Origin of the sequence: Cnuibacter physcomitrellae (genome assembly GCF_014640535.1) — a bacterium.
GTDB classification, from domain to species: domain Bacteria; phylum Actinomycetota; class Actinomycetes; order Actinomycetales; family Microbacteriaceae; genus Cnuibacter; species Cnuibacter physcomitrellae.
In genome coordinates this window covers 2,727,927-3,179,932 of the sequence record NZ_BMHD01000001.1, presented here as the reverse complement: position 1 = coordinate 3,179,932, position 452,006 = coordinate 2,727,927, and the positions used below count along the sequence as shown (strand labels likewise).

421 protein-coding genes and 3 pseudogenes (2 of these 424 cut by a window edge) are annotated in these 452,006 nt (G+C 71.5%); 182 read left to right on the top strand and 242 right to left on the bottom strand.

What is annotated here, in order from left to right; all coding sequences use genetic code 11:
* The 12 genes from IEX69_RS14910 to IEX69_RS14855 all read left to right on the top strand — a co-directional run.
* Window positions 1–715, top strand: the 3' portion of a protein-coding gene (locus IEX69_RS14910) for a DUF58 domain-containing protein (protein ID WP_085018219.1). It extends 581 nt beyond the left edge of the window; 715 of the gene's 1,296 nt are visible here — the last part of the coding sequence; its start codon lies beyond the left edge, outside the window; its stop codon occupies window positions 713–715.
* The gene (locus IEX69_RS14905; protein WP_157127072.1) at window positions 712–3,168 is read left to right on the top strand and encodes a transglutaminase TgpA family protein; all 2,457 of its coding nucleotides are present in this window, start codon (window positions 712–714) and stop codon (window positions 3,166–3,168) included. The genes IEX69_RS14910 and IEX69_RS14905 overlap by 4 nt, the downstream gene beginning before the upstream one ends.
* Window positions 3,165–4,730, top strand: a complete 1,566-nt coding sequence (locus IEX69_RS14900; RefSeq protein ID WP_174604389.1) for an RDD family protein — start codon at window positions 3,165–3,167, stop codon at window positions 4,728–4,730. Before IEX69_RS14905 ends, IEX69_RS14900 begins: the two co-directional genes overlap by 4 nt.
* A complete protein-coding gene (locus IEX69_RS14895) occupies window positions 4,727–5,560 on the top strand; it encodes a PP2C family protein-serine/threonine phosphatase (protein ID WP_085018212.1) in 834 nt (277 codons plus the stop codon). The genes IEX69_RS14900 and IEX69_RS14895 overlap by 4 nt, the downstream gene beginning before the upstream one ends.
* Entirely contained in the window at window positions 5,557–7,485 is a 1,929-nt protein-coding gene (locus tag IEX69_RS14890; RefSeq protein WP_085018210.1) for an FHA domain-containing protein, read from the top strand. The genes IEX69_RS14895 and IEX69_RS14890 overlap by 4 nt, the downstream gene beginning before the upstream one ends.
* On the top strand, window positions 7,482–9,215 hold the full coding sequence (locus IEX69_RS14885) for a serine/threonine-protein kinase (RefSeq protein ID WP_085018208.1): 1,734 nt from the start codon (window positions 7,482–7,484) through the stop codon (window positions 9,213–9,215). The genes IEX69_RS14890 and IEX69_RS14885 overlap by 4 nt, the downstream gene beginning before the upstream one ends.
* Window positions 9,212–9,946 (top strand): FHA domain-containing protein, encoded by a 735-nt coding sequence (locus IEX69_RS14880; RefSeq protein ID WP_085021299.1) that lies wholly within the window; start codon window positions 9,212–9,214, stop codon window positions 9,944–9,946. The genes IEX69_RS14885 and IEX69_RS14880 overlap by 4 nt, the downstream gene beginning before the upstream one ends.
* 43 nt (window positions 9,947–9,989) lie before the next feature.
* The gene (locus IEX69_RS14875) at window positions 9,990–14,420 is read left to right on the top strand and encodes a type VII secretion EssC family protein (RefSeq protein ID WP_085018206.1); all 4,431 of its coding nucleotides are present in this window, start codon (window positions 9,990–9,992) and stop codon (window positions 14,418–14,420) included.
* 171 nt (window positions 14,421–14,591) lie between these two features.
* Window positions 14,592–14,858, top strand: coding sequence for a WXG100 family type VII secretion target (locus IEX69_RS14870; RefSeq protein WP_085018204.1), 267 nt, complete (start codon window positions 14,592–14,594; stop codon window positions 14,856–14,858).
* 83 nt (window positions 14,859–14,941) lie between these two features.
* Window positions 14,942–16,015, top strand: coding sequence for a WXG100 family type VII secretion target (locus IEX69_RS14865; protein WP_085018202.1), 1,074 nt, complete (start codon window positions 14,942–14,944; stop codon window positions 16,013–16,015).
* Window positions 16,016–16,068: 53 nt separating this feature from the next.
* Window positions 16,069–16,557 carry a hypothetical protein gene (locus IEX69_RS14860; RefSeq protein ID WP_085018201.1) on the top strand — a complete coding sequence of 163 codons (489 nt, stop codon included), beginning with the start codon at window positions 16,069–16,071 and terminating at the stop codon, window positions 16,555–16,557.
* A gap of 2 nt (window positions 16,558–16,559) precedes the next feature.
* On the top strand, window positions 16,560–17,048 hold the full coding sequence (locus IEX69_RS14855; RefSeq protein ID WP_085018199.1) for a hypothetical protein: 489 nt from the start codon (window positions 16,560–16,562) through the stop codon (window positions 17,046–17,048).
* A gap of 25 nt (window positions 17,049–17,073) precedes the next feature.
* On the opposite strand, the gene IEX69_RS14850 is transcribed toward IEX69_RS14855, so the two are convergent.
* The 8 genes from IEX69_RS14850 to IEX69_RS14815 all read right to left on the bottom strand — a co-directional run bounded on the left by IEX69_RS14850 (window position 17,074) and on the right by IEX69_RS14815 (window position 24,080).
* Complete coding sequence (locus tag IEX69_RS14850) at window positions 17,074–18,288, bottom strand: YihY/virulence factor BrkB family protein (protein ID WP_085018197.1); 1,215 nt, start codon at window positions 18,286–18,288, stop codon at window positions 17,074–17,076.
* Between the two features lie 9 nt (window positions 18,289–18,297).
* On the bottom strand, window positions 18,298–18,783 hold the full coding sequence (locus IEX69_RS14845) for a heme-degrading domain-containing protein (protein WP_085018195.1): 486 nt from the start codon (window positions 18,781–18,783) through the stop codon (window positions 18,298–18,300).
* A gap of 146 nt (window positions 18,784–18,929) precedes the next feature.
* Window positions 18,930–19,856: a DUF5996 family protein gene (locus tag IEX69_RS14840; protein WP_085018193.1), complete on the bottom strand. Its 927-nt coding sequence runs from the start codon at window positions 19,854–19,856 to the stop codon at window positions 18,930–18,932.
* A gap of 120 nt (window positions 19,857–19,976) precedes the next feature.
* Window positions 19,977–21,023, bottom strand: a complete 1,047-nt coding sequence (locus IEX69_RS14835; RefSeq protein ID WP_085018192.1) for an LLM class flavin-dependent oxidoreductase — start codon at window positions 21,021–21,023, stop codon at window positions 19,977–19,979.
* Between the two features lie 71 nt (window positions 21,024–21,094).
* Window positions 21,095–21,598, bottom strand: a complete 504-nt coding sequence (locus IEX69_RS14830; RefSeq protein WP_085018190.1) for a hypothetical protein — start codon at window positions 21,596–21,598, stop codon at window positions 21,095–21,097.
* Window positions 21,598–22,071 (bottom strand): hypothetical protein, encoded by a 474-nt coding sequence (locus IEX69_RS14825; RefSeq protein WP_085018188.1) that lies wholly within the window; start codon window positions 22,069–22,071, stop codon window positions 21,598–21,600. The genes IEX69_RS14830 and IEX69_RS14825 overlap by 1 nt, the downstream gene beginning before the upstream one ends.
* 275 nt (window positions 22,072–22,346) lie before the next feature.
* Window positions 22,347–22,922 (bottom strand): hypothetical protein, encoded by a 576-nt coding sequence (locus tag IEX69_RS14820; RefSeq protein ID WP_085018186.1) that lies wholly within the window; start codon window positions 22,920–22,922, stop codon window positions 22,347–22,349.
* A gap of 9 nt (window positions 22,923–22,931) precedes the next feature.
* Complete coding sequence (locus tag IEX69_RS14815; protein ID WP_085018185.1) at window positions 22,932–24,080, bottom strand: zinc-dependent alcohol dehydrogenase; 1,149 nt, start codon at window positions 24,078–24,080, stop codon at window positions 22,932–22,934.
* 184 nt (window positions 24,081–24,264) lie between these two features.
* Between IEX69_RS14815 and IEX69_RS14810 the strand changes: the two genes are divergently transcribed.
* Genes IEX69_RS14810 through IEX69_RS14795 form a run of 4 tightly spaced genes read left to right on the top strand, consistent with a single transcriptional unit; the run spans window position 24,265 to window position 29,820 of the window.
* Complete coding sequence (locus IEX69_RS14810; RefSeq protein WP_085018184.1) at window positions 24,265–25,926, top strand: ABC transporter substrate-binding protein; 1,662 nt, start codon at window positions 24,265–24,267, stop codon at window positions 25,924–25,926.
* Complete coding sequence (locus tag IEX69_RS14805) at window positions 25,911–26,966, top strand: ABC transporter permease (protein WP_373284474.1); 1,056 nt, start codon at window positions 25,911–25,913, stop codon at window positions 26,964–26,966. Before IEX69_RS14810 ends, IEX69_RS14805 begins: the two co-directional genes overlap by 16 nt.
* On the top strand, window positions 26,963–27,817 hold the full coding sequence (locus tag IEX69_RS14800; protein ID WP_085018182.1) for an ABC transporter permease: 855 nt from the start codon (window positions 26,963–26,965) through the stop codon (window positions 27,815–27,817). Before IEX69_RS14805 ends, IEX69_RS14800 begins: the two co-directional genes overlap by 4 nt.
* Complete coding sequence (locus IEX69_RS14795) at window positions 27,814–29,820, top strand: dipeptide ABC transporter ATP-binding protein (RefSeq protein WP_085018181.1); 2,007 nt, start codon at window positions 27,814–27,816, stop codon at window positions 29,818–29,820. The genes IEX69_RS14800 and IEX69_RS14795 overlap by 4 nt, the downstream gene beginning before the upstream one ends.
* 85 nt (window positions 29,821–29,905) lie before the next feature.
* On the opposite strand, the gene IEX69_RS14790 is transcribed toward IEX69_RS14795, so the two are convergent.
* The gene (locus IEX69_RS14790; RefSeq protein WP_157127071.1) at window positions 29,906–31,909 is read right to left on the bottom strand and encodes a hypothetical protein; all 2,004 of its coding nucleotides are present in this window, start codon (window positions 31,907–31,909) and stop codon (window positions 29,906–29,908) included.
* A gap of 188 nt (window positions 31,910–32,097) precedes the next feature.
* On the opposite strand from IEX69_RS14790, the gene IEX69_RS14785 reads away from it, so the two are divergent.
* From IEX69_RS14785 to IEX69_RS14775, 3 genes are all read left to right on the top strand, one after another.
* Window positions 32,098–32,493 carry an META domain-containing protein gene (locus tag IEX69_RS14785; RefSeq protein ID WP_174604387.1) on the top strand — a complete coding sequence of 132 codons (396 nt, stop codon included), beginning with the start codon at window positions 32,098–32,100 and terminating at the stop codon, window positions 32,491–32,493.
* Between the two features lie 140 nt (window positions 32,494–32,633).
* A complete protein-coding gene (locus IEX69_RS14780) occupies window positions 32,634–34,589 on the top strand; it encodes an MDR family MFS transporter (RefSeq protein ID WP_174604386.1) in 1,956 nt (651 codons plus the stop codon).
* A 291-nt stretch (window positions 34,590–34,880) separates the two neighbouring features.
* Window positions 34,881–35,258, top strand: coding sequence for a helix-turn-helix domain-containing protein (locus IEX69_RS14775; protein WP_085018175.1), 378 nt, complete (start codon window positions 34,881–34,883; stop codon window positions 35,256–35,258).
* A 112-nt stretch (window positions 35,259–35,370) separates the two neighbouring features.
* Here the strand turns inward: IEX69_RS14775 and IEX69_RS14770 are convergent.
* The 4 genes and pseudogenes from IEX69_RS14770 to IEX69_RS14755 form a co-directional block, all read right to left on the bottom strand.
* A pseudogene (locus IEX69_RS14770) lies at window positions 35,371–35,957 on the bottom strand (ClpP family protease).
* A complete protein-coding gene (locus IEX69_RS14765) occupies window positions 35,954–36,592 on the bottom strand; it encodes a ClpP family protease (RefSeq protein ID WP_085018173.1) in 639 nt (212 codons plus the stop codon). Before IEX69_RS14765 ends, IEX69_RS14770 begins: the two are co-directional and overlap by 4 nt.
* A gap of 403 nt (window positions 36,593–36,995) precedes the next feature.
* Complete coding sequence (locus IEX69_RS14760; protein WP_085018171.1) at window positions 36,996–37,760, bottom strand: SDR family oxidoreductase; 765 nt, start codon at window positions 37,758–37,760, stop codon at window positions 36,996–36,998.
* Window positions 37,761–37,875: 115 nt separating this feature from the next.
* The gene (locus IEX69_RS14755; protein ID WP_085018170.1) at window positions 37,876–38,586 is read right to left on the bottom strand and encodes a TetR/AcrR family transcriptional regulator; all 711 of its coding nucleotides are present in this window, start codon (window positions 38,584–38,586) and stop codon (window positions 37,876–37,878) included.
* A gap of 50 nt (window positions 38,587–38,636) precedes the next feature.
* Between IEX69_RS14755 and IEX69_RS14750 the strand changes: the two genes are divergently transcribed.
* From IEX69_RS14750 to IEX69_RS14740, 3 genes are all read left to right on the top strand, one after another.
* Window positions 38,637–40,121 (top strand): MFS transporter, encoded by a 1,485-nt coding sequence (locus IEX69_RS14750; RefSeq protein ID WP_229756373.1) that lies wholly within the window; start codon window positions 38,637–38,639, stop codon window positions 40,119–40,121.
* A gap of 321 nt (window positions 40,122–40,442) precedes the next feature.
* Window positions 40,443–41,879, top strand: a complete 1,437-nt coding sequence (locus IEX69_RS14745) for a glycoside hydrolase family 1 protein (RefSeq protein ID WP_085018168.1) — start codon at window positions 40,443–40,445, stop codon at window positions 41,877–41,879.
* Between the two features lie 7 nt (window positions 41,880–41,886).
* Window positions 41,887–42,885 (top strand): LacI family DNA-binding transcriptional regulator, encoded by a 999-nt coding sequence (locus tag IEX69_RS14740; RefSeq protein ID WP_085018167.1) that lies wholly within the window; start codon window positions 41,887–41,889, stop codon window positions 42,883–42,885.
* Between the two features lie 836 nt (window positions 42,886–43,721).
* Here the strand turns inward: IEX69_RS14740 and IEX69_RS14735 are convergent.
* The 3 genes from IEX69_RS14735 to IEX69_RS14725 all read right to left on the bottom strand — a co-directional run bounded on the left by IEX69_RS14735 (window position 43,722) and on the right by IEX69_RS14725 (window position 47,529).
* Window positions 43,722–45,818 carry an ArnT family glycosyltransferase gene (locus IEX69_RS14735; protein WP_085018165.1) on the bottom strand — a complete coding sequence of 699 codons (2,097 nt, stop codon included), beginning with the start codon at window positions 45,816–45,818 and terminating at the stop codon, window positions 43,722–43,724.
* A 64-nt stretch (window positions 45,819–45,882) separates the two neighbouring features.
* On the bottom strand, window positions 45,883–46,545 hold the full coding sequence (locus tag IEX69_RS14730) for an HAD-IA family hydrolase (protein WP_085018163.1): 663 nt from the start codon (window positions 46,543–46,545) through the stop codon (window positions 45,883–45,885).
* 63 nt (window positions 46,546–46,608) lie between these two features.
* Window positions 46,609–47,529, bottom strand: a complete 921-nt coding sequence (locus tag IEX69_RS14725; protein WP_157127395.1) for a DNA-methyltransferase — start codon at window positions 47,527–47,529, stop codon at window positions 46,609–46,611.
* Window positions 47,530–47,692: 163 nt separating this feature from the next.
* On the opposite strand from IEX69_RS14725, the gene IEX69_RS14720 reads away from it, so the two are divergent.
* Window positions 47,693–47,977: a GNAT family N-acetyltransferase gene (locus IEX69_RS14720; RefSeq protein WP_085018160.1), complete on the top strand. Its 285-nt coding sequence runs from the start codon at window positions 47,693–47,695 to the stop codon at window positions 47,975–47,977.
* Window positions 47,978–47,986: 9 nt separating this feature from the next.
* Here the strand turns inward: IEX69_RS14720 and IEX69_RS14715 are convergent, their stop codons facing one another.
* Window positions 47,987–49,009, bottom strand: coding sequence for a GNAT family N-acetyltransferase (locus IEX69_RS14715; protein ID WP_157127070.1), 1,023 nt, complete (start codon window positions 49,007–49,009; stop codon window positions 47,987–47,989).
* A gap of 229 nt (window positions 49,010–49,238) precedes the next feature.
* Here IEX69_RS14715 and IEX69_RS14710 point away from each other — a divergent pair, with 229 nt between their 5' ends.
* Window positions 49,239–50,222: an aldo/keto reductase gene (locus tag IEX69_RS14710; RefSeq protein ID WP_085018156.1), complete on the top strand. Its 984-nt coding sequence runs from the start codon at window positions 49,239–49,241 to the stop codon at window positions 50,220–50,222.
* On the opposite strand, the gene IEX69_RS14705 is transcribed toward IEX69_RS14710, so the two are convergent.
* Complete coding sequence (locus IEX69_RS14705) at window positions 50,203–51,603, bottom strand: cation:dicarboxylate symporter family transporter (protein WP_085018154.1); 1,401 nt, start codon at window positions 51,601–51,603, stop codon at window positions 50,203–50,205. The two genes, IEX69_RS14710 and IEX69_RS14705, sit on opposite strands and share 20 nt — an antisense overlap.
* Before the next feature lie 174 nt (window positions 51,604–51,777).
* Here IEX69_RS14705 and IEX69_RS14700 point away from each other — a divergent pair, with 174 nt between their 5' ends.
* Together IEX69_RS14700 and IEX69_RS14695 are read left to right on the top strand one after the other, a co-directional pair.
* On the top strand, window positions 51,778–53,463 hold the full coding sequence (locus IEX69_RS14700; protein WP_174604385.1) for an ATP-binding protein: 1,686 nt from the start codon (window positions 51,778–51,780) through the stop codon (window positions 53,461–53,463).
* Complete coding sequence (locus IEX69_RS14695) at window positions 53,460–54,158, top strand: response regulator (RefSeq protein ID WP_085018151.1); 699 nt, start codon at window positions 53,460–53,462, stop codon at window positions 54,156–54,158. Before IEX69_RS14700 ends, IEX69_RS14695 begins: the two co-directional genes overlap by 4 nt.
* Before the next feature lie 101 nt (window positions 54,159–54,259).
* Here the strand turns inward: IEX69_RS14695 and IEX69_RS14690 are convergent, their stop codons facing one another.
* Genes IEX69_RS14690 through IEX69_RS14680 form a run of 3 tightly spaced genes read right to left on the bottom strand, consistent with a single transcriptional unit; the run spans window position 54,260 to window position 57,266 of the window.
* A complete protein-coding gene (locus tag IEX69_RS14690; RefSeq protein ID WP_085018149.1) occupies window positions 54,260–55,501 on the bottom strand; it encodes an ABC transporter permease in 1,242 nt (413 codons plus the stop codon).
* Complete coding sequence (locus IEX69_RS14685; protein WP_085018147.1) at window positions 55,498–56,199, bottom strand: ABC transporter ATP-binding protein; 702 nt, start codon at window positions 56,197–56,199, stop codon at window positions 55,498–55,500. The genes IEX69_RS14690 and IEX69_RS14685 overlap by 4 nt, the downstream gene beginning before the upstream one ends.
* The gene (locus IEX69_RS14680; protein ID WP_085018145.1) at window positions 56,196–57,266 is read right to left on the bottom strand and encodes a permuted SH3 domain-containing protein; all 1,071 of its coding nucleotides are present in this window, start codon (window positions 57,264–57,266) and stop codon (window positions 56,196–56,198) included. Before IEX69_RS14680 ends, IEX69_RS14685 begins: the two co-directional genes overlap by 4 nt.
* 395 nt (window positions 57,267–57,661) lie before the next feature.
* On the opposite strand from IEX69_RS14680, the gene IEX69_RS14675 reads away from it, so the two are divergent.
* The 6 genes from IEX69_RS14675 (at window position 57,662) to IEX69_RS14650 (ending at window position 63,024) form a co-directional block, all read left to right on the top strand.
* On the top strand, window positions 57,662–59,050 hold the full coding sequence (locus tag IEX69_RS14675; RefSeq protein WP_085018143.1) for an NAD(P)/FAD-dependent oxidoreductase: 1,389 nt from the start codon (window positions 57,662–57,664) through the stop codon (window positions 59,048–59,050).
* A gap of 3 nt (window positions 59,051–59,053) precedes the next feature.
* Complete coding sequence (sigJ, locus tag IEX69_RS14670; RefSeq protein ID WP_085018141.1) at window positions 59,054–59,986, top strand: RNA polymerase sigma factor SigJ; 933 nt, start codon at window positions 59,054–59,056, stop codon at window positions 59,984–59,986.
* 68 nt (window positions 59,987–60,054) lie between these two features.
* The gene (locus IEX69_RS14665) at window positions 60,055–60,798 is read left to right on the top strand and encodes an SDR family oxidoreductase (RefSeq protein ID WP_085018139.1); all 744 of its coding nucleotides are present in this window, start codon (window positions 60,055–60,057) and stop codon (window positions 60,796–60,798) included.
* Window positions 60,795–61,274 (top strand): hypothetical protein, encoded by a 480-nt coding sequence (locus IEX69_RS14660; RefSeq protein WP_229756372.1) that lies wholly within the window; start codon window positions 60,795–60,797, stop codon window positions 61,272–61,274. Before IEX69_RS14665 ends, IEX69_RS14660 begins: the two co-directional genes overlap by 4 nt.
* The gene (locus tag IEX69_RS14655; protein ID WP_085018137.1) at window positions 61,271–62,032 is read left to right on the top strand and encodes an SDR family oxidoreductase; all 762 of its coding nucleotides are present in this window, start codon (window positions 61,271–61,273) and stop codon (window positions 62,030–62,032) included. The genes IEX69_RS14660 and IEX69_RS14655 overlap by 4 nt, the downstream gene beginning before the upstream one ends.
* Window positions 62,029–63,024, top strand: a complete 996-nt coding sequence (locus tag IEX69_RS14650; protein ID WP_085018136.1) for an aldo/keto reductase — start codon at window positions 62,029–62,031, stop codon at window positions 63,022–63,024. Before IEX69_RS14655 ends, IEX69_RS14650 begins: the two co-directional genes overlap by 4 nt.
* A gap of 341 nt (window positions 63,025–63,365) precedes the next feature.
* Here IEX69_RS14650 and IEX69_RS14645 read toward each other — a convergent pair whose 3' ends face one another.
* Both IEX69_RS14645 and IEX69_RS14640 read right to left on the bottom strand, forming a co-directional pair.
* Entirely contained in the window at window positions 63,366–64,400 is a 1,035-nt protein-coding gene (locus tag IEX69_RS14645; protein WP_085018134.1) for a hypothetical protein, read from the bottom strand.
* On the bottom strand, window positions 64,397–65,443 hold the full coding sequence (locus tag IEX69_RS14640) for an alpha/beta hydrolase (RefSeq protein WP_085018133.1): 1,047 nt from the start codon (window positions 65,441–65,443) through the stop codon (window positions 64,397–64,399). Before IEX69_RS14640 ends, IEX69_RS14645 begins: the two co-directional genes overlap by 4 nt.
* A gap of 95 nt (window positions 65,444–65,538) precedes the next feature.
* Here IEX69_RS14640 and IEX69_RS14635 point away from each other — a divergent pair, with 95 nt between their 5' ends.
* Window positions 65,539–65,913, top strand: a complete 375-nt coding sequence (locus tag IEX69_RS14635; protein ID WP_085018131.1) for a hypothetical protein — start codon at window positions 65,539–65,541, stop codon at window positions 65,911–65,913.
* Window positions 65,914–65,927: 14 nt separating this feature from the next.
* Here IEX69_RS14635 and IEX69_RS14630 read toward each other — a convergent pair whose 3' ends face one another.
* Complete coding sequence (locus IEX69_RS14630) at window positions 65,928–68,774, bottom strand: alpha-L-rhamnosidase (RefSeq protein ID WP_085018130.1); 2,847 nt, start codon at window positions 68,772–68,774, stop codon at window positions 65,928–65,930.
* An 82-nt stretch (window positions 68,775–68,856) separates the two neighbouring features.
* A complete protein-coding gene (locus IEX69_RS14625) occupies window positions 68,857–72,351 on the bottom strand; it encodes a sugar-binding protein (protein ID WP_174604384.1) in 3,495 nt (1,164 codons plus the stop codon).
* Between the two features lie 247 nt (window positions 72,352–72,598).
* Between IEX69_RS14625 and IEX69_RS14620 the strand changes: the two genes are divergently transcribed.
* The 5 genes from IEX69_RS14620 (at window position 72,599) to IEX69_RS14600 (ending at window position 78,091) form a co-directional block, all read left to right on the top strand.
* Window positions 72,599–73,963, top strand: a complete 1,365-nt coding sequence (locus IEX69_RS14620) for an extracellular solute-binding protein (RefSeq protein WP_162818343.1) — start codon at window positions 72,599–72,601, stop codon at window positions 73,961–73,963.
* 73 nt (window positions 73,964–74,036) lie between these two features.
* A complete protein-coding gene (locus IEX69_RS14615) occupies window positions 74,037–74,981 on the top strand; it encodes a carbohydrate ABC transporter permease (protein WP_085018124.1) in 945 nt (314 codons plus the stop codon).
* Window positions 74,978–75,916 carry a carbohydrate ABC transporter permease gene (locus IEX69_RS14610; protein ID WP_085018123.1) on the top strand — a complete coding sequence of 313 codons (939 nt, stop codon included), beginning with the start codon at window positions 74,978–74,980 and terminating at the stop codon, window positions 75,914–75,916. Before IEX69_RS14615 ends, IEX69_RS14610 begins: the two co-directional genes overlap by 4 nt.
* The gene (locus IEX69_RS14605; RefSeq protein WP_085018121.1) at window positions 75,913–76,797 is read left to right on the top strand and encodes an NAD-dependent epimerase/dehydratase family protein; all 885 of its coding nucleotides are present in this window, start codon (window positions 75,913–75,915) and stop codon (window positions 76,795–76,797) included. Before IEX69_RS14610 ends, IEX69_RS14605 begins: the two co-directional genes overlap by 4 nt.
* Window positions 76,790–78,091: an enolase C-terminal domain-like protein gene (locus IEX69_RS14600; RefSeq protein ID WP_229756371.1), complete on the top strand. Its 1,302-nt coding sequence runs from the start codon at window positions 76,790–76,792 to the stop codon at window positions 78,089–78,091. The genes IEX69_RS14605 and IEX69_RS14600 overlap by 8 nt, the downstream gene beginning before the upstream one ends.
* Before the next feature lie 487 nt (window positions 78,092–78,578).
* On the opposite strand, the gene IEX69_RS14595 is transcribed toward IEX69_RS14600, so the two are convergent.
* The 13 genes from IEX69_RS14595 to fae all read right to left on the bottom strand — a co-directional run bounded on the left by IEX69_RS14595 (window position 78,579) and on the right by fae (window position 93,827).
* Window positions 78,579–79,937, bottom strand: coding sequence for a nucleotide disphospho-sugar-binding domain-containing protein (locus tag IEX69_RS14595; RefSeq protein ID WP_085018119.1), 1,359 nt, complete (start codon window positions 79,935–79,937; stop codon window positions 78,579–78,581).
* Entirely contained in the window at window positions 79,934–82,084 is a 2,151-nt protein-coding gene (locus tag IEX69_RS14590) for a glycosyltransferase (RefSeq protein WP_085018117.1), read from the bottom strand. The genes IEX69_RS14595 and IEX69_RS14590 overlap by 4 nt, the downstream gene beginning before the upstream one ends.
* Window positions 82,085–82,260: 176 nt before the next feature.
* The gene (locus IEX69_RS14585) at window positions 82,261–83,364 is read right to left on the bottom strand and encodes a mandelate racemase/muconate lactonizing enzyme family protein (protein ID WP_085021293.1); all 1,104 of its coding nucleotides are present in this window, start codon (window positions 83,362–83,364) and stop codon (window positions 82,261–82,263) included.
* A gap of 87 nt (window positions 83,365–83,451) precedes the next feature.
* Entirely contained in the window at window positions 83,452–84,405 is a 954-nt protein-coding gene (locus IEX69_RS14580; RefSeq protein WP_085018116.1) for a glycine betaine ABC transporter substrate-binding protein, read from the bottom strand.
* Window positions 84,406–84,465: 60 nt separating this feature from the next.
* Window positions 84,466–85,257: an ABC transporter permease gene (locus IEX69_RS14575; RefSeq protein ID WP_308420505.1), complete on the bottom strand. Its 792-nt coding sequence runs from the start codon at window positions 85,255–85,257 to the stop codon at window positions 84,466–84,468.
* Window positions 85,254–86,312, bottom strand: a complete 1,059-nt coding sequence (locus tag IEX69_RS14570) for an ABC transporter ATP-binding protein (protein ID WP_373284472.1) — start codon at window positions 86,310–86,312, stop codon at window positions 85,254–85,256. The genes IEX69_RS14575 and IEX69_RS14570 overlap by 4 nt, the downstream gene beginning before the upstream one ends.
* Window positions 86,305–86,955 carry an ABC transporter permease gene (locus tag IEX69_RS14565; protein WP_157127069.1) on the bottom strand — a complete coding sequence of 217 codons (651 nt, stop codon included), beginning with the start codon at window positions 86,953–86,955 and terminating at the stop codon, window positions 86,305–86,307. Before IEX69_RS14565 ends, IEX69_RS14570 begins: the two co-directional genes overlap by 8 nt.
* A gap of 99 nt (window positions 86,956–87,054) precedes the next feature.
* Window positions 87,055–88,503, bottom strand: coding sequence for an FGGY-family carbohydrate kinase (locus IEX69_RS14560; RefSeq protein ID WP_085018114.1), 1,449 nt, complete (start codon window positions 88,501–88,503; stop codon window positions 87,055–87,057).
* The gene (locus tag IEX69_RS14555; RefSeq protein ID WP_085018113.1) at window positions 88,500–89,996 is read right to left on the bottom strand and encodes an FAD-binding oxidoreductase; all 1,497 of its coding nucleotides are present in this window, start codon (window positions 89,994–89,996) and stop codon (window positions 88,500–88,502) included. Before IEX69_RS14555 ends, IEX69_RS14560 begins: the two co-directional genes overlap by 4 nt.
* 72 nt (window positions 89,997–90,068) lie before the next feature.
* Window positions 90,069–90,845 carry an SDR family oxidoreductase gene (locus tag IEX69_RS14550; RefSeq protein ID WP_085018111.1) on the bottom strand — a complete coding sequence of 259 codons (777 nt, stop codon included), beginning with the start codon at window positions 90,843–90,845 and terminating at the stop codon, window positions 90,069–90,071.
* A 2-nt stretch (window positions 90,846–90,847) separates the two neighbouring features.
* Window positions 90,848–92,356, bottom strand: a complete 1,509-nt coding sequence (locus IEX69_RS14545; RefSeq protein ID WP_085018109.1) for an NAD-dependent succinate-semialdehyde dehydrogenase — start codon at window positions 92,354–92,356, stop codon at window positions 90,848–90,850.
* Entirely contained in the window at window positions 92,353–93,285 is a 933-nt protein-coding gene (locus IEX69_RS14540) for an NAD(P)-dependent oxidoreductase (protein WP_085018108.1), read from the bottom strand. Before IEX69_RS14540 ends, IEX69_RS14545 begins: the two co-directional genes overlap by 4 nt.
* The gene (gene fae / locus IEX69_RS14535) at window positions 93,282–93,827 is read right to left on the bottom strand and encodes a formaldehyde-activating enzyme (protein ID WP_085018106.1); all 546 of its coding nucleotides are present in this window, start codon (window positions 93,825–93,827) and stop codon (window positions 93,282–93,284) included. The genes IEX69_RS14540 and fae overlap by 4 nt, the downstream gene beginning before the upstream one ends.
* Window positions 93,828–93,926: 99 nt before the next feature.
* Between fae and IEX69_RS14530 the strand changes: the two genes are divergently transcribed.
* A complete protein-coding gene (locus IEX69_RS14530) occupies window positions 93,927–94,772 on the top strand; it encodes an IclR family transcriptional regulator (RefSeq protein WP_085018104.1) in 846 nt (281 codons plus the stop codon).
* Between the two features lie 26 nt (window positions 94,773–94,798).
* Here the strand turns inward: IEX69_RS14530 and IEX69_RS14525 are convergent, their stop codons facing one another.
* The 7 genes from IEX69_RS14525 to IEX69_RS14495 all read right to left on the bottom strand — a co-directional run bounded on the left by IEX69_RS14525 (window position 94,799) and on the right by IEX69_RS14495 (window position 102,843).
* On the bottom strand, window positions 94,799–95,551 hold the full coding sequence (locus IEX69_RS14525) for a phosphatase PAP2 family protein (protein ID WP_174604383.1): 753 nt from the start codon (window positions 95,549–95,551) through the stop codon (window positions 94,799–94,801).
* 49 nt (window positions 95,552–95,600) lie between these two features.
* Complete coding sequence (locus IEX69_RS14520; RefSeq protein ID WP_085021289.1) at window positions 95,601–96,323, bottom strand: VIT1/CCC1 transporter family protein; 723 nt, start codon at window positions 96,321–96,323, stop codon at window positions 95,601–95,603.
* A 182-nt stretch (window positions 96,324–96,505) separates the two neighbouring features.
* Complete coding sequence (locus tag IEX69_RS14515; protein WP_085018100.1) at window positions 96,506–98,515, bottom strand: efflux RND transporter periplasmic adaptor subunit; 2,010 nt, start codon at window positions 98,513–98,515, stop codon at window positions 96,506–96,508.
* A 48-nt stretch (window positions 98,516–98,563) separates the two neighbouring features.
* The gene (locus IEX69_RS14510) at window positions 98,564–99,469 is read right to left on the bottom strand and encodes a DUF5666 domain-containing protein (RefSeq protein ID WP_085018098.1); all 906 of its coding nucleotides are present in this window, start codon (window positions 99,467–99,469) and stop codon (window positions 98,564–98,566) included.
* Between the two features lie 46 nt (window positions 99,470–99,515).
* The gene (locus IEX69_RS14505) at window positions 99,516–100,748 is read right to left on the bottom strand and encodes an ABC transporter permease (protein ID WP_085018096.1); all 1,233 of its coding nucleotides are present in this window, start codon (window positions 100,746–100,748) and stop codon (window positions 99,516–99,518) included.
* Complete coding sequence (locus tag IEX69_RS14500) at window positions 100,745–101,476, bottom strand: ABC transporter ATP-binding protein (protein ID WP_085018095.1); 732 nt, start codon at window positions 101,474–101,476, stop codon at window positions 100,745–100,747. Before IEX69_RS14500 ends, IEX69_RS14505 begins: the two co-directional genes overlap by 4 nt.
* A complete protein-coding gene (locus IEX69_RS14495; protein WP_085018092.1) occupies window positions 101,476–102,843 on the bottom strand; it encodes an efflux RND transporter periplasmic adaptor subunit in 1,368 nt (455 codons plus the stop codon). The genes IEX69_RS14500 and IEX69_RS14495 overlap by 1 nt, the downstream gene beginning before the upstream one ends.
* Window positions 102,844–103,137: 294 nt before the next feature.
* On the opposite strand from IEX69_RS14495, the gene IEX69_RS14490 reads away from it, so the two are divergent.
* The 4 genes from IEX69_RS14490 to IEX69_RS14475 all read left to right on the top strand — a co-directional run bounded on the left by IEX69_RS14490 (window position 103,138) and on the right by IEX69_RS14475 (window position 107,767).
* Window positions 103,138–104,571 (top strand): aldehyde dehydrogenase family protein, encoded by a 1,434-nt coding sequence (locus IEX69_RS14490; RefSeq protein WP_085018091.1) that lies wholly within the window; start codon window positions 103,138–103,140, stop codon window positions 104,569–104,571.
* A 69-nt stretch (window positions 104,572–104,640) separates the two neighbouring features.
* A complete protein-coding gene (locus IEX69_RS14485) occupies window positions 104,641–105,930 on the top strand; it encodes an ABC transporter substrate-binding protein (protein WP_085018088.1) in 1,290 nt (429 codons plus the stop codon).
* Between the two features lie 77 nt (window positions 105,931–106,007).
* Window positions 106,008–106,925, top strand: coding sequence for a carbohydrate ABC transporter permease (locus IEX69_RS14480; RefSeq protein ID WP_085018087.1), 918 nt, complete (start codon window positions 106,008–106,010; stop codon window positions 106,923–106,925).
* A gap of 5 nt (window positions 106,926–106,930) precedes the next feature.
* A complete protein-coding gene (locus IEX69_RS14475) occupies window positions 106,931–107,767 on the top strand; it encodes a carbohydrate ABC transporter permease (RefSeq protein ID WP_085018085.1) in 837 nt (278 codons plus the stop codon).
* Between the two features lie 4 nt (window positions 107,768–107,771).
* On the opposite strand, the gene IEX69_RS14470 is transcribed toward IEX69_RS14475, so the two are convergent.
* Genes IEX69_RS14470 through IEX69_RS14450 form a run of 5 tightly spaced genes read right to left on the bottom strand, consistent with a single transcriptional unit; the run spans window position 107,772 to window position 112,635 of the window.
* Window positions 107,772–108,521, bottom strand: coding sequence for an IclR family transcriptional regulator (locus IEX69_RS14470; RefSeq protein WP_085018083.1), 750 nt, complete (start codon window positions 108,519–108,521; stop codon window positions 107,772–107,774).
* Window positions 108,522–108,559: 38 nt separating this feature from the next.
* Window positions 108,560–109,372 carry a DUF8021 domain-containing protein gene (locus IEX69_RS14465; protein ID WP_085018081.1) on the bottom strand — a complete coding sequence of 271 codons (813 nt, stop codon included), beginning with the start codon at window positions 109,370–109,372 and terminating at the stop codon, window positions 108,560–108,562.
* On the bottom strand, window positions 109,369–110,601 hold the full coding sequence (locus tag IEX69_RS14460) for an acyl-CoA dehydrogenase family protein (RefSeq protein WP_217348662.1): 1,233 nt from the start codon (window positions 110,599–110,601) through the stop codon (window positions 109,369–109,371). Before IEX69_RS14460 ends, IEX69_RS14465 begins: the two co-directional genes overlap by 4 nt.
* Entirely contained in the window at window positions 110,598–111,521 is a 924-nt protein-coding gene (locus tag IEX69_RS14455; protein ID WP_085018079.1) for an SDR family oxidoreductase, read from the bottom strand. Before IEX69_RS14455 ends, IEX69_RS14460 begins: the two co-directional genes overlap by 4 nt.
* Window positions 111,522–111,525: 4 nt before the next feature.
* Window positions 111,526–112,635 (bottom strand): LLM class flavin-dependent oxidoreductase, encoded by a 1,110-nt coding sequence (locus tag IEX69_RS14450; RefSeq protein ID WP_085018077.1) that lies wholly within the window; start codon window positions 112,633–112,635, stop codon window positions 111,526–111,528.
* Window positions 112,636–112,808: 173 nt separating this feature from the next.
* On the opposite strand from IEX69_RS14450, the gene IEX69_RS20965 reads away from it, so the two are divergent.
* Together IEX69_RS20965 and IEX69_RS14440 are read left to right on the top strand one after the other, a co-directional pair.
* Window positions 112,809–114,332 carry an SDR family NAD(P)-dependent oxidoreductase gene (locus tag IEX69_RS20965; RefSeq protein WP_217348661.1) on the top strand — a complete coding sequence of 508 codons (1,524 nt, stop codon included), beginning with the start codon at window positions 112,809–112,811 and terminating at the stop codon, window positions 114,330–114,332.
* 49 nt (window positions 114,333–114,381) lie between these two features.
* Window positions 114,382–114,879, top strand: a complete 498-nt coding sequence (locus IEX69_RS14440) for a flavin reductase family protein (protein ID WP_085018076.1) — start codon at window positions 114,382–114,384, stop codon at window positions 114,877–114,879.
* A gap of 111 nt (window positions 114,880–114,990) precedes the next feature.
* Here IEX69_RS14440 and IEX69_RS14435 read toward each other — a convergent pair whose 3' ends face one another.
* Window positions 114,991–115,911, bottom strand: coding sequence for an alpha/beta hydrolase (locus tag IEX69_RS14435; RefSeq protein WP_085018074.1), 921 nt, complete (start codon window positions 115,909–115,911; stop codon window positions 114,991–114,993).
* A 129-nt stretch (window positions 115,912–116,040) separates the two neighbouring features.
* Here IEX69_RS14435 and IEX69_RS14430 point away from each other — a divergent pair, with 129 nt between their 5' ends.
* The 5 genes from IEX69_RS14430 to IEX69_RS14410 all read left to right on the top strand — a co-directional run bounded on the left by IEX69_RS14430 (window position 116,041) and on the right by IEX69_RS14410 (window position 122,635).
* Entirely contained in the window at window positions 116,041–117,498 is a 1,458-nt protein-coding gene (locus IEX69_RS14430; protein WP_085018072.1) for a benzaldehyde dehydrogenase, read from the top strand.
* Window positions 117,499–117,727: 229 nt separating this feature from the next.
* Window positions 117,728–119,044 (top strand): ABC transporter substrate-binding protein, encoded by a 1,317-nt coding sequence (locus IEX69_RS14425; RefSeq protein WP_085018070.1) that lies wholly within the window; start codon window positions 117,728–117,730, stop codon window positions 119,042–119,044.
* An 81-nt stretch (window positions 119,045–119,125) separates the two neighbouring features.
* Window positions 119,126–121,135 carry an ABC transporter permease gene (locus IEX69_RS14420; protein ID WP_085018069.1) on the top strand — a complete coding sequence of 670 codons (2,010 nt, stop codon included), beginning with the start codon at window positions 119,126–119,128 and terminating at the stop codon, window positions 121,133–121,135.
* Window position 121,136: 1 nt separating this feature from the next.
* The gene (locus tag IEX69_RS14415) at window positions 121,137–121,892 is read left to right on the top strand and encodes an ABC transporter ATP-binding protein (protein ID WP_085018067.1); all 756 of its coding nucleotides are present in this window, start codon (window positions 121,137–121,139) and stop codon (window positions 121,890–121,892) included.
* On the top strand, window positions 121,889–122,635 hold the full coding sequence (locus IEX69_RS14410) for an ABC transporter ATP-binding protein (protein WP_085018066.1): 747 nt from the start codon (window positions 121,889–121,891) through the stop codon (window positions 122,633–122,635). The genes IEX69_RS14415 and IEX69_RS14410 overlap by 4 nt, the downstream gene beginning before the upstream one ends.
* Here IEX69_RS14410 and IEX69_RS14405 read toward each other — a convergent pair.
* The 8 genes from IEX69_RS14405 to IEX69_RS14370 all read right to left on the bottom strand — a co-directional run bounded on the left by IEX69_RS14405 (window position 122,620) and on the right by IEX69_RS14370 (window position 131,424).
* Entirely contained in the window at window positions 122,620–123,138 is a 519-nt protein-coding gene (locus IEX69_RS14405; protein ID WP_085018064.1) for a VOC family protein, read from the bottom strand. The genes IEX69_RS14410 and IEX69_RS14405 overlap by 16 nt on opposite strands.
* Window positions 123,139–123,193: 55 nt before the next feature.
* Window positions 123,194–124,867: a thiamine pyrophosphate-binding protein gene (locus tag IEX69_RS14400; RefSeq protein ID WP_085018062.1), complete on the bottom strand. Its 1,674-nt coding sequence runs from the start codon at window positions 124,865–124,867 to the stop codon at window positions 123,194–123,196.
* A gap of 67 nt (window positions 124,868–124,934) precedes the next feature.
* A complete protein-coding gene (locus tag IEX69_RS14395) occupies window positions 124,935–125,711 on the bottom strand; it encodes an SDR family NAD(P)-dependent oxidoreductase (RefSeq protein WP_085018060.1) in 777 nt (258 codons plus the stop codon).
* On the bottom strand, window positions 125,708–126,598 hold the full coding sequence (locus tag IEX69_RS14390; protein ID WP_085018059.1) for an SDR family oxidoreductase: 891 nt from the start codon (window positions 126,596–126,598) through the stop codon (window positions 125,708–125,710). Before IEX69_RS14390 ends, IEX69_RS14395 begins: the two co-directional genes overlap by 4 nt.
* Window positions 126,595–127,998, bottom strand: a complete 1,404-nt coding sequence (locus IEX69_RS14385) for an FAD-binding oxidoreductase (RefSeq protein ID WP_085018057.1) — start codon at window positions 127,996–127,998, stop codon at window positions 126,595–126,597. The genes IEX69_RS14390 and IEX69_RS14385 overlap by 4 nt, the downstream gene beginning before the upstream one ends.
* The gene (locus tag IEX69_RS14380) at window positions 127,998–128,822 is read right to left on the bottom strand and encodes a fumarylacetoacetate hydrolase family protein (protein ID WP_085018056.1); all 825 of its coding nucleotides are present in this window, start codon (window positions 128,820–128,822) and stop codon (window positions 127,998–128,000) included. The genes IEX69_RS14385 and IEX69_RS14380 overlap by 1 nt, the downstream gene beginning before the upstream one ends.
* Complete coding sequence (locus IEX69_RS14375; RefSeq protein WP_217348660.1) at window positions 128,822–129,754, bottom strand: VOC family protein; 933 nt, start codon at window positions 129,752–129,754, stop codon at window positions 128,822–128,824. The genes IEX69_RS14380 and IEX69_RS14375 overlap by 1 nt, the downstream gene beginning before the upstream one ends.
* A 59-nt stretch (window positions 129,755–129,813) precedes the next feature.
* Window positions 129,814–131,424 carry an FAD-dependent monooxygenase gene (locus tag IEX69_RS14370; protein ID WP_085018053.1) on the bottom strand — a complete coding sequence of 537 codons (1,611 nt, stop codon included), beginning with the start codon at window positions 131,422–131,424 and terminating at the stop codon, window positions 129,814–129,816.
* Window positions 131,425–131,551: 127 nt separating this feature from the next.
* Here IEX69_RS14370 and IEX69_RS14365 point away from each other — a divergent pair, with 127 nt between their 5' ends.
* Window positions 131,552–132,331, top strand: a complete 780-nt coding sequence (locus IEX69_RS14365; protein WP_085018051.1) for an IclR family transcriptional regulator — start codon at window positions 131,552–131,554, stop codon at window positions 132,329–132,331.
* A gap of 37 nt (window positions 132,332–132,368) precedes the next feature.
* On the opposite strand, the gene IEX69_RS14360 is transcribed toward IEX69_RS14365, so the two are convergent.
* The gene (locus IEX69_RS14360; protein WP_085018049.1) at window positions 132,369–133,826 is read right to left on the bottom strand and encodes a carotenoid oxygenase family protein; all 1,458 of its coding nucleotides are present in this window, start codon (window positions 133,824–133,826) and stop codon (window positions 132,369–132,371) included.
* A gap of 139 nt (window positions 133,827–133,965) precedes the next feature.
* A complete protein-coding gene (locus IEX69_RS14355; RefSeq protein ID WP_085018046.1) occupies window positions 133,966–135,234 on the bottom strand; it encodes a PucR family transcriptional regulator in 1,269 nt (422 codons plus the stop codon).
* Between the two features lie 389 nt (window positions 135,235–135,623).
* Here IEX69_RS14355 and IEX69_RS14350 point away from each other — a divergent pair, with 389 nt between their 5' ends.
* Entirely contained in the window at window positions 135,624–138,188 is a 2,565-nt protein-coding gene (locus tag IEX69_RS14350; protein ID WP_085018044.1) for a bifunctional lysylphosphatidylglycerol flippase/synthetase MprF, read from the top strand.
* Here the strand turns inward: IEX69_RS14350 and IEX69_RS14345 are convergent.
* The 3 genes from IEX69_RS14345 to IEX69_RS14335 form a co-directional block, all read right to left on the bottom strand.
* Window positions 138,185–139,585 carry an MFS transporter gene (locus tag IEX69_RS14345; protein ID WP_085018043.1) on the bottom strand — a complete coding sequence of 467 codons (1,401 nt, stop codon included), beginning with the start codon at window positions 139,583–139,585 and terminating at the stop codon, window positions 138,185–138,187. The two genes, IEX69_RS14350 and IEX69_RS14345, sit on opposite strands and share 4 nt — an antisense overlap.
* A complete protein-coding gene (locus IEX69_RS14340; protein ID WP_217348659.1) occupies window positions 139,578–140,006 on the bottom strand; it encodes a MarR family winged helix-turn-helix transcriptional regulator in 429 nt (142 codons plus the stop codon). The genes IEX69_RS14345 and IEX69_RS14340 overlap by 8 nt, the downstream gene beginning before the upstream one ends.
* A gap of 98 nt (window positions 140,007–140,104) precedes the next feature.
* Window positions 140,105–141,865 (bottom strand): S8 family serine peptidase, encoded by a 1,761-nt coding sequence (locus IEX69_RS14335; protein ID WP_085018041.1) that lies wholly within the window; start codon window positions 141,863–141,865, stop codon window positions 140,105–140,107.
* A gap of 157 nt (window positions 141,866–142,022) precedes the next feature.
* Between IEX69_RS14335 and IEX69_RS14330 the strand changes: the two genes are divergently transcribed.
* Both IEX69_RS14330 and IEX69_RS14325 read left to right on the top strand, forming a co-directional pair.
* Window positions 142,023–143,183: a pyridoxal-phosphate-dependent aminotransferase family protein gene (locus tag IEX69_RS14330; protein ID WP_085018039.1), complete on the top strand. Its 1,161-nt coding sequence runs from the start codon at window positions 142,023–142,025 to the stop codon at window positions 143,181–143,183.
* Window positions 143,184–143,186: 3 nt separating this feature from the next.
* Entirely contained in the window at window positions 143,187–144,623 is a 1,437-nt protein-coding gene (locus IEX69_RS14325) for an amidase (protein ID WP_085018037.1), read from the top strand.
* Between the two features lie 215 nt (window positions 144,624–144,838).
* On the opposite strand, the gene IEX69_RS14320 is transcribed toward IEX69_RS14325, so the two are convergent.
* The 4 genes from IEX69_RS14320 to IEX69_RS14305 all read right to left on the bottom strand — a co-directional run bounded on the left by IEX69_RS14320 (window position 144,839) and on the right by IEX69_RS14305 (window position 148,478).
* A complete protein-coding gene (locus tag IEX69_RS14320) occupies window positions 144,839–145,090 on the bottom strand; it encodes a hypothetical protein (protein WP_085018033.1) in 252 nt (83 codons plus the stop codon).
* 211 nt (window positions 145,091–145,301) lie between these two features.
* Window positions 145,302–145,616: a DUF4190 domain-containing protein gene (locus IEX69_RS14315; RefSeq protein ID WP_085018031.1), complete on the bottom strand. Its 315-nt coding sequence runs from the start codon at window positions 145,614–145,616 to the stop codon at window positions 145,302–145,304.
* A gap of 364 nt (window positions 145,617–145,980) precedes the next feature.
* A complete protein-coding gene (locus IEX69_RS14310) occupies window positions 145,981–147,735 on the bottom strand; it encodes a sigma-70 family RNA polymerase sigma factor (protein WP_174604382.1) in 1,755 nt (584 codons plus the stop codon).
* A gap of 299 nt (window positions 147,736–148,034) precedes the next feature.
* Window positions 148,035–148,478, bottom strand: coding sequence for a hypothetical protein (locus IEX69_RS14305; protein ID WP_085018027.1), 444 nt, complete (start codon window positions 148,476–148,478; stop codon window positions 148,035–148,037).
* Between the two features lie 127 nt (window positions 148,479–148,605).
* Here IEX69_RS14305 and IEX69_RS14300 point away from each other — a divergent pair, with 127 nt between their 5' ends.
* Window positions 148,606–148,755, top strand: a complete 150-nt coding sequence (locus tag IEX69_RS14300) for a hypothetical protein (RefSeq protein ID WP_157127068.1) — start codon at window positions 148,606–148,608, stop codon at window positions 148,753–148,755.
* Between the two features lie 11 nt (window positions 148,756–148,766).
* On the opposite strand, the gene IEX69_RS14295 is transcribed toward IEX69_RS14300, so the two are convergent.
* Both IEX69_RS14295 and IEX69_RS14290 read right to left on the bottom strand, forming a co-directional pair.
* Window positions 148,767–149,009 carry a response regulator transcription factor gene (locus IEX69_RS14295; RefSeq protein WP_174604381.1) on the bottom strand — a complete coding sequence of 81 codons (243 nt, stop codon included), beginning with the start codon at window positions 149,007–149,009 and terminating at the stop codon, window positions 148,767–148,769.
* Between the two features lie 199 nt (window positions 149,010–149,208).
* Complete coding sequence (locus IEX69_RS14290) at window positions 149,209–153,156, bottom strand: CLIPPER-2 domain-containing protein (RefSeq protein WP_085018024.1); 3,948 nt, start codon at window positions 153,154–153,156, stop codon at window positions 149,209–149,211.
* A gap of 460 nt (window positions 153,157–153,616) precedes the next feature.
* On the opposite strand from IEX69_RS14290, the gene IEX69_RS14285 reads away from it, so the two are divergent.
* Window positions 153,617–154,186: a response regulator transcription factor gene (locus IEX69_RS14285; RefSeq protein ID WP_085018022.1), complete on the top strand. Its 570-nt coding sequence runs from the start codon at window positions 153,617–153,619 to the stop codon at window positions 154,184–154,186.
* Between the two features lie 5 nt (window positions 154,187–154,191).
* Here the strand turns inward: IEX69_RS14285 and IEX69_RS14280 are convergent, their stop codons facing one another.
* From IEX69_RS14280 to IEX69_RS14245, 8 genes are all read right to left on the bottom strand, one after another.
* Entirely contained in the window at window positions 154,192–155,631 is a 1,440-nt protein-coding gene (locus IEX69_RS14280) for a helix-turn-helix transcriptional regulator (RefSeq protein ID WP_157127067.1), read from the bottom strand.
* Window positions 155,632–155,640: 9 nt separating this feature from the next.
* Entirely contained in the window at window positions 155,641–156,252 is a 612-nt protein-coding gene (locus IEX69_RS14275) for a response regulator transcription factor (RefSeq protein ID WP_085018018.1), read from the bottom strand.
* Between the two features lie 136 nt (window positions 156,253–156,388).
* Window positions 156,389–157,156 (bottom strand): IclR family transcriptional regulator, encoded by a 768-nt coding sequence (locus IEX69_RS14270; RefSeq protein ID WP_174604380.1) that lies wholly within the window; start codon window positions 157,154–157,156, stop codon window positions 156,389–156,391.
* A 130-nt stretch (window positions 157,157–157,286) separates the two neighbouring features.
* Window positions 157,287–158,447 (bottom strand): pyridoxal-phosphate-dependent aminotransferase family protein, encoded by a 1,161-nt coding sequence (locus IEX69_RS14265; RefSeq protein ID WP_085018015.1) that lies wholly within the window; start codon window positions 158,445–158,447, stop codon window positions 157,287–157,289.
* A 26-nt stretch (window positions 158,448–158,473) separates the two neighbouring features.
* Window positions 158,474–159,400 (bottom strand): ABC transporter permease, encoded by a 927-nt coding sequence (locus tag IEX69_RS14260; protein WP_229756432.1) that lies wholly within the window; start codon window positions 159,398–159,400, stop codon window positions 158,474–158,476.
* Between the two features lie 5 nt (window positions 159,401–159,405).
* A complete protein-coding gene (locus tag IEX69_RS14255) occupies window positions 159,406–160,572 on the bottom strand; it encodes a putative B6 ABC transporter permease subunit 2 (protein WP_085018011.1) in 1,167 nt (388 codons plus the stop codon).
* Window positions 160,569–162,185 carry a putative B6 ABC transporter ATP-binding protein gene (locus IEX69_RS14250; protein WP_085018009.1) on the bottom strand — a complete coding sequence of 539 codons (1,617 nt, stop codon included), beginning with the start codon at window positions 162,183–162,185 and terminating at the stop codon, window positions 160,569–160,571. The genes IEX69_RS14255 and IEX69_RS14250 overlap by 4 nt, the downstream gene beginning before the upstream one ends.
* A 69-nt stretch (window positions 162,186–162,254) precedes the next feature.
* Window positions 162,255–163,346 carry a putative B6 ABC transporter substrate-binding protein gene (locus tag IEX69_RS14245; RefSeq protein ID WP_157127066.1) on the bottom strand — a complete coding sequence of 364 codons (1,092 nt, stop codon included), beginning with the start codon at window positions 163,344–163,346 and terminating at the stop codon, window positions 162,255–162,257.
* Window positions 163,347–163,527: 181 nt separating this feature from the next.
* Here IEX69_RS14245 and IEX69_RS14240 point away from each other — a divergent pair, with 181 nt between their 5' ends.
* The 4 genes from IEX69_RS14240 to IEX69_RS14225 all read left to right on the top strand — a co-directional run bounded on the left by IEX69_RS14240 (window position 163,528) and on the right by IEX69_RS14225 (window position 167,134).
* Window positions 163,528–163,923 (top strand): hypothetical protein, encoded by a 396-nt coding sequence (locus tag IEX69_RS14240; protein ID WP_085018006.1) that lies wholly within the window; start codon window positions 163,528–163,530, stop codon window positions 163,921–163,923.
* Between the two features lie 119 nt (window positions 163,924–164,042).
* Window positions 164,043–164,801 (top strand): 4-pyridoxolactonase, encoded by a 759-nt coding sequence (gene pldA, locus IEX69_RS14235; protein WP_085018004.1) that lies wholly within the window; start codon window positions 164,043–164,045, stop codon window positions 164,799–164,801.
* Window positions 164,802–164,855: 54 nt separating this feature from the next.
* Window positions 164,856–165,590, top strand: coding sequence for a pyridoxal 4-dehydrogenase, SDR-type (gene pldH, locus IEX69_RS14230; protein ID WP_085018003.1), 735 nt, complete (start codon window positions 164,856–164,858; stop codon window positions 165,588–165,590).
* 8 nt (window positions 165,591–165,598) lie between these two features.
* A complete protein-coding gene (locus tag IEX69_RS14225; RefSeq protein WP_085018001.1) occupies window positions 165,599–167,134 on the top strand; it encodes a GMC family oxidoreductase in 1,536 nt (511 codons plus the stop codon).
* Window positions 167,135–167,273: 139 nt separating this feature from the next.
* On the opposite strand, the gene IEX69_RS14220 is transcribed toward IEX69_RS14225, so the two are convergent.
* The 7 genes from IEX69_RS14220 to IEX69_RS14190 all read right to left on the bottom strand — a co-directional run bounded on the left by IEX69_RS14220 (window position 167,274) and on the right by IEX69_RS14190 (window position 172,824).
* Window positions 167,274–167,987, bottom strand: a complete 714-nt coding sequence (locus IEX69_RS14220; RefSeq protein ID WP_085017999.1) for an amidohydrolase family protein — start codon at window positions 167,985–167,987, stop codon at window positions 167,274–167,276.
* Window positions 167,988–167,996: 9 nt separating this feature from the next.
* Window positions 167,997–168,458 carry a YbhB/YbcL family Raf kinase inhibitor-like protein gene (locus IEX69_RS14215; protein ID WP_085017997.1) on the bottom strand — a complete coding sequence of 154 codons (462 nt, stop codon included), beginning with the start codon at window positions 168,456–168,458 and terminating at the stop codon, window positions 167,997–167,999.
* 19 nt (window positions 168,459–168,477) lie between these two features.
* A complete protein-coding gene (locus tag IEX69_RS14210; RefSeq protein ID WP_085017996.1) occupies window positions 168,478–169,317 on the bottom strand; it encodes an alpha/beta fold hydrolase in 840 nt (279 codons plus the stop codon).
* Entirely contained in the window at window positions 169,317–170,252 is a 936-nt protein-coding gene (locus IEX69_RS14205; RefSeq protein WP_085017994.1) for a 3-hydroxyacyl-CoA dehydrogenase NAD-binding domain-containing protein, read from the bottom strand. The genes IEX69_RS14210 and IEX69_RS14205 overlap by 1 nt, the downstream gene beginning before the upstream one ends.
* A gap of 67 nt (window positions 170,253–170,319) precedes the next feature.
* On the bottom strand, window positions 170,320–171,099 hold the full coding sequence (locus IEX69_RS14200; RefSeq protein WP_085017992.1) for a class II aldolase/adducin family protein: 780 nt from the start codon (window positions 171,097–171,099) through the stop codon (window positions 170,320–170,322).
* Between the two features lie 10 nt (window positions 171,100–171,109).
* The gene (locus tag IEX69_RS14195; protein ID WP_085017990.1) at window positions 171,110–171,694 is read right to left on the bottom strand and encodes an amino acid synthesis family protein; all 585 of its coding nucleotides are present in this window, start codon (window positions 171,692–171,694) and stop codon (window positions 171,110–171,112) included.
* Window positions 171,691–172,824 carry an FAD-dependent oxidoreductase gene (locus tag IEX69_RS14190; protein WP_217348658.1) on the bottom strand — a complete coding sequence of 378 codons (1,134 nt, stop codon included), beginning with the start codon at window positions 172,822–172,824 and terminating at the stop codon, window positions 171,691–171,693. The genes IEX69_RS14195 and IEX69_RS14190 overlap by 4 nt, the downstream gene beginning before the upstream one ends.
* Before the next feature lie 270 nt (window positions 172,825–173,094).
* Here IEX69_RS14190 and IEX69_RS14185 point away from each other — a divergent pair, with 270 nt between their 5' ends.
* From IEX69_RS14185 to IEX69_RS14165, 5 genes are all read left to right on the top strand, one after another.
* Complete coding sequence (locus IEX69_RS14185) at window positions 173,095–174,771, top strand: alpha/beta hydrolase family protein (protein WP_085017988.1); 1,677 nt, start codon at window positions 173,095–173,097, stop codon at window positions 174,769–174,771.
* 81 nt (window positions 174,772–174,852) lie between these two features.
* Window positions 174,853–175,194, top strand: a complete 342-nt coding sequence (locus IEX69_RS14180; RefSeq protein WP_085017986.1) for an antibiotic biosynthesis monooxygenase — start codon at window positions 174,853–174,855, stop codon at window positions 175,192–175,194.
* Between the two features lie 143 nt (window positions 175,195–175,337).
* On the top strand, window positions 175,338–177,839 hold the full coding sequence (opgC, locus tag IEX69_RS14175) for an OpgC domain-containing protein (protein ID WP_085017984.1): 2,502 nt from the start codon (window positions 175,338–175,340) through the stop codon (window positions 177,837–177,839).
* Between the two features lie 9 nt (window positions 177,840–177,848).
* Entirely contained in the window at window positions 177,849–179,804 is a 1,956-nt protein-coding gene (locus tag IEX69_RS14170) for a glycosyltransferase (RefSeq protein WP_085017982.1), read from the top strand.
* Window positions 179,801–180,160: an STAS domain-containing protein gene (locus tag IEX69_RS14165; RefSeq protein WP_085017981.1), complete on the top strand. Its 360-nt coding sequence runs from the start codon at window positions 179,801–179,803 to the stop codon at window positions 180,158–180,160. Before IEX69_RS14170 ends, IEX69_RS14165 begins: the two co-directional genes overlap by 4 nt.
* Here IEX69_RS14165 and IEX69_RS14160 read toward each other — a convergent pair.
* Complete coding sequence (locus tag IEX69_RS14160; RefSeq protein ID WP_085017979.1) at window positions 180,110–180,718, bottom strand: TetR/AcrR family transcriptional regulator; 609 nt, start codon at window positions 180,716–180,718, stop codon at window positions 180,110–180,112. The two genes, IEX69_RS14165 and IEX69_RS14160, sit on opposite strands and share 51 nt — an antisense overlap.
* Before the next feature lie 46 nt (window positions 180,719–180,764).
* Here IEX69_RS14160 and IEX69_RS14155 point away from each other — a divergent pair, with 46 nt between their 5' ends.
* Window positions 180,765–181,928, top strand: coding sequence for a zinc-binding alcohol dehydrogenase family protein (locus IEX69_RS14155; protein WP_229756370.1), 1,164 nt, complete (start codon window positions 180,765–180,767; stop codon window positions 181,926–181,928).
* A 120-nt stretch (window positions 181,929–182,048) separates the two neighbouring features.
* Here IEX69_RS14155 and IEX69_RS14150 read toward each other — a convergent pair whose 3' ends face one another.
* The 5 genes from IEX69_RS14150 to IEX69_RS14130 form a co-directional block, all read right to left on the bottom strand.
* Window positions 182,049–183,089: a LacI family DNA-binding transcriptional regulator gene (locus IEX69_RS14150; protein ID WP_085017975.1), complete on the bottom strand. Its 1,041-nt coding sequence runs from the start codon at window positions 183,087–183,089 to the stop codon at window positions 182,049–182,051.
* 36 nt (window positions 183,090–183,125) lie between these two features.
* Complete coding sequence (locus IEX69_RS14145) at window positions 183,126–183,974, bottom strand: aldose epimerase family protein (RefSeq protein WP_157127065.1); 849 nt, start codon at window positions 183,972–183,974, stop codon at window positions 183,126–183,128.
* On the bottom strand, window positions 183,967–184,584 hold the full coding sequence (locus IEX69_RS14140; RefSeq protein WP_174604378.1) for a bifunctional 4-hydroxy-2-oxoglutarate aldolase/2-dehydro-3-deoxy-phosphogluconate aldolase: 618 nt from the start codon (window positions 184,582–184,584) through the stop codon (window positions 183,967–183,969). Before IEX69_RS14140 ends, IEX69_RS14145 begins: the two co-directional genes overlap by 8 nt.
* A complete protein-coding gene (locus tag IEX69_RS14135; RefSeq protein WP_085017969.1) occupies window positions 184,581–185,570 on the bottom strand; it encodes a sugar kinase in 990 nt (329 codons plus the stop codon). The genes IEX69_RS14140 and IEX69_RS14135 overlap by 4 nt, the downstream gene beginning before the upstream one ends.
* A gap of 137 nt (window positions 185,571–185,707) precedes the next feature.
* A complete protein-coding gene (locus IEX69_RS14130) occupies window positions 185,708–186,490 on the bottom strand; it encodes an IclR family transcriptional regulator (RefSeq protein ID WP_085017967.1) in 783 nt (260 codons plus the stop codon).
* Window positions 186,491–186,552: 62 nt separating this feature from the next.
* Between IEX69_RS14130 and IEX69_RS14125 the strand changes: the two genes are divergently transcribed.
* From IEX69_RS14125 to IEX69_RS14095, 7 genes are all read left to right on the top strand, one after another.
* On the top strand, window positions 186,553–187,815 hold the full coding sequence (locus IEX69_RS14125; protein WP_085017965.1) for a glycoside hydrolase family 140 protein: 1,263 nt from the start codon (window positions 186,553–186,555) through the stop codon (window positions 187,813–187,815).
* Between the two features lie 31 nt (window positions 187,816–187,846).
* A complete protein-coding gene (locus tag IEX69_RS14120) occupies window positions 187,847–188,884 on the top strand; it encodes a lactonase family protein (protein WP_085017963.1) in 1,038 nt (345 codons plus the stop codon).
* Between the two features lie 5 nt (window positions 188,885–188,889).
* Window positions 188,890–190,086, top strand: a complete 1,197-nt coding sequence (locus IEX69_RS14115; protein ID WP_157127063.1) for an MFS transporter — start codon at window positions 188,890–188,892, stop codon at window positions 190,084–190,086.
* Window positions 190,087–190,256: 170 nt separating this feature from the next.
* The gene (locus IEX69_RS14110) at window positions 190,257–191,387 is read left to right on the top strand and encodes a FecCD family ABC transporter permease (RefSeq protein ID WP_085017959.1); all 1,131 of its coding nucleotides are present in this window, start codon (window positions 190,257–190,259) and stop codon (window positions 191,385–191,387) included.
* Window positions 191,384–192,418, top strand: a complete 1,035-nt coding sequence (locus IEX69_RS14105) for an ABC transporter substrate-binding protein (protein WP_085017957.1) — start codon at window positions 191,384–191,386, stop codon at window positions 192,416–192,418. The genes IEX69_RS14110 and IEX69_RS14105 overlap by 4 nt, the downstream gene beginning before the upstream one ends.
* Before the next feature lie 10 nt (window positions 192,419–192,428).
* Window positions 192,429–193,253: an ABC transporter ATP-binding protein gene (locus IEX69_RS14100; RefSeq protein ID WP_085017955.1), complete on the top strand. Its 825-nt coding sequence runs from the start codon at window positions 192,429–192,431 to the stop codon at window positions 193,251–193,253.
* Window positions 193,250–194,041 carry a class I SAM-dependent methyltransferase gene (locus IEX69_RS14095; RefSeq protein WP_174604377.1) on the top strand — a complete coding sequence of 264 codons (792 nt, stop codon included), beginning with the start codon at window positions 193,250–193,252 and terminating at the stop codon, window positions 194,039–194,041. The genes IEX69_RS14100 and IEX69_RS14095 overlap by 4 nt, the downstream gene beginning before the upstream one ends.
* Window positions 194,042–194,060: 19 nt before the next feature.
* Here IEX69_RS14095 and IEX69_RS14090 read toward each other — a convergent pair whose 3' ends face one another.
* The 3 genes from IEX69_RS14090 to IEX69_RS14080 all read right to left on the bottom strand — a co-directional run bounded on the left by IEX69_RS14090 (window position 194,061) and on the right by IEX69_RS14080 (window position 195,931).
* Window positions 194,061–194,354, bottom strand: coding sequence for a DUF6966 domain-containing protein (locus IEX69_RS14090; RefSeq protein WP_085017952.1), 294 nt, complete (start codon window positions 194,352–194,354; stop codon window positions 194,061–194,063).
* Between the two features lie 114 nt (window positions 194,355–194,468).
* Window positions 194,469–195,215, bottom strand: a complete 747-nt coding sequence (locus IEX69_RS14085) for an SDR family NAD(P)-dependent oxidoreductase (protein WP_085017950.1) — start codon at window positions 195,213–195,215, stop codon at window positions 194,469–194,471.
* Complete coding sequence (locus IEX69_RS14080) at window positions 195,212–195,931, bottom strand: FadR/GntR family transcriptional regulator (RefSeq protein WP_174604376.1); 720 nt, start codon at window positions 195,929–195,931, stop codon at window positions 195,212–195,214. The genes IEX69_RS14085 and IEX69_RS14080 overlap by 4 nt, the downstream gene beginning before the upstream one ends.
* A 186-nt stretch (window positions 195,932–196,117) precedes the next feature.
* Between IEX69_RS14080 and IEX69_RS14075 the strand changes: the two genes are divergently transcribed.
* From IEX69_RS14075 to IEX69_RS14040, 8 genes are read left to right on the top strand one after another with little or no spacing between them, the layout of a single operon-like run.
* Window positions 196,118–197,182, top strand: coding sequence for a sugar ABC transporter substrate-binding protein (locus IEX69_RS14075; protein WP_217348657.1), 1,065 nt, complete (start codon window positions 196,118–196,120; stop codon window positions 197,180–197,182).
* A gap of 35 nt (window positions 197,183–197,217) precedes the next feature.
* Window positions 197,218–198,327, top strand: a complete 1,110-nt coding sequence (locus tag IEX69_RS14070; protein ID WP_085017944.1) for an ABC transporter permease — start codon at window positions 197,218–197,220, stop codon at window positions 198,325–198,327.
* Window positions 198,324–199,919 carry a sugar ABC transporter ATP-binding protein gene (locus tag IEX69_RS14065; RefSeq protein ID WP_085017942.1) on the top strand — a complete coding sequence of 532 codons (1,596 nt, stop codon included), beginning with the start codon at window positions 198,324–198,326 and terminating at the stop codon, window positions 199,917–199,919. The genes IEX69_RS14070 and IEX69_RS14065 overlap by 4 nt, the downstream gene beginning before the upstream one ends.
* A complete protein-coding gene (locus tag IEX69_RS14060; protein ID WP_085017941.1) occupies window positions 199,916–200,902 on the top strand; it encodes an ABC transporter permease in 987 nt (328 codons plus the stop codon). Before IEX69_RS14065 ends, IEX69_RS14060 begins: the two co-directional genes overlap by 4 nt.
* Before the next feature lie 2 nt (window positions 200,903–200,904).
* The gene (locus IEX69_RS14055) at window positions 200,905–202,293 is read left to right on the top strand and encodes a four-carbon acid sugar kinase family protein (protein ID WP_085017939.1); all 1,389 of its coding nucleotides are present in this window, start codon (window positions 200,905–200,907) and stop codon (window positions 202,291–202,293) included.
* On the top strand, window positions 202,290–203,174 hold the full coding sequence (locus IEX69_RS14050) for a phosphogluconate dehydrogenase C-terminal domain-containing protein (RefSeq protein WP_085017937.1): 885 nt from the start codon (window positions 202,290–202,292) through the stop codon (window positions 203,172–203,174). Before IEX69_RS14055 ends, IEX69_RS14050 begins: the two co-directional genes overlap by 4 nt.
* A 23-nt stretch (window positions 203,175–203,197) precedes the next feature.
* Window positions 203,198–204,985 (top strand): D-apionate lactonase family protein, encoded by a 1,788-nt coding sequence (locus IEX69_RS14045; protein ID WP_085017936.1) that lies wholly within the window; start codon window positions 203,198–203,200, stop codon window positions 204,983–204,985.
* Between the two features lie 34 nt (window positions 204,986–205,019).
* On the top strand, window positions 205,020–206,276 hold the full coding sequence (locus IEX69_RS14040) for a ribulose-bisphosphate carboxylase large subunit family protein (RefSeq protein WP_085017935.1): 1,257 nt from the start codon (window positions 205,020–205,022) through the stop codon (window positions 206,274–206,276).
* Here IEX69_RS14040 and IEX69_RS14035 read toward each other — a convergent pair.
* A complete protein-coding gene (locus IEX69_RS14035) occupies window positions 206,266–207,231 on the bottom strand; it encodes an NAD-dependent epimerase/dehydratase family protein (RefSeq protein ID WP_085017933.1) in 966 nt (321 codons plus the stop codon). The two genes, IEX69_RS14040 and IEX69_RS14035, sit on opposite strands and share 11 nt — an antisense overlap.
* A gap of 623 nt (window positions 207,232–207,854) precedes the next feature.
* On the opposite strand from IEX69_RS14035, the gene IEX69_RS14030 reads away from it, so the two are divergent.
* On the top strand, window positions 207,855–208,370 hold the full coding sequence (locus tag IEX69_RS14030) for a gluconokinase (protein WP_308420504.1): 516 nt from the start codon (window positions 207,855–207,857) through the stop codon (window positions 208,368–208,370).
* 114 nt (window positions 208,371–208,484) lie between these two features.
* Here the strand turns inward: IEX69_RS14030 and IEX69_RS14025 are convergent, their stop codons facing one another.
* Window positions 208,485–209,000: a DUF5684 domain-containing protein gene (locus IEX69_RS14025; protein ID WP_085017929.1), complete on the bottom strand. Its 516-nt coding sequence runs from the start codon at window positions 208,998–209,000 to the stop codon at window positions 208,485–208,487.
* 47 nt (window positions 209,001–209,047) lie between these two features.
* Between IEX69_RS14025 and IEX69_RS14020 the strand changes: the two genes are divergently transcribed.
* Both IEX69_RS14020 and IEX69_RS14015 read left to right on the top strand, forming a co-directional pair.
* A complete protein-coding gene (locus tag IEX69_RS14020; protein WP_085017927.1) occupies window positions 209,048–209,944 on the top strand; it encodes an aldo/keto reductase in 897 nt (298 codons plus the stop codon).
* 4 nt (window positions 209,945–209,948) lie between these two features.
* Window positions 209,949–210,395, top strand: a complete 447-nt coding sequence (locus IEX69_RS14015; protein ID WP_085017924.1) for a DoxX family protein — start codon at window positions 209,949–209,951, stop codon at window positions 210,393–210,395.
* On the opposite strand, the gene IEX69_RS14010 is transcribed toward IEX69_RS14015, so the two are convergent.
* Together IEX69_RS14010 and IEX69_RS14005 are read right to left on the bottom strand one after the other, a co-directional pair.
* On the bottom strand, window positions 210,385–211,368 hold the full coding sequence (locus tag IEX69_RS14010; protein ID WP_085017922.1) for a GlxA family transcriptional regulator: 984 nt from the start codon (window positions 211,366–211,368) through the stop codon (window positions 210,385–210,387). The genes IEX69_RS14015 and IEX69_RS14010 overlap by 11 nt on opposite strands.
* Before the next feature lie 62 nt (window positions 211,369–211,430).
* Complete coding sequence (locus IEX69_RS14005) at window positions 211,431–212,162, bottom strand: nuclear transport factor 2 family protein (RefSeq protein ID WP_174604375.1); 732 nt, start codon at window positions 212,160–212,162, stop codon at window positions 211,431–211,433.
* 198 nt (window positions 212,163–212,360) lie between these two features.
* Here IEX69_RS14005 and IEX69_RS14000 point away from each other — a divergent pair, with 198 nt between their 5' ends.
* Window positions 212,361–213,305: an NADP-dependent oxidoreductase gene (locus IEX69_RS14000; protein ID WP_217348656.1), complete on the top strand. Its 945-nt coding sequence runs from the start codon at window positions 212,361–212,363 to the stop codon at window positions 213,303–213,305.
* A gap of 116 nt (window positions 213,306–213,421) precedes the next feature.
* On the opposite strand, the gene IEX69_RS13995 is transcribed toward IEX69_RS14000, so the two are convergent.
* The 7 genes from IEX69_RS13995 to IEX69_RS13965 all read right to left on the bottom strand — a co-directional run bounded on the left by IEX69_RS13995 (window position 213,422) and on the right by IEX69_RS13965 (window position 217,613).
* Window positions 213,422–213,595, bottom strand: a complete 174-nt coding sequence (locus tag IEX69_RS13995; RefSeq protein ID WP_085017918.1) for a CsbD family protein — start codon at window positions 213,593–213,595, stop codon at window positions 213,422–213,424.
* Window positions 213,596–213,658: 63 nt separating this feature from the next.
* Window positions 213,659–214,276 carry a hypothetical protein gene (locus tag IEX69_RS13990; protein WP_085017917.1) on the bottom strand — a complete coding sequence of 206 codons (618 nt, stop codon included), beginning with the start codon at window positions 214,274–214,276 and terminating at the stop codon, window positions 213,659–213,661.
* The gene (locus IEX69_RS13985; protein WP_085017915.1) at window positions 214,273–214,857 is read right to left on the bottom strand and encodes a DNA/RNA endonuclease G; all 585 of its coding nucleotides are present in this window, start codon (window positions 214,855–214,857) and stop codon (window positions 214,273–214,275) included. Before IEX69_RS13985 ends, IEX69_RS13990 begins: the two co-directional genes overlap by 4 nt.
* Entirely contained in the window at window positions 214,854–215,279 is a 426-nt protein-coding gene (locus IEX69_RS13980) for an NTP pyrophosphohydrolase (RefSeq protein WP_229756369.1), read from the bottom strand. The genes IEX69_RS13985 and IEX69_RS13980 overlap by 4 nt, the downstream gene beginning before the upstream one ends.
* Window positions 215,279–215,467 (bottom strand): DUF2273 domain-containing protein, encoded by a 189-nt coding sequence (locus tag IEX69_RS13975; protein ID WP_085017914.1) that lies wholly within the window; start codon window positions 215,465–215,467, stop codon window positions 215,279–215,281. Before IEX69_RS13975 ends, IEX69_RS13980 begins: the two co-directional genes overlap by 1 nt.
* On the bottom strand, window positions 215,464–215,955 hold the full coding sequence (locus tag IEX69_RS13970) for an Asp23/Gls24 family envelope stress response protein (RefSeq protein ID WP_085017912.1): 492 nt from the start codon (window positions 215,953–215,955) through the stop codon (window positions 215,464–215,466). The genes IEX69_RS13975 and IEX69_RS13970 overlap by 4 nt, the downstream gene beginning before the upstream one ends.
* 179 nt (window positions 215,956–216,134) lie before the next feature.
* On the bottom strand, window positions 216,135–217,613 hold the full coding sequence (locus IEX69_RS13965; protein ID WP_085021281.1) for a cryptochrome/photolyase family protein: 1,479 nt from the start codon (window positions 217,611–217,613) through the stop codon (window positions 216,135–216,137).
* 321 nt (window positions 217,614–217,934) lie between these two features.
* On the opposite strand from IEX69_RS13965, the gene IEX69_RS13960 reads away from it, so the two are divergent.
* From IEX69_RS13960 to IEX69_RS13945, 4 genes are read left to right on the top strand one after another with little or no spacing between them, the layout of a single operon-like run.
* Window positions 217,935–218,474, top strand: coding sequence for a MarR family winged helix-turn-helix transcriptional regulator (locus IEX69_RS13960; protein WP_174604374.1), 540 nt, complete (start codon window positions 217,935–217,937; stop codon window positions 218,472–218,474).
* A complete protein-coding gene (locus IEX69_RS13955) occupies window positions 218,471–219,922 on the top strand; it encodes an alpha/beta hydrolase (protein WP_174604373.1) in 1,452 nt (483 codons plus the stop codon). Before IEX69_RS13960 ends, IEX69_RS13955 begins: the two co-directional genes overlap by 4 nt.
* Window positions 219,913–221,475 (top strand): GMC family oxidoreductase, encoded by a 1,563-nt coding sequence (locus IEX69_RS13950; protein ID WP_229756368.1) that lies wholly within the window; start codon window positions 219,913–219,915, stop codon window positions 221,473–221,475. Before IEX69_RS13955 ends, IEX69_RS13950 begins: the two co-directional genes overlap by 10 nt.
* Window positions 221,476–221,494: 19 nt before the next feature.
* Window positions 221,495–222,391 carry an aldo/keto reductase gene (locus IEX69_RS13945; protein WP_085017907.1) on the top strand — a complete coding sequence of 299 codons (897 nt, stop codon included), beginning with the start codon at window positions 221,495–221,497 and terminating at the stop codon, window positions 222,389–222,391.
* A gap of 231 nt (window positions 222,392–222,622) precedes the next feature.
* On the opposite strand, the gene IEX69_RS13940 is transcribed toward IEX69_RS13945, so the two are convergent.
* From IEX69_RS13940 to IEX69_RS13900, 9 genes are all read right to left on the bottom strand, one after another.
* Window positions 222,623–223,378, bottom strand: a complete 756-nt coding sequence (locus tag IEX69_RS13940; protein ID WP_085017906.1) for an alpha/beta hydrolase family protein — start codon at window positions 223,376–223,378, stop codon at window positions 222,623–222,625.
* The gene (kynU, locus tag IEX69_RS13935) at window positions 223,371–224,618 is read right to left on the bottom strand and encodes a kynureninase (protein WP_085017905.1); all 1,248 of its coding nucleotides are present in this window, start codon (window positions 224,616–224,618) and stop codon (window positions 223,371–223,373) included. Before kynU ends, IEX69_RS13940 begins: the two co-directional genes overlap by 8 nt.
* A complete protein-coding gene (gene kynA, locus IEX69_RS13930) occupies window positions 224,615–225,472 on the bottom strand; it encodes a tryptophan 2,3-dioxygenase (RefSeq protein ID WP_085017904.1) in 858 nt (285 codons plus the stop codon). Before kynA ends, kynU begins: the two co-directional genes overlap by 4 nt.
* Before the next feature lie 143 nt (window positions 225,473–225,615).
* Window positions 225,616–226,611: a type I glyceraldehyde-3-phosphate dehydrogenase gene (gene gap, locus IEX69_RS13925; RefSeq protein ID WP_085021278.1), complete on the bottom strand. Its 996-nt coding sequence runs from the start codon at window positions 226,609–226,611 to the stop codon at window positions 225,616–225,618.
* A 98-nt stretch (window positions 226,612–226,709) separates the two neighbouring features.
* Window positions 226,710–227,651: a GlxA family transcriptional regulator gene (locus IEX69_RS13920; RefSeq protein WP_373284496.1), complete on the bottom strand. Its 942-nt coding sequence runs from the start codon at window positions 227,649–227,651 to the stop codon at window positions 226,710–226,712.
* A gap of 11 nt (window positions 227,652–227,662) precedes the next feature.
* Window positions 227,663–227,992, bottom strand: a complete 330-nt coding sequence (locus IEX69_RS13915) for a DMT family transporter (RefSeq protein ID WP_085017903.1) — start codon at window positions 227,990–227,992, stop codon at window positions 227,663–227,665.
* Entirely contained in the window at window positions 227,989–228,360 is a 372-nt protein-coding gene (locus IEX69_RS13910; RefSeq protein ID WP_085021277.1) for a DMT family transporter, read from the bottom strand. The genes IEX69_RS13915 and IEX69_RS13910 overlap by 4 nt, the downstream gene beginning before the upstream one ends.
* A 42-nt stretch (window positions 228,361–228,402) precedes the next feature.
* Window positions 228,403–229,452, bottom strand: coding sequence for a lipoate-protein ligase LplAB (lplAB, locus tag IEX69_RS13905; protein WP_085017902.1), 1,050 nt, complete (start codon window positions 229,450–229,452; stop codon window positions 228,403–228,405).
* A 41-nt stretch (window positions 229,453–229,493) separates the two neighbouring features.
* Window positions 229,494–230,435 carry a hypothetical protein gene (locus tag IEX69_RS13900; RefSeq protein WP_373284494.1) on the bottom strand — a complete coding sequence of 314 codons (942 nt, stop codon included), beginning with the start codon at window positions 230,433–230,435 and terminating at the stop codon, window positions 229,494–229,496.
* 44 nt (window positions 230,436–230,479) lie between these two features.
* Between IEX69_RS13900 and IEX69_RS13895 the strand changes: the two genes are divergently transcribed.
* From IEX69_RS13895 to IEX69_RS13885, 3 genes are all read left to right on the top strand, one after another.
* The gene (locus IEX69_RS13895; RefSeq protein ID WP_085017901.1) at window positions 230,480–231,394 is read left to right on the top strand and encodes an LLM class flavin-dependent oxidoreductase; all 915 of its coding nucleotides are present in this window, start codon (window positions 230,480–230,482) and stop codon (window positions 231,392–231,394) included.
* Window positions 231,395–231,488: 94 nt separating this feature from the next.
* A complete protein-coding gene (locus IEX69_RS13890; protein WP_085017900.1) occupies window positions 231,489–232,247 on the top strand; it encodes an HAD family hydrolase in 759 nt (252 codons plus the stop codon).
* The gene (locus IEX69_RS13885; RefSeq protein ID WP_085017899.1) at window positions 232,244–234,769 is read left to right on the top strand and encodes a glycoside hydrolase family 65 protein; all 2,526 of its coding nucleotides are present in this window, start codon (window positions 232,244–232,246) and stop codon (window positions 234,767–234,769) included. Before IEX69_RS13890 ends, IEX69_RS13885 begins: the two co-directional genes overlap by 4 nt.
* Before the next feature lie 81 nt (window positions 234,770–234,850).
* On the opposite strand, the gene IEX69_RS13880 is transcribed toward IEX69_RS13885, so the two are convergent.
* Window positions 234,851–236,149, bottom strand: coding sequence for an alpha/beta hydrolase (locus IEX69_RS13880; protein ID WP_085017898.1), 1,299 nt, complete (start codon window positions 236,147–236,149; stop codon window positions 234,851–234,853).
* Between the two features lie 140 nt (window positions 236,150–236,289).
* Here IEX69_RS13880 and IEX69_RS13875 point away from each other — a divergent pair, with 140 nt between their 5' ends.
* Window positions 236,290–236,451, top strand: coding sequence for a hypothetical protein (locus IEX69_RS13875; protein ID WP_157127060.1), 162 nt, complete (start codon window positions 236,290–236,292; stop codon window positions 236,449–236,451).
* A 12-nt stretch (window positions 236,452–236,463) separates the two neighbouring features.
* Here IEX69_RS13875 and IEX69_RS13870 read toward each other — a convergent pair whose 3' ends face one another.
* Window positions 236,464–236,997, bottom strand: coding sequence for a hypothetical protein (locus IEX69_RS13870; protein ID WP_217348655.1), 534 nt, complete (start codon window positions 236,995–236,997; stop codon window positions 236,464–236,466).
* Between the two features lie 152 nt (window positions 236,998–237,149).
* Here IEX69_RS13870 and IEX69_RS13865 point away from each other — a divergent pair, with 152 nt between their 5' ends.
* A complete protein-coding gene (locus IEX69_RS13865; protein ID WP_085017897.1) occupies window positions 237,150–238,202 on the top strand; it encodes a pepsin/retropepsin-like aspartic protease family protein in 1,053 nt (350 codons plus the stop codon).
* 740 nt (window positions 238,203–238,942) lie between these two features.
* Here IEX69_RS13865 and IEX69_RS13860 read toward each other — a convergent pair.
* The 9 genes from IEX69_RS13860 to IEX69_RS13820 form a co-directional block, all read right to left on the bottom strand.
* Window positions 238,943–239,821: an alpha/beta fold hydrolase gene (locus IEX69_RS13860; RefSeq protein WP_085017896.1), complete on the bottom strand. Its 879-nt coding sequence runs from the start codon at window positions 239,819–239,821 to the stop codon at window positions 238,943–238,945.
* A gap of 34 nt (window positions 239,822–239,855) precedes the next feature.
* On the bottom strand, window positions 239,856–240,074 hold the full coding sequence (locus tag IEX69_RS13855) for a hypothetical protein (RefSeq protein WP_157127059.1): 219 nt from the start codon (window positions 240,072–240,074) through the stop codon (window positions 239,856–239,858).
* Between the two features lie 5 nt (window positions 240,075–240,079).
* Window positions 240,080–240,703 (bottom strand): winged helix-turn-helix domain-containing protein, encoded by a 624-nt coding sequence (locus IEX69_RS13850; protein WP_085017894.1) that lies wholly within the window; start codon window positions 240,701–240,703, stop codon window positions 240,080–240,082.
* 149 nt (window positions 240,704–240,852) lie between these two features.
* Complete coding sequence (locus tag IEX69_RS13845) at window positions 240,853–242,208, bottom strand: NtaA/DmoA family FMN-dependent monooxygenase (protein WP_085017893.1); 1,356 nt, start codon at window positions 242,206–242,208, stop codon at window positions 240,853–240,855.
* 88 nt (window positions 242,209–242,296) lie between these two features.
* Window positions 242,297–243,355, bottom strand: a complete 1,059-nt coding sequence (locus IEX69_RS13840; RefSeq protein WP_085017892.1) for a LacI family DNA-binding transcriptional regulator — start codon at window positions 243,353–243,355, stop codon at window positions 242,297–242,299.
* A gap of 12 nt (window positions 243,356–243,367) precedes the next feature.
* A complete protein-coding gene (locus tag IEX69_RS13835) occupies window positions 243,368–244,162 on the bottom strand; it encodes an ABC transporter permease (RefSeq protein WP_217348654.1) in 795 nt (264 codons plus the stop codon).
* The gene (locus tag IEX69_RS13830; RefSeq protein WP_217348653.1) at window positions 244,159–244,980 is read right to left on the bottom strand and encodes an ABC transporter ATP-binding protein; all 822 of its coding nucleotides are present in this window, start codon (window positions 244,978–244,980) and stop codon (window positions 244,159–244,161) included. Before IEX69_RS13830 ends, IEX69_RS13835 begins: the two co-directional genes overlap by 4 nt.
* Window positions 244,977–246,071: a zinc-binding dehydrogenase gene (locus IEX69_RS13825; protein ID WP_174604372.1), complete on the bottom strand. Its 1,095-nt coding sequence runs from the start codon at window positions 246,069–246,071 to the stop codon at window positions 244,977–244,979. The genes IEX69_RS13830 and IEX69_RS13825 overlap by 4 nt, the downstream gene beginning before the upstream one ends.
* Entirely contained in the window at window positions 246,068–247,180 is a 1,113-nt protein-coding gene (locus IEX69_RS13820; protein WP_085017890.1) for an ABC transporter substrate-binding protein, read from the bottom strand. Before IEX69_RS13820 ends, IEX69_RS13825 begins: the two co-directional genes overlap by 4 nt.
* 244 nt (window positions 247,181–247,424) lie before the next feature.
* On the opposite strand from IEX69_RS13820, the gene IEX69_RS13815 reads away from it, so the two are divergent.
* From IEX69_RS13815 to IEX69_RS20955, 8 genes and pseudogenes are all read left to right on the top strand, one after another.
* Entirely contained in the window at window positions 247,425–248,186 is a 762-nt protein-coding gene (locus IEX69_RS13815; RefSeq protein ID WP_229756367.1) for an SDR family NAD(P)-dependent oxidoreductase, read from the top strand.
* Between the two features lie 91 nt (window positions 248,187–248,277).
* Window positions 248,278–248,658, top strand: coding sequence for a hypothetical protein (locus tag IEX69_RS13810; RefSeq protein WP_085017889.1), 381 nt, complete (start codon window positions 248,278–248,280; stop codon window positions 248,656–248,658).
* 120 nt (window positions 248,659–248,778) lie between these two features.
* Window positions 248,779–249,861: an LLM class flavin-dependent oxidoreductase gene (locus IEX69_RS13805; RefSeq protein WP_085017888.1), complete on the top strand. Its 1,083-nt coding sequence runs from the start codon at window positions 248,779–248,781 to the stop codon at window positions 249,859–249,861.
* A complete protein-coding gene (locus tag IEX69_RS13800) occupies window positions 249,858–250,517 on the top strand; it encodes a cysteine hydrolase family protein (RefSeq protein ID WP_085017887.1) in 660 nt (219 codons plus the stop codon). The genes IEX69_RS13805 and IEX69_RS13800 overlap by 4 nt, the downstream gene beginning before the upstream one ends.
* Window positions 250,514–251,845: an NtaA/DmoA family FMN-dependent monooxygenase gene (locus tag IEX69_RS13795; protein ID WP_085017886.1), complete on the top strand. Its 1,332-nt coding sequence runs from the start codon at window positions 250,514–250,516 to the stop codon at window positions 251,843–251,845. The genes IEX69_RS13800 and IEX69_RS13795 overlap by 4 nt, the downstream gene beginning before the upstream one ends.
* Window positions 251,842–253,098, top strand: a complete 1,257-nt coding sequence (locus IEX69_RS13790) for an MFS transporter (protein ID WP_085017885.1) — start codon at window positions 251,842–251,844, stop codon at window positions 253,096–253,098. The genes IEX69_RS13795 and IEX69_RS13790 overlap by 4 nt, the downstream gene beginning before the upstream one ends.
* Window positions 253,095–253,427: pseudogene (locus IEX69_RS20960) on the top strand (VOC family protein); the annotation flags it as partial. The gene IEX69_RS13790 and the pseudogene IEX69_RS20960, both read left to right, overlap by 4 nt.
* Before the next feature lie 72 nt (window positions 253,428–253,499).
* Window positions 253,500–253,796, top strand: a pseudogene (locus tag IEX69_RS20955) (putative quinol monooxygenase); the annotation flags it as partial.
* A 37-nt stretch (window positions 253,797–253,833) separates the two neighbouring features.
* Here IEX69_RS20955 and IEX69_RS13780 read toward each other — a convergent pair.
* A complete protein-coding gene (locus tag IEX69_RS13780; protein ID WP_174604371.1) occupies window positions 253,834–255,198 on the bottom strand; it encodes an FAD-binding oxidoreductase in 1,365 nt (454 codons plus the stop codon).
* A 504-nt stretch (window positions 255,199–255,702) separates the two neighbouring features.
* Here IEX69_RS13780 and IEX69_RS13775 point away from each other — a divergent pair.
* Window positions 255,703–255,906, top strand: a complete 204-nt coding sequence (locus tag IEX69_RS13775; protein ID WP_085021270.1) for a cold-shock protein — start codon at window positions 255,703–255,705, stop codon at window positions 255,904–255,906.
* A gap of 91 nt (window positions 255,907–255,997) precedes the next feature.
* The gene (locus IEX69_RS13770) at window positions 255,998–256,792 is read left to right on the top strand and encodes a hypothetical protein (RefSeq protein ID WP_085017883.1); all 795 of its coding nucleotides are present in this window, start codon (window positions 255,998–256,000) and stop codon (window positions 256,790–256,792) included.
* Here IEX69_RS13770 and IEX69_RS13765 read toward each other — a convergent pair.
* The 8 genes from IEX69_RS13765 to IEX69_RS13730 form a co-directional block, all read right to left on the bottom strand.
* The gene (locus IEX69_RS13765) at window positions 256,776–257,621 is read right to left on the bottom strand and encodes a transglutaminase family protein (protein WP_085017882.1); all 846 of its coding nucleotides are present in this window, start codon (window positions 257,619–257,621) and stop codon (window positions 256,776–256,778) included. The two genes, IEX69_RS13770 and IEX69_RS13765, sit on opposite strands and share 17 nt — an antisense overlap.
* Window positions 257,618–258,547, bottom strand: a complete 930-nt coding sequence (locus tag IEX69_RS13760) for an alpha-E domain-containing protein (RefSeq protein ID WP_085021269.1) — start codon at window positions 258,545–258,547, stop codon at window positions 257,618–257,620. Before IEX69_RS13760 ends, IEX69_RS13765 begins: the two co-directional genes overlap by 4 nt.
* A gap of 5 nt (window positions 258,548–258,552) precedes the next feature.
* Complete coding sequence (locus IEX69_RS13755) at window positions 258,553–260,277, bottom strand: circularly permuted type 2 ATP-grasp protein (RefSeq protein WP_085017881.1); 1,725 nt, start codon at window positions 260,275–260,277, stop codon at window positions 258,553–258,555.
* A gap of 126 nt (window positions 260,278–260,403) precedes the next feature.
* Window positions 260,404–261,315 (bottom strand): hypothetical protein, encoded by a 912-nt coding sequence (locus tag IEX69_RS13750; RefSeq protein WP_085017880.1) that lies wholly within the window; start codon window positions 261,313–261,315, stop codon window positions 260,404–260,406.
* A 395-nt stretch (window positions 261,316–261,710) separates the two neighbouring features.
* Window positions 261,711–261,968, bottom strand: coding sequence for a hypothetical protein (locus tag IEX69_RS13745; protein WP_157127058.1), 258 nt, complete (start codon window positions 261,966–261,968; stop codon window positions 261,711–261,713).
* A gap of 298 nt (window positions 261,969–262,266) precedes the next feature.
* Window positions 262,267–262,599: a hypothetical protein gene (locus tag IEX69_RS13740; RefSeq protein ID WP_085017879.1), complete on the bottom strand. Its 333-nt coding sequence runs from the start codon at window positions 262,597–262,599 to the stop codon at window positions 262,267–262,269.
* A gap of 118 nt (window positions 262,600–262,717) precedes the next feature.
* Window positions 262,718–263,161: a hypothetical protein gene (locus IEX69_RS13735; protein ID WP_085017878.1), complete on the bottom strand. Its 444-nt coding sequence runs from the start codon at window positions 263,159–263,161 to the stop codon at window positions 262,718–262,720.
* Between the two features lie 95 nt (window positions 263,162–263,256).
* On the bottom strand, window positions 263,257–263,811 hold the full coding sequence (locus IEX69_RS13730; protein ID WP_085017877.1) for a GIY-YIG nuclease family protein: 555 nt from the start codon (window positions 263,809–263,811) through the stop codon (window positions 263,257–263,259).
* Between the two features lie 76 nt (window positions 263,812–263,887).
* Here IEX69_RS13730 and IEX69_RS13725 point away from each other — a divergent pair, with 76 nt between their 5' ends.
* Complete coding sequence (locus IEX69_RS13725) at window positions 263,888–264,988, top strand: zinc-ribbon domain-containing protein (RefSeq protein ID WP_085017876.1); 1,101 nt, start codon at window positions 263,888–263,890, stop codon at window positions 264,986–264,988.
* A 100-nt stretch (window positions 264,989–265,088) separates the two neighbouring features.
* The gene (locus tag IEX69_RS13720) at window positions 265,089–265,835 is read left to right on the top strand and encodes an endonuclease/exonuclease/phosphatase family protein (protein ID WP_229756366.1); all 747 of its coding nucleotides are present in this window, start codon (window positions 265,089–265,091) and stop codon (window positions 265,833–265,835) included.
* Window positions 265,836–265,932: 97 nt separating this feature from the next.
* Here the strand turns inward: IEX69_RS13720 and IEX69_RS13715 are convergent, their stop codons facing one another.
* Window positions 265,933–267,225, bottom strand: a complete 1,293-nt coding sequence (locus IEX69_RS13715; protein WP_174604369.1) for a GNAT family N-acetyltransferase — start codon at window positions 267,223–267,225, stop codon at window positions 265,933–265,935.
* 34 nt (window positions 267,226–267,259) lie between these two features.
* Window positions 267,260–267,760: a DUF1707 SHOCT-like domain-containing protein gene (locus tag IEX69_RS13710; protein WP_174604368.1), complete on the bottom strand. Its 501-nt coding sequence runs from the start codon at window positions 267,758–267,760 to the stop codon at window positions 267,260–267,262.
* 112 nt (window positions 267,761–267,872) lie between these two features.
* Here IEX69_RS13710 and IEX69_RS21165 point away from each other — a divergent pair, with 112 nt between their 5' ends.
* Entirely contained in the window at window positions 267,873–268,226 is a 354-nt protein-coding gene (locus IEX69_RS21165) for a DivIVA domain-containing protein (protein ID WP_174604367.1), read from the top strand.
* 24 nt (window positions 268,227–268,250) lie between these two features.
* Here the strand turns inward: IEX69_RS21165 and IEX69_RS13700 are convergent, their stop codons facing one another.
* On the bottom strand, window positions 268,251–269,195 hold the full coding sequence (locus tag IEX69_RS13700) for a carbohydrate kinase family protein (protein ID WP_229756365.1): 945 nt from the start codon (window positions 269,193–269,195) through the stop codon (window positions 268,251–268,253).
* A gap of 110 nt (window positions 269,196–269,305) precedes the next feature.
* On the opposite strand from IEX69_RS13700, the gene IEX69_RS13695 reads away from it, so the two are divergent.
* Together IEX69_RS13695 and IEX69_RS13690 are read left to right on the top strand one after the other, a co-directional pair.
* The gene (locus IEX69_RS13695) at window positions 269,306–270,157 is read left to right on the top strand and encodes a DUF3097 domain-containing protein (RefSeq protein WP_217348652.1); all 852 of its coding nucleotides are present in this window, start codon (window positions 269,306–269,308) and stop codon (window positions 270,155–270,157) included.
* Between the two features lie 85 nt (window positions 270,158–270,242).
* Window positions 270,243–270,959: a GntR family transcriptional regulator gene (locus tag IEX69_RS13690; RefSeq protein ID WP_157127055.1), complete on the top strand. Its 717-nt coding sequence runs from the start codon at window positions 270,243–270,245 to the stop codon at window positions 270,957–270,959.
* Window positions 270,960–271,143: 184 nt separating this feature from the next.
* On the opposite strand, the gene IEX69_RS13685 is transcribed toward IEX69_RS13690, so the two are convergent.
* The 3 genes from IEX69_RS13685 to ddaH all read right to left on the bottom strand — a co-directional run bounded on the left by IEX69_RS13685 (window position 271,144) and on the right by ddaH (window position 274,407).
* On the bottom strand, window positions 271,144–271,554 hold the full coding sequence (locus tag IEX69_RS13685; RefSeq protein ID WP_085017871.1) for a VOC family protein: 411 nt from the start codon (window positions 271,552–271,554) through the stop codon (window positions 271,144–271,146).
* A gap of 694 nt (window positions 271,555–272,248) precedes the next feature.
* Complete coding sequence (rocD, locus tag IEX69_RS13680; protein ID WP_085017870.1) at window positions 272,249–273,529, bottom strand: ornithine--oxo-acid transaminase; 1,281 nt, start codon at window positions 273,527–273,529, stop codon at window positions 272,249–272,251.
* Window positions 273,526–274,407: a dimethylargininase gene (ddaH, locus tag IEX69_RS13675; protein ID WP_085017869.1), complete on the bottom strand. Its 882-nt coding sequence runs from the start codon at window positions 274,405–274,407 to the stop codon at window positions 273,526–273,528. Before ddaH ends, rocD begins: the two co-directional genes overlap by 4 nt.
* 214 nt (window positions 274,408–274,621) lie before the next feature.
* On the opposite strand from ddaH, the gene IEX69_RS13670 reads away from it, so the two are divergent.
* Together IEX69_RS13670 and IEX69_RS13665 are read left to right on the top strand one after the other, a co-directional pair.
* On the top strand, window positions 274,622–275,050 hold the full coding sequence (locus tag IEX69_RS13670) for an Lrp/AsnC family transcriptional regulator (protein WP_085017868.1): 429 nt from the start codon (window positions 274,622–274,624) through the stop codon (window positions 275,048–275,050).
* Window positions 275,047–275,427 carry a GntR family transcriptional regulator gene (locus IEX69_RS13665; RefSeq protein WP_229756364.1) on the top strand — a complete coding sequence of 127 codons (381 nt, stop codon included), beginning with the start codon at window positions 275,047–275,049 and terminating at the stop codon, window positions 275,425–275,427. Before IEX69_RS13670 ends, IEX69_RS13665 begins: the two co-directional genes overlap by 4 nt.
* A 23-nt stretch (window positions 275,428–275,450) precedes the next feature.
* Here IEX69_RS13665 and IEX69_RS13660 read toward each other — a convergent pair whose 3' ends face one another.
* Complete coding sequence (locus IEX69_RS13660) at window positions 275,451–278,960, bottom strand: bifunctional proline dehydrogenase/L-glutamate gamma-semialdehyde dehydrogenase (protein WP_085017866.1); 3,510 nt, start codon at window positions 278,958–278,960, stop codon at window positions 275,451–275,453.
* A gap of 114 nt (window positions 278,961–279,074) precedes the next feature.
* Here IEX69_RS13660 and IEX69_RS13655 point away from each other — a divergent pair, with 114 nt between their 5' ends.
* The 3 genes from IEX69_RS13655 to IEX69_RS13645 are packed head-to-tail and all read left to right on the top strand — an operon-like array spanning window position 279,075 to window position 282,198.
* Window positions 279,075–280,652 (top strand): phytoene desaturase family protein, encoded by a 1,578-nt coding sequence (locus IEX69_RS13655; RefSeq protein ID WP_085017865.1) that lies wholly within the window; start codon window positions 279,075–279,077, stop codon window positions 280,650–280,652.
* A 56-nt stretch (window positions 280,653–280,708) separates the two neighbouring features.
* Window positions 280,709–281,416: a thioredoxin-like domain-containing protein gene (locus IEX69_RS13650; protein WP_174604366.1), complete on the top strand. Its 708-nt coding sequence runs from the start codon at window positions 280,709–280,711 to the stop codon at window positions 281,414–281,416.
* Window positions 281,413–282,198 carry a DUF305 domain-containing protein gene (locus tag IEX69_RS13645; protein WP_085017864.1) on the top strand — a complete coding sequence of 262 codons (786 nt, stop codon included), beginning with the start codon at window positions 281,413–281,415 and terminating at the stop codon, window positions 282,196–282,198. Before IEX69_RS13650 ends, IEX69_RS13645 begins: the two co-directional genes overlap by 4 nt.
* Window positions 282,199–282,222: 24 nt before the next feature.
* Here the strand turns inward: IEX69_RS13645 and IEX69_RS13640 are convergent, their stop codons facing one another.
* A complete protein-coding gene (locus IEX69_RS13640) occupies window positions 282,223–283,203 on the bottom strand; it encodes an amidohydrolase family protein (RefSeq protein WP_085017863.1) in 981 nt (326 codons plus the stop codon).
* A gap of 82 nt (window positions 283,204–283,285) precedes the next feature.
* Window positions 283,286–283,858: a hypothetical protein gene (locus IEX69_RS13635; RefSeq protein WP_085017862.1), complete on the bottom strand. Its 573-nt coding sequence runs from the start codon at window positions 283,856–283,858 to the stop codon at window positions 283,286–283,288.
* 138 nt (window positions 283,859–283,996) lie between these two features.
* On the opposite strand from IEX69_RS13635, the gene trhO reads away from it, so the two are divergent.
* The 3 genes from trhO (at window position 283,997) to IEX69_RS13620 (ending at window position 286,240) form a co-directional block, all read left to right on the top strand.
* Complete coding sequence (gene trhO / locus IEX69_RS13630) at window positions 283,997–284,917, top strand: oxygen-dependent tRNA uridine(34) hydroxylase TrhO (RefSeq protein ID WP_085017861.1); 921 nt, start codon at window positions 283,997–283,999, stop codon at window positions 284,915–284,917.
* Between the two features lie 87 nt (window positions 284,918–285,004).
* Window positions 285,005–285,373, top strand: a complete 369-nt coding sequence (locus tag IEX69_RS13625; RefSeq protein ID WP_157127054.1) for a hypothetical protein — start codon at window positions 285,005–285,007, stop codon at window positions 285,371–285,373.
* An 87-nt stretch (window positions 285,374–285,460) separates the two neighbouring features.
* Window positions 285,461–286,240, top strand: coding sequence for an isocitrate lyase/PEP mutase family protein (locus tag IEX69_RS13620; protein WP_085017859.1), 780 nt, complete (start codon window positions 285,461–285,463; stop codon window positions 286,238–286,240).
* Here IEX69_RS13620 and IEX69_RS13615 read toward each other — a convergent pair.
* From IEX69_RS13615 to IEX69_RS13590, 6 genes are all read right to left on the bottom strand, one after another.
* Window positions 286,237–286,581 (bottom strand): HepT-like ribonuclease domain-containing protein, encoded by a 345-nt coding sequence (locus IEX69_RS13615; RefSeq protein ID WP_085017858.1) that lies wholly within the window; start codon window positions 286,579–286,581, stop codon window positions 286,237–286,239. The genes IEX69_RS13620 and IEX69_RS13615 overlap by 4 nt on opposite strands.
* A 34-nt stretch (window positions 286,582–286,615) precedes the next feature.
* Complete coding sequence (locus IEX69_RS13610) at window positions 286,616–287,116, bottom strand: nucleotidyltransferase domain-containing protein (RefSeq protein ID WP_085017857.1); 501 nt, start codon at window positions 287,114–287,116, stop codon at window positions 286,616–286,618.
* Between the two features lie 96 nt (window positions 287,117–287,212).
* On the bottom strand, window positions 287,213–288,418 hold the full coding sequence (locus IEX69_RS13605; RefSeq protein ID WP_085017856.1) for an FAD-dependent oxidoreductase: 1,206 nt from the start codon (window positions 288,416–288,418) through the stop codon (window positions 287,213–287,215).
* 118 nt (window positions 288,419–288,536) lie between these two features.
* Window positions 288,537–289,955, bottom strand: a complete 1,419-nt coding sequence (locus IEX69_RS13600) for an LssY C-terminal domain-containing protein (RefSeq protein ID WP_229756363.1) — start codon at window positions 289,953–289,955, stop codon at window positions 288,537–288,539.
* Between the two features lie 117 nt (window positions 289,956–290,072).
* A complete protein-coding gene (locus IEX69_RS13595; RefSeq protein WP_085017855.1) occupies window positions 290,073–290,342 on the bottom strand; it encodes a nuclear transport factor 2 family protein in 270 nt (89 codons plus the stop codon).
* A gap of 27 nt (window positions 290,343–290,369) precedes the next feature.
* Complete coding sequence (locus IEX69_RS13590) at window positions 290,370–291,215, bottom strand: class I SAM-dependent methyltransferase (protein ID WP_085017854.1); 846 nt, start codon at window positions 291,213–291,215, stop codon at window positions 290,370–290,372.
* Window positions 291,216–291,331: 116 nt separating this feature from the next.
* Between IEX69_RS13590 and IEX69_RS13585 the strand changes: the two genes are divergently transcribed.
* Window positions 291,332–292,309 carry an MDR family oxidoreductase gene (locus IEX69_RS13585; protein ID WP_085017853.1) on the top strand — a complete coding sequence of 326 codons (978 nt, stop codon included), beginning with the start codon at window positions 291,332–291,334 and terminating at the stop codon, window positions 292,307–292,309.
* A gap of 123 nt (window positions 292,310–292,432) precedes the next feature.
* Here IEX69_RS13585 and IEX69_RS13580 read toward each other — a convergent pair whose 3' ends face one another.
* The 8 genes from IEX69_RS13580 to IEX69_RS13545 form a co-directional block, all read right to left on the bottom strand.
* Complete coding sequence (locus IEX69_RS13580) at window positions 292,433–292,810, bottom strand: hypothetical protein (protein ID WP_085017852.1); 378 nt, start codon at window positions 292,808–292,810, stop codon at window positions 292,433–292,435.
* A gap of 103 nt (window positions 292,811–292,913) precedes the next feature.
* Window positions 292,914–293,747 (bottom strand): endonuclease/exonuclease/phosphatase family protein, encoded by an 834-nt coding sequence (locus tag IEX69_RS13575; RefSeq protein ID WP_229756362.1) that lies wholly within the window; start codon window positions 293,745–293,747, stop codon window positions 292,914–292,916.
* A gap of 10 nt (window positions 293,748–293,757) precedes the next feature.
* Window positions 293,758–295,113 carry a glutamate-1-semialdehyde 2,1-aminomutase gene (gene hemL / locus IEX69_RS13570; protein ID WP_085017851.1) on the bottom strand — a complete coding sequence of 452 codons (1,356 nt, stop codon included), beginning with the start codon at window positions 295,111–295,113 and terminating at the stop codon, window positions 293,758–293,760.
* Window positions 295,110–296,111 carry a porphobilinogen synthase gene (gene hemB / locus IEX69_RS13565; RefSeq protein WP_085017850.1) on the bottom strand — a complete coding sequence of 334 codons (1,002 nt, stop codon included), beginning with the start codon at window positions 296,109–296,111 and terminating at the stop codon, window positions 295,110–295,112. The genes hemL and hemB overlap by 4 nt, the downstream gene beginning before the upstream one ends.
* A gap of 62 nt (window positions 296,112–296,173) precedes the next feature.
* A complete protein-coding gene (locus IEX69_RS13560; RefSeq protein ID WP_085017849.1) occupies window positions 296,174–296,527 on the bottom strand; it encodes a VOC family protein in 354 nt (117 codons plus the stop codon).
* Between the two features lie 24 nt (window positions 296,528–296,551).
* Window positions 296,552–297,109, bottom strand: a complete 558-nt coding sequence (locus IEX69_RS13555; protein WP_157127053.1) for a hypothetical protein — start codon at window positions 297,107–297,109, stop codon at window positions 296,552–296,554.
* 19 nt (window positions 297,110–297,128) lie between these two features.
* A complete protein-coding gene (locus tag IEX69_RS13550) occupies window positions 297,129–297,623 on the bottom strand; it encodes an SRPBCC family protein (RefSeq protein WP_085017847.1) in 495 nt (164 codons plus the stop codon).
* Window positions 297,624–297,625: 2 nt separating this feature from the next.
* Window positions 297,626–297,997 (bottom strand): ArsR/SmtB family transcription factor, encoded by a 372-nt coding sequence (locus IEX69_RS13545; RefSeq protein ID WP_085017846.1) that lies wholly within the window; start codon window positions 297,995–297,997, stop codon window positions 297,626–297,628.
* 108 nt (window positions 297,998–298,105) lie between these two features.
* Between IEX69_RS13545 and IEX69_RS13540 the strand changes: the two genes are divergently transcribed.
* On the top strand, window positions 298,106–298,747 hold the full coding sequence (locus tag IEX69_RS13540; RefSeq protein WP_085017845.1) for an alpha-ketoglutarate-dependent dioxygenase AlkB: 642 nt from the start codon (window positions 298,106–298,108) through the stop codon (window positions 298,745–298,747).
* Here the strand turns inward: IEX69_RS13540 and IEX69_RS13535 are convergent.
* A complete protein-coding gene (locus IEX69_RS13535; protein WP_085017844.1) occupies window positions 298,732–299,313 on the bottom strand; it encodes a TetR/AcrR family transcriptional regulator in 582 nt (193 codons plus the stop codon). The two genes, IEX69_RS13540 and IEX69_RS13535, sit on opposite strands and share 16 nt — an antisense overlap.
* Window positions 299,314–299,407: 94 nt before the next feature.
* Between IEX69_RS13535 and IEX69_RS13530 the strand changes: the two genes are divergently transcribed.
* Entirely contained in the window at window positions 299,408–300,925 is a 1,518-nt protein-coding gene (locus IEX69_RS13530; RefSeq protein ID WP_085017843.1) for an MFS transporter, read from the top strand.
* A 15-nt stretch (window positions 300,926–300,940) separates the two neighbouring features.
* On the opposite strand, the gene IEX69_RS13525 is transcribed toward IEX69_RS13530, so the two are convergent.
* Both IEX69_RS13525 and IEX69_RS13520 read right to left on the bottom strand, forming a co-directional pair.
* Window positions 300,941–301,924, bottom strand: a complete 984-nt coding sequence (locus tag IEX69_RS13525; RefSeq protein WP_229756361.1) for an aldose 1-epimerase family protein — start codon at window positions 301,922–301,924, stop codon at window positions 300,941–300,943.
* Entirely contained in the window at window positions 301,921–304,875 is a 2,955-nt protein-coding gene (locus tag IEX69_RS13520; protein WP_085017842.1) for a DUF5107 domain-containing protein, read from the bottom strand. Before IEX69_RS13520 ends, IEX69_RS13525 begins: the two co-directional genes overlap by 4 nt.
* An 86-nt stretch (window positions 304,876–304,961) precedes the next feature.
* Here IEX69_RS13520 and IEX69_RS13515 point away from each other — a divergent pair, with 86 nt between their 5' ends.
* Window positions 304,962–305,840 carry an AraC family transcriptional regulator gene (locus tag IEX69_RS13515; RefSeq protein WP_085021261.1) on the top strand — a complete coding sequence of 293 codons (879 nt, stop codon included), beginning with the start codon at window positions 304,962–304,964 and terminating at the stop codon, window positions 305,838–305,840.
* A 46-nt stretch (window positions 305,841–305,886) separates the two neighbouring features.
* On the opposite strand, the gene IEX69_RS13510 is transcribed toward IEX69_RS13515, so the two are convergent.
* The 3 genes from IEX69_RS13510 to IEX69_RS13500 form a co-directional block, all read right to left on the bottom strand.
* Window positions 305,887–306,981, bottom strand: coding sequence for an ABC transporter permease (locus tag IEX69_RS13510; protein ID WP_085017841.1), 1,095 nt, complete (start codon window positions 306,979–306,981; stop codon window positions 305,887–305,889).
* Window positions 306,978–308,477, bottom strand: coding sequence for a sugar ABC transporter ATP-binding protein (locus tag IEX69_RS13505; RefSeq protein ID WP_085017840.1), 1,500 nt, complete (start codon window positions 308,475–308,477; stop codon window positions 306,978–306,980). Before IEX69_RS13505 ends, IEX69_RS13510 begins: the two co-directional genes overlap by 4 nt.
* 102 nt (window positions 308,478–308,579) lie before the next feature.
* Window positions 308,580–309,626: a substrate-binding domain-containing protein gene (locus IEX69_RS13500; RefSeq protein WP_085017839.1), complete on the bottom strand. Its 1,047-nt coding sequence runs from the start codon at window positions 309,624–309,626 to the stop codon at window positions 308,580–308,582.
* A gap of 231 nt (window positions 309,627–309,857) precedes the next feature.
* Here IEX69_RS13500 and IEX69_RS13495 point away from each other — a divergent pair, with 231 nt between their 5' ends.
* A complete protein-coding gene (locus IEX69_RS13495; RefSeq protein ID WP_085017838.1) occupies window positions 309,858–310,250 on the top strand; it encodes a PPOX class F420-dependent oxidoreductase in 393 nt (130 codons plus the stop codon).
* A 4-nt stretch (window positions 310,251–310,254) separates the two neighbouring features.
* Here IEX69_RS13495 and IEX69_RS13490 read toward each other — a convergent pair whose 3' ends face one another.
* The 13 genes from IEX69_RS13490 to IEX69_RS13430 form a co-directional block, all read right to left on the bottom strand.
* Window positions 310,255–311,067, bottom strand: a complete 813-nt coding sequence (locus tag IEX69_RS13490; RefSeq protein WP_085021260.1) for a uroporphyrinogen-III synthase — start codon at window positions 311,065–311,067, stop codon at window positions 310,255–310,257.
* A complete protein-coding gene (gene hemC / locus IEX69_RS13485) occupies window positions 311,064–312,038 on the bottom strand; it encodes a hydroxymethylbilane synthase (RefSeq protein ID WP_085017837.1) in 975 nt (324 codons plus the stop codon). The genes IEX69_RS13490 and hemC overlap by 4 nt, the downstream gene beginning before the upstream one ends.
* Before the next feature lie 20 nt (window positions 312,039–312,058).
* Complete coding sequence (locus IEX69_RS13480) at window positions 312,059–313,261, bottom strand: ferrochelatase (protein WP_085017836.1); 1,203 nt, start codon at window positions 313,259–313,261, stop codon at window positions 312,059–312,061.
* Complete coding sequence (hemQ, locus tag IEX69_RS13475; RefSeq protein WP_085017835.1) at window positions 313,258–314,013, bottom strand: hydrogen peroxide-dependent heme synthase; 756 nt, start codon at window positions 314,011–314,013, stop codon at window positions 313,258–313,260. The genes IEX69_RS13480 and hemQ overlap by 4 nt, the downstream gene beginning before the upstream one ends.
* A gap of 73 nt (window positions 314,014–314,086) precedes the next feature.
* Complete coding sequence (locus IEX69_RS13470) at window positions 314,087–314,389, bottom strand: DUF3618 domain-containing protein (protein WP_085017834.1); 303 nt, start codon at window positions 314,387–314,389, stop codon at window positions 314,087–314,089.
* Complete coding sequence (locus IEX69_RS13465; protein WP_085017833.1) at window positions 314,386–314,793, bottom strand: phage holin family protein; 408 nt, start codon at window positions 314,791–314,793, stop codon at window positions 314,386–314,388. The genes IEX69_RS13470 and IEX69_RS13465 overlap by 4 nt, the downstream gene beginning before the upstream one ends.
* A gap of 59 nt (window positions 314,794–314,852) precedes the next feature.
* Window positions 314,853–315,302, bottom strand: coding sequence for a YtxH domain-containing protein (locus IEX69_RS13460; RefSeq protein ID WP_174604365.1), 450 nt, complete (start codon window positions 315,300–315,302; stop codon window positions 314,853–314,855).
* Between the two features lie 116 nt (window positions 315,303–315,418).
* Window positions 315,419–316,447, bottom strand: a complete 1,029-nt coding sequence (locus IEX69_RS13455; RefSeq protein ID WP_085017832.1) for a methionine synthase — start codon at window positions 316,445–316,447, stop codon at window positions 315,419–315,421.
* Window positions 316,444–317,454, bottom strand: coding sequence for a putative oxygenase MesX (locus tag IEX69_RS13450; RefSeq protein WP_085017831.1), 1,011 nt, complete (start codon window positions 317,452–317,454; stop codon window positions 316,444–316,446). The genes IEX69_RS13455 and IEX69_RS13450 overlap by 4 nt, the downstream gene beginning before the upstream one ends.
* Before the next feature lie 284 nt (window positions 317,455–317,738).
* Window positions 317,739–318,599, bottom strand: a complete 861-nt coding sequence (locus tag IEX69_RS13445; protein WP_217348688.1) for a sugar phosphate isomerase/epimerase family protein — start codon at window positions 318,597–318,599, stop codon at window positions 317,739–317,741.
* Between the two features lie 56 nt (window positions 318,600–318,655).
* Window positions 318,656–319,834, bottom strand: a complete 1,179-nt coding sequence (locus IEX69_RS13440) for a dihydrodipicolinate synthase family protein (protein WP_085017829.1) — start codon at window positions 319,832–319,834, stop codon at window positions 318,656–318,658.
* Window positions 319,831–320,994, bottom strand: coding sequence for a Gfo/Idh/MocA family protein (locus tag IEX69_RS13435; protein ID WP_174604364.1), 1,164 nt, complete (start codon window positions 320,992–320,994; stop codon window positions 319,831–319,833). The genes IEX69_RS13440 and IEX69_RS13435 overlap by 4 nt, the downstream gene beginning before the upstream one ends.
* A gap of 125 nt (window positions 320,995–321,119) precedes the next feature.
* Entirely contained in the window at window positions 321,120–322,157 is a 1,038-nt protein-coding gene (locus tag IEX69_RS13430) for a LacI family DNA-binding transcriptional regulator (RefSeq protein WP_085017828.1), read from the bottom strand.
* A gap of 103 nt (window positions 322,158–322,260) precedes the next feature.
* On the opposite strand from IEX69_RS13430, the gene IEX69_RS13425 reads away from it, so the two are divergent.
* The gene (locus tag IEX69_RS13425; RefSeq protein WP_085017827.1) at window positions 322,261–323,091 is read left to right on the top strand and encodes an HNH endonuclease family protein; all 831 of its coding nucleotides are present in this window, start codon (window positions 322,261–322,263) and stop codon (window positions 323,089–323,091) included.
* A 32-nt stretch (window positions 323,092–323,123) separates the two neighbouring features.
* On the opposite strand, the gene IEX69_RS13420 is transcribed toward IEX69_RS13425, so the two are convergent.
* Both IEX69_RS13420 and hemE read right to left on the bottom strand, forming a co-directional pair.
* Entirely contained in the window at window positions 323,124–324,653 is a 1,530-nt protein-coding gene (locus IEX69_RS13420; RefSeq protein ID WP_085017826.1) for a protoporphyrinogen/coproporphyrinogen oxidase, read from the bottom strand.
* A complete protein-coding gene (hemE, locus tag IEX69_RS13415) occupies window positions 324,650–325,801 on the bottom strand; it encodes a uroporphyrinogen decarboxylase (RefSeq protein ID WP_085017825.1) in 1,152 nt (383 codons plus the stop codon). The genes IEX69_RS13420 and hemE overlap by 4 nt, the downstream gene beginning before the upstream one ends.
* A gap of 94 nt (window positions 325,802–325,895) precedes the next feature.
* On the opposite strand from hemE, the gene IEX69_RS13410 reads away from it, so the two are divergent.
* From IEX69_RS13410 to IEX69_RS13380, 7 genes are all read left to right on the top strand, one after another.
* Window positions 325,896–327,254, top strand: coding sequence for a glutamyl-tRNA reductase (locus IEX69_RS13410; RefSeq protein ID WP_085017824.1), 1,359 nt, complete (start codon window positions 325,896–325,898; stop codon window positions 327,252–327,254).
* Between the two features lie 2 nt (window positions 327,255–327,256).
* Complete coding sequence (locus tag IEX69_RS13405) at window positions 327,257–327,682, top strand: NUDIX hydrolase (RefSeq protein ID WP_229756360.1); 426 nt, start codon at window positions 327,257–327,259, stop codon at window positions 327,680–327,682.
* Between the two features lie 227 nt (window positions 327,683–327,909).
* Entirely contained in the window at window positions 327,910–328,866 is a 957-nt protein-coding gene (locus tag IEX69_RS13400; RefSeq protein WP_157127052.1) for a hypothetical protein, read from the top strand.
* Window positions 328,853–330,379, top strand: a complete 1,527-nt coding sequence (locus tag IEX69_RS13395) for an HlyD family secretion protein (protein ID WP_085017822.1) — start codon at window positions 328,853–328,855, stop codon at window positions 330,377–330,379. Before IEX69_RS13400 ends, IEX69_RS13395 begins: the two co-directional genes overlap by 14 nt.
* Window positions 330,376–331,098, top strand: coding sequence for an ABC transporter ATP-binding protein (locus IEX69_RS13390; RefSeq protein WP_085017821.1), 723 nt, complete (start codon window positions 330,376–330,378; stop codon window positions 331,096–331,098). The genes IEX69_RS13395 and IEX69_RS13390 overlap by 4 nt, the downstream gene beginning before the upstream one ends.
* Entirely contained in the window at window positions 331,095–332,342 is a 1,248-nt protein-coding gene (locus IEX69_RS13385; protein ID WP_229756359.1) for an ABC transporter permease, read from the top strand. Before IEX69_RS13390 ends, IEX69_RS13385 begins: the two co-directional genes overlap by 4 nt.
* Window positions 332,343–332,408: 66 nt before the next feature.
* Window positions 332,409–334,169, top strand: a complete 1,761-nt coding sequence (locus tag IEX69_RS13380; RefSeq protein WP_085017820.1) for an alpha-glucosidase — start codon at window positions 332,409–332,411, stop codon at window positions 334,167–334,169.
* Window positions 334,170–334,196: 27 nt separating this feature from the next.
* Here IEX69_RS13380 and IEX69_RS13375 read toward each other — a convergent pair whose 3' ends face one another.
* From IEX69_RS13375 to IEX69_RS13360, 4 genes are read right to left on the bottom strand one after another with little or no spacing between them, the layout of a single operon-like run.
* Window positions 334,197–335,417: a family 1 glycosylhydrolase gene (locus tag IEX69_RS13375; RefSeq protein WP_085017819.1), complete on the bottom strand. Its 1,221-nt coding sequence runs from the start codon at window positions 335,415–335,417 to the stop codon at window positions 334,197–334,199.
* 23 nt (window positions 335,418–335,440) lie between these two features.
* Window positions 335,441–336,346: a carbohydrate ABC transporter permease gene (locus IEX69_RS13370; RefSeq protein ID WP_085017818.1), complete on the bottom strand. Its 906-nt coding sequence runs from the start codon at window positions 336,344–336,346 to the stop codon at window positions 335,441–335,443.
* Window positions 336,346–337,302, bottom strand: coding sequence for a carbohydrate ABC transporter permease (locus IEX69_RS13365; RefSeq protein WP_085021256.1), 957 nt, complete (start codon window positions 337,300–337,302; stop codon window positions 336,346–336,348). The genes IEX69_RS13370 and IEX69_RS13365 overlap by 1 nt, the downstream gene beginning before the upstream one ends.
* Window positions 337,303–337,348: 46 nt before the next feature.
* On the bottom strand, window positions 337,349–338,683 hold the full coding sequence (locus IEX69_RS13360) for an ABC transporter substrate-binding protein (RefSeq protein ID WP_085017817.1): 1,335 nt from the start codon (window positions 338,681–338,683) through the stop codon (window positions 337,349–337,351).
* A 138-nt stretch (window positions 338,684–338,821) separates the two neighbouring features.
* On the opposite strand from IEX69_RS13360, the gene IEX69_RS13355 reads away from it, so the two are divergent.
* From IEX69_RS13355 to IEX69_RS13345, 3 genes are all read left to right on the top strand, one after another.
* A complete protein-coding gene (locus tag IEX69_RS13355; protein WP_085021255.1) occupies window positions 338,822–339,853 on the top strand; it encodes a LacI family DNA-binding transcriptional regulator in 1,032 nt (343 codons plus the stop codon).
* Complete coding sequence (locus IEX69_RS13350) at window positions 339,850–341,709, top strand: glycoside hydrolase family 2 protein (RefSeq protein WP_085017816.1); 1,860 nt, start codon at window positions 339,850–339,852, stop codon at window positions 341,707–341,709. Before IEX69_RS13355 ends, IEX69_RS13350 begins: the two co-directional genes overlap by 4 nt.
* Before the next feature lie 83 nt (window positions 341,710–341,792).
* The gene (locus IEX69_RS13345; RefSeq protein WP_085017815.1) at window positions 341,793–343,331 is read left to right on the top strand and encodes an MFS transporter; all 1,539 of its coding nucleotides are present in this window, start codon (window positions 341,793–341,795) and stop codon (window positions 343,329–343,331) included.
* A gap of 26 nt (window positions 343,332–343,357) precedes the next feature.
* Here IEX69_RS13345 and IEX69_RS13340 read toward each other — a convergent pair whose 3' ends face one another.
* The 3 genes from IEX69_RS13340 to IEX69_RS13330 all read right to left on the bottom strand — a co-directional run bounded on the left by IEX69_RS13340 (window position 343,358) and on the right by IEX69_RS13330 (window position 346,583).
* Window positions 343,358–344,062 carry an esterase/lipase family protein gene (locus IEX69_RS13340; protein WP_229756358.1) on the bottom strand — a complete coding sequence of 235 codons (705 nt, stop codon included), beginning with the start codon at window positions 344,060–344,062 and terminating at the stop codon, window positions 343,358–343,360.
* Window positions 344,063–344,121: 59 nt separating this feature from the next.
* The gene (locus IEX69_RS13335; protein WP_229756357.1) at window positions 344,122–344,883 is read right to left on the bottom strand and encodes an alpha/beta fold hydrolase; all 762 of its coding nucleotides are present in this window, start codon (window positions 344,881–344,883) and stop codon (window positions 344,122–344,124) included.
* Between the two features lie 65 nt (window positions 344,884–344,948).
* Window positions 344,949–346,583: a putative bifunctional diguanylate cyclase/phosphodiesterase gene (locus tag IEX69_RS13330; protein WP_174604363.1), complete on the bottom strand. Its 1,635-nt coding sequence runs from the start codon at window positions 346,581–346,583 to the stop codon at window positions 344,949–344,951.
* A gap of 163 nt (window positions 346,584–346,746) precedes the next feature.
* Here IEX69_RS13330 and IEX69_RS13325 point away from each other — a divergent pair, with 163 nt between their 5' ends.
* Entirely contained in the window at window positions 346,747–346,953 is a 207-nt protein-coding gene (locus IEX69_RS13325) for a hypothetical protein (protein ID WP_162818367.1), read from the top strand.
* 67 nt (window positions 346,954–347,020) lie between these two features.
* Complete coding sequence (locus tag IEX69_RS13320) at window positions 347,021–348,499, top strand: HNH endonuclease signature motif containing protein (protein WP_085017813.1); 1,479 nt, start codon at window positions 347,021–347,023, stop codon at window positions 348,497–348,499.
* 390 nt (window positions 348,500–348,889) lie between these two features.
* On the opposite strand, the gene pdxY is transcribed toward IEX69_RS13320, so the two are convergent.
* The 6 genes from pdxY to IEX69_RS13290 form a co-directional block, all read right to left on the bottom strand.
* Window positions 348,890–349,741: a pyridoxal kinase PdxY gene (gene pdxY, locus IEX69_RS13315; protein WP_085017812.1), complete on the bottom strand. Its 852-nt coding sequence runs from the start codon at window positions 349,739–349,741 to the stop codon at window positions 348,890–348,892.
* A gap of 30 nt (window positions 349,742–349,771) precedes the next feature.
* A complete protein-coding gene (locus IEX69_RS13310; RefSeq protein ID WP_085017811.1) occupies window positions 349,772–350,710 on the bottom strand; it encodes a nucleoside hydrolase in 939 nt (312 codons plus the stop codon).
* An 86-nt stretch (window positions 350,711–350,796) separates the two neighbouring features.
* Entirely contained in the window at window positions 350,797–351,882 is a 1,086-nt protein-coding gene (locus tag IEX69_RS13305) for a BMP family lipoprotein (RefSeq protein ID WP_085021252.1), read from the bottom strand.
* 105 nt (window positions 351,883–351,987) lie between these two features.
* Window positions 351,988–352,671, bottom strand: coding sequence for a VOC family protein (locus IEX69_RS13300; RefSeq protein WP_085017810.1), 684 nt, complete (start codon window positions 352,669–352,671; stop codon window positions 351,988–351,990).
* Window positions 352,668–354,194, bottom strand: coding sequence for an amidohydrolase family protein (locus IEX69_RS13295; protein WP_085017809.1), 1,527 nt, complete (start codon window positions 354,192–354,194; stop codon window positions 352,668–352,670). Before IEX69_RS13295 ends, IEX69_RS13300 begins: the two co-directional genes overlap by 4 nt.
* A 516-nt stretch (window positions 354,195–354,710) precedes the next feature.
* Window positions 354,711–356,621: an FAD-binding monooxygenase gene (locus IEX69_RS13290; protein WP_085017808.1), complete on the bottom strand. Its 1,911-nt coding sequence runs from the start codon at window positions 356,619–356,621 to the stop codon at window positions 354,711–354,713.
* 174 nt (window positions 356,622–356,795) lie between these two features.
* On the opposite strand from IEX69_RS13290, the gene IEX69_RS13285 reads away from it, so the two are divergent.
* The 6 genes from IEX69_RS13285 to IEX69_RS13260 all read left to right on the top strand — a co-directional run bounded on the left by IEX69_RS13285 (window position 356,796) and on the right by IEX69_RS13260 (window position 362,209).
* On the top strand, window positions 356,796–357,233 hold the full coding sequence (locus IEX69_RS13285) for a hypothetical protein (protein WP_085017807.1): 438 nt from the start codon (window positions 356,796–356,798) through the stop codon (window positions 357,231–357,233).
* A gap of 63 nt (window positions 357,234–357,296) precedes the next feature.
* Window positions 357,297–357,512, top strand: coding sequence for a PLDc N-terminal domain-containing protein (locus IEX69_RS13280; protein ID WP_085017806.1), 216 nt, complete (start codon window positions 357,297–357,299; stop codon window positions 357,510–357,512).
* A complete protein-coding gene (locus IEX69_RS13275) occupies window positions 357,509–357,970 on the top strand; it encodes a GNAT family N-acetyltransferase (protein WP_229756356.1) in 462 nt (153 codons plus the stop codon). Before IEX69_RS13280 ends, IEX69_RS13275 begins: the two co-directional genes overlap by 4 nt.
* A gap of 73 nt (window positions 357,971–358,043) precedes the next feature.
* Entirely contained in the window at window positions 358,044–359,453 is a 1,410-nt protein-coding gene (locus tag IEX69_RS13270; RefSeq protein WP_174604362.1) for an LCP family protein, read from the top strand.
* Window positions 359,454–359,582: 129 nt separating this feature from the next.
* Entirely contained in the window at window positions 359,583–360,518 is a 936-nt protein-coding gene (locus tag IEX69_RS13265) for a hypothetical protein (RefSeq protein WP_157127051.1), read from the top strand.
* A gap of 158 nt (window positions 360,519–360,676) precedes the next feature.
* A complete protein-coding gene (locus IEX69_RS13260; RefSeq protein WP_085017803.1) occupies window positions 360,677–362,209 on the top strand; it encodes an ATP-dependent DNA ligase in 1,533 nt (510 codons plus the stop codon).
* Here the strand turns inward: IEX69_RS13260 and IEX69_RS13255 are convergent.
* From IEX69_RS13255 to IEX69_RS13245, 3 genes are read right to left on the bottom strand one after another with little or no spacing between them, the layout of a single operon-like run.
* Window positions 362,199–363,623 carry an aldehyde dehydrogenase family protein gene (locus tag IEX69_RS13255; protein ID WP_085017802.1) on the bottom strand — a complete coding sequence of 475 codons (1,425 nt, stop codon included), beginning with the start codon at window positions 363,621–363,623 and terminating at the stop codon, window positions 362,199–362,201. The two genes, IEX69_RS13260 and IEX69_RS13255, sit on opposite strands and share 11 nt — an antisense overlap.
* A 46-nt stretch (window positions 363,624–363,669) precedes the next feature.
* Window positions 363,670–365,127, bottom strand: coding sequence for a 4-hydroxyphenylacetate 3-monooxygenase, oxygenase component (hpaB, locus tag IEX69_RS13250; protein ID WP_085017801.1), 1,458 nt, complete (start codon window positions 365,125–365,127; stop codon window positions 363,670–363,672).
* A complete protein-coding gene (locus IEX69_RS13245) occupies window positions 365,127–365,672 on the bottom strand; it encodes a flavin reductase family protein (protein ID WP_229756355.1) in 546 nt (181 codons plus the stop codon). Before IEX69_RS13245 ends, hpaB begins: the two co-directional genes overlap by 1 nt.
* 213 nt (window positions 365,673–365,885) lie before the next feature.
* On the opposite strand from IEX69_RS13245, the gene IEX69_RS13240 reads away from it, so the two are divergent.
* Window positions 365,886–366,866, top strand: a complete 981-nt coding sequence (locus IEX69_RS13240; protein WP_085017800.1) for an AraC-like ligand-binding domain-containing protein — start codon at window positions 365,886–365,888, stop codon at window positions 366,864–366,866.
* Window positions 366,867–366,879: 13 nt separating this feature from the next.
* Here the strand turns inward: IEX69_RS13240 and IEX69_RS13235 are convergent, their stop codons facing one another.
* The 5 genes from IEX69_RS13235 to ppk2 all read right to left on the bottom strand — a co-directional run bounded on the left by IEX69_RS13235 (window position 366,880) and on the right by ppk2 (window position 372,358).
* Window positions 366,880–367,191, bottom strand: a complete 312-nt coding sequence (locus IEX69_RS13235) for an EthD family reductase (RefSeq protein WP_229756354.1) — start codon at window positions 367,189–367,191, stop codon at window positions 366,880–366,882.
* Between the two features lie 4 nt (window positions 367,192–367,195).
* On the bottom strand, window positions 367,196–368,461 hold the full coding sequence (locus tag IEX69_RS13230) for a styrene monooxygenase/indole monooxygenase family protein (RefSeq protein WP_085017798.1): 1,266 nt from the start codon (window positions 368,459–368,461) through the stop codon (window positions 367,196–367,198).
* Window positions 368,462–368,641: 180 nt separating this feature from the next.
* Entirely contained in the window at window positions 368,642–370,249 is a 1,608-nt protein-coding gene (locus tag IEX69_RS13225) for an FAD-binding oxidoreductase (protein ID WP_085017797.1), read from the bottom strand.
* 96 nt (window positions 370,250–370,345) lie between these two features.
* On the bottom strand, window positions 370,346–371,317 hold the full coding sequence (locus tag IEX69_RS13220) for an AraC family transcriptional regulator (protein WP_174604361.1): 972 nt from the start codon (window positions 371,315–371,317) through the stop codon (window positions 370,346–370,348).
* 141 nt (window positions 371,318–371,458) lie between these two features.
* Window positions 371,459–372,358: a polyphosphate kinase 2 gene (ppk2, locus tag IEX69_RS13215; RefSeq protein WP_085017795.1), complete on the bottom strand. Its 900-nt coding sequence runs from the start codon at window positions 372,356–372,358 to the stop codon at window positions 371,459–371,461.
* A gap of 199 nt (window positions 372,359–372,557) precedes the next feature.
* On the opposite strand from ppk2, the gene IEX69_RS13210 reads away from it, so the two are divergent.
* Entirely contained in the window at window positions 372,558–374,210 is a 1,653-nt protein-coding gene (locus tag IEX69_RS13210; protein ID WP_085017794.1) for a thiamine pyrophosphate-binding protein, read from the top strand.
* Window positions 374,211–374,257: 47 nt separating this feature from the next.
* Complete coding sequence (locus IEX69_RS13205) at window positions 374,258–374,590, top strand: hypothetical protein (RefSeq protein ID WP_085017793.1); 333 nt, start codon at window positions 374,258–374,260, stop codon at window positions 374,588–374,590.
* A 43-nt stretch (window positions 374,591–374,633) separates the two neighbouring features.
* Here IEX69_RS13205 and IEX69_RS13200 read toward each other — a convergent pair whose 3' ends face one another.
* The gene (locus IEX69_RS13200; RefSeq protein WP_229756353.1) at window positions 374,634–375,551 is read right to left on the bottom strand and encodes a cytochrome c oxidase assembly protein; all 918 of its coding nucleotides are present in this window, start codon (window positions 375,549–375,551) and stop codon (window positions 374,634–374,636) included.
* A gap of 165 nt (window positions 375,552–375,716) precedes the next feature.
* Between IEX69_RS13200 and IEX69_RS13195 the strand changes: the two genes are divergently transcribed.
* Both IEX69_RS13195 and IEX69_RS13190 read left to right on the top strand, forming a co-directional pair.
* Window positions 375,717–377,804 carry an ArnT family glycosyltransferase gene (locus tag IEX69_RS13195; protein WP_229756352.1) on the top strand — a complete coding sequence of 696 codons (2,088 nt, stop codon included), beginning with the start codon at window positions 375,717–375,719 and terminating at the stop codon, window positions 377,802–377,804.
* Between the two features lie 105 nt (window positions 377,805–377,909).
* Window positions 377,910–379,283: an MFS transporter gene (locus IEX69_RS13190; protein ID WP_085017791.1), complete on the top strand. Its 1,374-nt coding sequence runs from the start codon at window positions 377,910–377,912 to the stop codon at window positions 379,281–379,283.
* Window positions 379,284–379,391: 108 nt separating this feature from the next.
* On the opposite strand, the gene IEX69_RS13185 is transcribed toward IEX69_RS13190, so the two are convergent.
* From IEX69_RS13185 to IEX69_RS13150, 8 genes are all read right to left on the bottom strand, one after another.
* Window positions 379,392–379,697: a hypothetical protein gene (locus IEX69_RS13185; RefSeq protein WP_085017790.1), complete on the bottom strand. Its 306-nt coding sequence runs from the start codon at window positions 379,695–379,697 to the stop codon at window positions 379,392–379,394.
* A 120-nt stretch (window positions 379,698–379,817) separates the two neighbouring features.
* The gene (locus IEX69_RS13180) at window positions 379,818–380,798 is read right to left on the bottom strand and encodes a cyclase family protein (protein WP_085017789.1); all 981 of its coding nucleotides are present in this window, start codon (window positions 380,796–380,798) and stop codon (window positions 379,818–379,820) included.
* Window positions 380,799–380,811: 13 nt separating this feature from the next.
* The gene (locus tag IEX69_RS13175) at window positions 380,812–381,570 is read right to left on the bottom strand and encodes an IclR family transcriptional regulator (protein WP_085017788.1); all 759 of its coding nucleotides are present in this window, start codon (window positions 381,568–381,570) and stop codon (window positions 380,812–380,814) included.
* Window positions 381,571–381,634: 64 nt separating this feature from the next.
* Entirely contained in the window at window positions 381,635–382,714 is a 1,080-nt protein-coding gene (locus IEX69_RS13170; RefSeq protein WP_085017787.1) for an extracellular solute-binding protein, read from the bottom strand.
* A 69-nt stretch (window positions 382,715–382,783) separates the two neighbouring features.
* Window positions 382,784–383,932, bottom strand: coding sequence for an ABC transporter ATP-binding protein (locus IEX69_RS13165; RefSeq protein ID WP_217348651.1), 1,149 nt, complete (start codon window positions 383,930–383,932; stop codon window positions 382,784–382,786).
* Window positions 383,933–383,941: 9 nt separating this feature from the next.
* Window positions 383,942–384,847 (bottom strand): ABC transporter permease, encoded by a 906-nt coding sequence (locus IEX69_RS13160; RefSeq protein WP_085017786.1) that lies wholly within the window; start codon window positions 384,845–384,847, stop codon window positions 383,942–383,944.
* Window positions 384,844–385,725, bottom strand: coding sequence for an ABC transporter permease (locus tag IEX69_RS13155; RefSeq protein ID WP_085017785.1), 882 nt, complete (start codon window positions 385,723–385,725; stop codon window positions 384,844–384,846). The genes IEX69_RS13160 and IEX69_RS13155 overlap by 4 nt, the downstream gene beginning before the upstream one ends.
* A gap of 8 nt (window positions 385,726–385,733) precedes the next feature.
* A complete protein-coding gene (locus IEX69_RS13150; RefSeq protein WP_157127050.1) occupies window positions 385,734–386,504 on the bottom strand; it encodes an IclR family transcriptional regulator in 771 nt (256 codons plus the stop codon).
* 205 nt (window positions 386,505–386,709) lie between these two features.
* Here IEX69_RS13150 and IEX69_RS13145 point away from each other — a divergent pair, with 205 nt between their 5' ends.
* The 9 genes from IEX69_RS13145 to IEX69_RS13105 all read left to right on the top strand — a co-directional run bounded on the left by IEX69_RS13145 (window position 386,710) and on the right by IEX69_RS13105 (window position 395,597).
* On the top strand, window positions 386,710–387,630 hold the full coding sequence (locus IEX69_RS13145; protein WP_217348650.1) for a DUF6282 family protein: 921 nt from the start codon (window positions 386,710–386,712) through the stop codon (window positions 387,628–387,630).
* The gene (gene kce, locus IEX69_RS13140) at window positions 387,630–388,562 is read left to right on the top strand and encodes a 3,5-dioxohexanoate:acetyl-CoA acetone transferase (RefSeq protein ID WP_085017783.1); all 933 of its coding nucleotides are present in this window, start codon (window positions 387,630–387,632) and stop codon (window positions 388,560–388,562) included. The genes IEX69_RS13145 and kce overlap by 1 nt, the downstream gene beginning before the upstream one ends.
* A gap of 57 nt (window positions 388,563–388,619) precedes the next feature.
* On the top strand, window positions 388,620–389,534 hold the full coding sequence (locus IEX69_RS13135) for a cupin domain-containing protein (protein WP_085017782.1): 915 nt from the start codon (window positions 388,620–388,622) through the stop codon (window positions 389,532–389,534).
* Window positions 389,531–390,367 carry an HpcH/HpaI aldolase family protein gene (locus IEX69_RS13130; RefSeq protein WP_085017781.1) on the top strand — a complete coding sequence of 279 codons (837 nt, stop codon included), beginning with the start codon at window positions 389,531–389,533 and terminating at the stop codon, window positions 390,365–390,367. Before IEX69_RS13135 ends, IEX69_RS13130 begins: the two co-directional genes overlap by 4 nt.
* The gene (locus tag IEX69_RS13125; protein ID WP_085017780.1) at window positions 390,364–391,137 is read left to right on the top strand and encodes an SDR family NAD(P)-dependent oxidoreductase; all 774 of its coding nucleotides are present in this window, start codon (window positions 390,364–390,366) and stop codon (window positions 391,135–391,137) included. Before IEX69_RS13130 ends, IEX69_RS13125 begins: the two co-directional genes overlap by 4 nt.
* Window positions 391,130–392,380 carry an iron-containing alcohol dehydrogenase gene (locus IEX69_RS13120; RefSeq protein WP_174604360.1) on the top strand — a complete coding sequence of 417 codons (1,251 nt, stop codon included), beginning with the start codon at window positions 391,130–391,132 and terminating at the stop codon, window positions 392,378–392,380. The genes IEX69_RS13125 and IEX69_RS13120 overlap by 8 nt, the downstream gene beginning before the upstream one ends.
* A 20-nt stretch (window positions 392,381–392,400) precedes the next feature.
* Window positions 392,401–393,834: an NAD-dependent succinate-semialdehyde dehydrogenase gene (locus IEX69_RS13115; RefSeq protein WP_085017778.1), complete on the top strand. Its 1,434-nt coding sequence runs from the start codon at window positions 392,401–392,403 to the stop codon at window positions 393,832–393,834.
* 165 nt (window positions 393,835–393,999) lie between these two features.
* A complete protein-coding gene (locus IEX69_RS13110) occupies window positions 394,000–394,209 on the top strand; it encodes a hypothetical protein (protein ID WP_085017777.1) in 210 nt (69 codons plus the stop codon).
* Window positions 394,210–394,259: 50 nt separating this feature from the next.
* Window positions 394,260–395,597, top strand: coding sequence for an alpha-amylase family protein (locus IEX69_RS13105; RefSeq protein ID WP_085017776.1), 1,338 nt, complete (start codon window positions 394,260–394,262; stop codon window positions 395,595–395,597).
* Window positions 395,598–395,740: 143 nt separating this feature from the next.
* Here the strand turns inward: IEX69_RS13105 and IEX69_RS13100 are convergent, their stop codons facing one another.
* Complete coding sequence (locus tag IEX69_RS13100) at window positions 395,741–396,175, bottom strand: winged helix-turn-helix transcriptional regulator (protein ID WP_085017775.1); 435 nt, start codon at window positions 396,173–396,175, stop codon at window positions 395,741–395,743.
* A 109-nt stretch (window positions 396,176–396,284) separates the two neighbouring features.
* Here IEX69_RS13100 and IEX69_RS13095 point away from each other — a divergent pair, with 109 nt between their 5' ends.
* The 3 genes from IEX69_RS13095 (at window position 396,285) to IEX69_RS13085 (ending at window position 399,499) form a co-directional block, all read left to right on the top strand.
* A complete protein-coding gene (locus IEX69_RS13095) occupies window positions 396,285–397,187 on the top strand; it encodes an oxidoreductase (protein ID WP_085017774.1) in 903 nt (300 codons plus the stop codon).
* Between the two features lie 138 nt (window positions 397,188–397,325).
* Window positions 397,326–398,822, top strand: coding sequence for a fumarylacetoacetate hydrolase family protein (locus IEX69_RS13090; RefSeq protein WP_174604359.1), 1,497 nt, complete (start codon window positions 397,326–397,328; stop codon window positions 398,820–398,822).
* The gene (locus IEX69_RS13085) at window positions 398,819–399,499 is read left to right on the top strand and encodes a GntR family transcriptional regulator (RefSeq protein WP_085017772.1); all 681 of its coding nucleotides are present in this window, start codon (window positions 398,819–398,821) and stop codon (window positions 399,497–399,499) included. Before IEX69_RS13090 ends, IEX69_RS13085 begins: the two co-directional genes overlap by 4 nt.
* A 30-nt stretch (window positions 399,500–399,529) precedes the next feature.
* Here the strand turns inward: IEX69_RS13085 and IEX69_RS13080 are convergent, their stop codons facing one another.
* Complete coding sequence (locus IEX69_RS13080; protein WP_085017771.1) at window positions 399,530–400,768, bottom strand: hypothetical protein; 1,239 nt, start codon at window positions 400,766–400,768, stop codon at window positions 399,530–399,532.
* Between the two features lie 244 nt (window positions 400,769–401,012).
* Here IEX69_RS13080 and IEX69_RS13075 point away from each other — a divergent pair, with 244 nt between their 5' ends.
* From IEX69_RS13075 to IEX69_RS13055, 5 genes are all read left to right on the top strand, one after another.
* Window positions 401,013–401,975, top strand: coding sequence for a helix-turn-helix domain-containing protein (locus IEX69_RS13075; protein WP_085017770.1), 963 nt, complete (start codon window positions 401,013–401,015; stop codon window positions 401,973–401,975).
* 112 nt (window positions 401,976–402,087) lie between these two features.
* A complete protein-coding gene (gene hpaE, locus IEX69_RS13070; protein WP_085017769.1) occupies window positions 402,088–403,644 on the top strand; it encodes a 5-carboxymethyl-2-hydroxymuconate semialdehyde dehydrogenase in 1,557 nt (518 codons plus the stop codon).
* A 38-nt stretch (window positions 403,645–403,682) separates the two neighbouring features.
* On the top strand, window positions 403,683–404,843 hold the full coding sequence (gene hpaD, locus IEX69_RS13065; protein ID WP_085017768.1) for a 3,4-dihydroxyphenylacetate 2,3-dioxygenase: 1,161 nt from the start codon (window positions 403,683–403,685) through the stop codon (window positions 404,841–404,843).
* On the top strand, window positions 404,843–405,631 hold the full coding sequence (hpaH, locus tag IEX69_RS13060; protein WP_085017767.1) for a 2-oxo-hept-4-ene-1,7-dioate hydratase: 789 nt from the start codon (window positions 404,843–404,845) through the stop codon (window positions 405,629–405,631). The genes hpaD and hpaH overlap by 1 nt, the downstream gene beginning before the upstream one ends.
* Window positions 405,616–406,428, top strand: a complete 813-nt coding sequence (locus tag IEX69_RS13055; protein WP_085017766.1) for an HpcH/HpaI aldolase family protein — start codon at window positions 405,616–405,618, stop codon at window positions 406,426–406,428. The genes hpaH and IEX69_RS13055 overlap by 16 nt, the downstream gene beginning before the upstream one ends.
* A 94-nt stretch (window positions 406,429–406,522) precedes the next feature.
* On the opposite strand, the gene IEX69_RS13050 is transcribed toward IEX69_RS13055, so the two are convergent.
* Entirely contained in the window at window positions 406,523–407,653 is a 1,131-nt protein-coding gene (locus tag IEX69_RS13050; protein WP_085017765.1) for a DNA alkylation repair protein, read from the bottom strand.
* Window positions 407,654–407,749: 96 nt separating this feature from the next.
* Here IEX69_RS13050 and IEX69_RS13045 point away from each other — a divergent pair, with 96 nt between their 5' ends.
* Both IEX69_RS13045 and IEX69_RS13040 read left to right on the top strand, forming a co-directional pair.
* Complete coding sequence (locus IEX69_RS13045) at window positions 407,750–408,280, top strand: MarR family winged helix-turn-helix transcriptional regulator (protein WP_085017764.1); 531 nt, start codon at window positions 407,750–407,752, stop codon at window positions 408,278–408,280.
* A 79-nt stretch (window positions 408,281–408,359) separates the two neighbouring features.
* Entirely contained in the window at window positions 408,360–409,145 is a 786-nt protein-coding gene (locus tag IEX69_RS13040) for an SDR family oxidoreductase (RefSeq protein WP_085017763.1), read from the top strand.
* Window positions 409,146–409,223: 78 nt separating this feature from the next.
* Here the strand turns inward: IEX69_RS13040 and IEX69_RS13035 are convergent, their stop codons facing one another.
* Window positions 409,224–409,568, bottom strand: coding sequence for a nuclear transport factor 2 family protein (locus IEX69_RS13035; RefSeq protein ID WP_085017762.1), 345 nt, complete (start codon window positions 409,566–409,568; stop codon window positions 409,224–409,226).
* A 118-nt stretch (window positions 409,569–409,686) separates the two neighbouring features.
* On the opposite strand from IEX69_RS13035, the gene IEX69_RS13030 reads away from it, so the two are divergent.
* The gene (locus IEX69_RS13030; RefSeq protein WP_085017761.1) at window positions 409,687–410,574 is read left to right on the top strand and encodes an ATP-grasp fold amidoligase family protein; all 888 of its coding nucleotides are present in this window, start codon (window positions 409,687–409,689) and stop codon (window positions 410,572–410,574) included.
* A gap of 115 nt (window positions 410,575–410,689) precedes the next feature.
* Here the strand turns inward: IEX69_RS13030 and IEX69_RS13025 are convergent, their stop codons facing one another.
* Together IEX69_RS13025 and IEX69_RS13020 are read right to left on the bottom strand one after the other, a co-directional pair.
* A complete protein-coding gene (locus IEX69_RS13025) occupies window positions 410,690–411,595 on the bottom strand; it encodes an LLM class flavin-dependent oxidoreductase (protein WP_085017760.1) in 906 nt (301 codons plus the stop codon).
* A 30-nt stretch (window positions 411,596–411,625) separates the two neighbouring features.
* Entirely contained in the window at window positions 411,626–412,642 is a 1,017-nt protein-coding gene (locus IEX69_RS13020; protein WP_085017759.1) for a helix-turn-helix transcriptional regulator, read from the bottom strand.
* 101 nt (window positions 412,643–412,743) lie between these two features.
* On the opposite strand from IEX69_RS13020, the gene IEX69_RS13015 reads away from it, so the two are divergent.
* On the top strand, window positions 412,744–413,199 hold the full coding sequence (locus tag IEX69_RS13015) for a VOC family protein (RefSeq protein ID WP_085017758.1): 456 nt from the start codon (window positions 412,744–412,746) through the stop codon (window positions 413,197–413,199).
* 26 nt (window positions 413,200–413,225) lie between these two features.
* On the opposite strand, the gene IEX69_RS13010 is transcribed toward IEX69_RS13015, so the two are convergent.
* On the bottom strand, window positions 413,226–413,684 hold the full coding sequence (locus IEX69_RS13010) for an SRPBCC family protein (RefSeq protein WP_085017757.1): 459 nt from the start codon (window positions 413,682–413,684) through the stop codon (window positions 413,226–413,228).
* An 80-nt stretch (window positions 413,685–413,764) separates the two neighbouring features.
* Here IEX69_RS13010 and IEX69_RS21150 point away from each other — a divergent pair, with 80 nt between their 5' ends.
* Window positions 413,765–414,445 (top strand): TetR/AcrR family transcriptional regulator, encoded by a 681-nt coding sequence (locus tag IEX69_RS21150; protein WP_085017756.1) that lies wholly within the window; start codon window positions 413,765–413,767, stop codon window positions 414,443–414,445.
* On the opposite strand, the gene IEX69_RS13000 is transcribed toward IEX69_RS21150, so the two are convergent.
* Both IEX69_RS13000 and IEX69_RS12995 read right to left on the bottom strand, forming a co-directional pair.
* Window positions 414,388–415,287 (bottom strand): hypothetical protein, encoded by a 900-nt coding sequence (locus IEX69_RS13000; protein ID WP_085017755.1) that lies wholly within the window; start codon window positions 415,285–415,287, stop codon window positions 414,388–414,390. The genes IEX69_RS21150 and IEX69_RS13000 overlap by 58 nt on opposite strands.
* Window positions 415,288–415,305: 18 nt before the next feature.
* A complete protein-coding gene (locus tag IEX69_RS12995) occupies window positions 415,306–416,073 on the bottom strand; it encodes a hypothetical protein (protein WP_085017754.1) in 768 nt (255 codons plus the stop codon).
* Between the two features lie 124 nt (window positions 416,074–416,197).
* Between IEX69_RS12995 and IEX69_RS12990 the strand changes: the two genes are divergently transcribed.
* From IEX69_RS12990 to IEX69_RS12980, 3 genes are all read left to right on the top strand, one after another.
* The gene (locus IEX69_RS12990) at window positions 416,198–417,508 is read left to right on the top strand and encodes a cytochrome P450 (protein WP_085017753.1); all 1,311 of its coding nucleotides are present in this window, start codon (window positions 416,198–416,200) and stop codon (window positions 417,506–417,508) included.
* 166 nt (window positions 417,509–417,674) lie between these two features.
* Window positions 417,675–418,556 (top strand): manganese catalase, encoded by an 882-nt coding sequence (locus IEX69_RS12985; RefSeq protein ID WP_085017752.1) that lies wholly within the window; start codon window positions 417,675–417,677, stop codon window positions 418,554–418,556.
* Complete coding sequence (locus tag IEX69_RS12980) at window positions 418,553–418,723, top strand: hypothetical protein (RefSeq protein ID WP_157127049.1); 171 nt, start codon at window positions 418,553–418,555, stop codon at window positions 418,721–418,723. Before IEX69_RS12985 ends, IEX69_RS12980 begins: the two co-directional genes overlap by 4 nt.
* 63 nt (window positions 418,724–418,786) lie before the next feature.
* Here the strand turns inward: IEX69_RS12980 and IEX69_RS12975 are convergent, their stop codons facing one another.
* Entirely contained in the window at window positions 418,787–419,245 is a 459-nt protein-coding gene (locus IEX69_RS12975) for a hypothetical protein (RefSeq protein ID WP_085017751.1), read from the bottom strand.
* Between the two features lie 174 nt (window positions 419,246–419,419).
* On the opposite strand from IEX69_RS12975, the gene IEX69_RS12970 reads away from it, so the two are divergent.
* Both IEX69_RS12970 and IEX69_RS12965 read left to right on the top strand, forming a co-directional pair.
* A complete protein-coding gene (locus tag IEX69_RS12970; protein ID WP_085017750.1) occupies window positions 419,420–419,956 on the top strand; it encodes a hypothetical protein in 537 nt (178 codons plus the stop codon).
* A 41-nt stretch (window positions 419,957–419,997) separates the two neighbouring features.
* Window positions 419,998–420,516 (top strand): hypothetical protein, encoded by a 519-nt coding sequence (locus IEX69_RS12965; RefSeq protein ID WP_085017749.1) that lies wholly within the window; start codon window positions 419,998–420,000, stop codon window positions 420,514–420,516.
* Between the two features lie 124 nt (window positions 420,517–420,640).
* Here IEX69_RS12965 and IEX69_RS12960 read toward each other — a convergent pair whose 3' ends face one another.
* The 5 genes from IEX69_RS12960 to IEX69_RS12940 form a co-directional block, all read right to left on the bottom strand.
* Complete coding sequence (locus IEX69_RS12960; protein ID WP_085017748.1) at window positions 420,641–420,934, bottom strand: hypothetical protein; 294 nt, start codon at window positions 420,932–420,934, stop codon at window positions 420,641–420,643.
* 92 nt (window positions 420,935–421,026) lie between these two features.
* On the bottom strand, window positions 421,027–421,881 hold the full coding sequence (locus IEX69_RS12955; protein ID WP_229756351.1) for a glycosyltransferase family 2 protein: 855 nt from the start codon (window positions 421,879–421,881) through the stop codon (window positions 421,027–421,029).
* A 2-nt stretch (window positions 421,882–421,883) separates the two neighbouring features.
* The gene (locus IEX69_RS12950) at window positions 421,884–422,903 is read right to left on the bottom strand and encodes a hypothetical protein (protein WP_085017746.1); all 1,020 of its coding nucleotides are present in this window, start codon (window positions 422,901–422,903) and stop codon (window positions 421,884–421,886) included.
* Window positions 422,900–424,033: a glycosyltransferase gene (locus tag IEX69_RS12945; protein ID WP_229756350.1), complete on the bottom strand. Its 1,134-nt coding sequence runs from the start codon at window positions 424,031–424,033 to the stop codon at window positions 422,900–422,902. The genes IEX69_RS12950 and IEX69_RS12945 overlap by 4 nt, the downstream gene beginning before the upstream one ends.
* Window positions 424,030–425,130, bottom strand: a complete 1,101-nt coding sequence (locus tag IEX69_RS12940; RefSeq protein WP_085017744.1) for a glycosyltransferase — start codon at window positions 425,128–425,130, stop codon at window positions 424,030–424,032. The genes IEX69_RS12945 and IEX69_RS12940 overlap by 4 nt, the downstream gene beginning before the upstream one ends.
* 147 nt (window positions 425,131–425,277) lie before the next feature.
* Here IEX69_RS12940 and IEX69_RS12935 point away from each other — a divergent pair, with 147 nt between their 5' ends.
* The 3 genes from IEX69_RS12935 to IEX69_RS12925 are packed head-to-tail and all read left to right on the top strand — an operon-like array spanning window position 425,278 to window position 428,563.
* Window positions 425,278–426,183, top strand: coding sequence for a WcbI family polysaccharide biosynthesis putative acetyltransferase (locus tag IEX69_RS12935; RefSeq protein WP_085021246.1), 906 nt, complete (start codon window positions 425,278–425,280; stop codon window positions 426,181–426,183).
* Entirely contained in the window at window positions 426,180–427,226 is a 1,047-nt protein-coding gene (locus IEX69_RS12930) for a glycosyltransferase family protein (protein WP_085017743.1), read from the top strand. Before IEX69_RS12935 ends, IEX69_RS12930 begins: the two co-directional genes overlap by 4 nt.
* On the top strand, window positions 427,223–428,563 hold the full coding sequence (locus tag IEX69_RS12925) for a glycosyltransferase family 2 protein (RefSeq protein WP_229756349.1): 1,341 nt from the start codon (window positions 427,223–427,225) through the stop codon (window positions 428,561–428,563). Before IEX69_RS12930 ends, IEX69_RS12925 begins: the two co-directional genes overlap by 4 nt.
* A 22-nt stretch (window positions 428,564–428,585) precedes the next feature.
* Here the strand turns inward: IEX69_RS12925 and IEX69_RS12920 are convergent, their stop codons facing one another.
* Entirely contained in the window at window positions 428,586–428,984 is a 399-nt protein-coding gene (locus IEX69_RS12920) for a pyridoxamine 5'-phosphate oxidase family protein (protein WP_085017742.1), read from the bottom strand.
* A gap of 129 nt (window positions 428,985–429,113) precedes the next feature.
* Between IEX69_RS12920 and IEX69_RS12915 the strand changes: the two genes are divergently transcribed.
* Both IEX69_RS12915 and IEX69_RS12910 read left to right on the top strand, forming a co-directional pair.
* A complete protein-coding gene (locus IEX69_RS12915) occupies window positions 429,114–429,962 on the top strand; it encodes an MBL fold metallo-hydrolase (RefSeq protein WP_085017741.1) in 849 nt (282 codons plus the stop codon).
* Window positions 429,959–430,879: a shikimate dehydrogenase family protein gene (locus IEX69_RS12910; RefSeq protein WP_085017740.1), complete on the top strand. Its 921-nt coding sequence runs from the start codon at window positions 429,959–429,961 to the stop codon at window positions 430,877–430,879. The genes IEX69_RS12915 and IEX69_RS12910 overlap by 4 nt, the downstream gene beginning before the upstream one ends.
* A 60-nt stretch (window positions 430,880–430,939) precedes the next feature.
* On the opposite strand, the gene IEX69_RS12905 is transcribed toward IEX69_RS12910, so the two are convergent.
* From IEX69_RS12905 to IEX69_RS12895, 3 genes are read right to left on the bottom strand one after another with little or no spacing between them, the layout of a single operon-like run.
* Window positions 430,940–431,467 (bottom strand): phosphatase domain-containing protein, encoded by a 528-nt coding sequence (locus IEX69_RS12905; protein WP_085017739.1) that lies wholly within the window; start codon window positions 431,465–431,467, stop codon window positions 430,940–430,942.
* Window positions 431,464–432,462, bottom strand: a complete 999-nt coding sequence (locus IEX69_RS12900) for a transketolase family protein (protein ID WP_085017738.1) — start codon at window positions 432,460–432,462, stop codon at window positions 431,464–431,466. Before IEX69_RS12900 ends, IEX69_RS12905 begins: the two co-directional genes overlap by 4 nt.
* Complete coding sequence (locus IEX69_RS12895; protein ID WP_085017737.1) at window positions 432,459–433,343, bottom strand: transketolase; 885 nt, start codon at window positions 433,341–433,343, stop codon at window positions 432,459–432,461. The genes IEX69_RS12900 and IEX69_RS12895 overlap by 4 nt, the downstream gene beginning before the upstream one ends.
* 90 nt (window positions 433,344–433,433) lie before the next feature.
* Between IEX69_RS12895 and IEX69_RS12890 the strand changes: the two genes are divergently transcribed.
* Complete coding sequence (locus IEX69_RS12890; protein WP_085017736.1) at window positions 433,434–434,150, top strand: SDR family NAD(P)-dependent oxidoreductase; 717 nt, start codon at window positions 433,434–433,436, stop codon at window positions 434,148–434,150.
* A gap of 48 nt (window positions 434,151–434,198) precedes the next feature.
* On the opposite strand, the gene IEX69_RS12885 is transcribed toward IEX69_RS12890, so the two are convergent.
* Window positions 434,199–435,290 carry a zinc-binding dehydrogenase gene (locus tag IEX69_RS12885; RefSeq protein ID WP_085017735.1) on the bottom strand — a complete coding sequence of 364 codons (1,092 nt, stop codon included), beginning with the start codon at window positions 435,288–435,290 and terminating at the stop codon, window positions 434,199–434,201.
* 113 nt (window positions 435,291–435,403) lie between these two features.
* On the opposite strand from IEX69_RS12885, the gene glpK reads away from it, so the two are divergent.
* Both glpK and IEX69_RS12875 read left to right on the top strand, forming a co-directional pair.
* Window positions 435,404–436,903 (top strand): glycerol kinase GlpK, encoded by a 1,500-nt coding sequence (gene glpK, locus IEX69_RS12880; protein ID WP_085021244.1) that lies wholly within the window; start codon window positions 435,404–435,406, stop codon window positions 436,901–436,903.
* A 562-nt stretch (window positions 436,904–437,465) separates the two neighbouring features.
* Entirely contained in the window at window positions 437,466–437,741 is a 276-nt protein-coding gene (locus IEX69_RS12875) for a hypothetical protein (RefSeq protein ID WP_085017734.1), read from the top strand.
* A 19-nt stretch (window positions 437,742–437,760) separates the two neighbouring features.
* Here IEX69_RS12875 and IEX69_RS12870 read toward each other — a convergent pair whose 3' ends face one another.
* From IEX69_RS12870 to IEX69_RS12810, 13 genes are all read right to left on the bottom strand, one after another.
* Window positions 437,761–438,669, bottom strand: coding sequence for a MurR/RpiR family transcriptional regulator (locus IEX69_RS12870; RefSeq protein WP_085017733.1), 909 nt, complete (start codon window positions 438,667–438,669; stop codon window positions 437,761–437,763).
* Complete coding sequence (locus tag IEX69_RS12865) at window positions 438,647–439,594, bottom strand: phosphoglycerate dehydrogenase (RefSeq protein ID WP_085017732.1); 948 nt, start codon at window positions 439,592–439,594, stop codon at window positions 438,647–438,649. The genes IEX69_RS12870 and IEX69_RS12865 overlap by 23 nt, the downstream gene beginning before the upstream one ends.
* Before the next feature lie 7 nt (window positions 439,595–439,601).
* Window positions 439,602–440,195, bottom strand: a complete 594-nt coding sequence (locus IEX69_RS12860; protein WP_085017731.1) for a glucose-6-phosphate isomerase — start codon at window positions 440,193–440,195, stop codon at window positions 439,602–439,604.
* A 43-nt stretch (window positions 440,196–440,238) separates the two neighbouring features.
* Entirely contained in the window at window positions 440,239–441,180 is a 942-nt protein-coding gene (locus IEX69_RS12855; protein WP_085017730.1) for a shikimate dehydrogenase family protein, read from the bottom strand.
* Window positions 441,177–442,232, bottom strand: coding sequence for a zinc-dependent dehydrogenase (locus tag IEX69_RS12850; protein WP_085017729.1), 1,056 nt, complete (start codon window positions 442,230–442,232; stop codon window positions 441,177–441,179). The genes IEX69_RS12855 and IEX69_RS12850 overlap by 4 nt, the downstream gene beginning before the upstream one ends.
* Window positions 442,229–443,353, bottom strand: coding sequence for a galactitol-1-phosphate 5-dehydrogenase (locus IEX69_RS12845; RefSeq protein WP_229756348.1), 1,125 nt, complete (start codon window positions 443,351–443,353; stop codon window positions 442,229–442,231). The genes IEX69_RS12850 and IEX69_RS12845 overlap by 4 nt, the downstream gene beginning before the upstream one ends.
* Before the next feature lie 17 nt (window positions 443,354–443,370).
* Window positions 443,371–444,207: an SDR family NAD(P)-dependent oxidoreductase gene (locus tag IEX69_RS12840; protein ID WP_085017727.1), complete on the bottom strand. Its 837-nt coding sequence runs from the start codon at window positions 444,205–444,207 to the stop codon at window positions 443,371–443,373.
* A complete protein-coding gene (eda, locus tag IEX69_RS12835) occupies window positions 444,197–444,892 on the bottom strand; it encodes a bifunctional 4-hydroxy-2-oxoglutarate aldolase/2-dehydro-3-deoxy-phosphogluconate aldolase (RefSeq protein ID WP_085017726.1) in 696 nt (231 codons plus the stop codon). Before eda ends, IEX69_RS12840 begins: the two co-directional genes overlap by 11 nt.
* A complete protein-coding gene (locus IEX69_RS12830) occupies window positions 444,889–445,719 on the bottom strand; it encodes an ATP-binding cassette domain-containing protein (RefSeq protein ID WP_085017725.1) in 831 nt (276 codons plus the stop codon). Before IEX69_RS12830 ends, eda begins: the two co-directional genes overlap by 4 nt.
* Before the next feature lies 1 nt (window position 445,720).
* Window positions 445,721–446,791, bottom strand: coding sequence for an ABC transporter permease (locus IEX69_RS12825; protein WP_085017724.1), 1,071 nt, complete (start codon window positions 446,789–446,791; stop codon window positions 445,721–445,723).
* A gap of 135 nt (window positions 446,792–446,926) precedes the next feature.
* On the bottom strand, window positions 446,927–447,967 hold the full coding sequence (locus tag IEX69_RS12820) for a substrate-binding domain-containing protein (RefSeq protein ID WP_085017723.1): 1,041 nt from the start codon (window positions 447,965–447,967) through the stop codon (window positions 446,927–446,929).
* Window positions 447,968–448,123: 156 nt separating this feature from the next.
* Complete coding sequence (locus IEX69_RS12815; RefSeq protein WP_085017722.1) at window positions 448,124–448,558, bottom strand: hypothetical protein; 435 nt, start codon at window positions 448,556–448,558, stop codon at window positions 448,124–448,126.
* Between the two features lie 2 nt (window positions 448,559–448,560).
* A complete protein-coding gene (locus IEX69_RS12810) occupies window positions 448,561–449,289 on the bottom strand; it encodes a hypothetical protein (protein ID WP_229756347.1) in 729 nt (242 codons plus the stop codon).
* 207 nt (window positions 449,290–449,496) lie between these two features.
* Between IEX69_RS12810 and IEX69_RS12805 the strand changes: the two genes are divergently transcribed.
* Complete coding sequence (locus tag IEX69_RS12805) at window positions 449,497–450,474, top strand: zinc-binding dehydrogenase (RefSeq protein WP_085017721.1); 978 nt, start codon at window positions 449,497–449,499, stop codon at window positions 450,472–450,474.
* Between the two features lie 102 nt (window positions 450,475–450,576).
* Here IEX69_RS12805 and IEX69_RS12800 read toward each other — a convergent pair whose 3' ends face one another.
* Window positions 450,577–452,006: the 3' portion of an aminopeptidase P family protein gene (locus IEX69_RS12800; RefSeq protein ID WP_217348649.1), read on the bottom strand. Its footprint extends 40 nt past the window's final position; 1,430 of the gene's 1,470 nt are visible here — the last part of the coding sequence; its start codon lies off the right edge, out of view; it ends in the stop codon at window positions 450,577–450,579.

Sequence of the window (452,006 nt, the reverse complement as noted above, 5' to 3'; positions counted from 1 at the left end):
GGTGCGCTGGACGGATCCCCAGGAGCTGTTCGTGCATCCGCGCACCATCAGCATCGAGGGCTCCTCCTCGGGGTTCCTGCGGGATCTCGAGGGCATCGCGTCGAAGGACCTCGCCAACGACGACGTCTCCTTCCACGCCCTCCGCGAGTACGTGCCCGGCGACGACCGCCGGTACATCCACTGGAAGACATCGGCCCGCACGGGCACCCTCATGGTGCGCCAGTACGAGGAGACGCGGCGCTCGCACCTCGCCATCGCGCTCTCGACGTCGTCCTCCGACTACCTCGATCCCGAGGAGTTCGAGCTCGCCGTGTCGACCTGCGGGTCGCTCGGGCTGCAGGCGCTCCGCGAGGAGCGCGACCTCACCGTGCTCGTGCCCGGCCGTGCCCTGCACACGGAGACGGGGCGACGCCTGCTCGACGACCTGTCGGGGGTGGAGCTGACGTCCTCCCGCCAGTCGATCGTCCAGCTCGCGAAGGCGACGGGCAACGCGGTGCCGAACGCCTCGGTCGCCGTGCTCGTCTTCGGCGCCGACGTCACCGCCACGGAGCTGCAGACCGCATCCGTGCACCTGCCGCTCGGCGTGCGGACCATCGCCGTGAGCTGCGTGCCCGGCCAGACCGTCTCCCGTCGCCAGATCGGCGACCTCGTGCTGCTGTCCATCGGCGAGCTGGCCGAGCTGCCGCCCGCCCTGCGGAGGGTGAACGCCGCGTGAGCGACCCATCGAGACGAGCCGCCCGCAGGGCGGCGTCCCCGTCGTCCCGTCCCGCCTCGGCCGGCGGCCGACGCGCGGCGGCCGCGCCGGGGAGACAGCCCGGTGCGCGCCGCACAGGATGGCCCCTGGCGATCGACTGCCTGGCCATGGTCGCCCTGCTCATCGTGGCCGTGCTCGGCTTCGGCCCGGCCTTCGGGGGGACGGGGTGGATGGTCGCCGCCGGCGGCGGAATCCTGCTCGGCCTCGCGATCGCCCTGCTCTCGGTCGCGTTCCGCTGGAACGTCTTCTTCGTGGTGCTCGGCACGATCGTGGCCTACTTCGTCTTCGGCTCCGCTCTGGCCGTGCCGTCGCGGGCACTGCTCGGTGTGATCCCCACCGGGCAGAGCCTCCGCGACCTGGTGCTCGGGATCGTGTTCTCGTGGAAGGACGTGCTGACGCTGCAGGCGCCGGTCGGCGGGTTCCCCTCGACGCTCGTCGTACCGTTCCTGTCGACCCTCGTCGCCTCCGTGATGGCCATCACGTTCGCCGTGCGGTTCCGGCGCGCCGCGGCCTGGGCTCTGCTGCCCGCCACCGCGCTCCTCGTGACCGCGATCGTGTTCGGCACCAAGGAGACCGCCGCCCCGCTCGTCCAGGGGCTCGTCTTCGCCGGTGTCGCGCTCGGCTGGTGGGCCTGGCGCCGGTTCGAGAACCGCGCGGAGGCCGCGGCGGGCACCGCCGTCACCGACTCGACGAAGGACGCCGCCCGCCTGCGCTCCGTGCGGCTCGCCACCGGCGCGGGCCTCCTCGTCGTCGCGATGGGCGTCGGCCTCACCGCGGCCGCCGTCACCCCGATGTCGACCCGAGACGTGCTGCGCGACCAGATCGTCCCCCCGCTCGACCTGCACGACTACGCCAGCCCGCTCGTCGGGTTCCGCAAGTACGTGCGCGACGACAAGGACGTGACCCTGTTCACCGTCAAGGGTCTGCCCGACGGGGCCCGGGTCCGTCTCGCCACCCTCGATCAGTACGACGGCATCGTCTACAACGTCGCCGGCGACGGATCCAGCGGCTCGGGCACGTTCTCGCGCATCAGCGACACCATCCCCTCCTCCGGAGCGCAGGGCCAGAGCGCCTCGATCGACGTCACCGTCGACGACTACTCCGGGGTGTGGATCCCGGATGCGGGCTATCTCGACTCGTTCCAGTTCGAGGGCCCGCGAGCCCAGGACCTCGCCGAGTCGCTGCACTACAACAGCGTGACGGGTGTCGCCCTGACCACTCTCGGCCTGCAGTCCGGCGACTCCTACTCGTTCGACACCGTCATCCCTGCCAAGCCCAACGACGAGCAGCTCGAGAGAAAGGGCATCGACCAGCTCTCGCTGCCGAAGTCGAACGGCGTGCCCGACGAGGTGACGGCCCTCGCCATCCAGTTCGCGGGCGAGGCTCAGTCGCCGATCGCCGAGGTGCGCAACATCGAGACCTCCCTGAGCCAAGGCGGCTTCTTCAGCCATGGGCTCGAGGGCGAGGCCACATCGCGCGCCGGACACGGCGCCGAGCGCATCGCCTCCCTCGTCGGCGCCGACCAGATGATCGGCGACGACGAGCAGTACGCGGTCACGATGGCGCTCATGGTGCGCTCCCTCGGCATGCCCGCCCGCGTGGTGATGGGCTTCTACCCCAAGGAGTACGCGGGCCAGGACGCCGAGCAGCCGATCACCGGCGACGACGTGCACGCCTGGGTCGAGGTGCCGTTCCAGGGCGTCGGCTGGGTCGCCTTCGACCCGACGCCGCCGGAGGACCAGGTGCCCCTCGAGGAGGCGCCGAAGCCGAAGTCCGACCCCAAGGCGCAGGTGCTGCAGCCACCGCCCCCGCCGCAGGAGCCGGCGGAGCTCCCGCCGGACATCCGCACCGACGACACGGACCAGGATCCGATCGTCACGACCGACTGGACCTGGGTGCTCGTCCTGGGCATCGGCGGCGGCATCCTCGTGCTCGCCCTGCTGCTGCTGGCGCCGGTCGTGCTGATCGGACTGCTGAAGGCCAGACGGCGGAAGCAGCGCCGGTTCGCGCCTGTCCCCGCCGATCGGGTGAGCGGGGGCTGGGACGAGATCGTCGACCGCGCCGGCGACTTCGGCACACGCTCCCCGCGCGGCGTGACGCGCCGTGAGAACGCCCTCGTGCTGGAGTCCGCGTATCCGGCCGCGGGCATCGGCTCCGCGGCGCGATCCGCCGACTCGGCGGTGTTCGGCCCCGGCGACCCGACACCCGAGCAGGTGGACGCGTTCTGGTCCGAGGTCGACTCGATCGTCGCGTCCATGGCAGGCTCGAAGTCGGCATGGCAGCGCCTCCGCGCGCGACTGTCGCTCCGCTCGTTCCAGGAACGGGCCGCGGAGCGCAGGGCGCAGCGGGCGGCGCGGCGCACGGCGGCGCGGGCAGCGGGTCGCGGCGGCGCCTCGGAAGGGGGAGCGAGATGAGCGACACGTCGACGGTGGCGTGCCTGCAGTGCGGGTCGGCGGTGCCGAGGAACGCGCCGTTCTGCCTGGTCTGCGGAACCCCGGTCGCCTCGCGCACCCACGCGGCCGCGCTCGGCGCTCCGCCCGCGCCCGACACGAGCTGGCGCCCGGCGCCCGCAGAGGCGCCGATCCCCCGCTCGAGCGTGCTCCGTGCCGAGTACGGGTGGCGGGTGCTCGCGTGGCTCATGGACTACGCGATCACGGCGGTGATCGGTCTGGCGGTGACGATCCCCATCGTGTCGCTCGGCGCGATCCAGGTCCTGCCCTCGGGCTCGCTGCGCGTCAGCATCGGACCGCTCGGGACGCTCCTCATCCTGCTGGCCTGGTACGCGTATCCGATCGCGATGCTGTTCCTGCAGGCGTTCCGCGGGTTCTCGCTCGGGATGCTGACGTGCGGCATCCGCGTGGTCGACCTCGCCACCCTGCGCCGTCCGGGCATCGGGCGGATCCTCATCCGCGACCTCGTCGTCTTCGCCGGGCGGCTGGTGTTCGGCATCGGCGAGCTCGTCGTCTACCTGTCACCGCTCTGGGACTCCACCCGTCGGCTCCAGGGGTGGCATGACAAGGCGGCGAGGACGTGGCTCATCGACGTGCGGCGCGGGCCCAACCCGGTGACCGCGGACCCGTCGCGTCTCGTCGAGGACGAGTGGACGCCTCCTGGAGCCCCCGTTCCGGTGCCGGCGGGGAGCGGCGCGCCCGTGCCGCAGCATCCCTCGGCGCCGCCGACGATCGCCGTGCCCGAGCCCGCGTCGTTCGGGGCACCCGCTGCCCCCGCTTCCTTCGCGGCGCCCGCGGCACCCGCCGCCCCTGGCTCCTTCGCGGCACCCGCCGCGCCCGAGTCGGCGGGCTTCGCCCCACCGGCAGCACCTCAGTCTCCCCGATCCGAGCCGGCGCCCTTCGCGCCATCGGCTCCCGCGCAGCCCTCCGGCCCCGGGACTGCCGGGCCCGCCATCACCGGGCCCGCGCGGATCGGAGACCCGCAGCCCACGACACCGGTGCAGTTCGGGGCGTTCACTCCCCCGCCGCTCCCCACGGGCGACGCCGGCTCCTCCGGTCTCATCGACAGCATCCCGGGCTTCTCCGCACCTCGGCCTCCGGCCGGCCCCGAGACGCGGGACCCGGCGGCGGGATCCGGCGGCGATCTCGACAGCACGCGCCTGGCGGACTCCGCTCCCCTCGGACGTGCGGCGGTGGCGGCGTCGTTCACGCTCGACAGCGGCGAGGTCTTCCCCATCACCTCCGGGGGCGTCATCGGGCGCGACCCGGTGCCCGCATCCGGGGCGATGGCGATCCGCCTCCCCGGCGACGCCCTCTCCGTGTCGAAGACGCACCTCGAGTTCGGCCTCGACGGCGGCGCCGTGTGGGTGCTCGACCGCAACTCCACGAACGGATCGTCGATCGTCGACCCCCGCGGGTTCGAACGGGTGCTCACCTCCGGCCGGCGCGAGGTCGTCGGCGACGGCGACCGCGTGCGGATCGGCACGAGGAGCTTCACCGTGCGCTCGGGGCTGAGGTCGGCATGACCGGCGACCACAGGACGACGGTCGCGATCGAGACGCTGACCACGCGCTCGGGGTCGGCGACGCACACCGGTCTCCGCCGCCAGACCAACGAGGACTCGCTCCTCGACGCGTTCCCGGTCTTCCTCGTCGCCGACGGGATGGGCGGGCACGAGGCGGGCGAGGTCGCCAGCGCCCTCGCCGTGGAGGCCTTCGCCGCCATCGCGGGGGGCCGCTCGGCGAGCGTCGCCGATGTCCGCTCCGCGTTCACTCGCGCCGGGCGCGCCATCTCCAACCTCCGGTCGACGGGGACGCGACGTGCCGGGACGACGGTGTCGGGCGCCGCGGTGGTCGAGAACGAGGGCGAGGCGTACTGGCTGGTCTTCAACCTCGGCGACTCGCGCACCTACCGCGTGCACGGCAACGACGTCGAGCAGATCAGCGTCGACCACTCCGTGGTGCAGGAGCTCGTCGACGAGGGCGAGATCGACGCGGCGGCCGCGGCGTCGCATCCGGGGCGGAACGTCATCACCCGCGCACTCGGCGCCGGCGGCGACCATCGACCCGACTTCTGGCTGATGCCGATCGAGCCGGGTGACCGCATCCTCATCTGCAGCGACGGCGTCTCGGGCGAGCTCGATCCCGCCATGATCCGCCGTGTGCTGCTGGAGGAGGCGGAGCCGCAGGCCGCCGCCGTGCGGCTCGTGCACGAGGGGATGCTCCGGGGAGGCCGCGACAACCTCACCGCCGTCGTCGTCGACGTGGCGGATGCGCGCCGCGGCGCCGAGCGACCTGAGCACGACGACGAGGACACGGTGCCCCGACCGCCGGTGACCGCAGGAGGACGAGCGTGACCGCACCCGAGATCCGCTACCGCCCTGGGACGCTGCGCGCCGTCGTCTCACCCCTCGGCGTCGCCGTGCTGCCCGACACCATCGACGCCGTGCTCCTCGACCGCATCTGGCGCGACCTCGAGTCGGGCCTGGGCCTCGAAGCCGTGTTGGAGTCGCTCACCGGGGCGTTCGGCACGAGCCTGCGCCTGATCCCGCCGTTCGCGGTGATCGCCCTCGACGAGTCGGGCATGGATGCGCGGGTCGCCGTGCGCGGGGACCTCTCGATCGAGGCGGTCGAGGCCACGGGCAGCGAGCCCGTGACGGTGTCCGGCTCCGACGTCACCACGTGGAGCGAGCGGGTGCTTCGCTCCCCTCGGTCGCTCGAGGTGCGCTCGGCGCAGACCGCCGCTCCCGAGGAGCTCGGCATCGCCTCGGGCATCGTCCTCGCGAGCACCCTCACCCTCTCCTTCACACCCACCCCCGCATCCACTGCTCAGAACGCGCAGCACCCCCACGAGGACCGCGCGGAAGCTGAGCACTCGACGCCCACCGCCGCTCACCCCGCACCCTCGAGTGCTCAGAATGCGCAGCTTCCCCCCGCGGTGGGCTCAGAAAATGAGCACTCAGCACCCACCCTCGCGCTGCCCGTGACACCACCCGCACCCCCGAGTGCTCAAAATGCGCAGCTTCCCCCCGCGGATGGCGCGGAAAGTGAGCACTCAGCACCCACCCCCGCGCTGCCCGCGACACCACCTCTACCCTCGAGTGCTCAGAATGCGCAGCTTCCCCCCGCGGTGGGCGCAGAAAATGAGCACTCAGCACCCACCCCCGCGCTGCCCGCGACACCACCCGTACCCGCGACTGCTCAGAATGCGCAGCACCCCCGCGAGGACGGCGCGGAAAGTGAGCACTCGGAGCCGGAGGCGCACCCCGAGGAGACCATCAGCGCGCCCGAGGAGACCCTCGCGGCGGCGCCCGAGGGAGCGCCCACGGAGGCGCTCGAGCCCTCGAGTGCTCAGGATGTGCGGCGTCCCGACGAGGATGGCGCGGAAAGCGAGCAGTCGACGGGGGACGAGGCACAGGGCGGCGAGGTGCCCGAGGCGACGGTGGGCGAGCTGCCGGACGACGCCTACGACCACCTCTGGGGCGCGACGGTCGTGAAGTCGGTGGAGACGGCGGCGGTGCGCGAGGTGGAGGAGGACGACGAGTCGCCCGAGCCCGCTGCCGAGCCCGTCGTGGCGCCGGCGCCCGAGCCCGAGCCCGCCGCGCCTGCCCCGGCCCCGGAGCCGTCCGCATGGACCGCCCCGCCGGCCACCGGCCTCATCGACAGCGTCCCCGGCTTCGGCACCATCGGGACACCCGCACCCGCACCGTCTGCACCCGCACCGGCCGCACCCGCGGCACCGGAGCAGCGCCGCCCCCTCGCGGCGCCCCCGGCGTACACGGCGGAGCCCACGGCATCCGCCCCCGCGACGAGCCCCGCCGACGACCACGACGGCCTCACCGTCACCGTCTCGGAGCTCGAGGCCATGCGCCGCCTCTCCGCGGCGAGCGACGGCGCGGGCGCGGGCCAGGCGACGGCGGACTCCGGTGACGAGCCCGTCGCACTCGGCCGCATCGTGCTCTCGACCGGCGAGACCCACGTCCTCGACCGCCCGGTCATCATCGGCCGACGGCCTCGCGCCAACCGGGTCCAGGGCGACCGGATGCCGCTGCTCATCGCGGTCGACAGCCCGGAGCAGGACATCTCGCGGAACCACCTCGAGGTGCGTCTCGAGGGACGCCACGTGCTCGTCGCCGACATGCGGACCACCAACGGCTCGGTGCTGCACCGCGAGGGCACCCCGCCGCTGCGGCTGAGCCCCGACGAGGCGGTGCTCGTGCTCTCGGACGACCTCGTCGACCTCGGCGACGGCGTCACCGTGCGCTTCGAGGAGATCCCGTGAGCGCCCGGCGACCGCCGTCCGCCCCGCCCGAGATCCCCGGCTTCGAGTACCAGAGCCTGCTCGGGTCGGGCGGGTTCGCCGACGTGTTCCTCTACGACCAGCGGATGCCCCGGCGCCGGGTGGCCATCAAGGTCCTGCTCAAGGAGTCGCTCACCCAGGGCGCGCAGGAGAGCTTCGAGGCCGAGGCGAACCTCATGGCCCAGCTCTCGACGCATCCGTCGATCGTCACGATCTACCAGGCCGGCGTCGCCGACGACGGACGCCCGTACCTCGCCATGGAGTACTGCCCCAAGCCGAACCTCGGCGCGCGGTACCGCAAGGAGCGGATCAGCGTCGCCGAGGCCCTGCGCATCGGCGTGCAGGTGGCCGGCGCCGTCGAGACGTCGCACCGCGCCGGCATCCTCCACCGCGACATCAAGCCGGCGAACATCCTCGTCACCGAGTACAACCGACCGGCGCTGACCGACTTCGGCATCTCGGTCGCCCTCGTCGGCGACCCGGAGCGCGAATCGGTCGGCATGTCGATCCCCTGGTCTCCGCCCGAGGTGTTCGAGTCGTCGCCCTCGAGCGGCGTCGCGGCCGACGTGTACTCCCTCGGCGCCACCGTCTACACGCTCCTCGCCGGACGCTCCCCCTTCGAGGTGCCCGGCGGGTCGAACACCGGCCTCGACCTCATCACGCGGATCCAGTCGTCGCCGCTCTCGCGCATCGGCCGAGCCGACGTCCCCGACTCGCTGGAGGACGTGCTCGCCACCGCGATGGCCAAGCGGCCGGATGCGCGCTACGCCTCCGCGCTGGAGCTGGGACGCGCCCTGCAGAAGATCCAGCTCGAGCTGAGCCTGTCGGTCACACCCACCGACGTGCTCGACGAGTCCCTCCCCGCCGAGAGCGTCGAGGAGGAGGACGAGGGCAACACCCGGGTCCGCGGCATCGTCACCATCGACCCCACCGGGCCGGCGCCGACGGGCCCGGCGCGGTCCGACACGAGCACCGGCGCACGGCCCGCGCAGCCCCGCTGGGGCGAGTCGCTGCGCCCTGATCCCGTCCACGACACCGTGGCCTCGACGATCGCACGCCCCGGCTCACCCGCGCGGCCCCCGGCCGGCTCAGCGCCCTCCCGTCCGGCCACGCCCTCGGCGCCCTCCCCGTCGCCGGCCGGCGCCGCCCCCGGTCGCGCCCCGTTCGCCGCCCCCTCCGGCGCCGCGCCGGCGGGCATGCCCGTCCCGGCCGCCGATCGCGCGGACGCCTTCGGCATCGAGCAGACGATCCACCGTCCGCCCCAGGCACCGACGGACGACGAGGACACGAACCGGAAGCGCTCGCGCCTCCCGATCATCGTGGGGGCCTCGCTCGTGGCCGCCGCCGTGCTCGTCACCGGGATCGTCTTCGCGGTGAACGCGGGAACGGGCAGCCCGTCTGCGGTGGAGACCGACCCGGGTGTGGCCCCGATCGACGTCCTGCCCGCGCAGAGCGTGAAGCCGCCGACCGACCTCAAGGGCACCGTCACCGCCGAGGGCGTCGTCTTCACCTGGACCAACCCCGACCCGCAGTCGGGCGACCGGTATCAGTGGGGAGTCGTCACCCAGGGCGCCGAGACGACGCTGCAGCCCGCGGCCCAGCCCACGGCCACCGTGCCGCTGCCCGCCGCCGGAGGACGGGTCTGCATCGAGGTCGCCATCGTCCACACCGACGGACGCGGTTCCGAGCCCGTCACCGGATGCGCGCCATGAGCGAGCCGACCACCCAGGAGGAGGCGCGCCCGGGGTCGAGCGCCAGCGTCGAGTTCATCGGCGAGTGGTACCGCCTCGACCCGTCGAAGCCCTTCGAGATCGGGCGCGAGGCCGATCTCGACATCGACGACAACCAGTACCTGCACCGGCGGTTCCTGTCGATCCAGTTCGTCGACGGACTGTGGTGGCTGAGCAACGTCGGATCGCGCCTGTCGGCCTCGGTGTCGGACCCGTCGGGCACCATGCAGGCATGGCTCGCTCCCGGTGCCCGGCTCCCCATCGTCTTCGCGCTGACCACCATCGTGTTCACCGCGGGGCCGACCAGCTACGAGTTCACCATCCACACCGACGCGCCCGCCTTCGTCGACTCGGCTCCGCAGCGCAGCCCGAGCGGCGAGACCACGGTCGGCGCGGTGACGTTCACCCTCTCGCAGCGGCAGCTCATCCTCGCCCTCGCCGAGCCCATGCTGAAGCGGGAGGGGACGGCGACCAGCGAGATCCCCTCGTCGGCGAACGCCGCCAACCGCCTCGGCTGGGCGCTCAGCCGCTTCAACCGCAAGCTCGACAACGTCTGCGACAAGCTCAGCCGGGCCGGCGTCGACGGCCTCCGTGGGGGTGCCGGCGCGCTCGCCACCAACCGCCGTGCCCGTCTCGTCGAGTACGCCGTGCTCAGCCGCCTCGTCACGAAGGACGACCTGCCCCTCCTCGACCAGTCGGCCGACGAGGACTGACCCCGGCCCACCCCAGCACTGACGGAAGGCATCCCCCCGAGCCATGCGCATCAAGGCGACACTCACGCGACCCGGCGGCACCTCGACGAGCGTGCAGATCACCGCCGACGCCACCGCCACCGTGGCCGACGTCGCCGGCGCGCTCTACTCGGGCGATCCGGAAGGGCCGCAGACCGCCGCCCCCGCCGGGCTCACGCTGCGCATCCGGGGCCTCAGCGGCGAGCCGCGCACGCTCGATCCCACCTCCAACCTGCTGGATGCGGGGGTCCGGTCGGGGTCGTTCCTCGAGATCGCGCGTCACAGCGAGGGCTTCTCGGCGAACGCCGCCGGGCCTGCGGCCGCGGTGCTGCGGGTGCTGTCCGGCCCCGACGAGGGGGCCGAGTTCCCGCTGCCGTTCGGGTCGAGCATCATCGGCCGCGAGCGCGGCGTCGACGTCCGGCTCGGCGACGGCCTCGTCTCGAAGCGCCACGCGCGCGTGAACATCGGCGAGCACGTCGAGATCATCGACCTCGGCAGTGCGAACGGCCTGCTCATGGGCGGGGAGCAGGTCTCGCGCACGACGCTGACCAGCGCCAACGTCGTGGTCCTCGGCGACACCGCGCTCCGTGTCGTGCCGTTGCAGCGACTCGGGGGCAGCGCTCCCTCCACGCCGGTCATCGAGTTCAACCGGTCCCCGCGCGTCATCTCGCGCTATCCCGGGAAGCACTACCCGGCGCCCACCCCGCCCAAGAAGCCCCAGCCGCAGCCGTTCCCGGTGCTCGCGCTGATCGCGCCCCTCATCATGGGCGCGGTGCTCTTCGCCGTCACCCGGTCGCCGCTCAGCATCATCTTCGTGGCGCTGAGCCCGCTGCTCATGATCGGCACCTGGCTCGACCACGAGATCTCGAGCCGCCGGCAGCTGCGCGACACGATCAAGCAGTTCAAGGCCTCGCTCGAGACGTTCGTGGCGAAGATGCACGACCGGCAGCGCGTCGAACGCGCGGTGCGGCTCACCGAGACGCCGTCGGTGGCCGAGAGCGTCGACGCCGCCGACCGGCTCGGCACCCTGCTCTGGACCAACCGCCCCGAGAACCCGGGCTTCCTCACCCTGCGGCTGGGCGTGGGCACCGCTCCCAGCCGCGACGTCGTCGAGCTGCCGACCGAGAACGACGCCCTGCCCGAGTACTACACGCAGGTCGAGGAGGTCGCCGACCGGTTCTCGCGGATCGAGGGCGTGCCCGTGGTGGCCGACCTGCGCCGCGACGGTGCGCTCGGCATCGCCGGGCAGGGCGAGCTGCGTCACGGCGTGGCGCGCGGGCTCGTCGCCCAGGTGGTGGCCATGCACTCGCCCGCCGAGGTGGTGATCTGCGCGCTCACCTCCCCCGCGAGCCGGGCGACCTGGGAGTGGCTCGAGTGGCTGCCCCACACCAGCTCGCCCCACAGCCCGCTCTCCGGCGACCACCTCTCCGACAACCCGGGATCGGGCGTGGCCCTGGTGTCGCGGATCGAGGCGCTGATCGAGTCGCGCACCCGGAACGCCGTGAAGCCCCGCGGGCCGATCGACCTGGGCTCGGCGGAGGATCGCGAGATCCCCCATCCGATCGTGCCGTCGGTGGTGCTCGTGGTGGAGGACGACGCCCCGCTCGACCGCGGGCGGCTGACCCGCATCGCCGAGCGCGGCGCCGACGCCAACGTCCACGTCATCTGGGCGGCGCCCTCCCTCTCGCAGCTCCCCGCGGCCTGTCGCAGCTTCGTCACGGTGGAGACCACCGACGCCGACGCCACGACGGGGCTGGTCCGCCTGGGCGAGTTCACCTACCCGGTGGCGAGCGAGTCGGTCTCGGCCGAGATCGCGCTCCGGCTCGGTCGCGAGCTCTCGCCCCTGGTCGACGTGGGCGCTCCGATCGACGACGAGTCCGACCTCCCCCGCCAGGTCTCGTACCTGGCGCTGGCGGGCAAGGACCTCGCCGATCACCCCGAGTCGGTGGTCGATCGCTGGCGCGAGAGCAACTCGATCGCCCTGCGCGACGGGTCGCCGCCTGTCCGCCGCAAGAAGGAGGGCTCGTTGCGCGCCCTCGTGGGGCACAGCGGCACCGAGCCGTTCTACCTCGACCTGCGCAGCCAGGGTCCGCACGCGCTCGTGGGCGGCACGACGGGTGCCGGCAAGTCCGAGTTCCTGCAGTCGTGGGTGCTCGGCATGGCCGCGGCGCACAGCCCCGACCGCGCCACCTTCCTCTTCGTCGACTACAAGGGCGGCGCCGCCTTCGCCGACTGCGTGGGGCTGCCTCACACGGTCGGGCTCGTCACCGACCTCTCGCCCCACCTGGTGCGGCGGGCGCTGACGAGCCTGCGGGCCGAGCTCCGCTACCGCGAGCACCTCCTCAACCGCAAGAAGGCGAAGGACCTGGTCTCGCTCGAGAAGACCGGAGACCCCGACACCCCGCCGAGCCTGCTGATCATCGTCGACGAGTTCGCCGCGCTCGTGCAGGAGGTGCCCGAGTTCGTCGACGGCGTGGTCGACGTCGCACAGCGCGGCCGCTCGCTGGGTCTGCACCTCGTGCTCGCCACGCAGCGCCCCGCGGGCGTGATCAAGGACAACCTGCGCGCCAACACGAACATGCGCATCGCCCTGCGCATGGCGGATGCCGCCGACTCCGATGACATCCTCGGCTCTCCCATGGCGGCCTACTTCGACCAGTCGATCCCCGGCCGCGGCGCCGCCAAGACCGGCCCGGGCCGGATCGCCGGCTTCCAGACCGGATACGCCGGCGGCTGGACGACCGACGCCCCGACCCAGGCGCGGATCGACATCGTCGAGCTCGACTTCGGCACCGGGTCCACCTGGGACATGCCCGAGATCGAGGTCGCCGACGTCACCGACCCGGGGCCGACCGACATCGCGCGACTCGTGACGAGCATCCGCGGCGCCTCGAGGCTCGCGTCGATCCCCGAGCCCCGGAAGCCCTGGCTCGACGAGCTCGCCCCCGTCTACGACTTCTCGCTCCTCCCGAACCCCCGCACCGACGAGGCGCTCCTGCTCGGCGTCATCGACCTCCCGGAGAGCCAGAGCCAGCCCACGGTGTTCTACGAGCCCGACCGCGACGGCAACATGGCCATCTACGGCACGGGTGGCTCGGGCAAGAGCGCGACCCTGCGCACGATCGCGATCTCGGCCGCCGTCACTCCGCGCGGCGGGCCGGTCCACGTCTACGGCCTCGACTTCGGATCGTCGGGCCTGCGGATGCTCGAGGAGCTCCCCCACGTGGGAGCGATCATCGACGGCGACGACGAGGAGCGCGTGGTCCGGCTCCTCCGCATGCTCCGCGACCTCGTCGACGAGCGCTCGATCCGCTACTCCGAGATCCGCGCCGGATCCATCGGCGAGTACCGCCGGCTCGCAAACGCCCCCGACGAGCCTCGCATCCTGGTGCTCGTCGACGGGATCGGCACGTTCCGCGACAGCTACGAGTTCGGCGGCAACTCGGCCTGGTTCACCGCCTTCTCGCAGATCGCCACCGACGGCCGCGGGGTCGGCGTGCACGTGGTGGTGACCGGCGACCGCCCCAACTCGGTCCCCCAGTCGCTCGGCTCGACCATCCAGAAGCGGCTCGTGCTGCGCCTGGCGAACGAGGACGACTACGCCATCCTCGGCGCGCCGAAGGACACCCTGTCGGCCACCTCGCCTCCCGGCCGGGGCATCATCGACGAGCACGAGGTGCAGGTCGCGATGCTCGGCGCCGACTCGAACGTCGCGCTCCAGGCGCGCGAGATCGCCCGGCTCGCCGAGGCCATGCGACGGCAGCGGATCACGCCGGCGGCGCCCGTCCTGCGTCTGCGCGACACGATCCCCCTCGACGACCTCCCCGCCTCGGCCGAAGGTCGGCCGGTGATCGGCGTGCGCGACGACGACCTCTCGCCGATGGGCATCGCCCCGCGCGGACCGTTCCTCGTGGGCGGGTCGTCGGGCTCGGGCCGCACCCAGGCGCTCGCCACCCTCGCGAAGGCCCTGAAGCGCACGTCGCCGGGCATCCGTCTCGTGCACGTCTCGGCACGGCAGACCTCCCTGTCGCAGCTCCCGCTCTGGGCGCTGTCGATCAACGACAAGGATCAGCTGGAGCGGTTCGCCGACGACGTCGACACGCAGCTGGAGTCGGGCTCCCTCCGTTCGGATCAGTTCGCCCTCGTGGTGGAGGGCATCGGCGACCTCGACGGGTCGCCGCTCGAGTCGACCCTCGACCGTCTGGTCAAGCGATGCCTGCGCGACGACGTCTTCGTGATCGGCGAGGGCGAGACGTCCACCTGGTCGTCGGCCTGGACGCTGGCGGCGCCCTTCAAGAACGGCAAGCGCGGGCTGCTGCTCGTGCCGGGCGACATCGACGGCGACTCGCTGCTCGGGACGTCCCTGCCGCGCTTCAAGCGAGCCGACCTGCCGCCCGGCCGCGGGTTCCTCATCCAGCAGGGCCGCGCGGTCAAGCTCCAGGTCGCCCTCTCGTGAACTGCGCTCTGATCAGGGATTCTCCGCTCACGCAGGGCATGGGGAGAGCATGGGGAGTTCTCCCCATCGCGGGATCCGCCCACCCCCAATAGCTTGTTCTTACGAGGGAATCACCTCGGAGGAACGTAGGAGGGCCACCCGGCCCGCCACAACACAGAGGGAGAAGAAGACATGGCCATGTGGGGACTCGATGTCGAGCAGGTCCGTCAGCTCAGCAAGAAGCTGCACAACAAGTCGGAGCAGGTGCAGGAGATCCTGACCACGCTCTCCAGCGCTCTCGAGTCGGTCGACTGGAAGGGTCCCGACGCCGAGAAGTTCCGCAGCGAGTGGAAGGGCACGCACACCGCGGCCCTCAAGAACGTCATCAACGCTCTGAACGACGCCTCGCAGAAGGCGACGCAGAACGCCAACTCGCAGGAGCAGACGTCGAACTCCTGATCGACGACGAAGGGCTCTCTCCTCTCGGAGGGGGCCCTTCCTCCGATTCGGGAGCCGACACGAGGGTGGGTTGAGAGGGTCTCATGGGTATCTACGGCGCCGACGTCGCTGAGCTGCGCAAGCTCGCGAAGAAGTTCGAGAACGCTGCGCAGGATCTCACGAGCATCCAGTCGACCCTGACCACCAGCGTCAACCAGACGCAGGCGTGGCAGGGTCCGGATGCGTCGGAGTTCCGCAGCGACTGGAGCAGCGTTCACACGGCGAAGATCAAGGCGGTCGTGACCGCGCTGCAGAGCGGCGGCTCCGACCTCGCCAAGAACGCCGACGAGCAGGAGCAGACGTCGACCGACGGCGGCAGCATCGGCGGCGGCTCCGGATCCGGCGGGTCCGGGTCGGGTGGGTCCGGGGGCGGATCCACCGGAGGCGGCAGCGCCGGAGGCGGCGGCGGAGGCGGCGGGGGCGGCGGCACCGGAGACGGACCGACGGCGTCCGGCGGCGGATACGCACACGGGTTCGAGGACAGCGGATACGCCGACGCCGGGACCTCCACCGACGAGAACGGCAACGCGAACGCGAACGCCGAGGCGGGCTGGCAGTGGGGCGCCGGAGCCGGGGTGAACGGCGAGTTCGACGCGGGGTGGGCGTCGGGCGAGGGCCAGGCGGACGCGTTCGCGGGCTTCGACTCCAACGCATCCGCGGGCGCGGGCATCGGCCCCGACGGCGCACACGCCGAGGCGGGCGCCGACGCGTTCGTCGGCGGTGAGGCGAGCGCCTCGGGCTCGGTCGAGCTCTTCAACGGCGGCGCCACGGCCTCCGGCAGCGCCGACGCGATGGCCGGTGCTGAGGCCGGCGCCAACGCGAGCGCCACGATCGGTCCGGACGGAGCCGGTGTCTCCGCAGGTGCCAACGCGTTCGCCGGCGCCTCCGCGGGCGTCGACGGCAGCGTCTCCGCCGGTGGCGTGACCGTCGGTGCGGGCGCCGAGGCCGTCGCCGGCGCCGGCGCCTGGGCCGAGGTCGAGGCGAACGTCGGCTGGGACGAGGTGAGCGCCTCGTTCGACGTCGGCGCCGCTCTCGGCATCGGAGCGGGCGTGAACTTCGACATCTCGTTCAGCCCGTCCGACGCCGTCGACTCGGTGGCCGGATTCTTCGGATTCTGACCATCCCCTGTTGATCACTCGACCTCAGCCACATTCTCAGAAAGGCTCGAACCATGACGAACACCATCACCTTCCCGGGTGAGAACACCCCCGCGTTCCCCGCGGTCGCCCTCCACCTGCCCGACGACTGGCGCGAGATCGTCGTCGCCGGCACCGTGCTCGCCGGCGCCAAGTCGGTGCCCGAGGGCGAGTTCCGTCCCAACGTGGTCGTGGCGCTGTCGCGCTTCGCCCGCGGCTACACGCTCGACGACGCCATCCGCACGGTCACCGAGAAGGTCGAGTCCATCGACGGTGCCGTCGAGCTCGGGCGCGACGACTACGAGGTGCTCGGCCGTCCCGGCTTCCGCATCGAGTTCTCCTACCCCGACCCCCGCGTCGGCACGCTCATGCAGGGCGTGCGGATCGCGGTGATCGAGCACGGCGCGGTCGCCGACCTCGTCCAGGTCACCGCCACCGCGACCGGGACGCAGGCGACCGAGCTCTGGGGCGAGCTGCGCGACGTGCAGTCCTCGCTGTCGGAGGCGACCGCCGGGGTGGCGTGAGCATGGCCGAGTCCCTCGAGAGCGCGCAGCAGCGCGTCCTGTCCCTGAACGGCCCCGACGTCCCGTTCGAGTTCAGCCCGACCGCCACGGGGGTGGTGGGCAGGTGGAAGTACGCCGACGTCAAGTGGGCGGCCTTCACCGGCGCCGGCCTGATCGACGCCTCCTATGTCCTCACGGTCACGCTCGATCCGGCCGAGGGCACATGGGAGTTCGACGAGCAGGACTCGCAGTCGGGCGTGAAGGTCTCCGGCGGCGCGGGCGGGTTCAGCATCAGCGGCGGGACCTCGACGTTCCGGGGCCACCAGACCCGCACGACCAGGACGTGGGGCGCGGGGACGGCGGCCTCCACCACCGATCGTCAGGGCGAGCACCTCGGGAACACCTACGGGTACACGTTCTCGACGTCCGAGATCAAGGATGCGGCGATCGCCGCGCTCGAGGTGGCCGGCTACTCGAAGAAGAAGGGCTTCTTCGGACGGCTCTTCTCGTAGCCTCGCCCTCGCTCGGGCATCCCCTTCAGCCGTCGTGCTGCGGTGCCGCCGGTCGCCCGGCGGCACCGTCGCGTCGGTCGCGATCGGGCAGCAGCTCGTCGAGCTCTCGGCGGGCCGCGTCGAGCCGGCGGCGCGCGAGCGGGACCTGCCACCACCGCGCGGCGGCGAGCGCGGCCTCCGCCTCGCGCACGCGGACGCGCGCGGCGACCAGGAGCGCGTCGCGTTCGAGCAGTGCACGCTCCGCCTCGGTGTAGAGCTCCTCGCCGCGGTCCTCGACGGCGACCGCGATCCACGCACCGGCGACGAGCGCGATCACGCTGATGATGCGGAACCACAGCAGCATCGCGATGAACACCACGAACGACGACAGCAGCGGGTTCTGCGTGGCGCCGCTCAGCAGGCGCCCACCTCCGGCCTGCAGCAGCACCAGCGCGAACGCCCCGGCGAAGGCGCCGGGCAGCATCCGCCTGAATCGGATGCGGGCCCTGGCGAGGAACCGGAAGAGCGTCACCAGGGCGGCGGTGTCGACGACGAACACGAGCGCGAGCCCCGCCGCTCCGGCGAGGAGCGACTGGATCCAGCCGCGGGTCTCGACGCCGACGAGGTCGAGGAGCCAGTCGACCGCCGCGGTGCTGACCACGCTGAGCACGGCGGTGAACAGGAGCATGAGGCCGAAGGCGAGCGCGACGAGGAAGTCGCGCGCCTTGAGCAGCACGTAGGGGCGCTCATCCCGCGGCAGCCGGAAGATCGACCGCATCGCCAGGCGCGAATAGGTGATCCAGCTGGTCGCGGTCCAGAACAGGATGACGACGGCCACGAGACCCGTGACCGTGAGCACCGAGGTGGTGGAGGTGGCGATCTCCCGGATGGCGGCCGTCGTGATGACGCCCTCGTCACCGATCAGGCCCGGGACGTAGGTGTTGATCACATCGATCAGCGCCTCCATCGTCTCCGGAGACTGCACGAGCCAGATCCCTGCGACGGCGAACACCACGTAGACCCCGGCGAAGACGGCGAACAGCGCCTGGTAGCTCATGCCCGCGGAGAGCACGAACCCGTTGCCCACGAGGAACCGACGCCAGACGCGCACCGGGAAGAGCGCGAGCGTGCGCTCGGTGACCCGGGTGACGGTCTCGATCGGCTCCTGGAAGCGCTCCTGCAGACGGTCCTGGATGCGCTCGGTCAGCCGCGCCTGATCGTCGACCTGCGGATCCTCAGCCCGCTGCTCGGCCTCGGCCACGGGCAGCCGTTACGGACGGCGGGCCAGGTAGAGCGCGACGGCGTCGCAGGCGGTCTGGTGGTCGATCACGTCGGGCTCGCCCGAGGCGGTGATCGTACCGACGACCTCCCCGGCGACCAGGATCGGGATGGCTCCGCCGTGCGACCGCATCACGGAGTGGTCGAACGCGGGATCGGTGTCGTCCTCGAACCGGCGCCCCTCGGCCTCGTACCGGCGGCGCACGAGCAGGGACGGCACACCGAAGTGACGGGCGACCGCGGCCTTGCCGGCGAGCCAGAAGTCGTTCTCGGGGCCCGTCGCCCCGAGCTTGGCGCGGAACACGAGGTCGTCGCGCAGCACGACGTCGACCGCGAGATCGAGCGCGCGCTCCCGGATGAGGGCGACGGCGAGCGTGCCGAGGTCGACCGCGTCCTCCTTCGTGAACGAGTGGACGTCGAACGGGGCCACGGCCTCGAGATCGTCGACGGTGAAGACGGGGAGCTCGCGTTCGCTCATGCGCTCAGCCTACCGGCGCGCCACCACCGGCCGGGCTCGCTCGGCCATCGGGCCGCCGGGCTCGCCGGATCTGACAGTCGTGGCGGCTTCTGCGCGGATGAGGTCACCACGAGTGTCAGATCCGCACCGCGCCCAGCGGGCGCGGGTCACCAGCGACGGGTGAGGGGCGGCCAGTCGGCTCGGGAGGCGGCCGCGTCGTAGGTGGCCTCGAGGAACGACAGCACCAGCGCATCCGGGTCGGCGGCGGTGCGCACCGTCTCCCACGGCAGCAGGAACTCGCCGAACGTGTCGCTGAAGAAGGCGCCGTCGGGGACGGGCGCCGCCGCGAAGCCCTCCGGGGCGGGGTACGCGTAGGAGTAGAAAGCACCCTCCTCGCCGCCGCCCGGCCAGAAGCCGGCGCTCGAGAGCTCGTGCGAGTAGCCCTCGTGCATCACCCAGTCGGGGCAGTGCGGCGCGCCACCCGGATGCGTCGGGGCGGGTCGACCTGAGAACCGCGTCACGGCGAGGTCCATCGCGCCCCAGAAGAAGTGCACGGGGCTGACCTTGCCGGTGAAGGAGGAGCGGAAGCGGCGGAGGATCCGGTCGGCCTGCACCAGCTGGCGCCAGAACGCGGTCGCGTGCTCGGGGACGTAGGTGTGGTGGACGGTGTCGTCGGGGAACGGGATCGCGACCTCGACCTCGTTCGGCACGGGCCGGATGCTCACCGCGACGCCGAGTCGATCGAGGGACTCGAGGACGGCGACGTAGAAGTCGGCGACGCTCAGCCCCGGAAGCGGGAACGACACGCGACGCCCGTCGCTGCACCGCAGCACGAGCTCGTGCGCGAGGAGGTCGAACTCGATCTCGAGCTCGCCCCCCTCCCCGCCGGCGGCGCGGGCCGGCATCAACCCGGTCGCCAGGCCCCGCGCGGTCACCTGCAGCGAGACGTGCCACCAGTGGTTGATCGGGGCCGCCAGCGCCATCCGCACCTTGCCGACGACCTGCGTCCACAGGTGGAGCGTCTCCCGCGTCGCCGTCCACTCGTCGACCCGCAGCGCGGGCCAGGCCTCCGTCGTCGCGCTCGTCTCGCTCATTCGACCAGCCTAGGAGAGCGCCTGTTCACTCGTGGCCGATGACGCGGATGACTTGACGGAGTAGCCGCGTCGATAGACGGTGCCCGCCTCCGCGTCCGGCGTGACGCCGTCCGGGCGACCCTAGGCGGACGCGCCCGCGGCGACCTCGCGCGTGGGCTCCCAGCCGAGCGCGGGGGCGACGTAGCGGGCGAAGGACTCCATGAGACGGAGGTTGAAGGCGACGCCCAGCTGGCTGGGGATCGTGATGGTCAGCGTGTCGGCCGACTGGATCGCCGCATCCTGCAGCAGCTGCTCGACCAGGACGTCGGGCTCGGCCGCGTAGGTCTTGCCGAACGTGGACGTGGTCCCGTCGATGACGCCGATCTGGTCGCCGTCCTGGCGTCCGCCGAAGTACATCCGCTCCTCGGCGGTCGTGATCGGGATGATGCTGCGGCTCACGGAGACGCGCGGCTCCCCCGCGTGGCCGGACTCGCGCCACGCGGCACGGAAGGCCTCGATCTGCTCGGCCTGCAGCACGTCGAACGCGCGACCGTCGGCCTCGGTGAGGAGGGTCGACGACATGAGGTTCACACCCAGGCGTCCGGCCCACTCCGCGGTCTCGCGTGTGCCCGCGCCCCACCAGACCCGCGATCGCAGGCCGGGCGAGTAGGGCTCGATGCGCTGCAGCCCGGTACCACCGCCGAAGGGGCTGTGCGGGTCGCGCTCGGCAAGGCCCACGCCGTCGATGGCCTCGAGGAAGCGCAGGAAGTGCTCACGACCGAGGTCGGCTCCGCGGGGGTCGTCCGACTCGTAGCCGAAGACCTCGTACCCACGGTGGACGGTCTCGGGTGATCCCCGGCTCACGCCGAGGGCGAGACGCTCGCCGCTCATGAGGTCGACGGCCGCCGCCTCCTCCGCCAGGTAGAGCGGGTTCTCGTAGCGCATGTCGATGACGCCGGTGCCGATCTCGATGCGCTCGGTGCGCGCCGCGATCGCCGCCATGAGCGGCAGCGGCGCGGACTGCTGTCGTGCGAAGTGGTGCACGCGGAACGCGATCCCGTTCACGCCGAGCTCGTCGAGCCCCTGCGCGAGGTCGATCGCCTGCAGCATGGAGTCGCGCGCCGTCAGCTCGCGACCGCCACCCAGGGGGCCGTAGTGTCCGAACGAGAGAGTGCCGAATCGCTTCACGCCCTCCTCAACCGTCCTGCGCTCCGTTCCATTCCTTCGAATGGAGATCGGCGGCGGTGGAGACCGGCGGATCAGCTGCTGAGGCGCTCCGGGTGGTAGGGGCGGCGGCGGATGTCGTGCAGCGCGACGGGCCGACGGCAGGCGAGCGCGACGAGATCGCCCTCCGCGACGTCGCCCGGCAGCGCGATCCGCAGGTCGCCCGGGCGGAGAGCGGGCCGGACGATGTAGGGACGCCGCATCCGCGTGCCCGCCCGGCCGAGGAGGAGGGCGGATCCTCGCACGACCGCGTCCGCGTCGAGCTCGGCGTCGAGCCACACCTCCTCGCCGACGCCGGACTCCGCGGCGATCACCGCCTCGACGCGGGTCACGACGACGCAGCAGAAGCGGCCCTCGATCGACGGCGCGGATCTCTCGCCCACTCTGACGAGCGGCGTGCCGACGGTGCCCGCGGCCTCCACCAGCGACTGCCCGAGGATGCTCACGTCGTCTCGCGTGAACACGGTGCCGACCGGCCACTCGGCGAACCGCGGATCGAGGGCGCGCCGGCGGAAGGAACCCACGGTGTGTATCAGCATCAGCGTCCCCCTCGGAGGTCGCGGAGGCAGACGGTGCCGGCGCAGGGCACCGCGACGAGGTCGCCGGGGAGGACGTCCGCGGGGAGCGAGACCACCGCATCCTGCAGGCTGCCGATCGCGAAGCGCGTGATGCGGGCCGTCGAGACGCGACCGAGGAGTCGGGCCTCCGCCAGCTGCGGGGAGACCCGGGACAGCTCGGCGTCGAGGCGGATTCGTCCGCCCTCGGCCTGCAGCACCGTGGCGACCACGACCGTCGCCTCCCCGGTCGGAGAAGGGCGGCCGTGCGTGCCCGGCAGCGCGGCGGCGGCGCTGTGGACGCAGGGCGTGTCGCACACCTCGGCGAGGCGGCAGAGCGACACCCCCGCGACGACGACATCGGTCGTGGTGGCGGTGGTCGACTCGGGCCAGAGGTCGAACGCGAGCGGATCGGGGATGCTGTGGCGGAGGGTGGGGAGCAGTGCGGTGAGTGTCACATCCGCAGGTCTACGCGCGCAGCGCCCGCGCCCGGCCGGTCCTCACGGATTCCTGACGGCCGCCCTCCCGGTGCTCACGCCACCCTCACGCCCGCGCCCGACGGCACGGGCGGAGGCGCCGAGCCGCCGCCGCCCGCAGCGCTGCGGGTTCCGCCCGCTGAGCGTGCTGGGGAGGCCCCAGGGGCGGCGAAGCGGCGCGCAGCGGGCGCAACCCGCACCCCACCGCCGCGAGCCGCGCCACTCCGGTGCCTGCGGCCGGCGCCCGAGGCCCTGGCTCAGCGGCGGACGGCGCGCACCACCTTCCCCGCGAGCTTCAGCGCGATCCAGCCGCCGACGATCCAGGGGCCGGCGACGATGATCGGGTCGATCCAGGCGTGGTGGGTGTCGACCCGCGTCGACCCGACGCGGGAGGACCAGCCGTGCCTGCGGCGCTCGCTGAGGATCCCGGTCTCGGTGACGGGGTTGTCGGGCCGCCCGCTGAACAGGGACGCCACGTGCGCACCGGCAGCGTCGATGCGGTCGCCCACGACGAGCAGCAGCCAGTGAGCCGCCCGCCCCTCGCTGAACCGCGCGTACGCGACGCGGCGCACGATCCCGGACACCCCGTGCAGCGGCGCGACCGTGCCGAACACCGGGGGCAGCATCCCGTGCTCGATCGACCGCTCGCGGGGATGCAGCTCGGGCTGACGGTCGGGGAAGTCCCAGTGCGCTCCCGTCGCCTCGGGCGCGTAGCGCTCCCGCGGGACGGCCGGGCGGTCGGCGGGGTCGAGGTCGACGCCCCAGCCGGGGATGCGGGCGCGGAGGTCGTCCGAGTTCTCGCGCGGGGCGGGCTTCTGTGCGGTGTACGGCATGGTGTCCTCCTAGGCGGCGTCGAACTCGATGACGGTCTTGATGTTGCCGTCGAGCTTCGCCGAGAACATGTGGTAGCCCTCGGCGATGTGCTCGAGCGGGATGCGGTGGGTGATGATCTGGTTCGGCTTCAGATGGCCGTTCCGGATGTGCTCGAGGAGTCTCGGCCACTGGCGCTTGACCGGGCACTGGTTCATGCGCAGCGTGAGGCCCTTGTTCATGGCGTCACCGAACTTGACGGCGCTGAACAGGGGACCGTAGGCGCCCATCACCGAGACCGTCCCGCCCTTCCGGACCGAGTCGATGGCCCAGTTGAGCGCGACGGGCGAGCCGCCCTGCAGCTTCAGCTTCGCCGCGGTGATGTGCTGGAGCAGGTTGCCGTCGGCCTCCGCGCCGACCGCGTCGATCACGACGTCCGCGCCGAGATGGTCTGTCGCCCGCTTCAGCGTGACGACGATGTCGTCGTGCTCCGCGAAGTCGATCGTCTCGGCGTGCGCGAACTCGCGCGCCTTCGCGAGGCGGTACTCGAGGTGGTCGACGACGATCACCCGACCCGCCCCCATGAACCACGCCGACCTCGCCGCGTACAGGCCCACGGGACCGGCGCCGAACACCACGACGGTGTCGCCCTCGCGGATGTCGCCGAGCTGAGCGCCGAAGTAGCCGGTGGAGAGCGCATCCGTCATCACCAGGGCATCCTCGTCGTCCAGCCAGTCCGGGATGACGCTCGGCCCGACGTCGGCGAAGGGCACCCGCACGAACTCGGCCTGGCCGCCGTCGTATCCCCCGCAGGTGTGCGAGTAGCCGTAGATGCCACCCACCGCGGTCGCGTTCGGGTTCACGTTGTGGCAGTTGGAGTAGAGCCCGCGGGCGCAGAAGAAGCACGACCCGCAGTACACGTTGAAGGGCACCATGACGCGGTCGCCGACCTTGAGGTTCTCGACCGACGGCCCCACCTCGTGCACCACCCCGATGAACTCGTGCCCGAAGGTGGTCCCGATCCGGGTGTCGGGCATGAGCCCGTGGTACAGGTGCAGGTCGGATCCGCAGATCGCCGCCTTGGTGACCCGGACTATCGCGTCATTCGGATGCTCGATCCGCGGGATGTCCTTCTCCTCCACACGGACCTTGTACGGTCCGCGGTACACCATCGCCTTCATGCTGGCTCCTTCGAGGGATCTCGGTCGGCGGGACATCGGTCGTCCGTCTCTCAGTGCAGGCCCAGGGCGCACCCTCATGCAACCCCCGTGCGGAGGCGCGTGCCTCGAGCGTCTCCGGCGGGGGTAGGATCGACTCGTCCCATTCCTGTACTGCGTCCAAAAAAGGCGCGCGAGGCGAGATCCCATGCATCGAACACCCTTCAGACGGACGACCGCGGTCGCGAGCGCCGCCGCCCTCACCGCCGTGGCCCTGCTGCTCGCGGGATGCACCGCCTCCGGCGGTGGCGCCGGGAGCACCCCGGCCGGCGAGCCGAAGGAGGGCGGGACCCTCGTCTACGCCTCGGGCGACGCCGAGCCGACCTGCCTGGACCCGCACGTGGGCGGCAACTACCCGCAGGCCCTCGTCGCCACGCAGTACCTCGAGCAGCTCGTCACCCTCGACGCCGAGGGGAACCCCGTCCCGTGGCTCGCCGACAGCTGGACGGTCAGCGACGACGGGCTCACCTGGGACATCACGGTGCGCAGCGGCGTCGAGTTCACCGACGGGACGCCGCTGACGTCGGAGGCGATCGCGGCGAACGTGGCGCACCTGCAGGACCCGAACACCGGATCGAGCACCGGGTACCTGGCCGTGCAGAAGATCCAGAGCGTCGAGATCGTCGACGACAGCACCGCGCGTCTGCACCTCAGCTCGCCCGACTCGGCGCTCCTCGAGTCGTTCAGCCAGCCGTGGCTCGCCATCGAGTCGCCCACGGCGCTGAAGCGCAGCAAGGACGAGAACTGCGCCTCCCCCGTCGGCACGGGCCCGTTCGTCGTCAGCCAGTGGAACCGCCAGCAGTCGATCGAGCTCGACCGCAACGACGCCTACGCCAGCGCCCCGGCCGATGCGACGTACACCGGTCCGGCCCACCTCGAGCACATCGAGTGGCGCTTCATCCCCGAGGCCGCCACCCGCTACGCGGCGCTCGCCAGCGGCGAGGTCGACGTGATCGACAACGCTCAGCCGGATGCGATCCAGCAGGCCGAGGGCAACGGATCGCTCGTGCACCTGGACGCACCCCGCCCCGGATCGAGCAACCGCATCGAGCTCAACTCCGGTCAGGCCCCCTTCGACGACGAGAAGGTGCGCGAGGCGTTCATCGCCGCCGCGGACGTGAACCCCGGCATCCAGAGCCTGTTCTTCGGCACGGCGCAGCGCTCCTACTCGCCGCTGTCGAGCGTCGAGCCCACCGCGTACAGCGAGCCCGACCTCTTCGACGTCGACACGGATCGCGCGAACCAGCTGCTGGACGAGGCGGGCTGGAGCGCGCGCGACTCCGACGGCATCCGGACGAAGGACGGCCAGCGCCTCACCCTGCGGATGCCCGTGAGCACCAACCAGTCGATCCCCGCCGAGGTGTCGCTCTTCGAGCAGCTGCAGGCCGCCGAGAAGGCGGTCGGCTTCGACATCCAGCTCGACCAGCTCGACCTCTCGAGCTGGTACGGCGCGCTCGCCGCGAACGACTACGAGCTCGTCTCGGCGCCCTACACGAAGGTCGGCCCCGACGTGCTGCGCATCCTCTACGACTCGTCGGGCATCACGCCCGCGCCGAGCGGGTACTTCGCGAACCACGCGAAGGTCGACGACCCGGCCCTGGATGCGCTGCTCGCCCAGGCGAGCGCCACGAGCGACCCCGCCCAGCGCGCGGACCTCTACCAGCAGGCGCAGAGGATCGTACTCGAGGGGTACTACATCCTGCCGCTCTACGATCAGCAGAACCACTTCCTGCTGAGGAACGACGTCGAGGGCGTGCGCACGCTCGCCGTGTCGACGCCGACGTTCGCCGAGGCGTGGCTGGACCGCTGACGCCGGACCCGCGCCCCGGCACCACCGCGACGGACGCCGCCCCCACGGAGGCGGCGTCCGCCTCCGTGCACCTCGAGACCGCCCCGCCGCCGAGCACCGCGCGTCGAGCCCTCGGCGTGGGGCGGCTCCTCGCGGTGCGGCTCGCCGGCGCGGTGTTCGTGCTGTGGGCCGTGGCGACGATCACGTTCCTCGCGGTGCGCGCCATCCCCGGCGACCCGGCGGAGGCGGTGCTCGGTGGTCCGGGCTCGCAGGCCGGACCCGACGCGCTCGCCGCGGCCCGCGCCCAGTACGGGCTCGACCTCCCGCTCGGCGTCCAGTACCTGCGCTACCTGGGCCTGCTCGCGACGGGCGACCTCGGCACCTCGTTCGCGCTCCACGACGACGTCGCCCACGTGATCGCCGAGCAGCTGCCCGCGACCCTGATCCTGACCCTGGTCGCGCTCGTGCTCGCCTGGGTGCTCGCCCTCGCCCTCGCCGCCTGGGCGTCGCGGGGCGGATGGGGGTCCCGCGCGGTCGGCGGTCTGCTCGAGATCACCGCGGCCGCCGTCCCGCACTTCTGGTTGGGCGCGGTGCTCATCGTGCTGTTCTCGCTGACGCTCGGCTGGCTGCCCGCCGTGAGCACCTCGACGCCGCTCGGCATCGTGCTGCCCGCTGTCACCCTCGCGATCCCGCTCGCCGGATTCCTCGGACAGGTGATGCGCGAGCAGATCACGGATGCGGTCACCTCGCCCTTCGCGCTCAGCGCCCGAGCCCGCGGCGAGGGCTCCGGAGGGCTGTTCTGGCGGCACGCACTGCGCCACGCTTCGCTCCCCGCGGTGACGCTCACCGGGTGGGCGCTCGGGTCCCTCATCTCGGGCGCGGTCGTCGTGGAGACCCTCTTCGCCCGTCAGGGTCTCGGGTCGACGCTCTACAACGCGGTGCGCATCCGCGACGTGCCCGTCGTGATCGGCGTCGTGCTCGTCGTGGCGCTGGTGTACGTGGTGGTGACGATCCTGGCGGATCTCGCCGAGCGCGCCCTCGACCCGCGGAGGAGGGCATGAGCGCCGTCGGGACCGTCCGCACCGCGGGCGTCGTGCGGTGGTTCGCGCGGGTCAGGCCCCGTCCCGTCGAGGTGGTCTGCGTCGTCGTCATCGTCCTGCTGGTGGTCGCGGCCGCGCTGCCGTGGCTGCTGGCGCCGGGTGATCCGCTCGCCATCGATCCGACGCAGGCGTTCCAGGGACCGTCGTTCGCGCATCCGCTGGGGACCGACGAGTCGGGGCGCGACACCCTCACGCGACTCGTGCACGGGGCCGGCCCGTCGCTGCTCATCGGACTGTGCGCCACGGGGATCGGCGTCGCCCTGGCCCTGGTGCTCGGCGTGGCCTCGGGGCTCGGGCCGCGTTGGCTGGACTTCACCTCGACGCGACTGGTGGAGGTGATGTTCGCGTTCCCCGGAGTGCTGCTGGCGCTCCTCTTCCTGGCGCTGACCGGGCCCGGCGCGTGGACGACGACCATCGCGGTGGGGCTCGCGGTGGCCCCCGGCTATGCGCGGATCCTGCGCGGGGAGTTCCGTCGCGTCCGCGAGGCGGGGTACGTGGAGCAGTCGTTGCTGCTGGGCCACGGGTGGTGGCACCGGTTCGCGCGGCACATCCTGCCCAACGCGATCGCGGGTGTCTTCGTCGTGGCGACCCTGGGGCTCGGCCAGACGATCGTCTGGGCGGCCGCGCTCAGCTACCTCGGGCTCGGCACCCCGCCCCCGGCGGCGGAGTGGGGCGCGATGCTGTCCGCGGGGCGCACCTACCTCCTCACGGCTCCGTGGCTCACGCTGGCGCCGGGCGCCGCGATCGTGCTCGCCGCCGCGTCGACCACGCTCCTCGGTCGCGCCCTCGAGCAGCGTCGGAGGGAGTCATGAGCGGACCGGCCGTCGACGTGAGCGGGCTGCGGGTCGCCTTCCGCGGCCGGGAGGTCGTGCACGGCGTCTCGTTCTCGATCGAGCCCGGAGAGACCGTGGCGCTCGTGGGCGAGTCCGGGTCGGGCAAGTCGGTCACCGCCCGGTCGCTGATGGGGCTCGCGGGATCCGGCGCCTCCGTCACCGCCGATCGGCTCTCGGTGGGCGGCCGGTCGGTGCCGGCGCTCTCGTCGCGGCAGCTGCGGCGGCTGCGCGGCGCGACGGTCGGCATGATCGCGCAGGACGCCTATGCCTCGCTCGACCCTCTGCGCCCGGTCGGACGGGAGATCGAGGATGCGCTGCGGCTGCACACGGACCTCTCTTCTTCGCAGCGGCGCGCCAGCGTCCTGGCGCTGCTGTCGCGGGCGGGGGTGCCGGAGCCCGCGCTGCGCGCGGCGCAGCGTCCGCACGAGCTCTCGGGCGGGCTGCGCCAGCGCGCGCTCATCGCGGCCGCGATCGCCGCCGATCCCGCGGTGCTCATCGCCGACGAGCCCACCACCGCGCTCGACGCGACGGTGCAGGCGGGCATCCTCGACCTCCTCGCCTCGCTCGCCGCCGACGGCGCCGCGGTGCTGCTCATCAGCCACGACCTCGCCGTCGTGTCCCGCCTCGCGTCGCGCGTGCTCGTGATGCGCGAGGGCTCCGTGCTCGAGCAGGGCCCCACCCGCGCGGTCATCGCCGCCCCGGTCCACCCGTACACCCGTGCCCTCGTCGCGGCGGTCCCCACGGACCGCCCCCGCGGCGCCCCCCTCGCCCCCGCGCCCCTCCCCGCCCCGTTCCCCTCCCGCGCTCCCTCCGCTGCACCCACTGCACCCGCTGCATCCACTGCTCACCTTCCGCGCGATCCCGCGGAAGATGGCGCCAGAAGTGAGCACTCGACGAGTGGAGACGCTCCACGGTTGTGGGGTTCGGCATCGACTGCTCACTTCTCACCCGATGCCCCGGTGGATGGCGCCAGAAGTGAGCACTCGCCGCGGCGAGACCCAGCGGAACCCGCCACGCCCATCCCCACCACCCCCTCCACTGCTCACCTTCCGCGCGATCCCGCGGAGGATGGCGCCAGAAGTGAGCACTCGGCGGGTGGAGATGCTCTGCGGGCGGGCGACTCCGCCGCGGGTGGCGCCAGGAGTGAGCAGTCGACATCGGCGGAGAGCACGCGGGGTCTCGGAGGAGACGCGGACGGTGAGCGCTCGGCGGGCGCGGGGGTGCTCGAGGCGCGAGGGGTGACCGTGCGGTTCGCGGTGGGCGACGGGCGGATGCTGCGCGCGGTGTCCGACGTGTCCCTGCGCGTCGAGGCGGGGCGGACGCTGGGACTCGTGGGCGAGTCGGGGTCCGGCAAGACGACGCTCGCGCGGGTGCTCCTCGGACTCCAGCGCCCCGACGAGGGAACGGTGACCCTCGCCGGGCAGCAGTGGGTCCCGGCCGCAGAGCGCGACCGCCGGCCACGGCGCGCGCTCATCGCCTCCGTGCCGCAGGATCCGTACGGCACACTCGATCCCCGCTGGACCGTCCGCCGCACGCTCGCCGACGCGCTGGGAGCCGACGCCCCTCACGGGAGCTCCGGCGAGGACGCCGTCGCCACGCTGCTCGACCGTGTGCGCCTCCCCCGCGCGCTGGCCGAGAGGCGTCCGCAGAACCTCTCGCCCGGGCAGAGGCAGCGAGTCGCGATCGCCCGGGCGATCGCCCGTCGTCCGCGCGTCCTGGTGGCTGACGAGCCGGTCTCGAGCCTCGACGTGTCGGTGCAGGCGCAGATCCTCGACCTGATCGACGATCTCCAACGCGAGCTCGGACTCGCCGTGGTGCTCGTGTCGCACGACCTCGGCGTCATCCGCCACTCGAGCGACGACGTCGTCGTGCTGCGCGCCGGCGAGGTGGTCGAGCACGGGCCGACCGAGCGCGTCTTCGACGACCCGCAGGCCGCCTACACACGTCGCCTCGTGTCCGCCGCTCCGCGCCTGTCGCTGTGACCCACACGTCTCCAGTCCAGAACAGCCGCAGATGACGAAGGCCCCCGGGGGAGATCCCCCAGGGGCCTTCGTCATTCAGTGAGTGCTACGCGCGACGGGCACGCCGTGCGAGGAGCATCGCCCCACCCGCAGCGAACAGCAGCGCGAGGCCGGTGATCGCCAGGGGGGCCACCTCGGCGCCGGTGTTGGCGAGGCCGGCCGGGGTCGAGTTGTTGCCGCCACCGGTGGGAGCGACCACGGTGACCGCAGCCAGAGCCGGGTCGCTGGCGACACCGTCGATGGCCTGCGTGGCGGCGAAGGTGTACTGACCGGCGGCGAGCTGCGCGGGCAGGGTCACGGACCAGGTGCCGTTCGCGACGGTCGCGGTCAGCGTCTGCTCGGTACCCCAGCTGACGACGACGGTCGCTCCATCGATCCCAGTGCCGCTCACGGTCGTGGGAGCGGAGCCGAGCGCGAAGCTCGCGCCATCGGTCGGGCTGGTGATGACCGGCGCGACCGGGACGACCGCGAAGCTCACCGCGGCCGGAGCCGAATCGGAGGCGTCGCCGGTGTCGGTGGTCTGGATGGCGCTGACCGAGTACACGCCGTAGGCGAGGTCGGCGTCGACCGACCAGGTGCCGTCAGCCGCGACCTCGACCTCGTCGGTCACGTCACCGGTGAGTTCGACGGTCGCGCCGGGGGTGCCGGTTCCGGTGATCTTCTCGAGCGAGGTGACCACACGCTGACCATCGGTCGGGCTGGTGAAGACCGGCGAGGGCAGCGGGGCCGGGATCACGTCGACGTCGAACTCGAGCGCAGCCGACTCCGAGAAGCCGCTCGTCGAGATGACGCGGTACGACGCGGTGCCGCTCTGCGTCGGAGCCGTGATGGTCCAGTTGCCGTTGGCGTCCACGGGGACCGTGAACGGGGTGTCGGCGCCGAGCTGGACCGAGAGCGTGGTGTTCGGCGTGGCGGTACCGGTGATCGCGCCACCGGTGTACACCTGGCCGCCGTCTGCAGGAGAGGTCAGCACAGGGGTGCTGAGGAACACCGCGACGGTGTAGTCCTCACCCGCGACGGAGTTGACCTGGGCGATCGCGGCCTTGAGGTTCGCGCCCCAGGTGACCTGCGCACCGCCGGCCGTGGTGCCGCCGGAGATGACGCCGATGGCGGCCCCGTTCTGGATCATCGCGCCCCCCGAGTCGCCGGGAGCGGCGGGGGTGTTGCTGAGGAAGCCGTAGACCTCGTGACCGCTGACGTTGGCCCATCCGTTGATGGCCTCGACGGTGCCCTGGGTGTAGCCGGTCGTGCGTCCGCTCTTGTTGATGGTCGCGCCGACGGTGGCGTCGCCGATTCCGGTCACGGGCACGGTGTCGATCGAGAGGTCGTTCGCCGCGATGTCGGCGGAGCTCCAGGTGGAGACCTCAGGCAACAGCGTGAGATCGCCGGCCGTGTTCCACACGGAGATGTCGACGCTCGAGACGTCTCCCTCTGCACCGGCCGAGTTGCCGGGTCCGCCGAACTGGCCGACGTCGAGCTGACCGAGGGCGGTGTAGTCGACCGGGTTCGAGCCGCCGCCGGCGGTGTCGCTCTGCGGACGGGTCAGCGCGGCGAAGTCGTAGGTGACGCTAGGGTCGGTCTCGTCGACGGCACAGTGGCCTGCGGAGATGACGACCGGGTCGCCTACCTTGTTGAAGCCGGAGAATCCGACCGAGCAGGAGCCCACGGGCTGGGCCTGAGTGCCCACGAGGTAGCCGGCGCCGCCGACCACATCCTTGTCCGAGAAGGCCGAGAAGGGCGCGTCGACGGTGCGCACCACGACGTTGGAGTTCGAGTCGATGAACGCCTTGGCGTCACCGGCCAGCGCATCCTGCGCTTCGGTGGTGAGGACGACGACGTTGCCATCTCCGTCGGTGGCGACGGCCTGGATGCCGTCCTCCTGCAGCAGCGACTTGGCCTGAGCGTCGAATGCCGGACCGGACGTCGGTGCGACCGCATCTCCCTGGCCGTCATCCGCGATGGCCGCCTGGCCGAATGCACCCGTCATGCCCGCGACCGCGAGCGTCCCGACGGCGAGGTAGGCGGCTCTCCGCCTCCAACCAGCTGACATGTGTTCCCCTTACCCATCTATCGGTTGCGTACAAGCCCCGGGGCGTGATCCGCACCCGCGCGTGGCTCTCCTCCATGAGCGGCCACAGCCCGATCCGATCCCCCCAAGACACTTTGACCCTATCTATTGGGACACGGGGTCGCAAAGCGTACTGTCACGATCGGACTCTCTGACGGAGGATGGAGGACATGCTCCATCGACGCCTGACCCTCTTCGCCACCACGAGCGCCGCCTTCGCCCTTCTCCTCGGTGGGTGCGCTTCGGGCGCCGCCTCGCCCTCGTCCGGCGGTGAGCAGCCCGCGGCGGATGTGGCGGGCACGTGGGCGGGAACGGGAGACAAGCCCGCGTCGCTCACCCTCGCGGAGGACGGCTCGCTCGACGGCACCGATGGCTGCAACCGCACGACAGGCCACTACACGCTCGACGGATCGCAGGTGTCCTTCGACCTCGACCCGACCACGCTCAAGGCGTGCCTGGGGGTGACCCTGTCGTTCACGGCACTCGACCATGGTCGCGTCGACGGCGACAGCATCACGCTGTACACGTATGACGGCACGGAGCTCACCACGCTGACGCGCACCTGACCGTCTCCGCGCCGAGCCCGCCCGCGCGCCCGCCCGGGCCGCCGGGTGAGGAGTGCCTTCGTTGTCGGCATCCGGCGGCGGGGTGTAATTTTGCAGTCAGCGCAAGTTTGCGCGATCCACCTTCTGCCCAAGAGGACGCCATGTCGCGCAACGAGACGTCACGCCGTCGGCCCACCGCCGCCGAGCGAGCCCAGCAGTTCAAGGATTCCGGTGGGAAGCTGACCCAGCGCCAGATCCTCTTCATCGTCCTCGGACTCATGGCCGGCATGTTCCTCGCCGCCCTCGACCAGACCATCGTCGGCACGTCGATGCGCACCATCGCCGACGACCTGTCCGGCCTCGACCAGCAGGCGTGGGTCACCACGGCGTACCTGATCATGTCGACGATCTCGACGCCCATCTACGGCAAGCTCTCCGACATCTTCGGACGCCGCCCGCTCTACATCATCGCGATCACGATCTTCCTCGTCGGATCCCTGCTCGCCGGGGCCTTCGCGCACTCGATGATCGAGCTCGCCGGCTACCGCGCCATCCAGGGCCTCGGCGCCGGCGGCCTCATGTCGCTCGCGCTCACGATCATGGGCGACATCCTCGCCCCGCGCGAGCGGGCGAAGTACCAGGGGTACTTCCTCGCCGTGTTCGGCGTCTCGAGCGTGATCGGGCCGCTCCTGGGCGGCGTGCTGTCGGGGGCGAACGAGATCCTCGGGGTGACCGGCTGGCGCTGGATCTTCCTCATCAACCTGCCCATCGGCATCGTCGCGATGCTCATCGTGATCGCGTTCCTGCACATCCCGCACACCAAGCGCACCGTCCGGATCGACTGGTGGGGCGCGGCCACGATCATCCTGGCCGTCGTGCCGATCCTGCTCGTGGCCGAGCAGGGCCGCGACTGGGGCTGGGGCTCGTGGGGCGCCATCCTCTGCTACGTGCTGGCTCCGATCGGGATCGTCTCGTTCATCCTGGTCGAGCGGATGATGGGCGACGACGCGCTCGTCCCGCTGAAGCTGTTCCGCTCGCCCACGTTCTCCGTGGCGACGGTCCTCGGCGTGCTCGTCGGCTTCGGCATGTTCGGCGCGATGATGACCATCCCGAACTACCTGCAGATCGCCACGGGCGCCACGCCCACCCAGGCGGGTCTGCTCATGATCCCGATGGTGCTCGGCATCATGGTCTCCTCGATCGTCTCCGGGCAGATCATCGCCCGCACGGGCAAGTACAAGATCTTCCCGATCCTCGGCACGGGCTTCCTGTCGGCGGCGTTCCTCTACCTCTCGTTCGTGTCCGCCGACAAGGGCGTCATCTACGTCATGGTCGGGATGCTCGTGGTGGGTCTCGGACTCGGCCAGCTGATGCAGACGCTCACCATCGCGAGCCAGAACTCGGTCGGCCCGCGCGACATCGGCGTGGCGACCTCGGGCGCGACGTTCTTCCGCTCCATCGGCGGAACGCTCGGTACGGCGGTCGTGTTCTCGGTGCTCTTCGACCGACTCCCGGATGCGCTGCGCTCGTCGTTCAGCGACCCCGACACGGTGGCCGGCATCCAGTCCGCCTTCCAGGATCCGACGATCGCGTCCGACCCCGCCAACACCGCGATCATCGGGATCCTGCAGCAGGGTCAGAGCGACCCCTCCGCGATCGGCAACGCCCTGAACGGCGACACGTCGTTCCTCAACGGCGCCAACGAGGCGTTCACGAAGCCCTTCGTCGAGGGCTGGGCGAGCGCGTCGGCGACCGTCTTCCTCGTCAGCCTCGGGGTCGTGCTCGTGGCGTTCGTGCTCAGCTTCTTCCTCAAGGCGACCCCGCTCCGCGCGAAGTCGGCGCTGGAGGAGGCGCACGCCGAGCGCGCCGCCGCCGCGGGCGCGGGTGCCGCTGCTGGTTCCGGTCACGTGTCGCTCGACGACGACGAGGAGCCGGGTGTGGAGGCGCAGCTCGTCGCCGACCGGATGGGCGCGCTGCTCGCCCCCGACGTCACCACCTCGTCGGTGCCCGTCCAGCGTCCGGATGCGGCTCCGGCCGGCTCCGCGGCCCCGTCGCGGCACGCCTCCGACGCGCCCGTCGACGGCGGAGCCTCGGGCGAGGCCCACCCGCGTCACTGACGCGGGCCGTCCTCGTCGCTTCGACACCGAATCCGTCGAAGTCCGGGGCTATTTCGCGGGGTCTGGCGGATTCGGTGTCGAAGCGACGGCCCCGCCCGCCGCGCCGGGACTCCGCATGCCTCATCGACGGCGGAATCGCGCTCGTGACGGCCGATCGCCGTCGCTCATCACGAGATGCGTGCAAGCTCCGCGCTATTCGGCGAGGTCGCGCGTATCCCGTGATGAGCGACGGCGTTTCTGCTCTCAGCAGAACGCCACGACCGGCGCCGTGGCTGCGCGGTACCGTCGAGCATGGCCGAGGACGTGCGCGCGACAGAGCCCGAGCCGCTGTGGCGGCACCTGGTAGGTGACCGGATGCGGACCCTCCGCCACGAGCGGGGCGAGACGCTCGGCGAGGTGGCGCGTCGCGCGGGGGTGTCGCCGCAGTACCTCTCCGAGATGGAGCGCGGCTCGAAGGATCCGTCGAGCGAGATGATCGCCGCCGTCGCCGGAGCCCTCGGCTGGAGCCTGCTCGACCTCACGCGCTCCGTCGCGGAGCAGCTCGCGCCAGCCGTGCCCGCCGCGGCTTCGCCCGCCGTGCCGGCTGCGCCCGCAGCGCCGGCCGTGCCGGCTGCGCCCGCCGTCCGCGAGCCAGCCCGCGTGCAGTCCGCGTTCGCCCTCGCCGCCTGACGCGCCCGCTCCCGCCCCCTTCACCTCGGGCTTCGCTGCCTCTTTGACCCTTCGCTGGGTCATGGCCATGCGGAAGGTCAAAGAGGCAGCGAAAGCGGAGGGGGGGCGGCGGTCAGCGCTGCTCGATCACCTGGTCGGCGAGGCCGTAGGCGACGGAGGCCTGCGCGGTGAAGACGCGGTCGCGGTCGGTGTCGCGCCGCAGGGCCTCGAGCGACTGCCCCGAGTGCCGGGCCAGCAGGCCCTCGATGTCGGCGCGCATCCGCACCACCTCGTCGGCCTGCAGGATGAGGTCCGGGATCGCGCCGCGCCCCTGCGCGGCCGGCTGGTGCAGCACGACCCGGGCGTGCGGCAGCACCGACCGTCTCCCGGCAGCACCGGCAGCGAGCAGTGCCGCACCCACGCCGACGGCCTGACCGACGCACGTGGTCGCGACGGGCGAGCGCACGAACCGCATGGTGTCGTACACGGCGAGCATCGCGCTCGGATCGCCGCCCTCGCAGTTGACGTAGAGCTGGATCTCGCTCTCCGGCTCGGTCGACTCGAGGTGCAGCAGCTGCGCGAGAGCGCGTTCGCCACTCCCGCGTCGATCGGCGTGCCCAGGTAGACCACGCGCTCGGCGAGCAGCTGCGAGTAGACGTCCATCACGCGCTCCACGCCCGACTGCCTCACCACCACGTGGGGGATCGTGTAGGTGCTCATCGCGCCGCCCCCGTCCCGGCCGCCGCCCCGGCGCCGAAGCCGACGCGATCGCGCCCGGCCGGACGGAGCTCCGCGAACGACGTGACGATCGAGTCGACGAACCCGTAGTCGAGCGCCTCCTCCGCGCTGTACCAGTGGTCGTGCAGGGAGTCGTCGAAGACGCGCTCGAGCGGCTGCCCGGTGTCGTCGGCGATCAGCCGCAGGACCGTGTCGCGGGTGTGGCGCAGCGCATCCGCCTGCAGCTCGACATCGACCGCGGGTCCGCCGATGCCCGCCGAGCCCTGGTGCATGAGGACGCGCGAGTGCGGCAGCGCCCGACGTCGTCCGGGCGTGCCCGACGAGAGGAGGAACTGCCCGGCGCTGCACGCCATGCCGAGCACGAGCGTGGAGACGTCGTTGGGGATGGCGCGCATGACGTCGCGGATGGCGAGCATGGCGGGCACGGACCCTCCGGGCGAGTGGATCCAGAGGGAGATCTCGGACAGCGGATCCTCCGCGGCGAGCGCGATGAGCTGCGTCGCGAGGAGGGTGCCGTTGTCGTCGTCGAGCTCGCCGTCGAGGACGAGCACCCGGCGCTCGTACAGCTCTCGGCGGGCGGTGGCGTCGAACGCCTGGGGTCGGGGTGAATCGCTCATGCCCCCACCCTCGCGCCGCATCCGCGGCACGTGCCCCCGCTTCTGCTCACGGCTGCTCTGCCCCCGGCAGCGCGGCCCCCGTGCGCCCACGTTCTGGGCGGGATGCGAGTTTCGCCACACCCGCGTGGTTTCGCCACCCCGATCGGCGTGGCGAAACCACGTGGGTGTGGCGGATCGTGTGACCCGGGGGCGGCGCAGGGCGCAGGCTTCGCTACGCCCTTGGCCTTTCGCCATGCGCATGCGTGTGGCGAAAGGCCATCCGAGTGGAGGAACGAGGACTCCCGCGGGCGGCCCCCACGGGCGGGCACGGCACCCGCGGGCGGCACCTGGCGGTCACGGGCGGCATCGTGCACTGTGGGCAGGGCACCCTTGGGCACGACGGGCGGGCCGGGCCAGGCAGGGCTCAGAGCGCGGGTGCGGGGTCGTGGTCGGGGGAGCGCAGCCATTCGTCGAACGTGATCGAGCCCTGCTGCGCATCCGGGGCGCCGCGGAGGACGCCCGACGCCATCGCGCGCCAGTACCGGCCCGGCAAGGCGACCTCGAGCGCGCGGCGACGGACACCGTCGAACCTGAGCTGGCGGCGGACGAGGTCGACCAGCCGCGCCTCCTCCGGGCCGACGAGGTCCGGCGCTCGGCCGGCGGGCGCGGCCTCGGCGAGCTCGACGAGCCGCTCGCCCACCTCGCGGGCCGCGACCGTCCGGACGAGCGCCCTCGGCACGGCGAGCAGCGGCCCGAGCGATCCGCGTCGCATGACCTGCCCGGCGAACTCGTGGAACTGGGCGGCACGCAGCAGCGTCCAGGGCACGTCGGCAGCGGACACGGCACCCTCCTGCGCGAGCTTGCCGGCGTAGTACGACTCGTCGACGCCGTCGATCCCCACGATTGACAGGGCGACGTGATGAGGGACCCCCGCATCCCGCTCCGCGGCGAGCAGCTGCGCGGTGGCCCGCTCGAAGAACTCGACCGCGACCTTCGCGGAGAGCGTCTCCACGCTGGTCACGTCGATGAGCGCGTCCGCATCCGGGAGCGCGTCTCTGAGCCCAGCCCCGGTCGTGACGTCCTGTCCGGATGCACGCGACAACGACACCACCTCGTGCCCACGCCCTCTCGCCGCGGCGACCACGTGTCGGCCCACCGTCCCGGTGGCACCTGCGATGGCGATCCTCATGCCGCATTCCCCCCTCGACGTCGTGTGTCCGTCCGGTGGCGTCGTTGTGTGCTCATGTCTGTTCGACGACGCACCGGGCCAGGATGTGAGGTCGTCCGGGTGGACCCGCTCCGCCTCACGGCCGCAGGAGTCCGCCGCGCAGTGCGGCGAACAGACGATCGAGGCGGACGCGGTGGTCGGCCGCGAGGGCGGACCCTGCCGCTCCGTCGATGACGCGTCGCGCGGTCTCGACGAGCACGGAGGCGTAGCCGGCCAGTAAGAGGGCCGCGACGAGCACCGCATCCTCGCGCTCGGCCCCCGCTCTCTCGAGCTCGTCGGCGAGCGCGGCCTCGAGCTCGGCCGCGATCTCCCGCGACCGTCCTGCCAGCGATGGCGAGCCCGCCACGACACGGAAGAACACCGCGGATCCGGGGGCCAGGCCCGACAGAGCGTGCCGCTCGGAGGCGAGCCGGTCGGACAGGGTCTCGAGCGCGTCGATCGCCCGGGCCACGACGGTGGAGCTGTCCGCTGCGGCGATGCCGCCCGCATCGACGTCCGCGCTCGCGTCCGCATCGACGTCCGCGCTCGCGTCCGCGTCGCCGCTCGTGCATGCGACCGCGTCGCGCACGGCGGCACGGAGGAGCTCGGCGGCCTCGGGGGCTCGGTCGAGGAGGAGGTCCTCCTTGCGAGGGAAGTGCTTGAACACCGTGACGCTCGAGACGCCCGCTTCGAGCGCGACCTGGGCGACGGTGACCTCGTCGAATCCCCGGGAGAGCATGAGCGCGGTCGCGACCTGCGAGATGCGCGCCCGCGTCTGCGGGCCGCCGCGTTCACTCGTCCTGGGCACGTCTCGATCCTACCCTTGTGCGACTAAGTTTAGTGACATAACCTAGTCACGTGTCCGATGCATCCTCCCTCGCTCCGCAGACCCTCCGTCGGTCCTGGATCGCGCTCGCCGGCCTCTCGGCGGTGTTCCTGTTCGAGATGCTCGACAACTCGATCCTCACCGTCGCGCTGCCGACGATCGGCCGCGACCTGGGGACGACGACCGTCGGCCTCCAGTGGGTCACCGGGGCCTACACCGTCGTCTTCGGCGGCCTGATGCTCGCCTTCGGAGCCTTCTCCGATCGGTACGGTCGGCGACGCATCATGCTCATCGGGCTGGTGCTCCTGGGGCTTGCGAGCCTGGCCACCGGATTCGTCACGACCACCGACCAGCTCATCGCGGTGCGGGCGGTGATGGGCGTGGCCGCCGCGATGACCACACCCGGGTCGATGGCCCTCGCCTTCCGGCTGTTCTCCGAGGACGGACTCCGCGTCCGCGCCATCAACCTCATCTCGACGGTCGGGCTCGTCGGGCTCGCCGTCGGCCCCACGGCGGGCGGGTTCGTCCTCTCGATCGCCCCGTGGCAGGTGCTGCTGCTCGTGAACGTCCCGATCGCAGCCCTGGCCTGGATCGGCATCCGCACAGGCGTGGCCGCAGACACTCCGGAAGACCTCCATCGCGATCCGCTCGACATCGCCGGAGGTCTGCTCGGCACCGCCACGATCGTGCTCGCCCTGGTCGCGCCGACCCTGTTCGTGGAGGAGGGCGTGGGGTCGTGGATGCCCTGGGCCGCCTCGGTCGCGGCCCTCGCGGCGGCGGCGCTCTTCGTGCTGCGCGAACGCACCGCGCGGCATCCGCTGCTGGAGCTGCGACTGCTCGCACATCCGCTGGTCTCGAGCGGCCTCGCGTTCAAGGCGGCCGCGGGCATGGCGATCGCCGGGCTCGGCTATCTCGTCACCCTGCAACTGCAGCTCGACTGGGGCTGGCCGCCCGCCCTCGCGTCGCTCGGGATGCTGCCCCAGGTCATCGTGCTGATCGCGGGAGGGGCCGCCATCCGTCCGCTGATGGAGCGGTTCGGCCTCGAGCGGCTGGCCTGGATGAGCTCGCTCGCCGTCGTGGCCGGGCTCGCGGTCTACGCCCTCCTCGGGTCGCTCGGGTACGTGTGGGTCGCCGTCGCGCTGGTGCTGGTGTCGGCGGGGTTGCGGGTGGTCGGGGTGGTGGCCGGCACGAACGTGCTGCGGGGCCTGCCCGAGGACCGCACCACCATCGGCGCCGCCCTCGTCGACACCGCGTCGGAGGTGACGACCGGCGTCGGACTCGCCCTGGCCGGCACGATCCTCGCCGCCTTCTTCTCGGGCAGCATCACCGCGACCCCGTGGACGTCCGCCCAGACGGGCGAGTTCCGCACCGCCGTCGAGGTCGGGGCGTTCGCGCTCACCATCGTCTCCGCTGCTCTCGTCGCCTACGGCATCGTCCGCACCCGTCGCACCCGCCGCACCCCCTCCCTCGCGCCCGAGTCCCCCGTGCTCACCGCCCAGTCCCCCAGCGCGCCGTGACCGCGGCCGCATCGGGGCTCGCAGCTCTCGAGTGCTCCCTTTCGGCGCCGATCCCGCCCGGATGGCACCAGGAGTGAGCACTCGCCCGCAGGATCGTCGCGCCAGACGTGCTCGAGTGCTCACGTCGGGCAGCGAATGGCGCTGGACGTGAGCTCTCGCTGAGAGGGAAACTCACAACGCGCGGGCGCGGGGCGGTTTGACACCTCGAGTGTCATCGCCCTAGCGTGGGAGGACGTGGGAGCGCTCCCACCGACGCAGCGCGGCGTAGCACCAGCCCGTGCTCGCCGCACATCCGCACGCACGACACGAGGTTCCGCAGCCATGACCGACTTCCCTCCCGGCTTCCTCTGGGGATCCGCCACCGCCGCCGCCCAGATCGAGGGCGCCGCCTTCGAGGACGGCAAGGAGGCGTCGATCTGGGACGCGTTCGCCCGCGTCCCCGGCGCCGTGCTGAACGGGGACACGCTCGACGTCGCCGACGACCACTACCACCGGATGCCCGAGGACGTCGCGCTCATGAAGCGCCTGGGGCTCCACGCCTACCGCTTCTCCACGAGCTGGTCGCGCATCAAGCCCGGAGACCGCGAGTTCAACCGCAAGGGCCTCGACTTCTACTCGCGCCTGGTCGACGAGCTGCTCGCGAACGGCATCGTCCCCTGGCTCACGCTCTACCACTGGGACCTCCCGCAGGCCGTCCAGGAGCTGGGCGGATGGGCCTCCCGCGACACCGCCTACCGCTTCCGCGACTACGCGGAGGGCGTGTACGCCGTGCTGGGCGACCGCGTCACCCGCTGGACCACCTTCAACGAGCCGTTCTGCTCGTCGTGGCTCGGCTACGCCGCCGGGGTGCACGCCCCGGGAGTGCAGGATCCGCGTCAGGCGGTCGCCGCCGTCCACCACCTCCACCTCGGCCACGGGCTCGCCACGAAGCGGCTGCGGGAGCTGGGCGCCGAGGAGGTCGGCATCACGCTCAACCTCACGAACGCCCTCCCGCGCGACCCGTCGGACGAGGCCGACCTCGACGCGGCCCGCCGCATCGACGGCCTCAACAACCGCATCTTCCTCGATCCGCTGCTCCGCGGCGAGTACCCGGAGGACGTGCGCCACGACCTCGCCGAGTACGGCATCGACGACAACGTCCGCGACGGCGACCTCGAGCTGATCTCGCAGCCCCTCGACTTCCTCGGCGTGAACCACTATCACGACGACCAGGTGTCGGCGCATCCGCTCGAGCACGCCCTCGAGACCCATCTCGTGCAGGGGTCGACCCGCCCGGTCGCCTCCCCCTTCCCGACCGCCGAGTTCGTCACCTTCCCGCAGCGGGAGGGCCTGTCGCTCACCGCGATGGAGTGGGAGGTGAACCCGGTCGGGCTCACCACCCTGCTCGTCCGCCTCGGCCGGGAGTACGACACCCTCCCCGCCCTCTACGTGACCGAGAACGGCGCCGCCTACGACGACGTCGTGTCGGAGGACGGTGCGATCCACGACGTGGAGCGCACCGCATACATCCGTGACCACATCGACGCCGTGCGCGCGGCGATCGAGCAGGGGGCGGATGTGCGGGGCTACTTCGTCTGGTCGCTGCTCGACAACTTCGAGTGGGCCTGGGGATACGGGAAGCGCTTCGGCATCGTGCGAGTCGACTACGACACCCTCGAGCGCACGCCGAAGGACTCCGCGCTCGCGTACGCTTCGATCATCGCCGACCACGACGCCTCGACGCAGGCCTCCCCCGTGGTGAGCCCGATCGCCGGATGAGGACCCCATGACCCCGCAGCAGCCCACCCTCGAGATGGTGGCTGCGGAGGCGGGCGTCTCGCGCTCGACCGTCTCCCGCGTGGTCAACGGCTCGCCGAAGGTGACCCCGGAGGCGGTGGCCGCCGTCGAGGCGGCGATCGCCCGCCTCGACTACGTGCCCAACCGGGTCGCGCGGTCGCTGGCGCGCTCCCGCACCGACGTCATCGCGCTGCTGGTGCCCGAGCCGTCGTCCACCGTGTTCGCCGACCCGTTCTTCGCCTCCATCGTGCGCGGGGTGTCGACGGCGTTGAGCGAGACCGACTACACGCTGTCGCTGCTCATCGCATCGGAGCAGCAGGCCGCCAAGACGCGGCGCTTCCTGCTCGGCGGCAACGTCGACGGCGCCCTCGTCGTGTCGCACCACGCGGGCGATGACTCGTACCTGCACCTGGGGTCGACGGTGCCGCTCGTCTTCGGCGGCCGCCCCGTGCATCCGTCGGCGGCGGATGCGCACTACGTCGACGTCGACAACGTCGCCGCAGCGCGGCTCGCCACCGCGCATCTGCTGAGCCTCGGCCGCCGGCGCATCGCCACGATCGCCGGGCGCCAGGACATGCCCGCGGGCCTCGATCGCCTCGCGGGCTGGCGCGCCGCCGGCGGCGACCCCGCCCTGGTGGAGGTGGGCGACTTCTCGCTCGAGTCCGGGGCGGCGGCGATGGAGCGGCTGCTCGAACGCGCGGGCGACGAGGGCATCGACGGCGTCTTCGCGGCGAACGATCAGATGGCCGCGGGCGCCTTGGGAGTGCTGCACGCGCACGGACTCCGCGTGCCGGACGACGTGGCCCTCGTCGGCTTCGACGACGACCCGTACGCCACCACCACGACGCCGCAGCTCACCACGGTGCACCAGCCCTCGGCAGCGCTCGGCGAGATGCTCGCCACCACGCTCGTGTCGCTCATCGACGGCGACGACGTCCCCCGGGCCCAGTACGCCCCCACCTCCCTCATCCGCCGCGCCTCCGCCTGACCCGCCGCGCGGGGGCGTGGGCGGGCGCAACGCGGCCCTTGAACGCCTGCTGCTGCGGGTTGCGCCCGCTGAAAGTCGCGTCACCGCCGTAACGGCCTCGACATCACCTGGGGCGGGCGCAACCCGCGGCAGGCGGGGCATTCGCCGCCCACCCGGCACGCCGACCACGAGGCGAGCCGCCGGCCCGGGCCGGACCGCCCACGGGCGAGGCCGCGGGTTCGGCCCACCAGGGCCGCCGTGACAGCCTCGACAGCGCGCTGGGCGGGCGCAACCCGCAGCAGGCGGAGCGTTCGCCGCCCGCCCGGCCACGTCAGCCACGAGGCGAACCGCCGGCCCCAGGCGACCCCACCCGCAGGCTAGCCCGCGGGTTCGGCCCACCAGGGACGCCGTCAGCGCCGGGACGGCCTCGACAGCGCGCTGGGCGGGCGCAACCCGCAGCAGCGGAACGTTCGCCGCCCGCCCGGCCACGTCAGCCACGAGGCGAGCCGCCGGCCCCAGGCGACCCCACCCGCAGGCTAGCCCGCGGGTTCGGCCCACCCGGGACGCCGTCAGCGCCGTGACAGCCTCAACGGCGCGCTGAGCGGGCGCAACCCGCAGCAGGCGGAGCGTTCGCCGCCGCCCGGCACGTCCGCCACGAGGCGAGCCCCCGGCCCCGGGGGTGGACCGCCCACAGGCGAGGCCGCGGGTTCGGCCCACCAGGGACGCCGTTACCGCCGGGACGGCCTCGACGACGCGCTGGGCGGGCGCAACCCGCATCGGGGCAGCCTCCCTGCGCGCGCAGGGCACGGCGGGCGCACTCGCGGCGATGACGCGGCGGCGCGGCGGCGGGGGCGGGGTCAGCCCGCGGAGCAGGAGTAGAGGTCGGTGATGCCGTCTACCGCGGTGCAGTTCTGGGTCACCCACTCGCGGATGGCGGAGACCTCCGAGTCCGACGACGACGTGGACCCAGCACCGCCGAAGCCGCCGCCACCGCCGAAGCCCCCGTCCGACGACATGAGCACGAACCGCAGCTGACCCGAGGAGACGAGCTGCTCGAACGTGTCCAGCGTGGGTGCCGGGTCCGAGCCGCTGAAGCCGCCGATCGGCAGCACCGAGTCACCGTCCGTGGCCGTGATGTAGCCCGCCGCGCTCTGCGCTCCGAACGTCGCGAGCAGGTACGACGCCGATCCGCGGTTCGCCTGCACGTAGGCCAGCACCGCATCCTCTGAGCCCGACCGCCCTGCGCCGGCCGCCCCCATCCCGTCCGACGAGGCACCGTCCCTGGCCGGCCCGCCATCCCGACCGCCCGCGTCCGACCCGCCTGGCACACTCGACCCGCCCCCGCCGGGCTGCCCGTTCCCCGCCGCAGCGCCGGGACCCCGACCGGGGAACCCGCCGAACCCACCCGCACCGGAGGACCCACCGCCACCGGGGAACCCACCGAAGCCACCGCCCATCCCCGCGAAGCCGCCACCCATCCCACCCATCGCGGACTGCGCGCCGGCGACGGGGTTGATGGAGTTCTCGTGGTTCATCGCATCCAGCGACCACGCCGCGGGGGTGAGGAGCAGTGCGGCACCGGCGATCACGGAGACCCACCCACGCGCACGTGCCCGGCGCCGCGCTCCCACCACGAGGAGCGCCCCCGCGACCAGCGCGAGCACGCCCTGCACGATCACGACCCAGAGCAGGTACCCCGGATACGCCAGCCCCACGAGCACGGCGGTGAGCGCGGCGACGCCGATCATCGCGAGCTGCGCCCACAGGACCCTCCGAGACCGCGCGACCGCGAACGCGAGACCCACCAGGAGGCCCATCGGGAGGGCGAGTGACGCCGTGTAGAACTGGTGCATCCCGGCGACAGCGGAGAACATCGCGAGGAACGTGACGAGCCATCCACCGAGGAACACCACCACGGGCAGCCGCATCCGCAGGACGAGCAGTACCACGATCGCGAGGAGCGCGACCGGGATGAGCCACGCCACCTGCCCGGCAACCTCGACGTTGAACAGACGCAGGACCCCCGCCTCCCCCGAGAAGGGCGGAGTGAACGAGCGGTAGTCACTCGAGTCGGCGGTGGCCGAGAACCGCCCGAGCCCGTTGTAGCCGAACACCATCTCGAACGGGTCGTTCGAGTAGGTCCCTCCCACGTACGGGCGCGAGGAGGCGGGGATCAACGCGACGACGGCGATCCAGGTCAGCGACAGCACGAGGCTGACCGCCCCCGCCACCGCCAGGTCCCGGATCTTCCGCCACCAGGACTTCCGAGTGACGAGGTATCCGGCGGCGAGGGCCGGCCAGACCGCCCATGCCTCGAGCATGTACATCTGGAACGCCAGGGCGATGAACGCCCCCGCCCCCACCAGCCAGCGCGCGGACGCCCGTTCGACCGCCTTCGTCGCCGCCCACGCGGCGAGGGCGAGCGCGAGGACGAAGAAGGACTCCGGCTGGTTCGATCGGGCGACGGCGGCGAGGATGGGCGTGGCCGCGACGGCGGATCCGGCGAGGAGCCCGGCGAGGGTCGCCCCTCCCTCGAGCCCGAAGCCCCGGGCGATGCGGCGGGCGGTGAACGCGGCGAGCAGGACGGCGGCGACGGTCGCCAGCGCGTTGGGCGCGTTCACGGACCAGGTGGAGAAGCCGAAGAGGCGCACGAAGAGGGCGGGCACCCAGTACGACCCGGGGATCTTGTCCAGCGAGACCGTGCCCGCCGGGTCGACCGATCCGAAGAGGAGGTTCGCCCAGCTCTGGCTCATCGACAGCGCGATGGCCGCGTAGTACTCCGAGCGCTGGCCGAGCTGGAGCGCCCACAGGTAGGCGAAGGCGCTGAGGGCGGTCAGGGCGCCCAGGCCCAGCGGCCACGGGCGCAGGATCCTGCGGAGGACGAGTCGGCTCGCTGCGGTCGAGGGAGCACCGGCCGCGTCGGGTACGCCGGATCCGAGGGTGGATGTCGTCACGAGGCCGACGCTAGGCAGAGGACATCTGCCCCCACCTCGACCTCGCTATGGGTGACCTATGACGTCACGGACGCGCGGGGAGCGCTCCATCGAGCCGCGCGCTCAGCGAGAGGACCCCGTCGACGACGGACACCGCGCTGAGGTCGGGGACGACCGCATCCGCTCCGTGGCCGAGTGCGTCGGGGCCCACGCCGATCACCACGCCGACGCCGGCGGCCCTCGCCGCCTTGATGCCCGACATCGCGTCCTCGAAGACGACGCACTCCGCGGCGGGGACGCCGATCCGTCCGGCCCCGGTCGCGTAGGGCTCCGGGTCCGGCTTGCCGCGGGTCACGTCCTGTGCCGCGATCAGCACGGCCGGGAGGGCGATGCCCGCCGAGGTCAGACGCGCCGTCGCCAGGTCCCGCGTCCCCGACGTCACCACCGCCCACGGCAGCTCGAGCGACGAGGTCAGCTCGCGGGCGCCCGGCAGCGCCTCCGTGCCGACCGCCTCCCGGATCTCGTCCTGCTCGAGTTCGAGCTCGGCCCGCTCGGCGTCCTCCGCGGCGACGAGCTCGCGGACCGTGTCCCCCGCCCGACGGCCGTGGACCATCTGCGTGTGGTAGTCGAAGTGCGGCGCCCACCGCGCCGCCCAGGCGCCCCACGCGCGCCCCGCGGAGGCGAGGGAGTCGACGAGCACCCCGTCGCAGTCGAACAGCAGGCCACGGATGCGGTACTCGTCACTCATCCCTCGAGCCTATCGACGCCGCGGATGCCGTCACCTCGACACCGATCGAGGCCCACCGCCGCGCTATTCGGCGGGCTCCGCCGGATCCGGTGTCGAGGCGACGGCCGAGTCGACGGGCGAGGCGGAAGTGGAGGCGACCGGCGAGGCGGAAGTGGAGGCGACGGGCGAGGCGACGGTGCGGACCTCGGCGTCGGGCAGCCGCGCGCGCATCACGGCGATCGCCTCCGGGTTGGCGTCGACGAGCACGTAGTGGCGGCCGAGCGCCGCCGCGACGGCGCCGGTGGTCCCGCTCCCGGCGAAGAAGTCGAGCACGCGGTCGCCGGGGCGCGACGACGCCTGGATCATCCGGCGCAGCACGCCCTCCGGCTTCTGCGTGGGGTACCCCGTCTTCTCGCGGCCCGTCGGAGACACGATCGTGTGCCACCACACGTCCGTGGGCAGCTTCCCGAGGGCCGCCCGCTCGGGCGTGACGAGGCCGGGCGCCATGTAGGGCTCGCGATCGACGGCGGCGGAGTCGAAGTGGTAGCCGGTCGGCGACTTCACGTAGACGAGGATCGTGTCGTGCTTCGTGGGCCAGCGGTTCTTCGACTTCGCCCCGTAGTCGTACGCCCAGATGATCTCGTTGAGGAACGACTCGCGCCCGAACAGGGCGTCCAGCAGCACCTTCGCGTAGTGCGCCTCGCGGTAGTCGAGGTGGAGGTAGAGCGTGCCGTCGTCGGCGAGGAGCCGCCAGGCCTCCAGCAGGCGCGGTTCGAGGAAGCCCCAGTAGTCCTCGAAGTGGTCGTCGTACCGCATGAGGTCGCCGCGGATGCGGTCGTAGGCCTGGCCCTTGAACCCGATAACCCGCCCTCGAGCGCTGGGCGAGTCTGCGGCGACCCGGACGTTCGTCGTCGTGCTCCGTCGCTGCGGCCGGCCGGTGTTGAACGGCGGATCGAGGTAGATGACGGTGAACGTCCCGTCGGCCATGCCGGGGAGCACGTCCATGTTGTCGGCGTGGAGGATCAGACCCTCGACGGGCCCGACGTCCGGACCCTCGACCTCCTCCACCGCTCCATCATGACAGCAGGCGCTCGGCGGCTCCGCATCCGCCGGGAGCACGGCGAGCCGAGAGCGGCACCCAGGCGACAGGCGTATCGTCGCGCCCATCATGAGTACTGAGATCCGCCATGAAGCCGCCGAGCACCGCTACGCGCTCTACCTCGACGGCGAGCTGTCCGGGGTGGCCGACTACATCGCCGCCGACGGCAAGGTCTACATGACCCACACCGAGGTGTTCCCCGCCAAGCGACAGAACGGCCTCGGCGGGATGCTCGTGCAGGCCGCCCTCGACGACATCCGCCTCACGGGTGCCGGCACCGTGGTGCCGCAGTGCTCGTTCGTCGGGCACTACATCCGCACCCACCCCGACTACGAGGAGCTCCTCGCGAGCTGACCCGCCCGCTCACCACTCCCTGACGAGGCTCAGCGAGCGGTTCGCCTCCCGGAAGCCGACGGAGGCGTAGAGCCCCACGGCGCCCGTCGGGCTCTCGGAGTCGACGTCGAGCACGGCCTGCTCGAGCCCCGCCTCCCGGAAGGCGGCCAGCGCGTGCACGAGCAGCGCTCGGGCGACACCCCTCCCCCGGTACGCCGCCCTCGTGCCCACCAGCTCGACGTATCCGAAGGGGAACCCGAGCTGCTCGCTCTCCTCCGCGTTCACCGTGGTCAGGAGGAACCCGGCGACCTCGTCGCCGTCGAGCACGACGAACGAGAGGTCGTGGCGGGCGATGGGCAGCTCGTCGCGTGCCGCCCAGTCGTCGGCCGACATCGGCTGGCTCCCCCAGTGGTCGCGGAAGGCCTCGTTCTTCGCCAGTCGCACCGGCTCGGCGACCGCGGGCGAGTAGTCCACGATGCGCAGGCCGGCCTCGAGGGGCGCCTCGGGGATCGGCTCCGCGAGGTCGCGGCGCAGTTCCAGCCAGTACCGCCGGGGCTCGAAGCCCGCCCGCTGCAGCAGGTCGACGACGTGCGCCGAGCCGACGTCCGACTGCGTGAGCAGCCATCCCGGCAGCGGTTCCTCGTGCTCGGCCAGGATCTCGAGGCCCCGCGCCTGCTGCCAGTCCAGCAGCCGCCGACCGATGCCCTCGCCCCGACGGTCGGGGTCGACGTGCCCGTCGAGGAGGACCTTCACGAGCGACTCCGACTCGGCGGGGCGCACGACGAGGCCGTAGGCGACGAGCCTGCCCGCGACATCCGTCGCTCCCGCCGTGTCGCGGTCGGGAGCGAGCTCGACGCGCGTGAGGTCGCTCTCGATCTCCTCCCGCGAGACGACGAAGTTCGGATGGTCGACCCGCCCTGCCCGGCGCCGCAGCTCGTACACCTCGGGAGCGTCGGCCGCCGTCAGGCGTCGCCACCGGACACCCGCCGGCCCGGTCGGCAGCGATGCGCCACCGGCGGGAAACGGGACGCGGTCGCGGAGAGGCGTGCTCATGCTCCCACCGTAGGGCGCACCGCCGCGCCGCACCCGCGCACCGCCGCGCCGCACCCGCCAGTCACCGCGCCGGGGCCCGCGCACCACCGCACCCACGCACCACCGCACCCGCACACCACCGCGCCCTGACCCGCGCAAGCCCGTCGGCGGGCGACGGCGGCGAGGGGCAGGATGGACGACGGACGAACGGGGCTGGCGAAGCGGCCCGGGCAGGACGCGAGGAGCAGACGTGGAGCACAGGACACTCGGGCGGACGGGACGCGAGGTCTCGGTCATCGGACTGGGCACGTGGCAGCTGGGCGCCGACTGGGGCGAGGTCGACGAGGCGGATGCGCTCGCGGTGCTCGACGCCTCGGCCGAGGCGGGCGTCACCCTGTTCGACACGGCCGACGTCTACGGTGACGGTCGCAGCGAGACCCTCATCGGCACCTGGCGTCGCGCCAACCCGGGGCATCCGCTCACCGTCGCCACGAAGATGGGCCGCCGCCTCCCGCAGGAGCCCGGCAACTACACGCTCGAGAACTTCCGGGCGTGGACCGACCGCTCGCGCCGCAACCTCGGCATGGAGACGCTCGACCTCGTGCAGCTCCACTGCCCGCCCACCGCCGTGTTCCACGACGACGCCGTCTACGACGCGCTCGACACCCTGGTCGACGAGGGCGCGATCGCCGCGTACGGGGTCAGCGTGGAGGAGACGGCGCAGGCGCTCACGGCGATCGCCCGGCCCGGGGTGGCCACCGTGCAGATCATCCTCAACGCCTTCCGCCTGAAGCCCCTCGACGAGGTGCTTCCCGCGGCGGAGGAGGCCGGGGTCGGGATCATCGCCCGGGTCCCGCTGGCCTCGGGGCTCCTCAGCGGCAAGTACACCGAGTCGACGACGTTCGCCGCCGACGACCACCGCACGTACAACCGCTCGGGTGAGGCGTTCGACGTCGGCGAGACCTTCTCCGGGGTGCCGTTCGAGGAGGGCGTCGCCGCGGCTCGGGAGTTCGCCGCGCTCGTGCCCGAGGGGGTCTCCCCCGCGCAGGCCGCCCTGGCGTGGGTCGCCCAGCTCGACGGCGTGAGCAGCGTGATCCCGGGTGCCCGCGACCCCGAGCAGGCGCGCGCGAACGCCGCCGCCGGTCGGGTGCCCGACCTCGGCGACGGCGTCCGCGAGGGTGTGCGGCGCATCTACGACGAGAGGTTCCGTCCGCTCATCCACGACCGCTGGTGAGAGCGGGGGCGGGCGCGGCGTCGGCCGCGTCGGCCGCGGTCGTCCCTGCCGGGGCCTTCTCGAGCGAAGCCGCCTCGTCCGGGCCGAGGTGGTCGTCGGCGCTCATCGTCGCCTCGTCGAACGGACGGGCCCCGGAGAGCACGGCGCGCACCTGCTCGACGTCCAGCTGACGGGTCCACGTCGCGACGAGCAGCGTGGCCACCGCGTTGCCGGTGAAGTTCGTCAGTGCTCGCGCCTCCGACATGAACCGGTCGATCCCGACGATGAGGCCGACGCCATCCAGCAGGTCGGGCCGGTGCGCCTGCAGTCCGCCGGCGAGCGTCGCCAGTCCCGCCCCGGTCACTCCGGCCGCGCCCTTCGAGGCGATGACCATGAACACCAGGAGCGACACCTGCTCGCCGATCGAGAGCGGCGTCCCCATGGCGTTCGCGATGAACAGCGACGCCATCGTCAGGTAGATGGCCGTGCCGTCGAGGTTGAAGGAGTAGCCGGTGGGCACCGTGATGCCCACCACGGGCTTGGAGGCCCCGAGGTGCTCGAGCTTCGCGATGAGCCGCGGCAGGGCCGCCTCGGACGACGACGTGGAGACGATGAGCAGGTACTCGCGGGCCAGGTACTTCATGAGCGAGAAGATGTTGACCCGGGTGACGAGCATGAGCAGTCCGCCGAGGACGACGACGATGAAGACCGCGCAGGTGACGTAGAACGCGATCATCAGGGCCCCCAGTCCGATCAGGGCCTGCGGGCCGGTCGATCCGACGACCGCCGCGATGGCGCCGAAGGCACCCACCGGCGCCAGCCACATGATCATCGCCAGGATGCGGAACACCAGGGCCTGGATCATCCTGATCCCGTTGAGGATCGGCGCACCCTTCGCCCCCATCCGCTGGAGGGCGAACCCGACGATGAGGGCGACGAACAGCGTCTGCAGGATCGAGCCGTCGGTGAGGGCCGAGAGCAGCGACACCGGGATGATCCCGAGCAGGAAGTCCTTGGTCTCGGTCGCCTCACCGGTCGCCTGGTAGCTGGTACCACTGAGGTCGAGCCCGGTCCCGGGGTGGATGAGGTTGCCCACCACCAGCCCGATCGCGAGCGCGAAGGTCGACATGGCGATGAAGTAGCCGAGCGCGAGCCCGCCGACCTTCCCCACCGTGGCGGCCTTCGCGATCGAGCCCACGCCCAGCACGATCGTGCAGAAGATGACCGGTGCGATCATCATCTTGATCAGCTTGCCGAACGCGTCGCCGATGGGCTTGAGCCCGGTCGCGAAGTCGGGCACGAGCAGCCCGACCGCGATGCCCGCCGCCACGGCGACGATGACGGCGATGTAGAGGTAGTGCGTGCGGTCGAGTCGCTTGTGCGGTCTCAGCGTCATTGCCATGATCGATCCCTTCCCTCGAGCGGCACCCCTGTGTGCCCTCCGGTGCAGGAGACTCTGCGCGCATGCCGCCGGGCTGTCCCGTTTGTGGTCGTAGTGTTCACGACGCGGACGGCGACAGCGGGGCGCCGGGGAGGGAAGATGGAGGCCCGACCACAGTGGAGTGAGGAGGTGCCGATGCGTCGACGATGGAGCGTCGCGACGCGCCTTCTGGTGCTGCAGCTGGCCGGCGTCGCCGTCCTCGCCGCGGGGGCCGTCGTGTTCACGGTGGTCGGCGCGCGCAGCGACGCCCAGCAGGAGGCCGCCACCCGTTCGGTCGCCGTGGCCACCTCGCTCGCGCAGAACCCGCTCGTCGTCGAGGCCGTGTCCGAGCCGGATCCGACCGCGACGCTCCAGCCCTACGCCCTCGACGTGATGGCCGCCTCCGACGTGGACTTCGTCACGATCATGTCCACCGACGGCACCCGCTACACCCATCGCGATCCCGCACAGATCGGCAAGCACTACCTCGGCACGCTGGCGCCCGCGCTCCAGGGCGAGACGGTGGTGGAGACCTACACCGGGACGCTCGGCCCGTCCGTCCGCGCCGTCGCACCCGTGCGGGATGCCGCGGGCGAGATCGTCGCCCTCGTCGCGTCGGGGGTGACGATCTCGCGTGTGGAGGGCACGCTCGCGGCGCGACTGCCTCCGCTCATCGGCGGAGTGCTGGGCGCGGCCCTCCTCGTGGTCCTCGCGACGGTGATCCTCGGCCGCTACCTCGGCCGGGTCACCGACGGCCGTGGCCCCGAGGAGATGGCGCGGCTCTTCGCCTATCACGAATCGGTGCTGCACTCCGTCCGCGAGGGCCTGCTCCTCATCGACAGGCGCGGTCGCATCGCGCTCCTCAACGACCAGGCGGCCGCGCTCCTCGGGGTGCCCGCGGACAGCGCGGGGGAACGGATCACCGACCTGCCGCTCGAGGCCGACCTCGAGGCGTTCCTCCTCGCCGAACCGGCCGCTCCCGCGGATCTCGCCGCCTCCGAGGACGACGGCGACGGGCCCGTGACGGAAGAGGTGCACCTCCATGCCGGACGCGTGCTGGTGCTGACCCGGCGCCCCGCCACGCAACCGCGGCGCGGCCGTCGTCCGGCGCGTCTCCTCGGCACCGTCGTGACGCTCCGCGACCGCACGGAGATCGAACGGCTGAGCGGCGAGCTCGACGCCACCCGCACGCTCTCGGACGCCCTGCGCTCGCAGACGCACGAGCACTCGAACCGGATGCACGTGGTCGCCTCCCTGGTGGAACTCGGCCGATACGACGAGGCCGTCGCCTTCGCCGTCGACAGCACCGCCCGCTCGCAGCATCTCGCCGACGAGCTCTTCTCGGGGATCGAGGACGCGGTCGTCGCCGCGCTGCTCCTCGGCAAGTGGACCGAGGCGAGGGAGCGCGGAATGGAGGCCGAGATCGACGTGAGCGCGGGCGCGCGATGGGATCCGAGCCTGTCGGAGGACCTCGTGGTCATCCTCGGCAATCTGATCGACAACTCCCTGGACGCACTGGCTCGGGCGCCGGAGCGCAGGCTCGTCGTGCGCATCTCCGGCGGAGACGCATCCGACCTCGAGCTCCTCGTCGCCGATACGGGGACCGGTGTGCCCGCCGACCTCGGCTTCGGCGATCTGGCCCGGCGCGGGTTCTCCACGAAGGACCACGGGGCCTTCGGCCGCGGGGTCGGTCTCGCCCTGGTCGACGACGCCGTGAGGCGGCGCGGCGGGACTGTGCGGCTCACCACGGGAGAGACCGGGTCCGGATGTGTGGCGACCGTCCGCATCCCCTCGCGATCCCTCGCCGGCGAACGGCGACCGCACCGGGGATCGGCGTCATGACCGACGCGATCGGCGTGCTCGTGGTCGAGGACGACGAGCACACCCGGGAGGTCAACGCGCGCTTCGTCGAGCGCGTCCCCGGCTTCGTCCTGGCCGCGACGGCGCCCGACGCCAACAGCGCGCTGCGGACGCTCCGTGCGGACCGGGACTCCGGGCATCCCGAGATCTCGCTCGTCCTCCTCGACATGAACCTGCCGGACGGGCACGGTCTCGACGTGTGCCGTCGACTGCGCGCCTCCGCGATCGACATCGACGTGATCGCGGTCACGGCGGCGAGCGACGTGGCGACCGTGCGGGCAGCAGTGTCGCTCGGCATCGTGCAGTACCTGATCAAGCCGTTCACGTTCGCGTCCTTCACCGAGAGACTGGAGGGGTATCGGGAGTTCGTCACCGGCGTGGACGCCACGGGGACGGCGACGCAGTCCGAGATCGACCACGCGTTCGCGTCGCTTCGACGAGGGTCCTCCGCGTCCGCCCTGGCGAAGGGCCTGTCCGACGAGACGATGTCCCGTGTCCTGGCCGTCGTGCGGGGCGAGTCGGAGGTGTCCGCCACGGAGGTCGCCGCGCGCGCGGGCCTCTCGCGGGTCTCCGCCCGCCGCTACCTCGAGCACCTCGTCGACGCGGGGGCGCTGAGCAGATCGACCCACCAGAACGGCCCGGGCCGCCCCGAGATCCGCTACGCCCGCACCCGCTGACGCGGAGGACCACAACGCTGTCCGCCACACGCACGTGGTCTCGCCACACCGATCGACGTGGCGAAGCAGCGTGGGTGTGGCGGAACGTGATCCTGACCCGGTCAGTAGCGGATGGCGTCGATCACCTTCACGCGGACCGCGACGAGCGCGGGGAGCAGCCCCGCCACCGCACCGACCGCGGTGGCGGCCACCAGGCCGAGGAGGGCCGCGTCGACCGGGAACGGCGGGAAGTCGCTGATCACGCCCTGCCCGATCGCGTCGCGCACGAAGGGGCTCTGCACGAGCAGGATCGCGGCCACCACTCCGAGGGCGCCGGCGATCACCGTGGCCACGACGCTCTCCATCATCACCGCGAAGAACACCCGTCCCGCGGTCGCGCCGAACGAGCGCCGGATCCCGATCTCGCGGATCCTCTGGCGGACGGTCACGAGGGCGATGTTCACCAGTCCGAGCGCGCCCAGCAGCAGGACGAGCACCGCGATCCCGCCGACGACCAGGCGCGCGACGAGGAACGCGTCGTCGCCGAACTGAGCCGCATCCTGCCGGTTCACGTCGACCTCGACGCCTCCGCCGAGCACGGCGGAGATGTCGCGCTTGACGGCGTCGGCCAGCGTCTGCCAGTCGCCCTCCGGGACCCAGAGCTCGTACTGCGGCGGGAAGCCCGCGTTCGGGTCCTGCGCCGGCCTGGTCTGCTCGGCCACCTCCTGATAGCGGGCCAGCTGATCGGCCAGCATGAACATCGCGGGCTGCGTCTCCCACGACGCCGACGGATACACCCCGACGATCACCGCGGTCGTGCCCTTCGGGCCGCCTAGGCTCAGCGTCGGATGCGTGAGCAGGTCGGGCCGGCCGAGGCGGTCCCAGAACACCTGGTTCACGATGACCTGGGGCGCCAGCATGCTCGCGGCGTCGCGCGAGAACCAGGCGCCCTCGCTGATCCGCACCCGGTGGATCTCGCCGTAGGGCTGGTCCACGGCCTGCGTGCCCACCGTGAGGACCCCTGACGGGGAGTCGACCGGGACCGTCGCGCTCACCACGCGGGTCGCGTACGTGATGTCGTACCGCTCGACGACATCCGTCCACGCCTGCTGCATCCGCTCGGGGTCGATCTCGCTCCCGTCGGTGGTGTAGGCCCCGACGTAGAGCGTCGCGGGGCGACCGCTCGACCGCTCGGCCTGCTCGGTCGACACCTGCTGCAGGACGGCCCCGAGGGCCACGACGGTGGTCAGCGAGCACACGGCGACAGCGACGCCGATGAGGGAGAGCAGCACACGCGTGCGATGGATCCTGAGCTCCTGCCACGCCTCGACGACGGCTCCCACCAGAGCGGTGAGGATGCTCATGCCGCCTCCGCCCCTGTCTCGGCTGAGCTGAGGACCCCGCGGTCGAGCCGGTACCTGGTCCGCGCGGTCGCCGCGATGGTGGGGTCGTGCGTGATGACGATGAGGGCAGCGCCCGTCCGCGTGGCCACCTCCTCCACCACCGCCATCACGCTCTGGCCCGTGTCGAGGTCGAGTGCTCCAGTCGGCTCATCGGCGAGGATGAGCCGCGGTCCTCGCACGAGCGCCCGAGCGATCGCGACCCGCTGCTGCTCGCCGCCGGAGAGTCGCTCAGGGAGGGAGTCGAGGCGGTGAGCGAGACCGACCTGCTCGAGCATCTCCGCGGCGATCGCACGGCGGCGCCAGAACGACCTGCCGGTCGCGTAAAGCAGCGGCGTCGCGACGTTCTCGAGGGCGGTCCGCCCCTGGAGGAGGTTGAACTGCTGGAACACGAACCCGATGTGCTGCCCGCGGATCCGGTCCCGCTCGCCGCTGGAGTAGCTCCGCACCGCGCGGTCCTGGAACTCGAGGACCCCGCTCGTGGGCAGGTCGAGGAGGCCGAGGATGTTGAGCAGCGTCGACTTCCCCGATCCGGAGCGGCCGACGATCGAGATGCGGTCGCCCTCCTCGACGGCGAGGTCGACGCCGTCGAGGATGGTGAGCGCGGGCTGGTCGGGCGGCAGGACCGTGCGGGTGACCTGCTCGAGACGGAGCAGCGTCACGGAGTCATTCCACAGACCGAGCCGCCGGACGGCAGGGACACGCATCCGCCCATCCCCTCGTCCACGACCGCCGCGGCGCCCGGGGCGAACTGCAGGATGGTCTCGCCCTCGTCGAGGCCTCCGGTCACCTCGACCTGTGATCCATCCGTCAGCCCGAGGCCGATCGGTCGCTCCTCCTGCGTGCCGTCGGGCGCGACCACCCAGACGGTGCCGCTCTGGGCCGCGCCCTGCACGGCGGTGGTGGGGACGATGAGGACGCCGTCGGCCTTGCCGCCCGAGAGCGTCATCGTCGCGGTGAGGCCGGGGAACACGGTGACCCCGTCGGGGATCGGGCAGGTGACCGTCGTCGTCGAGGATCCCCCCGAGCCGCCGCCGGTCGCGCCGAGGCCGCCTGCAGAACCTCCGGACGGATCCGAGCCGCCGCCCTGGCCACCCGCGCCCTGGAGCGGGTTCTGGATGCGCAAGCCGCTGCAGGTGAAGGGAGCCGGCCCGGCGGTGATCGCGACCTGGGCCTCGGTCGGGGCGCTCACGAGGCGGTAGCGCTGCTCGGGCGCGAGCGTCCCGGAGACGGAGTAGGTGGGCGGCGCGACCTGGGCGGTGGCCTCGCCGATCGACACGGTCTGCCCCTCGATGACTCCGAGCGAGCTCACCGTCCCGCCGATGGGGGCGGTCACGTCGACGTACCGGTAGCGCACCGGCAGGGGCTTGCCCTCGGCATCCACGGAATCGGCCGGATCACGCTCGATCTCGACCTTCACGTCGTAGACGACGTCTCCCGCGGCCACTGCCGCGCCCTCGGCGACGAACACCTCGTCGACCGTTCCCGCAGCCGTCGCCTTGACGGGCACGGCCGGATCCGCCGACACCGTCGCATCGACCACCACGTCGTTCGCGATGCTGCCCTTCGCCACCACGACGGTCGGGGCGGTGACCTCGCCGGTGGGCACCGCGAGGTCGGCCTCAGCGGGGTGGTCGGGGAAGAACGCCAGCTTGCAGAGCGCCACCGCGACGACCGCGACGAGGACCAGCCTCAGGATCGGGAACACCCATCGTCGTGCCGCGTCCACGTCACTCTCCTTGCCCCGCAACCGGGCCCCCTGCCCGCACTCGCCCGAGCGACGTTACCGGATGGGAGGGAGTCGTCCCTGGGATCGCACCCGGGCCGGCGTCAGCCGACCTGCCGCTCGGTGGACGACCCGGGCGGCGACGCCTTCGAGATGCGCGACACCTTGCTCAGAGCATTGGAGGTTCTGGGCAGACTTCGAGCCCACTCGTCCTCGTCCACCCGCGATCAGCACCTTCATGACTGTCCTTGCTCCTTCCGGACGGCAAAAATCACCGTCAGGAGATTGACGATTCAGACGTCGAAGATGTGAGGACGAATGCTCCTGCCGATCTCACATCTGAGACATCTGCGTCGTCATCTCGGTGAAGGCACAGGAAGACGGACGAGGGGCGGATCGTGAAGGACATCGTGATCGTGGGCGGCGGGTACGCCGGTTTCTACACGGCGTGGAAGCTCGAGAAGGCGCTGCGGCGCGGTGAGGCCAGGGTCACCGTCATCGATCCCCGCCCGGCGATGACCTACCAGCCGTTCCTGCCCGAGGTGGCGGCCGGGTCGGTGGAGGCGCGTCACGTCGTGATCTCGTTCCGACGGCATCTGCGGCGCACCCGTCTGATCTCCGGAGCCGTGACGCGCATCGACCACGCCGACCGGCGGGTGACCGTGGTCGCGCAAGACGGTGAGCCGTTCGACGTGCCGTACGACATCGTGGTGGTGACAGCGGGTGCGGTGACGAGGACGTTCCCCATCCCCGGGCTGCTGGAGGAGGCGATCGGCATGAAGCAGGTCGAGGAGGCCGTGGCAATTCGCGACCACATCCTCACCGCCTTCGACCGGGCCTCGGTACTCCCCGAGGGCCCTGAGCGGCGGAAGCTGCTGACGGTCACCTTCGTCGGCGGCGGCTTCTCCGGCGTCGAGGGCTTCGGCGAGACGCTGTCACTCGCCCACGCCCTGCTGGGCTACTACCCGGAGCTCAGCGAGGACGACGTCTCCTTCCACCTCGTCGAGGCGACCCACCGCATCCTGCCCGAGGTGGGCGAAGCCGCCGGACGATGGGTCGTCGATCACCTGCGCTCACGCGGCGGTCACGTGCACCTGGATGCTCAGCTGCAGTCGGCCGTCGACGGCCACGTCGTGCTGTCCACCGGCGAGGAATACGACTCGGGACTGATCGTCTGGGTGGCCGGAAACGCCGCGAACCCCGTCGTGACCAGCCACACCGATCTGCCGCTGAGCCCTCGCGGCTACCTGCGGGTGCGCGCCGACCTGCGGGTGGAGGGCGACGACGGCATCATTCCGGACGCCTGGGCGGCCGGCGACGACGCCGCGGTTCCGGACCTGACCTCCTCGGCGCCCGGCGCTCTGACGGTGCCGAACGCGCAGCACGCCGTGCGGCAGGGCAAGCGCCTGGCGAAGAACCTCGTCGCGGTGCTGCGAGGCGGGGAGCCCGAAGACTACGTGCACCACACCCTCGGTGTCGTCGCCACGCTGGGTCTCGGGCGGGGCATCTTCCAGTACAAGAGGATCGTGATCAGAGGCTTCGCCGGGTGGGTGATGCATCGCGGATACCACGTGCTCGCGGTGCCGACGTGGGAGCGCAAGATCCGGGTGCTGCTGATCTGGTTGAGCGCGCTCCTCGGCGGCCGCGACATCGCCTCACTCGGGTCGCTCACCGAGCCGCGGCGGGCGTTCGTGACCGGCGGGGTGGTGGATGCGCCGACCGGAGGCGGCGCTCGGTCGGCGGGCGAGGCCGACTTCGGGCATGCTGAGGTCGGGGAGGCGAGGTGACGGATGGTCGACAGCGTGCGTGACGACCGCGGGGTGCCCGTGGCAGTGCTCGACGAGCGGCGCCGCCTGCTCGCGATCGGGTATCGGATGCTCGGCACCCTCGCCGACGCCGAGGACGCGGTGCAGGAGACCTACGTGCGCTGGTACCGCATGACCGATGCCGAGCGCGAGGCCATCCAGAACCCGCAGGGCTGGCTGACCCGCGTGATGAGTCGCGTCTGTCTGGACGCCCTGGGCTCCGCCCGCGCCCGCCGCGAACGATATGTAGGTCCCTGGCTCCCCGAACCCGTGCCCGCCGACCTGTTCGCCGGAACCGCGACCATCTCGTCGGGGCCTGGTCCCGAGGACCCTCTCGACCGCATCACCCTCGACGACGAGGTCAGCACCGCGCTGCTGATCGTGATGGAGAGCATGACGCCGGCCGAGCGCGTCGCCTTCGTGCTGCACGACGTGTTCGCGGTGCCCTTCGACGAGATCGCGGCGATCGTGGGGCGCTCGCCCGCCGCGGTGCGGCAGCTCGCCACCTCGGCGCGGCGGCGCGTGCGCGAACACGGTGCCCACCCCCGCAGCACCCGTGAGCACGACGACGTCGCCCTCGCTTTCGCCGCCGCCTGCGCCGGCGGCGACCTCGCCGGTCTGATGGCGCTTCTCGATCCGTCGGTCACGCTGCGATCCGACGGCGGCGGCGTCGTGAGCGCCGCCCGCCGGCCCGTGCTCGGCGTCTCGAACGTGGCGAGGTTCCTGCTCGGGCTCTTCCGCAAGAGCCCGAGCTTCATGCTCGAGCAGCACCGCACCGGCGACGGCATCGCCTTCACCGCCCTCGATGGCGGCGAGGTGCGCGCGGTGGTCAACGTCAACGTGCACGGCGGGCGCGTCACCGACGTGTGGCTGCAAGTCAACCCGCAGAAGCTGAGCGCCTGGCTCCCGTCGCACTGACCTCACACCCGGCGGCCTTGCGTCGTCATCCCTGTGACCGGCACGAACCGGCAAGGGAAGGGACAGTGATGGAGATCCTCATCGTCGGCGGCAACGGACACGTCGGAAGCCGCCTCGGCGCGAGACTGCGGGAGCTCGGGCACACCGTGCGGATCGGCTCACGGCAGAACGGTGTCGACGCCGTCACCGGGGAGGGCCTCGGGGAGGCGATGGCGGGCGCGGATGTCGTCGTGGACGTGCTCAACACGGCCGAGATGGATGCCGCGGCCGCGACGGCATTCTTCCAGGGCACCACCGAGCGGATGCTCGCGGCCGAGCAGTCGACGGGCGTCGGACACCACGTACTGCTGTCGATCGTGGGGGTCGACCGCGCCCGGGCGAACGGGTACTACGCCGGCAAGGTGGCCCAGGAGAACGCCGTCCGCGATGCGGACGTGTCCTTCTCGATCGTGCGCGCCACCCAGTTCCACGACTTCGTGCCCACCATCGCCGACTGGCTCACGGTCGACGGGTCGGTGCACGCTCCGGGGATGCTGCTGCAGCCCGTGGCCGTCGAGGACGTCGTCGACCTCCTCGCCGAGGTCGCCACGAGCGCGCCCCTTAACGACGTCGTCGCGATCGCCGGCGCTGAGCGCTACCGACTCGATGACCTTCTGCGCGCCACCCTCGCCGCCCGCGCCGACACGCGCGAGGTCGTCACCGTGGAGGGAACCGCGCTCGGCGCCGACTCCGCCGACTCGCTCGTGCCACTCGGCGCCCACCGCACCGGCTCCCACCCCTATCCAGTCGCCGTGCCGGCGGTGGCCCAGTGACGTCGACGACGCCGGCGACCGCCGACCGCGCCACCAGCGACCGCATCGGCCGCCTCCAGCTCGCCGCTCTCATCGGAACGATCGCGATCGCCGCCGTGGTCGGGGTGTGGGCGTACGTGCTGCCTCGTGAGTTCTACGACCACTTCCCCTCCTTCCTCGGCGAGTGGATCTCGCAGGACGGCCCCTACAACGAGCACCTCATCCGTGATCACGGAGCGCAGTACCTGGCGCTCGGAGCGGCGAGCGTGACCGCCCTCATCTGGCGATCGCAGGTGGTCTACCGGGTGCTCGGCATCGCCTGGGCCACCTTCGGCGTGCTGCATTTCGGCTACCACGTCACCCACCTCGACCACATGACGCCGGCAGATGGCACCGCCCAGGTGATCGTGCTCGCCGTCGCCGCGCTACTCGGACTAGGGATCGCCATCCCGCCCCGGCGCACCGGACCGACACCCTCGAAAGGAACACACCCATGAGAATCGCCGTCGCCGGAGGAACCGGAACGGTGGGTCGCCACGTCGTCGACGCGGCCCGGCGGCGGGGCCATGAAGTGACCACCCTGTCCCGGGCGACCGGAACCGACCTCACCACCGGAACCGGACTCGTCGAAGCGCTGCGCGGGACGGACGCCGTGATCGATGCCACCTCGATCTCGACCCAATCGGCCAAGGCCTCCGAGACGTTCTTCAGAACCGTCACCTCCCACCTGCTCGAGGCGGAACGGTCGGCCGGTGTCGACCATCACCTTGCGCTGTCGATCGTGGGCAGCGACCGGGCGCCCTTCGGCTACTACGCGGGCAAGGCGGCGCAGGAACGGCTGGTTTCGGCCGGCGGCACGCCCTGGACGATCCTCCGCGCGACCCAGTTCCACGAGTTCGCCGCGCAGATCTACCGGCAGATCGCATTCGGCCCGATCTCCCTCGTGCCGAAGATGATCTCCCAGCCGGTCGCCGCCCGCGGCGTCGGCCTGCGCCTCGTCGAGCTCGCCGAACACGGCCCATCCGGTCACGCTCCCGATCTCGCCGGCCCGGAGGTGCTGCGGATGGGCGACATGGTGCGCGACTACGCCCGGGCGACCGGCGACACGGGGCCCATCTGGGAGGTCCCCCTGCCCGGAGGATTCGGCAGGGCCCTCCGCGACGGCACCCTCCTCGCCGGCCCCGGAGCCACGCTCGGCACCCAGACCTTCGGCGACTGGATCGCAGACATCACCACCCGGAAGGACACCGCATGACCACCTCCACCCTCCCCACCACACCGCTCGGCGACGGCCTGACCGTCTCGGCCATCGGGCTCGGTGCCATGGGCATGAGCGCCTACTACGGTTCCAGCGACGAGCGCGAGTCGATCGCCACCCTGCGCCACGCCGTCGACACCGGGGTGACCTTCATCGACACCGCCGAGGCCTACGGGCCGTTCGAGAACGAGAAGCTCATCGCACGGGCACTCGGCGATCGTCGCGACGAGGTCGTCCTGGCCACCAAGGCGTCGGCGGAGACCGACGACGACGGCGCGATCCACGGCCGCAACGGCACCCCGGCCTACATCCGCAGGGCCGCCGAGCGATCACTCCGTCACCTCGGCACCGACGTGATCGACCTCTACTACCTGCACCGCGTCGACCCGCAGGTGCCGATCGAGGAGAGCGTCGGCGCGATGGCCGAGCTCGTCGCCGAAGGGAAGGTGCGGCACATCGGGCTGTCGGAGGCCTCGGCCGCGACCATCCGTCGGGCGCACGCCGTGCATCCGCTCGCCGCCGTGCAGTCGGAGTTCTCGCTCTTCGCGCGCGACGTGCTGCACAACGACGAGAAAGCCACCGTCGATGAGCTCGGCATCGGCTTCGTTGCGTTCTCACCACTCGGACGGGGATTCCTCACCGGTGACATCCGCTCGGTCACCGACCTCGACCCCGACGACGCTCGACTCGGTCTCCCCCGGTTCCAGCCCGACGCGATCGCCGCCAACCTCGCCCTGGTCGACCGTGTCCACACGATCGCCGCCGAGAAGGGCGTGACCAGCGCGCAGATCGCCCTCGCCTGGCTCATCGCCCAGGGCGTGGTGCCCATCCCCGGCACCCGCCGACGCAGCCGCCTCGACGAGAACACCGCGGCCACGCGCATCCGGCTCGACGCCGTTGAGCTCGCCCGGTTGACGGCGGCCCTACCCGACGACGAGATCGTCGGCACCCGCGACTACGTGCATCACGAGGTGGGCATCGACCGCTGACCCGGACGATGCGCCTCGACAACAACTGCCAGGCGCCTAGCGCCCTCATTTCTTTCCCTCAACTCTCACTCTCCGTGTGAGCCGGATTCGATCGGGAGGATCTGCACGAACTATCCGCGACCGCGACGCAAAATCAGTCCACTCCCCCGTTGGCGGTGCAGTACGGCACGCACGACTGATAGTCACCGTTATGTCCAGAACGGGAAGATCACGCTCCGATACGTCGCGACATCATCGCCGTAGACCCACCTGGCTCGCGGTGCGAGTCGCGCCCGCCGAAGACGTCTCCCTAGCTGCCGCACAATGCAGTGAGACGGCACGGGCCGCGGAGGCGCCCAGGCTCAGCCGGCGCGGCAGTCGACGCCGTTCGGCGGCACGGGCCAGAAGACGTCGAGCGGGGTCAGCTCGTACCAGAGCCGCTGCGGCTCGCAGAGCTCCCGCGAGGTGACGTCGCTGGCGAAGACGAACTGCGCGGCCCCACTGGGCTCGGGGACGAACACGCCGTTGCCGCTCTGGAGCAGGATGAAGCCGACCTGCGGGTCCTCGCCCTTGAGGGTGACCAGCTCGAGGGGCGCGAAGCGGATGGGCGAGGTGAGGATGTTGAGCCCAAACAGGGCGATGAAGCCGATGATCGCCGCGAAGGCGAGTCGGGTCACCGACTTCCCCGCCGGTTCGCGGATGGCGTCGACGCGCTCGTTCCACCGCTGCGCGATGTCGGCGAGGGGCGTGGGCTCCGGCAACGGCTCGAGCGCTGCCTCGGCCCGCGTCCGCTCCGGGCCCGGCGGCGAGAAGCCCCTCAGCAGGGCCCGGCCCTCCGCCCAGAGCGAGCGGAGCACGACGTCGCGAGGCGGGACGGAGGGCAGGAGCACGGACGGCAGCGAGTCGGCGGTGAGCGGGGTGGGAGGCCGACGGCGCCCGCGGAGGACGACCACGCCGATGGCGGCGAAGACGACGGCGAGACCGACGAGGAGCAGCCACGACGCGGTATGGAACAGCACGGCGCCGAGCATCAGGATGACGGCGCCGCCGATGACCCTGGTCCAGACGTCGTAGTCGCGATCGAAGACGAGCGGCATCGCCGCGACCATCACGCCGAGCATGATGAAGACCGCGAGGTTCAACAGCACGACCACCAGGAGGCCGCCGAACGTGAGGTTCTGCGCGACTGCCACCGCCAGCCCCACGTCTCCGCGCACCTGCACGAAGAGGTTGATCGTGATGACGAACGCGCCCACCAGGGGCAGCCGGGTGAAGGCGTGCTTGACGAACGTCGAGCGCACGGCCGCGTGGGCCTGCGCCTCCGCGGCGAGATCTCGGGCTGGCGCGACGGCGGCGTCACGCGTCGCTCTCGCCTGTCGTCGGGCCGGGTCCGTCATGAGCGGGAAGCGGTGTCGGTCGCGGTCGCGAGGAAGTCCAGCGTGGCGGTGAGGGCCTGCTGAGCCTCGGGCAGGTCGAGATGGAACTGGTACTCGTGCGGCAGCGCCGGCTGGTGGGGCTCGGGCCAGAACAGGTCGGTGACGCTGACCCCCTCCGCCCTCAGGCGCTGCGCCATCGGCACGGATTGGAGCCACGTCAGGCCGTCGCCGTTCCCGCCGCTGATGTAGGTGGTCGGGAAGTCGGCTGTGACGAAGTCGATGGTCGACATCGTCGCGCCGGCGTACGTGGACGACCAGTCCTTCGTGCCGGTGTAGGCCCACAGGGCCGACTTGAAGCCCCAGGCGACGATGCCGGTGAGGTCGGCCATCCGGCGCAGGTCGTACACGCCGCAGTTCAGGATCACGCCCGCGAGCTGCTCGGGCCGCAGGCTCGGCTGGAGACCCAGCAGGTCTGCGTACTCGGGGTTCGTCACCAGCGCGGCCAGCTGGCTCGCGAGCTGCGCGCCCGCGGAGTCGCCGGCGAGGACGATCCGCTGCGGGTCCACTCGCAGCTCCTCCGCGTGGTCGACGATGTAGCCGAGCGCCGTGTCCAGCTGGGTGACGGCCGTCGGGTAGGTCGCCTCCGGGCCGACGGTGTAGTCGAGGCCGATGGTCGTGTAGCCGTGCGAGGCGAGGATCTTCAGGTAGGGCTCGACGTTGCCCCGCTCCCCCGAGATCCAGGCTCCGCCGTGGATCCACACTACGGCGGGCAGCGGTCCGTCCTGGTCCGTCGAGGAGAAGGCGGAGAGCGTGGTGTCCGCGGCGGCCCCGCCGTGCACGGCGTCGGCGTCGGCGTAGGAGAAGACCCCGAGCGACTCCACGCCCGTGGCCGGCACGTACGGCGTCATCTCGGCGACGGTCTCCGCGCCGCCCTTCTCGAAGACGGAGCGGATGAGGAGGGCCGAGGGCCACGGCGTCGCCCTGACGAGCACGACGAAGGCCAGCCCGACCGTGGCGCTGAGCAGGGTCCACCGCGTCACCGCGCGACGACGACGTTCGCTCATGCTTGACCGTATCCGACTCCGCGAGCCGAGGGAAGCGGGTCCGATCCGCCCGTCTCCGGATCGAAATGTCAGTCGTTAATGAGACGATTCCGGAGATGTCTGAAGAATCCGTCGTCCCCTACCGCTCCAAGGAGCTCCTCGAGGAGTGGGTCAGGGAGTTCCGAAGCCAGGGTCATGCGATCGCGGGCGAGCTGAACGTCGCCCTGCAGGACGGCTCCGACGGCGGCGACACGGGTCTCGTCATCGTCCACCTGCAGAACGAGTTCGCCGACATCTACATGCAGCCCGTCGGGCTCGACAATCCGCTCTGGGAGGCGACCCTGACGGCTCGCCGCGAAGACCTGGTCCTGACGCCCTATCAGCTGGCGGGACTCGCGGCCGAGATCGTCGTCGCCGGCAACCTGTGCACGTTCCTGCAGTTCAAGTCGCTCGACTGGGATCGGGCCTCGGGCACGCACCTCCGCCGCTGACCCGTCGTCGTCGCTCAGCTCGCGGGAGCGGTGAGCGCGCGCAGCTCCGCGTCGAGCGACGCCACGAGCTCCGGCGGAGGTGACACGGCGGCGAGCTCCGCCCGCAGCGTCCGACCCGGCACCCAGCGCACGAACTCGTCGAACTCACGGCCGAGCTCCGGATCGGCGCCGGCGAGCCGTCGCGAGACGAGAGCGCACACCCCCGGTCGGTCGGCGAGATCGGCGAGGTCGGCGTCGACCCCGAGGGCAGGAGCCTGCGTCGACGAGCGCGGTTCGTCGACGACCCACTCGTGCCGCCCTGAGCCGGCCTCGAACGCCGGCCGGTCCGGCAGCTCGACCGAGGCGGTCACGCCCGCGGGCAGCTCCGCGACCACCGTGACCGATCCCCCGGACCGGCGCCAGCTCACCGCCGCACGGCCGTACGGGGTCTCCTGGTGCACCCGGGCGTGATCGAGAGCGCTGACGAGCCAGGGCCGGATGCGCACACGGCGATAGCCGGGCGCGGCCGGGGCGAGACCCCCCACGCGCCGGTGCAGCACGTCGGCCACCGAGCCCAGTGCGTAGTGGTTGAACGACGTCATCCCCGAGGGGTTGATCGAGCCGTCCGGCAGCATCGAGTCCCAGCGCTCCCACATCGTGGTCGCGCCCATCGTCACGGGGTAGAGCCAGGAAGGACACGCGTCCTGCAGCAGGAGCTGCTCCGCGGCCGCGGATCGGCCGCTGTCGAGGAGGGCGTCGAGCACGACCGGGGTCCCGAGGAACCCGGTCGCCATCCGGTACCCCCGAGCCCGGAGGAGGAAGGCGAGCCGTTCGCCGAGGCGCCGCACGGTCGGTTCGTCGTCGACGAGCCCGAACGCGAGGGTGAGCGCGTAGGCGGTCGGCGCATCCGACATCAGCCGTCCGGCCGGCGTGAGGTACGCGTGCCGGAAGGCCTGCCGCACCTCCTCCGCGAGCGCCGCGTACCCGCCCTGCGCCGCCACGAGATCCTCGCGGTCGCGCTCCCCCGCGCCGCCGGGCTCCGCCTCGGCGACCGCCCGGTACGCGTCGGCGAGGAGCCTGGTCGAGCGGTAGAGGTAGGCGGTCGCCACCAGTCCGGGGTCCGCCGCCGCCTTGTCGGGTCTGGATGCGGTGGGGTCGAGCCAGTCGCCGTACTGGAATCCCGTCTCCCACAGCCGCGACGGTCCCGCCTCGCGGTGGGCCCGATCGACCCACGCCCTCATGCTCGGCAAACACCGTCTGAGCAGCGCGACATCGCCGTATCTCTCGTGGAGGACCGTCGGCACGACCGTGGCGGCGTCGCCCCATCCCGCGGCCGCCACGTCGCTGAGCTCGCCGAGCACGTCCGGGATGATCGTGGGGACGAGTCCGGCACGGTCGCCCTGCTCGAGAGCCAGGTCGTCGAGCCAGGAGGCGAGGAAGGCGTCGACGCCGAACAGGGACGCGGCGGCGGGCGCGAAGACCTGGGCGTCTCCCGTCCATCCCATCCGCTCGTCCCGTTGCGGGCAGTCGGTGGGCAGGCCCACCGCGTTGCCGCGCAGGCTCCACACGACGTTGTCGTGCAACCGCTCGAGACGGTGATCGGAGCAGCCGAAGCCGCCCGTGCGGTCGAGGTCGGTGTGGAGGACGACGGCCCTGAAGGCCTCGGGGCGGAGCTCTCCCGGCCATCCGCTCACCTCGACGTACCGGAAGCCGTGGAAGGTGAACTCGGGCTCCATCACCTCCGGGCCTCGACCGGCGAGGGTGAAGCGATCGATCGACTCCGCCGCCCGCAGCGCGCGCACGCACAGCTCGCCCTGCTCGAGGACCTCGGCATGGCGGAGGGTGACGGTCGCCCCTCGCTGGCCCTCGACGGTGAAGCGGACCCGCCCGACGAGGTTCTGCCCGAAGTCGAGCACCGTCGCTCCGGAGGGCGTCGTGAGCACCGCCAGGGGCGGGCGCTCCTCGATCCGCCGGACAGGCTCGACGTCGAGGGCCTCGACCGCGAGGGAAGGCGGCAGCGGGACCACCGCGACGGGCTCCCACACTCCGTCGTCGAATCCCGGCGCGTCCCAGCCCTCCTGGTGTCGACGGGCGTCGCGGGTCTCGCCCGCGTAGAGGCCGCTGCTCTCCAGCTCGACCACGGAGGAGGCGCGCCAGCGCTCGTCGCTCCGGACGGTCTCCACACGACCGTCGGAGTGCTCGAGCCGGAGCTCGATCGACACCGCCGGCTGGTCGCCGTAGACCCGTCGGGCCGAGGAACCGAATCCGTATCGCTCGGTGAACCATCCGCCCGCCACGCGCACCGTGAGAGCCTGCCGACGACCGGGGCGGAGCAGCGCGGACACATCGGTGCTCTCCAGAGCCAGCCGATGGCGGTAGGAGGTCCAGCCGGGCTTCAGCACATGGTCGTCGACGTCGACGCCGTCGATCGCGACCTGGTAGACGCCGTGGGCGGTCGCGTCGAGCGTCGCCGCGACGACGGTCGGCTCGACGTCGAACTCACGACGCAGGTAGACCGGCTGGGCGGGCCGGTCCGGATGCGCGAGACCGATCGACGGGGCGGTCCACGGCTCCGTGCGGCGCACGACCGAGAAGGTCACCGGCGCGCTCCAGTCGGACGCGCTGCCGTCGGCCCCGACGACCTGGAGCTCCAGCGTGTGGACGCGTCGCCCCTGGAGGGGCTCGAACGGCCAGGCCACGAGCACGCACCCCTCACCCTCGAGCTCCGCGATGCGCTCGCCGTCGAGTCGGAGACGCGCCGCCGACTGCACCCAGCCGGGTTCCGCGTCGACCGTCCAGGACACGGGCGGCCGAGCGTCCGCGGTCACCGGCCGGTCTCGTCGCCGTCCGACGCGCAGCGTCGAGATCGTCACTGTGCTCATGGTGCGGTCCTCCTCCGTCGTGATGCAGGACGATGCCGGCCCGGGGGGGTCCGGGCCGGCATCGGGTGGGGCGTGCGTCCGCTCAGCCGGCGGTCCGGCGCGGCCTCAGGATCGCGCCCGCGCCCACCGCGAGCAGGAGCACCGCAGCGCCCAGGAGCCAGGCCGCGTCGGCCGCTCCGGTCGACGCCAGCGCACCGCTCCCCGCGGCGGCCGCGGCTGCACCGCCGGCACCGCCTGCGCCGCTCGAGCCTGCACCCGAGCCGCCCGTCCCCGGGGTCCCGGCGCCGGGCTCGCCCGTGCCGGGCTCGGGGGCGACCGGTGCCGCGAGCAGACGGAGGGCGTGGAACTGCGCCGAGTCCTTCTCCGCCGCGATCCCGCCACCCCAGCTGATGTAACCCGCGCGGCCCGCGCCGTCGGCCTCGTTCACGAGCATCGAGCTGCTCACCAGTGCGGTGTCGGGGCGGATGCCGCCGAGGCGGCTCCACGGGACCGCGACCTCGTACACGGTCCGACCGGCAGCGTCGTCGCGGGTGATCGCGACCTGCGACCCCGTCACGGTGCCGGACCCCTCCCCGACCGAGAGCCAGCGGTAGAGCTGCGGCCCGGAGGCGGTCAGCGCCACCCCGATCTCGTTCCACGCCGAGGCCTCCCCGGGCGCGCCGGCCGCCACGGTGAACTGGATCGAGTCGCCCTGCCAGATCGTGCTGCCCGCTGAGGGCTGGTCGTGCACGTCGTCGGCGATGTCGGCGCTGAGGTACAGGTTGTCGTCGTCCCACGTGTACCAGACAGTGCCCGAGAGGTCGGCCGGGCCGGTCGACCCGACGGTCTCGTCGGTGCCCTGCGTCGCGAGATCGATCGACGGCACGCCGTCGAGGTCGTCGAGCACGCCGTCGACGTCGATGCTCTTGTACGCCACGGGCGACGCGCCCGCCACGTCGAGCGGCGAGACGGTGCCGGATGCGGTGAGCACGCGGCCGTCGACGGTCGCGGAGGCCGACCAGGCGGTGGGCTCGGTCAGCGCATCGAGGAGGACGTCGGACTCGACGGTGGACGCGGCGGGCAGCGCCGCGTCCGTCGTCAGCGTGCCCGAATCGCCGCCCAGCGTGTACGAGAGGTCGTCGACGCTCGTCGCCTCGGCACCGGCGTTCGACACCCGCAGGCGCAGCACCGACCGTCCGTCCTCATCGATGGCGTGCTCGCCCGTGAGGCCGAGCGCCTCCGACGCGGTGGTCGACGCACGGAGCGTGCCGAGGAAGACGTCCCCCTGCGTCAGCTGCGCCGACACGCTGTACGCGCCTGTCGCGGTCGGCGCCGGCAGCGTGAAGTCGGACGTCGCCGTGGTGCCCGCCGCCACGGTCTGGGTGACCCGGGTGCCGTCGGTGAAGGCCAGCGCGAACTCGGCCGCGCTGCCGCCGGTGGTGTTGTCCATCGTCCAGTGCGCCGAGACGGGCTGACCGACGAACGCGGGATCGAGCGCCAGCGAGGTGGCCGAGGGCGTGGCCGCCGAGATCGCACCGGAGACGTAGACCGGGGCGTCGCCCAGCGCGAGCGTCAGGGTCGTGCCGGTGCCCGCATCCATGGTGTGGGCCGCGCCGTACGCATCCGTCACCGTCACCATGCCGGTCGCCTGGACCTGGACGGTCTGCGGGCTGACCGCCCACAGGGCGCGGAGCGGTCCGGTCGGCGTGTTGTAGCCGATGTTCCACACGTCGGCGATGCTCGTGTCGCGGTCGGCGAAGGTGGCACCGCTCAGCTGATGCGCGGCCGTGGAGTAGGCGACGTAACTCGGCTTCGGGGTGAAGGCGCCGAGCGGATCGTCCTGACTGTGCACCAGCCCGAAGTTCTGCTCGGTCTCGGTCGCGTCGGTGCCGTCGTTGACGAAGTCGTACACGTAGTACTTCGCGACCCCGTTCATGGCGGCGATCAGCGCCGACTTCGCGATGTTCGCGGCCTGCGACCCCTCGCTCACCGCGCGGGCGTCGGTGCCGGTGGGCCAGCCGTGCTCGGTGATGTAGATCGGCTTGGACTGGCCGTTGTTGTACTCCTTCACCAGGGCGTCCACCTGCTCGAGGCGGGCGTCCAGGGCCTCGGCGCCGGCGGGGTAGCTGTAGGGGTGCAGGACGATGCCGTCCACGTACTGCAGAGCGCCCAGCTTGAAGGCGTCCTCGAGCCAGGAGGTGTTGAGGTCGGCCACCGCCGGGCCGATGACGGGCAGGTTCGGGGCAGCGGCCTTGATCGCCGGAGCGGCCGACTTCAGCAGGTTCACGTAGTCCGCCGCCGAGGTGTTGGTGTTGCCGCCGAGGCCCAGATCCCACTCGTTCCAGACCTCGATGCCGGTCGCGACGTCCGCGAACTCCGACGCCATCGACGCCGCGTAGGCGGAGTAGGCCGCCACGGCCTCAGGGCTCTTCGGGCCGTTGCCGGCGTCGTAGAGCGGGTTGCCGTATCCGGCCAGCAGCAGCGGCTTCACACCCTGCTGCTCGGCCCGGTCCAGGAACTCGCTGCGCGGGCGGCTCCAGTCGTAGACGCCGGGCTGGGTCTCGACCTCGTTCCAGTAGACCTCGTCGCGCAGCTGCGGGAAGCCCCCGTCGGCGAGCAGCGGCATGCTGTCGGTGCTCCAGCTCTGGCCGTAGTGCGTGGCCGCGGCGAAGCGTCCGTCCTGATCGACGGCGGCCGGATCGGCGACCCGGGCGAACGTGGTCTCCGCGTGGCCGACGGAGGCGCCCTCACGGGTGGCGTCGACCGAGAGGGAGTACCACCCGAGGTCGAGGCCGTCGAGCGTCAGCGTGCCGGTCGGGGCGGTCACGGCCTGCGTCCCGGAGGCGACGGGAGCGCCGGAGGCGTCGGCGACGCTCCACCGCAGCTCATCCGCCTCAGTGGAGTACGGGAACGCCGTCGGGTCGCCGGGGGTGAACACGTTGCCGACGGTGCTCTGGCCGAGGGTCAGCGACGAGGGAGCGTCGGCGGAGTGCGCGACGATGTCGTCGACCAGGAGCGAGGCCGTGGACACCGACGTGTCCGCCCGGGCGAACGCGTTGAGGACGAAGCCCAGCTGCGTGGCCGGGCCGTGCCAGACGCCGTCGGCCGCTCCGCCCCACGCCCCGTGAGAGGGGTCGTCGGTGGGCGAGGCCAGGGTGACCTGCTGCCACTGATCCGTCGCGGCGAGCGGCAGGAACGTCTGGTGGGTCTGGCCCGTGCTGTCGACGAGCTGCACGCCGAGGCTCGACGCGTTCTGGGCCTTCACCCAGAAGGTGAGCGAGTCGACGGCCACCGAGGGCAGCGCGCGGTAGGCCATCACCCAGCCGTTGTCCGTCACCGTCGCGGTGTCGAGGTCGAGGGCCAGGGAGGCGGATCCGGAGTGCGCCTCGGTCGAGACGGCGGCGGGCACGCCCGTGCCCGCCGAGCCGTCGAAGCTGACGCCCGACCAGCCGTCGACGGACTCGACGCCGAGGCTCGTCTCGGCTGCGCTCGCGGCGGTCGCGGGGACGAGCAGGGCCGCGCCGGCCAGGAGGACGGCCGTGAGAGCGGCGAGCGGCCGCCGGGATCGGCGGGGGGCGGGTGGGGTTCGACCTGGCACCTGGATACTCCTCATCGAGTGGGCTAGACAGGAAAATCGGTTTCCTAACCGCGCCCATTGTCTGCACATGCCAGAGAGGGTGTCAAACGGTTCTTTCTGAACCAGGGGCGCGAATCAGCGTAGAGTTGGGGCAATCTCACCGATCCGGCTTTGACGCCGAGGGGGATCGATGGTAGACATCGATCAGGGAAAGCGATTTTCTTTCCCCAGCACCAGTCCCCCACAGAACCACTCCCTAGGAGTTTCAATGACGAAACGCATCCGCTCCGCTGCGGCGCTGCTCGCGCTCGGCGGCATCGCCGCGGCCACCCTCGTCGGCTGCTCGTCGGACAACTCGTCCGGCAGCACGGACGGCAAGGTCACCATCCAGATCGGCGACCGTCCCAGCGCAGACCGGCCCGAGGACCAGAAGTACTTCGACGAGCGCGTCGCCGCCTTCGAGGAGGCGAACCCGAACATCGACCTCGACCCCGTCGAGACCGGGTACGACGCGACGACCTTCCAGGCGCTCGCCGCCGGAGGCAGCCTCCCCGACGTGATGAGCGTCCCGCTCACCGAGCCGCAGGGCCTGATCAAGCGCGGCCAGGCCGCCGACATCACCGAGGCACTGAAGTCCGAGGGCATCTACGACTCGCTGAACCCGACCGTCCGGAAGCTCACCGAGGACTCCTCGGGCAACGTCTACGCGATCCCGACGAACGCCTACTCCTTCGGCCTCGTCTACAACCGCGACCTGTTCACCAAGGCCGGGCTCGACCCCGACAACCCGCCGAAGACCTGGGACGAGGTGCGCGAGGCGGCCAAGGCCATCAAGGCCGCGACCGGCGCCGCGGGCTTCTCCGTGCTCAGCACCAACAACACCGGCGGATGGCAGTTCACCGGCATCACGTACTCCTACGGCGGCACCGTCGAGAACGAGGACGGCTCGAAGGCCACCTTCGACGACACCCCCTCGAAGGATGCGCTGAAGACCATCCAGGAGATGCGCTGGCAGGACGGCACGCTCCCCGAGAACGCCCTCTACGACGTCCAGTCGCAGGCCCAGGACTTCGCCGCCGGCAAGATCGGCATGGTCATCGGCGCCTCCGACTACTACTACACCGCGGTGCAGAACCTGAAGCTGCCGGCGGAGTCGTTCGGCATCGGCGGCATGCCGCAGAACGACGGCACGAACGGCACGCTGAGCGGTGGCACGGTGCAGATCGTCAACCCGAACGCGACCGACGCCGAGAAGGACGCGGCCGTGAAGTGGGTCGACTTCTTCTACCTCGAGCGCTACCTCGACCAGGACACCGCGGTGTCCGACGCGAAGGCCTCCAACGAGGCGGGCTCGGTGACCGGCCTCCCCGGTCTGCCCGTGGTGAACTCCGACGAGTACGACCAGTACTTCGACTGGATCAAGGACTACATCAACGTCCCGACCTCCAACTTCACCCCCTACCGCGAGGCGTCGACCGACATCCCGGTCATCCCCGAGCCGGTGAACAACGCACAGGAGGTCTACGGCGCTCTCGACACCGTGGTCCAGACCGTGCTCACCGACCAGAACGCCGACGTCTCGGGTCTGCTCAGCCAGGCCCAGACCGACGTGCAGTCGCGCCTCGGTCGCTGACTCGCACCGGGGAGGCGGGCCACGTGGTGGGGCCCGCCTCCCTCCTTCCCTTCCACCGCGAGAGGAGCGACAGATGAGCGAGCAGGCGCGTCTCAGCCGCAGCGCAGTCCGTCCCGCGAACCGGGCCTCGGGTCTCACCCGACGATGGCGACGGGCCCGGCCGGGCCTCGTGGCCCTGGGCATCGCGTTGCCCGCCATCCTCGTCTACCTCTACTTCTCGTGGGGTCCCATCGTCAGCTCGCTCATCATGAGCTGGCAGAACCCGGTGCCCGGCGGCACGGCCGAGTGGGTGGGCTGGGACAACTTCGTCTACGTGCTCACCGACCCGGGTCTCCCGCAAGCGGCCCTCAACACCGTCTACTACACGGTGCTGGCCGTGCTCTTCGGCTTCCCGGTGCCCCTCGCGCTCGCCGTCTTCATCTCCGAGCTCAAGAAGCGCGCGTGGTACTTCAGCGGCCTGGCGTACCTGCCGGTCGTGGTGCCTCCGGTGGTCGCCATCCTGCTCTGGAAGTTCTTCTACGAGCCGAGCGACGACGGCGTCTTCAACTCGATCCTCGGCCTCGTGGGCATCGGCCCCCTGCCGTGGCTCAACTCCACGGCCATGGCGATGCCCTCCATCGTGCTCGAGACGACGTGGGCCGGGGCCGGATCCGCGGTCATCATCTACATCGCCGCCCTCACCAGCGTGCCCAGCGAGCTGTACGAGGCCGCGGAGCTCGACGGAGCCGGCATCTGGAAGCGCGTCTGGCACGTCACCCTGCCGCAGATGCGCGGCATCATCGGCACGATGCTCCTGCTGCAGGTGATCGGCACGATGCAGATCTTCACCGAGCCCTTCCTCTTCACCGGAGGCGGCCCGCAGAACGCGACGAAGACCCTGCTGATGTCGGTGTACGACTACGCCTTCATCCGGGTCGACTACGGCGCCGCGACCGCGCTCAGCGTGCTGCTCGCCGTGGTGCTCGCCTTCTTCTCCGTCGCCTACCTCCTCCTCACCCGCCGTTGGAGCCGCTCATGACCACCGCCGAACGCCTCCGTCCCCGGTGGCTGCGCCGCGAGCGCGAGATCGAGCCGGAGACCCGCACCAACATCTCGAGCGCCGACCGCTCCAGGCCCGTCGTCCGCATCTGGATGGGCGTGGGCCAGATCGTCGTGCTGGTGCTGCTCCTGGTCGCCGGACTCGGTCCGCTCATCTGGCTGGCCCTTGCCGCCGTCTCACCCACCCAGGACCTCATCCAGGGACCGTTCTCGTTCTTCAGCAGCGGCACCGTGCAGTGGGAGAACCTCGGGATCGCGTGGGAGCGCGGCCGGATCGGGCACTACCTCCTGAACACCGCGGCGCTCGCCCTCGGCTCGATGGTGGCGACGCTCTTCATCTCGACCACGGCCGCGTTCGTCATCACCGTGCTGCGGCCGCGCTGGGGCGGACTGCTGTCGGGGGCGATCCTCGCGACGCTGTTCATCCCGGGCATCGTCTCGCTCGTGCCGCTGTACCTCACGGTGCGCGACATGCCGGTGCTGAACATCTCGCTGGTGAACACGTTCTGGGCGGTCTGGCTGCCCGCCGCCGCCACCGCGTTCAACGTGCTCATCATCTCGCGGTTCCTCGAGTCGATCCCCGCCGAGCTCTACGAGGCCGCGCGCATCGACGGGGCCGGAGCCCTGCGCATCCTGTGGAGCATCGTGCTGCCGCTGGCGCGGCCGATCCTCGGCGTGGTCGGGCTGCTCACGATCGTGGCGTCCTGGAAGGACTACCTCTGGCCGCTGCTGGTGCTGCCGAACCCCGACAACCAGCCGGTGTCGGTCGCGCTCCCGAGGCTCGCCGATCAGACCGAGCTGAGCGTGCAGATGGCCGCCCTCTTCCTCTCCCTCCTCGTGCCCGTGGTGCTGTTCCTGATCTTCCAGCGTCAGTTCCTCCGCGGTGCGAGCATGTCGGGCGGGGTGAAGGGATGACGCGCGTCCTCGTCACCGGAGCGGACGGCCAGATCGGCCGCGCCGTCACCTCGCGCCTCCTCGCGGAGGGCTACGAGGTCACCGCGCTCTCGCTCGGCTATACCGCCGATCACCCCGCGGACCGGGTGCTCACCGGCGACGCCACGTCGGTGGCCGACGTGGCCCGTGCCCTCCAGGGGGCGGACGCGCTGGCCCACTTCGCCGCCATCCCGCATCCGAGCCTGGGCACGCCCTACGAGGTGTTCCGGGTCAACACCGACTCGACCTTCAACGTGCTGAGCCAGGCCGGCGAGCTCGGGATCCGCCGGGCGGTGATCGCGAGCAGCATCAACGCGATCGGCTATCCGAACAACCCCCACGACGTGATGCCGCCCCGGTTCCCGCTCGACGAGTCGACCGTGCCGGACATCGCCGACGCCTACTCGCTGTCCAAGCTCGCCGACGAGCGCACCGCCCTGTTCGCCCACCGCCGGTGGGGGATCGACGTGGTCGCCCTCCGCTTCCCCCTCGTGAAGTGGCCCCACGTCCTCGAGGAGGTACGCGACGAGGTGGCCGACGATCCGGCGCAGATGGTGCGCGAGGGCTGGTCGTACCTCACGATGGCGGATGCGGCCCGCGCGGTGCAGTGCTCGCTCGAGTCGTCCGCGCCCGGCGCCCAGGTGATCGCCCTGAGCGCCCGCGACATCCTGCTCGACGGCCTCAGCACCGAGCTCCTCGCCCGGTACGCCCCGGGCGTGCCCCTCACCGCGCCGGTGCGAGGCAACGGCACCCTCGTCGACACCCGCCGCGCGCGGGTGCTGCTGGGGTTCGAGGCGGAGGAGTCCATCCACGACGGCTCGGCCACCCCCGAGCCCGCACGCAGAGGAGAACAGCGTGTCTGACGCCTCCGTCCCCGTCGTCACCCGGCTCGTCGAGGCGGAGCCGCTGCCCGCGACGTTCGGGCAGCCCTGGGAGCCGCGCGACGACGTCCGCATCACCGACGTGCGCGCCATCGTCACCGCACCCGAGGGCATCCCCCTCGTCGTCATCAAGGTCGAGACCAGCGACGACGGACTCTACGGCCTCGGCTGCGCCACCTTCACCCAGCGCTGGCAGGCGGTCGTCGCCTACCTCGAGCACGTGCGGCGACTGGTGATCGGGCGCTACCCCGGCGACATCGAGGACATCCTCCGCATGGTGCGCTTCACCGCGTACTGGCGCGAGGGCCCGGTGGGCAACAACGTGCTCTCCGGACTCGACCTGGCCCTCTGGGACATCGCGGGCAAGCGCGCCGGGATGCCCGTCTACGAGCTGCTCGGGGGGCGCGTCCGCGCCGCCGCCGACGTGTACCTCCACGCCGAGGGTCCCACCCCCGAGGCGACCGCCGACCACGCCCGCGAGCTGATGGATGCGGGGCTGCGGCACATCCGCATCCAGACCGGGCAGCCGGGGATCGGGCACTACGGCGCCCCGCCGAGCGCCGACCGGTACACCTGGGCGAAGACCCCGACGGGATGGCGGGTCGAGGAGTACCTCCGCCGCACCCCGGCGCTCTTCGCCCGGATGCGCGAGCTGCTCGGCGATGACGTCGAGCTGCTCCACGACGTGCACTCGCGGCTCACCCCGAAGACCGCGGTGATGCTCGCCCGGTCGCTCGAGGAGTTCCGTCCGTTCTTCCTCGAGGACGTCCTGGCGCCCGAGTTCTGGGACCGACTGCCCGAGGTGCGCGCCGCCTCCCCCGTGCCGATCGCCGTCGGCGAGCTCGCGACGAGCGCGGTCGAAGCTGCGCGCCTCGTCCGGTCGCACGCGGTCGACTTCCTCCGCTGCCACATCTCGGACGTGGGCGGGCTCAGCGCCGCCCGTCGCCTCGCGGTGCTCGCCGAGCTCGAGGGCGTGAGGACCGCGTGGCACTCGCCGGGCGACGCCTCCCCGTTCGCGGTGGCCGCCGCGGTCGCCCTCGACGTGTCGAGCCCGGCCTTCGGCATCCAGGAGGGCCACGTCTACGACGAGGCCGCCCACGAGGTCTTCCCCGGCATGATCGACATCGTCGACGGCTGGCTCACCCCGAACGACGCCCCCGGCTGGGGCATCGACCTCGACGAGGCCGCCGCCGCCCGCTTCCCCGCCACCTTCTCGGGCCACGACGCCTGGGCCGCCGGCGTCCGCGCCCCCGACGGCGCCCTCCTCGCCCCGTAGCCTCTCCCCGCGCTCGCGCTGCCCGCCGCGCTCGCGCTGCCCGCGCCCGCGCTGCCCGCCGACTGGCGAGATCCCGCCCCTCCGCGGGCGCTCCGGGGGCGGAATGTCGCCGTTCGACGCAGGGTCGCGCCTACCGAGGGCGGTGGGTGCGGGTTACGCCCGCCCACCGCGCCGTCACCGCTCACACGGACACGACGCGACGCTCACGCGGCGCAACCCGCACCCCACCCCACGCGCGGCGCTTCCCACCACCGAACGGCGAGAACCCGCCACTCGGCGGGCGCTCCAGAGGCAGAATGTCGCCGCTCGACGCAAGGTCGCGCCGCTCGAGGCGCGAACGCGGGCGGAGGCGCGGGTTGCGCCCGCCCACCGCGCCGTCACCGCTCACACGGACACGACGCGACGCTCACGCGGCGCAACCCGCACCCACCCCACGCGGCGCTTCCCCACCGCCGATCCGCGAGAACCCGCCCCTCCGGGGGCGGATCTAGGGCCGGACGTCGCCGGTGGGGGTGGAGGGGGCGCGGAGGAGGGCGGCGCGGGCGCGGGCGGGGCCCGGGCGGTCGCGGAGGGACGCCGCGAGCGCGGCGAGGCGCGCGCGGGCGCCCGCGGGGAGGGCGAGCACGTCCGCGAGCGCGGCCCGCAGCTCGGAGGGGGCGGCGGCGTTCGGGTCGAGCGCCCTCGCGAGCCCGGCCTCCTCGAGGGCGGCGGCGCCGGCGAACTGGTCAGTGGAGAAGGGCAGCACCAGAAGCGGGACGCCCGCGGTCATCGCCTCGGTGACGCTGTTGTTGCCGCCGTGCGTGACGGCCGCCGCGGCCGCACCGAGCAGGGTCACCTGCGGGAGGAACTCTCGCACCAGCCACTCCTCGGGCAGGGAGCCGAGCGTCGAGACGTCCGCCGACCCCACCGCGAGCGCCACGCGGACCGCGGAGCCCGAGGAGGAGAGGTCGCGCAGAGCCTCGACGACGCGAGCGAGGACGTCGTCGCGCACCGAGAGGAAGCTCCCGAAGCTCACGTACACGATCGGGACGTCCGAGGCCGCGATCCACTCGATGACGGTGTCGACGTCGGGCCCGTTCTCCTCACGGACGGCGGAGCCCAGGAACGCGGCGGGTCCGTATGCGGCTCGTCGCCGCTCGTCCGCCAGCTCGACGGAGTAGTTCAGCAGCACGGTCTCGCCGTGCTCCTCGAAGGCGCTCGCGCTCGGCGGGGCGGACGGATCCAGCTCGGCCAGCGCCGCGTTCCACTCCGCCGTGAACGAGCGGTCGACGCGCTCGCACAGCTCACGCAGGCGGGCCAGCTCGTCCGCATCCGGGTGGAAGGCCGCGGGCCAGGCCGGCGGGAAGCCGTAGACCTCGCCGCTCCCGGGCAGCGGCAGCGCGGACGGATGCCCGAGCACGACGTCGCCGTACGGGACGCCCGCCGCGGTCAGCCCGAGCCGGGCGCTGAAGGCGAGGTGGTCGACGAGGATGCGGTCGGGCCGGAGGGCTGCGACCACCTCCTGCGTGGCCCGCGCCGCCTGCACCGGCTCCCACATCAGGTCGCTGAGGCGCGCCTCGGCCTGGAAGCGCAGCGTCTCCACCATGCCCACGCGGGTCGCGGCGAAGAACCCGCGGAGCGCGTCGTCCTCGCCCTTCGGCTGGTCCTCGGCCCGGATGACGCCGGGGTTGGACCCGCGCCCGAGCTGAAGGTGGGTGTGCTCGTAGCCGAACGATCGCACGATGCCGGTCGTCGCCGATCCGGTCGCGACGACCACCCGCTCCCCCGCGTCGCGCCACGCGGTCGCCAGGGTGGCGAGGGGCAGGAGGTGGGAGGCGTAGTCGGGGCTGATGACGAGCAGCGTCACGCGGCCGCCGCCTCGCGCGCGCGCAGGCCGACGGTGTCGTAGACGCCGGTGAGCTCCCGGGCCATGGCGCCGACGGTGAAGCTGCGCTCGACGACGCTCCGCGACTCCGCGGGCTGGCCCTGGTCGGAGGCGGCGGCGGCGAGGGCGAGCGCCTCCGACATCGACTGCTCGAGGGCCCTGGGATCCCAGGTCCGGGTGAGGATGCCCGTCCGCCCCGGCGTGACGTAGGTCGCGGGCCCGCCGCCGTCGGGGGCCACGACGAAGAGCCCCGTGGCCATCGCCTCGAGCAGCGCGATGCCGAACTCCTCCTTCACGCTCCCGCAGACGTAGACGCCGTGCGGCGCGGCCAGCCCGGGCACGCCGAAGCGCGCCGCCGCCACCCACCGCGCGACGGTGTCGTTCGGGCGGTGCCCGGGCAGCAGCAGCCCCCGCGACAGTCGCGATGCCGGCGGCACCACGGCGTCCATCAGCGCCAGCTGCTCCGACTCGTCGGCCGACGGACGCGCGAGGTCGCCGCCGATGAGCAGCAGGTTCGCGCGGTCGCGCAGCGCACCGGCGTCCCACGCCTCGACGAGCGACGCCATCCCCTTCACCCGGTGGAACCGGCCGACGCTCACCAGCAGCGGCAGGCCCCGGCGCTCGTCGGGCAGCTGCTCGAGCAGCTCCGTCAGCTCGCGCAGGGCGGGGGCCGCCGGCATCCCGGCGACGAGGTCGGCGGCCTCGCGGACGGCGCGGTCGACGACACCGAGGTCGATGCCCTCGGGGACCACGGTGTGGCGCTCCGGATGCGCGCTCATGTCAATCCCGACGAGCTCGCGCATGTCGTCGGCCAGCTGCGGGCGGGGGAAGAAGACGCTGTGGTCGGCGTCGGAGGCGAGGCGCTGCACGAGCCGGGTGCGGAACCAGAAGTGCTCCCGCGCATCCGCCTCGCCGAAGTTCTCGCGCGTGAGCCGCCCCGAGAGCTCGAGCGAGCGGATGACGGAGTGCGGGTCGGGAGCCACCGTGAACACCATCGGCACGTCGAGCTCGCGCGCGACGTCGGCGGCCGCGAGGCTGCCGACGTCGGCCATCCGCAGGTGGAGCACGTCCACGCCGCCCGCGGCACGAAGGATGCGCCGGATGCCGCGACGGGCCGCGATCCGGAGCGGCCAGGCGGTCGCACCGGGGATCGGGTTGCTGAGCAGCGGGATGCGGCCGTAGCGGTGCCCGGCCGAGGCGCCGCGGAGCTCGTCGACGCTCTCGAGCGCCTCCGACACGGAGCCCCGCGACATCGTGATCACCTGACGCACCGGCGATCCGGGCTCGGCGACCAGCGCGTCGCCGAGCCGGACCAGGAGGGTCGCGATGCCGCCGTTGTCACCGGATCCGGCGTGGCTGAGGTCGGCGTCGATGTCGGCGTGCAGGAAGAGCTGCGCGACGCGGAGGTCGTCGTGGGGCTCGGTCCGCACCGCGGAGCCGCCGTCGAGGTCGACGAGCGCGAGGCGTGCCGCATCCGCGAGGTAGTCGCCGCCGAGCGACAGGCCGCCCGCGAGGGCCCGGATGGCGGGAGCGTCCTCGTCGTTCCGGCGCTGGCCGAGAGCGGCGACGGCGGCGACGCGGACGTGGTCGTCCTCCGTCGCGTCGGCCGCCACGACGAGGAGCGACCGCGTCGCCACCCGGCCGGGGACGAGGCCCAGGGTCTCGACGAGCCGGTAGCGGGTGGCGGGATCCGCGTGGCCCAGCAGCGCGCCCTCGAGGCCCACGGCGATCGGCTCGGGCGTGACGACGGCCCACTGCTCGAGCGTGCGCTGGGCGAGCATGCCGCCGAACCCGCCCGCGGCGACCATCCGCATCAGCCGGCCGATCGCATCCGGCCGGGGGATGCGCGACCCGATCGCCCACGCGGCGTGCTCGCGCAGGAAGGCGCGCTCGCTCGACAGCAGCTTAGAGAGCGCGCGGTCCGCCTGCTCGTCGATGACCTGGGCGAGAGCGTGGGTCGCGGCGATGGCGACGAGCTGGTCCTCGTCGTCGAGGGCTGCGGTCAGCACGCGGATGGTGCGCGCCCCGGGATCGCGGTTCGCCTCGAACGCGAGGTCGTCGGACAGGCGCATCGCCTCGACGATGCTCCCCGCGTGACGCACCTCGTCCAGCGACGTCAGGATTCCCATGGCACTTCTCCTCCGGGCACACGATGGCCCGCGTGCGGCGTCCAGGATCCCGTCGCGTCGACCTGCGGCCGAGCGTATGCCGACCTCCTCCTCACCGCTCGCGGCAGAATCCCAGCAAGGGGGTTGACCTCGCCGCTCTCCGCGTGATGCCCGATCGATCGGCGCCTGCGGGGGGGTCAGTCCGCGTAGTGCTCCACGGCGGACCAGTCGATGACCGCGCCGAGGCCCGGGGCGGACGGGACCGGGAGGGTGCCATCCGCGGCGATCTGGACGGGCTCGAGGAAGAAGTCGCGGCGCTCGGGCGTCCACCCGGGCGGATCGAACGGGTACTCGAGGTAGGGGCCCGCGTCGACGCCGGCCGCGACATGGAGGTTGGCCAGCAGGCCGAGCCCGTTGCTCCAGGTGTGCGGGGTGAAGCGGCGGTGGCGCAGCTGAGCCGACTCCGCCACCTGGCGCGCCCGCAGCATCCCCACGGCGAGGACGACGTCGGGCTGGTAGACGTCGAAGGCGTCGGCCTCGACGAGCGCGATCATCTCGGGCAGGCTCCTGACCATCTCCCCGCCGGCGACCTGGATCCCCGTCTGCGCGCGGACGCGCTGCGCGCCCCGCACGTCGGTCTGCGGCAGCGGCTCCTCGAGCCACAGCACGCCGAGGTCGCGCAGCTCCGCGGCGACCCGGTGCACGGTCGCCAGCGAGAGCGCGGGCTCGACGTCGCCGGCCATCCGCCACATCTGGTTGAGGTCGACCATGAGGTCGAACCCGTCGCCGACTGCCTCGCGCGTCGCTCGCACCGCGGCGATCCCCTCGGCCAAGCGGTCTCGGGCGATCCGTATCTTGACCGCCCGGAATCCCCGCTCACGCGCAGCGAGCACCGACTCCGCGCGGTCGCCGGGCGACTTCAGCTCCCCGCTGGAGGCGTAGACCGGCAGCCGATCCCGGGCCCCACCGAACAGCACGCTCACGGGCAGTCCCGCAGTCTTGCCGACGATGTCCCAGAGCGCGGCCTCGAGCGGCCAGTACCGGCCGCCGTGGAACGTGACGGTCTCGAGCCGGCGCACCTGCTCCAGCATCCGCAGCGGGTCGGTGCCGAGGAACAGGTGCTCGTACTCCTCGAACCCCGTCATGGTGTCGCCCGAGCCGTACCCGGTGACACCCTCGTCGGTGCGCACCTCGACGAGCGTCGCGGCGAAGGACCGACGCGGATGCGGATCCCACGCGGCGAGGAACGGCGGATCGAGCGGGAGGCTCATCCGGTGCAGCCGGATCTCGGTGATCTTCATCGGGACTCCTCGGGAGACGGACTCGACGCGGCGGAGGAAGACGATGGGCACGGAGGGGTCCCCTCCGTGCCCATCGGTTCGCGAGCGTCAGCCGATCAGGCCGTTCTCGGTCAGGAAGTCGGTCGCGATGTCCTCCGGGTCCTCGCCGTCGACGTCGGCCTTGGCGTTGAGCTGCTGCATCGTCTCGGTGGTGAGCAGGTCGCTGAGCGGCTTCAGCACGTCAGCGATGGCGGGGTACTCATCGAGCGTCGACTGCTTCAGCGTGAAGGCGCCCTGGTAGACGGGGAAGAACTTCTTGTCGTCCTGCATCACGGTGAGGTCGAGGGCCGAGATCCGACCGTCTGTCTGGAACACCTCGCCGAAGTTGCAGTCGTCGCCCTTCTGCGTGGCGGTGTAGATGACGCCGGTGTCGAGCAGCGACACGTTCGAGTCGGGCACGGTGATGCCGTAGGCCGACTTGAGCCCGGGCCAGCCGTCGTCGCGGGTCGAGAACTCGCTCTCGATGCAGAAGGTCTGCTCGCTCTCCGGCAGCTTCGCGATGTCGCTGAGCTTGGTGACGCCGAGCTCCTTGGCCTTGTCGGAGCGGATGGCGAACGCGTACGTGTTGTTGAGCTCGGCCGGGTCGATCCAGGCGATGCCCTTCTCGGCATCCGCCTTCTTCACCGCGTCGAACTGCTCCTGGGCGTCCGGGATCGGGGTGGTGTTGCCGTTGTACGTGATCCACGACGTGCCGGTGTACTCCCAGTAGCCGAGGAACTCGTCGTTCTCGAGCGCCTGGCGCACGTTGGCGGAACCGACGAGCTGCGTGTTCGCCTTCGTGTCGGCGCCGTGGGCGTTGAGCAGCTGGCTGGTGAGGTGGGCGAGGATGTACTGCTCCGAGAAGTCCTTGGCGCCGATGTCTCCGGTGAGGCCGGACAGCTCGTCGCCCTGGGCGTCTCCTCCCCCGCCTCCTCCGGTGCCGGACGAGCCGGAGCAGCCGGTGAGGGCGAGCGCGCCGGCGGCGACGATGCCGGCCAGCGCGAGCACGGTGCGTGATCTCATGGTGGTTCTCCTAGGTGATGCGAGGGTGCGGTGACGGTGGGGATGCGGGTCGGGGCGCGGTCAGATGCCGCGGGGGCGGAGGAGGTCCTCGGCGACGGCGGCGAGCCAGTCGATGAGGAGGGCGATGCAGGCCACGAGGACGGCTCCGGTGACGAGCACGGGGAAGCGCTGGAGCTTGAGGCCGTTGACGATCATGTCGCCGAGGCCGCCGGCGTTGATGAAGGTGGCGATGGTCGCGACGCCCACGCAGAACACGAGCGAGGTGCGCAGTCCCGCGAGGATCACCGGGACGGCGAGCGGCAGCTCGATCCGCCGCAGCACCTGCCCGCCGGTCATGCCCATGCCGCGCGCCGACTCGGTCACGGTGGCGTCGACCTGCTGCAGGCCGATCATCGTGTTGCGGAGCACCGGGAGGAAGGCGTAGATCACGAGCGCGACGAGCGCCGTGGTGTATCCGGTCTGCCAGACGATCGCGAGCAGGATCACGACGCCGACCGCGGGCGTGGCCTGGCCGACGTTCGCGATGCCGAGGATGGTGCCGCGCAGCACCCGCGATCGGGTGCGGCTGAGCAGGATGCCGGCCGGGATCGCGAGCACGGCCACGAGCGCGGACGCCGCCACCGTGAGGCTGAGATGCTCGCCGACGCGCAGGGCGATGTAGTCCGCGTTGAGCGTGCGCTGCTCGATGCTGTCGAGCTGGATGCTCGAGAGCCAGAGCAGGAGCAGGGCGAGCACGACCACGACGATGAGCGGCGTGATGAAGCGATGCCAGACGACGAGGCGCCGGACGCGCGAGATCGGGACGGGCCTCTCGGTCTCGGCGGCGATCTCGTCGGCGACGGTGACGCTCACGACAGCCGCCCTCCGGGATGCCCGGTGGTGGGCAGCCTGCCGATGGGCACGTCGGCGCCGAGTGCCGCCGAGATCCGCTCGACGTCGAGCGACCCCACGGCCTTGCCCGCCTCGACCACGTCGAGGGCGCCGGCCCCGTGCAGCACGATGAGGTCGAGCGCATCGCGCAGCGTCGCGTCGATCGGCACCGACCAGGGCGATCCGGCGACCGGTCCCAGGTCGGCCTCGAACACCGGGATGAGCGCGAGGCGCTTGATCGCGGCGCCGGCCCCGATGAAGGAGGAGACGTACTCGTTGGCGGGCTCGGCCAGGATGGCGGCCGGGGTGTCGAACTGCTCGATGCGGCTGCGCTGGCTGAGGACGGCGATGCGATCGCCGAGCTTGATCGCCTCGTCGAAGTCGTGGGTGACGAAGACGATGGTCTTGCCGATGCTCGCCTGCAGCCGGAGGAACTCCGCCTGGAGTCGTTCGCGCGTGATCGGGTCGGTGGCGCCGAACGGCTCGTCCATGAGCATGATGGGCGGGTCGGCGGCGAGGGCGCGGGCGACCCCGACCCGCTGCTGCTGACCGCCGGAGAGCTGCCTGGGGAAGCGGGCCGAGAACTCCCGCGGATCGAGCTGCACGGTCTCGAGGAGCTCCTCGACACGCGCGGCCGTCTTCTGCTTCGACCAGCCGAGCAGCTTCGGGACGATGCCGATGTTCTCGGAGATCGTCATGTGCGGGAAGAGTCCGATCTGCTGGATCACGTAGCCGATGTGGCGACGCAGGTCGTTCGGGTTCAGCGAGAGCACGTCGCGCCCGTTGATGAGGATCGACCCCGACGTCGGCTCGATGATCCGGTTGATCATCTTCATGGTCGTGGTCTTCCCGCATCCGGAGGGGCCCACGAACATGACCAGTTCACCGGGACGGATGTCCATGGTGAAGTCCTCGACGGCGGGGGTGCTCTGCCCGGAATACACCTTTGAGACGTCACGGAGGCTGAGCGAGGCGCCGCCCGCTCCCTCGGCAGTGGTCGAGATCGCGGTGACCGCGGTGGCGGTGGAATCAGGCACGGAGCCCCCTTGAGGTGCTGTAGCGGGTGATGAGGACGAACAGGCCGTCGACGAGGAGGGCCAGGATGACGACGCCGAGCGTCCCGGTGAGCGCGTAGTTGAGGGCGTTCTTCGATCCGAGGGACGACAGGCCCTGGAAGATGAACTGCCCGAGCCCGGGGCCGGCGACGTAGGCGGCGATGGCGGCGATGCCGATCGTGAGCTGCGCGGCCACCCGGACGCCGGTGAGGATCACGGGCCAGGCGATGGGGAGCTGGATGCGGAGCAGGACGGCCAGCGGGCTCATCCCGACGCCCTTCGCCGCCTCGACGATGGCCGGCGACACCCCACGCAGTCCGACGACCGTGTTCCGCACGATCGGGAGCAGCGAGTAGAAGACGAGCGAGAACACCGTGGGTGCCCAGCCGAGCCCGAAGGCCGGGGTGATGAGCGCCAGCAGGGCGAGCGACGGGATGGTCAGAGCGACTCCCGCGGCAGCGATCACGACCGAGCGCGGGATCGGCCGGTTCCACACCAGGAGGCCGATCAGCACGCCGATGAGGGAGGCGATCGCGATGGAGAGGGCGACGACCGCGAGGTGCTCCAGCACCAGCTGCAGGATGTCATCCCAGCGACGTGACCAGAACGTCAACAGACCGTCCACATCGTCTCCTTCTCATCATCGAGGTGGTCTCCACCGTAGGGGCTCACTTGTTCACTACTCAATCGCAGTTGGCGAAATGACATCTGCGGAACGACGACCTCAGCGTTCCTGCTCCGCAGCCCACGCCGAGAGAGCGCGTACCCGTTCACGGATGCCGCGGTGGACGACGCGCAGGCGCGCGGCGGCAGGCGCCTCGCTCCCCGGCTCGGTCGCAGGCAGCACCCCGACCATCCGGGCGACGGCGTCGTCCCACGACGGATGCACGCCCGCCCCGACCGCAGCGCAGACGGCCGCGCCGATGCCTGCCGCGTCGTCGACGCGGGAGCGGCGCACGGGCAGGCCGAACGCGTCCGCGGCGAGCTGCAGCATGAGGTCGGAGTGCGCGCCCCCGCCCGTGACGACGAGCGAGGTGAACCGTCTGCCGAGCTCGTCCGCCATCGCCTCGGCGTGGTCCGCCATGGTGAACGCGATGCCCTCGAGGATGGCGCGGTGGATGTGGGCCCGCCCCTGCGAGCCGGAGAATCCCACGATCGCACCGCGGCGGGTGGGCTCGCCGGCCGTAGCGAGCCAGTCGAGCACGACGGTGACGCCCTCGCTGCCGAGCGGCAGGGACGCCGCCGCCCTCGAGAGCTCGGCCTCGAGTGCGTAGAGGTCGTCCTGCGAGGCGACGACCGCCGGGACGTCGGTCGCCGGACCGGGCGGCGGGGACTCAGTGAGCAGCGAGCGGAACCAGCTCACCGTCCACATCCCGCGCCGGATGCCCTCGCTCTCGGCGAGGTACTGACGGGGACGGGATCCGAAGTTGGTCCAGTAGGCCGAGCCGCTCTCCGGCCCGGGCGCGATCGTCATCGAGGAGATGTAGGTGCCGAGCGAGAGCAGGAGCTCGTCGCCCCGCGCCAGTCCGGCACCGAGGGCCTCCACGGCCTTGTCGTTCGCCGTGGCGTACACGGGCAGCCCGACGGGCAGACCCGTCGCCCGAGCCGCGTCGGCTGTGACCGTGCCGAGGAGACCCCCGGGCTCGACGAGCTCCGGCAGCATCCGTCTCGGCATCCCCGTCGCCTCGTAGGCGGCCGGGTCGTCCGACCAGCGCCAGGTGCGCTGGTCGATCGGCCAGACCCCCTGGAAGTTGGCGGCGGCGTCGCGGAACTCGCCGGTGAGGCGGTGGGCGACGTACCCGGACGAGGTGGAGAGACGTTCGACGCCGGGAGCCCCGTCGAATGGACGACCGACGCGGTCGTCCATCCAGCTGAGCAGCGGCTCCGCCAGCGACCCGTCGGCCCGGAGCAGCGCCCTGCAGAACCGGATCGTGCAGAGCCCGACCCCGACGATGCTGCCGTGGTCGCCGTCGAACCGCTCCAACGCGACGCGCGTCGCCGCGGCGATGGAGTCCCACACGTCATCGTCCGGATGCACGACGTGTCCGGGCGCCGGCGTCTCGTACGGGCGCAGGCCCACGCGCGCCGACGCCTTCACCGCACCGTGCTCGTCGACGACCAGCACCTTCGTCGACTGCGATCCGTTGTCGATCGCGACGACGTGCCGGGTCACGCGGACGTCCGCACCGCGGCCGCGGGACCACCGTCCTCGAGCGGGAAGATGGTGCCCGGGTTCATGATGCCGTTCGGGTCGAGCGCCGTCTTCAGCCGCTCCAGCAGCGGGTACGCGGAGCCGTGCTCCTCGAGCGTCCAGTCGGTGCGGTACTTCCCGATCCCGTGGTGGTGCACCATCGAGCCGCCGAGCCGCAGCGCCTCCTCGACGATGATCGCGTTGAGGGGCTTGTGGTACTCGGTGATCTCGTCGCGCGGGTCGACCCTGATCCAGTAGTCGTAGACGAAGTAGAGGTTGGTCCCGGTCTGGTAGCTGTGCGAGGAGTGCGCGCCCAGCATCGTCAGATCCTCCGCCCTCGGGAACTCGCTCCGCACGCGGTCCATGACCGCGTGGTAGAGCTCGTCGACGCGCGACCAGTCGACCGACACCTCGGTGGTGTAGCCGAGATGGGGGCGCTCGATCATGTCGGCGCGCTCCCTGTCGATCGCGTCCTGACCCCAGTTGAGCCGGTTGAACCACTGCTCGATGAGCTCGTCGTCGACGCGCACGTGAGGGCGCTCCGCGAAGGTCTCGAGGATGGCGTCGGCCGTCGCGTCCGCGATCCTCCTCGGCCCCTCCGCCACCAGGACGACGACGTTCTTGCCGTCCGAGAAGTGCGAGAAGTGCTGCCCGGCGTCCTCCGGCGAGTACACCCGGGCGACGCTCGGCCGGTAGCCGGCGGTGACCAGCTCGCGCAGAGCATCCACGCCGGTGGCGAAGTCGTCGACGAGGAAGCCGAAGAACCGGTAGTTCTCGGGCTGGAAGCGGAAGACCTTGATGGTGACCTCGGTGATGATGCAGAGGGCGCCCTCGTTGCCGATGACGAGATGGCGGATGTCGGGCCCTGCGGCACGGCGCGGCACGTTCTTGATCCGGGTGATCGTGCCGTCGGCGAGCACGGCCTCGAGCCCGACGACCATGTCCTCGATGCCGCCGTAGAGGGTCGAGAACTGGCCGATCGAGCGGGTGGCGGTGAGCCCGCCGTACTGGGCGAGCGGCTTCGACTGGGGCGAGTGGCCGGTGGTCAGGCCCAGGGGCCGCAGCTCGTCCTCGAGCCTCTGCAGCGGCACACCGCATCCCACGGTCACCATCATGTTCTCGGCGTCGATCGAGATGATGGAGTCGATGCGCGAGCAGTCGAGCACGATCGAGTCGGCGACGACGGTCTCGAGTCCGCCCTCGGTCGCCGTGCGACCGGTCCGCGGCACGACGGCGACGAGGTTCTCGTTCGCGAACCGGAGGACCTCGCTGACCTGCTGCGTCGACTCCGGGTAGGCGATAGCCGAGGGGAACGGGCCGTCGAAGATGCCGTGGGCGGCGGTGTACTTCTTGAAGCGGTCGACGCTCGCCTCCCGGAGGGCGGCGTCGCTGGTGTCGACCGCGTCGGCGCCGAGGAGCCCGGTGAGGGCGGCGGCGATCTCGTCACGGCTGAGCGGGGAACGGGAGGCAGGCATGGGGACTGTCCTATCGGGAGAGGGCGACGGGCGGGTGAACGGGGTGCGGCGGGCGGACGGGATGCGGCGCGGTCATCGCACGAGGTATCCGCCGTCGACGACGAGCGTGGTCCCCGTGACGTAGTCGGCCGCGCGGGACGAGAGGAAGACGAGCGCGCCCATGAGGTCGGCCGGGTCGCCCCAGCGCCCCGTGGGGATGTGCTCGAGGACCCGACGGTTCGTGTCGGGGTCGGAGCGGGTGCGCTCCGTGATGGCGGTCGCGAAGTACCCCGGCGCCAGCGCGTTGACCTGGATCCCGTGCTCGCCGAGCTCATCGGCGTAGGCCCGGGTGAACCCGGCGATCCCGGCCTTGGTGGCGGCGTAGGCCGGTGACATCCGGCCGCCGAGGAAGGAGAAGAGCGACGCGATGTTGACGATCTTCCCCGAACGCTGCGGGATCATCACCCGCGCAGCGGCGTGCGCGAACTCGAAGGCGGCCGTGAGGTTGACCGCCACCATCGGGTCCCACTCGTCCCGCCCGAAGTCCTGCACCTCGGCCAGCAGCGAGATCCCCGCCGAGTTGACCAGGATGTCGAGGCCGCCGAGGGTGTCGACGCACTGCTCGACCACCTCGTCCGCCCGTCCGGGAGTGGTGATGTCGGCCTCGACGAACGCGAAGCGCCGTCCGTGGCCGGAGACCAGCCGTTCGGTCTCCCCGTCGTCGGCGGCGAGACCGGGGACGAAGACGTCCGCTCCGGCCGCCGCCAGCGCGACGGTGAAGGCGCGCCCGAGCCCGGTGTTGCCGCCGGTGACGATCGCGCGCTTGCCCTCAAGCGAGAACCACGAGGTCGAGAAGTCCGAGATCTCCATGCTCACGCGTCCCTTCCAGCGAGGCTCGCGAACGGGTCCGCGATCCCCACGTAGGTGGTCTCGAGGTACTCGTGGATGCCCTCGGATCCGCCCTCGCGGCCGAGCCCCGACTGCTTGACGCCGCCGAACGGCGCCGCGGGGTTCGACACCACGCCGGCGTTGATGCCCAGCATGCCCGTCTCGAGCTCCTCCGCCAGGCGCAGACCGCGGTCGAGGCTGCGGGTGTAAGCGAAGCAGACGAGTCCGAACGGCGTCGCGTTGGCGAGACGGACGGCCTCCTCCTCGGTGCGGAAGGTCGTGATGGGGGCGACCGGGCCGAAGATCTCCTCGTCGAGGATGCGCGCATCCTTCGGCACGTCGACGAGGACGGTCGCGGGGTAGAAGTAGCCGGGCCCCTCGGGGGCGGTCCCGCCGAGCGCGATCCGGGCGCCGTCCTCCACCGCCCCGGAGACCAACGACGCGACCTTGTCGCGGGTCGCCGCATCGACGAGCGGACCGAGCGTCGACTGGGGCTCGGTGCCGCGGGCCGCGGTGAATCCGGCCATGCGCTCGACGAAGCGGCGCGTGAACTCGGCGGCGACGTCCTCGTGGACGAGCAGCCGGTTCGCCGCGACGCACGCCTCGCCGCCGTTCCGCATCTTGGCGAGCACGGCGCCGTCGACGGCGGCGTCGAGGTCCGCATCCTCGAACACGAGGAACGGGGCGTTGCCGCCGAGCTCCATCGACACCCTGAGCACCTGATCGGCCGAGTCGGCGATCAGCCGACGGCCCACCTCGGTCGAGCCCGTGAACGAGAGCTTGCGGAGTCGCGAGTCCTTGAGGAGGGGACCGGTGACCGCGCCGGCCCTGGTGGTCGGGATGACGTTGAGCACGCCGGGCGGCAGGCCCGCCTCCTCCAGGACCCGGGCCAGCAGGAGCGCCGTGAGCGGCGTGAGGGCCGCGGGCTTCAGCACCATCGTGCAGCCCGCCGCGATCGCCGGGGCGATCTTCCTGGTCGCCATGGCGAGGGGGAAGTTCCAGGGGGTGATGAACAGGCTCGGCCCGACGGGTCGCTGCACCACCACGAGGCGGTTCCGCCCGTCCGGGGCCGTGGAGTAGCGGCCCGCGATGCGCGGCGCCTCCTCCGAGAACCAGCGCAGGAACTCCGCGCCGTAGGCGACCTCCCCCCGCGACTCGGCGAGCGGCTTGCCCATCTCGAGCGTCATGAGCAGGGCGAACTCCTCCGCCCGCGCGGTGACCAGCTCGAACGCGCGGCGGAGGATCTCGGCCCGCTCCCGCGGGGCGGTCCGGCCCCACGAGCGCTGCGCCCGCGCGGCGGCGTCGAGCGCAGCCCTCCCATCCTCGGGGCTCGCGTCGGCGACGCGGGCGAGCACACGCTCGGTGGCGGGGTCGATCACGTCGAAGCGCGCCCCTGTCGAGGCGTCTCGCCACTCGCCGTCGAGGAACAGGCCCGTGGGGACCCGCTCGAGGAGCGCGACCTCGGCTGCTCCCGTCGTCTGCTCGATCGTCATCGGACTCCCTCCTCGACAGGGTTCAGGCGGAGCGGGGTGCCGACGAGGTCCTCGTAGAGCTGGAAAGGCGTCATCTCGCCCGCCCGGTCACCGTAGCTCGCCTTGGCCCGGCGGAAGACCTGCTCGACGAGGCCCGACAGCTCGACCGGGACGTTCACGGCCCGGGCCAGGTCGACCGAGAGGCCGAGGTCCTTGCAGGCGAGGGCGAGCGCGAATCCCTCGTCGTAGTCGCCGCGCTCGAGGATCGAGAGCACGTCGTGCTCGACGAAGTTGCTGTTCGCCGGGCTCGCGACGAGGGCGTCGCGCAGCACCCCGAGATCCACCCCGGCCTTGACGCCGACGGCGAGCACCTCGGCGGTGGCGACCAGGTGCGAGAACCAGAGCTGGTTGATCATCAGCTTCACCGCGTATCCCGCGCCGTGCCCGCCGACATGGAGGATGCGCTCCGGGTCGCCCATCGCCTCGAACACCGGGCGGAGCCGGGCGACGTCGTCGGCGTCGCCGCCGATGAAGATCTGCAGCATCCCGTTGGCCGCACCGACCGACATCCCGCTCACGGGAGCGTCGAGGATGCGGAGACCGCGGTCCGCAGCCGCGGCGCGGACGGCGTCGGCCACCTCGGGCACCGACGTCGACATGTCGATCCAGGTGCCGCCGTCGCGGATGCCGTCGAGCACGCCGTTCGGTCCGCTCACCGCATCCGCGACGTGACGCGGGGTCGGCAGCATGGTGATCACGAGGTCGCTGGCGGCCGCCACCTGCGCTGCGGTGTCGGCCCAGACCGCGCCCCCGGCGAGGAGCTCGGTCGCCGACTCGGGGCGCAGATCGGTGACGACGAGGGGGAAGCCGGCCCGCTGCAGGTTGCGCGTCATCCCGCCGCCCATGCTGCCGAGGCCGATGAATCCCACGGTGGGGCGAGGGTCGCTCATGCGCGGTCTCCAGACTCGGGGGCGGTGTAGAAGGGGTTGGACGGGCGGTCCTTCACAGCGAGCACGTCGTCGATGGCCGGGAGGCGCTCGACGCCGTTGCGGAGTGCCGTCGCGGTGGCGGTGCGATTGTTGCGGTAGACCGCGTCGGCGTCGTCGGCGCCCGGGTTCACCCAGACCGCGGCGATGATGACGTGGCTGTCGCACTCCTCGCGGGTGATCACACCGGCGGCGACCGCATCCGCGACCCCGGCGGCGACCCCCGCCTGCGCAGGACCCCAGATGTGGTTGCCGTGCTCGTCGCCGGCGGGTGCCGACTTGGTGACGAAGAGGGTGAGGGGCTTCACCGGTAGCGACGGCGCGAGCACCGCCACGAAGGGCACGTGCCCGGCGCTGGGGCTGGCGAGGGCCGTGGCCCAGGCCGTGCCCGCCGGGCCGGAGCGGGGCCCGGCCACCGTGTTGATGTGGGCGGCGTTGACGCCGTCTCCCACGAAGCTCTCGCCGATGTTCATGTCCATGCCGAGGGCACCCTCTCTTCTCTCCATCGAGCTCGTCCGTGTTGCGTGTGGACGTATCGCACTCTAGGGAGTGGAGGTGCCCTCCGGCCACTTGAGGGTGCGCAAATGACAACGTAGTGTGGGGCGATGACCGAAACTGGCTCGCCCCGCCGCAACTCGTCCGGGCTGACCCGCGACATCGAGATCCTCGAACTCCTCGGTGGCGCCGAGGCCGAGGTCTCGAACGGCATGGGCGTCGTGCGCATCGCGCAGCTCACCGGCCGCGACAAGTCTGTGGTCTCGCGCACGCTGGCGACCCTCGCCGACGCGGGACTCCTCGACCGCGACGAGAACACGCTGAGCTATCGGCTCGGGCACCGCCTCTTCGCCCTCGCCGCGATGACGATGGAGAGTCGGATGATCGGCGAGTCGCGCTTCCGCCTGCGCCGCATCGCCCAGAACGCCCGCGAGACGGCGCATCTCTGCGTGCTCCGGGGCGGCAACGTCCTGACGATCGCGAGCGAGCTGAGCCCCCACGAGTTCCGCACGACGGGGTGGGAGGGCATCACGACGGCGGCGTGGCGGACTCCGTCCGGCCGCGTGCTGCTCTCCGACTGGGACGACGAGGCCCTCGCGCAGTGGTACCAGGAGCACGGGCAGGACCAGCCGATCGTCGGCCCCATCCCGCCGCGGGGCGCCGGCTTCTCGGTCCTTCAATCGCCGCCCGGCGACAAGGCCGTGGTCACCGACCTCGCGAGCCTGCGCGCCGAGCTCGCGCGCATCCGCTCGACCGGCTACGCCCTGCTCGACGAGGAGCTCGAGCTCGGTGTCGTCGGCGCCTCGGCGCCGGTACGCGACTTCAGCGGCCGGATCGTCGCCGCCCTCAACGTCAGCGCCCCGAAGATGCGGATCGGCGACCGCCTCCCCTCGCTCGCGCGCTTCGTCGCGCAGAACGCGCAGGACCTCTCCCGCGACCTCGGCTACCGCGCCTGAGGCACCCGCGGCCGCCGCAGCGCCCGCTACCCCCGCTTCGAGTCGCGAGAAGGCGCCGCTTCGCGGCCCGAGGAGGGGCCGCTTCTCGCGACTCGACGGCCCGGGGGCAGCTTCGCGAGCAGGAACACCACGAGGAGCCGCGCCGCGGGGGCGACCGCGAGACCCCACGCGATCGAGGCGACCACATCCGTCGGGTAGTGCACGGCGTCGATGCTCAGCGACACCCCGACCACGAGGATGAGCGCCGTCCCGCCCACCACGACGGGGACCCGCCAGCGCGTCCGGCCGGCGAGGAGCACCAGCGTCACGACCAACGCCGTCGCATAGACCGTGTGGCCGCTGGGGTAGGAGGGGTCGAGCTGCACGGGATCGAAGGGATGCGGGAGGATCGCCGGGTCCGGCCGCGGACGGTCGATGATCTCCTTGAGGATCCCGGAGGGGATCCAGGTGGCGGCGATGGTCACGCCGAAGGCGAGGGCGATCCGCAGCTGCCGCGTGCACAGCCAGAGGAGGGCCGCGATGATCGTCGTCTCGATGATGGCGGGGATGGGCGAGAAGGCGGCGTAGACCGCGGAGCCCAGCGCGCCGAACAGACCCACATGGGCCTGGTTCAGCCAGGCCGAGAGGCCGGCGTCGAGCGGATGCCCGCGCAGAACGAACCCGACGACCGTGACCAGCACCACGACCACCGCCGCGAGGACGAGGATGCGACGCGGATGGGCGGATGGCTGCAGGATCGCGTCCTGCGCCGCGGCGCGGTGCCTGGGGGTCGAGGTCATTTCTGTCATCCGTCCTCGTCGGGTCGCAGCAGATCGGGGAGGGGGATCATCAGAGCACGGTCGTGCCCAGCAGGGTCCCGATCGCGAAGGTCGCCCCCAGCGCCAGCAGCCCGCCGACGACGACGCGGAGCGCGGCCTTGCCCCGCGAGCTGCCGCCGATCCACGCCGCCACGTAACCGGTCACCGCGAGCGCGACGAGGACGACGGCGAACGTGACGGGGATGCGGATCTGCTCGGACAGGAAGACGATCGTGAGCATCGGCAGGATCGCGCCCAGTGTGAAGGCCACCGCCGACGCCAGCGCGGCGTGCCACGGGCTCACCACGTCGTCCTCGTCGATGCCCAGCTCGGCCGACAGGTGGGCCGCGAGAGCATCGTGGGCGGTGAGCTCCTCGGCCACCCGGCGGGCGGTCTCCTCACTCAGCCCCTTCGCCCGGTAGAGACCCGTCAGCTCCTCGAGCTCCTGCTCGGGCATCTCCGACAGCTCACGTCGCTCCTTGGAGATGAGGGCGCGCTCGCTGTCGCGCTGGCTGCTCACCGACACGTACTCCCCCAGAGCCATCGAGATGGCTCCTCCGACCAGAGCCGCGAGCCCGGCGGTCACGATCGCGGGCACCGCCGGGGTCGCCCCGGCTACACCGACCACGACGGCCGCGACCGACACGATCCCGTCGTTCGCCCCTAGCACCCCCGCTCGCAGCCAGTTCAGCCGCTGGGCGAGCCCTTCGCGGTGCGGTTCTTCGGGATGCGACCCGTCGATGCGCTCCTGCATGCTCACACCGTAGGAAATCGGGCGCTGCCCGCGCCAGCAAGCGAAGCCACACCTCACCCCCGCCTCGACACCGAACCAGGCGGACCTCGGCGGATATCGCGGGGCTTGGGCCGATTCGGTGTCGAGGTGTCGGGTCTCCGACGAGGGCGTCGCGGCAGTTGCGGACGGCCTGAACGGCGCGCCTACCGCGCGGGCAGCGACCCGCCGTCCGGGAAGCCTCCCCCTGCTCCCCCTCCGGGGAACGTGCCGCCGGCGGGGAACGAACCGCTGCCGCCGGTCGTGCCGCCGAGCCCGGTGAGCCCCGTGCCCGAATCGGTGTCGGAGTCGTCGGAGGGGACGGCCTCGTCGAGGTCGGCGAGCACCACCTCGTCTCCCTCCGAGAGCCCCGAGGCGATCTCCGTCAGTTCGGAGCCCATGGCGCCGATCTCCACCGGGGCAGCTGTGGAGGTCCCGTCGCGAAGCACGTCGACGCTGTACTCGGTGCCCGATCGGTGGACCGCCGAGGTCGGCACGGTGAGCACCGAGTCGCCTGCGGCCACCGCCACGGTGACCGAGGCCGAGGCGCCGTTCAGGAGCGTCTTGCCTGCGTCATCGAGCGCGATCGTGACGTCGTAGCTGGGCGTGGACGAGCCGCTCGTGTCGAGGAGGCCGATCGCGCTCACGGTGCCGGACACCGTGGTGCCTGAGGAGGGCAGCTCCACCGTCGCCGTCTGGCCGACCTCGAGCTTCGCGACGTTCGTGAGCGTGACAGTGGAGGACACCGTGTAGCCGTCGTCGCCCACGACCGTGATGACGGTGTCGGTCGAGCCGGCGGACACGGTGGCGCCCGCGCTGATCGAGACCGCCGCGACCGTACCCTCGATCGGACTCGAGAGGGTGGCGAACGCGAGGTTCGCCTGCGCGATGGCGAGCTGCGCCTCCGCTGCGTCCACTGCAGCCTGGTCAGAGAGGATGGTGTCCGCGGTGATGGTGGTCGACCCTCCCGAGCTCGGGATCGAGCTCCCCGAACCGGAGGCACCGCCCGTTCCCACGGTGTCCCCGGCGGTGACGACGGCGGAGGCGAGGACCGCGACGTGCGCCGACCCGGAGGCCGCCGAGGTCGTCTCGGCGGTGGGAGCGGGAGCGGGCGTCGATGACGAGGTCGAGGCGACAGCGGACTGCAGGCTGGTCACCGCGGTGTCGAGTGCGGATGCGGCATCCAGCACGGCCTGCTGCGCGGTCGAGACCGTCTGCTGGTCGGTCTGCACGGACTGGATCGCGGCCTGGCAGGCAGCCAGCTGCGCCTGAAGAGTGGCCAAGTCCGTGCCTGTGGACGAACCACCCGTGACCGGATCCGTGGTGGACGACCCACCCGAGGCGGACGGGCCTCCGGCACCGTCGACGGCGCCGTCCGCGTCCGAATCGGCGTTCACGTCCTTTCCCGCGAGGCTCGCCTCGAGGAACGGTCGACAGGTCTCGTCCGAGGATGCGATGGTCTGCTGGGCGAGGTCGTAGGCGTCCGTCGCCGACCGGTACTGGGTGAGGAGGGTCTGCTGAGCCACCTGCACCGCTGCGACAGCGGCCTCGATGGCGGCGGTGTCGGGGGACCCTCCACCGGAGTCACCACCGCCCGAGCCCGGGCTTGCGGAGCCGGACCCCGGGGACGCCGACCCACCCGAGGGCGAACCTCCGGAAGGGGCGTCCCCCGAGGGCGCGGCGGCCCCGGCATCCGGGGACACCAGGGCTCCCGAACCCGAACCCGCCGCGCCGGACGTCGACATCGAGTCGGACGACTGCGCCTCGAGGTCGCTGTCGAGCTGCTCGTTCGCCGAGTCGACGGCGTCCTGGGCTGAGTCGATCGCCTCCTGTAGGCTCCCGGTGTCGAGGACGGCGAGCGTCTGACCCGCGGTCACGTGCTTACCGACCGACACGGCGACCGAGGAGACCGTGCCCGAGACCTGGAAGGCCATGTCCCGTCGGGTGACCGACGCCACGGTCCCGGTGAGGTCCAGCGATTCGGCCACCCTCCCGAGCGCCGCCGTCGCCGTGCGGTACGACGGCCCGGCTGCCTGCGCCAGCGAGAACGCCGTGCCGCCACCCGCCGCGCAGAGCACGGCGGTGGTGATCGCGATGGCGATCGCCTTGCGTCTCCGCACGACGCGCTTGCGTGCCGCCGACGCCTCGGGTCCGGTGGTCTCGGTCTGCTCGGTCATGCGGGGTTGCTCCAGAAGGGTCGGGGGTGGATGCGGGTGTCGGTCCGGTCAGGACGTGGAGGGAGCCGATCCACCGCCGGGGCCACCGGGGCGGCCCGCGCCGAAGCCCATGGTGCAGCTCCCGTCGGTGGGCTCCGAGACGAGGAGGGATGTCGCGGCGACCGCGCCGCTCGAGTCGGACTCGCCCTGAGCCGTCACGCACTGGCCCACGACGAGCGCGGAGGCGTCTGCGGCGCGGGTGACGGTGTAGGCCGTGCCCTCGCCGACCGTCACGTCTGTCGGCGAGGTCGTTCCCGACATGTCGGCGGCGTCGACGGTGATGGTCGTGCCCGAGACCGCGGTGACGAGTCCGGAGACGAAGCCGCCGAAGGCGCCGGGCCCCTCCCCGGATCCGTCGGGAGCCGAGGGCATGCCCGTGGGTCGGGCGCCGTCGGTCGGCAGGGCGCCGTCGGTCGGGAAGTCGGTGGGCGGGGTGCCGCCGCCGGCGCCCCCACCACCTGGCGCGCCTCCGCCGAAGCCTGCAGTGCAGGTGCCGTCGGTCGCCGCCGAGATCGCGACGGACGTGGCCGTGTCGCCGGATCCCGTCGAGGACGACGAGGACGACGAGTCGGTGGGCACTTGCCCGCTCATCACCGTCACGCAGGAGCCGACGGTCACGTCGGCGAGAGTCGCACTCACCCTCGCCGAGATCGTCGTGGACTCGGAGTACGTGACGGCGGTCTGCGACGACGCGTCCTGCACCTGGAGCGTCGTCCCGCTCAGGGCGGCGATCTCACCCGACGTCCCCCCGCCAGGGAAGCCCGAGCCTCCTCCGCCGGGCGGCGCCGAGGTGGCGGACGACGATGACGAGGACGTCGACGCCTCAGTCGCGGCGCAGGCGGCCAGGGCGAAGATGCCGGCGCAAGCGAGCAGGACGCCCGCGGAGACCGCGACGGTGCGCTTGTTCGTGATCATGGGTTGCTCCATTCGTGAGGACGAGGGAAGAGAGGAGGAGGGACGCCTACTCGCTGCGTAGGGCATCGATGGGCGCGAGCCGAGCGGCCCGGGTGGCGGGATACACGCCGAAGACGATCCCGATGGCCACCGCGACGGCGATCGACAGGCCGACCGCGGCGGGCGAGACGACGATCGACGATCCGATCACCCCGGGCAGCGCGAGGGCCGCGCCGATGCCGAGAACCGCGCCCAGCACCCCGCCCGAGAGTCCTAGGATGGCCGCCTCCACGAGGAACTGCCGGCGGATGGCCCAGGGCGGCGCGCCCAGAGCCTTGCGCAGTCCGATCTCGCGAGTGCGCTCCGTGACCGACACCAGCATGATGTTCATCACCCCGATCCCACCCACGAGGAGCGAGAGCGCGGCGATCCCGGTGAGCAGCACGGTGAGCGTCTGATAGATCGACGTCGCGGCGCCGACCAAGGCGTCCTGGCTGGAGATCGTGAAGTCGGCGTCGTCGGCGGAGGCGATCCCATGCAGGTTGAGCAGCACGGTCTGGGCCTCCTGGTACGCGGCCGACAGCTGCGTATCCGACGCCGCCTTGATGTAGATCGTCGAGACCGAGCCGCCCGACGAGCCGCCGAACAGCTGCGTGGTCGCGGTGCTCGAGGGCACGAGGGCGACGTCGTCGAGGTTCGAGGACGAGTCGGACCCTGCCGAGGCGAGCACCCCGATCACCTCGTAGTCCTGGCCGTCGATCGAGACGGACTGCCCGACGACGTACGGCGAGCCGAACAGCTCGTCGGCGGTCTCTGAGCCGAGCACCACGACGGAGGCGTTCGACGCGACGTCCTCGGCGTCGAGGAACTCGCCCGAGGCCAGCGTGCGCGAGCGCACGTCGAGCCACGACGGGCTCGTCCCCGTGACGGTGGTGGTCCAGTTCGTCCCGTTCGCCTCGAGCGAGAGGGACGTCGTCGTCTCGGCCGCTACCCCGCCGATGTCCGGCGCGTTGATGCTCGATGCCAAGGCTGTCGCATCCGCCTGGGTGAGGGATGCACCCGTCCCGAAGCCGCCGCGCACCCCCGAGCTGTCGGTGCTGGAACCGGGCGAGACGATCAGCAGGTTGCTGCCGAGCGACGAGATCTGGGCACTGACGTCCTTCTGGGTACCGAGACCCAGCCCTACGGTCATGATCACCGCCGCGATCCCGATGAGGATGCCCAGCACCGTGAGCAGCGACCGGAGCGCGTGCGACCGCACGGCCGCCCAGCTGGTGTGCAGCGTCTCCGACCAGTTCACGAGGCGAGCACCTCCGCATCCTGCAGACGACCATCACGGACGACGACCACGCGCTTGGCGCGCGCCGCCACCTCGGTCTCATGGGTGATGAGCACGATGGTGCGCCCGGCCTCGTGGAGCTCGTCGAAGAGCTCAAGCACGTCGTTCGTCGAGACCGTGTCGAGGTTCCCCGTGGGCTCGTCGGCCAGGATCATGGTGGGCTCGCCGACCAGGGCCCGGGCCACGGCGACGCGCTGCTGCTGACCGCCTGAGAGCTCGCCGGGCCGGTTGTCGAGACGGGACCCCAGGCCGACGCGATCGAGCGCGCGCGCCGCACGCGCCCGGCGGTCCGCGCGGGGGACGCGGCCGTACATGAGCGGGAGCTCGACGTTCTGCCACGCGGCCAGCGACGGGAGCAGGTTGAACTGCTGGAACACGAACCCGATGCGGCGGTTGCGCACCTCGGCGAGCTCGGCCTCGTCGAGGTCGCGGACATCGCTCCCCGCCAGGCGGTAGCTGCCGCTGGTGAGGGTGTCGAGGCAGCCCAGCACGTTCATGAGGGTGGACTTGCCCGAACCCGACGGACCCATGATCGCGACGTACTCGCCCTCGTGGATCTCGAGGTCGATGCCACGCAGCGCCTCGAACTCGATCGCGCCGGAGCGGTAGACCTTGCGGGCGTCCTGGAGCTCGATGACGGGTTCGCGAGCCGCCGTCGTCGCTTCCGGCCGCGAGGTGAGGGCCGCCATCACCGACCCCCCTGCTGTCCGCCGCCGGGGAAGGTGCCGCCGCTCGGGAACTGGCCGCCGCCCGGGAGGCTGCCGCCGTCGGGCAGGGTGCCGCCGCCGGGGAACGTGCCACCCGTACCTCCGGTGCCGCCGCCGGGGAACGTGCCACCCGTACCTCCCGTGCCCTGCCCACCGCCGCCGCTGCCCGGGGTGAAGACCGTGACCTTCACCATGTCCCCTTCGGCGAGGCCGGACGTGATCTCGACGAGGTTCCCGCTCGTCTCGCCCACCCCGACGGTCGTGACCGTCTCGGTGCCGTCGTCCGCGACCACGGTCACGGTCGACGTGCCGTCGGTCCCGGTGGTGACGGCCGCGGACGGCACGGTCAGCACGTCGGCGCGACGCTCGTAGACGATGTCGCCCGTCACGGAGACGCCGTCGAAGAGGCCATCCGGGGACCCGGTGACGTCGACGACCACCGGGTAGGCCGCGGCACCCGAGCTGGTCGAGGGCAGCAGGCCGATCGAGCCGACCGTGCCGAAGAAGCTCGTGCCGTCGTCGGTGGACAGCTCGACCTGATCGCCGACGGCGATCTCGGAGACCTCGGTCTCGCTGACCGACAGGCTCACCGTCCAGGAGTCCGTGCTGACGATCGTGAACTGGCCGGTCGAGCTCGTGGATCCGCTCGACCCCGAGGTCGTGCCCCCGGAGCCGGTCGCACCCCCCAGGCCTCCGCTCGAGGACGTGCCCGAGGCGGCAGAACCCGTCGAGCTGGATGATCCCGAGGAGCTGGATCCGGAGACGACGTCCCCCACCTCGACGCTCGCGTTCGTGACCAGTCCGGCGATCGGGGCGACGAGCGTGGTGCCGGTCGCGGCGGTCTCCGCCTCCGTCACGTCGGTCTGGGCCACGTCGACCTGTGCCTGGAACGAGGCGATCGCCGTCGCGGACGAGTCGCTGCCGTCGTCGTCCGCCTCGGCAGAGGACAGCTTCGCCTGGGCCGCCGCGAGGGTGGCCTTGGCCTCGAGCACCGCGGCGTTCGCGTGCAGGGTGTCCACGGTCGCCAGCACGTCGCCCGCGGCGACCTGCTGTCCCTCCTGCACGTTCACGGTCTGCACCGTGCCCTCGACCCCGAAGCTCACGTCCTCGGTCGTGGTGGGAGCGATCGTCCCCGAGGACGACACGGTCTTCTCCAGCGTCTCCAGGCTCGCCGCGACGGTGGTCGTGGTGGGCCGGGTCTCCGCCTGGGCGCCCGTGGTCGCCAGGACCGCCCAGGTCGTGCCCCCACCGAGGACGACGAGCGCGACCGCGCCGCCGATGATCCAGGTGCGTGGCCGCAGCGCGCGCGCTCTGCTCGCCGCCCGTCCCGCTCTCTCCCGCAGTCCCATGGTCTCCCTACTCGAACGACTCGACTCAACTCAATGAAGTTGCATCGACCGTAGGGAGGCGCCTTATGGGGATCCCTGCCCTCGCCTATGAGTGCGCGAAGAACGCCCCGGCAGCACCTGCGCCGAGAGCGCAATCGAAGGTGCCGATCATGTCGTCCCAGCTCTGGCTGGCGCCGAGAGAATCCGTCAGGATCAGTCCGCGCAGCTGCTTTCAATGCCGCATGGTGATAATCAGAGATGATTTCGGCGGTAAGGCAGCTCAACCCGATGTCGATGGAGCCTTCAGGAGATCAGATGCCTCGCACCCCGTTCACGGATGAGCCGGCCCGGCATTACATCGATGGGGAATGGCGGGCCATCGGTCCACGAGCGCAGTCCTTCGATCCGGCCACCGGCGAGCCCCTCGGAGAGTACTTCGACGGCGGCCTCGAGGCCGCGAACGAGGCCATCGCCGCCGCCCGCACCGCCTTCACGAGCGGATCGTGGCGGAGTGATCGCGAACGTCGCGCACGAGCCCTGTGGGACCTCTCCCTCACGCTGGAGCGGAACCTCGATCGGATCGCCCTGGCGATCACGCTGGAGAACGGCAAGCCGCTCGCGCAGGCCCAGTTCGAGCTCAGCATCGCGGCTCCCAAGCTGCGCTACTTCGCAGGCCTGGCCCTCACGGATCTCGGGACGGCGGCGGAGACGCCGTCCGGATTCTCGATCCTCTCGCGCGAGCCGATCGGCGTCGCCGGGGTCATCGTCCCGTGGAACTCCCCGGGGATCCTCTCGATCCGCTCGATCGCCCCCGCGCTCGCGGCGGGTTGCACCGTCGCGGTCAAGATGCCGGCCCAGACGGCACTGACGAACGCGCTGATCGCCGAGCTGTTCGCCGAGACGACCTCCCTGCCGGAGGGGATCGTGAACCTGTTCACGGAGTCGGGCGACGAAGGGGCGAAGGCGCTCGTCGCCAGCCCCGAGGTGGGCGTGATCAGCTACACGGGCAGCTCCGCGGTGGGCGCCCGCATCATGGCGGCCGCCGCCCCCCAGCTCAAGCGCGTCTCCCTCGAACTGGGCGGCAAGACGCCCATGGTCGTGTTCGACGACGCCGATCTCGATGTCGTCGTCCCGACTCTCACCGCTGCCGTCACCACCTTCGCGGGTCAGTTCTGCATGACGGGCAGCCGCGTCATCGCCCAGGCGTCGATCGCCGACGAGCTCCGCGACAGGCTGGCATCGTCGCTCTCGGCCGTCCGCGTGGGACCGGGGATCGACCCCGAGACCCAGATGGGCCCGCTGATCGACAGGGCGTCGGTCGAGCGGGTGCACCGGATGGTGTCCGTCAGCGGTGGTGAGACCATCCTCGAGGGCGGCCCGATCGAGGGGCCCGGCGCCTTCTACCGACCCACGCTCGTGGGCATCACCGACCTCGGCTCGACCCTCGTGCAGGACGAGGTGTTCGGCCCGGTCGCCACCTTCGAGACCTTCGACGGCGAAGATGAGGCGGTCTTCCGGGCGAACGCGACCGACTACGGCCTCTCCGCCTCTGTCTGGACCCGAGACGGTGGGAGATCGCTCCGCGTCTCGCAGGCCATCGAGGCAGGCACCGTCTGGACGAACGCGTGGGCGCAGATCTTCGACCAGTTCGAAGAGGGCGGCTACAAGAAGAGCGGCCTCGGCCGCCTCAACGGCCCCGGCGGCCTCGCCGAGTTCCAGGAAGTCAAGCACATCTACCGTTCCGTCTGACAAGCACACCCACCACGATCACCTTTCTCCCTCGCCACGGCGAGGCGCGACAACGACGTCAGGAGAGACATGTCACAGCATTCACGTCCCCGCAGGCCGCTGGCCATCCTCGGAATCGGAGTGGCCTCCGCTCTGCTCCTCGCCGGCTGCTCCACCGCTGAGCCCTCGAGCGGCGGCGACTCGAGCGGGGGCGACGTCACCCTGACGTTCGCGTACCCCAAGGCCGGCGCGACGACGCCCTGGGAGACCATGGCAGAGAAGTACACCGAGGAGACCGGGATCAAGGTCGAGGTCGAACCGATCTACATCGACGGCTACGACGCCGCGATCAGCACCAGGCTGCAGAGCGGGAACGCTCCTGACCTGTTCCTCACCGAGCCCGGATCCGGCCCGAAGGGTCTCGTGACGCTCGGCAGCGCGGGACTCCTGGGAGAGGTCACCGGCCAGGCCGCGGATCTGATCAACTCGGCGGAGACCTCGGCGTACGGATCTGACGGCAAGGTGTACGGGTTCCCCCTCTACAACGCGCCACGGGCGGCCGTCGTCTTCGACGGCAACCTCGACAAGGCCGGCGTCCAGTGGCCGGACACCATCTCCGACATGCTGGCCACCTGCAAGACGTCGAAGTCGAACGGCTACGCGTTCACGCTCGGACAGTTCGGATCCTCGTTCACCGCCGACGGTCAGGCGCTCCTCATCGCGGCCAGCTCGGTGTACGCGAACGACCCCGACTGGGATGCGAAGCGAGCAGCGGGCGACGTCACCTTCAGCGACACGGACGGGTGGAGGTACGCCATCCAGACGTTGTCCGACATGTACGCCGCCGGCTGCTACCAGGACGGCGCGGAGGCAGCCCAGGGCGAGTTCTGGACCGGTGTGGGCGCGGGTGAGACGCCGTCGGTGCTCTCGCTCACGACGGGTGAGGCGGACATCTGGAAGGACCTGTCCCAGCTTCTCCCCAACGAGACCACCTCGGTCTACGCCTTCCCCGGCCAGACCGCAGACGACCGTCGCGTCGTCAACTCGGTGAAGTTCACCCTGTCCTACGCGGCGGCGAACGCCAACAGCGAGGCGGCGAAGGCCTACATCGACTGGCTCTCACAGCCCGAGAACCTCCAGCAGATCGCCGACATCACGGGCACGGTGCCAGCCGGCGAGGTCACCGCAGACTCGCTGGAGTCGGTCTACGAGCCCATCAAGTCGCTGGTGGCCGACGGCAAGGTCATCTCGGAGCCCGGGCTGACGTGGCCCAACGGGGTCCTCGCGGCCATGCAGGAGGACGTCCCGGGCCTGTTCACCGGCCAGAAGACGGTCGACCAGGTGCTCTCCGACATGGACGCAGCGTGGGCCAAGTCGTAGTATCCACGACGCGGGATCGCCGCAGCCGGCCTGGCCGGCTGCGGCGATCCCGCTCTACTCGAAAGGCAGAGCAGCCGATGCAGCGCCGGACCCGTCCCCGTGCCACCACCCCCGAGCCCCGGGCAGGACGACCGCTGATCGCGTTCGGACGGTGGTGGTGGGCAGGCCCGGCGCTCCTGGCCGTCCTGCTGGTGCAGTACGCGGCGACGCTGGCCGGCACGTTCTTCGCGTTCACCGACTACTCCGGCGTCGGCACGTTCACCCTCACCGGTCTCGACAACTTCGTCGCGATCTTCCAGGATCCTTCGGTCCTCGGCGTCATCGGCAACACGCTGCTGTATGCGGTCGCGCAGATGGTGGGCACGACCATCCTCGGCCTGGCCTTCGCCCTCGCCCTCCACCGCGGTCTGAAGTCGCGGTACGTCCTGAGGGCCATCGTCTTCCTGCCGATCGCCCTCAGCCCGCTCGCCGTCTCCTACGTCTGGAAGTTCGTCTTCGAGTACGACGGGCTGCTCAACCAGGCGCTCGGCGCCCTCGGCCTCGAGCAGTTCCAGCGCACCTGGCTCGGAGACCCGGAGACGGCCATCTGGACCGTCGTCACGGTGATCATCTGGCAGGGCGTGGGGATCTCCATGGTCATCTTCCTCGCCGGTCTGTCACGGATCCCCGCAGAGCTCGAAGAGGCCGCGTCGCTCGACCGGGCGAACCTGTGGCAGCGATTCCGCTACGTCACGTTGCCCGCGCTGCGTCCGTCCGTGACGGTCGCGACGATGCTCTCGCTGATCTTCGGACTGCGCCTGTTCGACCCGATCCTGGCCCTGACCGGGGGCGGCCCGGTGAGCTCCAGCAAGAACCTGGCGCTCCTGGTCTACGAGCAGGCCTTCACGCAGGGGAACTTCGGCTACGGAGCCGCCCTGTCCCTCATCCTGACAGTGATCATCCTCATCTTCGCCATCATCCAGCAGCTCATCACGCGAGAGCGCCCGGGAGACTAGCCGACATGTTCAGATACACGCCCCTCACGTTCGTGAGGGAGATCATCATGATCCTGGTCACCGCGATCTTCGCGCTGCCGCTCTACATCCTGCTCGTCGGGTCGATGAAGACGACCGCCGAGTTCCGCAGCACCTCACCCCTCGCGCTGCCGACGGACCCGCAGTGGTCGAACTTCCTCGAGGTCATCACCACGACCGGCCGGAACAGCATCGTCGCCGGGTTCATGAACAGCCTCATCCTCACCGTGGGGAGCCTGGTCGTCATCATCCTGCTCGGCTCGTTCTGCGCCTACGTGATCGTCAGGTCGACCAGGCGATGGGCGCGGGCGTCCTTCTACCTGTTCCTCGTCGCCATCATCCTCCCGACCCAGCTCGGGATCGTCCCGCTCTACGTCGGCGCCCGAGCCGTCGGACTCACCGGCTCGCTGATCGGGCTCATCATCATCTACTCGGGGATGTTCCTGCCGCTGTGCGTGTTCCTGTACGCCTCGTTCTTCCGCGGCCACCCCCGCGACTACGAGGAGGCGGCGGCCATCGACGGCGCCGGCCCCTTCCGCACCTACTGGCACTCGGTGCTCCCCCTGATGGCTCCTGTCACGGGAACGGTCGCCATCCTGGCGGGCGTCGCCATCTGGAACGACTTCTTCACCCCGCTCATCTTCCTGGGCGGGACGAACTACCCCACGTTGCCGGTCGTGATGTACCAGTACGTCGGCAACCTGGTCGCCGAGTGGAACAAGATCTTCGCGGTCGTCGTCATCGCGTTCATCCCCGTGATGATCTTCTTCATCTTCACCCAGCGTCGCCTCATGCAGGGCTTCTCGGGCGGGGTGAAGAGCTGAGCCCTCAGTCCGCGGAGGAGGTGAAGGCCTCGCCGACGGCTGCGGACGCAGCCATGAGCAGGTTCGCGGCCCGCTCGATGACGGGCTCGTCGTCATCACGGCCGAGCAGAGCGATGTTGAGGCTTCCGGCCACGCCGAGGTCGGCACGCTTGAGGGGGACCGAGACGTGGACGATGCCCTCGTCCGGATCGCCGACCCCGAACGCGTAGCCCTGCGCCCGGACGGCGCGCATCTGGCGCTTCATCTCGAGCCAGTCCTCCGCACTCCCGCCGGTGGAGCGGAAGATGGACCGGACGATCCGCACCTCGGCGAACGAGTGGATCGCGAGCGCCGGCGCGCCGAGAAACGCGGGCGCGAGCTTGCCCCGGTCGTAGGACCCCTCGGGGAAGGGCGAGGACCCGAGCCGGTGCTCGTGCATGGTCATCAGGTAGTCACGATGGATGCGGCTGATGAACAGCATCCCCGCTTCGTCGTATTGGGCCGCGATCTCCAGGATGCCCGGCTCGGTGGCGCGGATCAGCGGGTCGCTGGTGCGCAGCTGCCGGTCGAAGTGCACGATGCCCGGGCCGAGGAGGTAACGGCCGGCTCGGACGCTGAAGATGAGGCCCGCCGCGCTGAGGCTGCGGAAGTAGCGGTACACGGTGCTCTCCGACTGGCCGAGCACGGCGCAGGCCTCGTCGACCGTCCACTCGGGCTTCTCGGGCGTGAAGAGGTCCATCACGGACAGCATCCGGTCGGAACTCGTCGCGTTCATCGTGCCGTGTTCGTCCGATCTGCTGCGGGCGCGTCGTCCTACCACTGACTCGTCGAGCCCAGCGGGAGGATCTCACGGATCTCATCGATGATCCGCAGCTCGCCATCCACTACCTTGAAGGCCCCCAGCATATACATCGACCCCGCATCGGGTCGGGGATGATCCGGGATCGGGTGGAAATCCACCACGACGAAGCTCGCCGCCACCCCGAGCTCGGTGTCCAGCACGGGGAAGCGCCGCTCACGGGCGAGCGGGCGCGCCGCTCGTGTGTCGTTGAGAGCGGACGCCGGGGTGTGGACCTTGCCGTCGGGCGAGAGGAGGGTGCGGAGCGTGTTCGTCGTCTTCGCACCGTTGTCGTACTTGTCGCAGCGGTAGTTGAAGCGCGGGATCCGGCCGTCGCTCTGCTGCAGCCCCTCCCAGTAGCGGTCGGCCGCGTCGCGCAGCCCCTCACGGTCGGAGCGGCGCTCAGCCGGCACGACGGCGCCGTAGATGATGTCCGGCTTGAGCAGCTGCTCGACGTCCGCGAAGTGGCCGAGGCCGTCCGTGCTGACGATGGCCTCCGCCTCGGTCACGTCGCCATCCACCACCCTGATGCGCTGGGCGAAGGGGCGGGCCTCGTCGTCGACGAACGCGACCCCCATGCACACCGCCTGGCCGGTCTCGGGATCGGCGAAGCCCTGGATCCCCTCGAAGCGCGGGTGTGCGCTCCAGAGCCCCGTGCCCGGCGCGACGACGGCGCCGTTCTCGGTCGATCGGAAGCCGTCCGCGAGCGCGAGGGACCCTGGGGTTCCCGCGGCGACCGCGTCGAGATAGGCGTCGAGCCCGTCGAGCAGCTCGGCTCGTCCCGTCACGAGATGCCCACGGCGGGGTGCCCGAAGTGCGTGCGCCCGTAGTTCAGCGCCGCGCTGTCGGACTGGTGCGCGAGGTGTCCGCGCAGCACCCCGACGTTCCGCCAGTAGCGCCCGAGCATGGAGTCCCGCTTCGACGCCGACGATCCTACGGTGCGGAAGATGATGTCCACGGCGTCGTGCGCGAGGTGGATGCTCTGGAGGACGACCAGGGTCATGCGCCGAGCGTCATCGTCGGGGCAGGGGATCCCGGTCCGTCGCGTCGTCTCGGCGACCGACATGTAGTCCGTGGCGGTCTGCAGCAGCGCCGCGCGCGCGGTGTCGACCAGGGCTCGGCATCGTCCGAAGTTGAGCTGGTACTCGGCGAGCTCGTCGCGCGGGGCCCCGGAGGGTCCCGTCTTGCGTGCTCGGAACGTCTCCTCGTAGAGATCGAGCGCACCCTCGGCTGCACCCACGATGACCGCGGCCGACTCCATGACGACGAACGGACGGGACGGTCCGAAGAACACGGGGCTGTCGTCGTAGACCTCGTGGTCGATCACGGGCGAGAGCACGGGGAACGGCTTCGTCCGGTGCTCGGGCACGAAGACGTCGTCGAGGACGACACGATTCGATCCCGTGCCCTGCATCCCGATGACGTCCCAGTTGTGCTCGATCGTGTAGTCGTCGCGATCGAACAGCCCCATCCGCAGCCCGCCGCCGCCGGGGGCGCCCTCGGGCACGATGAAGGCGAGGAGGATGTGCGTGGCATGCGCGCTGCCCGAGGCGTAGTCCCAGGCGCCGGTGACGCGGTATCCACCCGGTACGACCACTCCGCGACCCTGCGGGGCAGCCACCTCGGGGGCTCGGAACTCGCCGTCGCGCGCGTAGGCGTCGCGCTGCGCCTCGATCGGGAAGGTGGCCAGCTGATGCACGTGGCCGAGCACGAGCGAGAGCACCCAGGCCGTCTCCGGACAACCCCGGGCGACCTCGGTGGCGAGGCGCACGTAGGTGGGCAGGTCGAAGCCGTAGCCGCCGAACGTGCGCGGCTGGAGGACCCGGTAGAAGCCCGACGAGACGAGGAGATCGACGGTGTCCTCGGAGATGTTCCCGGCGGCCTCGGTCTCCGCCTGACGCTCCCGGAGGAGACCCCGCATGTCGCGTGCACGCGCCACCATCGCCTCGGGGGTCAGGTCGGGCTCGGGCGGTGCCAGGGCGATGTCGTCCTCGACACCGGATGGTGATGAGCTCATCGCGCTCGACTCCCCTCGATTCCGCCGAGCGTGAGAGCCTCGACGGCCTCCATGGCCGCAGCGGTCTGCGCTCGGCGTGCGTTCTCGAGCATCAGCCGGCCCGGGTCGATCTCCTGAGGCGCCGGGGACGCGGCGAGGATCGACTCGAAGTGCTCCGACAGCTCGTCGTGGAACTCCGAGTGGCTGATGATGTACCCGCGGTTGTGGATGATGCCCTCGACCACGGCCTCGCCCACGTCGCGCGGGTCCATCCCGGAGTCCTTCGGCGGGGCGACGGGCCCTCCGCTCGGCGGCGTGGACCCGGCCCCCGTCCGGAAGCGCGGGTGCCGGTTCTCCTCCGATTCCAGGATCCGGCTCCGGGTGAGCCCCGGATAGAGGACGGAGACGCCGATGCCGCGCGGGGCGAGGCTGAGGCGCAGCGAGTCGCTCATGCCTCGCACCGCGTACTTCGACGCCGCGTAGATGTAGTTGTCGGCGGTGGGGAGCAGCCCCGCCATCGACGAGGTGGTGACGATGTGCCCCTCGCCACGACGGAGCATGAGCGGGAGGAACTCCATCACGCCGTTGATGGGTCCCCACAGGTTGACCGAGAGCACCCACTCCCAGTCGGCGTAGGTGACCGCATCGACCGAGGGGTTGGCACCGACGCCGGCGTTGTTGACGAGGATGTCGCATCCCCCGAACAGGTCGAGCATCCGCTGGGCTGCGTCGTGCATGGCGTCCCGGTCGATGACGTCGACGGCCAGGGTGAGGACGTCGGGGTGGTGGCCGAGGCGCTCGCGCGCCTCCGCCAGGTGATCGTCGCGCAGGTCCGCGATCATCACCTTCACACCCCGGGCGAGGAGGGCCTCGGCGATGCCGAAGCCGATCCCGCTCGCTCCTCCCGTGATGAAGGCCGTCCTTCCGGAGAGGTCCTTCATGGTGTCAGACGGCCTGGAGCGAACGCGTCTCGCCGTCGAGCGAGCTCTCCGACGGCCAGCTCTTCAGCTCGGGCAGGCACTTCTCGGCGAACAGGCGCATGTTGCGCTCGGCCTCCTCGCGGGGCATCCCTCCGAAGTGGAAGTGCGGGAAGAAGCCCTGGAGGTTGAGGTCGTTGTTGATGCGCTCCAGCTGCTCGAGGACCTCCGTGGGGGTGCCGGCGGGCATGACGTCGGCCGTCACCTCGGCCATCTCGTCGATCTTGTCGGGCTCGATGCGCATCTTCTTGTAGAACTCGTTGCCCTTGGTGTTGCCGAAGTGCTCCTCGGCCATGCCGTAGTTGTGCACCGCCGCGCGGAAGTTGACCCGGTGGTACTGGCGAGACAGCTCTCGGGCCCGGTCGCTGCTCTCGTCGACGAAGATCGTCCCGGAGAGCATCGGCGCGGGCGCCACGCGGGTGTCGCCGTGGGTCTCGGCCCAGACGCGGTCGTACGTCTCGGTGTCGACGCCGAGGTTGGCGCGCGGCTCGGGGTTGATGATCATGATGCCCATGCCGAGCTCCGCGACGGTGCGCACCGACTCCGGCGATCCCGCCGAGCCGAACACGCGACCCTCGAAGCTGCGGAAGGGGCGGGGCCGGAGCTCGCGGCGCGGCTGCTGGGTGATCTCCCCGCCTTCGATGACGCCCGTCTCGAGCGCGCGGATGATCATCTCGGCGTACTCGCGGTAGAGCTGACGGGTCTGGTTGATGTCGACGCGCAGGCCGTCGTACTCGAACTTCCCGAGTCCGCGCCCGAACCCGAGGACCAGACGGCCCTCGGTGACGTTGTCGAGCCACAGAGCCTGCTCGGCCACGCGGACCGGGTCGTTCCACGGGAGCACGATGACCTGGGTGCCCAGCTTGACCGACTTCGTCCGGCCCGCGAGGTAGGCGAGCGTCTGGAGGGGGGAGGGCGAGATCGAGTAGTTCGAGAAGTGGTGCTCGGTGACCCAGATCGACTCGAAGCCGAGCTCCTCCGCCTCGATCGCCATCTCCAGATCCTGCTTGACGAAACGGGTGTCGTTGACCGAGTCCGCACTCTGGTGCTGGAAACCGGTCGCATAGCCTACGTGCATTTCACTTCTCCTCGTGATCGACGATGATCCTGCGCGTCGTGGGGCGGGACGCGCTACGAACACTACACTGTCAAATTGTGACAAACAATGACGTTTCCAATATTGCGATTCTTCTTGTCGAAGCGGCCGGAGCCAGTCCGCTGGGGCGGGCACTCGACCGCACAGACCGATCCGTGACGCAGATCGCCGTCGACCTGGTCGACGCCGCCGCAGCCTCGCCGGACGCGCTGCGTGCGGCGACCCCGCCCTCGAGCACAGCAGCTACCGCGCTGGTCGTGTCCGTGGCTCCGTCACCCCAGGGAGGGGTCGCCTCCGTCGACTGGGAGTCGAGGGTGCACCGTCCGCTCCGCCGCGCGTTCACCGCACTGCGCGGACTCGTCCCCGAGCTCCTCGAGCATCCCGCCGGGGGACGCGTGATCATCGCGGCGCCCGCGACCGGCCTCATCGCCGACGCAGGCCGGACCGCCGACTCGGTGCTCGCTCGCTGCCTGATCGGCCTCGCCGAGGGGCTGCGAGCCGAGCTCCTCGGCCGCGACTTCCCGGTGTCGATCGTGCTGACCGACGCGTGGGACGACGAGGCATCGCTCATCCAGCGCCTGGACGGGGCACTCGGAGGCGGTGCGCTCTACGTCCTTCCCCCGCGCATCTCCGAGACAGACGTCGCCCGGGTCTTCGATCCCTGGATGCGCGGGCTCGCCGACACCCCCGCAGCCCTCGACCTTCCCCCGATGGGCCCCATGGGAGCGGTGTACCGCATCGAGCTCGAGAGGAACGCCGCCGGCGGCCGGGCGGCGAGCGACGCCTCCTCGGAGGAGAGCACCGACAGGATGCCTCGGGCATCCGGTTCGGATCCTGCTTCGCAGCCCTCCCCGGCCCTCAGCCCAGGCCGCACGGCGATCGTCACGGGCGGAGCGAGCGGGATCGGACTCGGCATCGTCACCGCCATGCTCGAACGCGGGATGAACGTGGCGATCGCGGACGTCCGCGAGGACCACATCGCCGAGGCCCTGACCCGGCTCGCCCAGCACGACGCCCGCGTGATGGCCGTTCGACTGGATGTGACCGACCGAGCGGCCTGGGACGAGGCGACGAGCTCCATCCTCGATCGCTTCGGCGGCATCGACGTGCTGTGCCTGAACGCGGGCATCGGCATCCTGGGCACCATGCTCCAGAGCACGCCCGCCGACTGGTCGTGGCTCATGAGCGTCAACCTCGGCGGTGTCACGAACGGGATCGAGGCCGTCCTGCCCATCCTCCGCGCACAGGAGCGAGGCGGCTGCATCCTCGCCACCTCCTCGGCCGGCGGCCTCATGGTCGCCGACGACGGAGCCATCTACTCGTCCGCCAAGTACGGCGTGGTCGCGGTGATGGACTGCCTCCGGGCCGAGCTCGCAGCCGAGGGCATCGGGGCGACCACCCTCTGCCCGGCCGGGGTGAACACCAACATCCATGATCACGAGACGATGCGCCCCGTCGAGTTCGGCGACAGCGGCGTGCGCGGCTCCGATGCGGAGCTCGCGGAACGGCAGACGCACGCGCGGGCGATGCTCTCCCAGGGCGCCGACCCTGCCCTGGTCGGCCTGCGCGTCCTCGCCGCCCTCGACGTCAACGCCCCCGTGGTGTTCACGGACGGGGGCATCGCGCCCATCATCCGCCTCCGGAGAGACGCAATAAAGACGGGGATTGCCTTATCGTGACAATTTAGGTACTCTTTTGCTACCGAGTCCACGGGAAAGGATTGCAACGATGCCTATCGACCCCCAGACCTTCCGCACGATCATGGGCCACTACCCCACCGGCGTCTGCGTGGTGACGGCCGTCACGCCCGAGGGCACGGCGGTGGGGATGACGGTGGGGACCTTCACCTCCGTCTCCCTGGACCCGCCGCTCATCGGCTTCTTCCCCGACCGCCGCTCCACCAGCTGGCCCGGCATAGCCGCAGCGGGACGCTTCTGCGTCAACGTCCTCGCAGACGACCAGGAGCACCTGGGCAGGCAGTTCGCCAGCAAGGGCGGCGACAAGTTCGTCGGCGTCGCGCACCGGGTCTCCGACTCCGGGCTGCCTCTCCTCGATGGAGCGGTGGCCTGGATCGAATGCTCGCTCTACTCCGTGGGCGATGCCGGCGACCACGTCCTCGTCCTGGGCGAGGTCGAGACGCTGTCCGCCGAGCACACCGCATCGCCGTTGGTGTTCCACAAGGGCGCCTTCCGCCAGGTGGCCTACCCCGTCCCGGCCGTGGCCTGACCCGACGATCCGTTTCGCGCATCCGAGCGACGAGAGAGGCCCCCGCGTGACGACTCACACGGGGGCCTCTCTCGTTCCCTCACGAGGATGCGGCGACGGACCGCACCCTCCTCACTCGCCGGACGCCCGCGCCGCGAGGAAGGCGTCGATCCGCGCGTTCGCCTCGGGGGCGAGAGGATGAGGGCCCTCGATGAACGCATGGTCCGCCCCGGGATAGACGGCGAGCTCCGCCTCCGACCCGGCGGCCAGCCAGCGGCCGTACATGAAGAGCGAGTCGTCGAGCATCGCATCCAGGGTGCCGACCGAGAACAGCGCAGGCGGCAATCCCCGCAGATCGGCGTAGAGCGGCGACAGCTCAGGATCGCGGCGAAGACTCGCGTCGGGCGCATAGGAGTCCACGATCTTGGCGATGTCGCGTGCCTTCAGCACGCCGGTCGTCGCCCGCGCCTGACTGGGCGTCATCGTCGAGTCGTACACGCCGAAGCTCAACGCCGCGCCCCGGAACGGCTGAGCCGGGCCCCGATCTCGCAAGCGCAGCAGGGTCGCGACGGCGAGGAGCGCGCCGGCGGACTCCCCCGCGATGACGAGCGAGTCGGATCCGAACTCTCGTGCGGCGTTGTCGATCAGCCACCGCGCCGCATGCTCGCAGTCATCCCAGGCGGCCGGGTAGGGGTGCTCCGGGGCGAGCCGGTACTCGACGCTCACGCAGGTCAGCCCTGTGCCGTCGGCGATCCTCTCCAGCATCCCATCCTGCTGGGCGGCGCCACCCAGGATGAAGCCGCCCCCGTGGATGTGCAGCAGCACCCCCCTCGCTGCCTCGCTCGGCACGACATGCAGCGACACTCCGGAACCGATCTCGATGTCGAAGGAGCGCGGGGACGGGGGCGGGGTGGGCATGAACCCACCGCTTCGTGCGACGTCGACCCCCAGATCCCAGATCCCTGGCAGATCGCGGGTCCTCTCCGCCATGACCGCATTGAACGCGGCGACCTCGGGACGGACAGCGTCGGCCGTGAAGAGATTTCGATCCATGGCGCGATGCTAGCAACGTCAGAGGCTGTTAGCCTATTAATCAGGACACCATGTGCGATAAACAGGATCTCGTTGTCCCGACGGGGCGACGTAGTGTGACCATCACTCGATGATTCAAGGAGGAATCGGATGTCGCTTCTGACAGACAACACCTGGGCTGGGACCATCTTCACCGGGGAGTGGCGCGAGGGCCGCGGCGGCACTCGATCCGTGCTCTCCCCGGGATCCGGCGACACCCTCGCGGAGATCGGCTTCGCGGATCCCCAGGACGTCGCCGAGGCGGCGGCCGGCGCCTCCCGTGCGCAGAAGGAGTGGGCCGCAGCCCTCCCCTCCGAACGCGCCGCCGTCCTTCGTCGAGCAGGCATCCTGTTCCAGCAGCACGCCGAGGAGATCATCGACTGGGTCATCCGAGAGGCGGGGAGCATCCCGGCGAAGGCCGGGATCGAGGCGGCGACCGCGGCTGACGAATGCTTCGAGGCCGCCGCGCTGCCCACCCACCCGCACGGTCAGGTCCTCCCGTCCAACGTCGACCACTGGTCGTTCTCGCGCCGCCGACCCGCGGGCGTCGTGGCCGTCATCTCGCCCTTCAACTTCCCGCTCGTGCTCTCGATCAGATCCGTCGCCCCGGCCTTGGCGCTCGGCAACGCCGTGCTGCTCAAGCCGGACCCGAGGACCACGGTGTCGGGCGGCGTGATCATCGCCCGCATCTTCGAGGAGGCGGGGCTGCCGGCCGGCGTGCTGCAGCTCCTGCCCGGTGGGGCGGACGTCGGCGCGGCGCTGGTCGAAGCGCCCGCCGTGCGGATCGTGTCGTTCACCGGTTCGACCCCGGCGGGCCGGAAGGTGGGCGAGGCTGCGGCACGTCACCTCAAGCGCGCCCATCTGGAGCTCGGGGGCAACAACGCCCTGATCGTGCTCCCGGGCGCGGACCTCGCCAAGGCCGCCTCGGCGGGCGCCTTCGGCTCCTGGCTCCACCAGGGTCAGATCTGCATGACCACAGGACGCCACCTCGTGCACGAGTCGCTCCACGATGAGTACGTCGCGCTCCTCGCCGAGAAGGCTGCTCACCTGCCTGTCGGCGATCCCGCCACCGAGCAGGTCGCGCTCGGTCCGATCATCGACTCCGGCCAGGTCGAGCGGATCGACGGCATCGTGCAGCGCACCGTCGCGCAGGGCGGCACCCTGTCGGCGGGCGGGACCCATGAGGGCCTCTTCTATCGGCCGACCGTACTGTCGGGCCTGACCACCGAGATGGAGGCCTGGTCCGAGGAGATCTTCGGACCGGTGGCCCCGGTCATCCCGTTCAGCACCGTGGACGAGGCGGTCGAGATCGTCGGTCGCAGCCCCTACGGTCTCTCGGTGAGCATCCTCGGAGACGTCGGGATGGCGATGACCCTCGCCGACCGCATCGACTCGGGCAAGGTCCACATCAACGAGCAGACCGTCGCCGACGAGGCGAACGCACCCTTCGGTGGATTCGGCGACTCCGGCACCGGCTCGCGCTTCGGGGGCGCCGAGGCGAACATCGAGGCGTTCACGGAGACCCAGTGGCTCACCGTCCGATCCGAGATCGCCGACTACCCGTTCTGAGCCAGCCCCGGCGAGGGGCCTTCGATGCCGTCGGGCGGACCGAGAACCGGTCCCTCCCACGGCATCGTCGTCTTCGGGGTCGCGGAGCAGGAAGACGTTCTTGACGAGATTCTCGCCGAGTTCTATTCTTCAAAAAATAAGACGCGTAGCCTGATATTCAGGACACGCAACACCCGGGCCCCATCCGGTCCGCGGTCGATGCCGATGACGCCATCAAGGAGACCCGAACATGAAGACCCACCTCAGACGGAGCGCCCCGCTCGTCGTCGCCTCCGCGCTCGCCCTGGCGCTCGCGCTCAGCGCCTGTTCCGGATCGGGGTCCGGCGGCTCCACCACGGCGGCGACGCCCGTCGACCCGTCGACCTTCACCTCCGACCAGATCGCCCTGGGCGTCGAGTACACCGGCGGCAAGGCCGGCGCCGCCGACTCGTCGCTCGCACCGGTGAAGATCGGCTTCATCAACGTCGACGGAGGAGTTCCCTCGTTCCCCGAGTCGACGAACGCCGCCCAGGTCGCTGTGCGCTTCATCAACGAGCAGCTGGGCGGAGTCGACGGCCACCCGGTCGAGATCGTCCAGTGCAACATCGTGCAGGGCGAGGAGGACGCACAGAAGTGCGCCCAGGACTTCGCCAACGACCCCGAGATCCTCACCGTGCAGCTGGGGATGACCGTCCTGGGCACCGGCCCCATCTACACGACGCTCGGTGAGTCGAAGAACGTCGTGGGTCAGGGCACCTTCAACCCGAACGACCTCGACCAGCCGGGCGTCGCCTTCTACGAGGCGGCCGCCTACGCGACCGGCCCGGGCGTCGTCGTCTACGCGAACGACTACCTCAAGGCGAAGAAGATCGCGCTCGTCTACGACGGCACCGACCCCGGCGCGTCGTCGGCCGCGCAGGTCATCACCGGGCTCGGCCCGCAGTTCGGCATGGACATCAAGTCCGTCCCGGCGACCAACAGCTCCGAGTGGGCGAGCGCGCTCGCCTCCGCCGGCGCTCAGAGCGCCGATGCCGTGGTGATGAGCGGCAGCACGACCGCGTGCGTGCCGTTCGCCGAAGCCCTCCAGCAGCTCGGCGTGACCGCCCCGGTCGAGACGTTCGGCTTCTGCCAGGACTCCTCGGTCTCCGACGCGCTCGGCGACTACCCGAAGTGGACCTACATCCAGCCGCTGAAGAGCCCCATCGGCGTCGAGGACCCCGACGTGCAGCTCTACAACGCCGTGATGGACGCCTATTCGCCGGATGCCAACCGGGCGGGTGGCGCCAACGGGACCTTCCAGATGTTCGTCAGCCAGGTCCGGGCGCTGAACCAGGTCGGCTACGACAACCTGTCCGTCGAGGCGATCCGGGATGCGGTGCACAACTTCACCGGGCCGGTGTTCGTCGGCCCCCAGAAGATCGACTGCGGCCAGTACGCGGCTCAGGGCGCGCAGAGCCTGTGCACCACGGCGGCGTTCCCCGTGAACTACGAGGGCTCCGGCACATGGACCGATCCGACCGGCGGCAAGGGTCTCGACGTCGGCGACCTGGCCCTGCCCGGCAAGTGACCTCCGCACGGTCCAGCTGAACGACGACCCAGGGGCATGCGGCGGGACTCCCCCGCCGCATGCCCCGGAATCGAGTGATTCGTGGAAATCCTGACCTTCCTCCTGCTCAGCCTGGGTGCGGGCGCCCTGATCGCCACCATGGCGCTCAGCCTGGTGCTGACCTTCCGGGCGTCCGGTGTCATCAACTTCGCCGCGGGCGCGACAGCGGCCTTCATCGCCTACGCGTACTGGGATCTGACCAGCCGCGGACGGCTGTTCCTCGGCGTCGAGATCCCGCTCACGAGCGATGGATCGGGCATCGACGGCTGGCTGGCCGTGCTGATCTGCCTGGCGATCGCCGCCCTGTTGGGGTACCTCCAGTACCTCCTCGTGTATCGCCCGCTCCGGAACGCCGGCGCCCTGGCCAAGGTGGTCGCCTCCTCGGGCGTGCTGCTCGTGCTCCAGTCGCTCGTCGTGCTGACGTTCGGCTCCGACACCCGGGTCGTCTCGCCGCTGCTGCCCCAGACCCCGCTCGCGATCGGGGGTCTCTCGCTCCCGCTCGACCGGCTCATCATCCTCGTGCTCGCCCTGATCGCCGCTGCGGCACTCACGTTCGTCTATCGGCGGACCTCGTTCGGCATCAAGACCCGCGCGGCGGCGGACAACCGCAAGGGGGCCCTGCTCCTCGGCGTGAACCCCGCCCGGCTCGAGGCGATCAACTGGGTCATCGCCTCCGTGATCACCGGTCTCATCGGCGTGCTGGTCAGCCCGCTGATCGGGCTTCAGCCCACGGCGATGAGCCTGTTCATCGTCTCGGCGCTGAGCGCGGTGCTGCTCGCCGGCTTCGCGTCCTTCTGGGTCGCCGCCCTCGCGGGGATCGGGATCGGCATGGCGCAGGCACTGGTCACCTACGCCCAAGGCTTCGACTGGTTCCCGACCGTCAACAACGCACCCCTGCCGGGCGTGAAGGAGGTGTTGCCGTTCCTGATCATCGCGATCGTGCTGTTCGTGCGCGGCCGCAACCTGCCCGACCGCCTCACCGAGGCTCAACCACGGCTGCCGCGCGCGCCTCGGCCCCGCAAGCTCCTGATCCGGTTCTCCGTCGCCATCGTCCTCGCTCTGGCCATCATCGCGTTCGCCCCGTACGGCTGGCGTCAGGCTCTGATCACGAGCCTCATCGGGGCCATCGTCTGCATGTCGATCGTCGTGATCACGGGCTACCTCGGGCAGGTCACCCTCGGTCAGATGGCGATCGCGGGCATCGCCGGCTTCGTGACCTCGAAGCTGGCGCTGGGCGCCGGGATCGGCTTCCCCCTGGGTGCCGTCCTCGCGGTGCTGGTCGCCGCGGCGGTGAGCCTGCTCGTGGCTCTGCCCGCCCTTCGGATGCGCGGCATGCAGCTCGCCGTGGTCACCCTCGCCGGCGCGGTCGCGATCCAGAGCCTGTGGTTCCGCAATCCCGACTGGGGTGGTGGGACGACCGCTGCGACCGTGCCGCCACCCGAGTTCCTCGGCATCAAGCTCGGTACCACGGACTCGTTCTGGAACCTCGGCACGAGCGTCCCCAGTCCCGGGTTCGCGCTGTTCATCCTGATCATCACGTGCCTCATCGCCCTGCTCGTGGTCTCGGTCCGCAGGAGCGCCCTCGGCGCCCGGATGCTCGCGGTGCGCGCGAACGAGGCGGCCGCCGCGGCGGCCGGGGTGAGCGTCGTGAGCACCAAGCTGCTCGCCTTCGGCCTGGCCGGGCTCATCGCCGGTGTCGCCGGCACGCTCTACGGGTACAACTTCGGCCTCGTCACAGCGACGCGCTTCGACGAGTTCACCGCCATTTCGTTCCTCGCGATCGCCTACCTGGGCGGGATCACGACGGTCTCGGGGGCGGTGATCGGCGGACTCCTCGTGACGCAGGGAGTGATGATGTACACCATCACGAACCTCCTCAACATCGATTCGGCCTTCCAGACCCTGATCGCGGGAGTGGCCGTGCTGGCCACGGTGGTGGGCAATCCGGATGGCATCGCGGGCTTCTTCCGCGACAAGTTCGCGCGACGGGCCGCGAAGCGGAAGCAGCGGACGGCGCCGGCGGCGGCCGCCCCCGTCCGAGTGGAGGTGTGACATGGCGGAGAGCAGTGTCCTGGTCTCGTCCAAGCTGTCGGTCTCGTACGGCGGTGTGAAGGCCGTGAGCGACGTCGACCTGCATGTCGACCGCGGCGAGATCGTGGGTCTGATCGGGCCGAACGGCGCCGGCAAGACCTCGTTCATCGACGCCGTCTCGGGGTTCGCCCCGATGACCGGCTCCATCACGCTGAACGGTCACGAGCTGCGGGGAGAGCGAGCCCACCGGCGGAGCCGTCTGGGCCTGAGCCGTACCTGGCAGTCCGTCAGCCTGTTCGAGGATCTGACGGTGTCCGAGAATGTGAAGGTCGGCGCCGGGCACACACCGCTCGCTGATCGGCTCCGCGGCAGGCGGCAGCGGGTGGAGATCGATCCGGTGCTCGACCGGCTCGGCATCGCCGGACTCGCGGGGCGCCTGCCGGGGGAGCTCTCCCACGGACAGCGCGTGCTCGTCGGCGTCGCCCGTGCGATCGTCGCATCCCCCGCCCTCGTCCTCATGGATGAGCCGGGCGCCGGACTCGACGATGCCGAGGGCGCCGAGCTCGGTCGCCAGCTCCGCGGACTCGCCGCGGACGGGATCTCCGTGCTCCTCGTGGACCACGACATGAACCTCGTCCTCGACGTCTGCGACCGCATCTACGTGCTCGACTTCGGCCGTCAGATCGCCCAGGGCACGCCCGCCGAGATCGCCGCCGATCCCGCGGTGATCAAGGCCTACCTGGGAACCACCACCGACGAGGAGAAGGCCGAAGCATGACCGACACCAGCGCACCCGTGACCGTCGAGACGGACGAGGTCCTCCTCCAGCTCGACTCCGTCAGCGTCGGCTACGGCGGCACGCCCGTGACCCAGGGTGTCGACCTGACCGTGCGACGCGGCGAGATCGTCTGCCTCCTCGGCCCCAACGGCGCAGGCAAGACCACGACCCTGCTGGCCATCTCGGGCCTGATCCCCCTCATGAAGGGAACCGTGCTCTTCCAGCAGCGGGACCTGCTCAAGAGGTCCCCCGACGCACTCACCCGGATGGGCATCGTTCACGTCCCGGAGGACCGCTCGCTGTTCGGCGGCCTGACCGTCGAGGAGAACCTCAAGGTCGCCTCGCGCGATCCCGAGGACATCGCTCGGGTGCTGGGGTACTTCCCCAAGCTCGGCGACATCCTCGACCGCCGGGCCACGGTGCTCTCGGGAGGCGAGCAGCAGATGCTCGCCCTCGCCCGCGCCCTCGCTCTGCGGCCGACCCTGCTGATCGTCGACGAGATGAGCCTCGGACTCGCGCCGATCATCGTCGAGTCGATCCTCCCGGTGTTCCGCCGGATCGTGGAGGAGACAGGCTGCTCGGTCCTGATGGTCGAGCAGCACGTCCGGCTCGCACTCGAGATCGCCGACCGAGCCTACGTCATGTCCAGGGGCAGGATCGTGCGCGAGGGAACGGCCGCGGAGATCGCCGCCTCGCTCGACGAGCTGCGAGGCAGCTACCTCGGCGTTCAGTCGGAGGGCTGAGGGGCGAGCGACGACGCGTACATGCCGGTGAAGACCTGGTCGGTCGACTCGCTGGCCTCGATCAGCTCGGTCATGCCGGGAAGGACGTCGCGGGTGTCGAAGTAGGCCACCCGCGACGTCGGATCGACCGAGGCGCTGAAGGCCACCGGATAGCCCCGCGCGACGTACTCGGCCACGCTCCGGTCGAACGTCGTCGTCGCCACGCCGAAGTGGTGGAAGCCGTACCCGCGTCCGCGGATCATGTCGCGGTGCACGGACGGCAGGTCGTCAGCGGGCTGGATCAGCTCGTACTGCAGGTGGCCGCCGAAGCCGAGGGCGACGTGGGCCCGGGCCTCCGTGGGCTCGCCGTAGTAGCGGGGGTCGTCACCCGCGAAGTCACGCAGCACCGTCCAGGGCCCGATGGAGAGCCTCGCCGAGTACTCCTCCATCGCCCTCTCGAGGTCGGGCACGACGAACGCCAGCTGGATCACACCGTCCAGGGGCTGGCCGAATCCGAAGAGCATCCTGTCTCCATCTCTCAGTGAGCCGGACGGGTCGCCCGGCGGTCTCGGGGGTCGCTCAGAAGGGCTTGCCGCCCATGATGACGTTCTCCTCGGGCGGCACCGGGGCGAGGCTGACCTGCACGTCGATGCACGTCGGTCGGCCCGACACGAGCGCGCTCTCCAGCGCGGGGACCAGGTCGGCGAGCTCGGTCACGTTGATGCCGTCGGCTCCGAGCGCCCGCGCGACGGCGCTGTAGGAGCCGTTCTCCAGGCGGTTGTTCACCACCCGATCGGGTCCGAGCAGGAGCTCCTGAGCGTGCAGGGTCGCACCCCACGCTCGGTTGTTCAGCACGACGACGACGACCGGGAGCCCCGCTCGCACCATCGAGTCGAACTCGGCGAGGCTGTAGCCCACCGCTCCGTCCCCCGTGACGAGGACCACGGGCCTCCCGGTGTCGGCCGCTTGAGCGCCGAGCGCCGTTCCCACACCGACGCCCATCGAGCCCAGGTAGCCGTGGCAGAGGTAGTCGGCGACGGGTGCCCGGGAGATGGTCTCCGACAGCCAGAGGTACGTCAGCGCACCGTCGGCGACCACGACGGACCCGGCGGGCACGGTCTCGGCGATCGCGGTGACCGCATCCATCGGGTGGATCCGATCGTCGCGCACGGCCTGAGCCGTGACCGCGTCGAACCGTCCGTCGACGAGGTCGCGCAGACGCCTCTGCCAGGCGGACCGGTCGGGCCAGTCCCCGCGTCGAGCGGCCGCCTCCGCGAGCTCGGCCGCGGCGGCGCCCGCGTCGGCCAGGACACCCAGCTCGATGGGCTGCAGCCGGCCGAGCTCTCGGGCGTCGCTGTCGATCTGGACCACGGCCGATCCTGTCGGGATGAGGATCCCCGACCCGTGGGCGGTCGCAAGCCCGAACCGCAGCCCCAGGAGGATCACGCGGTCCGGCCGCTCGCCCTCGTCGAGTCCGAACAGCCCCTGCAGCAGCCCGTAGGAGAGCGGGCTCTCCCGGATGGCGCCCAGCGCCTCGGTGTCGGAGAACAGCGGAGTCCCGGTCCGCTCTGCCAGGCGGCGCAGAGCCGCCCCGCCCTCGCTCCTGACCAGCTCGGAGCCGGCGATCAGGACGGGGCGCTCCGCCGCCGCCAGCCCGTCGAGGATCCTCGATACGGCGTCCGCTCCCGGTGCGGCGAGGACGGAGTCGGCGCCGAGCTCCTGCGCTTCGTCCGCGAGGTCGTCGTCGACCGCGGCGGTCAGCACGTCCCAGGGGATGTCGATCAGCACGGGTCCCCGAGGACCCTGGGTGGCGATGCGGATGGCCTGCGCGAGCAGCCTCGGGATCAGCTCGGCGCGGGTGATGCGGTGCGCCCACCTCGTGATGGGCGTCGCGATCGCGACCTGGTCGATCCCGGCCTGGAGCGTGTTCGTCTCGTCGACGGCGAGCGGGCCCGACGCGGCGATGTACAGCACCGGCGTGCGATCGAGGTACGCGTTGGCGATCGAGGTGACCGCGTTCGTGAAGCCGCCGCCGGCGGTCAGGAGCGCGACGCCCAATCGGTGTCCCGCCCGGGCGTACCCCTCGGCAGCGTGTCCGGCGTTCATCTCGTGACGGGTGTCGACGATGCGGAAGGAGCGGTCCAGGGCCGCCTGGTACATGCTGTCGACGTGTGCGCCGTTGATGCCGAACGCCACGTCGACGCCGGCGCGCTCCAGGGCCCGGATGACCAGCTCTCCACCGGTGACTGCCATTGCCTTGCTCCGTTTCGCCGTGCCGCCCATTGTGGACGACTCCTCGTGCCGGTCGATGCCGGCGGGTTCAGACTGCCGTCTCGCCTCCGTCGACGGTGAGCACGCTCCCCGTCACGAAGCTCGACCGGGGCGACGCCAGCCAGAGCGCCGCCTCCGCGATCTCCCGCGGCTCGGCGAGGCGTCCGAGCGGCATCCTGGCCGTGGCCGTCTCCGGGTCGATGACCCCCTCCGCCATCAGGCGACGCACCATCTCCGTGCCGGTGAGCCCCGGCGCGATGGCGTTGATCCGCACACCGTGGCGTCCGTGCTCGGCGGCCGCGGTCCGGGTCAGCCCGATCACCCCGTGCTTGGCCGCCGAGTACCCGGCGGACCCGGGGTTGCCGACCAGCCCGGCGACCGACGCGCTGTTCACGATCGATCCCGTGCCGCGCGCGAGCATGTGCTTCAGCTCGTACGTGAGGCACAGCCACACCCCGCGCAGGTTGACCCGCTGGACGAGGTCCCAGTCCTCCGCGTTGATGTCCTGGACGGCGGCGCCGGGCGGGGCGATGCCCGCGTTGTTGAAGGCGGAGTCGAGCTTTCCGAACCGCGCGACCGCAGCATCGACCAGGTCGCGCACGCTCTGCTCGTCGGCCACGTCGACGTGGAGGCCGAGCGCTGTGCCACCCTCGGCCGCGATCTCGTCGGCGACGTCGAGGGCCGCCACCGCGTCGCGGTCGGCCACCACGACCGCGGCGCCCTCCTCGGCGAAGAGCAGTGCGGTGGCGCGCCCGATGCCCGCGCCACCCCCGGTGATGAGGCTGACGGAGCCCTCGAGCTGTCTGGCTCCCGGACGACGGCTCACCGAGCCTCCCTGCGGGCGACGGCCTCGGAGTAGACCGGGTTGGCGAGCACGGTGCGCTCGACGGCGCTTCGCCGCTCGTCTGCCGGCTCGGGGGGCAGCGACGCGAGGATCGCCTCGAAGCGCTCGGCCAGGAACGGCCGGTGCTCGCCGTGGGTCAGGATGTAGAGGTCGTCGTTCAGGATGCCGGCGACCACGGCCCGCCCCACGTCGTCGGGCTCGAGGGGCGCCTGGTAGAGCTCGTCGAGCGAAGCACCGCCGGGCGACTCGCTCGCCTCGACTCCGGGCGGGCGCGGCCCGTGGGCGATGTTCGTGCGCACGATCCCCGGCGCCAGGACCGAGACCCCGATGCCGGTGCCGTGGAGCTCGGTGCGCAGTGCCTCCATGAGGCCCACCACCCCGAACTTCGCCGCCACGTAGAGACCGCCGGGAGTCCCGAGCAGGCCGCCGATCGAGGCGGTCGACACGACGTGTCCGTCCCTGCCGGACGCGAGCATCCGGGGCACGAACGTCCTGACCCCGTTGAAGACGCCGGTCAGGTTGATTCCGAGCACCCAGTCCCACTGCTCGAAGCCCGCCTCGACGGTGGGCGTCAGGAACCCGACCCCCGCGTTGTTGACCAGGATGTCGATGCCGCCGTACGACTCGTCCAGCTGCTCAGCGACCGCCTCGAGGGCGTCGCGGTCACGGACGTCGAGCACGTACCCCTCGACCTCGACCTGCCCGCCGGTCCGGGCCGAGAGCTCGTCGACGGCGGTCTGCACGGAGGACTCGGTGAGGCCGCACAGGGCGACCCGAACCCCTTCGCCCACGAGGGCCCGGGCGATCCCGAGACCGATGCCGCTGTCGCCGCCGGTCACGAACGCGGTCCTCCCGCGCAGCTCCCTCATCGGATCGCCCCCGACGTCAGCGGAGGGATGTTCGCGTTGTGCCGGAACACGTTGTCGGGGTCGTACCGGGTCTTCACCTCGCGCAGGCGTGTCCACGTCTCGCCGTAGCTCTCGCGCTGCTCGTCCCCGCTCGCGTCGCTGCCGCCGAAGTTCATGTAGGACCCCGCTCGCAGATGGTCCTCGAGGTCGCTCCAGGTCGTCCTCACCCAGGCGAGGTTGTCCTCCGCGCTCTCCTCGGGGCGCCAGATGCCGCACACGTTCACCGGCCAGAGCTCGTCGCGATGCGCGAACGCGGTCGAGCTCTCGTCGATCCGCGAGATCAGGCCGCCCATCGACAGCACCTCGAGCTGGGAGTTCGCGGACGCGATCCTCGCACCGCAGCGCACGAGCGACGCGATCGTGTCGTCGTCGAGATCACGCAGGAAGCCCGACTTGTGGTAGTTCCAGTGCCCGTGCCCGTTCAGCTCGTCGTTGAGACGCTGCAGGTCGACGTACTCGATCGGACCGCGTGCGGATGCGAGGGGGTCCACCCCGAGATCCTGGAGGATCCGGTCGATCTCCCGGGCGCCCTCGTCGTGGTCGCCGAGCCAGGCGAGGGGGGCCAGCAGCACCGGTTCCCCCACCCGGTCGGGCGGAGCCCAGGGGAAGTCGGGAAGCTTCCGGAAGAACGCCGACCACACCAGATCGTCGTCCGCCGTGGGCATGTGAGCAGCCATGGCCCGCAGGACGACGGCGGAGTCCTCGATAGAGAAGGCGGTGGCCGCCAGGTAGACCGGCCCGCGGGGGTGGAGGCGGAGCACGAACTCCGTGACCACCCCGAAGTTGCCTCCCCCTCCGCGGAGGGCCCAGAAGAGGTCCGGATGCTCGTCCTCCGACGCGGTGACGACCTCCCCGTCGGCGAGGACGACGGTCGCCGACAGGAGGTTGTCGATCGTCAATCCGTACTTGCGCATCGTCCAGCCCAGCCCACCGCCGAGGATCAGGCCTCCGGCCCCGGTGTGCGAGATCGCCCCGGCCGGGGTGGCGAGTCCGTGGGCCTGGGTGGCCGCGTCGACGTCGCCGAGCAGGCATCCCCCGGCGACACGGACGACCAGAGCATCCTCGTCGACCTCGACCGAGTCCATCGGCGAGAGGTCGATCACCACACCGTCGTCGATCATGCTGTGCCCGGGGATGCTGTGCCCGCCTCCGCGCACCGCGACCTCGCGGTCGCCCGCCCGCGCCCACGCCAGCACGGCGACGACGTCGTCGGTCGTCCGACACCGGGCGATGTGGCTCGGCCTGCGATCGATCATGGCGTTCCAGATCGTGCGGGCCTCGTCGTAGTCCCCATCACCGGGGGTGATGAGCCGCCCGGTGAAGCCCTCGACGACGTCGACCGTCCGAAGCTGGCCCGACATCAGGCGTCCGCGACCACGACGCTGTCGATCCGCCCGACACCCTCGATCTCGACGCTCACCCGGTCGCCCGGGTGGAGGAACAGCTGCGGGTCGCGGCGGTAGCCCACTCCCCCGGGCGTGCCGGTGAGGATGACGTCGCCCGGTTCGAGGACGGTGAACTCCGACACCGTCGCGATCAGCGTCGGGATGTCGAAGATCAGCTTCGACAGGTCGGAGTCCTGGACCACCTCGTCGTTCAGCGTGGTGCGGATGCCCGCCGCCGTGAGGTCGACCTCGTCCGGTGTCACCACGACCGGCCCCAGGGGCGTCGACGAGTCCCAGGCCTTGCCCTGGGTCCATTGATGGGTCTTGTACTGGTAGTCGCGCATCGTCACGTCGTTCGCGACGCTGTAGCCGAGCACGTGGTCGAGCGCATCCTCCCTGCGGATGCGTCGCCCTGCCCTGCCGATGATCACGGCGAGCTCACCCTCGTAGTCGACCTGGGTCGACTCCGGGGGCGCCACGATCGGGGCGTCGGCGCTGACCAGGTTCGAGGCGAACTTGGGGAACAGCACGGGGTAGGTCGGGAGATCGCGCTTGGTCTCCTCGATGTGCGAGGAGTAGTTGAGCCCCACGCAGAAGATCTTGTTCGGGCGAGGGCTCGACGGGAGCAGCTCGACCTGGTCGCGACCGGTCCGCAGGTCGTCCCGACGCGGTGCCGCCGCGAGCTCGTCGATCCCTGTGTCGGGCCCGATGGCCTCGACGCCCTCCAACGGGATGATCCCGTCGCCGTCCAGGACGCCTACGTGCCAGAGGCCATCCACGATGTAGCTGACGTAGGCCATCAGACGCGCGCCTCGCTCGTGCGACGCCAGGTCGGGGTCTGACCGCCCCAGAGGTTCACGCTGTGCGGGATGGGCTGCCACCGACGCGGCTCGTAGGCCACCCGGTCGTCCCAGAACTTCTCCATCTCGGCGGACAGCTCGATGTGGTTCCCCGCAGGATCGTCGAAGAAGACGAAGAGGTTGTTGCCCGGTCCGTGGCGTCCTGGCCCCCACTGCACGTCCACGTCGAGCTCGGAGAGCCGGTCGCACCAGGCCTTGAAGTCCTCCCACTCGGCGAGGTCGTACGAGTAGTGGTCGATGTCGCCCGACCGGCCGGTGTCGACCACCGCCAGGGTGTGGTGATCCTTGTCGCTCCGGAGCCAGCAGAACCGTCCGTCGGCCAGCTGGTCCGAGATGCGGAAGCCGACCGTGTCGACGTAGAACGACACCAGACCCGGGACGTCGGTGGTGGTGAGGGTGGTGTGCTGGAACTTCACGGGGCGCCGACCGGGGTCCGCGCTGTTCTCACCCTGTCGCTGCACCTCGGAGTGGAAGTGGACCTCGGTGCCATCGGGGTCCTTCACCGAGATACCGGCCGGGCTGCCCACGGCGGCGTCGATGAACGAGGCGTCGAGGTCCGCGACCTCGTACCCGGCGGCGGTCAGGCGCTCGGCGATGCCCGCGACCCCGTCCTCGTCGCGCACCTCGAACCCGTAGTGCACGAGACCCTGCTCACCCGGGAGGAGGTCGATCACGTGATGCCCGCTGCCCCAGCCGAGACGCAGGCCGCCGTCAGGCAGGTCACCGTGTCGTTCCATCCCGAGCACCCGTGAGTAGAACTGCGCGGCGGCAGCGACGTCGGGCACACGGAATCCGATGTGCGACACGGCAGTCCTCCGCAGGGTGCCCGCGTTCTCGTTCTGGGTCAGGGTGATGCGATTCGCGTCGCTCACGACGTCTCTCCTCTCCTCACGGCGGGTCGGTGCGTTCCGGCCTTCGCCTTGGTCTTCGGTCATGGGGCAGGCAGGGGATCGGTGACGGCCTCGCGGACCGGGATCCCCCAGCGCTCGAGCGCCTCGTCCGCACGCTCCCTCTCGTCCGGCGTCCAGACGGCCGCCACGAAGTGGTCGGGCCTCAGGACGACGAAGGAGCCCCGGGCCGGGGCGAACTCGGCGTAGAGCAGGGTGTCGAGGTCGATGGCCACGTGCACACGGTCGTCGACGACGATGGTGTCGTCCAGAGGCACGCTGATGCGGGCCGCCTGAAGGCGCTCGACCACGGGGTCCATCGCCGCCCACGCCACCGAGTCGACGCCGACGCCGGCGATCGCCCAGCCCGTGCCGACCATCCGGTCGAAGGGCACGGTGCGGCGGACGGTGAAGTCGAAGACCCTCGGCTGCCCGATCTGCGCGCCCACCAGTGGATGGTCGCCATCCACGAGGCCGTCCCGGTATCGAGCGGCCGGTCGGTACCGCATCTCCTCGAAGAAGCGGCGACCTTCGATCGTGCTCATCGCGTCGCGCACCACGGCGTCTCGGTGCTCCGCCAGGCGGCGGTTCGTCGTCATCACGACCCGTCCGAGCCGCTCGGAGCTCCGGATGACCGCCCCGGCGTGAGGACGACGTTCGGTCTCGTAGGAGTCGAGGGCCGCATCCGAGAGACGACCCCTCAGGCGCTCGGCGATCTTCCAGCTGAGGTTGCTCGCGTCGCGGAGCCCGGAGTTGAGCCCCTGGCCGGCGAACGGCGGCATCATGTGGGCCGCGTCCCCGAGCAGGAAGACGGGCCCGTACCGGTAGTGGTCGGCGTTGAGACCGTGGAAGCGGTAGGCGACCGCCCGCTCGACCTGATCGGGCGTGAGGGGACGGTACTGCGAGACCAGGCGCTCGATGAGCTCGAACCGCGGCTCCTCCCCCGCCTCACCCTCCCCGGGGAACAGCCGGAACTCGTACCGGCACCGCCCGTCGAGCCCCGGCACGATGACATGGGGTCTCTCGGGAAGCGCGTGATGCATGCCGTACCGCTCGGTCCGGGTATCTCCCGAGGTGTCGACCACGAGCCAGACATCGTCGTGGCTGCGCCCGCTCATCGTCGCCCCGATGAGGGAGCGCACGGCCGAACGGCCGCCATCCGCCCCGAGCACGTAGCGAGCGCGGATCTCCTGTGGTGACGGTCCCCCGGTCACGACCTCGGCCCCCTCGGGCAGGAGGCGGATGCTTTCGACGGGCGCCCCCAGCAGCACGCGGACTCGAGGGTTCTCCAGGAGCGCGGACATCAGCACCCGTTCGAGGTCGGGCTGGGCGAAGGGGTTCTTGAACGGGAACCCGTTGCGGAACGGCGCGGCGGCCCTGGCATGGAAGAGCGGCCTGTCGTCGGCGCCGAAGTACATCGTGCCGGTCCCCGGGACGATGACCGACATCACCTGCGTCTCGATGCCGGCGTCCTGGTACGAGCGGAGCGACTCGTCGTCGAGGCTGATGGCCTTCGGGTCGTTGCTCGTCTGCAGGTTGCGCTCCGCGATGACCACGTCGACGCCGCGCGCGGCGAGCAGCAGAGCCGCCGTCATCCCCACGGGGCCCGCGCCGACCACGATCACGTCGCAGGACTCGGCCCCTGACGTCCTCATCGGTCGCGCCTGAGTATCTCGACGCCGTTGCCTAGCATGCAGGAAACTATACCTGATAAACAGGACTGACGGGAAGCGAAACGGACTCGGTACGCTGAGGACGTCCGGCGCGAAGCGAGGGAGCGGAATGAACGAGAGCGGCTATCGCGAGCGGAACAGCACCGCCGACCGGGCCCTGACGATCCTGGAGATGTTCAACGACGATCGCCTGCTGATCACCGCGGTCGACGTCGCCGAGACCCTCGGCGTGGCACGCTCGACGGCGTACCGCTACCTCCAGACCCTCGTGAAGGCGTCGTTCCTCGAGGAGGAGCCCGGCAGCGGGTTCCGGCTGGGGGTGAGGATCCTGCAGCTCTCGCGGATCGCCCGACGGAGCCAGGGGGTGGCGGAGCTGTCGCTCCCGACCATGAGGCAGCTCGCCGAGGAGCTCCACCAGACGGTGCTCCTCACCCGGCTGTCCGGCAACTCCATCGTCTGCCTCGAGCGCGAGGAGTGGCAGGGGCAGTACGTGCGCTTGTCCTACGAGCGCGGGTCGCTGCTCAACATCAACGCGGGCGCGAGTGCGCTGGTGCTCCTCGCCTGGCTCCCCGAGGCGCGCGTGCGCGAGCTGCTCGCCGCCCAGCCCCTCACCCGGTTCACCGACGCCACGCTCGTGGATCCCGACGCCATCGTCGAGCGGCTCGCCACGATCCGATCCGACGGCTTCTCGGTGACGCGCGGCGAGGTCGACCCGGATGCGATGGGCATCGCCGCCCCGATCTTCTCGGGTGAGGACAAGGTCGTGGGCGGCCTCAGCGTGGTGGTGATCCAGTCCCGGATCGATCCGGGAACCGTGCCGTCTGTGATCGACACCATCGTGCGCGCGGCCGGGCGCCTCTCCGAGCGCGTGACCCTCCACGACGCCTGACGCGACGAGCACCATCGCTGCAGCGGTCCTCGCCGGATCAGAGATCCGCGGGCTCGCGCTGGGCGGCGATGGCGCCCTCGAGCACGTCCCGCCCGGCCCAGCTGCCGTGGAACCCGAAGGGAACACGGACGGGCAGCGGTACGCGCGCCAGCGGGTCCCGCGTCATCCGGACCGCGTCGTGCACGAGCAGCTCGCTGAGCTCAGTCGTCGGGTTCCACCAGATCGACAGGATGTAGCCGTCGTCCTCCTCGACGGCGCCCTCCCGCGCCACGAACACGGGTTCGCTCGGATTCGTCAGCCCGCCGACGCCCTCGATCACGACCGTGGAGTCGAGCAGGTGGTCATGTTTCGCCAGCCCGTCGCTCATGGTCTGGCGGTCCAGCGACCTCGTCGTCACGAAGTACCCGTAGCGATGAGCAGCGCCCACGTACGCGTCGTTGATCTTGGGGAACTCCCCGGCGACGCCGCTGATCATCCGGTCGCTGACCTTGCCCGTCTTAACGTTGACCCGCCACTGCCACGGCAGTGCCGGCGGGAACCACTCGTGCGACGACAGAGGCGTGTTGCCGCTCGCGGGATTGCCCAGCCGGGAGATCCGGTGCAGGTCGATCACGACCTCGTCGCCGACCTCGTAGGCGTTGTAGAAGTGGGTGGGGCCGAAGACGCCGTTCGCCTCGTACCACGTCACCTTCTTGGTCCGGCGGTCCATCATCACGATCTGCGTGCCATGCGGCAGCACGCTCTCATCCCAGATCACGCCGGGACGGCCCTGCATGATCAGGTCGAGCCGGAACAGCGACGGGGTGACGAAGAAGATGGCGTAGTTGTCGCTCACGACGAAGTCGTGCATGAGCACCGGCAGCCCGATGTCGATCGCGTGGCTCTCGACGATCCGGCCGGTGGTCACGTCGGCTCGGTACCAGGTGATCGTCGGCCCCTTCGCGGCGAAGAACAGCATGTCGCCGGAGAGTCGATCGATCTTGTAGTGCGCCGTGCACAGGGTGTCGATCCCCCCGTGGAAGTCGTAGGCGCCCTTGGTCGCCAGGGTCTCGGGGTGGAGCTCGTGCGGCAGGCCGCCCTCGTAGTACACCAGCAGCTTGTCGTCGAAGATCCCCACGTTGGTGTTCGCCACGTTCTTCGCCGGCGGGGCCCCGGCGGGCAGCCGCCCGGGCGTCCCGCCGCTGACGAAGCCGCTGTAGACCGCCTCGCCCTGCTCCACCTCGACCTTCATCGAGTCGGTCTCGACCCAGCGCGTCCGATACCCGACCCGTCCGTCGCGGACGTAGACGGCGCACACCATCCCATCGCCCTCCCACCAGTGGTAGCGATCGGTGTTGCGTGGTTCGAAGCGGGGGTTCGAGGAGATCCGGAACAGGGCACCGGCGAGATCGGCGGGGATCTCGCCCTGGACGGGGAGGTCGAACGCCTCGGACTCCTCGGCCCACGGAGCGAAGGGTCCGTTCAGGAACTTGTTGTCGGTGGGCCACAGCGCCATGGGGAGTCCTCTCGCGACCGGGCCGCGCGCCTCCCTTGGCGCACGGCGTCTCCGTCCGATCGATCCTGACTCTGCGCTCGGTGACGATCCAGCGCTCCGGCACCACGATGGACCGAGAGGACGGCGTCCGGAGCGCAGATCAGGTGCGCGACGACAGATTCAACGCGTCGATCTCGAGCGCGATGAGGATCTCGACCCACCGGTCATCGAGGTCCAGACCCATCAGGTCCTTCGCACGCTGCACCCGGGCGGCGACGGTGTTCGGCGCGATGGTCAGATGGGTCGCCACCGCCGAGCGGCTCCGGTTGAAGCGGAGATAGAGCCTGAGGGTCTCCCGGATCTCCTGCCTCCTCGCATCCGTCCCGCGAAGAGGTCCGATCTCGGTCTCGACGAAGCGCTCGGCCGCCTCGGGATCCGAGGCGAGGAGGGCACCGAGACCGTCCGCGTAGGAGCTCCAGAACCCGCCGGATCCGAAGTCCCCCGCCAGTCGACGGAGGTCGCGCGCTGTGCGGACGCTCGTCCGGACGCCGACAGCGCCGGCCCCTGGCGGCCCGACGGCGAGACGGACCCAGCTCGGGCGCGGCACCGTGCGCATGGTCTCGACGACCGTCGGGTCGACGCCGCCGGGGTACCGCCACCACAGGGCCGTGACGTCGCCCAGGCCGATCGCGACGAAGTCGCGGGCGCTCGTCGCGACCGCGAGGTCGACCAGGAGGCGGTGCATCTCGGCCCCTCGATCCGGGACGAACGCCGTGGCGCTGGCCCAGGCGTAGGCGATCACATGGGTTCCCGAGAGCGGGAGCCCGAGCACCGCCTCGGCATCCGCGGGAGGCGCCTCGCCCGCGGCGATCGCCTCGAGCACGGAGCGCCGGAGGATGGCACTCCGGCCGTTCCAGAGGCGGCGCTCGTCGTCGAAGGCGTCGCTGAGATCCCGGATGTAGGCGTTCGCGTAGTCGAACATCCGCGTGTTGAGCATCCTGACGTCAGCGACGAGCCGGCCGCTGGACGCCTCCTCTCCCAGCACCGCGAGGAGCGCGTCGAGGACCCTCGTGTGCGAGGCCCACACCGTCCGCAGCACGGCACCCACGCTGAGTCCCTGCCTCACCGCCGCTCGGGCGTTCACGACAGCACCGGGCGGCGCGGTCACCCTCTCCGGAGGCGTGCTCTCGTGAAGGGCGACCAACGAGGAGAGCAGGCACTCCTCGCAGCCCTGGCGTTCACGCCCCGTGGACATGGTCGAGTCGGCATCGGCGCTGTGCACGTCGGCGACCACCCGGAGGGCGGTCTCGACCGCCCACGCCGCGATCTCAGGACCGAGGATCTCGACGGCCGAGGCCAACTCGGTCGGCGTCGCGGCGGAGTCTCGGAGCAGCTGGTCGGCATCGCCCGTCGGCCGGAGGCCCCGCATCCACGATCCGTCTCCCGGGATGCTCCGGGGGTCGAGTTCAGGTGGGGGAACTGCTCCGTTCACGCGAGAACCCTACCGCGCCTCATGCGTGTCCACGTTCGTGACGTCCACCAGCTGAAGGGCGCTCCCGTGCGGTCGTGTCCCGCGCAGCCGCATCCCCGCCTGCACCGACGACCGACCCGGGGTCGGGGTCGATCCGCATGGCATCGACGAGCCGGGCGTAGAGCGGGCTGGAGCACAGGAGCTCGCATGATCCTGCTCCACGGCATCGGCGGCCCGCTGCTCATCCGGCGCCTGTGTCCGCCGCACCGTCCCTCGGTGCTCCCCCGCGCACGACGGACACAGGTGGCTCATAACCGGCGCACAGCTGCATCAGGACAATCAGGGGAGTGCAGCACCCGCGCGACCTCGCGAGCCCCTCCGTCCCCGCCTTCCAGCACCTCACGACGCTGCTCGGGACGGGGCTCCCCCGGTGGGCCCGGATGCGTCCGGTCACGATCACGATCCTCTCGCTGACCCTGCTGCTCAGCCTGAGCGGCTTCCTCCTCTCCGCCGACCCCTGGGGCTGGGACGTGCTCGACACGGGCGAGGCGAGCGTGTTCGGCAGGCACCAGTGGTGGAGCCCGATCACGTCGACGTTCGTCGCGACCGACTGGCTCTCCCTGATCGCCCTCGTCCCCCTTCTCCTCCTGGTCGTCGGCGAGTCGGAGCGCCTGCTCGGATCCTGGCGCACCGCCGTGGCGTGGGTCGTGGGCGGTGTCGCGTCGACCCTGCTCGGCTTCGCGGCGTCCTGGCTGATCGTGCACTTCCTCGAGTTCATCCCGCTGACTGCACCCGCCGTTGACGCCACCTCGCCGGGGACGGGGATCGTCTGTGTGGCGATGGCGGCGAGCTATCGCACGAACGCGCTCTGGCGACGACGCATCCGCCTCGCGTCGACCCTGTTCACGGTGACGCTGGTGCTGTACTCGGGTGCGCCAGGTGACCTCTTCGCGCTCATCGCCGTCCCGGTGGGGCTTGTCCTCGGCGCCGTCCTCGGCGGTCGCCGAACGCGTTTCCGGGTCGTGAAGAGCTCGCACCACGAGGTGCGGGTCCTCCTGGCGTCCCTGGTCGCCATCAGCGTCGTCGGTCCCGTGGTGGCGGCGTCGATCGGATGGGGCACAGGCCTGTTCTCGATCTATGGATACCTGTCCTACGACTCGGTCTCCACGGCCGACGGGGTGGCTTGCGCCTGGGGATCGGACTCGATCGCAGGATGCCCGGACGGGATCACCGAACTCGACTATCGGCATCCGTGGGCCGGCATGATCGCGATCCTGCCTGTGCTCGTCGGACTCGTGGCGGCCTGGGGGATCCTGAAGGGGAGACGGGCCGCGCTCTGGCTCGGGGTCGCACTGGAGCTGGTCGTGTTCCTGGTGATGCTCCAGGTCACGGCGCTCCTGGACGCCGAGACGCGCGTGACGCTCGCGGAGCAGCTCTCCCTCCAGGACGCGAACACGGTCTTCGTCTGGCAGATCGTCACCAGCTCGGTCGTGTGCACGGCCGCACCCCTGGCGGTCGCGATGCTCCTGGTGTTGATGCGACGGCATGTGCAGGTCGCTGGGACCGGGTCGGCCGTACGGTCCTTCGCCGTGACCGCGGGCGGGTCGGTGGCCGCGGCCGCCGTGATCGCCGTCGTGGGGCAGCTCGCCTTCGCCGACCACTACCGGCCGGCCGTGGATGTCGGCGCGGTGCTCTCGACCCTGCCCTCCCGTCTCATCCCGCCGTCCCTCCTGATCTCCGACTCGCTCGGCTACGTCCCCGCCGACCCGGTCGCCGACGTGTTCTGGTACCTGCCGTCGATCGTGTGCTGGGCGGGCCTGCTGGTCGCCTCGACCCGGCTCGTGCTCAGCCGCGCTGGACGTCACTCCATGGACTCGGCGAGAGCACGTGAGCTGCTCGAGCAGGGCGGGGGCGACACCGTCTCGTTCATGTCGACGTGGCCGCAGACCTCGTACTGGTTCGATCCGTCGGGTCGAGCGGCGGTCGCCTACCGTGTGCAGGGCTTCATCGCCATCACCGTGGGAGGCCCGTTCGGCCCCGGTGCCGATGATCCCGAGGTCGTCGAGAGGTTCGTCCGTCACTGCGGGGACCACGGACTCACCGCCGCTTTCTACAGCGTGACCGACGACGACCGCGCACGGTTCACCCGGCTGGGCTGGCGCAGCATCCAGGTCGCAGAGGAGGCCGTGCTCGATCCGACCGCGTGGACGACCAGCGGCAAGAAGTGGCAGGACATCCGGACCGCCGTCAATCGGGCAGGGAAGGAGGGGCTGCGATCGGAGTGGACACGGTGGCGCGATCTGACGCTGGTCCAGCAGTCGCAGATCGCCGCGCTCTCCGAGGACTGGGTGTCCGAGAAGGACCTCCCGGAGATGGGCTTCACCCTCGGCGGCCTCGACGAACTGCGCGATGACGACGTGCGCCTCCTCCTCGCACTCGACGAGCAGGACCGCGTGCGCGCGGTGACCAGCTGGCTGCCCCGCTTCGAACGAGGACGGGTGATCGGTTACACCCTTGACTTCATGCGCCGAGAGCCGGATGCGGTGAACGGGGTCATGGAGTTCCTGATCGCTTCTGCGGCCGAGTGGATGAAGGCCGACGGGCTCACCTTCCTCAGCCTCTCCGGGGCCCCGCTGGCCCGGACCGGGGCGACGGACGGCGACTCGAGCGAGCCGCTCGACCGCCTCCTCGACGATATGGGCGCTCGCCTCGAGCCGGCGTACGGCTTCCGCTCGCTCCTCGCCTTCAAACGCAAGTTCCAGCCGCGGTTCGTCCCGCTGTGGATGATCTACCCGGATCCGACCGACCTGCCGGCCATCGCGATCGCCCTCACCCGCTGCTACATCCCCGGGCTGACTGTCCGCAGCGCTGCCCGATACATCCGCTCCATGCGGCCCCGGGAGCGGGATTAGGACCTGGTCACGTCAGACGGACGAGGCCGGCCCCGGACGTGGTCGGCGAGGAGCGCGAGCAGCACCGCCGCGCATCCGGCCGCCGCGAGGGTGAGCGCGAGCTCGATCCCCCCGCCGGTGGGATGTCCGTCGGTCGCCATGTGCGCGGCCAGCACAGCGCCCGAGATCGCGCTGCCGAACGATCCGCCCACGGTGCGCAGCACCTGGTTGAAGCTGACCGTGCTGCCGAGCTCCTCGATGGCGACGCTGCGGGCGATCAGGCCCGGCATCGCCGCGTAGGTGCTCCCGATCCCGACACCGAACAGGAACATCCCGACGAGGATCTCCCACAGCTCGTCGTGGGCGATCAGCAGCAGGATCATCGACGCCGTGACGACGGCTGCTCCCAGCGGCAGCAGGGTCGTCATCCGGATGCGCCGGGTGATCACGTGCGTGAGCCGGTTGGCGAGGAAGCTCCCCGCCGAGAGCGGGAACATCACGAAGCCCGCCCAGAAGACCGGGAGGGCGATCCCGTATCCTGTCTCGGCAGGCGCTTGGGCGATGAGACTGCCGATCGAGAGGCCCATGTACATCGCCGTGCCCAGCCCGAATCCCGTCGCGTTGGCCAGCAGCACCTCCGGCTTGCGGAGCACCCGCAGGTTGATGAGCGGATGCGCGACCCGCAGCTCGACGAGGACCCAGACGGTCAGCAGCACGGCGGCGGCCACGAAGCATCCGATCGTCGCCGGCGACCCCCATCCCCAGGTCGGCCCCTCGCTCACGGCGAGCAGCAGCGAGCCGAGTCCGGCGGCGAGCAAAAGCGCACCCGGGACGTCGAACCCGGCGCGTGGCGCTTCGCGGTCCGGACCGCGCGGGACGACGACGAGCACCACGACGATGGCCGTGACCACGAACAGGGCCGCGAACCAGAAGGCCCACTCGTAGTCGGCGACGCCGGCGATGATGCCCGTCAGCGGGTAGCCGATCCCGATGCCCGTGGCCACCGTCACCGACAGGCTCGAGATGCCTCGCGCCGTCTGATCGCGCGGCAGGTACCGCCGCGCCAGGGCGATCGTGACCGGGACGATGCCGTAGGTCAGGCCCTGCAGCGCCCGCCCCACGAGGAACACGGAGAAGTCCGTCGCGGTCGCCGCGATCACCGACCCCGCGAGGATCACCAGCAGCGCCCCCACCAGCAGGGCCTTCTTGTGAGGGCCGTCGCTGAGGCGACCCATCACCGGGGTCGCGACGGCCCCGACGAGGAGGTTGACGGTGAGCATCCACTGCGCGCTGCTGATCGGGACGGCGAGCTCCCGCGAGATGGTGGGAACGAGCAGCATGCCCAGGGAGCTGACGATCGCCGTCGACAGTGCGGCGTAGACGAGCGCCGGCAGCAGGCGCCGCCCGGACTCACTCATCGACGCCCGCCCCCGTGAGCTTCCGGAGCACCGGGACGACCGCCTCGAGGGCGGCTCGATCGGCGTCGTCGAGGCGGTCGCGGAGGGCTCCGTCGAGCCACCGCGTCCCGCGAGCCCGCTCCTCCTGCAGGCGGTTGCGGCCGGCGTCGGTGAGGCTCACCCGCACCCGGCGGCGATCATCCGGGTCGGAGGTCCGCGAGACGAACCCGCGATCCTCGAGCTCCCGCAGCGCTACGGCGGCCGCCTGGGCGCTGACCTGCTCCGCGGCCGCCAGCTCGGACGCCGTGGCCGGCCCCTGCTCATCGAGACGGGAGAGCATCCCGGTCTTGCTGAGCGACAGCGTCCGCTCGAGCGTCAGACGCCGGAGGAGCGGACGCAGGGCGTCGCGGAAGGTCGAGGCGAGCTGATCGTCGTCGGGCACCGAGCAACTCTACAACCTGATTGATCATTTACATTGCATAACTTATTCGAGGTCGTGAAGCGCGTCCGCGCCACAGGAGCCGGACGCGACCGATGCTCTCAGCCGCGCACCGCGGAGCGGCGCGACATCCGGCGGCGAACGCCGACTACAGCTGCACCCGCAGCGAGCACGGCGGACGCGGCCACGAGCAGAGCCCACGGCGCAGGGGCGCCGGTCGCCGCCAAGGCGGCGGTGGAGGCGACGTCGGACGGAGACGGAGACGGTGCGGGGGCGACCGCCAGCTCGGCCAGCAGCGCGGAGGCGTCGATGAGCCCGGAACCCACCACGTCCTCGTCGGCGAAGCCGAACTCGGCGTAGGGGTTCGCCAGGGGCGTCGCCGTCCGTTGAGCCGCCGCGAGGATCTCCTCCGCTCCTGCATCCGGCCGCAGCGACCAGCCGAGCGCGAGGACGGCTGCTGCGTTGGGTGCGGCCGCCGACGTACCGCTGAACCGGTACTGCACCTCGCCGTCGACGACGGAGCGGCTGCCGAAGAACGACGTCCGCGTCCCGTCAACGGCGATCATCTGGGGTGCGTGCACGACGACGGGCTCGGGCAGCCGCGCGGCCGGCTGCTCGTCGTCGCGCGTCGGACCGAAGAGCAGCGTGCCCGGGCCCAGCGAGCTGTAGTCGCGCAGCTGATCGGGAGTCGACCAGCGCGCCGCTCCGATGGTGGCGGACACGGAGCCGTCGGACTGGTGCCCGTACGTCGTCACGCCCACCCGATCGGGTCCGGCGCTGCGGTCGTACTCGACAGCCAGGACCGCCGCGCCCGCGAGCTCGGGCGCGACGGTCACGGCCGGCAGCGACTCGGGGTCGGCCGCGGCCCTGACCACGACGAAGGCGTACTCGCCCTCGTCGACGGGGTCGGGAAGGCTCGCGAGCGTGGCCGCGGTCACTCCGGGTCCTTCAGCCAGCGGCCGGGATGTGGCCAGGAGCTCGGGTGTGTCCGAGTCGAGGGAGTAGAGCTGCAGCACGAGACGCGTCTTCGCGCCGTCCTGGGGCTCTCCCCACTGGATGAGCTCCTTCGGCGACTGCCCCTCCCCGAGGGTCAGCCCGTAGGTCGGATCGGGGGAGGTCCCCGAGGGATCGAAGTCGAGACAGTCCACCACGGTGTCGTCGAGGGTCACCCAGGCCGGGCAGGCCGTCGGGCGATACGACGGGGTCGACCATCCGGAGATCGGACGGCCTTCCGCGGGCGTGCCCGCGGCTCCGACGATGTTCTCGTTGCCCGCGGAGGTGAGGTAGAGCACCCCCTGCGATCTCACCTGCTCGATCGCCGACGACAGCGCGGTCTTCTGGTAGACGAGCTCCCCGGTGGGCGAGACGTCGTCGACGATGATGTCGGCGCCCGCAGCGGCGAGAGCCCGCACCGCGTCCGCCGCCGTGTCGACGTTCGTGCCGTCGCTGGCGAACACCAGCCGAGCACCCGGGGCGATGCCGTGCACCAGCTGAGCCATCGCACGACCCTCATCGGCCCCGCCGTCTGCGCTCTCCTTCAGCACCTCGACCGGCTGCTCGTATCCGCACGGATTCCCCGGGCCGGGAAGCACCCCGGAGGCGACGTCATCCTGCCAGGAGGTCACCCCCTGCGAGACGTCGAACGAGTCGGACATCAGCCCCACGGTGACGCCCGATCCATCGACGCCGAACGCGGCGCGTGCCTCAGCTGAGTGCAGGGGCCCGTCGGCCTCCACCGGTATCGCCCGGCAGTCGGCAGGGGTCGCGGCCGTCGCCGGCTCGGAGACGTCGACTCCGCCCGCGAGGACGAAGGCGCCCGCGGCGAGGACGAGGAGGGACTTGGCGAGGAGTGACGAGCGCACGCGTCGACGCTAGCGACGATCTCGGGCGAGTCGTGAGGGCGGGAGCAGTACTGCTCACCGACGCCGGAGAGCAGTCGTCGCGCGCCGTGTGACAAGTGTGTTTCGTCTTCCCAGTTCTTCTCGACTTGCGATATTGCATAGTCATATCGTGAGACGCATGAGAGCACCCGACTTCACCCTCGCCGCGGGTCCGACGATGGCGTCCGGCCGCACGCTCGACGCGCTCGGGTCCCAGATCGTCTACCACCTCGATCCCGTCTTCCTCGAGACCTTCCGCCGCACGACCGAGAAGGCGGCGGCGTTCTTCCGCACCACGAACGACATGCTGCTGCTCCAGGGCGAGGGCATCCTCGCGCTCGAGGGGGCCGGGCGGTCGTTGGTCACGCCCGGGATGCACGTCCTCAACCTGGTGCAGGGCGTCTACGGCAAGGGCATGGGCTCCTGGCTGACGGCGTGGGGTGCCGTGCTGCACGAGATCGAGGTCGACTACGACGACGCCGTCGACCCGGATGCGGTCGACGCCTACCTCGCCGAGCATCCCGAGATCGAGCTCGTCACCGTGGTGCACTCGGAGACCCCGTCCGGCACCATCTCCGACTGCTCCCGCATCGGACCGATCGCCCACCGGCACGGCGCCCTCACCCTGGTGGATGCGCTCTCCTCGATCGGAGGCGTGCCCTTCGAGGCCGACGAGTGGCAGCTCGACGTCTGCGTCTCGGGCGGCCAGAAGTGCCTCGGCGGCCCGGTCGGAGCGACCATGGTGTCGGTCAGCCCCGCAGCCTGGGAGCGGATGCTCGCCAACCCGCTCGCTCCGCGGTACTCCTACGTGTCGCTCATCGACTGGAAGGAGGGCTGGCTCGAGAACGGCACCTTCCCGTTCACCCCGTCCGTGACCGACGTCGTCGGCCTGGAGGCGGCGCTCGACCAGATGCTCGAAGAGGGCGTCGACGCCTCGATCGCTCGGCACGCGCGGTCGGCCGCGGTGACCCGCGCGGGCGTGCGGGCGATGGGGCTGTCCCTCTGGCCCCGCTCCGAGGCGATCTCGGGCAACCCGATCACGGCCGTGCGGGTCCCCGAGGGCATCGTCCACACCCAGCTCTCGGCGCACATCCGCGAGCGCTACGGCGTGATGCTGTCGACCGGGCAGGGCGCCGGCAACATCATCCACATCGGCCACATGGGCCCGACGGCGACGGGCCTGTACCCGATCGTCGGGCTGACCGCGCTCGGCAGCGGACTGCGCGACCTGGGGGTCGAGGTCGACCTGGGCGCGGGGATCGATGCGGCGATGGCCGAGTACGGCCGGACAGCGGGCTGAGTCATGGCCGACGACGAGCTCGCCTGGCTTCCCGCGACGACGATCGCTCAGCGCGTCCGCGCCGGCGACCTGCGCGTCGCCGACATCGCGGAGGAGTGCCTCGAGCGTGTCGCGCGGCTGAACCCGACGCTCAACGCGCTCGTGCACCACGACCCGGCGCAGGTCCGATCCGGCGCCGCGCGCCTGGATGCTGCGATCGCCCGCGGCGAGGACCCCGGACCCCTCGCCGGGGTGCCGTACTCCCTCAAGGAGAGCACGGCCGCGGCGGGCCTGCCCCACACCGGCGGGATGAAGGCGGCAGAGGGGCATGTCGCCGCGGCCGACGCCGTCGTCACCCGACGTCTCGCGGCCGCCGGCGGGCTCTTCCTCGGCAAGACGAACCTCCCCGAGAACGGCTACAAGGGCGTCACCGACAACCACCTCTACGGCGCGACCCGCAACCCGTGGAACCCCGACTGGTCGCCCGGAGGGTCGACCGGCGGCGGCGCCGCAGGCGTGGCGGCAGGACTGACTGCCCTCGCAGACGGCAGCGACGGGGCCGGGTCCATCCGCATCCCGGCCGCGATGTCGGGGGTCGTCGGGTTCAAGCCGTCCACCGGCCGTATCCCTCAGGAGCTCCTCCCCACCGGGTTCGCGACGTTCCTCAGCCACGGCGTCCTCGCGAGGTCGGTCGCCGACGCCGCGCTCATGGCGAGCGTCGAGTCCGGCCCGGATGCGGTGGACCCGCTCAGCCTGCCGGCGGGAGACGTCGACTGGCTGGCCGCGGTCGACCTCGGAGACGGCGCACCCGATCTGACCGGCTGGCGCATCGCCTGGTCTCCCGACCTGGGCTTCCCGCATCGGACCGACCCCGAGGTCCTCGCCCTCTGCGAGGATGCGGTGCGCCGCTTCGCCGACCTGGGAGCGACGGTCGTCGACGCGACCCCGGCCTGGTCCGGCGTCGAGGAGGCGATGTGGTCGGCGGTCTGGCTCCCGGCGTACGCCGGCGACGCCGACTACTACGACTGGGATGCCCTCGAGGGCCAGGTCGACCCCGAGCTCAAGGAGATCGCGTTCGCGGGCGCCCGCCAGACGGGGGCCGCGATCGCCGCAGGCGAGATCGGACGCACCGCCGTCTACCGGGCGTTCCGCTCGTTCATGGAGGACTACGACGTCCTGGTGAGCCCCACCGTGAGGGTCGCGGGCATCCCCGTCGGGATGTACGGCCCACCCCACCTCGACGGGCTCCCGCTCCGCCAGCGGATGCTCGGCTGGCTGAACACCTACCCCTTCAACATGACGGACACCCCTGCCGCGTCGATCCCCGTCGGGCTCACCGCCGCGGGACTCCCGGTCGGGATCCAGATCGCGGGCGGCCACCTTGCCGATGCCCGAGTCCTCCGCGCCGCGGCCGCCCTGGAGCGCGCCCTCCCCTGGACCGCCCGCCCACCCGTCTCCTGAGGTCGTCTCGTCGTTCGCCAGACCTTCACCGACCTCCCGATCGGTGACCCGTGCGTGAGCCCCGGCGTCGCCGTCGCGATCTTCCAGGACAGCCGCGAGACGGTCGACACGATCGTGACCCACGCGCTCGCCACCGGCGGGACGGAGCCGCGCCCGGCCGCGGACTACGGCTCACCTTCCGCCTCGCGGCGTGAGGACCTCCTCCTCCCCCGGGGTCACCGGTCAAGGCCCAGGTAGCGGGTGAGGGAGATCTCGTAGGTGCGGAACCGGTGCCGGACCCGGACCATCGTGTAGCCGCCGGCGCGGAGCTCCTGCGCGGTCCCGCGGGTGAGGCGGAGGCGCTGCACCGGTTCGTGGTGTCCGCCGACCCCGGCGTAGACGGTGAGGATCCTCGGCGTAGCGGTGCGGCTGCCGAACTTCGCCGCCCCATAGACGGTGCCCAGATCGAGGTTGTCGTCATCGCCCATCGCGGGTTCTCCGTTCTCCGGGGGAAGGGGAAGGCCACCGTTCCGGGTGGGGGGATGGAACGGTGGCCTTCCGTCAGCGTCATGAAGCTCCGGGTGGGGACTCCCGGTCGGGTCATGGCTGTCTCTGATGCTCGCATTCGCGAGTTGCCGGTCGCTGTGGTGGGGCTGGAACTTCACCCCTGATCTAGCTCTGCGGGACGGGTGGGCGGACTCAGTCGCAGGTGATGGTGGTGCCGTCCTGGGTGTAGGTGCCGGGCCCGTTCTGAGCGCACAGGTCCAGGGCGGTGCCGACACGGCCTCCGAAGGTGACGGAGGCGATCACGATGACGGCGATGATCGCTGCAGTGAGAGCGGCCCCCACGATCACACCAACGAGGGCCAGCCCGTTGCGGACGCCGGCCTTCTTGGACTGCACCAGGGCGATGATGGACAGGATCAAGCCGATCACGGGTGTCAGGAAGGCCAGGATCAGCCCGACGATGCCGAGGACTCGGCCGGGGCTGCTGGTCGGGGTGGTCACTGTCATGGGCTGCCCTCTCGTCGGAGTGGTGTTCTGTCGGGTTGCTGCACCGTATCGACCCTTCGAGCTCCGCGATGGGCCCGGATCAACTTTCGGGTGACAGAACCCGAATCTCGTGACGAGTCAGTCGCGCGGGGGTGGCGAGGGCTGGTCGAGGGGGCGGAGGGGTTGCCTGGCGCGGCGGAGAGCGCGGGCGCGCCTGGTCTGATGTCGAGGAGGTGCCCACGCGTCTCGCCACCTTCGCGGATGCGTTGGGTGAGAGCGATCGCGGCGTCCGTGAGCCGCCGGTGGTCTCGCCGGCGCAGCAGGGGTGCGAGGTGGCGCAGGTCGGCCTCAAGCAGCGAGGTGACGTCCAAGCGGCCAGGAGCGCTCATTCGGTCGTGTAGTGGCTGGTCGACGCCGGCCCGGCCAGTCCCGCCCCGGTGTCGATGTAGCGGAGGGTGAGAGTGTTCTGGCCTGGGGTCCCGGCCGCGGTGCCTGACCATGTGCCGCTGGCATCGAGCGGCACGGTCACGGTGACACCGTTCAGGGTGCGCTCGACCAGCGTGCCCGGCTCCCCGGTGATGGTCAGCACGTATCCGTCTGCTGCCACGCTGGACCCGTTTGCGGGGGTCGCGGAGGGGGGCGGGGCGAGGGTGTAGCTGACGGGGATCGACGCCGGCGAGGTGGCGCCGTTCACGGTCTGCCAGGCGCGCAGCATGTGGCTTCCGGGCGTGCCGGTGGGGAGGGTCCAGGTCCAGGAGCCGGTGTCGTCGGCGAGGGTGGAGCCGAGGGTGCCGGCGGTGTCGTCGACGAAGGTGAGGATCGCGCCCGGTTCCGCGGTCCCCATCGCGGTGGGGAGGTAGAGGTTGCGGTCGGTGGTGGAGACGAACATCATCGGAGCCGCAGGCGGTTCCACCGTGGCCGGTGGATCCACCACGATCGGAGGGACCGTGGGCGGATCGACCACGACCGGCAGCGGCGACGGCGACGGCGCCGGGGGATCGACTAGAGGCGGGTCGGATGCCTTATCCGGTTCGCTCGACGGGTCCTGCGGCCGGCTGGGACGCGGCGTCGTCGACGGGTCGCCCGGCAGACTCGATGGTGGTACCTGTGGCGGGATCTGCTCGGTCGACGGCGTCACGAGCGCAGACGCATCGTCGGCGGCGGGCGCAGGAAGCGCGGCAGCTGCCTCGGGCGGGACGTTCGAGGGTCCTGCACCTATAGCTCCGACGGCAGCGACCGTCACGACCGACGCGGCGAGGATCGCGGCGGCCGCCGCACCGGAGAGCACCACGCGAGGGCTGCCGGAGCCCCGACGTGGCCCGACGACGCTGACCCCTGTCGCGGTGGCGGCACCCGCTCCTCCCCCGGCTGTGCTGAGCGCGTAGGCGCCGGCGGGGATGCCGGCGACGACGGGCACCAGAACGAGAGTGAGCTGGCGGGCGAGATCCCGGGCCTCGATCGCGGCGAGACTGCACCGAGGACACTGCTCGAGGTGGTCCTGCAGCGCCGCCTCTTGCAAGGCGGTGAGACCCCGCCGGGTGTGGGCACCGAGCCTGGTCAGGCTCTCCCGGCAGGTGGCATCGGTGGTGGTGGCGAGGTTCGCGGTGACCCAGCTGTCCCGGAACGCCCGCCGCGCGCGCCGGACCATCACGGACACCCCGTTCGAGGAGAGACCGATCAGGGGCGATATCTCGCGGGGTCGCATGGCCTCGACATCGGAGTACCAGAGCACCTCGCGGGTCCGGGCGGGCAGGGCCGCGTAGGCGGCGGCGGTGACTTCGTCCTGCAACCGCGCGAGTGCCTGCTCCTCTGTGCCAGCGGCGGCGGGGGCGGTGTCGTCGAGGGGCAGGTCGGGCAGGTCGGGATCGTGGCGTCCCCAGCTCGTCGCGACGTTCCGGACTGCGGTCAGCAGGTAGGGACGGAACCCCGCGGTGGGGCCTCCGCCGCGCCGCATGGCGGCGAGGATGCGGGTGAACGCCTCCGCGACGACATCGTCGGGGTCGTATCGCGTGAAGGCGCGGGCGACCCGGATCCCCGCCCCATGGTGGCGGGTGTAGAGCGCGGCGTACGCGCGGTCGTCACCCTCTCGGGCGGCAGCGACCAGCGCGTCATCCGACCACCCTGCACGATCTCTCACCATCGCGTGCATCCCCCTGTACTGCCCGTGCGGCCTCGCCCAGTGTCCTGGCGGATGCGACCCCGCGACTGTGGTTTGTCATCTTTCGGGTGACACCCGTGCAGGGGTGCTCTCCGTCAGCACCCGGCGTAGAGCTACGTCGCGGGCGAGGTCGAACTCCCGCGTGAGTTCGCGGACTGCGTGCGGATCGTCTGTGCGGGTGGCGATCAGCACCGCCAGGCGGGTGAGGCGCTCGTGATCGGCGTCGGTGATCCGTCCGTGCAGGCTCCGAAGGTCTGCCCGTTGCCCGGGGCCAAGCCGTGTCATGGCCACCTGATCTCGGCGAGCATCAGATGGCCGATGATGCCTTCCCGGTCGCGGCGGGCGAACAGGGTGAGGTCGAATTCGGCGCAGACACCGTCGCGGCACGCGATCAGCGACCGTCCCTCCTTGGTGGGGACGTACTCGGTGCTTCCTCGTACGAAGACCTCCCGGCGGATCCCGGGTCCGGAGAGGAACGCGGTCCCGTTCACGACGTCTACCCGCGCCACGCGACCCTTGTGGGTCAGCGACGCCGCTGCGGCGCCGGCGAGAGCGATGATCGCGAGGATCGGGCCGGTCCACGCGCCGACGACCAGACCTGCGACCGCGACGGTCATGCCGGTCGCGACGGCAGGAAGATAGCGGCGAGCGGGGTTGGCCCGCCAGGAGACTCGGATCCGCCCCTGGTCGGTGACCTCGTCGGTCCACCATCTGATCTGCGGCACCGCATCCTCCTCACGCGCACGGGCATCTCTCACCCGGAACAGACGCACACGCCCTGGTTCCGTGACAGCCCTGTCACGAAACCGGTCCTGGCGCGTCTGTGTCTGTCGAGGGGAAAGGACCACACCCATGGACTTCAGAGACGACTGCCGGGGAACTCGCTCGATCGACCGTGAGCGGCATGAGGGGGTCACGGCGATGCGCGGCATCCTCATCGGGTTGGGAGCTGCAGCCGTGTTCTGGACGGCCGCGGTGGTGGGCCTCATCGTCCTGCTCTAGACCGGGCGGTCTCAGCCCACCGGCTCCTGCGCCCCGGCGGTTGACCGGTCGCGGAGGGCATTGGCGAGCTGGACGCGGTTATGGACTCCGAGCTTGGTGAAGCTGCGGGATGCGAGGGTCTTGATCGTGTTCACGCTGACCCCGAGCTGCTCGGCGATCGCGTGGTTCGACATACCCACGGCGATGTGGGCAGCTACGGCCTGCTCACGAGGGGTGAGCTCCGCAGTGCCGGGGGCTGCGGTGGTGCTGGTCACGATCTGCTTCCGACGAAGGGATGGAAGGGGTGTGCTGGCTGCCGGGGATGGGGGTTCCGGCAGCCAGCACCGGCGTGCCGTCGGGACGGCTCGCCCTCCCCGGTCTGGTCTCGGGTGGGGTTGAGGCCAGACCGGGGAAGTGTGGGCCGGGAGGGCGAACAAGCCACCAAGGGATGCTCGTTCGCCCTCCCGGGGTCACTCACTCACTCGCCGTCCGGCGCCGGCGCCGGCGCAGGATCAGCACGATCCCGGCTGCGAGCAGCAGCGCGGCGGTGAGTCCGATGCCACCTGCGGCCAGGCCGGTGGAGGCCAGGTTGCTCGACGTCGGTACGGCCGGTGCCGGCGGAGCGGGGGGCGCCCAGGTGGGCACCTTCACGCTGGACGTGTCGGTCACCTTGCCTCCTGTGGGGGGCGTGCCGGTGACGGAGGCGTGGTTGTCCAGGTCTTCGGTGGTGTCGGCGGCGGTGAGGACGTAGGTGCCGGTGAAGACGACCTGCTGTCCGGGGGTAAGGGTGCCGGTGAACCCGGTAGGCGCGGTCGGGCCGGTGGTCAGCTTCAGCGCGGTGCCGGTGGCGTTGGTGAACGAGTCCTCGGTGAGGGTCACGTCGCGCAGCGTCACGTTGCCGGTGTTGCGGATGGTGAACGTGAAGTCCACCGTCTCCCCCGCGGCGAAGCCGATCCCGTTGGCGGGAGCGTTGGAGACGCCCTTGACCAGGCTGATGCCCGGGGCGGGGGTCCCGGTGCTGATCTGCACGGGGCTGTCATCGGTCACCGTCTGGCGGGCCGGGGAGAGCCCGGTGACGCTGGCGGCGTTGCTGATGCTGCCTCCGGCGTCGACGTCGTCCTGGGTGATGACGTAGGTGGCCGTGTAGACCGCCACGCCGCCGGGGGCGAGGTCGCCGTCGAACGGGTTGGGGTTGCTGGCCGTGATCGGGGTGGTCAGGGTCAGCGGGGTCCCGGCGCCGTTGGTGAACGAGTCCTCCTGCAGGGTCACCGCGGTGAGCGGGGTGGGTCCGGTGTTGGTGACGGTGAAGGTGTAGGTCACCGTCTCCCCCACCGTGTAGGTGTCACCGGTGGCCGGGGCCGAAGCGGACTTGACCAGCTCGATCGAGGGCCGGGCAAGGCCCGCGTCCTGGTCGAGGTTGTCGCTGTCCACGCCGAGGGTGATGGTCGGCGCGGTCTGGGTGGCCAGACCGATCGGCGGGCGGGAGTCGTCGGATCCGGTGCCGGTGGCCTGGCGGGTGAACTCCAGACCGTTCGGGGCGATGAATCCGACGGTGTAGCTGCCTGCCCGGAGGTTGGTGAACCGGTAGGAGCCGTCGGCGGCGGTGGTGGTGGTCAGCGACACGGCGGTGCCGTTGTCCTCGGTGCCGGTGAGGGTGACGGTCACGTCACCGACGCCCGGCTCGGAAGGGTCCTGGATGCCGTCGTAGTTGCTATCCAGCCACACCCGGTCACCGATCGTGGACGCGATGACGTCCACCCGCACGGGCGCGGTCTCGGTGATCGGGTTCGAAAGTCCCGTCACGCGGGCCCCGGCGACGGTGTTGATGTAGTGGTCTCCCTCGCTGTTGCCGGTGGCGGTGAAGTTCAGGATCACCCCTCCCACAGCACCGTCCGGGATCCCGGCGACCGTGATGCGGACGCCGGTGGTGTTCGGCGGGCAGACCGGCGACCAGGTGTTGGTGTTCGCGGCCGGGTCGCCGTTGATGCTGCGGTGCGGGTCGGTGGTGCACTCCACGACGGCGTTGGCCGGCACGTTGGACGCTCCCGCGAACGCGACGGCACCGGTGTAGGAGGTGCCTCGGCTGTCGCCGTTGTAGGGCAGCTCATCGATCAGCTGCGCCTGCTGCACAGCCTGGCCGGTGTTGTTGCGGTAGGACACCGTGTACCGGAACGAGTCCCGCACCTGCACCAGCGGTGTGTCGGTCGACTTCGCGATCGAGAACTGGGCCACGTTGCGGATGACGATGTCGTACGCCGCGGTGCGCCGTCCGAGATCGTCGGGCTGGACCCCGTCGAAGGAGACCACGGCTGTGTTGGGCGCGTGGGTGCCGTCCGCGGTGGTGCCGAGGGTGCCGACCTGGTAGGTGATCGGGTCGATCACCTGGTTCGGGGTGCGGGTGCCCAGGTTGATCGTGAGCGTCGATCCCGTCTCACCAGCATCACCCGTGCAGGGGATCCCGTCCGCGCCGTCGTTGCCCGGTGCGACCATCACCGGCACAGAAGAGGAGCCCGCGACGTACTGCAGGCAGGACGGCAGCTGATCAGTGACGGTTGCGTTCGTGACAGGTGCTGGTGTCTGCGCACCGGAGGTCAATGCAGGGTTCAGCTGGTAGGTCACCGGGCTGCCGGCCAGCACCGAGTTGGTGGCGGGGGCGGTGCTCTTCGTGATCGTCGCGATCGCAGGAGTGAGGATGACCCGATCGCCGAGGCCGCCGGAGTTCGACTCCTTGCTGTAGCTGGACTGGCTCCAGCCGCCGCCGAAGTTGGTCATGGCCCAGTCGCCGATGATGGTGCCGGACGGGTTGGGCATGGCCACGAACTTCACCCGGAACAGGTCCTGCTCGTTCGGAGTCAGCGTCCAGTTGGCCTTGAATCGGATCGCGTTGACGACGCTGGGGCCGCCGGCGGCCGCGATGCTCGAGTACCAGGTGCCGGATCCACAATCCGCGGCGCGACGCTCATCCTCGGAGGTCAACGGCAGTGCAGCGAACTCGACGGTGTAGTCCGTTCCCGCGGTCTGCAGCTCGGTCGCGTTGCGCAGCACATCCCCGGCAGCGGTGATCTGCTGGGTGGAGGGGTCCCACACGTCGCAGACGCCCTGGTTCGTGAAGTCTGAGACACCGAAGTTGGCCATGACAAGCTGGCTCTGGTAGTTGGTTCCCGCGTCCACGACGCCGTTGCCGGCGTGTGGTCCGGAGGGGTTTCCGGCGTATCCGGTGGCGTCGGCGTTGAGCAAGTACTTGTCGGCGCCGCCCTGGTTGGCAATGACGGTGGTGGAGTGGCAGTTGTTGTTGGCGCGGGTGGAGTTGTCGCCGACGAACGGGCAAGCAGGCTCGGTCGGGTCACCGCCGGGCTCGTAGCCGGTACCGAAGTTGGACTGACCCGAGATCGAGACCGGGTCGAAACCACGGAACTGGTTCGTCGTGTTCAGCGAACCCCCGGCAGCGACGATGTCATCGACTGGCACGAAGAGGAAGAACACGCCGGTAGCAACCCAGTTGGTTCCGGACGCGATGGGCGAGCCGGCCGCGGTGGCCGTAGGCAGTGTGTTCGCTGACCAGTCGGGGTTCGTCAGCGTGATCGTGATCGGGGTTCCCGGACCGCCCGGCTGGGAGCAGGACTGGTTCCCAGTGTTGATGACGGAGTTGTTCGCATTCGACGTGCTGGTGATGCCAATCACGCTGTACGGCAGCGGGTAGCCCTCAAGCGTGGCGCTCACGGGAGGGCAGTCCTGCAGCTGCGCGTGGGGGCTGACACCGGAGACGTCGTCGATGAACGTGACGGGTCCAGCGATGTTCTCGCTTCCCTTCAACGACGAGGGCGCCGTTACACCCCACGAGTAGGCGATGTAGCGGCCCCACACGCCGTCCCTCTGCAGGGCACCGGAGAAGGAGTAGATGTTCTTCTTCAGGTCGAAGTTCGGGGCGGCCACGATCGTGGTCGTCGCCGTGCCGGAGGGGGCGCTGTCGGCGGTCAGGTCGGTGACGATCTGGGTGCCGTTGGGGTTGGTGCCGTCGACCGTGACGCTGATCGGGATGGCGCCGGTGGAGTTCGCGGGCAGGGAGCGCTGACAGGTGATCGTCTTCCCGTCTGCGGAGATGGAGCCGCCGTTCGGGCCGGTACACAGGGCCAGGTTGGACTGGTCGAACGTGACGCCCGAGGCGGGTGCGGTGATGGTCTGCACGAAGGTGACATCGGTGGCAGTGGCGTCGGTGTTGTACTGCCAGCCGTAGCCGATGGTGTCGTGGGTGCGGACGACCCCGTTGTTCGGTCCGTCATCGAGGCTGTCGTAGGGGCCGGTGCCGTCGGTGACGACGGTCAGCTGCGCGTTCTGCAGCGCGGCGTGCGCGGCAGTGCCGCCCACGAGGATGGTCGAGATCGCGAGCAGCGGTGTGAGCACCGCGGCGACGATCGTGGCCAAGCGGCGTGGCCTGGCGCTGGTGGACGGCTGTGTCACGAGTGTTCCCTGTTTCCCCTCGGGTCGCCGCAGCGCACGGGTCGGCGGCACGGCCCTGCACACGGCAGGTGAGCACAAGCTACGAATCCGCCGGAAACGGGGATAGAGAAGATCAACCTTCGGGTGACAAAGCCGCGTAGTCGGCTGCGTTCTTGTCACCCGAGGGTGGATCCGGGCCTTGAGCGCGGGTGGTGTCCCCTACGGTCGGGGTGCGGCAGTTCTCTGCCTCGGGTCGGCGCCCACTCGTGGGGTGCCCGTCTGGGAGCTTGTCCGACCGACGTGCGTCCGCGCCGGTGACGAGCTCCCGGACTCTGCCCACCTCCACTCACCGGCACCATTCACGGGTCGGTGTGGGCGGAGTGTCACGTTTCTGAGAAGCGTGCGTCTGGGTCCTGGTGACAGCCCTCACCAGTCAGGACCCGCCATGACCCCGAACTCTGCCGTACGGATCGTCGTCGTCGACGACGACCCTCTTGCTCGCCGAGCGGTGACGGACCTTCTCGCGTTCAGCGACCAGGTCCACGTCATCGCCGAAGCTCACAACGCCGCGACTGCCGTCGACGCGGTCCGTCTGCACCGCCCGGACGTGCTCATCATCGACCTCACCCTGCGGGGACCACACGGTCTCCGCGCCGCGGTCGACGCACGGCAGCTGCACCCCGGGCTGCGGGTGATCCTGCTCACGTCCGATGCGCCAGCGGACTTCGCCGACCGGGCACGTGCGCTCGGCGTCTCGGTCATCCTGGACAAGGCCGACGTCGTCGATGGGCTGCTGCCTGCCGTGACCGGCGCCGCCCCACCGACCCGGATCAGGCTCGTCCTGTCCGAACGGGAACAGGCCGTCGCAGAGCTGATCGTGGCAGGCCTGAGCAACGCGGAGATCGGTGCACGGCTTGGGCTGAGCCTGAACTCGGTGAAGACCTACACGTCCCGGCTCTACCGCAAGATCGGGGTCAGCAACCGGGTGCAGCTCACCCGCCTCTGGCGGCCCTGACCGGCTCAGGTGCGCGTGGAGGGGATGTCGTAGAAGCCCGCCGCGTCCAACGCAGCCAGAGCCTCGGCGCGGCCGGAGACACCGAGCTTGGCGTAAAGGTTCCGCAGGTGCACCTTCACCGTGTTCAGAGACACCCCGAGCTGTGCGGCCAACTCGGCGTTCGTGACCTTGCCGGAGAGAGACCGGGCGAGGACCTCTTCCCTGCCGGTGAGCGCGGGGAGCGCCGGCCGGACATGGGCCTGGCCGGGCACCGCGGTCACGCGCGCGGCGAGATCGGCGATCGCGGGGCGCATCGCCTCCGGCGCGGCGCTGGCAAACCGCCTCAGCAGGGCGATGGTCTCCGGCTTGGGGACGGTCAGCAGGGGCGTGTAGGAGCCCGACTCGTGGAGGAGGTGGAACGCTTCCGCGAACTCCTCGTCGGCGGCGTCGTGAGCGCCGAGACGTTCGGAGGCGACCGCGCGACGCAGAAGCAGGGGTGGGATGGTGCGCAGGCAGTGTCGGCTGCCCATCTTCACGCACTCGTCGGTCACTCGGAGGGCATCGCGGTCGCGGCCCAGCTGCAGGAACGCGGCCGAGCGCTGCATGTTGAAGCACAGCGAGTGCCCGATGGGGGACGGCTCGTCCTGCAGGAGCGAGAGTGTCTGGCCGGCGTCGCCGCGGAGCAGGAGCAGGTCGGCGCGGATGCCGAGGGTGAAGCCGCGGATCATCGCCAGCATCTCCTCCTGACCGGTTCCCTGCAGCACCCTCCTCGTCAACGCGAGAGCTTCTCCGAGCTCGCCCCGACACAGGTGCGCCATCGCCAGCGTCGCGGTCGCCGTGGAGGTCCAGATCGGTGAGCCGTTCCCGAGCTGTCGGAACGCGTTCGACAGACGGGTGAGCTCGCCGGCGTCCAGGGCGGCCGACGCGATCAGCACCTGGGCGAGCATGAGCGGGAAGTCCGCGTGCGAGGGCGCCCATCCCCGCTCCTCCCGGAGCTCTTCGGCGGCCACGACAGCGACGATCGCGGCCGCGTACTCGCCGTTCAGGGCTCGCCCTACCGCGAGCAGACCGGATGCCCGGTAGCGGATGGCCGGGTCGAGGTCGTCGGAGCGGAGGGCGAGCTTCGCGTATCGGGTGGTCTCGATCGTCGCCCCGGCGGTGGCGTAGGCCTCCGCGACCGCGAGGAGCAGAAGTCCCGCACCGGCTCGAGCGGTGTCGATCACGCCCGTGGCCGACACCCGCTGGATCTCCTTTGATCCCAGCTCGACCGCCGCGTCGACGCGACCGGTGGCGGTCCGGGCCGCGACCATGACCGCGCTGGCGACGAGCCGGACGTCGGCGGGCAGAGAGGCCAGCAGCTCGGGCGAGAGTCCTGCGTAGCGTTCCCACTCGGGTTGCGGGAGGGGGTCGCCCCCGGGCAGAACGGACCCCATCACCACCTCGAATCTGAGGCCAGAAGATGACATGGACGAATGCTAGACCGCGGACGGCCCTCCGACGTTCCGGGCGCGAACGGCGGAGCTCATGGTATGCGCGAGCTGGACTCGGTTGGTGACCTGCAGCTTGGTGTAGATCCGCGACGCGTAGGTCTTCACGGAGTTGATGCTCAGACCCAGGGTCAGGCCGATGTCGGCGTTGGTGCGGCCTGCGATGAGCAATTGCGCGACCTGCTGCTCACGCACTGACAGCATCGCCAGCTCGCTGCGCCTGGAGGTCGGCGCGGACTCCCCCGTGAGCAGGGGCAACAGGTCGTCGATGACGGTCGACTTGTCCAGCACGGTCTCCGCTCCTGCGAGTCGGGCGGCCTGGACCACCCTCGAGTCGAGAGTACGGGTCATCAGGATCACTCGGGTGTTCGCGCGGATACGGCGCACCGCGGTCGTGGCCGCGATCCCGTTCAGCCCCTTCATCCACACATCCGCCACCACCGCGTCCACCCGGTACAGGCGCGCAGCATGGATCACCGCCTCCCCGTCCTGGCACTCGGCGAGGACGTGGATTCGATCCGACGCCTGCAGGTGATCGGCGACGACCTTCCGCACCAGCGGGTCGTCATCTGCGACCACGACCCCCATCTGCTCCCGCATCCGCTGTCTCCTCGTGTTCCCCGTCCACGGCTCCGTTGCCGCTACAGCGAGAGTGCGTGGGCGAGAGTGCAGTGACGGCCCGGAGGGATGAAGTTAACCCCGTGCCTAACACCCCTCTTGACAGCGGTGGCGCAACTCAGCGCTTGGCGAGTGCGGCGTCGAGCTCCTGGGCCGCGGCGCGGACGGCGTCGGCGATCTCCTCGCGGTGCTCCTCCGAGAGGCGGTAGCCCGGTGCCACGACGGTGATCGCGCCGACCAGCGCGCCCTTCGCGTGCACGCCCGCGGCGCTCGCCCACACGCCCTGGTCGACCTCTCCGGCGCTCTCGGCGTAGCCGTCGGCGCGGATCTGCTGGAGGTCCTCCTCGAGGCGCTGACGTGCCGCCTTCGTCATCGTCGATCCGACCCGGGTGAGGTACTGGTTCAGCTTCGCCGGGGAGAGGGCGCTGAGCAGGATCTTCGCCGCCGCCCCGCCGTGCAGAGGCATGAGGTTGCCGGGCTGGAACGAGATCGAGATGGGATGGTCGGACTCGGCGATCGCGAGGCAGACCGCGGAGTCGTTGACGCGCCGGAGGTAGAGCGCGGTCTCGCCGGTGCGCTGCGTGAGCCTGTCGAGCACGGGCTGGGCCTGCGCGCGGTAGTCGAACGTGGCCTCCGCCGCCCGGGCGAGCTTGAGCACCTGCGGGGAGAGCACGAAGCGGCCCTTCTCGCGCTCCTCGATGAGGTCCATCTCGCGCAGCAGCGAGATGTAGCGGTAGGCGCTCGGCACGGAGATGTCGTGGTCCTCGAGGAGGTTGTCGACCGTCAGCTCAGGGGTGTTCTCGGTGAACTGCAGCAGGATCTGGAGCGCGCGCCGGGCGCTGTCGACGCCCTTGGTCCGCTGCGGCGCCTGCGAGGCCTGCGTCACCGCTCCGTCTCCGTCGGATGAGGGAGAGCCTTCCGAGGATCGTGTCCTCCGCCTCGTGGGCGTCTGTGCGTCATCCATGATGAATTCTCCGTCGATCTTAGCCTCGGCTGACCACCATGATGTCGTCGTGTCAGAGACGCTGCGCGCTCAGCGCGCCGAGCGCAGCCTCCAGTCCGGCACCGATGTCCACTGTCACACCGAGGTCGGCGAGCGAGCGCCCGAGAGCGGCCAGTCCGACGATCGAATGGAGTCCCCCCGCGGTCGGCCCCATGTGCGAGAGGCGGATGAGGTTCCCCGCCCCCTGACCGTGCGACAGCATCACACCGTACACCTCTCTCGCGTGATCGCGCACGAGGGCGTTGTCGATGTGGTCGGGCAACCGGATGGAGGTCACGCACGCCGACGCGATCCCCTCCCGGACGGCCCACAGCTCGAGCCCCATGGCGCGGGCGCCCGTGCGGGTGACGTGCGCGGCGGCCTCGTGCCGGGCGACGACGGCATCGACGCCCTCCTCGAGCGCCTGGTCGAGCGCCGCCTCCAGCCCGTTGACGTCGCTGACGGAGGGTGTGTACGGGAAGCGGCCCTCGCCGAGCCACTTCTCCTTCCAGTCGATAAGTGACAGGTACGAGTCGCGCGGCGCGGCCGGATTGGCGTAGATCGCCTCCCACGCCCGCTCGCTGACGGAGACGAGCGCGATGCCGGGAGGGCCCCCGAGGCACTTCTGGGCCCCGGCGACGCAGAGGTCGAGACCCCACTCGTCGGTCTCCCACGGCATCCCGAGCACGCCCGACACGGTGTCGACGTAGGTGAGGATGCCGCGATCGCGGCACATCGGACCGATGCGCGAGACGTCGGTGACGGTGCCGGACGGCGTCTCCGATGCGACCAGGCACACCATCCGGATCTCCGGGTGCTCGTCGAGGTACGCCTCCACCTGCTCGGGAGTCACCGCGTCGTCGTACCCGACCTCGATCTCGTGGAGCTCGGCGCCGAAGTCCGCGATCCAGTAGCCCGTGCCCTTGCCGAAGACGCCCTGCACGAGGTTGAGCACGGGCATCCCCGGGGTGATGAGCGAGCGCAGCGCGCCCTCCAGCCCGACGATCGCCTCGCCCTGCATGAGGAGGATGTCGTTCGAGGTCTTGAGGATCTGCGCCACCTTGTCCTGGGTGCGGGTGAACGTCGCCCGGAACTCGGGGTCGTAGTGGTACAGGATCGGCTTGCCGAGCCCGGCCAGGGTGCGCGCGGTGACGGTGACCGGCCCTGCCGAGAGGGTGAAGTCTGGTGCAGCCATGGTGTCGCCTCTCGTGTCGGCGCGCGTCAGCGCGCGCCTCGGATGTAGGGAGCGCCGAGCGCCGGTGGGACCACCGAGCTGCGGGCGAAGACGATGAGCGTGAGGATGACCACGATGAACGGCAGCATCTTGATCACGTCCGCGGGGATGGCGAAGCCGATCACCTGGAGCGCCGGACCGATCGCCACGGCCACGCCGTAGATCAGGGAGGTGATCATCACCAGCGCGATGCGGCCGCGCGAGAGCATCGTGATGACGATGGCGATGAAGCCAAGCCCGTTGGTGAGGAACCCGGTGAAGGTCGCCGTCGTGAGCACCGACAGGTAGGCCCCGCCGAGACCGACGAACGCGCCGCTCAGGAGCACCGCGATCGACCGGGTGCGCAGCACGCTCCCGCCGGCGGCATCCAGCGACGACGGCTTCTGACCGGCCGCGCGAGTCGCAAGACCCCAGTTGGTCTTCGCCAGCAGGAATCCGACGGCGATGACGAGGAGGAGCATCACCCAGAAGATCCCGGACTGCTGGAAGACCGCCTGCCCGATGACGGGGATGTCCGCCAGGCCGGGGATGGGCAGACTGGGGCTCTGACCGAGGCTGGCGTTCGCCTTCGCGTAGTTCTGGAGGTACAGCACGCTCGTGATGCCCTCGCCGATCAGGGTGACGGCGAGGCCGATGACGATCTGGTTGAGCCCCAGCCACACGTTGAGGACCAGCATGGCGAGGTTGCCGACGATCCCGCCCAGCGCGCCCCCGAGCATCCCGAGCCAGAAGCTGCCGGTGGTGAGGGTGACGACGAACCCGGAGTAGGCGCCGATGAGCATGACGCCCTCGATGCCGAGGTTCAGCACGCCGGCCTGCTCGCCGATCGTCTCCCCGACGGAGGCGAGCAGCAGCGGCATCGTCTGCGCGATCACCGAGGCCACGAACACGGTGATGAACGTGGCGGACAGCATGTCGCTCACAGGGATCCCCTCCCGTCGCGCTGGAACGGTCTCACGAGCGTGCGGCGGAGCCCCGCCGGCAGGTAGCTCTGACCGAGTCGACGACGCTCGCCGACGTACTCCGTGATGGTCATGAAGAGCAGGATGAGACCCACGATGACGAGCAGGAAGTCGACGTTGAGGCCCGCCTGCTGGGCCGCGAGCGTCCCACCGGTGGCGAGGATGGCGTAGAACGCGACGAGCGGGATCGCGGCGAGCGGGCTCAGCCTGGCGAGGAACACGAACGGCATGATCGCGTCGCCGTAGTGCGGATCCCAGTTCGCGCGCTGGTAGCTGTATTGGCCGAGGACGTCGATAGAACCCGCGAAGGCGATGAGCCCGCTGGAGAGGGCGAACAGCAGGATGACCATCCAGGTCGAGTTGATCCCGACGTGTCGCGCCGCCTTGGGGCTGGCCCCGAAGACGTCCATCCGCAGACCGAACGAGGTCCGGGTGAGGACGAACTGCGCCACGATCGCGAGCACGATGGCGATGATGAAGCCGACGTGGATCTGCGTGCCCGGGATGTACGGCAGCAGCTGGTCGTCGGGGATGACGGCGGTCTGCGGCTGCGGGGTCGACGGATCCTTGAACGGGCCCTTGATCAGCAGGTTGGCGATGCCGACGCCGATGAAGGACATGACGAGCGACGTGATGATCTCGTTCGTGCCGTAGCGCGCCTTGAGGATGGCCGGGATGAGCGACCACACCGCCCCGACGAGGATCGCCCCGACGAAGATGATGAGCGTCGCGAGCCAGGCGGGCATCACGGCGAACAGGGACGGGCCCACGCCCGACGCGACGACCGCACCGAGGAGGTACTGGCCGTTGTAGCCGAGGTTCCACAGCTGCCCGCGGAAGGCCACGATGAGCCCGACCGCGATGATGACCAGCGGCGCCATCAGCACGAGGCTGCGCTGCCAGTTGCCCCCGGAGAGGCCGTAGGTCCACACGCCCTGGAAGAACGCCAGCGGGCTGCTGCCCATCGCGAGCATGATGAAGCCCGCCACGATGAGCGCGAGGAGGACGGGCAGGATCGAGCGCACGAGTCCGTCGACGATCGACCGGCCCCTGCTCTGCTTGGTGCCCATCGGCTCGCGCCGCTGGGCGGACGGCTTCAGCTCTGCTTCGGTGTCGATGCTCATCGGGTCTGCTCCGCTTCCAGGACGTCCTCGCCCTCGATGGCGCCGGTCATGTAGTGGCCCACCTTCTCGGCCGTCCCCGGGCCGTCGTTCGTGACACCGCCGACGATCCGCCCGCTCGAGATGACCTCGATGCGGTGCGAGAGCTCCACGAGCTCGTCGAGGTCGGTCGAGAGCAGGAGCACGGACCCGCCCTGGGCGGCGAAGTCGATGAGGATCTCGCGGACGAGCCTCACGGTCTTGAGGTCGAGCCCGTACGTGGGCTTGTTGACGACGACCAGGCGGGCGCCGTGCGTCAGCTCGCGGGCGAGCAGGATCTTCTGGATGTTGCCGCCGGAGAGGGTTCCCGCTCGGGTGGCCGGCGACGGGGTGCGGATGCCGTACTCCTCGATCAGGCGCTCGGCCTCCGTGTCGACGGCCTTCCGCTGGATCTGCCCGAACCGCCAGAACGGGCGCTGCCCGATCCGCTTGATGACGAGGTTGAGCGCGACGGACATCGATCCGACCGTGCCCTCGTGGAGGCGGTCGTCCGTGACATACCGGAGGCCGAGCTGCTGTCTCGCACGCACCCCCTGCTTGGTGACGTCCTGACCGTCGAACCGGACCACCCCCGAGGACGCCGAACGCTGTCCGGCCACCACCTCGGCGAGGGCGCCCTGGCCATGCCCGTCGATGCCCGCGATGCCGAGGATCTCGCCCTCGTGCACTCGGATCGTCACGTCCTGCGCCTCGACGTCGCGACCGTGCCCCTTGCTCGAGACCCCGGTGAGCTCGAGTCTCACCGGGCGTGACGCGAGATCGATGCTGCGCGTCTCGCGCGTCGCGTCCGTCGCCCCGGCGAGCTCGGCGGCGTCGTCGACGCGGGCGAGGTCCTCGCCGAACATGGCGCGCAGGATCGCGTCCTGCGCCTGCTGCTCGCTGTAGGTGCGCAGCTCGTCCACCCCGATGTGGCCGACGTTCCGGCCGCCCCGGAGGACGGTGACGCAGTCGCCCATCGCGTAGGCCTCGCGGAGCTTGTGGGTGATGAAGACGACGGCGAGACCCTGCGCCTTGACCCGAGCGACGCTCTCGCCGAGGTGCTCGATCGCCTGCGGCGTGAGCATCGACGTCGGCTCGTCGAGCACGAGGAGGCGGCTGCCCTTCCAGATGGCCTTCGCGATCTCGACCTGCTGCTGCTGGCCGAGGCCGAGGTCGGAGGTGAGGGCGTGCGGGTCGATGCGGGCGCCGAGGAGATCCGAGAGCTCGTCGAGCCGTTCCATCGCGGCCTTCTTGCCCTGCATGAGGCCGCTCTCCCCGAGCATGAGGTTCTCGAGCACGGTGAACGCCGGGACGAGCGTCGAGTGCTGGTGCACGACCCCGATCCCGTAGTCGACGGCGATCTTCGGGGAGTTGATCGGGACGGGCTTGCCGTTGATCGCGATCGTGCCCGAGTCGGGCTGCTGCATGCCGGCGAGGATGCTGATGAGGGTCGACTTGCCGGCACCGTTCTCACCGAGCAGGCAGTGCACCTGGCCGCTGACGATGTCGAGCGAGATGTGGTCGTTCGCCACGACCCCGGGGAAGGCCTTCGTGATCTCTCGGAGCGAGATCACGTCCGGGGCGGTCGGTGATGTCACGGGACGGGTCTCCTAGCGTGGGGCGGGCGGTGCCGGACCGGGATCCGGCACCGCCCGGGAGGGTGTGGGTCAGGCGCCCTTCTTGGCGATCACCGCGGTGACCTCGTCGGCCGTGCTGGCCGCGGTGGGCTTGATCGACCCGTCGGCGATCCCCTTCTTCGCCGTGTCGATCGCGGACTGGATCTGGCTCGTCAGGTTCTCGGTCTCCTGGAGGGAGAGACCGCCGTTGTCGACCGTGAGGTCGTAGCCCTGCTGGCCGAACGTGCCCGCCTCGACGTCGGCGATGGCCTTCTCGTAGGTGGGTCCGTAGTTCCAGAGCACCGACGTGAGCAGGACGCTCGGGTCGCTGAGGCCCGAGGTGACGTCGCCGATGTCGGCGATGTACTTCACCCCGGGGGCGGCCTCGACGGCCTGCAGGTAGCCGTGGGTCGCGCCGTCGCCCATGCCGAAGATCACGTCGGCGCCGGAGGCGATGAGCTGCTCGGTCGCCGTCTTGCCGCCCGCCGCATCCGCGTAGGCCGCGGGCCCGACGGAGGTGTAGAGCACGTTGATCGACGGGTCGACGCTGTAGACGCCCTCGGCGAACCCGGCGGCCATCTTGAACCAGTTGAGGTCGTCGGCCGACACCACGATGCCGATCGTCTTCGACTTCGTCGTCATCGCCGCGGCGATGCCGGCGAGGTAGCCGCCCTCCTGCGCCTCGGTCTTGGTGACCGCGATCTTGCCGGGGATGTTGTCGCCGGCGTCCTGGATGAGGATCGGCACGTTCTTGTCCTGCGCGACGCTGGTCGCGGCGACGCCGTAGCCGGAGGCGTGGGCGATGATGAACTGCGCGCCGCCGTCGGCGACCTGGCCGAGGACGGTCTCCGCGTTGTCCCAGCCCGCATCCGGCACGAGGGTGACCTCGATGCCGAGGTCTGTCGCGGCCTGGTCGGCTCCCATGAGGCCGGCCTGGTTCCAGCCGAAGTCCGACTCGTTCTCCGGTGCGACGAGGGCGAACTTCGTCACCTCGGTGCCGGCGGACGAGGTGGAGCCCGCGCCGGAGTCGTCGCCGCGGCCGCCTGAGCAGGCCGCGAGTCCGATGGCGAGGGCGCCCGCGGCCGTGAGCGCGGCGACGCGAGAGACGGTGCGGCTGCTGCTGCCGCCGGTGAATGTGAACATTGCAGAACGTTCCTTCCGAGTGGACGATGCCCCGAACCGCTTCGTTGTGTCTCGGTGCATTTCTCACAATGTGTCGGGGTAGCGATACAGTATGAGAAGACGACAGCAGCGTCAACGACGAGTTCCGAGGTTTTACACCGCGGAAACACGCACCCTCGACGATGAGGGAAAGGAGGTCCCCATGACCCATCGCCGTGCGCAGACGCTGCTGGCAGTCGCATCCGCCCTCATCCTCGCCGGGTGCGCGAGCGCCCCGGCGCTGTCCGAGGAGGATGCCGCCGCCCTCGACACGCTAGCCCAGGTGGCCGGTCCGACATCGGGCGTGGACGCCTCGGCGATCACGTCGACCGAGTGCTGGCTGCCCTCCGGCCACCTCATCGAGGACGAGTCGCTCGACGGGACCACCTGGAAGGTGCTGTGTCGCGTGCACTACACCGACAAGTCCGGGGACCGGTATCAGGACACCACCTGCATCGGCGACTTCGCCGCCCAGCCGATGCTCGATCACTGCTACCGCTGGGCGCACTACGACTTCGCCCCCGAGTTCGGCGACTTCCCCGCCGTCAAGGCCGGGTGACGGGGCCGGGCGTGTTTCGACTTCGTAAACTCACCGGCCCACTCTTGACACGTGAAAATCTGTTCTCATAACGTGAGCGTCACTTAGCGCATCATAAGAAACCGTGGAGGTGCAGTCCGATGACGGACCCGAAGGTGTATCTGCTCGACGGCGGAACGCTCGTCATCGACGAGTCCGACGTGCACTGGCACATCAACGCGGGCAACCCGGTGCGGTTCCCCGTCTACAGCGTCCTGGTCGAGCATCCGGACGCGCTGATCCTCTACGACACGGGCTTCGACCTCGACCACGTGAACCGCGTGCTCCCGTTCGAGCTGCCCGAGCAGACGGAGGAGCAGACCATCCCGGCGCAGCTGGCGAAGTGCGGCTACTCCCCTGAGGACGTCGACATCGTGGTCAACTCCCACTTCCACTTCGACCACGTCGGCGGCAACAAGTACCTGACGAAGGCGACCACGCTCGTCCACAAGGAGGAGCTGCGGCACGCGAAGGTGCCCGAGCCGTTCGAGCGACTCGGGTACTCCGATCTCTCCTTCGATCACGAAGGCGTGAGCTACAAGCCCATCTCCGGTGACTACGAGATCGTGCCCGGCGTGTGGCTGTTCGAGACCCCGGGCCACACCATCGGCCACTACTCCCTGCTCGTCGAGATGCAGAACGAGCGCAGCATGCTCTTCTGCGGCGACGCCGCGTACACACGCACCACCCTCGAGAAGGAGTGGATCGCCGGATTCCACCTCGACCCGACCAAGTCGGTCGAGGCGATCCGCCGCCTCAACTACCTGGCGAGGACGAAGGACGCCGACGTCTACCCCTCGCACGAGCTCGAGCCCTACCTGGAGTGGAAGCTCGCCCCCGAGTCCTACGGCGGACGCTGACCCGACCCGACGCCTCCGTCACACCCACACCTATATAAGAGGAGCACCATCGTCATGACCGATACAGTCCAGCGCGTCGCCCTGGTCACCGGAGCAGCCCAGGGCATCGGCGCCGCCATCGCCGACGAGCTCGCCGCCGAGGGGATGAAGGTCGTCGTCGCCGATGTGAACGCCGAGGGCGCCGCCGCGGTCGCGGAGCGCAACGGCGGTGTGGCGAAGACCCTCGACGTCAGCGACCAGGATGCGGTGAACCGCACGATCGCCGAGATCGTCGACGAGCTCGGCCGCATCGACGTGCTCGTCAACAACGCCGCCCTCGTGCCGCTCACGCCGTGGGCCGACATCACCTTCGAGGAGTGGCGCCGCGTCATGTCCGTGAACCTCGACGGGATCTACCTCGTGACGCACGCGGTCACCGAGGTGATGGGCGAGGCCGGCTACGGCCGCATCGTCAACATCGCGTCGAACACCTTCGTGGCCGGGACGCCCGACTGCGCCCACTACGTGGCCACGAAGGGCGCGTCGATCGGGCTCGTGCGTGCGCTCGCCGGTGAGCTGGGACGCCTCGGCATCACGATCAACGCCGTCGCCCCCGGCATCATCGCGAGCGAGGGCGTCCTGTCCGGACCGCACGCGGCCGGCTTCGACTACGTCGTGCCGATGCAGGCGTTCGACCGCCGCGGGCTCCCCCAGGACGTCGCGCCCGCGGTCGCCTTCCTCGCCTCGGAGAAGGCGGGCTGGATCACCGGGCAGACCCTCGTGGTCGACGCCGGTCACACGCGCAACTGACGGCCGCGATGCACTCCGATGTCCTGATCATCGGGGCCGGCTCGGCCGGGAGCGTGGTGGCGAACCGCCTCAGCGCGGATCCCGCCCGCCGCGTCACCGTGCTCGAGGCCGGCGCTCGGGTCACCGATCCCGAGATGCGCCGGCCCGAGCTGTGGCCGTTCATCCACGGCCGCCGCTACGACTGGGCCTACCGCACCACTCCGCAGCCCGGGCTCGCCGGGCGCTCGCTCGAGTGGGCCCGAGGCAAGGGGCCGGGCGGGTCGAGCCTGGTGCACGCGATGGCGCACATGCGCGGCTGCCGCGCCGACTTCGACCGCTGGGTCGAGGCGACCGGGGACGACCGGTGGTCGTGGGATGCGCTGCTGCCCTCCTTCATCCGCTCCGAGTCGTTCTCGGGTGGCGCGGATGCGGTCCACGGCGCCGACGGTCCGCTCCCGGTGATGCTCCCGGGGCCCGACCTGTCGAGCCCGCTCGTGACCGACTATCTCGCCGCGTGGGAGTCGCTGGGGGTGGCCCGCATCCCGGACCACAACGGCGGCGAGATGCTGGGCGGGACCCCGAACTCGCTCACGATCCGCGACGGTCAGCGGGTCACGGTCTCGGACGTCTACCTCGACCCGGTCCTCGATCGCCCGAACCTGACGCTGCTCACCGGCGTCGATGTGCACCGGCTCGTCCTCGCGGGATCGCGGGTGTCGGGGGTCGAGGTCTCCCTCCATGGCGCCGACGAGGTGCTCACCGCCGACGAGGTGATCCTCTGCGCCGGCTCGATCGGCGATCCGCTGCTCCTCATGCGCTCCGGGATCGGCGACCCGTCGGTGCTGTCCGCCGCCGGCGTCGACACCGTGCTGGAGTCGACCGGCGTCGGGACCAACCTGCACGACCACCTGCTCGGGGCGGGCACCCTGTACCGGTCCGCCCGGCCGGTGCCACCGACGCGGCTGCAGCTCTCGGAGTCGATGACGTACCTCTCGCTCGACGGGCTCTCCGTGACGGCGGGTCCCGCCGACATCGTGGTGGGATGCGTCGTCGGGCCGAGCGCCTCGGAGTCGTTCCCCGACCACGGCGTCGCGCCCGGCGAGGGCTATACGCTGCTCTTCGGCGTGACGAACCCGACGAGCCGTGGGTCGCTCCGCATCTCGGGCCCCGATCTCGCCGACGAGCCGATCATCGATCCGAACTACCTCGACACGGAGCACGACCGTGCCGCGTTCCGGGCCGCTCTCGAGCACGCCCGGCTCGTCGGCGGCTCGGACGCGCTGGCCGCGTGGCGCGACTCGGAGGTGCTGCCCGGCGCCTCGGTCTCGACGGAGGCGGAGGCCGACGCCTTCATCGCCCGCGCCGCGATCACGCACCACCACCCCGTCGGCACCCTCTCGATGGGCGCGTCCGACGCGGCGCCGGTGACCCCCGACCTCCGCTTCCGCGGCCTGTCGAACCTGCACGTCGTCGACGCGTCCGTGATCCCCTCGATCACCGCCGGCCCCGTCCACGCGTCGGTGCTCGCCCTCGCCGAGTCCTTCGCCGCCCGCTACCCCGCGTAACCCCCACGGGCTTTGTCCAGGTTTCCGTCGCGAAATCGGCGTTTCGCGACGGAAAACTGGACAAAGCCGGGGTGGGGGCGAGGGGCGGAGCCCCACACGCTGGCGCCGGGGGCGGGGGCGAGGGGCGGAGCCCCAAGCGCTACACGCCGAGGAAGAGGCGCTGGGCGGTGCCGTGCATCACGGCGTCGAGGTCCTCCGGCGAGAGGCCGGCGAGCTGCACCTTGAGCTGCTCGACCCGGGGCTCGTGCCACGGGCCGTCGGAGCCGTACATGACCCGGTCCGCGCCCACCTTCTGGACGGCCTCGAGGATCTTCACGCTCATCGGCATGCCGCTGGTCTCGAGCCAGACGTTCGGATGCCGCTGGGCGACCCCGATCGAGGCGTCGATGTAGATGACGTTGCCGTGCCCCATGTGCCCGAGGATGATCTTCGCGTCCTCGTACCGGGCGATGAGCTCCTCGATGCTCCACGGCAGCGAGAAGATCGGGTGGCCGCAGTGGATGAGGGCCGGCAGGTCGTGCTCGATCAGCACCTCGATGATGGGCCACACCATCGGGTCGTCCGGGTGGAACCCGTCCATCAGCGGATGCAGCTTCACGCCGCGGAACTTCGGGTCCTCCAGGTACTCCCGGAGCTCGGGGACGGGATCCCCGAGCTTCGGGTTGGCCCAGTACAGCCCGTAGGCGCCCGGGATGTCCTGGATCACCCGACGGACCATCGCGTTGTCCTGGTGGAACACCATCGCCGCGTCGATGCCGTTCTCGGCGAGGTAGGGCGCGAGCCGATCCTCGTCGAGCCTCACGCCGAACGTCGGGAAGTCCCCGACGTGCATGTGCGCATCCGTGATGGGCATCCGGTCAGCTCACTCGGAGTCGTTCGAGAAGGTGCCCACGTAGCGGGCGGTCTCGAGCACGTCGCCGGCGTACTGCGCGAGGAACTCCTCGCGCGTCGGCGTGCCCTCGACGTGCTTCCCCAGCGCGTACACGTGGAAGAAGTAGTGGTGCACACCGTGTCCAGCGGGAGGCTGCGGGCCGTACCAGACGTTCTGTCCGGCACCCATCGGGCCCACCGTCACGCCGTCGGCGGTGACGTCGAGGGTGGTGGTGTCGGGGGCGATGCCGTAGACGACCCAGTGGGTGAAGCCGTTCGGGAGCGGTGCGTCGGGGTCGTTGACGATGAGCGCCAGCTCGACGGTGCCCTCGGGGGCGCCGGAGAGCTCGACGACGGGCGTATCGTTGCCGCCGTCGGCCGAGAGGCGGTCGGGGATGCGTCCGAGGTCCTCGAAGTCGGGGCTCGAGACGCGGAGGTCGGCGAACATGGGCATGAGGGGTGTGTCCTTTCAGTCAGGATCCGAGAACGCGGTCGATCTCGGCGGCGACGAGGTCGGGGACCTCTTCGGGGATGTAGTGGTCGGTGTCCGGCACCTCGACCCAGCGGTCGGCGGGCCGATCGGCTCGGGCGCGCTCCCACGCATCCACGCTCACGATCCTGCTCCCGTCGCCGCGGAGGTGGGACATCGGTACGGCGACCTCTCGGAACTCCGCGTCGAACGGCGTGCGGAACCCCTCGATGAGCTGCCGCATCGCGTCGGGCGACGCGAGCGGCACCCAGCTCCCCTCCTCCGTCTGGCGGTAGCCCCACCGGGCACGCCGCGAGACGGCGCCGGGCAGGATGCGGGTGTACCGCTCGCGCAGGTACCGCTCGATCTCGTCGACATCGGCGAACTCGCGGAAGCCCGCAGCCACGCGGACGTCGAGCTCGTCGAGCACGCTCGCCTCGACGTACGGCGTGTAGTCGACGACGACGGCGCCGGTGATGCGAGACGGATGGCGGGCCGCCGCGAGCCAGGCGTTGCGGCCGCCCAGCGAGTGCCCGGCGACCACCGCGCGGTCGAGGCCGAGCGCATCCAGCACCCTGACGACATCGTCCGCGAAGTCGGCCCCGGTGTAGCCGGAGACGGGCTTGTCGCTCCGGCCGTGACCGCGCTGGTCGAGCGCGATCACGGTCGCGCTGTCCTCGAGCGCGTCGCCGACGGGCTCCCACACGGCGTGGTTCGCCGAGGTGCCGTGCAGCAGCACCACGGCGGGGCCGCTGCCGCGCACCCGGAAGGCGAGGTCGACCTCGGCTCCCCGGGTGCGCGACAGCCCGTCGCCGATCGCCTCGACGGTGACGGCCGACGTCATCAGACGTTCGGGATGGACGACAGCGTCTTGCGGGCGGCGATGAGGCCGGTGATGATCTCCTTGCGCTTGGCGTCGACGTCGCCCTCGCCGTACTCGTACATCCCGCCGCCCGACTTGAAGCCGAGCTGTCCGGCGGCGATCTTGTCCTTGATCAGCTGCGGCGTCTCGGTGGAGGCGTCGAGCTCCTTGTTGAGGTAGCTCGACACGGCCTGGTAGATGTCGAGGCCGGCCATGTCGAGCAGGCGCGTGGGGCCGATCACCGACAGCTTGTAGCCGATGCCCCACTTCACGCAGGCGTCGAGACCCTCGGGCGTGACGATGCCCTCCTCGAGGAGCGCCATGCACTCGCGCAGGATCGCGTAGAGCACGCGGTTCTCGACGAAGCCGGCGATCTCCTTCTCGAGCACGGGCACGTAGTTGAACGACTTCACGATCTCGGTGAGCTTCCCGACGAGCGCCTCGTCGGTGGCCTGCCCGGGGATGATCTCGATCATCGGGATGAGGTGCGGCGGGTTCGACCAGTGCATGCCGATGAGACGACCGGGGACGGTCATCGACTCGGCCATGGTGGTGATCGGGATGCCGGAGGTGTTCGTCGCGATGATGACGTCGGCGCCGATGCGGGCCTCGAGGTCGGCGAGGACCGACCGCTTCAGCTCGAGCTTCTCGGGAACGGCCTCGATGATGAGCTCGGTGTCGGCGAGCGCGGCGTCGAGGTCGGTGCCGAACGAGACGGATCCGCCGGGCGCCGACGGGGAGTCGACCGCCTCGAGGACGTTCTGGACGACGCCGTAGGCGGCCTCCGCCTTCGCGATGGCGTCGGCGGAGATGTCGTACAGACGCACGGTGACACCCGCGCGGGCGAGGGTCGCGGCGATGCCGGGGCCCATGGTGCCCGAGCCGACGACGGTGGCGATGCTGGGAAGGCTGCTCATGCTTGCTCCTTGTTCACGGGGGAAGGGGTGCGGATGCGCGAGGCGCGTCACGCGGGGTCGAGGGTCGTCAGATTCCGGGCGGGAGGCCGATCGGCGAGATGCCGATGCCGAACTGCGCCTCGACACGGTCGAGACGGCGGTTGAAGAAGGTCCAGAAGTTGTGCTGGGCCTTCGGCGGGTAGATGCGGTCGAACTTCTCCTTGGTCTCCTCGACCGTGGGCTCGATCGGGGCGAAGCCCGACGACTTGAGGTCGACCTGGAACCGGGCCGCCTTCTCGAGGAAGATCCCCGTCAGGGTGACCTCCGCCACCGTCGAGCCGACGAAGGCGACGCCGTGGTTGGCGAGCAGGATGGCCTGCGCGTCCCCCAGAGCCTTCGCGGCGGCGACGCCGAGCGGCACCGTGGTGATGATGTGGCTCGTCTCGGTGAAGCGCGGCACGCCCTCGTACGCGAACCACACGCCGTGGTTGTTGTAGGGCTTCAGCGGCTCCTCGGAAGCTCCGAGCACGGTCGCGTAGTGGGAGTGCGAGTGGCCGACGAAGTTCACGTCGGGGCGCGCCTTCATGATCTCGGCGTGCAGCGGCCACTCGAGGTGCCGGAGCCCGGTGCCCTCGAGCACGGTGCCGTCGAAGTCGATGAGGATGAAGTCGTCGCCCTCGACCTCGCTGAGCGCGAGGTTGCCGCGCTTGAGCCAGAGGCCGCGGCCGAACGGGTCGCGGAACGACAGGTGTCCCATGGACATGTCGCCGTGGCCCTCGAGCTCGAGGATGCGGTGAGCACGGGCCACGTCGGCGAGCACGCTCGCGATGGACTGGTCCTCGAAGTACTGCGAGTGGGTGTAGGTCATCGGGCTCCTCCTAGTTCGTGCCGGCGAGGACGTCGGCGACGGTCATGCCGCCCACGCGGGCGTTCACCCGGCCTCCTGTGGCCACGGCCGCGATGATGACGAGCTCGTCGGGTCGAGGGGCGTCGGGAAGCGCCACGGTGATCGCGTCGTAGTGCGACCGCACGTACACCTCATCCTTGTACGCCAGCGGGATGTCGATGGTCGTCCCCGCCGCGGCGGTCTTGGTCGCCGACGAGATCCAGGCCTTCCCGCCGCCGACCGCGTCGCGGAGGGCGTTGCCGAAGACGGTGGTCACGCAGGCCACCACGTGCTCCTGCTCCCCGGCGAGGCCGGCGATGCCGCCCTTGCCGTAGCTCTCGGCGGGACGACCGCCGAGGAGGGCCAGCGCACGCTCGCCGAGCTCGGTGCCGATGCTCGCGCTCGGCCCGGTGAGCGGGGAGAGGTCCTCCACCCACTGCCCGGCGAAGGGATTCTTGATCACCACGGCGACGGCGGCCTTGACGAGGGGCTGCTCGGGCGCGGGGCCGAGGTCGTGCACCGTCTCCTGGACGAAGGAGTGGAAGGCGCGGACGTCGTAGTACGGATCGATGCTCATGCGTGGACCTCGTGTCGGTGCGGATCGGTCGGGTTGTAGGTGGCGGTGACGACGCTGTCGCCCTGGAACTGGTTGCCCTTCGCCATCTCGCGGGTGTCGGCGTACCACTGGGAGCGGTCCTGGGCGATGTCGGTGTACGGACGCTCGAGCCGCTCCCAGTCGATGAGGGCCGCGGGGATGTCGTCCGCCTCGGTCGCGGCGACGGCGAGCGTCCAGGCGTTCTGCATCGCGCATCCGGCGCCCTGGGCGAGCGCGGGGCACATGGCGTGGGCGGCGTCGCCGATGAGCGCGACCTTGCCCTCGGTCCAGTGGTCGAGGCGTGTGGTCTGGTAGCCGTAGTAACGACCCGGGGTCTTCGCCGCATCCTCGAGCACCGGGGCGAGCTGGGGGAAGACGCTCGTCCAGAGGTCGAGGTCGATGGGCACCCTCGAGCCGTCCGCGTCGGCCGCGGGCGACATGAGCGCGATGTAGAGCTCCTCGTCATTGGCCGGCGTGTACAGCACGCGGAGCACACGCGGGTCGAGGTTCCAGAAGTCGATGACGTTGTCCCACTCGGTGTCAGGCTCGAGCGCCTGCAGCTCGGCCTTGCGACGCGGGACGAGGAAGCGGGTGATGCCGTCACGCGAGCGCTCGCGCTTCAGGGGGATGTCCAACGAGTCGCGCACGGCGGATCCGACGCCGTCGGCGCCGATGATGAGGTCGGCCTCGGCGGAGTCGCCGTTCGCGAACCGGATCGTTCCATCCGGGCTGGCCCCGACGACCTCCGAGCCCGCGACCACCTCGACACCGGCCTCCCGCGCTGCGACCAGCAGGGTCTGGAAGAGGTGCGGGCGGGTCAGGGTGCGCCAGCGGATGCCGTCGAGCGTCTCCTGGGACTGGATGACGTTGTTCATCCTGGTCTCGTAGGCGGGCGGCGTCATCGACCTCGACATCAGGTCGGGCCCGGCCTTGATGGCGTCGATGACCTGGAGGCTGTTGTTCCAGAGCACGATCCCGGCGCCCTCGGTGCGCAACTCGGGTGAGCGCTCGTGGAGCCGGACGCTCCATCCCCTCTGTGCCAGTGCGGTGGCCGCGGTGAGACCCGCGAAGCCCCCACCCGAGATCTCGGCGTGGCGTCGGCGTTCGGTCATCTGTTGCTTCCTTCCCAGGGCCCTGAATTCTTATATTTTGAGTCCCGATTATTGCAATGGTAGAGATTCTGCACTGTGGTCTCCGCGGCGCGCAAGGGACCGGGCGCGGCGCGGCAGACGTTTTACACGGCCGTAACGTGTCCCACGGACGACCCGACCGCTAGGTTGGAGCCACGGCGACCACCGGCTCGGTGGCCCGGCGATCCAAGGCCCTTGGCGCGCGACGACGAGGAAGGGCGATCGGGAACGATGCCGGGACGCAGACGATCGATGACGGGCACTCCTCACGAGGCGGATGCGGGCGTCAGCCGCAGGGTCCTGCTCGGCCTGGCGGCCACGGGCGGCGTCGGCTCGCTCCTGTGGTCCACCGGGGTCGGCGGCGCGGCAGCGGCGGCGTCCGCGACCACGGCCCCTGTCGTTCCGGCCGCACCCGGCGCGACCGGCACCGTGGCCTCCGGCCTCACCCCGTTCCCTCAACAGGACGACCTGAACTTCCAGACCCAGTTCAACTACGGCGAGGCCGCCTACGGCGCCGCCGAGGTCGGCGAGGTCGCCGCCGCCGTCGAGGAGGTGCAGGCGGCGCTCGCGCAGATCGGCACGGCGAACCTCCCCGTCTATCAGCCCTACAACGACACCTTCGAGGCGCTGGCGGCGCGGATGGCGGCGGATGCGGACGCCGAGAAGACTGCCGGACGCCTCGCGAGCGCGCGCTCCAAGTACCTCCGTGCCGCGGGCTACTACACGAGCGTGCTGTTCTTCGTCCTCGGCGGAAGCGCGCCGACCAGGGAGGCGGAGGTCTACCGCGCCATGCAGCGCTGCTGGGCGGAGGCCGCCGCGCTCCTCGATCCGGTCTGGACCCGGGTCGAGATCCCGATGACCGTCCGGTTCCCGTCTGCCTCGGGCACCCCCGTCGCACGGAGCGTCACCGTGCCGGCCTACTGGGCTCGCGCGTCCGGAGACGGCCCCAAGCCCACGGTGATCATCAACAACGGCAGCGACGCACAGCTCGTCGACACCTTCGCCTTCGGCGGCGCGGCCGCGCTCGAACGCGGATACAACGCGCTGATGTTCGAGGGCCCGGGTCAGGGGTCGCTGCTCTTCGAGCAGGACATCCCCTTCACGCCGCACTGGGAGGACGTGATCACCCCCCTCGTCGACTTCGTGCTCGCTCAGCCCGAGACAGACGCGGCCTCGGTGGCCCTCACGGGCTGGAGCTTCGGCGGATTGCTGGTCATGCGTGCCGCCGCGCACGAGCACCGGCTCGCCGCCGTCGTGGCCGATCCGGTGTTCTACAATCCCCTCACCCCCTACGCCCGTCTGCAGGGCATCCCGAACGACGTCTGGGTGAACGACGTGTATCCGTCGTTCCCGCAGCACGGACCACAGGGCAGGGATGCGCTCCGGTTCCTGCTCGGCAAGCGCGGCGAGATCTTCGGCGAGGCGTTCCACCAGCAAGCGCTCTCCGGCGTGGTCATCCAGGACCTCGTAGGCCTCCTCGACGCGATCGGCGCCTACACGGGGGACGCCGCGATGTTCGGCGCGGTCACCGCCCATTCGCTGCTCCTCACCTACGAGGGAGACGACTTCTTCACCGGTCAGGACGTCGACGCCCGGTCCTGGCTCACCTCGGTCGCCTCGCTGAGTCAGCACGACTTCACCGCGGCGGAGGGCGCCCAGTTCCACTGCGCGCCGATGGCCCCGCAGGTGCGGAACGAGGTGGTCTACGACTGGCTGGACGGGATCTTCGGGCGCGTGCCCACGCCTCCCTCCCCTCCCGCACCGGTCGTGCCGCCCGCCCCGCCTGCAGCCGGTGGGTCGGCCGCGTCGACGCTCGCCGCGACCGGCGTCGCCGCAGGACCGGCAGCGGTGATCGCGACAGGGCTCGGGGCGGCGGGCGCTGGTGCGATCGCCCTCGCCCGCGGCGGCTCACCGCGACGCTCGTCGTGACCCGCTCGGCCTAGAGTCGGAGCAGATGGGGCTGTCGTCCACGGCGACGCCTCGTCGACCCGAGCCGAAGGAGAGAGTCGAGTGATCGCACGAGTCTGGACGGGCCAGATCCTCACCTCGGACAAGGCCGCCTACCGCGAGTGCGCCGAGAGCATCCGGGTGCCTCAGACCCGGGCGGTGGAGGGCAACCTCGGCGTCTGGGTGCTCACCAGCGACCTCGACGCCGGCTTCACCGAGGTGCTGATCATCTCGCACTGGAGCACGCCCGAAGCGCTCGAGGCCTGGGCCGGGTACGACATCGACAACCCCGTCTTCTTCGAGGAGGAGGCCCACTTCTTCCTCGAAGGCGCGCCGACCGCACGGCACTTCACCCTCGCCGCCGGCCGGCCCGACCCCTCGGTCCTCTTCGACCCCCGGGGCTGAGCCGCCGATCGAGCCCTGCCCGACGCGCCCTTGTCAACCGCGTCGCCGACAAGGTGCGCACCCTCGCAGACGGTCGTAGCGTCGGAGCAGTCGATCGATGTGGTGGGGGTCGCGTGGGTGAGCACCGGAGAACCGAGCGGAGAGTGCCGAGCGCCGCTTCGCGGCCTCGATCCCGCCTCTTCCTCGGTGCCGCCCTCGCGGCGATCGGCTTCGTGGTCCTCGGCCCGCTGCCGGCTGCGACCGCGTCCGCGATCGTGTCCCCGTCGACGTCCGTCCGCTCCGCAGGCGACGACGAGCTGATCCCGGATCGAGGCGCACGGCTCGGGTCCGTCCTCGACTGGGCGGGCGACTCCGTGGCCGATCAGAGCGACAGGCTGGGCTCCCCCTCGTCCCTGTACGAGCACGACATCACGCTCCCGATGGGTGACGACAGCGCCTCCTACCTGGCGCAGTTCTTCCAGCAGACCGCCGCAGCAGGGGCCGCGGCCATCGTCACGGTGAACCCCGCGGTGCCTCTCGACAGGATCGACGGCCCCACGGCGGAGGCCTTCGCAGAGGACCTGGCCGCGATCGCGCGGCCCGAGGGTGCGGAGCTCCTCATCCGCTTCGCTCCCGACATGAACGCGCCCTGGGTGGCGTGGGGGCAGCAGCCCGCCGCGTACCGGGCGGCGTTCGGGCAGGTCGCGGCGGCGATGCGCGACACGCTGCCCTCGGCCCGGATGGTGTGGTCGCCCGCGGCGGGCACGGACTACCCGTTCGCGGCCGGGCGAGCAGCGGAGGGAGCGATCGCCGAGGCGGACACCACGGGCGACGGGCGACTCGACTCGGCCGACGACCCGTACGGACCGTACGCTCCGGACCCGACGGAGGTGGACTGGGTCGGGCTCTCGGTCTTCCACGACGACACCGGCGGCGGTCCGGCGGTGAACACCGTCCCGCCCGACGACGAGCTGCTCACCGCGCTCACGGGCGGCGGGCGGCCCGACCTCGACTTCTACGGCCGGTTCGCCGAGGAGGACGCGCATCCGATGCTCATCGAGACGGCGGCGTTCTTCAGCCCGTCTGCGGCCGGGCCGTCGGAGCTCGAGATCAAGCAGGCCTGGTGGCGTCAGGTTCTCGAGGCGGTCGACTCGGGCGACCTCGACCGCCTGGCGGCGGTCGTCTGGCGGGACACGACGACCACCCGCGGCGTGGTGGGCGAGTCGGTGATCGACTGGAGCATCTCGCTCGACCCGGCGATCCGCGCTGCCTTCCTCGCGGACGCGGCCGACTCGGAGCTGACCTGGGGTCCCGTCCGAGCACCGAGCGAGTCCGACGGCGACGCACCTTCCGCCAGGGAGGGAGCCGTCGCCCTCGGCGGTGTCCTCGGATGGCTGGTCGTCGCACTCGTGCTGGCCGCCGTGGTCGCGCTGTTCGTGATCGCGGTGCTGCGACGCGGGAGGAGCGGCCTGGCCTACACGGGCCCACCGAACCGGGATCAGCGCATCGACCTCCTGCGCGGAGTCGCGATCGTCTTCGTCGTGATCAACCACATCGGACTGGTGTCCCTCTTCCAGGACGTGACCCAGGAGGCGGTCGGCGTGGTGTCGGGAGCGGAGCTGTTCGTCCTCCTCTCGGGCGCCGTGCTGGGCCTGGTCTACCGGCCGAAGCTCGTCTCCGGGGGCATCGGCGAGGTGGTGCTCCGCACCGCGGGACGGTCACGGAAGCTCTACGTCACCGCGCTCGTCGTGGTGCTGCTCGTGTTCTTCGTCACGAGACTGCCCTTCGTCGACGGCACGACGGTCACGACGTTCACCGACCAGGGCACCGGGGCGGCCGGGTCGGGCGCCGCCGGTCGGGTCTACGACCTCTACTCCGGCGCGGATCGCCTCCTGCAGTATCCGGTGGATCCCCAGGCGGTCATCGACGTCCTGCTGCTCCGAGTGGGTCCGTGGCAGTTCAACGTGATGGGCCTCTACGTCGTGCTGCTGCTGATCTCGCCGCTCGTGCTGTGGGCGCTGTCGCGGCGGTGGTGGGCCCCGGTGCTGGCCGTCAGCGTCGGCCTGTACGTCGTGGGCATGCTGACGCGACAGCGACTCCTGCCCTCGCAGTTCGAGGACTCCTTCCCCCTCCTGGTCTGGCAGCTCCTGTTCGTCGTGGGGCTCACCGCCGGGTTCCACCGGCGCGAGATCCTGGAGTGGTTCCGCAGCCGCGCCGGCCTCGTCGTCCTCGGCGTCGTCGTCATCGCGGCCACGCTGTTCATGCTGTTCTCCTGGAACAACCCCTACACGGTGAGCCCGCTCGACGCGCGTCTGGCGCTCATGCCCGACAACGTGTTCCGTACTTTCTACGAGCAGGGCTTCCTCCGCACGTACCTCGCGCCGGGCCGGCTGCTCAACGTGCTCGTCCTCGTCGTCGCGCTGTACGCCCTGCTCAGCGCGTACTGGCGACCGGTGAACGCCGTGGTCGGGTGGTTCTTCATCCCGCTCGGTCAGGCCACCCTCTACGTCTTCGTCATGCACGTGTTCTTCGCCCTGATCGCCGCCAACGTGCCGGTGCTCGCCTCGGGCGGGGTGTGGATCGACACGCTCGCGAACGCCGTGATCCTCGCCCTGCTCTGGGTGATGGTGAGGACCCGTTTCCTGTTCCGGATCGTGCCGAGGTAGGAGGATCGGATGAGACGACTCGTGCTGCTGAGGATCGTGGTGGTCCTCGTGGTGCTGCTCGGCGCGAACTACATCGCCTGGCGGTGGCTGTTCTCCCTCAACTGGGACGCCTGGTGGATCGCCGTCCCGCTGATCGCCGCCGAGACGTACAGCTTCATCGACGTCTGCCTCTTCGGCATGACGATGTGGCGTGCCCGCACCCGGCCCGACCCGGGGCCGCCGCCGGCCGAGGCGACGGTCGACGTGTTCATCGCGACCTACAACGAGCCCGTCGACCTGGTGATGACGACCGCGGTGGCGGCGAAGCGCATCCGCTTCCCCCACCAGACCTGGATCCTCGACGACGGAGCCCGGCCGGAGATGGCGGCGAGGGCCCGCGCCGAGGGGATCGGCTACATCACCCGGGGCGCGGAGTGGCTCGACCGGCCTCGGCACGCCAAGGCCGGGAACATCAACAACGCGCTCGAGCAGACCGACGGGGAGTACATCCTCATCCTCGACGCGGACATGATCCCCCGACCGGAGATCCTCGACCGGACGCTCGGCTACTTCACGGATCCGCTGGTGGCGCTGGTGCAGACCCCCCAGGTCTTCAGCAACGTCGCGACCGGCGACCCGCTCGGCAGCCAGGCTCCGCTCTTCTACGGCCCCATCCAGCAGGGCAAGGACGGCTGGAACGCCGCCTTCTTCTGCGGCTCGAACGCGATCCTGCGCCGAGAGGCGCTGATGCAGCTCGGCATCGTCGGATACGTGAAGGAGCTCGAGGACTCGATCGGCTCGGCGCTCCGCAACGCCGCCAGGGTGATCGAGAAGTCGCGATCGCACCCCGCGGCGGCGGACCCGGCCGTCGCCTCCGCGCTCGACGAGGTGGCCGGCGCGGTGGCCGACGCCCGGCGGGAGCTGCGGGATCGGGAGCCGTTCGGCGAGGTGACCTACCGCCTCCACTCCCGCGTGGACGCCGCCACGGAGTCGATCGTCGCCGCCGACGTGGCGGGGATCGAGAGCGATCTCGCCGAGATCCGCGCCCTGGCCGCTCTCGGCGGGCCGGGTTCCACTCCCACCGAGTACGCCTTCGACGTCGAGGCGACGGTGGCGAACCTGGCCAGCAGGGAGCTGTCGCCGCTCAACGCACTCGAGGCCGTGCAGGCGGTGCTCCGGACGATCGCGATCGACCGTCCCGACGAGGCCCAGCCCGTCATGCCGCTCGCGACCATCTCGGTGACCGAGGACATGGCGACCTCGATGCGGATGCACGGCCTCGGCTGGAAGAGCGTCTACCACCACGAGCTGCTCGCCGACGGCCTGGCGCCGGAGGACCTCGGGACGATGCTGACCCAGCGCCTCCGCTGGGCGCAGGGCACGATGCAGGTGTTCCTCCGAGAGAACCCGCTCCTCCAGTGGCGCATGAAGCTGCCGCAGCGGCTCATGTACTTCGCGACGATGTGGAGCTACCTCGCCGGATACGCCGCGGTCGTCTACATCGCCGCCCCCGTCATCTTCCTGGTGCTCGGCATCCTGCCGGTCCACGCCTTCGCGTTCGAGTTCTTCGTGCGGTTCATCCCGTTCATGGTGCTCAACCAGCTGCTCTTCCTCGTGGCCGCGAAGGGCACGCCCACCTGGCGCGGGCAGCAGTACAGCCTGGCGCTCTTCCCGGTCTGGATCCGGGCGTGCACCACGGCCTTCACGAACGTCGTGCTCGGCATCCCGCTCGGCTTCGCGGTCACGCCGAAGACCCGGCCCGTGACCAGCGGACCGCAGTGGCACCTCATCCGGCCCCAGCTGATCGTGATGGCCGTCCTCGTGCTCGCCATCGGCGTGGGCCTCGTGAGGCTCCTCGTCGACGGCGCCGAGCCGATCGGCACGGGGGTGAACATCGCCTGGGCGGTCTACGACCTCATCGTGCTGTCGGTGCTGTTCGGCGCGGCGCGGTACGAGGGGTACGCGCAAGGAGAGGAGAAGGCATGAGTCAGTTCACGATCGAGCCTCGCGGGGAGGGGCGGGCCGTCCTCGGCGGGACGGGGAGGCTGAACGCGGTCGCGGCGCCCGCGTTCCGAGCCCTGGTGGGCGAGGCCACGGCATCCGGGCTGACGCGCATCGCCGTCGATCTCAGCGGGATCTCGTTCATCGACTCGACCGGACTGGGAGCGCTCGTCGGGGCGCTGAAGACGGCACGCCAGGCCGGCGGAGACCTCCGGATCGCGGCGCCAACCGCTCAGGTGACCATGGTCCTCGAGCTGTCGAACATGGACCGCGTGTTCCGGACGTACGACTCAGCGGAGGACGCCCTCGTCTTCGGCGCCGCCACCGGCGACGGGGACTGAGGCCAGGCGCCCGAGCCGGGCCCGGAGACGAGCGAGCACCTCGACGAGCGGGAGGCCGTCGTCGCCGCCGAGCCAGCGCTCGAGCGCGGCGTCGAAGAGGGCGGTGGCCACGGCCGCGGTGAGGGCCGCGTCGTCGGCATCCACGCCACCGGCGCGCAGCCCGTCGCGGATGGCGTCGGTGAGCACCGCGGACTTCAGGCGCTCCCGTTCGCGGAGCTGCGGCTCCGACTCCACGATCGCTCGTCGGGCGCGGATGTCGTCCTTCCACCGTTCGAGATCGCCCGTCGCCGCCGACTCGAGCCCGTGCATGGCCAACGCCAGAGGATCGAGCCCCGGGGGTGCGGTCGCCAGCAGCTCGGCGACGACGGCGGGGAGCTCCCGCTCACGCAGGAACAGCACATCCCGCTTGTCGGCGAAGTGCCGGAAGAAGGTGCGCGTGGTCAGTCCGGCGCGCTGGGCGATCTCGGGCACGGTGGCCCCCGCGAACCCCTTCTCGGCGAACAGCTCGATCGCGGCTCGCTCGAGGCGGAGCGCGGCGTTGGGGGCCCAGCGTGGCATGCGGCCAGCCTAGCTGATGGCACGACGTGTCGTCAGTGTTACGCTGATGACACGACGTGCCATTGACCTCGTCGCGGAAGGAGACATCGTGCCCACCAACACCGCAGCGTGGCTGACCGAGCCGCGCGCCGACCTCGTGGTCGGCCCCGCCGACATGCCCGAGCCCGGGCCGGAGGAGCTGCTCGTCCGCGTCCGGGCGATCGCCGTGAACCCGCTCGACGAGGTCAAGCAGTGGACCGGCGACCTCATGTACCGCTGGCTGCCCTATCCGGCGATCCTCGGCGAGGACGTCGCCGGAGAGGTCGTGTCGGTGGGGCCGTCGGTGTCCCGCTTCGCCCCGGGTGACCGGGTGGTGGCGTACGCCGTGGGGATGGAGCGCGATCGACGGCACCGCGCCGAGGGCGGGTTCCAGCACTACGTCGTCGTGCGGGCCGACCTGACCGCGCCGATCCCCGACCGGCTCTCGTTCGAGGAGGTCGTCGTGCTCCCGCTCGCGGTCTCGACGGCCGCGACCGCCCTGTTCCAGTCCGATCACCTCGCCCTGCCCCACCCGACCGGCTCCCCGTCGGCCGTCGGCACCCGGGGCACCGTCGTGGTCTGGGGCGGCTCCACGAGCGTCGGCAGCAACGCGATCCAGCTCGCCGCCGCATCCGGCCACCGCGTCGCGACCACCGCCTCCCCGCGCAACCACGAGCGGATGCGCGCGCTGGGCGCGGACGTCGTCGCCGACTACCGGGACCCCTCCGCGGTGTCGCAGCTGGGCTCCGCCCTCCGCGAGGATCGTGTGGTCGGCATCCTGGCCGTCGGGACGGGGTCGGCTCGGCCGGCGGTCGCGCTCGCCGCGGCGACGGGAGCGAAGCGGGTCGCGCTGGCCAGCCCCGCGGTCTCGTTCGGTGACCTGCCGCGGCGAGGCGGCCCGAGCCTGCGCGCGGCGCGGACGATGCTGCGCCTCGGCACGTCAACGTCTCTCACCCAGCTGCGCGCTCGCCGCCACGGGATCGACGCGCGCTTCGTGTGGGGCAGCACCCTCATGACGAACGAGGTCGGCCGGATGCTCTGGGAGGACTACCTGCCCACGGCGCTCGCCGAGGGCAGGCACGTCTGCGCCCCCGAGGCCGAGGTCGTCGGCGAGGGCCTCGAGTCGATCCAGCCCGCCCTCGACCGCCTGCGCGCGGGCGTCTCCGCCCGCAAGCTCGTCGTCCGCCTCTGAGCCCGCCGCCCGGCCGTGGTGCGGGTTGCGCCCGCTCCGCGGTCTGTCGCCGCCCATACGGCCCCCTCAGCGCAGGATGCGGGCGGAACCCGCACTACGGTCCCGCGCCGCGCGCCCGGGTCAGGCGGCGACGGAGCCGGCGGAGCGGGGGAGGGCGCCGGTGGACTCGCCGGGGATGAGGGTGCACGGGATGGTGTGCACGCCGCCCTCGTACTCGCCCCCCTCGATCGCGTCGGCGAGGTAGCGCGCGGCGACGGCGCCGAGCTCGGTGAGGTTCGGGTCGATCGTGGTGAGCAGGCCGTCGTGCTGGCCGGAGAGGCCGGTGATGTTGTCCATGCCGACGATGGCGACGTCCTCGGGGACGCGGCGACCGGACTCGCGGAGCACGTCCTGCACCGCGGCGGCGATGGTGTCGTTCCCGCAGAACACGGCGTCGAACCGCTCGCCGCTCTCGAGCAGGCGCCGTGCGGCGCGGATGCCCCACTCGCGGGTCCAGTCGCCGCTGAGGGGCTGCCCGAGCACGAGCGGCAGGCCCGCCTCGTCGAGCGCGGCGCGCAGTCCGTCGGCGCGGGCCTTCGCCGACAGGTCGGAGGGCGCCGCCGTGATGTGGGCGATCCTCGTGCGGCCGAGACCGAGGAGGTGCTCACCGGCGAGCCGTCCGGCGAGGAACCCGTCGTGCATGAACGACGGGTCGTGCGCGTCATCCGAGATCCCGTAGGCGTAGACCACCGGCACCGAGAACCCCTCGGAGACGGAGTGCATGTCGGATCCGCTGCCGTCGCCGATGACGAGGAGGCCGTCGACCTTGCGGGCCTTGAGCTTGCGGACGGTCGCGGCGACCACGGTGCGGTCGAGGTGGGAGTCGTAGACGAGGACGGAGAGGTCGCGCTCGCCGAAGGCCGTGGTCGCCCCCGTGAGCACGGGCATGGTGAACGTGCCGGGCGCGTTCTCGGCGAGGATGCCGATGGTGGCGCTGCGACCCTGCGCGAGGAACTGGCCGAGCGCGTTGGGCTGGAAGTCGAGCCGCTCGGCGGCCGCGAGGATGCGCTTGCGGGTCGCATCGGACGCCTTGCCCTGCCCCCGCAGCACCTTCGAGACGGTCGACACCGAGACTCCTGCGACGGCGGCGACGTCGCGCAGGGAAACCGCTTTTCTCTCCATCGTGGACCGATTCTAGGCCCTGGAGAGCGCCCGGGACTACGCTCCCGGTGTCACCGAGATCTCGAAGGCGGCGCTCAGCGTGGCGCCCGGGTCCACCACCAGCGAGCCGAGCTGGTCCGCGGAGGGCCGGAACCGGTCCGAGGACGGCTCGACGCCCACCGCATCGACCCCGCCCCACCAGGGGAACCCGGCGGTGCCGCGCCTCTCCTGCCAGAGGTGGGTGCGCGGGAAGAGCGCGCCGTCCCAGCGCATCTCGATCGTCACGCCGAGCACCGGCGCCGAGATGCGGCACACCCCCTGTCGCCCGTCGAGGTCCGCGAACGACGTCTGCGGCGCATCCACCACGGCGACGGGCTCGCCGTCTCCGAGGCGGACCGTCGCGCCCTCGAGGAGCGGACCGTCGAGGGCGGGATGCTCCAGCCATCCGAACGCGACGGGCTCCGGTCCCTCGTTCCGCACGTCCTGGATCACGCGGACGGTCGAGCCCTCCAGCCTCACACGCCGCTCCAGTCGCAACGGCACGGTGCGGAGCAGGACCGTCGCGTCGCATCCGCCGGGCACGGTCGCGAGGCGCCAGACGCGCCAGGCCGCCTCGCCGTGGAAGGGCTGCTCGATGCCGTCGATGGCGACCGGATCCCCGGCGCGCGGCAGCAGCACGTGCCAGCCGCCTCGATAGCGGCGATGCCATTCGTGGCTGCTGACCGGCATCGACCACGGACCGTCGGGGTCGTCCGACCAGGGTGTGCGCAGCAGCAGCTCGCGCTCGCCCCCGCCGCGAGGGTCCGTCCAGCGCAAGGACGCCATCCGCGCCCCCTCCGCCTCGACCACCGCCGACAGGCGCCCGGCGGCGACCTCGACCCGCTCCATCCGGTCCGTCTCAGGCACCCGCACCCACGCTCGACATCAGGTCACGGATGCGCGCCACCGGCTGCCGGACGAGCGCACCTCCCAGCCCCACGGCGACAGCGCCCGCCGCCAGCCAGTCGGCGGCGTCGTCGGGCCCGATGCCGCCCGTCGGCATGATCGACACCGACGGCAGCACGTCGCGGATCGCCTTGAGGTGCGCCAGCCCGCCGGTCGCGGCGGGGAACAGCTTCGCGACGCCGTCACCGACCTGAGCGGCCTCAGCCACCTCCGCCGGCGTGAACCCGCCGGGGACGAAGGGAACGCCTCCGCCGGCCGCGGTCCGCGCGATCGCACTGACCGCGTCGGGCACCCGGTAGGGCGAGACGAGGAAGCGCGCGCCCGCCTCGAGCGCCTGCTCGGCCTGCTCGATCGTCGTCACGGTCCCGGCGCCGACGAGCACGTCGGCCTCCGCCTCCGACGCGGCGCGGCGCAGCACCTGCTGCCACCCCTCGGCGGTGGTCGTGACCTCGATGGCCCGCACGCCGCCCTCGCGCACCGCGTCGAGCTGCGCCTCGAGGGCCGCGGCGCCGTCGGCACGCAGCACGGCGACGATGCGCGCCCTGCGCAGCGTCTCGACGAAGGCCGTCATCGGACCACCACCTCGACCGGGGCGCCGACGTCGTAGGGCTCGGGAGCGAGATCCCCTCGTGTCAGCGCCTCGCGGACCTCCGCGACCTCCGCCGCGGACGGGAAGCCGTCGTGGTCGCCCGGATCGGCGACCACCCTCGCCGCGGTCCATGCCGCCAGGGGCAGCGCGACCCCGGGGTCGACACCACCGAGCGCCGCGGCGATCCACCCGGCGTTGAACGCGTCGCCGGCGCCGACGGGGAAGGTCGGCAGCGGCACCGGCCAGACCCCGCCGCGCAGCGTGCGTCCGTCCGCGAAGCCCACGAGGGCGCCGCGGCGACCGAGCTTGAGCACCACGGTCCGCGGACCGCGAGCGACCAGCGCCGCGAGCGCGCGCTCGGGATCCGTCTCGCCGGTGAGCAGCTGCGCCTCCTCCTCGTTGCAGAAGAGGGTGTCGACGGAGTCGATCACACTGTCGACGATGTCGCGGATCCCGTCGTCGTCGACGAGCTGAGGCCGGTGGTTGACGTCGAGCGAGACCGGCACCAGCCGATCCGCGGCCGAGCGGATGAGCGCCGTCCAGGCCGCCCGGGGGCCCTCGCCGATGGCCGGCGTGATGCCGGTGACGTGGAGCAGGTCCACCCCCTCCAGCAGGTCGCCCGGCACCTCCTCCGGCGACAGGCGGCTAGACGCGGAACCGGCGCGGTAGTGCTCGCTCCGCATGGCGTGGTCGTCGATCCGCTGCTTGACGATCAGGCCGGTGCGCTCCCCCGTGGCGAGGACGACCCGTGACGCGTCGACGCCCTCACGACGGAGGGTGGCGAGCACGAGCGATCCCAACGCGTCGTCGGCGCTGCGGGAGAACCACCGCACCTCGACCCCCTGGCGCGCCAGACCGACGGCGGTGTTGAGCTCGGCGCCCGCCACGTGCACGGCGGCCACGCGGGGATCGGCGTCGTCGACCGTGAGGGTGGCGAGCGGCTCGCCGAGCGTGAGGACGGTCGTCATGCGCGATACACTCGTTCACATATGTGAATGCGGTTCATGTAGACGAACGATACGAAGGGGTGCGGATGCTGTCAAGCGGCACGGCAGGGAAGGTCGCCGCGGCGCACCCGCGTCTGGCGCGCCACGGCTCCCCGGCGTCAGCGCCCTCGACGCCCGAGGAGCGTGTCGATCTCGCGCGCCCCATCGGCCAGCGCCGCCACGATCTCGGCTCGATGACCGGCGTCGAGGCGCGCATCGGGCAGCGAGCAGCTCACCGCGTTGAGCGATCCGTCGCCCGCGAGGGCCACCGCGAAGCAGGTGATCCCCAGGCTGTTCTCCCCGCGATCGACGGCGTAGCCGTCGGTCCGGATGCGGTCGAGCTCCTCGTCGAGGCGAGCCCGGTCGACGATGGTCTCGGGCGTGAGAGCGACGAGGGGGCCCCGGCCGAGGAGCGCGTCGAGCCGGGCGGGCTCCGTCCTGGCCAGCAGCACCTTCCCCAGGGCTGTGGCGTGCGCGGGCAGCCGACGCCCCACGGCCGAGTACATGCGCAGCGGATGCACCGACTCGCGCTTGGCGAGGTACACGACGTCCGCCCCGTCCAGGCGCCCGAGGTGCACCGTCTCGCCCGTGCGATCGGCGATGCGGTCGAGCGCCGACCCGGACAGCGCGACGACGTCGTCGGTCTCGATGTACGACGTGCCCGCCAGCAGGGAGCGGATGCCCAGGCCGTACCGGGTTCCGCTCGCGTCGGTCTGCAGCCAGCCGCGATCGGCCATCGTGTGCATGAGGCCGTGCAGGCTCGATCGGGGGATGCCGAGCTCTCGGGCGATCTCGGCGATCGAGCGGCGCTCGTCGTCGGACGCCAGGAGCTCGAGGATCTCGAGCGTGCGCAGCGACGACTTCACCCCGCCGCGCGTCGCGGTCCTCTCGCCCTCGGCCACTGCTCTCCCGGTTCCCTCGATTCTCGGATCCCCACACTAACGCCCTCCCGAAAGGACCCCGCATGACCTCCTGGACCGTGGCCCCCGACCACCGGAGCCTCCTCGCCGACGGTCGGCGCCGATTCCTGCTGGCCGACACCGTGTGGGCGGCGTTCACGTCCCCGACCGACGCGGAGTGGCTCGATCACCTCGAGCTGCGCCGCCGGCAGGGCTTCAACGCGCTGCTCATCAGCGTGCTCCCGATCGTCCACGACAGGTCCGAGGCCGAGCGGACGCCCTTCGCCGTCTCCCCCGCGGGCGTCGACTTCGACGGCGGAGACCCCGACTACTGGTCGCACGCCGTCTGGGTGCTCGAGCAGGCGCAGGCGCGGGGCTTCACCCCCGTCCTCGTGCTGCTGTGGAACAACTTCGTGCCGGGCACCTGGGGCAGCCGTCTCACCCCGGACCACGTCCTCACCGAGGAGCAGACCGTGGACTACGTGCGGCACGCGGTGCGGACCTTCGCCCCCTTCTCCCCCGTCTTCGCCATCTCGGGCGACGACGACCTGAACGATGACACGGCCCTCGAGAGGTACTCGCTGGCGGCGAGCGTCGTGCGCGAGGAGGCTCCGGACGCGCTCATCACCTGGCACGACACCCCGACGGCGAGGATGCCCGCCTCGATCGCCGACGGCGCCCTCATCGACGTGCACGGCCTGCAGTCCGGCCACAACGAGGCGTGGGATACCCTGCCCGCCGACCTCACCCGTTACTACCGCGGGCTAGGCGTCGAGCGGCCGATCGTCAACCTCGAGCCCTGCTACGAGGGCCTCGGCCGCTTCGCCGGACGCGAGCGCCACCGTCGCGACGACGTGCGCCGAGCCAGCTGGACCGGCGTCGTCGCCGGCGCGAGCGCGGGGCTCGGCTACGGCGCCCACGGCGTGTGGTCGTGGCACCGCCGCGGCGCCGCCTTCACCGCGGAGGACGTGCACGGCACCCCGTTCCCGTTCTCCGTCGCCGCCGGCTTCGAGGGGGCGCTCGACGCGGCCTTCGTGCGCCGTGTGGTCGAGGAGGAGGACCTCTTCGGTCTCGTCGAAGATCCCGACCTGCTCGTCGCGGAGCCGTCGGGGGCGGTCGCCGGCCGGGTCGGAGACGCCGTCGTCGTCTACGCGCCCGAGCCCTTCGCACTCACCCTCCGCGTGGACGCGGCGGTCACGGTCACCGCGTACGATCTCGACCACGGGCGGCGCGACGCCGTGCGCACCACCCCGGTCGAGGGCGGCCTGCGGATCGAGCAGCCCGAGTTCCTGGGCGACGCGCTCTACATCGTGCGGCCGGCCGGATGACCGGACCTCGACGGGCAGAGGAGAGCACACGATGACCGACGGCGGGGCGTTCTGGGTCGGCGGATACACCCCCGAGATGGGCGGATCGAGCTCGGGGATCTCGCGGTGGCGTGCCGACGGCGACACGTTCGTCGCGGCCGGCCCGGCGCATCCGACCCCCTCGCCGAGCTTCCTGGCGCGCCATCCGCGACTGTCGGTGCTCTACTCGGCCGACGAGTCGGCGGGGACGGTGAGCGCCTTCCGCATCACGGCGGCCGGCGGCGAGCTCTCCCCGCTGGGCAGCCGCCCGGCCGGACCGGCCGTGTGCCACGTCGCGGTCTCCCCGTCGGGGGACCACCTCGCGGCGACCTGCTGGGGCGACGGGACGGTCGCGCTGTACCCGATCGATCCCGAGGGGGCCCTCGGCGAGCCCGTGCTCACGACCCCCGCGGAGGATCCGCACCCCGCCCTGCGGGCGACCACCCCGCCACCGGCCGGTCTCGAGGCGAGCAGCCGCGCGCACATGTCCCTCTGGCTCGGACCCGAGGAGGTGGTCACGACCGACCTCGGCTACGACCTGCTCCGGGTCTTCAGCGTCCGCGACGGACGTCTGCACCCCACCTCCACGGTAGAGCTGCCCTTCGGATGCGGTCCCCGTCACCTGGTCGCGCTGTCCGACGACCTCCTCGTGGTCTGCACGGAGTACTCCTGCGAGGCCCTCTCGGTGGTGCGCGACGGGGCGGGACGCCGTCTCGCCGCCCGGCTGCCGCTGACCCCCGACAGCCCACAGCCCGGCGAGACCGCCGCGCACATCGAGGCGTCACCGGGCGGACTGCTCCACGTGGGTCTGCGCGGGAGCGACCGGATCGCGGTCCTCCGCTGCGACGAGGCCGGAGCCCTCGCGGGCATCGGCGCGTTCGCGTCGGGCGGGTCCCTCCCGCGGCACCACGCCGTCGAGGGACGGGTGCTCCGCGTCGCCCACCAGGGATCCGACGAGATCACGACGCACCGGGTCGACGACGGCGGGCTGTCGACCGGTGTCGTCGACCGGGCCGCGGTGGGCAGTCCGACCGTGATCCTCGCGAGCTGAGCCCCGTGCCCGCGACGAGGACCCGGTCCGTCATGGTCGGGTTCATGATCGGCGCCTTCGCGCTCGGCACCTCCGAGAGCGTCGTGGCCGGCATCCTGCCCCAGATCTCCGCCGGGACCGGCGTCGCGGTCGCCGGCGTCGGATCGCTGGTGCTCGCCTACGCGGCGACGGTGACGGTGCTGGGGCCGCTCGTGACCGTGGCGCTGTCGCGGTGGAGCACCCGGCGCACCCTCCTCGCGCTGCTCGTCTGGTACGCCGCCGCCAACGTCCTCGCCGCGAGCGCCCCGACGTTCGAGGTGCTCTTCGTCGCGCGCGTGCTCGCGGGGCTCGCCCACACGACGATCCTCGTGAGGTTCTCGCTCACCGCCATCCACCTCGCACGCCCGGGACGGGAGGCCAGCTCGATGGGCATGGTGCTCGTCGGGCTCACCGCGGCGTCGGTGCTGGGGGTCCCCGCGGGGATCGTGCTCACCGACCTCGCGAGCTGGCGGGCGCCGTTCCTGCTCATCGCCGCGCTCGCGCTCCTCGCCCTGGTCGTCGTGATGCTGCGGCTGCCGGCGCTGCCGGCCCCTGCGCGCTCGCGGCTCCGGGGTGAGCTCGGGTGGATGAGGCGTCCGGGCGTGCTGGTCGGCATCGGGATGAGCGTGCTCTGCGCGGGAGCGTCGATGCTCGTGATGACGTACGTGGCGCCGCTCCTGACCGGGTTCAGCGGGCTCGATCCGGCTCTGCTCCCCGCGGTGCTCCTCCTCTACGGAGTGGGCGGCGTCGTGGGCAACCTGCTCGGCGCGCGCCTGGCCGACCGCGACCTCGCCCGGGCGCTGACCTGGAGCTCGGCGGCCCTCGCCGTCACCCTCGCCGCCCTCTGGTCGGTGGCCGCCCTGCCGTGGGCCGCCGTCGCCGTGCTGGCGGCGGGGGTGGCGTACTTCGCCACGATCACGCCCATCTCCGCGCTCGTCGCGAGGGAGTCGGCGGGGCCGGCCTCCGACGTCGCCCTCGCGGTGAACAGCTCCGCGTTCAACCTCGGCATCGCCGGCGCCGCCGGAGCGGGCGGCCTCATCCTGGGCGCGGGCGCCCCCGCCTCGGCCCTTCCGGCCGCCGCCCTCCTCCCCGCCCTCGCCGCGCTCGCGCTCGTCCTGGCCTACCGCCGCCTCTCCTCTCCCGAGCGCTCACTCCCCGCCGCCTCCCCGGCGATCAAGGACTGACCGCCGCCGCGACCGTCGAGTGCTCACTTCCTGCTGCACCCACTCCCCCATCGCGCAGGAAGTGAGCACTCGACGGGGAAGAGAGTGATCCTTCCCGCGCGCGATTTGCGGAGAGCGTTATTCCACTGCTATTGATAATGATTATCAACTAGCGGCCGGAGAGGGGTTGCATGGCCAGCCCGTCCGAGGTCTCAGCGGTGTCGATCGCCCGTGGATTCCGCGCCCGGCGACGCCGCGTCGCACTCTCCCTGGTGCTGCTCGCCTGCATCCTCGTCGCCGTGGCCACCGCGGCCGCCTGCATCGGCCCCGTCCCGATCGCACCGGCCGACGTCGTCAGGGTGATCGTCGCCGAGCTCAGCGGCGACGACCCCGGTGGGCCCGCCCAGACCATCGTCTGGAACACGCGCCTCCCCCGCATCCTGATGGCGATCGTCGCCGGCGCCATGCTCGCCGCCGCGGGCGCGGTGTTCCAGGCGCTCGCGCGGAACGGCCTGGCCGACCCGTACCTGCTCGGGATCAACTCGGGCGCGTCGACGGGCGCCGCCGTCGTGGTCCTCGTCGTCGGCAGCGGCAGCGCCCTGCTCTTCTCGGGGGGTGCGCTCGTCGGCGCCGTCGCGGCGATCCTCCTCGTGCTCCTGCTCTCGAGCACGGCCGGGACGCGCGGACCGTTCCGCATCGTGCTCGCCGGACTCGCCGTCGGCTACGCGCTCAACGCCGTGACCAGCTTCCTGATCTTCTGGTCCGATTCGCCGGAGGCCGCTCGGTCGGTGCTGTTCTGGCTCCTGGGCTCGCTCGCGTCGGTCCAGCCGATCGCCCTCCTCGCGGCCGGGGCGATCACGGTCCTCGCGCTCGTCGCACTCACGAGCGCCGGCCCGCTCCTGGACGCTCTCGCCTCGGGTGACGACTCGGCCCGGTCGGTGGGCATCGACCCCGAGCGGATGCGCCTGCTGCTGATGGCCGCCACGAGCGCCGCCGTCGGGGTCGTCGTCGCCGGGGTCGGGGGGATCGGGTTCCTCGGCCTCGTCGTCCCTCACCTCGCGCGGCAGCTCGTCGGCTCGCGCCACCGGGCGATCCTCCCCGCGTCGGCTCTGCTCGGCGCGCTGCTCCTGGTCTGCGCCGACACCGTGGCGCGCACCGCCCTGGCCCCGCAGGAGATCCCCGTCGGGGTGATCACCGGCGTGATCGGCGCCCCCGTCCTGCTGCTGCTCCTGCGCGGCGGTCACGGTCACCGCTCCGGCCCCGCCCCTGCCGGCCGCCCGCATCCGAAGACCCTGTCCCTCCCGAGAGAAAGCACACCATGACCGCCCAGACCCTCCGACGGCGATCGCGCCGCCACCCCTCCGCGCCGACGGCCGGCATCGCCGTCCTCCTCGCGGCCGCGACCGCGGCCGTCCTCAGCGGATGCGGGACCACCCCCGGCTCGGATTCCGCTGGCGCCGCCACCCCTGACCAGGGCTTCCCGGTGACCATCAGCAACTGCGGGACCGAGCTCACGCTCGACCACCGGTCCGAGCGGATCGTCCTCGTCAACGACGACTCCCTCGCGAACCTCGAGGCGCTGGGGGCCGTCGACCGCGTCGTCGGGATCACCGCGCAACCCGCCCCCGGTCTCTACGAGCAGTCCACGTACGACGCCCTCGCTCGCCTGGAGACGATGTCCACGGAGAAGAACTCCACGGGCGGATCGATCGTGTCCCAGGAGAGCATCCTCGGAGCCGAGCCCGACCTCGTCATCTCACCCGAGAACGCCGTCGACAGGGCCGCCCTCGCCGCAGCCGGTGTCGCTGTGTACACCCCGACCGCCTACTGCTCGGATCCCCCGTCGACGAGCGGCCCGGCCACCTTCGACCGGGTCTGGTCGGAGCTGCGCGACTACGGCGCCATCCTGGGCGAGGCGGAGCGCTCCGACGAGCTCGTCGGCGAGTTGACGGAGACGGTCTCCGCCCCTGCGGCGTCCGCGGGGACCGCGGCGGCCGTCTACGTCTCGTCCGGCGGCACGGTGCTCTCCCCCTACGGCGCACAGAGCATGGTCACCCCGGTGTTCGAGGCGGCCGGCCTGACGAACGTCTACGCCGATGTCGACCAGCGGGTGTTCGACGTCAACGTCGAGGACCTCGTGTCGCGTGATCCCGAGACGGTGGTCGTCCTCTACTCGAGCGGCGACGGCCCGTCCGCCGTCGACTCGTTCACCTCGGCTCCGGGGACGCAGTCCCTCTCCGCGGTCCGGAACGGCAGGGTCGTCGCGCTGCCCTTCCCCTACACCGACCCGCCCTCGGTGCTCAGCGTCCGCGGCCCGGCCCAGCTCAAGGGTCTCCTCACCGGCCTCCGATGACCGGTCGCCGGTGATCACCGCACGAGCACTCCGCGTCCGGGCGGGAGATCGGACGCTCCTCGGCGGAGAGTCGTCGTCCTCCTCCGCCGGCGTCGACCTCGATGTCCCGACGGGCGCCGTCGTCGGCATCGTCGGCCCCAACGGCAGCGGGAAGAGCACGCTGCTGAGGACCCTCATCCGCGCCGTACCGCTCGCCTCGGGGGAGGTCCGGGTGGATGGGGAGGACGTGAGCCGTCTCCGGCGCCGCGACATCGCTCGCCGCGTGGCGTTCGTCGGTCAGCACTCGGACGCCACGGACCCGACCGTCACCGTGGCCGACGAGGTCGCGCTCGGGCTGGTGCAGCGCGGACCCCTCGGTCGCGACGCGGCCGATCGCGCCGTGGCCGACGCGCTGATCGCGATGGGCGTGGGCGAGCACGCTCGCTCGCCGCTCGTCACGCTCTCGGGCGGCGAGCGGCAGCGCGTGGCGCTCGCCCGCGCCGCGGCCCAGCGGGCGCCCCACGCGCTCCTGGACGAGCCGACCAACCATCTCGACATCCGCCATCGTCTCGACACCCTCGCGATGCTGCGGAGGATCGCCCCCACCGTCGTCGTCGTGCTCCACGACCTGGAGCTCGCCGCACGGTTCTGCGATCACATCGTGCTGCTCGACGCGGGCGCCGTGGTCGCGTCCGGGCCGCCGGACTCCGTGCTCACCCCGGCGGTGCTCGACCCGGTCTACGGGGTCCGCACGACGGTGCACCGGGAGGGCGACACCTTCCTCTTCGGCTTCGACCGCGCCGAGGCCCACCTCTCCCCGACATCCACCCCTCCCTTCGAAAGGACCTCACCGTGACCGACACGACCCTCGATCCCTCCACCCTCGCCCGCGAGCTCTCGAAGCGCTGGGACGCGCAGCAGACCGGGTACATCCGACACCGCGCCGAGCGCTTCGCCACCATCGCCCGGGTGGTCGAGGCGGTGACGGAGGACGTCGAGCGGCCCCGTGTCCTCGACCTCGCCGGCGGCACGGGTTCGCTCGGCCACGCGGTGCTGGCGGCGGTCCCCCGGGCCTCGCTCGTGGTGGCCGACAAGGATCCGGCCCTGCTGGCGATCGCCTCGGACATCGCTACGGCGGATCCCCGTATCGACGTCGCCGACGTCGACCTCGGACGTCCCGGCTGGGACGAGCACCCGCTCCTGGCCGGAGAGCGCTTCGACGCCATCGTCAGCTCCACCGCCCTGCACTGGCTGCAGCCCGCCCAGCTGGTCGACGTGTACTGGCGGACAGCCGACCTGCTCGCGCCCGGCGGGATCCTGCTCAACGGCGACCACCTGTCCTACGACGAGCACCTCGAGCCGACCCTCCGGCGTGTGGCCGCGGCCGACGACGAGCGGATGCAGACGGAGACCTTCTCCGGGAGCGCCGACACCTGGGATGAGTGGTGGGCCGCCGTCGCCGCCGAGCCGCGCTACAGCCGCCAGGTGGCCCGACGCGAGGAGGTGTGGGGCGACGACATCCGCATCGCCCCGCCGAAGGTGTCGCTGGAGTTCCACCTCTCGACCCTCCGCAGCGCGGGGTTCACCGAGACCGGCACCGTCTGGCGATACCTCGACGACCACGTGCTCTACGGGATCCGCTGACCCCCACCGGCGTCGTGGCTCAGCGCAGGGCCACGGCGCTCCGGTGGAGCGCGGACCTCAACCGGTCGAGCCGCTCGTCGGGCTCGCGGGAGCCGCTGCTCGACGCCAGGAGCACGAGGTCGGCGAAGCTCCCCATCCCGCCGTAGAGCGCGAGCGCGTCGGACGCCACCTCCCGGACACGGTCGGGGCCGTCCGCCTCCTCGGCGCGGTCGGCCAGGCGCTCGAACGTCGCCGCCCAGTCCGCGCGCCCGTTCTCCGCGAGGTGCTGCGACAGCACCCGGCACGTCTCCGCGAACTCCTGCGCCGTCTCCACACGAGAAGGGTAGTCCCGCGCGCGTTCGGGACGTCTTCGTCCAGGGCGGGTACCCCTTCGACTACGTCCTGGCCACCGGCGAGGCGAGGTGAGGGAAGGGGACGCGGTCGCTCCTCAGAGGGCCGTCATGCCGCCGTCGATGAAGTAGGTGCTGCCCGTGGTGAAGGCGGCCTCATCGGACGCGAGGTAGACCATCATGCTCGCGACGTCGTCGGGCGTGCCTGCCCGGCCGAGGGGCACGCGCGAGACGATCTGCGCGCGCGACTCGGCGTCGTCGGCGAGGGTCGACACCAACGGCGTCGAGGTGAACCCGGGCACGACGCTGTTCACGCGGATGCCGGCCGAGGCGTAGTCGGCCGCGACCGTGCGCATCAGCCCGAAGCCGCCGGCCTTGGTCGTCGAGTACGCCGTGTAGCCGGCGCCCTCCCCGGTCAGCCCGGTCGGACTGCCGGTGATGAGGATGGCGCCGCCCGTCGTCAGCATGCTCCTCACCGCGTGCTTGACCGTGAGGAACGTCCCGGTGAGGTTGATGTCGACCGTGCGCTGCCAGACGGCGAGGTCCAGCGAGTCGATCGGGGAGTCCTGGCCGAACAGCTGCACTCCCGCGTTGGCGACGACGACGTCGAGACGGCCGGTCTGCTCCAGCAGCGAGGAGTAGGCGGCCGCCACCGACCCCTCGTCGGTGATGTCGGCGATCACCGCACGGGCGTCCGACCCGAGGGCCTCGCGGAGACGGTCGCCGTCGCGATCGAGCCCGAAGACGGTCGCACCCTCGCGGGCGAAGCGGAGGGCCGTCGCCAGCCCGATGCCGGAGGCCGCTCCCGTGACCAGGGCGACCTTGCCGTCGAGACGGCCGCTCACGGCTCGATCTCCGCACCGTCGCCGTAGAAGCGCTGCGATCCGTCGAGATGCCGCCTCATGGCCAGGCGCGCCGCCTCGGGGTCGCGGGCCCGCACGGCATCGAGGACGGCGGCGTGCTCCTTGAGCGCGACCGGCAGCCGCCCCTCGAGCGCGAGGCTGGTGGAGCGGATCGCCTTCATGGTCGCGTTGATCGACTCGATGAGGGTGAGGAACAGGGCGTTGTGCGTCGAGCGCGCGAGCAATCGGTGGAACTCGGCGTCGTGCGCGGCCGCCGCCTGGGGGTCGCGGGCCGTCGCCATCCGCTCGTGCTCCGCGGCGATGGCCTCGAGGTCCTCCTCCGTGGCGCGCTCGCATGCCAGCTCGACCAGCCGGGTCTCGAGGGTCTCGCGCACCTCGGCGATGTGCTCGGGGCGGAGGAGCTCCTGCGACTGCGCACCCCGGAGGTAGAGCTCGAGCGCCTCGGTGACCCGCGTGGACGACACGGTCGCGATCTGGGTGCCCCTGCCCTCGGAGACCTCGAGCACACCCTTCGCGTAGAGCGATCGGATCGCCTCGCGGATGACCGTGCGGGAGACGCCGAAGCGGTCACTCATCTCGCGTTCGCTCGGCAGGCGCTCCCCCGGACGGAAGCGTCCCGAGGCGATGGCCTCGAGCAGCTCCTCGGAGACCCGCGTCGACAACGACGGCTGGCGCGTCAGTGGTCCGAAGTCGCCCATGACCCTCTCTCTCCTCGAGCCCATCTTCGTCGATGAGTCGCGCCGATCGTAACATGGTCTTTGGTATACCAAGCACAACGCTACTTGTGGATGCGCTTCTCGGCTTGCAATCGCGCGGAACATATCGTTATGGTGTCGGGGACCAGCGGCACAGTGGTTTGCCGCATTCCGAGTCAAGGAGGCCTCGTGACACGATTCCGCGCACTCACCGCGGGGGCAGCAGCCCTCGCCGTGCTCACCGCACTGACCGCCTGCGGCACCACCGGCGGCACCGGCGGGAGCACCGCCGCCGCCGACCAGGACATCAGCGTCGACGTCAGCACCGACCTGAGCGGCAAGCGCATCTGCTTCGGCTTCTCGGGAAGCGAGACCGAGTTCTGGGCGGCGGGCATCAAGTCGATCAGCGACTCGCTCTCGGCGGCCAACGCCACCGTCATCGAGCACAACTCGAACGAGGACCCCAACCGCCAGCTCGAGCAGGTGCGGGACTGCATCACCCAGGGCGTCGACGGCATCATCGTCATCCCCGAGGACGGATCGAGCGCGAACACGATCATCAAGGAGGCGAACGACGCCGACATCCCGATCGGCATCTTCAACCGCCCGCCCGCCACCGAGGACGGCGCCGCCATCATCTCGGTCGCCGACAACCGCGACGTCGCCGCCCAGACCGTGCAGTACCTCGCGGACGAGGCGACCAAGCTCGGCCGCCCGGTGCAGCCGCTCATCATGGTCGGCAACCTCAGCGACCAGAACGCGGTGGAGCGCCGGAACGGCTTCTACGAGATCGTCGACGCCAACCCCGACCTGTTCCTCACCCCGATCGAGGTGCAGACCAACTGGGATGCGGCGACCGGCCAGGCGAACCTCCAGGCGGCCATGCAGGCCAACCCGAACGTCGACGTCCTCTTCACCTCGAGCGACTTCCTGTTCCCGCAGATCCAGGCCGTGCTCGAGCCGCTCGGCAAGTGGAAGGCGGTCGGCGAGGAGGGGCACGTCATCATGGGCGGCCTCGACGGCGACAACCGCGCCTGCGGTCTGATCGAGACCGGGTACGTCGACGCGACCGGCGTGCAGGACCTCTTCTCCGAGGCCTCCGCGCTGCTCGACGCTCTCGGCACGGCGATCCAGGACGGCGACAGCAAGCCCGACCAGACCATCGTCGACCCCGGCTTCGCGCTCACCGCCGCGAACTTCGGCGACCGCTCCGAGGACATGTGGGGCTGCGTCATCACCCCGCCCGCCAGCTGATCCACCCGCACCCACCAGGAAGGAGCGCCCCGCTCGTGTCGACCACCACACCCGCCGCCACGGCCTCGACGACCCCGCCGTCGACCGATCCGGCACCGCCGTCACGGCGCCGGGCGCTCCTTCGCCGGCTCTTCGCCGGGGAGGGCTTCGTCGCCCTCCTCATCGTCGTCTACGTGATCGCCCTGTCGCCGTTCGCGCAGGGGATGCTCTCCGAGCGCAACCTGCTCAACGTCCTGTCGAACTTCTGGCCGCTCGCGATCATCGTGATCGGGCAGACGTTCGTGCTCGTCCTCGCGGGCATCGATCTGGCTCAGACCGCGATCATCAACCTCACCAACACGGTGGGCGCGCTGCTCGTGGCGAGGATGCTCGAGCCGACGCTGTTCCAGGGCTCCGTGCTCTGGAACAGCGTCATCGGCCCGGAGGGCGGGCCCCTCGGGGGCGGCTGGCCCGGGATCGTGCTCGCGGTGCTCATCGTGGTCGCCATCGGAGCCCTGCTCGGCAGTCTGAACGGTCTGGCCATCGCTCGGCTGAAGATGCCGCCGTTCATGGTGACGCTCGGGACGATGCTGCTCTTCAGCGCCGTGGCCGTCTGGCTCACCCGCAGCGAGAACGTCACGGGCCTGCCCGAGGAGTACATCGCGATCGGCCAGGCCCAGGTGTGGGGCGCCCTCACGGTGCCGGCGATCATCGCCGTGGTCCTCGGACTCGCGGCCCACTACATCCTCAGCCGCACGCCGTTCGGCGGGTGGCTCTACGCCGCCGGCACCAGCCGGCAGGCGGCCATCATCTCGGGCGTGCCGTACAAGCGCGTGGTCGTCACGGCGTACGCGCTCTCGGGCGTGTTCGCCACGGTCGGCGGACTGCTGTACTCCGCGCGCCTGGAAGCCGGGCGTCCGACGCTCGCCGACGACCTCCTGCTCGACGTGATCGGCGCCGCCGTCATCGGCGGGGTGTCGCTCTTCGGCGGCAAGGGCTCGGTGGTCGGAGCGGCGCTCGGAGCGCTGTTCTTCGTCGTGCTGTCCAACAGCCTGAACCTCCTGAACCTGCCGTTCACCCTCGTCTTCATCGTGAAGGGACTGGTCATCGTGGCCGCAGCTCTGCTCGACGTCGTCCGCACCCGCATCCTGGGAGCGACGCGATGACGGCGGGCGGCACGGCTCCGCGGCTCGCGATCTCCGGGGTGTCGCACAGCTTCTTCGGCGTGCCCGTCAACAAGGACATCTCGCTCGAGATCGCGCCGGGCGAGGTGCTGGGCCTCGTGGGCGAGAACGGAGCCGGCAAGAGCACGCTCATGAACATCGTCGGCGGGGTCCTGCGTCCCGACGCGGGAGAGCTGCGGGTCGACGGCGAGCGCTACGAGCCGCACAGCCCGGCCGAGGCGAGGCGGTTCGGCATCGCTCACGTGCATCAGGAGCTCAACCTGTTCGCGCCGCTCTCGGTCGCCGACAACATGTTCCTCACGGGGTACCCGCGCAGGTTCGGCGTGTTCACCGACAAGCGGGCGGCGCGGGCGCGCGCCGCAGAGGCCCTCGGTCTCATGGACCTCCCGTTCTCGCCGTCCACCCTCGTCGAGGACCTCAGCCCCGGCCAGCGGCAGATGCTCGAGATCTCCAAGGCCGCGGTCGGTTCGCCCAAGCTCGTGATCCTCGACGAACCCACCACGTCGCTCACCTCGCGCGAGACGGCTCGCCTGTTCGAGCTGATCGGCACCCTCACCGCGGCGGGCACCTCGGTCATCTACGTCTCGCACATCCTCGAGGACATCAAGCGCCTGTCGGACCGCATCGCGATCATGCGCGACGGAGCCCTCGTGGACGTGCAGCCCGAGGAGGACCTGACGGTCGGCGACGTCATCACCCTGATGGTCGGCCGCACCCTCGACGACCGCTTCCCCGCCCGGTCCGGCGGGCCGACCGAGACGCCCGTCCTGGAGGTCCGCGACCTGTCGGCCAAGGGCGTGGTCGACGGCATCGACCTGACCGCTCACGCGGGCGAGGTCGTCGGCCTCTTCGGCCTGATGGGCGCCGGCCGCACCGAGCTCGCCCGGATGGTCTACGGGCTCGACCCCGCCGACCGCGGGTCGGTGACGGTCGACGGGGAGGACCTCTCACGTCACTCCACCAAGGGCCGGATCGCCCGCGGCCTGGCGTTCGTCACCGAGGACCGGCGCGGCGAGGGCCTGCTGATGGACTTCCCGGTGCTCACCAACGCCGCCCTGCCCTCGCTCAAGCGGTGGGCGGGGAACGTCCTCGGCCCGATCAAGCGCCGGGTGGCCGCCCGGGACGTGGCGGAGGTCACGTCGAGCCTGCGACTGAAGTCCGCGGACCTCGACCGGTCTCCGGTGCGCTCGCTGTCGGGCGGCAACCAGCAGAAGGTGGTGATCGCCAAGTGGCTGCTCACGAAGCCCCGCGTCTTCATGCTCGACGAGCCCACGCGAGGGGTCGACGTCGGAGCACAGTACGAGGTCTACCGCACCACCCTCGAGCTGGCGGATGCCGGCACCGCGGTCCTCGTCATCTCGTCCGAGCTCCCCGAGCTGATCGGCATCTGCGACCGCATCCTCGTCATGCGGATGGGGCGGCTGGTCGGCTCGTTCGATCGCGGCGCGTTCGACGCCCGCCGCATCCTGGGCGCCGCGTTCGGGGAGAGCGCCGCCGAGGTCCCGCCACCCGCTGATCCATCAACCGACACCGCGTCCGCCGACGCGCTGCCCGACCAGGAGACCGCCCGATGAGCCAGAGACTCCGCCAGCTCGCGCTGGGGAACGTGCCGATCATCCTGCTCGTCGTGGTGTTCATCGTGTTCTCGCTGCTCGACCCGCGCTTCTTCGACCTGCAGACGCTCGCCAACGTCGCTCGAAGCACCGCCTACATCGGGATCGTCGCGGTCGGCATGACGCTCGTGCTGATGACCGCCGGCATCGACCTCTCGGTGGGATCGATGCTGTACCTGACGGCGGTCGTCGTCGGCCAGGTGATCAACGCGGCCGCCCTCCCGGTGTTCGTCGTGCCGCTCCTGGCGATCGGCGTCGGCGTCGTCCTCGGGGCGATCAACGGGTTCGCCATCTCCTTCCTCCGGCTCGTGCCGTTCATCGTCACCCTCGCGATGCTCACCGTGTTCCGGGGCGCGGGGCTCGGCCTCTCCGACTCCCGTGAGGTCAACTACCCCGACGTGATCACGCAGCTCGGATCGCAGCCGATCCTCGGGATCCCGCTCCCCGTGTGGGTGTTCGCGCTCGTCGTGCTCCTCGCGCACCTCCTGGTGACGCGCACGCCGTTCGGGCGCCAGCTCCTGGCCACGGGCGAGGATCGCGCGGCCGCGGAACGCGCGGGCATCCCGGTGCGACGCATCCTCTTCACCGTCTACGTGATCTCGGGAGCCCTGGCGGGCCTCGCGAGCTTCGTCGCCATGACGCAGCTGCGGACGGCCGCCCCCGGCTTCGGCAGCGGCGACGAGTTCGACGCGATCGCCGCCGCGGTCCTCGGCGGGACGAGCCTCTTCGGCGGACGCGGATCGGTGTTCCCGGGCACGGTCGTGGGCGCCCTCCTCATCCAGCTCATCCAGACGGGCCTGCAGTTCCTCCAGGTGGACCTGTACGTCACGCCCATGATCCAGGCCTGCATCATCCTGCTCGCGGTCTTCATCGACGCCCTCCGCACCGGCCGGCTGGAGAAGCTCACGCGACGTGTGGTCATGTCCGAGCGGACGGAGGTCTAGAGGTGCCGCAGCCGCCCAGCGAGGGACTCGTGGTCGCGTACTACGGCGACGACTTCACCGGGTCGACGGACGTGATGGAGACGCTGGAGGACGCCGGGATCCCCACGCTCCTCTTCCTCGAGCCGCCGACCCGCGAGGAGGTCGCCTCGCATCCGGAGGTGCGGGCGGTGGGCGTCGCGGGGGTCAGCCGAACGCTCTCGCCCGCGGAGATGGACGACGAGCTGCCCCCGGTGTTCTCCGCCCTCGCCGCGCTCGGAGCGCCGCTGCTGCACTACAAGATCTGCTCCACGTTCGACTCGTCGCCCGAGGTCGGCAGCATCGGTCGCGCGACCGAGCTGCTCCGTCGAGCCGTGCCGGGCGGCGAGGAGCGGGCCACCGCGCTCGTCGTGGGCGTGCCCCAGCTCGGTCGTTGGACCGCCTTCGGCACGCTGTTCGCCACCTTCCAGGGGGAGGTCTACCGGCTCGACCGGCATCCGGCGATGAGCGTGCATCCGATCACCCCGATGCACGAGGCGGATGTGCGGATTCACCTGAGCGGGCAGACCTCGCTCCCCCTCTCGCTCATCGACGTGTTCGACCTCGACGGACCGGACGACGAGGTCGCCCGCCGAGTCGACGAGTCGCTGGGCTCCTCCGACGGGATCGTCGTGCTGGACGTCGCCGACCATGAGACTCAGCGGCGCGTGGGCTCCGCGCTCCACCGCCGGCTCGAGGCCGCCTCGACGACCGGAGGGACCGCCGTGGTGGTCGGCTCCTCCGGCGTCGAGTACGCGCTCGGCGCCGCCTGGGGGCGACAGGGGCACGCGGCCGAGCGGGCGGTGCGACCGGCGGGCACGACGCTCGTGGTGTCCGGCTCCCGCGCGCCCGCCACCCAGCGGCAGGCGGAGGCGGCCGTCGCCGCCGGGTTCCTGCGCGTCGACCTCGACCCGGGCGCCGTCACGGCGGAGAGCGCGACGGACGCGGAGGACGCACGCGCGGCCGTCGCGGCGCAGGTCGTCGCCGCGCTGTCGGCGAGCGACCGCGTGCTGCTCTTCACCCCGCCGCCCGTCCCCGGCGCCCCCGCGGTCGACGGCACCCGGCTCTCTCTCGCCCTCGCCGACATCACCCGGCAGGTGCTCGACCGGGTCGACATCCCCCGGCTCGTGGTCGCCGGCGGAGACACCTCCGGATACGTGGCGAAGGCCCTCGGCATCCGGGCGCTCCGCCTGGTGCGGCGGCTGGCGCCCGGATCACCGCTCTGCTCCGCCGTCAGCGACGACCCCCGCGTCGACGGCATGGAGCTCTGCCTCAAGGGCGGCCAGATCGGCGCGCCCGACTACTTCGTCCGGATCGCCGACCTCGGCACGGACGACGTCGGCACCGAGAACGTCGGTGCTGCCGCGGCGGGATGACCGTCCGCGAGCACCGAGACCACCAGGATCACCAGAAAGGGAACCACATGACCACGATCGCCCTCGTCGGCGCAGGCGGGAAGATGGGCTCGCGCCTCACCGACAACCTCCTGAAGACCGACTACGAGATGCTCTTCGTCGAGCCGAGCGAGGCCGGAGTGGCCCGTCTCGCCGAGCGCGGCGCCACTCCGACGAGTCTCGAGGAGGCCGTCTCGGCTGCCGACGTCGTCATCCTCGCCGTCCCCGACAACCGGATCGGCGTGGTCGCCGAGCAGGCGGTGCCGCTGATGCGATCGGGCGCCACCCTGATCGTCCTGGATGCAGCAGCGCCGTTCGCGGGCCATCTCCCCGAGCGGGCCGACGTCAGCTTCGTCGCCTGCCACCCCTGCCATCCCTCGGTCTTCAACAACTCCGAGACCGACCCCGTGGCCCAGACCGACTACTTCGGCGGGATCGCCGCCCGTCAGGACGTCGTCATCGCTCTCATCTCCGGCTCGGAGGACGACTACACCCGCGCCGAGGAGGTCGTGCGCGCGTTCTTCGCCCCGGTGCTGAACGCCCACCGCATCACGGTCGAGAACATGGTCCTGCTCGAGCCCGTGCTCGCGGAGACCACGGCCGCCACGTGCGTGACGATCATCAAGGAGGCGATGGACGAGGCGGTGCGCCGCGGCGTCCCCGCCGACGCGGCGCGCGCGTTCATCCTCGGTCACGTCAACGTCGAGCTGGCGATCGTGTTCGGCGAGATCGGCTCGCCGTTCTCCGACGGCGCGCTGAAGGCGATCGCGACGGCGAAGGACATCCTGTTCAAGGACGATTGGAAGCGCGTCTTCGACGACGAGGTCGTCGCGGCCAGCGTCGACGAGATCGTCAACCACTGACGACGGCGCGGGAGGCGGAGGACATGGCGGACGCGGGACCCCGTGCGGCGCGCGCGGTGACGGTCGGCGCCTGGCGGCTCGAGCTCACGGATGACGGCGACCTCGCCCACGTGCTCCTCGACGGCGTCGAGGTGCTGCGCGGGGTCCAGTTCGTCGTGCGCGACGACGCATGGGGCACGATCCGCGGCGACCGCGACCTGCGGATCGAGTCCCCTGGGCTCGACGACGGCGATGGGCTCGTCGCCGTGCTCCGCTCCGTCCACCGCTTCCCGGACGGCGTCCTGCGCGCCAGCGCCCGCCTCGCCGTGGCGCCCGACCGCATCCGATACGAGGTCGAGGCGACGGCGGAGGGCACCGTGGTGACCAACCGCGTGGGATTCGTGGTGCTGCATCCGCTGTCGCTCGCCGGCGCCGAGGTGGAGCTCAGGCACGGGGAGGAACGCGTCTCGCGCGACCGGTTCCCCGCCGACGTCGCTCCGCATCAGCCGTGGGTCGGCATCACGGGCCTGTCCGTCGCCGCGCCGGGGAGCGGCCGTGTGCTCTCGATCGACCTCGAGGGCGACCTGTTCGAGACGGAGGATCAGCGCAACTGGTCCGACGCCTCCTTCAAGACCTACAGCCGTCCGCTCGCCCTGCCCTTCCCGTACACGCTCGGCGACGGCGAGACGGTGCGGCAGGCGGTGGAGGTGAGCGCGGCTCCCGGGCCCGCCTCCGACCCGGTCGGAGAGGTCGAGGAGCGGCGGGGCGTCCTGATCGACCGGTCCGTCGTGCATCCGCGACCTCGACTCGGGATCCAGCTCGGCCCCGACGACCTCGCGCTGGAGCGCCCCGCCCTCGTCGAGGCGGTCCGGCGTCTCGGGGTCGATCACGTGCGCGTCGACGTCGTGTGCGACGGGGACGGTGTGCGCGGAGCGGAGGGCCTCGCGGCCGTCGCGGACCTCCCCCTCGAGCTCGCCGTCCACCTCGACCCGGCCCCGTCCACCGGCGACGACGGCGGACTCCCCGCGCTCGCCCGCCTGCTGTCCGAGCGGACCGGACCGCTCCGCAGCGTGCTGCTCTTCGACCACGCCGCCCCGGTCACCGCTCCGGATGCGGTCAGCAGACTGAGGTCCGCTCTCGGGGCACTCCTCGACGAGACCGTCGTCGCGGTGGGAACGGACGACAACCTCGCCGAGCTCTCCCGAGGCCGGCCGCGGCTCGCCGGAGCCGACGAGGTCACCTTCAGCCTCAACCCCCAGGTGCACGACAGCTCGGATCGCGCGGTGATCGAGACGGTCGAGGCCGTTCCCGCGATGATCAGGACCGCATCCGCGCTGGGCGCCGGCCGGGCCGTCGGCATCGGTGCGCTGACCCTTCGTCCCCGGCGGTCGATCTACCGACAGGGCGTCGTCGTCGACCGGCTCGGGAGGGACTCGGGCTCGATCGACGCCCGGCAGCCGAGCGACTTCGCGGCGGCGTGGCTCACCGCCACCCTGGCCGCCCTCGTCGCCTCCGGCGTCTCCCGCGTCACCGCCCTCGAGCTCACGGGACCGCGCGGGGTCCTGGACGCCGACGGCCACCTCACCGCCGCCGGCGAGGTGCTCGCGGCGGTGTGCTCCAGCGACGGTGTCGGCATCCCCTCCGTCGACCTCTCGCACGACATCGTCGTGCTCCCGCTCTCGCGGGAGCGGGCGAACCTCTCGCGGGAGCGGGCGAACGAGGCCGCCCACGCCCTGGTCGCCGACCTCTCCGGCCGCGCCCGGCGCGTCGAGCTCGACGGGCTGACGGTCGCGCTCACGCCGTACCAGGCGCGCCTCGTCGAACTCCCCTGACCCGCCCCATCCCCCCTCACCGGAAGGCTCCGCCATGACCGACGACCGCATCCGCGCCCGCTACCTGATCGAGACGCCGGTCGGACTCGAGCGCGCCGCCACCTCGATGGCCGGCGAGCAGTCCACGGGCACCTTCATCGCACTGCCCGGCGAGACCCCCGAGCTGCACCGCCGTCATGCGGCCCACGTCGAGTCGATCGAGCTCCACGAGACGGGCGTCGACGCCTCGCTGTCCGGGTCGCGGGGCCCCGGGCCGGTCGAGCGCGGCGAGGTCGTGCTCTCCTTCCCGCTCGAGAACGTCGGCACGGCGCTGCCGAACCTGCTGGCGACCGTGGCGGGCAACCTCTTCGAGCTGCAGCAGCTGTCCGGCATCCGGCTGATCGACCTCGAGCTCCCCGCGGAGTTCGGGGCCGCGCACCCGGGCTCGCAGTTCGGCGTCGACGGCACCCGCGAGATCGCCGGGGTGCCGACCGGACCGATCGTGGGCACGATCGTGAAGCCCAGCGTGGGTCTCACCCCCACCCAGACCGGGGCCCTCGCCGAGGAGCTGGCGCTGGCCGGACTCGACTTCATCAAGGACGACGAGCTGATGGCCGACTCGCCGCACTCGCCCTTCGAGGAACGGCTCGACGCGGTGCTGCGCGGACTCGACCGCGCCGCCGAGCAGACCGGACGGCGGCCTCTCTACGCCGTCAACGTCAGCGGCGAGATCGACGACATGCGGCGGCGAGCGGACCTCGTCGCGTCGCGCGGCGGGAACTGCATCATGGTGAGCGTGAACGCGGTCGGCATCGCGGGGCTGCGCGACCTGCGGCTGCACAGCTCCCTCCCGATCCACGCCCACCGCAACGGATGGGGTGCGCTCACCCGGTTCCCGCAGCTGGGCTACTCGTATCAGGTGTGGCAGCAGCTCTGGCGTCTGGCCGGCGCCGACCACCTCCACGTGAACGGGCTCAGGAACAAGTTCTGGGAGCCGGACGACTCGGTGATCGCCTCGGCGAGGGCGGTGCTCCAGCCGATGAACGGCGGGCCGGCCGCGATGCCGGTGTTCTCCTCCGCTCAGTCGGCGGAGCAGGCCGCCGACACCTACGCCGCGATCGGCACCGCCGACCTGATGTACGTCTGCGGAGGCGGGATCATGGCCCACCCGGACGGTGTCGCGGCCGGCGTGGCGAGCATCCGCCAGGCCTGGGAGGCCGCCCTCGAGGGCACCGATCTGGACGAGTACGCGGCGACGCATCCGGAGCTCGATGCCGCACTGCGGACGTTCCGGGGAGCGCTCAGCTCGTGAAGCGCTGGTAGTCCTCGGCGTACCGCGCGAGCCCCTCACCGAGCGTGGCGAAGGCGGGCTCGACCCCGAGCTGCTCGCGCACCGGAGCCATGTCGACGACCCCCCGGTAGCGGCTCTCCACGCCGGCGGGGTCGGAATCGACGTCCACCGTGCGGATCCGGGCGTGCGGGAAGGTCTCGCGCACGATGTCCGCGTACTCGGCGGGCGAGGTGAGCGGTCGCCCCGTCCCGGCGAAGAACACGCGGTCGCAGTCGTCGGCGCAGTCCGCCGCCGCGGCGAACACCGCGGCGACGTCCTGAACGGGGGTGAAGTCGCGCCGGGGGCCGGACGTGGGGATCTCCACCTCGCGCCCCTCGCAGATGCCCTCCACCACGGGCTTCACGCCGATCGGCCACTGCATCCCGAAGCCGTACACCGCACTGGGACGGACGATCCGCACGTCGAGCGGGAACGCATCCGCGTAGCCCAGCGCGAGCACCTCGGAGACCGCCTTCGAGACGCCGTAGAAGCCGCCGGCCGGACCCTCGGTGGGCGTCACGATCGGATGCGCGGCATCGATCGGCTCGTACCTCACGGAGGGGAGGACGGCCACCGTGGACGCGAGCACGAACCTCCGCACGCCGAACCGGCGGCAGAGGTCGAGCAGCGCGAGGGTGGGCTGGACGTTGAGCTCGACCGCTCGCAGCGGATCCTCGCGCAGCGCTACCGGGTTCACGTACGCGTCGAGGTGGACGACGACCTCCGGGCGACGGTCGCGGATGGCCTCCTCGATGGCGTCCTCGCGCATCGCGCCACCGCGGATCAGCTCGGGCGGGTCGCCGCCGATCACCTGCAGCGCCTCGGGCCGGTAGTCGTACCGGCTCACCGCGACGACCTCGTGCTCGCGCTCCCGCACCGCGCGCACCGTGTACGAGCCGATGAACCCCGTCGCCCCCGTGATCAGCACCCTCGCCACCCCTCCACGCTACCCGCCCCGCCCGCCCCGCCCCTCCCTCCCCTGGGCAGAGCGGATCCGCCCGACTCGACGAGGCGGGCGCCCGCTGCAGCCGCGGTAACGCCCACCCTCCCGCCGACACGCGAGAACCCGCCCTCCCGGGCCCATACGAAGGGCGGAACCGCGCCACTCGGCGAGGCGGGCGCCCGCTGCAACCGCGGTAACGCCCACCCTCCCGCCGACACGCGAGAACCTGCCCTCCCGGGCCCACGCGAGGGGCGGATCCGCGCCACTCGGCGAAGCCGACAGGTGCAGCGCCTGGGTCGCGCCCTCCCTCCCCGCGAAACGCGAGAACCCGCCCTTCCGGGCCCACACGAAGGGCGTAATCGCGCCACTGGGCGACGCCGACAGGTGCAGCGCCTGGGTCACGCCCACCCTCGCCTCGACACGCGAGAACCCGCCCTCCCAGACCCTCACGAAGGGCGGATCCGCACCACTCGGCGAGATGAGCGGGCACTGCAGCCGCGGTAGCCCCCACCCCGCCGCCGACACGCGAGAATCCGCCCTCCCAGGCCCTCACGAAGGGCGGATCCGCGCCACTCGGCGAAGTGGGCGGGTGCGGCGGCTGGGGTAGCGTCGATGGCGTGACCGACCGCGCCGCGCTTCCCGATGCGATCGTCGTGATGGGCGTCTCGGGGGCGGGCAAGTCGCTGATCGGCGCGGGGCTGGCCAGCCGCCTCGGCTACGCCTTCGTGGATGCGGACGACCTGCACCCCGCCGAGAACGTCGCGAAGATGGCCGCGGGCATCCCCCTCGACGACCTCGACCGCTGGCCCTGGCTCGATCTCGTCGGGGCCGCCATCGCGCACCGAGCCGGGGGGATCGTCGTGGCCTGCTCGGCCCTCAAGGTCGCCTACCGCGACCGCCTCCGCTCCGCCGCCCCCGAGACGGTGTTCATCGAGCTCGACGGGTCACCCGAGCTGCTGGCCTCGCGGATAGGAGCTCGCCGCGACCACTTCATGCCCGCAGCCCTGCTCGCCTCCCAGCTCGCCACGCTCGAACCGCTCGGCCCCGCCGAGCGCGGTGTGCGCGTCGACGTCGACGGGAGTCCCGCCGACGTGGTCGAGCGCGCCGTCGCCGCCCTGGCCGCGCTCGCGTAGCGCGGCGGGCAGGCGAGATCCCACTGCTCACTTCTGCACCCATCGGTGCTCAGAAGGCGCCAGGAGTGAGCACTCGACGCGCTCGACTCGTGCGCGGCGCGCGGAGGCGCGAGCTCAGGCAGCGGGAGGGGTGGGAGGGGCGGGGAAGACGGGGAGGGCCTCGGGGGCGGTGGCGTAGTCGGGGACGACCGAACCGTAGCCGACGCCGGGCGGCGGGTAGCCGGCAGCGGTGATGCGCCAGGGCTCGTACACGGAGTCGCGCGCGCCGAGCATGAACGCCCACACGAAGGGGAGGAAGATCCCGAGCACCACGAACGCGGAGTCGCGACGGAAGGCGATCTGGGTGCGAACCATCCCGATCGCGTTGAAGACGAGCGTGACGATGGAGGCACCAACGAGCGGCAGCAGCGCCAGCCATCCCGGCTGCCCGCCGAGCTTCAGCCACACCCAGGTGTTGTAGTAGGGCACCCACGCGATCCACGGCTTCACGCCCACCTTGCGGTAGAGCGACATGAACGCGAACCCGTTCACGACATAGACGGCGACGCCAAAGAGGAAGGCGAACCCGAGGATCACGAGGTACGTGGCCACGAACGCCGCGATGAGGGCCCCACCATCCGTCTCGTACATGCGTCCAGCGTAGCCAGGGAGCCGCGGATGGTGTTCCCTTGAACTCGATGACCGAGAACGACACCCCCAGCCCCGCCCCCGCCGAGACCACAGAGCCCTCAGCGCCCACCGACGGTGGCCACCCGATCGCGGGCGGCCTCGTCCTGCCCCGCATCGGATTCGGCACCTACCCGCTCCGCGGCGCGACCGGCCTGCGCATCCTCTCCGACGCCCTCGACGTCGGCTACCGGATGCTCGACTCGGCCTTCAACTACGAGAACGAGGGCACGGTGGGCACGGCGATCCGCGCGAGCGGGATCCCGCGCGACCAGGTCGTCGTGGCGTCGAAGCTGCCGGGCCGCCACCAGGAGTACGACAAGGCGCTCGAGATCGTCGAGGAGAGCGTCTACCGCACGGGCCTGGAGTCGATCGACCTCTACCTGATCCACTGGCCGAACCCCAAGGTCGGGAAGTACGTCGAGGCGTGGCGCGCCCTCATCGAGGCGCGGGAGCGCGGCCTGGTCAAGGCCATCGGCGTGAGCAACTTCCTGCCCGAGCACCTCGACCGCCTGACCGCGGAGACCGGTGTCACGCCCGTGGTCAACCAGATCGAGCTGCACCCCTACTTCCCGCAGGAGGAGCAGCGCGCCTACCACGCCGAGCACGGCATCGTCACCGAGGCCTGGAGCCCGCTCGGCCGGAAGACCGACCTCCTGGGCGACCCCGTGATCGCCCGGATCGCCGCCGACCACGGCATCGAGCCCGGCCACGCCATCCTCTCGTGGCATCTCGCGCTCGACACCCTCCCGCTGCCGAAGTCATCGAGCCCGGAGCGCCAGCGAGGCAACCTCGAGGTCCCCCGCGCCGACCTCCTCACCCCCGACGAGGTCGCCGAGATCACCGCACTGGGTCGCCCCGACGGCCGCGCCGCCGGGCAGGATCCGGCCGAGTACGAGGAGTTCTGAGCCCATGCCGCTGTCGCTGAAGCACCTGCTGGAGCCCGCCCCGCCCACCGAGACCAAGCGGACGCTGGCTCGGCTCGGCCTCGGCGGCATCCTCGTCTTCGCGGGCACGTCGCACCTCACGTTCGCGCGGAAGGACTTCCGCGCCCAGGTGCCGCCGTGGCTGCCGCTGCCCGTCGACCTCGTGGTCGTGCTGAGCGGGATCGTCGAGATCGCCCTCGGCAGCGCCCTGCTGCTGCTCGGCAGGCAGCGCGTCCCGGTGGGCTGGATCGTCGCGACGTTCTTCGTGGCGATCTTCCCCGGCAACATCGCGCAGTACGCCGAGCACCGCGACGCCTTCGGCCTTGACACGGACGCGAAGCGTCTGGCGCGCCTTCCCGGTCAGCCGCTGCTGGTCTGGCTCGCGCTCTGGTCGACGGGCGCCTGGCGCGACCGTCGACGGCTCACGTCGTGACGCGCTCGGGCGCGGGCTGGAAGGTGCGCCGATAGGTCAGCGGTGAGACCCCGAGCGCGTCGGCGAGGTGGTGGCGCAGCGAGGTGGCGGTCGCATAGCCGACGCTCGTGGCGATGGCGTCGATCCCGAGATCGGTGGTCTCGAGCAGTCGCCGCGCGAGGTCGAGGCGTTGCCGCGTGAGCCAGCGTCGCGGCGGGAGGCCGGTCTCCTCGCGGAAACGGCGCACGAACGTCCGCTCGCTCATGTGGGCGTGCCGCGCCAGGCGCGTGATGGTCAGCGGTTCCTCGAGCCGCGCCAGCGCCCACTCGCGGGTCGCCGCGGTGGAGGCGTCGCCCGCCTCCGGGATGGGACGCTCGACGAACTGCGCCTGCCCGCCCTCCCGGTGCGGGGCGACCACGCAGCGGCGTGCCGCCCGGGCAGCCACGTCCGCGCCGTGATCGAGGCGGATGAGATGCAGGCACAGGTCGATGCCCGCCGCCGCTCCCGCCGAGGTCAACAGGTCGCCCTCGTCGACGAACAGCACGTTGTCGTCGAGGTCGACCTCGGGGAACCACGACCGGAACACCGGCTCGCACTGCCAGTGCGTCGTCGCGCGCCTCCCCTCGAGCATCCCGGCCGCCGCGAGGGTGAACCCGCCCGTGCAGATCGACGCGATCCGCGCCCCCGGCCGGATGCGCGCCATCGCTCCGGCGAGCTCCTCGCTCAGGGAGGGCCGCAGAGCCCGGGGATCGACGGGTGCGACGATGACCGTGTCCGCCCTCTCCAGCGCCTCCGCTCCGGCGGAGGGCACCACGTCGAACCCCGCGTTGGTCGAGAAGGGGCCGCCCGTCGGCGAGCAGACCGTGACCATGTAGCCGGCCTCGGCCGCGCCGAAGATGCGGGACGGGATGCCGAGCTCGAACGGGTACACACCGTCCTGCGCGAGCACGACGACGTGATGACCGGCGGATGCGGTGGGCTCGGGAGCGGGCATGGCACGATCGTAACGTCCAGCGAGAGGCCTGCCACCCTCCCGGGGACGGAGAAGGGGCCTCGTCAGAAGGCGCCGTTCCCGTGGGGGAGCTGCGGCGGTACCGGGACGACGAGGCTCCAGTGCTCGGCGATGCGCCCGTCCGCCACCCGCCAGAGGTCGTTGGCGATCAGCGGCGCCTCCTCGCTCCCGGCCTCCGACCGGGTGTAGACGAGGTCGCCCTCGGCGATCACCTGGTGCAGCACCCGACGACGGAGCTCGCCGCTCGAGATCCGACGCTCGAGGTCGTCCTGACCGTCGAGGCCCTGGGGGTCGTGCTCGGCGTAGTCCGGCGCGACGTCCAGCGGTCCGGAGCCACGGATCAGGACGCCGTCCACGAAGTCCTCGACGACGCGGCGGGCACGCTCGGCGTCCTCCCGATGGGTCGGCTCGAGGGGACCGTCGAGCGGGGTGCGGCCGTTCGGCGACGCGCCGGCGAGCGGTCCCAGGGCATCCCAGTGCTCGACCACGCGATCGCCCTCGACGCGCCAGACGTCGAAGCCGAGGAGCGGGACCGGCGCGAATCCGTGGAACACACCCTGCGTCACGACGAGGTCGCCGTCGCCCAGGATGCGGACGAGGTCGTAATGACTGTCCGCGGACAGTCCCGACACCAGGCCCCGCAGGCCCGGCGTGCCGTCGGGCGCCAGCGCGGAGTGCTGGGTGTAGACGGGGCCGAACAGCTCGTCGACCGCGCTGAGGTCCTTCGCGTTGAACAGACGGTCCGTCGCCTGGGCGACGATCTCCTGGGGGGACATGGTGCTCCTGGGTTCTGGGTGGGCAGGGTCGACGGCGGCCGACGTCAGGCACGCTACGCAGCCCGCTGAAGCGCCTGAAGGGACGAACCGGCCAGCTTCCACCGGTTTCGCGCCGATCGGAGCGGATGGCGAGATTCCATCGGGAGATGACATTCCTGTCGTGGCCTGGCGGTGGAGCCGCCGCCTAGCGTCGATCGCATGACAGAGACCATGCGAGCCATCGTGCAGGACGAGCTCGGCGGACCGGAGGTGCTCCACGTCGCCGAGGTCGAGCGACCGACACCGTCGCTCGGCCGGGTCCTGGTGCGCGTCCACGCCGCCGGGGTGAACCCCGCCGACGAGATGAACCGGCGGACCGGGACCTTCAGCGGCGTGCCGCCCTTCACCCTCGGGTGGGACGTCTCGGGTGTGGTCGAAGCGGTCGGACCTGGCGTGACGCTGTACCGCCCGGGCGACGAGGTGTTCGGCCTGCTGCCCTTCCCCTCCGGCAGCGGCGCGTACGCCGAGTACGTCGTCGCTCCGACCCGGGTGCTCGTCCCGAAGCCGGCGAGCCTCTCGCACGTCCAGGCTGCCGCTCTCCCCCTGGCAGGGCTGACCGCCTGGCAGGCCCTCGCCGAGACCGCCCGGCTGACGTCCGGCGATCGTGTGCTCATCACGGGCGCGACCGGCGGCGTCGGTCACCTCGCCGTGCAGATCGCCGCCGCGGCGGGCGCCGAGGTCGTCGGTCTCGCCTCCACGGAGAACCTCGACCTCGCCCGGGATCTCGGCGCCACCACCGTGCTCGACTACCGGGGCGACGACGTCCTGGCCGGCCTCGGAGAGCTGGACGTGGTCTTCGACACGGTGGGGAGGTACGCGGCGGAGGCGGTGCCGACGATCCGATCCGGGGGCACGCTCATCTCCACGCTGCCCCAGACGCTGGGCGATGCGGTGCAGAAGGGGGCCGAGCACGGCATCCGCGTCGCCGGCCTCTTCGTCGAGTCGGACCGGCTCGGGCTGAACGCCCTCGTCGACCTGGTCGAAGCGGGGCGTCTGCGGCCCCTCATCGCCGCCACCTACCCTCTCGACGAGGCCGCCGCCGCTCACGCCGAGCCCCACGGACCCGGCAAGGTCGTCCTCGTGGTGCGCCCGACCGTCGACTGACGGACCGCGCACACAGAGGACCCCGGGCGCCGTGGGGCGGCCCGGGGTCCTCGCCGGTGTGGGTGGCACCGGTCTCGGCCGCGCCTCGAGGCGCGGGGTCGGGTGTCAGGAGTCGACTACTCCTTGAAGGCGTCCTTCACGTTCTCGCCGGCCTTCTTGGCGTCGGCCTTGACCTGGTCGGCCTTGCCCTCGGCCTCGAGACGCTCGTTGCCGGTCACCTTGCCGATGCCCTCCTTCGCCTTTCCGGCGATGTCCTCGGCGGCGTTGCGGATCTTGTCGTCCAGTCCCATGGTGTCTCTCCTTCGTGTGTGGGTGTTGGGTCTTCGATACGGATGAGTCTGTGGTGCGGTGGTTCAGTTCACCCGGCGTGCGTCCGTCGCGAGGCGGGCGCGGAGGCCGGTGTGGATCGAGATGTAGGTGGGGATGTCCTGGCCCGTGAGGGTGGCGAGGTTGTCGGTGAGCCGGGCGAGCAGCTCGGCCACCGCGCGCGGCGACGTGTTCTGCCGCGGCGTCACCGAGACGTGCAGCACGGGCCGCCCCTTGACCTCGTTCGCCGAGACGCTGCTGGCGAGGATCTCCTCGTGAACGCTCAGGGTGTTCCTGATCGCGTCGGAGGCGAACGACTCCTGGACCGTGACGGGCCCGAGGGGGCTCTCCGCTCCCGTCGCCCGGAGGACGGTGCGGCTGCGCCGCCCGCCCAGGTGGGCCAGGACCACGATCGCGAGCACGATGAGCAGGGCCAGGGCGGCCAGCACGGCTACGACCAGCCAGCTCAGGGTGGTGCCGTCGTAGAGGGGTGTCGCCGCGGACGTGTCGCGAGCCCATCCGAGGGCGCCGCCCACGGTGGTCGTCCAGGCCTGTCCGAAGACCGGCCAGAGGACGGCCGTCGTCGCAGCGGCACCGGCGGCCAGCAGCACGAGGCCGACGACGAGGAGGATCGCGCGGTTCAGGCCGCGGTTCGTCGAGTTCATGACAGCGGCTCCTTCTGGGCGGGCTTCTCGATGCGGATACGGACACGCAGCGCCGGGGTGAGGCGGTAGCCGGTGAGCTCCTCCTCGGCCGCGGCTCGGACGGCCGCGGGGTCGACGGTGAGGCCGGGCTGGGGCCGGACCGTGATGTCGGCGGCACGGTGGGCGACGCCCACGGTGACGTTCTCCCGTCCGAGCGAGAGCTCGTCGCTCACGTGCTGGGCAAGCGCCTGGGCGATGACGCCGTTGTCGACGACCACCGCCTCCTCCCCCATCCGGTGCTTGGGCAGCCGGCCCGCGCCGAGGGCGAGCACGATCAGCACGAGACCGATCAGCGCGACCACGATCGAGCCGCCGACGACAGCAGCGGCGGGCTGCGCGGTCGGCAGAGCCGCGAGCCAGTCGAGCCCCTGGCCGGGCGAGAGGAGGAGCGGTGGCAGCGACAGCAGCCGCAGCACGATCTCGACGCCGAGGTAGGCCAGCCCGAGCATCAGGACGACCAGCACGATCGCCGTCGCCGCGGTGCGCGGGGAGTGCGTCTCGCGACGCACGACGCGGCCGAGGACCGGATCGGTGGTGGTCATCGCACTCTCCTTCGCTTCGGGATGGTCGCGCCGGTCACCACGACGGCGACCCTGGTGATGTCGCGTCCGGTGACCTGAGCGAGCTGGGTCTGCAGCCTCTGCTGGATCTCGGCGACCCGGTCGAGCACGGTGGCTCCGGCGCGGATGGCCTCGGTGTCCTCGAGGTCGGGGATGGGCAGCGGGGACTGGACGCGGAGGGCGTAGCCGCCACGCCAGTCGGTCACATCGACCTTCACGGCGCCGCGGTCGACGCCGATGGTCGTCGCGGCCGCCTCGTGCACGACCTTCTCGATCACGCGGTCACGGACCTCGGTGCGACCGGCCACGGCGGGGGCCGCGGGGTCGAGGATGCGGGCCCCGGCGGCCAGGCTTCCCCTCGGAGCCGAGGAGAGCGGGCCGCCGGGGGCGGTCAGGGTGCTCATCAGGAGGTCCGCCTCCCGGTGAACACCCCGGCCAGGGCGCGCAGGTCGAGCTGACCGGACGCCACCCGGGCCACGACCGCGCCGATCGCCATGAACAGGGCCACGAGGAGGAATCCCCAGAACCCGAACAGGAGCGCTGCGGCGGCCAGGACCGCGCCCATCAGGGCGCCAGTGGCGGTGGCGCTCATGCGACGCGCGACTCGGTCTGGTCGTCGCTGTCGTCACCCGGGATGTGGACGTCGTTCACGTCGACGTTCACCTCGACGACCTCGAGGCCGACGAGACGGGTGATGGCGCCGGCGACGGCGTTGCGGACGTTGGAGGCGACCTCCTGGATCGGGGCCGGGTACTCGACGACGATCGTGATGTCGGCGGCGGCCTGGGTCTCGCCCACCTCGACCTTCACGCCCTGACCGAGGTCGGTGGCGTTGATGGCGTCGCGGATGGCGCCGAAGGCGCGGGCCCCGCCGCCGCCGAGCGCGTAGACGCCGGAGACCTCACGGGCGGCGATGCCCGCGACCTTGGCGACGACGCCGTCGGCGATCGTGGTCTTGCCGCCCGCGGTGTCCTCGGTGGTGACCCGCGTGGTCGGGATCGATCGGTCGACGCGCGACGCCGGCACGGTGGGGGCCTTCGTCGTCTTCTCGACGGGGGTGGTGGTGGTCTCGTCAGCCATGAGTGGGTTCCTCTCCCTGATACGCGATGTCCGGGCTGCGCATCGGGTGGTGCGCTCCGGGAGCGTCGTGTTCGTCGCTCTGCAAGTAGGACGCCCCTCCGCGGAGAAACGTCACGAAAAAGTTCGAAGAATTTCTGCGAGGGCTCGATAGGCCCGTCCTGACGCGGATCCGGATGCGCTCACCAGCGGTCACGGTGGGCCTCCTGGGCGACGACGGCCTCCCGGTCGGCGAGCCGGCGCAGTCCGGCGAGCGGCTGCGCCATCCGGTGGTTCCCACGGAGGCGCGGCTCGACCCGATCGAGGAACGCCCAGTACCCGGCGGTGAACGGACAGGCGTCCTCGCCCAGCCGCACCTTCGGGTCGAAGCGGCAGGATCCGCAGTAGTCCGACATCCGGTCGATGTAGGCGCCACCCGCTGCATAGGGCTTGGTGGCGACGATGCCGCCGTCGGCGTGCTGCGACATCCCGATCACGTTCGCGGGCATCACCCACGGGGTGCCGTCGACGAACATGTCGACGAACCAGTCGTTCAGCGCCACCGGGTCGTAGCCGTGCTGGAGGGCCCAGTTGCCGAGCACCATGAGCCTCTGGATGTGGTGCGCCCAGCCGTGGCGGCGCATCCCCTCGATCGTCTCGCTCAGGCAACGCGACTCGATCGACGAGGCGTCGAGCTCGCGGAACGCGGCCGGCAGCGGGCGACGGGCGTCGAGCGCGTTGTGCGAGGTGCGATACCCCTCGCCCAGGTACCAGTAGAGGTGCCAGACGTAGTCGCGCCATCCGGCGATCTGCCGGACGAAGCCCTCCGTGCTCGGCAGGGGCGCCCGTCCGGCGTGGTACTCCGCCGCGACCCGCTCGACCACGTCGCGCGGGTCGAGCAGCCCGAGGTTCAGGGCGGGGCTGAGCAGGGAGTGGGCCATCGTCCAGTCGCCGTCGAGCATCGCATCCTCGAACGGACCGAAGTCGCCCAGCCGCGACTCGAGGAAGTCGTCGAGGGCCCGCTCGGCCTCCGCTGCCGTCGCGGGGAACCGGCGCGGACCGTCGTCGCCGATCAGGCGGACGGCGCCGTCCGCCTGCCAGCGGTCGAGGTCGGCGCGCACCTTCTCGTCGATCTCGTCCTCCTGCGGCCACCACGGGTCGGGCAGCCCGAGCCGGGCCGCTCCCTTCGGCGGCGGTTGCCGGTTGTCGTGATCGAGGTTCCAGCGGCCGCCCTCGGGCTGATCGCCCCGCATGAGCAGTCCCGTCCGCTCGCGGACGCCGCGGTAGAAGTCCTCCATCAGCAGGCGCCGCCCACCGCGCGAGTCGGCCCAGGCCCGGAACTCCTCCTCGGTCGTGACGAACCCTCGGCTGGGGAGCACGGTCATCCCACGCCGACGCACGAAGCGACGAGCTGCGTACGACGTGGGATCGACGACCTCGAGGTCGTCTCGACCGTCGACCGCCTCGCCGTACCGCTCCACGCGGTGGTACTCCACGCGGTCGCCGAGCTCGGCCGCGCGGTGGCGGAGCGCCGAGAGGATCAGGTGCGCCTTGGCCCTGTGCATCGGACGACGCCCGAAGACCGACCGCGCCTCGACCAGCATGATCGGGCCGCCGTCGTCGAAGAGCGGCCCGAGCTGCCCGGCGAACAGCCAGCGCGTACGGGGCGGGGAGGTCGTCATGCGCTCACCGTAGGACGGCATTCGGGAACAGTAGCGGAAAATGCAGAAACTACCTAGATTGTCTAATGACTCGGCAATCTAGCGATATCAACCCTTCGACAAGGAGCGCATCATGGCCCCCATCCAGCTTCCCCCGCTCGAGCTCCTCGTCCCGGCGGATGCCGTCGACTACGTCCGCGACTGGCACCCCTTCGCGGATGCGCGGACGCTCGACGACGCGCAGGCGGCCTGACCCTGGTCCAGATCGCGCCGGAGCTCCTGGCCGGCCCGACCACCTCTCGGCCCACGGCGGCTGCGGTCATCGCGCCGGCGCCGACCCCCGTGCCCGCGCCCGCCGCCGTGCCCGCGCCCGCCGCCGTGCCCGCGCCCGCCGCCGTGCCGGTTCCGGTCGCCGTTCCCGCCACGTCGGGCACCCGGACTCCAGCGGAGCTGCTCGTCGAGGCGCTCGAGCGCTACCGGGAGTCGGAGCAGGCCATGCGCCGTCGACTCCAGGAGGCGATGGGGATGAACCCGAGCGACCTCCATGCCCTCCGCATGCTCATCGCGGCACGGGGTGCTGGGAAGAGCCTCTCCCCGAAGGAGCTCGCCGAGCGCCTCGGCTTCTCCTCCGCGTCGGTGACGGCCCTGCTCAACCGACTCGAGCGATCCGGGCACCTCGAGCGCGAGCCCGACGCGGCCGATCGTCGCGGCCTGATCGTCGTGTCGACCGGCGCGACCGACGCCGAGATGGAGGCGCGTCTCGGCCGGATGCACGCGGCGATGATGGAGGTCGCCTCGTCGCTGGGCCCGGTCGAGGCCGCCGCGGTGATCACCACGCTCGAGCGTCTCTGCGAGGCGCTCGACGCACCCGACGCGCCGTGAGCGGGGCTCACGCCGTCCGGTCCACCCCCTCCGACCCCGCGGCTGAAGGCGCGCCGCGACCGACGGTGTTCGCGCTGCACGGACTCGGCCTGACGGGCCGGGCGTTCGACGAGGTCGCCGCCCTTCTCCAGCCCGACTTCCGGCTGGTCGCGATAGACCTGCCGGGCTTCGGGACGGCCGCCTCGGCCGGCGCCGCCGGCGTCGACGAGATGGCGGATGCGGTGCTGGCGCGGATCGCCTCGGAGACGGTCGGCCCATGGCTGCTCCTGGGCCACAGCATGGGGGGCAAGGTGGCGTCCGTCGTGACCTCCCGCGTGCTCGACGGGTCGGCGCACGTGTTCGGCCTCCGTGGGATCGTGCTGCTCGCCCCCTCCCCCGTGACGCCCGAGCCCATGGCCGACGACAAGCGCGAGGAGATGCTGTCCTGGCTCACCGGGCCACGACTCGATCCGGAGCATGCGCGCGAGTTCGTCGACGACAACGTGGGATCGCCGTGGACCGCTGCGCAGCGGGAGGAGGCCGTCGAGCTGGTGCTCGACGGGTCGACCGAGGCCTGGGAGTCCTGGCTGCTCAGGGGCAGCCGCGAGGACTGGGCGGACGCGGTCGGCGCGCTCGACGTGCCCGCCCTCGTGTTGGCCGGCGAGGAGGACGGCGATCTCGGGGCCGACGCGCAGCCCGACCTCGTGGCGCCCACCTACCCACGTGCCACCGTGCAGACGCTCGCCGGAGCCGGCCACCTGCTCATGCTCGAGCGGCCCGCGGAGGTTGCCGACGCTGTCCGCTCGTTCTGGGCCGACGACGCGTCTCGGGCGCCGCTCGTCCCGGAGCACCTCGCCCGGGTGATCGCCTCCGACCACACGGGCGCGCGAGTCCGCGGCGCCTTCGCAGGCAGGGCCGTCGCCGACGATCGCACGGCGCCGCCGCGAGCGCTGACGGAGGCCCAGCTCGACACGCTCCGGTCCGTCCTGGCCCGGGTGCTCCCCGCTGACCTCGGGGGCCTCGACCTCGCCGCCCGTCTCGATGCGCGCCTGGCCGAGGGCACCGGAGACGGCTGGCGACACGGCGACCTCCCCGACGATGCCACCGCCTACCGACTCGGGCTCGACGAGCTCGCGCCCTTCGACGGCTCGCCGGAGGAGCGGGACGCGCTGCTCACCCACATCCAGGAGGGCAGCTACACGCCTCGATCCGACGGCCTCACCGCCCGCCAGCTCTCGCTCTGGTTCACCGACCTCTGCGCGGATGCGGCGACCACCTGGCTGCAGCATCCCGCGGCGCTGGCGGAGATCGGGTTCGACGGGTTCGCGACGGGCGGCGACGGGCCGCGGAAGCAGGGCTTCACCCGACTGACGCTGGGCACCAGGGAGGGCTGGGAGGGGTCGCCTGGCGGGCCCTCCGTCGTCCACGAGAGCCAGATGATCAGCAGAGAGGAGAGGTCGTGGACCTGAGCCGGATGCGCACACACGGCGAGGAGGACGTGGTCGACGTCGTCGTAATCGGCACCGGCGCGGGCGGTGCGCCGCTGCTCGCGTCTCTGGCCGCTCGGGGGATGCGGGTCGTCGCGCTCGAGGCGGGCGAGAACCGCACCCCCGAGGACCATGCCCCCGAGGAGACCCTCGCCTCCGCCGACATCAACTGGATGGACGAGCGGCTCAGCGCCGGGTCGGATCCGACCGCCTTCGGACCCAACAACTCCGGGCGCGGGGTGGGCGGCTCGAGCCTGCACTGGGGCGCCTTCACGCCGCGCCCCGACGCACGCGACCTCCGACTGCGGACGGAGACCGGCCTCGGCCGCGACTGGCCCGTCGACCCGGGCGAGCTGACCGACTACGTGCGCCGCGTCGAGCACGAGATCGGCGTCTCGGGCCCCGCGCGGTATCCGTGGGACCCCTCCCGCCGCTACGAGCAGCCGCCCGCGCTCCGCAACGCGCCGGCCGACATCATGGTGCGCGGATGCGAGCAGCTCGGCATCTCGGCCTCCGACGCCCCCGCCGCGGTGCTCACCCGCGACCGGCACCAGCCCTCCTGGGGGATGCGCCAGGCCTGCGTGAACTGCGGAGCATGCCACCAGGGCTGCCGGAACACCGCCAAGGCCTCGATGGACACCACCTACCTCCCCGCGGCCGTCGCCGACGGCGCGGAGATCCGCCCCGGATGCACGGTGCACACGATCGAGCTCGACGCCCGCGGGCGTGTCGAGGCCGTGGTGTACCGCCAGGACGGACAGGACCACCGCCAGCTCTGCCGCACGCTCGTGCTGGCCGCGGGCGGGGTCGAGACGCCGCGGCTGCTGCTCCACACCGGCCTCGCGAACGGCAGCGGCCACGTCGGCCGCCACTTCCTCGCGCACGGGGCCACCCAGGTGTGGGCCCGCTTCGACGGCGAGGTCCGCGGTCACCGCGGCTACCCGTCGTCCATCATCACGGAGGACTTCGTGCGTCCCGACGACGTGTCGTTCGCGGGCGGGTACCTCATCCAGAGCCTCGGTGTGATGCCGCAGACCTTCGCCACGACCCTCACGCGGGGCGGCGGCCTGTGGGGCTCCTCTCTCGTCGAGGCACTGCGTGACTACCCGCGCATGTCGGGGCTCGGCATCAACGGCGAGTGCCTTCCGTCCGACTCGAACGCGCTGGTGCTCTCGGACGAGGTCGACGCGATCGGCGTCCCCAAGGCGCGGATCACGTTCAACTCGGGACCGAACGAGGAGGCCATCAAGGCGCACGCCGTCGACGTGATGACGCGCATCCTCGAGGCCGCCGGAGGCACCGACGTGCGTGTGCTCGACCGCACCGCCCACACCATCGGGACCTGCCGCATGGGCACCGACCCCGACGATTCCGTCGTCGATCCCTGGGGCCGGAGCCACGAGATCCCGAACCTCTGGATCTCCGACAACTCCACGTTCCCGAGTGCGCTCACCGCGAATCCCGCGCTGACGATCATGGCGCTGGCGCTGCGGACGGCCGATCGCATGGCCTCGTCGGAGGCTCGGGTCGCCTAGCAGGCGTAGCGTTCTGGGCATGAGCATCCCCACGTTCACCCTGAACAACGGCGTCGAGATCCCCGTCATCGGACTCGGCGTGTACCAGAGCGCCCCCGAGGAGACCGCCGCCGCGGTCGAGGCCGCGCTGTCGAGCGGCTACCGGCACATCGACACCGCGGCGGCGTACCGCAACGAGCGTCAGGTCGGGGAGGGCATCCGGGCGTCCGGCGTCGACCGGTCCGAGGTGTTCCTGGAGACCAAGGTGTGGGTGAGCGACTACGGCTACGACGAGACGCTCCACGCCTTCGAGAAGGCCACCCGCAAGCTCGGCGAGGGATTCGAACAGCTCGACCTCCTGATCCTCCACCAGCCCGCCCCTGGCCGGTTCGAGAAGACGATCGGCGCCTATCGGGCCCTCGAGACCCTCCTGGCCGACGGCCGCGTGCGGGCGATCGGCGTGAGCAACTTCACCCCCGCCCACCTCGACCGGCTCGCTGCCGAGACCTCGGTGGTGCCCGCCGTGAACCAGGTCGAGCTGCACCCCTACTTCTCGCAGCCCGTGCTGCAGGCTGCGGATGCGGAGCGCGGCATCCTCACGCAGGCGTGGTCGCCGATCGGCGGCATCACCTTCTACCCGGGCTGGGGCGAGGACCGCAGGAACGTGATGGAGGACGACACGATCGCCGCGATCGCGGCCGCCCACGGCAAGAGCCCGGCGCAGGTGATGCTGCGCTGGCACATCCAGGAGGGGCGCTCGGTGATCCCGAAGTCGGTGAACCCGGCGCGCATCGCGGAGAACATCGACGTCTTCGACTTCGAGCTCAACCCCGACGAGCTCGCCCGCATCGACGCGCTCGACACCGGCCGCCGCAGCGGCCCCGACCCCGACGTCGAGCGCCCGGAGATGTTCGACCGCCCCATCCCGGAGGAATGACCGCTCGACCCCTCCCGCTGGCCGACGCTCGTCACGGAATACGGTCAACCTCCGCATATACGGCGGGGGTCGACCGTATTCCGTGATGAACGACCGGCCACCCCGCCGCGGGCGGGGCCCCGCAGGCCCGGAGCGTGACGCTCGACACCGAATACGCACCAGTGCCGCCGTATACGCGGGGACTTCCGCGGATTCGGTGTCGAAGCGACGGAGGCCCGGGCGGGGACGGCGTCAGGAGCGCGGGGCGGTGAGGGCCTCGACGACGGCGGCGAAGGCGGGCGCGGTGGGGTCGATGAGGTCGAAGTGGTCGGCGCCCTCGAGCTCGGAGAGCGCGGCGTCGGGGTGGGCGCGGGCGTAGGAGCGGCTCTGCACGACCGGGACGTCCTCGTCGGCCGTGCCGTGCACGAGGTGCACCCCGCCCACGGGCGAGGGGAGCCCGAGCGGGTCGGCGGAGGCGAGCCGCTCGGCGAAGCCGGGGGCGTCGACGCTTAGCAGCTCGCCCACGGCATCGTCGCTGTACCGGCCGCGATGCGCCTCGGCGAGGTCGAGCACACCGGCCAGCGCGACCACGAGCGGCGTCGCAGCGAGACCCACCCAGGCCTCACGACCCGGTGCCTCGGTGAAGGCGCGCACCGCGAGGTGCCCGCCCGCCGAGTGGCCGGCCACGACGTCGGGTGCGAGCCCCGCGGACGACGCCCACTCGACCGCGGCCCGCACGTCGTCGAGCGCGGCGGGCCACCCGCCGCCCTCGTCGCCGATGCGGCGGTACTCGGGCAGCACCACCGTCAGCCCGCGCGAGGCGAGCGCCTCCGCCATCGGACGCAGGTGCATCCGGTCGTACCGGGCGCGCCAATAGCCGCCGTGCACCAGCAGCACGGTCGGGCCCCACTCCGCCGAGCGGTACACGTCGACGACCTGCGCGGGATGCGCGCCGTACGCCGCGACCGAGTCGGGCTCACGCGCCACGCGGTCGAACAGGTCAGCCACGGGCGACGAGCTCGTCGCGGACCGCGCCGACGGCCAGCTCCAGCTCGGCGAAGCTCGTCGATAGCGGCGACAACCCGAGGCGAATGCCGGTCGGCGGCCGGAAGTCGGGGATCACGCCCCGGCGCCACAGCTCGGGCACGATCTCGACGAAGGCGGGATGGTCGACGGTCACGTGTCCGCCTCGCTGCGCCGGATCGCGCGGCGTCGACAGCGTCACGCCGAGTGGGGCGAGCACCTCGTCGTACAGCTCGAGCGCGAACCCGGTCAGGGCCACGGACTTCTCGCGGACGGCGTCGATCCCGGCCTCCTCGATCAGGTCGAGCATGGCCTGCATCGGCTGCATGCCCACCACCGGCGGCGTCCCGCTGACGAACCGGCGGATGCCGTCGGCAGGATCATAGGACTCCCCCATCCGGAACGAGTCCTTGACCCCCATCCAGCCCTGGATCGGCTGCCGAGCGTCGGGGATCATCTCCCGCCGCACGTAGAGGAACGCGGGGGCGCCCGGGCCGCCGTTGAGGTACTTGTACGTGCATCCGACCGCGAGGTCGACCCCCCACGCGTCGAGCTCGATCGGCACGACGCCGACGGAGTGGCAGAGGTCCCAGAGCACGAGCGCGCCGTGCTGGTGCACGAGCTCGGTGATCGCCCGCGCATCCGCGAGGTGCCCCGACCGGTACGCGACGTGGCTGAGCACGACGACCGCAGTGTCCTCGCCGAGCACGGGCGCGAGATCGTCGACGGTCGGACCGCCGGCCGGGTCGACGTCGATCCAGCGGATGCGCGCCCCGGTCTCGGCGGCGATCCCCTCGACCACGAACCGGTCGGTGGGGAAGTTGTGCCGGTCGATCACGATCTCGTGGCGCCCGGGTCGCGCCGCGAGCGCGGTGCGCACGAGCTTGTACAGCGACACCGTCGTCGACTCGCCCACCACCGTCTGGCCGGGAGCCGCGCCGAGGCAGCTCGCCGCGATCCGGTCGCCGAGCGTGAGCGGGAGGTCGAACCAGCCCTCGTCCCAATGACGGATGAGGCGGCCGCCCCAGGCGGTCTCGACCAGCTCCGCCATCCGCTCGGCGACCCCGCGGACGGGGCGGCCGAGGGAGTTGCCGTCGACGTAGGCGAGCACGCCAGGGTCGTCGCTGCCGACGAAGCGGTCGCGGTAGCCGGCCAGCGGGTCGGCCCGATCGAGCTCGCCGGCGCGGGCGGAGGGGGCGACGGGGGTGGGGGTCGTGGTGGTCATCGTCGTCCGATCTCGGTGCGCACCGCGAAGAGCTCAGGGAAGAAGGTGAGGTCGAGGGCCTGCTTGAGGAAGCCGACTCCGCTCGAGCCGCCCGTGCCGGTCTTGAAGCCGATCGTGCGCTGCACGGTGCGGAGGTGACGGAACCGCCAGGTCTGGAAGTCGTCCTCCAGGTCGACGAGCTCCTCGCACGCCTCGTAGGCGACCCAGTGCGCCGTCTCGTCCTCGTAGATCTCGCGGAAGAGCGGCACGAGCGAGTCGGTGTACACGTGCGCGACCGTCACGTCGCGGTCGAGGACCTCGGCGGGCACCGCGTACCCCGCGCGAGCCAGGTAGCGGAGGAACTCGTCGTAGAGGCTCGGCGTGCGGAGCAGCCGCTCCAGCTCCGCCCGAGCGGCGGGCTCGCCGTCGAACACGGAGAGCATCTTCGCGTTCTTGTTGCCGAGGACGAACTCGACCGCCCGGTACTGCCACGACTGGAACCCCGACGAGTTGCCCAGGAAGTGCCGGAACTGGGCGTACTCGCTGGGAGTGAGGGTGGCGAGCACCGACCACTGCTCGGTCATCGTCTTCTGGATGTGCTTGACGCGCGCGATCTTCTTCAGCGACCCGGCGAGGTCGTCGGCCGCGATCATCCGGGACGCGGCGGTGAGCTCGTGCAGCATGAGCTTGAGCCACAGCTCGGTGGTCTGGTGCTGGATGATGAACAGCAGCTCGTCGTGGTGCTCGGGGACGCTGACGGGGTTCTGCGCGGAGAGCAGCGTGTCGAGCGAGAGGTACGAGCCGTACGTCATCTTCTCGCGGAGGTCGGTGACGATCCCGTCCTCGAGCTCCCGGGTGTTGTGGTCGATGCCCATCGGTCCATCGTCGTGCATCCGGACGACACTGTCGATCGGCCGCGGGCCGGACGTCGCCCGCGACGCCGTCGCTCATCACGGGATTCGGCGAAGCCCGCCGAATAGCCGGGGGCTCGCCCGAATCTCGTGATGAGCGACGGGGCTCAGGCCCCGAGCAGCTCGAGCGTGTCGACGACGCGGTTCGAGAAGCCCCACTCGTTGTCGTACCAGGCGACGACCTTCACGTGACGACCGTCGACGCGGGTCAGCGCGGAGTCGAAGATCGACGAGGCCGGGTTGCCGGTGATGTCGCTCGACACGAGCGCATCCTCCGAGTACTCGAGCACGCCCGCGAGCGGGCCGGCGGCCGCCTCGCGGTACGCGGCGAGCACGTCGTCGCGGGAGACGTCGCGCGAGACCACGGTGTTGAGCTCGACGATCGAGCCCACCGGGACCGGGACGCGGATCGAGTCGCCCGAGAGGCGGCCGTCGAGCTCCGGCAGCACGTGCCCGATCGCCTTCGCCGCGCCCGTGGACGTCGGCACGATGTTGATCGCGGCGGCGCGGGCACGACGCGGATCGCGGTGGGGCGCGTCCTGGAGGTTCTGCTCCTGCGTGTAGGCGTGCACGGTGGTCATGAACCCGTGCTCGATGCCCGCGAGCTCGTGCAGCACACGGGCGAGCGGGGCGAGCGCGTTGGTGGTGCAGGAGGCGTTGGACACGATGCGGTGGTTCTCGGGGTCGTACGCGTCGGTGTTGACGCCGTACGCGAGCGTGACGTCCGCCCCGTCGGACGGCGCGGACACGAGCACACGCCGCGCGCCGGCGTCGAGGTGCGCCCGTGCGGCGGATGCGGCGGTGAAGCGGCCGGTCGACTCGAGGGCGACGTCGATGCCGAGCTCGGCCCAGGGCAGGTCGGCGGGGTCGCGCTCGGCGAGCACGCGGATGCGGCGCCCGTCGACGACGAGGGTGTCCCCGTCGACCTCGACCGGCCGGCCGAGGCGGCCCGCGGTGGAGTCGTACGCGAGCAGCCGCGCGAGCGCGGCGGGCTCGGTGAGGTCGTTGATCGCGACGACCTCGATGTCGGAGTCGCGCTCGAGAAGGGCGCGGAGGACGTTGCGGCCGATGCGGCCGAATCCGTTGATGGCGATGCGAGTCATGACGGCAGTCTCGCGCCGCCGCCGCGACACCGACAGTGGCTGGATCGACAGCATCCGCAAGTTTCGCGCCATATCTCGCGGTGGCGGGAGGGCGCGGGTCAGTCGTTCGGGGTGAAGGTGCGACGGTAGGCGCCGGGGCTGGTGCCGAGGATGCGCTGGAAGTGCATCCTGAGGTTCGCCGCCGTGCCGAGGCCGACGTCGGCGGCGATCTGGTCGACGCTGCGCTCCGAACGCTCGAGCAGCTCCCGCGCCGCGTCGACGCGCACGCGCAGCAGCCACTGCATCGGGGTGTAGCCGGAGTCGGCGAGGAACTGCCGCGAGAGGGTGCGCGGCGAGACCGCGGCCTGGCGGGCCAGCGCGGCGAGGGTGAGCGGCTCGTGCAGGTGCGCGATCGCCCACTCCCGGGTCGCGGCGAAGCGCTCGCCGAGCTGCTCCGGCACGGTCCGCGGCACGTACTGGGCCTGGCCGCCGCTCCGGTAGGGCGCGGCGACGAGCCGACGCGCGGCGTGGTTCGACGGGCCGACGCCGAGGTCGCCTCGGATGACGTGCAGGCAGAGGTCGATCCCGGAGGCGGCGCCCGCGCTCGTGAGCACGTCGCCCTCGTCGACGAAGAGCACGTTCTCCTCCACGGTGATGAGCGGATGCGTCCGCGCCAGTGCCGCGGTGTAGTGCCAGTGGGTCGTGGCGCGGCGGCCGTCGAGGAGGCCCGTCGCGGCGAGCGCGAACGCCCCCGTCGAGATCGCGGCGAGGCGCGCGCCGCGCGCGTGGGCGGCCGTCAGCGCCTCGAGCACCGCGAGCGGCGGGCGGGTGCGGTCGGGATGCCGGTACCCGGGGACGAAGACGATGTCGGCCCACTCGAGCGCCTCGAGGCCGTGCTCGACGGCGTAGGCGAGACCGTCGCCGCCCGCGACGATCCCCTTCTCGGCGCCGCACACCCGCACCTCGTACGGCATGCTGTCGCGGGTGGTGAACACCTGCGCGGGGATCCCCACGTCGAGCGGCTTCGCCCCCTCGAGCACGAGGACGGCGACACGTCTCAGCCGGGGACCGCTCAGTGCTGGACCCCCGTCTCGACCAGGAGGACGCCGCCGATGATGAGCGCGACGCCCGCCGCCATCAGCCAGGTGAACGGCTCCTTGAAGAGGACGCGCCCCGCGACGGCGGTGAGCGCCACCCCCGCGGCCGTCCAGATGCCGTAGGTCACCCCGAGGGGCACCCCCTCGGCGAGGGTGAGGACGAGCATCGCGAACGCGATCGGGTAGCCGATCGCCACCGGGATGATCCACAGCCTGCTGCCGTGGGTCGCCATCCGCAGCGAGAGCGTGGCGCCGACCTCGGCCAGGATCGCGATGGCGAGGAAGAGGATGCTGAGCCCGCTCACGAGGCGGCCCCCGCATCCGCCTCGCGCTCGCGCTCGCGCCTGCGCTGCGCGCGCTGCGACCCGAGCTCGATCGTGAGCACGCCGAGGATGATGAGCGCGATCCCGCCCAGCATCGGCAGCGTGAGCGGCTCGCCGAAGAGCAGTGCGCTGAACAGGGCGGTGAGCGCGACCCCGCAGGCGCCCCAGATGCCGTAGGCGACGCCGATCGCCATCCCGAGCTTGAGCACCCGGGAGAGCAGGGCGAACGCGCCGATGTAGCCGATCACGACGGTGACGTACCAGCCCGGCGCGTCGAGCGCGGCCTTGAGCGACAGCGACCCCATCACCTCGAGGCCGATGGTCACGGCGAGCAGCACCCACTTCAGCACGGGCACACCGTATCAGCGACCGCGGTCACCGACCCGACCGGGTCAGGGGACGCGGTTGAGCCAGGCGGGCGTCTCGAACTTCGTGCGGACCAGCTCCTCCGCCTTCGTGCGCTCGTCGGCGGTGATCTCGGAGGGCGTCGCGCCGTAGAGACCGGTGAAGGTCTGCACGAGGCGGTCGATGATCTCGGCGCGGGTGAGCCCGGTCTGCGATCGCAGCGGGTCGACCCGCTTCGCCGCCGACTTGGTGCCCTTGTCGCTCATCTTCTCGCGGCCGATGCGCAGCACCTGCACCATCTTCTCGCCGTCCATGTCGTAGCTCATGGTGGCGTGGTGCAGGACGGCTCCGTTGCCGAGGCGCTTCTGCGCCGCCCCGCCGATCTTGCCCTTCGCCGACGAGATGTCGTTGAGCGGCTGGTAGATCGCCTCGATGCCGAGCGAACGCAGGGCGAGGATCACCCACTCGTCGAGGAACGCGTAGGAGTCGGCGAAGCTCATGCCCTGCACCAGCGACGCCGGGGCGTAGAGCGAGTAGGTGATGACGCTGCCCGCATCCATGAACATCGCTCCGCCGCCGGAGATGCGGCGCACCACCTCGAACCCGTACTTCTCGGCGTTCGTGCGGTCGACCTCGTTCTTCACGGACTGGAAGCTACCGATGACGACGGCGGGCTCATCCCACTCCCAGATGCGGAGCGTCGGCTTCCGGCGCCCCTCGCCCACCTCGTTGGTCAGCACCTCGTCGAGGGCGAGCTGCATCTGCGGGCTCTCGGGGCCGCTGTGGATGAGCTGCCAGTCGTAGTCCGCCCAGCTCGACGCCTTGGAGAGCGCCCGCCGGACGGCGACCGCGACCGCCTCCGGGGAGAAGCCGAGCAGCACCGCGCCCTCGGGGAGCGCGCGGCGCACCGCGTCGGCGATGCCCACCGCGTCGGTGTCGACGGCGAGCCCGTTCACGGCGGCGTCGATCAGGGGAAGCGCGTCGTCGGGCTCCAGGAAGAAGTCGCCCGCGAGACGGAAGCCGCTGATGCGGCCGTCGACGTCGTCGAGGTCGACGACGACCAGCTTCCCGCCCGGGACCTTGTACTCGCCGTGCATGCCCTCAGCCTAATCGCGCCGCACGGCGCAGCCGAGGGCCGTCAGATCAGCGGCGGAGGCGGCGCGCTCTGCGGGGGCGGCGGGGGCGGCGGCGGCGCGGCCGCGATCGCGGCGATCGCGTCGCGCCACTGCGCGATCCTCCGCTGGGCATGGGTCGTGCTGAGCTCGTGCCGCAGCTCCGGATGCTCGTGCCAGAACCGCACGGCGGAGTAGATGAGCCAGGCGTGCGACTGGTACCCCGTGAGGTCGTACTCCCGCTCGACGAGCGTGTCGTCCGGGTCGGTGGGATCGGGGGCGCCCGGCACGGGCACGAGCACGATGCCGGGCATGAAGTCGCCGTTCGTCTTGTCGACCGCCGACGCCTGCGCCCGCACCGCGGCGATGGACTCCCACGGCCAGACGTCGACGAGGTCGTCGAGGAACCAGCGGATGACGCCGTGCCGCCCCACCGACAGCCCGATGGGCCGCCGTCCGAACGATGCGTGCCGCCAGCGCTGCACGACCGCGATCCATCCCGCGAGCGCCACGACGAGCGCACCGAGCAGGAGCGGGACGAGGAGGAGGAGGATCCAGCCACCGCCCGACACCACGGCGACGACGCTCAGCCAGCCCAGCGCCACCGAGCAGAACGTCCCGGTCGCGGCGAAGCAGATCGTGAGCCACCGCCCCGGCGGGGCCTCCCGGAAGAAGTGGACCCACGAGTCGGGCGGCCGCACCCGCGCTCTCGTGAGCGTGATCGCGTTCAGCAGCACGGGCATCCCCCGCTCGTCGCCCGCGTGTTCGTATCCCACGCCGACCCCGAGCCCGACGGCGGCGAACAGCAGGGTGAAGATCAGCCCACCCCAGACGTCGCCCTTCAGCACGGCCGCCGCGGCGAGCACCGCGAACACCAGCGCGACGATCGCCCAGAGCACGGCCAGCCACACCCGCACGGGCTTCACCGCGGTGGTGCGCCACTGGTCCGGCAACGCGTAGGGCGGCATCGTCACGCTCTCAGTCCATCACGGATGCGCGGCAGACTGGGGGGATGAGCAGCACTGCACTCCGGGTGGGGATCGTGATCCTGCCGCAGACGCCGTGGCCGGAGGCCGGACGCCGGTGGGCGCTCGCCGAGGAGCTCGGGTTCGACCACGCCTGGACGTACGACCACCTGTCGTGGCGGTCGCTCGCCGGCGAGCCCTGGGGTGCGACCGTCCCGACGCTCACCGCGGCGGCGCTGGCGACCTCCCGCATCCGCCTCGGCACCTTCGTGGCCTCGCCGAACTTCCGGCATCCCGTTCCGTTCGCGAAGGACATCGCCACCGTCGACGAGATCGCCGGCGGCCGGCTGATCCTCGGGCTCGGATCGGGCGGCACCGGCTTCGACTCCGTCGTGCTGGGCCAGGAGCCGCTGACGCCGCGGCAGCGCCACGATCGCTTCACCGAGTTCGTCGAGGCGCTCGACGTCCTGCTCCGGTTCGAGGAGGAGCGCCCGGAGGGCTCGGACGGATCGCCCGGCATCGACGTCCGGGGCGAGTGGTACACCGCGCACGAGGCCCGGATGGTGGGCGCTCCCGCTCAGCCGCCCCGGATGCCGTTCGCGATCGCGGCGAACGGCCCGAAGGGCCTCGACCTGGTGGCGCGGTACGGCGACGGCTGGATCACGACCGGCCCTCCGGATGCGGAGGGCGACGAGTGGTGGAGCCGCGTCGGCTCCCTGTCGCGGTCGCTGACGGAACGACTGGAGGCGGCCGGTCGCGATCCCCGTGAGGTGCCCCGCTACCTCTCCCTCGACTCCGGCGGCGGGTACAGCCTGGCGAGCCTCGACGCCTTCGAGGCGGCAGCCGACCGCGCGGTCGCGGCGGGCTTCACCGACGTCGTCGTCCACTGGCCCCGGCGGGACGGCATCTACGCCGGATCGGAGGACGTCGTCCACGAGATCGCGGCCGCTCGCGCGCGCTGAGCGAACGGCCTGCGGGCGGGGCCTCGTTGCGATTACGCTGGGCGTCGAGGCGGGCAGCGTCGACCGACCGTGCCCGAACCGGATGAGGAGAACCATGCCCGCCCCGAACCTGAACGATGCCCTGCAGGGCCCGCGCCTGAAGGCGTTCCTCTTCGACCTCGACGGCGTGCTCACGCCCACGGTCGACCTGCACAAGGAGGCCTGGCGCCTGCTGTTCGAGGACGAGTTCGCCAAGCACGGCGTGGCCCCCTACGAGGGCGAGGCCGACTACGTCGCCCACGTCGACGGCAAGCCGCGGTTCGACGGCGTGCGCGACATGCTCGCCGCCCGCGGGATCACGCTGCCGGAGGGCGAGCCGACCGATCCGCCGACCGCCGACACGGTGATGGGCCTCGGCAACCGCAAGAACGAGATGTTCGAGCGAGCCCTGGCCGAGCAGGGCATCGCCGCCTACCCCGGATCGCTGGCGCTCCTCGACGCGCTGCGCGGCACCCATTTCGAGGCCGCCGTCGTGTCGAGCTCGCGCAACGCCGTCCCGGTGCTCGAGGTGGCCCGCATCCGCGACCGCTTCGACGTGATCGTCGACGGGGTGGTCGCCGCCGCGGAGGGCCTCCCGGGCAAGCCCGCGCCCGACACGTACCGAGCCGCCGCCGCGCGACTCGGCCTCGAGCCGTCGGAGTGCGTCGTCGTGGAGGACGCCCTGTCGGGCGTGCAGGCGGGCCGGGCGGGCGACTTCGGCCTGGTGATCGGCGTCGACCGCGGAGCGGGCGGCGACGAGCTCATCGCCGCGGGCGCCGACGTGGTCGTCGACGACCTCTCCGAACTCGTTCCCGCCACGGAGGGCGCAGCATGAACCCGATCACGTCCGATCCGCTCGACCGCTACCACTTCCCCATCGACGAGTGGGGCCTCACCGAGAGCGACTTCGACCGCGCCCTGCAGGGCCGCACCGAGACGCTGTTCGCCGTGGGCAACGGCTACCTCGGCATGCGCGGCAATCCCGAGGAGGGGCTCGGCGGCCACCAGAACGGCACCTTCGTCAACGGCTTCCACGACACCTGGACCATCCGCCACGCGGAGGAGGCATTCGGATTCGCGCGGGTGGGCCAGACGATCGTCAACGTCCCCGACACCAAGCTCATCAAGCTCTACGTCGACGACGAGCCGTTCGACGTCTCCAGCGCCGACATCGTCGCGTACGTCCGCCGCCTCGACTTCCGCACGGGCGTGCTCTGGCGCGAGGTGGAGTGGCGCACCCCGTCGGGCAAGCGCGTCCTCGTGCGCTCCCGGCGCCTCACCTCGTTCACCGACCGTCACGTCGCGGTCGTCGACTACTCGGTGACGATGCTCGACGCGGATGCGTCGGTGCTGATCTCGAGCCAGATCCTCAATCGACAGGACTGGAAGGACGAGTACGCCGCGGCCGCCCACGCCGAGAACTCGATGGACGACCCGCGCAAGGCCGCCGCGTTCACCGACCGCGTCCTGCTGCCGCGCTTCAAGCGGGCCGAGGGCTCGCGGTACCTCCTGGGCTACCGCGCCTCGAACTCCGGCATGACCCTCGCCGTCGGAGCCGACCACCGTCTCGAGACCGGCAACGAGTGGACGGAGTCGGGTCAGATCGACGACGACCTCGCCAAGCAGGTCTACAGCGTGCAGGCGAAGGCGGGCGAGCCCATCCGTCTGATCAAGACGATCGCGTACCACACGTCGAACGGCGTGCCCACGCGCGAGCTGGCCGACCGCTGCGACCGCACGCTCGACCGCATCGAGTCGGCGCCCATCGAGGAGGTGTTCGAGCGACAGGCCCGCTGGCTCGACGACTTCTGGGCCCGATCCGACGTCGAGATTCCCGGCGAGCCGAGCATCCAGCAGGCGGTGCGCTGGAACCTGTTCCAGCTCGCGCAGTCGACCGCGCGCACCGACGGCGGCGGCATCGCCGCCAAGGGCGTCTCGGGCTCCGGATACGGCGGCCACTACTTCTGGGACACCGAGATCTACGTGCTCCCGTTCCTCACCTACACCTCGCCGCAGGTCGCTCGGAACGCGCTGCGCTTCCGCCAGGCCATGCTGCCGGCCGCCCGCGAGCGCGCGGCCGAGCTCAACCAGCGGGGCGCCCTGTTCCCCTGGCGCACCATCAACGGCCTCGAGTCGAGCGCGTACTACGCGGCCGGCACCGCGCAGTACCACATCGACGCCGACATCTCCCACGCGCTGTCGCAGTACGTGTCGGCGACCGGAGACGAGGACTTCCTCATCAACGGCGAGGCGATCGACATCCTGGTCGAGACCGCGCGGATGTGGGCCGACCTCGGGTTCTGGCGCAGCAACGGCAAGCAGTCGTTCCACATCCACGGCGTCACCGGGCCGGACGAGTACACCACGGTCGTCAACGACAACCTCTTCACCAACGTGATGGCGCGGGCCAACCTGCGCGCAGCCGTACGGCGCACGCGGGCCCTCCAGGTGTCGGACCCGGTCTCCTACGAGCGGATGCTCGCCCGCCTCGACCTCTCCGAGGACGAGATCGTCGAGTGGGCGGCGGCCGCCGAGGCGATGCACATCCTCTACGACGAGGAGCTCGGCATCCACCCCCAGGACTCCCAGTTCCTCGAGAAGGAGCTCTGGGACCTCGAGAACACGCCCGCCAACAAGCGCCCGCTGCTGCTGCACTTCCACCCGCTGGTGATCTACCGCTTCCAGGTGATCAAGCAGGCGGACGTCGTGCTGGCGCTGCTGCTGCAGGGCGACGAGTTCACCGAGGAGGAGAAGCGCCGCGACTTCGAGTACTACGACGCGCTCACCACCGGCGACTCGACGCTCTCAGCGTCGACGCAGGCGATCGTGGCCGCCGAGGTCGGATACCGCGAGCTGGCGCTCGGCTACTTCCGGGCGGCGCTCTATGTCGACCTCGGCGACCTCCACAACAACACCGCCGACGGCCTCCACGTGGCGTCGATGGGCGGCGTCTGGAGCGCGCTCGTGTTCGGCTTCGGCGGGATGCGCGACTACCTCGGCACGTTCACGTTCGACCCGCGCCTGCCGGAGGAGTGGGAGGCGCTGTCCTTCCACGTCACCATCCGGGGCTCGCTGCTGCGCGTCGACCTGCGTCAGGACTCGATCACGTTCACTGTGGAGGACGGCCTGGGCGCTGAGCTCTACGTGCGCGGTCGGCGGGTCGACGTCACCACGGAGGGACCGTCGCGCGTGATGCTGCGCGGCGAGGTGCCCACCCTGGAGGGCGCGCCGACGACCAGCGACATCGAGGGCACCATCCGCGCCGACGGCTCGGTGATCACCGCCTCCATGCCCACGATCACGACCGAGATCCCGATCGTGGCGACGCAGAACGGCGACCCCGTCATCCCCGACTGAGCCTCAGGCCCGCTCTCGCGGCATCCGTCCCTCCTGCGCTCAGGGTGGGGACGGACGCCGCTCAGGAGGGGGCGAGGCCGCTCAGGAGGGGGCGAGGCCGAGGCGCGGGTAGAGGCGCTTGAAGCCCTCGGCGAGCCCGCCCTCGAGGGCGTCGACCACGTGCCCGGCGCCCGGCACGACGTACGACTCGGCATCCCAGCCGGCGGCCTTCGCCGCCGCCGCGCCCTGCTGCGCCTGAGCCACGTAGTCGGGGTCGTTCTCCCCGGCAGTGAAGAGCGCCCACGAGGACGGGTACGCGACCGTGCCCGAGGCGAGGATGCTCGTGGGCTTCGAGGCCTCGAACGCCGCGGAGTCGCCGCCGAACACGTCGTTCGTGGTCTGCTGCGGATGCTCGGACCCCGCGTACAGCTCGCCCGAGATCGAGAGCAGGTTGGGCCAGATGTCCGGATGCTCCGCCGCGTACTTGAACGCGCAGGCGCCGCCGTTGGAGTAGCCCGCGATGATCCACGAGGAGTGGTCGCGATCGACGAAGGACAGGGTGTTCGCGTAGTCGACGACGTCCTCGGTGATGTAGGTCTCGACGTTGCCGAACCTCGTCGAGTTCGCGCACGCCGGGTCGACCTGGGGGTCTCCGAGCTGGTCGACGACGAGCACCACCGGGGCGAGCCCCTTGTTGGCCGCCGCGAGCGGATCGAGCACGTTCGCGATGTACGACGGGTCCGTGGTCCCCGGCTGGCCCATCATGAGGATCACGAGGGGCAGCGCAGGCGGGTTCGCGGTGAGAGCGGCCGGAGGCAGGTAGACACCCGCCTCCCTCGCGGCGAAGCCGGACTTCGTCCCGGGGATCGGCGTCGTGCTCTGCCTGCCCGTCGCGGGCATGTCGGCCGGCGGCTCCCACGACTCGTAGAGGGGCACATCCGGGTCGTTCGTCGCGGTCGGCGTGCCGGTCGGGAGCGGGATCGGGTTCGAGACCGTGATCCCGAAGAAGGCGGCGACGTTGCGGTTGAGGCCGTAGAACGCGTTCACGCCGAGGGTGAGGGTGAGCAGGAACACCACGATCGAGATCGCCGCGATGACCGTGCGCCACCACCGTCCTCCCCAGAGGTTCACGACGGCCAGGCCGACCGCCGCCAGGCCGCAGACGCCCCAGACGGTAGTCTGCCACTCCAGCGTCCGGCCGAACATGCTCGTGGCGTTCGCGATGATCACGAACACCAGCGCGAGGGCGGCGCCGGCCAGCATCCCGACGAGCGTGAGGAGCACGCGCCTCAGCGTGGGGCGGCGGGCGAGCAGGTACACCACCAGCGCCGCGCTGAGGAGGTAGAAGGGCCAGAGGAGCACGGGGTCGAGGAGTCCGATGCTCAGGATCCAGTCGTACATGCGCGCCTCCCGGTCAGGCTGCGATCCTATCGGCGTGCGGCCCGAGCCCTCGACCCCCCGTGTGTGCCAGTGCTCAGGGGACGCTCTCTCCGGCGAGTGCGCGCGTGTCGGGGCCGCGCGGGAGCGGTACGCTCGACGGCATGAAGGACGAGCGCAGCACCCCCGACTCGACGGCCGGCTCCGGCCCCGGCGAGGCCCACTCGTTCGACGAGGTCGACTCGTTCGACGTGGACCTCGAGAGGAAGATCCACGAGTTCATCGCCGACGCGCGCCCCACCGACGGCCCCGCGCCCGCGGGCTGAGTCGCCCGCGCGTCACTCCGGTGCGGATGCGCTCCGCGCGCTCTTGAGACGCTCCAGGTTCGGCAGCGGGCACCACGCCCCGAGCTGCGGATAGTCGAGGGTGACGCCCACGACGCCCCGCTCGCCGAGCGAGAGGGCCCACTCGATGGCCTCCGGGAGTGGCACCGAGAACATCGGGACGCTCGCGTCCTCGGCGACGAGACCCCCGGCGAGCGCTCCCGCGCGCGCCCGCTGCGGGGTGCTGTAGACGCACAGCATGTGGCCCGGGCCGGCGGCGATCGCGTACGGCCGGGGGCTGCCCGGGGTGCCCCGGTCGACGAACACCCACTGGTCCAGCCGCGCCACCGCCTGCCACAGCCTGATCTGGCGGTCGATGTCGTCCGGCTCGGCGCGGCACGCGGCGTCCAGCCGATCGAGCTCGGCGATCGCCGCGCCCTCGTCCCGCGCGCTCTCGTCGCGCCCGCCCTCGTCGTGCCCGCCCTCGTCGTGCTCGCCCTCGTCGTGCCCGCCCTCGTCGTGCCCGCCCTCGTCGGTCGGCAGTGTCATCGCGGTCCCTTCGCCGTGTCGATCCGCTCTCCACGCTAACCCGACCCCCGCGAACCCCCACCCCTGGTTTCGCGGCCACTTTGACCTTCCGCGTGGTCATTGACCAGGCGGAAGGTCAGAACGGCCGCGGAACCCACGCCATGATGGGTGTCATGCAGACGATCGCCGCCCGGTCACGACGACTCCTCCCGGCCACCGCCGCGGTCGCGATCGCGATCACGCTCGCCGGGTGCTCGGGCTCGACACCCTCGGCGACGTCGTCCGCGGACGATCTCGAGTCGGTCTCGGGCAGCCCCACTGCCTCCCCCTCGACGGAGACCGTGAGCGTGCCGCTCCAGTCGACCACCGACTCGGGCGCGCCGCGCCTCGAGGTGGAGATCAGCGTCGGCGGCGGGGCACCCTTCACCGTCGTGCTCGACACCGGGTCGACCGGGCTGTTCGTCTCGAAGAGCGCGGTCGGCTCGGCGACCACCGCCACCGGGCAGAGCTACACCGAGGACTACGTGTCGTCCACGCTCACCTCCGAGCTGGCCACCGCGACGGTCTCGATCGGCGGTGCCTCCACCTCGTCGCCGATGACCCTCGGGCTCATCGAGAGCGACGACATGGGCGGGATCTTCGGCAACGCGCAGGGCATCATGGGCGTCGCCCCTGCCGAGGGAGCGGCGGCGCAGGCCGGCCTGCTCTCGCCGTTCGTGCAGCTCGCAGCGCCCTACGATGAGGGCTTCACGGTCGACCTGACCGGCGGCAGCACCGGCACGCTCACCCTCGGAGCGCCGTCGCCGGCCTCGGGCACGATCTCCACTCCCCTCACACCCCTCCCCTCGGCTCCGGCGGCGATGCCGGATGCGAAGCTCTGGGCCAAGGACGTCGACCTGTGCTGGACGATCGCGACCCTGGCCCAGGCGTGCGGACCGACCGACCTCGACACCGGCGCGCCATCGCTGCTCCTGAACTCCGCCGTGGTCACGGGCGTCCCCGCGGGTTCGAACGGTGTGCTCGACGCGGGCCAGTCGATCGCGATCGCCACCCCCGCGGGAGCCCCGCTGTGGTCGCTGCAGACCGGGACGACGGCCGGCGTCGACCTCGCCACCCTCGATGCGCTCGGCTCGGAGACCTCCTACAACACCGGCATCGCGTTCTTCACCAACCACGTCGTCGCCTTCGACTGGGCCACCGGCCAGCTCCTCGTGACGGCGACGTAGCCTCCCCCCGCCCGCCGCCCCGCCCGGCGACCGGCCCCGACGCCGGTCCGCCCGCCCGCCGCCGCCGCGCGAACACCGGCACCGCGGGTTCCGCCCGCCGCCCCCGCCGCGCGAGCGCGGGCACCGCGGGTTCCGCCCGCCACACGCGCCGTCGCCGCCCCCACAGGGACGAGCGCGCAGCAGGCGGGCGCAACCCGCAACCCCCCTCTCACCCGCGCCGGCCCATTCGCCCCTCGCCCTCCACCTGCCCTCCCCCGCCTCCGGCGCCCGCCTCACCGCCGCGAGAGCGGGGGCACCGCGGCTTCCGCCTCCCACGCGCGCCGTCGCCGCCCCCACAGGGACGAGCGCGCAGCGGGCGGGCGCAACCCGCACCCGCCCTCTCACCCGCGCCGGCCCATCCGCCTCGCGCCCGTCCAGCTGCCCTCCCGCCGCCTCCTACGCTCCGCCGCTCCACCGCCGCGCGAGCGGGGCCGCCGCGGGTTCCGCCTCCCACGCGCGCCGTCGCCGCCCCCACGGGGACGAGCGCGCAGCAGGCGGGCGCAACCCGCACCCACCCGCGACGGCGCATACGCCTCTTGCCCGTCCTCCCGCCTGCCCCGCCCCATCGCCGCGCGGAGCGGGGGACCGCGGATTGCGCCTTCCACGCGCGCCGTCGCCGCCCCCACGAGGACGAGCGCGCAGAGGGCGGGCGCAACCCACAGCCGCACCCCACCCGGGCACCCGCGGCGGCGGGTCCGGGCTCAGGACGCGGGGGCGAACCTCGCGTCGAGCCAGGAGACGAGGCGGGCGACGACCTCGTCGCGGTTCAGCTCGTTGAAGACCTCGTGGCGCGCCTCCGGATACACCTCGAGCTCCACGTCGGTGAGGCCGGACCGGCGGCGGTACGCGTCCGCGAGCCGCCCCGCGCTGCGCGCCCCGCCGAGGATGTCGTCGTCGCCCACGAGGATGAGGACGGGGACGTCCTTCGCGAGCAGTCGCGCCGGCCGCCCGAACAGGCGCAGGCCGTCGCGGATGCCGAACAGCGCCCGGACCTCCGCGGGGAACATGAGCGGGTCGTCGGCCGCGCGCTGCTGCGCCGCCACGTCGCGCGAGAGCCACTCGTAGCCGTGGCCCGACCCCTTCCCGTTCGGCCGGTGCCGCCGCGAGAGGTCGCCGCCGTCCATGTGCCCCGGCATCCGATAGGCGGTCCCGCTCAGCACGACGCCCGAGTAGTGCAGCAGGGCGGGCGAGTTGACGAGCCGCTGCACCATCAGCGAGCCCCAGCTGTGGCCGAGCAGCACGACGGGCACTCCCGGATGCTCGCGCTGCACCACCATCGTCAGCTGACGGATGTCGTCGACCGTCGCGCGCAGACCTCCCGGCCCGAGGCGTCCGAGCCGAGCCCGGTCGCCGTCGTACTGCTCGAGCCCGGTGGCGCCGTGCCCGCGCTGGTCGGGTGCGTACACGCTGTAGCCCGCGGCGACGAGGTCGTCCATCAGCGGCTGGTACCGCAGCGCGTGCTCGCCGAGCCCGTGCTGGATCTGCACCACGGCCTTCGGCTGTGCCACGAGCCGGCCGTAGTAGGTGATGGGCACCCCGAGCTCGTCGACGAACCGGTCGGTGAAGCTGGCCTCGCGCATGCGCCCATTCTGTCGCGCCAGCGGGCTTCCGCGCTCAGCGGATGCGCGTGAGCGGGGCCGCGTGGACCCGGGCCGCCTCGCGGTCGGCGAGGAGGGCGCCTGCCGACGCGGGGTCGGCGGCGAGGTCGACGAGCCGGGCGGCGACGAGGGCGCGGTGCTCCGCGCTCTCGCGGCCCCAGCGCTCGAGGGTGGACCCCACCCGCACGGCGAGGAGCTCGAGGCCGCGGGGGCTGGTGTCGAGGGCGACTGCCATGGTGTTCACCTCCCCTCGTGGTGCTCGTCGGCGTCCATCACGGGGAAGGCGCTGAACTGGATCTGGACGGGCCGCGATCCCTCGATCGGCCGTTCCTTCTGGTCGCGGTGACCGTCGACGAAGTCGTCGATGGTCTGCTGGAGGCGTCGGGTGAGGTCGGCGAGCTGCTCGACCGTCACCTGGGCGTTGGCGGTGCTGATCGCCGAGGCGTCGATCCACGCGGCGGGGAGCTCGTCGTCGCCGCGCCGGACGAAATCGTCGAGCAGCGTCTGGCGGTTGCGGTTCCACTCCGACAGCACGATGCCGCTCGCGGCCCGCGCCGCCGACGTGTCGGGCAGGTGCCCGACCTCGAGCGAGATGCCGCCGGGCACTCGATCCCACCACCGCTCCCGCGCGGATCCGCGCCCCTCCACCTCTCGGATGAAGTGGTGCCGCTCCAGCTGCCGCAGGTGGTAGCTGGTCGAGCCCGAGGACTCGCCCAGCCGGTCGGCCAGGCTCGAGGCCGTCTGCGGCCCGTACGTGGTGAGCACGTCGAGGATGCGCACCCGCAGCGGATGCGCCAACCCCTTCAGCGACTCCATGTCGAGGGTGCGGTGCTGCACCTCCGGCGTCGTGGTCTCCTCGCTCATGACTGCAAAGATACCTTTGCCAAGCTATCTTTGCAACCACTTCTTTGCACTCGCCGTGCGGGTTTCGCGCCCTCTTTGGCGTTTCGCGTGCCCAATGACCCAGCGAGACTCCAAAGAGGCCGCGAAACCAGGGAGGGAGGACGGGCGGGCTACTCGAGGTTCTTCGACGGAGGGCGGAAGGACGGGGTGGGCGACGGGAAGCCGAGGCGCTCGCGGAGCGTGAGCGACCGATCGGGCTCGTGCCACGCGCCGAGGGCGGCGAGCTCGGGCAGCACGAGCTCGATGAACTCCTCGTAGGCGCCGGCGTCGCCGAAGGTCGGCTCGAGCATGTACCCGTCGATGTCGGCTGCCTCGGCCGTGGCCACCAGCTCCTCGGCGACCTCGCGCGGCGAGCCCGTCACCACGAACCCGCGCTCCTGCACGCGGAAGGCGTCGAGCACGTCCTGCACCGTGTCGACCCCGTCGACCGTGCGGTACCGGTCGAGCGGCGTCTGCCCCTGGTCGTTGCCGGGGATGTCCTCGATCCGCATCGCGGGATCGAGGCTCCGCAGGTCGATCCCGGTGAACCCGGCGAAGAGCACGGCCGCGTCGTCCATCGAGAACTGCTCCTCGAGCTCCTGCCGCTTCGCGAGCGCCTCCTCGCGGGTGGGCGCCACCGTGACGGTGACCCCGCTGATGATCTTCAGGTCGTGGGGATCGCGTCCCGCGGCGGCGACGCGCGCTCGGATGTCGGCCGAGGCCTTCGCGGCCTGCTCGACGTCCTGCCCCTGGATGAACATCGCCTCCGCGTTCCTCGCCCCGAAGTCGCGTCCGCGCCCCGAGGCGCCGGCCTGGAAGAGCACCGGCGTCCGCTGCGGCCCTGGCGGCACCTTGAACAGCCCGTGGCTCGAGAAGTGCTCGCTGCGGTACGACACCGGATGCACCCGGGAGGGGTCCACGAGGACGTCGGCCGACCGGTCGAGCACGAGGGCGCCGTCGTCCCAGGAGTCCTCCCACAGGGTGCGGCAGAGGTCGACGAACTCGTCGGCCACGTCGTACCGCTTGTCGTGGTCGAAGTGCGTGATGCCGAACAGCCCCTCGGTGACCTGCGCGGTGCTGCCGGTGACGATGTTCCATCCGATGTGACCGCGGGTGAACGCGTCGAGCGTGGCGAACCGGCGGGCGGTGGGCAGCGGCTGCTCGAGCGACGTCGACGAGGTGACGACGATGCCCAGCGTGGGGGCCGCCTCCGACAGCGACGACACGAGGAGGAGCGGGTCGTATCCCGGGAAGAGGATGCCGTGCGTGAGCACCTCCTCCGGGACGACCCCGTCGACGAGCGGGTAGCCGTAGCTGTCGGCGAAGAGGATGAAGTCGAATCCCGCGTCGTCGAGGGTCCTCACCAGTCCACGCCAGTACGCCGGGTCGCCGAACCGGTCGCCCCGCCCCTGGGGGTGCCGCCAGGTCGGGACGCCGTTGGACGGCGTGAGGATCTCGAACACTCCGAGGGAGAGGGACTTGGTCATCGCGGGGGCTCCAGGGCTGCACTCGGGGACTCGGGTGCTCCCAGCTTGGCCGACCGCCCTCCCGCATGACGAGGGCACCTAAAACGTTTTACACAGCCGTAACGAGAGGCGGCGTCACCCGGTCGGACGGCTCGCGAGCGGTCGACTCTCGTTCGACGAGCTCGACCGGGAGGACGACGACCTCGGCCTGCTCCTCCCCCGCCACCATCGCCAGCAGCATCTCGATCGCGCGAGCGGCCATGCCCGGCGCGTCCTGCCTGACCGTGGTGAGCGACGGCGAGATCCGCGACGACCAGCTGATGTCGTCGAACCCGCAGACGAGCAGGTCGCCCGGCACGGACCGACCGAGGTCGTGCGCCTCGAAGGTGGCCCCGATTGCCTGGTTGTCGGTGCACGCGAAGAGGGCGTCCACATCCGGATGCGCCTCCAGCAGACGGCGCACACCCTCGCGACCGCCCTCGAACGAGTACGGAGCGGTGATCGCGTGGATGCGCGACTCCGGCACTCCACGGGCCGCGAGCCCCTCGCGGAACCCCTGGCGCCGCTCGGTCGCGGTGGTGAGGGTGGCCGGCCCGTCGAGCATGCCGAAGACCGCCCCGCCCGCGTCGACGAGGTGCTCGGCCGCCGTCCGGGCACCGGCCCGGTTGTCGGAGTAGACCCCGCCGAGCCCGGGGACGTCGAACGCCTCGTCGCAGGCGACCATCGGCATCCCGAGGTCGAGCAGCGGCTGGACGGCGGAGGCATCCGGACTGGTGGAGAACAGCAGCACCCCGTCGGCGCTGGTGACGAGCCGCGCCAACGCCGCCGACTCCCGCTCCGGGTCGTAGGCGGTGGTGAAGAGCGCCACCTGGAAGCCCGCCTCGCCGGCGATCTGCTCGATCGCGCCGACCATGCCCGCCCAGAACGGGTTCGTCACGTCGGGGATGACGAGGCCGATCGAGTTGTGGAGTCCGGTCCGCAGCGACCGTGCGGCCTCGTTGCGCTGGTACCCCAGCTCGGCGGCGGATCGCAGCACCTTCTCGATCGAGGCCGCGCTGACCTTGCGGGCGCCGGTCAGCGCGTTGCTCGCCGTCGAGATGCTCACCTGAGCGTGCTCGGCGACGTCCTTCAGGGTGACCGGCCCCCGGCCGGCCGCAGCCGCTCGCATCGTGGGCTCAGGCTACCAGCGCACGATGAGCCGCTCGGCGAGGCCGACCAGGCCGAGCAGGATGAGCGTGGTGATCGCCGAGAAGAAGATCGCGGCCCACATCTGCGGCAGGTTGAGGTAGGTCGTGGCCATCACGATGACCGCCCCGATCCCCTTGCTGGACCCGGTGAACTCCGACACGACGGCACCGACCATGGCCGCCGTCACCGACAGCCGCGCCCCGGCGAACAGGAACGGCAGGCTCGCCGGCACCCGGAGCCGGAAGAAGATCTCCCGCCGGTTCGCGGCCATCGCGTCGAACACCTCGAGCGCCTGCGGGTCGATCGCCCGGAGCCCGGTGATCGAGTTGATCAGGGTGGGGAAGAACGCGCTGAGCGCCGCCACGATGATGTGCGGGATCTGGTTGAAGCCGAAGGCGACCACGAGCGCCGGGGCGATGGCGACGATCGGGGTGACGTTCAGCAGCAGGGCGACGGGCATGATCGCCGAGCGCAGGAACGTGAAGTGCACGATCGCGGCACCCAGCAGCAGCGCCGCGCCGACGCCGATGGCGAAGCCCAGCAGCGCCGCCTCGACCGTCACCCCGAGGTTCGTGAGGTAGAAGTCGGGTCGGTCCGCGATGTCCATCACGATGTCCTGGATGGGCGGGAGCACGCTCTTGAAGGTGGCTGCAGCCCACTGCCAGAGCACCGCGAGCAGCACGAAGAGCACGAGCGGCGCCACGATGGAGAGCACCACCCCGCTCGTCCTCGACGACATCCGGCGGCGCCCGCGCCGCATCGTGGTCAGTGCATCGACGCCGATCATTCGTCGCCCTCCCATGCGCTCCAGAGGATCTGCTTCACCTCGGCTACCTTGGCCACGAACTCCGGGGTCTCCACCAGCTCCCACGACCGCGGCCGGGGGAAGTCGATGTCGACGACCTGGCGGATGCGCCCGGGCCGCGGGCTCATCACCACGACCCGGTCGGAGAGCAGCACGGCCTCCTGAGCGGAGTGGGTGACGAAGACGATGGTCTTCTTGTGGCGGTCCCACAGCTCCAGCAGACGCAGGCGGAGGGTGTCGCGGGTGAGCTCGTCGAGCGCCGAGAACGGCTCGTCCATGAGCATCAGCGGCGCCCCCTGCGCGAAGCCGCGGGCGATGGAGGCGCGCTGCCTCATGCCGCCGGAGAGCTGCTCCGGACGCGACTCGAGGAAGTCCGCGAGCCCGATCTCGTTGAGGATGTCGACGGCGTCCTCGGGCTTCCGTGTCGTGGCCCCGCTGCGGTCGGCCCGCTTGTTGATCACCGAGGACAGCGACGCGTTCCGCTTGATGTCGAGCCACGGCAGGAGCGCCGAGGACTGCGGGATCCACGCGATGTCCTTGCGTCCGGACGCCTGCTTCGGCGTCGTCCCGAAGACCGAGATATCGCCGGTGGTCTGGGTGTCGAGGCCGGCGATCAGCCGCAGGAGCGTCGACTTGCCGCATCCCGAGGGGCCGAAGAGCGTGATGAACTCGCCCTGCCGGATGGTGAGGTCGACGCCGGTGAGCGCCTGCACGGTCTTCTTCCCGCGCGTGTAGGTGCGGCCGACGCCGGTCAACTCGATGGTCGACGTCGCGGTGGCCGGGGCCATGGTCTCGGTCATGCTGCTCGCTTCCTGTCGTCGGAGGCACCGGTCTCGGTGCGGACGGTGGGCCCGAGCACGACGATCTTCCCGAAGAAGTCGTTCGACTCGAGCTTGGCCTCGGCCTCGGGCAGCCGGTCGAACGGCCACACGCTGTCGATCACCACGGAGAGCTCGCCGTCGGAGAACGCGGCCATGGCGGCGGCCATGTCGGCGCGGCCGTAGCTGCCGTGCCCGATGATGCTGCGTCCCGGTTGATAGAGGTCGGGCAGGTGGAGCTGGGTGTCGAGCCCGTCGGTGGTGCCCGAGAGCACCACACGACCACCCGCACGCGTGGCGCGGAGGGCCTGTCCGAGGAACCGCCCGCCCACGTGGTCCCACACGAGGTCGACGCCGCGCCCGTCGGTCAGGGCCTGCACCTCGGCGACCCAGTCCGGCGTCGCCGTCCGGTCGATGACGTGCTGCGCCCCGCTCGCCTCGGCGAGGCGCCGCTTCCGCTCGCCGGACACGAGCGTGAACACCTCGGCGCCCTTCCGCAGGGCGATCTGGACGCCCGCCGCGCCGAGTCCCGACCCCGCGCCCGGGATGACGACGGTCTCGCCCGCCTGCAGCCGCCCCGCGCTCAGCAGACCGCGCCAGGCCGTCACGCTGGCCACCGGCACGGCGGCGAGCTCGGTGAGCCGCTCCGTGTCGTCGGGCGCCACCCGGACGACCGTGCAGTTGCGAGCCGGCACGACGACGGACTCCGCCATCCCGCCGTCGCGGGTCGAGCCGATGGTCTGGAACCTGGCGCAGTAGGTGGGGGTGTCGGCGAGGCACAGCTCGCACCGCCCGCAGCTCACCACGGGATCGACGAGCACCACGGAGCCGACGAGCGCCTCGCCCTCCGCCGAGCCGGCGGAGACCACCTCGCCCACGAGGTCCATCCCCGCCACGTGCGGCACCGCCATGCCCGCCACCACGGGCTCGTGGCGCTGGAGCACGTCGAGCCGGTTGAGCGCGACCGCGAGGACGCGCACGACCACCTCGTCGGCGGCCGGGGAGGGTGCGGCGACCTCGATCAGCCGCCGCACCTCCGGTCCGCCGAAGCCGGTCTGGACCCAGGCGATCACGGAGCCGGCCAGATGAGGTCGTTCCCGTCGTAGATCTTCTGGACGAAGCTGTCGTCGATGGCCGCGTCGACGTCGGCCTTCTGCTTGATCAGGCCGTACTCGAGCAGCATGTCGGCCTCGGGCTGCCACTGCGCAGCGTTCTCGCCGCCGATCGGCAGGTCGGCCGGCTGGCTCTCGTCGATGAGCGACACCTCGGTCTGCCAGCGGGCGAGGCTCGCCTCCTTGTCGAACCCGGACTCGGACCGCTTCTCGGCGTACCCGAGCGCCTCGTCGAGGTTCGCGTCCGACTCGTTGATCCAGTCGTAGGCGTGGAGGCTGGCTCGGAGGAAGTCCTCCACGGCCGTCGGGTGCTCCTCCGCGAAGGTGTTGTTGACGATCTGGGTGTTGAACGCCGACTTCACGCCGTAGTCCGCCGGGTCCCATTCCTTGACGTCGTAGCCCTGGGCCTTCAGCGCGAGCGGCTCGTTCGACTTGTACCCGGTGAGCGCCTGCACCTGGCCCTGCGGCAGGATCGTGGGGTCGTAGCCCACGTTGACCCAGTTGATGCTCGTGGGGTCGACGCCCTCCTCGGCGATCATCGCGGAGATCTGCGGCGGGATGGCGCCCTTGTAGCCGACGGTCTTCCCGGCGAGGTCGGACAGCGACTTCACGTCGCCGTCCGCCATCGTCATCAGCGTGATCGCGACCGTGTTGCCGTAGGTGGCGATGCCGGAGACGTCGGCGCCGTTGTCGATCGCGACGAGCACGTCGGACGGGCTGCCGACGCCGGCGAACTGGGCGGTGCCGGCGCTGACGAGCTGGGTGTTGTTGGAGCCCGGCTCGAGCGTGACGTCGAGGCAGAGATCCTTGAAGAAGCCCTTGTCCGCGGCGGTGACGACGTCCAGGAGTCCCGCCGACGCGACGAAGCCGAAGGAGGTGAGGAACGTGATCGGACCCGCGGCCTGGTTCTCGGCGCAGCGCTCGGCGCTGATGAGGTCGCTGCCGCCGGCGGTCGCGGGAGGCGTGTCGGCCGACGAGCTGGAGCAGCCGGCGAGCAGGAGGAGTGCGGCCGCCGAGGCGGCGGTGAGAGCGAGGACGGATCTCTTCGTGGAGCGCGGAGCAGGAGACATGCTGAACCTTCCAAGAGGCGCCGGGAGTCCGGCTGACTGGTGTGGAGTGGTGGAGCCTGCGTACCCGGATGGTGCTGCGAGTCAGCGTGTGACCGGAACACTAGCAACGCCGGAGACCTCGATCTAAATCGTTTTATTACGGCCGTGTAAAAGGTTGGCGGATGCGCCGCGCCACCGCTTCCCGCGCTGACATCCTGGTGCCGCGGGCGGTCGAGCGACCGCCCCTGCTGGCGGAGGGAGGCCCGTGGACACGAGCGACGAGGTGGTCACCAGGCGGTTCGGGGGACGGAGGGTCGTCGTCACGGGCGCCGCCCGAGGCATCGGCGCGCGCATCGCGGAGCGGTTCGCCGCGGAGGGAGCCGACGTCGTCGTGCTCGACCTCCTGCGCGACCCCGGGGCAGCCCACGCCGCCGCGATCGGGGCGCGCTTCGTCGAAGCGGACCTCACCGACGTCGCGAGCGCCCGAGCCGCCATGACCGAGGCGATCGAGACGCTCGGCGGCATCGACGTGCTCGTGAACAACGCGGGGATCCTGCGGTTCGGCTCGGTGATGGAGACCACGCCGGAGCAGTGGGACGAGGTCTTGGCCGTCAACTCCCGCTCGATGCTCCTGACCACCCAGGTCGCTGCGCAGGCCATGATCGAGGCCGGCGACGGCGGGGCGATCGTCAACCTCGCGTCGATGGCGGGCAAGGCCGGCGGGGCAGGACAGGTCGCGTACGCGGCGTCGAAGTCCGCCGTCATCGCCCTCACCCGCGTGACCGCCCTCGAGCTGGGCGAGCACCGCATCCGAGCCAACGCGCTCTGCCCCGGGTACGTGCTCACCGAGATGGGCGCCGCGACCCGCACCCAGGAGCAGGTCGACCTGTGGTCGAGCTACTCCCCGCTCGGCAGGCTCGGCACGCCGGATGACGTCGCCGGGCTCGCCCTGTTCCTCGCCTCCGACGACGGCGCCTACCTCACCGGACAGGCGGTCAACGTCACCGGTGGCATGATCATGCACTGACCGGACGGAGCGAGCCCTGATCACCTCGACCCCCATCGAGCGCTTCGGCCCCGACAGTCCCGAGGCCGTCGCCGCGGCGGCGCTCGGGCGGATGCTCGGGGTCGAGCTGAGGTCGACCCGGCTCGCCACCGGCGACGGCACCTCGGTCGAGGTGGAGGGCGCCGACCCGGAGAGGACCGTCGTCGTGCAGTTCGTCCTGAACGGCGGCGCCGTCCGGTCGGCGCTCCGGAACAAGGTCGCGGCCGACCTCTTCAAGCTGGTCTGGGTGTGCCGCTGCGTCGCCGTCGGGGCTCGCCCCGTGCTGTGCGTGAGCGCGACCGTCGCCTCGTTCCTCGAGGGCCGGGGGTGGCTGCCCTCCGCCGCGGCCGACCTCGGCGTCACGGTCTTCGTCGTCGCGGACGGCGGCGATCTCCGCGAGCTCCGCGCCGGCTGCCCCGCCCCGGCGGGCGCGGCGGACGTAACCCGCCCGTAACGGGCGATGGCTAGCATCGGTGACGGATAGGACCTCCGCGACACCACCGTCGGTTCGTGTCGCACGCTCTCCGTCCCGGCCGTCGGCGTGGTGCCGGCGCGCCCTGATCGGAGGACCACCATGACGACCGACCGACCCGACCGCGGAGCCCGCGAGTACGGGGTCTTCCTGCCCAATGCCGCGGGCGGCTGGCTCATCTCGACGACGGCGCCGTATCCGCCCGCGGACTACGACCACAACAAGCGGATCGCCCGACTCGCCGAGGACATCGGTCTCGACTTCGTGATGGCGATGTCGAAGTGGCGGGGCTTCGGGGGCGAGACCGACCACTGGGGCGCGACCATCGAGTCGATGACCATGATGGCGGGCATCGCCGAGGCCACGGAGCGTGTGAAGGTGTGGGCCACCATCCACGCGAACATGCAGAACCCCGCCTTCGCGGCCAAGGTCTTCACGACGCTCCAGCAGATCAGCGGCGGCCGGGCCGGGATGAACGTGGTGAACGGCTCCTACGCCGACGAGTTCGAGCAGATGGGCATCTGGGACGCGTCGATGACGAAGGAGGAGCGCTACCGGATGACGGCGGAGTGGACCGACCTCGTCCGGCGGCTGTGGACGGAGGACTCAGTCACACACGCCGGCGAGTTCTTCACCCTCACGGACTGCCAGTCCCGCCCGCATCCGACGCCGCTGCCCGAGATCATCAGCGCCGGGACGTCGGCCGCCGGCCGCGCCTACCAGGCGCAGTACGCCGACGGCGCGTTCCTCGGCGCCGACACCCTCGAGGACATGCGCGCCTCGTCGCAGGACGTGCACGAGCGCGGGGCCGCGGCCGGACGCACCGTCCGCACCTACTCGATGCTGACCGTCGTGCTCGGCAAGACCGATGCCGAGGCCGCTCGCCGCGCCGAGGAGTACGGGCGCGGTCTCGACCGCGTCGCGCTGGCGAACATGCGGCGCTCCTGGGGCATGCCGGAGGAGCGCGCCCTGGCCTGGGCGGAGGGCGCGGACGGGGAGCAGGCCTTCCAGACGGTCTACGTGACCGGATCGCCCGAGCGGGTGGCCGACCACATCGCGACCGTCGTCGAGACCGCCGACCTCGACGGGCTGATGCTGATCTTCCCCGACTACCTCGCCGACATGCCGCTCTTCGGCGAGGCGGTGCTGCCCGCCCTGCGTCGGCTCGACGGGGTGACCGCGTGAACGCGCTCGCCGAGTCGCGACGATCGGCGCTCGTCGACGCCGGACGTCCTGCGCTCCTCGTCGTCGACGTGCAGCGCGACTTCGCCGATCCGGACACGCTGGCCGGCTGGGGCGTCTCGGCGGAGGGCCTGGCCGCGGTCGACGCGGCGGTGACCACGACCGCGGCGCTCGTCGAGGACGCTCGCCGGTCGGGTGTCGCCGTGGTCTGGATCGAGCTGGCCTACGACCCGGCGCATCCCTGGCGCTCGAGCGCCTGGCTCCAGACCGGGTCACCGGACGCCCCCACCGACGGGTTCCCGTGCGTCGTCGGCTCACCGGGCGCCGAGTGGTGGCGACTCTCCCCCGCTCCCGGGGAGGCCCGCATCCGGAAGCGCTTCTACAGCGGCTTCGCCGGGACGGAGCTGGCCGCCACGCTGGATGCGCTGGGCGCGGGCTGGGTCGCGATCGCCGGTCTCACGACGGAGTGCTGCATCCTCGCCACCGCCTTCGACGCCGCGCAGCACGACCTGCCGGCCGTGGTGGTCGGCGACGCGACCGCGGCGTACACCGCCGAGCTGCACCGGTCGGCCCTCGAGACCCTCGCGCTCAACGCCGCCGAGGTGATGCCGGCCTCGGCGCTGACCGAGCTCTGGGAGCGATCGGAGGTGGCCCGATGAGCGGGATGCACACCGCTTTCGACCTCTCCTTCGCCCACACGGAGGGTCGGTGGGCGCTGCCCGGGTCCTGGGTGGGCGCCCCGTTCCCCGACGTCCGGATCTATCAGGAGATAGCCCGCACCGCCGAGCGCGCGGGTGTCGGCATGCTGTTCTTCGGCGACGGCAGCGGCATCCCCGACACCTGGCGCGGCTCGATGGACGCGGCGCTCGAGTGGGGCATCCAGTGGCCGCGCCAGGACATGGGTCCGATGGTGGCCTCGATGGCGGCGGTGACCTCGCGGATCGGCTTCGGGCTCACCTACTCGTCCACCTACCACCACCCCTTCACGGTGGCGCGGCTGCTCAACTCGCTCGATCACGTCACGGGCGGGCGGATCGCCTTCAACGTGGTCGCCTCCGCGCGCGGGGCGGATGCGGCGAACTACGGCTTCGCCGAGCGGATGGACCACGACGAGCGCTACGACCGCCTGGGCGAGTTCATGCGGGTGTGCCGCGCGCTCTGGGCCTCCGTGCCCGCGGAGGCGATCATCGCCGACCGGGCGACGGGCCGCTTCGCGGACCCGGCGCTGATCCATCCGATCGACCACGTCGGCACGCATTTCCGCGTCAAGGGGCCGCTCTCGAGCATGCCGAGCCCGCAGGGCAGTCCACTGCTCGTGCAGGCGGGCAACTCGCCCAAGGGCATCGAGACCTCCGCCGAGTTCGTCGAGCTGGTGTTCGGCTTCGGCGGCCTCGAGGGGAAGCGCCGGCACCGCGCGGCTCTCGATGCCGCGCTCGAGCGGGCGGGACGCGATGCCTCGACGGTCGGGATCCTCTGGGCCACCCAGGCGATCGTCGCCCGCACCTCCCGCGAGGCGGCCGAGCTCCGGGACGAGGTCGCCGCCTTCTGGGATCCGGAGGCGGTGGGCGCCTTCCTCTCGCACAACGTGGGCTTCGACTTCGCGACGCTCCCGTTCCGGTTCACCGCCGGCGAGCTGGTCGAGGCCGTCCGAGCCGGGCAGGGCGCTCAGGGCGGGTTCGTCGGCGCCCTCGTCGCCGAGCTGGGCTCGGATGCCGTGCTCACCAGGGACGAGCTGTTCGAGCACGGATGGCGGCACGCGACAGGACTCGACCACACCCTCTGCGGCAGCGCAGAACAGGTGGCGGACCTGCTCGAGGAGGACTTCGCCGCGATCGGCGGGCGCGGGGGCTACATGTTCTCGAGCCCGCTCGCGGCGCCGCGCGGGTTCGCCGACCTCTCCGAGCTGCTCGTGCCCGAGCTGCGGCGACGGGGTGCCCTCGCCCCGGCCTATCCGGGACGCACGCTCCGCGAGAACCTCGCGGTGTGAGTCGTCTCCGCCTGCGCTCGGCGGACATCCCGTCCCTCGAGCAGACCCTGGTCGTCTGCGCCCTCATCGGCGCGGCGCAGATGACCTGGGGCGTCGTGGTGCCGGTGCTGCCGCTGTTCGCCGACTCCTACGGCATCGGCGTGGCGCTCCTCGGGGTGGTGCTGGCCGCGTTCGGTGTCGGCCGCATCCTCGGGAACCTTCCCGCGGGCATCCTGGTCGGGCGGCTGCCCGCGCGCACGGTCGTGCGGGTGAGCGCGCTCGGGCTCGCCGCGGTCACGGCCTCCACCGCGCTCGCCCACGATGCCGTCTGGCTGATCGTGCTGCGCACCGCGACCGGGGTGCTCGGCGGGGCGACGGTCACCGCCTGCTTCGCCGTGCTGCTGAGGGGCGCGCCCGCGGATGCGCGGGGTCGCGTCGTCTCTCTCGCCACTGTCGTCCAGCTGTCGGCCGCCGACCTGGGCTCGCTGCTCGGCGGGGCCGTCCTGCAGCTCCTGGGCGCGGGGCTCGTCTTCCCCGTGGCCGCGGTGCCGCTGCTCCTCGTGCTGCTGTGGGACCTCGCCCGGCCGGCGGGCGCGTACTGGGCACGGCCCGTGGCGAGCGCGCCGGAGCCGGTTCGCGACGCGCGGGACGCGGCCGGCGCTCCGGGCCCCGCCCGGGGACGGTCGGCTCCGGGCGCGCTCGTCGTCGGCCTCATCGCCGTGACGTTCGCGCTGTTCGTCGCACGGTTCGCCGGGGAGCAGGGCCTCATCCCCGTGCTCGCCTACGGGCCGGGCGGGCTCGATCCGCTCGGGCTGGGAGCGGCGCTGGCGGCGGGGACGGCCGCGAGCCTCATCGTCCTCCCGCTGGTCGGCCGCTGGCTCGACTCTGGGGCGCGGGCGGTGCCCGTGCTCGCGTCGGCCGCTCTCGCCGCGCTGGGCCTCATCGGGGTGGCGTCGACCTCGGAGTGGTGGTTCGCGGCCTCGGTCGTGGCGGTGAGCATCGGCTCGAGCATCCTCGGGATCGTGCCCGGAGTGGTGACCGCCGAGCGGTTCCCACCGGAGAGGGTGGGCGTGATGGTCGGGGTCACGCGCACCGCCGGGGACGCCGGCGCGGCGCTCGGCCCCGCGGTCGTCTTCCTCGTCGCCGACGTGCTCGATCCGGGTGCCGGCGTCCTCCTGCTGGGTGCGCTGCTGCTCGTCGCGGCCGTGCCGTTCGCCGTCCTGCTCGCCCGACCGCGCAGGCTGTCGCCGGGGCGCGGTAGCGTCGGGGCATGACCTCGCGCATCCGGAACATCACCGTCGACTCCGTCTCCGCCCCCTCCGTCGCCGGGTTCTGGCAGGAGGTCACCGGCTACCACCTCGACTCCGAGCCCGGTGAGCCGGAGGCGGCGCTGCTCGCTCCGGACGGATCGGCCACGCTGCTGTTCATCGACGTGCCCGAGACCAAGACGGTGAAGAACCGGGTGCACGTCGACATCCAGCCCACCGATCGCTCCCGCGACGAGGAGGTCGAGCGCCTCACCGCGCTCGGCGCCACCCAGGTCGCCGACCACCGGCGCCCCGACGGGACGGGGTGGGTCGTCATGACCGACCCCGAGGGCAACGAGTTCTGCGTCGAGCGCAGCGCCGCGGAGCGCGGCTACGCCGGCCCCCGCGAGGGCGCGGCCCCCACGCCCTCGTTCGCCAACGTCGGCACGCTCACCGCCCAGCCCGGGCGCCGCGACGAGGTGGTCGCCCTGCTCACCCGCTCGTCCGACGAGCTGCGTCGCGCCGGTTGCCTCCTCTACGAGGTCGGCACGAACGACGAGCAGCCCGACGTCGTCTTCGTCGCCGAGCTCTGGACGAGCGCCGAGGCCCACCGCGCCTCCCTGCAGCTGCCGAGCGTGAAGGCGGCCATCGCCGAGGCGATGCCGCTCCTCACGGGCGACTTCGGCGGCTTCCGCTTCGACGTCGCGGGCTCCCCCCTCCGCTGATCCGCGTCCGCGCATGTTTCGGCGGGGCGCGCAGGGCTCAGGTGAACCAGGAGTGGAATCGACCCTCGGGGTCGTAGTGGGAGCGGAGCTCCCCCAGCCGCGCCCAGGCGTCCGGGGAGAACGAGCGCTCGGCCCGCTCCGGATGGCGGCGGATGTCGGCCTCGCTCAGGAAGTGCCCGCTGCAGACCGGGGCCATCGTGTCGGCGACGGCGTCGATCCACTGCCTGTTCGCCTCGTCGTCGGCGGGGTCGCGCCAGATCGCGTAGGCGATCACGAGGGTGCGGTCGTGCAGCGAGTAGGCGGAGACTCCCTCGGGGAGGAGGGTGGCGCCTGCGCCGTGGGCCGGCATCGATACGAGGAGGTACGACTCGTCGGAGGGCGCCGCCTCGATCAGGGGAGCGAGCCGCTCGAGCGTGGCCGCGAGGTCGAGCGGGGTCCAGAACGTGTCGGCCAGGTAGCGCCGGCCCGGCGGATACGTGGCGTCGACGGCCTCGTGCAGCGCGTCGAACGCGACGGGCACGGCGTGCACCTCCTCGCTCGCGGCGGCCGGCGCCGCGGCGAGCGGAGCCACGGCGGAGGCCGCCCCCTCGTCGTCGTGCGCGTAGGCGATCGCCGTCACCCCCACCACCGCTCGTCGTGAGCCGGAGGTCGCCGGATCCGCGTCCGCGGCCGGTACATGACCGAGGACGACCGGGAGCTCGACGTTCCTCGGCAGCTCGTCCGACGCACGCGTCAGCCACTCCCCCACGGCGTCGAGCGACGACAGGTCGTACCGCCACGACGACACGCGGATGCAGGAGGGCAGCGGTCGGAGGGCGAGGTCGAACTCCGTGACCACGCCGGGGAAGCCGGGGCCCGCGCCCCGCGCGAGCCAGAGCAGGTCGGGATCCGCCTCGGCCGAGCCCTCGACGATCGACCCGTCGGCCAGCACCGCGCGCACCCTCGTCACCGAGTAGCAGGCGGGCAGCCAGTCGCCCCAGTTGAGCCCGAGGCCACCGCCCAGCAGATAGCCGCCCACTCCCGGGGTGCCGCAGTGTCCCGCGGGCGCCGCGGTGCCGTGGGCGACGAGCAGCTCGGCGAGACGACCTCCCCGGAGCCCGGGCCCGAAGCGCGCCTGGAGTCCCTCGGCGTCGATCCGGGCGTGATCGAGACCTCCCACGTCGAGCAGCACCCCGTCGTCGCGCACGCCCGCCGCCGCCCAGCTGTGGCCCCCGCTGCGCACGGCGACGCGCTCGCCGGAGTCGGCGGCGGCCCTGAGCACCTCCACGACGCCGGCCTCGTCCGACGCCCGCACGACCGCATCCGGACCGAGCCCGGACTCGAGAGCGGAGAACTGCGGATCGCCTAGAGCGCCGGCGTAACCCGGTTCACCTCGGCGCCAGACGGGCCCCACCGCATGCATGGCGCTCACGCTAGCAGCCCGGGGAGAGCGGGTCACGGAATGCGCTCTTCCGAGCACCAGCGGCGATGACGTAGACTGGAGCGTGTCTGGTGGTGCGATCTCCGATGGATCGCCGTTCCGCCACCGACAGGCAGCGTCCGCCACCGACGAGGGCCGCGGACCCCAGAAGGCATCATCATCACCCTCACCGACCATCCACTGGCCGATCGAATCCATTGGCGCCAGGCGGACGACGACGTGCACGTCGCGACCCTCCTCGAGGAGTTCGCCGGCTACGCCGTCTCCTTCGGCCCGGGCTTCGCTCTGTTCGACTCCCACGGCGTCCCCGCGGGCCAGACGGCGACCCTCGACGAGGCCTCCGCTCTGCTCGCTGAGCGCCCCTCCCCCACCCTCGGGACGTGCTTCACCGCCGAGACGGCACACGTCCCGCCACGATCTCGGCGATCACATCGCCGAACTCGGTCTCGCAGAAGTGAGGCCGGCCGCAGAAAGAAGGAAGAATCCATGACCATCGGAACCGTGAAGTGGTTCAACTCCGAGAAGGGCTACGGATTCATCCAGCCCGACGACGGCACCGCCGACGTGTTCGCGCACTACAGCGCGATCCAGGGCACCGGCTACCGGGGCCTCGAGGAGAACCAGAAGGTGGAGTTCGACACCGAGCAGGGCCCCAAGGGTCCGCAGGCCGCGAACATCCGCGTCCTCTGACGCGCCTTCACGACGCCCTCCCACGCGACCCCTCCGGGTCGGGTCGGGAGGGCGTCGTCGTGTCCGCCGCCCGCGCGGGCATGATGGGCGCATGACAGCGCCGCTGCCCTCTCCGCCCCCGCGCGAGCCCGACCTCGTCGACGACTTCGTGTCCGGGCCGGATCCGGACCTCTGGATCGCGAGCTACCTCGAGCACTGGACCACCCCCGACCGCGCCGCTGCGCGCTGGTCGACCTCACCCGACGGGCTGATCCTGCGGATCGACGCCGACCAGCCCGACTGGCGGCCCGAGGACGCGCCTCTGCGTGTCTCGAACCTCCAGACCGGGTCCTTCAGCGGACCGGTCGGCTCCACCAGAGGTATCCACCGCCACCGTCCCGACGGGCTCGGCGTCCGCACCCCCGTGCCGACCCGCCTCCTCTGGGCGCCCCGAGCCGGCCGTGTCGACATCACCCTCGGCGCCAGTCGTGATCCCGGATGCATGGTCGCGGCGTGGCTCGTCGGCACCGAGCACGAGGACCCGCGTGACTGCGGCGAGGTGTGCCTCGTCGAGATCGACTCCCGCCCCGACACCTCCGGCTGGGCGGCCCGCCTCGGCGTCAAGGCGCACGGCGACGACCGTCTGACCACCGACATGTCCGAGATCGCGCTCGAGGTCGACGCCAGTGACCGCCACACCTGGACCGCCGTGTGGGGTGAGGGCGAGACGATCCTCGGGCTCGACGGGGTCGAGCTGCGCCGCATCCCCCAGGCGCCGGACTACCCGATGGTGCTGATGGTCGACCTGTTCGAGGTCGGCGGGCCGGGCGGGAGCTACCCGAAGACCGCCGTCGTGCACTCCGTGAGGGGATGGGGCGACGAGGCCGGCCTCACGCCTCGCGGGTGATCTCCACCGTCACGAACAGCTGCGAGCCGAACGGTCCCGCGTAGACGCCCCTCAGCGGCGCGACGTCGTTGTAGTCGCGGCCGCGGCCCACCACGACGTGGCGGTCGCCGATGTCGATGAGGTTCGTCGGGTCGAAGCCTCGCCAGTCGCCGCAGAACCACTCCACCCAGGCGTGCGACTCGCCGACCACAGTCTCTCCGATCGCCGCATCCGGCTTCGGGTGCAGGTATCCGGAGACGTACCGGGCCGGGATGCCCACCGAGCGCAGCGCGCCCAGAGCGATGTGGGTGATGTCCTGGCAGACGCCGCGCTTGTCGATCCAGGCGTCCTTCGCCGTCGAGGTGACGGCCGTCACGCCCTGCACGTACTCCATCCGCTTGCCGATCTCGGTGCAGATCTCGAGCGCCGCATCGCAGGGGCTGGCGTGCCGCGCCGCGATCGTCTCCGCGAGCTCGCGGACCTCGCCCGCGGGGTCGGTGAACCGCGTCTGCTCCGAGTGCTCGACGTACACCGTGGCCGTGCCGACGACGTCGGCGAGCAGCTCCCAGTCCACCGGATGCGGTTCGTGCGGCCGCGGGCGCACCTCGACCAGGCTCGTCGCGGAGAGCGTCAGCTCGCGGTGCGGTGTGAGCACGTCGAACGCGCTGACCCGGGTGCCCCAGTAGTCGACGTAGGAGTGGTTCGACGACACGGGGGTGATGTCGAGGTGGGAGTGCAGCACGAACTGGCCGTCGCTCGAGGCGGGCAGCATCCGCGCCTCGTTGTACGACGCCTGCACCTCGCCCTCGTAGCGGTAGCCCGTCCTGTGGTGGACCCTGAGCCGTCTCATGCGCTCTCTCCGATCCAGCTCGGCGCCGCCCCGGTCGGGAAGTAGCGCTGCCGCACCGCCTCGCTCGCCGCGCTCGTCGCATCCTGCACGCTGTCCATGTGCCGGTGGAGGTCCTGCAGGATGTCGGTGATCGGCGTGTACTCCAGCTCGCTGCGGATCTGTCCGAGCAGGCGCTGGGCGCTGTCGCTGACACCCACCCGCTCGGTCCGCGGGCCCAGGTCGCGGAGGCACTGCTCGGCACGGGTGACGCTGTACAGGATGGAGCGCGGGAACAGCCGGTCGAGCAGGAGGAACTCGGCGGCGTTGCGGGCGCTCGGCACCCCGCGGTACGTGCGGAGGTACGCCTCGTAGGCGCCGCAGGAGCGGAGGATCGTCGTCCACGACGGGCCGCTCGCCTCGGTGAGGCTGCGTGTGGCGAGCAGCCGCGCGGTCATGTCGGCGCGCTCGATGCTCCGGCCGAGGGTGAAGAACTGCCACGCCTCATCACGGCTGGCCGACGACTCGACGATGCCGACCGCGAGCGCCGCCCGCTCTCGTACCCAGCCGAAGAACTCGTGCGTCTTCTCGCTCGCGATGCGGCGCGGCATCCGAGCCCGCGTGGTGTTGAGGCACTCCCACAGCTCGGTCGAGACGATCTCGCGGGCGCGCCGCGCGTTCTCGCGGGCGGCCCCCAGCGAGTACGCGATGCTCGCCGGATGCGTGCGGTCGACCGCGAGGATCGCGAGGACGTCGGCGCGGGTGAGCGCCTGGTCGGCGGGCACCTCGCTGCCCATGACGGAGAGCAGCGACCGGCAGGCGAGGTCCTCCTCGACCCACGGGTCCTCGAGCAGGAGCTGCAGGTGCACGTCGAGGATGCGGGCGGTGCCGTCGCTGCGCTCGATGTACCGCCCGATCCAGAACAGCGACTCCGCGATGCGGCTGAGCATGGCCATCACGCGCCCTCCTGCCCCTTCTCCCCGTTTCGCCATGCTCCTGGCCTTTCGCCATCCGCATGCGCGTGGCGGAAGGCCAAGGGTGTGGCGGAACGGGCCTGCTGCTGCTGTTGCTGCTGGTCGGTGTGCGGGCGGTCCTCGGGGTTGTGGTCGACGTCGTGCCCGATGATCGGGATGGCCTGCGTCACCGCGGCCTGCTCGGCGACGAGGCCCTGGATGTCGTGGTCGCGGGCGGGACTGAGGAAGTCCGGCTCGGGGCCGACCACCCAGGTGTCCTTCGAGCCGCCGCCCTGCGAGCTGTTCACGACGAGCTGGCCCTCCGGCAGCGCCACGCGGGTGAGCCCGCCCGGGAGCACCCAGATGTCGTCGCCGTCGTTCACGGCGAACGGACGGAGGTCGGCGTGCCGGGGGCGCATCCCGTCCTCGACGAGGGTGGGGATGGTCGACAGCTGCACCACGGGCTGGGCGATCCAGCCGCGCGGGTCGGCGATGAGGCGCTTCCGCAGGGTCTCGAGCTCCTTGGGCGAGGCGTCCGGACCCACCACGAGCCCCTTGCCGCCCGACCCGTCGACGGGCTTCACGACGAGCTCGTCGAGGCGGTCGAGCACCTCCTCGAGCGCACCCGGATCCTCGAGCCGCCAGGTGTCGACGTTGGGGATGATCGGGTCCTCGCCCAGGTAGTAGCGGATGAGGTCGGGCATGTAGGTGTAGACGAGCTTGTCGTCGGCGACGCCGTTGCCCACCGCGTTGGCGATGGTGACGTTGCCGAGGCGCGCGGCCAGGAGGAGGCCGGGCGAGCCCAGCATCGAGTCGGCGCGGAACTGCAGCGGATCGATGAAGTCGTCGTCGACCCGTCGGTAGATCACGTCGACGCGGGTGGGACCGGCCGTGGTGCGCATCCACACCCGGCCGCCGGAGCAGAACAGGTCGCGGCCCTCGACCAGCTCGACGCCCATCAGGCGCGCGAGCAGCGTGTGCTCGAAGTAGGCGGAGTTGTAGACGCCCGGGGTCAGCACGACGACCGTCGGGTCGTCGACGTTCTTGGGGGCGGAGGCGCGCAGCGCCTGGAGCAGCTTGTTCGGATAGTCGCCGACGGGCCGCACCCGCATCGACACGAAGAGCTCGGGCAACGTCTGCGCCATCACACGTCGGTTCGAGATCACGTAGGAGACGCCGCTCGGCACCCGCACGTTGTCCTCGAGCACGCGCCAGGCACCGTTCTCGTCGCGGATGAGGTCGATCCCGGAGACCTGGATCCGCACGTTGTTCGGCGAGACGATGCCCGCGGCCTGGCGGTGGAAGTGCGTCGAGCTCGAGATCAACCCGGCCGGGATGACGCGGTCGCGCACCGCGCGCTGTTCGCTGTAGACGTCGGCGAGGAAGGCCTCGAGCGCCTTCACGCGCTGCTTGATGCCCGACTCGACGTCGACCCACTCCGACTGCTCGATCACCCGCGGCACCGCGTCGAGCGGGAACGGGCGCTCCTCGCCGGCGAAGTCGAACGTCACGCCCTGGGCCAGGTAGCTCGACGCCAGCGCGTCGGTGCGGCCACGCAGCTCCTCCTGCGTCATCTGCGCCAGGGCGTTGTAGATGTCGCGGTAGGCGGCGCGCGCCTCGACCGGGTCGTTCGACTTCGGCTCGGGGAACATCTCGTCGAAGGGATGGGCGCCCTTGCGGTGTCGCGTCAGCAGCGTGGCGCCGTAGCCGTCGAACAGGTCAACCATGGCCACACCCTACTGCGCCCCTGTTGCGGCGGTGTTTCCGGCCGCGCCACCCCGGTTTCGCGCCCTTTTCAGCGCCGCGCGGGGTCATCGGGCGCGCGACACCCCACAGCGGCCTCGAAACCCGCGTCACCGGGCGAGCGCGGCGGCGAGCACCTCGGCGGCGCGGGAGGCCCGCGGGAGCGCGAGCTCGAGCACGCCGTCGCCCTGAGAGATCCGCACGGCGTCGACGGCCTCGTAGATCGGATGCTCCGCCACCTCGACGCTCGCGCCGGAGCGCCGGAACACCACCGTCTGCGCCATCGAGAGGTCGTCGCCCGACCGGCGCTGGAGCCACGCCCGGCGATGGATGAGGTGCACCTCGTCGGGCGAGACGCCGAGGATCATCGCACTGCCCATCGTGGGCCGCAGGCGATAGAGCAGGCCCACGACGCCGGCGTCGAACGGCCGGAGCGGGAGCGACGGATGCGCAGCCGACAGCTCGAGACCGGGCACGGCGGCCTGCAGGGCCGCCCAGGCGCCGAACAGGCCGTAGTCGCGCTTCGCGTGAGGCAGCTCGACGCGGCCGAGATCGACGGGCGAAGACGAGGGCGCCGGTGCGCCGATGGAGGACGACGGACCCAGGATGAGCATCCGCATCCGTGTGACGAGGGCGGTGATCCGGTCATGCGACGCCGCGTTGTAGCGGACCACGAGCGGAGGGCCGAGCGCGGTGTACAGCTCGAGCCGCCCATCGAGGAGGTGCACCGAGTCGACGAGGGCGAACACCCCGTCCAGCCGGACCGAACGGGTCGTGAACGTGTCGCCGTCGCGCGAGAGGAGGGTCAGCGACGCGCTGTCGAGGATGACCAGCCCGTCGTAGAGGTGCATCGACGGGGTGGCGTTGCGACGCTCGATGTCGCGGGGGATCTTGAGCACGAGCTCGGTGTGCTCGAAGTCGATCGGATGCGGTCGGTAGAGACGGGGCACGTCCTGCGGCCCGGTCACCACGTCGACCCAGGGCCCGAACGCGTCGTACTCGCTGACGTCGGCGTAGGCCATGACCGCCACTCTCCCACTCCGGCGTGGCAGATGCGCTGATCTGCCGCGACACCACCTGAAGAAAGGGGTGCGCCCCGCGGCATTGGGGGGAAGCCTGCGGGGCGCGATCACGCGGTCTGTGGGGGGACAGGACCCGCGTGCATCTCCTACCGTAGTGGTCCGGGAACGATCCGCCACCCGGCGGCCGACACTCGAAGCCGCCACCCAGGTTCGGGGGCCATCCGCTCCGCCGTTCCCCTCAGTGCGCCGCGTGCGCGAGGCTCAGCGTCGCGCGCGGGCGAGGCCGAGCGTCCCGCGCTGGGGAGGCGCCGACCGGCGACAAGGTGCCCCTCCATGCTCACGGGAAGGGCGGATTCGCGCGGCTCGACGGCACGCGCCCGGCGTCCCGGGCGACCTCAGTCGGCGGGCTGCTCCCGGGCGGTTCCGGAGCGGAGGGGCGCCGTCGCGCGGGCACGACGCGTGCTCGCGCCGAACGAGCCGAGGAGGGCGAAGCGCCCGCGGGGCCGCGTGTGGGCGGGGTCGGCGCATCCGCACGGATCGAAGTCGCCCGGGTGCACCATCTCGACGAGCACGGCACAGCGGCCTTCCCGGCGCGGCAGCGGCAGGATCAGGGGATGCCTGCAGGTCGGGCAGAGTCGGATCGGGTCGCTCATCGACGGGGTCCTCGGGTGCGGGGATCGGCCGGAGCCGAGCTCGGGAGGGAGCCGCGGACAGGCGGCGCCGTCGCGCGGCTCGTGAGCCGGGCGCGGTGGGATCCGAGGGCCGGATGAGGCATCGGATCGGGTCGGGTCGGAGCGTCGAGCGCTCCCCACTGACGTTATCGCGGGTCGCGGCGGAAGGCCCGTGTTCCGCCGCGATCTCACCCCTCGCTCACCCGGTTCTTCACGGATGCCCAGGAAGCATGTGGGTCGCCCTCTGAGCTCGGCGCCGCCGACCGGCGCGTCTGGGGGCTCAGTGCGTGCGGATGTACTCCTGCGAACGCCCCTCGAGATACGCGCACAGCCTGGCCGCGAGCTCCAGCTCGGCGGCGAGACCCGCGAGCTCCTCGGATCCGAGCACGAGCTCCTGCTCACGCGGACCGAACGTGACCGCCCACTTCGGGTCGCCCGGGCCCACAGGCTGCAGGAACATGTAGGGCGTCGCGTTGTGGAGCCGGACGATGATCAGGCCGGGGTCGGTGCCGGGGTCGCTGTCGTGCTCCTCCGCCTCGGCCAGGCCCGCCAGGTCGGTGTCGGTGAACTCGGCCAGCCACTCCTCGAGCAGCTCTCTCGTCCTGAACGGCATCCGCTCACCCTCCCCGTCGCGTCGCGACGTCCCGGCTAGCATCCCATATTCGCGAGGACGTCCCCGCATCGCGTCCTTCGCATCGCGTCTCCCGCGGCCGGGCGCGGGGTGTGTGAGATCAGCGCACGGCGCGTTCGATCAGGCCCGCGATGATCGCTGCCTCGGCGTCGCCGATCGAGACGATCGCGTACGACGTCGGCCACATGCGTCCCTCGTCCAGCGCTGCCGCCTCCTGGAAGCCGAGCGTGGAGTAGCGGGTCTTGAACTTCTTCGCGTCCTGGAAGAAGAACACCGTCCTGCCGTCCTTCGCCCAGGCGGGCGATCCGTAGAAGGTCCGCGGCGCCAGCTCCGGCGCCACCTCGTCGACGATGCGCTGCAGGCGCTCGGCCGAGCGGCGGTCCTCGTCGTCCATCTCGGCGATCTTCGCGAGAGCGTCCGCGCGATCCGCCTCCGCCTTCTCGGCTGCGCTCTGCCTCTTCTTCGACGCACGGGCCTCCGCGGCCCGCTCCTTCATCGCCTTGCGCTCCTCGGCGGTGAACTCCCCGCCACCCTGCTCCGCCATCGCGGGCTCCCTTCGTCGTCGGTGGTGCCACGGTAACGGTGGGCGGACGGCCGGCACATCTCGATTCCTGATCGATCGGATGCGGCGGGTGCGGGTCAGCGCCGGGCGGCGAGCTCGCTGCGCCAGCGGGCGTGGAGGAGCCAGGGATCTCCGGCCAGGGCGAGCGCGGCGATGTGCTCCGCGAGGTCTCCCTCGAGCGAGAACCACTCCCCGCCCAGGCGGAGGTCGGCGAACTGCTGGTGCCTGCTCTGCTCCACATCGCGCGCACCCGGCTCGAAGGCGAGGACCTCTTCGTGCCTGAGCTGCGCCAATCGGGTGCGCGGGGTGGAGCTGGTGCCGATCTTGACCCGATCGGCGAAGCGGATGTAGTACACGACGTCGACGCGGGGAGGGGCGGTCTCGGTGTCGGGCAGCTCGCCGTACCGCCACTCGCACACCGCGCAGAGCCACCCGGAGGGCCAGCGCACCCCGAGCCGCGAGCCGCAGGCCGCGCAGGGACCGGGCAGCGCATCCGTCACCCCCACCTCGCCCAGGACGGCCTCGTAGGCGGCGAGCAGGTGGTCGCCGCACAGCCCGAGCCCGCCGAGCGGCGAGGGCTCGAGCCCGCAGCGGCGGCCCGCCTCCTCGATCGGGCACCCGTGCGCGTCCATGTCTCGACGCTACGCCCCACCACCGACGCGGGCGGCGTCGCGCGGCGGCGTCGGTGGGTGCTCGTACGCTGGCGCCGTGGTGGAGAGCATCGACGCGTGGTGGGAGCGACGCCAGCGCTCCAAGGGCGCGGCCGTGCCCTACGCCGTCGGCACCTACCGCGAGGCGTGGAGCACGTTCCCCATGCTGATCCGTCAGTACCACCCCGAGTTCAACCGCGGCATCACGCTGACGCAGATCCCCCCGGCGGCGGACGTGTACCTCACCTGGCAGTGCGAGTCGGGTCACGTGTTCGTCGCGACACCCGAGGAGCAGCGGTCACGTCCCGGCCGCGTGCGCCGCCGCTCGGCCTGGTGCCCGGAGTGCAGCCTCGACGCCCGCGGCGGCCCCCGCGTCCGTCCTCTCCCCCTCGACCCCCGCCCCGTCGAGTCCCGCCCGCTCGACGCCGCCCCCTTCGAGCGCCGCCCGACATCGGCGACCCTCGACCCGGGATCGGCCCCGCGCCAGACCTCCACCCCGCGGCCAGCCACCGGCGGACGGCCTTCCCCCGCCCCGCGGCCAGCTTCCAGCGGGCGCCAGACCCCCACCCCGCAGCACGAGCGCACCCCGAAGCGACCCTCGCCCTTCGCCCGCCCGGCACCCGACGCGCCAGCCCGGGCCGCCCGCATCCGACCCACACCCGACGCAGCACGCCCCCACGTGGCGCCCGCGGCGGAGGCGCCGGAGCCGCGGCGGCGCGAGCGGGGCGAACCGTTCCGCAGTCCTCACGCGCCGCGGACCGCCTCGGCCGCGGAGGCCGACCTCCGCCGTCGGCTGGCGGAGCGGCTGGACCTCGACCTCGACGCGCACAACGCGATCTGGGTCGCGCAGGACTTCCACGGCCGACGCGAGGTCTGGCCCGACATCGTGCTCGCCGACCTCCGGGTCGCGATCGAGTACGACACCGTGGGCCGCTTCGGGCTCGAGCACGTGGGCCCCCGCGAGCAGTCCGACCGCTGGAAGGACCGCGTGCTGAGACAGTGCGGATGGGAGGTCATCCGCATCCGCACCGGCGCCCTGCGCCCCCTGGGGCCGCACGACCTCGTCGCCCCCGCCATCACCGCGACCCTCATCGACCGCCTCCTCGACGAGCTCGCCCTCGTCCGCGGCCCCCTCTTCGTCGCCGCCTACCTCCGCTGACCGCTCGCCCTCCTCCCGGCAGAGCGCGAAGGGTCCCCGACTGCCGAGGCGAGAAGCTGACCGTTTCATCTGGGGCGAGGATTCGAGGACTGGCGCTACGATGCGGCGGTGGAAGAATGAGCACCACCAGACCCGGGAAGATGCGACGAAGGCGGACACCCTGAACATCGTCAGCTACAACCTCCGCAAGCACGCGGCCATCGGCGAGATCGAGAAGCTCGCCGAGGAGACGGACGTCGACGTGCTGTGCCTCCAGGAGTGCGACAGCACCGACCTCCGCGAGCAGGTCGGGCACCTGGCCCTCGCCGACTACACGAAGGCCAACCGGCTCGGGCTCGCGATCTACTACCGGTCCGACGCGTTCGAGCTGCAGGCCACCCGCCTGTTCGCCCTGCGCAAGTCGATGCACGACCGCGTGATGGCGCCCGCGCACGAGCGCCTCCTCGCCGCGAAGCTGCTCGACACCCGCACCGACACCGAGTTCCTCGTGGGCAACTTCCACGCGGCGCCGCTCACCGCCTCCAACTCGCTGCGCCGGAAGCAGATCGCGACCGCTCATGACGAGCTCCGCATCATGGGCCCCGGTGTCGCGACCGTCATGGTCGGCGACTTCAACTACCCGTGGTTCCAGGGCAACCTGCGTGAGGTCATGCAGGAGACGGGGCACGTGATGACCCGCAGCGAGGGCCCCACCTACACGCGCTACAAGTACTTCACCGGCCACTTCGACTTCGCCACGTCGGTGCACGCCGACGTGCTGTCGGTCGAGGCGCTGCCCCAGGGCGGGTCCGACCACCACCCGATCCTCGTGGTCGCCGACGTCCAGCGGGAGCGCGCCGCCTCCTAGGGGCCGCTTCTCCGTCGCTCATCACGGAATACGGCCGAGCCCCTCGATATACGGCGAGGTCGACCGTATTCCGTGATGACGGACGGGAGGTCGCCGCTCAGAAGTGCGAGATCCCGTAGATCGGGGTGTCGGACGCGAGCAGGCGGTTCAGGCGGCCCACCGCACCGGAGGCGTGCTCCGACACCTGCCCCGCCGCCGCGAGCACGCGGGCGTCCGCGCCGCCGAGGTAGAGCGACCCGAGCGCGGACGCGTCGACCGTCACCTCCGGGGCCGCGTCGAACTCGCGGGTCACGGTGGCGAAGCCGTCGGCGGCGGCGATGCGGAAGGTGCCCGCCGCGTGGCCGAGATCGTCGTGCACGCCCACCGTCACCTCCCCCTCCGTCGCGTAGGGGCGCGCCTCGAACGCGGCGATGGGGTCGAGGATGCGCAACCACACCCAGTCCTCGAGCTCGGTCACGGCGACCGAGCGCGAGTCGGCCAGGGCCCAGCGCAGCGGGTCGTCGACGGGGGCGGCGTGGTAGCGCACCCGGTCGTTGAGGTCGATCGCCGCGAGGAACTCCCACAGCCCGAGGTAGGCGTCGTCGCTCGCGGCGACGAGGTCGACCACCTGCACGGTGAGCGGTGTGGTGTCCCACCCGTGCGATCGGTACGCGACATAGCCGTCGACCTCGCCCGCGTCGTCGTAGTGGAGGGCGGCGCGGATGCGCGCATCCGGCCCGCCCTTGTCGCTCTGGAGCCCCGCGGACCGCCAGCGGTAGCGCTCCTGGCGGTCGACCGACCCCGTGCTGCGCTCGTGGAAGCGGGCGAAGACCCGCGGTGCGATGTCGAGCAGCACCCGTGCGTCGGCCAGCTCCACGCGGCCCGAGGGCCGGGTCAGCAGGCGGAAGCGCGAGTCGGTGGTGACGTCGATGTGATGCACCGAGGTGGCGATGCCGAAGCCGAAACGCCGGTAGATGGTGGCCTCGGAGACCGTGAGCGCCGCCAGGGCGAGCCCGCGCTCACGAGCGCGATCGAGGCTCTCCGTCATCATCCGCCGGAGCAGCCCCCGGCGACGGTGCGTGGGTCGCACCGTCACCGAGGAGATGAGGTGGGCCGGCAGCAGGCGACCGCCGCCCACGTTGATGGTCCGCTCGAAGTCGGCGAAGGTGGCGACGGGCATGTGAGCCCCGTAGGACCCGGGGAGCGGCTGGTCGACGTACACGCCGGTCAGCTGCCGCCCATCGGCGACGAGGTTGCGCGCCGCGTCACCGAGCGCGGTGTCGGACGGATCGTCCTCGTGGAACCCCTGCGACTCGACGCGCAGCCAGGCGGCGGTGTCGGGCTCGACCGTCCCCTCCGCGGAGACCGAGGCGGGGAACGTGCGGAACCGGTAGTCGGGGATGTCGCTCACCCGACCCACGCTAGCGCGCGGGCGGGTGAGGCGGTCAGGACCGTCGCTGCGGCAGGACGTTGAGCACGATGTAGAACACGCCGAGGAGGACCCACCACAGCCACGACGTCGTCCATCCGCCCGCGATGTCGAACCACCCGAACGTGAAGAAGAGGATGAGGGCGACGATGGGGGCGAGCGAGCGGATCAGGTGGAGGGTCGTGCCCTCGCCCTGGTACGGTCCAGGCTGTCCGTAGCCGCCGGGCTGGTTGTATCCGCCCGGCTGCCCGTAGCCACCCGGCTGCGCATAGGGGCCGGGCTGCGCGAACTGCGAGGGAGGCGGCGTCGGAGCTGCCGGGGGGACCGCGGGCAGGTCGGCGAACAGCGGCGCGAGGTCGGCCTGCGTGACCGCGGCCTTGGCCCGGGTGGAGCGCTCGGTGAACTCCTCGGTGGTGATGCGCCCGTCGGCGAGGGCGTGGGCGAGCGAGGCGACGGCGGCGTCACGCTCGGCGTTGCTGAGGCGGTGCGAGGGCGTGGCGTCGCTGTAGTCGGTCATGGGGATACTCTGGCGCATCAGCGCAGGTGCATGCCACTCCTTGACGTACTGCGTCACTCGGTGGTCGACCGGCCTCCTGGCGCGGGTCCGCGCATCCTGGGAGGATCGCCGCATGGCCTGGTTCCGCAGCAGAGACCGGTTCGCCGGCACCGCCCGCATCACGGCGGAGGAGGTCGCGTCGGCGCGCTTCACCACCACGTCCTTCCGTGCGGGCTACGACACGGAGGATGTGGACGCCTTCCTCGCAGACTGCGTCGAGACGCTGCGATGGAGGGAGGGCAGCGCGCGCCCGGAGGCGCCGGTGACGGCGAAGCAGGTGGTGGATACGCGATTCGGCCAGACGAAGTTCCGGGCGGGGTACGACCAGGACGAGGTGGACGACCTGCTCGACCGCGTGGCCGCGACCCTGCACGACGCAGAGAGCGTGAGCGACGCCGACGGTCCGTCCGCCGGTTCCGCGAGCTAGGACGGCGGACGCCGCGGGCAGGGCTCAGGACGCAGCCAGCTCCGCGGCCGTGGGCGGGTTCGCGCCCGGTCGGCTGCACGTGATGGCGGCGCAGCGCACGGCGACGTCGCCGAGACGTGCGAGCATCCGCTCGTCGAAGGCCTCCGCCGCCCGCCACGCGTCGACGTCGAGCCGGGCGTCCGGGGTGTCGGTGGTGGACGCATCCAGCTCCGCGGCGATGACGTGGAGCAGGGCGCTCATGAACGAGTCGCCCGCTCCGATCGTGTCGGCGACCTCGACCTTCCGGCCGGGCACGCTGACGAGGGCGGATGCCGAGACGAGCAGCGCCCCCTCCGCGCCGCGGGTCACGGCCACGCACAGCGGGCCGAGGTCGCGGATGCGGTGGGCCGCATCCTCGACGGAGAGTCCCGGGTAGAGCCAGTCTGCGTCCTCGTCGCTCAGCTTCACCACGTCCGCGAGCCCGGCGAGGCGCTCGAAGCGCGCCAGCGCATCCGCGTGGTCGCCGACGAGGGCGGGCCTGATGTTGGGGTCGAGCGAGAGCAGCGACCTCGCCCGTTCCGCGGCGAAGAGGGCCTCCACCGCCGACGCCCCCGGCTCGAGGAAGGCCGCGATCGACCCGGAGTGGAGGATCGACGCGGGTGGGACCACCGCGCCGTCGGGGATCGACCAGGAGACGTCGAAGTCGTAGCGCGCGGCGCCGTCGCCGCCGATCGTGGCCGTCGCGGTCGACGTGCGCTCGGCGCTCCAGGAGGCGTCGAGCACCTCCACGCCGGCGCCCTCGAGATGCTCGGCGAGGGCACGGCCGAAGTCGTCGTCGGCGAGCGCGGTGAGCAGGCTCACCTCGTGGCCGAGCCGCGCGAGCCCGTAGGCGATGTTCGCGGGCGAACCGCCCGGATGCGCGTGGCTGCCATCCGGGCCCACCACGACGTCCATGATCGACTCGCCCACCGCGAGGATGCGTGCAGCCATGAGCACCTCCGGGTCCAGGGTAGCCGCGGAGGACCGTCGAGAGATCGGCGCCCGGGCGCTCTCCGCGCGTCCGCGGGCTGGTGGGCGGCGTCGAGGCTACCGTGGAGCGGGTGTATGACGACCGCTACGGATCCGACGTTCTCGCGGGCTTCGACCGCCGCGCGAAAGCCGCCCCGCCGCCCGACGCCGCCGCCGAGTTCGACCTCGTCGTCGAGCACGTCGCGACCGACTTCTGCGGGTCCGTGGTGCGCGTGGAGGGCCGCACGGTGGAGCTCGAGGACCGCCACGGCAAGCGTCGCGTGTTCCCGCTCGGGCCGGGCTTCCTCCTCGAGGGACGACCGGTGACCCTCGTCCCTCCCGCTCGGATGAGGGCAGCCGGGCCTGCGAAGCCGGCGCGCACCGCATCCGGCTCGATCGCCGGCCCGAAGGGCCCGGCGCGCGTGGCCCGCGCGAGTCGCATCTTCGTCGAGGGGCGCCAGGACGCCGAGCTCGTCGAGAAGGTGTGGGGCGACGACCTCCGCGGCGAGGGCGTCGTGGTCGAGTACCTCGAGGGCATCGACCACCTCGACGAGATCGTGCGCGAGTTCGAGCCCTCCCCCGCGCGGCGGATCGGCGTGCTCGTCGACCACCTCGTCCCGGGCTCGAAGGAGACGCGCATCGCGGATGCGGTCGCCCGCGGCCCGCATGGACGCCACGTGCTCGTCGTCGGACATCCGTTCGTCGACGTGTGGCAGGCGGTGAAGCCCGCCCGTCTGGGGATCTCGGCGTGGCCGACGGTGCCGCGATCGATGGAGTGGAAGCACGGGATCTGCGAGGCGTTCCGCTGGCCGCACGAGTCGCAGGCCGACATCGCGCACGCGTGGAAGCGCATCCTGTCGCGGGTGTCGACGTACACCGACCTCGAGCCGGCGCTGGTCGGGCCCGTCGAGCACCTCATCGACTTCGTCACCGCTCCCGCCTGAGGGTCGGCGCGCAGGGCTCCCGGCGCGGCCGCGGGGAGGTGGATGCGCCTGCGGCCGGAGCTTGCATTCACGGCGGTACACTTCCGTGAGGACATCGGTCGCGATCATCTGCGGGAGGGCACGCATGCCGACGGCGACGGACAGCGCCACACGGGTCGACGACGCCTACGAGTGGCTGCTCGGTGAGATCACCGGGTTCCGGCTGCGCTCGGGGGCGCCGCTCAGCGAGAACCGCATCGCGGCGCAGCTCGGCATCAGCCGCACGCCGGTGCGCGAGGCGCTGCAGCGGCTCGAGAAGGAGGGGCTCGTCAAGCGCAGCGACGCGGCCCGCTTCACCGTGTCGCAGCTCACCGCGACCGAGGTCAACGACGCGTGCGACCTGCTCGAGGTGCTCGACAGCTACATCAGCCGCACAGCGGCGTCGAAGCTGAGCGACGAGGAGGCGACGACCCTCCGCAAGCACGTCGCGGCGATGTTCGCGGCCGCCGCGGCCGGCGACCGGGCCGCCTGGTCGGAGGCCGACCTGTCGTTCCACCGGCTCGCGAACCGCATCGCGGGCAACACGCTCGTGGCCGACACCGTGCGTGAGACGCGTCGGCGCATCCAGCGCTTCTGGCTGCGGGCGGCGTCCCAGGGCAGTCGCCTCGAGGAGTGCTCGCGCGAGTACGAGCGGCTCGCGGACGCGATGATCGCGAAGGACTACGACGCCATCGAGCCCGCGGTCTGCGCGCACATCGAGCACATGCGGCAGCGCATGCTCGACATGATCGCCGCCGCCGCCATCCTCCTCGGCGACGACTGACGCCCCGCGAGGTCGTCCTCCTCCGCCTTCCCGACCGCACCCCTGCGGTGGCGGCCCCTGCCGCTTGCGGCGGAGGCTGCCGCGGCCGTTTTCAGGACCTCCGCCTATTCTCAGGGCGATTCGTCCTGAGAAGGGGCGATCCGACGCCCCCGTCCTGAATACGGCCGCCGCTGCTCGGCTCGACTCAGCCGACGAAGATGCAGAACGGATGGCCCGACGGGTCGGCGAACACGTAGAGGGGCTCCTCGGGGTCGTCGAAGCGGTCGCGCAGGATGCTCGCGCCGAGCGCCAGGGCGCGGTCGCGCTGGGACTGGAGCTCCTCCGCGGTCGGGACCGTGAGGTCGAGGTGGGCCATCTGCGGGCGCGGCCCGTCCGGCCAGGTCGGCGCGGGGAGCGAGTCGACCTGCTGGAACGTGAGCTCCGGCCCGCCGCCGGGGAACCGCAGCGCGAGCCAGTCCGTGTCGGCGTGCGTCTCACCCTCGTGCGGCTCGTCGCCCGGGCGGTACTCGAGCCCCAGCAGCTCCCGGTAGAACTCTGCGAGCGCTCGCGCATCCTCGGTGTCGAGCACCACCTGCTTCAGCGTCGGAACGGCCATGCGCGCGACCCTACCCCGCCACCCCTCCCCTCGCCGTCACCACCACGCGGACGCGGGGACGCGCAGAAGCCGCCGCGGGTTCCGCCCGCCCCGCGCGCCGACGCCGCCACCACCGCGACCTCACCACGCACAGCGGGCACAACCCGCACGAACCCGCCACCGCCGCCCGACCCGGTGACTGCGCGCGAGCCGGACCTCACGCAGCCACCGCGGGTTCCGCCCGCCTCACGTGCCGACGCCCCCACCACCGCGGCCTCGCCACGCACTGCGGGCACAACCCGCACGAACCTGCCGCTACTCCCCTCATCCGGGCCCGAAGGGAACGGCAGTGCCCGCGCGCACTGAACCCGTCCCTGCGCCGTCGGTACCGCGGGTTGCGCCCGCCCAGCGCACCGATGAGCGCGCCACGGCGGCAACGCCAGCCGCAGCGGGCGGAACCCGCGCGAGCGGCCGCACCCCGCGCCCGGCCCGGCTCGCACCCCAGGCCCCGCGCCCGGACCGCACCCGAGCCCGGCCCGCACTCGCACCCAGCCGGCCCGCAACACGCGCTCCGCGCCCCGGACCCGCGCGATCGGCCGCACCCCGGGCCCCGCATCCGCCCGACCCGCACCTAGCCGGTCCGAACCCCGCACCTTCCCGGCCCGCGCCCCGGGCCCCGCACCCGCGCGATCGGGCGCGGGGCGCGGGGGCGCGCTCAGCCGCGCTGGGCGCGCAGCTCGTCGAGGACGGCGGCGAGCTGCGCCACCGCCCAGTCGAGGTCGTCGGCGGAGACGACGAGCGGGGGCGCGAGGCGGATCGTGGAGCCGTGGGTGTCCTTCGCGAGCACGCCGCGGGCCATGAGGCGTTCGCAGACCTCGCGGCCGGTGCCCAGCTCGGGGTCGATGTCGATGCCCGCCCAGAGGCCCGCGCCGCGGACCGCGACCACGCCTCGACCCACGAGCGCACGCAGCGAGTCGAGGAACGGCCCGCCGAGCGAGGCCGCGCGACGCTGGTACTCGCCGTCGGCGAGCATCCGCACCACCGCGAGGCCCACGGCCGCGGCCAGCGGGTTGCCGCCGAAGGTGGAGCCGTGCTCTCCCGGGCGCAGGACGCCCAGCACCGAGCGGTCGGCGACCACGGCCGACACGGGCACGATGCCGCCGCCGAGCGCCTTGCCGAGGAGGTACATGTCGGGCACGACGCCGACGAGGTCGCAGGCGAAGGTCGCCCCGGTCCGGCCAAGCCCCGACTGGATCTCGTCGGCGATGAAGAGCACGTTCCGCTCGGTGCAGAGCGCACGCACCGCGGGCAGGTACGACGCCGGGGGCACCACGATGCCCGCCTCGCCCTGGATGGGCTCGAGCAGCACCGCGACCGTCGTGTCGTCGATGGCCGCGGCCAGCGCCTCAGCGTCACCGTAGGGCACACGGACGAAGCCGGGCGTGAACGGGCCGAAGTCATCGCGCGCCTGCGGGTCGTCGGAGAAGGACACGATCGTCGTAGTGCGGCCGTGGAAGTTGCCGTCGGCGACGATGATCGTCGCCTGCCCCGCAGGGACGCCCTTCACCCGGTAGCCCCAGGCGCGGGCGACCTTGATCGCCGACTCGACGGCCTCCGCTCCTGTGTTCATAGGGAGCACCATGTCCTTACCCGCGAGCGCGGCGAGCTCGGTGACGAACGGTCCGAGGCGGTCGGAGTGGAACGCGCGGCTGGTGAGCGTGATCCGGTCGAGCTGGGCGCGGGCCGCGTCGAGGAGGACGGGGTTCGAGTGCCCGAAGTTGACCGCGGAATAGGCGGCGAGGCAGTCGAGGTAGCGGCGGCCCTCCACATCCGTCACCCAGGCTCCGTCGCCCGAGGAGACGACGACGGGGAGCGGGTGGTAGTTGTGGGCCGCGTGCTCGTCGACCTCGGCGATCAGGTCGGCCGACGACGCGGATGCGGAAGAAGCGGACGACAGGGATGCGGACGCCACGGTCGCGCTGGTCGCGGTGCTCATCGGAGCTCCAGCGTGCAGCACTTGACGCCCCCGCCACCGAGCAGCAGCTCGGAGAGGTCGACCCCGATGGGCTCGTACCCGCGCTCGCGCAGCTGCCGCTCGAAGCCCCTCGCGCGCGCGGCGATCACCACGTGCTTCCCGTCCGAGATCGAGTTGAGGCCGAGGACCGCGCCGTCGGTCTCGTCGACCAGGATCGCGTCGGGATAGAGCCGCTCGAGCGTGGCGCGGGAGGCGTCGTCGAACGCGGAGGGCAGGTAGGCGATGTTCGCCGACTCGTCGTCGGTGAGCGGATCGAGCACCGAGATGGCGGTGTCGAGGTGGTAGAAGCTCGGGTTCACGAGGGTGAGCGACACGACCTCCCGGTCGAACAGGCGCGACACCTCGGCGTGGCTGGCGGTGGCGCTGCGGAACCCGGTCCCGGCGAGGATGCGCGAGCCGACGAGGAGGAAATCGCCCTCGCCCTCGTTGGTCTCGGCCGGCTCGGCGACCCGGTAGCCGTGATCGGCGAACCAGCGCATGAACGCGGGACCCTCGGCGGCCCGCTGCTCGTGCGTGAAGCGCGCACCGTAGGCGACGCCGTCGATGACGAATCCCCCGTTGGCGGTGTAGACCATGTCGGGCAGGCCCTCGATCTGATCGATCAGCTCCACCTCGTGGCCGAGCGACACGTAGGTGTCGTACAGGGTCTGCCACTGGCGCACGGCGAGCGAGGTGTCGGTGGGGACGGCCGGATCCATCCACGGGTTGATGCGGTACGCGACCGTGAAGTGGTCGGGCCGGCACATGAGGTAGTGGCGGCGGGTGGCCGTGCGCTCGCGAGAGGCGGTCTGCGTCTCGTCGGAGGGCCGGGCGGCGGTGTCGGTGAGTGGGGTCGACATTCGTGCTCCTCGGGGTCGAGGCCCGGATGGCGCTCGTCGCGACGGACGCGGAGCGAACCGGGATCGGATGGCGGACCAGCGCGCTGTCCAGGGGCCCCGAGGGGCACGCCGCCGCCAGTCTCGCACGCCCGAAACAGCCATGGCGTGCGTCATCCGCCCGATCTCTTGCGTCCTCGCTCGCACGACGCAACGAAACGGCGTAGGGTCGTCGGTCATGGACGCGCTCGATCACCGCATCATCGACCTGCTCAAGATCAACTCCCGCAGCGGGTACGGCGACATCGGCCAGGTCGTCGGACTCTCCGCCTCCGCGGTGAAGCGCCGCATCGATCGGCTCGTCGCCGACGGGGTCATCACCGGCTTCACCATCCAGCTCAACCCGGCGCTCGACGGCAGCTCGACCGAGGCCTACGTGGAGCTCTTCTGCCGGGGCACCGTCGCGCCGGCCGAGCTCAAGCGGATCCTCTCCGGGGTGCCCGAGGTGGTCGACGCGGGCACCGTCACGGGCAGCGCCGACGCGATCGTGCACATCCGCTCGCGCGACATCCCGAGCCTCGAGGATGCGCTGGAACGCGTCCGCATCGCCCCCAACGTCGACCACACCCGCAGCGCGATCGTGCTGTCGAACCTCATCCGACGATGAGCGCCGCACTCGCGCCGATGGGGATCACCGTCGACCCGGCCTCGGCGGTCCCGCCGTACGAACAGGTGCGCACCGGCATCCGCGACGCGGTGGAGGCGGGCTCGCTCGCGGCGGGCGCGAAGCTCCCCACGGTGCGCGGACTCGCGGAGGAGCTCGGGCTCGCCGTCAACACCGTCGCGCGGGCCTATCGCGAGCTCGAGTCGGACGGCGTGATCGAGACGCGCGGACGCAGCGGCTCGTTCGTCGCCGCGACGGGCTCGCCGTCGCATCAGGCCGCCCAGCGCGCCGCGCGGGAGTACGCCGACCGCGTGCGCGCGCTCGGCGTGGACCCGGCGGAGGCGCTGGACCTCGCCCGCGCCGCCCTCGCCCACCCCTGACGAGCCTCGCGACGAGGCAGAGGTCAGAGGCCGATCGAACGGAGGAGCGGCGTGGGGCTGCCGAAGCGGTGGTCCGTGGCGCTGATCGCCTGCTCGCGCACGAAGGGCAGGAGCTCGACGCGCCCGGCGCGGGTGACCGCATCCGGATAGATCGCCATGTCGCATGAGCCCTCGAGCGCCACCGCGAGGTCGTACGCCGACCCTCCGATGAGGCGGATGCGCGGCACGTCGCCCAGGTAGGTCGGCACGCGCTCGAGCCAGGCGGCGTCGCTCTCGACGACGACCTTCACGTCGCGCTCCTTGAGCAGGGCCCGCAGGGGGCGGGGCAGCTTGGCGGCCGTGCTCACGAGCATCCGGGACCTCGCCAGCGTGCCTGCGGCGAGCACGCGCACCAGCGAGTGGAGCGGCTCACCCTCGGAGAGGCGGATGAGCACCGGGACGGGCAGGTGCCGGAGGACGTTGCGCTCCACCCCGAGGGCCGACGGATCGGCCGGGGCGAAGATCGTCTTCCAGGCGACGGCGTCGCTCTTCGCCCCGCGGCGAGCGATGTCGAAGTCCTCCCACTCGAGCCCGGTGGTGGTCGACTCGAGCAGCTGCGCCACGGCGGGGTCGAGGCCGGCGAGGCTCAGGCCGTGACCCGGCTCGCCCGGGTCGGACACCCAGCTCCCGAGGTGGGCGAGGTAGTGCGGGCCGCCCGCCTTCGAGCCGGCGCCCACGGACGACCGCTTCCAGCCCCCGAACGGCTGGCGGCGGACGATGGCGCCCGTGATGCCACGGTTGACGTAGACGTTGCCCGCCTCGACGCCCGCGAGCCAGGCGCTGATCTCCTCCGCATCGAGGGACTGGAGACCCGCGGTCAGCCCGAACTGCACGGTATTCTGGAGCTCGAGCGCCTCCTCGAGCGTCTCGGCGCGCATGAGGCCGAGCACGGGCCCGAAGTACTCGGTGAGGTGGAACGCCGTGCCCGGCAGTACCCACTCCTTCACGCCGGGCGACCAGAGGCGGCCGCTCTCGTCGAGGCTGCGCGGCTCGACGAGCCAACGCTCACCCGGGCCGAGGGTGGTGAGCGCCTCGGCGAGCTTGCCCGAGGGCGGCTCGATGACCGGCCCCATCTGAGCCGTCGCGTCGGCGGGCCATCCGACACGCAGCGAGGTCACCGCGTCGACGAGCTGCCGCCGGAAACGGGCGGACTCCGCGACCGATCCGACGAGGATGGCCAGGCTCGCAGCTGAGCACTTCTGGCCGGCATGCCCGAAGGCGCTCTTCACGATGTCGGAGACCGCGAGGTCGAGGTCGGCGCTCGGCGTCACCACGACCGCGTTCTTCCCGCTCGTCTCGGCGAGCAGCGGCAGGTCGGGACGCCAGGAGCGGAAGAGCGCGGCCGTGTCGTAGGAGCCCGTGAGGATGAGCCGGTCGACCCGGGGGTCGGACATCAATCGCCGGCCGAGCTCGTCCTCGTCGAGGTCGACCAGCGCGAGGACCTCGCGCGGGATGCCCGACTCCCAGAGCGCCTCGACCATCACGGCGGCGGAACGGCGCGCCTGGGGAGCGGGCTTGATGATGACGCCGCTGCCCGCCGCGAGCGCCGCGAGCACCCCGCCGGCCGGGATGGCGACGGGGAAGTTCCACGGCGGGGCGACCACGGTGAGCGACGAGGGCACGAAGGACGCCCCGTCGACCGCGTCGAGCTCGAGCGCGGAGAGCGAGTAGTAGCGGGCGAAGTCGACCGCCTCGCTGACCTCCGGGTCGGCCTGGTCGATGGTCTTGCCGGTCTCGGCCGCCATCACCTCGATGAGCCTGTCGCGGTTGCTCTCGAGGGAGTAGCCCGCGCGGCGCACGAAGCCCGCGCGTTCCTCCGCGGAGCGGGCTCCCCACGCGTCGCCCGCGGTCTTGACCCGCTCGACGACCTCCTCCAGCGCACCCTCCGACTCGATGCGGGCCTCCGCGATGGTGGCCGTGCCCAGATCGGACTCCGGCACCCGGGCCAGGATGCGCCGAGCCCACTCGCGGTTGGCGGCCAGGGCGGGGTCGGTGTCGGGGGTGTTGTGGAACTCGCGCGGCATGGGCGCGATCTCGTCGTCGAGCCTGTCCTGCGTGCGATTCGGGGCGGGCGGGTCGAACCCCTCCTCCTCGAGCAGGTCGAGGGACGCGAGGAAGCGGTCGCGCTCGCGCACGAAGAGGGACTGATCGGCGGCGAGGTCGAAGACGGCCGACATGAAGTTCTCGTCGCTGGCGTTCTCCTCGAGGCGCCGGACGAGGTAGCCGATGGCCACGTCGAACTCCGCCGGGGCGACCACCGGCGTGTACAGCAGCAGGCCTCCGACCGTGCGGCGCACCGCATCCGCCTGCGCCGAGGCCATGCCGAGCAGCATCTCGACGTCGACGGCGTCCTGCACCCCTCTCTCGGAGGCGAGCAGCCATGCCCAGGCGATGTCGAAGAGGTTGTGCCCCGCCACGCCGATGTGCACCGCGTCGGTGTGCTCGGGGCGCAGAGCCCAGTCGAGCACGCGCTTGTAGTTGGCGTCGGTCTCGACCTTGCGGTCGTAGGGCGCGAGCGGCCAGCCGTGCAGCGTCGCGTCGACGCGCTCCATGGCCAGATTGGCGCCCTTGACGACGCGCACCTTGATCGGCGCGCCGCCCCGCGCGCGCCGATCGGCGGCGAAGCGATGCAGCCGCTGCAGGGTGGCGAGCGCGTCGGGCAGGTAGGCCTGCAGGACGATGCCCGCCTCGAGCTCGAGGAGCTCGGACTGCGACATCACGCGCTCGAAGACGGCGACCGTGAGGTCGAGGTCGCGGTACTCCTCCATGTCGAGGTTGATGAACTTGCGGCGGTCGGCGGTGGTCGACTGCGCGATGCTCTGCGGACCCATGAGGCTCCGGTCGGCCGCGATCCGGTAGAGCGGGAGCAGGCTCCGGGCGACGCGCTCGACGGTCTCGTCGAAGCCCCACATCGACAGATCGGCCGCGATCGAGGACACCTTGACCGACACGTAGTCGACGTCATCGCGCTGCAGCAGGCGTGTGGTCCCCTCGAACCGCTTCGCCGCCTCCGCGTCGCCCAGCACGGCCTCGCCGAGCAGGTTGACGTTGAGGCGGACGCCCTCGGTGGCACGCAGAGCGGCGACGGCGGGGCCGAACTTCGCCGGCCGGGCGTCGACGATGAGGTGGCCCACCATCTGACGGAGCACGCGACGCGCGATCGGCACGACCACCCCGGGCGCGACCTCGGCGACGCCCCGCCCCACTCCGAGAGCCGAGCGGAGCGGCCACGGGAGGAAGCCGGGCACCTTCTCGGCGACCTGCACCAGGTCGCGCGCGGCGACCGCGTTGTCCTCGGGCCTCGCGACCCCGTCGACGAAGCCCAGGGTGAAGGCGAGGCCGTCCGGATCCTTCAGCACCCCGGCCAGCCGCGCCGCGGCGGGGTCTGCGGGCGCGTCGCGACTGGCGTCGAGCCAGGTGCGTGCGAGCTCGACCGCACGGTCGGCGAGGTCTCGCGGCCTGGGCGAGGGGGCCGGGTGGGCGCTGTCGTCCATGTCTCGAGGATAGGGTGCGCGGCCCTTCTCGGCCGGTCTGTGGAGGGGGACGCGCCGCAGACGCCGCTGTGCAGGGACCGACACGGCGAGCGGACGCCCCCGTAAGCTTCCCGCATGCAGCGGCGATGGGATGCGATCGTGGTCGGTGGCGGGCACAACGGACTCGTCGCGGCCGCCTACCTGGCTCGCGCGGGCCTGGCGGTCTGCGTCCTCGAGCGGCTCGACGCGGTCGGGGGCGCCGCCATCTCGTCGTATGCCTTCAACGGCATGGATGCGCGACTGTCGCGCTACTCGTACCTCGTCAGCCTCCTGCCGCAGCGCATCCGAGACGACCTGGGCCTCGAGCTGGAGCTGCGACGCCGCCGGTACTCCTCGTACACCCCCGTACCCGGCACCGACCGGGGACTGCTCATCGACACGCTCGACGGCCCTGCGACGCAGGGCTCGTTCGAGCGACTCGGGGCGGCACCGGATGCGGACGCCTACGAGCGATGGAACGCCGACCTCGCCCGTCTCGCCACAGTCGTCTGGCCCTCGCTCACCGAGCCTCTGGCCACCCGGGAGGAGATGCGCACACGTCTCGCCGACGATGCCCTGTGGCTCGAGATCGTCGAGCGTCCGATCGGCGACGCGATCGAGCGCCGCTTCCGCGACGACACCGTGCGCGGCGTCGTCGCGACGGATGCGCTGATCGGCACCTTCGCCTCACTCACCGACCCCGGCCTGCAGCAGAACGTGTGCCTGCTCTACCACCTCATCGGTCAGGGCACCGGGGACTGGGACGTCCCCGTGGGCGGCATGGGCGCCCTCACCGCCGAGCTGGCCCGCGCCGCGCGAGACGGCGGAGCCGAGATCGTCACGGGTGCCGAGGTCGTGGCCGTCGACGCGGGCGACGAGAGCGCCCCGGCCGCCGTGCGCGTGGTCGTCGAGGGCGTCGAGCACACGCTCACCACGGATCGGGTGCTGAGCGGGGCCTCCCCGCACGAGCTCGCCCGGCTCCTCGGCGACGCGCCGCCGCCGCCCGCGGAGGGCGCCCAGGTCAAGGTGAACCTCCTGCTCTCGCGCCTCCCGCGGCTGCGGGACGAGTCGGTGTCCCCGGAGGAGGCGTTCGGCGGGACCTTCCACATCCATGAGGGCTACCGGCAGCTCGAGGAGGCCCACGCCGAGGCCGAGCGCGGGCGGATCCCGGCGCCGCTGCCCGCGGAGGTCTACTGCCACTCCCTCACCGACCCGAGCATCCTCTCTCCCGAGCTGCAGGAGGGCGGCGCGCAGACGCTCACCCTGTTCGGACTCCACACCCCGCATCGGCTCGACGCGACGCGCGACGAGCTGCAGCGTGCCGCGCTCGAGTCGCTCGACAGCGTGCTCGCCGAGCCGATCGAACCGCTCCTGCTGCGCGATGCCTCCGGTCGCCCGTGCGTGGAGACGAAGACGACGGCCGATCTCGAGGACGCACTGCGGCTGCCGGGAGGGAACATCTTCCACGGCGCGCTCTCCTGGCCCTTCGCCGAGGACGACGAGCCGCTCGACACCCCGGCGGCGCGCTGGGGAGTGTCGACGTCGCATCCCCGGGTGATGCTGTGCGGATCGGGGTCGCGACGCGGTGGCGCCGTCTCCGGGCTCGGCGGCTTCGCCGCAGCGCAGGCGGTGCTCGAGTCCGTCGCGGCGCGCACGCTCCCAGCAGACTCCTGAACTACGCCGGTACGTTGCACCTGCAACCTTTTCGAGATCGAGCCGGAGAGTCCCACGTGAGCAACCAGTCCCCCCGATCCGGGTCGAACCCGATCCCCCCGAAGGCCAAGGACGCCCAGCGTCAGCTCACGGTGAAGCAGCAGCGCGAGCAGCGCCGGGCCGAGAAGGTCGCCGAGTTCCAGCGCGCGCAGGCGCGGCAGCGCCGCAACCGGATGATCACGATCGTCTCGAGCATCGTCGGCGGCGTCGGCGTGCTGGCCCTGGTCATCACCCTGGTGATCGTGAACGCGGCGCCGAAGGTCGACCCGGCGAGCATCGCCATCGACGGGCTGCAGTCGTACCCGAACCTCACCGCCAACCACGTGCAGGGCTCCGTCACCTACGATCAGACGCCCCCGGTCGGCGGCGACCACGCCTCGATCTGGCTCAACTGCGGTGTGTACTCCGAGCCCGTGCCCAACGAGAACGCCGTCCACGACCTCGAGCACGGCGCGGTCTGGGTGACCTACGACCCGGATGCGGTCGATGCGGCCGGGGTGGACGCGCTTCGCGCTGCCCTGCCCTCCACCTACATCGTCCTCTCGCCCTACCCGGGCCTCGGCGCGCCCGTGGTGGCCTCGGCGTGGGGAGAGCAGGTGAAGCTCGACGGCGTGGACGATCCCCGTCTCGGCGAGTTCATCACGAAGTTCTGGCGCTCGAACGACGCGCCGGAGCCGGGCGCGGCGTGCACGGGCGGGCTCGACGGCCCGGGTCGGGTCGCGTGACCCCGTCCGTCCGCGGTTCGGACACGGCCGCCGGAGCTGACGGCGGTCGCGCCGACGGCGACGCGCCGGAGGTCGAGGACGACGCCTCGTCCGGTCGGCCCGCCGTCTCCGCACGCTCGGCCGGGCGCGGGCGGGGCCTGGCCGCCGCCCTGACCACCGCGATCGCGGTGGGCCTCGTCTGCTTCCTCGCGGGGTGGTTCCTCGCCCCGCGCTCGTCGTCACCGGCCGAGGGCAGCGCCGAGGTCGGCTTCGCGCGCGACATGCAGACGCACCACGATCAGGCGGTGCAGATGGCGATGCTGGTCCGCGATCGCACCGACGACGAGGCCGTCCGCAGCCTCGCCTACGACATCGCCACGTCGCAGGCCCAGCAGTCCGGGCAGATGTTCGCCTGGCTCAATGCCTGGAACCTCCCGCAGGCCTCGACGCAGCCGCCCATGACGTGGATGCTGCAGCCCGTGATCACCCCGGGCGCGGACGACATGTCCGGGCACGGCATGGCGCCGGGGGCGAACGCGGTCCCGACGACGATGCCCGGCTACGCCTCCGACGCCGACATCGCGCGACTCACCGCCGCGCAGGGGACCGACGCGGAGCGGATCTTCCTCCAGCTCATGATCGCGCACCACCAGGGCGGGGTCGAGATGGCGGATGCGGTCATCGCACGCACGGACGACCCGATGGTGCTCGCCCTCGCGAACTCGATCGTGTTCGCCCAGACGGGCGAGATCCAGTACATGCAGCAGCTCCTCGAGGAGCGTGGCGGCCCCCTTCCGGCGTGAGGCGCCTGGTCGGTCCGGCGCGCGTCAGCCCGGGAGGCGGAGCAGCCTCCTGGCGTTGCCCTCCGCGAACGCCGTCCGCGCCTCCTCCCCCGGGAAGGCGGCGAGGAACGTCCGGATGTCGGCGCGGCTCGGCCGCTGGAACGGGTAGTCCGTCGAGAAGAGCAGCCTGTCGGGCGTGGTGACCTCGAGCGTCTGCCTCAGCAGCGCGGGGTCGAGCATCCCCGAGCTGGTGATCCAGACGTTCTCGCGGAGGTAGTCGAGCATGCTCCGCTCGAGGCCCGCCGTGCGGGCGAGGCTCGCGATGCGGTCCTTCCAGAACAGCAGCAGCTCACCCCAGTGGCCGAGCACGATCTGAAGCTCGGGATGGCGGTCGAACGTGCCCGCCACGATCAGGCGCAGGGCCGCGAGCGCGGCCTCGAGGTGCCATCCCCATCCGAAGGTCGCCAGCCCGAGGTCGGTCAGCCCGCCGAATCCGCTGTAGGCCGCGTCGCGGACCGTCCTCGACGGGACCTGAGGGTGGATGAACACGGGCAGTCCGAGCCGGGCGGCGGTAGCGAAGACCTCGTCGTTCCGGGGGTCGTCGAGCGGGATCGCCCCCGCCCGCCCGTAGACCATCGCGCCCACGAGGCCGAGGCCCGCCGCCCGCTCGAGCTCGGTGGCCGCCGCCGTCGGGTCCGGCAGGGGCAGCGACGCGAACGCGCGGAACCGGTCGGGGTGCGCCGCCACGGCCCGAGCGGCGATGTCGTTCGCTCGGGCACTCCACTCGACGGCTGCCGTCGGATCGAGAGGATGCGTGCCGGGCGGCGCGAGCGACAGCACCTGCACGTCGATGCCCTGCTCGTCCATCATCGCCAGGCGCAGGTCGCCCAGGTCGTCGAGCCGCTCGAGGTTGTCCCCCATCTCGTCGAGGACGATGCTGGGGTCGCCCCGCTCCTCAGGCAGGCGGCGGACCTCGTCGGTCAGCGCGGGGAGGTTCCAATGCTCTTCGATCGCGATGAGTCCCATGACCCGACGCTACGCTCCTGCGCGCCCCGCACCTCGCGCCCCGCGCCCCGCGTCCGGCCTCGCCGTGCCGGCCCCCGAGGGCTCAGTTCATGACGATGGTCTGATCACGGACGCCGAGCTTCTGACCGGCGTTCATGCTGGTCGCGTCGGCCACCATCGCCCAGTTGCCTCCGAGCAGGTAGCTGGTGCTCGCATCCGTCTTGACGACGGTCTGCGCGTCGTACCACTTCTTCGCCTCGTCCTCGGTGGCGAACACCGCGATCGTCTGCGTGCCGCCGGAGGGCCCGGTGCAGTCCAGCGACGAGGTGGCCACGCTCAGACCGGAGTCCTTGGGGTTCTCGCAGGTGCCACCGGCCTTCAGGAAGGCGTCGAGCACCGCCCGGGCGTCGGCGAACGTCGAGCCCTGCACGTCGCTGCCACCGCCGACAGCGTCGTCGTCATCGTCATCGTCGTCGTCCTCTGCGGCGCTGCTCGTCGAGGTGGCGCTCGCCTGCGCCTGGTCCCCCGAGGAGACCGTGCCGGAGCTCGACGTGCATCCGGCGAGTCCCAGCGTGACGGTCGCCACGACGGCGGCGCCGAGGAGGAGCAGACGCGCCCGACGGCGTCCTTCTGCGGACTCCGGGGTGGCAGGGGTCTGGGGCTGTTCGCGGCGCATGCTGTCTCCTCACGGCGACGACGACCGACGCCGCCGTCATGCTGTCACGCGTCGGGCCGGCCGCGAAGACCGTCTGGGTAGTGCTGCTCAGCGCTCGAGGGCGGGCGGGCTCGGAGGCGTACGACCTAGGATCGGCGGGTGGCGATTCCGAAGATCATCCTCTACTACGTCTTCGCGCCCGTGCCCGACCCCGAGGCCGTGCGCCTCTGGCAGCGCGACCTCTGCGAGTCGCTGGGTCTCCGCGGACGCATCCTCCTGTCACCCCAGGGCATCAACGCGACCCTCGGCGGCGAGCTCGACGCGGTGAAGCGGTACCTGCGGAAGACGAGGGAGTTCGGGCCGTTCTCGGACCTCGACGTGAAGTGGAGCGAGGGAACCGGCCTCACCGACGAGCCGGCGTCGCCTCACACGGTCTACCGGGCGAGCACCGACTTCCCGAAGCTCTCGGTGCGGGTGCGCGACGAGCTCGTGAGCTTCGGCGCCCCCGACGAGCTCGCGGTGGACGAGGGCGGCGTGGTGGGCGGCGGCCGACACCTCGATCCGGATGCGGTGCACGCCCTCGTCGAGTCGCGCGGCGACGAGGTGGTCTTCTTCGACGGGCGCAATGCGTTCGAGGCCGCGATCGGCCGCTTCGACGGCGCCGTGGTGCCCGACGTGGCGACCACGCGCGACTTCGTGGCGGAGCTCGACAGCGGGCGCTACGACCACCTCAAGTCGCGCCCGGTGGTCACCTACTGCACCGGCGGCATCCGCTGCGAGGTGCTCTCGTCCCTCATGCGCAGCCGCGGCTTCGAGGAGGTGTACCAGCTCGACGGCGGCATCGTCCGCTACGCGGAGCGCTTCGGCTCCTCCGGCCTCTGGAAGGGCTCGCTCTACGTCTTCGACGGGCGCGGTTCGGTCGACTACGGCGACAGCCCCGCGGTCATCGGCGAGTGCGCCTCCTGCGGCGCCGCGACGAGCCGGATGCAGAACTGCGCCGACCTCTCCTGCCGCACGCAGCTCGTCGTCTGCGACGACTGCGCCCCCGCCGCCCCCTCCTGCGCTACCCACGCCGCCTGACCCGAGCACGGACATCCGCCCGCTTGACGTGGCTGACTAATCCTCACCTATACTGCTCCCGTCGGGACCCTGAGCCGAGGAGCCACCGTGACCCACCCGCAGCCACCATCGCCGTACACACCCGTCCCGCCTGCGGCGGCGACTCCCATCGTGGTCCAGCGTCCGCCGGGGAACGGCGTCGCCGTGGCCGCTCTGGTGCTGGGGATCATCTCCGTCGCCTTCGGCGTGTGGATGGTGATCCCGATCGTGGGCTTCTTCGTCGCCTTCACGGCCGGCCCCTGCGCCATCGTGGCGGTGGTGCTCGGACATGTCGGCATGAACCGCTCGCGGGTCGTTGGCCTCGGGCGGAATCAGGCGCTCACCGGTCTCATCCTCGGCTACTCCACGCTCGCGATCGCGGTGGGCGCTGCGATCTTCTGGACGATCGCGGTCATCGTCAGCGGTGCGACCGCCTGACCGGCCCGTTCCCGCGGCACAGCATCGTGGGTTCGCGTGGCGGGGAGGTCCCCGTTCACCCACCCGGGCGCACGGTACGCTGACGCCATGACGACCCTGCATGCCGGGCGGCGCGAGCGGGCCGCTCGACTGCTCGAGCTCCACGAGGCCCACGAGGTGCTCGCGCTGGTGAACGTGTGGGACGTCGCGAGCGCGACCGCCCTCGCCGAGGTGCCCGAGACGCGGGCGATCGCCACCGCGAGCCACGCGATCGCGGCCGTCTTCGGCTACGAGGACGGCGAGCAGATCCCCGTCGACCTCATGCTCGACATGGTGGGCCGGATCGCGCTCTGCACCGACCTCCCGGTCACCGCCGACCTCGAAGCGGGCTACGGGTCACCGGGGGAGACGGTCCGCCGCGCCATCGGCCTCGGCGTCGTGGGCGCGAACCTCGAGGACGGGATGCGGCCCCACATCGAGTCGGTCGAGAACGTGGCCTCCGCCGTCAACGCGGCCCACGCGGAGGGCCTGCCCTCCTTCGTGCTCAACGCGCGCACCGACGCCTTCCTGCTCCGCGGCGACCGTCCCCTCGACGACACCATCGAGGATGCGGTCGAGCGGGGCCGCGCCTACCTCGACGCCGGCGCCGCGTGCGTCTTCGTCCCGGGTGTCACCGAGGTGGCCGTGATCGAGCGGCTCGTCCAGGCCATCGGCGAGCGCCGCGTGAGCCTGATCGGCCACCTGCACTCGCCCCTCTCGCTCGAGCACCTCGCCTCGCTCGGGGTCGCCCGCATCTCCTACGGCCCGTGGCCCCAGCGCGCCGCCCTCGCCGCGCTGCAGCACGCCGCCCGCGACATCCACGCGGGCCGCCCCCACCGCACCCCCTAGCTCCCCCGCGCATCCTCCTCCCCTCCCGCCCGCATCCGCTCGACGACCGACAGGAGCACGGGCACGTCCTTCATCGCGGTCTGCATCACGATCGAGTGGGCGGTGTCGAAGTAGCGGTGGGCCAGCAGGTCGCGCATGCGCGCGATCGGCACCCAGTCGACCGAGGGCTGCTGGGCTCTCGTGGACTCGCTCAGCCCCTTGGCCGCCTCTCCGATCTCGATGAGGCGCACTCTGATCGCGTCGAAGAGGATGTCGTCGTCGGCACCGTCCCTCGCGAGGTATCCGGCGATCGCCCGCGCGGCGACCACGATGTCCTCCAGACGAGCGGAATCGTCGCGCACGAAGACGAGCTACCGGATCGACGGGGGCGACGAGTCAGATCATGATCGCGTCAGCGAGTGCCTGGGCGCGCACTGCGGGCTTCAACGAGTCTGCCGGGACGACGTCGACCCCGGTGCGGAGGATGCGTTCTGCTTCGAGCTGGATCCGAGCAAGGTCGATCAGGCTCACACCCTCGTCGAGATCGACCAGGAGGTCGATGTCGCTCGAGTCGGTCGCATCCCCCCGAGCGACGCTCCCGAAGACGCGGATCGAGCGCGCACCGAGTTCACCCAGCGCCGACTTCAGTTCGTCCGCGCTCTCGTCGAGCCTCCCCCTCAGCCGCGTGGCCGCCTCGGAGCGAGCGCTGACCCGGATCTCGAGCATCTGGCCGGTGGCGCCCACCAGCTTGATGAGGGTGCGCAGCGAGGGCTCGCGTCGACCCGCCTCATAGGCGCTCACCACGCTCTGGGTCACGGACGCACATGCCGCGAGCTGAGCCTGCGTGAGGCCGGCCTGACGACGAGCGTCACGCAGGACCTGGGCCGAGGAGAGCATGCGTCGAAGATAGCGCATCGTGACTATTCGCGCAATGCTCACTTATCCTCGACGCGCGACCCAGGCCGGGCCGGGCAGGACGGGACCGGGTCGGGGTCAGTGGCTCCACATCCAGTCGAAGGTGACGCCGCCGTCGCCCGCGAAGCGGTGGCGGAGGAGGGCGTCGCGGGCGCGCTGCTCCGGTCCGTCGGGCAGGTGGAGGAAGTGCTTGTTGACCAGGGATGCGCGCTGCAGCTCGGCGGCGATCGGCGCGCGCCGGGCGCGATAGCGCTCGAGAGCCGCGTCGATGTCGTCGGCTCCAGGGCCCTCGAGCTCGGCCGCGAGGACGCCGGCGTCCTCGATCGCCTGCGAGCCGCCCTGGCCCTGGTAGGGCAGCATCGCGTGGGCGGCGTCGCCGAGCAGCGCGATCCGTCCGTGGACCCAGTCGTCGTGGGGCGCACGGTGCAGCAGCCGCTGCAGGAGCACGTCGTCGCCGGCCTTCGCCAGGAGCGAGAGCAGCCGCGGCGTCCAGCCGGGGACGGTGGCGACGAACTCGTCCCGGGTGACGAGCGCGGACGGAGCGTCGTCGAGCCGCGCGTCGGACCCGTGCTTCTGCACCACGAGGCACAGCGTCTCGCCGCTGTGGAGGAAGAAGTGCACGGCGTGCGCGCCCGGCCCGTACCAGAGCGTGTTGTCGGGGCGGTGGGTGATCCACTCGGTCTCGGGGTCGGCCTCGAGCACCGTCCGCGGGATCAGCGCCCGGTAGGAGATCTCGTTCTCGCGGAGCAGCTCCCCCGGGAACCCCGCGGAGGTGCGCACCGTCGACCGGAGGCCGTCGGCCCCGAGGAGGAGGTCGCCCGACACCCGCCGCCCGTCGGCGGCGACGGCCGTCGCCCTCGCACCCGAGTCCTCGACGGAGACCACGGGGAAGGACGTGAGGATGCGCACCACGCGACCCTCCTCATCCGGATCGCGGCAGGCGTCGAGCAGGACGCGGAAGAGGTCGCCGCGGTGGAGCTGCCAGTATGGTGCGCCGTACCGCCGCTCGAGCTCGTCGCCCATGGGCATCGACGCGATCACCTCGCCGTCGGACCAGCGCCGACGCACCTGTTCGAGCGGCGTGACCGCGACGCGCTCGAGAGCATCGCGGAGGCCCAGCGCCACCAGCACCCGCGTCGCGTTCGGCGCGATCTGGATGCCCGCACCGATCTCGCTGAGCTCGGGCGACTGCTCGAGCACGGTCACGTCCCAGCCGCACTCCCGCAGCGCGAGCGCGGCCGTCAGGCCGCCGATCCCGCCGCCCACGATGACCGCTGTCCGCATCCGTCCATCCTCGCTCACGCCCGCCCGGCTTTCGCCACGCTCCTGGCCTTTCGCCACAGGCGGGCGCGTGGCGAAAGACCACGAGCATGGCGAAACGGGGAGGCGCCGTGCGCTGCCGCTACGCGGTCGCGGCCTCGGCGAGCCGCTCGGCCCGGCGCCGGGCGCGGGATGCGCGCCGCTCGAGCCCCCGGCGGTGCGCGAAGCTGCGCGCATCCGTGCCCGAGAGCGCCAGCAGGACGAGCACGTCGAAGGAGAGCCCGACGAGGTTCGTCTGCAGCGTGATCTCCGGGCCGCCGTGCCAGAAGTTGAGCGCCGCTCCCACGACGGCGGCGGTGCTGATGCTCATGGCGGCGAAGCGCGCCCAGTTGTGGCCGTGGTAGATCAGGTACGCCAGGGCGGAGTAGAAGGCGATCGCGAGCCCCAGGACCGACACGAACGAGGCGAGGACCAGCGACGAGAGGTACTGCGCATCCTCGGGGGTCAGGGCGCCGGAGAGGTTGCGGATGCTCCGCTCGGCCTCGGGCAGCGACAGCGCCACGACGATGGCGGTGACGATCGCCGAGGCCACGCGCAAGGCCATGAGCAGGACGCCGAGGTAGATCGACTGCGGGCGCTCGCCGATCGTGGTCCCGAGCGGGTTGATCGCGCTCGACTCCCGGTCGGCCGACGGCCGGGTCGCGACGTCCCAGGTCGGCACCCGCGACACGTCGACGATCGGCAGGTCGCCGTCGGTCGAGATCGCGTCGCCCCCGCCGTTCACGTGGTGATAGCCGCTCGAGAAGTTGCGGATCGTCTCGACCCGCACCGACTCGTTCCCCTCCGCGAGCGTCTCGACGATGTAGTCGCGCTCGCGGTCGGTGTCGCGCTCGACCCGGTGGGTGAGCTGCAGCGTGAAGAAGGAGAGGCCGATCGCCCGGTCGTAGGTGCCCGCCGCCATCCAGTCGGCCCGCACGCCGCCGGGGAGGAGCCACCCGGCCGGGCAGGCCCAGAAGCGGACGTGGTGCCGCTTCGAGGTGTTGCCGGCCTCCTGCTGGTAGGTGAAGGCCTGCATCCGCCCGAAGAGGTAGAGCGCGCTCACCGGGGCATCCGGATAGCTGCGACGCGTGATCGTGGCGCGGATCGTGCGCAGCGCGCTGCGCAGGCCCATGTCGTCGGCGCGGTGCCACCCGGCCCGCGTCATCGCCTCGTGGATCTGCTCCTCGGTGCCGCGGAGCGCGACGTTGACGGGGTCGCCGAGCAGCCCCTCCCGCGTCTTCGCCCGACCGATGAAGTAGTCGGGGACGTAGAACAGGGTGAGGATGCTGTGCACCCGCGGGAGCAGCAGGTACGCGACGACCGCCCAGAACACGACGAGGAACCAGAGCTGCTGCCAGCCCTTGGCGAACGACTCGGTGGCGACGAGGTACGCGAGCCAGCCCGCGGCAGCCGTGCCGAACAGGAAGAAGAGGCTGTCGACGACGAGGCCGAGCGAGCCGCGGAACGTGCGCCTGCGGATGTGCTCCGCGAGGGACGCCTCTTCGAGGTCTTCAGTCGACACGCGGCCGATCCGCCTCCTTCTGGTGCTCGCCCCCTCCCCGCCATTGTCTCAGGAGTTCGGCGCCGAGCCCATTCGGGACGGGGCCCGTCCGGGCTCAGGCCCGGGGCCCGTGCGGGCTCAGGCGACGACGCCGCCCATCATGCCGATGAGGGCGAGCTGGTGCTCGCGCTCCACACCCTGCGCGTGGAACCTCCCGTCGGGCGAGAAGTAGGCCACCAGCCCGTCGGGGTTCGGGTGGTTCCACGCCCTCAGGTGCTTCTCGAGGTCCTTCACGTAGTACCGCGCCTCGCCGCCGACCGACCGCTTCTCGAGGTGCTGTGAGCCCTCGAGCTGCTCGGGGCTCAGCCCCGACTGCGGGGCGGATGCGGACTGCTGGTCGTCTGCCATGCCTCCGACCCTATCCGCGCAACCCCCTCACCGCTCCTGCGCCTCCCCGACCTTCCGGGCCTGAAGCGTGTAGGTGAGCGGCAGCGTCCCCGCGCGTTCGGCGAGCGCCCACTCCCGGAGCGGCGCCTCGACCATGAGCCCCGGGAACGGCACGTACGGGACGGTCTCGTGCTCGACCAGCCCCGTGATCGCGAGGCCCTCGTCGAGCAGCGCGGTGACGATCTCGCCCAGGCCGTGGTTCCACTCGAAGGTCTTCGTGGCGGTGAGCTTGCGCGTGGTCTCGACGTAGCTGTCGTCCTCGTCCCACTCGAGGGGCTCGGCGTGCTCGAAGTACGGGTACGTGGGCTGGATCCGCTCGTCCATCGTCCAGAGGATCGGATGCGCCTCCCGGATGAACAGCCGGCCGCCGGGCCTCAGCAGCCGGGCGACGACCGAGGCCCAGTCGCGGATGCGGGGAAGCCAGCACAGCGCGCCGATGCCGGTGTAGACGAGGTCGAAGCGACCCGCGCCGAGCGCGTCGACCGCACCGTCCACATCCGACCGCACGTACTCGACGGCGTCACCGGTCTCGGCGACGAGGCGGCGCGCCTCGGCGATCGCCGACTCCGAGAAGTCGAGCCCGACGACGGACTGCGCGCCGAGCCGCGCGAGCGAGAGCGTGTCGGTGCCGATGTGACACTGCAGGTGCACCACGTCGAGTCCTCGGATGTCGCCGAGCCGCTCGCGGTCGAAGGTCACGACGTCGGACAGCAGCTCCCTGTCGTCGACGAAGCGACCCGTCTCGTAGCCGCTGCCGGTGCGCGCCGCGTGGAGCGTCGCCCGGTCGTCCCAGTTGGCGCGATTGGCCTCGAGGAAGCGGTCGTTGCCGGTCATGCCGGACTCCTTCCGCCCGCCTCCCGGTCGGTGGCGAGCCTGCCAGCGTACGGCATCTCGGGGCTAGGGTCGAGAGCGCCCCGTCTGACGATGCCGCGGCGGGCCGAGGAGGAGATGTGACGAGAGCGATCGTGGTGCCCGAGAAGGGTGCGCCGGGCGAGCTGACCGAGTTCGACGACGAGCAGCTGACCGGGGAGGTCGCGCTCGACGTGCTCTACTCGAGCGTCAACTTCAAGGACGGGCTCGCCGTGTCCGGGCGGCCCGGCGTGGTCCGCGAGTGGCCGCTCGTGCCGGGCATCGACATCGTCGGGCGGGTCACCGCGTCGGAGACCCCTCGCTTCGAGGAGGGCGACCTCGTCGTCTTGAACGGCGACGGGATCGGGGAGGCCCGCCACGGCGGGTTCGCCGACCGCGCCAGGGTCCGCGCCGAGGCGCTCGTGCCACTGCCCGCCTCGATCAGCCCCGAACGCGCCGCCGCGATCGGCACGGCGGGGTTCACCGCGATGATCGCCGTGCTGGCCCTGTCGGACCTCGGCGTCTCCCCCGACGACGGCGACGTGCTCGTCACGGGCGCGGCCGGCGGCGTGGGCTCGATCGCGACGTCGCTGCTCGCCGGGCGCGGCTACCGGGTGATCGCTTCGACCGGTCGCCCCGAGGAGCGCGAGTACCTCACCGCCCTCGGGGCCGCCGACCTCCTCGACCGGCACGAGCTGTCGGATGCGGAGGGTCGCCCCCTGCAGAGCCAGCGCTGGGCCGGCGCCATCGACTCGGTGGGCAGCCGCACGCTCGCGAACGTGCTCGCCCAGACGCGGTACGGCGGCGCCGTGGTGGCCTGCGGCCTCGCGCAGGGGCCGGACCTGCCTGCGACGGTGATGCCGTTCATCCTGCGCTCGGTGACGCTGACGGGCGCGAACTCCGTCGAGGCGCCCGTCGACCTCCGCGAGCGCGCATGGTCGGCCCTCGCCGCCGAGCTCGACCTCGACGCCCTCGACTCGATGACGACCACCATCGGCCTCGCCGACGTGCTCCCGCTCGCCGACCGCATCCTCGCCGGCGCCGTCCGCGGCCGCACGGTCGTCGACCTCAGCCGCTGACCCCTTGGCGGTCGTCGTCGCTTCGACACCGATTCCGGTGAAGTCCGCCGCTATCCGGCGAGGTTGCCCGGATTCGGTGTCGAAGCGACAGCACAAGCCGGCGTCGACCCCGGAGGGACCGACTCAGACGTCGATGCGCTCCGTGCCCTCCTCGGGCGGGAGGCGGAGGGCGCGCAGCAGCTCGACGGCGTGCGAGGTGGTGACGATGAGGCGCGAGTACTCCTGGCGCTCGAGGTCGATCACGACCGCGGAGCGGGTGCGCTTGACGATGAGGAAGTCCTTGCCGTCGTGGTGCTTCCAGGTGCCGATCGCCAGGGTCAGCGGGATCGCCGAGCCCGGCGCGCGGATGCCGCGCACCCAGATCCACGGGTCGTCGGTGAGCACGGCGGACTTGATGTCGTCGAGCGGGATGACGATGTCGGTGCGACGGAACGACAGCAGCTTCTCGGTGCGCGTCAGACGGATCTCGAGCCGATCTGTGTGCACGAAGAGGACTGCCATGCCTCTAGTCTGCCGCGCCTCGCCGACGTTGGGCAGGGGCGGCCCGCCGCCGCGCATAACGATTCGGGCATACTCCCAGCGGCGCCGCCTGGGAAGGGGTTGATCACACAGCGTCGGGGGCCGGGATGCGCACCACGGCCTGGACGGGCAGGTGGTCGGACGGCCAGACGCCCTTCGGCCGGCGCACCCCGATCTGGACGGCGGAGACCTCGATAGCGGCGGACACGACGATCCAGTCGATCCGCTTCCGATGAGGGCGCGGATCGCGGTAGTTCTCGAAGGTCCCCCAGAGCGGGCTCAGCCTGCGGGCCGCGGCGTGCCAGGCGTCGACGAGCGCGCCGTCGGAGAACAGCTCGTCGAGCGGCTCGGTGCCCTCGCCGGAGTTGAAGTCGCCGGTGATGATCGTCGGCAGGCCGTCGCTCTCCGCCCTCTGCCGCAGCATCCTCGCACCCTCGAAGCGGGAGCGGCGCGACGCGTTGTCGAGATGGGTGTTGATCATGATGAACCGCGCCGAGGTGACCCGGTCGAGGAAGAGGGCGCGCACCAGCATCCGGGGTGTGCGGTTGCCCCAGGTACGCGATCCCGGCACGTCGGGCGTGGCGGAGACGGCGAGCTGCTGCCACTCGAGCAGGCGCAGCCGTGTCGAGTCGAAGAACAGCGGGGTGCCCTCGCCCCGGCCGTCGGCGTTGCGGCCGTGTCCGAGCATCCGGTACCCGCGCCCGAGCGCCCGCTTGACCGCGGCGGCCTGGCCCGGCAGGGCCTCCTGCACGCCGAGCAGCGTCGGCCGCGCCTCCTCGAGGACGGCCGCGACCGCGGGCTCTCGACGGGACCAGCTGTCGGCGGGCCGGGGGTCGAGGGGCATCCGCCGTCGGATGTTGAAGGTCATCACCTGCAGATCGGGCGCCTCGACGGGCCCGATCAGCGCTGAGTCCCTCACGCCACCGAGCCTAGGCGGCCGAGGGCTTCGCCAACGCCGCCGCGCGGGCCGCGGCGGGCAGTGCCTCCAGGATGCGCTGCACGGCGGAGTCGTCGTGGGCGGCCGTCACGAACCATGCCTCGTAGACCGAGGGCGGCAGCGAGACGCCGGCATCGAGCATCGCGTGGAAGAACGGCGCGTACCGGAACGCCTCCTGCGCCTGCACGTCGGCGTAGTCGCGCGGCGCGGTGGCGGAGCCGAACGTGAAGCTGAACAGGCTCCCCGCCCGCTGCACGCTGTGCGCGACCCCCGTCTTCGCGAGAGCATCCGACACCGCCGACGACACCGCGTCGGACACGACGGCGAGCCGCTCGTACACGGCGGCATCCGCGAGCTGCAGGGTGCGGATGCCCGCCGCCACCGCCACCGGGTTCCCCGACAGGGTGCCCGCCTGGTACACCGGTCCGAGCGGCGCGAGCGCCTCCATCACCTCGGCGCGGCCGCCGAGCGCGGCCAGCGGCATCCCGCCGCCCACCACCTTGCCGAAGGTGACGAGGTCGGGCCGGTACGGATGCTCGGCGGGCTCGGTGAGCCCGGCGCCGTTCTCGACGCCCCACCATCCGGCGGGCCCCGTGCGGAAGCCGGTCAGCACCTCGTCGACGATGAGCAGCGCCCCGTTCGCGTGCGCGATCTCGGCGAGAGCCGCGTTGAACCCGGGCTCCGGCGTCACGACACCCATGTTGGCGGGCGCCGCCTCGGTGATGATCGCCGCGATCTCGCCCGGGCGCTCGGCGAACACCGCGCGCACGGCGTCGAGGTCGTTGTAGGGCAGCACGATCGTCTGCGCGGCGACCGCCGCGGGCACGCCCGCGGAGGCGGGCAGGGCGAGCGTCGCCAGTCCCGACCCCGACTCGGCGAGGAGCCCGTCGGAGTGGCCGTGGTAGTGGCCGGCGAACTTCACGAGCACGTCGCGACCGGTCACCCCGCGGGCGAGGCGGATGGCGGTCATCGTCGCCTCGGTCCCCGTCGACACGAGCCGCAGCCGCTCGATCGGGTGCACGCCCTGGGCCTCCACGCGGGCACGCACCAGCTCGGCGAGCTCGGACTCGGCCGGGGTCGTCGCCCCGAACGAGAGCCCGCGGGCGGCGGCCGCCTGCACGGCGGCGACGACCTCCGGATGCGCGTGGCCGAGGATCGCGGGGCCCCAGGAGGCGACGAGGTCGACGTACTCGCGACCCTCCGCATCCGTGACGTAGGGACCGCGTGCCGAGACGAGGAAGCGCGGTGTGCCACCGACGGAGCGGTAGGCGCGCACGGGCGAGTTGACGCCGCCGGGGATGGAGCGCTGGGCGCGCTCGAACTCGGCCTGGTTCGTCGTGGTGCTCACGCGCGGCCCTCCTTCCTCAGACGCTCCGCCAGCTCGACGGCCCAGTAGGTGAGCACGGCCTCGGCACCGGCACGGCGGATGCCGAGCACGCTCTCCAGGATGGCCCGGTCGCGATCGATCCAGCCGTTCGCGGCGGCGGCCTCGATCATCGCGTACTCCCCCGACACCTGGTACGCCCAGGTCGGCACGGGGACGGCCGCGGAGACGTCGGCGACGAGGTCGAGGTAGCTCATGGCGGGCTTCACCATCACCACGTCGGCGCCCTCGTCGACGTCGAGCAGCGCCTCGCGCAGACCCTCGCGGCGGTTGGCGGGGTCGAGCTGGTAGGTCTTGCGGTCGCCCTTGAGCGTCGAGCCGACGGCCTCGCGGAAGGGGCCGTAGAAGGCGGAGGCGTACTTCGCGGCGTAGGCGAGGATCGCGACGTCCTGGAAGCCCTCGTTGTCGAGCGCCGCGCGCACGGCGGCGACCTGGCCGTCCATCATCCCCGACAGGCCGAGCAGCTGCGAGCCCGCCCGAGCCTGCTCGACGGCCATGTCGCGATAGCGGCCGAGGGTCGCGTCGTTGTCGACGCTGCCGTCAGGGGCGAGCACCCCGCAGTGGCCGTGGTCGGTGAACTCGTCGAGGCAGAGGTCGGTCTGCACGACGATCGCGTCGCCCACCTCGGCGGCGACCGCCCGAGTGGCCGCGTTGAGCACGCCCTCGGGGTCGGTGGCCGCGGATCCGACGCCGTCCTTCACCTCGTCGCTCGGCACGCCGAAGAGCATCACGCCGCCCACGCCGAGGTCGGCGGCCTCGTTCACCGCCGCCTTCAGGGTGTCGACGGTGTGCTGCACGACCCCCGGCATCGACGTGATGGGGACGGGGTCGACCACGTCGTCGCGCACGAAGAGCGGGAGGATGAGCTGAGCGGGGTCGATGCGGGTCTCGGCCACCAGGCGACGCAGAGCGGGGGTGCTGCGGAGGCGACGGGGACGCACGGCGGGGAAGCTGCCGGTCATGCCCTCCAGCTTAGGCGCGCATCCTGGGCCCCTGCCCCGGCCGGGAAGGGGTTCGGGTCGGCTCAGGCCGGCTGCCAGAGCTCGATCCGCGTGCCCTCGGGGTCGGTGACCCAGCCGAAGCGGCCGACGCCGTCCATGTCCTGCACCTCGTCGTCGACGTCGGCTCCGGCCGCGCGAAGCTGCGCCAGCATCGCGTCGAGGTCGCGCACGCGGAGGTTCATCATGCTCTGCTGCGTGCGCGGTCCGAGGTAGTCGCTGTCGGCCTCGAACACGGCGAACACCGTCGGGCCATGCTCGGTCGTCCACGAGCCGTACTCGTCGAGCTCCATCCCGAGCACGTCGCGGTACCAGGCCCTCAGCGCCTCCGGGTCGGATGCGCGCACGAACCACCCGCCGACCCCCACCACTCTCTCCATGCGGTCAGGGTAGTGCCGCGCAGGTCAGGGTGCGGGGCAGGTGGCGGTGAAGGAGCTCGTGGCGTCGAGCTGCTCCGCGACCGACGGGTCGTAGTCGCCGATCGAGGCGAGAGCGGGGTCGCGGGGCTGCACCGAGGCCCACCCCTCCGCACCGAGGGCGGTGTAGGTCGTCGCGCCGTCGTCGCCGACCTCCATCTGAAGCGCCCCGGACCCGCTGAACTGCGCGACGAGGTCGTCGCCCACCACCCAGCTCAGCACCCGGTCGTCATCCACGACGTCGAAGCTGACGCCGACCCCGGCCTCGGGCGACTTGTTCGCGATGGTGATGGAGTCGCCGACGCAGGAGAGGAGCCCGCCCGGCTTCAGCTCGCCCGTCAGCGTCGTCGGCGTCCCGTCGCGCTCGAACTCGATCACGACGACGGGCCCGGAGTCGTCCGGCCAAGGAGGCGTCGGGGTCGGCGTGGGGCTCGCGCCCGGCACGCCATCCGCCCCCGTCGGTGTCGAGCTCGACGCGCACCCCGCCAGGCCCACCACCCCGGCGACGGCGAGGAGGGCGGCCACACGGGACAGAGGAGAGCTCACCTTCACGCGGAGTGGCGAGCTAGTGGACGAGGAGCCCGTCGATCTGGCCGATGGCCTCCCGGAGGCCCTCCTCCATTCCCATCGCGATGAGCTGCTCCATCTGCTCGACGCTCTCGAAGCGCGAGGTGACGACCATGCGGGTGCGGTCGACGTCACCGCCGATCGCCTCGAGCGTGACGGTCACGTGGGTCGTCGGCATGTCGGGGTTCGGCTCCCCGCGCTCGTCGGCGAAGCGATCCTCGAAGGACAACGAGGTCGGGGCCTCGGCCGTGACGATCTCCCACACCCCGCCCGCTTGGGTGCCGTCGGGCCCGGTCATGACGTAGGTCGCACGCCCACCCGGGCGAAGGTCGAGGGCGTGGAAGGTGGCGGGCCAGGTGGGCGGGCCCCACCACCGCTCCAGCCGGCGCGGGTCAGCCCACAGCTGCCACACCCTGGCGACATCGGCGCTGAACTCGGCCACGATGGCGAGGGTCAGGGCCTCGGCGTCCTTCTCGGTAGCGATGACAGGCACTGTCACTCCTTCTGTCGGTCGCGGCCGCGAGCGCTCGGCTCGTCGGTCGCGAGGATGTCGTCCATACGATCCACGCGCTGCCGCCAGATCCTCTCGAAGCCCTCGAGCAGACGGGTGGCGGCGCGGACGGCGTCCACATCTCCATGCACGATCTGCTCCCTCCCGTTGCGCTGCTTCCGGACCAGGTGTGCCCGCTCGAGCACCGCGACATGCTTCTGCACGGCCGCGAAGCTCATGGCGTAGCGCTCGGCCAGCGACGACACCGATTGCCCGGATGCCATGACCCGCGTCACGATGTCACGCCGCGTCGCGTCGGCCAGTGCCCTGAAGAGGCGATCGACGTCGTCCTGCGAGAGATCCTCTGATACAACCATTAGGTTGTATGTTAGCCAGTCTCCCGGACGCGGTCAAGACCCCCCGAGAGGCCGTCGACGAACCGCCTGCACTAGAACATGTGTTCGAAACTCGGTAGGGTCGTGCATATGGATCTGCAGTATCAGGGGTCGCTGTTCGACACCCTCGACCTCCTCGACGGCGGCCCCGGCCTCCAGCCGCTCGGCGACGCCGTCGAGCGCATCACGCTGTCGCAGGGGGCGTGGCTCGATCTGCGGCCGGGCTGGCTCGACGACTCCGACGCGGTGTTCGAGCAGCTCGCCCTGCACGTGCCGTGGGTCGCCGACCGGCGCGAGATGTACGACCGCGTCGTCGACGTGCCTCGGCTCGTCTCACGCTACGGGAGGGGCGACGAGCTGCCGCTGCCGATCCTCACCGAAGCGCGCGAGGCCCTGAACGATCATTACGGCCGTCCGCCCAGGCAGGTGTTCGAGACCGCAGGGCTCTGCTTCTACCGCACGGGCGACGACAGCGTCGCGTGGCACGGAGACCGTGTCGGCCGCACCCTGCACCAGGACACGATGGTCGCCATCCTCTCCGTCGGCGCCGAGCGGACGCTCTCGGTGCGACGCAAGGGCGGCGGTGCGGTGATGCGCTTCCCCGTCGGGCACGGCGACCTCATCGTGATGGGCGGCAGCTGCCAGCGCACGCACGAGCACGCCATCCTCAAGACCAAGCGCGCCGTCGGCCCCCGCATCAGCGTGCAGTTCAGGCCCTACTGGCCGCGCTGACCACTCGCGCCCGCGGGCGGGAGGAGCGAGAGCAGGCGGGCGATGATCGCCTCGCGCTCCTCGCCGAGGGGCACCAGCGTGAAGCCGGATGCCGTGGGCGGCGACCCCTCGGGCACGACCGCCGCGTTGTAGTAGATGCCGTCGGACACGAGCTGCATCAGCCTCGCGACGACGGGGTCACCGGTGAGCTCGAGGATGGCGCGGTACCAGCCCTCCTCGAGGTCCTGGAGTGCGGCGAACGCATCCGCACGCCCCGCGCGGGCGAGCACCTGGGTGGCGAGGTAGCTCGCCCCGAGAGGGTCGTCGACGTCGCTCGCGGCGACGATGAAGTGGTGGATCGCCTTCTCGGCGGTGTCGGGGAAGCCCGCCAGGTCGGCGGCGCCCCGCTCCGTGAGCCGGGCGATGAGCCCCGAGGCGAGGTCGTCCTTCGACTTGAAGTGGTAGAGCAGCCCGCCCTTCGACACCCCCGCCTCGACGGCGATCGCGTCGAGCGTGGATCCGCGTTCCCCGAGCTCGACGAGCTGCCGCTCGTAGGCGTCGAGGATGCGCTCTCGGGCCGACGTCATGCTGCCATTCTCCTCTCCGCAACACTGCAAGCCGCGCAAGCACGGGTCCGGTCACTCGCCACTGTACCGTCCAGACGGTATAGTAGACGTCGCCATGATCCTCCAGACGCCTTCCTCACCCGTGCGCGCCGGTGCTCGGGACTGGCTGGGACTCGCGGTGCTGATGCTCCCCGTGCTCCTGGTCTCCATCGACAACACGGTGCTGAGCTTCGCGCTGCCCTGGATCGCGCTCGACCTGAAGCCGAGCGCCGCGATGCAGCTCTGGATCGTCGACGTCTACCCGCTCGTGCTCGCGGGGCTCCTCGTCACGATGGGCAACCTCGGCGACCGGTGGGGCAGGCGACGACTGCTGCTGGTCGGGGCGACCGGGTTCGCGGTCGTCTCCGTCCTCGCGGCGTTCTCCGTCTCGGCGGAGATGCTGCTCGTCGCCCGTCTGCTGATGGGCGTCTTCGGTGCGGCGATCATGCCGTGCACGCTCTCGCTCATCCGCGGGATGTTCGAGGACCGCGAGCAGCGCCGTCTCGCCATCGCCATCTGGGCCACCGGCTTCGGCTTCGGCGGCGCCGTCGGCCCGATCGTCGGCGGCCTCCTGCTCGAGGTGGCCCCGTGGGGTTCGGTGTTCCTGATCGCCGTGCCCATCCTGGTGCCGCTGCTGGCGCTCGCGCCCTTCGTCATCCGCGAGTCCCGCGACCCCGATCCCGGGCCCATCGACCTGCCCTCGATCGGGCTGTCCATGCTCGCGCTCGCGCCGATCGTGTTCGCCATCAAACATGTCGCCACCGAGGGGGTCGACCTCCTCACCCTCGGCGCAGCGGTGCTCGGAATCGTCGCCGGTGTCCTGTTCGTCCGTCGCCTATTGCGTCAGCGCAATCCGCTGCTCGACGTGCGGCTGTTCGCCGTGCCGGCGTTCACCGGCTCGGTGCTGGTCAACCTCATGAGCGTGGTCTCGTTGGTGGGCCTGCTCTACTTCCTCTCGCAGCACCTGCAGCTCGTGGTGGGGCTGGGCCCGTTGGAGGCGAGCCTCGTGCTCGTGCCGGGGGCGGCGCTCATGATGGTCGCCGGGCTCGTCGTGGTGCGCCTCGTGCGGCGCATCCGCCCCGCCGTGCTGATGGCCTCCGGCCTGCTGCTCTCCGGCGCCGCCTACCTCACGATCGCGCTGGCGGGGGCCTCGGCCTCGGTCCTGCTGCTCGGCACCGCGTTCGCCGCCCTCTCGGTGGGCGTCGGACTCGCCGAGACGCTGTCGAACGACATCATCATCGCGTCCGTCCCGCCCGCGAAGGCGGGAGCCGCGTCAGCGGTCTCGGAGACCGCGTACGAGCTGGGCGCGGTGCTCGGCACGTCCGTGATGGGCGGCGTGCTCGCGGCGGCCTACCGAGCTCACCTCGTGATCCCGAGCGGCGTCTCCGACGAGGCCGCCTCCGCCGCGCGCGAGACCCTCGCCGGCGCGCTCGACGCGGGTGCGGCGCTTCCGGATGCGGTGGGCTCGGCCCTCGTCGACTCGGCGCGCCACGCGTTCGACTCGGGAGTCGTCCTCACCTCGTTCACCGGCGCCGCGCTGATGGTCGTCGCCGCCGTGGTCGCCCTGGCCACCGTCGGCCGCAGCCGAGCCTGAGCGGGCGAGTCCGCCTCACGAGACGGCACGGAGCCACCACTCCAGGGAGGTCGACTCCCCCGGCGCGAGGACGCGGAGGTCGATCCCCGAGCTGAAGGCGTCGGGCGGGCAGGTCATGGGCTCGACGGCCAACGCCGACCGCCGTCGGCCGGGCTCGTCGAGGTCGTCGCTGTAGAGCTGGACCCAGGCGCAGCCCTCATCCCATCCCATCTCCACGCCGTGACCCCGCGCATCCGTCAGCCTCGCCCCGGCCGCCCCCGCGTACGCGTGGTTCAGCGCGGCGTCGCCGATCTCCCGCTCCGCGGTGAAGTCGAGGTCCGGGCGCTCGGCGAGGTCGACGACCCCGAGGGGCAGCATCCGGTCCTCGGAGACGAGCATCACGTCGGTGGCGGGCATGCTGAGGCGCCACCCGTCCACGTCGCCCTCCGCCGACGCCGCACCCGCATCCGCCCCCGCGCCCACCACGAGGTACGGATGCACGCCCAGCCCGATCGGAGCGCGCCGCGTGGACTCGTTGGTCGCCGTGATCCGCTGGCGCATCCCGCCCGCCGAGACGGAGACCTCCACGTCGAGGCGGAGGCGCCACGGGTATCCCGTCTGGGGCTCGATGCGCCCGCGGAGCGCGACGCCACCCGATCCCCAGCGCACGCAGGAGAAGTCGGTCCAGGCGGCCAGACCGTGCAGCGCTGTGGCGGTCACGGGGTCGGACAGCGTGAGCTGGTGCTCGACCCCGTCGAACTCGTAGCGGCCGTCGGCGAGGCGGTTCGGCCACGGCGCGAGGAGCGCGCCCCTCATCCCCGGCCGCACCTCGTCGGCCTCGAACGAGGCGAGGAGCGGACGCCCGTGGAACGACACGGACCGGAGCGTCGCTCCGACGCTTCCGAGCACGGCCTCGTACCCGCCGCCCGAGACCTCGTACTGCACCCCGGACGCTGGAACCGCGGACGCCGGCACCCCCGACGCCGGCACCGACGCCGCGCCCGCCTCCGCGGCGGTCACACCCCGTCGCCCGCCGACTCCCGGGTGAACAGGAGCAGCTCGGGCAGGCTGGTGGCGAAGTAGTCCGTCGTCCCGTCGTCGCGCACCGGCGCCGGCGCGGTGTACCGCGGCCGGGCCTCGCCGAGGGAGGCGGGTGGATCGGCGAGCGGCAGACCGAGCGCCTCGCGGGCCGCGTCCCAGGTGGCCAGCGCACGCCCCTCGCCGCCCTCCCAGGGATGGAAGGGTCGCGACAGCAGGATCTCCAGGGCCTCCGCGGCACGCCCCTCGGCGATCAGCAGCCCGAGGTACTCGATCGTGAGATCGTCGCGCCGCAGGACCACCTCGGCCAGGGGCTCGAGCCGGGCGAGACGCTCGGCCGGGCTCTGTCCCAGCCGGGCGGCGAGCTGATCCTGCTCGTAGAGCAGCCGGGCGTCGGCGGGTGCCAGCGCACGCGCCTCCTCGTAGCGCCGCCAGGCCGTCCCGTCGTCGTGGGCGACGGCGTAGGCCGCGAGCGCCGCGTTGCGGAGCAGCACGGGATCGCGGAGGCCGAGCTCGAGCGCGGCCTCCCAGTGGTGCTGCGCGTCGGCCCGGCGGCCGCTCGAATAGAGCAGCATGCCGAGCAGGAAGTGCGCGACCGCGTCGCCCTCGTCGACCTCGAGTGCGGCCACCAGTGCGTCGTGCGCGTCGAGGCCGGACGGGAAGGCCCGGGTGAGATCGGATGCGCGGGCGGCCGCCCGTTCCCGTGCCGCCCCGTCGGAGTCACCTCGGCGGTCGAGCAGCTGGGCGGCGAGGTAGTGGGCGACCGGTCCGAGGTTGCCGGCGTCGGTCGGAGCCGCCGCCGCGGCGCGCAGGAACAGGTGGAGCGCGTCATCCGCACCGCAGGCGCGGAGCTCGAGAGCGACGTCGAGCAGCAGACCGGCGTCCTCCGCGACCGGCTGCCCGAGGAGCACGCGCACCGCGACGTTCAGCGGCTCGGCGACGAGCTCCGCCCGGAGCAGGGCGTCCGCCTCGGCCGTCCGATCGCTGCGTCGCAGCAGCACAGCACGGAGGACCGCGCGTCGGCTGTCGTGCCCCACGACGCCGTCGAGGGTGTCGAGCACGCGCAGGGCGGCGCGCAGACGGCCGCGCCGGGAGAGCGAGGCGGCGAGCTCGTAGCCCGCGGCCGCGGCCCACGTGCCGTCCCACCCGGCCTTCCCGAGGTGGCGTTCCGCCTCCTCGTCCCGACCCAGCCGGGTCAGGATGAGCCCGGCGAGGTAGTAGGCCTCGGCGTCCGCCGGGTTCGCGTTCCGTCGCGTGAGCCGGTCCAGCGCGAGCTCCACGCGGGCCAGCGCCGCCGCGTACGAGCCCGCGCGGTGCTCGCGGCTCGCGAGCGCGAGGTTCGTCCGCACGTCACCGGGGTCGCGCCGGAGCGCCTCCTCCCAGTACGCCAGGGGCGACCGCGTCGGGTGGCGGAACTGCTCGAGGTGCAGTCCCGTGAGGTACAGCTCCTCGACGCTCGCGATCTCTTCGGGCGCGGGCGGCTCGGTGGCCACCCAGGGCTCCTCGTCCGTGGTCCGCGTCGGGGCCCAGCGCACGAGGAGATGCCCGGACGCGTCGACGAGCTCGGCGGCGACCTCGGGGTCGTCGCCCGACAGCGTGGGAGCCGTGACCGACACCGGCACGCCGGGCACCATCGCGACGGTCCGCGACTCCACGACCTCGCCACCGCGCAGGATCCGCACCACGGCGTCGGGCTGGGGCGAGGTGACCGCGAAGAGCGCCTCGACCCCCGCGCCCGTCGTGATCCCGACGGCCGCGTCCGGGGTGGCCTGGCGGGCGGGCCCGATGGCGGGGATCGGGAACCAGTGCTGGGTGAACACCTTCGTCTCGCCCGGCAGCAGCCAGGAGAAGTCGGGCTGGTTGTCGGTGTAGACGCCGGCCATGAGCTCGACGTAGGGTCCGTCGCCGTCGGTGAGCTGCGCATCCCAGGCGTGCCCGAAGGGTGCGTCGCCCCAGGTCCACTGCTTCTTGCCCGGGGAGAGGCGCCGCTCGGCCCAGTGCACGAAGCCGGCCCCCGCGGCGTGGTCGTATCCGCCGAAGAAGTCCTGCTGCGAGTCGACGATCATGTACGAGGTCGGCACCGGGATGTTGCGGTACCAGTCGATGCGGTCGGCTCCCGGATGCGCCTCGGCCAGCGCCGGGTAGTCGACCCCGTAGTAGGGGCGATCGGCGGCGGGGAACGCCGTGATCGCACGCCGCGCGTGGTCGGCGACGTACCGCACGTCCTCGGGGAAGAAGGACTGGTAGTCGTCGTGCACGCGCGCGGCGACGTTCGCCCACCACAGGAACGTCTGCCGCTCGCTGGTGCGGTTGTGCAGGCGTACCGCAAGCTCGACCACGGTGCTGTCGGGCCGCAGCCGCACACCGTGGTGGGCGGCCATCCGGGTGAACGGGTCGTGGTCGGCGCACCAGACGGTCATCGAGCCGTCGTCGCCGCGCTCGAGGGCCGTCTCGACGGGCAGGTAGGTGGCGGGCCGGTGGTGCTGGGGCCAGTTGAACTCCACGCCGCCGCTGATCCACGGCCCGGCCAGTCCCACCAGCGCCGGCTTGATCACGTTGTTGCGGTAGAAGAAGTCGTACCCGGTGGTCTTGTCGTACCCGATGTGGATCCGACCGCCGAGCTCCGGCAGCACCACGAGCCGGACGTACCGGTTCTCGAGGTGGATCGCCTGCCACTGGCGGTCGTGGGCCTCGTCGGCGATGCGCTCGGTGAACGGCAGCGGGTACACCCGCCCGCTCGAGCCCTGGTACACGCGCTGGTCGAGGTACATCGGATACTCGCTCGGGGTCTCCGCCTCGTAGGTGCGGATGGTGAGCGGCTCGCTCCAGGCGACCGGTCGGCCGGCCTCGAGGTCGGCCCTCAGCTCCTCCGGCACGTCGGGCAGTGTGAGCTGCGCGAGCTCGGGCACCGCGATCGTGGGATCAGCGGTCATCGTCGGCCTCCTGGGATGGACGGGTCGTGAACGTGGGCGGGTCGCGGATAGGGTGAGCTGCGAGGCAGCGCATGAACGAATCGACGATGGCTGAGGCCACTCCGCACTATCGCAAGGAGGGCTTCCGCAACCAGCGGCTCTGCGTGGTGCCGCGCCCGCAGGTCGATGCCGCCTCCGGCCGGGCGGGGACCCGCCAGCTCCTGGTGACGGACGCCGGGTACTTCCCCACGGCCGACAGGCACCGCCGCCGGCGGAAGAACGGCACGGCGGAGACCATCGTGCTGCTCTGCGTGTCGGGCAGCGGCGAGGTCACGATCGACGGTCGCACGACGCTCGTCACACCGGGCACGTGCGCCGTCATCCCGCCCTTCACCCCTCACGACTACTCGGCGTCGGAGGACGACCCCTGGACGATCTGGTGGATGCACATCCGCGGCGCCGACGTCCCCGACCTGGTGGGCGGGATGCTCGCCGCCGAGGGCTCGCTCACCCGGCTCCGCACGATCGACCGGGTCGCGGCGCTCTTCGACGAGCTGGTGACCACGCTCGAGGGGCGCCTGTCCCCCATCCATCTGCTGGCCGCGTCGGGGATCGCCTGGAACCTGCTCACGCGGATCACCGTCGACAGCGTGCTGCCCGCCTCCGGCTCCCCCCTCGAACGCGCCATGCGCTACCTGGAGTCGCGGGTGGAGAGCACCATCCCGGTGCCCGAGCTCGCGGCGATCGTGGGGCTCTCGCCCTCGCACCTCAGCGCGCTCTTCCGGGAGGCGACGGGCGGTGGCCCGGGGGCCTTCCACACGGCGCTCAAGATGGGCCGCGCACGGACCCTCCTCGACACGACGTCGCTGCCCGTGGCCGACGTGGCGGCCGCGGTCGGCTACTCCGATCCGCTGTACTTCTCGCGGCACTTCCGGCGCATCCACGGGGTGAACCCGTCGACCTACCGGGCGCAGCACAAGGGCTGATCCGGGTGCGCGCACTCGGATGCGATGTGACATCGTCCTCGTCCGATCAGCCGGGGATGCCGATGCGGCGCTCGCCCGAGCGCAGCTGCTGGATGACGACCGCCGCGACGAGCAGTGCTCCCTGGGCGACGTTCTGCCAGAACGTGTTGACGCCGAGGAGCGTCATGCCGTTGGTGAGCACGCCGAGCAGGATCACCGCGAGGATGGTCCCCGCGATGGCGCCCTTGCCGCCCTTGAGCGCTGCGCCGCCGAGCGCCGCCGCCGTGATGGCCTGCAGCTCGAGGCCCTCCGATCCCGAGATCGGCTGGCCGGATCCGGTCCTCGCGGTGATCAGGATACCCGCGATCGCGGCGACCGCGCCGGTGACCATGTAGACGCCGATGATGTACCGGTTGATGTTGATGCCGCCGAGGCGGGAGGCGATGTTGTTGCCGCCCACCGCGTAGATGTTGCGGCCGATCGAGGTGTACCGGAGCACCACGTGCGCCAGCACCGCCACCACGATGAGCACCCAGATCAGCACCGGGATGCCGAGGAGCGTGCCGCGGGCGAGGAAGACGAAGAACGGGTCGGCGCCGGTGTAGCCCTGGGCTCGACCGTCGGAGATCAGCTGCGCGACGCCCTTGAACGCGGCCAGGGTGGCCAGGGTCGCGATCACCGGGTTCACCCGGCCGAACACGATGATGCAGCCGTTGATGAGACCGCAGACCAGGCCGATGATCACGGCGCCGAGCACCCCCAGCGCGGCCGAGCTGGTCGAAGTGAAGATCATCGCGGACGCCACGCTCGTGAGACCGGCGACCGACCCCACCGAGATGTCCAGCGCGCCGAGGATGATGACGATCGTCTGCACGACCGCGAGCAGTCCGACGATCGCGATGGCGGTGCCGATCACCTTGAGGTTCGGCACGGTGAAGAACAGCGGGTTCTGGATGCCGATGATCGCCACCACGATCGCGATCGCGATGATCAGCGAGATGTTCTGCACGCCGATCGCGCTGATGACCCGGCGGAGGCCGGAGATCCGCTCTGGCTCGGCCTGCGGCTGCACCGCGGGGGCCTTCTCGGTCGTCGTCACGGGGGTGTCCTCTCGGGGATGGATGCTGGTGCTGTCGTCTGTGGTGCGCGCGCCGGTGCTCATGCGGCCGCCTCCTCGTCCATGGCGAGCGCGAGGATCCGCTCCTCCGTCGCCTCCGACCGGGGCAGCTCGCCGGTGATGCGGCCGTGGGCCATCGTGTAGATGCGGTCGGAGACGCCGAGCACCTCGGGGAGCTCGCTCGAGACCACCACGACGGCCACGCCGGCGTGGGCGAGCTCGTCGATGATGCCGTAGATCTCCGACTTCGCCCCCACGTCGATCCCGCGGGTGGGCTCGTCGAGGAGGAGGAGCTTCGGCTTCGTCGCGAGCCAGCGGGCGAGCACCACCTTCTGCTGGTTGCCGCCCGACAGGTTGCCGACCAGCGTCTCGGTCGAGGGCGTGCGGATCCGGAGCCGCGTGATGTAGTCCTGGGCGAGCGCCCGCTCCGCGCGGTTCCGCACGAAGATCCAGCTCGAGAGCGACTTCAGCACGACGAGCGCGGCGTTGTCGCGGACCGACCGCTGCAGCAGCAGCGCCTCGGCCTTGCGCTCCTCGGGTGCGAAGCCCACTCCGGCGCGGATGCTGTCGGAAGGCTGACGGATGCGCTTGACGCTCCCCGAGATCCGGATCTCGCCGCTGGTCACGGGGTAGTCGCCGGCGATCGTCTTCATGAGCTCGCTGCGCCCGGCGCCCACGAGGCCCGCGATGCCGACGACCTCGCCCGCGCGCACCGTGAGGTCGACGCCCGAGACGAACGGGTTCGTCACGCCCCTCAACTCGAGGACGGTGTCGCCGAGCGGAGCCGGGTCACGGTGGAAGAACTGGCTGAGGTCACGGCCCACCATCATCCGCACCAGCTCGTCGTGGCTGGTCTCGGCCACGGGCTTCGTGCCGACGAACGCCCCGTCCCGGAGCACGGTGATGCGATCGGCGAGCTGGAAGATCTCCTGCATGCGGTGCGAGACGTAGGCGATGGCGATGCCCTCGGCCTGCAGCTGACGGATGAGGGCGAAGAGCAGCCCCACCTCGTCGTCGCCGAGCGACGACGTCGGCTCGTCGAAGCACATGATCCGCGGGCGGCTGACCACGGCCCGCATGATCTCGACGATCTGACGCTGGGCCGGCGACAGCTCGGAGCCCAGCGCATCCGCGCGGATGACGCGGTCGAAGCCCCAGCGCGTGAGCTCGTCGCGGGTGCGCTTGAGCAGCGCGCGGCGGTTGTAGGCGAAGCGGCCGAGGTCTCCCACGAAGACGTTCTCGGCGACGGAGACGGCCCCGATGATCTCGGGCTCCTGCGCGATGACGCGGAGGCCCGCGGCGCGCGCATCGGCGGGGTCGGAGAAGGAGACCGGCTGCCCGTCGATGAGCAGCTCGCCGCCATCGGCGCGGTAGTCGCCGTTGAGGATCTTGAGCAGCGTCGACTTCCCGGCGCCGTTCTCGCCCATGAGCGCGGTGACCTCGCCCGCCCGCAGCTCGAGGTCGACCCCGCGCAGGGCGCGCACCGGCCCGAAGCTCTTGGTGATGCCGGATGCGCGGAGCGCGATCACGTCGTCGGTCATGTGGTCCGTCCTCGTCGTCGGATGGGATGGTCGGTCGACCGGGGAGGGTCGGGAGCGGAGGCGCCGCTCCCGACCCGCCCGGGTCAGCGGTGGGTCAGGCGATCAGGTGCAGACGACGCCCTTGGACTCCCAGTTGCTCGCGTCGACGATCTCGGTGTTCGCGATGGACTGGGGCGGCAGCGCGGTGCCGTCGCGGAGGAGGGCGACCATCGAGTCGACGGCGGACTTGCCCACCTCGACGCCCGAGATGAACAGGGCGGCCTTGTTGCCCGTGTCCTGCCCGGCCTTCCAGTCCTTGCAGGTGAGGTAGGCGCCCAGGCCCACGCCGATGATGTCGGCGGGAGCGACACCCGAGTTCTGCAGCGCCGTCACGACGCCGGTCTCGTTCTCGTCGTTGCAGCCCCAGACGATCCAGTGCTTCACGCCCGAGTTGGCGGTGATGACCGCGCCGGCCTTGTCCTGAGCGTCGGTCGCCGAGTTGTCGGTGCCGACCTTGATGACCTCGGGTCCGTCGGCGACGGCCTTGCTGAAGGCGCTCGCCGCGCCGTCGACGCGCTGCTGGCAGACCGAGAGGTCCTCCTTGTAGGCGGAGAGGATGCGGGTGTCGGCCGCCGTCCATCCGGCCTTCTGGTAGAGGCTCGCCGCCTCAGCGCCCACCTGCTCGCCCATCGAGGTGCCGTCGAAGCCGGCGAAGGGCGCCGCGTTGCCCGCGCCGTCCTCGATGGTGTCGTCGGCGGCCATGATCGGGATGCCGGCGTCGTTCGCGAGCTGGATCACCTGCGGGCCGATCTGCTGGTCCGGGACGACGATGATGATGCCGTCGACCTGCTGGGCGATGGCCGCCTCGACCTCGGAGATGGCCTTGTTCGAGTCGGTGCCGAGGTCGACGACGTTGACGGTCACGTCACCGGCGGCCTCGGCGGCCTGCTTGGCGCCGTTCGCCTCGTCGATGAAGTACTGCTGGTCGCCCTGCTTCTGCAGCAGCGCGATCGTGAGCGGCCCGTCGTTCGTGCCCCCTGCGGCCGGGGTAGAGCCCGAGCCGCTCGACTCCATGCCCGAGGTGCAGGCGCTGAGTGCGACGAGGGCGACCGCGGCGATGCCCGCAGCGGTGGCGGCGCGCCAGGGCGCGCGTGCTGTGTGTCTGATCATCCGTGTTCCTTGTCCTCTTCGACCTCCCGGCCGACGTGGCCGGGTGGGTGTTCACGGTGTGCGTGTCTCGCGCTCGGGGTGACCTCTCCGCACGATTCGGGGGTCCCGGTTCGTCGTCGAACGTCGTGAGCGCACGTTCGACGTTACGCCGCCCCGTCGCGACCGCCCGAGGACGATCGGATGGACCACCTGGACGATCCTCTGATCGTCACATCGCCGTAAGCTGGGACCATGACGACCGAGATCCCCGCCGACCTGGTCCGCCTGCTGGAGGAGCCGAACTACGGCCACCTGGGCACCATCCGCCCCGACGACACCGTGCAGGTCAACCCGATGTGGTTCCTCTACGACGGCGAGACCCTCCGGTTCACGCACACCACGAAGCGCGCGAAGTTCCGCAACCTGCAGCACAATCCGTCGATGTCGCTCTCCGTCATCGACCCGGAGAACCCGTTCCACTACCTGGAGGTGCGCGGCCGGCTCATCGAGGTCGAGCCCGACCCCGAGGGCGCGTTCTACGTGGTGCTCGGCAAGCGCTACGGCAACCCCAGCCAGACCCCGCCGCCCGACAAGGCCGACCGCGTGGTGCTCGTCATGAGCATCGAGCACACCACCACGCAGTAGACGGTCAGTACTCGCCGTCGGAGCCGTCGGATCCGTCGGCGCGGCGCGCGTTGGCGACCTCGATGACGGCGTTGATGAGCGACTCGGCCGAGCGGCCCTTCGCGATGAGGTCGACGCGGAGACCGTAGCCGCGGGCGTCCTCCGCCGTGCGCGGTCCGATGGCGGCCACGAGCGTCGACTCGGGCACCGGCCCGAGCTGCTCCTGCACCTGCTCGGCCACCGAGCCCGAGGTGACGAAGATCGCGTCGATCGAGCCGGACGCCACGTCGGCCCGGATCTGCGGATCGACGGGCACGCCGACCGTGCGATAGGCCACCACCGAGTCGACCGTGTGCCCGCGGGCGATGAGCCCCTCGGTGAGCACGGGCTTGGCGATGTCGCTGCGCAGCGTCAGCACGCGCAGCTCCGGCCCGAACTGCTCGAAGCGCTTGAGCTCGCGCAGAAGGCCCGCCGCCGAGTTGTCCTCGGAGGGGACCAGGTCGACCTTGTAGCCGGCCGCCATGAGGGCCGCGGCCGTCGTCTCGCCCACCGCGGCGACGTGGGTGGAGCTGGGCACCACGGCCTGCTGCGAGATCAGCACGTCGACCGTCGTGGCGCTGGTGAGGGTCAGCCAGTCGAATGCGCCGTCGGCGAGTCGGCGCAGCGCATCCTCGAGGGCGGCGGCGTCGTCGGCCGGCGCGAAGTTGATCATGGGCGCGACGATGGGCGAGGCGCCCACGGCGCGCAGGTCGGCGGCCACGCCGTGACCCCACGGCCCGCCCCGCGGCACCAGGACGCGCCAACCGCCGAGCGGTCGCCCCGACCAGGCGGCGGTCACGGCCGGTCCCCCGGCCACACGCCGTCGGAGGGCGCCGAGTCGGTCGGCGCGGGCACGCCGATGGGCGCGATCTCGCCCGCTCCGTCCTCGAGCAGCTGCTGGGCGACGGCCTGACCGAGGAGCGACGCGACGAGCGCATCATCGCCGAGCAGCTGAGCCGAGCGCGAGCAGCCGATCTCCTCGGCTCCGGACGGCGCGTAGACGGTGGCCGCCAGCAGCAGCTCGTCGTCATCGACGACGGCGGTGGCGCCGACGGGAGCCGCGCAGCCCGCCTCGAGGGCGGCCAGCACCGCGCGCTCGGCGAAGACCGCCGTGCGCGTGGGCGGATGCTCGATGCTCAGCAGCTCGGGAATGCTGTCACCCTCTCGGATCTCGATCGCGAGCGCACCCTGACCGGGGGCCGTCGGCCAGAGGTCGAGCGGGAAGAGGTCGGATGCCGAATCCAGCCTACCGAGACGGGACAGCCCGGCGGCAGCCAGGACGACCGCGTCGAGGTCTCCCGACTCGACCCGACCCAGCCTGGTGTCGATGTTGCCCCGGATGTCGACGATCTCGAGGTCGGGCCGGACGGCCCTCAGCTGCGCGATCCGCCGCGGCGAACCCGTCCCGACCCTGGCACCGGGCGGCAGCTCGTCGAGCGAGAGGCCGTCTCGGGCGCACAGCGCGTCACGCGGATCCTCGCGGATGGGCACGGCGCCGATGCGCAGCCCAGGGTACGGCTGGGTGGGCAGGTCCTTGAGGGAGTGCACGACCACGTCGCACTCGTCGGCCAGCAGCGCCTCGCGCAGGGCGCTGGCGAACACGCCCGTCCCCCCGAGCGAGGACAGCGAGTCCTTGATCCGGTCTCCCTCGGACTGGATCACGACGATCTCGACCTCGAGGCCCGACGCCTCGACGATCGAGGCGGCGACGGCCTCCGTCTGCGCTCGGGCGAGGGCACTGCCTCTGGTTGCGATGCGAAGGGGTGTCATAGCGATGCGTCGAGCTTACGTCACGGAGCGAGGCCCGCGAGCGCCGGCCGGAAGCCCAGGCGGGCGTTCTCGCAGCAGCCGGGCCGGCAGACGTCGTACCAGGGACCGAGCTCGGTGGTCGCCGGACGGGCGGAACCGGGGGTGCCGACGATCCGCTCGATCACGAGGTCGACGAGACCGGACACGTACGCCGGGTCGACCCCGGGGGTCGGGACCCGCACACCGTGGATCCCGGCCTCACGGCAGGACTCCATCGCCTCGTTGTCGAGGTCCCACATCACCTCCATGTGGTCGGAGACGAAGCCGATGGGCACGATGACGACGGCCTTGATGCCCCGCTCGGGGGCGGAGGCGATGACGTCGTTGATGTCGGGCTCGAGCCACGGCTGCGAGGGCGGGCCCGACCGGGACTGGAACACGAGCTGCCAGGGCACGCCCTCCGCGGAGTCGACGGCGGCCATGACCACCTCGGCCACCGCCCGGTGCTGCGCCTCGTAGGCGCCGCCCTCCCCGAAGCCGCGCGACGCCGGACCGGACTTCCCCGCATCCGCCGTCGGGATGGAGTGCGTGGTGAACAGCACCTCCACCTCGGTGGTGAGGTCGATCTCCGGGTTCGCCGTGGTCACCTCCGCCAGGCCCGCCTCGAGGCCGTCGATGAACGGGGCGACGAACCCGGGGTGATCGAAGAACTGACGCACCTTGTCGATGACGAGCTCGCCCTCCAGGCCCGTCTCGGCGAGGGCGGCGGCGAAGTCCTCGCGGTACTGGCGGCAGCTCGAGTACGAGCTGTAGGCGCTCGTCGCGATCGCGATGAGGGTGCGGTGCCCGTCGGCGTGGGCGTCGCGCAGGGCATCCGCGAGATAGGGATCCCAGTTGCGGTTGCCCCAGATGACGGGGAGGTCGATGCCCCGGTCGGCGAGCTCGGCCTCGAGAGCGGCCTTGAGCTCGCGGTTCTGGGCGTTGATCGGGCTCACCCCGCCGAAGTGGCGGTAGTGGTGCGCGACCTCCTCGAGTCGCTCGTCGGGGATGCCGCGTCCGCGCGTGACGTTGCGGAGGAACGGGATCACGTCCTCCTGACCCTCCGGGCCGCCGAAGGAGGCGAGGAGGATGGCGTCGTACGCGGTGGGCTCGCTGACGTGCTCGGGCCCGTCCGCGGCGGCGGGGCTCGCGTTGCGGACGCGCTGCTGACCGACGTTCACCGCACCGGTGGTGGCCTCGCTCACTGGAGCACCTCGGGCAGCTCGGCGGTCGAGATGCGGCGGCCCGTGTAGAACGGGACCTCCTCGCGCACGTGCAGGCGGGCCTCGGTGTTGCGGAGGTCGCGCATGAGGTCGACGAGGTCGAGCAGCTCGTCGCTCTCGAGCGGCAGGATCCACTCGTAGTCGCCGAGCGCGAACGACGCGACCGTGTTGGTGAGCACGCTCCGGTAGGCGGAGCCCTTGCGGCCGTGATCGGCGAGCATGCGGCGGCGGTCCTCCTCGGGGAGGATGTACCACTCGTACGAGCGCACGAACGGGTACACCGTCAGCCAGCCGAGCGGCTCCTTGCCGCGCATGAAGGCCGGTACGTGCGAGCTCGAGAACTCGGCGTCGCGGTGCACGCCCATCGCGTTCCAGGTGGGTAGCAGGTCGCGGAAGAGGCGCGTGCGGCGCAGCTGACGCAGCGCCCACTGGAGCGTCTCCGGCACCCCGCCGTGGACCCACACCATGACGTCGGCGTCGGATCGCAGACCCGAGACGTCGTACAGGCCTCGGACGAACACGTCCTCGGCCTCGACGGTCAGGATCGCGTCGTCGAGCTCGGCGACGGCATCCGGGATCTCCGACCCGTCGAGGTAGAGCGGGGAGGCGGGGTTCCTGCGGAACACCGCCCACAGGGTGTACCCGGCGGCGGGGATCTCCTCGGAGTCCTCGACGTCTCGGGCGGTGTGCGGTTCGGCATACGTGGTGGTCGGGTCGACCGTCGGGTCAGTCATCGTCCTCAATCCGATTCCATGCTGCGCACGCAGAGCGTGCATCCGTGAGCTGCGGCGCCTCGGGCGCGGCGGCTCACTTCCTCACGACACGGTACCCGACGAAGATGAGAGCCGCTGCGGCGGTCGCGGTGCCGGTGGCGACTCCGGCGACCAGGGCCGGGTTCCGCTCCCACGCCGCCCGCACACGCACCTTCGTGCGGTGCACCGCGTGGCGCACCTGCTTGGGCACGTTGAGTCGGAACTCGATCGCGTCGAGGGTGGCGCGCAGCTCGGCGCGCGTGCGCTCGATGTCGGCGTGCAGCTCGGCCTGGCTGCGCTTGGGCTCCGCGGGCTGCTCGCCCGACTGGGTCGTGGACACCCTCTTGTCGTCGCTCATGACTGGCCGAGTCCCTTCACCACGTTGACGTCCTTCTTGAGGCTGTCGACTGCCTCCTTGGGCACGGGCGGCATCCCCTTCTTCACCGAGGCGAGCCCGACGAGGGCGAGCACGATGATGATGATCAGCAGGCCCGCGGCGGTCAGCAGAGCCGCCAGCCAGGGCGCGAACACCGTCGACAGGCCGAGCACCGCCGCGGCGATGAGGACCGCGAGCAGGAAGAAGGCGAGCAGGCCCGCGAAGACGAGCAGTCCGATCCCGATGCCGAGGCTCGCGAGGCGCTTGGTCAGCTCGCGCTTGATGTTCTCGAGCTCGTCCTTGAGGAGCTTGACGATCAGCGTGGGGACGTCGGCGATGAGGGACCCGAGCGATCGTCGGGCTCGTCGGTCGCGTTCTTCGGTCACGGTTCCGCTCCTTTGGAGGTTCGGTCTCGGATGCTCGGGTCGGCCGCGTCTGCGCCGGCTCAGATGTCGGTGGACGGAGCCAGCGGCTCGACCGGCGGAGTGTCCCCGCCGGCGGGTGCGGCCTTCGACCGCGACGAGGTCGACGTGCTCTTCGAGGTGGACGCCTTCGAGCCGCTCGACTTCGAGGTGGTCGCCTTCGAGCCGCTCGCCGTAGCACCGGCTGCTCTCGAGGCCGAGGACCGCGAGGTCGACTGCGTCGGCTCGGTGTAGGGCTGCTTGCCGAGCAGCGATCCGAGCGCCTTCTTGGCTGCGTCGCCGGCGATGTCCTTCAGCTGGTCGACCCGCGCGGAGGCGAACTCCTCGGCGACGCCGACGCCCTTCTGCACGACGGGGGTGTTCCACACCTTCTGGGCACCGCTCTTGATCTGCTCGTAGCGCCTGCGGCCTGCTCGCGTGCCGAGCACGTATCCGGTGGCAAGACCCACCACGAAGATGGCCTTTCCGCGCATCGGGTCTCCATTCATCGAGGACGGTCCGTCACTGGGTGTGGGGCGAGACCCAGCGTATCCCGCTCCCGGAATGCGCGCATGGCACCCGGCATCCTTTCGGGATGGGGGTGCGCTCCCTAGGCCGCGAGCTCGGCCCGGACGAGGGCCGCACCCTCGGCGAGCGCGGCGAGCTTCGCGGTCGCGACGGACCGCGGCAGCGGCGCCATCCCGCAGTTGGTCGACGGGAGGAGCAGGTCGGCGTCGACGAACGGGAGCGCCCGGCGGAGGGTCTCGGCGACCTCCTCGGGGGTCTCGACCATGGAGGTGGCGACGTCGATCGCGCCGACCATCACCTTCTTGCCGCGGATGAGCTCGATCAGGTCGATCGGCACGTGCGAGTGCTGGCTCTCCAGCGAGACGATGTCGATGTCGGAGGCCTGGATCTTGGGGAAGATCTCCTCGTACTGGCGCCACTCGTCGCCGAGGGTCTCCTTCCAGTCGGTGTTGGCCTTGATCCCGTAGCCGTAGCAGACGTGCACCGCGGTCTCGCAGGTCAGCCCCTCGATCGCCCGCTCGAGCGCGGCCACGCCCCAGTCGTTCACCTCGTCGAAGAACACGTTGAACGCCGGCTCGTCGAACTGGATGATGTCGACCCCGGCGTCCTGCAGCTCGCGCGCCTCCTGGTTGAGGATGCCGGCGAACTCCCACGCCAGCTTCTCGCGGCTGCGGTAGTGCGCGTCGTAGAGCGTGTCGACCATCGTCAGCGGCCCGGGCAGGGCCCACTTGATCGGCCGGTCGGTCTGCGCGCGGAGGAACCGCGCGTCCTCGACGAAGACGGGCTTCTCGCGGGTCACCGCTCCCACCACGGTGGGGACGGACGCGTCGTAGCGGTCGCGGATCCTCACCGTCTCTCGCCTGGTGAAGTCCACCCCGCCGAGGTGCTCGATGAAGGTGGTCACGAAGTGCTGCCGGGTCTGCTCGCCGTCGCTGACGATGTCGATGCCGGCCCTCTGCTGGTCCGCCAGCGACAGGCGCAGCGCGTCGCGCCGACCCTCCGCCAGCTCGTCGCCGTCGAGCTTCCAGGGCGACCAGAGCTTCTCGGGCTCCGCGAGCCAGGAGGGCTTGGGCAGGCTTCCCGCGGTGGAGGTGGGGAGGAGTGTGCTCATGACCGTCCTTCCTGGAGGCTGTACCGGCGGGCCGTGAAGTCGGCCGACCAGTCCTCGAGGGTCTTCGCGTGCGGGGTGATGAAGTGCTCCTGGGCGAACCTGCCCTGCTCGACCGCGAGCCGGCTGCGCTCCTCGCGGTCGTAGACGATGGGCGTCCTCGAGAAGTCGGGGTTCGTCAGGCTCGGCCGGTACGACTGCCCCGCCGGGTGGTCGGCGTTGTAGATCTCCGGCCGGTAGATGCGCTGGAAGGTCTCCATGGTGCCGATCGTGGCGGCGAGCTCGAGGTCGCTGTAGTCGCCCGTGAGATCGCCGAGGTGGTAGAAGGCGAGCGGGGCCTTCCCTCCCGGCGGCAGGAAGAAGCGGACCTGGAGACCCATCCTCGCGAAGTACTCGTCGGTGAGCGAGTACCCGCTCTGGCGGTACTCGACTCCGAGCACCGGATGCGTGGTCTCGGTCCGGTCGTAGGTCCTGCTGCTCGAGACGCTGAGGCAGATGACGGGAGGCTTGGCGAAACGCCGCGTGTACGCATCCGACTCCAGGAACGCCATGAACAGGTTCCCGTGGAGGACTCCGAAGTCGTCCGGGGGGCCCGAGTCCGGCGAGGCCTCCGCGTGGGCGGGCAGCACCACGCTGAAGTCGTAGTCCCGCACGTAGGAGGAGAAGTTGTTGCCGACGATCCCCTCGACGCGCTCACCGCTACGGCGGTCGACGATCGTCGTCAGGAGCACCTCGATGAGCGGGACGGGGTCGTGGCGGCCGGAGCCGTCGACGTCGAGGCTCGCGGAGACGATGTCGAGCTCGAGCGTGTAGCGATCGCGGTCCTCGCCGCTTCCCGGGGCGAGCTCGTTCACGCGCTCGTCGATCATCGTGAACGTGGTGCGCAGGTTCTCGCGACGCTTCTCGCCCCGGGCGAGGTTGGCGAAGTTCGTCGTGATGCGCGAGCCGTCGAGAGGGCGGTAGTCCTCGTCGAAGCGGGTGAAGTCGAGGGAGAAGGTCGGGTTCGTCACGGCGCGGTCACCACCGTGGAGGCAGCGGCGGGGAGAGAGGCGACGAGCGCGGCGCTGTCATGCCGGCGCGTCGCCGACGTACAGGAGGCCGCTGATGCAGGAGAGGCAGGAGGACGCATGGGAGACCGATCGTGAACGGGCGGGCCGGGCGGCCCGCGGAGGTGCGGTTCAGGATGTCGCAGCGCGTGCCGGGATGTCGTCACCCGGCGCGAGGCTTCGCGTCATGCTGCGATCACGTCGACTGTAGCCGCCCCTGCTCGGCGTGCCACCGGTCGTCCGTAACATTACGTCCCGAGCCAGGGCTCCACGAGCTCGACGTAGCGGCGGGCGAGCGTGGCGACCGTGTCCGCTCCCGGTGCGGCCCACACCTCGGCGTGGAAGATCTCGACCTCGACGTCGCCCCGATAGCCGGCGTCGGCCACCGCGGCGGTGAAGGCCGCGAAGTCGACGTGGCCGTCGCCCATCATGCCGCGCGCGAGGAGCGTGTCGGCCGGCAGCGGGGTGATCCAGTCGCAGACCTGGTAGCTCACGATCCGGTCGCCGGCGGAGCGGATCGTCTGAAGCACCTCGGGCTCCCACCACAGGTGGAACGTGTCGACCACGACCCCCACCTCGTCGGCCGAGAAGTCGCGGGCGATCCGCAGCGCCTGGGCGAGGGTGGACACCACGCCCCGGTCGGCGGCGTAGAGGGGGTTCATCGGCTCGATGCCGAGCACCACGCCGCGCGCGCGAGCCTCGGGGGCGAGCCGGGCGACGGCCTCGGCGGCGCGGGTGCGCGCGCCCACCAGGTCCCGCGATCCCGCGGGGAGTCCTCCCGGCACGAGCACGAGGGTCGGCGCTCCGAGCGCCGCCGCCTCGTCGAGCGCGCGCAGGTTCTCGTCGTGGGCTCGACGACGCTGATCCTCGTCCTCCGCGGTGAAGAACCCGCCGCGGCACAGGGAGGACACACGGAGCCCCGAGTCCCGCACCAGCTCGACCGCCGTCCCGAGTCCGACTTCCTGCACCGGCTCGCGCCAGAGGCCGATCGCGGGCAGCCCGGCCGCCACCGCGCCGTCGAGCGCCTCGCGCAGCGACCACTCGGCGGTGGTGCGCTGGTTGAGCGACAGCCGCGCGAGGCGGGGGTCGCCGACCGACGGGGTGCGGATGCGCGCGGGCGCCCCGCTCGGGACGTCGACCTCGCGTGTGAGGGGCGGGGATGCGCTCACGCGGTCACCCCCTGGACCTCGCAGAGCCGGGCGAACCGGTGCGCCGCGAGCTCCGGGTCGGGCAGCAGCCGCGCCTCGTTCGCCAGGGCGAACACCCGTCCTAGATGGGTGAGGCTGCGCGCCGACTGCAGGCCGCCGACCATCGTGAAGCCGTCCTGGTGACCGGCGAGCCACGCCAGGAAGGCGATCCCGGTCTTGTAGTGGAAGGTCGGGGCCTCGAAGACCGTGCGCGAGAGCTCGAGCGTGGGCGCCATCTCGGCGTCATAGCGCGCGACGTCGCCCTCGTCGAGCGCGGCCAACGCGGCGGAGGCGGCGGGCGCGATGGCGGCGAACGCGCCGAGCAGCGCATCCGAATGGCCCTGGTCGTCGCCGCGGATGAGGGTCGGGTAGTTGAAGTCGTCGCCCGTGTAGAGCCGCACGCCCGCGGGGAGGGCGCGCCGGAGACCGATCTCGTGCGACTCCGACAGCAGCGAGACCTTCACCCCGTCCACCTTCCCGGCGTGCGAGCGGATCAGGTCGAGGAAGGTGGCCGTGGCGGTGTCGACGTCGGTCGAACCCCAGTAGCCCGCGAGCTGCGGATCGAAGGCCTCGCCCAGCCAGTGCAGCACCACCGGGCGAGAGACCTCGGAGAGGATGCGGTCATACACCGCCAGGTAGTCCTCGGCGGACGTCGCGGCACGGGCGAGCTGACGCGACGCCATCACGATCACCTGCGATCCGGTGCCCTCGACGAACTCGACCTGCTCGAGGTACGCGGCGATCACCGCCTCCGTCGTCGTCGCCTCCGGGGCGTGGTCCGTGCCGGCGCCCGACGCGATGCGCGCGCCGAGCTCCGCCGCCTGCACCGCCGAGCGGGAGACGAGCTCCTGCACGGCCGGCCAGTCGAGCCCCATGTTGCGCTGCGCGGTGTCCATCGCCTCGGCGACGCCGAGGCCGTACCGGAAGAGGTGCCTGCGGAACGCCAGCGTCGCCTCCCAGTCGATCGCGGCGGGAGCGCCGGGCACGTTGTCGCCGCGCGGGTCGGCGACGACGTGCGCGGCGGCGAAGGCCACCCGCGACGAGTACGGCTGCGGATGCTCCGCCCACTCCCGCGGGTCGTTCAGGTGGATCGTCGTGGTCCCGTCCGCGGTCGGGATCCTCACCGCGGTACCCGGAGCCGGTGCCGTCGCGGTCATGCCGGGACCCGGGCGGTGATCGGCTCGAGCTCGACCCGGCGCCCCTCGGTCGACGACTCGAGCGCGGCGTCGACGAGCTGGAGCCCGCGGACGCCCGCGGCGAGGTCGTACACGTGGGGACGCCCGGCCACCACATCGGCCAGGAACTGCTCCCACTGCGCCCGGAAGCCGTTGCCGAACTCCTGGTTGTCGGGGATCTGGTCCCACTGCGACCGGAAGTCCTGGTCGGTGGGCAGGTCGGGGTTCCACACCGGCTTCGGCGTGCTCACCCTCGACTGCACCCTGCATCCGAAGAGCCCCGCGGTGGCGGAGCCGAGCGTGCCGTCGACCTGGAACTCGACGAGCTCGCCCCGGTCGACGCGCACCGCCCAGCTCGAGTTGATCTGCGCGATCACGTCGCTCTCGAGCTCGAAGATGCCGTAGGCCGCGTCGTCGGCGGTGGCCTGGTAGGGCCGGCCCTGCTCGTCCCAGCGCTGGGGGATGTGGGTGACCGACTTGCTCCACACCGCCTGCACCCGGCCGAACAGGTTCTCGAGCACGTAGTTCCAGTGGCAGTACATGTCGAGCGTCATGCCACCACCGTCCTCGGCGCGGTAGTTCCAGCTCGGACGCTGCGCCGGCAGGTAGTCGCCCTCGAAGACCCAGTAGCCGAACTCCCCGCGCACGGAGAGGATGCGGCCGAAGAAGCCGCCGTCGATGAGCCGCTTGAGCTTCTGCAGGCCCGGCAGGTAGAGCTTGTCGTGCACGACGCCGTTGACGACCCCCGCCGCCTCCGCGGCCGCGACCAGCTCGAGGCCGTCGGCGACGCTGTTCGCGATGGGCTTCTCGGTGTACACGTGCTTGCCGGCCGCGATCGCGTCGAGGATCGCCTCCTTCCGGGCGCTGGTGACCTGCGCGTCGAAGTAGACGTCGATCGACGGGTCGGCGAGCACCGCATCCAGGTCGGTCGACCACTCCGCCACCCCGTGCTCCGCCGCCAGTTCGGCCAGCTTCTCCGCGTTCCGGCCGAGCAGCACCGGCTCGACCTGGATGCGGTCGCCGTCCGGAAGGACGATCCCGCCCTCGTCGCGGATCGCGAGGATCGACCTCACGAGGTGCTGGCGGTAGCCCATGCGCCCCGTGACGCCGTTCATCGCGATGCGGATGGTTCGTGTGGACATCGGCGTCCCCTCTCGGCCGCGCGGCCTGATCGCAGTTCTGGTAAGCGCTTTCCAAACTAGTCAGACGACGGCGCGAGGGCAAGCGGATCCTGCGGATCCAGCACTCGACGCCACGCCCGGACGGGTCAGCGAGCGGGCGTGCTCTCGCGGAGTCGGAGGTCGCCCAGCACGGGATCCCGGGTCGCGTCGAGCTCGTCGTCGGCCGCGAGCGCGAGCTCGACGGCCCGCTCGCCGATCGCCGCGAGGGGCAGCGCCACGGTCGTGAGGGAGGGCCTCACGTCGGCCAGCATCGCGATGTCGTCGAAGCCCGCCACGCCCACGTCGGCCCCGGGCTCGAGCCCGAGCTCGCGGAGGGCGGCCATCGCTCCCACGGCCATGACGTCCGTCACGGCGAAGACGCAGTCGAGGTCGGGGTGACGTGCGAGGAGCTCCCGGGCCGAGTCGCGTCCGCCGTCCCGGGAGAAACCGCCCGGCACGACGAGGTCGGGGGCGATCGGCACCCCCGCCTGCTCAGCACCGGCCACGAAGCCCGCGACCCGGTCGCGCGGGGTGACCAGTCGCTCGTCGCCGGCCAGGACCCCGAATCGCCGGTAGCCGCGGTCGACCAGGGCGGAAGCGAGCGCCGCCGCGCCCTCCTGGTTCGCCACGCGGACGCTGCGCGCATCCGAGGCCGACGATCCGTCGACGAAGCTCACCGAGCCGCCGCGGGCGCGGTAGGCGTCGAGCTCGGCGGCCAGACCCGTCTCCGCCCGCGGGTCGACGTGACGGCTACGGGCGAGGATGACGGCGCGCGGCCGCTGCGATCGGAGTGCGGCGACGACCTCGACCTCGTCCTCGGGTTCGGCGGACACCGTCGAGATGGTGACGGTCATCCCGCGCGAGCGGGCAGCCGCGATGGCGCCGGCGGCCACCCCGGAGAAGTACGGGTCGGCGATGTCGCCGACCACGAGGGCGATGGTGCTGCTCGTGCCCCGCGCGACGGCCTGCGCCTGAGCGTCGACGACGTAGCCGAGCACGCGAGCCGAGGCGACCACCTTCTCGTGGAGCGGAGCACGCACGCGCCGGGTGCTGCCGTTCAGTACACGCGACGCGGTCGCCAGCGACACCCCGGCGTGCGCGGCCACGTCGCTCAGCGTGGCCGGGGCCCGGCTCTCCTGCGTCATCCTTCTCCCCGCTCCGGCGGGGCCAGCCTATCGGGCGTGCCCGGCGTGACGGCCGGGGACGCCGCTTCGCGCAGGGCATACTCGATCGGGTGTGGTCGGCCCTATGAGAATCGCCCGGTATCGGCTCGTCATCGCCGGCGCGGCGATCCTGCTGCTCGCGGTCGGCGCGCTCGGCGCCTGGCTGTCGCGCCCTGCCCCGACCCCGCCCGGGCCCACGCTGCGCGGGCTGACGTGGATCCTGGAGGACCAGGGCCTGCTCGCCCCTGAACCGGGCTCGGACCCCGCCACCGAGCCAGACTCGGCCGCGGGATCGGGCTCGGGCACCGACTCGGACACGGGTGCGGACTCGAACACGGGTGCGGGATCGGAGCCGCGGGTCGACGTGGACGAGGTCCGCGGGATCCTCGCCGCCATCCCCGCCGCGACGACCGCGCTCGGCGACTACGAGCGCGACGCGTTCGGGAAGCCGTGGGCCGACATGGACCGCAACGGCTGCGACACCCGCAACGACATCCTGCGCCGTGATCTCGCTGACCCGACGATGAAGTCCGGATCCTGGTGCACGGTGACGTCGGGCGTCCTCGACGATCCCTACACGGGCTCGACGATCGACTTCGTCCGCGGCGAGGAGACCTCCCCACTCGTGCAGATCGATCACGTCGTCCCGCTCGCCTGGGCGTGGCGGAACGGGGCGGGCGACTGGGACACCGCCACGCGTCTGGCGTTCGCCAACGATCCGGTCGAGCTGGTCGCCGTGGACGGCAAGGCGAACAACGCGAAGGCCGACGACGGCCCCGCGGGATGGCTGCCCCCGGATGCCGACTCGCAGTGCGCCTACGTCGCCGTCTTCACCCTGGTGGTCGCGCAGTACCAGCTCACCATCGACGACGCCGACCGCGCCGCTATCACCCGCACCCTCGACACCTGCCCCTGAGCAGGGAGTTCGGCCGGAGCGGGGTCGCCGGGCTACTCGTCGCGGTCGAGGCGGCGGGCTCCGCGGAGCTCGGCGGCGAGGGCGGAGGCGGTGGTGATCGCGTGCTCGACGGTCGCGGCGAGGCCGGTGCCCGAGACCCACGCGCCCACCACGTCGAGGCCGGGCACCTCGGCGACGGCACGGAGGGTCTGCTTCACGCGCGCCTTGTGGCCGACGGTGGCGAACGCGAGCGACGCGGGCCACTCGGTGGTCGCGAAGCCGACCACCGACGACGGCAGCAGGTCGAGGCCGAGCAGGGCGCCCGCATCCGACAGCGCACTCGCCTGATCGACGGTCGGATCGGTGGGCGTCACCAGGTCGTCGGCCTCGCGCCTGCCGTAGGACAGCCTCACGACGTGGCGACCGGCGGGGAGCGACTCGGCGAGCCAGGCCCACTTCGCGCTCGAGTGGGTGAGCGCCTTCGCCCCGATGCCGGGTGTTCCGGGTGCGACCAGGACGCCCGTGCCCCGCGGATGCGCGTCCAGGCGGGCATCGTCGATCACCAGGGTCGCGATGGTCACGGACGACGGTTCCGGCCACGCCGAGGGGCCGGGCACGGCCGGGCCCGACGATCCGACGCCGGTCTGCCCCAGCAGGCGGAGTCCGGCGCGGAAGCCCGTCGCGATCACGATCGCGTCGGCGTGCAGCGCCTCACCCGTGGCGGGCGCGTCGGCGGTGACGCGGCCCGCGGCGGTGGCGGCGCCTGCGCCGTCCCCGTGCTCGGCGGCCGTGTCGACGTCGGCGGGGACCGCCGCGATCGCCACGTCCCATCCCCCGGCCTCGTCGGCGGCGACCCCGAGCACCTCGCGCGACGTGCGGATGCGCACGCCGTACTTCTCGCAGTCGGCGACCAGCGCGTCGACCAGCCGGGCCATGCCACCGCGGATGCCCTGCACCTGCGAGCCCGCCGGAGCCATCTCGCGGAGCGCCATCACCGCGCCGGAGAGCGAGCCCTGCGTCGTCATGTTCTGCGTCAGTCCCGGCGCGACGGCCTGCACGTCGACGGTGGACGGATCCGCGGAGTGCACCCCCGCCACGACCGGGGTGACGAGTCGATCGAGCACGAGCCGGCCCATGCGCCGGCGGACGATGTCGCCGAGATCGGTCTCCTTGCGCACCCGGAGCACGGGCAGAAGGCGATCGCAGTAGGCGCGGAGCGATCCACGCCAGCCCACGATCCGGCGCACGTCGTCGGCGAGCGGAGACCCGGGGATGCCGAGCAGCCCCGTCTTGGGCAGCCGCGCCGCGTCGTCGTCCCAGCGCAGCCACGCGCCCTCGGGGTCGGGCTCGACGATGTCGGTGCCCAGCCCGAGCTCGATCGCGAGCTGCGCGACGGTGCCCTTGCGGGTGGCGAAGCTCTCCGCCCCCGTGTCGATGCGGATGCCGGCGACCTCGCGCGACGCCACGAGCCCGCCGAGCGTCGGCTCGCGTTCGATGAGCGTCACCTCGTTGCCGAGGTGGGCGAGCCGGCGCGCGGCGACCAGTCCGCCGATGCCGCCGCCGAGGACGATGACGCGGCTCACGGACGCGCTCCCTCGGCCGCGGCGTCGGCGTCTGCGTCTGTGTCCGCGTCTGTGTCCGCGCCGACAGGCTCCGCGCCCGCGATCTGCTCGGCGGTGGCGGAGTGCACCAGCTCGACCACCCGGGTGAGCACGTCGGGATCGGTCTCCGGCGGGACACCGTGGCCCAGGTTGAGGACGTGGGCGCGGGCGGACGCCCCACGACGCAGCACGTCGAGCACGTGCCGCTCGAGCACGGGCCACGGCGCGGCGAGCATCGCCGGATCGACGTTGCCCTGCAGCGTCGCCCGCGCGCCGACGCGCCGGTCGGCCTCGTCGAGGGGCACACGCCAGTCGACGCCCACCGCATCCACCCCGATGCCGTGCATCAGGTCGAGCACGTCGCCGCTGCCGACCCCGAAGTGCACCAGCGGCACGTCGAGGTCTCGCACGTGCTCGAGCGCCGCAGCGGAGTACGGCGCGACGCGGGCGGAGTAGTCGGCCCGCGACAGGGATCCGACCCAGGAGTCGAACAGCTGGGCGGCGCTCGCCCCGGCGAGCACCTGCGTGCGGAGGAACCGTCCGGTGACCTCGGCGACCCAGGTCAGGAGCGCGTGCCACGCATCCGGGTCGGAGTGCATCAGGGTGCGCGCGCGGATGTGGTCCTTGGACGGGCCGCCCTCGACGAGGTAGGCCGCGATCGTGAACGGCGCCCCGGCGAACCCGATCAGGGGGGTGTCTCCGAGCTGGGCGACCGTGCGCGCCACGCCCTCCGCGATGGCGGAGAAGTCGGCGTCGGCGGGATCGGGGAGTGCGGCGACGTCGGCCGAGGTGCGGACGGGGGCGGCGAAGACCGGCCCGCGGCCCGGCTCGATCTCGACCGCGACGCCGGCGAGCTTCAGGGGGATGACGATGTCGCTGAAGAAGATGCCCGCATCGACGCCGTGCCGACGCACGGGCTGGAGCGTGATCTCGCTGGCCAGCGCGGGGTCGAGGCAGGCGTCGAGCATCCGCGTGCCCACACGGAGCTCGCGGTACTCGGGCAGCGACCGACCGGCCTGGCGCATGAACCAGACGGGCGTCACATCGCCCCGGACCCCCCGGTAGGCGGAGACGAGACGCGAGGAGGCCGTGCGTCCCGTGGCGAGCGGATGATCGGCGGGCAGAGTCACCCGAGAATCCTACGTGCGCCCGCTGAACCCCCTCCGTGGGCCCTCGCGGTCCCTCGGAGGGCACCCTCAGCGGCGACAGGCGTAGACTTCATCGGTGCTCATCTGTCTCACGGCGAACCATCGCAACGCGAGCTTCGATCTCCTCGAGAAGCTCTCGGTCGGGGCACCCACCGTCGCCAAGTCCCTCATCGAGGGCAGCGACTTCGTGCAGGGCGCGGTCGTGCTGGCCACCTGCAACCGCTTCGAGGCCTACCTCGACATCGAGGAGCCCCTCACCGCCGGATGCTCGCTCGCCGTCGAGGAGGCCGCCGAGCGCTTCGGCGCCGCCTCCGGCACCGACGTCGCCGAGCTGCGCGACTCCCTCACCGTGCTGAGCGGCGACCTGGTCGCCGAGCACCTCTTCTCCGTGTCGTCCGGGCTCGAGTCCGTGGTCGTGGGCGAGGACGAGATCGCCGGTCAGGTCCGCCGCGCGCTCACGACGGCGCGCCTCGAGGGAACGACGTCGTCCGACCTCGAGCGCCTGTTCCAGCGCGCCGCGCGCACCTCGCGCGGGGTCAAGACGAAGACCGGCCTCGGCGCCGCGGGTCGCTCGCTCGCCCGGCTGGCCTTCGACCTCGCCGAGAGCCGCATCACCGACTGGGCCCGCACGCGCGTCCTGCTCGTCGGCACCGGTCAGTACGCCCGGGTCACGCTCGCCAACCTCCGCGAGCGCGGTGTGGTCGACATCAGCGTCTACTCGCCGTCGGGCCGCGCCCAGGTCTTCGCCGCCAAGCAGGGCATCGTGCCGGTCACTGCGGATGCGGATGCGCTCGTGGAGGCGATCGCCGCCTCCGACGTCGTCATCACATGCTCGAGCAGCGAGCAGCCCGTGCTGCTCCCCGCCCACGTCACCGCCGCATCCGCCATGCCGGGCGCGGTGGCGCGTCGGCTGGTGATCGACCTCGGCCTGCCGCGCAACGTCGACACCGGCGTCGCCTCCGTGCCGGGCAACGAGGTGCTCGACCTCGAGACGATCAGCATCCACGCGCCGCTCGACGAGCTGGGTGCCGAGTCGGATGCGCGTGCCCTCGTCGACCAGGCTGCCGCCGAGTACCGTGCGGGCAAGGCCGAGGCGACGGTCACCCCCGGCATCGTGGCGCTGCGATCGCACATGTTCGACGTGCTCGACGCCGAGATCGAGCGGGCCAGGGGCCGCGGCGACTCGGAGCAGACGGAGCGCGCACTGCGCCACCTCGTGGGCGTGCTGCTGCACACCCCGTCGGTGCGGGCGCGCGAGCTGGCCCGCGAGGGCCGCTCCGACGAGGTGTTCGCGGCGCTCGAGACGTTGTTCGGGCTCGACGGGGCCGCCGCCAGCGCGGCGGGCGCCGCCGCGGCTGTTGCGGCGGAGGCGTCCGATGCCGAGGCGTCCGCCGACGCGGTCTCGCTCGACGACTTCCGCCGCTCCGCCCGCTGAGCGTGGACGAGCCCGCGCTCCCGCCGATCCGCACCGCCGTCGTGGCGCTCGTCCGCGACCGGCGACTGCTGATGGTGACCGCGCGCGGCCGCGAGGTGCACTACATGCCGGGCGGGAAGATCGACCCCGGCGAGACCGCCGCGCAGGCCGCCGTGCGTGAGGCGCGCGAGGAGATCGGGGTCGTCCTCGCCGAGCGAGACGTGCATCCGCTCTTCTCGATCGCGGTGCAGGCGCACGGCGAGCCGGAGGGCCGCCTGGTCGAGATGGCGGTCTTCGGCGTCACGCCCGACGTCGCGGCGTCCCTCACCCCGGTCGCCTCCGCCGAGGTCGACGCCCTCCACTGGACAACCACGACCGACGTCGACCGCTGCCCGCCCGCCGGCGCCGAGATCCTCCGCCGCCTCGCCGCCTCCGGCGCGATCGACTGACCCCGGTTTTCGCGCCCTCTTTGACCTTTCGCGTGCCCACTGACCGCGCGAGACTCCAAACAGGCAGCGAAAGCAGGACGGGTGCGGTGCTGCCGCGCCCTTCAGCTGACCGCCACCTGAAGGGACCATAAGAGGACGCCATCGGGAGGGGCCACCGTCCGACATGTCGCCTACGATGTGAGCATTGTTCGCCTATCGGTGCCGTCGGGGTGGAGAGGCTCCTCACGATGACGCACGCCCGCGCACCCTTTGTCCGCGCCGCCGTCGGCGCATTCGCTGCAGCATTCCTCCTGGCCGGATGCGCGTCCCAGCCCGGTGAGGGCGTCAGCGCGCATCCGCTGCAGGACTATCTGGATCGGATCCAGGTCATGCCCTCCGAGGATGAGCAGCGGGAGACGAATGCCGAGATCGAGGAGGTCACCGCACGATGCATGACCGAGCTCGGGTTCGAGTACCAGCCCTCCGCCGACTCGGGAGGCTTCATCGTCGCGGACGCCGGCCAGCTCGATCCCACCAGCCCCGAGTTCATGCGCACCTACGGCTACGGGGTGTCGACCAATCCCTGGGGAGATCCCGGCGAGTACGAGGACCCGAACCAGGAGTACCGCGACTCGCTCAGCGATTCGCAGCTCGACGCGTATCAGGATGCTCTCTACGGCGATCCGGTCGACGTCGACGGGAGCGACACCGGCGGGACCTGGGATTGGACCAAGTCGGGATGCAGCGGACGCGCCTTCCACGAGGTGCTCGGAGACGACTCGGGCTTCGACGACCCCGAGGTCACCGCCGTCGCGCAGGCGCAGAGCACGATCCAGACCGAAGCAGCCGAGTCACCCGCGGTGAAGGAGACCCTCGCCACGTGGGCTGACTGCATGGGCTCGGCCGGGTACGACGTGAAGACGAAGGATGAGCCGCGCGCCGCGATCCAGAGCGAGATGGACGCGCTCTGGGCGGAACTGCCCGACGGTTCGACCGAGGACCCCGCCTCGATCGCGCCTGATCCAACGAAGCTCAGCGACCTCCAGGCGAAGGAGGTGGCGACCGCGACCGCCGATGCCGACTGCTCGGAGCAGTCCGGCTACGACACCGCTCTCGCCGAGGAGGTGCAGCAGCGCGAAGCCGCCTACGTCGCGGAGCACCGCGACGAGCTCGAGGCACTCGTGGCCCGCTATGCCGACAAGTGACCTCCAGCCCTCGACGCCCCCGACGCCCTCGACGACGAGAACGGCCGCGCGCCGACGGATCCCGCTGACCCGCGGACCCGGGCTCATCGCGCTCGTCGCCGGGGTCGCGGTGCTCGCGCTCGTCGCCGGGCTCGTCGCCGGCCGGACCGTCCTCTCCTCCTCCGCTGCAGAGCCCTCGGCTCCGGAGGAACGGAGCATCACGGCGCCGCTCGAGACCCGGGTGATCAGCAGCACCATCACCGCCCGCGCCGACATCACCTACGCGGATGCGGTCGACCTCGACATCGACGTCTCCTCCCTGAGCGGACCCTCCGTCGTGACGGGCCGAGTCCCCGAGGTGGGCGCCGTGGTCGACGCCGCCCAGGTGGTCATCGAGGTGGCGGGCAGGCCGGTGATCGCGCTGCCCGGCGAGCTGCCGGCCTACCGGTCTCTGCGAGCGGGCTACTCGGGTCCGGATGTGCTCCAGCTCAAGGCAGCGCTGGCCTCGCTCGGGATCGACCCCGGCGACGCCGCGAGCGACCTCTACGACGCCTCGACGGCCGCAGCCGTGGACGAGCTCTATCGACGAGCAGGTTACCCCTCGCCCGTGTCGTCGCCCGATGCCCGGAGAGCGGTCGAGTCTGCCGAACGCGCGGTCAGCGATGCCGCCGCGCAGGTCGCCGCCGCGAGGTCCGCTCTCGAGGCGGCCGGGTCAGGCGCATCCGCCGCCGAACGGCTCGCCGCCGACAACGCCGTACGCCAGGCGCAGCGCGAGCTCGACGCCGCGGCCGCCACCGGCGCGCCGCAGGCACAGCTCGACACCCTCGCCGACGCGGTCGAGCTGGCGAAGGCGAGACGCGCAGAGCTCGACCGTTCTCCGAACGTCTCCGACCAGCAGGCGTCACTCGATTCGGCCCTGGCCGCTCAGAACCAGGCCGAGGTCGAGCTCGCCCGCGCCCGTGACGACGCCCTCACCCCGCTCCCCGCGTCCGAGGTGCGCTACCTCACGTCGCTCCCTCGCCGCGTCGACGCCGTCTCGGTGCACCGCGGAGATCTGCTCACCGCCGACGCTGTCTCGCTGTCCGGCGCGGCGATCCGCCTCGACGGCACGATCTCCTCGGCCGACGCCGAGCACCTCGTCGTCGGCCAGCCGGCCGTCTTCGTCACGGAGGACGGTCGGGAGCTGCAGGCCGTCCTCCGAGAGGTCGCCGATGACCCCGACGGTGACGAGAAGCGGCGCCGTCTGATCCTCGATCCGAGCGGTGTCGACCAGGCGACGATGGATTCCCTGCGCGGGACGAACGTGCGGGTCACCATCCCGATCGAGTCCACCGACGGCGAGGTGCTCGCCGCCCCCGTAGCGGCGCTCACCGCGGGGCCGGCCGGCGAGAGCCGGGTCGCGGTGGTGGACGAGACGTCGGGCGACGAATCGCTCGTGACGGTGACGACGGGCTTGTCCGCCGGAGGCTACGTGGAGGTCCGGAGCGACGATCCCCGTCTCCGGCCCGGCGTCCGGGTGGTGGTGGGGCGGTGAGCTCCCCCCTCGCCCCGGCTCCTCTCGTCGTCCTGGACGGCGTCTCGCGATCGTTCCCGCCACCCGCCGATCAGCGGTCGACGAGGAGCAGGGACAGCGTGGAGGTGCTCTCCCGAGTCGACCTGGTCGTCCACGAAGGCGACTACACGGCGGTGCTCGGTCGATCCGGAGCGGGCAAGTCCACCCTCCTGTCGGTCGTCGGGCTGCTGGATCGCCCCACCTCAGGACGGCACGTCTTCAGCGGCCTCGACATGGCGCTCGCCCCCGACGGTGTTCGCGTGGCTCGACGGGCGGAGCAGATCGGCTTCGTCTTCCAGGCCTTCCACCTCGTCGCCGGTCTGTCCGTCCTCGAGAACGTCGCGCTCGCCGGTCTCTACTCGGGCCGCCCACGAAGCCGCCGTCTCGCCGACGCCCGACTCGCGCTCGAGACGGTGGGCATGTCCCACCGCCAGGACGCCTTCCCACCCACGTTGTCGGGCGGCGAGCGGCAGCGGACCGCCGTGGCTCGAGCGGTCGCCGCCGGACCACGGCTGCTGCTCGCCGACGAGCCCACCGGGAACCTCGACCGCGAGAACGCGGACGGAGTGATGAGGCTCTTCGCCGACCTCAACGCCGCCGGCCAGACGATCCTCGTGATCACCCACGATGACGCGGTCGCCGCGCGGGCCCGCCGCCGTGTCCGTCTCGAGGGCGGCCGCCTTCACGAGGAGGACGCGTGAGGAGCGGTCCGAGGCGCGTCCTGGCTCGCGCCGGGAGGGCGAGCATCGCCGCCCTGATGCGCGAGGCCGTCGTCGGGGTGGGCATGAAGCCGGCCCGCTTCCTCGCCACCCTGGGAGCGACCGTGATCGGCATAGGGTCGCTCGTGGTCGCGGCCGGGGTGGGGCAGACCGCCGCCGTGCAGGTCGCGTCTCGCTTCGACTCGGTGGCGGCGACCCATGTCGAGGTGTCGGCCGCGAAGAGCGAGGGGGCCGACGGGAAGGACCACGCGGTCGCCGCTCTCCCCACCGACGGCGTGGATCGCGTGGTCCGGCTCGCCGGGGTCGAGGCCGCAGTGCAGGTCGGCGATGTCGATCTGGCCGGGGAACGGGTGACGGCGGTCGACCTCGATGATCCTGAGGCAGCTCCGACGACGGGGCCCCTCGTGTCGGCCGCCGTCGGCGACCTGCTGGAGGCCACCGGCGGGACGATCGTCACCGGCCGCATGTTCGACGCCGGGCACCGCGACCGCGCCGACCGGGTCGCCGTCCTCGGGGCGGACGCGGCCGACGCGCTCGGGATCACCGACGTCGCGAGCGCGCCCGCCGTGTTCCTCGGCCACATCCCCTACACCGTGATCGGCATCGTCGACGGGCTCGCGGTGCAGACGACGTTGGAGAGCTCGGTGATCATCCCCGACACGGCGGCACGGCGCGACTTCGGGTACTCGGCCCCGCGCATCCTCGAGATCGCGACCGCACCGGGCGCGTCGTCGCTCGTCGCCCGCCAGGCCCCGATCGCCCTGGCTCCGTCCGCGCCCGAGTCGTTCGACGCGACGACCCCCGCCGAGAACACGAGCCTCAGCGGCGGAGTGCGGAACGACCTCGGCGCTGCCTTCCTCGTCATCGGCGGGATCACCCTCCTCGCCGGTGGCGCGGGGATCATGGGCATCACTCTCCTCTCGGTCGCTCAGCGGTCGAGCGAGATCGGACTCCGCCGCGCCCTGGGAGCACGCCGCTCCGACATCGCCGCGCAGTTCCTCGTCGAGTCCGGCCTCGTCGGGGTGATCGGGGGCATCAGCGGCGCAGCGCTCGGGGTGATGGCCGTCGTGGTCGTGTCGGCGCTGAGCGGCTGGGCGCCCGTGCTGGACCCCGTCGTCGTGATCGGCGCCGTGCTCGCCGGTGCAACGCTCGGCCTGGTGTCGGGCGCCTATCCCGCCGTGCGGGCGTCGCGGATCGAGCCGGCCGAGGCGCTTCGCGCCGACTGACCGCGCCGGCACCTCCGCCGTCCGACGCCGACGAGGGCAGGCTCGCGGGCGTGCTTGACTTGATCCATGGCGCCCACCGACAGCACTGCAGACACGACGAGCGCGAGCACCGGCCCGGACTGGTGGAAGAGCGCGGTGGTGTACCAGATCTACCCCCGCAGCTTCCAGGACTCGAACGGCGACGGCATCGGCGACCTCCCCGGCATCCGGCAGCGCCTCGACCACCTCGAGCGGCTCGGCGTCGACGTCGTCTGGCTGTCGCCGATCTACCGCTCGCCGCAGGCCGACAACGGGTACGACATCAGCGACTACCAGGACATCGACCCGGTCTTCGGCACGCTCGACGACTTCGACGCGCTCCTCGCCGACCTCCACGCGCGCGGCATGAAGCTCGTCATGGACCTCGTGGTCAACCACACCTCCGACGAGCATCCGTGGTTCGTCGAGTCGCGGTCGAGCGTCGACAGCCCGAAGCGCGACTGGTACTGGTGGCGTCCCGCACGCGACGGTCGCGATCCGGGCACGCCGGGCGCCGAGCCGAACAACTGGGAGTCGTTCTTCTCCGGCCCCGCCTGGCAGCTCGACGAGGCGACGGGCGAGTACTACCTGCACCTCTTCGACCGCAAGCAGGCCGACCTCAACTGGGAGAACCCGGAGGTCCGCGAGGCGGTGTACGCGATGATGCGGTGGTGGCTCGACCGTGGGGTCGACGGCTTCCGGATGGACGTCATCAACCTCATCTCGAAGGTCCCGTCCCTTCCCGACGCCGAGCCGCTGCCGGGCCGCGCGCTCGCGAACGGCGCTCCGTACTACACGTCCGGCCCGAGGCTGCACGAGTTCCTGCAGGAGATGCACCGCGAGGTCTTCGCTGGGCGGGACGGGCTCCTCACCGTGGGCGAGACCCCGGGCGTGACGCCCCCGGAGGCGGTGCTCTTCACCGATCCCGCCCGCCACGAGGTCGACATGGTGTTCCAGTTCGAGCACGTCGGCCTCGATCACGGCCCGGTGACGAAGTTCCGCTCCCGCCGACTCGAGCCGGGTGAGCTGGCCGCGAACCTCACCCGCTGGCAGGATGCGCTGGCCGAGACCGGCTGGAACAGCCTCTACCTCGAGAACCACGACCAGGCCCGCTCGGTGACCCGGTTCGGCGACGACCGCACCGACCACGGCGCTCACTGGCGCACCTCCGCCACGGCGCTGGCGACGATGCTGCACCTGCAGAGGGGCACCCCGTACGTCTACCAGGGCCAGGAGATCGGGATGACGAACGCCCCCTTCGCCCTGATCGAGGACTTCCGCGACGTCGAGTCGCTCAACTTCTACGCCGCGGACATCGAGTCGGGCTCGAGCCCCGCGGAGGCTCTCCTCGGACTGGCGTCGATGAGCCGCGACAACGCCCGCACCCCCGTGCAGTGGGACGGGTCCGAGAACGCGGGCTTCACCACCGGCACGCCGTGGATCGCCGTCAACCCGAACGCCGACCGCATCACGGTCGCCGCCCAGGAGGACGACCCCCACTCCGTGCTCGCCTACTACCGGTCGCTCATCGCCCTGCGTCACGCGCATCCGGTGATCGCCGACGGCTCGTTCGAGCGGCTGGATGCGGGCGACGACGCGATCTTCGCCTTCGAGCGGGTGCTGGGCGACGACCGGATGCTCGTGGTGGCGAACCTGTCGTCCGACGAGCGGATCCCCCGGTTCGCGTCGACGGCGTTCGAGCGCTGGGAGGATGCGGAGGTGCTGCTCACGAACCTCCCCGGCTCCGAGGGCGCACCCGACGTCGCCGCTCCTCTCGCTCCCTGGGAGGCCAAGGTGTACTCGGCGTAGCAGGCCGGGGAGCGCGAGAGACCGGGCCTACTGGCCGCGACCTTCCGCGGCCAGTCGCTGGAACACCTCGAACGCTTCGTTCGGCACCCGCTCGAGCCCCTGATCGGCACGGCGGACGAGGTCGACGATCCCGAACTCCATGAACCACTCGTCGGGCCGCTTCTGGTCGAACCGGTAGAGCCAGTCGACGAGCGTGAAGAACGGGAACCAGGTGAACCCGCCGATCGGGTGCCCCTCGGCCCGCAGGGCGTGCAGCTCGGCGGCCGAGTCGCGGAGCCACTCGATCTTCTCGGCGGGTGTGCCGACGAGCGAGGTCTCCGTGATCACCATCGGCAGTCCGTACCGCTCGGAGTACATCTCGACGAGCCGGCGCAGTCCCCACGCGTCGGAGCGCACCGGGGTGAACGCGCCGTCCTCGACACGTCCGTTCGAGAAGCGCGGGTAGTAGTTGACGCCGATGACGTCGGGGGTGACGGCGTTCGCGCGGAACCACTCGAGGTCGGATGCGGTCACGCCGTGCTCGGTGAGGTACGGCAGGATCGCGTGGTCGGCGTCGACCCGACCGGTGATGAGGTCGAGGGCGAGGGTACGGCGCAGCTCCATCAGCGATCGGGGCAGCGGACTGGTCTCGCCCTCGTAGAGGAAGCCGGCGTCGACGTGCACGAACGTCGCCTCGGGCAGCACGGTGGAGATCTCCTGCTGGGTGCGGACCATGCCGCGGGCCAGCTGCATCATGATGCGGACGAAGCCGTCCTGACCGTGGAGGTACGGCGGCCAGAGGGCGTTCTGCCCGGTCCACTCGGCGTTCACGAAGGGCTCGTTGAGCGGGGTGTAGTCGGTCCAGACCTCGCCGTAGCGCTCGGCCACGGCACGGGCGTAGGACGCGACCCGTTCGGGATACGACGAGTTGAGGAACGCGTTCTCGAGCCACAGCGGCGTGCCGTAGTGCATGAGGTCGACCACGCACCGCAGCCCGAGAGCGCGCATCTTCGACACCACCTGGTCCGTCCACGACCAGTCGAACTCCCCCGGCCGTGGCTCGACGAGGTACCACGGCACACCCCAGCGGAGGAACTCGGCGCCGCTCTCGGCGACCAGCTCGAGGTCCGACTCCCAGCGGGCGTAGTGCTGGGTGAGCTCGTACTCGTCGAGCTTCCGGTGGCCGACGGCCTCCTGCGGGATGAACGTGTCCTCGATGCCGACGCCGTAGTGCAGGCGGCCGTCGAGGTACCAGGGGGTCTCGGTCATGCGTGTCCTTTCGGGAGGGGGGATCACTTCAGCCCCGTCGTGGCGATGCCCGCGACGAAGCTGCGCTGGATGAGGAGGAAGAAGAGGATCACGGGCACGAGCGACAGCAGCGAGCCGGCCATGAGCAGCCCGTACTCGACCACGTGCTGGCCCATGAAGAGCGACAGGCCCGCCGGCAGCGTCGACGTCTCGACCGACGAGGACATCACCAGCGGCCAGAGCAGGTCGTTCCAGTTGTACTGGAAGTGGAAGAGCCCGAGCGTGAGGAGGGCGGGGCGCGCGAGCGGCATCACGATGCCCCAGTAGATCCGCCACTCGGATGCGCCGTCGACGCGCGCCGCCTCCTCGAGGTCCTTCGGCAGCGAGAGGAAGAACTGCGTGAGGAAGAAGATGCCGAAGGCGTTCGTCATCCGGGGGATGATCAGGCCCGGGAGGGTGTTCGTCAGGCCCATGCCGTTGAGCATGTCGTAGAGCGGGATCAGCGTGACCTGGAACGGCAGCATGAGCAGCACCAGGATGAGCACCATCACGACCGCACGACCCTTGAACGGGATGCGCGCGAGCGCGTAGGCCGCCATCGAGTCGAACAGCAGAGAGATCAGGGTGACCCCGCCGGCGAACACGATGGTGTTCACGTAGAGCCGGGCGAACGGGATCCGGTTCCAGACGTCGATGAAGTGGTCGATCGTGAGCTCGCGCGGCCACAGCGTGGGCGGATAGCTGACGATGTCGCTCTCCGGCTTGAACGCCGTGAACATCATCCAGATGATCGGCAGCAGCATGAGCAGGCCGACGACGATCATCGTGATCGCCAGGATCCAGGTGACGGCGCGCTGGCCGCCGCCGGGACGACGGGAGGGGCGCACCGGGCGGCCCTGCTCCGTCGGGTCGCCGAGGTCCGAGCGTCCGAGGACGGTGCTGACGGCCATCAGTAGGTCACCTGCTTCCGGCGGAGGTATCCGAACTGCACCATCGAGAGGATGAAGACGAAGACCAGGAGGACGAACGAGATCGCGGAGGCGTAGCCGAAGCGCAGCTGCTGGAAGCCCTCGCGGTAGACGAGCATGACGAGCGTCTCGGTCCGGAAGAACGGCCCGCCGTGCGTCATCACCCAGATCTGGTCGAACGCCTGCAGCGTGGCGATGAGGGCGAGAACCGAGACGAGCAGCGTCTGGTTCGACAGCAGGGGCAGCGTGACGCTGCGGAACCGCTGCCACGGTCCCGCGCCGTCGAGGCGGGAGGCCTCGTAGATCTCGCCGGGGATGGACTGCAGGCCGGCGAGGTAGATCACCATGTAGAACCCCACGTTCTTCCACACGCCGACGGCCATGACCGCCGCCATCGCGTACCGCGGGTCGTTGAGCCAGCCCTGCTCGGGCACGATCCCGATCTCGCCGAGCCAGTAGGAGAGCAGGCCGATGTTGGGGTCGAGGAGGAACGCCCACGCGATGGCGATGATGCCGAGCGAGACGATGAACGGCAGGAAGATCGCGGTCCGCGCGAACGACCGGCCGACGAAGCGCTGGTTGAGCATCAGGGCGAAGAGCAGCGCGAGCACCACCGTCACCGGGGTGACCACGACCGCGTAGAGCACGGTGTTGCCGAAGGCGTTCCAGAACGCCGGATCCTGGAAGAGCTCGACGTAGTTGTCGAGCCCGACGAACCTCGCGGCCCGGATGAGGTTGTAGTCGGTGAGCGAGAGGTACCCCGCCTGGATCATCGGGTAGAGCGTGAACGCGAGCAGCACGATCAGCGAGGGCGTGAGGAACAGCCACGCGGTGAGCGCTCGTCGGCCGTTCGCCTTGAGCAGGGGCCTGCGTCGTCGCGGCGGTGCAGGGCGCGGAGCGGTCGTGCGCTCCGTCGGGGGTCCGACTGTCGTCGTCATCATCGAGCCTTCCGGGGAGGGCGAGCGCACCCGCCCTCCCCTGTGGTCACTTGCCGAGCTGGGATTGGACGTCGGCGGAGGCCGCCGTGAAGATGTCCTGCACCGACCCCTCTCCGTTCAGGGCGCGCTGCAGCGCCGGGGTGAAGACCGTCTCCAGGATCGGACCGCCCTGGGCGATGCCGGGGAGCAGCAGCTTCGCGTCGTCTGCGACATCCTGGGCTCCGAAGATCGCGGGGTAGGGGCTCGAGGTCACCTTGTCGGCCACGTCGGAGCGGTTCGGCGGGAACCCGGAGCCGTCGGCCCAGGTGGTCTGGCCCTCTGCCGAGTTCCAGTAGGCGAAGAACTGGTATGCCGCGGCCTTCTTCTCGTCGCTCGTGTTCGCGGGCAGTCCCATCGAGACGACGTCGGCGAGCACCGCGGGGTCGGTGGGTCCGGCCGGGGGCTTGGCGAGCCCGTAGTTGAGCCCGGCCTCGTCGAATCCGCTGGTCATCCACGGGCCGACGATCTCCATGGCGGCTTTGCCGGTCTGGAACAGCTTGTCCGCATCCGCCCCGGACATGCCGATCTGCGTGGCCTTCTGGTCGCGGACGAGGGAGACCCAGAAGTCGAGCGCCTTGAGGGACTCGGGGTCGGCCAGGGTCGAGGTCTTCCCGTCGTCCGACACGATGCCGCCGCCGGTTCCCCAGAGCAGAGACGGGTAGATCGGCACCGTCTCGTGGTCGCCCATCGCGATGGCGTACTGGTCGGGCTTGCCGTCGCCGTCCTGATCGACCGTGAGCTTGGGCACCATCGCGGCGAACTCGTCCCAGGTGGTCGGCGGCTTCTCGGGGTCGAGGCCCGCCGCCGTGAAGAGGTCCTTGTTGTAGTAGAGCATCATCGGCGTGTAGTTCACGGGTACGCCGTAGTTGACGCCGTCGAACACCGAGGCGTCGATGGCGGCCTGGTTGAGCGCCTTCGAGTCGTGCGACTCGTCGGTGTAGTAGTCGTCGACGCCCATGAACAGGCCCTGACTGGCGAACTGGGGCATGCGGGAGGCCGACATCGCGATGATGTCGGGTCCATCGCTCGAGGCCACCGAGGTGAGCACCTTCTGGTAGAGGGTGTCCCACGGCATGATGTTCGCGGTCACCTCCACCGTGTCCTGCGAGGCGTTGAAGTCGTCGATGACCTTCTGCAGGGCGGGCCCGTCGGGTCCGGTGAACCCGTTCCAGAAGTCGAGCGTGACCTTGCCGGACGCGTCGGTCTCGGAGGCGCCTCCGCCCCCCGACCCCTGCCCGGTGCAGCCGGCGAGAGCGAGACCGGCGATGGCGATGCCCGCCACGGCCGTGAGCGCGCGGAACGGGCGTCGAGCCCGTCCGCTGCGCGGGTGCTGTGTCTTCATCGACTCTTCCCTTTCGTAGTCGTTCAACGTTGAACGTTGGAGCGATTACCGTTATACATGAACGGTAAACGTTGAACAAGAGCGCTATCGTGACCTCTTGTCGAGGATCTGTCCGAGGAAGGGGCCCCCAGGATGTCGATGGCACGACCGACCCTGAAGGACGTGGCCGACCGCGTCGGCGTCTCCGCGAAGACCGTGTCGAACGTCGTCAACGGCACCGGATGGGTCACCGCCGAACTGCGGGAACGCGTCCAGGCCGCACTGGTCGAGGTGGGCTACCGCCCCAACTCCGCCGCCCGCCAGCTGCGGAGCGGACGCACCGGCATGCTCGCCGTGGCACTGCCCGACCTCAGCCAGCCCTACTTCGCCGAGCTCGCCGCCGAGCTGGTGCGGGAGGCCCAGGCGCGGTCGATCACGGTGCTCGTCAACCAGACCGACGGCCGGGCCGACATCGAGCGCCGCATCAGCGAGGGCATCGGCTCTCCCGCGGTCGACGGCCTCATCATGAGCCCCCTCGCCCTCGGTGCGCGCGACCTCGAGGGCCGCCGCGACACCACTCCGCTGGTGCTCCTCGGCGAGCACATCGGCGAGAGCGTGCTCCCCCACGTCACGGTCGACAACAGCGCCGCGGCGAGGGCCGCCACCGAGCGCCTGCTGTCGCTCGGCTGCCGCCGCATCGTCGCCATCGGGGCGCAGAGCGAGGGGCCGAACGAGACCTCGGTGCTGCGCCTGAGCGGATACCGCGAGGCCCTCACCGCGGCGGGCCTCGAGGTCGACGAGAGCCTGATCCTCCCGGTCGACGGCTACCACCGCGCCGATGGCGCCCACGCCGCTCGCACCCTCCTCGAGGCCGGAACCGACTTCGACGCGGTCTTCGCGTTCAACGACCTGCTCGCGCTCGGCGCCCTGCACGTGCTCGTCACGTCCGGCATCCGCGTCCCCGACGACGTCGCCGTCATCGGCTTCGACGACATCGAGGAGGCGCGGTACAGCACCCCGGCCCTCAGCTCCGTCTCCCCCGACACCACGGCTCTGGTGCGGACGGCCCTCGACCTCCTCGCCCCGGATCCCGCCGGGACCGACTCCGCGCCCGCCCCGTCCGCGCGGGGCATGCACACCATCGGGTTCACGGTCGTCGACCGTGCCAGCACGAGAGGACCGGCGGAATGACCGCACCGACCTTCCCGCGGGGCAGAGCCGCCCTCCCGGACGCGACGACGCAGGACGGCACGTATCCGCGTCCGCAGCTCGTGCGCGCACGGTGGACCGACCTCTCGGGCCCCTGGGACTTCGCCTGGGACGACTCGCTCGAGCGCACCCCGTCCGAGGTCGAGTTCCACCACCGCATCGAGGTGCCGTTCCCGCCCGAGTCGCCCGCCTCGGGCCTCGGCGACACGGGCTTCCACCCCTGCGTCTGGTACCGCCGGACGATCACGCCCGCCGACCTGGAGGGCGCCGGGTTCGCCGTCGGCGACGACGCTCGTCTGCTGTTGCACTTCGGGGCCGTCGACCACGACTGCGAGGTGTGGCTGAACGGGGCTCTCGTCGCGACCCACTCGGGCGGACAAACGCCCTTCAGCGCCGATGTGACCGCGCATCTCACCGGCGAGGGGGACGAGCTGGTCGTCCGTGCCGTCGACCTGCCCTCCGACGTGTCGATCCTGCGCGGCAAGCAGGACTGGAGGCAGGAGCCCCACACGATCTGGTACCACCGCACCACGGGCATCTGGCAGCCCGTCTGGCTCGAGGCGGTGCCCGCCACGTCGATCGCCCACGTCGCCTGGCGGAGCGACCTCGTCTCGGCGACCGTGGACGCCGAGATCGAGCTGCGCGGACGGGTCGACCCCGGCGCGGAGCTGACCGTCGCGCTCCGCCATGCGGGTGAGCTCCTCGCGCAGTCATCGGTGCGGACGCTCGGCGAGAGCATCGTCACGGTGAGGCTCGTCATCCCGCGGCAGCTCAACGGCCAGGCGTACGAGGAGCTGCTGTGGAGCCCGGATCGACCCACCCTGCTCTCCGCGACGGTGTCGATCACGGGTGACGGCGCGAGCGCCGACGAGGTCGCGAGTTACGTCGGGCTCCGCAGCGTGGGCACCGCTCCGGATGCGCTGCTGCTGAACGATCGGCCCGTCCCGTTCCGTGCGGTCCTCGCTCAGAACTACTGGCCCGAGACGCACAACGCCGCGACGGCCGAGATGCTCCGCCGCGAGGTCGAGCTGATCCTCGAGCTCGGCTTCACCGCGGCGCGCGTGCACCAGAAGGCGGAGGATCCGCGCTTCCTCTTCTGGGCCGACCGCCTGGGCCTCATGATCTGGGGCGAGACCGCGAGCGCCTACGCCTTCGACCGGCGCTCGATGACCGAGCTCGTGACGGAGTGGAGCGCGATCGTGCGCCGCGACTCGTCGCATCCGTCGATCGTGACGTGGGTGCCGCTCAACGAGAGCTGGGGCGTGCAGCACATCTCGCACGATCCTCGTCAGCAGGCCTTCTCGCGGTCGATCGCCGACCTGACCCGCGCCCTCGACGGGACACGCCCGGTGATCTCCAACGACGGATGGGAGCACACCCGGTCCGACATCGTCACGATCCACGACTACGAGTGCGATCCCTCGGTGCTCGCCGAACGCTACGGGAGCCGGGAGAGCCTGCAGCGGATGCTCGACGGGTTCGGACCGGCGGGGAGGCGGATGACCGCGGGGGTCGACGACCCCAGGCGGCCTGCGCACGACGACTCCCTGCCGGTCATGCTCACGGAGTTCGGCGGGGTGAGCCTGGCGACCGGGACCGAGGGCGACTGGGGCTACGCCACGGCCGCCGACCCCGACGGGTTCGAGTCGCATGTCACCGACATCCTCGGAGTGGTCGGGCGGATGCGGACGCTGGCGGGGTACTGCTACACCCAGCTGACCGACACGGGCCAGGAGACGAACGGTCTGCTCTACGCCGATCGCACACCGAAGTTCCCGATCGAGCGCATCCGCGCAGCAGTCCAGGGGCGGACCGCGCCCGTGTCACCCGAGGCGTAGCGGGGTCAGCCGAGCCGCGGGCGTCCCGGCGAGCACCCGTGTGCGGGCTATCGCGGGAAGGGACACGCTGTTAGCGTCGCTCCATGACGACGACGGGGACGCGCCGAGGCACTCGCGTCCTCGCCCTGGTCGCGATGACGTTCGCCAACGCCATGGTGCTGGTGGACCAGACGGCGGTGCCGCTCATCCTGCCGTCGGTGATGGACGACCTGCACGTGGGGTCGCAGATGGTGCAGTGGGTCCTCACCGGGAGCCTGCTCCCCCTGGCCGGCCTGCTCGTGTTCGGCGGGCGGCTCGGCGACCTCTTCGGTCATCGCCGCATCTTCGTGCTCGGCACGGTGATCTTCGCCGGCGCCTCCGCCTGCGCCGGGTTCGCGCCCACCTTCGAGGTGCTGATCGCGTTCCGCGTCCTCCAGGGCGCAGGGGGCGCGCTGATGCTCCCGACCACGGTGGCGGTGATCAGCAGCGTGTACCCGGGGGCTGAGCGTGGGCGAGCCCTCGGCATCATGGGCGGGATCGCCGCCATCGCGGGCGCGCTCGGCCCGGCGATCGGCGGCGGCCTGACCACGAGCCTCGGCTGGCGATCGGTGCTGCTCATCAACGTCCCGCTGGCCGCTCTCGCCGTCATCGCCGCGTTCGTCTCGGTCAAGGCGGATGCGCGGCGCACCGTGAGGCCGCACGTCGACCTGCGCGGCACCCTGCTGCTGTGCGTGGCCCTGGTCGGGCTCGTCTTCGGGTTGTCGCAGTCGCAGAGCTGGGGCTGGGCGTCCCCCGGGGTGCTCATCCCGCTCGTGGTGGCGGTGGCCGCGGGTGTCGTGTTCGTGATCTGGGAGCGGCGGACGCCCGATCCGCTGCTCGACTTCGCGCTGCTGCGGAAGTACCCGAACTACGCCGGGGCCACCCTCAGCCAGGGCTTCGCGGGCGTGGCGGAGATGGGTCTCGGCGTGCTCTTCCCCCTGCTGCTGGTGCTCAACCTCGGCATGGACCCGGGGCTGGCGGGTCTGGCGCTGATCCCCTCGACGCTGCCGATGATCCTCATCGCGCCGCTCGCGGGACGCTGGTACGACCGGAGCGGCGGACGCCTCCCCCTCACCGTCGGGTTCCTGGTGCTGGCGCTCGCGGGGATCGCGCTCGCGATCGGCGTGCACTCGCGCGACTACTGGATGCTCTTCCCCGGCTTCCTCGTCTACGGCATCGGACTCGCACTGGTGCTCACCGTGAACGACCCGGTGAGCCTCGACACGGTGCCGGAGAAGGACCACGGGCAGGCCTCGGGCGTGTCGGCGACGGCCGAGCAGTTCGGCGGCGCCTTCGGGATCGCGGTGCTGTACCTGGTGTTCCACACCGTGTACGTGCTGCGGCTCGACTCGGGCCTGGCCGGAGCCCTGACCCCCGCCCAGCAGGAGCAGCTCAAGGACGACATCATCGCCGCGGAGAGCACGGGCCTGCACCCGTCGACGTTCGATCCGGCGTTCTCCCGGTATCTCGAGCTCACGCTCGACTCGTCCATCTGGGGCATGAGCGTCGCGTTCCTCACCGTGACGGTGCTCGCGCTGGTCGCGCTCGTGCTCACCCGTCGGTTCGTGCGGCCCGGCCCGCCGCCCGCGGATCCCGACGCCTGAGCCGCGCGCTCGCCGCGCGTCGCGCGTCACTCCGAGAGGGCGACGAGCTCCCCGATCACGCGCGGGTCGGCGAGCACCCTGAAGTGCCCTCCCGTGTCGAGCTCGACGTTCTTGGCCCCGGGAAGCCGGCTCCCCTCGGGGATGTGCGGGTCGAAGGCGCCGAACACCGAGACGATCCGCTCGTCGACGCTCCGCTCCCGCGCCAGGGCCAGGATGGTCGGATCGCGTGGCGAGAAGATCGACAGGGTCGGCAGGGGCAGCCATCGGGCGTAGAGGGATCCCGCGAACGGGCTGGCCACGGCCACCATCGACCGGATCCGCCGGGCTGAACCGCCGAGCGTCATGGCGTACTTCCCGACCAGCCCGCCCTTGCTATGAGCGGCGAGCACCACATCCTCGAGATCGTGCTCTTCGAGGTAGTCGGCCACCTCGGCGGCAGCCTCGGCGACCGGCCGGCGGTTGCTGCCCAGCGCCTCCACGACGTGCACCGGATGGCCGCGGTCGTGGAGCGCCTGCGCCAGGGGCTGCAGGAACCGCCAGGTCTCGTACACCCCGGGCAGTACGACGACGGGTCTGAGGTGTCCTGTCGTCAGCTCGATCGGGTCGAGCCGGCTGAAGAACGCGCGCACCTGCCAGTGCGCGGCGTAGGCGTAGTCGGCGATCCACCAGCCGGGGATCCGCAGCAGTCGGTTCGCCCCGCGACGCCGGCCTGCCGGTCCCGCGCCGGGCACCCCGCCACGAACGCGAGGACCGCGGGCGTCGCCTCGACGGATCCCCTGGGCTGGGCGCGTCACGCCGCGTCCCTGACCGCGGGATGCGCCGCCACGAAGGCGAGGAGGGCGGAGGCCACGGCCACGGGCGCCGTGGTCTGGGCGTTGTGGGGCGCCCTGGGCACGAGCACGAGGCCGGCCTCGGGGGCTCGGTCGCGGAGTCCTCTGCACCACCGCATCCCGGCGATGGGGTCTCGCGCGCCGCGGAGGACGAGGAGGGGGACGGTCAGTCGCTCGACGGCGTCCTCGAGACGGTAGGAGAGCATCCACCGCAACTGGGCGCCGAACCAGCGCGGCCCGCAGCGCAGGTAGTCGGTGAGGACGATGAGGTTCGATCTCGGCGGCTCTCGCAGGATGTCGGCGAGGAGCGCGACGCCTTGGGAGAGGGGCGTCCGGTGGCGTTCGTCGCTGACGGGCCCGATCAGCACGACGTGCGACGCGAGATCCGGGCGCTGCACAGCGAGCTCGGTGACCCACTGCGATCCCATCGACTGGCCGACGAGCACGGCATGCCCGACCTCGAGACGGTCGAGCACCTCGGCCAGGGCCGCGGCCATCTCGCCGATCGTCGGATTCCAGTGCGGCTTCGGCAGACCGCCGAACCCCGGGAGGTCGATCGCCACGACGCGCGCCTCACGCCCGAGTCGCCGGTGCAGGCGCTCGAAGTACCGGTGCGACACCCCGATCCCGTGGATCAGCACGATCTCCGGCGGGACGGCGCCGATCTCCGCGCCCGCCCCGACCACGCCGAACACCAGGTCGCCCACTCGCTCGGTCCGCACGATCCTCCTCCGCTGAGGCTCCCGACCCTAGGCCGCTCCGCCCCTCCCGGCGAGACCCTTGCGCGTCACTGAGGGCGGTGGAGATGGTAGCCCTGGGCCTCGTCGAAGCCCTGCTGCTCGATCAGGCGCAGCTGGTCGAGGGTCTCGACGCCTTCGACGAGCACCTGCGCGGGCAGCGTGTGTCCGAGGGTGAGCATGGCGCGCAGGGCGCTCGGCGCCCGGACGTCCTCGGGGTAGCGGGCGATCAGGGCGCGGTCGATCTTGATCTTGTCGAAGGGGAACGACAGCAGGGTCCCGAGCGACGAGTATCCGGCCCCGAGGTCGTCGAGCGCGATGCTGACGCCGAGGGCCTGTGCGTCCATCAGGTGTCGCAGCGTGTCGGGGGTCTGGTTGAGCAGGGCCGACTCGGTGACCTCGATCTCGAGTCGCTCGGGCGGCAGCCCCGACACCTCGAGGGCACGACGGAGCTCGTCGACCCAGGTGTCGCGGGCGACCTGCGCCGGAGACACGTTCACGGCGACGCGCAGTCCGTCCGTCCAGACGGCGGCCTGGGTGCACGCCTCCGTCAGCACCCAGTCGCCGATGACGATGATGTCGTTCGTCGCCTCGGCGAGGGGGATGAAGACGCCCGGGCTCACCGACCCTAGCCGCGGGTGGTCCCATCGCAGCAGTGCCTCACGTCCGACGACGACGCCGTCTGAGACGCGCACCTGGTTCTGGTAGACGAGCCGCATCTGTCCGCGGGCGAGGGCGCTGCTCAGCTCGTGGGCCATGTAGCGTCGCGAGCGCATCGCGTCGTCGAGCTCGGCGGTGAAGAACTGGGGCCCTGCGGTCAGCGTGCGCTTGGCGCGGCTCATCGCGAGGTCGGCGTCGATCAGCAGGTGGTCGACGTCGGTCGCGTCGTCGGGATGGACGGCGACTCCCACGGATGCGGTCGTCGAGACGTAGTCCTGCCCGACGGGCAAGGGGGTGCTGAAGGCCGCTCCCACGCGGTCGAGCACGGCGGAGAGCTCGGTGGCCGTGTCGAACGGGATCGCGCAGACGAACTGGTCGCCACCCAGCCTGGCCGCGACGCTCCGCGGGTCGTCGAGTGCCTGCACGAGATCGGCGGCGCGGGTCCGGAGCAGCAGGTCGCCGATGGGGTGGCCGTGTTCGTCGTTGACGAGCTTCAACCGATCGAGTCCGATGACGGCGACCGCGACGCGTCCGGTCGCCGATGCGATCAGCTCCCCGAACGACTCGAAGAACTGGGTGCGGTTCGCGATGCCGGTGAGCGCATCCGTGCGCACGGTCCTGTCGAGGGCCTCGCGGATCTCGCGCTGCTGGGTGACGTCGCGGGTGATCTTGGCGTAGCCGAGGAGCTCGCCCGTCGGCCGCCGCACCTGCGACACGATGACGTTCGCCCAGAACCGGGTGCCGTCCTTCCGCACGCGCCAGCCCTCGGTCTCGACGCGCCCCGAGGTCTCGACGGCCCGCAGGATGCGACCGGGCTCATCCGCATCCCGATCCTCGGGGGTGAAGAAGCGGCGGAAGGAGGTGCCGACGATCTCGGCGGCCTCGTACCCCTTGATCCGCTTCGCTCCGTTGTTCCAGCTCTGGATGATGCCCGTCGGCGAGAGCAGGTAGATGGAGTAGTCGGTGATCGCGTCGACCAGCAGCTCGAACAGGGGGTCGTCGGGAGCGTGCACGATGTGGGTCATGGAGCGCTCCTGCAGTGGCACGGTGAGACCCCGCCGACGGATGCGACGAGGAGTGATCGCGAGAGACCGGGTCGGCAAGAGATCACCACAAGTATCGCACCCCTTCGGCGCGTCCTCGTCCGGACGGGCGGCAGGCCGGTGGCCTCGCCGGTACGGTGAGCGCATGCGTTCGCTCACGCCCGGCCGTCCCCGGCTCAGCCTCATCCTCGGGATCGTCTTCATCGTGGTGGGCGTCCTCTGCATCCCGCTCGCGATCTCGCAGGCCCACCACGAGTACGGCATCCACTTCTGGTGGCTCGTCATCGCTCCCCTCGCCGGCGGCCTCTACTTCGCGATCGCCGGCGCCATCGCCCTCTCCCGCCAGCGCTGAGGAATCCCTCTCCCCACCTGACCCGGTCACCGTCCCAATGTCGGTGGCCTCTGGTTGAGTATCTCTCATGACAGAGGAGACGCGTACCACGACCCGGACACCCCGGTTCGAACCCGCACGCGCCTCCGACCCCGCGGTCGTCGCCGTGGAGGAGAGACAGCGGGTCCTCCTGTCGCGACTGGAGGAAGGCCGCCGAGCCGAGGCCGCACTCCACGCCGAACGGCTCCGGCTACTCGCGGAGTTCGCCGAGACCGCGGATGAGCTCGCTGCACTCCTGCACCCCGACAGGGTGACCGAGGCGCGCGACATGCAGCGCCGCTCCATGACCGCGGAGGTCGCGGTCGCGTTGAACGTCTCCGAGCGCTTCGTCACGGCAGAGACCTGCGACGCCGAGACGATCACCGCGCTGCCCACGACCCTGAACGCACTCGCCCGCGGCGACATCTCCCGCCAGCACGTGCACAAGCTCGTCACCCACCTCAACACCCTCCCCGCCGAGACGTGGGAGGCGTTCGAAGCCGCCGTCCTCCCCCTCGCCGTCCAGCTCAACCCGGCGCGGTTCGACAATCTCGCTCGCAGGATGCGGGAACGCCTGCACCCCGACTCCCTCACCATCCGCGCCCGGCAAGCACGCGAGGAACGCAGCGCCTGGATCAGCGAGGATCGGGACGGGATGGCCCACCTGCACCTCTACGCCGGCGCCGAAGACATCCTCGCGATCGATTCACGCCTGCACCACCACGCCCGCGCTCTGGCCGCGGAACCGGACGAGACCCGCATGATCCCCCAGCTGCGCGCCGACACCGCAGTCGACCTCCTTCTCGGCACCTCCGCCGCGACCGGAGGCGCCGCGGTGGAGCTCGTGGTCACCGTCCCCGCCACCACCCTCGCCGGCGTGGCGGAGGAGCCGGGCGAGCTGAGCGGATACGGACCCGTCGACCCCGACACCGCCCGCAGACTCGCCGCCGCAGCTCCCGCGTTCACCCGCGTCCTCACCCGACCCGACACCGGAGAGATCGTCTCCGTCGGGCGGGCCTCCTACCGGCTCCCCGCCGCGCTCCGGCGCCGCCTCCGGGTCGAGGACGAACGGTGCCGCTTTCCCGGCTGCAACCGCCGAGCGATCACCGCCGACGCCGACCACACCACCGCGTGGCAAGACGGCGGCAGCACCACACGCGACAACCTCGCCCACCTGTGTCGCCGACACCATCGTGTCAAACACGCCACCGACTGGGATGTGACTCAAGATCCCGACCGGACCCTCACCTGGACCAGCCCCCTCGGCCGCACCACCACGACCCGGCCACCCCAGCGAGACCTCGCCGACGCCGCCCTCCGCGCTCGCGCGATCCTCACCCGCGCCCAGGACTCCGACCGGCCCACCACCCCCGATCGCGAGAACCCACCACCACCCATCAGCGACAACTCCCTGCCCCGCACCAGCAACCCCGACCCAGACAACGGCCCGGCCCTGACCGCGCGCGGCCGTGGAGTCCTCGCCCGCATCCGCACCCCACGCCCCCTCCCCGAACGCACCCCCTTCTGACCACACGCCCGCCGCCCGACGAGCCGCTGGTGCGCCCGACAACGACCTCGCGCGCAGCCCCGCCGCTACTCCTCGCGGACACATGACGGGCCCGCCGCACATCTCCCACCGCAGCCCGCACGCTAGCGTCCCGATGCCCGCGGATTCCCGTCATCCGCGGCTCAGAGACAGCAGATCCACCCAAGACCACCACGAGCTTCAGCGCGCATCCACTGCTCAATAAACACGCGATCCATGCAGAGGTAGCGCTGATTCTGAGCACTCGACGCTTCCACCGGCCTGCGCGCATCCACTGCTCATAAACTGCGGCCTCGCCGCGGAGATAGCGCGCATTCTGAGCACTCGACGCACCCTCCGCGCACGGCGGGCAGAACGGGAGCGCAGCGGGGCTCAGCGGACGCGGCGGGCGGCGAACTGCAGCTGCGGGTGGGCGTAGGCGTCCTGCGTCTCGACGAGCTGGAGCTCGCGCTCGCCCGAACGATAGGTGGCGTCGATGAGGTCGTACACGCTCGAGGCCGTGCGCTCGAGCGCCACCTGCGCCGACCCCGTGGAGCGGTAGTGGGCGGTGAACAGCGCCGCGGTGACGTCGCCGGATCCGTTGGCCTTGATGGGGATGAGCGGCGTCTGCACGATCCAGGCGCCCTCGTCGTCGACCGCGAGCATCTCGATGGTCTCCGGCTCGCGGTCGGGGCGCTCGACGCTCGTCACGAGCACCGTCGACGGTCCCATCGCCCGAGCGAGGTCGACCGACTCCAGGGTCGACTCGAGCGAGGCGGGCTCGGTCCCGGTGAGGTAGCCGAGCTCGAACTGGTTGGGCGTGATGATATCGGCCACCGGCACGACGCGGTCGCGCAGGAGGTCGGGGATCTCGGGGGCCACGAAGCAGCCCGACTTCGCGTTGCCCATCACGGGGTCGCACGCGTAGATCGCCGACGGGTTCGCGGCCTTCACGCGCTTCACCGCGTCGACGATGACGTCCCCGATCCCGGTCCCGCCCTGGTATCCCGAGAGCACGACGTCGATCTGCGGGAACACTCCGCGCTCCTCGATGCCGGTGATGACGTCGCGCACGTCGTCGGGCGAGATCAGCGGCCCGCGCCAGGCCCCGTACCCGGTGTGGTTCGAGAAGTTCACGGTGTAGACGGGCAGCACCTCGACTCCGATGCGCTGCAGCGGGAACACCGCCGCCGAATTGCCCACATGCCCGTACGCCACGGCCGACTGGATCGAGAGGATCTTCACACCAGGACGTTACCTCCGATCACCGTCCGTTCACGACAGGCGCCCGATGCGGGCGAGGAGCTCCTGGTAGAACGGCTCGGCATCGACCTCACGGGCGTACCAGACGTTGCGCGGCAGATCCGTGACGTGCCACCAGTCCGCGACGAGCATGCCCATCGTGAGCTCGGACCCGGTCTCCACCCGTGCGTTGATCCGCCTGCCCCGGAACAGCTCGGGCCGCAGGAGGTACATCGGCACGACGGGCCCGTGCAGGGGTGCGCCGTCCCAGCCGTACTTCTCGAGGTCGAACGTCTCCGAGAAGGTGAGCAGCGCATCCACCGCCCTGCCCACCTCGTTGCCCAGGGCGGAGAACGCGTCGAGGCGGGCGCGGGTGTTCCGGAGCTGGTGGGTGACGTCGAGGGGGAGCATCACGAGCGGAAGCCCCGACTCGAGCACGATGGACGCGGCGTGCGGATCCACGTAGACGTTGAACTCGGCGGCGGGCGTGATGTTGCCCACCTCGAAGTACGCGCCCGCCATCATCACGACCTCGCGGATGTGTACGGCGATGTCGGGCGCCTCGGTCAGCGCGACCGCGAGGGTCGTCATGCTCGAGAACTGAGCGATCGTGACGGATGCGGGTGGCGCGGCCCGGCATATCCGGATCAGCGCCTGCACCCCGCTCTCCTCCTGCGCGGCACCCCGGACGGGCGGGAACACGTACCCGTCGAGCCCGCTCTCCCCGTGAACGTGCGCGGCCGTGACCAACGGCCGTACGAGAGGTCGAGAGACGCCCTTGAAGACCGGGATGTCGTCGGCTCCGGCGAGCTCGAGCACCCGGTGCACGTTGGCGACCGTGTTGTCGAGCGTGGTGTTGCCCGCGCTCGCGATGACGCCGAGCACTCGGAAGTCCTCGGGCGAGGCGAGGATCGTCCAGATCGCGACGGCCTGCTCCTGGCCGGGATCGGTGATGAGGATGAGATCGCGCATGACTGCCTCCACGCAGAAGAGAGAGGAGAGGGCGGGGGGATGCCGCGGGGCCCGGTGAGACGACACCGGACCCCGCGGCGACACGGCTAGGGCGCCGACGGCGTCTCGATCGTGATCGTGCCGTCGATGATCTGGGCCTGGATGTCGTCGAGCTCGCCCTGGAGGGTCGGCGCGACCTTCGACTCGAAGTCGTGGAACGGGCTCATCAGCACACCGCCGTTCGACAGCACCCCGACGTACTCCTCGTTCGAGAACTCCCCGGAGGCCGCCTTCTGGATCACCTCGGAGATCGACTTGGGCATGTCACGGGCGATCGACGTGAACCAGAGGTCGTCGTACTCCGGGTCGCTGAGGTACATGTCGGTGTCCACGCCGACGAGGGCGATGGGCTTCGACGACTCGCGGATGGCCTGCGCAGCGCCCTGGTAGATCGGTCCGCCGACCGGCACGATCACGTCCACACCCTGGTCGAGGATGCCCTGCGAGAGCACCTTCGCGGCGTTGATGTCGCTGAAGTTGCCCGTGAAGAGACCCTCCTGCGAGTCGGGGTTCCAGCCGACGACCTGCACGTTCGTGCCCTTGACCTGGTTGTGGTACTCGACGCCGCGCGCGAATCCGTCCATGTACAGGGTCACCGGCGGGATCTGCGCGCCGCCGTAGGTGCCGACCTTGCCGCTCGTGGTGTAGTCCGCCGCCGCGTAGCCGACGAGGAAGCCGGCCTGCGACGTGTCCCACATCACGCTCTTGATGTTGTCGCCCGAGACCGTGTTGTCGTCGACCATGATGAAGTCGACGTCGGGGTTCGCGTCCGCCGCCTCCTGCGTCGCCGCCGCGAGGGCGTAGCCCATGGTGACGATCGCGGTGCAGCCCTGGTCGACGAGGTTGGAGATGTTCGGCGCGTAGTCCGTCTCCGAGCTCGACTGGACGTCGATGTGCTTCGTGCCCAGCGCCTCCGCGGCGTCGGTGACGCCCTGGAGACCGAGCTGGTTGAAGCTCTGGTCGTCGAAGCCGCCCTCGTCCGAGACGATGCAGGGCAGGAAGTCGGAGGAGGCGCCGGCCGAGGTCGATCCCCCGGAGCCGGCGGGTGCGCTGGCACAGCCGGCGAGGGCGACGGCGGCGGTGAGCAGGGCTCCCGCGGAGAGCAGGAGTCGAGGCGTGGTGCGGTGGGTCATGATCACGTCCAATCGGTGATGTGGTGCGGAAGGGTTCGGATGCGGTGGTGCTGCGGTGCGCGGTCCGCGATGCTGCTTCGGTGCGCGTGAGGGCGTCGGGTCAGGTCATCGCGGCTCCTCCACCCAGGCGTAGATCTCCCAGATGAAGCCGTCGGGATCGACCGCGTAGGTCGACCGGGCGCCCCACTCGTACACGGCGGGCTCGCCGGAGAGCTGCAGGCCGCGGGCGACGAGCTCGGCGTACGCCCGGTCGACCGCGTCTCCGGTGTCGAGCTCGATCGCGAGCATCACGTGCCCGCCGTTGCGGGTCCAGCCGTCGGGCGCGGCCCGGTCATCGCGGGGCACGTCGGCGAGCGGTGTCAGCACGATCGGCAGTCCGCCCCCGTCGAACGCATCGGCGCCGTGCCCTGGGGCGGGTGCGAACCCGAGCGTCGAGAGGAAGGCCGCGGTGCGACCGACGTCGGAGACCGCGAGCTCGAGCGCCGTGACGCGAGGGACTCCCGGGGTCAGGACCGTGGCGAAGCCGTCCGGGTCGATCGCGACGCGGTCGACCCCGCCGCCGTCGCCGACCGTGACCCGGAACGGCAGCCCCGGGCTCGTCGGGTACACCGAGCCGACCGTCTCGGTGATGCTCGGCCGCATCCACATCGCGATCCTCGGGCCGGTCGTGAAGACGAAGTCGACGAACCGCACGTTCCGCATCCGCCGCTCGAAGCCGAGCTCGAGGCGGTAGAAGTCGTCGGATGCGGTCACGTCGCTGTTGACGAGGCAGATGTCGTCGAGTCTCATCGGATCCCTCTCTCTGTGGACGGGTGCGCCTCTGCGGGCCGGTCTGCCTCCCGCGCGGACCGGTACGCGGCTGCGGCCGGCTCGACCAGCCGCGCGTTGGCGGAGCGGATCGCCGGCACGGTCTCGGCCCAGCGCTCGGCCTCCTGGCGGAACTCGCGCAGCAGCGCGACGTCGTCGACACAGGTGCTGCGGCCGTCGCGGACGACGCACTCGCCCGCCACCCACACCTCGGCCATCGACGAGGCATCCGCGCTGAACACGAGCTGCCTGACCACGTCGTGGCGAGGCGTGAAGGCGGTGTCCCGAGCGAGGTCGATCACGAGGAGGTCCGCCGGCCGACCCGGCGCGATCACCCCGGCACCCGTACGCAGCGCCGCAGCCCCCGACCTCGTCGCCGCGGCGAGCACCTCGGCCGCCGTGGGCCAGCTCTCCAGGTCGGACTCCGTCGTCGACTGGCCGAGCGCCGCGGCCTTCACCGTCTCGAGCATCCTCAGCGTGTCGCTCGACGAGGCGCCGTCGGTGCCCAGCGCCAGGCGCACCCCCGCCTCGCGCATCCCGCGCCAGTCGAGCACACCCGAGCCGAGCTTGAGGTTCGACAGCGGATTGTGGGCGATGGTCGATCCGGCCGCGCCGAGCATCCGACGGTCGGATGCGGTCAGCCACACCCCGTGGGCCGCGATGAGCCGGTCGTCGAGCAGCCCGAGGTCGCTGAGGTGCTCGACAGCGGTGCGTCCCCAGCGCTCGTGCGCCACGTCGGCCTGGAGTCGGGTCTCGAGCAGGTGGGTGTGCACGAGGAGGTCCCGGTCGAGCGCGAGGTCGTGACACGCCCTGAGCAGGTCGTCGGAGCAGCGGTGCGGCGCGCTCGGACTCACCGCGTACGCGATCCGGCCGCTCGATCGTGAGCCCGCGGCGGCGATCGCGCTCATCGAGAGCTCGAGATACGCGTCGATGAGCGCCGCCGACGGATGCAGGGCGCTGCGGCTCTCGGCGAGCAGCGCGGGGCTGAAGCGGTGATCGGCTCCGGGGAGGCGGTCGACCATCGCGATGTCGGCGACCGCTCCGGTGCAGACGGCGCGGATGCCCAGGTCGTCGTAGGCCGCGAACACCTGCTCGATCGACTCGGGCGACTGGGTCGGGAGCTCGCCCACGTCGTCGAGCACCGCGGTCGCTCCGCCGCGGAGCGACTCCAGCGCGGCGATCGCCGTGCGGAGGTAGACGAGCCGGTCGGGCAGCGGCTCGACGCCGAGCGGCGGATAGCTGACCAGGGTCCAGAGCTCGAGCGGCAGCCGCTCGCTCGTTCCGCGGAACAGGATCTCCCAGGAGTGCGTGTGCGCGTTCACCAGGCCCGGGAGGATGAGCAGGTCGCGGCCGTCGCGGACGTCGGCGCCCTCCGGCGCATCGAGCCCGGACCCGAGGTCGACGACCTCGCTGCCGTCGATGAGCAGGTCGGAGCGCCTCGGACGGACTCCGTCCGGGCTCCCGTCCAGGGTGAGGACGAGCGCGTCGCGCCAGAGCGTGGGCATGGGTCTCCTTCGAGAGGGCGCGCCGGACGTGCGACGGGCGCGCTGAGGATGCGGGGGTGCGGTGAGTGGTCTGCTGAACGCCGACGGGGGTGCTCGCCCGTCGCGGAGCCGCGTGCGTCGAGGCGAAGCACGGGGATGAGATCCGACTGCGCGGGCAGGAGCTGATCGAGCGGCGCGGGGACGCGAGCGGAGACGACGGACGGCGTTCCGGGGCCGAGGGCCACGGGCCGAGCGCCACGGGCCGAGCGCCACGGGCGTCAGCAGAGAGCGGCGATCGCGGTCAGGGGCGGGCGCCCGATGGGCACACCTCTCCCCCGACGCGGGGCGCGGTCAGGAGTTGAAGGAGAAGACGGCGGTGTTGTGGTGACCGCTCTGTCGACGCAGGCAGAACCAGGGGCAGAAGCCCTCGGTCTCGTGCGCGTACGTCATGCAGTCGACGGTAGCGACGCCGTGTGTCACGCGTGTTTCGTCCGTCGAAAGCTCGTGTGACGAGCCGGAGCACGCAGAAGGGTACCGTCAGACGCCGGCTGAGACCGGACGGGCGGCGAGGAGCGGCGCGAAGAAGGTCGCGAGCTCGTCGGTCGCCGTGAGCGGGAGGACTGCCGACACGTACTGGTCGGGGCGGACGACCACGATCGCGCCGTCGCGGCTCACGCCGCGGGCATCGAAGATGTCGTCCGCGGGTGCGGCGGCGTACACCTTCTCGTAGTCGACGAGCTCGAACGGGCCCACCCGCGGCAAGAACGCCGCCGGCACGGCGGCCCCGAGGTCGACCTCGGAGTGCGGCTGCTGGTAGATGACCTTCACGTCGAACCAGGCGTCCGGATCGGCGTCGGCGGGCGTGGCCGCCAGCGGCGAGGACGACGACGTGGTCAGCCACTCCGCGAGCGCGGGCACCGGCCCCGGCTCGCCCGCCGCCGGTGCGGCCGCGTCGGCGAACACGTAGATGCGCCACCGCCCGTCGGCCCGGGCGTGGTGACCGAGGTGCACGGGGTTGCCGTCGCAGACCCGCGTCACCGGTGCGGAGCGGAAGCGCTTGCCCACCGGGAATCCGGTCGCGAGCGCCTGATGAGAGCTGTCCGCCGTGATCAGCGACGGCGTGTACTCCGTCATGAACCCGGCGGGGAACTCGGCGGTGCGCACGTAGAAGTCCTCGAGCTCGGACGGGCTGGGGAGGTCCTCGGGCTTGGCCGCCATCAGGGCGGACCACTCCTTGTCGAAGTCGATGAGGTTCTGGGCCACGACCTGACGCTCGGCGGAGTAGGTGGAGAGCAGCTCGGCGGGGCTCCGCCCTTCGAGCACGTGGGCCAGCTTCCAGCCGAGGTTGAAGCCGTCCTGCATCGACACGTTCATGCCCTGACCGGCCTTGGCGCTGTGAGTGTGGCACGCGTCGCCGGTGATGAACACGCGGGGCGTGCGGCTGCCGAGGTCGTCGGGGAGCACGTCGTCGAAGCGGTCGGTGACGCGGTGTCCCACCTCGTAGACGCTGTGCCAGGCGACGTCCTTCACGTCGAGCGTGTACGGATGCAGGATCGCGTTCGCCTGCGCGATGATCTGGTCGAGGCTGGTGCGACGCACGGCGCCGTGGTCGTCGGCCGCGACCTCGCCGAGGTCGACGTACATCCGGAACAGGTACCCGCCCTCGCGCGGGATGAGCAGGATGCTGCCGGCCTCCGACTGGATGGCGCACTTGGTGCGGATGTCGGGGAAGTCGGTGACGGCGAGCGCGTCCATCACACCCCAGGCGTGGTTGGCCTGGTCGCCGGCCAGCGTGCATCCGATCTGCTCGCGCACCCGGCTGCGCGCCCCGTCGCAGCCGACCACGTACTTGGCCCGCACCACGCGGAGCGCTCCCTCGTCCGGCCCGGCGGTGCGGGCGAGGGTGACCGCGACGGGATGCTGGGCGGCGTCGTCCACCTCGAGGCTGACGAACTCCCATCCGTAGTCGGGGGTCATACGCGTGGGCGAGGTGCGCATCACGTCGCCGAAGTAGTCGAGCACCCGGGCCTGGTTGACGATGAGGTGGGGGAACTCGCTCACCCCGAGCTCGTCGTCCACGGGGCGCGCGGTACGGATGATCCGGGAGGGATCGGCGGGGTCCGGCTTCCAGAAGCACATCTCGGTGATCCGGTACGCCTCCTGGATGATCTGCTCGGCGAACCCGAACGCCTGGAACGTCTCGACGCTCCTGGCCTGGATGCCGTCGGCCTGGCCGATCGCCAGCCGCCCCGGTCGGCGCTCGACGATCCGGGTGGTGATGTCGGGGAACTGCGACAGCTGAGCGGCGGTGATCATCCCCGCCGGACCGGTGCCGACGATGAGGACGTCCATCTCGTCGGGGAGCTCCTCGGGCCGGTCGATCCCCGTGCCCGCGGCCTCCTGGATGCGCGGATCGCCCGAGACGTACCCGTGGTGGTGGAACTGCATGGGGCTCTCCTCACATCGTCGTGATGGTCACATCGTCGTGATGGTCACATCATCGTGATCTGTTCGATTATCGAACGCACCGTTCGCATATCGCGCAGTCAGACTAGCAGCCGATCGGCCGGATGGGGAGGCCTCCCCATCGCGGACGTCCACGCATCCGCCTACGGTCGAAGGGTGATCATCTGGACCCGGTGGGGGATATTCGCGTTCCTGTTCGTCGGCCTCGGGGTCGGACTCGGCTTCCTGCTGAAGGCCGCCGTCGGCCTCGGCCGGGTCACCGAGCCGTCGGTGTCGGGCATCTTCGTGGGCCTGGGATTCCTCGTCTCGGGCGTCGCGCTGTTCTTCTTCGACAAGTACGTCGTGCGCGCCCACCTCGACAAGCCGCGGCAGCTGACCTACACCCGGCAGCTCGCCCAGCCGTACACGCATCCCGACGGCCGCATCCAGACCCACGAGGTCGTCCCCGCCGTCGACCCGCAGTCGGGTCAGCCGCTCGTGGTGGCCCCGCGCTCGTCTCTGTTCTTCATCCCGCTGCGGTTCTGGCCGTACATCATCGCCGGGCTGGGGCTGGTCATCCTCATCATCAACTTCGTGGTGTTCCTGGCCCGCTGACCGCTGCGAGGACCGCCGTCATGCTGGTGGCGACGGCGGGACCGACGTGAGACGGTGGAAGGCATGTTCAGCCTCGAGCCCACCCACCTCCTGATCCTCCTCGTGATGCTCGCGGCGACCGTGCTCTGGATCCTCGCGATCGTCAGCATCGCCCGCACACCCGGCTTCACCACGACCGAACGGGTGATCTGGATCCTGGTCGTGCTGATCCTGCCCCTCCTCGGCTCGATCGGGTGGTTCGTCTTCGGGCGCCGCAGCGGCACGAGCTCAGCGCGGTGACGATCGAGCTCCGCCCCGCTCGCGAGGGCGACGCCGCCGGGATGGTCGAGGTGCAGAACGCGATCCACGCCGCGGGGCTCCGCGCGCACCCGGTCGATGAGGACTTCGTCCGCGAGCGGTACCTCGCCGTGGAGCACACGGTGGCGTGCAGCGTCGCGGAGGAGGACGGCCGCATCCTCGGCTTCCAGTCGCTGAAGCGCTCCTGGCCGGACAACCCCTACGGCGTCCCCGAGGGATGGGGCATCATCGGCACCCTCATCCGCCCCGACGCCGGGCGGCGCGGCCTCGGGCGACGGCTCTTCGCCGTCTCGCGATCCGCCGCGGAAGCCGCGGGACTCCACCACATCGACGCGAGCATCGGAGCGGACAACGCGGGCGCTCTGGCCTACTACGCGGCGATGGGCTTCGTCCCCTCCGGGCGGCGCGGCGACGTCATCCCGCACCGCCTCGACCTGTAGCTCGCTCGCGGGTTCCGGGCTCGGGCGTGTCCCGGGCGGGCGTGCGATGATGTGCGTCGGCGGAGGGAGGGCCGTGGAGACGAGCGTGTCGCGGCGTCGCGCCGCCGGTGCTCTCCTCGCGGGCACGCTGGTCCCCGGAACGGGTCACGTCCTCGTGGGCGCCCGATCGACGGGGATCCCGCTCACCGCGCTCTCCGGTACGCTGCTCCTGGCCGTGGCCCTGCTGGTGGCGAGGCTCGCCTCGTCACCGCTCGACGCGATCGCCTTCGGCGCCGCCGCAGACGGACTCGGCGTCGTCGGCCTGGCCTCGGCGCTGTGGCTCGTCTACGTCGCCGCGGTCGCCGCCGACCTGCTGCGACGGCTCCGGATGCGCTCCGCCGCGAGCGCTCGTCGTCGCCTCTCGCTGGCGGCCGTCGCGCTCCTCGTCATCCCCGCAGTGATCTGCAGCACGATCTCGGCGTCGGCGTTCACCGGACGCGGCATCCTGACCTCGGTGTTCGGCGGCGACACCGGGCTCGAGGCGCACGACGGGCGGTACAACATCCTCGTGGTCGGCGCCGACCGGGCACCCGGTCGCTCGGTCGTGCAGCCCGACAGCATCACGGTCGTGAGCGTCGACGCGCTGACCGGCCGGACCGCGGTCGTCGGCGTGGACCGCACCACCCAGAACTTCCCCTACCCGGCCGGCTCGGTGATGGCGTCCCAGTTCCCCTCGGGCAACCGCTGCCTCTCGGGCTGCAACATCAACTTCACCTATCAGTACGGGCTCGAGCACGCCGATCTCTGGGCCGGCTCCCCCGACCCCGGCCTGTCCGCGCTCACGGAGGCCGTCGAGGGGTACACCGGCCTCACGATGAGCGGACACGTCTACGTCGAGCTGGATGCGTTCATCCGGCTCATCGACGCCCTCGGCGGTGTCACGGTGGACGTCAAGGCCGAGGTGCCACGGATCGGCGTGCCCGACATCGGCAGCGACCAGCTGTCGGTCGTGGGGCCGCCGATCGAGCCGGGCGTCCAGCACATGGACGGCGAGACCGCGCTGTGGTTCGCCCGGTCGCGGTACGCCAGCTCCAACTCCGACCGCATGCAGCGGCAGTCGTGCATCCAGCAGGCCCTGCTGAAGCAGCTCGACCCGGGCACGGCCCTCTCGGTGTTCCTCTCCCTCGCCGGGACGACGGAGGGACTCTCCACCGATCTCTCCCCGGAGGCGCTCGGCACGCTGGCGGCGCTCGCCGACGGCGCCCGCAGCCAGCCGCTCGACCGGGTGGAGCTGACGAAGCCCCTCGTGCAGCCGCTGCAGCCCGACCTCGACGTCGTCGCGTCCGCCCTCCGATCCGCGCTGCACCCGGGCGAGGATGGAGAGGAGTCGACGAGCCCTACGGCGCCTCCGGCACCGCTGTCCGGCGGCCTGTCTGCGCCCGTCTCGCCCGGTGCCGGCGGCGACGACGCCCCCTCGGCAGAGCCCCTCTGCTCGGTGCCGTAACACGTCGTAGAGAAATAGCAAGTAGCACCGGAAGCCTTGACGTCTCCTGTGACTTGGGGCAGTGTAAGAGAACTCCCAGGCATCGCAGCCTGGACAGCTCTGCCATCGATCTAGGGGGAAATTCGACCGATGTCGTCTCTTTCACGCAAGTTCAGCCGCGTTCTCGTGGCCACCGGCGCCGCTCTGGCGCTCGGCTCCGCCAGCCTGCTGGGCGCCTCCGCGGTTCACGCGGACGAGTCTGGCGACCGCACCTTCGACCTCAACAGCGGTGACATCGTCATCCGCCTCGGTGACACCTTCGCCGGCTACTCCGTCGACGTGTGGGCCCCGATCCCGGACGGCTCGGGCGAGTACCTCGTCCAGTCGGCCGACGTCGAGCCCGACGCGGACGACGACGGCTACTTCGCGCAGGTGACGAACCTCGCCGGCCCCGTGGTCGTCGAGCTGGTCAACAACTCGGCCGGCCCGACCACCGACGCCGTCGAGGACGCGCCGGAGGCGAACGCCGCCATCTACCGCGGCACCACCGTCGAGTACGCCTACGAGGACGGCGAGTTCATGATGCTGGGTGACACCCCGGTGTCGCCGGCTCCCGACTCGGAGGACCTCCAGTACCTGCTCCCGGCGGCGACCTACACCTTCACGCCGACGAGCTACGAGAAGGGCAAGTCGTTCACGATCAAGTTCCGCGACATCGTCTCGACCTACGACGGCCACCGTGTCGGCGAGCAGGAGCCCCGCGACGTGGACTTCTACGGGTACAGCGCTCCGAGCTTCATCTCGTCCGCGTCGATCGTCGGCGGTGAGGTCGACTTCGTCGTCCCGACCGCGTACACCAACGACCCGCACGACATCGTCGCCTTCGACGAGTTCGGCCGCGCGAACCTCGCCGTGAGCCTCGACGGCGGCGTCGCCGCTCCCGCCGCGACCCCGGCTCGCCCCGCACTGGCGAACACCGGTGCCGGTGACCAGACCGGCGCGATCGCCTTCGGCGCGGGCATCCTCGCCCTCGGCGCCGCGGCCGTCGCCGGCGGCCTCGTGCTCCGCCGCCGCACCGCGGAGTAGCACCAGCCCCTGCTGACAAGCGAGAAGGCGCCCTTCCGACCCGTTCGGAAGGGCGCCTTCTCGCTGTTCGGCGTGGTTGCGCGACGACACGCGGCCGCGGCGCAGCGCGGCGGGGGCGAGGTGGTGGCGGTGTCGGTGGGGAGTGGGAGACTGCGAGGATGCTGCTCGCCGAGATCGTGCGCACCCTCGACGGGGTCACCGCCACGCGGTCGCGGCTCGCGAAGGTCGACCTGCTCGCAGACCTGCTGACGCGTCTGCGCCCCGAGGAGATCGCACCGGCCGTCGGGATGCTCGTCGCCGCACCCCGCCAGGGCAGGCTCGGGATCGGATGGCGCACGCTCAGCGGCGTCGAGGCGACGCACGCCGACAGCGCGACGCTCGAGGTCGCCGACGTCGACGCCGCATTCGACGAGCTCGCCTCGGCCGGCGGGTCCGGCTCCGCGGCGGCTCGGCTCGCGGTGCTGACCCGGCTCGCGGAGCGGGCCACCGCCTCCGAATGGGATCTGCTGCAGCGCGTGATCTTCGGCGAGCTGCGGACGGGCGCGCTCGAGGGCGTGCTGCTCGACGCGATCGCCCGTGCCTCGAGCACGGAGGGACCGGTGGTCCGTCGGGCGGCGATGCTCTCCGGCGACCTCCGCGAGACGGCGCGGCTGGCGCTCACCGAGGGGCCCGACGCACTCGCCGCGGTCGGGCTCGAGGTGGGCCGGCCGGTGCTGCCCATGCTCGCCTCCACGGCGTCGACGGTGGAGGAGGCGATCGGCGTCTCGGGGCCCGCGTCGGTGGAGTACAAGCTCGACGGCGCGCGCATCCAGGTGCACAAGCACGGCGATGAGGTCGGCGTCTACACTCGCACCCTCGCCGACATCACCCGGCGTGTGCCCGAGCTCGTCGAGATCGTCCGCACCCTGCCCGCCGCCGACGTGATCCTCGACGGCGAGACGCTCGCCCTCGACGAGGACGACGCCCCGCGCCCCTTCCAGGACACGATGGCGCGCTTCGGGGCCGAGCGGGCCTCGGAGATCGCCCTCCGCCCCTGGTTCTTCGACATCCTGCACCTCGACGGCCGCGACCTCCTCGACGAGCCGCTGAGCGTCCGCCGCGCCGTCCTCGAGAGCGTCGTCGGGGAGTGGATGATGCCGGGCACCGTCACCGACGACCCCCAGGTCGCCGCCGCCGTCTCGGTCGAGGCGCTGGCCGCCGGCCACGAGGGCGTGGTCGTGAAGGGCCTCGACGCACCGTACGCGGCGGGCCGGCGGGGAGCGTCCTGGATCAAGGTCAAGCCCGTGCTCACCTACGACCTCGTCGTGCTCGGCGTCGAGTGGGGGTCCGGGCGACGACAGGGCTGGCTGTCGAACCTGCACCTGGGTGCGCGCGATCCGCTCGGCGAGTTCGGCGAACCGGGCGGGTTCGTCATGGTGGGCAAGACCTTCAAGGGCCTCACCGACGAGACGCTGCGCTGGCAGACCGAGCACTTCCTGGCGCTCGAGACGGGCCGATCACGCGGCGCCGTGACGGTGACGCCGACGACGGTCGTCGAGATCGCGATCGACGGCGTGCAGCGCTCGCCGCGCTACCCGGGCGGCGTCGCCCTGCGATTCGCGCGGGTGAAGGGTTACCGCCCCGACAAGCCGGCCGCGGAGGCCGACACCATCACCGCCCTCCGCGACCTGCTCCCCGGCATCAGCCGTTAATCACCTGCGGGGCCGACACCGCCTTGAGTCCCTCGACGCCGAACTCCAGGCCGTAGCCCGAGCCCTTCACACCGCCGAACGGGATCATCGGATGCACCCCGCCGTGCGAGTTGATCCACACGGTGCCGGCCTGGATTCGCGCCGCGACCCGGCGGGCCTCCTCCCTGTCGCCCCACACCGAGGCCCCGAGGCCGTGGTCGAGACGGTTCGCCCGCGCGATCGCCTCGTCCACGTCCGTGTACCGGATGACGGGGAGCACCGGCCCGAACTGCTCCTCATCGACGACGGCCTGCCCGTCGGCGGCATCCGCGATCAGCGTGATCGGGTAGAACAGCTCGCCCAGCTCCTCCGCGGGCGCTCCGCCGGTGACGATGCGGGCCCCGTGAGATCGAGCATCCTCCACCAGGCCCGCGACGATGTCGAACTGCTGCTTGTTCTGGAGGGGACCGAGCACGTTCGACTCGTCGAGCCCGGGGCCCATCGGCATCTGAGCCGCGACCCCGGCGAGCGCCTCGACTACCTCGTCGTAGACCGAGTCGTGCACGTAGAGCCGCTTGAGCGCGGCGCACGTCTGGCCCGTGTTGATGAAGGCGCCCCAGAAGAGGTCCTGGGCGATGGCCGCGGGATCGGCTCCGGGCAGCACGATGCCCGCGTCGTTCCCTCCGAGCTCGAGGGTGAGCCGCGCCAGGTTCCCCGCCGACGCCTCGATGATGCGGCGCCCGGTCGCGGTCGACCCCGTGAACATGACCTTGTCGACATCCGGATGCGACGCCAGCCGGGCACCCACCTCCCGGTCGCCCGAGACCCCGAGGAGCACGTCGGGCGGCAGCACCTCGTTCATGACCGACAGCAGGGCGAGCACGCTGAGCGGCGTGTACTCGCTCGGCTTCACCACGACCGTGTTCCCCATCCGCAGGGCGGGGGCGATCTGCCAGATCGAGATCATGAGGGGCCAGTTCCACGGCCCGATGGCGCCCACCACCCCGAGGGCGCGGTAGTGCAGCTCGGCGTGGACCTCGCCGTCGTCGACGACGACCTCGGGCTCGAGGGGCGTCGCCGCGGTGGCCCGCAGCCAGGCCGAGCACGCCCCCACCTCGAAGCGCGCGTTCGGCCCGTTGAGCGGCTTCCCCTGCTCCCGCGAGAGCAGGCGCGCCAACGGCTCGGCCTCCGCCTCGATGCGGTCCGCGACCGCGAGGAGGAGCGCGCTCCGCTCCTCGTGTCCGAGCGCATCCCAGCCGGGCTGGGCGGCTCGAGCGCGGGCGACGGCGTCGTCGAGATCGTGCACCGTGTGCTCCGGGGCACGCCCGACCACCTGGCGGGTGGCGGCGTCGAGGATGGGGCGTCCCTGGCCCTCGGGGGCCTGGACTCGGTCGAGAAGAGCCGTCTCGTCGACGGCGAGGATGGTGTCGGACATCGGTGTCTCCTGGTGGTGTGTGGCGGCGGGGTGAGGGACGTGCGCGTCAGCCGTCGCGGTGCAGCAGCTCGCGGACGCGGTCCTTCAGGGGGTCGAGCGGGTAGGACGAGACGAGCGCGCCGGCCATGCGCACCGGGTCTCCGAAGAAGAAGTACTCGTAGAGCGCCTCGCGCCCGGCGAAGCCGGAGACCGAGGCGTCGAGGGCGAGCTTGAACAGCCGCGCGCGCTCCTTCGCGGGCAGCGTCGCCGACTGCAGGTAGGTGTCGAGGTCCTCGCGTCCGTCGCCCTCGAAGTCCGCCTCGCTCGGCAGGGCCATCAGACCCGAGGCGGAGAAGGTGCGGACGATCTCGCCCAGTCGCGGCGACACCTGGGTCGGATACCAGTTCCGCGCGGCGTTCAGCGCCTCCCACTTCGGCAGGAAGACGCCCTCCGCGTTGCGGGATCCGTCCGACTCCGCCGCCCGCAGCAGAGCCTTCTCGATCTCGACGTAGGAGATGAGCTCGGCGAGGTCCTGCTGGATGTGCTGGAAGCCGCCGATCCCGATGGCGTCGGCGATGGAGGCGGCGAGCCCCAGGTAGAACTCGGTCTTCGCCAGGGTCCGGGTGACCACCTGGTGGGTCATCAGCTGCCCGGCGCCCGTCTCGGTGTAGAAGGCGTTGCAGAGGTCGGGGTGCCCGAGGAGGAACACGCGGTCGTTCGGCACGAAGACGTCGTCGAACACCACCACCGCGTCCATCTCGTCGTACCGCGAGGCGAGCGGCTCGTCGAACGCGCTCCCGCCGCGGTGGAGCGGCGAGCGGCAGTACAGCTTCAGCCCGGGGGTGTCGGTGGGGATCGCGAACGCGTACGAGTAGGGCGCATCCTCCGGGGAGTTCCTGAGGAGCGTCGACGGCAGCACCAGCATCTCGTCGGCGATCGGGGCGAGGGTGGCGAGCATCCTCGCCCCTCGAACCACGATGCCGTCCGGACGCTCCTCGACCACCCGCGCCGCCAGCTGCCCACCGCCCTGTGCCGAGGCCGGCACCGCCCGGTTGACCTGCGGAGGGACCAGGGTGTGCGTGGCGAGCAGGTCGGCCTCGCGCACGTGCTCGTAGTAGGCGGCGATGCGCTCGGCGAAGACCGGATCCGCACGGCCGAAGAACTGCGCCGCCGTCGAGAGCGCGGTCAGCGCCGAGTTCATGTAGTCGCCGGAGCGGCCGAGGAACCCGTTGGCGTGGCGGGCCCACACCGCGGCGCCCTCGCGGCGGCGACGGAGGTCGTCCTCGCTGCGCGGGACGAGGAAGGAGATCCCGACGGGGTCACCGGAGGTGGGCGAGACGAACGTGAGCGCCTCACGATGCTCCTCGCCGGACTGGAGGTCGAAGAGCTCCGCGTAGGTGCGTGCGGACGCCCGGAAGGCGGGATGGTCGGCGATCCGCGACGTCACCTTCTCGCCGTTTACGTAGACGGTCGGCGTGGTCGAGTTCAGGCGCTCGAGGTACTGCTCGCCGGTGCGCGCTCCCATCAGAACAGGGACTCGTGGCCGGAGACGGACTCGTGGATCGTCGTGAACTGGCCGTTCACGAAGCCGAGCGCATCGCCGCTGCGGTAGTCGAAGTCCTGCACCTCGCCGACGAAGAGGGTGTGGTCGCCGCCGTCGTACTCCGCCCAGGGCGTGCACTCGAACCAGCTCAGCACGCCGGCCAGCCTCGGGGCGTGATCGCCCTCCTCCCAGACGGTCTCCGCCTGAGGACGGCCGGCGAAGTGCAGGGCGAGCGCCTGCTGCTCGGCGCCCAGGATGTTCACCGTGAAGGGGCGCGACGCGAGCATCGCGTGCGTGCGCACCGTCCGCTGGATCGAGACCAGGACGAGGGGCGGATCCATCGACACCGAGGTGAACGAGTTGACCGTGATGCCGTGCCGCTTGGGCGCGCCGTCGTCGTCGACGCCGTCGAACGTCACGATCGCCACCCCGGTGGCGAACCGTCCGAGGCTGCCCCGGAAGAAGTGGGCGAGCGGGCGGTAGAGCTTGGACTCCGGGCTGAACCCGGGCGTCATGGTCATCATCATCGATTCCCCTCCACGGAAGAAGCGGGCGAGCGGCTGTGCTCGACTCCACACTGACCGAACCCGGCGTCCGCGTCGGCCCCGGGACGGCGAGAGTTCGCCTGCGGACCAGCGCCGTTCGCCTGGGACAAACGGCGGCGATCCGAAACGCGAACCCAAGGCCCACCGGACAGGGCGACGGCGTACCATGTCACCACGCCACGAGGAGGTGCGCCCATGAACGCTCGACCCGACGACGCAGATCCGAACGCCGTGCGCCTGCGCACGCGCTCGTTCCGACAGTGGCAGGACGTCGTCTCGGGATCGTTCGTGCCGCTCGAGGTCGTCAGCGACGACCCCGCCTCGTTCGACGCCCGGCTGAGCGGTCGTGTGCTGGAGGACGTCTTCTTCTCCGAGATCGGCGTCAGCGCCCACCGTGTCACCCGCACCCCGGAGCTGATCGATGCGTCGTCGGAGCTCTTCTACAAGCTGACGCTCCAGCTCAAGGGCACCGGGCTGCTGGTGCAGGACGGCAAGGAGGCGGTGCTCCGGCCCGGCGACATCGGGCTCTACGACACCAGCCGGCCCTACACGCTCACCTTCGACAGCCCGATGCACGCCGTCGTGGTGATGTTCCCGCACGGACTCCTCGACATCGACCGCACCGAGGTCGAGCGGCTGACCGCGGTGCGTCTGGCCGGCGACGACGGCCTCGCCCGCGCCGTCAGCCCGTTCCTCCGGGAGCTCTCACGCACCGTGGGCGACCTCGACGGCTCCACGGGGCTGCGCGTCGTCCACAACACGGTGGACGTCATCTCGACGATGCTCGCCGGCGAGCTCATCCGGCTGGCCGGCGACAGCCGGACGAGGAGCGGGGAGCTGCTGCACTCCATCCACGAGTACATCTCGCGGAACCTCCACGACCCCGAGCTCAGCCCGTCGTCGATCGCGGCCGCGAACTTCATCTCCACCCGGTACCTGCAGCAGATCTTCCACAAGCAGGGCACGACGATCTCGCAGTGGATCCGCGACCGGCGGATGAGCTACGTGCGGCGCGACCTGCAGGATCCGCGGCTCAAGCACCTCGCGATCTCGCAGATCGCCGCCTCGTGGGGGTTCGTGAACCCCGCCCACTTCAGCAAGGCGTTCCGCGCCGACGCGGGCGAGACGGCCAGCGAGTTCCGTTCCCGGATGCTGGCGGCCTCGCCCGCGCGGTGACCTGCTCCGACCGTCAGGCCGGCTCCCCCACCGGGACCGACAGCTCCGTCACCGGGAAGTCGATGACCACGGCTCCGCCGCTTGCGTAGTTCGGCACGTCGTTCGCGACCGCGGCGCCGGCCTCCGAGCCCATGGCGGCCCCCATCGTCTCCGCGTCCGGGAAGTCGGCCTCGAACACGGCGAAGTAGGGCGCATCCTGGCCCGCGACGGCGAGGCTGTAGCGGCAGGCGAGCATCCCGGGCAGAGCACGCGCGAGGGGCAGGTGCGTCGACTCGTAGTACTCGGTGAAGGCCTCGCGGCTCACCGGCTCGGGGTAGAGGACCATCAGCCTATGCATGGATCGGCTCTCCGTTCTCCGCGGCGTTCGCAGCGGCGTGCGCTGCCGAGCGCGCGATGGCCGCGGCGGTGCGCTCGGGGGTGGCGAGGATGTCCCACTGCCGGTCGGGGAAGTTGAAGTTCCAGGTGAACTCGTTCCGGAGATCCTGGTCCTGCGACATCGCCCCGACGAGCTGGAGCAGGTGCCCGGGCGGGGGGCCCGCCATGAGGTTGCTCCAGTCGAACGCCGCCTCGACGCGGTTGCGGCGACGCTCGGCGACCTTGCGCATGAACCTCAGGTCGAACGTCTGATCCTCGAGCACGGTGTCTCCCACGACCTGAGCCGAGTAGCTGGCCGAGTTGGCGCCCTGTCCGACGATCGGGTCGAGCGTCGAGTGGATGTCGCCGACCGCGAGGACGTACCGCCCGTTGTCGAGCTGCCCGTAGTCGCCACGGAGCGTGGGCGTGAACTGCCCCTGGAGCAGGTCGTTCGGGCTGGTGAGCTCGAACTCGGCCTCGTCGACCCGGGCGAAGGTGAGCGGATAGTGCTCGCGCAGCACGTCGAGGACCATCTGCCGGAAGGCCGCGGGGTCGTCGTCGTGCTTGACGTCGACCAGCTTCTCGAGCGCGCCTCCCGGCACGTTCTCGAACAGCAGCGCCGTGACGTGGCCGGCGAAGGAGTAGATCGGGATCTCCAGCAGATCGCCGTGACCGGGCGAGGCCGCGATCGACACGCCCTTCGGGTCGTTCGGCGCGATCCCGCGCCACAGCCCGACCTGGAGACGACGGAGCGGGCCGGGCAACGGCTGGCGCCCCTCCGCCGGACCGAAGAACTGCCCGAGGGTGAACTTGCCCGAGGCCACGGTGAGGAGATCGTGCTTCTCGCTGAGGCCCTCGAGGTCGGGGACGTCGACGTCGCGGATCTCGATGACGCCGCCGCGATCCTCGAAGTCGGCCATGAGGCTCGGCTGGTAGATCCGGTAGTCGATCGCGCGCGAGCGGCGCGGGAAGTCGCCGCGGAACACGATGGGCTCCGGCAGCCCGAAGTAGTGGTGGTGCGAGTCGTAGCCGTACTCCTCGACCGGCCAGTGGTCGACGCCGAGGCGCTGCTCGCGCTCGATCGTGACCGCGTGGTGGGCGACGCTGTTCGGCAGCCGGCCGGCGCCCACCTGCTCGGCCGTGCGGTTGGTGTAGATGGTGACCGGGATTCCCGCCTGCCGGAGCTGCAGCCCCAGATGCAGCCCTGCGGTACCCGCACCGACGATTCCCACGGATGTCACTGCAGCCTCCTTGCTGTCTCGTCGTGAAGCCTCCTCCACGACTCGGTCCCACTGTAGGAACGGGCGACGGCATCGCGATACGGTCCCGTCCGCGATGCCGTCGCCTCGACAAGTCCGATGCGCGTGTGCACAAGCGGACCCTGTCATCGTGCGCTGGTCCTCTCTCCTCCTCCCTCGCGGTCAGAGTCCTCGGCCGCGCAGGCGCGCCGGCCAGATGCCCGACTTGCCGGGGTTCAGGATGCCGTTCGGGTCGAGAGCGTCCTTGATCCGCTCGTTGAACCTGCGCTGCGCGTGGTCGCCGAAGCTGTAGGTGTCGGCCACCTGGTCGGCGAGCACGTTGTGCGCCCGGTAGATCCCGTACCCGCGCTCCGCCCCTGCCCGGATGAGCTCGCGTGTCATCTCGAGCGTCCTCGCCCGGCTGTCGGGATCCGCGGTGTCGAAGAGGGGGAGGCAGATGTGATGCATCTCCCGGAGTCCGATGATGAACTGCGCCAGGTAGTCGATCTCGTAGCTGTCGCTGATGCGCTTGGTGTCGGCGAACTGCGCGGCCGCGTCCTCTCCGCTCGGCGAGGAGACGGGCGCGTAGAAGAAGTGCCCGGCGTTCGGGAACCAGTCGAACACCGCCGACGAGTGCCGGTTGGGGATGCCGTTGTTCAGCTGATCCCTGGCGGCGAGGAGCTCGGCGCGAGGGGTTCCCGGCGTGACCGTCTCGGTCGTGTCGAAGCGGGCGCCGGGGATGGCGAGATAGGCGTCCCGGATCATCTCGATGTACCGGTCGATGAGCCAGCGCGGGCCGTAGCAGGTGCCGTAGACGTTCCAGTAGCCGAGGTCGAGCTCGGTCATCATGGCCTGGTACGCCTCCCGGGGCAGCGGACCCTCGCCGTCGTACCAGTGGTCGCGCGTCGACACGCAGGCCGCGTCGAAGGTCACGTTGCGGACGATGGGCGCGGCCTGGAGGGGCGCCATCCCGATGCGCAGCGGCAGCGTGGTGTCCATGATCGCGGCGAGGTCCTCCTCGTTCTCGAACGAGATCACGAAGGAGAGCGACTCGGGTGGGGCCGGCATCAGCTGGATGCCCATCCTGGTGCAGATGCCGTAGTTCGACTGCTCGAACAGCCCCTCGACCGACGGGCCGAGGCCGCCCTGGTACAGATGCCAGGCATCCGAGTTCGGCATGCCGCCCATGCCGGTGCGCAGCACCGAGCCGTCGGCCAGCACGACCTCCATCCCGCACCGCCACATCGCGTGGGCGGCGTACGGGGTGTAGCCGACGCCGTGGTCGAGCGTGTTGCCGAGCGGGCTGCCCCAGTCGAGCTCGGTGGGGTCGATCATGAGCTTCGCGCCGCTGTCCTGCACGGCCCGGTAGAGCGAGGCGTAGTCCACCCCGGGCTCGACCACGGCGTAGGCGAGGCGCTCGTCGATCTCGAGCACACGGTTCATCCGCTTGCCGAGGTGCAGCAGCACGCTGCCCGCGACGCGGGGCGCGGATCCGCCGTAACCGAGGTTCATGCCGGTGGAGAACGCGTGCAGCGGGATGAGGTGCTCGTTCGCGATCCGCACGATCGCCTGCACGTCCTCCGTGCTCCCGGGCCACAGCACGGCGCTGGGGCGGAACTCGTCGCCGTCCGTCACCGGGAAGCGGTCGTCGTAGGGCCGGACGTGCTCGTCGTCGACGTGGACGTTCTCGTCGCCGATCGCGTCGCCGAAGGCGGCGATCGCGGCGCGGAACGTCCTCTCGTCGACATCGGGCGGCAGGACCGGGCCGGCAGCGGGTTCGATGATCGTCATGCTGACTCCTTCGTCGTTCCGGCGACCTCGATGTCGCCGACGGGGTCAGAGTAGGAACGCGGGAAGCGACGCCAGAAGGCGGTTTCGCAATTCGGATCAGTTCGCGGAGCGGCACCCGCGACGGAGCGTGTCCGACGGGTGCTCGCCGAACCGGGACGCGTACTCGGCGGCGAAGCGACCGGTGTGCCCGAAGCCCGCTCGGCGGGCGATGTCACCCACGGAGTCGTCGGCACCGGCTCGGCGCAGCTCTCGACGAGCCAGGTCGAGCCGCACCTGGCGGAGGTACCGCATCGGCGTGGTGCGCACGTGCTGCTGGAAGGCCAGCTGCAGCGCCCGGCCCGACACTCCGGCGTGCGCGGCGAGCAGCGGCAGGGTCAGGGGCTCCGCGGCCGCGGCGTGCATCAGCTCCACGGCCAGCGAGTACGCCGATCGACCCGCCGCCGAGCCTGCCTCCAGCGCCGTGTCGGCGCCCGTCGTCCTGCCGCGGCGGCCGGGCAGGGCGGCGAGGGTGAGCGCCGTGAGGCAGTCGTCGACGAGGATCGAACGGAGCACCGGCCCGTCGGCGATCCCCGCCCGCGCCGCGGAGCGCAGACGCCGGAGCGACTCGCGCCAGGCTCGACCCTCCGGCGAAGTGGTGTCGAGGGACATCGTGAGCGGGAGGGCCTCACCACCCCGCGGCTCGCCCGTGTAGCTCTCGACGAAGCGCTCGAGCGGATCCCTGAGGATCTTCACCGCGAGCATCGTGGCGGGGCGTTCCCAGCCCGCGATCGCGGTGGGCCGGTCGGGGCGGTAGACCGCCGCCCAGCGCTCCGTGATCTCCCGCCGCTCCGAGCCGGAGGACGTGCGCAGCGTCCCCTCCAGGGCGTGGTTGACCTGGTACGCCGTGCGGTACTCGGCCGTGCGGATGGCGACGCCGGCACCGTAGGTGAGCTCCCCCACCGTGATCGGCCCGACGGTGTCGCTGGTGAGCGAGAACGTGAACCCGCTGCCCACCCTCGGCTCGAGCCGGTGCGCATGGAACACGCGGCCGGCGACCTCGCACGCCCGGTCGGGCGTCCTCGCCGTCATCGTGACATGCGCCATGGCAGCTCCCGAGCTGAGCAGTGGGTCGTGACCTGCCACTGTACGTGACGGCGCATCGCCGACGGCCTCGCCCGGCGATCCGCGCGCATCCTGCACAGCGGCGTGCGCGGAGGAGCAAGCGCGAAGCTACTCGCCGAAGTCCTCGGCCTTGCCGCGCATGACGATGAGCGGATCGGGCTTGCCCACGACCGAGGCGTCCTTCTCGTCGTAGTCGAACCGGCTCAGCCAGTACTTCATCGCGTTGATTCGGGCGCGCTTCTTGTCGTTGGAGCGGATGATCGTCCACGGCGCGTAGCGCTTGTCGGTGCGGCGGAACATCTCGTCCTTCGCGGCGGTGTAGTCGTCCCACCGGCCGAGCGACTCGAGGTCCATCGGCGACAGCTTCCACCGGCGCACCGGGTCGAGCTGGCGCAGCGCGAACCGGGTGCGCTGCTCCTTCTGCGACACCGAGAACCAGAACTTGGTGAGGTGGATGCCCGAGTCGACGAGCATCCGCTCGAACACCGGGGCCTGGTTCATGAACGTCTCGTACTCGTCGTCGGTGGCGAAGCCCATCACGCGCTCGACGCCCGCGCGGTTGTACCAGGAGCGGTCGAACAGCACGATCTCACCCGAGGTGGGGAAGTGCTGCACGTAGCGCTGGAAGTACCACTCCCCGCGCTCCCGCTCCGTCGGCTTGCTCAGCGCGACGACCCGCGAGGTGCGGGGGTTGAGGTGCTCGGTGAAGCGCTTGATCGTGCCGCCCTTGCCCGCGGCGTCGCGGCCCTCGAAGAGGATGATCGCCTTGCGACCGGTGTCCTCCATCCAGTATTGGCACTTCAGCAGCTCGATCTGCAGCAGGTACTTCTCGTACTCGTAGGCGTCGCGCTCCATGCGCGTCTCGTACGGGTACCCCTCCTGCCAGGTGTAGACCGGGTTGCCCTGGGGGTCGATCAGGTCCGGATCGGCGGTGTGGCCGTCCGCGACGCTGTACCCCTCGCTGCGGAGACGCTCGATGTACTCCCGGAGTGACTGCTGCTGTGACACGTCCTCATCATGCCCCGCCCAGGTGAACGTCGCGTGTCCGACGTCCGGGCGGTCGTATACTCGACGGCGTCAGGCGGATGTGCGGGCTGGGAAGCCGCGGCCGTCGGTGCTCGAAAAATGGGCACGCAGCCACTCCGGCGCAGGAGCGGGCGAGACACACACGGCCCTCGCACTCCGTACCGTCTCGAAAGGCTCCGCCATGCCGTCCGTGTCCGCGCACGTCGCCTCCACCCTCGCCTCCTACGTCGACCACGTGTTCGGCGTGATGGGGAACGGGAACGCCTACTTCCTCGACGCCCTCGAACGCGACACCGACGTCGTCTACACCGCGGTGCGGCACGAGGCCGCCGGAGTCGTGGCGGCGGATGCGCACTACCGCGCCTCCGGACGACTCGCCGCCGCCACCGCGACCTACGGCGCCGGCTTCACGAACACGCTGACCGCCCTGGCCGAGGCCGTGCAGGCCCGGGTCCCCCTCCTCCTCGTCGTCGGAGACGAGCCCACGTCGGGACCGAGACCGTGGGGGGTCGACCAGATCGCGCTGGCGTCCGCCGTGGGCGCCCGCACCTACACCGTCGGCCGCACCGACGCCGCCGAGACGGTGGGCATCGCGGTCGAGCACGCGCTCGCGTACCGCCTGCCCGTCGTGCTCGCGATCCCCTACGACATCGTCCACGCCGACGCCGGCCCGGTGCCGCCGGCGCCCGAACCGCGCCACCCCGAGCCCGTCGGCGTGACGCATCCGGTGGCCGAGGCGCGACTCGACGCCCTCGCCGCCGACCTCGCGCGGGCGGAGCGTCCCGTCCTCCTCGCCGGCCGCGGGGCATGGCTCGCCGGAGCGGGCGCAGCCCTGGGCGAGCTCGCCGAGGCGACCGGAGCCCTCACCGCCACCACGGCGCTCGGCCGGGGCGTGTTCCCCGACACCCGCTACGACCTCGGCGTCGCCGGAGGATTCGGGGCGGCGGGTGCGATGGAGCTGGTCCGCACCGCGGACGTGGCGGTGGTCGTCGGCGCCGGCCTGAACCAGTTCACGATGCGGTTCGGCGACCTGTTCGGGCCCGGCACGGTCGTGCACCAGATCGACATCGCGCAGACCGCGACGCATCCGTTCGTGTCGGGCTTCGTCCGGGCGGATGCGCGACTCGCGACCGAGGCGCTCGTGTCGCGCGTGCGCGCCCTCGGCGCCGCCCCGTCGGGATGGCGCGAGAGCGTCGACATCGCCGCCGCTCGGCGCTACGACGAGGGCGACGAGCTGGCGCCCGACGGCCGGCTCGACCCGAGGTCCGCCGCCCGCGCCATTGCACGCCTGCTCCCCGAGGACCGCGTCGTCGTGAGCGATGGCGGCCACTTCCTCGGCTGGGCGAACATGTACTGGCCGGTCGCCTCCCCCGACCGGATGCTCATGGTGGGCACCGCCTACCAGTCGATCGGGCTCGGGTTCGGCAGCGTCCCGGGCGCCGCGGCGGCGCATCCCGAGTCGACGATCGTGCTCACGACCGGCGACGGCGGCGGACTCATGGCCCTCGCCGACCTCGAGTCGGCCGTGCGGAGCGCGGGCGGGCGCGGCATCGCCGTGGTCTGGAACGACGCGGCCTACGGTGCGGAGGTCAACCTCTACGGACTCAAGGGGCTCGCCGAGGGGCCCATGCGCATCCCCGAGGTCGACTTCGCGGGGCTCGCCGCCTCCGTCGGCGCCGAGGGCGTCGTCGTCCGGCGGCTGGAGGACCTCGCTCGGCTCGAGTCGTGGGCGGCGGAGCCGGCCGACTCCCGCCCGTTCCTCGTGCTCGACCTGCGCATCTCCGGCTCGGTCATCGCCCCGTACCAGCTCGAGATCGTCCGCGTGAACTCCTGACGCCGTCCGTGCGCCCGGTGAGTCGCGCCGCGGGGCAGGATGGGCGCATGCCCTCCTCCGCCGCGACGCCCGGGGACCGCCCCTTCGTCGTGACGCTCGTCGTCGATCTGCCCGTCGGGAAGCTCGACGCGCTCGACGTGATCGCGTTCGTCGCCGATGGCGAGGTGGTGGGCGCCGGGACGGCGGCTCCGCGGGTCCCTCTCGGCTCGCGCTCGTGGGCGGAGGTCGAGATCCCCCGCTTCGGCGACCCGCCGCCGCTCGCCGTCGACGTCTTCTCGACCGTGTCGCTCGAGGATGCGCGGCACGAGTCGCTCCGGCTCCGCGCGGCCCTCGAGGCCGTCGGCTGGACGGTGCGCGACCCGCGCTCCGGGGAGGCCTGAGCGGGGACCGCCAGCGTCTCGGTCCGCGGTGCGCGGTCGACCCTCAGCCGTCGCGGCGCCTCAGGTGCTGGCGGGTCAGCTCCTCCAGGGCCTCGTCGTCGAGGTCGTCGACCCGCCGGGCCTCGCGGCGGTCGAGACGGGCCCAGCGCACGAAGAGCAGGATGAGGATGGGGATGTCGGCCACCTCGGCGATCAGCCAGAGCAGGTCGCCCGACATCTGCTGGTCGCGCAGGGCGGACGGGAACCAGGCCGGCGAGCCGACGAGCGCGGGGACGCCGTCGAGGATCCCGTCGTTCAGGCGGAGGACGATCCCGGGGATGGCATCGAGCACCAGCTCGGCGAAGGCCAGGATGAACTCGGCCGCGAGCGCGAGGCTCGTCACGACCGCCATGCCCGCGAGGGGCAGTACCACGGCCGACCCGATGAGCGGGATCAGCAGCCCGACGGCGGAGTCGGCCCACGGGGTGGTCCGCACCCACCCCGACACCGGGGTGAGGAAGGTGCAGAACAGCGCGACGGCGATCACCGTGCCCACCGCCGCGTTCCCCAGGATGCGCGTGACGCGTGAGCGCTCGACCGCGGCGAACCCGCGGGCCGCGCGACCGCGCAGGGTGAGCCGGGCGAGCTCGAGCGGCTTGCCCGTGGCCAGCAGGACGGGCACCACGAACAGCAGCAGCGCGATGCGGGTGCTGAACGCGAACCGCAGCTCCGGCCCGTAGGCGGCGAGGAAGCCGAACTCGATGACGGCGTACGAGCCCAGTCCCAGGACGAGGAACCCGAGGGTGCGGCGGACGGGCCAGCGCCCGCCCGATCGACGGAGGCGCCACACGCCAGCCAGGTAGAGGGCGGCGGCGAGGACGAGGACGGCGGCGGCGAGCGGGTCGAAGCGCCAGGCCGTCAGCACGGTCAGGAGGTCGGGCGTGGCGTGCTCCTCGTCATCGCGTGGATAGGCCGGCGGCACCGGTCCCGGTCGATTCTCGAACGGGGAAGCCGAGAGGGAGCCGGGAAGCCGACGACACGAGCCCGGCCGCTCGGTCGACGCCTCCAGGCGGGCTGGCGGCATCCGTTCAGCGTCTGATCAGCGCATCCATAGCGGATGCGACGACACCGGGTCCACGGTGACCGAGTGCGCGAACCCTCACCCCTGGTCCGGTGGTGGAAGCAGCCCGTCCGGTTCCGGGTGGGCCTTGCCCTGATCCTCCTCGGCGCCGCGGTCCTCACCACGTGGAACCTCGCCCGGGGCGGCGACTTCTCGTTCTACGAGGCGTCGGCGCGATCGATGTCGGAGTCGTGGCGGGCGCTGCTGTTCGGCGCCTTCGACCCCGCCGCCACCGTCACCCTCGACAAGCTGTCCGGCTTCGCCGTTCCGCAGGCGGCCTCGATCGCCCTGTTCGGCATGACGACCTCGGCCGTGGCCCTCCCCCAAGTGCTCGAGGGCCTCGTGACGGTGTGGGCCTGCTCGGTGATCGGACTCCGCTGGGGCGGCCCCGGAGCCGGCCTCGTCGCCGGCGCGGCCGCCGCGTCGACGCCCATCCTCGTGTCGATGTTCGCGCATCCGATGGAGGACGGGCTGCTGACGATGAGCCTCGCCGTCGCTCTGCTGTTCTGGCAGCGGGCCGTGATCAGCGGGCGACTCTGGCCACTGCTGGTCGCCGGGCTGTTCGTCGGGGTCGGGTTCCAGGCGAAGATGGCGCAGGCGTGGTTCATCCTCCCCGCTCTCGCCGTGGGCACGCTGTTCTGGGCGGCAGGTCCGCTGCGGCGCCGGATGCGCGACACCGTCGTCCTGCTCGCGACCTCCGTCGCCGCCTCGGTGGCGTGGATCACCGCGATGCAGCTGGTGCCCGCGTCGTCCCGCCCGTTCATCGACGGCTCGACCGACGACGACGTGTTCGCCATGGTCTTCGGATACAACGGGGTCGACCGGCTGATCCCCGGCGCGTTCCCGGGTGCGGTGGGCTCGGCCCCGGGGTCGGCCGGCGGTCCCCACCGCGACGGGACCTCGCTGGTCTCGATGGTCACGCACGTGATCGCGGCGTCCGGGGGATCGTCCGACGCGGATCCGGCCAACGCCGGCCGGTCGCTGCTCAAGCTGCTCGATCCGATGTACGTGACGCAGATCGGCTGGCTCTACCCGGCGGCGCTCCTCGCGATCGCGCTGTCGCTCGTGCTCTGGTGGCGGGGGCGACGGGATCGAGGCGGCCGCACCGGCGCGGGGGCCGATCGCTCCCGTGGCGCTCTCGTGATCGTGCTCACGATCTGGCTGGCCACCGCCGCCGCGGTGCTCACGGTCGCGGCGGTCCCGCACACGGCCTACGTGGCCGCGATCGCCGTGCAGCTCGCGCTCCTCGCCGCGGTCGGCTGGACGCAGATCACACGGCTGCTCTCCTCACCCCGGCGAGGGGTCAGGATCGGCGGGGTCGCGCTGATGCTCGTCACCCCCGCCTGGGCCGGGGTGCTCGCGGTGGTGGGCGGGATGCCCGTGGTGCTGGGGGTGATCCTGGCCGCGGTCGTACTCGGCGCCCTGGCGGGAGTGCTCCTCCTGCTGCACGGCGGGCGCCGCCGGACGGCGGTGCGGGAGGAACACCCGACCGGGGTGCAGGAGGAACACCCGACCGGGGTGCGGGAGCGCGGTCGCGTGGGTGGAACCCTCGCGGCCCTGGTCGCGGTCCTGATGCTCGCCGGCCCGGCCCTCTACTCCGTCCAGGTCATCGACTCGGCCCGGGAGGGCAGCGGCGGTGACGCGTACGTGGGCATCAAGCCGGGCAGCACACCGGAGGCCCACGGGTTCGCGCCGTCCGTCCCTGCACCGTGGGGTGGGACGCCGTCGCTCAATCCAGCCGAGCAGGCGGTGGTGGCCGCAGCATCCTCGGCCGGGGGCGGGCAGGACGGCCGCCCCCTCCTGCTCAGCGACTCGTGGTCGCTGTCCGCCGACATCATCAGCGCCACCGGTGACAGCGTCCTCACCGACGGCGGATACTCCGGCAAGGTCACCGTGTTCAGCGCGGCGGACATCGACGCGCTGATCGCCTCCGGACAGGTGCGCGTGCTGGCGGTCAAGGGGACCGCCCCGGACTCTGACCCGGTGAGGCAGGCGTCGGCGGACGCACACTGCCGGCCCCTCGGCTCGTTCACCACCGGACAGAGCCGCTCGGACAAGCCCATGAGCGGCGACGAGGACCCCGCGGACCAGACGATCCTCTGGGGGTGCAGCTGAGCGGGACCGACCCGCGCGATCGGGGATGCATTGCGACCGAGGATCGTATATGATCGCTCGAGACGCGCAGGTGCGTCGACCGGAGACGTCACAAAGGAGTGCTCGATGTCCGCCGCTTCACCCTCCCTCACCCCCACCGGGACGATCGCCCTCACGGTCGATCGACGCCGCGTCGCGATCGCCACCGTCGTCGGAACCACGGTGGAGTGGTACGACTACTTCATCTACGCCTCCGCCGCCGGACTCGTGTTCGGCAAGCTCTTCTTCGAGCCGGCCGGTCCGGCGATCGCCACCCTGCTGTCCTTCCTGACGGTGGGCATCAGCTTCCTGTTCCGCCCACTGGGCGCGTTCCTCGCCGGGCACTTCGGCGACAGGATCGGGCGCCGTCCGATGCTGGTGATCACCCTCATCCTCATGGGCGTCTCGACCACGCTGATCGGCCTGCTGCCGACCTACGGGGTGATCGGGATCGTCGCACCGATCCTGCTCATCCTGCTCCGCATCCTGCAGGGGGTCTCGGCAGGCGGCGAGTGGGGCGGGGCCGTGCTGATGGCCGTCGAGCACGCCCCCCGCGAGCGCCGCGGCCTGTTCGGAGCGATGCCGCAGATCGGCGTGCCGATCGGCCTGCTGCTCGCGAGCGCGATGCTCGCCATCATGAACCTGATCTTCCCCGGCGACGCCTTCCTCGAGTGGGGCTGGCGGATCCCGTTCCTGTTCTCCGTGGTGCTCGTCGGCGTCGGCTACTGGGTGCGTCGGAGCGTCGAGGAGAGCCCGGTGTTCGAGGAGATCGCGGCCCGCAAGGAGCAGACCCGCGCCCCCATCGGGAAGCTGTTCCGCTACTTCGCACCCCTCGTGATCCTCGCCGCGCTCGTCTTCGCCGGCAACAACGCCGTGGGCTACATGACCACGGGCGGATACATCCAGAACTACGCGACCAACCCGAACGGTCCGCTGGGCCTCGACCGCGGAGCCGTGCTCTGGGCGGTGACCGTGTCGAGCGTGTTCTGGCTGATCTTCACGTTCCTCGCCGGCTGGATCTCGGACCGGATCGGCCGCCGCACCACCTACATCATCGGATGGGTGCTGCAGGGCGTCTTCGTCGTCACCCTCTTCCCGCTGGTGAACACGGGCAACATCCTGCTCCTGGGTCTCGGGCTCGTGCTGCTCACGACCGGCCTCGGCCTCACCTACGGCGCTCAGGCGTCCTGGTACTCGGAGCTGTTCCCCGCCTCGGTGCGCTTCTCGGGAGTCTCGATCTCGTATGCGATCGGCTCGATCCTCGGTGGCGCCTTCGCCCCCACGATCGCGACCGCGCTGCAGCAGGCCACCGGCACCACCGTGTCCGTCACCCTGTACCTGCTCGGTATGACGGTCATCGGCCTCGTCGCCACCCTCCTCCTCCGCGACCGCCGCGGCATCAACCTCCGCCCCGGCGCCGAGGAGGAGCAGCGCCGCGGCATCTACGCCTGGTCGAAGTAACCCGCCCCGCGCCTGCGCGCGGGCGGGCGGTGCGGATCTGACACTCGTGGTGGGCTTCTCGTGCAGGAGCCCACCACGACTGTCATTTCCGCGCCCCGCGGGACCGGGTCAGGCGCCGGAGGTGGTGCGCCAGGGGCGGCGGAAGGCGAAGCGGCCATCGAGGAAGACGTCGATGTAGGCGGCGCCGCCGTCGACGTACTGCTGGAAGATGAGCCGCACCGAGACCATGTGGCGCTCGTGGACGCCCACCTCGATGTCGAAGACGTTGGGCATGACGATGCCGTAGTTTCCCCGTGTCTGGAGCACCACGACCCCGTCGACGGTGAGGGTGACCTTGCGGCGGAGCCCCACGACCGCGACGCCGACCTCGTGACGTTCGGTCGTGCCGACGGGGAACGAGAAGGAGACCGACACCCTCTCATTCGACCACGACAACCCCACCACCACGCGGACCGGTACGCGGATCTGACAGGCGTGGTGGGCTCGGCGTCCACGAGGGCACCACGAGTGTCAGATCCACCGCCGAAGGGAGCGCTACTTGAAGGCGATCGCGTTGGGGGGCGAGCCGACGGCGCCGACGAGGTTGAGCGGCTTGCACGTGACGAAGAACTCGTAGACGCCGTCGGCGGCGCAGTCGGCGGCGAGCTCGTCGAGGCGCCAGAGCTCGCCGAGGGCCATCCCGAGCAGCGCGATCAGCGGGCGGTGCAGCATCCCACCATGGTCGACGCCCGACGCGGGCGGCGTCTCGCCGGGCACGCGGAAGTCGGATTCGAGCACCGGGTCGGCCTCGACCGCGAGGTTGTCGGCGGCGACCAGGGCGATCTCGTGGTCCCACAGCCACCGCAGGATCGACTCGCGCTGCGCGAGCCCCGGCGCCTGCCGCCATGGGGTGGATGCGCGCTGCGAGGGCGTCTTCGCGAGGTACTGCTCCGCCCATCCGGTGCGCAGCAGCAGGATCTCGCCGCCCTCCCAGGTCACACCCTCCGACTCGGCGATCTCGTCGAGCATCGTCGCCTCGATGGGCAGCGTCTGGTCGGCCGCGTACGGGAGCCCGCGGAGCGAGAACCACCGGGGAACGTCGAGGAGCACGCCGCGGCCGGCGATGCCCGCCTCCGCCCACTCGTGCACGCCGAGCGCGGAGGAGTCCGCCGTGTTCTCCTCCGGGCGCAGGCCGTTGTAGAACCCGTGCTGCGGATGCCCGATGTGCCGCAGCGAGTCGATCTGCGACGACGACTGCAGGTAGAGGGAGTCGACCCAGTCGTCGCGGTGCCAGGTGTTCGTCGAGAAGAGGTGGTGCTCGAGCGGTCGACGCGTCCCGGTCGGATAGGGCTCGAATGCCGTCAGCGTGTGGTCGAGCCCGAACCGGCGTCCGGTGCGGATGAGGCGCGCCGCCTCGGCGACGCGGGCCGGGGTGAGGAAGTTGATGGTGCCGAGGTGATCGTCGGGGCCGAAGACCTGCCAGCTGGATCCGGGCGGATCGGCCTGGAGGAGTTCGTCGTAGCGGGGGACGATCACGTCGGCTTCCTTCTCATCGGTGGGCCAGCGCCTCCGTGAGGGCGGCGGTGGCGGCGAGGAGCTCGGTGACGGCGGTGGATCCCGCCGACAGGTCGACGCTCGAGTCGGTGCCCAACAGGCCCACCGTGGCGGCGATGCCCTCCGGCGCGAAGACGGGAGCGGCCGCGGCGATGACCCCGCCGGGGAGTTCGGTGATGCTGTAGCCCGTCCGGCGGGCCGTGTAGACGGCGGCCTCGAGCTCGGCGCGCTCGGTGGGAGACGCGCCGAGGCTCAGGGCCTCGAGCCCGCGCTGGTCGGGCTGGTGGGCGAGGAACACCCGGGCCTGCGCCGCCGTGCGGTCGAGCTCGGTGCCCGGCCGTACGGTGACGACGGCCGGTCGGGTGCGGTCCTCCTCGACCAGGGTGACCACGGGGCCCCGGCTGCTCCAGAGGCTCAGCACCGCGGTCATCCTCGTGGCCTCGCTCAGCCTCGCCAGGTACGGCGGCGCCAGGTCGACCACCGGGCGGCGCCGGAGCGCCTGGATCCCGAGCCGCAGCATGAGCTCCCCGAGCACGAAGGTCCCCTTGGCTGCGCCGCGGTCGAGGATGCCCGCCGTCACCATGGAGATGCAGTAGCGGTAGGCGGTGGTGCGGTTCAGGCCCAGCCGCTCCGACACGTCGGCGGCGGTGAGCTCGGCCGTGTCGGGCCCGAACAGGGCGCAGATCTGACCCGCTCGGGTCACCGCCTGGATGTCAGAGCCGGGCGCCTCGCCCGTCGTTCCGGTGTTCACCATGCCTGAAGCGTATTTCAGGGTGAGAACATCGGTCCGGAGACGAGGCGCCCGCTGCGTCACGGGATCAGCCGTTCAGCCAGGTGGTGAGCTTGTTCGACACGTCGTTGAAGTTCTCCGCGTACCAGTCGACGTCCTGCAGCACGGTGCCCCCGGTGTTCACCGGGCCGTACACCTCGACCTGCTTCGTGAACTCGTCGAGCTGCGGCTTCGCGGTCTTGTTCACCGGGGCCACGCCGAGCAGCTCGGAGATCTTCGCGACCTGCGCCGGCTCGACCACGCTCGAGATGAACTGCTCGGCCGCCGCCTTGTTCGGCGAGCCCTTCGGCACCGCGAACGCGTTGAGCGAGGCGACGGTCTCGTCCCAGACGATCGTGATGTCCATGCCCTCCTTGAGCAGGGGCACGAGACGGGAGTCGGGCAGCAGGAACATGTCGACCTGGTTGCCCTGCACCGCCTGCTGAAGCGCTCCGACGTTCGGTGCGAACGTCGTGACGTCGCGGATGCTGTCGAGCTTCTCGAGCGAGCGGTCGACGTCGAGCGGGTACAGGTCGTCGGGCTTCACCCCGTCCGCGAGCAGCGGGTACTCGAGGATCCCGTTCTGCAGGTTGGTGACGATGCCGCGCTGCCCGGGGAACTTCTCCTTGTCGAAGAAGTCCTGCACCGTCTTCGGCCCCTGACCGGCGGGGAAGGCGTCGGTGCGGTACGCGATCGGCGTGGCGTTGATCCAGTTGCCGAGGTAGCACTCGCCGACCGTGCCCTCCACCAGGTCGGACTGGTCGATGCCCGAGAGGTCGAGCGGCTCGAAGAGCGTGTCGCAGTTCTGCTGCGCGGCGTAGGGCGCGGTCGCCATGACGTCCCACTGGACGGCGCCGCTCTCGACCTGCGCCTTGACCTGCGCCACGTCGGGCGGCGAGGTGTTGACGAAGGTGACGTTCGGGTGCGCCTCCGTGTACGGGGTCTGCCACGCGTCGATCTGGGCCTGCTGCCCGTCGCCGCCGTAGCCGACGAACGTGATCGTGGTGGCGGCGTCGGTGGAGCCCCCTCCCCCGCCTCCGCCCGTGTCGCCGCCGGAGCAGCCCGCGAGCAGGCCCGCGACGGCGACGAGGCCGACCGCGAGGGTTACCTTCTTGGATCTGGACACCATTGTCGTTCCTTACCTGTCTTGTTGCCCGAGGACGGGCGCTGTGTGGTGGGTGGGTTGTCGGATGCCGGCTCAGGCCGCGACGACGCGCTGGCGCTCGGGGCGCCACCATGCGACGACCTGGTCGCCGAGGGCGAGGGTGGAGTCGAGCGCCTCGAGCCGTGCCCGGCCCGGCCGGGCGGAGCGCCCGAGGTCGAGCAGGGCGGTCCGATACGCGCCCATGTACTCGACATCGCGCACCCGCGCCGCCACGCTGTTGGCGCCGGCCGGCACCGCGTCGGCGCTGCGCGCGACCTGGACGTCCTCGGGCCGCACCACGATCGCGCTGTGCGAGGCGGCGCCGGGATGCGCGGTGACGGTGGACGGGTCGATCGCCCAGACCTCGTCCTCCCAGCGGGCCTGGACGCCGACGGCGCCCTCGCCGAGGTCGAAGACGTTCGAGTCGCCGAGGAAACGCGCGGTGAAGAGCGTGTCGGGCGCCCGGTAGAGATCCTCCGGCGATCCGATCTGCTCGATGTGCCCGCTGTTGAAGAGGGCGATGCGGTCGGAGAGGTTCATCGCCTCCTCCTGGTCGTGCGTGACGAACACGAAGGTCGACCCCACCTCGCGGTGGATGCGGCGGATCTCGGTCTGCAGCGCTCCGCGGAGGTTGCGGTCGAGCGCGCCGAGCGGCTCGTCGAGCAGGAGCGCGTTCGGGTTGAACACGATCGCGCGGGCGAGCGCCACACGCTGCTGCTGGCCGCCGGAGAGCTGGCTCGGGTAGTTCGAGTCGCGCCCCTCGAGCTGGACGAGCGCGAGCACGTCGGCCACGCGGCGCGTGATCTCCGCCTTGGGCACCCGGCGCTCCCTGAGCGGGTAGGCGACGTTCTGCGCCACCGTCATGTGCGGGAAGAGGGCGTAGTTCTGGAACAGCATCCCGAGGTTGCGCTTGTGAGGCGGGAGCGATCCGACGTCGGTGCCGTTGAGCGCGATGGTGCCCGAGGTCAGGGTCTCGAACCCGGCGATGAGGTTGAGGGTCGTGGTCTTGCCGGATCCGCTGGGACCCAGCAGGGTCATGAACTCGCCGGGTTCGATGGTGAGCGAGACGCGGTCGACGGCGGGGCTGGCCAGACCGTAGTCCTTGGTGACGTCGGTGAGCCGGATCTGCGTGCCCTGACGGGTCGGCTGGGGTGCGGCCGGGGCCTTGGCGGGCGCTGTCGTGGCGGGGCGGGAGATGGTCACGGTGCTCTCCTATCGGGACTTCTTGCGGGTGCCGAGGAGCAGCGGCACCAGGAGGATGACGGTCACCGCGACGACGACGAGGCTCGACGAGGCGGAGATGGTGGGGTCGAGCTCGAAGGTGACGCTGTTGTACATCTGCACGGGCAGCGTCTGGAACGTCGGAGACCGGAGGAAGAGGGCGATGACCACCTCGTCGAACGAGGTGACGAACGCGAAGATCGCGCCGGTGACGATACCCCGGCTGATGAGGGGCAGCGTGACCCGGAGGAACGACCGGAACGGCGTGGCGCCGAGCGAGGCGGAGGCGCGCAGCAGTCGCTTGTCGAAGCCGCCGAGCGCGCTCGACACCGAGACGAGGACGAACGGGACGCCGAGCGCGGCGTGGGCGAGAACGTAGCCGAGCACGGTCCCGGTGAGGTGCCACTGCAGGAAGGAGATGTAGACGGCGACCGCGATGACGATCGCCGGCGTGACCATCGACACCATCAGCAGGGTCCGCAGGAAGGCCGCGAACCGCCCGGCCAGGTTGTTCAACCCGATGGCCGCCGCCGTCCCCACGACCGTGGCGATGGCTGCCGCCAGCACGGCGACGAGCAGCGAGTTGCCGAGCGACCCGATCCACGCCTTGTTCGTGAAGAAGTTCTCGTACCAGCGGAAGGACAGCTCCTTCGGCGGGAACTCGAAGGCCGCGCTCGAGCTGAAGCTCAGCGGGATGACCACCAGCGTCGGGAGGATGAAGTACAGGGCGACCAGGATGCCGATCGTGACGAGCCACCACGGCACCGGGTCGACCCGGCGGTACCGGGGTCGGCGGACGCGGCCGGGACGCGCGGGATCTGCGACCGCCTCCCGGGCGAGGCCGTCGACCGCGTCGAGGCCGTTCCGGCCGTCGACATCGTCGAGCGAGGTGGTCATGCGTCCTCCTTTGTGCGGGACGTGCGCGACGTCGAGACGACGCCTATGGCCGAGATCGTGCCGCCCACCCGGTTGGCCCAGGCGACGAGCACCAGCGTGACCACGAGGACGAGCATCCCGAGCGCTCCGGCGCCGGCGAAGTCGAGCAGCTGGGTCGTGCGCTGCGCGAGCAGCTGCGCGATGAGCGACTGCTGGGGCGAGCCGAGCAGCGCGGGGGTGACGTAGAAGCCCAGGCTGAGGGTGAACACCAGGATGAGCCCCGACACCACTCCTCCCCGCGACAACGGCCAGTAGATCTTCCAGAAGGCCACGAGCGGGGACGAGCCGAGCCCGCGAGCCGCGAGGAGGAGCTTCCGGTCGATGCTGCCGAGCGAGCTGAACAGGGGCAGCACCATGAACGGCAGCAGGACCTGGCTCATCGCGATGGTCACCCCGACCACGCTGCCCTGCAGCACGACGTCCCCTGCGCCGAAGAACTCCATCACGTTCGACACCGGTCCACCCCGCTGCAGGATGATGATCCACGCGAAGTTGCGCGCCATCACCGACGTCCAGAACGGGAGGAGCACGATCACGAGGAGCACGGCCCGAGCTCGCGGCCCGACCCTCGTCATCAGGTAGGCGTACGGATAGCCGAGCAGGAAGGCCACCACGGTGACGACCGCGGCGGTGGCCGCCGTCCTGCCGAGCACCGTCATGGTCACCCCGTCGGTGAACAGCGACGCGTAGTGGTCGAGGGTGAAGCCGGGCAGCCCGAAGCTGCGGATGAGGCTCTGGATGAGCGGCACCAGGAGCACCACGGCGAGGAGCGCCAGTGCGGGCACCAGCAGCAGCCACGAGGGCCGTGGTCGGCGGATCGGTCGTGAGGTCGTCGTCATGGGTCCCGTCATCCGTTCACGATGGTGCTGAGCTGGTCGGCTGCCTCTTGGAGGAGCTGGACCAGGTGGTCCGACTCCTCCGGCGGCAGCATGGTCGTCGTGCCGAGCACGGCCATGGACGCCTGGACGTCGTTCTCCCCGAAGACCGGGGCGGCGACGGAGGCGAGACCGACACGGCCGAGGTCGGCCCAGGCGACCCTGGTCCGACGCACGAGCGCCAGCTCGGCGTTCTCCCGCCGCACCTCGTCCGCCTCCATCCCCGACTGCAGCCGGGCGAGCACCGCGGGGTCGGACTGGAAGGCGAGCAGCACGCGGGACTGCGCCGCCTTGCGCTCGAGCACGGTGCCCACGCGGACGGTGAGCACGATGGTCCCCGCGTTCGCCTCCTCGACGAGGGCCACGACCGCACCCGATCGGCCGAGGAAGCTGAGCACCGCCGTCAGCCCCGTCTGGTCGGAGAGGTGGCGGAGGACGGCCGGGGCGAGCGAGAGGATCTGCTGCCGGCCGGACACCAGCCCGGAGAGCTGGTCGATGAGCGGGCCGGGTCCGTAGGACGGGCTGAGGAAGCCCGAGGACTGCAGCGAGAGCAGGTACCGGTGGGCGGTCGTCCGGTTGAGGCCCAGTCGCTCGGAGACCAGGGCGGGCGTGAGCGCCCGCGTCTTCTGGTCGAACAGCGCCAGGACGGCGGCGGCGCGCTCGATCGACTGGATGCCGCCGCGCTCCGACTCCTGCAGGGCGATGACGGGGGAGCCGTCGGACTGTTCGCCGGGATCGGACATGAGCCTCACCTCCTCATCGAGGGTCACGGGTCGTGGACTCGTTCAGTAAAGCAATCCGCTGTTCATAATGCAATCCCTAATTCCGCATTACGAACCAATGAGTCGGCGCAGGACCGGCAGCTTGCGGATTTTCGGCTAGACAGGCGGTCTTTGAGTCCATATGCTGAACGCCACGCACGCATTCCGAACACAAGGAGGTCCTCGGATGCTCGTCGCCGACGACATGACCACACCATCCCCCGCGCTTCTCAAGGTGCTCGACGGAGCAGTCGACCTGCACGTGCACTCGGGGCCGAGCCCCTTCCCGCGCCGGCTCAACCACGTCGAGGCGTCCTACGACGCCGCGCGGATCAACATGCGGGCGATCCTCATCAAGTCGCACCACCACAACACCGTCATGGACCTGCTGGCCATGCAGGACCAGTTGAAGGACGCCCCCACGCCCGCGTACGGCGGGGTCGCCCTCAACTCCGAGGTCGGCGGGATCAACCCCTCCGCCGTGGCCGTCGCGATCCAGATGGGCGGGCGTGCCGTGTGGGGCCCGACCGTGTCGGCGGGTCAGCACATCCGCGCGCACAGCCACGACGACGGCTTCCCCACCGCGGGAGCGAACCTCGAGGAGAAGGAGGAGTCGATCTGGGACGCGGACGGCAACGTGTCGGCCGAGACCGTGCGCGTGACGCAGCTGATCGCCGAGGCCGACATCATGCTCTCCGGCGGGCACCTCGACGCGGAGTCGATGAAGGCGTTCTTCGCCACCGCGAAGGAGAACGGGGTGCGGAGGCTCCTGCTGCACCACCCCGACTTCATCATCAACGCCAGTCAGGGCGACGTGGAGGAGATGATCGGCTACGGCGCCTTCGTGGAGCACGAGCTCTCGATGTACCACCCGGCCGTCGAGGCGCCCGGCTTCCCGATCCAGCAGCTCGTCGACTGGATCGAGCGGATCGGCCCCGAGCGCACGGTCATCGACTCCGACCTCGGCCAGAAGATCAACCCGCTGCCCGTCGACGGCTACATCTACGTCATCCAGCAGCTCCTCGACCACGGCGTGGCCGAGAAGGACATCCGCCAGATGATCTGCCGCAACACCGCGTTCCTCCTCGGCCTCGAGGAGACGAACTGATGCGCGCTGCGGAGCAGGTGGTGATCAGCACGGCGATCACCGGTTCGGTGAACGTGCCGTCGCAGAGCGACTATTTGCCGCTCAGCGCCGACGAGATCGTGGCGTCGGCTCTGGAGGCGGTCGAGGCGGGGTCCGCGATCATCCATCTCCACGCGCGCCACCCGGACGGACGCCCCGCTTGGGAGGCGGAGGTCTACGAGGAGATCGTGCCCCGCATCCTCGAGCAGACGGATGCGGTGATCAACATCACCACGGGCGGCTCGTCGGCCATGACGATGGATCAGCGCCTGGCCGGCGCCCTCCGGTTCGCACCCGAGCTGGCCTCGCTCAACATGGGCTCGATGAACTTCGTCTACTCCGGCATCGCCGATCGGATCGACGACTGGAAGTACGACTGGGAGAAGCAGTACGTCCTCAACACGTACTCGCATCCGTTCATCAACTCGTTCGACCGCATCGAGCACACGCTGCGGGAGCTGGGCGAGGGTCTCGGGACGCGCTTCGAGTTCGAGTGCTACGACATCGGGCACCTCTACTCCCTGGCCTACTTCGTCGACCTCGGTCTCGTGAAGCCGCCGTTCCTCATCCAGGGCGTCTTCGGCATCCTCGGCGGCATCGGCGCCGACCACGCGAACCTCACCCACATGGTCGCCATCGCCGACAAGCTGTTCGGCGACGACTACTTCTTCTCGGCCTTCGCCGCGGGACGCCACCAGATGCAGTTCGCCACGCACAGCGCCTGGCTCGGCGGCAACGTCCGGGTCGGGCTCGAGGACAGCCTGTGGATCGGCAAGGGCCGACTCGCCACGAGCAACGCCGAGCAGGTGCGGAAGATCCGCGCCGTGGTCGAGGACCTCGGCCGTCCGATCGCGACGCCCGACGATGCCCGCCGGATGCTCGGCCTCAAGGGCCGCGCCGGCGTCACCCTCTGACGCGCCTGTCGCGCCATCCCCTGCGCCCGACCGGCGCCCGTCGACCAAGGAGATCCCATGACCATGTACGCCGCAGACGACATCCGGTCGCGCCTGGCGACCGGCCCGCAGCCCGCCAGGGCCGTCGACCCGTCCACCCCGATCAAGCCCGCCCAGTGGATCGCGTTCCACGACCACGAGCCGACCGAGCGCAGCGCCTCGGGCGGCGTCACCTGGATCGCGCGCGCCGCGAACCTCGTCATCGCCTACTCGGAGGCGAGGGCGGGCGAGGTGCTGTCCCGCACCGGGCAGCCCGACGAGTACACGGTGCTCCTCACCTCCGACAGCGCGGCGGTCCGCGTGATCGCCGGCGAGCAGTCCGCGGAGGTCGACGAGGAGGCGCTGGTCGTGGTGCCGCCCGGCGACAGCGCGGTCGAGGTGCTGTCGGACGGGCCGGTGATCCGTCTCTTCTCGACCGAGGCGTCGGACCTCGTCGCGGCGTCGTTGAACGCCGAGGCGTACGCCGAACCCGACCTCAGGGCCACGCCGGTCACGCCGTGGCCGGACCCGGTCGGCGGATTCGTGCTGCGGGTGTACCCGCTGGCCGAGACCCCGATCGCCGAAGGCCGGTTCGGGCGGATCTTCCGCACCACCACCGTCATGGTGAACTTCCTCGCCGAGGAGCCCGCCCCGCGGAACCCGGAGAAGCTCTCACCCCACCACCACGACGACTTCGAGCAGATCTCGCTGGCGGTCAAGGGCCGGTTCGTCCACCACATCCGCTACCCGTGGGGGCCCGACTCCACGCAGTGGCGAGCCGACGAGAGCCGTGAGATCGGAAGCCCGTCGATCTGCGTCATCCCGCCGCCCACCGTGCACACCACCCAGGGCGTCGGCGAGCACCAGCAGCTGATCGACATCTTCTCCCCGCCGCGCGACGACTTCTCGGACGCCGGCTGGGTGCTGAACGCCGAGGAGTACCCGGCGCGATGACGACGCTCCCCCTCCGCACGAGCCTGTTCCGGCAGGCGCTCGCGCAGACCGACGGCCCGGCGCTCGGCACCTGGGTGAAGCTGCCCGCCGTCGAGAGCGTCGAGCTCATGGCGCTGGCCGGGTTCGACTTCGTCGTCATCGACCTCGAGCACTCGGCGATGAGCATCGAGACCGCGTTCCATCACATCGGTGTCGCCCTCCTCACCGGCGTCTCGCCGATCGTGCGCGTGCCCGCCCTCGACGGCGGCATCGTCCAGCGTCTGCTCGATGCGGGCGCCGAGGGCATCATGGTCCCGCACGTCGACACGGCGGACCAGGCGGCGGCCGCCGCCCGTGCCGTCCGGTTCCCGCCGCGCGGCACCCGCGGGGTCGGGAGCACCAGCCGGGCCGGCGCCTGGGGCGCTGTCTCCCGGGAGGAGTACCTCCGCTACGGGCAGGAGGAGGTCGTGCTCATCGCCCAGATCGAGAGCGCCGAGGCGGCACGGAACGCGGCGGCGATCGCCGCGGTGGACGGAGTCGACGCGCTGCTGATCGGCGCCGCCGACCTCTCGACCAGCGAGGGCAAGACGGAGGCGCATCCGGATGTGGTGGCCCTGATCGAGGGAGCCGTGCGCGACTCCCTCGCTGTGGGCGTTCCCGTCGGGAACGCCGGTGGGGCCGCGGCGTCGGCCGTCCAGGGCTCGGCAGACGCCGGGTACGCCTTCACCCTCATGAGCAACGACGCGAGCATGCTGGGTGCGGCGGCGGCCGCCGCCGTGACGGCGGGTCGGTCGATCCGTGCGCGCTCGGCCCGCACCACGGACTCAGCGCAGACAGCAGGAGGAGAACGATGACGGACGAAGGACGCACGACCGGACTGCTCGAGGGCAAGACCGTGCTGATCGTGGGCGCGAGCGCGGGGATCGGCGCCGACTCGGCGCGGGTCCTCGCCCGGCACGGCGCCCGCCTCATGCTCGCGGCCCGCACCCGAGAGCCGCTCGACCGGATCGCCGACGAGCTCACGGGCACGGGAGCGGACGTCGACGTCGTCACCGGCGACATCAGCGTCGCCGACGATGTGGCGCGGCTCGTGGACGCCACGGTCGCACGCTTCGGCGGACTCGACGGCGCCTTCAACAACGCGGCGATGACGCAGGCGGGGCGGCTCGACGAGGTCTCGGAGGCGGACTTCGACCGCATCCTGCAGGTGAACGTCAAGGGCACGTGGCTGTGCCTGCGCGAGGAGCTGCGCGTCATGCGCGCCGCCGGATCGGGTTCGATCGTGAACGTCAGCAGCATCGGCGGGCTTCGGGGCAGCTCGGGCATGGGCGCGTATCAGGCGACGAAGCACGCCGTGATCGGACTCACACGCACCGCCGCCCACGACAACGGGCCGGTCGGAGTGCGTGTCAACGCGCTGGCCCCTGGCCCCACCGAGACGCCGATGCTGCAGCAGACGCGCGAGGCGATCCCCGGCGGCGTCGAGGCGCGCATCGCCGCCACTCCCCTCCGCAAGGCGGGGACCGGCAGCGAGGTCGGCGAGGCCGCCGCCTGGCTGCTCAGCGATCTCGCGAGCCACATCAGCGGTGTGGTGCTCCCCGTGGACGGAGGATTCAGTGCCTGACGCCCTCGCCGACGCCGTCGGCACGCTGCGGCTGCCCGCCCGCATCCACGTCGGGTACGGGGTGCGGCAGCAGATCCCCGCGCTCCTGGCCGAGCACGGTCGACGTGTGCTGGCCGTGGTCGATCCCTTCCTCGCGACCTCACCCGACTTCGTCGCCCTGCTCGCGTCGCTCGAGGCGACGGGCCTCGAGGTCACCACGCACACCGGCGTCCTGCCGGAGCTCCCGGTCGGATCCCTCACCGCCTCCGCGGAGGCCGTGGCCGACACCGACCCCGAGGTCGTGCTGGCCTACGGCGGGGGAAGCGCGATCGATGCGGCCAAGCTCATCGCGACGCTCCTGGCCCACGGCGGGCCCCTCAGCCGGTTCTACGGCGAGAACGCCGTGCCGGGCCCCATCCGCCCGATCGTCGCCGTTCCGACGACCGCCGGCACGGGATCGGAGGTGACGCCGGTGGCGGTCGTGTCCGATCCGGACAGGGAGATGAAGATCGGCATCTCGAGCCCGTTCCTCGTGCCCGTCGCCGCCGTGGTCGATCCGGAGCTGACGCTCGGAGCGCCGCCGTCGGTCACGGCCCACTCCGGGATCGACGCGCTCGTGCACGCGCTCGAGTCGTACACCGCGGCCGCGGTGCCGCTCGACTGGACGGGGCAGCTGCCGCTGTTCACCGGCCGCAACGTGCTCGCCGCGCCGCTCGCCCTCGAGGCGATCCGGCACATCGCGCCCTTCCTCGCGCGCGCGGTGCGGGACGGCTCCGACCGGGAGGCCCGAGCGCAGGTGGCGCTCGGCAGCCTCCTCGCGGGGATGGCGTTCGGCCCCACGGGCACGCACCTCTCGCACGCGCTGCAGTACCCGATCGGCGCGATCACGAAGACGCCCCACGGGCTGGGCACCGGGCTCATGATCCCGTACGTGCTGCAGGCCGCGGTCGCCGTCGTGCCGTCGCGCCTGGCGGAGATCGACCGGGTCCTCGGCGGCACCGAGCCCGACGACTCGGTGGCCGCGCAGGATGCGGTGGACCGCATCGCCGATCTCTGCCGGGAGGTCGGCATCCCGTCGAGCCTGGCCGAGATCGGCGTCGAGGAGACGCAGCTCGAGCACATCGCCGAGCTCGCCCTGAACTCGAAGCGGCTCGTCGGCATCTCGCCCGTCGGCGCCGATCCCGGCGTGCTCCTCTCGATCCTGCGGGCGGCCCACTCCGGCCACCGCTCGCTCCTCGACTCCTCGGTCCATCGCGGCCGCTGACCCCCGATTTGGAAGACGACATGACGAACACCTTCAGAGCGGCCCTGTACATCGACGGCGAGTGGCGGGAGGGCGGTGACGGCGGGACCTTCGCCGTCGTCGACCCCGCCGACGGCAGCACCATCGCGGACTTCCCCATCGCGACGAGCGCCGACTGCCTCGCCGCTGTCGAAGCGGCCGCCGCCGCGCAGGAGGGCTGGGCGGCCACCCCGCCGCGCGTGCGCAGCGAGCTCCTCCGCGCTGCGTACGACCTGCTCACCGAGGAGGTCGAGCTGTTCGCCGAGATCATGGTGCGCGAGAACGGCAAGTCATGGTCGGATGCGATGGGCGAGGCGAACTACGCCAAGGAGTTCTTCCGCTGGTTCGCCGAGGAGGCGGTGCGCATCCCGGGCGACTACCGCCTCTCCCCCGCCGGCGACAAGCGGATCGTCGTCGACCGTCAGCCGATCGGGGTGTCGCTCCTCATCACTCCGTGGAACTTCCCCGCGGCCATGGCCACCCGCAAGCTCGCGCCCGCGCTGGCCGCGGGCTGCGCAGTCATCCTGAAACCCGCCCGCGAGACGCCGCTCACCGCCGCGTACATGGTGGAGGTGCTCGAGCGCGTGGGCGTGCCGCGGGGAGTGGTGGGCCTCGTCACCCCCGTGCCCACCGGGCCGCTCGTCGCCGAGATGCTCGCGCATCCGGCGGTGCGGAAGCTCTCGTTCACCGGATCGACGGAGGTGGGACGCGAGCTGCTCCACGCCTGCGCCGACACGGTGGTGAGCGCGTCGATGGAGCTCGGCGGCAACGCTCCGGTGATCGTGCTGCCGGGCGCCGACCTCGACACGACCGTGCCCGAGGCGCTCCTGGCCAAGATGCGCAACGGCGGCTCGGCCTGCACCGCCGCCAACCGGTTCTACGTGCACTCGAGCCTCCACGAGGAGTTCGTGCGACGGATGGCCGAGGCGCTCTCGAGCGTGTCGGTGGGGTCGGGGCTCGACCGGTTGAACCAGCTCGGGGCGCTCGTGTCGGTGCGCGAGCGCGACAAGGTCGCCGCACTCGTCGACTCCGCGGTGTCGGAGGGCGCCACCGTCGTGACGGGCGGGCACAGCTCGGAGACCGGGGCCTTCTACGACGCGACCCTCCTCACGGGCGTGCGGCACGGATCCGAGATCAACGCCACCGAGATCTTCGGCCCGGTGACCGCCGTCGTGGCGTACGACGAGGTCGACGACGCCATCCGGATGGCGAACGACACCGAGTTCGGCCTCATGGCCTACGTCTTCGGCGAGGAGCGGGAGGCGATGGCGGTCGCCCGTCGGCTCGAGTCGGGCATGGTCGCGGTGAACCGCGGTGTGGTGAGCGACCCGGCGGCGCCGTTCGGCGGCGTGAAGCAGAGCGGACTCGGCCGCGAGGGCGCGAGCGAGGGGATCCTCGAGTTCCTCGAGGAGAAGTACATCGCGCTGACGGCGTGAGGACGTGCGGATCTGACACTCGTGGTGGGCTGACGGGCTCCGAGGGCACCACGAGTGTCAGATCCGCGGCACCGCGCGCGCTCTCCTCGCCTCCGAAGTCCCTCCGAGGGCCGGCGCTGGGCGCCGTGTGCCCCTAGCGTGGAGGGACGACGAAGGGAGCATCCGATGACGTTCCTCCTCATCCTGGGCGGCTTCGCCCTTGTGCTGGCAGCGATCGGAGCGGTCATGGCCGTGCGTCAACGCCGGGCACGTGACCACGTCGAGCACCTCGATCCGCGTGACGTCCCTGGACGCGGCCACACCGACGGGCAGGCGGCCTCCGGGGTCGGCCACCACGTGCGCGGCACCGGCCAGGGCATGGGCAGCGGATTCTGAGCGCCGGCTCGATCGGAGCGCCACGGCGCGCGCCGGGCTAGCGTGAGGGGATGACGGCAGCGTGGACGGAGCACGTGCTCTGGTGGCAGGTGTATCCGCTCGGGTTCGTCGGCGCGGAGATCCGGCCGGAGTCGCCGACGAGCGAGGTGACCCACCGGCTCGACCGGATCGTGGGGTGGCTCGACCATGTGATCGAGCTCGGACTGAACGGCCTCCAGCTCGGTCCGGTGTTCGCGTCGACGTCGCACGGGTACGACACCGTCGACCACTTCACCGTCGACCCCCGGCTCGGTGACGGCGACGATCTCGACCGGCTTCTCGCGGAGGCGAGGGCTCGCGGCATCCGGGTGCTGCTCGACGGGGTCTTCAACCACGTGAGCCGAGCGCATCCGTGGTTCGCGGACGTCGAGGCTCGCGGGCCCGAGTCGGAGTACGCCGACCGGTTCCGGATCGACTGGGACGACGCCCCGGGGTGGCACCCCGGCGACGCCGTGCCGGCCCAGGTCTTCGAGGGGCACGACGCGCTCGTCGTGCTGAACCACGACTCGGAGGCCGTGCGCGACCACGTCGTCGAGATCATGTCGCACTGGCTCGATCGCGGGATCGACGGCTGGCGCCTCGACGCGGCCTACGCCGTGCCCGCCTCCTTCTGGGCGGCGGTGCTGCCACGGGTGCGCGAACGGCATCCGGAGGCGTGGTTCAGCGGCGAGGTCATCCACGGGGTCGGCGGCGACTTCGTCGTGGAGTCCACCATCGACTCCCTCACCCAGTACGAGCTGTGGCAGGGGATCTGGCACTCGCTGTCCGACCGGAACCTGTTCGAGCTGGCGCACGCCGTGGAGCGCGGCAACGAGCTGCTGCAGCACTCGATCCCCTCGACGTTCATCGGCAACCACGACGTCACGCGGATCGCCTCCGCGGTCGGCGCCGAGCTCGTGCCGCACGCGGCCGCCGTGCTGTTCACCGTGGCCGGCGTGCCGTCCGTCTACGCGGGCGACGAGTACGCGCACCTCGGCGTCAAGGAGGCTCGGCTCGGGGGCGATGACGCGGTTCGACCGGAGTTCCCGTCGACGCCGCCCGCTCCCGGCGAGCTGCCCCCGGAGGCCGCCGCCGTGCTGCGCGCACACGAGCAGCTCGTCGCGGTGCGCCGTCGGCATCCGTGGCTGCACAGCGCCCACACCGACGTGGTCGAGCTGCAGAACGAGTGGATCGTGCTCCGCACGGCCACCGGGAGCGGTGCGGTCGTCACCGCGCTCAACCCGTCTGCGGAGCCGCGGCGGCTCCCCGTGGGCGGCCCGCACGTCCCGATCGCGGGCGAGGCGACCACCGAGGGTGACGACCTGATCATCCCGCCGGGCGGCTGGCTCGTGGCCGAGCCCGCGGAGTAGCGCGGGCCCCCTCCCGGCGACTCGCGTCGCGTCCGGGCACCCTCGTCGAGTCGCGAGATCCCGCCCTTCGTGCGGCCGGAAGAGGGCGAGAAGTCGTCACTCGGCGCCACCGCGGGGGCAGCGGCGTGCTGCTGCGCCGGGCGTCAGGACGCGGGCAGGTGCGCCTCGTCGTAGGCGGACTGGCGGGCGGCGACCTCGTCGCGGTGATCCTGCGACCACAGCTTGAGCTGCCGCACGGTCGAGTGGAGCGAGAGCCCGAGGGCGGTGAGCTCGTAGCTCACCGTGACCGGCACGGTCGGCGTGACGGTGCGCTCGACGAGACCGTCGCGCTCCAACGAGCGCAGCGTCTGCGACAGCATCTTCGGGCTGACCCCGGCCAGCACACGCGACAGCTCCGAGTAGCGCATCGGTCGCGGCTCGCCGTCGCAGTCGGGGCCGCTGCCGAGGGCGGACAGCACGAGGGTGACCCACTTCCCCGCGATCCGGCCCAACAGCTGATGGCTCGGGCACGCCGACAGGAACGCGTCGTACTCGGTCTTGGCCTGCGCCCGCTTCTCGGCCGCCGTCAGCGTCGCCATCCCACTCCTCGGGTATCTACGCACTTTCGGGTAACTGCTTCCGAAAGGATAGCGCCTGCCGCAGAGTACTGGAGGCCGTTCGATCCGCGAGCGGCCGGAAGGACACCCCATGGACACCGACACGACACCGACGATCCCCACCACGACGACCGATCTCCCGGGCGGACTCTGGTCGCTCGGCGACAGGAGCCTGACCCGCTTCGGCTACGGCGCGATGCAGCTCGCCGGTCCCTTCGTCATGGGGCCGCCGAAGGACCACGACGCAGCGATCGCCGTCCTCAGGGCCGCGGTCGAGAGCGGCATCACCCACATCGACACCTCCGAGTCGTACGGTCCGAAGATCGTCAACGAACTGATCCGCGAAGCCCTGCATCCGTACGCACCCGATCTCGTGATCGCCACGAAGGTGGGCGGGCGCCGGGATGCTCGGGGCGGCTGGCCGACGGCCCGGAAGCCCGACGAGCTCCGCCGCCAGATCGACGACAACCTCGAGACGCTTGGCCTCGAGCACCTCGACCTCGTCCACCTGCGGATGGGCGACGCCACCGGCCCCGCCCCCGAGCCGGTCGAGGAGGCCTTCGCGACGCTCGTGGACCTGCAGCGGCAGGGGCTCATCCGCCATCTGGGCCTCAGCAACGCCACAGCCGAGCAGGTGGCGGAAGCCCAGTCGATCGCGCCGATCGTCTCCGTCCAGAACGCCTACAACCTCGCCACCCGGAACGACGACGAGCTGATCGACAGGCTGGCCTCCGAGGGGGTCGCGTACATCCCCTTCTTCCCGCTCGGCGGGTTCAGCCCGCTGCAGGCTCAGGCGCTCTCGGCGGTGGCGGAGCGCGTCGGGTCCGCGCCCCTCCCGGTGGCGCTGGCCTGGTTGCTCCAGCGCTCGCCGAACATCCTGCTCATCCCGGGCACCTCGTCCGTCGAGCACCTCCGCGAGAACATCGCCGGCGCGGCGACCGTCCTCTCGGAGGACGACGTCCGCGAGCTCGACGCCATCGGCACACGCCCCTGACGGCGGGTGCCGAGCCCGGTCTTCGCGGGTGGGCCTACGCTGGAGACGCCGCGGGCCTGCCCAGACAGGACCGGATCGTATATGATCTGAGCGAGGTCGCGCCGGCGGCCGGAAGCGAAGGGGCTCATGAGCGACGCCATGCCATCCACAGGTCAGGACGACGGACGCTTCGCCGCGTTGCCGGTCCGCCCGGGCAAGATCATCGCCGTGCACCTGAGCTACGCGTCGCGGGCCGACCAGCGCGGCCGACGCCCCGCCGCGCCGTCCTACTTCCTCAAGCCGTCGAGCTCGGTCGCCGCCGACGGCAGCACCATCGAGCGGCCCGACGGCACCGAGCTGCTCGCCTTCGAAGGCGAGATCGCGCTCGTCATCGGCGAGCCGGCGAGATGGGTGAGCGCAGCGGAGGCGTGGAGTCACGTCGGCTGGATCACCGCGGCGAACGACTTCGGCATCTACGACTACCGGGCGAACGACAAGGGCTCGAACGTCCGATCGAAGGGCCGCGACGGCTACACGCCGATCGGGCCGGCGCTGATCGACGCGAGCACCGTCGACCCCGCCGCCATCCGGCTGCGCACCTGGGTCGACGGCGCCCTCGTGCAGGACGACACGACCGCGGGCCTGATCTTCCCCCTGGCCCAGATCGTGGCCGACCTCAGCCAGCACCTCACCCTGGAGACAGGCGACGTCATCCTCGCGGGCACCCCCGCCGGGTCGAGCGTCGTCGTCCCCGGGCAGACCGTCGAGGTCGAGGTCGACGTGCCGGATGCGCCCGGCTCACCCGCCAGCGGCCGCCTCGCGACCACGGTCGTCGCGGGGGCGGGCGGCTTCGACCCCGCGCTCGGTTCACTGCCGGCCGTCGACGACGCCCAGCGGGCGGATGCCTGGGGCTCCGCCGAGGCCGCCGGCTTCGCGCCCGAGACCCCCGCGGATGCCGCCCCGGCCCTCGATCCCGACCTCAAGGAGAGGCTGCTCCGCGCCCCCGTGGCCGGGCTCTCCCAGCAGCTGCGCAAGCGCGGGCTGAACAACGTCACCATCGACGGCGTCCGCCCGATGCATCCCGAGCAGAAGCTCGTCGGCGTGGCCCGGACCCTCCGCTTCGTGCCGAACCGCGAGGACCTCTTCGACAGCCACGGCGGCGGCTACAACGCGCAGAAGCGCGTCTTCGACGCCGTCGGCGCGGACGAGGTGGTGGTCATCGAGGCGCGCGGCGAGGCCGGATCGGGCACGCTCGGCGACATCCTCGCCCTCCGCGCCCAGGCGAACGGCGCCGCGGGCATCGTCACCGACGGCGGCGTACGCGACTACGACGCGGTCGCCGCCGTCGGCATCCCGGTCTACACCGTCGGAGCGCACCCTGCCGTGCTCGGGCGCAAGCACGTCCCCTGGGAGGGCGACGTGGCCGTCGCGTGCGGGGGCACCACCGTGCTGCCCGGCGACATCCTCGTCGGCGACTCCGACGGCGTGATCGTGATCCCCCCTGCCCTGGTGGAGACGGTCGTGGATGCGGCCCTCGCACAGGAGGAGGAGGACGCCTGGATCGCCGAGCAGGTGAGGGCGGGCCACCCCGTCGACGGGCTCTTCCCCCTGAACGCCGAGTGGCGGGCCCGGTACGAGAGCGAGCGCGGCCGATGAGCCTCGAGACGGCGCCCGCGGGCAGCAAGTCGGAGCAGGCGTACGCCTGGATCCGCGAGCGCATCCTCGCCCATGAGTACCAGCCGGGGTTCCGTCTCGTGCTCCAGACCATCGCCGACGCCCTCGACATCAGCGTCGTGCCCGTGCGCGAGGCGATCCGCCGCCTCGAGGCGGAGGGGCTCGTCTCGTTCGAGCGCAACGTGGGGGCGCGCGTCGCCCTCATCGACGAGAGCGAGTACGTCCACACGATGCAGACCCTCGGACTCGTCGAGGGCCTCGCCACGGCGCTGTCGAGCCCCCTGCTGCACCCGGCCGACCTCGATCGGGCCTCGGCGGTGAACGAGCGGATGCACGCCCTCCTCGACGACTTAGATCCGCACGAGTTCACCCGCCTCAACCAGGAGTTCCACTCGGTGCTCTACGAGCCGTGCCCCAACCCGCACGTCCTCGACCTCGTGCACCGGGGCTGGGGGCGGCTCGCCGGGATCCGCGACTCGACGTTCGCGTTCGTGCCCGGACGCGCGACCCACTCCGTCGACGAGCACGTCGAGATCCTCGACCTCATCCGCGACGGCGCCGATCCGCTCGACATCGAGCTCGCCGCCCGCCGCCACCGCTGGCGCACGATGGACGCGTTCATCGCCGCGCGCCACGGCGGCGAGCACCCCGGCTCCTAGTCAGGACGATCGCCGCCGCGACGACCGGGCTCACACCCGACGCGCTCGACCTCGACCGGCCCTGATCACGCCTCCGGCGAGGAGGAGCAGCAGGGCGGCTCCGGCGAGCGCCACGGGGACCTCCGCCCCCGTCTCGGCGAGCGTCGTCGACGGCTTCTCCTCGCCGGCAGGGCCTGCCGGGCTCGTCCCGGACGCCGCAGCGGCGACCTGGATGTCGTTCCACCCGAGGAGGTTGTCCTCGGAGTCGGTGACGGCGAGCCGGTGGGCACCCGCGGGGATGTCCGCCGGGAGGGCGAACGTGACGTTCCCCGCCGCATCCACCACCTCGGTGCCGAGCGGCGTGGGCGTGGAGAACAGCCAGCCGTTGACCGGCTCCCCCGGCGCGGCCAGCTCGCCGACGTTCACCGTGACGGTTCCTCCCGCCACGGCGGACGGGGGGACGCCGATCCCCCCTCGGAGCTCCTCCGTGAGGTTCTCGGGCAGCGGCGCCCGCGGTGCCGTGGGTACCGGGTCCGTGCCGGTGCGGGTCGTGAACGTGGTGATCGCGGGCTCGCTGGTTCCGAACCATCCGGCTGAGGGGCTGAAGTAGCTGACCGTCAGAGTCGCCGTGTACGTCGTGTCTGGCTTCAGACCGTTGGCGTAGCCGATGGTGCCGTCGATCGCCGAGCTCGCGGTCTCGTAGACGTCCACCCCGTCGTCCAGGATGAGCCGGTAGCTGATCGAGGCCCTCTCCGTCGGTCCGGGCTGGGCCGGGATCGCGTCGTTGACGTTCCTCACGCTCAGGGTGACTCCCGACCACCCGGCGTCGACCGCATCGATGAGGGGCGCACTGACCGTGTCCGGGATGACGAATCCATACCCGGTCACCGCGGCGTCGCCGCCGGGGCCGTAGGCGGTGACGACCACTCGATAGAGGCCCGGAGCCAGGTCCGTGAAGTCGAAGCTCCCGGGCGTCCCCCTCTGCTGCGTGGTGGTCTCCCCCGTGGAGTCGCGCGTGATGGCGGCCTCGAACGTGTCGACCGGGCCGCCGTCCTCCGAGTCGGAGGCCGCACCGGCCCTGACCTCGATGGATGCCGTGCTCTTCCCGATGGCGATCCCGCCGATCACCGGGGCGGCGGGGACCCTCTCGACCGTGCCGGTCGACGGCAGTCCGAGATCCTCCGCGGATGCGGCCAGCGGCGTGCCGATGGCCAGGGCCGCCGTCAGCGCGACGGCTGAGAGCACGGCGCCGACGCGATGCCGGGCGCGTGAGAAGGACTGCTGTGACATGGGTCTGTCTCCTGTACGGGTGTCGGTGCGGGACGCAGCGGCAGCGGGGCAGACCCGGTCCCGAGCCGACTGTATCCACCCGCTCGACTCGTTCCCCCGCGAGAGTCGATTCCCATACAAGCCCGGACAGCGCTCCCTGATCGGGGTCGTCCGGGCTCGCGTCGAGGTACGCGAGGATGTCTCCAGGACAGTCGACGTCGGAGGAAGCGTGAAGGGCCCTGAAGCTGCGAGCACACACCGTGAGGTGGCTGAGCCATCGATCGCCGAGGGCCTGCAGGCACTCCGCGAGCAGGCGGGCGCTGTCACCTATGCGGAGATCGCGGCGAGGATCTCGCGGCTCCGCGCGGAGCGGTCCGGCGGTGCGGGCTTCGAGGTCTCCAGGTCCACGGTCTACGACGCCTTCCGTCCCGGGCGGACGAGACTGAACCCCGACCTCGTGGTCGACATCGTCCTGAGCCTCGGGGTCAGCCCCGAGGACGCCGAAGGCTGGCGTGAGCGCTGCACCACGACCCGACCGGCCGTCGCTCGCTCCCCCTCGCGGAGCGCCCCGTCCGACTCGGTCGCCGGACCTCAGCCGACGCCTCCCTCGCCGCCCGCGCCTGCCGGCCGGGCCGCTCCGACCTGGACCGGGAGGCAGCGCCTCCTGCTCGTCGCGGCGACGCTCCTCGCCGCCATCGCGGTGAACCTCGTCGGCGGGGAGCTCGTGATCTGGCTCGAGCTCCCTCTCTTCCTCGACATGATCGGCACGGCCGTCGTCGCCATAGCCCTCGGCCCCTGGTACGCCGTGGCCACCGCCGTCGTGACCCAGTTCGCCGCTGTTCCCCTGCATGGCACCTCGGCGGGCCTCCCGTTCACCCCCGTAGCGATCGTCGGCGCGCTGATCTGGGGGTACGGTGCCCGGCGGTGGGGCCTCGCCCGAAGCCTGCCGCGATTCCTGCTGCTGAGCGTCGTCGTCGCCCTGGCGTGCACGATCGTCGCGGTGCCGATCACCGCCGCCGTCTTCGAGGGATACAGCTCGCACGTCGCGGCGAACTCCCTGACCGATCGCTTCCAGACCGTCGGCGAGAACCTCGTGCTCGCCGTGGCCTCGTCCAACCTCACCGCCTCCGTCCTGGACAAGCTCATCGCGGGGTTCGTCGGCCTCGCCCTCGGAGTCCCCCTGCTCTCGACGTTCGCCTCACCTCCACGGGAGCCCTCGTCCCCATGACGTGACCCGCCCTCGTCACCGGCATCCCTTGATCGCTCCACGCGGATCGTATACGATCTAACACAGACGGCTTCGGCAGAGCAGCCCGCCGTCCTCAGAAGGGATCCGCGCCATGACCACCCGACACATCCCCGCCGATCTGCCCGACCACATCCAGCACTACATCGGCGGCCGGTTCGTCGACTCGGTCGACGGCGACACCTTCGAGGTGCTCGATCCGGTGACGAACGAGACGTACCTGCGTGCGGCGGCGGGCAAGAAGGACGACATCGACCTCGCCGTGGCCGCCGCCCGTGAGGCCTTCGTGAACGGGCCGTGGCCGCGGATGCTCCCCCGCGAGCGTGCGCGCATCCTGCACCGCATCGCCGACATCGTCGAGTCGCGCGACGCGCGCCTGGCCGAGCTGGAGAGCTTCGACTCGGGGCTGCCGATCACGCAGGCGCTCGGCCAGGCGCGACGCGCCGCCGAGAACTTCCGCTTCTTCGCCGACCTGATCGTCGCCCAGGCCGACGACGCGTTCAAGGTGCCCGGGCGGCAGATGAACTACGTCAACCGCAAGCCGATCGGCGTCGCCGGGCTCATCACGCCGTGGAACACGCCGTTCATGCTCGAGTCGTGGAAGCTCGGCCCGGCGCTCGCCACGGGCAACACCGTCGTGCTGAAGCCCGCCGAGTTCACGCCGCTCTCGGCGTCGCTCTGGGCCGGGATCTTCGAGGAGGCCGGACTGCCCGAGGGTGTGTTCAACCTCGTCAACGGCCTCGGCGAGGATGCGGGCGACGCGCTGGTGAAGCACCCCGACGTCCCGCTCATCTCCTTCACCGGCGAGAGCCGGACCGGGCAGATCATCTTCGCCAACGCCGCGCCCTACCTCAAGGGGCTGTCGATGGAGCTCGGCGGCAAGAGCCCCGCCATCGTGTTCGCGGACGCGGACCTCGAGGCCGCCATCGACGCCACGATCTTCGGCGTCTTCTCCCTGAACGGCGAGCGCTGCACCGCGGGCAGCCGCATCCTCGTCGAGCGCCCGATCTACGACGAGTTCGTCGAGCGCTACGCCGAGCAGGCGAAGCGCGTCGTGGTCGGCGACCCCCAGGATCCGGCCACCGAGGTCGGTGCGCTGGTGCATCCGGAGCACTACGAGAAGGTCATGAGCTACGTCGAGATCGGCAAGGGCGAGGGCCGCCTCGTCGCCGGCGGCGGCCGGCCCGAGGGCTTCCCCACCGGCAACTACGTCGCACCGACGGTGTTCGCCGACGTCCCGAAGGAGGCGCGGATCTTCCAGGAGGAGATCTTCGGCCCGGTCGTCGCGATCACCCCGTTCGACACGGAGGAGGAGGCCCTCGAGCTCGCCAACGGCGTGCGCTACGGCCTCGCCGCCTACGTCTGGACGAACGACCTCAAGCGGTCGCACAACTTCGCACAGGCCATCGAGGCCGGCATGGTGTGGCTGAACAGCAACAACGTGCGCGACCTCCGCACGCCCTTCGGCGGGGTGAAGGCCTCGGGCCTCGGCCACGAGGGCGGCTACCGCTCCATCGACTTCTACACCGACCAGCAGGCGGTGCACATCACCCTCGGCAAGGTGCACAACCCCACCTTCGGCAAGTCCGCCCCGATCACCCCCGAGTCCCGCGAGGAGCTCGAGGAGGCGACCGAGGACTCCGACAACTGAAACCGGCACCCCTCTCCACGACGCAAGGACGCGCATCCATGAGCACCGACAAGACCCTCACCTCCGCCGGGTACTACACCAGCCAGGAGGCGCCCATCTCCGCGGCGAACGCCTTCCCGACGCCGACGGCCACGCCGCCCGACGTGCTGCGCTGCGCGTACATGGAGCTCGTCGTCACCGACCTCGCCGCGTCGCGGCAGTTCTACGTCGACATCCTCGGTCTGTACGTCACCGAGGAGGACGACGAGGCGATCTACCTCCGCTCGACCGAGGAGTTCATCCACCACAACCTCGTGCTGCGGAAGGGCGACGTCGCGGCCGTCGCCGCCTTCTCGTACCGCGTGCGTGCGGCGGAGGACCTCGACCGGGCGGTGGAGTTCTTCGGCGAGCTCGGCTGCGAGGTCCGGCGCAACCCCGACGGCTTCGTCAAGGGCATCGGCGACTCGGTGCGCGTGGTCGATCCGCTCGGCTTCCCGTACGAGTTCTTCCACGCCACCGACCACGTCGAGAGGATGAGCTGGCGCTACGACCTGCACATCCCCGGCGAGCTCGTCCGGCTCGACCACTTCAACCAGATCACGCCCGACGTGCCGCGCGCCGTGCGCTACATGCAGGACCTCGGCTTCCGGGTGACGGAGGACATCCAGGACGACGAGGGCACCGTGTACGCAGCGTGGATGCGCCGCAAGCCCACCGTCCACGACACCGCGATGACGGGCGGCGACGGCCCGCGCATGCACCACGTGTGCTTCGCCACCCACGAGAAGCACAACATCCTGTCGATCTGCGACAAGCTCGGCGCGCTGCGCCGCTCGGACGCGATCGAGCGCGGACCTGGACGCCACGGGGTCTCGAACGCCTTCTACCTCTACCTCCGCGACCCTGACGGGCACCGTGTCGAGGTCTACACGCAGGACTACTACACGGGCGACCCCGACAACCCCGTCATCACCTGGGACGTCCACGACAACCAGCGCCGCGACTGGTGGGGGAACCCCGTCGTGCCGTCCTGGTACACCGACGGATCGCTCGTGCTCGACCTCGACGGCAACCCCCAGCCCGTGGTCGCGCGGACCGACTCGAGCGAGATGGCGGTCACCATCGGCGCCGACGGATTCTCCTACACCCGACCCGACGACGACCCGGCCGATCTGCCGGAGTGGAAGCAGGGCGAGTACAAGCTGGGGAACCAGCTCTGATGGCGCTCTCCGCTTCCCAGATCACCGCCATCGCCGACGAGCTCGCCGCCGCCGAGCGCGACCGCACCACCGTGCCCCGGCTCACCTCCCGCTACCCCGACATGACCGTCGAGGATTCCTACGCGGTGCAGAACGAGTGGCGCCGCCGCGGCGTCGCGGCCGGACGACGGCTGGTGGGCCGCAAGATCGGTCTCACGTCGAAGGTCATGCAGGCCGCGACGGGCATCACCGAACCCGACTACGGCGCGATCTTCGCCGACCAGGTGTTCGAGAACGGCGCGGTCATCGAGCACTCGCGGTTCTCCAACGTGCGGATCGAGGTCGAGCTCGCCTTCGTGCTCTCCGCGCCGCTCGAGGGCCCCTCCGTGACGGTGTTCGATGTGCTGCGCGCGACTGAGTACGTCGTGCCCGCCCTCGAGATCCTCTCCTCGCGGCTCGAGATGGAGGGGCGCACGATCGTCGACACCATCAGCGACAACGCCGCCCTCGGGGGCATGGTCTACGGCGGCAACCCCGTCGCTCCGGATGCGGTCGACCTGCGCTGGGTCTCGGCGCTGCTCTACCGCAACGAGGTGATCGAGGAGTCCGGCGTCGCCGCCGCGGTCCTCAACCACCCCGCCACCGGGGTGGCGTGGCTCGCGAACAAGCTCGCCCAGCACGGCGACCGGCTCGAGGCGGGCGAGATCGTCCTCGCCGGGTCGTTCACGCGGCCGATGTGGGTGCATCCTGGGGACACCGTGCTGGCCGACTACCGCGACCTGGGGACGATCACATGCCGCTTCATCTGATCCCGACGCTGCGCGACGCGCTGACGTCGGCCTCCCCCCGTGCCCTCACGGGGATCTGGGTCTGCTCGGGTTCGACCGTCAACGCCGAGATCGTCGCCGGGTCGGGCACCGACTGGGTGATGATCGACATGGAGCACGCGCCCCAGGGCCTCGAGACGGTGCTGCAGATGCTCCAGACCGTCGCCGCGCATCCGGTCACCCCCGTCGTGCGGGTGCCCATCGGCGATCCGGTGCTCATCAAGCAGGTGCTCGACCTCGGTGCGCAGAACCTGCTCGTGCCGATGGTGTCGTCCGCCGAGCAGGCCGCGTCGCTCGTCGAGGCCGTGCGCTACCCGCCGCGCGGCGTCCGCGGCGTGGGCTCGGCCCTCGCACGGTCGGCACGCTGGAACCGGGTCGACGACTACCTCGTGAACGCCGACCAGCACGTGTCGCTGTTCGTGCAGGTCGAGACCGCGGCGGCGGTCGACGTCGCCGGCGAGATCGCCGCGGTCGACGGGATCGACGGCGTCTTCGTCGGGCCCGCCGACCTCGCGGCGTCGATGGGGCTGCTCGGCCAGCAGACGCATCCAGACGTCGTCGCCGCGGTGCACCGGGCGTTCGCCGCGGTGCTGGCTGCCGGCAAGCCGGTGGGCGTGAACGCCTTCGACCCCGCGGTGGCGCAGGGGTACATCGACGCCGGCGCGACGTTCGTGCTGGTCGGCGCGGACGTCGCCCTCCTCGCCCGCGCGACCGAGTCCCTCGCCGCCCGCTTCGCGCCCCCCGCCCCCTCTGCCGACGGCTCGCGCCCCTCGTACTGACCCCGGGTTTGTCCACTTTTCCGTCGCCTTTCGCCGGATTCGCGACGGAAACCTGGACAAAGCCGGGCCTTCGGGCGGGGTGGGCGCGGGGCGCTCAGCGCTCGGCGGACGGGTCGACCGCGGACGGGTCGATCACGGTGAAGTGCGCGGCCTCGGAACGGACGCCGTTGGCCTGGACGGTGACGACGTGCGGACCGGGGTAGTAGGTGCGCGTGGTGATGCGGCGGAAGGAGTGCGTCTTCGAGACGGTGACGCTCTCGCCGGGGCGAAGTCTCCGCGACGCGAGCTTGAAGGTCTTCGGGCTGACAGTCCCGTTGAAGCGCTGGAACCCGATCGAGTAGTCGATCGCCACCGTCGCATCCTCGTCGTCGTCGTTGGTGACCCGCGCGGTGAAGGTGAGCGCATCCTCGTGCAGGCGCACGAAGGTCTCCTGCACCTGCGGCCGATCGACCCGAAGCCTGTCGCCGGAGAAGCCCACCAGCGCCAGGGCGTCCGGGTCGGCCTTCTTGATCAGCGTCCGCAGCCCATGGCGGATGACCCAGGGCGTGTCGGCGGACGGATCCGCCGCCCACCCTCGGGCGGTCGTCGTCACGAGCGCCGGATCGATCCGGCTGAGGTCGTTGAGATGGTTGGCCACCGATCGACGGACGTACACGGCCGGGTCTCGATGCAGCGCGTCGAGGATGCCCTGCGTCGCGTCCGGATGCGCGACGAGCCAGGGGACGCGCTTCGCCCACGGCAGGAAGGCCCTCGTGCCCTCGCTGGCGAGGCGTCTCACGTGCTCGTTCTCGTGCCCCGTCCAGCCGCGGATGATCCCCAGAGCCCGCTCCGGCCGGGCGAGGAGCATGTCGCGGATCGCGAACTCGCTGCTCAGCCGCGTCGTCAGCAGCGCCAGGACGTCGAGTCCCCCGTCGAAAGCGGCCGTCGAGCCGTCCTCCAGCGCACGTGCGGCGACGACCTCCGTGACGGGCCAGATCATCCAGCCCTCGAAGTCCGGCACCGACAGCACTCCTTCGACGACCTGGCGCGCCGCGGGGAACCCGCCGGGGAGATCGGCGAGCATCGCGTCGCGGACGAGATCGACGCGGTCTCGGAGACGACGCCCCTCGAGGGAGGCCCGGACGTCGGACAGCTCCGAGAGCTCGAGCGCCGGCTCCACCGAGCGCACGGCGGACCGGAGGCGGTCGACCACCTCAGGACCGATCAGCTCGTCCATCGCTCCCATGACGACCCCCTCCCGGTGGCAATGTTGTCCTCAAGGACAGTATCAGACTGTAGTGTCGCCGGGGACACTATGGCTTGAGGTCACTACAGTCGTGACATGGCCTCGAGCTCAGACTCCGACTCCGCCCGCCCGCGACGGGCGAGCGACTTCCCCTACCGCTCCGAGCTGCTCGCCAATCTGAGCGCCCTGATCCTCCTCTGGGACTCGCCCGCCCTCCAGGGCGAGATCCTCGCGAAGACCGGGGAGAGCATCGACCAGCAGTCTCACGCGACCCTCCGACATCTGCTCGCCTGGGGCCCGATGCGCCCCACCGCCCTCTCGAACGTGCTCGCGACCGGCGCCTCGCACGTGAGCAAGATCGTGCGACGCCTCGAAGCCGACGGCCTCGTGCAGCGCACGACCGACCCCTCCGACGGCCGGGCGACCCTCATCAGCCTCACGACGGCCGGGGAGGAGGCCGCGCACAGCGTCTACGAGCTCGGCGATCGCATGATCGCCGAGGTCCTCGACGGATGGTCGGACGACGACGTGCGGGAGTACACCGGCCTGACCGTGCGGTTCGTCCAGGACGCGATCGCGTCGGCCGAGCGGATGCTCGAGAGAGGACTGCTGCCCCTCAAGAAGTGAGTCCTCTTCTTGATGTCCTGACGGACAGTACTCGTGATACTGTCCGTCAGGACATCATCGAACGAAGGAGAGGACACCCATGTCACACACCGATCGAGATCGCCTCGACGGCCGACGCGCCCTGGTCACCGGCGGGACGAAGGGGGCGGGGGCGGCCGTCGTCGCGCGACTGCGCGAGCTGGGTGCGGATGTGTACACGTCCGCACGATCGATGCCGGAGGGTCACGCGCATCCGGACAGGTTCATCGGCGCCGACACCTCCACCGCCGAGGGCACCGACCGCGTCGCCGCCGTGCTCACCGAAGCCGGTGGCGCCGACATCGTCGTGCACGTCGTCGGAGGATCGTCGACCCCCGTCGGCGGATTCGAGGTCATCTCCGACGAGCAGTGGCTCGTCGAGCTGCAGCTCAACCTCCTCGGCGCCGTCCGCCTCGACCGCGCGCTCATCCCCGGCATGATCGCGAGGGGATCCGGAGTCGTGGTGCACGTCACCTCGATCCAGCGGCAAATGCCGCTCTGGGAGTCGACGCTCCCGTACGCGGCCTCGAAGGCGGCGCTCCGCACGTACAGCAAGGGGCTCGCCACCGAGCTCGCGCCGAAGGGCGTGCGCGTCAACGCGATCAGCCCCGGCGGCATCAGGACCGAGGCGACGGAGGTCTTCTACGACCGGATCGCCGAGGCGGACGGCGTGAGCCGCGAGGCCGCGGCGCAGCAGGTCATGGACTCGCTCGGCGGCATCCCCCTGGGGCGCTTCGCCGAGACCGAGGAGATCGCGGACCTCGTCGGATTCCTGGTCTCCGACCGGGCCTCCGCGATCGTGGGCGCGGAGCTCGTCATCGACGGCGGGACGGTTCCGACCGTCTGACACCGAGCTCCGGCACGACGAAGAGGCTGCCCCCGGGGAGGAGGCAGCCTCTTCGTGCAGCTGGTCGCCGCCGTCTCGCTACGCGAAGTCGAGCCGGACGATCCGCCCCTCCTCGTCGAGGCGGAACCGGTACTCGAGCTCGACCACTCCGCCGGGGAAGTCGCCCTCGAGCCGGAACGACGCCCCGACCATGCCGTCGTCCTCGCGCCCGCGGAGGAACGTGAGGGTCGTGGTGAACAGGTCGATCGAGCCACGGACCCAGCCGCGGATCTCGTCGAGGCCGCGGTAGGTGTGCCCCTCATCCGAGACCACCGCCTCGTCCGCGAACAGCGCCTCGACCCCTGCTGCGTCGCGCCCCTGCCACCCGTCCACGAACCCATGGACAGCCGCGGGCAGCTCCTCGTACTCCAGTGCCTTGCTCATCGTCGTCTTCCCTTCTCGGTGCGATAAACCGTCCTATAGGACACTACCACATTTAGTGTCCTGCAGGACAGGAAACCGCGTTCGCTCGCGGCCGCGCGCACCACTGCAAGATGGAGGGATGGAGCACGCACGTCGACGCGAGCGGAGCCGGCTCGTCAGGGGCGTCCGGCTGCTGCGCACCCGCCACCCCCGCACCTTCACCGAGAAGGTCCGGTACAAGATGCTGCGCGACCACCGGCCCCTCCTGGTGACGTTCGCCGACAAGGCGGCGGTGCGCGATCACGTCGCCGAGCGCGTCGGCGACGGGTACCTGCCGCACGCCTTCGGCATCCTCGACGACCCTGACGAGCTCCTCAGCCTCGACCTGCCCGACCGCTACGTCGTCAAGCCCACTCATGGCAGCGGGGCGGCGATCGTGGTCAGCCCGACCGCCCCCGCGGAGGCGCGACTGCCCGAGGCGCGCTGGAGCTGGACCTACCGCCACGTCGATCCCTCCCACGTCGACCGGTCGCATCTCGCGGCCATCGGACGTCACTGGATGCGCCAGCTCTACGGGCAGGGTCCGAACCGCGAGTGGGCCTACGGGCTGGTGCCCCGCCGCATCCTGGTCGAGGAGATGCTGGCGGGACCGGACGGCTCGATCCCCGACGACTACAAGGTGTTCGTCTTCCACGGCCGGGCCCACTTCATCCAGGTCGACGCCGGCCGGTTCGGCGGGCGCACGCAGGACTTCTACACGCCCACCTGGACGCACCTGCCGATGAGCGGCGGACCGCCCTGGGTGCATCCGCCGCGCCCCCGTCCGGAACGTCTCGACGAGATCCTCCACGTCGCCGAGACGCTCGGGGCGGAGACGGACTTCGTGCGCGTGGACCTCTACTCGCTGCCCGACCGCATCGTCTTCGGCGAGCTCACGAGCTACCCCGCCGGCGGCGAGAGCCCCTTCGACCCGATCAGCTTCGACGCCGAGTTCGGCCGCCCCTGGACCGTCCCGCCCCGCTACTGAGTCCGGTCACCGTCGAAAGGTCGCCTCAGAGCACGCACGGCCCCGTATTCGGTTCATCTCGCGTCTGAGGCGACCTTTCGACGCTCAGGTTGCCGAGCGAGCGCGCGCCAACGCATCAGCGGACGAGCGGGCCGACCTCCTGGCCGAGGAAGCGGAGGAAGGCGTCGAAGGCGGGGACGTCGGCGACGTCGGGGGTGGGCATGAAGCTGAACGAGGTGACGCCGAGGCCGGCGAGGCGGCGCACGTCGGCGGCCACCTCCTCCGCCGTGCCCGCCGACCCGGTGGTGCCGGGCACCGCGTCCGGAGCGCCCCATCGAGCGAGGCCGGCGGCCAGGCGCTCCTGCGCGCCCGGGCCGGTGGCGGTGAGGTGCAGCAGCATCGTCTCGTGGGACGTCTTCCCCGCCGCGAGCGCCGCGTCGCGGCTGATGCCGACCTTCTCGGCGATGTCGGCGTCCGTGAGGCCGGTGTCGAGGAGCGTGCCGTCGCCGATCTCGCCCGCCAGCGCGAGCATCTTCGGGCCGCGGGCACCCACGTAGAGGGGCAGCGCTCGCTCCGGAGGGAAGCCGAGCGTCACGTCGGTGAGGGTGACGTACCGTCCGGCCGTCGTGACGGTCTCGCCCGCCAGCAGCCTGCGCAGCGCCTCCCCCGACTCGCGGAGCCGCGTCATCGGCGACTGCACCGCCTCGCCGACCTGCGCCATCCACGGCAGGACCCCCGTACCGATGCCGGGCAGCAGTCGGCCCGGGAACATCCGCTCGATCGCGGCGAGGTCCATCGCCAGCAGCGCGACGTTGCGCAGCGGGACGGGCGCCAGGGCGATCCCCACACGGAGGCGGCTGGTCGCGGCGAGCGCCGCCGTCACGACGGGCATGGCGCTGGCGGTGAAGCAGTCCTCGAAGACCCACAGCTCGTCGAGCCCGTGCCGCTCGGTGAGGGTGGCGATCTCGACGAGGTCGCGGGGATCCATGTCGGACGTGAAGGTCATCCCGAGGCGGGGCGGGGCGGGAGCGTCTGCGGTCACCCCTCCACCGTATCGGGGCGCCGCGACCCGCTATCGGCCGGCGGTGGCCGCGTGACGGGCGGCGAGGACGCCGAAGGCGGCGGTGAGCTCGGCCGGGGACACGACCTCGATCTCCGTGTCGAAGCGACCCAGCGCCGAGGCGAGGGCGATCCAGGACCAGGATCCGACCTCGAGACTGCACCGGTCGGGGCCGAGGTCCTCGACGATCCCGTCCTCCGCGAAGGGGAGGACGTCCCGGGCGGGCAGGTGCAGGATCGCCTTCCCGATGCAGGGCCACCGATCGCCGCTCTCGGACCCCTTGAACCGCGCCGAGACGTACTCGGCGACGTCGCCGCCCGGGACCTCGCGCGGCGCGAAGCGCGGGCCGGTCGGCGTGCGGGGCGAGATCCGGTCGGCCCGGTAGATCCGCCACGCATCGCGGTCGAGGTCCCACGCGACGAGGTACCAGGATCCGCCGGACGTCAGGAGGTGGTGCGGCTCGACTTTCCTGGGAGGCGCAGGATCGGTCGCGGCGCCGCCGTCGCCGTCGCTGCCGCTGCCGCTGCGGGGGCGGTGGCTCGCGTAGTCGAAGCGCAGCACCTCGCGGGCGCGGACGGCGGTCGACAGCGCGATCAGCACGTCCGGCGAGACCGGATCCCGGCGCACAGCCCCCGGCCGCGGAGTCACCGTGGTGAACTCGAGCGCCCCCAGTCGGTGGCGGAGCCTCGACGGCATCACCTGCCGCACGGTCGTGAGCGCGCGGAGCGCGGCATCCTCGATCCCGACACCGGTGACCGCGGCGGCCTGGAGCGCGACGGCGAGCGCGATCACCTGGTCGTCGTCGAAGAGGAGCGGCGGGAGGTCGTCGCCGGCGTCGAGCCGGTATCCGCCCTCCGGCCCCATGGTCGAGCTGATGCTGTAGCCCATCTCGCGGAGGCGGTCGACGTCGCGCCGGACCGTGCGGTGACTGATCTCGAGCCTCTCGGCGAGGACGGGACCGGGCCAGTCGCGCCGCATCTGCAGCAGCGACAGCAGCCGCAGCAGGCGCGAGGTGCTCGATGCGGTCATGGTGCGAGAGTAGTCGCAGAGTAGGACCGGACTTGACCTACACGGCTGCGAGAGTGGAGAACACCGGGGACGACCCCGGGAGAGACTCACGAGGAGCAGCCATGAGCATCCAGACCACCACCCACCTGAACTTCCGCGGCGACGCCCGAGCGGCGCTCGAGTTCTACCAGTCCGTCTTCGGCGGGCACCTGATCGTCAACACCTACGCGGACTTCGGGATGCCTGCCGAGGTGCCAGGATCCGACAAGGTCGTCTTCGGCCTGGTCGCGGCCGAGAACGGCTTCCGCGTGATGGCCTACGACATCCCGGGTCAGACGGCGGGCTCGATCGCGGGCGGCGGATCCACCCGGCGCGAGGACAACACGACGATCACCGATCAGGCGCTGTTCCTGTCGCTGGCATCGGACACCCTGGACGAGCTCCAGGGCTACTGGGATGCACTGGCCGTGGGCGCCGTCATCGTCGAGCCCCTGGCCGCCTCGGCCTGGAGCCCCGGCTTCGGGATGCTGACGGACCGCTTCGGCGTGACCTGGAGCGTCAGCGTCACGGCCGCCTGAGGTCGAGCGACGCCGGGCGCGCGCCCCTAGGAGCGGGAGGTGCGCGCTCGGTGGTAGTCCTCGAGCACCGGGGGCACCCCCTCGGTCAGCATCCTCCTGCGGACGCCGCCGAGGAGCCGCGACATCGCGAACCCGCCCAGGCCACGGAAGCCGGCGTGGCTCCAGGTGAACCGGGTGCCGGTCAGAGTGGACTCGAGGAGGTAGGTGACCTCGGTCACGTCGTCGGTCTCCTCGTCGCCCCTCCACGTGTAGCGGAGGGAACGGGGCGCGTCGACGGCGAGGACCTCGCAGTAGACCACTCCGGCCCAGCCCATCGTGGGCTTGCCCACGAACCGGAACCGGGTGCCCGGCACGGCGGCGAAGCCCTCCGGCCGGCCGCCCCTGCCGGTCGTCGTCCAGCGGGCGACCTGCTCGGGTTCGGTGAGGACCGCCCAGACCTCGTCGATCGGATAGGGGTAGTCGCGGACGACGGTGTAGCCGGTCATGGGTGCGCCTCTCGGGTCGATGACGTCAGCCTACCTACCGGACGGTAGTCTGTCTACCCGCCGGTAGGTAGACTGGCGTCATGACGACGGATGCCACCCCTCCCGCCCGCAGGAGCGGTTCGCGCACTCGCGAGCTGGCCCAGCAGGTCGCCCTGCGCCTGTTCACCGAGCAGGGCTACGAGGCGACGTCGTTGCGTCAGATCGCGGACGAGCTGGGCATCAACAAGGCCTCGCTGTACTACCACTTCGACGGCAAGGAGGCGATCGTGCAGTCCCTCCTCGACCAGCGCGGCGACGAGGCCGAGGAGCTGCTGGCCTGGGTCCGTGCCCAACCTCCTGCGCCGGACGTGATCGCCGAGGCGGTGTCCCGGTGGGTCGACTCGTTCACCGAGGAGAAGCTGCAGGGCATCCGGTTCCTCACCGCGAACCCGCGCCTCCTCGCGGGGATGGCGCGCGCCGACGAGGAGCCCCGCGTGGGCGCCGGACTGACGCAGCTCGCCGACGAGCTGAGCGCGCGGCTGCCCTCGCCCTCGCCCGAGAGCGCCGTTCTGCTGCGGATGGCGCTGCTCTCGATCAACGCGGCCGTCCACGCCGCCGCCGGCACCTCCGCGGACGACACCGCGATCGTCGCCGCCGCGCGACGCGCCGCCCGCATCCTCACCGCCGACCTGCTGTGCGGGCGCGAGCGCTCGGCCCTAGACGCTCACGCGGGCGCCTCGAGGCTGAGCGGCTTGAGGGACGGATGCTCCGCGACGGCGTGAGGGCCGTGGGTCATGAGGAGGGTGAGCAGCGACGCGGCGGGCACGGCGGGGCCGGTGAGCAGCAGCGGCGAGGTCGAGGGGAACTGGCAGATCAGCGTCCAGTCGCGCGGTTCGGGATAGACGGCCGACATCGCCGCGAAGTCGAAGGAGAGCCACTGCCCGTTCGCCAGGCGGGTCGCGATCCTCTTGTTCGAGACCAGCATCCTGACGGTCTGGTGCTCGCGCCACTGCTCCCGGGCCTGTGCAGAGGCGGCCGAGCGCCTCGACGCGTTGCCGATCGCGGAGGCGGCGACGCCGGCGAGGACGAACGACGGACGCCCGTAGTAGAAGCCGCTGGTCTGCGTGTAGGTGACGTCGGTGCCGTAGTAGCGGCTGTACTGCACCGGTGCATCCACGAAGAAGACCTCGTCGGCGTAGGGGGCGAGATCCCAGACCGTGACCTGGGGCGGGACCTTCCGGGCGATCAGGTCGGCGCGCAGCTGGGATGCGGCGGCCCAGTTGTCGCGGAGCCGGGCGGCCTCGTCGAGGCGCGCCTGCTCATCAGGCGTGTACCGCCCCGCGGCCCGACGCCGTGTCCGCAGCCACTCCGCAAGGGTGCGCGACCCGTTGACGAGGGTTACCACGGCGCACGCGACTCCGAGGGCGATGAGCCCCATCAGGAGAAGCACCAGGCGTCCGGCCAGGCTGGTGGGCGAAGACCCGGGAGCGTAGGAGTTGATCTCCTCCGCAGTCTGCGCCGCGAAGAAGAACAGCACGGCGACACCGACGACGCCCACGACGAGCGGGATCACCCACCGCAGGTGACGACGGACCGGGGATGTGCGCGGCCACGTGATCGTCATGACTCCATTGTGTCCACGTCAGCCGACACCGCCGCGGAGAGCAGCCGCTCGGTCGGGGTCGAGCCTGGCCAGCCGCGACTTCGTGGCGTTCGAGCGCACGATCCAGCTCATGTCCGGGTCGCCGAGCGCGGCGAGGCGCTCCAAGGCCTCGAATCCCTCGGCCGGGACCCCGACCGCCGCGACGCTCCACGCGTATCCCAGCGTCTGGCGCAGCACACGCACGTCGTCGCGGCCCCGTCGCTCGGATGCGGGCAGGGCGGCGAGCGCCGCCGTGATCCGATCGAGGATGCGCAGGGCGCGCCGCGCATCCGGTGCCGCCTTCACGAGCCGGAGCTCGGCGACGCCGGCGGCGACCGCGCGCAGGAGGAGGAGTCGAGGCGCCTGACGTGGGGCGGTGGCACTCTCGACCCACCGCTCCGCGAGCTCCCAGAGCGCATCGCGGTCGGCGTCGCCGATGCGCTGCAACGCCATCGCGACCCCCTCGCGCACGCGCCACCGCGGATCCTCTGCGAGGGCGACCAGCCGAGCCTCCGACTCCTCGCGGGATCCGTCCGTCCAGAGGCGCCCGAGCGCGACCGCCCCGCACAGGGCGGTGTACTCGTCGGCCGAGTCGGCGAAAGCCGTGATCTGCTCGGGCGACGCCTCGTCGGCGACGGCCTGCGCCAGGTCGAGGTTCGCGCGGGGCCCGGGCAGCCCCGAGTTCTCGGCGAGGTAGGCCCCCCACTGCGCGGCCGGCAGACCCGCGAGCGCCGCCCGGTGGGATGCACGAGTGCTCGTTCCGCTCACCCCTCGAGTGTCGCAGAGGGCCCGGAGCGACCGCGAGCGCCGCCGCGCGACCCCTGCGACTCGACGCCCCCGTCGCCGGCGCAACCCCCGAGCGAGATGCGAGCGGGCGGTCCAGGATGTGGGGATGGCGTCCTCGACCTCGTTCCCCGCCCTCGACGACTCCCTCTCGGTGCTCACCCGCGGCTACGGCTTCGGCGCCCGCATCTGGCGGCGCGCGCGACCGGGCGCCCGGTCGGCCCCGATGCGGCTGCTGGGTGACGACACGCTCTTCGTCCGGGGCGCGGAGGGGGTGCGGGCGTTCTACGACGACGACCTCGTCGCGCGTCACGGCGCCATGCCCGGTCTCGTCCAGGAGACCCTCTTCGGGCACGGCTCCGTCCACAGCCTCGACGGCGACGACCACCGTCACCGCAAGGCCACCTTCGTCGACGTCGCGTACGAGGACCATCAGGTCGCGAGACTGACCCCGCTGCTCGAGCGGGAGTGGCAGGCCGAGCTCGACGCGTGGCTGGCGGGCGGCCGCCGCTCGGCCTACGACGCCGCCGTCGGCGCCTTCGGGCGAGCGAGCATGCGGTGGGCCGGCCTCCCGGGCACCGCCGCCGCCAAGACACGCTGGGCTCGGCGGCTCGCGCAGATCGTCGACGGGTTCGGCGTCCCCTACTCGCCCGAGTACCTCCTCGCCTTCGGCAACCGGATGTGGTCGGACCGTCACGCGGCGGACCTCATCGCCGCCGTCCGGGCCGGCGAGCTCGACGCGGAGCAGGGCACAGCGCTGGAGCAGTGGGCGTGGCACCGCGACCGGGCGGGACACCTGCTCCCGCCCCGCCTGGCGGGGATCGAGCTGCAGAACAGCATCCGTCCGATGATCGCGGTGGCCCGCTTCGTCGCCTTCGCCGCGAAGGAGCTGCACGACCATCCGGACTGGCGGATGCGCATCGCCGACGAGACCGCCGAACGCGGCTCTGTCGTCGACGGTCCGCTCGCGACGGCGTTCGCGCAGGAGGTCCGGCGCACAGCGCCCTTCGTGCCGATGCTGCCCGGCCGGGCGATCGCGGACATCGAGGTCGACGGCGAGCGTGTGTCCGAGGGCGGCCGGATCGTGCTCGACATCCTCGGCACCGACACCGACGACCGCTCCTGGCCCCACGCGGGTCGGTTCGATCCCGCACGCTTCGTGGGCGTGGAGGACTACGAGGCCCTCGAGGCCTTCATCCCGCATGGCGGAGCGGGCGTGACGACGGGGCACCGCTGTCCAGGCGAGAAGCTCGCGATCGCCGGGCTCGCGTCCGCGATCGCGACGCTGAGCGATCCGCGAGTCACGATCCTCGACCGGGGCCTCGACGTCGATCGGCGTCGTCTCCCCACGAAGCCCTCCTCGGGCGGCCGCGTGCGCGCCGTCGGCGCACCGTCCCGCTGCCCCTTCCCGTTCCACTGATCCCCGTCGGCGGGCTGCGTCAGCCGGCGTGGACCGGAGGCGCCGGGCTCTCGTGTGGCACGGGTCGAGCACGTTGTCCACCCCCGAGGGAGCGCGGAAGGCCGGACGTACGGTCGCACACATCGGCGACGCCACCGACGGCCGCCGAGGACGAGGAGAGGTAGGCATGTTCTTCCACAAGCAGGAACTGCAGTTCACCGCGACACCGGCCAAGCCCGACGCCATCCTGGCGCGTCGGATGCAGGAGCTGCTCGGGGGCCAGTACGGCGAGATCACGATCGCGATGCAGTACGGCTTCCAGGCCTGGAACGCGCACATCCCCGGCAAGTACCGGGACCTGCTGTACGGGATCGGCAGCGAGGAGTTCGGGCACGTCGAGATGCTCGCGATCATGATCGCCCAGCTGCTGGAGAAGGCGCCGGTCGAGCAGTCGGAGGAGGCCGCGAAGTCCGACCCGGTGCTCGGCGCGATCATCGGCGGGATGGACGTGCAGCACGCCATCGTCGCCGGAGCGGGTGCCCGCCCGGTCGACAGCAACGGCAACCCGTGGCAGGGCTCGTACATCACCGCATCAGGGAACCTGCTCGCCGACTTCACCGCGAACGCGAACGGCGAGATGCAGGGGCGCCTGCAGGCCGCACGGATCTACAACATGACGGACGACAAGGGCGTGCGGGAGCTGCTGTCGTTCCTCATCGCCCGCGACACGATGCACCAGAACCAGTGGACGGCCGCGGCCGCGGAGCTCCGGGCCGAGGGCGTCGAGGACCTCCCGGTGCCGAGCAACTTCCCGCTCGGACAGGAGCAGCGCGAGGTGTCGTACCAGTACCTCAACTTCTCCGACGGAGCGGCCGCGAAGGACGGCTCGTGGGCATCCGGCCCCACACCGGATGGCAAGGGCGAGTTCTCGTACCACGACGGCCCGACCACGTCGTCGCCGATGCCGCCGCCCACGCAGCCCGATCCGCGCCTGTTCGGCACCGATCCGAAGCCGAACCTCATCGACAAGGCGTCCGGGGTCATCAAGGACAAGCTGAGCGACAAATGACGCTCCACCTCCCGGCACTGCACGTGCCGGACCCCGAGAACCTGCCGGCCCCCGTGGCGGCGCCCCTCCTGGCGGGCGGCCTGCTCGCCTCGGGCGCCGCTCTCGCGGTCCGCTTCGGGGCATGGCTGGTCGCCGAGCAGCTGCGAGCGCACCGGGATACGCGCTGAAGGCGACCGCCTGCGGGCGGGATGGGGCACCGAGCGGGCGGACGCTGTTCCGCCCGCTCGGCCTCACTCCACGGGCGGGTTGGCCGTCATGTGGTCGCGCATCGGCAGCAGGTTCGTGAGCGGGGCGTAGTACCCGGCGGACGGCACATCGAAGGCGATGCCCGCGATCCCGGACCCGGCGAACGACGCCACCCACTCGATCGCACCCGGCATCGGGACCGCGAGCAGGAGCGAGGCCTCCTCGTCGCTCAGTCCGACGCTGCGACCGCCCTCGAGAGCGCGCTCGGCGGTGGTGAACGCGAAGACCATCGGGCCCGGGGAGAGCTCTCCCGCATAGGGCTTGGGGTCGTCCTGCGAGCCGCGGGCGATGAAGATCCACCGATCCAGTCCGTAGACCGCGCGCCAGAGTCCGTCCATCGCCGCGAAGCTCTGCGGCTCGGCGTGCAGTCGCGCCGCCTTCCGGTCGATGTCGGCGACGACCTCGACGGGCGGGTTCAGGCTCGGCATCTCGGGGGAGTCCATGCCTCCACCCTGTCAGACCCCTCCTCCGTCGGGCTGGGCGATTCCTCGATCCGGAGCGGATGCGCGCGCCCCGATGCATGGTCCGCGTCCCGCGGCAACCCGCTCGCGACAGGACGGGCGCGGACGGTCGATAGGAGTCACCATCGACCCTCGATCCAGAGAAACGGGTACCCCATGTCGTCACGCAACACCGTCGTCCGATCGATGCACGACCTCGGCCTCGCGGCCTGGTTCGGCGGGACCCTCATGGGTGCCGTCGGACTCAACGGCGCGGCCGCCGAGGCGAAGGACCCGCGCGAGCGCCTGCACCTCTCCTCCGTCGGGTGGGCGAAGTGGGCACCGGTGCAGTTCGTCGCCATCGTCGTCCACGGCATCGGCGGCGTCGGCCTCATCAACGGCAACAAGTCCCGCCTCGCGGGTCAGGGAGAGGCCCGCTCGAACACCACGCTGAAGCTCGTGCTCACCGGAGTGGCCGGAGCCGCGAGCCTCTACTCCGGCGCACTCGGACGCACCATCGACAAGCATGCGGAGGAGGGCGGCGAGGGTGTGACCGAGCCCAGCGCGTCCGCCTCGAAGAAGCTCGCCGCGGCTCAGCGGAGGCAGAAGGTGCTCCAGTGGGTCCTGCCGCTGCTCACGGGAACGCTGGTCGTGCTCGCCGCTCAGCAGGGCGAGCAGCAGCGACCCCTCAGCGGGCTCCTCCACAGGCACTGAGCACCTCGCGGGAACTCCGTAGGCCTTCGTAGGCTGGGCGCATGGATGCGGCGGAGGTCGAACGGGCGGAGGCGACGCTCGACCGGCTGAGGTTCCCCGTCTGCGCGATCACCGGCCCGGCCGAGGCCGTCGAGGCGGCGGGCGCCGTGCTCGACGAGCGGCTCCGCGAATACGGCTACCGCCGGAAGGAGCCGGAGAACCCAACACCGTCGGCGCACCTCTACGAGCAGGGCGGAAGGGGCCGCTCGGCACTGGCCGTGGCCGCCGATGCGCTCGTGACGGGCGGCGGATCGCAGTTCAACCTCAAGCTGCACGTCATCGTGGAGCGGACCTCGCCGGGCGAGCTCCTGTTCTCGGTGCACGGCGTCGACTACACGCTCCGGGCGCCGTTCGACGCGGAGGAGGCGTTCGGGGAGGCGCTGACCGCGATGACGGAGGCGGTGCCCTCGGTGCAGCGGAGCGCCTGGTTCGGCGCGAGCTCGCTGCCCTCCCACCTCGCCTCGTCGCCCGCCGGATTCCGGGCGCTGCTCGGCCCGGCCGGCGCCTTCTGGTGGAGCTGACCCGCACCGACCCGAGGCTGCTGTTGCGGGTTCCGCCCGCGGAGCGCGTCGATGACGCCGCCCAGGCGGGCGGCTCCCCGCGCGGCGGGCGGAACCCGCGGCACGGGCACCGGCAGCGGACGCGTCAGGGGTGCTGCTCGGTGCCGATGTCGGTCGCGGTGGCGAGGAGGAAGTCGATCGCGTCCTCGACGGAGCTGTGCTGCTGCGGCTGCACCCGGTCGACGAGAGCGGCGGGGATGAAGCCGACGCCACCGTCCAGGGTGCGCGCGGCGAACCCGATCACGATGCCGGACGGATCCTCGACCTGCAGGTCGTAGTGGCTCTCGGTGTGGCGCACCACGTAGTCGGTGTCGCCGACGGTCACGGTCTTCGGGGTGTTCTGCGCCTCTTCGAGGAAGGTGGCGTCGGCTGCGGTCATCCGACCAGCGTGACAGGGTCGACCGCTCCTGGCGAGGGGTTGCCGCGATGACGCTTTCGGGTGCCCGAACCGATCGGAGCCCCTCTCGAGCGTCAGATCCGCGACGCGGGATCCGGCGCGGACGCAGGACGGGCGCGGCGGTAGCCGTCGCCGTCCTCCTCGACCAGCCCGAGTCCGGCGAACGCCGTCAGCCACCCCCGCATCGGCCACTCGCCCCAGCGCTCCGCGAACCGCCGACCGTTGCGCAGGATGTCGCCCAGGTGCTGCACGGGAGGGTTCGTCGTGGGATGGTGCTGGTGATAGGCGTGCGCTCCGCCCACCCAGACCAGCGGCACACCGGCCTCCCTGGCCCGGAACGCGAAGTCGGTGTCCTCGCCGCCGTAGCCCTCGTATCCCTCGTCGAACCCGCCGAGGCTGTCCCAGGTCTCCCGGGTGGCCGCGAACGAGAGCGACCAGAACAGCTCGTAGCGGTCGCCGTCGAGCAGCTCGCCGTCGGCGGGGACGGGACGGGCGGGATGCGGTGCCGTCGCGCGACGCAGGTCGGCGGGCGTCTCGACCGGCGCACCCGGCGGAAGGTAGGTGACCGGGCCGGCGAGCAGCGCATCCGGTCTCGCCGTGGCGGCGGCCCGGTAGCGGGCCAGCAGGTCCGGTCCGGGGATGCAGTCGGCGTCGAGGAACACCAGCAGCTCTGGCGCGCCAGCCTCCGCCCGCGACGCGTCGGCCGCGGCCCGCGCGCCGGCGTTGCGCCCGGCGGCCAGCCGCAGGCCGTGCTCGCCCGGCGGCACGTGCACCAGCCGCGCGCCGGCCGTGGCCAGCACGTCATCGGCCCGCGGCGGCTCGGCGTCGAGCCAGACGATCACCCGATCGACCGGCAGCGAGCGCAGGTGCTCCTGCTGCCGCCGGACGTGCTCGGCCCGCGCCTCGGACGCGAGGGTGATGACGCTCACCGTCACGAGACGACACCGCGGATGCTGTCGGCGGCACGGCGCGCGGCCCCCGCCACCTGCCAGCGACCCCAGTCGGGACGGAGCCCGAGCGCGGCGTCGAGCAGCCCTCTCCACGCCTCGGCACCGCGCGGAGGGGCGGCGACCACCGCCAGCCCGAGGCTATCCAGGACACGGCCGGTCGCGTCCTGCTCGCCGAACGGCCGCGCCTGCGGCAGGACGATGGCGCGGGCGTCGGCGGCGGCGAGGTCGGCGACGCTGTTCTGCCCTGCCGCGCTGATGACCACGTCGGCCGCGACGAGGAGCGGCCAAGGGTCGGCGGTCCACGTCTCCCGGGTGGCGCCGACCCGGGTCATGGCGAGCCCCGCACCCTCCGCGGCGAGGCGGAGCCCCTCGACGTCGAGACCTGGATGCGCGCCGAGCACCACCACGCCCCCGCCACGTGACGTGGCCGAAGCGGAGCGCGACGCCGAGGGCACCGGCTCATACCTCGAGATCCCGCCCGTCCACCGCACGCGATCGCTCACCGGCAGCAGGGCCGCATCCGACAGCACCCCCTCGGGCCACGGCGCGATGATCGCGGAGGCGGCGCGGTACGCGAGCCGATGGGGTTCGTCGGTCCGATCCCCCGGCTGCGAGAACACCACCGTCGGGATCCCGAGGAGTCGCGACAGCAGCGTCACCTCCACCGAGACGTCGACGACCATCGCGTCGAGCGTGCTGTCACGGGCGACGTCGGCGATCGAGGCCAGCCGTGCCCGATGGCCGGCGTGTCCGAGCGGAGCCCAGTGCAGCAGTCCGCCGACCGTGGGGTCCGCTTCGACCGGCGCCTCCGCCGCACCGGTCGACCCGCCGAACCCGTCGTCGTCGCGCGGCAGCGCGACCCACCGGGTCCGGGGAGGAAGCGACGACGGGGCGGGCATCGAGGAGAGCACGACGACCTCGTCGTCGAGGTGCGGTCTCACGGCGAGCAGGCGCGTGAGGTGACCGGCACCGTGATGGTGCACGTACCAGCCGATGGTCACGCGCTGATCTCCATCGTCGTGGACTCGTCCACGACCTGGCGGAACAGCTGCTCGAGAGCGTGGGCGCGACCCTGCGCGTCGAAGCGGCGCTCCGCCGTCCTCCTCGTGAGCCAGCGTGTCTCGGGATGCGCGGACCCGAGCGAGGCGGCGTGGCTCGCCGCCTCGGCGAGCGCACGCACGTCGCCCGGCGGGACGAGCGCCGAGGGGAGGGGTGCGATGCTCTCGCCCACGCCTCCCGCGTCGAACGCGACGACAGGGGTCCCCGTCGCGAGCGCCTCCGGGATCACGAGCCCGAACGGCTCGTCCCACAGGGGCGTCACGAGCGCGCAGGCGCTCCGCCCCACGAGGTCGGCGAGCTCGGCCTGCGGAAGCGGGCCGACGTAGCGGACGTCGCCGCCCAGGCGCGGCGCGACCTGCTGATCGAAGTAGTCGCGGTCGCCGATCCGACCGGCCACGACGAGGGTCCGTCCCGTCATCCGGGCGGCGTCGATCGCCAGGTGCGTCCCCTTCTCCGGGACGATGCGCCCCGACCACACGAGCGCGTCACCGCCCTTGCCGAGCGGCCACCGGTCGAGGTCGACGGAGTTCGGCATGACCTCCGCGTGCACCCCGTGCTGCCGCCAGGCGCGGGCGGTGTGGGCGCTGACCGCGAGGAACCGCTGCGTCGACCCGATCGAGGCGGCGTGAGCAGCGAGCATCTCGGGCAGCGGAGGCGTGTGCAGCGTCGTCACCACGGGGACGCCCAGGCTCGCGGCGGCCGCGATCGGGGGGCCCTGAAGGCAGTGGTTGTCGATGACGTCGAACCGGTCGTCATGGCGTCGGATGTAGGCGAGCGCGTTCTCGAGCGATCGCGAGGCGCGCTTGACGTACCCGACCGGGTAGTCGGTGTCGGAGGCATCCGCATCCGAGAGCCACTGGACCCCGGGCATGACGAACTCGGGGGGCGAGCCCTCCAGGAAGTCGGATCCCTGCACCGCGCACAGGGTCACCTCGTGTCCGCGTTGCCTGAGCTGCTGCACGCGGTCCCAGACCATGGCCTCGAGACCGCCCGCGTGCGGCTGACGCAGCGGATACCGCAGCGGGCCGATCACGACGATCCGCAGCCGCTCCGACGGTGGTGTCCCTCTCACGCGATCCCTTCCCGAGCCCGCACGTAGACCTCGCGATGGGCCTCCCCGATCCGTCGGCTCTCGAAGGCGCGCAGGCTCCTCCGATGCTCGACGAGCGCCCGCCGATCGCCCGGGTCGGCGGGGCGCACGCTCGCGAGCGCGGCGGTGAGCGACGCTCCCCCGTCGTCGAGGCGGAAGACGGTGACGTCGTCCGGATGCTGTTCGGCGACGTACCCGCATCCGGTGTCGAGCACCGGGACGCCGAGGTCCCAGCAGAGCTCGGCGAAGCCGGAGTGGGTGCCGTGCGCGTACGGCAGCACCACGGCGTCGAGGTCGCTGATCCACCGCTCGAGCTCGGCGTCGGTCTGGCGCGGCCCCTGCTCCAGGTGCAGCGCGGGCGAGGCGGACGCCAGGGAGCGGATCTCACCGGCGGCGTCCTGGTCGCGCACCGACTCGTTGAGGCGGAGGCGCACGGAGACGGACGTCCCCTCCGCCTCCAGGGCGGCGACCGCGGCCGCGAGCGCGCCGACGACGGCGGCGCCCGCGATGTTGGGGCGGAGGTCGCGGAGGTGCACCCCGACGACCGCCTCGCGGTGCGGTGCGTCCGCCGGGTCGCGGGGCTCGATGGGTGCGCGCTCGGGCGCGCCCGTGGCCAGGCGCGGATGCGGGATCACCGTCGCCTCCCGATCCCAGCGTCGACGGATCTCGTCCGCCGCACCCGGTGTCAGGGTGATGAGCTCGTCGGCGGCCCGGATGACCGAGTCGAGTTGAGCCAGATGCACCGCCTGATCCTCGAGCTGGGGGTTGGCGAGGTCGTGCACGGTGTAGACGAGCGGGATGCGCGCCTCGCGGAGGGCGTAGAGGGCGGCGCGGAGCTGGGCCGTCGACACCGACTCCATCCCGAAGTGCAGATGGAGCACGTCGAACTCCCGGTCGTGCGCGCGCAGGTACTCGGGATCGAGGAGCACCGGCGGCCACCACTGTCCGGGCGGTCGCGACGCGACGGTCGGTTCGGGGCGGACCCAGACCCCGTCGGCGTCGAGCGTGACGGCGCGGACGTAGGGGTGCTCGGTGGGGACGGCGGCGACGCGGAGGGAGGAGTCGGCGTCGCGCGTCACAGGTCCTCCGTCTCACGAGACGCAGGACGGCACCGGGCCGAGCGGGGGTGGTCTCGGGCACTCCCCACCCTGACGAACGTAGGGCGAATGATCCGCCTCGGCTCGCGGAGACGGGCGGGGGTGGCACGTTCGCGTCAGAGTGGTACCGTGCCCTCCCCCACCGCCCTCGCGGAACGCCGTGCCCACTACTCCGACTTCTACGACGACCCCGTCACCGACGGTCGACGCGTCGTGCTGTCGGTGGGCAACTGCCAGGCCGAGTCGCTGCGGATCGTGCTCCCCGACGAAGCCCTGCAGACCGTGCGGATCCCGCCGGTCCACGAGCTCACGACGGCGGACCTCCCGGCCCTCGACGCCTGGCTGGCTCACGCCGACGTGCTGGTGACCCAGCCCATCCGCGACGACTACCGCGGCCTGCCGGTCGGCACGTCCCAGCTCGTGGCGCGGATGCCCCAGGCCGCCGAGGCGGTCGTCGTCCCGGTCATCCGCTTCGCCGGTCTCTACCCGCGCCAGGCGATCATCCGCCCGCCGTCGGATCCGTCGCTCGTGCCCCCGGTGGTGCCGTACCACGACCTGGCGGTGCTGCTCGAGGCCGCCGGAGAGGAGCTGCCCGCGCTCCGGCGCGAGTCGGTGCTGGCCGTCCGCGACGAGTCGATCGGGCAGCTGCGCGCCCGGGAGGAGGCGCACCGCACCGTCCTCGTCTCCGACCTCTTCGCCCGTCCCGACTTCGCCCAGATGCGCACGATCAACCACCCGGGCAACCCGATCTGGCTCGCCGTCGGGCAACGGGTGCTCGACGGGCTGGGCGTCGACGCCGAGGTGCGGGACCCCGGCCGGCCCCTGCTCGACGCGGTGCACGCCCCCCGCGAGCAGGTCGTGATCGACGCGTTCGGTCTCGACGCCCCGCCGGTCGTCTCGTGGACGGTGAACGGGCGGCGGATCGACGTCGACACCGTCAGGGCGGCTCACCTGGCCTGGTACGCCGAGCATCCGGATGCGGTGGCCGCCGGCCTCGCACGGCACCGAGACGTCATCGGGCTGCTGCGCGCATGACGACGACCACGCCCGCGGTCCCCGCTCCGCACGTCGCCACTCTGCGCGTCCCCGCGGTGCCCGTCCCCGCCCTGCACGTGCCCGCGGACGCTCAGCACGGCGTCACGATCTACGCTCGCAGGCTCGCCGAGCAGCTCGGCGTCGCCGGAGTCGCGTCCCCCGAGGCGGGGGACGGTGCGCTGCACGTGCACTTCACCGATCGACTCTGGGGATCGGACCCGGCCGACGCGGCTGCGGTGTTCGAGGCCGTCGCGGCGTCGCGCCGCGTGACCGTGACCCTCCACGACCTGCCCCAGCCGTCCGACGGGGAGCGCAACCTCCCCCGCCGGGCGGACTGCTACCGCAGGGTCGTCGGGGCCGCAGCGGGGGTGGTGTGCAACAGCGCGCACGAGGCCGCGCTGCTCCAGCGGTTCGCCGACGAGGCGGTCGTCGCGACGGTGATCCCGCTGCCGGTCGAACGGGCCGGGAGGACCGCTGCGCCCGCTGACCTCGACCCAGCCGCCGATCCCGACGGCTCGAGCATCGCGATCCTCGGGTTCGTGTACCCGGGCAAGGGACACGAGCCGACCGTGCGCGCCGCCGCCGACCTGCGCACTCGGCACGCCGGACTCCGCGTCGAAGCGCTCGGCCGGCCCTCCGCCGGGCATGAAGGCGACGTCGCGCAGCTCGAGCGGCTGGCCGCCGAGCTCGAGGTCGGCTTCGAGGTCACCGGCTACCTCGACGACGAGGCGTTCCTCGAGCGGTGCCGACGGGCATCCGTGCCGGTCATCGCCCACGAGCACGTGTCGGCCTCCGGGTCGCTGGCGTCGTGGCTCGACGCGGGGCGCCGCCCGATCGTCGTGCGGAGCGCCTACATGGCGGAGATGGCGGCGCTCCACCCGGGAGCGCTCACGCTCGTGGACCGCGAGGACCTCGCCGGGGCGATCTCCCGGGCGCTGGAGCGGCCGGGCTCGACCTGGCTCGACGACTCCGCCCGCCTCGGTCCGGACCTCGCCACGACCGCCGAGTCCTACCGCCGGTTCTGGGCGGAGCACCTCGCGTGACGGCCGCCTCCTCCTCACGCGCCCGCGGGATGGCGGTGGTGGGCAATGACTGGTCAGCGCTCGAGGGGCTCGTCCCGGATCCGCTCCCCCTGGTCTCCGTGATCGTGGCCTACTACGACCAACCGGCGGAGCTGGCCCGCACGCTTCGCGCCCTCGACCGGCAGACGCATCCGCACCTCGAGGTGATCGTCGTCGACGACGGCTCTCCGGAGGCCCCGGTGGTCCCGCCGCACGTGCAGCTGCTCCGGATGCCCGACCTCGGCTTCCGTGCGGCGGCGGCACGGAACCTCGGCGCAGCCCACGCGACGGGTGACGTGCTGTGCTTCCTCGACGCCGACACGACCCCCGAGCCCGGGTACGTCGAGGCGCTCACCCGCCTGCCCTCCCTCACGTCGGATGCGGTCACCGTCGGCCTCCGCCGGCACGCCGACCTGTCGGGCACGGCCGACGACGGCTCCCCGATCGAGGAGCTCGCGCCCCGTCACGCGCTCGCCGATCCCGACTGGCTGCGGGACGCGTACGCCTCCAGCCGCGATCTCCTCGACGCCGACCACGGGTCGTACCGGTTCATGATCTCCGCCGTGCTGGCGTGCGGCAGGGAGCTCTTCGCCGAGACCGGGGGCTTCGACGAGCGCTTCGACCGGTACGGCGGCGAGGACTGGGAGTGGGCGCACCGCGCCTGGACGCGCGGCGCCGTCTTCGCCCACGTCCCCACCGCGGTGGCCTGGCACGACGGTCCCGACCTCGCGGGCCGCGTCGACGAGCAGGAGCTGCGGCGGCGGAAGAACCACGAGACGCTCGCCCTGTTCGATCTCCTCGGCGTGCCGGGCTCGGTGGGTCGCGGGGTGCGCAGCGCCGCCGCCGACGTGGTCGTGGACCTGCCCGGCACCGATCCTGCGGCCGTGCTGCTCTGCGCCGACGTGCTGCTCGAGGCGGCCCCTCAGGCGCGCGTCCTCGTGGACGACTCGCTCGCGTCCTTGGCCCCCGGGGACGACCGGGTCGTCGCGCGGTCGTCCCCGTCTGCGTCGTCGCTGCGGGAGCGCGCCAGGGTCCGGGCCGCGGTCACCGCGCCGTTCGCGGTCCCGCGAGCCTCACGGGACGAGTTCGGGCGGATGCTCGCCGAGGCGCTCGAGGAGGTCGGCGTCGGCGACCTCGGTACGGTGCTCCTTATGGATCCGGCCGGCGACGTCGTGGTCTCGATCGAGGCCGCGCGCGCCCGCGCCCGCCGCGAGCGCCGCCCGGACGCGCACACGTTCGCCACGGTCGCCCGCGCCGCCCCCGTGCATCCGATCCGCGGCGAGGTCGACCTCGAGGGCCACCTCGCCGGCTGGCGCTGAGCGGCGCGGCGGCGCGCGTGTGTCAGTCGCCGGTGTGGTCCCTGGCCCAGCTGACGTCGGCACGCACCCGGTAGGCGACCATGCCCTCGCGGAGGTCGTAGTCCGCGCCGGTGTACTTCCGCGCCAGGCGGTCGACGATCTCGTACGCCGCCTCGCCCGCGAGCCGCTCCACCGCCTTACCGCGCACGAACGCCATGTCGAGGGCGTTGTCGGGGTTCGTCACCGAGAACGCGATGCGCGGATCCCCGGCCAGGTTGCGGTCCTTCCGGGAGCCCGCCGCCATGAACAGCTCGAGCCCGTCGTCCGTCGTCCCGACCCACACCAGCACCGTGTGCGGCGCCCCGTCGGGCATCAGCGTCGCCACGTGCGCGACCGTCACCCGGTCGAAGTACCCCCGCACGTCGTCCCATTCCCTGCTCATGCCGCTCCCTCCGTGTCCTGTCCTTCACCCTCCCACGCGCGGCGCGAGCCCGAGTGCAGGGGCGCCTCCCGCTTGAAAGGAATTTCTGAGAAGGATACTCTGAGAGAAATTCTTGCGAAGGAGCTTGAGATGCCCTCTGTGGACCTTCCCCTCGATCCGACCTTCCCCGTACCGCCCGGAGGGGAGGACGAGGTCGTCGCCTGGTGGCTCGGACAGGCGGGGTTCGCCATTCGACACCGGGACGAGCTCCTCTTCATCGACCCGTACCTGAGCGACGTGCTCGCCGACAAGTACCGGGGCAGGATCTTCCCGCACCGCCGCCTGCATCCCTCTCCGGTCAACCCGTCCGACGTCGCGGGACTCGACCTGGTGCTCTGCACGCACGGGCACACCGACCACATGGACCTCGGCGCCATCCCCTACCTCCAGACGTCGAGCGACCCGCTCTTCGTCGTCCCGCGCTCGGAGGCGGTGAAGGCGGTGTCGCGCGGCATCCCGCCCGCCCGCCTCCTCGGCCTCGACGCCTCCGAGGTGTTCGCGACCGCGGGCGTCTCGGTGACCGCGGTGCCGGCCGCCCACGAGCAGGTGACGACGGATGCGCACGGGCAGAACCTCTTCCTCGGCTACGTCATCGACATCGGAGGCGTGCGCCTCTACCATTCGGGCGACTGCACGCCCTATGAGGGGCAGGAGGAGATCCTCCGCTCGCTCGACATCGACGTCGCCCTCCTCCCGGTCAACGGACGCGACGAGCACCGGGTCGACCACGGCGTGCCCGGCAACTTCACGCTCGACGAGGCCATCGCGCTCTGCCGCGCGGCCGCGATCCCCTCTCTGGTCTGCCACCACTGGGGTCTCTTCGACTTCAACACCGCCGACCCCGACGACCTCCGCGCGCAGCTCGCCGACGTCGACGACCTCCGCTGGCGGATCCCCGTCCTGGGCGAGCCGTTCCTGCTCCGCGAGGTGTCCGCGTGAGCTCGACCTTCTGGTTCTTCGGCGTCTCCACGGGGCAGTCCGCGATGCAGCGCATCTACCCGCTGTGGATGGAGCACCTCCGCATCGACTCGACATTGCGGGGCGTCGACTTCCCCCTCGACGCACCTGCGGCCGACTACCGCGCCGCCGTGGCGCGCATCCGGGACGACGGCGACTCGGTGGGAGCGCTGATCACCACGCACAAGCTCAACGTGCTGGTCGCGGCCGAGGACCTGTTCGACGGACTGGACGAGTCGGCTCGCCTCCTCCGTGAGGTGAGCTGCATCCACAAGCAGGATGGCCGGCTCCTGGGCGCCGCGCTCGACGACCGCACGTCGCACCTCGCCCTCGACGCGCTCACCCCGGAGGGCCACTGGTCCGAGGGTGGCGAGCTCCTCCTGCTCGGCGCAGGAGGGGCCTCGATCGCGACGACCCTCGGCCTCCACCGCGCGCAGCGAGACGGAGACCCGGTGCCCTCCCGGATCCGCGTCACGGCCCGGTCGCAGCACCGGCTCGACGAGATGGCCGAGCTGCACCGCACGATCGGCTTCCGCATCCCGGTCGAGGGGACCGTCACCGAGACGGCGGAGCAGGCGGATGCGGTCGTCGCGTCCCTGCCCCGGCGGTCGCTCGTGGTCAACGCGACCGGCATGGGCAAGGACAGGCCCGGATCCCCTCTCACCGACGCGGTGCGCTTCCCCGAGGACTCGATCGCCTGGGACATGAACTACCGCGGCGAGCGACCCTTCCTGGCTCAGGCGCGGGGCCAGGCCGCGGACCGCCGGCTCACGGTCGTCGACGGCTGGGACTACTTCGTCTACTCCTGGACGCACGTGGTGGGCGTCGTCCACGGTGTCGAGATCGACGCGGAGACGTTCGACAGCCTCTCGGCGCTGGCTCGGTCGGTCGTCGACTGACACGACGACGCCGGGCCCGCTCTGCGGGACCCGGCGTCGGGTGGGCGACAGGATCGAGGCTCAGACGCCGCCGTCGTAACGGGAGGAGCTGTCGTAGTAGCCGCTCGGGAAGTAGACGCTGGGGATCCCGAACTCGCCGTACATCTCCACGATCTTCCGGTTGTCGTCGATGGCGAGCACCGGATCCACGCCCCAGCCGCGCAGTCGCCTCACCTCGTCGCGCTTGTAGTCGACGGCATGGCGGGAGGAGTCGTCCTCCTCGGCCGGCCGGCAGACGAGGAGGTCCCAGCGCATCCCGTTCTCGTCGAGCCACGCCCGCGTGACGGCCGCGACCTCGTCGATGCGCCCCGTGAGGATCACGATGCGCATGTCCTGGCGGATCGAGGCGGCGAGCGCCCGGCCCGCCTCGATCACGCCGTCGTCGTCGACGCCTGCATAGAACGCGGCCCAGTCGGGCTCGGCCTGGTGGAGGTGGTGCTGCCGGTGCAGCGCATCCGCGAGCACGCCGTCGAGGTCGAAGATCACCGCGCGGCCGGGCTCGAACGCCGATCCCGGCGTGTGCCAGTGGGCAGGGAGCGCGCCGCTCATGCCAGCGCCTCGCGGACCACCGCGGCGATGCCCGGAGCGTCGAGCCGGTAGTGGGCGTAGAGGTGGGTCGGGGGCGCGATGAGGCTGTACTCGTCGCGGATCCCGTGACGGACGAGGCGCGACCCGGTCGGCGTCTCGGCCATCACCTCCGCGACGGCCGCTCCGAGCCCGCCGAGCACGTTGTGCTCCTCGACGGTCACGACGACAGCGCTGCGAGCACTCACCGCACGGACCAGGTCCTCGTCGAGGGGCTTGATCGTCGACATGTCCACGACGCCCACGGAGAGCCCCTCAGCCCGGAGGGCGTCGGCCGCCTCGAGGGCAGGATGCACCTGGGTGCCGCAGGCGATGATCGTGACGTCGGTTCCCTGGGAGTGCTCGACGCCCCGGCCGAACTCGAACTCGACCTCGGGGTCGTACACCTGGGGATCGCGTCCTCGGCTGATGCGGAAGTAGATGGGCTCCGGCCAGGACGCCGAGGCTCGGATGGCCGCGCGCAGCTGCGGCCCGTCCGCCGGGGAGACGACCGTGAGCCCCGCGATGGCGCGCATCGTGGAGATGTCCTCCGTGGCGTGGTGGCTCGTGCCATAGAAGCCGAGCGAGATCCCGGTGTGATGCCCGATCAGGCGCACAGGCAGCTTCGTGTAGGCGACGTCCATGCGGATCTGCTCGCAGCACAGCAGCGCGAGGAACGACGCGAACGTGGCGACGAACGGGCTGGCACCGGTCGTGGCCAGACCCGCGGCCGCGGACACCATGTTCTGCTCCGAGATCCCGAACTGCAGGAACCGGTCCGGGTGGGTGCGAGCGAACTTCACGAGCCCGTTGGAGTACTGCAGGTCGGCTGTGCCGGCGATCACCGGCACACCCGCGTCGACCAGGTCGAGGAGGCCGTCGGAGAGGTGGTCCAGGCCGGGGTTGAGAGCGTTCAGTCCGCGGTATTGCCACGATCCATCCGAGAGCGGGGCCGCGGGAGCGGTGCCGACGGCGCTCATGCGCGTGCTCCCGTGCCCGAGAGGCCGGCGCGGATCTCCGCGACCGCTGCCGCGGCGTCGGCAGGGGTGAGGTATCCGAGATGCCAGCCCGGCTCCTCCTCCATGTACCGCACGCCCTTCCCCTTCCTCGTCCGGGCGATGACGCAGCTGGGCGCCGCCTCCGCGGGCCGCTCCGCCAGCGCGAGCAGCAGGTCGCGGACCGCCCCGGCGTCGTGTCCGTCGACCTCGTGCACCTCCCAGCCGAACGCCTGCCACTTGTCGGCGAGCGGCTCGATGCCCACGACGTCGTCGACGCTGCCGTCGAGCTGGAAGCCGTTCCGATCGACGATGGCGACGAGCTTGCCGAGTCGGTGGTGCGCGCCCGCGAGCGCGGCCTCCCACACCTGCCCCTCCTGCATCTCGCCGTCGCCGAGCATCACGAAGACGCTGAAGTCACGGCCCGCCATCCGGCCCCCGAGGGCCATGCCGAGGCCGTTGCTCAGCGCGTGCCCGATCGAGCCCGAGCTGAAGTCGATGCCCGGCACCTTCGTCATGTCCGGATGGTCGCCGAGAGGACTGCCGAGCCGCGTGTAGCCGTCGAGCACGTCGGAGGGGAAGTAGCCGAGGTCGGCGAGGATCGGGAAGAGCCCGACCGCGGCGTGCCCCTTGCCCATGAGGAAGCGATCCCGGTCCTGCCACCCCGGGTCGGTCGGATCCGTGCGCATCACGCCGTAGTAGAGCGCCGCGAAGATCTCGGCGGCGGAGAAGACCGAGCTGTAGTGGCCCACCTTGGCCAGCTCGATGAGGCGGATCGTCTCGGTGCGGACGAAGGCCGCTCGGTCGGCGAGGGTGTCGTCGTCGGCACGCGGCCGGTCGGGCAGGAGCGTCGTCGCTGAGGGCATGACGACATCGTCATTGAAAAATCCCCCGGGGTCAAGCTAGTTTCGGAAGATATTTCGACCGACGCCGTTCGACCAGAGGAGAATCCGCCCATGACCAGCTCGAGCACCACACACACCCCCGCCCACACCGCGGTCATCACGGGCGGAGGGACCGGGATCGGCCGAGCGGTGGGCACCCTGCTCGTCGACCGGGGATGGAGCGTCCGAGCACTGGGACTCGACGCCGACCCCGACCTCCCGGCGTCGATCGAGTTCGCACGCTGCGACGTGAGCGACGCGGAGGCGCTGGCGGCAGCGGTCGACGACCTGGGTCCGGTGGGAGCGCTGGTCACCTGCGCTGCCGTGCTCCGCGACGACGAATGGGTCCCCGCGAGCTTCGACCGCGTGCTCGAGATCAACGTCACCGGGGTGCTGGCGGTGGCCGAGCTGCTGCGCGGGAGACTCGCCGAGGGCGGAGGGTCGATCGTGAACTTCGCCTCGATGTGGAGCTACTTCGGGTCGCTCGGCTCCCCCGCCTACGCGGCGTCGAAGGGCGCCATCGTCTCCCTCACCCGTTCGCAGGCCGTCGCCTACGCGACCGAGGGCATCCGATCGAACGCGGTGGCGCCGGGGTGGATCCGCACACCGATGTCGCGGCGAGCCCAGGACGACGCCGAGCGCTTCGAGCGGATCAGCTCGCGCATCCCCCTGGGGCGCTGGGGCGAGGCAGAGGATGTCGCCCGGGCCATCGGCTTCCTCGTCTCCCCGGACGCCGCCTACATCACGGGCACGGTCCTCAACGTCGACGGCGGCTACAGCGTCGGCTGATTCCCGCCCGGCCGCCGGAGCCGTACGTCGAGCCGAGCGAGGTCGCGCTCAGAACACGACGAGCGTGCGGGCCCCCACCCCGGCGGCGAGGTCCGCGATGCCCTCGTTGATCGCCTCGAGGGGGATGCGGCGGCCGGCCAGAGCCTCGAGCTCGAGCTCGCCTGCCAGGTACGCGGCCACGAGGGCGGGGAGGTCCTTCTGCGGCTCCAGCGATCCGGCCCGCACCCCGTGGACCCCCTTGCCCGAGTGCAGGTGGGCGGCGGAGAAGTCGATCCTCGCGGCGTCGCCGAAGACCCCCACCGCCCAGACCGACCCCCCTCGCGCGGTGGCGTCGAGCGCGAGGTCGACGAGCGCGGGGACACCCACGGCCTCGAAGGCGTGGTCCGCTCCCCCGTCGGTGATCTCACGGATGAGGGCGGCCGGGTCCGCGACGCTCGCGGTGTTCACGACATGCGTGGCCCCGAAGCGCTCCGCCGCGAGCGCGAGGCGCTCGTCGCTGCGGTCGAGCGCGATCACCGAGGCTGCGCCCGCGGCCGCCGCTCCCTGACAGACGTTGAGGCCCACACCACCCGCGCCGATCACGACGACGTGGTCACCCGGACCCACCCCCGCCACCTTCCGCGCCGAGCCGACGCCCGTCGCGACGGCGCAGCCCAGCATCGCCGCCAGGTCGAGGGGCATGCGATCGTCGATCACGGTCACCGCGTTGCGATGGAGCACCATCTCCTCCGCGAAGCCGCCGATGTTCGTCCACTGGTGCACCTCGCGCCCGCCCTGGGAGAGACGCGGCTCGACGCCCGCCGGCCGCATCGTGGCCTCGCGATCCTGGCACATCGCGGGACGACCGGCTCGGCACATCCGGCACGCGCCGCAGTACACGACGAAGCACGCGACGACATGGTCTCCTGGCGCAATGTCGGTCACCGCGGGACCCACCTCCGTGACGACCCCCGAGGCCTCGTGCCCCAGCACCACGGGCATGGGCCGCGCGACCCGGCCGTCGATCACGTGATGGTCCGAGTGGCAGAGGCCCACCGCCGCCGTGGCGACCCTCACCTCGTACGGCTGGAGCGCATCCGGGGTGTCGACGTGCTCGATGACGAGCGGCTCGTGGGGTGCGTGCAGGACCGCAGCGCGCATGGCATCTCCGATTCGGTAAGGATTTCTGTAACTGGCTTGCTTTCGGAATAAACTTCCGTCACTGTAGTCAGGGGCGCGAAACCCCGTCAACGGACACGACGAAGTGGATGACGATGACCAGCACTCACGTGATGGCCCTGGATGCCGGCACCGGCAGCGTGCGCGCGATCCTCTTCCGGCACGACGGATCGGTCGAGCACATCGCCCAGGAGGAGTTCGAGCAGCACTATCCCCAGCCCGGTTGGGTCGAGCATGACGCGAACGACATCTGGGAGTCGCAGCTGCGCGTGGCGCACCGCGTCCTCGCGGAGTCCGGGGTGCCCGCCTCCGCCATCGCCTCGATCGGCATCACGAACCAGCGGGAGACCTGCGTGCTGTGGGATCCGGCCACCGGCGAGCCCGTTCACCGGGCCCTGGTCTGGCAGGACGGCCGGACCGCCGGATACTGCGACGAGCTCATCGCCGCCGGTCACGGCTCCCTCGTCCGCGAGGCCACCGGGCTGCCGATCGACACCTACTTCTCCGGAACGAAGTTGCGGTGGCTGCTCGACACGGTCCCGGGTGCGCGCGAGCGCGCCGCGGCCGGACAGCTGATGGCGGGGACGATCGACTCCTGGCTCATCTGGAAGCTCACCGACGGGGCGGCCCACGTCACCGACTACTCGAACGCATCCAGGACGATGCTGTTCAACATCGGCGACCTCGACTGGGACGAGTCGCTGCTGTCACTGCTCGACATCCCCCGAGCGGTGCTGCCCTCCGTACGATCCTCGAGCGAGGTCTACGGCCTCACCGGCGCCTGGGCCGGGTTCGACGCCTCCATCCCCGTCGCCTCCGCGACGGGCGACCAGCAGAGCGCGCTCTTCGGGCAGGCCTGCTTCGAGCCGGGCTCGGTGAAGGCGACGTACGGCACGGGGGGATCGGTGATGATGAACACCGGGTCCACGAGGGTGTCCTCCGACGCCGGTCTCATCACGACGATCGCCTGGGGACTCGACGGCACCGTGACCTACGCGCTCGAGGGCGTCTTCTTCGGAGTGGGTGCGACGATCAAGTGGTTGCGCGACGAGCTGCGCGTCATCGACGACGTCGCCTCGACCGCGTCCCTCGCGGCATCGGTGCCCGACACCGGCGGTGTCTACCTCATCCCCGGCTTCACGGGTCTGGCGTCGCCGTACTGGGACCAGTACGCGCGCGGCACCATCTTCGGACTCACCCCGGGCACCGGGCGAGCCGAGCTGGTCCGCGCCGCCCTGGAGTCGATGAGCTACTCCTACCGCGACGTGATCGAGGCCATGACGTCGGAGTCCGGCACGCCCCTGCCCGAGCTGCGAGTCGACGGCGGAGCGGTCGCGAACGACTTCCACCTGCAGTTCCAGGCCGACCAGCTCGGCGTCCCGGTGCAGCGTCCCCGCGTCACGGAGTCGACCGCGCGCGGCGCCGCCTTCCTCGCCGGCCTCGCCGTCGGGTTCTGGTCCTCCACCGCCGAGCTCCGCGACACCATCGACATCGAGCGGACCTTCACCCCCTCCATGGATCCCGCCACCCGCGACGCCCTCTACGCCGGCTGGACCCGCGCCGTCTCCCGCTCCCTCGACTGGGTCGCCCACTGACGCGCAGCGCACCGGCCTGCTGTTCGTTCTCATCGCACTGCTCGGCGGGACGGCCGGCGAGTGAATCCTGCGCCCACCTCGCACACGACGACCTGATGATTTCTCGCATATGTGTTTACGGCCGGAAGACGAGCCGGTAGGCTCGAGGTCATGACATCCGCTCTGAGTCTTCGTCGACCCGGAACGGACGCGCGGTCTCCACTCGGTGACGATGGCCTCACCGAGGCAGAACGCGAGTACTACGCGGCGGCGTTCGAGTCGGGAATAGGCAGCCGCGCCCTCAGCGAAGCTGAGCGTGCGGCTATGTCCACCTGGCTGCGCTCTCGTGCCGAACGTCGGGCCTAAGGTCGCCTGGGTCTCAGGCGACAGAAGTCACGCCTCAGCACTCCATCGCTTCGTCTGCACGAACCCACCACGGTCTTCCTACGACCGTTACCGAGGACGTCACCATCCTCGACCGTCGGAGCTCGAGGTCCAGTCGGGTCTGCGGCGATTGCGGGCACCTGTCGATCCTTCGCAGGCTCTGTTACTGGCCGTCGACGGAGCCGACGTCCACTGCGTCGTGCTCGCGTCGTTCGACACCGAGGGCGAGCAGATGCTCATCCGAGCGGTCGCGACCAGCGTCGAACGCCAGGGAACGGGCCTCGGCGCGACGGGGCTCGGGATGATGCTGGCGGTCCTTCGCGAGACCAAGATCGAATACGACATGGACTGTGGCGTCTGGGCACGCATCCATCGAGAGAACGTCCCGAGCCAGAGGCTCTTCCGCCGGGCCGGCTTCGAGTGTCTGGGCTCTGTCGAGAGCGGAGAGCTCGAGCACTGGGTCAGGCCCGCATGACCCAGGAGCGGGCGCCGGGCTACGCGCGGGGGTCGGAGCCTCGGGTGGGGCGGATGGCGGAGAGGTAGGACTCGGCGAGGTAGTCCGCGGTCTCCTCGTAGTACTTCGTGGCGTAGGTGGCGTAGAGGACGTCGATGGCGAGCAGTTGGCCCCACTTCGACGTCACCGACTCGCCGTAGACGTCGCTCGAGGCGACGGTGCCGGCGGTGAGGAGCACCCTGTCCACGACGGCGGCGAGCGCCGAGTCGAGGTTGGAGGTGACGCCGACGGTGTGGGCGCCGTGGAACTTGGCGATCTGCGCGGAGGACACCACCGACGTCGAGTCGCCGGAGTCGCTGATGGCGATGAGCACGTCCCCTTCCCCGAGGGTCGCGCTCCCCATCGACTGCACGCTCTGGTCGCGGAAGAAGTGGCATCGGACACCCGCGCGCATGAACCGCATCACGGCGTTCTCGGCGGCGGTGGACGACGAGCCCATGGCGGCGAAGTAGATCGCCTTGGCGCTGTGGATGCGCTCCGCCGTCTCGCTGATGACCTCCGGATCGAGCCGCTCCGCGGTGCGGGAGAGCGCCTCGACGCTCCCGTGCTGCACCTTCTCGATGATCTTCTCGGGGCTGTCGCCCTTGAGCACGCCCTCGTAGACCCAGCTCGCCTTGCTCTCGGACCCGGACGACGGTCGGGAGTAGATCGCCTGGGCGATGCCGAGCCGCAGCTGGTTGTAACCCTCGAGGTCGAGCTCGCGGAGGAATCGCGACACGGTCGAGTCCGCGACGCCGGCGCGCCCGGCCAGCTCGGTGATCGACAGCGCCTGCGCCTCCTCCGGGTCGGCGAGGATGACGTCGGCGACCCCGCGGAGCGCCGGACTCAGCGATCCGGCGCGACGTGAGATCTGATGCAGGATGTTGTCACTCATCGCCGGATCGCTCACGGTCAGAGTCTAGGACGTGGAGCAGATTGTCCACCGCTGCCGCCATCGCCCTGTCGACGCTCTCTCGTGTGTATCCCCCGATGTGAGCGGTGCCGATCACACGAGGGTGCCGGGTGAGGGCGGACGCGCCGGGCGGCTCGACCGCGTAGACGTCCGTCGCGTAGGCGCGCAGGGCTCCGGAGTCGAGCGCGGCGAGCACCGCGGACTCGTCGACCAGCGATGCCCGCGCGGTGTTGACGAGGATCGCGCCCGAGGGCAGGGCGGCCAGGGCGCCGGCGTCCACGAGCGGTGTCGCGGCAGGTGGAGCGTGCAGGGTGAGGACATCGGCGGTGGCGAGCACCTCGTCGAGGGTCGCGTAGGCGAAGCCCTCGCCGGCGGTGGCCGCGTACGAGTCGTCGGGGTAGGCGTCGAACGCCCGGACCCGCATCCCCAGAGCGAGCGCGACCGAGATGACCCGTCGGCCGATCTGGCCCGCTCCCACCACGCCGAGGGTGCGTCCGGAGAGCTCGATGCCCTCGCGACGCGCCCACTCCCCGCCGCGGATCGCCGAGGCCACGGACGGCAGCTGCCGCGCCGCGGCCAGCATGAGCGCCACCGTGAGCTCGGCGACGCCCTGCGCGTTCGCCGCGGGCGCGCGGAGCACCTTCACCCCGAGCTCCTCCGCGGCGGTGAGGTCGATGGCGTCGGCCCCCGTCCCGTTGCGGGAGATCGCCCGCAACCGAGGGGCGGCGCGGAGGAGCGAACGGGTGACGGGTTCGACGCCCGCGAGGTAGCCCACGCTGTCCGCGAGTGCGGCGTGCAGCTGCGCCGGGGTGGGCACGGCACCGGGCGCCGGGAAGTCGACCTCGTACCCGGCTGCCCGGATCCGCTCCACCGCCGGGTGACCGTAGGCCGACCGGGGCGTCACGACGATGCGATCGGCCATGGTCGGCTCAGCTCTGCCAGCGTGGGTTGTCGACGAGCACCGGTGCGCCATCCCGCTCCAGCACGATGCGACGGAAGCCCTTGGTCTCGATGGTGCCGTAGTCGTGCCCGGCATCGCCGGGGAACGCGAAGAACGTGATGAGCGGCTCGTCGGGCGAGGTATTGATGCTCCGGTGCGCGTACCGGCCCGGTACGTACACCGACCGGCCGGGACGGAACTCCTCGACCTGCACGTCCCCCTCGGGGCTCTCCATGAGCATCAGCCCCTGGCCCGAGAGACAGAGGTAGATCTCGGCCGACTCGAGCCGGGTGTGGAAGTGGCCCTTCGTCATGAAGTACTCGTCGCCCACCTTGCCCGGGTACGTGATGCTCGTCCCGTAGGCGACCTCGGTCTCCAGCGACGGCACGCCGAAGTCGTAGAACTCGTAGGTCAGGACGTCGTCGGCGTCGACGGCGGCCGACAGGGCGGCCGTGTCGGCGTACATGCCGCTCATGTCGGAGAGACGCCGCTGCAGCGACGGCCGGGCCTCCGTGAGGCCGGTGGCGAGGTCGAACTGGGTGGCCACCGCGGTGACGGTGGGGTCGAGGGAGGTGGTGCTCATCAGCGGTCCTAACGTGTCGGGGGTGAGAGAAGGGGATGGGGCCCTAGGAGCGGGCGATCCGGGAGAGGGCGTCGAACTCGGGTCCGGATGGGGGGATGGCGATGTCGAAGACCTGCGCCATCACGCGCGTCCAGCCGTGGAGGAAGTAGAACCAGCCGTCGACGGCCGCGACCCCGCGTGAGGCCTGCCGTCGGGCCTGGTCGAGGAAGACGAGGTCGCCGCGGTAGTTGAAGTCCCAGGCGATCGCGTCCGTGGGGAACTCCGCCGCGTCCGTCAGGGGGGAGCCGGGGCGGTCCTTGCCGAGCCCGGTGGCGTTGACGACCACGCCCCCGGGCGCCAGATCCGCGAGTGCGGCATCGTTGTCGGAGGGTTCCGGCGCGAGCACGTAGGTCGTGGGGATGCCGAAGCCGATCCGGTCGTGCAGGTCCCGCATCTCCGACAGCCGGGCCGGCCGGCGGTTCGTCACCGTGAGACGGGGTGGCACGGGTGCCCCCGCTGTCGCCAGCCGGTGCAGGTGCAGCGTGAGGGCGAGCGACGATCCGCCCGCGCCCAGCACGAGCAGCTCGCGGTCGGCCGCACCCAGCGCGTCGTAGGCCAATCCGCTCGTCACGTCGTCCATGGCGTGACCGAGCAGTCGTCCGTCGCGCTTGGAGATGCTGCTGATCTCATCGAGCAGCTCGGCCGACTCCCCGATCTCGTCGAACAGGTCGCGGCTGGCCTTGAACAGGTTGAGCTTGTGGGTGGTCACCAGCGCACCGAGCGCGTTCGGGTCGTCGCGGAGATGTTCGACGACGCGACGGTACGTCTCCGGCGACGCGTCGAGGGGGACGTCGATGCCGGCGATCGCCCGGGGCAGGCCGAGGTGCTCGGCCCAGCGCGGGAACACCTGCATGATCGAGGACGATCCGGTCGTGACGCCGACGAAGAAGAACGTCGGCTCGGGCGACGGCCGGAGCGTCTCGGGTGTGTAGACGAGCGCGTTCACGCGGCCTCCTCCTCGAACACGATGACGGACTTCATCCCCCGGCCGGAGCGCGACTCGTCCATCGCCGCCTCGATGTCCTCGAGCGGGAAGCGCGAGGTGATGATCGGCGAGAGGTCGAGGTCGCTTCCGGCGACGATGTCGATCACGTCGCCGTAGTCCACGACGCTGGAGCCGGTGGTGCCCGTGAGGACCTGCTCCCGGTAGTGCAGCGAGTTGACGTCGATCTGGGGTCTGGCCTGATCGCCCAGCCCGGAGAAGACGTTGATCCGGCCGAGCCGGCCGGCCAGGGCAGTGGATCCGGCGATGACCTCCGGCTTGGAGACGCACGTGATCACGACGTCGACGCCCTCCCCGCCGGTGAGCCGCTCGACCTCGGCCTGCAGGTCGTGCGTGCCGACGTTGATCAGCTCATCCGCCCCCATCCGCCCCGCGATGTCGAGCCGCGGCTGACGGGTGTTGGCGACGATCACCTGCCTGGCACCCGCCCGCTTGGCCAGCACCGTGTGGAAGCAGCCGATCGGTCCCGCACCGATGATGAGCACCGAGTCGTCGGGCGAGACGTGCACGGCGCGCTGTCCGTGCAGGCAGCACGACATCGGCTCGAGGACCGCGGCGACCTCGTCGCTGAGTCCCTCAGGCACGTGGAACACGTTTCCCCGCTCGATCGCGTGCGCCGGTATGAGGAGGTACTCGGCGAAGCCGCCGTCCATGGTGATGCCGAACGCCTCGTAGTCGGGGCACAGCTGGTTGAGACCCTTCGCGCACATTCGACACCGGCCGCATCCGACGTTCGGGGCGACGCTGATGCGGTCACCCACGGCGAAGCCCGACACGGCGGATCCCGCCTCGACGACACGCCCGGTGAGCTCGTGCCCGAGCACACGGGAGGTGCCGGCGGGGATGCGGAAGTGGCCGTGCTTCATGATGCGCAGATCGGTTCCGCAGATGGATGCGGCGCGCACCTTCACGAGCAGGTCACCCGGCCCCGGGGTCGGGATCGGGATCTCCGACACCTCGACCACGCCCGGCCCGCGGAACAGTGCGGCCCTCATCGCACACCCGCCTGCGCCGGTTCGAGGGCGTCGGATGCGGCGAGGCGGGCGGAGAGCGAGCCTTCCAGCGCCGCCTCCCGTTCCTCGAGCGCCTCGGTCGAGACGGCGAACACGGTCTTGTTCGACCAGGCGGCCCGGTCGGCGAGTCGCGCGAACACCGCAGGCGCGTCGTCGAGCGCCTCGACGTGGCTGACCAGGTCGTCGACCGCGAGAGTGCGGCCCAGTGAGGCCACCACCATCTCCCAGTCGTTCGCGCCGCGAGGCGCGATGGTGGCGTTCCAGGTCCCCCGCAGCGTGAGCTCGCGGCGCAGGATGCGCGACACGGTCTCCTTCTTCAGCTCGGCGTCCGTGCTCAGGTCACCCAGGAGGATGACCAGGCCGCGGTGTGCGGCGGAGCCGACGGCCTGCAGGAGCGTGAGTCCCAGCCCGCTCGCTTCGACGGCGATGTCGACTCCGCGTCCCTGCGTCGCGGCGAGCGCGAGCTGATCGGACGGGGCGGCCGCCGCGTCGAGCACCTCGAATCCGAGGTGCTCCGCCACACGCCGCTTGCGCTCATCGACGTCGGCGACGAGCACGCGGACGACGCCGAGGATCCGCAGCCACTGCGCCGCCAGCAGTCCGATGGGACCTGCGCCGATGACGAGCGCGGAGGCGTTGGGTCCGACGTCGGCCTTGCGCACGGCGTGCAGCGCCACCCCGGCCGGTTCGACGAGCGCACCGGCGATCAGCGACGTGCCCTCAGGCAGCCGGATCAGGTTGCGGGAGGGCACCCGCAGGTACTCCTCGAGGCCACCGTCGCGGCGCGATCCGAAGTAGTCGTAGTGCGTGGCCAGGGTGTACTCGCCGATCTCCGTCATCGGATCCGCGGGGTCGGGGACGCAGGGGAAGATCGCCACCCGGTCCCCCGCCGAGAGAAGGCCGTCGGCCGACGGCTCCTCCACCGTGCCCGACATCTCATGTCCGAGCACGAGCGGGAAGCCGTACCCCTTCCCCACGCCGTACCGGAGCACATCCGACCCGCAGACGCCGACCGCGCCGATCCTCACGAGGATCGAGTCGTCGCCGACCGGTTCGGGGAGGGGGACGTCGGCGACCACCAGGTCACGTACACCCCGCAGCACAGCTGCCCTCATCGGCGTCAGACCTCCATGCCGTACCGGAGCACCTTGTGCGTGGGGTACAGCGAGAAGGTCGGGATGGTGACGTCGGGAGTCCGGGTGGCGATGTACAGAGCGGCCTCCGCGACGTTCGAGACGTCGATGCAGCTGGCCGAGAGGCCCTCAGCGATCTCCTTCTCGTCGAGCCAGCCGTCCGTGTAGGCGGGGAGGTCGCCATCGTAGAGGCCGCGATCGATGATCTCCGTCATCGGGGTGCGCACGTGCGAGGGGTTCAACACGGTCACGCCGATGTTCTTCTCCATCCCCTCGATGAGGATGTTCTTCGACAGGCCCAGCATGCCGTGCTTGGAGGCCCGGTACGGACTGTGCCCCGGGCCCGAGGCGACCTTCGTCGACGAGGAGCCCATGTTGATGATCCGCCCGCCGGACGGCTGCTTCTCCATGACGAGGAACGCCTCGCGGCAGCAGAGGAAGACGCCGGTGAGGTTCGGCCCGATCGTCTTGTTCCACTCCTCGAGCGTCACCTCGGTGATGGGCGGTGCGAGCGAGTCCCGACCTGCGCTGTTGACGACGAGGTCGATCCGACCCCAGGCCTCGAGGGTCCTGGCGAAGAAGCCGCGCACGGTCTCCTCGTCGGTGACGTCGCCCGTGATGGCCAGGACCTCGCCGCCTCGGGCGGCGACGTCGGCCGCGACCTGATCGAGACGGGCCGCGTCGAAGTCGATCATCGCGACCTTCGCGCCGTTCGCGGCGTAGATGCGGGACACGGCCTCGCCGATGCCGGAGGCTGCCCCGGTGACGAGCGCCACCTTCCCGGTGAGCGCGTCACCGGCGGTGGGGAGGTAGTCAGGCACCATGGTGGTGCTCCTTTCGAGAGTGTTCTCTGTGTGATCGGACGAGTGCGGCGGCCTCCGCCGCACGGCGGGTGATCTCGGCGAAGTCGCCCGCAGCCAGGAGGTCGCGCGGGGCGATCCACGTGCCACCGCAGGCGAGCACCTGCGGCCGTTCCAGGTAGCGGGGCAGATCCGCCGCACGGATCCCGCCCGTCGGCATGAGCTGGAGCCCGGGGTACGGTCCCGCCAGAGCGTCGATGAGTCCGACGCCGCCGACCACCTCGGCGGGGAAGAGCTTCACCACCTCGGCCCCGAGCCCTCGCGCCCGGGCGATCTCGGAGGCGGTGGCGGCTCCGGGCACCATGTCGAGCCCCTGTGACGCAGCGTGCGCGAGGACCTCCTCGTCGGTCGCGGGCGAGACACCGAACCGCGCCCCGGCCTCGACGGCGCGCTCGACGTCGCCGGGGGTGAGGAGCGTCCCGGCTCCCACCACGAAGCCGGGACGCTGGTCGGCGACGGTACGGATCCCCTCGGCGGCCGCAGCGGATCGGAAGGTGACCTCCATCGAGGTGAGGCCGCCGTCCGCCAGGGCGTCGGCCAGGCGGAGCGCCTCCTCGCCGGAGGAGACGACCACCACGGGCACCACGCCCGCGTCTCGGAGGAGGGAGGCGACGCCGAGGTCGCCCTCTGTTCGGACGGTCGTGCTCACGACGACTCCAGCCCGAGCTGCGCCGGCGTCTTCGCGCCGACCATCAGGGCCACCGCATCCGCCATGTCGATCTGCGACGTCTCGACCAGGGCGATGCGCTTGCCGAGCCTCTGGATGTGGACCCGATCGGCGACCTCGAAGATCTGAGGCATGTTGTGGCTGATCAGCACGACGGGGATGCCCCGCGAGTTGATGTCCTTGATGAGCTTCACCACGCGGCCCGACTCCTTGACGCCGAGGGCCGCGGTCGGCTCGTCGAGGATCACGACCTTCGATCCGAACGCCGCCGCCCGGGCGACCGCGACCCCCTGCCGCTGACCGCCGGAGAGGGTCTCCACCGCCTGACCCACGTTCTGCAGGGTCGAGAGACCCAGCTCGCCCATCGCGCCGAGCGCCTCCTGGCGCATCCGCTTCTTGTCGAGCATCCGGAACACGCTGCCGGCGATGCCCTTCCGCCTGATCTCGCGGCCGAGGAAGATGTTGCTCGCGACGTCGAGCGCCGGGGAGACGGCGAGGCTCTGGAAGACCGTCTCGATGCCGAGCCTCCTCGCCTCGACGGGCGATCGCAGATGAGCCTCTCGGCCCTCGATGAGCAGCTCGCCCTCGTCCGGCTGGACGGCACCGGCGAGGCACTGGATGAGGGAGGACTTCCCCGCCCCGTTGTCGCCGATCACCGCCAGCACCTCGCCCTTGCGGATCTCGAAGTCTGTCTCGTCGAGGGCCACCACGTGGCCGTAGCGCTTGACCAGCTTGCGGCCCTCGATGACGAGCTCGTCCGAGATGGTGCGAGCGTGCGAGGCGTCGAGGGAGGTCTGTTCTGTCGTCATGTCATCGTCCGATCTTGCGCAGGCGCTGGTCGACGGCGACCGCGCCGATGATGAGGAGCCCGATCGTGAACTCCTGCCAGAGGTTGTCGAAGCCGGCGAGCGAGAGCCCGCTCGAGAAGACCCCGACGATCACGGCCCCCAGGAGGGTCCCCATGATCCGGCCGCGGCCGCCGAAGAGGCTCGTGCCGCCGATGACCACGGCGGTGATCGAGGCGAGGTTGTAGGAGGCGCCCGCCGTGGGCGAGATCGAGCCGATGCGGCCGATCAGCAGCCACGCGGTGACGCCGATGATCAAGCCCGCGACGATGTACACCGACATCAGCACCCGGTTGACGCGGATCCCGCTGAGGCGTGCCGCCTCGAGGTTGTCGCCCACCGCGTAGATGTGCATGCCCCACGCCGTGCTGCGGAGGATGTAGGCGAACAGGACGAACATGAGGATCGTGAGCAGCTGTCCAAAGGTGAACGTGGTGCCGAAGACCTGGAAGCCCTGTCCGAGCCAGTTGAAGAGCGGGGGGACCTCGGCGTAGGGCACGCTCTCGCCGTCGGAGATGAAGAGGTTGAGCGCGTAGAAGATGCTCAAGGTGCCCAGGGTGGCGATGAACGGCGGGATGTTGAGCCTGGTGACGATGAGGCCGTTCACGGCGCCGCAGGCGACGCCGACGAGGATGCCGAGCACGAGGGCGAGCTCCACCGGGAGGCCGACCGCGACCGCCAGCTTCCCCATCACCACCTGGGCGAGGAGCATGATCGAGGCCACGGACAGGTCGATCCCCGCGGTGAGGATGACGAGAGTCTGGGCGATGCCCAGCATCGCGATCACCTGCACCTGCTGCAGGATCAGCGAGAAGTTCTGCAGCGTGCCGAAGTTGGGCGACACGATCGAGAACACGATCAGGGCGAGGACGAGCACCGCGATCGGGCCGATGAGGGGCCGCGACAGCATCCGTCTCTCGATCCATTGCAGCGGGGTGAGTCTGCCGCTGTCGATCTCGACGAGGCCCATCGGTGACTTCGGGGCGGGCACCGCCGGGGATTCGTCCTTCTGACGATCCGTTGCGCTGATGTTCATGGGTCGGACTTCCTACGTCGTCGTACGGGGTCGCGTTGCGGGAGACCCCTCGAGCGGGGTCGGTGGCGGTGGGCCGGGCCGAGGGCGCCGGCCCACCGCGGGTCGGGGCGGCTTCTGCGGGTCAGCGTCGCGGGGTCAGCCCCAGCACTGGTCGAGACCCCAGGTGGTGTCCTCCGACTCGATGCCGTCCTGCGGCTTGTCGGTGACGAGGGTCACACCGGTGTTGGTGAAGTCGAGGCCCTCGCTGTTCTGGGGCTTCGTGCCGTCGTCGAGGTAGGCCTTGACCGCCTGGAGCGCCTGCTTCGACATCTCGAGCGGGAACTGCATCGACGTGGCGGCGATGATGCCCTGCTGCACGTTCTTCACGCCGGGGCAGCCGCCGTCGACCGAGACGATCGTGATCTGGTCCTGGAGGCCGGCGGCCTGGACCGCCTGGTAGGCGCCGGCTGCGGTCGGCTCGTTGATCGTGTAGACGAGGTTGATCGTCGGGTCCTTCTGGAGGAGCTTCTCCATGCCCGTGCGGCCACCCGCCTCGTTCGCGTCGGTCACCTCGTGGCCCACCAGCCGCGGATCCGTCTCGTCCCACATCTTCGTGGGGTCGGCGGTGTCGATGCCGAAGCCCTCGAGGAACCCCTGGTTGCGGGCCACGTCGACGGGGATCTGGTCGGTGCTGAGGTCGAGGGTGGCGATGCGGGCTGGCGTGCTGCCGAGCGCCTCCTTCGCCCACTCGCCGACCAGCTGCCCCGCGAGGAGGTTGTCGGTCGCGAACGTGCCGTCGATCCCCGACGCTGCGCCGAGCGGCGAGTCCATCGCGAAGACCAGGATGCCCGCCTGCTGCGCCTTCTGGATGGCGGGGATGATGCCGTCGCCGGCGGGGGTGACGAGGATGGCCTTCGCGCCCTGGGCGGTGAAGTTCTCGATCGCCTTGATCTGCGAGTCGACGTCGCTCTGACCGTCGCCGCTGGCGACCTGGAGGTTGTAGCCGAGCTCCTCCGCCTCGGCTTTCGCCCCCTCGGTCATCTTCACGTAGAAGGGGTTGTCCTGGGTCTTGATGACGAGTCCGACGAGCGGTTCGCCCGAGTTCGACGAGGCTGCTGCATTGCAGCCGCTGAGGCCCAGGAGCACCATCGCTCCTGCGGCGGTCGCAGCGACGATGCTGCGAGTTCGTGCGTGCATGACTTCCTCTCGGAAAGGGAAATGATTACCGACTCGGCCAGAGTAACGGAAATTTCTTCTTTCTCAAGACGCAAAAGGAAATCTTTCTACGGCCCTCCCCTCGGACGGCCCGCCGGCGACCGTCACACGGGGTCGGCCGGCGGGACGTCCAGCAGGTCAGCGCGCAGCGTGACGCGGAGCGTGACCGTCGTCGTCCGTCACGCGCGGGACCGCGGTCGCAGGGGCTCCCGCGTCCTCCCCGACGCGCTCCGCACGCGGTGTGCCGGGCTCCACAGGCTCGGTCGGCCCTGCGTAGTGCAGCCGCAGACGCTGCTCCTCCTCGGGCGTGAGACCCTCGTCGCCGTCGACCTTCGGAGCCGACCTCACGAGGTCTTTGTCGAAGGGGACGTAGACGTCGTCGTGCTCCCATGCGGCGTCCTCGAGTGGGACGTGGACGGTGTGTCCGACGAGCGTGCCGACATGGGTCCTCGCCCAGGTGGGGTGACCGTCGACGGCGTCGACGAGCACCCCCGTGATCTTGCCGAGCTTGACCTCGCCCGGTCCGTAGAGCGTCGCTCCGACGATGGACTGGATGTTCGTCGAGGGCAGCACGGCTACCTCCCCAGCCCGGCGCGGTCGACGCGGCGGTGGAACCGCATCCCGGCCGCACCGCCGAGGAGCGCTCCGACGAGGCTCGCGCCGGCGAGCACCACCGCGGTGATGATGCCGGTGACGGTGAGCGCTCCCTCGTCGATCGGGATGCGCGGGAAGCTGTCGAGGTTCGCCAGGATGTTGAACTGGCTGCCCGCGATGGCGCCGATGACGGCGACGACGATCGCGATGATCACGGCCCAGAGCCACACGGCCAGCCCCTGCTTCACCCCGTCGAAGCGGGCCATCCGCCCGGCGACGTAGCCGCCGCAGAAGTAGGCGACGAGCAGCACGACGACCAGGGCGATGGCACCCACGATGCCGATCGTGGTGGTCTCGCTCTCGTCGAGGTCGGTCTGGCCGTCGGTGACGCCGAGACCGAGAGCGGTGCCTGCCGCGGCCAGCAGCGCGGTGAGGATCACACCGGTGCCGGTCGCGGTGAGCCAGCCGAAGAACGCCGATCCGAACTTGAACCCGCCGAACCTCCGGCGCTCACGCTCCACCACCTCCTCGCGAAGGGTGGCCCGCTCCTCCACGGGCACGGAGCTGGGCTGCGCCGCGGTGACCGGCACGGAGCCGGGCTGCGCGGCGGTGACCGGCACCTCTCGATCAGCGCGCGTCGGCGCGGCCGTCGTCCGGTCGACAGGGACCGAGGCCGCTGCGGCTCGGTCGCGATCGTCTGGGTTCGTCATGATCCCGCCTTCCTCGTCATGATCCGCCTTCCTCTGGGGCGACGGTCGTCCTGGGGACGCCGTCGGCGATCTCCGCAGAGGCGATCTCCCCAGTGGGCACCGACCCGCACGCACCGGCAAGGGGTAGCGCGAACCCGCCGGGAGTGCCTTCCGTGGCTCTCTCCCGCGCTCGGCGGGGGCCCAGCGACGCGGGAGTAGCGTCGGACCATGCGTGCAGTGACCCATCCTGTGTTCGGCGAGGCCTCCGACGTGCTCGAGATCTCCGAGCTCCCCACCCCCGACCCCGGACGGGGTGAGGTACGGCTCCGCATCCTGCTCTCCCCCATCCACAACCACGACCTGTGGACCATCCGCGGCACCTACGGCTTCAAGCCCGACCTGCCCGCGCGGGCCGGCACCGAGGCCGTCGGGGTCGTGGATGCAGTCGGTGAGGGAGTCGAGCATCTCCAGGTGGGGCAGCGCGTCGCCACCGGCGGCACGTTCGGGGTGTGGAGCGAGTACGTCGTGACCAAGGCGGCCGGCCTCATCCCGGTGCCCGACGGCATCGACGACGAGACCGCCGCGCAGCTCGTGGCGATGCCGTTCAGCGCGCTCAGCCTGCTCGACTACCTCGACGTCGACGAGGGCGACTGGATCGTGCAGAACACCGCCAACGGCGCGGTCGGCCGCCTGCTGGCCCGGTTCGCGGCAGCCCGCGGCGTCCGCGTGCTGGGGCTCGTGCGACGCGACGCAGGCGTCGAGGAGCTCGCGGCCGTGGGCATCCACGACGTGGTCTCCACCGAGGACGACGGATGGCGCGACCGCGCCGACGAGATCCTCGGCGGCGCCCACCCGCGCGCCGCGGTCGACTCCGTGGGCGGCACCGCCGCGGGCGACCTGCTGTCGCTCCTCGGCGACGGCGGGACGCTCGTCTCGTTCGGCGCGATGGGGTCGGATGCGCTCACGCTGTCGTCGGGCGACCTCATCTTCAAGCAGCTCACGGTGAAGGGCTTCTGGGGCTCGCGCGTGAGCGCCGAAATGGATGCGGACAAGCGCCGCGCCCTCTTCGGCGAGCTGCTGCAGCGGGTCGGCTCGGGCGAGGTGCAGCTGCCCGTCGAGGCGGTCTACCCCGCCGACGAGGCCCGCGCGGCGGCCGCAGCCAGCGCCGTCCCCGGCCGAGCCGGCAAGATCCTCCTCCGCTTCTGACCCTCCCCCGCGGTTCCGCCACACCCTTGGCGTTTCGCCACACGCATGCGCATGGCGAAACGCCATCAGTGTGGCGGAACGGGGTTCCGGCGGCGGCGGGGGTCAGGCGGCGAGGGCGGACATCCAGGACTCGACGGCGTCGGGGGTGCGCGGGAGGGCGGCGGAGAGGGTGACGCTCGCGGTCTCGGTGACGACGAGGTCGTCCTCGATGCGGATGCCGAGGCCGCGCAGCTCCTCCGGGACGGTGAGGTCGTTGCGCTGGAAGTAGAGGCCGGGTTCGACCGTGAGCGTGTGGCCGGCGGCGAGGCGGCCGGTGAGGTACGAGCCGACGGGCGCGTGGTTGCAGTCGTGCACGTCCATGCCGAGCATGTGCCCCGCGCGCGAGATGCTCCAGCGCCGCTGGTACTGGTTGCCGGGCGCGAGGGCCTCGTCGAGCGAGCAGTGGAGCAGCCCGAGGTCGATGAGGTCGGCGGCGAGCGAGCGGGAGCACGCGTCCTGGTAGTCCTGGAACGCGACACCGGCGCGGAGCGTGTCGATGCCCGCCTGCTGAGCGCGGAGCACGATCGAGTAGACGTCGCGCTGGAGCGGCGTGAACGTCCCGGTGACGGGGAACACCCGCGTGATGTCGGCCGAGAACAGGCTCGGCAGCTCGACGCCCATGTCCATGAGCACGACGTCGCCGTCGCGGAGCGGCCCGTCGTTGGCGGTCCAGTGGAGCGTGGTCGCGTGGTCGCCGGCGCCGACGACCGAGCCATACGCCGGCCCCTCCCCCTCGAGGCGCGAGCGGCGATGGAACGTGCCCTCGAGGTAGCGCTCGCCCCGGGGCGCGGCGCGCGCCGCATCCCACTCGCGGAGGCAGTCCTCGAAGCCGAGCGCGGTGGCGTCGACGGCGAGCTGCAGCTGCGCGAGCTCCCAGTCGTTCTTGATCAGCCGCAATTCGTCGAGGGTCGACTTCAGCAGCAGGTGCGGGGCGAGCTCGGGTCCGCAGAGCCCGCGCACGAGGTCGTCGACGCGCTCGTCGAGCGTCGGCACCACGCGGATGCGCCGGGCTCGGCGAGCGGCCTGGGCGAGGTCGGCGTCGAGCGCCGACAGGGGCCGGGTCTCGAGCCCGAGCGCCGACGCCGTCTCGGCGAGCGTCGGCCGGGGACCGACCCAGAGGTCGCCGAGGGCCGGATCCTGCCAGAACTCGTCGGTCGCCCGTCCCGACGGCGGCAGCAGGTACAGCACCGCATCCGCCTCGCCGCCCGTGGTGTCGATCACGAGCACGCTCTCGGCGACGGTGTTCCCCGTGAGCCACACGTGGTCGGTGCCCGGACGGAAGGTGTAGTCGGTGTCGTTCGACCGCACTCGCGCGGTGCCGGCGGGGATGATGAGCAGCTCGGCCGGCAGGGCCTGCGCGAGCCGGGCCCGGCGCTCGACCGCGTACGTGACGACGGGGTTGTCGGGTGCCAGCACGGCGGGCATGTCGTCCCAGCCGGCGAGCATGAACCCGCCGTTGCCCGACAGGGGCGCCCGGTTCGGAGCCCCGGGCA

Excerpts from the sequence above, each read along its gene's own strand:
- IEX69_RS14720 (WP_085018160.1), top strand. The coding sequence starts at position 47,693 with ATGAGTACTGAGATCCGCCATGAAGCCGCCGAGCACCGCTACGCGCTC.
- IEX69_RS13395 (WP_085017822.1), top strand. The coding sequence starts at position 328,853 with ATGCCGACAAGTGACCTCCAGCCCTCGACGCCCCCGACGCCCTCGACG.
- fae (WP_085018106.1), bottom strand. The coding sequence starts at position 93,827 with ATGGAGAGAAGAGAGGGTGCCCTCGGCATGGACATGAACATCGGCGAG.
- IEX69_RS13685 (WP_085017871.1), bottom strand. The coding sequence starts at position 271,554 with ATGGCCGTTCCGACGCTGAAGCAGGTGGTGCTCGACACCGAGGATGCG.
- IEX69_RS14385 (WP_085018057.1), bottom strand. The coding sequence starts at position 127,998 with ATGTCGGGCCAGCTTCGGACGGTCGACGTCGTCGAGGGCTTCACCGGG.
- IEX69_RS13720 (WP_229756366.1), top strand. The coding sequence starts at position 265,089 with ATGCGGCGGTGGAAGAATGAGCACCACCAGACCCGGGAAGATGCGACG.
- IEX69_RS14195 (WP_085017990.1), bottom strand. The coding sequence starts at position 171,694 with ATGAGCATCGATCCGTACTACGACGTCCGCGCCTTCCACTCCTTCGTC.
- IEX69_RS14425 (WP_085018070.1), top strand. The coding sequence starts at position 117,728 with ATGAAGACCCACCTCAGACGGAGCGCCCCGCTCGTCGTCGCCTCCGCG.
- IEX69_RS14540 (WP_085018108.1), bottom strand. The coding sequence starts at position 93,285 with ATGAGCGACCCTCGCCCCACCGTGGGATTCATCGGCCTCGGCAGCATG.
- IEX69_RS13035 (WP_085017762.1), bottom strand. The coding sequence starts at position 409,568 with ATGAGCAAGGCACTGGAGTACGAGGAGCTGCCCGCGGCTGTCCATGGG.
- IEX69_RS14665 (WP_085018139.1), top strand. The coding sequence starts at position 60,055 with ATGGAGATCCTCATCGTCGGCGGCAACGGACACGTCGGAAGCCGCCTC.
- IEX69_RS13000 (WP_085017755.1), bottom strand. The coding sequence starts at position 415,287 with ATGACGATCACGTGGCCGCGCACATCCCCGGTCCGTCGTCACCTGCGG.
- IEX69_RS14705 (WP_085018154.1), bottom strand. The coding sequence starts at position 51,603 with ATGGCAATGACGCTGAGACCGCACAAGCGACTCGACCGCACGCACTAC.
- IEX69_RS13505 (WP_085017840.1), bottom strand. The coding sequence starts at position 308,477 with ATGACCGACGACGTGATCGCGCTCCGCGCATCCGGCATCACCAAGAGC.
- IEX69_RS13300 (WP_085017810.1), bottom strand. The coding sequence starts at position 352,671 with ATGAGACTCGACGACATCTGCCTCGTCAACAGCGACGTGACCGCATCC.
- IEX69_RS14840 (WP_085018193.1), bottom strand. The coding sequence starts at position 19,856 with ATGAGCGAGACGAGCGCGACGACGGAGGCCTGGCCCGCGCTGCGGGTC.
- hpaD (WP_085017768.1), top strand. The coding sequence starts at position 403,683 with ATGAGCACCGACAAGACCCTCACCTCCGCCGGGTACTACACCAGCCAG.
- IEX69_RS13325 (WP_162818367.1), top strand. The coding sequence starts at position 346,747 with ATGCGTTCGCTCACGCCCGGCCGTCCCCGGCTCAGCCTCATCCTCGGG.
- IEX69_RS13030 (WP_085017761.1), top strand. The coding sequence starts at position 409,687 with ATGGAGCACGCACGTCGACGCGAGCGGAGCCGGCTCGTCAGGGGCGTC.
- IEX69_RS13980 (WP_229756369.1), bottom strand. The coding sequence starts at position 215,279 with ATGAGCACCCTGACCGCCCCCGGCGGCCCGCTCTCCTCGGCTCCGAGG.
- IEX69_RS13735 (WP_085017878.1), bottom strand. The coding sequence starts at position 263,161 with ATGGCGGAGCAGGGTGGCGGGGAGTTCACCGCCGAGGAGCGCAAGGCG.
- IEX69_RS13945 (WP_085017907.1), top strand. The coding sequence starts at position 221,495 with ATGAGCATCCCCACGTTCACCCTGAACAACGGCGTCGAGATCCCCGTC.
- IEX69_RS14360 (WP_085018049.1), bottom strand. The coding sequence starts at position 133,826 with ATGGCGCTGTGGCCCACCGACAACAAGTTCCTGAACGGACCCTTCGCT.
- IEX69_RS12860 (WP_085017731.1), bottom strand. The coding sequence starts at position 440,195 with ATGAGCACCACCTCCCTCGACCCCACCGTCACCGCGGTGGCCACCCAG.
- IEX69_RS14210 (WP_085017996.1), bottom strand. The coding sequence starts at position 169,317 with ATGACGTCGGCCGTCACCGTCGAGGCGATCGGCGACGGGCTGTCGCGC.
- IEX69_RS13375 (WP_085017819.1), bottom strand. The coding sequence starts at position 335,417 with ATGACCGAGACCCCCTGGTACCTCGACGGCCGCCTGCACTACGGCGTC.
- IEX69_RS13580 (WP_085017852.1), bottom strand. The coding sequence starts at position 292,810 with ATGGCAGTCCTCTTCGTGCACACAGATCGGCTCGAGATCCGTCTGACG.
- IEX69_RS13110 (WP_085017777.1), top strand. The coding sequence starts at position 394,000 with ATGACGTTCCTCCTCATCCTGGGCGGCTTCGCCCTTGTGCTGGCAGCG.
- IEX69_RS13105 (WP_085017776.1), top strand. The coding sequence starts at position 394,260 with ATGACGGCAGCGTGGACGGAGCACGTGCTCTGGTGGCAGGTGTATCCG.
- IEX69_RS14530 (WP_085018104.1), top strand. The coding sequence starts at position 93,927 with ATGACCGAAACTGGCTCGCCCCGCCGCAACTCGTCCGGGCTGACCCGC.
- IEX69_RS14900 (WP_174604389.1), top strand. The coding sequence starts at position 3,165 with ATGAGCGACACGTCGACGGTGGCGTGCCTGCAGTGCGGGTCGGCGGTG.
- IEX69_RS13455 (WP_085017832.1), bottom strand. The coding sequence starts at position 316,447 with ATGAGCACACTCCTCCCCACCTCCACCGCGGGAAGCCTGCCCAAGCCC.
- IEX69_RS13260 (WP_085017803.1), top strand. The coding sequence starts at position 360,677 with ATGCTGCTCGCCGAGATCGTGCGCACCCTCGACGGGGTCACCGCCACG.
- IEX69_RS14460 (WP_217348662.1), bottom strand. The coding sequence starts at position 110,601 with ATGAGCTCATCACCATCCGGTGTCGAGGACGACATCGCCCTGGCACCG.
- IEX69_RS13255 (WP_085017802.1), bottom strand. The coding sequence starts at position 363,623 with ATGTCCGACACCATCCTCGCCGTCGACGAGACGGCTCTTCTCGACCGA.
- hemB (WP_085017850.1), bottom strand. The coding sequence starts at position 296,111 with ATGACCGGCAGCTTCCCCGCCGTGCGTCCCCGTCGCCTCCGCAGCACC.
- IEX69_RS13310 (WP_085017811.1), bottom strand. The coding sequence starts at position 350,710 with ATGCGCGATCTCATCCTCATCACCGATCCCGGCCAGGAGCAGGCCGTC.
- IEX69_RS13425 (WP_085017827.1), top strand. The coding sequence starts at position 322,261 with ATGAGAATCGCCCGGTATCGGCTCGTCATCGCCGGCGCGGCGATCCTG.
- IEX69_RS13430 (WP_085017828.1), bottom strand. The coding sequence starts at position 322,157 with ATGACGCAGGAGAGCCGGGCCCCGGCCACGCTGAGCGACGTGGCCGCG.
- IEX69_RS13880 (WP_085017898.1), bottom strand. The coding sequence starts at position 236,149 with ATGTACGACTGGATCCTGAGCATCGGACTCCTCGACCCCGTGCTCCTC.
- IEX69_RS14000 (WP_217348656.1), top strand. The coding sequence starts at position 212,361 with ATGACAGAGACCATGCGAGCCATCGTGCAGGACGAGCTCGGCGGACCG.
- IEX69_RS14170 (WP_085017982.1), top strand. The coding sequence starts at position 177,849 with ATGAGACGACTCGTGCTGCTGAGGATCGTGGTGGTCCTCGTGGTGCTG.
- IEX69_RS13355 (WP_085021255.1), top strand. The coding sequence starts at position 338,822 with ATGGCACGACCGACCCTGAAGGACGTGGCCGACCGCGTCGGCGTCTCC.
- IEX69_RS13345 (WP_085017815.1), top strand. The coding sequence starts at position 341,793 with ATGACGACGACGGGGACGCGCCGAGGCACTCGCGTCCTCGCCCTGGTC.
- IEX69_RS13865 (WP_085017897.1), top strand. The coding sequence starts at position 237,150 with ATGCAGACGATCGCCGCCCGGTCACGACGACTCCTCCCGGCCACCGCC.
- IEX69_RS12985 (WP_085017752.1), top strand. The coding sequence starts at position 417,675 with ATGTTCTTCCACAAGCAGGAACTGCAGTTCACCGCGACACCGGCCAAG.
- IEX69_RS14285 (WP_085018022.1), top strand. The coding sequence starts at position 153,617 with ATGACCCCGAACTCTGCCGTACGGATCGTCGTCGTCGACGACGACCCT.
- IEX69_RS13220 (WP_174604361.1), bottom strand. The coding sequence starts at position 371,317 with ATGACGGCGAGGACGCCCGACCGGGCGTGCGAGGTCGCCGGCCGCGTG.
- IEX69_RS12930 (WP_085017743.1), top strand. The coding sequence starts at position 426,180 with ATGACGACGACCACGCCCGCGGTCCCCGCTCCGCACGTCGCCACTCTG.
- IEX69_RS12895 (WP_085017737.1), bottom strand. The coding sequence starts at position 433,343 with ATGCCCTCAGCGACGACGCTCCTGCCCGACCGGCCGCGTGCCGACGAC.
- IEX69_RS13770 (WP_085017883.1), top strand. The coding sequence starts at position 255,998 with ATGACAGCGCCGCTGCCCTCTCCGCCCCCGCGCGAGCCCGACCTCGTC.
- IEX69_RS14845 (WP_085018195.1), bottom strand. The coding sequence starts at position 18,783 with ATGAGCGAACGCGAGCTCCCCGTCTTCACCGTCGACGATCTCGAGGCC.
- kynA (WP_085017904.1), bottom strand. The coding sequence starts at position 225,472 with ATGGGCATCGACCACAACACCCGGGAGCTCGAGGACGGGATCGTCACC.
- IEX69_RS13350 (WP_085017816.1), top strand. The coding sequence starts at position 339,850 with ATGACCGCACCGACCTTCCCGCGGGGCAGAGCCGCCCTCCCGGACGCG.
- IEX69_RS14585 (WP_085021293.1), bottom strand. The coding sequence starts at position 83,364 with ATGAAGATCACCGAGATCCGGCTGCACCGGATGAGCCTCCCGCTCGAT.
- IEX69_RS14495 (WP_085018092.1), bottom strand. The coding sequence starts at position 102,843 with ATGGGACTGCGGGAGAGAGCGGGACGGGCGGCGAGCAGAGCGCGCGCG.
- IEX69_RS13535 (WP_085017844.1), bottom strand. The coding sequence starts at position 299,313 with ATGACGTCGGCCCGAGAGCGCATCCTCGACGCCTACGAGCGGCAGCTC.
- IEX69_RS13295 (WP_085017809.1), bottom strand. The coding sequence starts at position 354,194 with ATGCCCACGCTCTGGCGCGACGCGCTCGTCCTCACCCTGGACGGGAGC.
- IEX69_RS14010 (WP_085017922.1), bottom strand. The coding sequence starts at position 211,368 with ATGCCCGCTCCCGAGCCCACCGCATCCGCCGGTCATCACGTCGTCGTG.
- sigJ (WP_085018141.1), top strand. The coding sequence starts at position 59,054 with ATGGTCGACAGCGTGCGTGACGACCGCGGGGTGCCCGTGGCAGTGCTC.
- IEX69_RS14015 (WP_085017924.1), top strand. The coding sequence starts at position 209,949 with ATGCCGCTGTCGCTGAAGCACCTGCTGGAGCCCGCCCCGCCCACCGAG.
- IEX69_RS13775 (WP_085021270.1), top strand. The coding sequence starts at position 255,703 with ATGACCATCGGAACCGTGAAGTGGTTCAACTCCGAGAAGGGCTACGGA.
- hpaB (WP_085017801.1), bottom strand. The coding sequence starts at position 365,127 with ATGGGAGCGCGCACCGGCGAGCAGTACCTCGAGCGCCTGAACTCGACC.
- rocD (WP_085017870.1), bottom strand. The coding sequence starts at position 273,529 with ATGAGCACCGCGACCAGCGCGACCGTGGCGTCCGCATCCCTGTCGTCC.
- IEX69_RS13125 (WP_085017780.1), top strand. The coding sequence starts at position 390,364 with ATGACGGACGAAGGACGCACGACCGGACTGCTCGAGGGCAAGACCGTG.
- IEX69_RS13660 (WP_085017866.1), bottom strand. The coding sequence starts at position 278,960 with ATGGACGACAGCGCCCACCCGGCCCCCTCGCCCAGGCCGCGAGACCTC.
- IEX69_RS13520 (WP_085017842.1), bottom strand. The coding sequence starts at position 304,875 with ATGACCGCTGATCCCACGATCGCGGTGCCCGAGCTCGCGCAGCTCACA.
- IEX69_RS13010 (WP_085017757.1), bottom strand. The coding sequence starts at position 413,684 with ATGACCGGCTACACCGTCGTCCGCGACTACCCCTATCCGATCGACGAG.
- IEX69_RS14150 (WP_085017975.1), bottom strand. The coding sequence starts at position 183,089 with ATGGAGAGAAAAGCGGTTTCCCTGCGCGACGTCGCCGCCGTCGCAGGA.
- IEX69_RS13435 (WP_174604364.1), bottom strand. The coding sequence starts at position 320,994 with ATGTCCACACGAACCATCCGCATCGCGATGAACGGCGTCACGGGGCGC.
- IEX69_RS14745 (WP_085018168.1), top strand. The coding sequence starts at position 40,443 with ATGACCGACTTCCCTCCCGGCTTCCTCTGGGGATCCGCCACCGCCGCC.
- IEX69_RS13975 (WP_085017914.1), bottom strand. The coding sequence starts at position 215,467 with ATGAGCGCCACCGCCACTGGCGCCCTGATGGGCGCGGTCCTGGCCGCC.
- IEX69_RS14615 (WP_085018124.1), top strand. The coding sequence starts at position 74,037 with ATGAGCGAGCAGGCGCGTCTCAGCCGCAGCGCAGTCCGTCCCGCGAAC.
- IEX69_RS13860 (WP_085017896.1), bottom strand. The coding sequence starts at position 239,821 with ATGCGCGAGGCCAGCTTCACCGACCGGTTCGTCGACGAGCTCGGGGTG.
- IEX69_RS14865 (WP_085018202.1), top strand. The coding sequence starts at position 14,942 with ATGGGTATCTACGGCGCCGACGTCGCTGAGCTGCGCAAGCTCGCGAAG.
- IEX69_RS13835 (WP_217348654.1), bottom strand. The coding sequence starts at position 244,162 with ATGATCGGCGTCGATGCACTGACCACGATGCGGCGCGGGCGCCGCCGG.
- IEX69_RS13100 (WP_085017775.1), bottom strand. The coding sequence starts at position 396,175 with ATGGCGACGCTGACGGCGGCCGAGAAGCGGGCGCAGGCCAAGACCGAG.
- IEX69_RS12970 (WP_085017750.1), top strand. The coding sequence starts at position 419,420 with ATGTCGTCACGCAACACCGTCGTCCGATCGATGCACGACCTCGGCCTC.
- IEX69_RS13235 (WP_229756354.1), bottom strand. The coding sequence starts at position 367,191 with ATGGTCCTCTACCCCGAGCCGGTGAGCCGCGAGGCCTTCACCGAGTAC.
- IEX69_RS13050 (WP_085017765.1), bottom strand. The coding sequence starts at position 407,653 with ATGGGAGCGATGGACGAGCTGATCGGTCCTGAGGTGGTCGACCGCCTC.
- IEX69_RS13320 (WP_085017813.1), top strand. The coding sequence starts at position 347,021 with ATGACAGAGGAGACGCGTACCACGACCCGGACACCCCGGTTCGAACCC.
- IEX69_RS13755 (WP_085017881.1), bottom strand. The coding sequence starts at position 260,277 with ATGGTTGACCTGTTCGACGGCTACGGCGCCACGCTGCTGACGCGACAC.
- kynU (WP_085017905.1), bottom strand. The coding sequence starts at position 224,618 with ATGACCACCACGACCCCCACCCCCGTCGCCCCCTCCGCCCGCGCCGGC.
- IEX69_RS14480 (WP_085018087.1), top strand. The coding sequence starts at position 106,008 with ATGCAGCGCCGGACCCGTCCCCGTGCCACCACCCCCGAGCCCCGGGCA.
- IEX69_RS13510 (WP_085017841.1), bottom strand. The coding sequence starts at position 306,981 with ATGAGCACCGGCGCGCGCACCACAGACGACAGCACCAGCATCCATCCC.
- IEX69_RS13845 (WP_085017893.1), bottom strand. The coding sequence starts at position 242,208 with ATGACCAAGTCCCTCTCCCTCGGAGTGTTCGAGATCCTCACGCCGTCC.
- IEX69_RS13760 (WP_085021269.1), bottom strand. The coding sequence starts at position 258,547 with ATGCTCAGCCGCATCGCGGAGTCGCTGTTCTGGATCGGGCGGTACATC.
- IEX69_RS13855 (WP_157127059.1), bottom strand. The coding sequence starts at position 240,074 with ATGGCAGTCGCCCTCGACACCAGCCCCCGCGGCCTCGAGCTCCTCGCC.
- IEX69_RS14430 (WP_085018072.1), top strand. The coding sequence starts at position 116,041 with ATGTCGCTTCTGACAGACAACACCTGGGCTGGGACCATCTTCACCGGG.
- hemC (WP_085017837.1), bottom strand. The coding sequence starts at position 312,038 with ATGACACCCCTTCGCATCGCAACCAGAGGCAGTGCCCTCGCCCGAGCG.
- IEX69_RS13840 (WP_085017892.1), bottom strand. The coding sequence starts at position 243,355 with ATGCGAGCGGCTGCGGCCGGCCGGGGGCCGGTCACCCTGAAGGACGTC.
- IEX69_RS14730 (WP_085018163.1), bottom strand. The coding sequence starts at position 46,545 with ATGAGTGACGAGTACCGCATCCGTGGCCTGCTGTTCGACTGCGACGGG.
- IEX69_RS13190 (WP_085017791.1), top strand. The coding sequence starts at position 377,910 with ATGTCCGCCGCTTCACCCTCCCTCACCCCCACCGGGACGATCGCCCTC.
- IEX69_RS12965 (WP_085017749.1), top strand. The coding sequence starts at position 419,998 with ATGGATGCGGCGGAGGTCGAACGGGCGGAGGCGACGCTCGACCGGCTG.
- IEX69_RS13780 (WP_174604371.1), bottom strand. The coding sequence starts at position 255,198 with ATGCATGCGGTGGGGCCCGTCTGGCGCCGAGGTGAACCGGGTTACGCC.
- IEX69_RS14610 (WP_085018123.1), top strand. The coding sequence starts at position 74,978 with ATGACCACCGCCGAACGCCTCCGTCCCCGGTGGCTGCGCCGCGAGCGC.
- IEX69_RS14520 (WP_085021289.1), bottom strand. The coding sequence starts at position 96,323 with ATGCAGGAGCGCATCGACGGGTCGCATCCCGAAGAACCGCACCGCGAA.
- IEX69_RS14740 (WP_085018167.1), top strand. The coding sequence starts at position 41,887 with ATGACCCCGCAGCAGCCCACCCTCGAGATGGTGGCTGCGGAGGCGGGC.
- IEX69_RS13055 (WP_085017766.1), top strand. The coding sequence starts at position 405,616 with ATGCCGCTTCATCTGATCCCGACGCTGCGCGACGCGCTGACGTCGGCC.
- IEX69_RS14790 (WP_157127071.1), bottom strand. The coding sequence starts at position 31,909 with ATGTCAGCTGGTTGGAGGCGGAGAGCCGCCTACCTCGCCGTCGGGACG.
- IEX69_RS13710 (WP_174604368.1), bottom strand. The coding sequence starts at position 267,760 with ATGACCGACTACAGCGACGCCACGCCCTCGCACCGCCTCAGCAACGCC.
- IEX69_RS14245 (WP_157127066.1), bottom strand. The coding sequence starts at position 163,346 with ATGTTCACATTCACCGGCGGCAGCAGCAGCCGCACCGTCTCTCGCGTC.
- IEX69_RS14515 (WP_085018100.1), bottom strand. The coding sequence starts at position 98,515 with ATGACCGAGCAGACCGAGACCACCGGACCCGAGGCGTCGGCGGCACGC.
- IEX69_RS14105 (WP_085017957.1), top strand. The coding sequence starts at position 191,384 with ATGACCGCCCAGACCCTCCGACGGCGATCGCGCCGCCACCCCTCCGCG.
- lplAB (WP_085017902.1), bottom strand. The coding sequence starts at position 229,452 with ATGCACGGCGAGTACAAGGTCCCGGGCGGGAAGCTGGTCGTCGTCGAC.
- IEX69_RS13515 (WP_085021261.1), top strand. The coding sequence starts at position 304,962 with ATGGCTGAGGCCACTCCGCACTATCGCAAGGAGGGCTTCCGCAACCAG.
- IEX69_RS14810 (WP_085018184.1), top strand. The coding sequence starts at position 24,265 with ATGCATCGAACACCCTTCAGACGGACGACCGCGGTCGCGAGCGCCGCC.
- IEX69_RS14500 (WP_085018095.1), bottom strand. The coding sequence starts at position 101,476 with ATGGCGGCCCTCACCTCGCGGCCGGAAGCGACGACGGCGGCTCGCGAA.
- IEX69_RS14645 (WP_085018134.1), bottom strand. The coding sequence starts at position 64,400 with ATGACGGACCCGGCCCGACGACAGGCGAGAGCGACGCGTGACGCCGCC.
- IEX69_RS14650 (WP_085018136.1), top strand. The coding sequence starts at position 62,029 with ATGACCACCTCCACCCTCCCCACCACACCGCTCGGCGACGGCCTGACC.
- IEX69_RS14725 (WP_157127395.1), bottom strand. The coding sequence starts at position 47,529 with ATGGACGTGCTCCCCGGCATGGCCGACGGGACGTTCACCGTCATCTAC.
- IEX69_RS12840 (WP_085017727.1), bottom strand. The coding sequence starts at position 444,207 with ATGGTGCCTGACTACCTCCCCACCGCCGGTGACGCGCTCACCGGGAAG.
- IEX69_RS12915 (WP_085017741.1), top strand. The coding sequence starts at position 429,114 with ATGCCCTCTGTGGACCTTCCCCTCGATCCGACCTTCCCCGTACCGCCC.
- IEX69_RS14895 (WP_085018212.1), top strand. The coding sequence starts at position 4,727 with ATGACCGGCGACCACAGGACGACGGTCGCGATCGAGACGCTGACCACG.
- IEX69_RS13115 (WP_085017778.1), top strand. The coding sequence starts at position 392,401 with ATGACGAACACCTTCAGAGCGGCCCTGTACATCGACGGCGAGTGGCGG.
- IEX69_RS14080 (WP_174604376.1), bottom strand. The coding sequence starts at position 195,931 with ATGGGCGACTTCGGACCACTGACGCGCCAGCCGTCGTTGTCGACGCGG.
- IEX69_RS14415 (WP_085018067.1), top strand. The coding sequence starts at position 121,137 with ATGGCGGAGAGCAGTGTCCTGGTCTCGTCCAAGCTGTCGGTCTCGTAC.
- IEX69_RS14020 (WP_085017927.1), top strand. The coding sequence starts at position 209,048 with ATGACCGAGAACGACACCCCCAGCCCCGCCCCCGCCGAGACCACAGAG.
- IEX69_RS14240 (WP_085018006.1), top strand. The coding sequence starts at position 163,528 with ATGACCCATCGCCGTGCGCAGACGCTGCTGGCAGTCGCATCCGCCCTC.
- IEX69_RS14440 (WP_085018076.1), top strand. The coding sequence starts at position 114,382 with ATGCCTATCGACCCCCAGACCTTCCGCACGATCATGGGCCACTACCCC.
- IEX69_RS14785 (WP_174604387.1), top strand. The coding sequence starts at position 32,098 with ATGCTCCATCGACGCCTGACCCTCTTCGCCACCACGAGCGCCGCCTTC.
- IEX69_RS14605 (WP_085018121.1), top strand. The coding sequence starts at position 75,913 with ATGACGCGCGTCCTCGTCACCGGAGCGGACGGCCAGATCGGCCGCGCC.
- IEX69_RS13530 (WP_085017843.1), top strand. The coding sequence starts at position 299,408 with ATGATCCTCCAGACGCCTTCCTCACCCGTGCGCGCCGGTGCTCGGGAC.
- IEX69_RS12975 (WP_085017751.1), bottom strand. The coding sequence starts at position 419,245 with ATGGACTCCCCCGAGATGCCGAGCCTGAACCCGCCCGTCGAGGTCGTC.
- IEX69_RS14315 (WP_085018031.1), bottom strand. The coding sequence starts at position 145,616 with ATGACAGTGACCACCCCGACCAGCAGCCCCGGCCGAGTCCTCGGCATC.
- IEX69_RS13460 (WP_174604365.1), bottom strand. The coding sequence starts at position 315,302 with ATGCGCGGAAAGGCCATCTTCGTGGTGGGTCTTGCCACCGGATACGTG.
- IEX69_RS14125 (WP_085017965.1), top strand. The coding sequence starts at position 186,553 with ATGACCTCCTGGACCGTGGCCCCCGACCACCGGAGCCTCCTCGCCGAC.
- IEX69_RS12890 (WP_085017736.1), top strand. The coding sequence starts at position 433,434 with ATGACCAGCTCGAGCACCACACACACCCCCGCCCACACCGCGGTCATC.
- IEX69_RS13805 (WP_085017888.1), top strand. The coding sequence starts at position 248,779 with ATGACGACCGACCGACCCGACCGCGGAGCCCGCGAGTACGGGGTCTTC.
- IEX69_RS12810 (WP_229756347.1), bottom strand. The coding sequence starts at position 449,289 with ATGACGAACCCAGACGATCGCGACCGAGCCGCAGCGGCCTCGGTCCCT.
- IEX69_RS12805 (WP_085017721.1), top strand. The coding sequence starts at position 449,497 with ATGCGTGCAGTGACCCATCCTGTGTTCGGCGAGGCCTCCGACGTGCTC.
- IEX69_RS14365 (WP_085018051.1), top strand. The coding sequence starts at position 131,552 with ATGAACGAGAGCGGCTATCGCGAGCGGAACAGCACCGCCGACCGGGCC.
- IEX69_RS14800 (WP_085018182.1), top strand. The coding sequence starts at position 26,963 with ATGAGCGCCGTCGGGACCGTCCGCACCGCGGGCGTCGTGCGGTGGTTC.
- IEX69_RS13850 (WP_085017894.1), bottom strand. The coding sequence starts at position 240,703 with ATGAGCGAGGAGACCACGACGCCGGAGGTGCAGCACCGCACCCTCGAC.
- IEX69_RS13965 (WP_085021281.1), bottom strand. The coding sequence starts at position 217,613 with ATGACGACCTCCCCGCCCCGTACGCGCTGGCTGTTCGCCGGGCAGCTC.
- IEX69_RS14700 (WP_174604385.1), top strand. The coding sequence starts at position 51,778 with ATGCGTCGACGATGGAGCGTCGCGACGCGCCTTCTGGTGCTGCAGCTG.
- IEX69_RS14555 (WP_085018113.1), bottom strand. The coding sequence starts at position 89,996 with ATGCCTGCCTCCCGTTCCCCGCTCAGCCGTGACGAGATCGCCGCCGCC.
- IEX69_RS14380 (WP_085018056.1), bottom strand. The coding sequence starts at position 128,822 with ATGGCCTACGTCAGCTACATCGTGGATGGCCTCTGGCACGTAGGCGTC.
- IEX69_RS12850 (WP_085017729.1), bottom strand. The coding sequence starts at position 442,232 with ATGAGGGCCGCACTGTTCCGCGGGCCGGGCGTGGTCGAGGTGTCGGAG.
- IEX69_RS13610 (WP_085017857.1), bottom strand. The coding sequence starts at position 287,116 with ATGCTCTCCTCGGCCCAGGTCCTGCGTGACGCTCGTCGTCAGGCCGGC.
- IEX69_RS13670 (WP_085017868.1), top strand. The coding sequence starts at position 274,622 with ATGGACGCGCTCGATCACCGCATCATCGACCTGCTCAAGATCAACTCC.
- IEX69_RS14040 (WP_085017935.1), top strand. The coding sequence starts at position 205,020 with ATGACCGACGACCGCATCCGCGCCCGCTACCTGATCGAGACGCCGGTC.
- IEX69_RS12885 (WP_085017735.1), bottom strand. The coding sequence starts at position 435,290 with ATGCGCGCTGCGGTCCTGCACGCACCCCACGAGCCGCTCGTCATCGAG.
- IEX69_RS14060 (WP_085017941.1), top strand. The coding sequence starts at position 199,916 with ATGAGCCAGAGACTCCGCCAGCTCGCGCTGGGGAACGTGCCGATCATC.
- IEX69_RS14190 (WP_217348658.1), bottom strand. The coding sequence starts at position 172,824 with ATGACCGAACGCCGACGCCACGCCGAGATCTCGGGTGGGGGCTTCGCG.
- IEX69_RS13175 (WP_085017788.1), bottom strand. The coding sequence starts at position 381,570 with ATGGTGAACACCGGAACGACGGGCGAGGCGCCCGGCTCTGACATCCAG.
- IEX69_RS13440 (WP_085017829.1), bottom strand. The coding sequence starts at position 319,834 with ATGACCGCGACGGCACCGGCTCCGGGTACCGCGGTGAGGATCCCGACC.
- IEX69_RS13750 (WP_085017880.1), bottom strand. The coding sequence starts at position 261,315 with ATGGCCTACGCCGACGTCAGCGAGTACGACGCGTTCGGGCCCTGGGTC.
- IEX69_RS13085 (WP_085017772.1), top strand. The coding sequence starts at position 398,819 with ATGAGCCTCGAGACGGCGCCCGCGGGCAGCAAGTCGGAGCAGGCGTAC.
- IEX69_RS13730 (WP_085017877.1), bottom strand. The coding sequence starts at position 263,811 with ATGGACGCGCACGGGTGCCCGATCGAGGAGGCGGGCCGCCGCTGCGGG.
- IEX69_RS14355 (WP_085018046.1), bottom strand. The coding sequence starts at position 135,234 with ATGCGGGGCCTCCGGCCGACGGGCGATGCCGACCAGCTGCTCCGAGAC.
- IEX69_RS13545 (WP_085017846.1), bottom strand. The coding sequence starts at position 297,997 with ATGGTTGTATCAGAGGATCTCTCGCAGGACGACGTCGATCGCCTCTTC.
- pldH (WP_085018003.1), top strand. The coding sequence starts at position 164,856 with ATGACCGATACAGTCCAGCGCGTCGCCCTGGTCACCGGAGCAGCCCAG.
- IEX69_RS13885 (WP_085017899.1), top strand. The coding sequence starts at position 232,244 with ATGAACCCGATCACGTCCGATCCGCTCGACCGCTACCACTTCCCCATC.
- IEX69_RS14435 (WP_085018074.1), bottom strand. The coding sequence starts at position 115,911 with ATGGATCGAAATCTCTTCACGGCCGACGCTGTCCGTCCCGAGGTCGCC.
- IEX69_RS14370 (WP_085018053.1), bottom strand. The coding sequence starts at position 131,424 with ATGAGGACGTCAGGGGCCGAGTCCTGCGACGTGATCGTGGTCGGCGCG.
- IEX69_RS14760 (WP_085018171.1), bottom strand. The coding sequence starts at position 37,760 with ATGAGGATCGCCATCGCAGGTGCCACCGGGACGGTGGGCCGACACGTG.
- IEX69_RS14880 (WP_085021299.1), top strand. The coding sequence starts at position 9,212 with ATGAGCGAGCCGACCACCCAGGAGGAGGCGCGCCCGGGGTCGAGCGCC.
- IEX69_RS14815 (WP_085018185.1), bottom strand. The coding sequence starts at position 24,080 with ATGAAGGCGATGGTGTACCGCGGACCGTACAAGGTCCGTGTGGAGGAG.
- IEX69_RS14300 (WP_157127068.1), top strand. The coding sequence starts at position 148,606 with ATGGACTTCAGAGACGACTGCCGGGGAACTCGCTCGATCGACCGTGAG.
- IEX69_RS14275 (WP_085018018.1), bottom strand. The coding sequence starts at position 156,252 with ATGCGGGAGCAGATGGGGGTCGTGGTCGCAGATGACGACCCGCTGGTG.
- IEX69_RS13990 (WP_085017917.1), bottom strand. The coding sequence starts at position 214,276 with ATGAACTCGACGAACCGCGGCCTGAACCGCGCGATCCTCCTCGTCGTC.
- IEX69_RS14795 (WP_085018181.1), top strand. The coding sequence starts at position 27,814 with ATGAGCGGACCGGCCGTCGACGTGAGCGGGCTGCGGGTCGCCTTCCGC.
- IEX69_RS12820 (WP_085017723.1), bottom strand. The coding sequence starts at position 447,967 with ATGCACGCACGAACTCGCAGCATCGTCGCTGCGACCGCCGCAGGAGCG.
- IEX69_RS13500 (WP_085017839.1), bottom strand. The coding sequence starts at position 309,626 with ATGATCAGACACACAGCACGCGCGCCCTGGCGCGCCGCCACCGCTGCG.
- IEX69_RS14455 (WP_085018079.1), bottom strand. The coding sequence starts at position 111,521 with ATGAAGGACCTCTCCGGAAGGACGGCCTTCATCACGGGAGGAGCGAGC.
- IEX69_RS14550 (WP_085018111.1), bottom strand. The coding sequence starts at position 90,845 with ATGGAGATCTCGGACTTCTCGACCTCGTGGTTCTCGCTTGAGGGCAAG.
- IEX69_RS13970 (WP_085017912.1), bottom strand. The coding sequence starts at position 215,955 with ATGGCTGACGAGACCACCACCACCCCCGTCGAGAAGACGACGAAGGCC.
- IEX69_RS13305 (WP_085021252.1), bottom strand. The coding sequence starts at position 351,882 with ATGACCCACCGCACCACGCCTCGACTCCTGCTCTCCGCGGGAGCCCTG.
- IEX69_RS14875 (WP_085018206.1), top strand. The coding sequence starts at position 9,990 with ATGCGCATCAAGGCGACACTCACGCGACCCGGCGGCACCTCGACGAGC.
- IEX69_RS13605 (WP_085017856.1), bottom strand. The coding sequence starts at position 288,418 with ATGCGGACAGCGGTCATCGTGGGCGGCGGGATCGGCGGCCTGACGGCC.
- IEX69_RS14525 (WP_174604383.1), bottom strand. The coding sequence starts at position 95,551 with ATGACCTCGACCCCCAGGCACCGCGCCGCGGCGCAGGACGCGATCCTG.
- IEX69_RS13015 (WP_085017758.1), top strand. The coding sequence starts at position 412,744 with ATGAGCATCCAGACCACCACCCACCTGAACTTCCGCGGCGACGCCCGA.
- IEX69_RS13635 (WP_085017862.1), bottom strand. The coding sequence starts at position 283,858 with ATGCGCCGCGAACAGCCCCAGACCCCTGCCACCCCGGAGTCCGCAGAA.
- IEX69_RS13900 (WP_373284494.1), bottom strand. The coding sequence starts at position 230,435 with ATGCCGCCCTACGCGTTGCCGGACCAGTGGCGCACCACCGCGGTGAAG.
- IEX69_RS14450 (WP_085018077.1), bottom strand. The coding sequence starts at position 112,635 with ATGCACGTAGGCTATGCGACCGGTTTCCAGCACCAGAGTGCGGACTCG.
- IEX69_RS21165 (WP_174604367.1), top strand. The coding sequence starts at position 267,873 with ATGGCCTGGTTCCGCAGCAGAGACCGGTTCGCCGGCACCGCCCGCATC.
- IEX69_RS14025 (WP_085017929.1), bottom strand. The coding sequence starts at position 209,000 with ATGTACGAGACGGATGGTGGGGCCCTCATCGCGGCGTTCGTGGCCACG.
- IEX69_RS14220 (WP_085017999.1), bottom strand. The coding sequence starts at position 167,987 with ATGCCCATCACGGATGCGCACATGCACGTCGGGGACTTCCCGACGTTC.
- IEX69_RS14830 (WP_085018190.1), bottom strand. The coding sequence starts at position 21,598 with ATGCTGATACACACCGTGGGTTCCTTCCGCCGGCGCGCCCTCGATCCG.
- IEX69_RS14820 (WP_085018186.1), bottom strand. The coding sequence starts at position 22,922 with ATGCCGTACACCGCACAGAAGCCCGCCCCGCGCGAGAACTCGGACGAC.
- IEX69_RS14110 (WP_085017959.1), top strand. The coding sequence starts at position 190,257 with ATGGCCAGCCCGTCCGAGGTCTCAGCGGTGTCGATCGCCCGTGGATTC.
- IEX69_RS13400 (WP_157127052.1), top strand. The coding sequence starts at position 327,910 with ATGACGCACGCCCGCGCACCCTTTGTCCGCGCCGCCGTCGGCGCATTC.
- IEX69_RS13985 (WP_085017915.1), bottom strand. The coding sequence starts at position 214,857 with ATGACCACCACCGATCCGGTCCTCGGCCGCGTCGTGCGTCGCGAGACG.
- IEX69_RS14005 (WP_174604375.1), bottom strand. The coding sequence starts at position 212,162 with ATGTCCCCCCAGGAGATCGTCGCCCAGGCGACGGACCGTCTGTTCAAC.
- IEX69_RS13590 (WP_085017854.1), bottom strand. The coding sequence starts at position 291,215 with ATGACCGGCAACGACCGCTTCCTCGAGGCCAATCGCGCCAACTGGGAC.
- IEX69_RS14135 (WP_085017969.1), bottom strand. The coding sequence starts at position 185,570 with ATGACGACCGTCCTCACGCTCGGCGAGCCGCTCGCCACCCTCACGGTC.
- IEX69_RS13240 (WP_085017800.1), top strand. The coding sequence starts at position 365,886 with ATGAACGCTCGACCCGACGACGCAGATCCGAACGCCGTGCGCCTGCGC.
- IEX69_RS14545 (WP_085018109.1), bottom strand. The coding sequence starts at position 92,356 with ATGACGATCGAGCAGACGACGGGAGCAGCCGAGGTCGCGCTCCTCGAG.
- IEX69_RS14870 (WP_085018204.1), top strand. The coding sequence starts at position 14,592 with ATGGCCATGTGGGGACTCGATGTCGAGCAGGTCCGTCAGCTCAGCAAG.
- IEX69_RS14185 (WP_085017988.1), top strand. The coding sequence starts at position 173,095 with ATGACGGGCACTCCTCACGAGGCGGATGCGGGCGTCAGCCGCAGGGTC.
- IEX69_RS13330 (WP_174604363.1), bottom strand. The coding sequence starts at position 346,583 with ATGACCCACATCGTGCACGCTCCCGACGACCCCCTGTTCGAGCTGCTG.
- IEX69_RS14860 (WP_085018201.1), top strand. The coding sequence starts at position 16,069 with ATGACGAACACCATCACCTTCCCGGGTGAGAACACCCCCGCGTTCCCC.
- IEX69_RS13170 (WP_085017787.1), bottom strand. The coding sequence starts at position 382,714 with ATGGTGTCCAGATCCAAGAAGGTAACCCTCGCGGTCGGCCTCGTCGCC.
- IEX69_RS13595 (WP_085017855.1), bottom strand. The coding sequence starts at position 290,342 with ATGGCAGACGACCAGCAGTCCGCATCCGCCCCGCAGTCGGGGCTGAGC.
- IEX69_RS14390 (WP_085018059.1), bottom strand. The coding sequence starts at position 126,598 with ATGAGGGAGCTGCGCGGGAGGACCGCGTTCGTGACCGGCGGCGACAGC.
- IEX69_RS14255 (WP_085018011.1), bottom strand. The coding sequence starts at position 160,572 with ATGAGCATCGACACCGAAGCAGAGCTGAAGCCGTCCGCCCAGCGGCGC.
- IEX69_RS13090 (WP_174604359.1), top strand. The coding sequence starts at position 397,326 with ATGCCATCCACAGGTCAGGACGACGGACGCTTCGCCGCGTTGCCGGTC.
- IEX69_RS13740 (WP_085017879.1), bottom strand. The coding sequence starts at position 262,599 with ATGCCGTTCAGGACGAGAGAGCTGCTCGAGGAGTGGCTGGCCGAGTTC.
- IEX69_RS14640 (WP_085018133.1), bottom strand. The coding sequence starts at position 65,443 with ATGAGCGAACGTCGTCGTCGCGCGGTGACGCGGTGGACCCTGCTCAGC.
- IEX69_RS14160 (WP_085017979.1), bottom strand. The coding sequence starts at position 180,718 with ATGCCACGCTGGGCCCCCAACGCCGCGCTCCGCCTCGAGCGAGCCGCG.
- IEX69_RS14330 (WP_085018039.1), top strand. The coding sequence starts at position 142,023 with ATGAGAGCACCCGACTTCACCCTCGCCGCGGGTCCGACGATGGCGTCC.
- IEX69_RS13160 (WP_085017786.1), bottom strand. The coding sequence starts at position 384,847 with ATGACCACCTCGCTCGACGATGTCGACGGCCGGAACGGCCTCGACGCG.
- IEX69_RS14775 (WP_085018175.1), top strand. The coding sequence starts at position 34,881 with ATGGCCGAGGACGTGCGCGCGACAGAGCCCGAGCCGCTGTGGCGGCAC.
- IEX69_RS21150 (WP_085017756.1), top strand. The coding sequence starts at position 413,765 with ATGACGACGGATGCCACCCCTCCCGCCCGCAGGAGCGGTTCGCGCACT.
- IEX69_RS13045 (WP_085017764.1), top strand. The coding sequence starts at position 407,750 with ATGGCCTCGAGCTCAGACTCCGACTCCGCCCGCCCGCGACGGGCGAGC.
- IEX69_RS14695 (WP_085018151.1), top strand. The coding sequence starts at position 53,460 with ATGACCGACGCGATCGGCGTGCTCGTGGTCGAGGACGACGAGCACACC.
- IEX69_RS13365 (WP_085021256.1), bottom strand. The coding sequence starts at position 337,302 with ATGACGACGACAGTCGGACCCCCGACGGAGCGCACGACCGCTCCGCGC.
- IEX69_RS14715 (WP_157127070.1), bottom strand. The coding sequence starts at position 49,009 with ATGAGCACGCCTCTCCGCGACCGCGTCCCGTTTCCCGCCGGTGGCGCA.
- IEX69_RS13495 (WP_085017838.1), top strand. The coding sequence starts at position 309,858 with ATGACGACCGAGATCCCCGCCGACCTGGTCCGCCTGCTGGAGGAGCCG.
- glpK (WP_085021244.1), top strand. The coding sequence starts at position 435,404 with ATGACCAGCACTCACGTGATGGCCCTGGATGCCGGCACCGGCAGCGTG.
- IEX69_RS13380 (WP_085017820.1), top strand. The coding sequence starts at position 332,409 with ATGGCGCCCACCGACAGCACTGCAGACACGACGAGCGCGAGCACCGGC.
- IEX69_RS13020 (WP_085017759.1), bottom strand. The coding sequence starts at position 412,642 with ATGACCGCATCGAGCACCTCGCGCCTGCTGCGGCTGCTGTCGCTGCTG.
- IEX69_RS14140 (WP_174604378.1), bottom strand. The coding sequence starts at position 184,584 with ATGACGGCCTTCGTCGAGACGCTGCGCAGGGCGCGCATCGTCGCCGTG.
- IEX69_RS13205 (WP_085017793.1), top strand. The coding sequence starts at position 374,258 with ATGCCCTCCTCCGCCGCGACGCCCGGGGACCGCCCCTTCGTCGTGACG.
- IEX69_RS13820 (WP_085017890.1), bottom strand. The coding sequence starts at position 247,180 with ATGTCTCCTGCTCCGCGCTCCACGAAGAGATCCGTCCTCGCTCTCACC.
- IEX69_RS13210 (WP_085017794.1), top strand. The coding sequence starts at position 372,558 with ATGCCGTCCGTGTCCGCGCACGTCGCCTCCACCCTCGCCTCCTACGTC.
- IEX69_RS13155 (WP_085017785.1), bottom strand. The coding sequence starts at position 385,725 with ATGACGACGACCTCACGACCGATCCGCCGACCACGGCCCTCGTGGCTG.
- IEX69_RS13620 (WP_085017859.1), top strand. The coding sequence starts at position 285,461 with ATGACGACCCTGCATGCCGGGCGGCGCGAGCGGGCCGCTCGACTGCTC.
- IEX69_RS14225 (WP_085018001.1), top strand. The coding sequence starts at position 165,599 with ATGCACTCCGATGTCCTGATCATCGGGGCCGGCTCGGCCGGGAGCGTG.
- IEX69_RS14655 (WP_085018137.1), top strand. The coding sequence starts at position 61,271 with ATGAGAATCGCCGTCGCCGGAGGAACCGGAACGGTGGGTCGCCACGTC.
- IEX69_RS12960 (WP_085017748.1), bottom strand. The coding sequence starts at position 420,934 with ATGACCGCAGCCGACGCCACCTTCCTCGAAGAGGCGCAGAACACCCCG.
- IEX69_RS13655 (WP_085017865.1), top strand. The coding sequence starts at position 279,075 with ATGCAGCGGCGATGGGATGCGATCGTGGTCGGTGGCGGGCACAACGGA.
- IEX69_RS14065 (WP_085017942.1), top strand. The coding sequence starts at position 198,324 with ATGACGGCGGGCGGCACGGCTCCGCGGCTCGCGATCTCCGGGGTGTCG.
- IEX69_RS14120 (WP_085017963.1), top strand. The coding sequence starts at position 187,847 with ATGACCGACGGCGGGGCGTTCTGGGTCGGCGGATACACCCCCGAGATG.
- IEX69_RS14630 (WP_085018130.1), bottom strand. The coding sequence starts at position 68,774 with ATGAGCACAGTGACGATCTCGACGCTGCGCGTCGGACGGCGACGAGAC.
- IEX69_RS13665 (WP_229756364.1), top strand. The coding sequence starts at position 275,047 with ATGAGCGCCGCACTCGCGCCGATGGGGATCACCGTCGACCCGGCCTCG.
- IEX69_RS14265 (WP_085018015.1), bottom strand. The coding sequence starts at position 158,447 with ATGGCTGCACCAGACTTCACCCTCTCGGCAGGGCCGGTCACCGTCACC.
- IEX69_RS13470 (WP_085017834.1), bottom strand. The coding sequence starts at position 314,389 with ATGAGCGACGACAAGAGGGTGTCCACGACCCAGTCGGGCGAGCAGCCC.
- IEX69_RS14765 (WP_085018173.1), bottom strand. The coding sequence starts at position 36,592 with ATGAGCGATTCACCCCGACCCCAGGCGTTCGACGCCACCGCCCGCCGA.
- IEX69_RS13370 (WP_085017818.1), bottom strand. The coding sequence starts at position 336,346 with ATGGCCGTCAGCACCGTCCTCGGACGCTCGGACCTCGGCGACCCGACG.
- IEX69_RS14635 (WP_085018131.1), top strand. The coding sequence starts at position 65,539 with ATGTCTGAAGAATCCGTCGTCCCCTACCGCTCCAAGGAGCTCCTCGAG.
- IEX69_RS13540 (WP_085017845.1), top strand. The coding sequence starts at position 298,106 with ATGGATCTGCAGTATCAGGGGTCGCTGTTCGACACCCTCGACCTCCTC.
- IEX69_RS14580 (WP_085018116.1), bottom strand. The coding sequence starts at position 84,405 with ATGAGATCACGCACCGTGCTCGCGCTGGCCGGCATCGTCGCCGCCGGC.
- IEX69_RS14690 (WP_085018149.1), bottom strand. The coding sequence starts at position 55,501 with ATGAGCATCCTCACCGCTCTGGTGGGAGCCGTCGTCGAGGCGTGGCAG.
- IEX69_RS14045 (WP_085017936.1), top strand. The coding sequence starts at position 203,198 with ATGGCGGACGCGGGACCCCGTGCGGCGCGCGCGGTGACGGTCGGCGCC.
- IEX69_RS12825 (WP_085017724.1), bottom strand. The coding sequence starts at position 446,791 with ATGAACATCAGCGCAACGGATCGTCAGAAGGACGAATCCCCGGCGGTG.
- IEX69_RS13280 (WP_085017806.1), top strand. The coding sequence starts at position 357,297 with ATGTTCAGCCTCGAGCCCACCCACCTCCTGATCCTCCTCGTGATGCTC.
- IEX69_RS14200 (WP_085017992.1), bottom strand. The coding sequence starts at position 171,099 with ATGACCTACACCCACTCGCAGTACTTCGAGGACCAGTCCATCGCGAGC.
- IEX69_RS14345 (WP_085018043.1), bottom strand. The coding sequence starts at position 139,585 with ATGAGTGAGTCCGGGCGGCGCCTGCTGCCGGCGCTCGTCTACGCCGCA.
- IEX69_RS13830 (WP_217348653.1), bottom strand. The coding sequence starts at position 244,980 with ATGACCGAGACCATGGCCCCGGCCACCGCGACGTCGACCATCGAGTTG.
- hemQ (WP_085017835.1), bottom strand. The coding sequence starts at position 314,013 with ATGACTGACCCGACGGTCGACCCGACCACCACGTATGCCGAACCGCAC.
- IEX69_RS14215 (WP_085017997.1), bottom strand. The coding sequence starts at position 168,458 with ATGCCCATGTTCGCCGACCTCCGCGTCTCGAGCCCCGACTTCGAGGAC.
- IEX69_RS14260 (WP_229756432.1), bottom strand. The coding sequence starts at position 159,400 with ATGCTGTCCGCCACGTTCATCACCGTGTTCGTGGCCTCGGTGATCGCG.
- IEX69_RS12900 (WP_085017738.1), bottom strand. The coding sequence starts at position 432,462 with ATGAGCGCCGTCGGCACCGCTCCCGCGGCCCCGCTCTCGGATGGATCG.
- IEX69_RS14855 (WP_085018199.1), top strand. The coding sequence starts at position 16,560 with ATGGCCGAGTCCCTCGAGAGCGCGCAGCAGCGCGTCCTGTCCCTGAAC.
- IEX69_RS12830 (WP_085017725.1), bottom strand. The coding sequence starts at position 445,719 with ATGACGACAGAACAGACCTCCCTCGACGCCTCGCACGCTCGCACCATC.
- IEX69_RS13995 (WP_085017918.1), bottom strand. The coding sequence starts at position 213,595 with ATGGGACTGGACGACAAGATCCGCAACGCCGCCGAGGACATCGCCGGA.
- gap (WP_085021278.1), bottom strand. The coding sequence starts at position 226,611 with ATGACTCGCATCGCCATCAACGGATTCGGCCGCATCGGCCGCAACGTC.
- IEX69_RS14165 (WP_085017981.1), top strand. The coding sequence starts at position 179,801 with ATGAGTCAGTTCACGATCGAGCCTCGCGGGGAGGGGCGGGCCGTCCTC.
- IEX69_RS13765 (WP_085017882.1), bottom strand. The coding sequence starts at position 257,621 with ATGAGACGGCTCAGGGTCCACCACAGGACGGGCTACCGCTACGAGGGC.
- hpaH (WP_085017767.1), top strand. The coding sequence starts at position 404,843 with ATGGCGCTCTCCGCTTCCCAGATCACCGCCATCGCCGACGAGCTCGCC.
- IEX69_RS13130 (WP_085017781.1), top strand. The coding sequence starts at position 389,531 with ATGACGACGCTCCCCCTCCGCACGAGCCTGTTCCGGCAGGCGCTCGCG.
- IEX69_RS14155 (WP_229756370.1), top strand. The coding sequence starts at position 180,765 with ATGACACGACGTGCCATTGACCTCGTCGCGGAAGGAGACATCGTGCCC.
- IEX69_RS12980 (WP_157127049.1), top strand. The coding sequence starts at position 418,553 with ATGACGCTCCACCTCCCGGCACTGCACGTGCCGGACCCCGAGAACCTG.
- IEX69_RS14205 (WP_085017994.1), bottom strand. The coding sequence starts at position 170,252 with ATGAGCAGCCTTCCCAGCATCGCCACCGTCGTCGGCTCGGGCACCATG.
- IEX69_RS13040 (WP_085017763.1), top strand. The coding sequence starts at position 408,360 with ATGTCACACACCGATCGAGATCGCCTCGACGGCCGACGCGCCCTGGTC.
- IEX69_RS14280 (WP_157127067.1), bottom strand. The coding sequence starts at position 155,631 with ATGTCATCTTCTGGCCTCAGATTCGAGGTGGTGATGGGGTCCGTTCTG.
- IEX69_RS13145 (WP_217348650.1), top strand. The coding sequence starts at position 386,710 with ATGCTCGTCGCCGACGACATGACCACACCATCCCCCGCGCTTCTCAAG.
- kce (WP_085017783.1), top strand. The coding sequence starts at position 387,630 with ATGCGCGCTGCGGAGCAGGTGGTGATCAGCACGGCGATCACCGGTTCG.
- IEX69_RS14780 (WP_174604386.1), top strand. The coding sequence starts at position 32,634 with ATGTCGCGCAACGAGACGTCACGCCGTCGGCCCACCGCCGCCGAGCGA.
- IEX69_RS13895 (WP_085017901.1), top strand. The coding sequence starts at position 230,480 with ATGAGCAGCACTGCACTCCGGGTGGGGATCGTGATCCTGCCGCAGACG.
- IEX69_RS13870 (WP_217348655.1), bottom strand. The coding sequence starts at position 236,997 with ATGACACTGCCGACCGACGAGGGCGGGCACGACGAGGGCGGGCACGAC.
- IEX69_RS13795 (WP_085017886.1), top strand. The coding sequence starts at position 250,514 with ATGAGCGGGATGCACACCGCTTTCGACCTCTCCTTCGCCCACACGGAG.
- hpaE (WP_085017769.1), top strand. The coding sequence starts at position 402,088 with ATGACCACCCGACACATCCCCGCCGATCTGCCCGACCACATCCAGCAC.
- IEX69_RS13150 (WP_157127050.1), bottom strand. The coding sequence starts at position 386,504 with ATGTCCGATCCCGGCGAACAGTCCGACGGCTCCCCCGTCATCGCCCTG.
- IEX69_RS14325 (WP_085018037.1), top strand. The coding sequence starts at position 143,187 with ATGGCCGACGACGAGCTCGCCTGGCTTCCCGCGACGACGATCGCTCAG.
- IEX69_RS14405 (WP_085018064.1), bottom strand. The coding sequence starts at position 123,138 with ATGCTCTTCGGATTCGGCCAGCCCCTGGACGGTGTGATCCAGCTGGCG.
- IEX69_RS14310 (WP_174604382.1), bottom strand. The coding sequence starts at position 147,735 with ATGGTGAGAGATCGTGCAGGGTGGTCGGATGACGCGCTGGTCGCTGCC.
- IEX69_RS14400 (WP_085018062.1), bottom strand. The coding sequence starts at position 124,867 with ATGGCAGTCACCGGTGGAGAGCTGGTCATCCGGGCCCTGGAGCGCGCC.
- IEX69_RS14320 (WP_085018033.1), bottom strand. The coding sequence starts at position 145,090 with ATGGGCGATGACGACAACCTCGATCTGGGCACCGTCTATGGGGCGGCG.
- IEX69_RS13360 (WP_085017817.1), bottom strand. The coding sequence starts at position 338,683 with ATGAAGACACAGCACCCGCGCAGCGGACGGGCTCGACGCCCGTTCCGC.
- IEX69_RS13700 (WP_229756365.1), bottom strand. The coding sequence starts at position 269,195 with ATGGCTGCACGCATCCTCGCGGTGGGCGAGTCGATCATGGACGTCGTG.
- ddaH (WP_085017869.1), bottom strand. The coding sequence starts at position 274,407 with ATGTCGACCCCACTCACCGACACCGCCGCCCGGCCCTCCGACGAGACG.
- IEX69_RS13810 (WP_085017889.1), top strand. The coding sequence starts at position 248,278 with ATGCTCGGGGTCGAGCTGAGGTCGACCCGGCTCGCCACCGGCGACGGC.
- IEX69_RS14590 (WP_085018117.1), bottom strand. The coding sequence starts at position 82,084 with ATGGGAATCCTGACGTCGCTGGACGAGGTGCGTCACGCGGGGAGCATC.
- IEX69_RS13135 (WP_085017782.1), top strand. The coding sequence starts at position 388,620 with ATGACCATGTACGCCGCAGACGACATCCGGTCGCGCCTGGCGACCGGC.
- IEX69_RS14410 (WP_085018066.1), top strand. The coding sequence starts at position 121,889 with ATGACCGACACCAGCGCACCCGTGACCGTCGAGACGGACGAGGTCCTC.
- IEX69_RS12990 (WP_085017753.1), top strand. The coding sequence starts at position 416,198 with ATGGCGTCCTCGACCTCGTTCCCCGCCCTCGACGACTCCCTCTCGGTG.
- IEX69_RS13890 (WP_085017900.1), top strand. The coding sequence starts at position 231,489 with ATGCCCGCCCCGAACCTGAACGATGCCCTGCAGGGCCCGCGCCTGAAG.
- IEX69_RS13560 (WP_085017849.1), bottom strand. The coding sequence starts at position 296,527 with ATGGAGAGAGTGGTGGGGGTCGGCGGGTGGTTCGTGCGCGCATCCGAC.
- IEX69_RS13095 (WP_085017774.1), top strand. The coding sequence starts at position 396,285 with ATGGACACCGACACGACACCGACGATCCCCACCACGACGACCGATCTC.
- IEX69_RS14490 (WP_085018091.1), top strand. The coding sequence starts at position 103,138 with ATGCCTCGCACCCCGTTCACGGATGAGCCGGCCCGGCATTACATCGAT.
- IEX69_RS14470 (WP_085018083.1), bottom strand. The coding sequence starts at position 108,521 with ATGAACGCGACGAGTTCCGACCGGATGCTGTCCGTGATGGACCTCTTC.
- pldA (WP_085018004.1), top strand. The coding sequence starts at position 164,043 with ATGACGGACCCGAAGGTGTATCTGCTCGACGGCGGAACGCTCGTCATC.
- IEX69_RS14620 (WP_162818343.1), top strand. The coding sequence starts at position 72,599 with ATGACGAAACGCATCCGCTCCGCTGCGGCGCTGCTCGCGCTCGGCGGC.
- IEX69_RS13265 (WP_157127051.1), top strand. The coding sequence starts at position 359,583 with ATGTCGTCTCTTTCACGCAAGTTCAGCCGCGTTCTCGTGGCCACCGGC.
- IEX69_RS14050 (WP_085017937.1), top strand. The coding sequence starts at position 202,290 with ATGACCGTCCGCGAGCACCGAGACCACCAGGATCACCAGAAAGGGAAC.
- IEX69_RS14510 (WP_085018098.1), bottom strand. The coding sequence starts at position 99,469 with ATGATCACGAACAAGCGCACCGTCGCGGTCTCCGCGGGCGTCCTGCTC.
- IEX69_RS13225 (WP_085017797.1), bottom strand. The coding sequence starts at position 370,249 with ATGACGATCATCGAACCCGCTGCCGGCCCGGTCCTGCCGCCCGATGTC.
- IEX69_RS13875 (WP_157127060.1), top strand. The coding sequence starts at position 236,290 with ATGAAGGACGAGCGCAGCACCCCCGACTCGACGGCCGGCTCCGGCCCC.
- IEX69_RS13640 (WP_085017863.1), bottom strand. The coding sequence starts at position 283,203 with ATGGGACTCATCGCGATCGAAGAGCATTGGAACCTCCCCGCGCTGACC.
- IEX69_RS13745 (WP_157127058.1), bottom strand. The coding sequence starts at position 261,968 with ATGAGCGACCCGATCCGACTCTGCCCGACCTGCAGGCATCCCCTGATC.
- IEX69_RS12865 (WP_085017732.1), bottom strand. The coding sequence starts at position 439,594 with ATGGCCGATCGCATCGTCGTGACGCCCCGGTCGGCCTACGGTCACCCG.
- IEX69_RS13245 (WP_229756355.1), bottom strand. The coding sequence starts at position 365,672 with ATGATGATGACCATGACGCCCGGGTTCAGCCCGGAGTCCAAGCTCTAC.
- IEX69_RS13080 (WP_085017771.1), bottom strand. The coding sequence starts at position 400,768 with ATGTCACAGCAGTCCTTCTCACGCGCCCGGCATCGCGTCGGCGCCGTG.
- IEX69_RS12905 (WP_085017739.1), bottom strand. The coding sequence starts at position 431,467 with ATGAGCGGCGCGCTCCCTGCCCACTGGCACACGCCGGGATCGGCGTTC.
- IEX69_RS13290 (WP_085017808.1), bottom strand. The coding sequence starts at position 356,621 with ATGCAGTTCCACCACCACGGGTACGTCTCGGGCGATCCGCGCATCCAG.
- IEX69_RS14475 (WP_085018085.1), top strand. The coding sequence starts at position 106,931 with ATGTTCAGATACACGCCCCTCACGTTCGTGAGGGAGATCATCATGATC.
- IEX69_RS14485 (WP_085018088.1), top strand. The coding sequence starts at position 104,641 with ATGTCACAGCATTCACGTCCCCGCAGGCCGCTGGCCATCCTCGGAATC.
- IEX69_RS12920 (WP_085017742.1), bottom strand. The coding sequence starts at position 428,984 with ATGAGCAGGGAATGGGACGACGTGCGGGGGTACTTCGACCGGGTGACG.